Below are 377,801 nucleotides of genomic sequence, written 5' to 3'. Positions count from 1 at the left end.
CGATTATCCCCTCCTTTGCTATATTTGATATAAAAAGGTTTACTGTTAGACTTATTTTACCATAGATGCTAGCATTTTTCCACAATCTGTGGAAAAGAATCCACAATGTTTATATTTTTTATCCACAGGTTGGGGGAAAGTGAAGGATTCCCTTGAATTCTTTGGTTTTTTGCTATAAGAAATAGTGGATAAATTTGTGGGTTGAAAAAATAAAAGAACAGCCTTATTCTAGGCTGTTGATAATTCTGTCATATTCTTCTTGGCTTGAAAAAGAAATAATAACCTTTCCAGTATCTTTTTTAGAAAGTTTAATTTCTACATTTAAGCCAAGTAGTTTTTTTAACTTATCTTCCTCATCTTTGATGAAAGAATTACTTTTTTTTTGCTTCTTTTGTTTTTTCTCTGTCAGCAGTGTTTCTAGTTTTCTCACAGAGATGTCTTCATTTTTGATTAGTTGAAAGAAATATTCCTGTTGCTCTTTATCCAAACCAACTAGTGAACGTGCATGAGCTTGAGAAATTTTTCCATTTTCTACTTCAGATAAGATATAATCTGGTAGGGAAAGCAAACGAATAAAATTAGTGATATAAGGACGAGATTTCCCCATTTTATCCGCTATCTCAGTGTGAGTAAATCCTTTTTCTACCAAAGATTCGTAGGCGCGTGCCTCTTCAACTGGATTCAAGTTTTCTCTCTGTAAATTCTCAATGATAGACTGAATCATCATCTCCTGATCTGAGAGGTTCTTCACAACAGCTGGAATAGAAGTGAGACCAGCTAAGAGAGAAGCCCGATATCGTCTCTCTCCTGAAAGGATTTCATAACCAATTACAGGAGATTGACGAACGATGATGGGTTGGATGAGCCCATTTTCTTTGATTGATTGAGCCAATTCCTTTAGTTTATCTGTATCAAATTCTTTTCGAGGTTGATAGGGATTTTTTTGTATTTCTGAGATAGAAATCATTTCAAATTTTTCCATGATTCTACACTAACATATCTTTTACTATCTGTAAAGTTTTCTTTACACTGATGTCAATTAAGACTCTAAATCACCCGAACTCTTATCTAGTTTAATAGTTGTAGTTTCCTCTTTCCCATTTCGATAGTAGGTGATTTTAATGTTGTCTCCGATAGAATGGTTGTAAAGAGCACTCTGTAAATCTGTTGACGAAGAAATCTCCTTGTCGTCAACTTTGGTAATAACGTCGTATTTTTCAAGGTGACCAGATGCAGGCATATTGCTTTGAACAGATCGAACAACTACACCAGAAGTTACGCTACTTGGAATATTGAGTTTTCTAAGATCATTAGCTCCAATATTAGCTAAATTAACCATTTGAATTCCAAGAGCAGGTCGAGTCACTTTACCGTTACTTTCAAGCTGTTTAATAATATTTTGTGCATCATTTGATGGAATAGCAAATCCAAGACCCTCTACAGAAGTTCCCCCATTGCTTGCAATTTTACTTGATGTAATCCCGATAACTTGACCTTGAATGTTTATAAGTGGACCACCAGAGTTACCAGGGTTAATGGCAGTATCTGTCTGAATGGCTTTTGTAGAAATTGCTTGACCATCTTGAGATTTTAGAGAGACATTTCGATTGAGACTTGAAATGATTCCTTGGGTAACTGTATTGGCATATTCGGATCCTAGAGGACTACCAATTGCGATTGCAGTCTCACCAACATTTAGTTTGCTAGAATCTCCAAATTCTGCTAAGGTTGTAACTTTTTCTGAAGAAATTTTTACGACAGCAATATCAGAGAAGGTGTCAGATCCTACAATTTCACCAGGAACTTTAGTACCATCTGCTAAACGGATGTCGACTTTTGAAGCTCCACTGATAACGTGAGTATTTGTTACAAGATAGGCATCTTTGTCGTTCTTTTTGTAAATAACACCGGAACCTTCACTTGCTACCTGTTGAGAGTCGGTATCCGTATCTGTTTCGTCATTTCCAAAAACACTATTTTGCCGATTGGCTGAATAAGTGATGACCGACACAACGGCATCTTTTACCTTATTGACAGCCTGAGTTGTTGCATTTTCATTCTTGTAGGAGGTTTGAGTAACAGTATTTGTAGTGTTATTTGTAGTTTGGCTTCCTTGTTTTTGAGAAAGTTGCAATGTCACGAAACTTCCTAAAGCACCACTTAAAAATCCAATAAGAATGATTACAAGAAATTTGCCTCCTTTTTTGTAAAATGTTTGTAAGTGTTTCATAAACGCCTCCAATTATTTGTTATTTAATTAAAGTATAAACCTATTAACTTAATTCAAACTTAAAAGTTTAAAGTTTTACACAAGTTGTGGATAACTCCTTTTATTCTGTGAATTTGCTCGTTATTTTAGACGATTTTGATGTGTATAAGATGTGAAATAAAGTGTGGATATGATAAAATAAAAGAATGAAAATAAAAATTGTAACAGTTGGAAAACTGAAAGAAAAATATCTTAAAGATGGTATTGCTGAATATAGCAAACGAATTTCACGTTTCGCAAAATTAGAAATGATTGAGCTTGCTGATGAGAAAACGCCTGATAAAGCTAGTGAAATAGAAAATCAAAAAATCTTAGAAACAGAAGGTGCTAGAATTCTTTCTAAAATTGGAGAAAGAGATTTTGTCGTTGTGTTAGCAATTGAAGGAAAAACTCTCTCTTCAGTAGAATTCAGTAAACAGTTAGAACAAGCTTCCATAAAGGGATTTTCTACCCTTACATTTATTATTGGTGGAAGTCTGGGACTATCCCCTACTGTGAAGCATCGAGCGAATCTTTCTGTTAGTTTTGGGCGTTTGACCTTGCCACACCAGTTAATGAGATTAGTCCTTGTTGAACAAATTTATCGTGCTTTTACCATTCAGCAGGGATCTCCTTATCATAAATAGAAGATTGACTTACTTCTTGTTTTTTGATAGAATTGTTATGTTAGGTCTCATAGCTCAGCTGGATAGAGCATTCGCCTTCTAAGCGAACGGTCGCAGGTTCGAATCCTGCTGGGATCAGTACATTAGAGAAGAAGCTGGGAAAACTCCCAGCTTTTTTCTTAAAAAAGTGCATTTCAGGTGCAAAAAAGTACAGTTGAGAAGAAATTTTTCTTACATGGTCTTCATTTTGTATAATAGGGTTGTAAGTTAATTTACAAGAAAAACAATACAGGAGACTTTATTATGAAAAACACAGTTAAATTGGAACAATTCACAAAGCTTACAGAGAAAGAATTGCAGGAGATTCAAGGTGGGGAATTGAGAATTCCAGACGTAATACGCAGTTTTCTTTTTCAAAAAAGAAAATAATTAAAATTAGGGTAGGAAATAATGAATTTATTCGGATTGGCAATGGTTATTCTAGGTCTTTTTATTCTTAGCAGAAATTATGAATGGATTTGTAAAACAACTATAAAAGAATTATATGTGTTCAGTATTTGGCTATTTATATTACAGTTAGTAGTTGAATTTTTCTTTTATTTTGTATCTTTACATGGATTAGGGGTAGAGAAATTTTTATTCCCTTTAGTTATATATGGTTATTTAAGAGGATTAAAGAAATATGATAGGTATAAAGGAATCTTTATTAGTTTATTAATTTCTCTTTTATATCACACTACCCATACATTCATATCAGTAACCCTATCCTCTATAACAGGTGATGGTTTTGTCATAGAACATGAAGGGATGTTTTATTTAGGAGTACTATTACTAACATATTTTGTTATTAAAAAAATTATTACCTATTTCCATTTAGAACTTACCTATTTTGACAAAGACTATCTCTATCCTTTTTTGAAAAAAGTGCTATATGCATTTATCTTCCTACATATCGTCTCTTTTATTTCAGATATCGTGAGTACTATTTCTCATTTAAATAGTTTTGGAAGTATTTTATCATCCGTAGTTTTTGTTGGGCTCCTTTTGACCTTCTTTGCAATGAACTCTTACAAGGTTCAAGTTGAAAAAGAGATTGCTTTGAAGCAGAAGAAATTTGAACAAAAGCATTTACAGAATTATACAGATGAAATTGTAGGTTTGTATAATGAAATTCGAGGTTTTCGTCATGACTATGCAGGTATGCTTGTCAGCATGCAGATGGCAATTGACAGTGAAGATTTACAAGAAATTGACAGAATTTACAATGAAGTATTAGTAAAAGCGAATCAAAAACTGCGTTCAGAGAAATATACTTACTTTGATTTGAATAACATAGAAGATTCAGCTTTACGTAGTTTGATTGCTCAATCCATTGTCTATGCACGAAATAATGATGTAGAGTTTACATTGGAAGTAAAGGATATTATTACTAGATTGTCAATGGATTTACTTGATCTTGTTCGCATCATGAGTATTCTCTTAAATAATGCAGTTGAAGGTGCTGCAGACAGTTACTTGAAACAAATGGAAGTTGCAGTCATTAAAATGGATTTTGAAACAGTTATAGTCATCCAAAATTCATGTAAAATCACTATGACGCCTTCAGAAAACTTATTTGCCTTAGGTTTCTCTACTAAGGGAAGGAATAGAGGCCTAGGACTTAATAATGTCAATGAGATTTTAGATAAGTATGACAACATTATTTTAGAAACAGAGATGGAAGACAACACATTTAGACAAATTATTAGATTTAAGAGGGATTTTGAATGAAAGTACTAATTTTAGAAGATGTTATTGAGCATCAAGTGAGACTTGAGAGAATATTGAATGAAATTTCAGAGGAATCAAATATTCCTATTTCATATAAGACAACAGGAAAAGTTCGTGAGTTTAAGGAATATATCGAAAATGATGAAGTTAACCAGCTTTATTTCCTAGATATCGATATTCATGGAATTGAGAAAAAGGGCTTTGAAGTGGCACAGTTTATTCGCCATCACAATCCCTATGCTATTATTGTTTTTATTACTAGTCGATCTGAATTTGCTACTTTGACTTACAAATACCAGGTATCAGCCCTAGATTTTGTTGATAAAGACATCAATGATGAATTGTTTAAAAAACGTATCGAGCAGAGTATTTTTTACACTAAGAGCATGTTGCTTGAAAACGAAGATGTTGTAGACTATTTTGATTATAACTATAAGGGAAATGATTTGAAAATCCCTTACCATGATATTTTGTATATCGAAACCACAGGTGTTTCTCATAAACTGCGAATTATTGGTAAGAATTTTGCTAAAGAGTTCTATGGAACCATGACAGATATTCAGGAAAAGGACAAACATACCCAGAGATTTTATTGCTCCCATAAATCTTTTCTTGTTAATGTGGGAAATGTTAGAGAAATTGATCGAAAAAATTTAGAAGTTGTTTTCTATGAAGATCATCGTTGCCCGATTACTCGTTTGAAAGTTCGCAAACTGAAAGATATTCTGGAGAAAAAAACTAAAAAGTGATTGACAATTAGTAAGAAATTGATATAATGGTTATATCTGCTACAGATAGATGGTCCGTTGGTCAAGGGGTTAAGACACCGCCTTTTCACGGCGGTAACACGGGTTCGAATCCCGTACGGACTATACTATCCGCCATAGCTCAGTTGGTAGTAGCGCATGACTGTTAATCATGATGTCGTAGGTTCGAGTCCTACTGGCGGAGTCAGATAAAAAAGAACATCAGACGATGTTCTTTTTTATTCTTAGTTTGTATCACCTAACATTTTTATAAGGAAGTCTGTCATTTCTTGCGGGCTTTCTTTTTTTCCGTGAGCAATCCAGGTCTGGCAAACTCCAAATAGGGCATTTGTTAGATAAATGCTACTGTATTCTAATTCAATTGGATTTAGTTGTAGTTTCATAAAGCGTTTCTGAAGGTCAGTGCTAAGTATAATATGAAACTTATTTCTCAAGAAATTTTGGATTTCTTTTGTACCATTTTCAGATAAGAGTGCAGCCAAGAGTGGTTCAGATTCTAGATATTCAAACACTTCTAAAATAGCATCTCTTTTGTGATCAGCATGTTTTTGAAAAATATATTCAAAAGTATGAAAGAGTTTACTTTGGTAGTGTTCAATCATATCATACTTGTCTTTATAGTGAGTATAGAAGCTGGAACGACTAATTCCGGCTTTTTCAGCTAACTTGACCGTAGAAATTTGATCAAAGGGTTGTTCCATCAGTAATTGTACCATAGCATTTTCAATAGTACGTTTTGTTTTTAAGCGTTTGTTACTTTCTTTCATAATTCCTCCTTGTAGACAAATTAGACAATATGTCTAAAAAGTAATTTTTTATCTTGTAATTTTGATTTTTTTATGTATAATCTATTATATCAAAATTTTAGACAATATGTTTAAAAAAAGGAGGAAATATGTTTAAAGAATGGAAAGCAATATTTAAAAAACCAATCTTTATCATTGTAATGATAGGGATTTCTCTCATTCCAGCTTTATACAACATTATATTTTTATCATCCATGTGGGATCCTTATGGGAAATTATCAGAGCTACCTGTTGCAGTTGTCAATAAAGATAAGGAAGCTTCTTATAATGGACAGACGATGACAATAGGTGAAGACATGGTGTCTAATTTAAAAGAAAATAAGACTCTAGATTTTCATTTTGTTAATGAAGAGGAAGGGAAAAAAGGTCTAGAAGATGGTGACTACTACATGGTAGTAACTTTACCAAGTGACTTATCTGAAAAGGCTACTTCTATCCTAACTAATCATCCTGAACAGATGCAGATTGATTATCAGACGTCAAGTGGGCATAGTTTTATTGCAAGTAAGATGAGTGATTCTGCTATGACACAATTAAAACAAACCGTTTCTACTCATGTTACTGAAACGTATACCAAGGCTTTATTTCAAAAATTGAATGACTTGAAGTCTGGGATAAACAAGGCAGCTGATGGAAGTGAACAATTGGCTAATGGAGCAAATCAGTTGGTGACGGGAAGTCAAACATTGACGGCAAATCTTAATACTCTAGCTAACTCAAGTGTAACTTTTTCAAATGGAGCTGATCAATTTACAAAAGGCTTGTCTGCCTATGTATCTGCCATAGAGCAATTACATCTTGGTTTAGGGGCTTTTAATAGTGGTTTACAAAGTTATACAAATGCCGTTTCACAAGTTGACACTGGACTTGGTAAATTATCTTCAAAAACTCCTGAGTTGGTGACAGGTATAAATCAGCTAAATACAGGCATAAAGTCTTACACAGGTGGCGTTTCACAACTGGATGCAGGTCTCAGTCAATTTTCAGTTGGTGTAAATGCTTATACAAGTAGTGTAGAAAAACTTTCCAGCGGAACGAGTCAATTATCCAACCAATCAGATACACTAAGAGATGGAATAGAGCAATTAAATACTGGTATTAAAGAAATTTCAAGTCAATTGGGATCTTCATCTCAACAAAATGAACAAATAACTCAATTGGCGACTAGTCTAGGGGAACTGAATAAAATACTACAAGCTCTTACGATATCGGATAATACTCAACTGAAAAGTACATTATCAGAAGCTTTGCCAAATCTAACAACTCTTGCTCAGGATATTGTAACCAAAAGTCAGACAGAACAAAAGAAAACTATAGCTAACCTTCAATCAACAGCTACTTATCAATCTCTCACAGAGGAACAGAAGAAAGAACTGACAGAAGCTATTTCTAAAAATTCTAATTCTACTATTGAGTCAGCAAGAACAATTTTAACGACAGTAGGGGGATTAAAAGAAAGTATAGAGAATTCAGAACAACAAGTAACTAATCTATCTGATGTGCAGGCGAAAGCAAATCAACTCTTACCTGTAGCATCTAGCTCCTTGACAACATTGTCAAATGGATTTACAAAATTGCAAACTGCTTTAGATAATCAGTTGGTTCCAGGAAGTCAGTCAATTGAAAAAGGGGTTGTAAACTATACTAAGGGACTGAACACAATTTCTATAGGTGCCAATAAACTAAGTGAAAAGAATGCAAACTTAACAACTAGTCTAGATCAATTAGTTTCTAGATCAAGTAAGTTGACAGAAAATACATCAACCTTGACAGCTGGAGCAGATGCGTTAGCTGGAAAAACTCCAGAATTAGTATCAGGTATAGAAAGTTTGTCATCTGGTTCTGCTCAATTGAATAATAAGAGTCCAGAGCTAATAGCAGGTCTTACTAAATTACAATTTGGCTCTGATCAATTAACAGATAAATCAACACAGTTACTTTCTGCAGCATCTCAACTAGGAAGTGGTGCTATGAAGATTGCAGATGGTACTGGAAAACTAGCAGAAGGTGGAACAAGCTTAACCTCTGGTCTTGAAGATTTACAGACAGGAGTTGATTCATTAGGACAAGGATTAGGAAATGCTAATAATCAGCTCAAATCAGCTTCAACAGAATCTGAAAATGCAGAAACATTATCTGAGCCTCTAGTTCTTTCAAAAAGAGATAATGATCAAGTTCCTGTAAATGGGATTGCCATGGCTCCTTATATGATATCAGTTGCTCTTTTTGTTGCTGCTATATCTACCAATATGATTTTTGCGAAGTTACCTTCTGGACGTCATCCAGAGAGTCGTTGGGCTTGGTTGAAGTCTCGTTCTGAAATAAATGGGATTATAGCTATCTTAGCAGGTGTCCTAGTTTATGGAGGTGTCCATCTTATTGGATTGACTGCTAATCATGAGATGAGAACCTTGATTCTGATTATAATCACAAGTTTAGCTTTCATGTCTATGGTGACAGCTTTAACAACTTGGAATAGCCGTATAGGAGCTTTCTTCTCTCTTATTTTACTTTTATTACAGTTAGCATCAAGTGCAGGGACCTATCCCCTTGCTTTAACAAATGATTTCTTCAAAGGTATCAATCCTTGGTTACCAATGAGTTACTCTGTATCAGGCTTACGACAAACAATCTCTATGACAGGAAATATTCATCATCAAGTGATTTTCCTTATTATAACTCTAGCTTTATTTACTGCTTTAGGTATGCTAGCTTATCAACCTAAGAAAATGGAAGAAGATTAAAAAGATTGACCAAGGAATTGGTCAATCTTTTTCTGTCTTAGATAAATTTCGTCTGTGATTATAGATCCCAAAAAGAAGAAGGGCAGTTAGTGAGCAGGCTGCTCCAATAACAAAACCATTGGGGATAAAGGAAAGTGTAATGGTGCCTTTTCCCTTTGGAACATCAACTTTCATAAAACCAGTCTGAGCCTGCTTGATTTCAAGTTTTTTCCCATCTTGATAAGCAGACCAACCTTTGTCATAAGGAATGGTGAAGAAAATAGAGGTATCCTGTTTGACTTCATATATAGCAAAGACTTTATTTTTAGAAGTGGATACTTCTACAGGCTGTTCTTTAATCCTCTGGATTGCCTCAGTCAAAGCTTGGGTATCTAAACGATAGAAGGTTGGAGATTCAAATGACACTTGAGAATTTCCGGGAAAGCTAACACTGATATTGAAAGTTTTTTGTTCCTCAGTATAGCCTAAATTAAAGAAATTGAAAGCATTGTCAGTTGTAAAAGTCTTCTTTTCTCCATTGACAAAGATGTCAACCTTCTTTTGTTTATCATTAGTAAAATGAAGGTTTGAAAAAGAGAGATAGACTTGACTATTTTGAGGAACTTCAATCTGATAATCAATCTTTGCATCCTCATTCGTAGAACTTGTGATGCTTGTTAAACCATCAGAATTATCTGTTTTATCATAAGCTATTGGATAGAAGTAATCTAAGTTGAGATTAGCAAGCTGGTTTATAAACAAAGCCTGATTATCCAGAGTATGATTATTAAAGTTTACATCTGTGTAAATAGATTGAGTAGCAAAAGCAATGGGGAGGGAAAGTTGATTTTTATATAAGGTTAAATGATCCTTTTGATAAATCTCTTGAAATCCATATTTATCAAGGGGAGTTTCTGAAATATTATACTGGATTCCAAATAAACTGTCCGCCAAAATGCTGTTATTTGCATAACGGAGATTGAGATTGGTTCCAGAGGATTTGAATCCAAGTTTATCTAAACTAGTGCTAGCTGAACGATTTCGTACAGACGAGAATTGAGAGATTCCATTGTAGTTAAATTTCATACTGTCATTTCCTGTTTGAATTTGCAGTTTCTCAGTACGTGTAAATGGATTGTCAATTTGTTTTATAATGGATTCCATAGCAGTGACATCTCTATTATAGGCGCTACGAGAAGCAAAGGCCCATTCTTTGGCTATTCCTTCCATTTGAACTGAAGCATTTAGGCTTATCTCAGCTGTTATAAATAAAGACAAAAGAATTGCAAATAGATTTACAGAGATAAATTTTCTGATGATTGCAAGGAGTAAAAGAGCATAAACTAGGAGAAATTCAAGAGTGAGTAGGATATTCAAATCTGTTAAAAAAGAATAGTGTGATTTAAAGTATACAGTAGCCAAAAATCCTGCTAGTACAAGAAACAGTGACAGAAATAGATTCCATAGCTTCAGTTCTTTCAGACGATTTAAGACTTCTGCTGCAGTATAAATTAACAGAGTAGAAAAAATCCAAGCATAGCGATGCAAAAACATATTTGGAGTATGCATCCCCTGCCAAAATAAATCAAGTGCCTCAATGTAAAAGCTTGTTATTAAAAAAGTGAAGAAGACTGCATAGGTAAGTTTCACGTGAAACCTTATGGATTTTATTGTGAAAAATAGAATGGTTAAAATAAAAGGAAGCAATCCAACAAAAATCATTGGGATAGATCCATACTTAGTTGTATCAAAAGATCCAATGAATTGTTTTGCGAAAATATCCAAATACCAGCTACTGTCTGTCTTTAATTTTGTGATAGCAGTTAACTTCTCTCCATGAGTTTGTAAATCAAACAATGTAGGAAGAGTCATAATCAAACTAGCCATTCCTGCTAAAAAGGAGGTAACAACAAAATCAAGAAAAGATGATTTTCGATTTTTAAAGTCCCAAGAAATTTGGCAGAGATACCAGAAAATTAGAAACAATGCTGTCATATAGCCAAAATAGTAGTTTTGAATAAACAAGATTGACAGACTTGTAAAGTATAGCAGGCGCTTCTTTTCTGTTATAAGCATGTGTAAGCCAGTTATAATTAAAGGAATCAAGATAAAAACATCTAGCCAGGTTTTTATCTCTAACTGACTAACGGTAAAGCTCATTAGAGCATAGGAAGTAGATAAGGATAGTTTTAAAGATTTCGGAATATCTTTAAATAATCTATTTAGACTAAAGAAGGTTGACAATCCAATCAAGCCAAACTTTAAGAGTGTTGTCAGATATACAGCATCTGGCATATTTGAGAGATTAAAAAAGTAAACTAGAGGTGAGAGAAAACTACCCAAGTAATAACTAGATAGAGCATAGAAATTCAGTCCGAGGCCACTTGTAAAGGTGTAAAATAAACTACCATTCCCATGTAGAATATTCCGTAAAGCCACATCAAAAATAACGTATTGATGAAAACCGTCTCCTAATAGTGGGGATGTATCACTATTCCAGTAGATACCTTGAGATAGATATACTCCAGACATAATCACTACAGGAATGATGAAAGAAATAAAATAGGTCCAATATGTTTTAAAAAATGATTTCATGTTACCTCGTAGAATGATAGAAAACTCAGTTGGTTAACCCAACTGAGTTTTGAAGTCTTATTTAGTCTTTCCAAAGGTCTTTGACTTTTGCTTGTACTTCTGCATTTTCTAGGAATTCATCATAGGTTTCATCGATGCGATCGATGACGCCATTCTTAGACAAAACAATAATATGGTTTGCCAAAGTTTGAATGAACTCGTGGTCATGACTGGCAAAGATGATCGATTCTTTGAAGTTTTTCAATCCATCGTTCAAACTTGAGATAGATTCTAAGTCTAAGTGATTTGTTGGATCATCAAGTACAAGGACATTTGATTTCAAAAGCATAAGTTTTGAAAGCATGACACGAACTTTTTCTCCCCCTGACAAGACATTTACAGGTTTGTTAACCTCATCACCAGAGAAGAGCATACGACCAAGGAAACCACGTAAGAAGGTATTATCGTCTTCTTCTTTACTTGCAAATTGACGCAACCAGTCAAGAATTGATTCTCCTCCTGCAAAATCAGCAGAGTTATCTTTTGGTAAGTAAGAGCGACTAGTAGTAACTCCCCACTTAACAGTTCCTTCATAGTCAATGTCACCCATGATTGCACGAATTAATGCAGTTGTTTGGATGTCATTTTGTCCAATAAGAGCTGTCTTATCACCTGGACGCAAGATGAAGCTGATATTATCTAAAATAGTCTCACCATCAATCTTTACAGTTAGATTTTCTACTGTCAAGAGATCGTTACCAATCTCACGCTCTGCTTTAAAGTTGATAAATGGATATTTACGACTGGATGGAACAATTTCTTCTAATTCAATCTTATCAAGCATTTTTTTACGAGACGTTGCCTGTCTTGACTTAGAAGCGTTGGCGGAGAATCGAGCAACGAATTCTTGTAATTGCTTAATTTTTTCTTCCGCTTTGGCATTACGGTCTGCTAGCAATTTCGCAGCAAGCTCAGAAGATTCCTTCCAGAAGTCATAGTTTCCGACATAGAGTTTGATTTTTCCAAAGTCAAGGTCGGCCATGTGAGTACATACTTTGTTTAAGAAGTGGCGGTCGTGGGATACAACGATAACTGTGTTATCAAAGTCAATCAAGAAGTCTTCTAGCCATGTAATTGATTGGATATCCAAACCGTTGGTTGGCTCGTCCAAGAGCAGAACATCTGGTTTACCGAAAAGTGCTTTGGCAAGGAGAACTTTTACTTTTTCACCATTTGCCAATTCGCTCATGTTTTGGTAGTGCAATTCTTCTGGAATATTTAGGTTTTGAAGTAGTTGAGATGCTTCACTCTCTGCTTCCCAACCACCTAGTTCGGCAAATTCACCTTCAAGTTCAGCTGCACGAACACCATCTTCATCAGAAAAATCTTCCTTCATGTAAATAGCATCTTTCTCTTTCATAATGCTATAGAGTTTTTCATTTCCCATGATAACGACATCAATTGCACGTTCATCTTCATAGTCAAAGTGATTTTGACGAAGAACAGAGAGACGTTCATCTGGACCAAGAGAGATGTGACCCGTTGTAGGTTCGATATCACCAGCTAAAATTTTTAAGAATGTAGACTTCCCAGCACCATTAGCACCAATTAATCCGTACGTATTTCCTTCTGTAAATTTGATGTTGACATCATCAAAAAGTTTGCGATCACTAAAACGTAGTGAAACATCAGATACTGTAAGCAATGTTTTTCTCCTATAATATGTAATACATTTATTCTACTAGAAAAGAGAGAAATATTCAAATTTTTATTTGTCAATTTTATGTCAACTAAGTTTACAGTTATATTTACAGCGAATCAGCTCTTTGATTTAAATAAATTTCTGTTATTTTAACAAAAAAATGCTATAATTGAAGAGACCATTTCGAAGGAGAAAAAAATGACGAAACCCATTATTTTAACAGGAGACCGTCCAACAGGTAAACTACATATTGGACATTATGTTGGTAGTCTAAAAAATAGAGTGTTACTACAGGAAGAAGATAAGTATGAGATGTTTGTTTTTTTGGCGGACCAACAAGCGCTGACAGATCACGCCAAAGATCCTCAAACGATTGTAGAGTCTATTGGGAATGTTGCCTTGGATTACCTAGCAGTTGGATTGGATCCAAGTAAATCAACTATCTTTATTCAAAGTCAGATTCCAGAGTTGGCTGAGCTATCTATGTACTATATGAATTTGGTGTCACTAGCTCGTTTGGAGCGTAATCCGACAGTAAAAACAGAGATTGCTCAAAAAGGATTTGGGGAAAGTATCCCGACAGGTTTTTTGGTTTATCCAATTGCTCAGGCAGCGGATATTACAGCCTTTAAGGCTAATTATGTTCCTGTAGGAACAGACCAAAAACCAATGATTGAACAAACTCGTGAAATTGTTCGTTCCTTTAATAATGCTTATCATTGTGATGTATTGGTGGAGCCAGAAGGTATTTATCCAGAGAATGAGAGAGCAGGACGTTTGCCAGGCCTAGATGGAAATGCTAAAATGTCTAAATCCCTCAATAATGGTATTTATCTAGCCGATGATGCCCATACTTTGCGTAAAAAAGTCATGAGTATGTATACAGACCCGGATCATATTCGGGTTGAGGATCCAGGTAAGATTGAAGGAAACATGGTTTTCCATTATCTAGATGTTTTTGGTCGTCCTGAAGATGCTCAAGAAATTGCAGAGATGAAAGAACACTATCAACGTGGTGGTCTTGGTGATGTGAAGACGAAACGCTATCTACTCGAAATACTTGAACGCGAACTTGGCCCTATTCGTGAGCGCCGTATCGAATTTGCTAAGGATATGGGAGAAGTGTATAATATGCTTCAAAAAGGGAGTGAGAAAGCTCGCGAGGTTGCAGGGCAAACTCTATCTGAGGTTAAGGAAGCAATGGGACTTCATTATTTTAAATAAGCTTACATACTATAAGAAATTATCTTTTTTCGCACAGGAAAAGATAGTTTTTTATTTATCCTCGTATCATTTGACAAATTTTCATAGAATGGTATGATAGATACAATACAAAAAGAGTCAAGCTCAAAAAGAAAGAAAAGAGGAAACTTCGAATGTCTAATTGGGACACTAAATTTTTGAAAAAAGGTTTTACCTTTGATGATGTATTGCTTATTCCAGCTGAGAGTCATGTGTTGCCGAATGATGCAGATTTAACAACAAAATTGGCAGATAATCTGACTTTAAGTATCCCAATTATTACAGCCGCCATGGACACAGTCACAGAAAGCCAAATGGCCATTGCCATTGCTCGTGCGGGTGGTCTCGGAGTAATCCATAAAAACATGTCAATTGCGCAACAAGCAGACGAAGTTCGCAAGGTAAAACGTTCTGAAAATGGTGTTATCATTGATCCCTTCTTCTTGACTCCAGAACATACCATTGCTGAAGCAGACGAACTGATGGGACGTTACCGTATCAGTGGTGTTCCAGTTGTAGAAACACTTGAAAACCGTAAATTGGTTGGTATTCTAACAAACCGAGATCTTCGCTTTATTTCAGATTACAATCAACCAATTTCAAATCACATGACCAGTGAAAATCTTGTCACTGCTCCAGTTGGCACAGATCTTACAACAGCTGAACATATTCTTCAAGAACACCGTATTGAAAAACTTCCTTTGGTTGACGAGGAAGGCCGTCTTTCTGGCTTGATTACTATTAAGGATATTGAAAAAGTTATTGAGTTTCCAAATGCTGCCAAGGATGAATTTGGCCGTCTTCTAGTTGCTGGTGCGGTGGGGGTCACTTCAGATACATTTGAACGTGCAGAAGCCCTTTTTGAAGCAGGAGCTGACGCAATTGTAATTGATACTGCACATGGTCACTCTGCTGGGGTTCTACGTAAAATTGCTGAAATTCGTGCTCACTTCCCAGATCGCACTTTGATTGCAGGTAATATTGCGACTGCAGAAGGTGCGCGTGCTCTTTATGATGCGGGTGTGGACGTTGTCAAAGTCGGGATTGGACCAGGTTCTATCTGTACTACTCGTGTGATTGCAGGTGTGGGTGTCCCACAAGTGACAGCAATTTATGATGCAGCTGCAGTAGCGCGCGAATATGGAAAAACGATTATTGCTGATGGTGGAATCAAGTATTCTGGAGATATTGTAAAAGCCCTTGCTGCAGGTGGAAACGCAGTTATGCTTGGTTCAATGTTTGCTGGAACAGATGAAGCACCGGGTGAAACTGAAATTTTCCAAGGGCGTAAGTTTAAGACTTATCGTGGTATGGGATCAATCGCTGCAATGAAGAAAGGTTCAAGTGACCGTTACTTCCAAGGTTCTGTCAATGAAGCAAACAAACTCGTTCCAGAAGGAATTGAAGGTCGTGTTGCCTATAAAGGCGCAGCAGCTGATATTGTCTTCCAAATGATTGGTGGTATTCGCTCTGGTATGGGTTACTGTGGTGCAGCTAACCTTAAAGAATTGCACGACAATGCTCAATTTATTGAAATGTCTGGGGCTGGTTTAAAAGAGAGCCATCCTCATGATGTACAAATCACCAATGAGGCGCCAAACTACTCTATGTAAGAAACAAAAAAGAACTCCTGAATTTCAGGAGTTCTTTTTTGTTTACAAAAGTGTCAACTTTAATTTACAGATATTTTACCGTTTTGGATGTTGAAAATACTAAGATTTTCTGGCAAGTTTTGCAAGTGGTCTAAACTTGTTGTTGTGATGAAGGTTTGGATAGATTGTGAAATAGTTTCTAGTAATTTTAATTGTCGTGTGTTGTCAAGTTCGCTCATAACATCGTCAAGCAAGAGTATTGGAGACTCGTTAGTAATGCTTTCCATTAGCTCAATTTCTGCTAGTTTGATAGAAAGTACAAGACTACGATGTTGCCCTTGACTTCCAAAACTAGCATCCATACCATTGATATAAAAAGCAATGTCATCTCGATGAGGGCCAACACCAGTATTCTTTTTAAATAAATCTCTTGATCTACTTTTCTCTAAAGCCATTTTAAAAGAATCCATTAAGACTTCTTCATTAGTAAAGTTGACAGTTGATTGATAAGAAATTGACAGCTCTTCTGACTGATTTGAAATTTCTAAGTGTTTTTTTTGACCAAATTTCTCTAAGTTTTTAATGAATTTTATCCGATGTTTTATGACGCGACAACCATACTCTACTAACTGATCATCTAAGACCGACAGAAATGTTTCGTCAATCTTTTGACTGGATTTTAGATAAGTATTTCTTTGCTTGAGTATATGGTTATAGTTTGACAAGTCTGACAAGTAGATTGGTTTAATTTGTCCCAGTTCTATATCAATAAACTTTCGACGAACAGAGGGCGCTCCTTTAATTAACTGGAGATCCTCAGGTGCGAAGAGAACCACATTCATATGTCCGATGTAGTCTGAGAGGCGAGCTTGTTTTAAGTGATTGACTTTAGTCACACGCCCTTTTGGTGTTAAATCAATTTCTAGAGGAATAGAGCCTGTTTTTTTCTGTAGCAAGCCAGAAAGATGGAGTTGTTCTTCATCAAAATGAATGAGATTTTTATCTGTCCGAGTACGATGACTACGTGTCAAGGCCAAGAAATAGATTGCTTCTAGAATGTTGGTCTTTCCTTGTGCATTTTGACCTAGAAAGACGTTTAATTTTGGATTAAAATCAATTTTTGTCTCTTTGTAGTTTCGAAAGGTTTTTATTGTTAAATGTTGGAGCCACATGATTATCTTCCTGGAAAACGTGGAGCTTGTTTGGTTTTAGGTGATAAAGTAGTTTTTTGTTTTTCTTTCTTTACACCCTTATTCATCTCTTTGACAAGTTTAGTAATCCGCTCTTTTTCAATCTTATCTGCTTGGTATTCTTCTTGCTCTTTTAAACTTGGTTGTGTCAAGGTGATGTCAATCTTTAAATCAGGGATGTCAATTGCATCTCCAATACGGATCTTTTTTCCACGTCTAGTTTCTAATTCACCATTAAAGTAAACTTGATGTTCCATCAAAAAGGATTTAATAGCACCACCGCTTTGTATAATTCCAAGCTCTTTTAGGAGGGCTTGGAGCGTAATAAATTCTTCAAATAATTTGTATTCCATAATTCACCTCAATTTAAGGTATTATACCATATTTCTTAGAATTAAGTGAGCGAAATCACTGAAAATGAAAACGATTTTTATTTTAAAAGCGGTAAAGAGAATAAGAAATATTTTCCTTTTCGTGATATAATAGAACTCTATATGTAAGGAGGTAAGGTATGGAGTTAGTGCCTGAAATTTCAGCACATTTTGTTCAATCTAAAAAGTTTAAAACAAATAAAATCACTGTTCGTTTTACTGCTCCCTTATCTCTTAAGACAGTAGCAGGACGCATGTTAAGTGCGAGTATGTTGGAGACTGCCAATAAAGCTTACCCAACTTCTCAAGCTTTTCGTAGATATTTAGCAAGTTTGTATGGGACAGATATTTCTACGAGTGCTTATCGTAGGGGACAGGCACATGTTCTTGACTTAACCTTTACCTATGTGCGGGATGAGTTTTTGAGTAAAAAAAATGTCTTGACTTCTCGAATTTTGGAATTGGTGAAACAGACTTTATTTGCCCCCTTAGTTCTAGATGGAGCCTTTGAGTCAACCTTGTTTGAAATTGAAAAAAAGCAGTTATTGGCTAGCTTAGCTACTGATATGGATGATTCATTTTATTTTGCTCATAAGGAGTTGGATAGCTTGTTCTTCCATGATGAACGTCTTAAATTGAGATACAGTGATTTACGAAATAGCATTTCAAATGAGTCTCCAGAAAGTAGCTACACTTACTTTCAAGATGCTCTGAAAAATGATCGAATTGATTTCTTTTTCTTGGGTGATTTTAATGAAGTGGAAGTAAAGGAGTGGTTGAGGTCATTCTCCTTTACTGGGCGTCAAATTGATGTCAAGCCTCAGTATCAACAACCATATTCAAATGTCCTTCGGGAAGGAATGGTTCGTAAGAATGTGGGCCAATCCGTTTTGGAATTGGCTTACCATTGTTCTACGAGCTATGGAGACAAGCATCATTTGGCCATGGTAGTAATGAATGGTCTATTAGGTGGTTTTGCTCATTCTAAGCTTTTTACAAATGTTCGGGAAAATGCTGGTCTAGCCTACACTATCTCCAGTCAGTTAGATTTGTTTAGTGGTCAATTGAGGATGTATGCTGGCATCGATCGGGGAAATCGCAATCAAGCCAGAAAATTGATGAATCATCAATTACTTGAACTAAAAAAAGGTAATTTTACAGATTTGGAGATTGAACAGACCAAGGAGATGATTCGCAGAACCTTGTTGCTTGCGCAAGATAGTCAGACCTCACTAATCGAGCGAGTTTATTTGAATAGTCTGTTAGGGAAATCTACATCAGATTTTGACAGTTGGGTTGAAAAATTAAACCAAGTTGACAAAGAAGCTATCTGCAAAGCAGCAAATAGTGTTCGGTTACAAGCGATATACTTTATGGAAGGAATAGAATGACACCAGTTACCTTTGAAGAAAAATACTATCCTGCTGTAAAGGAGACGGTTTATCAGACTCGTCTATCAAATGGATTGACAGTGTCTCTCCTTCCTAAGAAACAATTTAATGAAGTTTACGGAGTTGTAACAGTTCGATTTGGATCAGTAGACACAAGCTTTACACTATCTGAAAAAGGTTTACAGTCTTATCCAGCTGGAATTGCACATTTTCTTGAACATAAACTGTTTGAGAGAGAAAATGCTGAAGATATTATGGAGTCTTTTACACGCTTGGGAGCTGATAGCAATGCTTTTACAAGTTTTACAAAGACGAGTTATTTGTTTTCAACAATAGATCATTTATCAGAAAATTTGGATTTGCTTGAAGAATTGGTAACAGTCGCTCATTTTACAGAAGAGTCAGTTGAGAGAGAGCGGGAAATTATCCAACAGGAACGTGAGATGTACCAAGACGATCCAGATTCGCGTCTGTTTTTTGCAACCTTAGCAAATCTTTATCCAAATACTCCTTTGGCAGCTGATATTGTTGGAGGTGAAAAATCAATTAACAATATTCAGCTGAATGACTTAAAAAATAACTTTACAGCCTTTTACAAACCTGTCAACATGTCTTTGTTTTTAGTTGGGAATTTTGATGTAGATACGGTTGAGAAGTATTTTTCGCAAAAGAAACATAGAAACTTGGAAGAAATGGTAGTAAGGAAGGAGAAACTTACTTTACAAGCTGTCAAAGAAACAGATAGCCTTCGGATGGAAGTTTCTTCACCAAAACTTGCTGTTGGAATTAGGGGAGCAGATGAGGTAGCAGAAGAAGATTGCTACCGTTATAATGTTTTGCTAAGATTATTGTTTACGATGATGTTTGGTTGGACTTCTGAGCGATTTCAAAAATTATATGAGGCTGGGAAGTTGGATGCCTCGCTATCCTTAGAGGTGGAAGTGAATAGTCGCTTTCATTTTGTGATGTTGACAATGGATACGAAAGAACCAGTTTCGTTGTCGCATCAATTTCGAAAGGCTATTCTCAACTTTACGAAAGATTCAGATCTTACAGAGGAACATCTGGATCTTGTTAAGAGTGAGATATTTGGGGAATTTTTCAGTAGCATGAACTCCTTGGAGTTTATTGCGACACAGTATGAACCAGTCGACAGAGGGGAAACTATTTTTGATTTACCAAAAATTTTACAAGAAATTACTTTAGACGATGTTCTTGAAGTTGGGCATCGTTTGATAGATGATGGTGATTTGATTGATTTTACAATTTTTCCAGCCTAAATAAGGCAAGAACGCTATAAAGAAGGAATGGTAAGTATGAGAAAAAAAACAATTGGTGAGGTTCTACGTTTAGCCAGAATTAATCAGGGATTGAGTATAGAAGAACTGCAGGCAAAAACGGATATTCAGATGAATTTATTAGAGGCTATGGAAGCTGATGATTTTGATCAACTTCCTAGTCCATTTTATGCTCGTTCTTTTTTAAGAAAATATGCCTGGGCGGTTGAATTGGACGAGAGAATCATTTTGGACGCCTATGATTCGGGAAGCATGATTACCTACGAAGAGGTAGATGTTGATGAAGAGGACTTGTCTGGTCGCAGACGGTCAAATAAGAAAAAAACGTCTTATCTCCCCCTGTTTTACTTCGTTTTGTTTGCTTTGTCGATTTTAATTTTTGTGACCTATTATGTTTGGAATTATATCCAGACTCAACCAACTCGTCCTTCTTCAGCTAATTATAGTGTTGTGAACTCAACTAGTTCAACAACCTCGTCTAGTTCATCTTCTAGCAGTCAGGCATCAAGCTCATCTTCTACTACGGAATCAAAAATTACGGTTTCGGGTGAGGACAATCATATTGAGGCACACTATCAATCAAGTAAGGAAACAGCTACCATTCAACTGACTGTTTCGGATGCAACTAGCTGGGTAAGTATTTCAGGAAGTGACCTTGAAGGTGGTGTGACCTTGTCATCAGACAATAAAAACGCAAAAACAACAGTTTCGACGAAAGAACCTGTGACTATTACTTTGGGTGTAGTGAAGGGAGTTACTTTAACTGTGGACAATCAAACGATTGATACTTCCAAGCTGACAACTCAGACTGGAACTGTGACACTTACATTCACTACAGATTAAGGAAGAACCAATGAAAAAAGAACAAATCCCTAATGTATTAACAATTGGTAGAATTCTCTTTATACCTCTCTTTATTCTTATTTTGACTTTGGACCATTCACAAGGCAGTCATTTGCTGGCAGCGATTATCTTTGCAGTTGCTAGTGTAACGGATTACCTTGATGGTTACCTTGCTCGTAAATGGAATGTGGTTAGCAACTTTGGAAAGTTTGCAGATCCAATGGCGGATAAGTTGCTAGTTATGTCAGCTTTTATCATGTTGATTGAGTTAGGTATGGCTCCAGCTTGGGTTGTTGCTATTATCATCTGTCGTGAACTTGCGGTGACAGGCTTGCGTTTGTTGCTTGTTGAGACGGGAGGGACAGTTCTAGCAGCAGCGATGCCAGGGAAAATCAAGACCTTTAGTCAGATGTTTGCCATTATCTTTTTGCTCTTACATTGGAATTTAATTGGTCAGCTGTTGCTTTATATCGCTTTGTTTTTCACTATCTACTCTGGTTATGATTATTTTAAGGGTAGCGCTCATGTATTCAGAGGGACATTTGGTTCGAAATGAAATCAATTATTGAAGTAAAAGATCTGTCTTTTCGTTATAAGGAAGACCAAGATCATTATGATGTTAATAATGTCTCGTTTCACGTGAAACGTGGAGAATGGCTTTCGATTGTAGGTCATAATGGGAGCGGAAAATCGACAACTATTCGTTTGATTGATGGCTTGCTTGAAGCAGAGTCTGGAGAAATCTGGATAGATGGTCAATTGCTATCCTCTGAGAATGTTTGGGACTTGCGCCGTCAAATTGGCATGGTTTTTCAAAATCCAGATAACCAATTTGTAGGGGCAACTGTTGAAGATGATGTTGCCTTTGGTCTAGAAAATCAGGGTCTTCCTCGTGAAGAAATGCAGAAGAGAGTGGCTGAATCTTTGGAGTTAGTGGGTATGCTGGACTTTAAGAAGAGAGAACCAGCTCGCTTATCTGGTGGACAAAAACAACGGGTGGCCATTGCAGGAGTTGTTGCTCTGAGACCAGCTATTTTGATTCTGGACGAGGCTACAAGTATGTTGGATCCCGAGGGACGTAGAGAATTGATTCAGACAGTTCAAGAGATTCGAAAAGACTATCAGATGACAGTTGTCTCCATTACGCATGACTTGGAAGAAGTTGCGATGAGTGACCGTGTATTGGTCATGAAAAAAGGCCAAGTGGAGTCAACCAGTAGCCCCAGAGAACTTTTTTCTCGGGATGACCTTGACCAGATAGGCTTAGATAATCCTTTTACTAATCAATTAAGAGAATCTTTGAGAGAGACTGGCTATCAGTTGCCAGATGGCTATTTGACAGAAGGAGAGCTAGAGGACAAGCTATGGGAATTACTCTAGAAAATGTGAGCTTTACCTATCAAGAGGGGACCCCCCTATCTTCATCAGCCTTGACTGATGTTTCTTTGACAATTGAGGACGGCTCCTATACAGCTTTGATAGGACATACAGGTAGTGGAAAATCGACGATCTTACAGCTTTTAAATGGCCTATTGCTTCCAAGTAAGGGTTCTGTTCGAGTTTTTAATACCGTCATTACCCCTACATCAACAAATAAAGAAATTCGACAGATTCGAAAGCAAGTTGGACTAGTTTTTCAATTTGCTGAAAATCAGGTTTTCGAAGAAACTGTTTTGAAAGATGTTGCGTTTGGACCACAAAATTTTGGAGTTTCTGAGGAAGAAGCACAGAAAATTGCGCGTGAAAAGTTAGCCTTGGTGGGCATTGATGAGTCACTCTTTGAGAGGAGCCCATTTGAACTTTCGGGTGGTCAGATGAGACGTGTTGCCATTGCAGGGATACTAGCGATGGAGCCAACTGTCTTAGTTTTGGATGAGCCAACAGCTGGTCTAGATCCTTTGGGCAGAAAAGAATTGATGACTCTGTTTAAAAAACTTCACCTTGCTGGAATGACAATCGTTCTAGTAACGCATTTGATGGATGACGTAGCTGAGTATGCTAATCAGGTTTACGTTATGGAAAGGGGGAGTTTGGTCAAAAGTGGCAAACCAAGTGATGTCTTCCAAGATGTTGCCTCTATGGAAAATGTACAGTTAGGTGTGCCTAAAATCACAGCCTTTTGTAAACGTTTGGCAGATAGAGGTGTAGCTTTTAAAAAGCTACCAATCAAGATAGAGGAGTTTAAGGAGTCGCTAAATGGATAGTATGATTTTAGGGCGTTATATACCAGGAGATTCCATCATTCATCGCTTGGATCCCCGTAGTAAATTGCTCGCTATGATCCTGTTGATTTTGATTGTATTTTGGGCTAATAATCCTCTCGCCAATCTCATTCTTTTTGTAGCGACAGGTATATTTATCGCTTTGTCGGGCGTTTCCCTCTCATTTTTTGTTCAGGGATTAAAATCCATGTTTTTCTTGATTGCTTTTACGACTCTATTTCAACTCTTTTTCATTTCAAGTGGAAATGTCTTATTTGAGTTTTCTTTTATAAAAATAACGGATTATGCTTTGCAACAAGCTGGAATTATTTTCTGTCGTTTTGTGTTGATTGTTTTCTTTTCAACTTTGCTAACGTTAACGACCATGCCTTTGAGTTTGGCAGCTGCAGTTGAATCTCTCTTAGCGCCTCTGAAACGCGTGAAAGTTCCCGTTCATGAAATTGGTCTCATGTTATCAATGAGTTTGCGTTTTGTTCCAACCTTGATGGATGACACGACGCGAATTATGAATGCTCAAAAAGCTCGTGGAGTTGACTTTGGCGAAGGTAGCATCGTTCAAAAAGTAAAGGCTATGATTCCGATTTTAATTCCTCTTTTTGCGACGAGCTTAAAGCGTGCAGATTCATTGGCAATAGCCATGGAGGCGCGTGGTTATCAGGGAGGAAAGGGTAGAAGTCAGTATAGACAATTGAGATGGAGTCAAAAGGATACACTGGCGATTCTTGTGATTCTGGTGCTGGGATGTCTCTTATTTTTCTTAAAATCTTAGTGGATTTGTAAGATTGATAAAAAATCACAGTAGTAGTTCTTTAGTAAAAAGGTAGGAATATGAACCGTTTTAAAAAATCAAAATATCTAATCATCGTTTTTGTCACAGTTCTGGCAGTTTCCGTACTATTAGTGACAACTTATTCAAGTGCTATTGTGACAAAACTAGGAGATGGGATCTCTTTAGTGGATAGAATTGTCCAAAAACCCTTTCAGTGGTTTGATGCTTTCAAATCGGATTTGGACCATTTGACGCAGACCTATAATGAAAATGAAAGCTTAAAAAAGCAACTCTACAAACTAGAAGTGGAGTCTAATCAATCAGAACGTTTAAAAACAGAGAATGAACAACTACGTCAACTTCTAGAGATGAAGTCAAAATTACAGGCTACAAAAACCTTAGCAGCAGATGTGATTATGCGAGCTCCAGTGTCTTGGAAGCAAGAGTTGACAATTGATGCGGGAAGTTCAAAAGGAGTTTCTGAAAATATGTTGGCCATTGCAAACGGTGGTTTGATTGGTAGTGTTTCAAAAATAGAGGAGCATTCAACAACGGTCAACTTGCTGACAAACACTGAAAATTCCGACAAAATTTCCGTTAAAATCCTGCATGGTTCTACTGAAATTTACGGGATCATCGTTGGTTATGACAAGGAAACTGAACTGCTTAAAATTAGTCAATTAAATAGTAACAGCGACATTAGCACCGGAGACAAGGTGACTACAGGAGGACTCGGAAACTTCAATGTTAAGGATATTCCTGTTGGCGAGGTTGTTGCCACAACGCACAGCAGTGATTATCTAACGCGAGAGGTAACAGTAAAGTTGAGTGCTGACACCAAAGATCTTCATGTGGTAGAGTTAGTGGGGAATTAGTAATGAGACTGTTTAAACAAGTTGGTATTTTCTTTTTACTCCCTGTTGTTGTTCTAATTGATGCTCATATTGGTCAACTGGTGGGATCCTTCTTTCCCCACTTTCATTTAGCCAGTCATTTTCTATTCTTGTTTCTCTTATTTGAAACAATCGAAGTGTCAGAGTATCTCTATCTAGCCTATTGTTGTATAGTGGGTTTGGTTTATGATATTTATTTTTTCCACTTGATTGGAATTGCCACGCTTTTGTTTATCGTGATTGGTGCTTCGCTCCACAAGTTTAACAGCGTGATATTGACGAATCGTTGGACAAGGATGTTGACCATTATTGTAATCACTTTTCTGTTTGATATGGGGAGTTATCTTCTGGCTTTGGCTGTAGGATTGACTGTAGACTCTATGCCGGTTTTCATTGTCTATAGCCTCGTCCCATCAATGATTCTGAACTTTTTATGGATTGTCATTTTTCAATTTATTTTTGAAAAAATTTATCTATAAGAAAGAAATATAAATGTAACAAAGGCGTAATATTTATTATGTCTTTTTTTGGTATACTAGTAATGTCTCAAATAGAAGGAGTATCGACAGAATATGAAGAAAAAAATCTTAGCGTCACTTTTGTTAAGTACAGTATTGGTCTCACAAACAGCAGTATTGACAACTGTTCGTGCAGAAACAACTGATGAAAAAATTGCTGCTCAAGATAATAAAATTAGCAGTTTAACAGCACAACAACAAGAAGCTCAAAATCAAGTGGATCAAATCCAAGGTCAAGTTTCAACAATTCAAGCAGAGCAAGCAAGCTTGCAAGCCGAAAACGAAAAATTACAAGCTGAATCTAAAAAACTTGAAGGAGAAATTACAGAGCTTTCTAAGAATATTGTTGCTCGTAATGACTCATTGGAAAAACAAGCTCGTAGTGCACAGACAAATGGAGCTGCGACTAGCTACATTAATACAATTGTAAACTCAAAATCAATTACTGAAGCGATTTCACGTGTAGCTGCCATGAGCGAAATCGTATCAGCTAACAACAAAATGTTGGAACAACAAAAGGCTGATAAAAAAGCAATTTCTGATAAACAAGTCGCCAATAATGAAGCAATCAATACAGTTATTGCTAACCAACAAAAACTGGCTGATGATGCGCAAGTATTGACAACTAAGCAAGCTGAGTTGAAAGTTGCTGAGTTGAACCTTGCTGCTGAGAAAGCTACTGCAGAAGGTGAAAAAGCTAGTTTGCTAGAGAAGAAAGCAGCTGCAGAAGCAGAAGCGAAAGCAGCTGCAGAAGCAGAAGCGGCTTACAAAGCTCGTCAAGCAAGCCAACAACAATCAGTAGTTGCTTCAGGAAATACAAGCTTCTCAGCTCAAGTGCAAGCGACATCAACATCTGATGATGAGGATTCAAGCTACACTCCAGCACCTGCTCCAACTCCTGCTAGACAACGTCCAACATACAGCTCAAATGCATCAAGTTACCCAACTGGTGAATGTACTTGGGGAGCTAAAACATTGGCACCTTGGGCTGGAGACTATTGGGGTAACGGAGCTCAGTGGGCAACAAGTGCAGCTGCAGCAGGATTCCGTACAGGATCAACTCCACAAGTTGGCGCGATTGCATGTTGGAATGATGGTGGTTATGGACACGTAGCGGTTGTTACAGCAGTTTCATCATCATCTCGTATCCAAGTATCAGAATCAAACTACGGTGGAGATCGTACAATTGGAAACAAACGTGGATGGTTCAACCCAACTACAACTTCTGAAGGTTACGTAACATACATCTATCCAAACTAATGAACCAAATAAAGAGGCTCGATTTGAGTCTCTTTTCTTTTTTACTTTTTAGTTAGACCAAAAACTAGCAAAAACACTTGAAAATATTGATAAAATGTGGTAGAATGAAACTTGTCGTGTAAACGATAATACTCATTCTTGATGAATTGTGAAACTGTTGCCCTTGGGTCGTTTTGCAAGTTGAAATCAAGAAGAGGAAAAAACAAAAAGGAGAAATACTCATGGCAGTAATTTCAATGAAACAACTTCTTGAGGCTGGTGTACACTTTGGTCACCAAACTCGTCGCTGGAACCCTAAGATGGCTAAGTACATCTTCACTGAGCGTAACGGAATCCACGTTATCGACTTGCAACAAACTGTAAAATACGCTGACCAAGCTTACGACTTTATGCGTGATGCAGCAGCTAACGATGCAGTTGTATTGTTTGTTGGTACTAAGAAACAAGCAGCTGATGCAGTTGCTGAAGAAGCAGTACGTTCAGGTCAATACTTTATCAACCACCGTTGGTTGGGTGGAACTCTTACAAACTGGGGAACAATCCAAAAACGTATCGCTCGTTTGAAAGAAATCAAACGCATGGAAGAAGATGGAACTTTCGAAGTTCTTCCTAAGAAAGAAGTTGCACTTCTTAACAAACAACGTGCACGTCTTGAAAAATTCTTGGGTGGTATCGAAGACATGCCTCGTATCCCAGATGTAATGTACGTAGTTGACCCACATAAAGAGCAAATCGCTGTTAAAGAAGCTAAAAAATTGGGTATCCCAGTTGTAGCGATGGTTGACACAAACACTGATCCAGACGATATCGATGTAATCATCCCAGCTAACGATGATGCTATCCGCGCGGTTAAATTGATCACAGCTAAATTGGCTGACGCTATCATCGAAGGACGTCAAGGAGAAGACGCATCAGGAGTTGAAGCAGAATTTGCAGCTTCAGAAGCTCAAGCAGACTCAATCGAAGAAATCGTTGAAGTAGTAGAAGGCGACAACGCTTAATTCGTATAAATAGTAATTACCTAGGAGGGCGGGGCGTAGCCCAGCTCTCCTATTTTTTAAAAAATATAGGAGAATCAAAATGGCAGAAATTACAGCTAAACTTGTAAAAGAGTTGCGTGAAAAATCTGGTGCCGGTGTTATGGACGCTAAAAAAGCGCTTGTAGAAACAGACGGTGACATCGAAAAAGCGATTGAATTGCTTCGTGAAAAAGGTATGGCGAAAGCAGCTAAGAAAGCTGACCGCGTTGCTGCAGAAGGTTTGACTGGTGTTTATGTTAACGGTAATGTTGCAGCAGTAATTGAAGTAAACGCTGAAACTGACTTCGTTGCGAAAAACGCTCAATTCGTTGACTTGGTAAACGCTACAGCTAAAGTAATTGCTGAAGGAAAACCAGCTAACAATGAAGAAGCTCTTGCTTTGACAATGCCTTCAGGTGAAACTCTTGAAGCAGCGTATGTATCTGCAACAGCAACTATCGGAGAAAAAATCTCATTCCGTCGTTTTGCTTTGATTGAAAAAACAGATGCGCAACACTTTGGAGCTTATCAACACAACGGAGGCCGTATCGGTGTTATCTCAGTTATCGAAGGTGGAGACGAAGCTCTTGCTAAACAATTGTCAATGCACATTGCAGCGATGAAACCAACAGTTCTTTCTTACAAAGAATTGGATGAGCAATTTGTTAAAGATGAATTGGCACAATTGAACCACGTCATCGACCAAGACAATGAAAGCCGCGCTATGGTTAACAAACCAGCTCTTCCACACTTGGCTTACGGATCAAAAGCTCAATTGACTGACGAAGTAATCGCCCAAGCAGAAGCTGACATCAAAGCTGAGTTGGCTGCAGAAGGTAAACCAGAAAAAATCTGGGACAAAATCATCCCAGGTAAAATGGATCGCTTCATGCTTGACAACACTAAAGTTGACCAAGCATACACACTTCTTGCACAAGTCTACATCATGGACGACAGCAAGACAGTTGAAGCATACCTTGAATCAGTTAACGCTTCAGTAGTTGAGTTCGCTCGCTTTGAAGTTGGTGAAGGTATCGAGAAAGCTGCGAACGACTTCGAAGCAGAAGTTGCAGCTACAATGGCAGCAGCCTTGAATAACTAATTGAAAAGGAAGCAATTTGCTTCCTTTTTTGTTTTAGAGTGAGTAAACAAAAAAGCCCTTTGATAAGGGCTAAGTGCATTTAGGAGACTACACTTCAAATTCATAGAGTGCTGTAGATAAATAACGTTCGCCGTTATCTGGTGCTAAAGCAAGGACTTTCTTACCTGTACCTAATTTCTTAGCAATTTCAATTGCTCCGTAGATCGCTGCGGCAGAAGAAATACCAACAAGGAAGCCTTCTTTTCCGCCAATCTCACGGCCAAGTGCAAGAGCATCATCTGATGTTACACGGACGATACCGTCATAGGCTTTTGTATCAAGTGTATCAGGAATAAATCCAGCGGAGATACCTTGAATTTTGTGAGGTCCTGGTTTTTCACCAGACAGAATAGCAGATTCATCAGCTTCAACTGCAAAAACTTGAATATTAGAATTTGCTGCTTTAAGTGCATGAGAAACACCTGAGATTGTTCCACCAGTTCCGACACCACCCACAAAGGCATCTAGTCCATCAGAACCGAAAGCAGCTAGTATTTCAGCTCCTGTTGTTCTTTCGTGTACTTCAGGATTAGCTGGATTATTAAACTGGAGCGGAAGAAAGCCATCGCGTTCAGCTGCGATTTCTTGGGCTTTGGCGATAGCCCCTTTCATTCCCTCGCTACCAGGAGTGAGGACGAGTTCAGCACCATAGGCTTGGATAATCTTACGTCGTTCCACACTCATCGTTTCTGGCATGACGATAACGACTTTATATCCTTTAGCAGCACCAACCCAAGAAAGTCCGATTCCAGTATTCCCACTTGTTGCTTCAACAATAGTAGCACCGGGTTTTAGAATGCCATCCTGCTCAGCCTTTTCAATCATGCTAAGGGCAATACGGTCTTTTACTGATGATCCAGGGTTAAAAGCTTCAAGTTTTACATAAACATCTGCGGCACCATCTGGAACGATATTGTTGAGTTTAACAATTGGTGTTTGTCCGATTAGTTCAGTGATATTGTTATAAATAGTCATAGATATACCTCTTTGTATAAGATGATACTAGTATAACGTGCTCTAGGTTATTTGTAAAATATAGAAATCCTATCGAAGCGATAGGATTTTTTTATATCAAAGCTCTAAGCCGTTAATTTTTAATCGATTATGATAAGCCAATTCTAGTAAATAGGTGTAAAGTGGGAGGATATCCGTTTTCTTAGGAAATTCAAATTTGTGGAAACTAAAATGCTCATTATGTGCTTTTAGAAAGACATTCTCTAAATAAGTGATCGTAATCTCACTATCGTCTATACCTGCTCCAGCAGTTTCCATTTCAACGTTGACAATGTTCATCAAAAAGAGTGACTTAACAGACATCTTGCGACCCGTAGCGCCTTGTTTATCTGTAAAGATAATACGAATATTTGTAAAGATGATTGCGTCACGAATGAGTTTATATCCACTTTGGATTTCTTCATTCTCTAGTAGGTATTGACCATATTCTTTGATAAGAGCTTCTTTGTTTTGCTCGCTAAAATTACCAGCAAGTCCTTGAATAAATTTTCCAAACGCCATATATTTCTCCTTTATTTACACTAAGTTTACAGGAACTTCAACTTCTCGTAAACCTTGTTCTATTAAAGTCACTTTCCCATTGAAAAATTCTATGAGAGCAGCCTTGATATTTTCTTTCTCTTCCTTATCGACATAAATCAAGGTATCAATTTGATCTGTGAAGGTTGTTTCAAGTTCCATGAGATTATGTTCCTTAAGGAAATTTCCATATTCTTGATACTGAGCGTAAGACATTTGAATAGTTATACCAGCTTGCTCTTTGATTTCTATAATGCCAATTTCTTTGACCGCTAAGGCAACACTACCTGCGTATGCACGGATGAGTCCGCCAGCGCCTAACTTAATGCCCCCAAAGTAGCGAGTAACCACTACGCAAACATTAGTAAGATTATGATTTTCTAAGACGCCAAGCATAGGGACTCCAGCAGTACCACTAGGTTCGCCATCATCACTCGTACGCTTTATCTCACTGCGCTCCCCAATAATAAAGGCAGAGCAGTTATGGGTGGCTTTGTAGTGTTCTTTTTTGATGGCAGTGATAAAGTCACGAGCCTCTTCTTCACTATAGACACGCTTTGCGTGACAGATAAAGCGCGATTTTTTGATTTCTTCTTGGACCTGTCCATCCTCTTTAATAGTTCTAAATTCCATGATTTAATTGTACTAAAAAAATATCTAAAGCGCTAGATTTTTACGAATAAAGAAGTATGAAAGTAAATCCAAACTACCTCGGTCGCTTGTTTGCTGAGAAAGAATTAACGAAAGAAGAACGTCAGATGGCTGAGAAACTTCCAGCAATGAGAAAAGAGAAAGGGAAACTGTTTTGTCAACGTTGCAACAGTTCTATTCTAGAAGACTGGTATTTGCCCATTGGGGCTTACTATTGTCGGGAATGCTTGTTGATGAAGCGCGTTAGAAGCGATCAAGCTTTATACTATTTTCCGCAGGAAGATTTTCCTAAGCAAGATGTTCTCAAATGGCGTGGTCAATTAACCCCTTTTCAGGAGAAGGTATCAGAGGGGTTGATTCGAGCAGTCGAAAAGAAAGAACCGACTTTAGTTCATGCTGTGACAGGAGCTGGGAAGACAGAGATGATTTACCAAGTTGTGGCCAAAGTGATTGATGAAGGTGGTGCAGTTTGTTTGGCCAGCCCTCGAATCGATGTGTGTTTGGAGCTGTATAAGCGACTGCAGAATGACTTTGCTTGCGATATAGCACTACTTCATGGTGAGTCAGAACCTTATTTTCGAACACCACTAGTTGTTGCAACGACTCATCAGTTGTTAAAATTTCATCATGCTTTTGACTTGCTGATAGTGGATGAAGTAGATGCCTTTCCTTATGTTGACAACCCTATTCTTTACTATGCTGTAAACCAATGTGTAAAGGAGGAGGGGTTAAAGATATTCCTTACAGCGACTTCTACAGATGAGTTAGACAAGAAGGTCCGCACAGGAGAATTAAAACGATTGAGCTTGCCAAGACGGTTTCATGGAAATCCATTGGTTATTCCAAAGCCAGTTTGGTTATCAGATTTTAATCGTTATTTAGATAAGAGTCAGTTGTCGCCAAAGTTAAAGACCTTTATTCAGAAGCAGAGAAAAACAGGTTACCCACTTCTAATTTTTGCATCAGAGATTAAGAAAGGCGAGAAACTAAAAGAACTCTTGCAGGAACAGTTTCCAAATGAAACCATCGGCTTTGTGTCCTCTGTCACAGTAGATCGATTAGAGCAGGTGCAAGCTTTTCGGGACGGGGAATTGACGATATTAATTAGTACAACTATATTGGAACGCGGAGTCACTTTTCCCTGTGTAGATGTTTTTGTGGTGGAAGCCAATCATCGTCTTTTTACCAAGTCTAGCTTGATTCAGATTGGAGGTCGTGTTGGGCGTAGTATGGATAGACCGACTGGTGAATTGCTCTTCTTTCATGATGGATTAAATGTTTCCATCAAAAAAGCAATCAAGGAAATAAAGCAGATGAACAAGGAGGCAGGATTATGAACTGTTTATTATGTGGACGGACAATAAAGAGTGACTTGACTTTTAGTCATCTCTTGCTGCTTAAGAATGAGAACAACTATCTTTGTTCAGCTTGCGAGTCTACTTTTGAGAAGATAGGTGAGGATCATTGTCCAAATTGTATGAAAAGGAGTCTGTCAACAAAGTGTCAAGATTGTAAACTTTGGTGTAAAAAAGGTATTCAAGTTAGCCATAAAGCGATATTTACCTATAATCAAGCTATGAAAGACTTCTTTAGTCGATATAAGTTTGATGGGGATTTTCTGCTTAGAAAAATTTTTGCTCCTGTGCTTGCGGATGAGTTGAAAAAGTGTGGAGACTATCAATTTGTGGTAATTCCCCTAAGTCCTGAAAGATTGCTTGAGAGGGGATTTAACCAGGTTGAAGGATTGGTTGAGGCAGCAGGATTCTCCTTTCAAGACTTATTGGGGAAAAGAGAAGAGAAAGCTAGTTCTTCTAAGAATCGCTCAGAAAGATTAGCTACTGAAATTCCCTTTTATATCAAAACGGAAATCCCTCTTCCTAAGAAGATTTTGCTCATTGATGACATCTATACGACAGGAGCGACTATCAATCGTGTGAAGCGACTTTTTGAAGAGGCAGGTGTTTTGGAAGTCAAAACTTTTTCTCTTGTAAGATGAGGAAAAAATTTGCAAAATGAAAATGAAAGCGTTATAATATAGTTAGAAAAATAAAAATGTTTAGAAAGAAGGTACTTATATGATTAAATATAGTATCCGTGGTGAAAACCTAGAAGTAACAGAAGCAATTCGCAATTATGTAGTTTCTAAACTCGAAAAGATCGAAAAATATTTTCAACCTGAACAAGAGTTGGATGCACGTGTCAACTTGAAAGTTTACCGTGAAAAAACAGCAAAAGTTGAAGTAACAATTCCACTTGGCTCAATTACTCTTCGTGCAGAAGATATTTCTCAAGATATGTATGGTTCTATTGATCTTGTAACAGATAAAATTGAACGCCAGATTCGAAAAAATAAAACAAAAATCGAACGCAAGAATAAAAATAAGGTTGCAACAAGCCAACTCTTTACAGATGCTCTAGTTGAAGATGCAAATGTTGTGCAGCCAAAAGTGGTTCGTTCAAAACAAATTGACTTAAAACCAATGGATTTGGAAGAAGCGCTTCTTCAAATGGATTTGTTGGGACATGATTTCTTTATCTATGTAGACGTAGAAGATCAAACAACTAATGTTTTGTATCGTCGTGAAGATGGTGAAGTTGGTTTGCTAGAAGTTAAGGAATCATAAAATCTTGGCAGCTGTGTAAAAGTGGTTTACAATTGTGTAAACCACTTTTTATTTTTGGTTGAGCTCTTCTAGTGTTAGATCTTGGATTTTATAGTTTCAAATGGAGGTAGTCATGAAAGACGTAGTTATTGTTTCGGCAGTGCGAACACCTTTAGGTTCCTTTGGTGGGAGTTTAAAGGATATTTCTGCTGTTGATTTGGGATCTTTGGTCATTAAGAGTGCTTTGGAAAAAGCAAATATTAAACCAGAGCAGGTAGACGAAGTGATTATGGGAAATGTCCTAGGCGCAGGTTTAGGCCAAAACGTGGCGCGCCAAATGAGTATTCATGCTGGGCTTCCTGAATTTACACCAGCCTTTACCATTAATAAGGTTTGTGGTTCCGGTTTGAAGGCAGTGCAGTTAGCTGCTCAAGCGATTCAGTGCGGAGATGCAGATATTGTCGTGGCTGGTGGTGCAGAAAACATGAGCCAGGCTCCATATGTTTTGCCAAGCTTCCGTTGGGGTGGCCGTATGGGAGATTCGAAAGTGGTAGATACCATGATTAAGGACGGTTTGTCTGATGCCTTTAACGAATACCATATGGGGATTACAGCTGAGAATGTGGCCGAAAAATATGGTATTAGCCGGGATGATCAAGATGCGCTTGCTTTGGAATCACAGAAACGAGCAGTGGCGGCTATAGAATCTGGACGCTTTAAGGAAGAGATAGTTCCGGTGGTCATTCCTCAACGTAAAGGCGATCCTATCGTCTTTGATACAGATGAATTTCCTAGAAAAGATGCTAGCTTGGAGAGTTTGTCTAAGCTAGGTCCTGTTTTCAAAAAAGACGGTTCTGTTACAGCGGGGAATGCCTCGGGTATCAATGACGGAGCGGCGGCTGTCTTGGTCATGAGTGCTGAAAAAGCTGAAGAATTGGGACTTCCAGTCATTGCTCGCATTCGTTCGTATGCAAGTGCAGGTTTGGATCCTAAGGTTATGGGATGTGGACCGATTTATGCGACTCGCAAAGCTCTTGAAAAAGGCAATTTGACAGTTGATGATCTCGACTTGATTGAGTCAAATGAAGCCTTTGCTGCTCAGGCTTGTGCGGTTGGGAAAACACTTGGCTTTAACACCGATATTGTCAATGTCAATGGTGGCGCGATAGCTCTTGGTCACCCAATTGGGGCTTCAGGTTGCCGTATCCTAGTGACTCTGGTACATGAGATGATGAAACGTGATGCTAAGACTGGTTTAGCAACTCTCTGTATCGGAGGAGGGATGGGAACAGCCCTCATCGTTGAACGTTAAGTGACAGTAACCAGAGTATATAGATGTGCAGGAGGATAATGGGCTTATTCTCCTTTTGCAGTCAAACCATAAAAAATCAATAAGGGAAAGGAGTCTTACCTCTTTTTAAAGGTCGCTTTTTAAGGGCTTTTGTGATATAATAGTGCGCAAGAGGTTTAGAATGAAAAAAAATAATTTAACTCCGATTTCTGCGGTTCTACTAGGGATTGCAACTTTCGGAACCTTAACAATGCTGATTATTTTTTCACAAAATAATATTGTAACAATCAGTGCCTTGTTTTTATTTGTACTTCTTTATCTGCTTTTATTTATCTGGCAAAAAAAACAGTATGAAAAGAGCGAAATTGAACAAATCCAATATGTAAACCATCAAGCGGAAGATAGCTTAAACACGCTACTCGATCAAATGCCGGTTGGTGTTCTGAAATTAGATTTATCTACTGGCGAAGTCGAATGGTTTAATCCTTATGCTGAGCTGATTTTGACGACTGAAGAAGGCGAAATTGATGTTGAATTGATTCAAACCATCATCAAGGCTTCTGTGGGGGCCCCTGGTTCTTATGCTAACTTGGGCGAAACACGCTATGCCGTTCATATGGACAAGGCTTCAGGTGTCCTGTATTTCTTTGACGTTTCAGGGGAATACGAAGCAACTGTTGAATTGGTAACGAGTCGACCAGTGATTGGGGTCATCTCGGTAGACAACTACGATGATCTGGAGGATGCGACATCCGACTCGGATATCAGTCATATCAATAGTTTTGTGGCAAATTTTGTTTCAGAATTTGCTAGTAAATACGCCATGTTTTCTCGGCGTGTGGGGATGGATCGATTTTATCTATTTACTGATTACACAGTTCTTGAGGGCTTGATGAATGATAAGTTCTCTGTCATTGATGCCTTTCGTGAAGAGGCAAAACAGAGACAGTTGCCATTGACCTTGAGCATGGGCTTTTCTTATGGTGATGGAAATCATGATGAGATAGGGAAAGTTGCTTTAAGGAACTTGAATTTGGCTGAGGTTCGTGGTGGGGACCAGGTGGTCGTCAAGGAAAATGATGAAACCAAGAACCCTGTCTATTTTGGTGGTGGCTCTGCAGCCTCTGTTAAGAGAACAAGAACACGTACCAGAGCCATGATGACAGCCATTTCAGATAAAATTCGAAGTGTAGACCAAGTCTTTGTAGTCGGGCACAAGAATCTGGATATGGATGCCTTGGGGTCTGCGGTTGGCATGCAGTTGTTTGCTAACAATATCACTGAAAATAGCTATGCTGTTTATGATGCAGAACAAATGTCGCCAGACATTGAGCGCGCCGTCAAATTCTTGGGGAAAGAAGGAGTCACTAAACTCTTGCCTCTTACAGATGCGATGAAGTTAGTCACAAATCGTTCGTTGTTGATTTTGGTGGATCATTCGAAGACAGCTTTGACTTTATCGAAAGATTTTTACGAACTGTTCACTCAAACCATTGTCATTGACCATCATAGACGTGATCAGGACTTCCCTGATAATGCCGTTATAACGTATATTGAAAGTGGAGCAAGTAGTGCGAGCGAGTTGGTCACAGAATTGATTCAGTTCCAAAATTCTAAGAAGAATCGTTTAAGTCGGATGCAGGCCAGTGTTTTGATGGCTGGTATGATGCTGGATACCAAGAATTTTACATCTCGAGTAACGAGTCGAACTTTTGATGTGGCCAGCTATCTCCGAACACGAGGAAGTGACAGTATTGCGATCCAGGAGATTGCTGCGACAGATTTTGAAGAGTACCGCGAGGTAAATGAACTCATTTTACAAGGTCGTAAGTTGGGTTCAGATGTCTTAATTGCTCAGGCCAAGGACTCAACCACTTATGATACGGTTGTCATCAGTAAGGCTGCCGATGCTATGTTGGCCATGTCCGGTATTGAAGCCAGCTTCGTTCTAGCCAAAAATACGCAAGGATTTATCTCAATCTCAGCTCGAAGCCGCAGTAAAATCAATGTCCAACGCATTATGGAAGAGTTGGGCGGCGGTGGCCACTTTAATCTAGCTGCTGCGCAAATCGAGAATATGAGTCTGTCAGAAGTAGGAGAAAAATTGACTCAACTTGTCTTGGATGAACTAAAGGAAAAGGAGAAAGAAGAATGAAAGTAATCTTTTTAGCAGATGTCAAAGGAAAAGGGAAAAAAGGCGAAATCAAGGAAGTACCAACTGGCTATGCTCAAAACTTCCTGATTAAAAAGAATTTGGCCAAGGAAGCGACTGCTCAAGCAGTGGGTGAGTTGCGTGGAAAACAAAAATCTGAAGAAAAAGCTCATGCAGAGATGATTGCTGAAGCAAAGGCCATCAAGGCCAAGCTTGAAGCAGAAGAAACTGTTGTAGAGTTTGTTGAAAAGGTTGGACCAGATGGTCGTACCTTTGGCTCTATCACCAACAAGAAAATTGCGGAAGAATTGCAAAAGCAATTTGGTATCAAGATTGACAAACGTCACATTCAAGTAAAAGCACCAATTCGAGCAGTAGGTTTGATTGATGTTCCAGTGAAGATCTACCAAGATGTTACAAGTGTCATCAATCTTCGTGTAAAGGAAGGGTAAGTTTACAACTTCTTGACAAGATTGTAAAAGGAAGGAAAGTCGGATGGCAGAAGTAGAAGAACTACGAGTTCAACCTCAGGATATTTTGGCAGAACAATCTGTTCTGGGGGCTATTTTTATAGATGAGAGTAAGCTCGTTTTTGTACGGGAATACATTGATTCTCGAGACTTCTTTAAGTATGCTCATCGGTTGATTTTCCAAGCGATGGTGGACTTGTCAGATCGTGGTGAAGCAATTGATGCGACAACAGTTCGGACGATTTTGGATAGCCAAGGAGAACTGCAAAATATTGGTGGCTTGTCCTATCTTGTTGAAATTGTCAACTCTGTACCAACTTCAGCTAATGCAGAGTATTATGCTAAAATTGTAGCCGAAAAGTCTATGCTACGTCGCTTGATTTCTAAGTTGACAGAGTCTGTCAACCTAGCCTATGAAGCTTCTAAGCCTGCGGATGAAATCATCGCTCAAGCTGAAAAGGGACTCATTGATGTTAGCGAAAACGCCAATCGTAGTGGTTTCAAGAATATCCGAGATATTCTGAATATCAACTTTGGGAATCTAGAAGTTCGGTCACAACAAACAACTGATATTACAGGTATTGCGACAGGTTACCGTGATTTGGACCATATGACGACCGGATTGCATGAGGAGGAACTGATTATTATAGCAGCTCGTCCTGCGGTTGGTAAAACAGCCTTTGCTTTGAACATTGCTCAGAATATCGGAACCAAGTTGGACAAGACGGTAGCTATCTTTTCACTGGAAATGGGTGCAGAAAGCCTAGTAGACCGTATGTTGGCGGCAGAAGGCTTGGTGGAATCCCATTCTATCCGTACGGGTCAATTGACCGACGAGGAATGGCAAAAGTATACCATTGCTCAAGGAAATCTAGCCAACGCGAGTATCTATATCGATGATACTCCAGGAATTCGGATCACGGAAATTCGTTCGCGCTCACGTAAACTAGCTCAAGAAACAGGCAATCTAGGCTTGATTTTGATAGACTACCTACAGCTTATCACAGGGACTGGTCGTGAGAACCGGCAACAAGAAGTCTCTGAAATTTCTCGTCAGTTAAAAATCCTAGCTAAGGAGCTAAAGGTTCCAGTTATTGCTCTCAGTCAGTTATCTCGTGGTGTGGAACAGCGTCAGGATAAGAGACCAGTCTTGTCTGATATTCGTGAATCGGGTTCCATTGAGCAGGATGCGGATATCGTAGCCTTTCTATACCGTGACGACTACTATGATCGTGCGGGTGAAGAAGAGGAAGGAATTCCAAATAACAAGGTAGAGGTTATCATCGAGAAAAACCGTAGTGGAGCTCGTGGAACGGTGGAATTGATTTTCCAAAAAGAATACAATAAATTTTCAAGTATCTCAAAGAGGGAGGCATAAGATGTCAGATGCATTTACAGATGTAGCCAAGATGAAAAAAATCAAAGAAGAGATCAAGGCGCATGAGGGACAAGTCGTAGAAATGACTTTGGAGAATGGCCGTAAGCGCCAAAAAAATAGATTGGGTAAGCTAATTGAGGTTTATCCATCCCTATTTATCGTTGAATTTGGGGATGTCGAGGGCGACAAACAAGCCAATGTCTATGTTGAATCCTTCACCTACTCAGATATCTTAACAGAGAAGAATTTGATTCATTATCTAGACCAAGAATAAAACGAAGTGAGCTGAGCTCACTTTTTTCTTTTTCTCCCGAATAGTATAAACGAGGGTAACCTCGGAAATTTATATTATTAAGGAGAATGAATGACGTTTTTAAAATCAGGAGTTAAGAAGAGTGGATATATTCAGTTGGGTGTAGGGCTGGCTACTTTGTTCGTTACGAGTACTTTTTTGTTTGGTGGGGAATCGGTTCAGGCTGACAGTGTAGCGCGTGGAGATGATTATCCACTTCACTACAAAAATGGTAGTGTTGAAATCGATCAGTGGCGGATGTATTCTCGTCAGTGTACTTCTTTTGCGGCCTTTCGTTTGAGTAGTGTAAATGGCTTTGAAATTCCGCCTGCCTACGGTAATGCAAATGAATGGGGGCATCGGGCAAGGCGAGAAGGATATCGTGTTGATAGTAAGCCAGAAGTTGGATCTATTGCTTGGTCTACAGAAGGTTATTATGGGCATGTGGCTTGGGTGTCAAATGTATCAGGGGATACGATTGAGATTGAAGAGTATAACTATGGTGTTAGGGAGAAATACAATCGTCGAAGCGTAAAAGCTAGCTCCATGACAGGCTTTATCCATTTTAAGGACTTGGTAGGGAATGGTGGTAGAACTGGAAGTCCTATAGGATCAGAGTTGGCGTCTAGTGGGACTCATACGTTTACTCAAAAGTCTGCCATTCGAAACCAGCCGTCAAGTACAGCACAAGTTATTGACTACTACTATCCTGGTGAAAATGTTAGCTACGACCAAATCGTAGAAAAAGACGGTTATAAATGGCTCAGCTACCTATCCTATAGTGGAACGAGAAGATACGTCCAGCATACGGAAACAGAATCGCTGGAGAATGGTTGGAAGAAGCAAAACGGTATTTGGAATTACCGTGAGAACGGGAAACTCGCAACTGGTTGGAAGAAAATAAATGGCAGTTGGTATCACTTCAAAGAAAACGGGACTATGTCAACAGGTTGGGTAAAGGATAATTCGCATTGGTACTACCTAAAGGCATCGGGGGAGATGCAGACAGGTTGGCTCAAGGAAAACGGGACATGGTATTATTTGGAGAGTTCAGGGGCTATGAAGTCTAGTCAGTGGTTCCAAGTAGGAGGAAAGTATTACTACGTCAATGCTTCAGGGGCTTTAGCAGTGAATACCACTGTGGATGGCTATCGAGTAGATAGTAACGGAGCTAGAATCTAGAAAGAATATAAAAAAGAGGACTTCACGACCATTTGCCTATTCTTTCCGATGGTATTTTTCCACGCTTTCCTTTATAATGGGTGTATGGACAAGAAAAAATTATTATTAATTGATGGCTCTTCTGTTGCCTTTCGAGCTTTTTTTGCGCTCTATCAGCAGTTGGATCGTTTTAAAAATGCTAATGGCCTTCATACCAATGCAATCTACGGCTTTCAACTCATGTTGAATCACGTCTTGGAGCGTGTTGAGCCCAGTCATGTTTTGGTAGCTTTTGATGCAGGTAAGACGACTTTTCGAACAGAGATGTATGCAGACTACAAGGGTGGTCGTGCTAAAACTCCAGATGAGTTTCGTGAGCAATTTCCCTTCATTCGTGAGTTGCTAGATCATCTTGGGATTCGCCACTATGAGCTACCCCAGTATGAAGCCGATGATATCATCGGGACCCTAGGTCGCTTGGCTGAGAAGGATTCTTTTGATGTGACAATCGTCAGTGGAGACAAGGATTTGATCCAGTTGACGGATGAGCATACGGTGGTTGAGATTTCCAAGAAAGGTGTGGCTGAGTTTGAGGCCTTTACGCCAGACTATCTCATGGAAAAGATGGGTCTCACACCAGCTCAGTTCATTGATCTTAAGGCCCTTATGGGGGATAAGTCTGATAATATCCCTGGTGTCACGAAAATCGGTGAAAAGACGGGTATCAAGCTCTTACTAGAACACGGCTCACTAGAGGGGATTTATGAAAATATTGATGGGATGAAGGCTTCCAAGATGAAGGAAAATCTCATCAATGACAAGGAACAAGCCTTCCTGTCTAAAACCTTGGCGACTATTGAGACTCAGGCACCGATTGAGATTGGCCTGGAGGATTTGGTTTATAATGGACCAGATGTGGAAAATCTCGGGAAATTCTACGATGAGATGGGCTTCAAACAGCTCAAACAAGCTTTAAATGTGTCATCAACAGATGTGCCTGAAAGTTTGGATTTCACTATCGTTGACCAAGTCAGTCATGACATGCTTAGTGCTGACTCTATCTTCCACTTTGAGCTTTTTGGTGAGAATTACCATACAGATGACTTGGTTGGTTTTGCTTGGTCTTGTGGGGATAAACTTTACGCTACAGATAAACTTGAGCTCTTGCAGGAGCCGATTCTCAAGGAATTTCTAGAAAAAACGCCTCTGAAAGTGTATGACTTTAAGAAAGCTAAGGTTCTTTTAAATCGCTTGGGCTTGAATCTCCAGGCACCTGCTTTTGACAGCCGTTTGGCAAAATACTTACTCTCAACAGTCGAGAACAATGAAATTTCAACCATTGCGAATCTCTATGGACAGACTTATTTGGTCGATGATGAGACCTTCTACGGTAAGGGTGCCAAGAAAGCTATCCCTGAGAGAGAGAAATTCTTGGAGCACTTGGCTCGCAAGGTTGCTGTATTGGTTGAGACTGAGCCTGTTTTACTTGAAAAACTCGGTGAACATGGACAGTTAGATCTCCTCTATGACATGGAGCAACCTCTGGCTTTTGTCCTTGCCAAGATGGAAATCGCTGGAATTACAGTCAAAAAAGAAACTCTGTTTGAGATGCAGGCTGAAAATGAGGTCGTCATTGAGCAACTCACTCAAGAGATTTACGAACTAGCTGGTGAGGAGTTTAATATCAACTCTCCTAAGCAGTTGGGAGTACTGCTCTTTGAAAAGCTTGGTCTTCCTCTAGAATACACTAAGAAAACCAAGACAGGTTACTCGACAGCCGTGGATGTGCTAGAGCGTCTGGCTCCTATTGCGCCAATTGTTAAGAAAATTCTCGATTACCGTCAGATTGCGAAGATTCAATCTACCTATGTGATTGGTTTGCAGGACTGGATTTTGGCTGATGGCAAGATTCACACGCGCTATGTGCAGGATTTGACTCAGACTGGGCGTCTGTCTAGTGTGGATCCAAACTTACAAAATATCCCTGTTCGTTTGGAACAAGGTCGCCTCATTCGAAAGGCCTTTGTGCCTGAGTGGGAGGATAGCGTGCTACTCAGCTCGGACTATTCACAGATTGAATTGAGAGTCTTGGCTCATATTTCTAAAGACGAGCATCTGATTAAGGCTTTCCAAGAGGGAGCAGATATCCATACCTCGACGGCCATGCGGGTCTTTGGAATTGAACGTCCTGAGGATGTGACTCCAAACGATCGTCGTAATGCTAAGGCTGTGAACTTTGGAGTAGTTTACGGGATTTCAGACTTTGGTTTGTCTAATAATCTGGGCATCAGCCGTAAGGAAGCAAAAGCCTACATTGACACTTACTTTGAACGCTTCCCAGGTATTAAAAACTACATGGATGAGGTGGTGCGTGAAGCACGTGATAAGGGCTATGTAGAGACTCTCTTCAAGCGTCGTCGTGAGTTGCCAGATATCAATTCGCGAAATTTCAATATTCGTGGTTTTGCAGAGCGGACAGCGATCAACTCTCCTATTCAGGGTTCGGCAGCAGATATTCTTAAGATTGCGATGATTCAGCTAGATAAGGCTTTGGTAGAAGGCGGTTATCAGACCAAGATGCTCTTGCAAGTGCACGATGAAATCGTCCTTGAAGTTCCGAAATCAGAACTAGCAGCCGTCAAAGCTCTAGTGAAACAAACCATGGAAGAAGCCATCCAGCTCAGTGTACCACTCATTGCTGATGAGAATGAAGGAGCAACCTGGTACGAGGCTAAATAAGAAAGTTATGAAAGAGTTTGAAGCATTTGCCTTCAAGCTCTTTTTCATGGTTTTCTGTAAGCAGTTTCCTTGACTTATCCATTTATTTACGTTATCATATGTCCATATAATATACGGGAGTCTGTGTACAGTCTGAGAGGAAGTGTTAAACTTCGACCGCACCTGATCTGGGTAATGCCAGCGTAGGGAAGGATACTTAGTCGAATTCTGCACCTTTTCCGTATATATGGTAGAGGTTTTTCTTTTTGTCAAAAGGAAACCTGAGAAGAGGAGGTTTTTATGAAAGCAAGCATTGCCTTGCAAGTCTTGCCCCTATCACAGGGGATTGATCGAATTGCTATTATCGATCAGGTGATTGCTTATCTGCAAGCTCAATCTGTGACTATGGTGGTGACACCCTTTGAAACGGTCTTGGAAGGAGAGTTTGATGAGCTCATGCGCATTCTCAAAGAAGCGCTAGAAGTGGCAGGGCAGGAGGCAGATAATGTCTTTGCCAATGTCAAAATAAATGTAGGAGAGATTTTAAGTATTGATGAGAAACTTGAAAAGTATACTGAGACGACACATTAGTCTTTTGGGCTTTATAGGAGTCTTGTCGGTCTGGCAGTTAGCAGGAATATTCAAACTTTTACCCAAGTTTATCCTGCCGACCCCTCTTGAAATTCTCCAGGCCTTTGTTCGTGACAGAGAATTTCTTTGGTACCATAGCTGGGCGACCTTGAGAGTGGCTTTACTGGGTCTAGTCTTGGGAGTCTTGATTGCCTGTCTCATGGCTGTGCTTATGGACAGTTTGACTTGGCTCAATGACCTGATTTATCCTATGATGGTGGTTATCCAGACCATTCCAACCATTGCTATAGCCCCAATTTTGGTCTTGTGGCTGGGTTATGGGATTTTACCCAAGATTGTCTTGATTATTCTGACGACAACCTTCCCTATCATTGTTAGTATCTTGGACGGTTTTAGACATTGTGACAAGGATATGCTGACCTTGTTTAGTCTGATGCGAGCAGACCCTTGGCAAATCCTGTGGCATTTTAAAATCCCGGTTAGCCTGCCTTACTTTTATGCAGGTCTGAGGGTCAGTGTCTCCTACGCCTTTATCACAACCGTGGTATCTGAGTGGTTGGGAGGGTTTGAAGGTCTTGGTGTTTATATGATTCAGTCTAAAAAACTGTTTCAGTATGATACCATGTTTGCTATTATTATTCTGGTATCGATTATCAGCCTTTTGGGTATGAAATTGGTCGATGTTAGTGAAAAATATGTTATTAAATGGAAACGTCCCTAAGATAAGGATGTTTTAGAAAAAGAAAAGAGGAAATGAAAATGAAGAAAACATGGAAAGTGTTTTTAACGCTTGTAACAGCTTTTGTAGCTGTCGTGCTTGTGGCCTGTGGGCAAGGAACTGCTTCTAAGGACAACAAAGAAGCAGAACTTAAGAAAATTGACTTTATCCTAGACTGGACCCCAAATACCAACCACACAGGGCTTTATGTTGCCAAGGAAAAAGGTTATTTCAAAGAAGCTGGAGTGGATGTTGACTTGAAATTGCCACCAGAAGAAAGCTCATCTGACTTGGTAATCAATGGCAAGGCACCATTTGCAGTGTATTTCCAAGACTACATGGCTAAGAAATTGGAAAAAGGGGCAGGAATTACTGCTGTTGCCGCTATCGTAGAACACAATACATCAGGAATCATCTCTCGTAAATCTGACAATGTAAGCAGTCCAAAGGACTTGGTTGGGAAGAAATACGGAACTTGGAATGACCCGACTGAGCTTGCTATGTTGAAAACCTTAGTAGAATCTCAAGGTGGAGACTTTGAAAAGGTCGAAAAAGTACCAAACAACGACTCAAACTCAATCACACCGATTGCCAATGGCGTCTTTGACACTGCTTGGATATACTACGGTTGGGATGGTATTCTTGCCAAATCTCAAGGCGTAGACGCTAACTTCATGTACTTGAAAGACTATGTCAAGGAGTTTGACTACTACTCACCAGTCATCATCGCAAACAACGACTATCTCAAAGACAACAAAGAAGAAGCTCGCAAAGTCATCCAAGCCATCAAAAAAGGCTACCAATATGCCATGGAACATCCAGAAGAAGCTGCGGATATTCTTATCAAGAATGCACCTGAACTTAAGGAAAAACGTGACTTTGTCATCGAATCTCAAAAATACTTGTCAAAAGAATATGCAAGTGACAAGGAAAAATGGGGACAGTTTGACGCCACTCGCTGGAATGCCTTCTACAAATGGGATAAAGAAAATGGTATCCTCAAAGAAGACTTGACTGACAAAGGCTTCACTAACGAATTTGTAAAATAATGACAGAAATTAGACTAGAACACGTAAGCTATGCCTACGACGATGATAAGATTTTAGAGGATATTAACCTGCAGGTGACTTCGGGTGAAGTGGTTTCTATCCTAGGTCCTAGTGGTGTAGGCAAAACCACCCTCTTTAATCTAATCGCAGGGATTTTAGAGGTCCAGTCGGGAAGAATTGTCCTTGACGGCGAGGAAAATCCCAAAGGTCGCGTGAGTTATATGTTACAAAAGGATCTCCTCTTGGAGCATAAGACAGTCCTTGGCAATATTATCCTGCCCCTCTTGATTCAAAAGGTTGATAAGGCAGAAGCCATTGCCCGAGCGGATGAAATTCTTGCGACCTTCCAGTTGACAGCTGTAAGGGACAAGTATCCTCACGAACTCAGTGGAGGGATGCGTCAGCGTGTGGCCTTACTCCGCACCTACCTTTTCGGGCACAAACTCTTTCTCTTAGACGAGGCCTTTAGTGCCTTGGATGAGATGACCAAGATGGAACTTCACGCTTGGTATCTGGAGATTCACAAGCAACTAGAGCTGACGACACTCATCATCACACACAGTATCGAGGAGGCCCTCAACCTCAGTGACCGCATCTATATTCTAAAAAATCGGCCTGGACAGATTGTTTCTGAAGTTAAACTAGATTGGTCCCAGAGCGAAGACAAGGAAGTCCAAAAAATTGCCTATAAGCGTCAAATCTTGGCGGAATTGGGATTAAATACTTAGAAAAATAGGGAGTTGGTGAAGATTATTCTTTACTTGCTCCCTTTTCCTTTAAAAAAATCAAAAATTTCGGTATAATAGTCAAAGATAGTCAAGGTTCAAAGAAGGAGTTTGATTTACTATGAGATTTAAAAATACATCAGATCATATCGAAGCCTATATCAAGGCAATTTTAGACCAATCTGGTATCGTGGAATTGCAGCGGAGCCAGTTGGCAGATACCTTTCAGGTTGTGCCGAGTCAGATCAACTATGTAATCAAGACACGTTTTACTGAAAGCAGAGGTTACTTGGTTGAGAGCAAGCGGGGTGGCGGAGGCTACATTCGCATAGGCCGGATTGAGTTTTCCAATCATCATGAGATGCTCCGCGATTTGCTTTACTCGATTGGTGAGCGAGTTAGTCAGGAGATTTATGAAGATATTCTCCAGCTTTTGGTTGAGCAGGACTTGATGACCAAGCAGGAGATGACCTTGCTGACTTCAGTAGCAACGGATCGTGTCCTAGGGGAAGAATCCTCAGTTGTCCGTGCCAATATGCTCCGACAGCTATTACAAGAGGTAGATAGAAAAGAGAAGTAAGATGAACTATTCAAAAGCATTGAATGAATGTATCGAAAGTGCCTACATGGTTGCAAGCCATTTTGGAGCTCGATATCTAGAGTCTTGGCATTTATTGATTGCCATGTCCAATCACAGTTACAGTGTGGCAGGTGCGACTCTAAATGATTACCCATACGAGATGGACCGTTTAGAAGAGGTTGCTTTAGAACTGACTGAAACGGACTATAGCCAAGACGAAACCTTTACGGAATTGCCCTTTTCCCATCGTTTGGAGGTTCTCTTTGCAGAAGCAGAGTATGTGGCCTCAGTGGTCCACGCAAAGGTGCTAGGGACAGAGCATGTCCTCTATGCGATTTTGCATGACGGCAATGCCTTGGCAACTCGCATCTTGGAGAGAGCAGGCTTTTCTTATGAAGACCAGAAAGATCAGGTCAGAATTGCTGCTCTTCGTCGCAATTTAGAGGAACGTGCTGGTTGGACTCGTGAAGACCTCAAGGCTTTGCGTCAACGTCATCGCACGGTTTCTGATAAGCAAAATTCCATGGCCAATATGATGGGCATGCCACAGAATCCAAGTGGTGGTCTAGAGGACTACACGCATGACCTGACGGAGCAAGCGCGCTCTGGCAAGTTAGAGCCAGTTATCGGTCGTGACAAGGAAATCTCACGTATGATTCAGATTTTGAGTCGAAAGACCAAAAACAATCCGGTCTTGGTTGGAGATGCTGGTGTCGGGAAAACAGCTCTGGCCCTTGGCCTTGCCCAGCGTATTGCTAGTGGGGATGTACCTACGGAAATGGCAAAGATGCGTGTTCTAGAACTTGATTTGATGAATGTCGTTGCGGGAACACGATTTCGTGGTGACTTTGAAGAGCGCATGAACAATATCATCAAGGATATTGAGGAAGATGGCAAAGTAATCCTCTTTATCGATGAACTCCACACCATCATGGGTTCTGGTAGCGGTATTGACTCGACTCTGGATGCAGCCAATATCTTGAAGCCAGCCTTGGCTCGTGGAACTTTGAGAACTGTTGGTGCAACCACTCAGGAAGAATACCAAAAGCACATCGAAAAAGATGCGGCCCTTTCTCGTCGTTTTGCCAAAGTGACGATTGAAGAGCCAAGCGTGACCGACAGTATGATTATTTTACAGGGTTTGAAGGCGACTTATGAGAAACATCACCGTGTGCAAATCACAGATGAAGCGGTTGAAACAGCTGTCAAGATGGCTCATCGTTACTTGACTAGTCGTCACTTGCCAGACTCTGCTATCGATCTCTTGGACGAAGCAGCGGCAACAGTGCAAAATAAGGCAAAGCATGTGAAAGCAGACGAATCCGACTTGAGTCCAGCTGACAAGGCCTTGATGGATGGTAAGTGGAAACAAGCAGGTCAGCTAATCGCAAAAGAACAAGAATTGCCTGTCTATAAAGACTTGGTGACAGAATCTGATATTTTGACCACCTTGAGCCGCTTGTCAGGTATCCCAGTCCAAAAACTGACGCAAACAGATGCTAAGAAATATCTGAACTTGGAAGCAGAACTCCACAAACGTGTCATCGGTCAAGATCAAGCTGTTTCAAGTATTAGCCGTGCGATTCGTCGTAACCAGTCAGGTATTCGCAGTCACAAACGTCCGATTGGTTCCTTTATGTTCCTGGGACCAACGGGTGTCGGTAAGACCGAATTGGCCAAGGCTTTGGCAGAAGTTCTCTTTGATGACGAATCAGCCCTTATCCGCTTTGATATGAGTGAGTATATGGAGAAATTTGCAGCCAGCCGTCTCAACGGAGCGCCTCCGGGTTATGTGGGCTACGAAGAAGGTGGGGAGTTGACTGAGAAGGTTCGCAACAAACCATACTCCGTTCTTCTCTTTGATGAGGTCGAGAAGGCCCACCCAGACATCTTTAATGTCCTCTTGCAAGTCTTGGACGACGGTGTCTTGACAGATAGCAAGGGGCGCAAGGTTGACTTTTCAAATACTATTATCATCATGACATCAAACCTTGGTGCGACGGCTCTTCGCGATGATAAGACAGTTGGTTTTGGGGCCAAGGACATTCGTTTTGACCAGGAAAATATGGAAAAACGAATCTTCGAAGAGTTGAAAAAAGCTTATCGACCAGAGTTTATCAACCGTATTGATGAAAAGGTGGTCTTCCACAGTTTGGATAGCGACCACATGCAGGAAATTGTCAAGATCATGGTTAAACCATTAATTTCTAGCTTAGCAGAGAAAGGCATCGACTTGAAACTGCAGACTTCGGCACTGAAGTTGCTAGCTAGTCACGGTTACAATCCAGAAATGGGAGCCCGCCCACTTCGCAGAACACTGCAAACAGAGGTGGAAGACAAGTTAGCAGAACTCCTTCTCAAGGGAGAACTGGTAGCAGGTAAGACTCTCAAGATTGGTGTCAAAGCTGGTCAATTAAAATTTGATATTTCTTAAAAATGGAGAGTCAGGAGCAATCCTGATTCTTTTTTTGGAACCTTTTTATAAAAAATAATAAAAACTATTGACAACACAAAAATATAGTATATAATAAAAACATAGAAAAACAAAAATATAGAAAATTATAAAAAAGAAAGCGTGTATGAAAAAGAAAATAGCAGTAGTATTTGGGACCTTTGCCCCTCTCCATCAGGGGCATATCGATTTAATCCAGCGAGCAAAGCGTCAGTGTGATCAGGTCTGGGTAGTCGTTTCAGGCTACGAGGGAGACCGAGGTGAGCAGGTAGGTTTAAGTCTTCAAAAACGATTTCGCTATATCCGAGAGGCTTTTCGTGATGACGATTTGACCTCTGTCTGCAAGCTGGATGAGACCAACCTTCCCCGTTACCCTATGGGCTGGCAGGAGTGGTTGGACCAGATGTTAGCGGAGATTTCCTATGATGAAAACCAGCAAGAACTAATCTTCTTTGTAGGAGAAGCAGGCTATCAGCAAGAATTAGCTAAACGTGGCTTTGAGACTGTCTTGCAAGAAAGAAAGTTTGGTATCTCAGCGACTATGATTCGAGAAAATCCAAGCAAATATTGGAAATACATCGCTCAACCCTTCCGTCGTCAGTTTACAAAGAAAGTGTTGATTATGGGAAGTGCCAGCAATGGGAAGACCACTTTAGCAAAGGATTTGGCAAGGTATTACGATGTGCCCGTTAGTCTGGAATACGCGCGTGAGTACCAGATCAAAAACAATGTCCGCGACGATGAATTGACTCCAAAGGATTACTATTATCTCCTGTTGGGACAGTATGACCAGACCTCAAAATTAATTGATAGCAATGCCAATCGAGGCCTAGTGATAGCTGATACCAACTCCTTGGTAACCAAGGGTTATTATGACTACTACATGGAGGCTGAGGATCAAGAGGACTTATCAGGAGAAACCTTTGACAATCTCTTTGTTTCGATCTTGGCTAAGGAAAAATGGGACTTGATTCTCTTTGTGCAACCTGTAGGCTCCTATGTCAATGACGGGTTTAGAGATATGACCATGGCAGAAGACCATATTCGTCACAGTTTTTCCCAGCATTTGGACCAGATGAGAGAGCGATATTTAACCACCATTCCACTAGTTTATCTTGCTGAGGATTACCTAGGAAATTATGAAGCAGCCAAAGTGGCTATTGATGCCATTTACCAAGCAGATTAGGAGAAAATGATGAAAACAGTAACTAAAAAAATCACACAATTTATCGAAAACTTTAAAAATGTCCATGCAGAAGCCCGTAAGATCGGTTTTGCAGGAACCATGCGTTTGCTCTGGAAAGATCTCTTTGTCGGTCGTAGCCTTTTGCAGTGGTTGTATCTCATCGCCTTGTCAAGTGTTCCTTTGATCTTAGAGTTTACACAAAATACAGAAAGCCATGACTTGCTGAGCTTGTTTGCATCTTGGACTGGGATTGTCTGTGTCATCTTGGTAGCAGAAGGGCGTGCAAGCAATTATCTCTTTGGGGCTATTAACTCAGCTATCTATTTGATTTTGGCCATGAATGCGACTTTTTACGGAGAAGTTTTGACGACTGTTTACTTCTTTGTCATGCAGCCGATTGGTCTCTATGCTTGGCTGTCCAATCGTATCAATGACCAAGGAAAACCAGAAGAATTCCACTTTGAAGCTAAGAAATTATCTGTACTTGATTGGCTCAAGTACTTGACTTTGACTGCTATCATTTGGATTGGTATGGGCTTGGCTTACCAAAGTATCCATAGTGCTCGCCCTTTCCGTGATAGTGTTACCGATGCGACCAATGGTGTTGGTCAGCTCTTGATGACGCGTCTTTACCGTGAGCAATGGATTTTCTGGATTGCAACAAATCTCTTTAGTATCTACCTCTGGTGGGGTGAAAATATCCATATCCAAGGGATGTACTGGGTTTACACACTCAATAGTCTAGTGGGATGGTACCAATGGACCAAAGCAGTTCGAAAGGAGGCTTAAAATGGTAGACACGAAGATTCCAGCAGGGATGACGGAAAAAGAATATTATGAAATTCATGCAAGTCAGGAGGAGTTTTTAGACTGGTACTACAAGCAGGAACTCCCTCAATATGAAAAACCAAGTGTGACGGTGGATATGGTGGCCTACTGCTTTGTCGAAGGAAAAATCAAGCTCTTGTTAATCCGTCGCAAGGCTCACCCTTATCAAAACTGTTTGGCTCTGGTTGGAGGCTTTATGGATAAGGGAGAAGATGCTGCACATGCCTGTCAGCGCGAAGTGAGAGAAGAAGTCAATCTCGATCTACCTTTGGAAAAAATCGAGCAATTGATGACCGTATCGACCCCTGGGCGTGATCCACGGGGCTGGACAGTGACCATTGCTCACTTAGTGTACCTGCCTAGTCGTGCCTTAGACCTCGTTCAGGCGGGTGACGATGCCAAGGATGTCGTTTTTGTAGATGTCGACTTTCAGACAGGCAAATGTTTCCTAGAGGGAGTGGAGCTGGACGAGCAAGCCTTCGCCTTTGACCATTATGCCATTATCCAAGAATCTATCAAACGAATCCAAGGGCGACTTGACTGGAATCCTACCTTCCTTTATCTGCTGGAGGAGGAGTTCACCGTCTATGAAGGGACTGAACTGGTCAATCTCATCAACCCCGGTCGCCCAATTGTCAGCAATAACTTTCTCGTAAAATACGGCGAATATGTAGAAGAAGTCGGACTCAAACGAGTTCCTAAAAAGAAACCAAGAAAAACCTATCGATTGAAATAAAAAGCGAGGTCGGGACAAAGTTCCCGACCTCTTTATTTTCCAATTATTAGATGTTTTTATCTTATTTCAATAGTACTGTAGCCCTTTATCCAAGACGATGCAAGCGATTACGCAAGGATGATGTAAAAAATAGGACTTAATCTAAGAAATTTTCTATTTTTTCGTTTCGATTACGAATAGAGATAGTAGAGAGAAATTTTTTAAAATAGTTTCTCTAAATAGTTGACAGATTCAAGGTCTAATGTTACAATTATGTTACAAAAAGATTTCTTAACATTTCAAAAATGTTACAAAGGAGTAGAAAAATGAAAAAGAAAACCTATATTAAATTGATGGCAGCGACTGTATTGGCTTCTACCTTGCTACTGGGAGCTTGTGGAAATAAAAACGAAACCACTCAAACCAGCAGCTCTGCAAAGACAAGCCAATCATCAAGTTCCAAAGCAGCTTCTTCTAACAAAGAAAGCAAGACTCAAAAATCTTCAAGCTCAGCTTCATCTGAAAAATCTCAAGCATCTTCAGGTCAGTCTTCTACAACGCCAGATCAGTCACAAGCGAAACCAGCACCTGAATCAAGACAAGAACAAGCAACTCCTAGTCAACCAGCCCCTTCTCAGGCTCCATCAACTCAGCAAGGTTCTCAAGCCCAGTCTAACCAGTCAAACTATGATCCAACAACTGACCGCAAACTTCAAGACAAGCAAGCAGAACACAACAAACGCTACAAGGGAGTTTTAACCATGGTGGATGGTGACTTCTCAGCTGCAGCAGGCAACTGGAAGGGAGCGAATGGCGAAACCATTACGGTTTCATCAGGGGGCCAATTTATAGTAGAAACTGCAGATGGAAAGAAAGAAAACTATTCTATCAGAGGCTACTCTTACACTCTTGATGATGGCAAGTATAATGCCAAAATCGGTGGAGGAAAAATCATCCAAATTACAGCAGGTGCGGATGGTAAAGTTTCAAGCGTTGCCTTGATTCAATAATAAAATTTGGTGTTTTAACTCTTACTAGAAATCGTTCTGTAAAAGAGTGAGTCAACTGTTTTTCACTTAGTTTCTCCAAGAGAAAGTGGTATAATAAAAAAATCAAAGGAAAACGAGTGATAATACATGGCGGATAAATTAATCTTACCTCAAAACACACGATTGATGGGAGTATTTCTTGGATTTGTAGGTGGTTCTTTGGATGTGTTTTGCCATATTCAATACCATAGTTTGGTAGCGACACAGACAGGGAATATTCTCCTATTGATATCTGATTGGCACGACTCAAATGTTATCAATACGATGCTACGATTCTGCTCCATTATTTTCTTTTCTCTAGGATTTCTGTTTGCATTGCACATGAAAGAATACCGCAAAACGGCCTACTGGCGGGTTAAGATGCTGCTCCCTTTATTTATTGGAACTCTTATTCTACCTTTCTTTTCACGATTTCCCCTATTAGAAGTTCCTTTCATCGCTTTTGGAACAGGAATGATGATGCTAACATTTACGGGCAGTTTGATTGAAGATCATCCCTATGTCATTTTTATGACGTCTGGAAATTACCGAAAGATGCTGACCGCTTTGTATCGCATTGCTAGAAGAGAAGGAAATATCCAAGAATACCGTCGTCAGGCCTTAAATTATGGGATTGTTGTGGGAAGTTTCGTAGTGGGCGCAATCAGCTTGGCTGTATTGATGCATTTTCTTCATGAATGGTCTATATGGATTGTCAGCCTTAATTTGTTTTTGATTATGTCCTATTATATAGCTAGAGTGAAGCAATTAGATTTACAAGATGAAAATATATAAAAACGGCAAGACTCATTTTTGAGCTTTGCCGTTTTTGTGAGTTGTAGATGTGAGACTATGCTTTGCCTAATTGCAAGAGGGCTTCAATCTCTGCTAGGGTGCTAGCTTGTGAAATGGCTCCACGGAGTTTGGCTGCGCCAGATGTTCCACGGAGGTAGTGAGGAGCGAGTCCACGGAATTCACGAACGGCAACGTTTTCTCCTTTGAGGTTAATCAAGCGTTTCAAGTGTTCGTAGGCAATTTTCATCTTGTCTTCAAAAGTCAAGTCAGGGAGAATTTCTCCTGTTTCAAAGTAGTGATTGATCTGGTTGAAGAGGTAGGGATTTCCCATGGCTGCGCGACCGATCATGACAGCGTCAGCACCGACTTCTTCGATACGCTGTTTGGCTTCTTGTACCGTACGGATATCACCATTGGCGATAAATGGAATCTTGGTCAGAGCTTGAGCGACCTTGTGAAGAGTCTCAAGGTCTGCGTGGCCTGTGTACATTTGTTCGCGAGTACGGCCATGCATAGCGAGGGCAGAGACACCTGCAGCCTCAGCTGCGAGGGCATTCTCCACGGCTAGGGATGGATCAGACCATCCTGTACGCATTTTGACAGTGAGGGGGATCTCAAGGACAGATTGGACCTTGTTGATGATAGAGTAGATCTTGTCTGGATCCTTGAGCCACATAGCACCAGCTTCGTTCTTCACGATTTTGTTAACTGGGCAGCCCATGTTGATATCAACGATATCGGTCTTGGTGTTTTCTTGGATGAATTCTGCTGCGCGTGCGAGGCTATCTTCGTCGCTACCAAAGAGTTGGATAGAAACTGGGTTTTCTCCTTCATCAATATGAAGCATGTGAAGGGTTTTTTCATTGTTGTATTGGATTCCCTTGTCAGAGACCATTTCCATCACAACGAGTCCAGCTCCGAGTTCTTTTGCGATGGTACGAAAGGCTGAGTTGGTCACACCAGCCATGGGTGCTAAAACAGTACGATTGGGAATCTCAACATTGCCAATCATAAAAGGTGTATTAAGATTTGTCACGAATGAGTTCCTCCAAGTCGTTTTCATCAAAGTTATAAGTTGTTTGGCAGAATTGACAAGTGATTTCTGCCCCGTGGTCTTCCTCTTTCATTTCTTCAAGGTCTGAATTTGGAAGGCTGGCAAGAGCGTTCATAAAACGGTCTTTGCTGCAGTCACATTGGAAACGAATTTCTTCTTCAGAAAGACGTTTGTAGGATTCGTCACCATAGATGGCCTTGAGAAGGGCTTCGATATGGTCATCGCTTTCCAGAAGAGTTGAGATGGCGGGCATTTCTTGGATGCGTTTTTCAAAGCGGGCAATCTCTTCTTCCTTGGCCCCTGGCAAGACTTGGAGAAGGAAGCCACCGGCAACTTTGACCTTGTCGTCTTTACCCAAAAGAACATTGAGGCCGACTGCTGAAGGGGTTTGTTGGCTTTCTGTCAGGTAATAGGCCAAGTCTTCACCGATTTCTCCAGAGATGAGAGGAGTCATGGAGTTATAAGGACTTCCAGTGCCGTAGTCTGTGATAACGAGAAATTGGCCATTGCCGACAAAAGGACCGACTAGGACTTCACCCGTTGCAGTCTTTTTGATGTCAACGCCAGGATTTTGAACGTAGCCTTTGACGTTGCCCTTGGTATCTGCGACTGTGATGATGGCACCGAGAGAGCTCGTTCCAAGAACTTTTACAGTAATTTTGGTATTTCCTTTTTCATTGGCTGCGAGAATTTGGCTGGCGATAAGGGTACGGCCAAGTGCAACAGTTGAACTGGCTTGAGTTTGATGTTTTTCTTGAGCAGTGCAGACGGTTTCAGTGCTATCAAGGACAAAAGCACGAAAGGCTCCGCTTTCTGATATAGTTTTAATAATTTTATCCATAGCTACTATTTTAGCATAAAAATGCCCAAAGGGGGAGCCGTGTGTTTGTTGTCATTTTTTAAACTGTTTAATTTCTGATGACTGGTATAGGAGATTTATAGAAATGGAAATTTTTGTTTACGTTTACTGTTAACATTTTAATTTATCTTAAAATAAGCTAAAACAAACTTTTGAATTATGGTAAACAGTTGAAAAAAAGGTTGATAAAATGGTAAAATGTTAGGAAGATAAGATAGTAAATGCATAGTTGCATAGCTTTTTTGAAAAATCATAGAAAATTGAACACACTAACTATGGGAAAACACAGAAAATTGTATATGTTTTTGGGACAGACCGTCCTATATTTTGTAATCTTACTTGGTTTGCTTTATTTTTTTAGTTACCTTGGTCAGAGTCAAGGAACCTTTATTTATAATGAGTTCTAGTTTAAAGGAGAAGAAGAACTGTGTCTAATAAACCGATAAAAGATATGATTGAAACGATTGAGCACTTTGCTCAAATACAACCAACATATCCTGTCTACAACGTTTTAGGTCAGGAGCATACTTATGGTGATCTAAAGGCTGATTCGGATAGTTTGGCTACAGCTATCGATCGACTTGCCTTGCCTGAGAAATCTCCAGTCGTCGTTTTTGGTGGTCAGGAATATGAGATGTTGGCTACCTTTGTAGCGTTAACTAAGTCGGGTCATGCCTACATTCCAATTGACAGCCATTCGGCCTTGGAACGAGTTTCTGCTATCGTAGAAGTTGCAGAGCCAAGTTTGATTATTGCTATCTCAGATTTTCCATTAGAGCAAACAAGCACACCGATGCTGAATTTAGAGCAAGTTCATGAAGCATTTGCTCAAGCTTCTAGCTACGAGATGACGCATCCAGTCAAGGGAGATGACAACTACTACATCATCTTTACTTCTGGTACGACTGGTAAGCCAAAAGGAGTGCAGATTTCCCACGACAATCTCCTCAGTTTTACCAACTGGATGATTACAGATAAAGAGTTTGCGACGCCAAGTCGTCCGCAAATGTTAGCCCAGCCCCCTTATTCTTTTGACCTATCTGTCATGTACTGGGCACCGACCTTGGCACTTGGTGGCACGCTTTTCGCTCTTCCTTCAGCCATTACTCAGGACTTCAAAAAACTCTTTGCGACCATCTTTTCCTTGCCAATCGCTATCTGGACATCAACACCGTCCTTTGCAGATATGGCCATGTTGTCAGAAGACTTTAACAGCGAGAAAATGCCAGGAATCACGCATTTCTACTTTGATGGTGAAGAATTGACGGTCAAAACAGCTCAAAAACTACGCGAGCGATTCCCCAATGCCCGTATTATCAATGCCTACGGTCCAACAGAAGCAACAGTAGCTCTATCAGCTGTTGCCGTAACAGACGAGATGTTGACGACTCTCAAACGCCTACCAATTGGCTATACCAAGGCGGATTCTCCAACCTTTATCATTGATGAGGAAGGTAAGAAACTGCCAAATGGTGAACAGGGAGAAATCATTGTTTCTGGGCCAGCTGTTTCAAAAGGCTATATGAATAACCCTGAAAAAACGGCAGAAGCTTTCTTTGAGTTCGAAGGTCTTCCGGCCTACCACACAGGGGATGTAGGAACTATGACAGATGAGGGCTTGCTTCTCTATGGTGGACGAATGGATTTCCAGATTAAGTTTAACGGTTATCGTATTGAGCTTGAAGATGTTTCTCAAAACCTCAACAAATCTCGCTATATCGAGTCGGCTGTTGCTGTTCCACGCTATAACAAGGATCACAAGGTACAAAATCTACTGGCCTACGTTATTTTGAAGGACGGTGTTAGTGAGCAGTTTGAGCGTGATATCGATATTACCAAGGCTATCAAGGAAGACCTAGCAGATATCATGATGTCTTATATGATGCCATCCAAGTTTCTCTATCGAGACAGTTTGCCACTAACGCCTAATGGTAAAATTGATATCAAGGGCTTGATTAACGAGGTAAACAGTAGATGATGGAGCTTTATAAACAGCTACCTCATTTGGAACCTTATGGTGATCTTTATTATTTTTTGTATGTGATTGCTGCAACCCTACCGATATTTATCGGGCTCTTTTTCAAGAAACGTTTTGCCTGGTACGAGGTGCTTGTTAGTCTCTTCTTTATCGTCACCATGTTGGTCGGTGGAAAGACGAATCAAATAAGCGCTCTGATCCTTTATGTTATCTGGCAAGTACTTCTTGTATTTTTCTACAAAAGGTATAGGAAACGACGGGATAGCAAATGGATATTTTACCTGGTTAGTTTTCTATCCCTATTGCCAATCGTCTTTGTGAAAGTATCTCCTGCTATTCATGGCCCTCAATCTTTGTTTGGATTTTTAGGGATTTCTTACTTGACCTTTCGTGCAGTTGGGGTTATCGTTGAGTTGAGAGACGGTGTTATCAAGGATTTAACGATCTGGCAATTCTTGCGTTTTCTTCTTTTTATGCCGACTTTCTCAAGTGGCCCCATTGATCGTTTTAAACGTTTCAATGAAAATTATGAGACCATTCCTGAGCGGGATGAGCTGATGGATATGCTAGAAGAGGCTGTCAAGTATATCATGCTTGGCTTTCTCTACAAGTTTATCTTGGCCCATATTCTGGGAGAGATTTTGTTGCCTCCTTTAAAGAACTTAGCCTTGCAGACAGGTGGTTTCTTTAACCATTATGCTCTTGCAGTTATGTATACCTTCGGTTTAGAATTGTTCTTTGACTTTGCGGGCTATTCTATGTTTGCTTTAGCAATTTCAAACTTGATGGGGATTCATAGTCCCATTAACTTTAACAAGCCCTTTTTATCAAGGGATTTAAAGGAGTTTTGGAATCGCTGGCACATGAGTCTGTCTTTCTGGTTTCGTGACTTTGTCTTTATGCGGATGGTCATGGTTCTGACTAGAAAGAAGGTCTTTAAGAATCGCAACGTCACTTCAAGTGTAGCCTATATTCTCAATATGCTGATTATGGGATTTTGGCATGGTGTGACCTGGTACTACATCGCCTATGGCCTTTTTCATGGGATTGGGCTGGTCATCAATGATGCTTGGGTTCGTAAGAAAAAAGCGCTCAATAAAGAACGGAAAAAAGCTGGGAAGGGTTCCTTACCTGAAAATCGCTGGATTCAGTTGCTTGGCATGGTTATCACCTTCCATGTCGTTATGTTCTCATTCTTAATCTTTTCTGGATTCTTGAATGATTTGTGGTTTAAAAAATAGAAAGATATAAAAAATGGATATCAAATCAGAAGTTATTGAAATTATTGATGAGTTGTTTATGGAAGATGTTTCTGACATGATGGATGAAGATCTTTTTGATGCCGGTGTCTTGGATAGTATGGGGACGGTTGAATTGATTGTTGAGATTGAAAACCGTTTTGACATTCGTGTTCCAGTGACGGAGTTTGGTCGTGATGACTGGAATACAGCTAATAAAATCGTAGAAGGTATTGCGGAGTTAAAGAATGCTTAAACGCTTGTGGCTGATCTTTGGCCCCATATTTGCTGCAGCTTTTTTGGTTCTTTTGCTCATCTATTTCTTTCCTAGTAAACAAAGCCACAATCTGATGGAGGAGAAGTACTCTGCAGCTTCCATCAGTAGGGAAAGTTTTAAAGAGAGAAGTCAAAAAGTGAGAGCGCTAACGGATCCCAATATGCGTTTTGTCCCTTTTTTAGGGTCAAGTGAATGGATTCGATTTGATAGTGTCCATCCAGCTGTTTTAGCAGAAAAATACAATCGTCCCTATCGTCCTTACTTTATGGGTCAGGCAGGAGCGGCCTCGCTTAACCAATATTTCGGTTTGCAGCAGATTCTGCCAGAAATCGAGGAAAAGCAGGCGGTATTTGTGATTTCGCCTCAGTGGTTTACAGAGACGGATTACGAGCCAGCGGCGTTTCAGAGATTCTTTAATAGCGACCAGTTGACAGCTTTTTTGGAAAATCAATCTGGGGACATCTCGGCTAAGCATGCTGCGACGCGTTTGTTGAAGCAGAACCCGAGTGTGGCATTGAAAGGCATCCTTCAAAAGCTTTCAAAAGGAGAGGACTTGTCAGATGCTGATCGACTTATCATCAACCTCTTTGCACGATTCAATGAAAAGCAGTCCTCTCTTTTTGGTCAATTTTCCATTCGGGGGAAACTCAAGTACAAAGAACATGTAGAAAACTATTTAAAAGATCTTCCTGATCAGTTTTCCTATGACGCTTTAGAAGAAATTGCCCGTAAGGATGCAGAGGCAAATACGACCAATAACGATATGGGGATGGAGAATCATTTCTACACGTACGAGGTCAAAAAAGACTTAAAAAAATGGGAAGGGTATCAAAAAAATTATAACTTCCTAAAGTCGTCTGAATACAATGATTTGCAGCTGGTTCTCAATCAATTTGCCAAATCAAAAGTCAATGTGCTCTTTGTTATCCAGCCTGTCAACAAAAAATGGATGGAATACACAGAACTCAGTGAAGAAATGTATCAACATGCAGTGGAGAAAATTCGTTACCAGTTAGAAAGTCAAGGCTTTACCAATATTGCTGACTTTTCTAAAAAAGGAGGAGAACCTTATTTTATCAAGGATACCATCCATTTAGGCTGGTTGGGTTGGCTGGCTTTTGATAAGGTTGTCAATCCCTTCTTGACGGATCCGAAACCAGCTCCAGACTACAAGATGAATGACCGCTTCTTTAGCAAGGACTGGGCGACCTATGATGGAAATATCAAAGATTTCCAATAAATCAAGAAAAAACTTGAACTTTTTGGTTCAGGTTTTTTGGTTAAATGGCGAATATTTTAGATGAAAACAAGTCAAAAGTTTCATTTTTTTCAGAAATATAGTATAATATAAAGGGAAAAAGAAAAGAAAAGGATTTCAAAATGAATAAACGTTTCTTATTACCTGTCTTGTCGACAGCCCTACTGGCCCCAGCTTTTTTAGCTGGACAGGTCTATGCTGAAGAAGCAGCTGCCCCTGCAGAAAGCCCAGCAGTAGTAACAAATCCTGCAACTTCAGAAACTCCTGTAGCTCCAAGAACAGAGGCGGCAAGTCCCGCAAGTGCTGAATCGGCGGAAGCAAAGGAAGCTCCTGTTGAATCTCTTAAAAAAGAAAAAGACACGGTTATCTTGCACACCAATGATGTCCATGGTCGTATTGTAGAGGAAAAGGGAGTAATTGGTGATGCTAAGTTAGCGACTGTCATTGAGCAGGAACGCGCGAAATCAAATCAAAATACTCTCGTCGTAGATGCGGGAGACGCTTTCCAAGGTTTACCGATTTCCAACTATACTAAGGGTGAAGCACGCGCCGAAATTCTCAATCAGATGCAGTATGATGCCATGGCAGTGGGAAACCATGAGTTTGACTTTGGTTTAGACGAAGCTAAAAAATACAAGGAAATCTTGAAATTCCCATTACTTAGTTCAAATACCTATGTCAATGGCGCCCGTCTCTTTGAAGCTTCTACAATCGTTGATAAAGATAAGACTGTGGAAGGTGATGAGTTTGTTGTAATCGGTGTAACAACACCTGAAACAGCTACCAAAACTCACCCTAAAAATGTCAAAGGGGTAACCTTTACAGATCCAATCTCTGAAGTCAATAAGGTTATCGAAGAAGTTCAAGCCAAGGCGCGTGCAGAAGGTAAGGACTACAAACACTATGTTGTGCTGGCTCACTTGGGTGTAGATACCACAACTCCAGTCGAGTGGCGTGGTTCAACCTTGGCAGAAGCTCTATCTAAAAATCCTCGTTTGAAAGGGAAACGTGTAACAGTAATCGATGGTCACTCTCATACAGTAGAATCAACGACCTATGGGGATAATGTTACCTATAACCAGACAGGAAGCTACCTTCATAATGTAGGGAAAATCACCTACAAATCACGTCAGCTTTTGGGCAATCCAACTCAGATTGCGGCTGCTGATGCTAAAAAATTACCAGCCAATCCAACAGTTGAAAAACTAGTCAAAGACATTAAACAAAAATACGATGCTGAAAATGCTGTTGAAGTCGTTTCAAACAGCCCTGTAGAACTCAACGGAGATCGTGAAAATGTTCGGGTTCGTGAAACCAACCTTGGGAACGTCGTAGCGGACTCCCTCTATCAGTATGGTCAGACAGGATTTAGCCATCCTACTGACATCGCTGTGACAAATGGCGGTGGCTTGCGTGAAACCATTGCAAAAGGCAAACCGATTACGAAAGGAAATGTCATTGCTGTTCTTCCATTTGGAAATACCATTTCACAAATCCAAGTGACTGGGCAACAAGTCTTGGATATGTTTGAAAAGTCACTCGGATCTATCTTGCAGGTCGATAAGGATGGTAATAAGGTCTTGGATGAGAACGGACAACCATTGCTAGAACCAAGTGGTGGCTTCTTGCAAGTTTCGGGTGTGAAGGTCTACTATGATACCAATCTACCATCAGGTAAACGTGTCTTGGCCATCCAGGTCAAAAACCGCACGACTGGTCGTTATGACCTCCTAGACCTCGCAAAAATCTACTATCTTGCAACCAATGATTTCCTAGCTGCGGGTGGCGATGGCTACACGATGTTAGGTGGTGCGCGAGAAGAAGGACCTTCTATGGATGCAGCCTTTGAAGAGTATCTGAAAACAGCTGATTTGACCCAGTATGAAAAGATCAATCCGAACTCACGGACAATTTCTGTGGATTCTAAAAACTTTAGTCTACCAGTAGAAACGCCTCAAACGAATGCAGCTGCTAGCGATGCGACTACGAATGTTCCACTTACTTATGAGGTGGCAGGTCAATTTAGCAAGAAGGCAGTTGTCTCAGAAAAAGCTCTTCCAAATACAGGAAGTGAACAATCCATCTTCTTGCTCTTGATGGGAATGGTAGCTGGTCTAGCAGGTATCTTATCGAGCAGAAAACCAAAGCTAAAATAGGTTAAATTTCACATCTAGAAGAGTCAAGGGAAACGTTTTTACGCCTTTTTCCCTTGACTCTTTTTTGGTTTATGATATAATTAACCAGTAAAGAATCGGTGGCTATCTAAGTTTTTTAACGAAAAAGATAGCTAGGAAAGGAGTAACACATGAGACAGCTTGCACAGGAAATCGATAACTTTTTAAACGAGGTGATCTTGAGATCTGAGAACCAGCATGAAATTCTGATTGGGCATTGCACAAGTGATGTAGCCTTGACCAATACTCAGGAACATATCCTCATGCTCCTGTCAGAAGAATCCTTAACCAACTCGGAGTTGGCTCGTCGTCTCAATGTCAGTCAGGCGGCAGTGACCAAGGCTATCAAGTCTTTGGTCAAAGAGGGCATGTTAGAGACATCCAGAGATCCCAAGGATGCGCGTGTGATTTTTTATCAACTGACAGAGCTAGCTCGACCAGTAGCGGCAGAACACCACTACCACCATGAGCACACACTCTCAGCCTATGAACAAGTAGCAAATCAGTTTACTCCAAATGAACAAGAAGTCATCCAGCGGTTTTTAACTGCTTTAGTAGGAGAAATCAAATAATGCGGTATATTACAGTAGAGGACTTGTCTTTCTATTATGACAAAGAACCTGTCCTCGAGCACATCAACTACAGTGTTGATAGTGGGGAGTTTGTCACCCTGACTGGTGAAAATGGAGCTGCCAAGACAACGCTTATCAAGGCGAGCCTAGGCATCTTGCAACCAAGATTTGGCAAGGTAACCATCTCAAAGACAAATACTCATGGGAAAAAGCTTAGGATAGCTTATCTTCCCCAACAGATAGCCAGTTTTAATGCTGGCTTTCCAAGTACGGTTTATGAATTTGTCAAGTCGGGTCGCTATCCGCGAAAGGGCTGGTTCCGTCGTTTGAATGCTCACGATGAGGAGCATATCAAGGCCAGTCTAGACTCAGTTGGTATGTGGGAACACCGTGATAAACGGATTGGCTCCCTCTCTGGTGGGCAAAAGCAACGGGCGGTTATTGCACGGATGTTTGCTTCTGACCCAGATATCTTTGTCTTGGATGAGCCGACGACAGGGATGGATGCGGGGAGCAAAAATGAATTTTACGAACTCATGCACCATAGTGCTCATCATCATGGCAAGGCCGTTTTGATGATTACGCATGACCCTGAGGAGGTCAAGGCCTACGCAGACCGCAATATCCATCTAGTGCGTAACCAAGACTCGCCATGGCGTTGTTTCAATGTTCACGAGAGTGACCAGGAGGTGGATCATGCTTAGTTTGTTATCATATGACTTCATGCAACGGGCCTTCTTGGCTGTCATTGCTATGAGTCTCTTTTCACCAGTCCTTGGGACATTTCTTATCTTACGTCGTCAGAGTCTCATGAGTGATACTCTTAGTCACGTTTCCTTGTCAGGGGTTGCCTTTGGTCTGGTTTTGGGGATTTCTCCAACCATTTCAACTATCGTTATTGTCTTGATAGCTGCGGTCTTTCTGGAGTATCTCCGTACGGTTTATAAGAACTTTATGGAAATCGGGACTGCCATCCTCATGTCGACAGGGCTTGCAGTCTCCCTTATCGTGATGAGTAAGGGGAAAAGTTCGAGTTCCATGAGTCTGGATCAATACCTCTTTGGTTCGATTGTGACCATTAGTGAGGAGCAGGTCATTGCTCTCTTTATCATTGCTGCAGTTGTTTTGCTCTTGACATTCTTGTTCTTACGTCCCATGTACATCCTGACCTTTGATGAGGACACGGCTTTTGTAGATGGACTTCCAGTGCGGACCATGTCCATCCTCTTTAACATGGTGACAGGGGTGGCGATTGCCCTCATGATACCAGCAGCAGGAGCCCTTTTGGTGTCAACCATTATGGTCTTGCCAGCTAGTATTGCCCTTCGTCTGGGGAAAAACTTCAAATCCGTTATGTTACTAGCCAGTGCGATTGGCTTTTTGGGAATGGTGGCAGGTCTCTATATTTCCTACTATGCGGAAACACCTGCCAGCGCTAGTATCACCATTATCTTTGTAGCTGTCTTTTTGTTAGTCAGTCTACTGAAACGTTTTATCAAATAGGAGAATGAAATGAAAAAAATTAGCTTATTACTAGCTAGTCTATGTGCCTTGTTTTTAGTGGCTTGTTCCAATCAAAAACAGGCAGATGGGAAGCTAAATATCGTGACAACCTTTTACCCTGTCTACGAATTTACCAAGCAAGTCGCAGGAGATACTGCTAATGTAGAACTTCTAATCGGTGCTGGTACAGAACCTCACGAATACGAACCGTCTGCCAAGGCAGTTGCTAAAATCCAAGATGCAGATACCTTTGTCTATGAAAATGAAAATATGGAAACTTGGGTTCCAAAATTGCTAGAATCCTTGGATAAGAAAAAAGTCAAGACCATCAAGGCGACAGGTGATATGCTCCTCTTACCAGGTGGTGAGGAAGGGCATGATCATGGCAGTGAAGGTCACCATCACGAATATGACCCTCATGTATGGCTCTCGCCAGCACGTGCTATTAAGCTGGTAGAGCATATCCGTGACAGTTTAGCAAGGGACTATCCTGATAAAAAAGAGACCTTTGAGAAGAATGCCGCTGCCTATATTGAAAAATTGCAAGCCTTGGACAAGGCTTACACAGATGGCTTGTCTCAAGCTAAACAAAAGAGCTTTGTGACCCAGCACGCTGCCTTTAACTACCTTGCCTTGGACTACGGTCTCAAGCAAGTATCCATCTCAGGTCTCTCACCAGATGCAGAGCCATCAGCAGCACGTTTGGCAGAATTGACAGAGTATATCAAGAAAAACAAGATTTCTTATATCTACTTTGAAGAAAATGCCTCACAAGCCCTCGCCAATACACTCTCAAAAGAAACAGGTGTCAAACTAGACGTGCTCAATCCGCTAGAAAGTCTGACAGAAGAAGCAACCAAGGCTGGTGAGGACTATATCTCCGTGATGGAGAAAAACCTCAAAGCTTTGAAACAGACAACAGACCAAGAAGGACCAGAAATCGAGCCAGAGAAGGAAGAAAACACCAAGACAGTTCACAATGGTTACTTTGAGGATGCAGATGTCAAAGACCGCACCTTGAGTGACTATGCTGGTAACTGGCAGTCGGTCTATCCTTTCCTTGAAGATGGGACCTTTGATCAAGTCTTTGACTACAAGGCTAAGTTGACTGGTAAGATGACCAAAGATGAGTACAAGGCCTACTATCAAAAAGGTTATCAGACAGATGTGACTAAGATCAACATCACGGATAATACCATGGAGTTTGTTCAAGGTGGACAAAGTAAGAAATTCACTTACAAGTATGTCGGCAAGAAAATCTTGACTTATAAGAAAGGCAATCGTGGCGTGCGTTTCCTCTTTGAAGCGACAGATGCAGATGCTGGACAATTCAAGTATGTTCAGTTTAGCGACCACAATATCGCCCCAGTCAAGGCAGAACATTTCCATATCTTCTTTGGAGGTACTAGCCAAGAAGCTCTCTTTGAAGAGATGGATAACTGGCCAACTTACTACCCAGATAAGCTATCTGGACAAGAAATCGCCCAAGAAATGTTGGCGCATTGATGCAAGAGAAAATCCCGCAAATCTGCGGGATTTTTGCTAGAAGCGATTATCCGGTTAGGTTGCGAGACGGTAAACCGCCTCTGCGTAGATGTCCATAGCGCGATAAAGATCGTCTAGGACAGCTGCTTCATTTGCCTGATGTTCAGTTTGTTGTGCTCCTGGGAAAAGAGCGCCAAAGGCTACACAGTTTGGCATGGTGCGGGCAAAGGTAGCACCACCTGATGAGAGAGGAGGAGTCTCATCTCCAGTTTTTTCTTGGTAAACTTGCATAAGAGTAGTAACGAGTTGGCTATCTCTTGCGACATAGAGGGGTGCTAGATAGTCAAATTCTTGGTAGTCAAGTTGGTAGTCTTTGGCGCACTGAGTGAGCTGTGCTACCAGTTTCTCCTTATCTGCTAGCACAGGTATGCGTATATCGATCCGAATCTCGGAGCGATCGGGATTGATGGTCAACCCTGCAACATTAAAGGATAGGGAACCAGATGGTTCATCAGCGATCTCTCCAAAGATTCCAAGCCCTCTACCATCTTGCCCTGCTTTGTCGGCTAGAAAATGAAGAGTGGGATGCGAGTGAAGGCTTGCGAGTATACTGGCTAGTCGAATGACGGCATTTATACCCTGACTAGCGTCTTTGGCATGCTTGGGCAAACCGATGACAGTCACTGTTTGGTCTGCAGTTTGGTAATCATAACCAGCTTCTGTTAAACCTCTACAAACCGCTTCGTAAAGAGGACCTTGGTAACTTGCCTTGTCTGGTACGACATTAAAGGCACCTCCGATATCGAGCTTGAGATGATCAGAGCCCGGGCCATGAAGCTTGACTTGAAGAAGCCCCTTTTCAGCGTATGTTAAAGGAAATGACGAATCAGGGGCGAATCCCATACTGGCTGTTTCTTCGAGGGCATTGTAGCGTGCCATACATCTCCAAAGGGTTTCTTCATCCGTACCAAAGATAAAACGCACGCGTTTCTTAAATTGGATGCCTTGGTCAAGCAAGCTTTTCACTGCGTAGAGAGCTGCCAGTGAAGGACCTTTATCGTCCTGTGCCCCTCTTCCGTAGAGGATTCCTTCTTTAATGCTTGCTTCAAATGGCGGTGTCTGCCAATCTGCTTCATCACCTGATGGAACAACATCCAAATGACAGAGAACGGCCAGGAGCTCTGCTCCCTGACCGATTTCTGCGTATCCGTAATAACCTTTAGGGTCGAGATAGGTAGTGAAACCTAAGCCGCGACAAATCTCTAAAGTTTTTTCTAGGACATCTTGGATTGCTTGTCCAAAAGGTGTTCCATTTTCTCCTTCATTGAGTACCGAAGGATAGGAAATCAAGGTTTTTAATGATGTAAGAAATTCATCTTTGACTTGATTTGTTATATCTATTTTCATGGAATCACCTCGCTCACTATTTATAGGAATGGAAGGAAGGTTCCAAGGAGAAGAAGGGCGATTGTCACTACAATAATAGCGACTACGAGTTTGCCCATGAATTTCCACCAAGTACCAATGTTGATACGTCCAAGTGCAAGAGCTCCCATCACAATACCAGATGTTGGTGCAATCAAGTTCAAGACACCTGAAGCAGATTGGTAAGCAGTGATAATCAAGCTAGGACGAACGTTTACAAATTCTCCAAGCGGAGCCATGATACCCATAGTTGCGCTGGCAAGACCAGATGAAGATGGGATCAAGAATGACATAGGTAGATAGAAGATATAAGTTAAAACGATAAAGACTTGTGAAGATAGACCGCTCAAGCCTTCTTTACCCCAGTTGAGAATGGTGTCGGTAATCATACCGTCGTTCATGATAACTTGAATACCACGGGCAATTGCTACGATCAAGGCAACACTGAGCAAGTCAGCAGCACCATTCATGAAGGCAGAGATAATCTTATCTTCCTTAAGACCATAAACAATACCAATCAGGATACCCATAAAGGCAAAGAGCATTGCACCTTCTGGGAAGTACCAAGTACCTAGTGCAGAAGTAGATGAACCGATAATATTACCAATAACTGGAAGACCAGTCAACCAAGCATTAAAGTCATTAAAAACAGTTACCTTCAAGCCTTCCCATGGAATGAAGCTCAATACCATCAAGATGAATGTCAACACAAATAAGAAGAGAACTGATTTTTGTTTGCTGCTAAGTGTAGATTCTACAGATGAAGATTCTTCTACGTTAAAGTGTTTCAAATCTTCTTCGCGAGTACTATAAACCAGTGACTTAGTCGGATCTTTTTGAATCTTATCCGCATAACGGTAAACAAACCAAGTGCTAAGAGCAGTCAAGACAACCCAGAAAATCAGACGAAGTACGAGACCTTCCGCTGTAGGAACTCCCGCAGTCGCTGAAGCAATACCTGTCGCAAATGGATTCAGAGTAGATGCCAAACAGCCGATTTGAGAACCGAGCAAAATAATTGCAACACCAGTCAAGCTATCAAAACCAACGGCCATCATAACTGGTACAAGGAGTGGATAGAAGGCCATTGTTTCTTCACCCATACCATAAGTTGTACCACCGAGGGCAAACAAAGGCATCAGTACCAAAATCAACATTTTTTCGCGGCCTTTATACTTCTTCACGATAGAGGCAATCCCTACGTCAAGAGCACCAGTTTCATTGACAACGCCAAGGAAAGCACCAACCATGAGGATGAAGAAGGCTACATCAATCGCTGCGCTGGTTTCTTTAATCAGTGAGCCTGCCTCTGGATGAGTACCTAACATAGCCCGAATCGGTGCCATGAGGACATCCCAAATTCCTTGTGGATTTTGAGGTTGAGCATTGTAAACACCCTCTATAAAGGCCCCCGCAGGGATAATCCAAGTTAGCACTGCCATAATAGCAATGATTATCAATAAGACGGTGTAAGATGAAGGCATCTTAAACCCTTTTTTAGCTTTTTCACTCATTTGTTTTTCCTCCTAATGTCTAACAAAGTGTAAAAAACCAACTACTTTCTTAAATAAATATTTAAGAAAAACGCTTTTTTATTTATAATTATTCTACCATATTAAAGTCTAAAAAACTAGTATTTTGTGAAAATATCCTACTTATTTTCACAAAATTATTCTTAACTTAATATAGAAACGCTAGAAATAAAATACATCTTATTAGTAAAACAACTTACCCTTTTTCAATAATTGTTCCGCTTTCAGACTCAATCAAAGCTCCAAGGTTTTCAAGGGAAGTAATAACGGCTTTTCCTTCTGGACGACCATTGACAAAAGCGATAGCTGCTTCTACTTTTGGAAGCATGCTGCCTGGTGCAAACTGATCTTGTTTGATATATTCTTCCAGCTGGGCAACATTCACATGTTCCAATTTTTCCTGGTTTGGTTTGTTGTAGTTAACAAATACATAATCTACACCTGTCAAAACGATGAAGAGGTCTGCATCAACCAATTCTGCCAAACGCTGGGAAGCGAAGTCTTTATCAATAACCGCTTCGACACCAGTCAAATGTCCATTGTTTTCTTTGACGACGGGAATACCGCCACCACCTGCAGCTACGACGACTTGACCATTATTTAAAAGAGTACGGATGGTTTCAATTTCTTTGATGTCAACGGGTTTTGGTGAAGCAACTACCTTACGCCAGCCACGACCAGCATCTTCCTTGAAAGTTGCTCCGCTCTTTTCGGCTTCTGCTTTTGCTTCTTCTTCTGAATAGAAAGGACCGATTGGTTTACTCAAGTCAACAAAAGCTGGATCATTTTTATCTACGACAACTTGCGTTACAACAGAGGCAACATTTTTTTCGATGCCTTCATCCAAGAGAGCATTTTGCAAAGCATTTTGCAACCAGAAACCGATGCTACCTTCTGTCATAGCGACAAGTGAGTCGAGTGGGAAGGCAGGGTTCTTTTCAGAGTCTGATGCCAAATGTTGGAGCAAGAGATTCCCAACTTGAGGTCCATTACCGTGAGTGATAATCAAATCATCTCCATTTTTAATCAATTTTACAAGATGCTTAGCTGTTTCAACTAAAGCTTCTTGTTGAGCCTTTGCTGATGGATCAGAAGAAAGAATCGCATTTCCTCCCAAAGCTACTACAATTTTACGATTTGCCATAAATTCTCCTTTATCACACTCAATAGAATGCGTTTAGATTTCAATTTAATGGATTTTCACATATTTTATAAGAAATAACAGATTACTATTATATAAAAGAGGGCCGGACTAAAGCTATTAGTCGCAGCCCTCATAGCTGTTAGTAGACGGTTTATTATCTAAAATTATACTTTAGGAATATAAAGGTTACCAAGAGTAGCAGCCATAACAGCTTTGATAGTGTGCATACGGTTTTCTGCTTGGTCAAAGTGGCGAGCATACTTGCTGCGGAAGACTTCGTCTGTTACTTCCATTTCTTCTACGCCAAATTTTTCAGCAACATCTTTACCATAAACAGTGTGAGTGTCGTGGAATGCTGGTAAACAGTGGAGGAAGATCAAGTTTTCGTTGTTTGCTTTTTTCACTAAGTCCATATTGACTTGGTAAGGTTTCAAAAGTGCAACGCGTTCTGCGAATTTGTCTTCTTCACCCATAGATACCCAAACGTCTGTATAAAGTACATCTGCACCTTTAACAGCTTCGTCTGCATCTTCGGTGATGAGGATGTGTGCACCACTTTCTTTAGCAAATCCTTCAGCCAATTCAACGATTTCTTTTTCTGGGAAGAGTTCTTTTGGTGAGAAGATGTGAACATTAACACCAAGGATAGCACCTGTTACGAGCAAGCTATTGGCAACGTTGTTACGTCCATCACCACAGTATACCAATGTCAAGCCTTCCAAGCGGCCGAAGTTTTCTTGAACAGTCAAGTAGTCAGCCAACATTTGAGTTGGGTGCCATTCGTCAGTTAGACCGTTCCATACTGGAACACCTGAGAATTCTGCTAATTCTTCAACCATACGTTGGCTGAAACCACGGAATTCAATCCCGTCAAACATACGACCCAAAACTTTTGCAGTATCTTCAGTAGATTCTTTTTTACCTAACTGAATGTCATTTGCTCCGAGGTATTCTGGATGAGCACCAAGGTCAATAGCTGCAGTTGTAAAGGCTGCACGTGTACGAGTAGAAGTTTTTTCAAACAAGAGGGCGATATTTTTACCAGCAAGGTAGTGGTGTTGGATATTGCGTTTTTTCAAATCCTTCAAGTGAGCTGAAAGACCGATAAGATATTCTAACTCTGCGCGAGTAAAGTCTTTTTCTGCTAAAAAGCTACGTCCTTGGAATACTGAATGTGTCATTCTATTATTTCCTCTTTCTATTTTTTTACATTTTTTATTGACAAATACTGAACAGCGATTATACTTCTTCACGTTCAAATGGCATAGACATACAACGAGGTCCACCACGGCCCCGAACCAATTCACTTCCGCGAATCTTAATCAAGCGAAGCCCGTATTCTTCTAGGATCTTATTGGTAATGGTATTGCGGGCATAAACGACGACTACACCAGGTGCGATGGTCAAAGTGTTGGAACCGTCATTCCATTGTTCACGCGCAGCTGCTACGATATTGCCACCACCGCAACGGATCAAATGAACTTTTTCTACGCCGAGGTTCTTCGCAAGAAGTTCAGCTAAGTCACCTTTTTCTTCAACAATCTTGAGTTTTTCATTTTCATAAGTGACAGAGTACACACGAAGATCGCCTTCGATTTCTGGGTGAATTGTGAACTTGTCATAGTCAACCATGGTGAAGACAGTATCCAAGTGCATGAATTTACGGTTGTTAGCAAATTCAAATGCCAATACTTTCTTGAAGCCAACATTTTTCTTGAAGATGTTCACCAAGAGTTTTTCAATCGAAGCTGCATCTGTACGTTGAGAGATACCTACTGCAAGAACGTCTTTAGAAAGAACGAGCTCATCTCCACCTTCAATACGTGTATCTTCTTCACGGTTGTAGACTAATTCTACTTTTCCACCATAGATTGGATGGTGTTTGAAAATGTATTTACCATAAAGAGTTTCACGGTTACGAGTATCTGCATACATGTGGTTAAGTGATACGGCATTACCAATGGTTGCAAATGGGTCGCGAGTGAAGTAGAGGTTTGGCATTGGGTCAATAGCAAATGGATAGTCTGACTCAACCAAGTCAGTTAAGCCTTTTGCTTCTTCAGGAATTTCTGGCAATTCAACTTTTTGAACCCCTGCCATAGTTTTTTCAACCAATTCTTGGTTGTCCTTGATACCGTGAAGCAATTCACGAATAGCCGCCTTGGTTTGACGACCACGGATGTTAGCTTCGTCTAAATATTCCTCGATAAATTGATCGCGGATTTCTGGGGAAGTCAATGATTCAGCAGTCAATTGCTCTAGGTAAAGGACCTCAATTCCTTCATCACGAAGAGCTTGAGCAAATGCGTCATGTTCTTTTTGAGCATCTTCCAAGAATGGAATGTCATCAAAAAGAAGCCTTTCGAGATAGTCCGGCAACAAGTTTTCCAACTCTTTGCCTGGACGGTGCAACATAACTTTTTTCAGTTTCCCAATTTCTGAGAATACCTGAATTGGATGTGAAGACATGTGTTTTCCTCCTTAAAAATTTTCACGGTGGCACCTTTTTGGTACCGCTTACATTTACGTTATATCATATTCTCAGAGGCGTGTCAATAGTAAAAAATGATTAAAAATTCGGACAAAACAAGGTTTTAGTAGTATTTTATGTTATTATACGATAGCAAAAGGAATTAGAGGAAATAAATGTATAAACTTCTACCATAAAGAATATAATATTTTTTGAAAAAATTATGCTAAATTTCACATTTTAAGAAGAAATGTCCAGATTTTAAGTCATTTCTGACGAGGAATTGAGAAGAGCAATGATTGAAAGCCACTTAGAAAATTATATGAAATCTATCAGAAAAATCTTTCTTCTAGGCCACTTTAAATGTATATTGTACAAATTATAGAATCTTTTCTGAGTATTTAGGGAGACAGCCTTGTCTTATTGACGGTACCTAGATTTTTTGTTATAGTCAACGAGGTAACAACTAGGAAGAAGGAGTTATTCACAAGTTGTGGATAAGTTTGGGGAGAGCAGGAGATTCAGCTAATATCCTAGAGGGTTCTTGATAATAGTACCGGAAACTAGTAACGAGCCAGCTTTCTAGTAGAAATCCTAGTGCAGTGGGGATTTGAGCAGGGTTTGCTGAAGGTGATAGGTTCAAAGTCAAAGAGCCGGAGTCTAGAAAAGCTAGTTTTTAGGCATGTTTTCTTATCCACAAGCTGTGGATAACTTTGTGAACAAGAGAAATAATCAGAGAAAGAGATACGAGATGATGATGAACATAAAACCTCATGGACCATTACCAAGTCAGGCCCAGCTAGTTTATTTAGAGGATGAACTAGCTGCCTTCATCCATTTTGGCCCCAATACCTTTTATGACCAGGAATGGGGAAGTGGGCAAGAGGATCCTATGCGTTTTAACCCGACCAAGTTGGATGCGCGTGAATGGGTTCGGGTACTCAAAGAAACGGGTTTTAAAAAGCTGATTTTGGTGGTTAAGCACCACGATGGTTTTGTCCTCTACCCGACAGATCACACAGATTATTCGATCAAGGCTAGTCCTTGGCGAGATGGAAAAGGGGACTTGCTCCTCGAAGTATCCCGAGCTGCAACTGAGTTTGACATGGATTTGGGAGTGTATTTGTCTCCTTGGGATGCCCACAGTTCCCTTTATCATGTGGACCGAGAAGGGGACTACAATGCCTATTATCTGGCTCAGTTGAAGGAAATATTATCAAATCCTGACTATGGGAATGCTGGTAAGTTCGCTGAGGTTTGGATGGATGGTGCTCGAGGCGAAGGGGCCCAGCAGGTCAACTATGAGTTTGAGACTTGGTTTGAAACCATTCGTGACTTGCAGGGCGATTGTTTGATTTTCTCAACTGAGGGAACTAGTATTCGCTGGATTGGCAATGAACGGGGCTATGCAAGGGATCCCTTGTGGCAAAAAGTCAAGCCCGACCAGTTGGGGACAGAGGCTGCATTGGATTACTTACAGCACGGAGACCCCTCTGGGACGCTATTTTCAATTGGTGAGGCAGATGTTTCTCTTCGCTCGGGCTGGTTTTACCATGAGGATCAGGATCCTAAATCTCTCGAGGAATTGGTCGAAATCTACTTTCACTCAGTAGGTCGGGGAACCCCTCTCTTGCTTAATATTCCGCCAAACCAAGATGGTCTCTTTGATGAAAGGGATATCCAGCGACTTTATGAATTTGCTGCCTATCGTGATGAGCTCTATAAAGAAGATCTGGCTCTGGGGAGCAAGGTGTCTGGACCGTCTCTCTCAGAAGACTTTACTTGTTGCCACCTGACAGATGGGAACGAGACCAGCTCTTGGGCAAGTGATGCAAAACTGCCAATTCAGTTAGAGATTGATTTAGGAATTCCTAAATCTTTTGATGTGATCGAGTTGAGGGAAGATTTGAAGCTAGGGCAACGTATCGCTGCTTTCCACGTTCAAGTAGAGTTGGATGGTGTCTGGCAGGAGTTTGGTTCGGGTCATACTGTTGGTTACAAACGCCTCTTACGAGGAGCAGTTGTTGAGGCACAGAAGATACGTGTAGTCATTACAGAATCACAGGCTTTACCTTTGTTGACCAAGATTTCACTCTATAAAACACCGACCTTGTCGAAAAAAGAAGTCGTTCAGCAACTAGAGTTTTCAGAAAAAAGCCTAGCTGTGACCAAGGGAGAAAAAGCCTATTTTACAGTCAAGCTCAGAGAATGTAGTGGTCCTTTAGAAGCTAAGATTTCGATTCAACCCGGGACGGGTGTGCATGGTGTCGCTTATCAGGACGAGATTCATGTCCTTCACTTTCAAGCTGGCGAGACTGAAAAAAGGCTGACGCTACCAACCTTGCATTTTGCAGGAGATAAAACCTTGGATTTCTATCTGAACCTAATGGTGGGTGGTCAGCTTGTGGATCAACTTCAAGTCCAAGTTTCATAAAAGAAGAACCTTTGCGCGGTGCAAAGGTTCTTTTGGTTATGAGTGATTTGGTAGCCAGCTGAGGGTGAAGGTCAGTTGCTCAGCTTTCAAGAGGTCTTGGTGTTGAATGCTAGATACAGGGGTCTTGTCCAATCGACACTCTTTGACAAAGTTAAAATGGCTGTGGTTTTGTTCAGCATGGATATCCAACCATTTATTTTCTTTGGCAAGGTAGACGCGGAGATGATTAAAGAGGGGAATTCCGAGGTCGTAGCTTGGTTTTCCTGGACAGGTCGGGTAGAATCCAAGAGCTGACCAGATGTACCAGGCAGAGAGACTGCCATTGTCCTCATCGCCAGGGTAGGCATCCCAGCTTGGTTTGAAGGCCTTCTGACGCAGCGTCTTGATGAGAAGGCTAGTATATTCAGGATAGTTACTGTAACGGAAGAGATAAGGGATGTGGAAGCTAGGTTGGTTGGAAATGGCGACTTGCCCAAAAGGAGCTGTAGCCATCTCGCTCATTTCATGAATCTCGTAACCATAGCCAGTCGTTTCAAAGAGAGGAGCATCCTGACAGGCTTTCAAAAGGTAGCGGCTAAAGTTTTCTTTTCCACCCATCAGTTGACGCAAACCTGGGATGTCATGTAAGACGCCTAAAGTCGCTTGAATAGCAGAACATTCGGCGTAGTCACGTCCCCAACTATAAGGAGAGAAGTCTGGTCGGAAGTTGCCTTGACTATCTCGCGTTCTCATGTAGCCGGTCTCGGCGTCAAAGAGATGGTGGTAATTCTGCGATGCGACCTTATAAGTCTGGGCGATGTCATTCTGACCAAGCTTTTCGGCACAGTTGGCGATACAAAAGTCGCTATAGGCATAGTCAAGGGTGTGACTGACACTTTCGTGGTGGTCGGTTGAAAGATAACCTAATTCTTGGTATTGAGCTAAACCGTGGCGACCGTTGATGCCAAGAGGATCGGACTTGGTGGCTGTTTTAAGCATGGCTTGGAGGAGTTCTTCTTCCAAGTCGGGGGCCATGTCCTTGCAGACGCTATCTGCGATAATGCCGTCTAAAAGAGTGCCGGGCATCATGCCACGTTCATCTGGAGCTAGCCATTTGGGAAGAAAACCAGTATCGCGGTAGCTATTGAGGAAACCTTCTAGAAAGCGGCGATAGTGTTCTGGTATGATAAGGGCAAAGAGGGGGAAGGTAGTGCGGAAGGTATCCCAGAAACCATTGTTGCTGAAGAGGACGCCGGGCTTGACAGTGCCAGTAGACAAATCCATGTGGATGGCCCGTCCTGACTCGTTCACCTCATAAAATGTCTGTGGGAAAAGGAAGAGTCTGTAGAGGCAGTGATCAAAAAAGGTCCGATCGGCTTTCCCTGTCTCCACGATATCAAAACGGTGGAGGAGATTTTCCCAGTCTGCTTGGGCACTTGCTTTACAGCTATCAAAGTCCGTTTGAGGTAGATTAAGCAACGCTTGAGAAGGAGAAATAAAAGAAGTTGCTAGCTGAATCTCAGCATGACTATCTGCCAGGTCAATTCGCCAGTCTCCACTTTCTTGGCTGATAGCAAGAATATCCGTATTCATTTGTAGGGCAGTGAAGAGTATCAACGGATTTTTATTTGTCTCTGTTTTGCCTTCTTGTCTTAGGGCCAGATTCCGCTTATCAACCTGCTCAACTGTTAGGTCATCTGCTGCGTGAAGGTAGAGGGAGAGAGCCTTGCCTTGCTTTTGCTCCAAACGAATAGAAGCACCATAGCAAGTCGGTGTGAGCTGTGTTTCAATCTGATAGCGCAGAGAAAAGAGCTTCAAATAGTGAGGCTGGAAGCGAGCTTTATCTATATCATAAGAAGACTGGCGGTGAAAGAGGCTGTCTCCACCTAGATGGCCTGCGACAGGTGTCAGAAGGAGCCAAGAGTAGTCGCCAATCCAAGGACTGGGCTGGTGGGTCAATCGAATCCCCTGAAAGACGGGCAGATGCGGATCGAAGAACCAAGCTCCCTCCTGGTCACTAGTCTGGGGCACAAAATAATTCATCCCAAAAGGCACGCCCGTGTATGGCAGGGTATTTCCCCGAGAGAAGGCATGCTTGCTGGCAGTGCCGAAGCGGGTATCGATGGTTTCAAGTAGTGGTTTCATAGTCTTTCCTTTAGCTGTTTTTCTACATTATATCAGAAAAATGAGACCTTTAGATACGGGGTTCGAAAGTAAGCAATTTTGTAGAAAAATGACTATCATTTGTGTATGTATTTTCTGTCTCAAAAACTATATACTGAACATGAAACTTGTTTGAAAGAGGTAAAATTTAAAATGGTTTATTCTAAAGAAATCGTCAGAGAGTGGCTAGATGAGGTAGCGGAGCGTGCTAAGGACCATCCGGAGTGGGTTGATGTGTTCGAACGTTGTTATACAGACACTTTGGATAATACAGTCGAAATCCTAGAAGACGGGTCAACCTTTGTACTGACAGGAGATATCCCAGCCATGTGGCTTCGGGACTCGACTGCTCAGCTTAGACCTTATCTTCATGTGGCAAAAAGAGACCCTCGTTTACGTCAGACCATTGCAGGTTTAGTCAAGCGTCAGATGACCTTGGTGCTCAAGGATCCCTATGCCAACTCCTTTAACATTGAGGAGAACTGGAAGGGTCACCATGAGACTGATCACACAGACCTTAACGGCTGGATTTGGGAACGCAAGTATGAGGTGGACTCGCTTTGCTATCCTTTGCAGTTGGCTTATCTCCTTTGGAAAGAAACTGGCGAAACCAGTCAGTTTGATGAAACTTTTGTCACAGCAACCAAGGAAATCCTTCATCTCTGGACGGTAGAGCAAGACCACAACAACTCTCCATATCGTTTTGTTCGGGATACAGACCGCAAGGAAGATACACTGGTAAATGATGGTTTTGGACCTGCCTTTGCCGTGACAGGAATGACCTGGTCAGCTTTTCGTCCGAGTGATGACTGCTGCCAGTATAGCTATTTGATTCCGTCAAATATGTTTGCCGTAGTCGTCTTGGGGTATGTGCAAGAAATCTTTGCAGAACTAGACCTAGCTGATAGCCAAAACATCATGGCAGACGCTAAACGCCTGCAAGCTGAAATCCAAGAAGGCATCGAAAATTACGCTTATACAACTAACAGCAAGGGTGAAAAGATTTATGCCTTTGAAGTGGATGGTCTAGGAAATGCTAGCATCATGGATGATCCAAACGTACCAAGTCTGCTGGCGGCGCCTTATCTGGGCTATTGCGATGTCAACGATGAAGTGTATCAAGCCACACGCCGTACCATTCTGAGTCCTGAAAATCCATACTTCTATCAAGGGAAATACGCTAGTGGTCTCGGAAGTTCTCATACCTTCTATCGCTATATCTGGCCCATTGCCCTCTCTATCCAAGGCTTGACAACAAATGATAAGGCAGAGAAAAAATTCTTGCTCGATCAGCTGGTTGCCTGCGATGGTGGAACAGGTGTCATGCACGAAAGCTTCCACGTTGACGATCCAACTCTCTACTCACGTGAATGGTTCTCTTGGGCCAACATGATGTTCTGTGAGTTAGTTTTGGATTACCTGGATATCCGCTAGTCAGTTCTTTAGTTAGATAGAAATAAAAATTTAAGTTAGAATGAGGTTTTACTTCATGGAAAATGTTGTTGTGCATATTATCTCACACAGTCACTGGGATCGTGAGTGGTACTTGCCTTTTGAAAGTCACCGTATGCAGTTGGTGGAATTATTTGACAATCTTTTTGATCTCTTTGAAAATGACCCTGAGTTCAAGAGTTTCCACTTGGATGGACAAACCATTGTCCTGGATGACTACTTGGAAATTCGCCCTGAAAATCGCGACAAAGTCCAACGTTACATTGACGAAGGCAAACTTAAAATTGGTCCCTTTTACATCTTGCAGGATGACTACTTGATTTCAAGTGAAGCCAACGTCCGCAATACCTTGATTGGTCAAGCTGAATGTGCAAAATGGGGCAAATCCACTCAGATTGGTTACTTCCCAGATACTTTTGGAAATATGGGGCAAGCTCCTCAAATCCTTCAAAAATCAGGCATTCATGTGGCAGCCTTTGGCCGTGGTGTGAAGCCGATTGGATTTGACAACCAAGTGCTCGAAGATGAGCAGTTCACTTCCCAGTTTTCAGAAATGTACTGGCAGGGTGCAGACGGAAGTCGTGTCCTCGGTATCCTCTTTGCCAACTGGTACAGTAATGGAAATGAAATTCCAGTGGATAAAGACGAGGCCTTGACCTTCTGGAAACAAAAATTGGCAGACGTGCGTGACTACGCTTCGACCAACCAATGGTTGATGATGAACGGATGTGACCACCAGCCTGTACAGCGAAATCTGAGTGAGGCCATTCGTGTAGCCAATGAACTTTTCCCAGACGTGACCTTTATTCACAGTTCTTTTGATGACTACATCCACGCAGTGGAAAGTGCTCTACCGGAGCAGCTATCAACGGTTACAGGTGAGTTGACCAGTCAAGAAACAGACGGTTGGTACACACTTGCTAATACGTCATCTTCTCGTATCTACCTTAAACAAGCCTTCCAAGAAAATAGCAACCTGCTAGAACAAGTAGTGGAACCATTGACTGTTATCACTGGCGGACATAACCACAAGGATCAGCTGACCTATGCTTGGAAAGTCCTTCTACAAAATGCGCCCCATGATAGTATCTGTGGCTGTAGTATTGACGAAGTTCATCGCGAGATGGAAACCCGTTTTGCCAAGGTTAACCAAGTCGGAAATTTTGTTAAGAGCAACCTTCTCAACGAGTGGAAGGGTAAAATTGCAACCCACGAAGCGCAAAGCGACCATCTCTTTACCGTCATCAACACCGGCTTGCATGACAAGGTTGACACTGTCAGCACAGTGATTGATGTGGCGACTTGTGATTTCAAAGAATTGCACCCAACAGAAGGCTATAAGAAGATGGCAGCCTTGACCTTGCCAAGCTACCGTGTCGAAGACTTGGAAGGCCATGCTGTAGAAGCGAAAATCGAAGATCTGGGAGCTAACTTTGAGTATGATTTGCCAAAAGACAAGTTCCGCCAGGCTCGTATCGCTCGCCAAGTGCGCGTGACAGTCCCTGTTCATCTGGCACCACTTTCTTGGACAACCTTCCAATTGCTTGAAGGAGAACAAGAACACCGTGACGGTATTTACCAAAATGGGGTGATTGATACGCCATTTGTAACGGTAAGTGTGGATGAAAACATCACAGTCTACGACAAGACAACTCATGAAGCTTATGAAGATGTTATTCGCTTTGAAGACCGTGGTGACATCGGAAATGAGTACATCTATTTCCAACCAAAAGGAACGGAACCTATCTACGCAGAACTCAAAGACTATGAAGTCTTGGAAAATACAGCACGTTTTGCTAAAATCTTGCTCAAACATGAATTGACAATTCCAGTAAGTGCAGATGAAAAACTGGATGCGGAACAAAGAGGCATCATCGAGTTTATGACGCGTGAAGCAGGGCGCTCAGAAGAATTGACAACCCTTCCTTTGGAAACAGAGATGACCGTCTTTGTTGACAATCCACAAATTCGTTTCAAGACTCGCTTTACCAATACTGCTAAGGACCACCGTATCCGTCTCTTGGTTAAGACTCATAACACGCGTCCAAGTAATGATTCTGAAAGCATCTATGAGGTAGTAACACGACCAAACAAACCAGCTGCTTCTTGGGAAAATCCTGAAAATCCACAACACCAACAAGCCTTTGTCAGCCTTTATGATGATGAAAAAGGGATAACGGTAGCCAATAAAGGATTACACGAGTATGAAATCCTTGGCGATGATACGATTGCAGTGACCATTCTTCGTGCCTCAGGTGAACTAGGTGACTGGGGTTACTTCCCAACGCCAGAGGCTCAGTGCTTGCGTGAGTTTGAAGTCGAGTTTGCGCTTGAATGCCACCAAGCACAAGAACGCTTCTCAGCTTTCCGTCGTGCCAAAGCCTTCCAAACACCATTCACTAGTCTTCAGGTCGCTAAACAAGAAGGAAGTGTTGCAGCAACTGGTAGCCTCTTGAGTCACGCGGCACTCAGTATACCACAAGTTTGCCCAACAGCCTTTAAAGTGGCGGAAAATGAAGAAGGATATGTCCTCCGTTACTACAATATGAGTCAAGAAAATGTGCGCATCTCAGAGCACCAACAAACTATTCTTGACTTACTTGAGCGACCATATCCAGTTCATTCAGGATTATTGGCTCCGCAAGAAATTCGCACAGAATTGATTAAAAAAGAAGAAATTTAATAGTTTTAAAGTATTCTATAACTAATACTATGAGATAGAAAGGAGGGGCGAAAGAGTAAGGATTAACTACTGATTCGCCCCTTTTTTGGTGAAAATATGACGATTGCAACCATTGATATCGGAGGGACTGGGATTAAGTTTGCCAGTCTGACTCCTGATGGAAAAATACTAGATAAGACAAGTACACCGACACCAGAAAATTTGGATGATTTACTGACTTGGCTAGACCAACGTCTGTCGGAGCAAGATTATAAGGGCATTGCCATGAGTGTTCCAGGCGCGGTCAATCAAGAAACAGGTGTGATTGAGGGAATCAGTGCTGTAGCTTACATCCATGGCTTTTCTTGGTATGAAGCTCTTACTCATCATCAGCTACCTGTCCATCTCGAAAATGATGCCAACTGTGTTGGACTGAGTGAATTGCTGGCTCACCCAGAGATTGAAAATGCAGCCTGTGTCGTGATTGGGACAGGGATTGGCGGAGCTATGATTATCAATGGGAAACTTCACCGAGGTCGCCACGGCTTAGGTGGTGAGTTTGGCTATATGACAACCATTGAACCAGCTGAAAAACTCAACAACTGGTCGCTACTGGCTTCTACAGGAAACATGGTCCGCTACGTAATTGAAAAATCTGGTCAGACTGACTGGGACGGTCGTAAGATTTACCAAGAAGCTGCAGCAGGGAATGCCCTTTGCCAAGAAGCCATTGAGCGTATGAACCGTAATCTGGCTCAAGGCTTGCTCAATATCCAGTATCTCATCGATCCAGATGTCATTAGTCTGGGAGGCTCTATTAGTCAGAATCTAGATTTTATCCAGGGTGTCAAACAAGCTGTCGATGCATTTGTCGAAACCTACGAAGAATACACGGTCGCACCAGTTATCCAAGCTTGCACCTATCATGCAGATGCCAATCTCTATGGTGCCCTTGTCAACTGGTTGCAGGAGGAAAACCAATGGTAATTTTTACAGGACTTAGTCCCAAACAAGAGCAAGCATTAGAGTTGCTTAAAAAGCACATTTCCCTACCAGATGTAGAGGTAGCAGTCGCTCAGTCTGATAAAGCCTCTATCTCTATCAAGGGTGAGGGAGGCCACTATCAACTAACTTATCGCAAACCGCACCAATTGTATCGCGCCTTGTCCTTGTTGGCAACAGCTCTAGCAGATGGTGATAAGGTAGAGATTGAAGAAAAGGCTGCTTACGAAGATTTGGCCTACATGGCAGACTGTTCGCGAAATGCAGTGCTAAATGTCGCTTCTGCCAAACAGATGATTGAAGTTCTGGCTCTCATGGGCTACTCAACTTTTGAGCTCTACATGGAAGACACTTATCAAATCGAGGGGCAACCCTACTTTGGTTATTTCCGTGGAGCCTATTCGGCTGAGGAGTTGCAGGAAATCGAAGCCTATGCCCAGCAGTTTGACATGACCTTTGTGCCTTGCATCCAGACCTTGGCCCACTTGTCAGCCTTCGTTAAATGGGGTGTCAAAGAAGTGCAAGAGCTCCGTGATGTAGAAGATATCCTCCTCATTGGCGAAGAAAAAGTTTACGACCTAATTGACGGCATGTTTGCTACTCTGTCTAAACTGCGGACTCGCAAGGTCAATATCGGGATGGACGAAGCCCACTTGGTTGGTTTGGGACGCTACCTCATTCTAAACGGTGTTGTGGACCGTAGTCTCCTCATGTGCCAACACTTGGAGCGCGTGCTGGATATTGCCGATAAGTATGGTTTCCACTGCCAAATGTGGAGCGATATGTTTTTTAAACTCATGTCAGCAGATGGCCAGTACGACCGTGATGTGGAAATTCCTGAGGAAACTCGCGTTTATTTAGACCGTCTCAAAGACCGTGTGACCTTGGTTTACTGGGATTATTACCAGGATAGCGAAGAAAAATACAACCGTAACTTCCGCAATCACCACAAGATTAGCCAAGATATCGCCTTTGCAGGTGGGGCCTGGAAATGGATTGGTTTTACGCCTCACAACCATTTCAGTCGTCTAGTAGCTATTGAGGCCAACAAAGCCTGCCGTGCCAATGACATCAAAGAAGTCATCGTGACTGGTTGGGGAGATAATGGCGGTGAGACAGCTCAGTTTTCTATCCTACCAAGCTTGCAAATCTGGGCAGAACTCAGCTATCGCAATGACCTAGACCGCTTGTCTGTACACTTCAAAACCAATACTGGTCTATCTGTTGAGGACTTTATGCAGATTGACCTAGCCAACCTCTTGCCAGATCTACCAGACAATCTCAGTGGTATCAATCCCAACCGCTATGTCTTTTATCAGGATGTTCTCTGTCCGACCCTTGACCGACACATGACACCTGAACAAGACAAACCTCACTTTGCTCATGCTGTGGAGACTCTTTCTGAAATCAAAGGAAAAGCAGGAATTTACGCTTATCTCTTTGAAACACAGGCTCAGTTGAACCAGATTTTAAGCTCTAAAGTTGATGTGGGGCGTCGACTTCGTCAGGCTTACAAAGCCGGTGACAAAGTCATTTTGCAGCAAATCGCCATAGAAGAATTACCAAAACTCAGAAGTGAGATTGAAACTTTCCACAAACTCTTTAGCCACCAATGGTTGAAAGAAAACAAGGTCTTTGGCTTGGATACAGTGGATATCCGTATGGGCGGACTCTTACAACGCATCAAGCGAGCAGAAAGTCGTATCGAGGCTTATCTGGCAGGTCAAATTGACCGCGTCGAAGAATTAGAGGTCGAAATCCTTCCATTTAACGATTTTTATGGAGACAAGGACTTTGCGGCCACAACAGCCAACCAGTGGCACACCATTGCGACAGCTTCGACGATTTATACGACCTAAAAACACCCTGTCTGTGGCAAAGGGTTTCTCGTGAAACCTATTTCTTATAAAAAACTTCTCCACATAAAATAATTTGTGGAGTTTTTTCTATAATTAGTAGTTTAAACTAGCCTCCAAATAGGAGTATACTAATAATGTAATCGTTATCAAACCTAAAAATTCGATGAAATCAGTTTTTAGGAATAAAATGGGAGGAAATTATGAAAAAGTTTTCAAAGACCTTGAGAGATAACTGGATTTTTCTCTTGATGGTTTTACCAGGGGCACTTTGGTTGATTCTATTCTTCTACATCCCAGTATTTGGAAATGTGGTCGCCTTCAAAGACTACCATATGAGTGGTGAAGGATTTATCCACAGTATCATGAATAGTAAGTGGGTCGGCCTCGATAACTTTAAGTTCTTGTTTAGTTCTAAAGATGCCTTTATCATTACCCGAAATACCGTCCTTTACAACCTTGGATTCATCTTTATTGGTTTGATTGTGTCGGTTGGAATTGCCATCATCCTCAGCGAGCTCCGCTCTAAGAGAATGGTTAAAATTTTCCAAACGTCTATGTTGTTCCCTTACTTCTTGTCATGGGTTATCATCAGTTTCTTTACAGATGCATTCCTAAACATCGACAAAGGGGTGATCAACCGTTTCTTGGAAACCATTGGATTGAAGGAAATTAACTTCTATGCAGACTTGGGTATCTGGCCATATCTTCTCCTTTTCCTAGGTATCTGGAAAGGCTTCGGATATAGCAGTGTCATGTACTATGCGACTATCATGGGAATTGACCCTACCTACTATGAAGCAGCAACAGTGGACGGGGCTAGCAAGTGGCAACGGATTCGCAATGTAACGATTCCACAGTTGACACCGCTGATAACTGTTTTGACCATCCTTGCAGTCGGAAACATCTTCCGTGCAGACTTCGGTCTTTTCTACCAAATCCCTCACAATGCTGGTCAGCTCTACAATGTAACCAATGTACTAGACGTCTATGTCTATAATGGTTTAACTCAGACAGCGGACATTGGTATGGCGTCAGCAGCTGGTCTTTATCAGTCCGTTGTCGGTTTGATACTGGTTATCCTATCAAACTTGCTTGCAAGACGAGTGGATCCAAATTCAGCACTATTCTAGAAAGGAGGAAAGCATGGCGGAAAAAATTAAAAAAGCAAAAATTGATAATGTCGGCATTCACTCCTTCAGTAAGAAGGCAGATATCTTCTTCAGTATTATTTCTGGATTGATTGCTCTCTCTTGTATCTTGCCCTTTATTTTTGTCATCATGATTTCCATCACAGATGAAAAGAGCATCCTTCAACATGGATATAGCTTTTTCCCATCACAGTTTGGATTAGATGGCTTCGAGTTTTTAGCTCAGTTTAAAGATAAGATATTACAAGCGCTCTTTATCTCAGTATTTGTAACAGTAGTCGGAACCTTGACAAACGTCTTTATCACCACAACTTATGCCTACGCCATTTCACGGACAACCTTTAAGTACCGCAGATTCTTTACGATTTTCGTCCTACTTAGTATGTTGTTCAACGCCGGTTTGGTACCAGGTTATATCGTGGTAACTCGTTTGCTTCAACTGGGTGACACAGTTTGGGCCTTGATTGTTCCAATGCTTCTCTCACCATTTAACATCATCTTGATGCGTTCCTTCTTCAAGAAGACCATTCCAGAAGCCATTCTCGAGTCCGCTCGTATCGATGGTGCTAGTGAAGCCCGGATCTTCTTCCAAATCTGTTTACCATTGTCGCTACCGGGTATCGCAACCATCACGCTGTTGACAGCTCTTGGTTTCTGGAACGACTGGTTCAACGCCCTTCTTTACATCAAGAGTGACAACTTGTATCCATTACAGTATTTGCTCATGCAAATCCAACAAAATATGGACTACATTGCCAAAGCAGTCGGCCTTTCTGGTCAACTGGGAGTCGCTCTTCCAAAGGAAACAGGACGTATGGCCATGGTTGTGGTTGCAACACTTCCGATTGCAATTCTGTATCCATTCTTCCAACGCTACTTTGTAAAAGGTTTGACCATCGGTGGTGTGAAAGAATAGGACTTGCTGAGAAACACCGTTTCTCTCTTCCCAACTTCATCTTAGTGGCTGAAGTTAAAATCATTAAATCGTTTATAAGTTTAAAAATAAAAAAAGGAGTTTTTATCATGAAAAACTGGAAAAAATATGCTTTCGCATCTGCTAGCGTAGTAGCTTTGGCTGCAAGTCTTGCTGCTTGTGGGAACCTTTCAGGTAACAATAAAAAAGCTGCTGACTCAGCTTCAGGTGATAAGACTGTTATCAAAATGTACCAAATCGGTGATAAACCAGATAACTTGGATGAATTGCTAGAAAATGCAAACAAAATCATCGGAGAAAAAGTTGGTGCTAAATTGGATATCCAATACCTTGGATGGGGTGACTACGGTAAGAAAATGTCCGTTATCACATCATCAGGTGAAAACTACGATATCGCTTTTGCAGATAACTACATCGTAAACGCGCAAAAAGGTGCTTATGCAGACTTGACAGAATTGTACAAGAAAGAAGGAGCAGAGCTTTACAAAGCACTTGACCCTGCTTACATCAAAGGGAACACTGTAAACGGCAAGATCTACGCTGTTCCAGTTGCAGCTAACGTTGCATCTTCACAAAACTTTGCCTTCAACGGAACTCTTCTTGCTAAATACGGTATCGACATTTCAGGTGTAAATTCATACGAAACACTTGAACCAGTCTTGAAACAAATCAAAGAAAAAGCTCCAGATGTAGTACCATTTGCAGTTACTAAGAACTTCATCCCTTCTGAAAACTTTGACTACCCAGTAGCAAACGGACTTCCATTCGTTATCGACCTTGAAGGGGATACTACTAAGATCGTAAACCGTTACGACGTTCCTCGTTTCAAAGAACACTTGAAGACTCTTCACAAATTCTACGAAGCAGGATACATTCCAAAAGACGTAGCAACAAGCGACACTTCATTTGACCTTCAACAAGACACTTGGTTCGTTCGTGAAGAAACAGTAGGACCAGCTGACTACGGTAACAGCTTGCTCTCTCGTGTAGCTAACAAAGACATCCAAATCAAACCATTCACTAACTTCATCAAGAAAAACCAAACAACTCAAGTTGCTAACTTTGTTATCTCAAACAACTCTAAGAACAAAGAAAAATCAATGGAAGTCTTGAACCTCTTGAACACTAACCCTGAACTCTTGAACGGACTTGTTTACGGTCCAGAAGGCAAGAACTGGGAGAAAATTGAAGGTAAAGAAAACCGTGTTCGTGTCCTTGAAGGATACAAAGGAAACACTCACATGGGTGGATGGAACACTGGTAACAACTGGATCCTTTACATCAACGAAAACGTTACAGACCAACAAATCGAAGATTCTAAGAAACAATTGGCAGAAGCTAAAGAATCTCCAGCACTTGGATTCATCTTTAACACTGATAGCGTGAAATCAGAAATCTCTGCAATCACTAACACAATGCAACAATTCGATACAGCTATCAACACTGGTACTGTAGACCCAGATAAAGCTATTCCAGAATTGATGGAAAAATTGAAATCTGAAGGTGCATACCAAAAAGTATTGGATGAAATGCAAAAACAATACGACGAATTCTTGAAAAGCAAAAAATCATAAGACAAATTGATTTCGTGTATTCATTCCTAATTCCTAAAAATGTAATCACTGCCTTCCCTAGTTTTCTAGGGGAGGTAGTGATTTTTTGAGACAAAGACATAGATATTCCTGTTTTCCCATTTCCCTTATTTTAACCATTCAGGAAAGCTCAAGCACTATTTAGGATTTGGAGTAAGGATTTGGGGGAATATAGCTTATATTAGAGATGTCTCGAGTTTACAAAGGAGAATTCACATGAAAAAGTATCAGCTTCTACTTAAAATAAGTGCAGTCTTGTCTTACTTATTTTTCGTATTTGGCCTTTCTCAGCTAACGCTTATCGTCCAAAATTATTGGCAATTTTCTTCTCAGGTAGGAAATTTTTTCTGGATTCGAAATATCTTGAGTTTGCTATTTAGCGGAGTCATGATTTGGATTCTGGTTAAGACAGGCCATGGCTATCTTTTTCACATTCCAAGAAAAAAATGGCTTTGGTATTCGATTTTGACAGTATTAGTGGCAGTGCTCCATATTTCTTTTAACGTTCAGACAGCTAAACATGTTCAGTCAACTGCTGAAGGTTGGGCCGTATTGATTGGTTATAGTGAAACCAATTTTGCTGAGCTAGGCATCTATATAACTCTGTTTTTTCTAGTGCCACTGATGGAAGAATTGATCTATAGGGGTTTGTTGCAACATGCTTTCTTTAAACATTCGCGATTTGGCCTTGATTTGCTTCTTCCTTCCATTTTGTTTGCTCTTCCTCATTTTTCAAGTCTGCCTAGTCTGTTAGATATTTTCGTTTTTACAACATTTGGAATCATTTTTGCTGGTTTGACCCGCTATACCAAGAGCATTTATCCATCCTATGTGGTGCATGTGATTAATAATATTGTAGCGACCCTACCATTTCTGCTGACTTTTTTACATAGGGTGTTTGGGTAAATACTGGCGCGAGAGTAAGAATTATAGTTTTTCAATTTAAGGAGGAAAATGAGAATGACACCATTAAAATGGTTTGTAGGAGGAAGCGAAAGGCGTTGTGAAGCAATGACTATCATAGATCATCTACTGGAAGATATAAAGGCTGCGCCTCAACTAACTCCCTTGAAAAATCAGTTAGTGAGTTATAAAAGACGATTAGAGGACGATGGGACCTCTACTCCGTTTATATTGAGTCAAATGAACGTTGACGTCTCACGTGTGTTGATTGATAATAAGTTGATTTTGTCAGAAAGTCAAGCCGAGCAGATCAAAAAATTGAGAGAATTATCTGCTATTCGCTATGGCTACTAATGAAATGCAGGAATGAGCCTCCCTCTACAATTTCCGGTCAAATAAATTGCATTCGTTTTCCCAAGTGGGTATACTAGTATAGTTGAATGAAAAATTCTGAAAATTTAAGAATAGAAAAGAGAACAAATCTTATGGCAAAAGATATTCGTGTCTTACTTTACTACCTTTATACTCCAATTGAAAACGCAGAGCAATTTGCGGCAGATCACTTGGCTTTCTGTAAATCAATCGGTCTTAAAGGCCGTATCCTAGTCGCCGATGAAGGAATTAACGGAACAGTTTCAGGTGACTACGAAACAACTCAAAAATATATGGACTACGTTCACAGCCTCCCAGGCATGGAAGACCTCTGGTTCAAGATTGACGAAGAAAATGAACAAGCCTTCAAGAAGATGTTTGTTCGCTACAAGAAAGAGATTGTCCACCTTGGTTTGGAAGACAACGATTTTGACAACGATATCAACCCACTTGAAACAACAGGTGCTTACTTGTCTCCAAAAGAGTTCAAAGAAGCCCTTCTTGACGAAGATACAGTGGTTCTTGACACACGTAACGATTATGAGTACGACCTAGGACATTTCCGTGGGGCTATCCGCCCAGACATCCGCAACTTCCGTGAGTTGCCACAATGGGTCCGTGATAACAAGGAAAAATTCATGGACAAACGTGTCGTGGTTTACTGTACAGGTGGAGTTCGCTGTGAGAAATTCTCAGGCTGGATGGTGCGTGAAGGCTACAAAGATGTTGGCCAATTGCACGGAGGAATCGCAACTTACGGTAAAGACCCAGAAGTCCAAGGTGAACTTTGGGATGGGAAAATGTACGTCTTTGACGAGCGTATCGCCGTTGATGTCAACCATGTCAACCCAACTATCGTAGGGAAAGACTGGTTTGATGGAACCCCATGTGAACGTTATGTCAACTGTGGAAATCCCTTCTGTAACCGTCGTATCCTAACATCAGAAGAAAATGAAGATAAGTACCTTCGTGGATGCTCACACGAGTGCCGTGTTCACCCACGTAACCGCTATGTTTCAGAAAATGAATTGACACAAGCTGAAGTGATCGAGCGCCTAGCTGCTATCGGTGAAAGCTTGGATCAAGTCGCTACAGTATAAAGTAAACAGCCTTCAGGGGCTGTTTTTCTATGCTTTTTATCTAAAAATCTAAAGTTTGTTTCTGTATCTTTCAGGAAAATAGGTTATACTGTATGTAAACGATTTCAAAGGAGGCCAATTATGGCAAAAACATTTTTTATCCCAAATAAAGAAAGCATTCTAGGGCAACAGGAGGTTTTGACTGCCAAGTCCATCTTGGCCTTGGTAGAGGGCTTGGAGTCACACAGTTATGATGCGGTCTATCTCCGTCAGCCCCTCAATCGTCTCGAGTATATCGAGTGTGGGATTGTAGGCCAGTCGCAATTTCTCTTCAAGGTCAACTATGCGGATAGTCGAAAAGGTTATCAAGTGGTGATTCCAGATTTCCTTACTAGAGTGGACTGGGAGATTGTAGAGACTCTCCTCCAGGCCCTATCTGGCAAGTTGAGGGAAGCGGTAGAAGGGCTAGATGGTTTTGATTTTGAAGCTTATTTCCGAGAAACGGTCAAGCAATATTTAGCGGATAAGGCGGTTCGTTTAGTATATTGCCAAGGGCTCTTGTCCCCTATCTATCTCAACAAGGGATACCTCGAGAGCTTTTTAGCAGAGGATGGATTGGTACGTTTTGAAGAGTTGGTCAAGAAGGTTCAAGGCTCTGATGCCTACCTTGCCAGTGTGAAATTTTACCCAGATGCCCAAGGCAAGGTGCACGGTATCTATCACCTAGCCCAGGGAGTCAAAACGATTTTGCCAAAGGAACCCGTTGTACCAGCTCCTTATACCGAGCAGCTGGCAGGCAAGGAGCTTGTTTGGGAGATTGACCTAGTGAAGATTTCTGGTGATGGCTCAAAAGCAGAAGATTATGAAGCCATCGCTCGCTTGGATTATGCAAAATTCCTAGAGTCACTACCAAAAGCATTTTACCAGCAATTAGATGCTAATCAATTAGAAGTACAACCCATCCTAGGACAAGATTTTGAAGGATTGGCAACTATCGAGTAGGCCTTGTTTAAAAAAGAGTAAGCATAAAAATCCCTGTCATTAACAAATGGCAGGGATTTTGGTTAAAAGAAGGTCAGGATGCGAAGGTAGTCAACTGTCAGCGCAAGCTCTGCAATGAAGAAGGGTAAGAGAATAGCGCCATCAAGTAAGACAGCTAGCAGGAATCGATAAAATGGGTCGAGGCTACTGGTCTTACTTGGCTTGCTAATCACAAAGAGATTGCCAAGGGCAAATATGGTCATGCTTAGAAGAGTGAGGATGCCAGCAAATCGTAAGCCACCAAAGAGTGCAAAGAAACTTGCTAGAGCTGTTAGGACAAGTGGGATAGCAAAGAGTCTGCTATACCGATCAAAGGCTTCTTGGAATGTGAAGTCACTCTCCTGATCCAGCACACGTCGGACAGTAAAGCCTCCCAAAATGATGGAAAAGTAAAATAGAGCGCTAGCGACCAAGATAGAAAGTCCAGCAAAGAGATCTAAAGGTGGGAGCTGGTTAGGAGAACTATTAGCAATAGAGACCATATAGCCATAGTAGAGATGCTTGATATGATAGATACTAAAGAAAAGGTTGATTGACGACAGCAAGGTGAGTAGGGCAAAGACACTGTAACGATGCTTTTGGTCCGTAGTCTTGCTGGCAGTTGGTTCTTGGATAGCATCCAGTAGCCAAGCCCAAAATAGTGCGATTTCTTCTTTTAATCGGGCTGTTTTACGAGGGTCAATATCTGGGATATAGGGACTTTCTAAAGCCTTGCTGAGAATACTTTTCTCTTTTGCAGGGTTTTCTTGGTTGTGTTCCTCTTCAGCTTTCCCTTCTCCCTCTTCCTCCGTTTGGGTTTCTTCGATTATTTGGGGAGTTTCCTCCTCATGCGTTTCCAACTCTTTAGGTGAGACAGGTGTTTCTTGGCTTGCTTGTGGTTCGGTCTCCACAGTTTCCGAAGTCTCTGGTTGGTCGGGTTGGATTTCCGATTTCGACTGAGCTGATTTCTTCTCAAGATCGACGCTTTCAAACCATTCTTGTGTCATGGTGGAACCTCCTTTTTTATGGTCGTTTTCTATTTTTAGATTAGCAGATGAAAGCGTTTTTGTCAATGATTGCTAGGTGGAGCAGAGTACTCTTCTTCCTTGGGGAGGTAGATATCCTGATTGGCTTTTATGATGAGCAAGTCCTTGATATCTGCTTTTTCCGTTTTATAAGGGTTGGCAAGTACATTCTCTTTTTGTCCACGATGTTCTTCTTTGGGTTGACGATAGATACCACCATGCTGAGAAGAAATTTCTAGATTGATACGGTCGGTCTCTTTCTGGGAGAGAATGAGTTGTAGAGTTGAATAAGCCTCTAGCTCGACCTTGCCGTGAACTTGGATATTTTCAGCATAGATGTGTGCTCCCTCCGTCTTGACCTGACTATCTGTCAATTCGGTATCAAAGATATTGATGATATGAGGTGCCGTTAATGTGCTGTTCTTGATAGAACTTTCTGTTAGTCTTAAGAGATAGCCTTTTGTTTTGATGGTTGCATTTTCAAGGTTGGCTTGACGAATATTAGTTTGTCCACGATTGGCTGAGACGGTGATAGCTTGCAGCTTTCTTCCTTTAGGTAGGGAGAGAACCACTTCGTCAAAACGATTAGAATAGTTGCTGGCGATACGAAGTAGGCTTTCGATTCCTGAACCGAGAAAACGATGTTGGGAGGCTTGTTTGTCAGTGACGCTCAGTGTTTTGTCACTCATTCCAGTAGTTAGATCGTGACGGCCAGACACTGACGGATGATAGGTGATATGGATCTTGTCATCTACAGACTCTGTGATGGTTAGGCTATGTTCCTCAAGGGTCAAATCAAGTTTTTCCACTTCACTTCCAAAGGTTACTTCTTCGGTGCGATTGTCATAGACGGGGTCTTTTGACATGGCAAGCAAACTTTGAATACCATTGGACTGGGCACCTGCAACTATCATGATAAAACCAAGGATTGTAGAAACCACACCAAAAATGAGAAATCCTTTCGTCAATTTACGCATGTCTGTCACCTCTCTTTCCTTTTTTAAGAATCCATTGTACCAAGCGGACGATTAGGAGGCCAAAGAAACGAGCTACATAGGAGATACCTAGTAGAACAAGAGAAGAAGCACCGATAGCAAGCAAACCAGCCCCGAAAATCAAGATAAAGGCAGATTTGGCTTCGACTAGGACACTAAAGCTTTCTACGATAAAGAGTCCGCCCAGCAGGATACCTGTCACAGAGACGGTAAAGAAGGCTAGAATGACGGAGGCAGCTGCGATAAAAAGCCCGATAATGGTTAAGATAATTGCAATTCCCACAGGGATTCCGATAGGGGCTGCTAGTAAGGCAAGTAGAGCAATGTGTAGCAGTTGGCGGTCATTCTTTTGAGCTGGTGCCTCATTAACTTTTTTGTCGAGGAGGTTAGAGAGGACATCATGAGCCGCTTCTTTTGGTGTTCCCAGACTAGCAATGAGCTCCTCTTCGCCCTCTGGACCTGCATCGTCAAATAGTTCCTTAAAGTAGTCCATGGCTTCAATGCGGTCGACTTCAGGTAGTTTATGGAGATAGGTTTCTAACTGAGTCAGATAGTCAGTTCTTGTCATGGCGGATACTCCCTTCTATGATGCCGTTGACGGTGTCGGTATAGAGCGTCCACTCTTCCTTTAGAGTAATGAGCTGCTCTACGCCCCGATTGGTCAAGGAGTAGTATTTGCGCATACGCCCCTGAAACTCTCTAGAGTAGGTGGTTAGAAAGCCACTGGCTTCCAATTTTTTGAGAATGGGATAGAGCGTAGATTCTTTTATATTGGCGATGAGTTTAATGGTTTGGCTAATCTCATAACCATAAGAATCCCCCTGCTCCAGTACAGCCAAGATGAGAAACTCAATCAGGGCAGAGGATGTTGGGAAGTACATGGGAAACCTCCTTTTCATTATATAAAAATTTTATATATACTCTTTTCAAATATATTGTATCTCAATATGAAAGCCCTGTCAAGAAATATGTGTAAAAATTTTATATATAAAAAACTCCTAGTAAAAACTAGAAGTTTAGAGGATGTTGTCAGACTTTATCTAAATTTTATCGTAGATTTCTTATACTTAATTTCCTTATCTAAAAGTTTTAATAGAGGAGTCACGTACTCAGGATTTGGAAACTTAGGACCGAAAATGACTTCACCGATTTGAATTGAATTTTTTCGTTCTACATAAAGTTTACCTACCCCAGAAGTTTTGTCAATTTTGATTTCCTTATTGCTAGGATCTAGGTTCGCATAGCGTAAGATACGAAGTTCATTTTCATATTTGTAATCAACAGATTTAAATAAGTAGCGAATTTCTTCTATACATTCAGCAATAGCATTTTGATAGTTCTCCTCCGTAATTTTTGAACCGATATCTAGTTTTTCTTTTAAACTATTCAACAATTTTTCTAATTCTTCTATTTCCGACTTCTCAAATAGTTCAGTTTGTTCTAGTTTTAAATTTTCCTCTATATGCTTAACATAGGCAATTCGGTAGAGATAATCAGGATTCCCTTTTGAATCACTATTTTTTTCTACAGAATTCGGTTCAGTTCCTTCATCATTAACAGTATCGACTGAATTTTCACTTTCACTCCGAAAGATAGATTTTTCAACACCACTATTTAATTCAGATTTCAGTAGATACATCTTATCAGAGAATTCTAAAAAGTTTTTTTCTTGACGCCAAGAAACATCATTGAAGGAAGTAAATCTAGAAAAATCATCTTCTCGAAGTACCAGACAAACACCTTTGGCATCATCACCATACTGGGACCACATGGCCAAATCATCCGTTTTGTTTGTGAAACTCATTAAGAACCATGAGCTTGGTTCCAAAACATCTCGTCTATCTAAGCCCAATATCTGTTCTATGACGATTCCTTCTTCAGGATCATTCATATAATTAGCATTATACAAACGAGTTTTCCCAGATACCGAAAAAGTAGTATTCTTCTTTTCATTCTCCTCTTGATCTAACATAATTTGGAGAGTGCTCCCCTTGGTGTAGTGGCCGAATTTAAGCACCTGATTTTTATATTCGTCTTTTAGTCCCAGTTGATACTTGATTTTCTGAACAATTTGATAAATTGATAGCAAGTTCTTTAGTTCACTGGAGTCTTCTTTATAACGAACTGTCCATTTTTGTAAAATAGCATATTTAGTATTCTTTAAAAGCCCTTCCCTTAGGATAAAGTTGAATAGCATGTACTTCTTACTGTCACAAACATTATCATTACTAAAAAATAAATCATCAAAATTTTGTAACATAAAGTTGGAGAATTGTTCATAGAGTTTTTTAATTATTTTTGTGGTTTGAAGACGTTCGTCTACCTCCGTTTGATAATCAAATAAGCTTGCTAAGAACACACTATATATAAAAGCAATTTCTTCGGATTTTGGAAATTTTTGCTGCATTTTTTCTAATTTTTCGACAGTAGCCTTCCGCTCCTTCAACTCAGTCTGTATGGTTGACAAATTAACCAAAATCATGGCATACTTCGAAGCTATATCAGGCGAATCCTGGAATTGTTGCTGTAATTTCTCTAATTTTTCAGCAGTGGTCTCTAGTTCCTTCAACTCAGTTTGCTTGGTTGACAAATTGAACAAAATCATGGCATACGGCAAAGCTATATCAGGCGAATCCTGGAATTGTTGCTGTAATTTCTCTAATTTTTCAGCAGTAGCCTTCCGCTCCTTCAACTCAGTCTGTTCGGTTGACAAATTGAACAGAATCCTAGCATAACGTAAAGCTATATTAGGTGAATCCTGGAATTGTTGCTGTAGTTTCTCTAATTTTTCAGCAGTGGTCTCTAGTTCCTTCAACTCAGTTTGCTTGGTTGACAAATTAACCAAAATCATGGCATACTGCAAGGCTATATCAGGCGAATTCTGGAATTGTTGCTGTAATTTCTCTAATTTTTCAGCAGTAGCCTCGATTTCCTTCAACTCAGTCTGTTCGGTTGACAAATTGAACAAAATCCTGACATAACGTAAAGCTATATCAGGTGAATCCTGGAATTGTTGCTGTAATTTCTCTAATTTTTCAGCAGTAGCCTTCCGCTCCTTCAACTCAGTTTGTTCGGTTGACAAATTGAACAAAATCCTAGCATAGAGTAAAGCAATGTCTTCTGATTCAGGATATTGTTCATAAATTATTCTTGCTTTTTCTGCCAGAGCTTCACAGGCAGTCTTATCTGTCTCCTTGGCTGATAAGTAAAAGAGCTGATCTAACTCTGCTAAACTTTCTTCCAAATTGTATTTCAGTTCATCCATCCTGTGCACCTCACTTAAAATAGTAGCTATTTTATAAACCAATTTATTTTTCGTATGATAATTAGTTTCTATACATCTTATTATATCAAAAATGCCATCTTTCTGCTAATAGATGGATGGTGCCTTTTCTTGATATAAGCACCAAAAAAACCAGACAGAGTCTGGCTTTGCATTGTTTATATCTGAGAAGTGTTTTAGAATAATTAGAGTATCTTATCCGTGCGATTCACCATAAAGAGTGAGATAGTCATGATGATATCAATGGCTAGAAGGGCAAGGACAGCTGGAATCCAAGATTGGAAAAGGTCAAAGCTATAACCAAACAAGGTAGGACCAAAGGCTGCCAAGATGTAGCCCCCTGTTTGCGACAGACCTGAGAGTTGCGCAGTCTTTTCAGGCGAACTTGTCTTAAGTGAGAAGCAAACCATGAGATAAGGAAAGAGAGCACTGCAGGCTGTCCCAATCAAGAGGTGAACTACTAGCCAGTAGAGGAAGTTATTGCTTGGATATAAGAGCATGGCAATTCCTATCATGCCAGCGATAGAGATTATTGCCAGCATGATTCGACGGTGACCATCTGACAGACGAGTCGTCAGACTTGGAACAGTCATGGAAAAAGGAATGCTGATCAGTGAGAAGATAGAAGCCAGGAGAGCCGCATCGCTATTAGAAAGACCAGCACTAATAGCCATAGTTGGCAACCAGGTCATACTTGTATAAAAGAGCAAGGACTGAAGACCGCCAAAGACAATGATGGCCCAGACATGTTTGTTTTTTAGAATATTTTCTTTTGATTTCTTTTCTTGCTGTCCTTCTAGATAGTGGTTGTGGCGATGATTTGGCAACCAGACTAGCAGAGTGAGCAAGCAGATGAGGCTGAGAACGAGGATCAAGCCCTTCCAAGAACTAGCTTGGGTGATAGGAACAGATAGATAGGAGGCAATAGCTGTGGATATTCCCATAGCAGTGACATAAAGAGTTGTTAGAAAACTAATCTTTTGAGGTTGGTTGGCCTGAATCATACTTGGGAGAAGAACATTGAAAATAGCAATGCTCGCTCCGACAATCAAGGTTCCTAGATAGAGAAGGGGAAGATTGAAGATACGAATGACAGAGCCAATAGTTAAGAGAAGGAGACAGTAAGTAAAGAGATGCTCTAGTCCAATCTTTTGCGCCAAGCGGCTTGCAAAAGCAGAGAAAAGAGCAAACATCAAGAGAGGGAGACTGGTTAAAATCCCAAGAGAGCTGACCTCTACTCCCAGCCCTTGCGAAATATCTCCCAAAATAATGGGTAAAGCAGTAAAAGGAGAGCGCAAAACAGTCCCGATTAAGACAATTCCAAGAACAAAAAAGAGTGATTGCTTTTTCATGAAAACCTCGATAGGATGATTTTAATAACAGCTTATTTTAAGGTTTTTTTCTTACAATGTCAAGGAGAGGACTGCTAAGAAAGCTAGAACGATTTAACTGAAAATAGAGTGAAAAGGGACAGATTTCTTTACCAGAATTTTTCTTGATTTGAGATAAAAATAGGAAACTAGGAAATTTTGTGATAAAATAGTGGAAGGAATAATTCAGGAGAGTAGAAGTGACTCAAAATGTTGGAAAAAAACTGGTCTCAATTGTAATCAGCGCCTACAATGAAGAGAAATATTTGCCAGATCTTATTGAAGATTTGAAAAATCAAACATATGATAAAAAAAATATTGAGATTCTGTTTATTAATGCTATGTCAACTGATGCTACAAAAGAGATTGTACAACAATTTATAAAGGAAAATAATGAATTTAAATCCATTAGACTTTACGATAATCCCAAGAAAAATCAATCTAGTGGATTTAATTTGGGCATCAAGCAATCGATAGGTGACGTTATTCTGAAGATTGATGCTCACTCGAAAGTTACAGAAAATTTTGTGAGTGAGAATGTTGCTCTGATTAACCAAGGTGAGTTTGTTTGTGGAGGAGCAAGACCGACAATTGTGGAAGAAAAAGATAAGTGGTCAGAAGTCTTGCATCTTGTTGAAGAAAATATGTTCGGAAGTAGTATTGCTGATTATCGTAATAGTTCTCAAGATAAATATGTATCTTCTATTTTTCATGGGATGTACAGACGAGAAGTTTTTCAGCAAGTTGGCTTAGTAGATGAGCAACTTGGCCGGACAGAAGACAATGAACTTCACTATAGAATCAGAAAACATGGATATCGTATTCGGTATAGCCCTAGTGTTTTATCTTATCAGTATATTCGACCAACTCTTAAAAAGATGCTTTATCAAAAATATTCGAATGGATTGTGGATTGGTCTAACAACACATGTTAAGCCACAGTGTCTATCACTTTTTCATTATGTTCCTTTTGTCTTTGTTCTAAGTATCTTTCTAAGTATTTTGTTAGTGCCATTCTCAGTGACATTTCTTTTTTCTCTATTTACAATTTACTTTCTGTTTGTTCTTATGTTGACAATATTAACTTATGTGAAAAATAAAAACACGTTATTATTTCTAATGCCTATTCTTTTGTTTGCCATTCATTTTTCTTATGGGGTTGGAACCTTACTTGGTCTTATTAAGGGATTCAAATGGAAACAAACATACAGAAATCAGACTATTTATTTGGAGAATTAGAGTAGATATTCTAAAAAGAACTAACAACAGCTTTATCCGACTCTTTTAAGGGGGAGTAAACTTCGATGAATAAAAAACTAACAGATTACGTGATTGATCTGGTTGAAATTTTAAATAAACAGCAAAAGCAGGTGTTTTGGGGTGTATTTGACATTGTTAGTATGGTGGTTTCCATCATTGTGTCTTACATTCTCTTTTATGGTTTGATTAACCCAGCGCCTGTGGACTATGTTATCTATACTGGTTTGGCCTTCCTCTTCTATCAAATCATGATTGGATTTTGGGGGCTCAATGCGAGTATTAGTCGCTATAGTAAAATCACAGATTTCTTAAAAATCTTTTTTGGGGTAACCGTCAGCAGTATTGTCTCTTACGGACTTTGCTATGCCTTCCTTCCTCTATTTTCTATCCGATTCATCATACTCTTTATTTTATTGAGTACTTTCCTGATCTTGCTCCCTCGCATCACTTGGCAGTTGATTTATTCAAAGCGCAAGCAGGGTAGTGGGGATGGCGAGCACCGTCGTACCTTTTTGATTGGTGCTGGCGATGGTGGTGCCCTCTTTATGAACAGCTACCAACACCCAACTAGTGACCTTGAGCTAGTGGGAATTTTGGATAATGATGAGAAGAAAAAGGGACAAAAACTAGGTGGAATTTCCGTTTTGGGCTCCTATGACAATCTGCCTGAATTGGCTAAACGTCACCAAATCGAGCGTGTCATCGTAGCGATCCCTTCGCTTGACCCATCAGAGTACGAACGCATCTTGCAGATGTGTAATAAACTCGGCATCAAATGTTACAAGATGCCCAAGGTTGAGACAGTTGTTCAGGGGCTTCACCAACCAGGTAGTGGCTTCCAGAAAATTGATATCACAGACCTTTTGGGCCGTCAGGAAATCCGTCTTGACGAATCCCGTCTGGGTGCAGAGCTTACAGGCAAGACTATCTTGGTGACAGGAGCTGGTGGTTCGATTGGTTCAGAGATTTGTCGTCAGGTTAGCCGCTTCAATCCAGAACGTATCATCTTGCTTGGACATGGTGAAAACTCAATCTATCTTGTTTATCATGAATTGATCCGTACATTCCAAGGAATTGATTATGTTCCTGTTATTGCAGATATTCAGGACTATGATCGCCTCTTACAGGTGTTTGAACAGTATAAACCAGCCATTGTCTACCATGCCGCTGCCCATAAGCACGTTCCGATGATGGAGCGCAATCCAAAAGAAGCCTTCAAAAACAATATCCTCGGAACTTACAATGTTGCCAAGGCTGTGGATGAGGCTAAAGTGCCTAAGATGGTCATGATTTCGACTGACAAGGCGGTCAATCCACCGAATGTTATGGGTGCAACCAAGCGCGTGGCAGAGTTGATTGTCACTGGCTTTAACCAACGTAGCAAATCAACCTACTGTGCAGTTCGTTTTGGGAATGTCCTCGGTAGCCGTGGTAGCGTGATTCCTGTCTTTGAACGCCAGATTGCTGAAGGTGGCCCTGTAACGGTGACAGACTTCCGTATGACACGTTACTTCATGACCATTCCAGAGGCCAGTCGTCTGGTAATCCATGCTGGTGCTTATGCCAAGGACGGAGAAGTCTTTATCCTTGACATGGGCAAACCAGTCAAGATCTATGACTTGGCCAAGAAAATGGTGCTTCTAAGTGGACACACAGAAAGCGAAATTCCAATCGTTGAAGTTGGGATTCGCCCAGGTGAAAAACTCTACGAAGAACTCTTGGTTTCGACCGAATTAGTTGATAACCAAGTTATGGACAAGATTTTCGTTGGTAAGGTAAATGTCATGCCTCTAGAAGCCATCAATCAAAAAATAGAGGAGTTCCGTTCACTCAGTGGAGATGAGCTCAAAGAAGCGATCATTTCCTTTGCAAATGAGACAACCCATGCTGAGTAAGAGTGACTCATGCAATTAATCATAAATCAAAGACCAAGGTTTTGTATAGACAGAACCTTGGTCTTTTTACTCTGTAGTTTCAAATTGTCGTATTATTTATAGCTGGCTAATGATATCATCGATTGTCTGGGCAATCCAGTCAGGTTGATAGCCGAGTAAATCAGCTTCTTCTCCAAATCCCCAAGTAACAGCGAACTTTTTAATGCCAGTTTCTTGGGCTCCGATCATATCAAACTTGGTGTCCCCGATGATGAGGACTTGGTCTGCAGGGAGTCGATGCGTCTGTAAGGCGTAACGGATGACATCCGCCTTGTGAGGCGTTTCAGGACTGGAGCCATAAATGCCATCAAAGAAATGATGGATTCCCAGATTTTTAGTCATATCCTGGGCAGTCGGAGTATTCTTTGTTGTAGTGATATAGAGAGGGTAGGTTTGCGAGAGTTCTTGGAGCAATTCCGTCATTCGGGGGAAAAGCTCTGCTTCATGAATTCCTTTTTTCTTGTAGTAAGAACGGTAGATTTGAACAGCTTCTGAGATTTGTTCTTTTGGAAGGCAGGTCGCAAAACTACTTTCAAGTGGCGGGCCCATGAAACCACGAATAGTTTTGGCATCAGGGCTTGGAACTCCTAGTTGTTCAAAGGTATAGGTAAAGGCATTGTGGATCCCGATGGAACTGTCAACCAGGGTTCCGTCTAGATCGAAAAAGATAGCTGAGATAGAGGGCATGATTTCTCCTAATAGATAAACTTATTCTCCGAAGATTTCTTTTTGTAGGCGACGACCAGTCGGAGTGGCTGCGAGTCCACCTTCAGCCGTTTCACGAAAGGCAGTTGGGAGGCTGGATCCGACTTGGTACATGGCATCGATAACTTCATCGACAGGGATCTTAGATTCGATACCTGCCAAGGCCATATCAGCCGCGATAAAGGCAAAGCTGGCTCCCATGGCATTTCGTTTGACACAAGGAACTTCAACTAAGCCTGCAACAGGATCACAGATGAGGCCTAGCATATTTTTAATGACAAAGGCAATGGCTTGGCTAGCCTGATAGGGGCTTCCACCTGCAGCCAAGGTCAAGGCTGCGGCACTCATGGCAGAGGCCGAGCCGACTTCGGCCTGACAGCCACCTTCAGCACCTGAGATAGAAGCGTTGTTTGCGATAACCAATCCAAAGGCACCCGCGGCAAAGAGGAAATCGAGTTGTTCTTCGTGGCTGAGGTCAATTTTTTGAATAGCTGCAGTAAGAACAGCTGGCAGACAGCCAGCACTTCCTGCGGTTGGAGTGGCACAGACCAAGCCCATTTTAGCGTTGTGTTCGTTAACCGCGATGGCATTTCGGGCTGCTGATAGGATGGTGAAGTCTGACAAGGCCTTGCCACTTTTGAGATGGCGATCTAGTTTGGCCGCATCTCCACCTGTTAGGCCGCTGCGGGATTTGTTTTCACTAAGGCCAAGCTCGACAGAGGCTTTCATGACTTCTAGATTGCGTTCCATGAGGAGGAGAACTTCGTCTCGGCATCGGCCAGTCAGTTCATATTCTGTCGCAATCATGAGTTCTGCGACATTGCCTTGGAAGTCTAGGTCTGCCTGCTCGACCAATTCTTTGATAGAATAAAACATGTTTCCTCCTACTTAAAGAAATTGACATTGTGGAGATGAGGGATTTTTCGGATGTCTTCAATCGCCTCTTCACAATTTCGACTATCGACTTCGATAATCATGATGGCTTTTTCTCCAGCTTTTTCTCGAGTCACATTCATCTGGGCGATGTTGATATCGAAACGAGAGAGGGCTTCAGTAACATGGGCAATCATACCCGGAACATCCTGATGCACGATGATGATGGTCGGGGTATTCATGTTGAGAGAGACAGCAAAGCCGTTAAGTTCCGTAACTTGGATATTTCCTCCACCGATAGAAATACCTGTCACGCTAATGGATTTGTGTTCATTCTTTACAGTGATTTTAGTGGTGTTAGGGTGAGGAGCATTGCTATCTTTCTGAATGGTCCAGACAATCTTGATGCCCCGTTTATGGGCAATCTCGAGACTGTTTGGGATGTCGGGATTATCCGTATCCATACCTAAAATACCAGCGACGAGAGCAAGATCCGTTCCATGACCACGGTAGGTCTTGGCAAATGAGTTAAATAATTGGAACTCTACCTCGGTAGGCATATCGTCAAAGATGGAAGAGACGATTTTTCCGATACGAACGGCACCAGCAGTGTGGCTACTTGATGGGCCAATCATGACAGGTCCGATAATATCAAAGACAGATTGAAAACGAAGTGATTGCATCTGTTTCCCCTTACAAAGATTCTTATAACTATTATATCAAAGAATGGACCTCTGTGCTTATTTCCCTTATCAAAAGCTCAAAATGATTAAAGATGGTATAAAACAAGGCCTTTTGTGACAAAAACCTCCGTAAAACGGTAAATATAAAACATTTTTGTAATATTTCTACATATAATCGTTAAACAACGGTAACATTTAAAAGGTATCATAGATATATTCAATAGAAGGAGAATTTTTAGATATGTCATTAACAACTAAAAAAATCAAAATAACTATCGCAGGAGTAGCAGCTTTGCTTGCTTTCTTTGCCCCAGCTCTTGCCTCTGCACAAGAAACTGTAACTTACACAGTTAAACCAGGCGACACTCTTTCAGAAATCGCTGAGAAGTACAACACTACTGTTGAAAAATTGGCAGAAAAAAACAAGATTGAAGACATCCACTTGATCTTTGTGGACCAAGTCTTGGTCATCGAAGGAACAGAACCATCGACAACAACTGCAACCGCTGCAACTTCTGCGACAACTTATGAAGCACCAGCTGCTACAGAAGAAACAAGCGAAGCTACAACTTATGAAGAAGTTGCTGAAACAACAACTTACGAAGCGCCAGCAGCTCCAGTAGCAGAAGAAAGCTACACTGCACCAGCAGCAACTGTTAGCGGATCAGAAGCAGAAGCCAAAGAATGGATCGCTCAAAAAGAATCAGGCGGTAGCTACACAGCTACAAACGGACGTTACATCGGACGTTACCAATTGACAGATTCATACTTGAACGGTGACTACTCAGCAGAAAACCAAGAACGTGTAGCAGACGCCTACGTTGCAGGACGTTACGGTTCATGGACAGCTGCTAAAAACTTCTGGCTTAACAACGGTTGGTATTAAGAAATAACTAGCAGAATAAGAAGTAAAAGTCGAGGAAATCCCTCGACTTTTTTGCTTTTCTGTGTGTATTCCTATCCCTCCCTTGTCTTCTCCAACCAAGCGTGTTATAATGAATACTGCTCAAGCGACCTTCAATCGTGAAGCACACACGACCTTCAATCGTGAATAAACGAATAGATGGGAGACTTACCATGAGTGATAACTCTAAAACACGTGTTGTCGTGGGTATGAGTGGTGGTGTCGATTCGTCGGTGACGGCTCTCTTGCTCAAGGAGCAGGGCTACGATGTGATCGGTATCTTCATGAAGAACTGGGATGACACAGATGAAAACGGCGTTTGTACAGCGACCGAAGATTACAAAGATGTGGCTGCGGTGGCAGACCAGATCGGCATTCCCTACTACTCTGTTAATTTTGAAAAAGAGTACTGGGACCGCGTTTTTGAGTATTTCCTAGCGGAATACCGTGAGGGGCGCACGCCAAATCCAGATGTTATGTGCAACAAGGAGATCAAGTTCAAGGCCTTTTTGGACTATGCTATGACCTTGGGGGCAGATTATGTTGCGACGGGGCACTATGCTCGAGTGGCGCGTGATGAGGATGGCACTGTTCACATGCTTCGTGGCGTGGACAATGGCAAGGATCAGACCTATTTCCTCAGTCAACTTTCGCAAGAACAACTCCAAAAAACCATGTTCCCATTGGGGCATTTGGAAAAGCCTGAAGTACGAAAAATAGCAGAAGAAGCAGGTCTTGCGACTGCCAAGAAGAAAGACTCGACAGGAATTTGCTTTATCGGAGAAAAGAACTTTAAAAGCTTTCTCAGTAACTACCTGCCAGCTCAGCCTGGTCGCATGATGACTGTGGATGGTCGCGATATGGGCGAGCATGCAGGCCTCATGTATTATACAATCGGTCAGCGTGGCGGACTTGGTATCGGTGGCCAACACGGTGGTGACAATGCCCCTTGGTTTGTTGTTGGAAAAGACCTGAGCCAAAATATCCTCTATGTCGGCCAAGGTTTCTATCATGACTCGCTCATGTCAACAAGCCTAGAGGCCAGTCAAGTCCACTTTACTCGTGAGATGCCAGAGGAATTTACGCTAGAATGTACGGCTAAATTCCGCTACCGTCAGCCTGATTCTAAGGTGACAGTACATGTCAAAGGAGATAAGGCAGAAGTCATCTTTGCGGAACCACAGCGCGCCATCACACCAGGACAGGCAGTTGTCTTTTACGATGGCGAAGAGTGTCTCGGTGGTGGTTTGATTGACAATGCCTACCGCGATGGACAAGTTTGTCAGTACATTTAGATTGACAAATTTTCTCAATTTGCTACAATAATAAAAGCAATAGAAATGATGGTCAAAGCTCATGGATGTTGCAGGCTTTTTGTCCTGCACTTCTTACGAGTTTTGACTGTTTTTGTGTCGTTTAATACTCTTCGAAAATCAAATTCAAACCACGTCAGCTTCACCTTGCCGTACTCAAGTACAGCCTGCGTCTAGCTTCCTAGTTTGCTTTTTGATTTTCATTGAGTATAAGGGGAAGGATAAAAATGAGTCAGCAAGACTTTCGGACAAAAGCAGGAAATACAGTTTTTGGTGTTCGGGCGACAGCCTTGATTGTCCAAAATGGCAAGCTCCTAGTCACCAAAGATAAGGGCAAGTATTACACTATTGGCGGTGCGATTCAAGTCAATGAAAGAACGGAGGAAGCGGTAGTCCGCGAAGTGAGGGAAGAACTGGGTGTCAAAGCTGAGGCTAGACAACTAGCTTTTGTAGTTGAAAATCGTTTTGAAGAGGACGGTATTTCCTATCACAATATCGAGTTTCATTATCTGGTGGATTTGCTTGAGGATGCCCCATTGACCATGCAGGAAGATGAGAAAATGCAACCCTGTGAATGGATTGACTTGGATAAGCTTGAGGCTTACCAGTTAGTTCCAGCCTTTTTAAAAACAGCCTTACCCGATTGGGACGGCCAACTAAGACACATTCATCTTGAGGAATAGGAGAGAAAATGACTTATAATTTTACTGAAGAATACGATATTATTGTAATCGGTGCGGGGCACGCTGGGGTTGAGGCTTCCTTGGCCGCTAGCCGTATGGGCTGTAAGGTCCTGCTTGCGACTATTAACATTGAAATGCTGGCTTTCATGCCTTGTAATCCTTCTATCGGCGGTTCTGCCAAGGGAATTGTCGTGCGTGAGGTAGATGCTCTCGGTGGCGAGATGGCCAAGACCATTGACAAGAGTTACATCCAGATGAAGATGCTCAACACTGGGAAAGGGCCAGCCGTTCGCGCCCTTCGTGCGCAGGCTGACAAGGAACTTTACTCTAAGGAGATGCGTAAGACAGTTGAAAATCAAGAAAATCTGACCCTCCGTCAGACCATGATTGATGAGATTTTGGTGGAAGATGGCAAGGTTGTTGGTGTTCGTACAGCGACCCATCAAGAGTATGCTGCAAAGGCTGTTATCGTGACGACAGGGACTGCTCTCCGTGGGGAAATCATCATCGGAGACCTCAAGTACTCATCAGGACCAAACCACAGTCTAGCTTCGATTAACCTAGCTGACAATCTTAAGGAACTGGGACTCGAAATCGGTCGGTTCAAGACAGGTACACCTCCACGTGTCAAGGCTTCTTCTATCAACTACGATGTGACAGAAATCCAGCCAGGAGATGAAGCACCCAATCACTTCTCTTATACTTCGCGCGATGAGGATTATGTCAAAGACCAAGTTCCATGTTGGTTGACCTACACTAATGGTACCAGTCATGAGATTATCCAAAACAACCTCCACCGTGCGCCTATGTTTACAGGTGTGGTTAAGGGAGTGGGACCTCGTTACTGTCCATCGATTGAGGATAAGATTGTGCGTTTTGCGGACAAGGAACGTCACCAGCTCTTCCTTGAACCAGAAGGACGCAATACAGAGGAAGTCTATGTCCAAGGCTTGTCAACCAGTCTGCCTGAGGATGTCCAACGTGAGCTGGTTCATTCCATCAAAGGTTTGGAAAATGCAGAAATGATGCGAACTGGTTATGCCATTGAGTACGACATGGTCTTGCCTCATCAGTTGCGTGCAACTTTGGAAACCAAGAAAATTTCAGGACTCTTCACTGCTGGCCAGACAAATGGAACATCAGGTTACGAAGAGGCGGCAGGACAAGGGATTATCGCTGGTATCAACGCCGCTCTGAAAATCCAAGGCAAGCCTGAGTTGATTTTGAAGCGAAGTGACGGCTATATCGGGGTTATGATTGATGACTTGGTGACCAAGGGAACTATTGAACCTTACCGTCTCTTGACCAGTCGAGCTGAATATCGTCTCATTCTCCGCCATGACAATGCCGATATGCGTTTGACCGAGATGGGACGTGAGATTGGGCTTGTAGATGATGAACGCTGGGCTCGTTTTGAGATTAAGAAAAATCAATTTGACAATGAGATGCTGCGTCTCGACAGCATCAAACTCAAGCCAGTCAAGGAAACCAATGCTAAGGTTGAAGCGATGGGCTTTAAGCCGTTGACTGATGCGGTGACAGCCAAGGAATTTCTCCGTCGTCCAGAAGTTTCTTATCAAGATGTGGTAGCCTTCATCGGTCCAGCTGCAGAGGACTTGGATGACAAGGTCATTGAATTGATTGAAACAGAGATCAAGTACGAGGGTTATATTTCCAAAGCCATGAATCAGGTTGCCAAGATGAAACGCATGGAAGAAAAACGCATTCCAGCTAACATCGACTGGGATGACATTGATTCTATCGCAACCGAAGCCCGTCAGAAGTTCAAACTCATTAATCCAGAAACCATCGGCCAAGCCAGCCGTATTTCGGGAGTAAACCCAGCAGATATTTCTATTTTGATGGTATATCTTGAGGGAAGAAATCGTAGTATTTCTAAGAATCAAGAAAAGAAAGCATAGAAAAACAGCTCCGAAGACGGGGCTGTTTTGTTGATTTATTCTTCTTCATCTGGTGTGAGGATCATCGGGATGATGATTGGTTCACGTTCCGTATTTTCATATAAGAAAGGACGAATAGCGTTGACGATAGCACCATTGACAGATTGGATACTAGCATCTTTGTTTTTCAATGCGATACGAATAGCATTGAAGAGGATGCGCTGGCTTTGACGAATCAAGTCTCCAGACTCTCTCATGTAGACAAAGCCTCGGCTGAGGATGTCTGGTCCAGACAGAATCATCTGCGATTTGAAGTCAACAGTTGCGACTGCAAGTACGACACCGTCTTCGGATAGATCTCTACGGTCTTTGAGGACGGCAGCGCCGATTTCGCCGATACGATTGCCATCGACATAGATGTCTTGGGCGTTGAAATGACCTGCGATACGAGCAGAGTTAGCAGTAAGGGCAAGCACATCACCATTGCTCATGATAAAGATATTGTCCTTTTCGACACCAGTATCCACTGCTAGTCCAGCATGGACCTTCTGCATACGGTATTCACCATGAACAGGCATGAAGTATTTAGGCTTGATCAAGCGGAGCATGAGTTTTTGCTCTTGCTGACCACCGTGTCCAGAGGTGTGGATATTGTTGATTTTGCCGTGGATAACTTCAACACCAGCTTCTGAAATGATGTTAATCAGCTTGTTGACGCTAGTGGTGTTTCCAGGGATTGGGCTAGAAGAGAAGATAACGGTATCGCCGGGTTGGAGTTGCACCTGACGGTGGGTTCCGTTAGCGATACGAGAGAGGGCTGCCATCGGCTCCCCTTGACTACCTGTACAAAGGATAAGGACCTCGCCAGCAGGGTAGTCTTTGATTTCATTTGGCTCGATAAAGGTTCCCTTAGGAGCTTTGATGTAGCCAAGCTCGATCCCGTTGACAATGGCCTTTTCCATAGAGCGACCAAAGACCGCAATCTTGCGTCCAGTCTTAACAGCGGCATCTGTTGCTTGTTGGAGACGGAAGATATTGGAGGCAAAGGACGCAAAGATGATACGACCTTCAATACCTTGGATGATCTTCATGATGGACTGGCCAACAACTTTTTCAGAGTTGGTAAAGGTTGGCACTTCTGCATTTGTCGAGTCAGAGAGGAGACAGAGCACACCTTCTTCCCCAAGGGCAGCCATACGGTGCAAGTCTGCAGGTTCTCCAACTGGAGTGAAGTCAAACTTAAAGTCACCCGTACAGACGATTTTCCCTTGAGGAGTATGAATGACAATCCCTAAAGGCTCTGGAATGGAGTGGGTTGTTCTAAAGAAAGTTGCCTTGAGATTTTTAAAGGTCAACTCAGTATTGTGGTTGATTTCGTAAAGTTTGGCGTTGCGCAAGAGGCCGTGTTCTTCGAGTTTTCCACGGATCAAAGCCAGTGCAAGTGGTCCAGCGTAGATAGGGACATTTGCTTGCTTGAGCAGGAAAGGAATCCCACCGATGTGGTCCTCGTGTCCGTGCGTAATCAGAACGGCTTTGACGCGGTCGATATTGTCCACGATGTAAGAGTAGTCAGGGATAACGTAGTCGATACCCAACAAGTCATCTTCCGGGAATTTAATCCCAGCATCGACGATGATAATCTCGTCTTGGTATTCAATTCCGTAAGTGTTTTTCCCTATTTCTCCCAGACCACCGATGGCAAAAACGCCGACTTCTTCAGGTTTAAGAGTATAGGCCATATTAGAACTCCGTGATTTCGAAAGCGCCAGTTTCTTTCTCATAATCTAGCAATTTGTCAGACAAGAGTTCGATAAATTCGATATTGTACTCTGGGCGGTTTTCTTCGACAAGTTGGCGAGCAGCGATACGCCCCTCAAGTTCTGAGTTGGCATCGATGTCTAGGTAAAGCGAGCGTGTTGTTTCACGACGCGGGCTACGTTCTTTTGTTTCTTGATAAAAAACTTTGTAAATCATATAGTTCCTTTCTATTTACAGGTCAGCTTATTCCAAACTTTTAGTAGAGATTTGCTTGATTTCATTCCATTTTGTGTCTAGATTGACCTTGATTCGTTACAATTATTTCAATTATACCATAAAATGAAAAATTAGTAAAAGACGGAAATGGAGAAAGTAGGGAGAGGTGTAACGTTACAATAGATGTGAGACCTGAGTACCAAAAAAGAAGAAACCTTGATATGATTAATTCTGACACACCCATCAAAAAAAGAGTCTTCTCATGAATAGTATACCACAAAACATCCGCTACCTGTCACATACTTTGGATACACGCTATCACGCTGTCAAAACCTATCGCAACGGTACCTCTGTCACCTTTATCTGTCGGAGATACAAAGTCTCAAAAGCCTCTCTTGTGCGGTGGAATAAACGGTTCGATGGAAGCAAAGAATCTCTAAGAGACAAATCCCATCGCCCTCTGACCCCTCATCCAAATAGTCACACCAATGAAGAAATCAATTGGATCAAACACTGTATCCGCCGCAATCCTAAAGCTACTCTGATTGAAATCTTCTACAAACTCAAAACAAACAAAGGTTACCACAGGCCTCCTTGTTCCCTCTTTCGCATCCTGAGAAAATTAGGCTTCTTCAAAGCTCCTAAAGAAAAGAAAAAAGCCTACAAACCAAAGCCCTACCATACGCCGAACGAAATCGGAGTGAAATGGCAAATGGATGTCAAACATGTCCCAAAACACTGTTACACTGGCTCTATCCCTGATAAATTCTATCAATATACTGTCATCGACGAAGCTTCCAGAGAGAGATTTATCTATCCTTTTAAGGAGCAAAGCTCTCATTCTACGGTTCAATTTTTGAAATTGGATATTCGTCATTTTGGTTGTCAGCCCAAAATCTTGCAAACAGATAATGGTGTTGAATTTACACACTTTAGAGAGACCAAGCAAGTCCACCCGCTTGACCTTCTTTGTGAGGAGCTGGGGATTGAGCATAAGTGTATCAAGCCTCGAACACCTCGACATAATGGCAAGGTAGAACGAAGTCATCGCAATGACAATAAACGATTCTACAAACATCTCCAGTTCTATTCCTATGACGATCTCATCAAACAGATGGAGCGCTATCTCTACAAATCCAATCGATTGCCCATGCCAACTTTAAACTGGATGTCTCCTATCAAAATAAGAAAAACTCTACAAGGAGCTAGCTCCTTGTAAAGAATACCATATCAAGTTTTTAAATAACTTTAGTTTGATCTCACATCATTGACAAACGTACATTCGGAATTTCGACAATTTTTTAAAAAACGCATTCTCATAACTTTGAACATCAAAAAGGAGAGAACCAATTTGGTCCTCTCCAGGGTATGACTTTTCGTTAACCCACTACAGTTGACAAAGAGTATTTTTTCACAAGTTATATTATGGAATTCTACTAAAATACCATTATATCTTGTGTGAAAACCCTATTTTGCAACAATCTCTTTTTCAATTTAGATAGAAAAATAATACACATCTGTCCTACCAATTAGTCCATAATCGCACATAGAATTGAGTTTTTCGATAATATACCTTTTTAAAGTATCTATTGTATCAAATTGATCAAGAATTATAGTTTTGACTTTATCTAAAATATCTTTGACAGTAAATTTCCCTTCTTGATTTAAAATTACTTCAGATACAACGAAACTTGGTCTTTGACTTGTTATGTTTTCCATTTTTAATTCTCCTTAAATTTTTCAAATATTATATTAACTTCTTTAGCTAAAAATCTTCCAAATTTTTCTAAAAATTTTTTTCTAAATTCATTGTCTAATATCTTTTCATTTTTAGTCTTAAAATAAACGTAAAAATATGGATAATTGCTTCTTTCAACTTCCAGAATTGCTCTAATATTCGACAGTTCAGAAAGGCTAAATTCTTTTTCAAAGCTATAAATTATTGGATCTGTTTTTAATCCTGTTTTTATCTCCTTGAAAACTACAAAATAGTCTTCCACTTCATTGTCATATTCTGATTTAATAAAAGCATCCATAACTTGTTTTATGTCTATTTTTTCATCTAAAGTTGAATCTAAATATGCAAATATTATATGCATCGCACGATTTTTGTAATTTTGAGAAAATTTCTCTTCAATTTTTTTATACTGCGAAGTATTTTCTATGTAATTAAATTTAATCTCAGCTTCAAAAGCACTACTAAAAAATTTGAAATCATTATTATTTTTAATAAGAGAGTAATAATTTTTTTGATTAGATAAAAATTCTTCTAACATATACGATACACTCTCTTGTTTTTTGTAATAATCTCTAAAATAATGTTTTTTCAAAACTGTTATAAGCCAGTTATCATCCCACTGAATCAAAGAATCAAAGTACTCTTCATTGGAGTGAGCAAATCTAATAGCAAGCCATAGTCCTGATATATCATCTGGTAGAATATATTCTTCTGTTCCCACAGCCAACGTTTCATCAATCAAATAATTTTTAATAATTATTTCAACACAATTTTGTAAAATAGTATCTGTTTTCGAAACTCTATGATGGTTTATTATATTCTTATATAAGTACCACCTCTTCATAAAAAAATCTTCTATAGTATTTATTGTTTTAGCGTCATAAACAACTTCTACCTTTTCAGAGTCGCCAATTTTAACCTTACAGAACTTGCAAGACGCAATCAATCTATTGTATTCTATTTTCCCATTATCAATACCTGAATTTTCAATATCTCTATTCACATAGTCCAATCTATCTCCATCAATAGTACCAGAAATAATATTATGTAATGACTCCGCCCCTTCTCTCTCCGAGAAAATTAATTTTGTTAATTCAAATACTATAATTTTAAACCATTTTTCCTCAAAACTTAATTTTCCATTATTCATATTATCTGAAAAAATAATCTGACTAAATAATTTATTAGTCATCTTTATCCCCATTTTTTCATGTAATTGGAAATTTCCATCATCAGAGTCATAGTCTTTTATAATTTCCACATATTGTTTTTCTCTTGATGTTAATAAAGACTCCTCTTTTTCCTGTAATGACTTATATATTTTATTTATAGAATACTCTGTGACATGACTGAAAGGAGGATGTCCTATATCATGTAGTAACCCACAGAGCCTAATGGCTTGAAAAGCAATTACATACAAAAGTTTATGCTTTTCTTTCAAATTTTGAGGAATAAATCTATTATAAAAAATATTATTTAAAGAATATTTTTCCAAAGATTTCAGTTCTTCACCTTTATTTCTCAGCTTGGAATCACCTATTATTACTCTATACTTATCATCATTTTTTAAAATTTCATTATCCACAATATTATCAATAATATTTTTAATATTCGTAAATAATAACTCTATTATGTCATCTGAAGTATTACAAATAGCATTATAAAAAATATCTCCACACAGCTTCATTGTTCCTATTGAGTGTTCAAAGCGTTTTGTTCGATTGGTAGGAAAAGTTAAATATGCTGTAGAATTCTGAGAAACATGATGCAATCTATTAAACAATTTTGTTGATATAACTTCTTTTTCACAATCACTCAATAGAATAGTCCCATGATTCGTGTCTGCGATATAAATTTGTCTGTTTTGCATACCAAAATCTCCCTCGACAATTTTAAATGTATCCATTCTATCATAAATAATTATATTTGTCATCCATTTTTACTTCTATTTTAACTTCAACACGGAAAATGAGAAAGTCTTGAGGGAAAGAGGAAGCAAAAAGATGAGTAGGGCTTGGTCAGAGAGCTCTTAGGTGTTATAATGAAAAGAGAAAGGGAAGTTTATGGACGGGAATATTCTCTATAGCTTTTAAAACAAGGAGGATTAAGAATGTTTAGTTTGTTTGAATTTGCGATTGGGGTTCGCCTCTTGATGTTTATAGTTTTTGCAGCCTGTGTATATGTTGGAAATCTTATTTTTACGTATCTAGAACACCGCAAAACAAAATTCCTTTGGAAGCTTGCTTTTGTGACACTCTATTCAATTTTTCTCCTTCTTGTCACCTATGTTGTCTGGTTTGTTTTTTACTTTGGTTTAAATGCTTAAGCTCCAGTACTCATCTAAATATAGAGAAAATCCACCCCATCTTGATAAAGGGGCGGACTTTTCTATTTTCAGGTGATATCTCAATTCTTACGATGATGATTTCTCGCATCAATAATCGAGTTAAAACATAAAAAGAAAACAATGCAAACAGATGAATCAACTGGTAAGGGTGTAACGATGATGTTTAAATCATTGAAAATGATGAGCAAACTGTAAGAGATGAAGAGAATAACATTTACTCTTCTAAAAATGTGTTTTTTATCTAGCATAATTGATCCAAATTTCTTACGAAAAGCCTTCCTTTTTATCCTTCACTTATTCTATTCGAAAAAATAAGAAAATCTAAAAAACCTTTTTGCACCTTGCTACTCATTTACTGGCAGGTCTTTTTTGTTTGGCAACAAAGAAAATTCCCATGCGTCAGCTTTTGTAGTATAATAGTAAGCAGACAAAAAGATAGGAATGTGTTATGAAAGTATTAGCTTTTGATACGTCCAGCAAGGCTCTTTCTCTAGCGATTTTAGAGGACAAGCAGGTTCTTGCCGAGACTATGATCAATATCAAGAAAAATCACAGTATTACCCTCATGCCTTCCATTGATTTTTTGATGTCAAGTCTGGACCTGACACCCAAGGACTTGGATCGAATCGTGGTGGCAGAGGGACCAGGTAGCTACACAGGTTTGCGAATTGCGGTAGCGACAGCCAAAACCTTGGCCCATACTTTGAACATTGAGTTGGTTGGCATGTCTAGCCTCTTGGCTCTGGTGCCAAGTCAGCAAGAAGGCTTGGTGGTTCCTATCATGGATGCACGCCGTAACAATGTCTATGCTGGCTTTTATGAAAATGCCAAGACTGTCTTTCCAGAAGCACACTTGTCTTTTGCGGAAGTGCTAGAGCAGGTCCAGGATGCTGAACAGGTGACCTTTGTCGGAGAAGTTGGAGCCTTTGTGGAACAAATCCAAGAACACTTGCCACAAGCTAACTACCAAGAAACCTTGCCAAATGCAGCTAATCTAGCTTTGTGGGCTTGGGGCAAGGAAGCAGACTCCTTGCACGACTTTGTGCCCAATTACCTCAAGCGTGTCGAAGCTGAGGAAAACTGGCTCAAGAACCACACCGAGTCTGGCGAGTCCTACATTAAACGCCTATGATAGAGATCAAACGAATCCAACAGCAGCCTGACTTGGCTCAAGCTATCTACACAGTCATGGTAGATGTTTACCCAGTCAGTCCGTGGACGCTGGAACAAATCCAAGCAGACCTGTCTCAAGATCAGACTTGGTATGCTCTGGCTTATGATGGGGTAGAAGTGATTGGAATTCTAGCCGTTCAGGAGAATCTCTTTGAAGCAGAAGTCCTGCAAATCGCTGTAAAGAAAGCCTATCAGGGTCAGGGAATTGCGTCAGCCTTGTTTGCTCAATTGCCGACAGATAAGGAAATTTTCCTCGAAGTCAGAAAATCCAACCACCGAGCGCAAGCATTTTACAAGAAAGAAAAGATGGCGGTCATCGCTGAGCGGAAGGCCTACTACCATGACCCAGTCGAGGACGCCATCATCATGAAGAGAGAAATAAGATGAAGGATAGATATATTTTAGCATTTGAGACATCCTGTGATGAGACCAGTGTCGCCGTACTGAAAAACGACGAAGAGCTCTTGTCCAATGTCATTGCTAGTCAAATTGAGAGCCACAAACGTTTTGGGGGCGTAGTGCCGGAAGTTGCTAGTCGTCACCATGTCGAGGTCATTACAGCCTGTATCGAGGAGGCGCTGGCAGAAGCAGGAATTACCGAAGAGGACGTGACAGCCGTTGCCGTTACCTATGGACCAGGATTAGTTGGAGCTCTGCTAGTTGGTTTGTCAGCTGCCAAGGCTTTTGCTTGGGCTCACGGCCTTCCGCTTATCCCTGTTAATCACATGGCTGGGCACCTCATGGCAGCTCAGAGTGTGGAGCCTTTGGAGTTTCCCTTGCTAGCCCTTTTAGTAAGCGGTGGACACACAGAGTTAGTTTATGTTTCTGATGCTGGAGATTACAAGATTGTTGGGGAAACACGAGATGACGCGGTTGGTGAGGCTTATGATAAGGTCGGCCGTGTCATGGGCTTGACCTATCCAGCCGGTCGCGAGATTGACGAGTTGGCCCATCAAGGTCAGGATATTTATGATTTCCCACGGGCTATGATCAAGGAAGACAATCTGGAGTTTTCATTCTCTGGTTTGAAGTCTGCCTTTATCAATCTTCACCACAATGCCGAGCAAAAGGGGGAAAACCTATCTACAGAGGACTTGTGTGCTTCCTTCCAAGCTGCGGTCATGGATATTCTTATGGCTAAAACCAAGAAGGCCTTGGAGAAATATCCTGTAAAAACCCTTGTTGTCGCAGGTGGTGTGGCAGCCAATAAAGGTCTTAGAGAACGCCTAGCATCCGAAATCACAGATGTCAAGGTCATCATTCCACCCCTGCGTCTCTGTGGAGACAATGCAGGTATGATTGCCTATGCCAGTGTCAGCGAGTGGAACAAAGAAAACTTCGCAGGCCTGGATCTTAATGCCAAACCAAGTCTCGCCTTTGATACTATAGAATAAAGAGTCAGCTTGAGGCTGGCTTTTTTGCTAAAATATTTTATAATATGTTAAAAAAGGAAAAGTTTTTACGAATAGAATAGTAAAGGGAGTTTGGCCATGATTGAAAAAATGGAATTGGGAGAATTTTACAAGGAATTGCGTCTGGCGAGAAAACTCAAGCAGTCAGATGTTGCTTGTGATGGACTGACAGCATCCCAGCTATCCAAGTTTGAGTTAGGGCAGTCTATGCTATCTGCGGACAAGTTGATCCTAGCTATCCAAGGGATAAATGTGACTTTTGATGAGTTTGGGCACAAGCTCAACAACTACCAAGAATCTCCACATTTGCGAATCGGTCGAAAAGTTGTGGATCGCTTTGCTCATCAAGATATTGCTGGCTTAGAGCAACTGTTAGAGGAAGTCGAGCAAGAACAGATGGCGCAGACCTATCGTCGTTTGAATGCTATTGTGATCAAAGATGCTATCCATTCCTTGGATAAAAACTATCCGCTAGAAGAAGAGGATAGTGAGTTTTTGACTAGCTACCTCTATGCTATCGAGTCATGGACCTGGTTTGAACTCTATCTTTTTTGCAATACCATGCCCTTCTTGAGCAACCAAGATCTAATCTTTTTATCAACCTCTTTGCTTGAAAAATCAAAGGAATTTAAAGAGTTAGTACACAATCGATTGTATATGAAAAGTGGCTTTCTGAATATCATCTCAGAGCTCATGGAGCGCAAACTTTTCTCTTACGTTCCAATCTTTGAAGCCGAGTTGGAGAGCATGCTTCGTCCGTATGATGTTTTTGAGAAATTATTGTGGCAGTTTTTAAAGAAGATGAGCATTTTCCTTCAGACCAAGGGAAGTAATCAAAAAGAGATTGAACACTTTATCCAATCTCTGCAAATATTAGAAAATCCACAATTAACAGCCCTTTTTGAATTGCGTTTGCAGCAATACAAAAAGCTTATCGATTAGTTAGAAATGGCAAAATAATAATAATCTCAGCAACGATTGTCAATAATGTTATGATTTGTTTCTTCATTTCATGTCCCCCTACATAATGGTAACAATATTATATCAGTGAAAGAGTCAATTCTATAAAAATCGCAAATGTGAAATTCCTATAAGAAAAAATGTCAAATATGCGATTTTCTAAACTAGGGCAGTTTTCGTGTTATACTATCTTTGTAAGTCATTTGAAGCAGATCCTAGGCTAGGTTGCAGAAGCGGAGTTGGAGCAGGTTTACGGAGGAGATCTTGTGTATGCTGCTGTTATCCCAGGCGGAGGAAATTGGGGAGGTCTAGGAACACCTTGGTCAATCACTAATTTCTGGGAGAAATATTTTAACCATGATTCTTCCACTGTTAATCGTCGCCGTTATTGATAGTCAAAGCCCTTGCCTTTTCTTGGGTAGGGGCTACCTTTATTTCATAAAATAGGAGAAAATAGAATGAAAAAGATAATCTCACGCTACTACCTTATTATAGCCATTCTACTTGTCATTGCTGATCAGTTCTTGATTCGTCTGCTCTTACACAGCGATCTTGTTGCTGGTCTATCTGACTTTGCCTATTATTTGTCGGATATGATGTTGAATTTTCTTGTGGTTCTGCTTGCTATTATTGTTATGGTTTGGTCAGGGAAATGGCAGAAAATCAACAGTAGAAAATTTAAAGGTTCTTATCTTTTCTATTCCTTTTTAGCACTTCTTGCTTTTGTTATTTGGAATTTCGTAACATTTTATCTTTTCCCCCCTACCAAAAATGAAATTTCTTATCAACTGTCCACTCCGAATTTTACAGGAGCAACGGTATTTTTGATGTATTTTTTCTATCCCGTGATTGCAGGCCCTATTTTTGAAGAGATGATTTATCGTGGATTGGTGATGACTGCTCTGGAAAAAGGAAAGAAATGGGGACTGGATGTGCTTGGTTCGGCAACTTTGTTTGGAATTTTGCACATTAGTAATCACGGTTGGGTCTTGACTGACTTTTTCGTATATATGGGTGGTGGCCTCATACTTGCAGTCTTATTTAGAGCAACAAAGTCTATTTATTGGCCTATTGGGTTACATATAGTCAATAATGCCATTCCTCAAATTCTGCCCTTGTTGTTTTAGAGTTTTTGACAATCATAAAAACAAAAGAACTGACTAGCTAAGTATTATAAATGAGACTGGCTCTCCAGTCTTTTTTTATTTTGACTATCTGTTACTAGTTTTTGATCAATTCTTTGTTTCCTCAAAATTTTCGGAAAATTCAAAGTTTGTCAGTCTGAGAGTTTTTTAGTATAGTAGAAATATGAAGTTTAAAAAAATAATCAGTAGTTCGCTTGCTCTTGGAGCTTTACTCATGCTTTTATCAGCTTGCCAGAATTTTAAAAAGACACAACTGGTCTTGTTTGAAAGACTTTCATTCAATATGTCCCTTAAATCCTTTGAAGAAGTGTTTGGTGAGGCTAGCGAAGTGGTGGAAGAAACAGAAATGGCTTATCGAGATAGCTGGCGTGCAGAAGACCCCTATTTCTATAAAACGGGACGCCTTTTCTATGATTACGAAAATATTTCTTTGAAGGGCCATACAGGTCGAGTAAGATTCACATTTTCAAAATCGCATCGCTTGGAAGAAGCGACAGTTCATATTCCTGTAGCTTCAAAAGGGGAGCAACAAGTAGTGCTCAGCAATCTATCCCAGACTATAAAAAAAGAAATTGAAGCTCTTCCGACTTTCCATTCTGTAACTACCGAGACGGTAGGATTATACGATGACGGCTATCGCTATAAAGTCAAGTTGAAAGGACAAATGAGAGAATTCTGGATTGATGTTTATCCGACAGAAGATGAAGATGCTAAAGAAATTGAAGCTAAAAAGTATACTATTCGGGTGGATCAGTTTAGGATGTATTAATAACACTCATGGAATTTCAGTATTTTTTACTAGCTCCAAGTTTCAGATTCAAAACTTTTTTCTCTTCCCTGAATGTGTTATAATAGTTCTCGCTGTGGCTGTGTGTGGAGAATCAGTCAGTAGACAAATCATAAATGAGGGAACAAATGAAAGAAAAAGGATTTTGGGAGGGGGCGCAGGCTGCCATGCCGACTGCCCTTGGCTATGTCAGCATTGGCCTTGCTTGTGGGATTATCGGCGCTCCCTATGTGACACCTGTTGAGATGGGCCTGATGAGCCTCTTTGTTTATGCTGGGAGTGCCCAGTTTGCCATGTTGGCATTGATTGCGGTCCAAGCACCTGTAGCAGCCATTGCCATGACAGTCTTTTTAATCAATTTACGACTCTTTTTGCTGAGTTTGCATGCGTCGACCTATTTCCGTCATACCAGTCTCTGGCAAAATATCGGCATGTCCAGTCTCCTGACAGATGAGACTTACGGGGTTTTGATGGGAGAATTAGCCCATACAGACAAAGTCAATCCTATGTGGATGCATGGGAACAATCTCAACAGCTATGTGGCTTGGTTTGTGGGGACGGTAGTCGGAACGGCTCTAGGTGGACTCCTACCAAACCCAGAAATTTTTGGCTTAGATTTTGCCCTCGTGGGGATGTTTATCGGGATTTTTGCTTCGCAGTTCCAGATTATGCAAAGACGGATTCCTGTCCGCAATCTGCTGAAGATCCTAGCAGTTGTTGCGGTGTCTTTCTTTTTGCTCTTGACAGTGGTGTCTCAATCATTAGCTGTTCTATTTGCGACGCTACTTGGTTGTACGATGGGGGTGGTCTTAGATGGTCAGTAAATATCTTTTGTTAGCCGTTATCTTTTCGGGCCTAGTGACTTGGATACCTCGTATGATTCCTTTCATCTTGGTCAAGTACAAGGGTTTGCCAGCTATCGTTGAGCGTTTTTTGAAGTTCTTGCCTGTCTCTATCATCTTTGCCTTGATCCTTTCAAGTGTGGTGTCAGGTAAGGTTGGGAGCCTACCTCAGATCAAGTGGCTGGACTTCTTGGCAGTCTTTCCAACGGCTTTTGTAGCTTTTCGCTATCGCAATCTAGTTGGCACAGTTCTCTTTGGAGTTGTCTTGATTGCAGTCTTGCGTTTGGTCTTTTAAATCAGTCATAAAGAAAACTTATGGCGAAGATAGAAATCATATAATGGCGTAAATTCCTTTTTTCTGTTAAGATAATACAGTATTCTATTTTGGAGGAAATGACATGAAAAAAATCGTTAAATATTCATCTCTTGCTGCCCTAGGGCTTGTTGCCGCAGGTGTACTAGCAGCTTGCTCAGGTGGAGAGAAGAAAGATGCAGCATCAGGTGAAGCAACATCTGGTAAAAAAGAAATCGTCGTAGCGACTAACGGAACACCAAAACCATTTATCTATGAAGAAAATGGTGAATTGACTGGTTATGAGATTGAAGTGGTTCGTGCCATCTTTAAAAACTCTGACAAGTATGAAGTCAAGTTTGAAAAGACAGAGTGGTCAGGGATTTTCCCAGGACTTGATAGTGATCGTTATCAAATGGCTGTTAACAACCTCAGCTATGCCAAAGATCGTGCAGAAAAATACCTTTACGCAGCACCAACTGCTAAAAACCCTAACGTTCTCGTTGTGAAGAAAGACGACGATAGTATCAAATCTCTCGATGATATCGGTGGAAAATCTACTGAAGTCGTTCAAGGAACAACCTCAGCTAAACAATTGGAAGCATACAACACAGAACATGCGGACAATCCAACTATCCTTAATTACACAAAGGCTGATTTCCAACAAATCATGTCTCGTTTGAGTGATGGCCAGTTTGACTACAAGATTTTTGATAAGATTGGTGTTGAGACAGTTATCAAAAACCAAGGTTTGGAAAATTTGAAAGTCATCGAACTTCCAAGCGACCAACAACCTTATGTTTACCCACTCCTTGCTAAAGGTCAAGATGAGTTGAAATCATTTGTGGACAAACGCATCCAAGAACTCTACAAAGATGGAACACTTGAAAAGCTATCTCAACAGTTCTTTGGTGATTCTTACCTACCAGCAGAAGCTGACATCAAATAAGTTTGTAAATCATCCATTCTCTGGTAGATGGATGGTTTTTCCATTCTGGAGGCATATAGTTTTAAACTATATATCTGCCTATCTATTAACAATTTGTTAAATCAAACAATTTATGAGATACTGTTACAGTATTATTTTTAAGGAGAAACAATCATGAAAATTAAAAAATGGCTCGGTGTAGCAGCTCTTGCTACAGTCGCAGGTTTGACTCTTGCAGCTTGCGGAAATTCAGAAAAGAAAGCAGACAACGGAACAGTTGTCAAAATCGCAACAGTTAACCGTAGTGGTTCTGAAGAAGCACGTTGGGACAAGGTTCAAGAGTTGGTTGAAAAAGATGGAATTAAATTGGAATTCACAGAGTTCACTGACTACTCTCAACCAAACAAGGCAACTGCTGATGGCGAAGTTGATTTGAACGCTTTCCAACACTACAACTTCTTGAACAACTGGAACAAAGAAAACGGGAAAGACCTTGTAGCGATTGCAGATACTTACATCTCACCAATCCGCCTTTACTCAGGTAAAAATGGAGAAGAAAACAAGTACACTAAAGTGGAAGAAATCCCAGATAACGGTGAAATCGCTGTACCGAATGACGCTACAAACGAAAGCCGTGCGCTTTACTTGCTTCAATCAGCTGGTTTGATCAAATTGGATGTTTCTGGAACTGCTCTAGCAACAGTTGCTAACATCAAAGAAAATCCAAAGAACTTGAAGATTACTGAATTGGACGCTAGCCAAACAGCTCGTTCATTGTCATCAGTTGACGCTGCCGTTGTAAACAATACCTTCGTTACAGAAGCAAAATTGGACTACAAGAAAGCACTCTTCAAAGAACAAGCTGATGAAAACTCAAAACAATGGTACAACATCATCGTTGCGAAAAAAGATTGGGAATCATCACCTAAAGCGGATGCCATCAAGAAAATTATCGCGGCTTACCACACTGATGAAGTGAAAAAAGTTATCGAAGAAACATCAGACGGTTTGGACCAACCAGTTTGGTAATAAGACACAGGGAGGTGGGAGAGAGTTTCCACCTCTTGCTTTTGTATAGAGAGTTGATTTAAAAGAAGCACTTGCAGTCGTTCCAAGGACACAAGTACGTAGTAGAAAGGGAGAGAGAAAATGGTTTTTCCTAGCGAACAAGAGCAGATTGAAAAATTTGAAAAGGATCATGTGGCCCAACATTGTTTTGAAGTCTTGCGCACCTTAATTTCCAAGAAATCAGTCTTTGCCCAACAGGTTGGACTCAAGGAAGTCGCAAACTATCTGGGTGAGATTTTCAAGCGTGTAGGAGCTGAAGTGGAGATTGATGAGAGCCACACGGCTCCCTTTGTCATGGCGCATTTCAAGAGTTCGCGTCCAGATGCTAAGACCTTGATCTTCTATAATCACTATGATACCGTGCCAGCGGATGGTGACCAGGTGTGGACAGAGGATCCTTTTACTCTTTCGGTACGAAATGGCTTTATGTATGGACGTGGGGTTGACGATGACAAAGGCCATATCACGGCTCGTTTGAGTGCTTTGAGAAAGTATATGCAGCACCACGATGACCTACCTGTCAATATCAGTTTTATCATGGAAGGGGCAGAGGAGTCTGCTTCCATGGATCTAGATAAGTATTTAGAGAAACACGCAGACAAACTTCGTGGGGCGGATTTACTAGTCTGGGAACAAGGGACCAAGAACGCCTTGGAACAGCTAGAAATCTCTGGCGGAAACAAGGGCATTGTAACCTTTGATGCTAAGGTGAAAAGTGCGGATGTGGATATCCACTCGAGTTATGGTGGTGTCGTGGAATCAGCTCCATGGTATCTCATCCAGGCCTTAAGTAGCCTGCGTGCAGCAGATGGCCGTATCTTGGTAGAAGGCTTGTACGAGGATGTTCAAGAGCCAAATGAACGAGAACTAGCCTTGGTAGATACCTACGCCCAACGCAATCCCGGGGAAATCAGTCGCATTTATGGCTTGGAATTGCCTCTCTTACAAGAGGATCGTGCAGCCTTTCTAAAACGTTTCTTTTTCGAGCCAGCCCTTAATATCGAAGGGATTCAGTCAGGGTACCAAGGGCAAGGAGTGAAAACGATTTTGCCAGCAGAAGCCAGTGCCAAGCTAGAGGTTCGTTTGGTTCCTGGTCTAGAACCGCATGATGTTCTGGAAAAAATTCGGAAACAGCTAGACAAAAATGGCTTTGATAAGGTAGAATTATACTATACCTTGGGAGAGATGAGCTATCGAAGCGATATGAGCGCGCCAGCCATTCTCAACGTAATCGAGTTGGCCAATAAATTCTATCCACAGGGCGTTTCAGTCTTGCCGACAACAGCGGGGACAGGACCTATGCATACGGTCTTTGATGCCCTAGAGGTACCGATGGTTGCCTTCGGTCTAGGGAATGCCAATAGCCGAGACCATGGTGGAGATGAAAATGTGCGAATCGCCGATTACTACACCCATATTGAATTAGTAGAGGAGCTGATTAGAAGCTATGAGTAGAGATATTATCAAGTTAGATCAGATCGATGTGACTTTTCACCAGAAGAAGAGAACCATCACAGCGGTCAAGGATGTGACCATTCACATCCAAGAAGGGGATATCTACGGTATCGTTGGATATTCTGGAGCAGGGAAATCCACTCTTGTACGGGTGATTAACCTCTTGCAAAAGCCATCTGCTGGGAAAATTACCATTGATGACGACGTCATTTTTGATGGCAAGGTAACCTTGACGGCAGAGCAGTTGCGTCGTAAACGTCAGGATATCGGGATGATTTTCCAGCACTTTAACCTGATGAGTCAAAAGACAGCAGAGGAGAATGTAGCCTTTGCCCTTAAGCACTCTGGACTCAGCAAGGAAGAAAAGAAAGCTAAAGTAGCTAAGTTGTTGGACTTAGTTGGCTTGGCGGATCGTGCTGAAAACTACCCTTCACAACTATCAGGAGGGCAAAAACAGCGTGTAGCCATTGCGCGTGCCTTGGCAAATGATCCGAAAATTTTGATTTCAGACGAGTCAACTTCTGCCCTTGACCCTAAGACAACCAAGCAGATTTTGGCCTTATTGCAAGATTTGAACCAAAAATTAGGTTTGACCGTTGTTTTGATTACGCATGAGATGCAGATTGTCAAAGACATTGCCAACCGTGTGGCAGTTATGCAGGATGGACATTTGATTGAAGAGGGCAGTGTCCTTGAAATCTTCTCAGACCCTAAACAACCTTTGACTCAAGACTTTATCTCAACTGCGACAGGTATTGATGAAGCCATGGTTAAGATTGAGAAGCAAGAAATCGTAGAGCACTTATCTGAGAACAGTATCTTAGTGCAGCTCAAGTATGCAGGGGCTTCAACAGACGAGCCACTTTTGAATGAATTGTACAAACATTACCAAGTAACGGCTAATATCCTTTATGGAAATATTGAAATTCTTGATGGTACTCCTGTTGGAGAATTGGTTGTGGTCTTGTCAGGGGAAAAAGCAGCGCTAGCAGGTGCTCAAGAAGCCATTCGTCAAGCAGGTGTACAGCTAAAAGTATTGAAGGGAGGACAGTAAGATGGAATCATTGATTCAAACCTATTTACCAAATGTCTATAAAATGGGCTGGGCCGGTCAAGCAGGCTGGGGAACAGCCATCTACTTAACTCTTTATATGACAGTTCTTTCCTTCATCATCGGAGGGTTCTTGGGGCTAGTGGCAGGTCTCTTCCTTGTCTTGACAGCGCCAGGTGGTGTCTTGGAAAATAAGGTTATCTTCTGGATTTTAGACAAGATCACCTCTATTTTCCGTGCGGTACCATTTATCATCCTCTTGGCAATCTTGTCGCCACTCTCTCACTTGATTGTTAAGACTAGTATTGGGCCCAATGCAGCCCTTGTCCCACTTTCTTTTGCGGTCTTTGCCTTCTTTGCCCGTCAAGTGCAGGTTGTCTTGGCTGAACTGGATGGCGGTGTCATTGAGGCGGCTCAAGCAAGCGGAGCGACCTTCTGGGATATCGTGGGTGTTTACCTATCAGAAGGTCTTCCAGATTTGATCCGTGTGACGACTGTGACCTTGATTTCACTAGTCGGTGAAACAGCTATGGCTGGTGCGGTCGGAGCTGGTGGTATCGGTAACGTAGCCATCGCTTATGGATTTAACCGTTTCAATCACGATGTTACAGTTTTAGCAACCATCATTATCATCTTGATTATCTTCACGATTCAGTTCTTGGGAGATTTCTTGACCAAGAAATTAAGTCATAAATAAAAAGAGCCGAAGGGTTCTTTTTTGTTCTAGGAGGCTGCCAACATTTGCCAACAGGGGCATTTAAAGTTTTTAAATTATGGTATAATAGATAAAGTTAACTCTCTCTGGTGATAAGATAGGAAAAAAATAGAAAGATAAACCTTGAAGCGAGATGAGAAAATGAAAAAGGAGTTCGGTTGATATGAATTATTTCGAGGGGAATGAGTTTTTCCTTCTCTTGTTTGTAGTTTTACTGATTGGTTTTGTGGTAAACTTTTTTGAAAAACGTAAGGACTACTATATTTTGGCGCTCTCCCTCTTATTCGCAGGAGCTATTTATGGCAAGAGTCGAGCGATGATAGTCTATTTGCTCGCCTTTATCGTTTACCAATATTTTCTGGTTTTTCTAGCACAGAGGATAGAAGCAAAGCGGTTGAAACCACTGGTTTTCCTTTCCATTCTTCCTTTGGTGATCAATAAAGTCTTTGCCCTGACTTCTCTGCATTTGTTGGCCTTTATTGGTATTTCCTATATGTCCTTTAAGACCATTCAGATCATGCTAGAAATATCGGATGGCTTGATCAAAGAAAAAATCAGTGTAAAAGATTATCTACAGTTTTTGCTCTTTTTCCCAACAGTTAGTGCTGGTCCGATTGATCGGAGTAGGAGATTTTTAAAAGAGATAAACGAGGTCATGCCCCGAAAAGAGTATCTAGAGTTAGCAGGGGACGGTGTGTATCGTATCGTTCTAGGCCTTCTTTACAAGGTTGTTTTATCAACCTATGTTTACCAGATGTTACTCACTCTAAATAATACTGGCACAGTCGTTTACTCAATCAAGTATATGTACCTCTATACCTTGTATCTGTTCTTCGACTTTGCAGGCTATAGTCTAATGGCCGTTGGAAGTAGCAACATTCTAGGTATTCAGACACCGATGAACTTTAACAAACCTTTCTTGAGTGTCGATATCAAGGATTTCTGGACCAGATGGCATATCACCTTGTCGACCTGGTTGAGAGATTTTGTATTTTCAAGAGTATTGATGCAGGTTATCAGGAAAAAATGGTTTAAAAATAGACTATACAATGCAACCTATGCCTATATGGTCAATATGTTGGTCATGGGTTTTTGGCATGGTCTTAGTGTAAGCTATATTGTTTATGGTTTTTACCATGGTGTCTTGATGGCTGGATTTGAAGTGTATCAAAAGAAAAGCAATTTTTATAAGAAAAATAAAAACAAAAAATGGTATAAGCTATTAAGTTGGTTTGTGACCATGAATCTGGTTATGGTTGGTTTCTTTATCTTTTCAGGTGAACCCTATAAAATCTTACTGACGATTTTAAAGAGATAAGAGATTGAAAAGAGATCGGACAGATCGAAGGGATAGGATAAAACGAAATGATTAAATTAAAAGCATTTTTACTATCGCTTGTGCTCGTAATTGCGACGCTTGCCCTTTTAAATGTGACGTATGTCAAGAAAATTGATGATTATTATAAAGTCAAGGATAACAGTATTCGTTATAGCACTTCGTATGAAAAGTATAAAAGTAGAGATATTTTAACAAGCAATATCACTCCCAATACACTGGTTTTATTGGGGTCATCTGAGTTGGTTGCGACGATAAATGAAGACTATCATCCCAATAAAATTTTTAACTACAACGATTTTAATATCATGCAGATTGGGACCAGTTATTCTCAAAACATTATTCAGGCTACGACCTTGGGCTCTATTGAAGGATCTATGAGTAAGCGAAAAGTAGCTATAGTAGAGTCTGTTCAGTGGTTTGAAAAAGATGGGACCCATCAAGATGCCTTTTTGAACAAGGCTTCTCAGGAACATATTTTCCATATGCTAGATAATGACAAGGTTAGTAAAGAAACGAAAGAAAAAATAATCAATCGCATTATCGAGATTACTAAGGGGAACAAGCAACAAAATGACATCTACAAAAAATACAAAAGTTATTTCATAGATGGAAAAGGAACCATTGTTGATAAAAAACTATTAGAGTTCGATAAGGCGATGTATTCCTTTAAACTCAAACGAAAATTTTATGAAAATCATGAGAAATCAGATTATCCCTCATCAGGAGACAAAACCCCAGACTATGATTGGGAGAAAATGACGAATCAGTTTGTAGAAGAGGTCAAAAAGAAAACAGACAACAATGACTATGCGGTGGATAATAACTACTACAATACTTACTTGAAAGATCGCTATGCATCGCTGAAAGATTCTAACAAAGATTTGAGCTACTTAGAGTCACCGGAGTATTCAGATATGGAACTTTTCTTGACAGTTGCTAAGGAATTGGGCATTGAAGTTGAGGTTATTATTTTCCCAGTAAACGGGAAATGGAACGACTACACAGGAGTCTCAAGAGAAATGCGGGAAAAAACTTATAAAAAAATAGAAGATGTCGCAAAAAGCCATGGTGCAACGGTGCTAAACTATGGAAACAGAGAGTATGATGATTACTTTTTATTTGACGTGATGCACGTTGGAGTGAAAGGATGGATGGAAGTTGAAAAAGAACTTTACAAATTTGCAAACCAAGCTAACTAACACACATCGTTTAATCTTGTGGACACTATTTTTCTATACGGTTATCTTAAGCATTGTGATTTACTGTTTTGTGACCGATTTTTCGAGCATCCAAGAATTTATCTATAGTGAATTTTAAGATTGTATATTTAAAAAGCCCTGGAACTAGGCATTGCTAGTCTTCAGGGCTTTTACATTATATTTTTTTATCGGCTATTTTTTGACTTAGAAACTGCCCAAGCAAAGCACCAATTAAGGCACCAAGGAGAATGCTTGCGACAAAGAGAAAAATTTTGTCCCACTCTGGAGCGACCATGATACGGTCAATGTATTCTTGGGATTTTCCACGAGCGAGTAGAGTTGCTTCATAAGCTTTGGGACTGATCCACATGAGGAGGATGGGACCACTTGTGCTAAAAGCAAAGACGAGGAAGGAGAGGGTGTTTTTGATTCGATCGTTATAGTTGCCGAGGCGAGCGATAGCATCTGCTGCAAGACCGCAAGTGATAGCTGGTAGAAAGGCACCAGCGCCGTGTTTACTAGCTAGAAAAAAGAGAGCCATAAAGAGTCCGAGAGTGGTAATCGCTCCAAAACGAGGAACTTTTGCTAAAAGAAGCATGTAGACGCTCCCCCCGACAAGGGCAGAAAAGGCAGGCGCGTAGAACATATTGCCCGTTGAGTCTACCAAGTGTCCAAGTAATACTCCGATTCCTAGACAGAGGAAGTAGAGAACGACGGCTAAGAGGGTAGTTAAGATATTTTTCTTCATGAGAATCTCCTTATATAAAACTGTCAAAATCAATTGTATCACGCTTTTAGAGGATTGTAAATGGGTGCTCTATGTTTTTGAAAACGTTTGAAATATGATATAATAGTTACATAGTTGTTTTAAGGAGGATATTATGGGAAAGTTTCTAGAATTCGTCTTTAATCGTTTCTTTTTAGGAATGATTGCGACGACTTTTTTCTGGTTATTGACACTAGCAGGAGGTGTAGTCTTTGGTTTGGCACCAGCTAGTGCAACTCTTATGAGTTTATATGCGGAGAACGGTTATACTTATCGGGCTTATAGTTTGAAAGAAGCTTGGGAATTGTATAAGAGTAACTTTGTCAAGAGTAACCTAGCTTTCTATAGTTTTGTACTTGTAGATTTAGTCTTAATCTATGGTTTGTACCTTTTGGTTCAATTGCCCCATCAGACTATCTTCCATCTCTTGGCAACCTTTCTCAATATCCTTGTTGTTGCCTTTGTTTTTTTGGCTTATACCGTTTCATTGAAACTCCAAGTTCACTATGAGCTCTCTTATCGAAATACTGTAAAACTCGCTCTTATCGGGATTTTTATGAATTTACCGGCAATTGCCAAGGTTTTATTTGGTACGGTCATGCTTGCAGGAATTGGTTACTATATGCCTGCCCTCCTCTTTTTCGTAGGAATTGGGGTGTGGCATTTCTTTATCAGTGATATGTTGGAACCCGTATATGAAAGTATCCATGAAAAATTGGCGACAAAATAAAATGAAGCCGTTCTGGCTCCACTCGCTCTTGCGCATCTATACCTTGGTGATGATTGTCATCATTGCAAGCTTTGCGGTCATGCTCTCCTATGCTGACTGGAGTTCTCGTGAAAAAGAAGCTCAACGAGTAGCTCAACGTGTGACGACTCGGACAGTGAGTGAGATTGAATATTACCACAGAGAGTCGACTCAGCTAGCACAGGAACTGGTTGAAAATCGAGCACGGATTGAAGGGATCTACAAGTATTTTAGTCTGAGTACATCGGATTATTTTTACTGGCTGTTGCAACGTAAAGCGTCTCCCTATGTCTCAGTATCCTTGTATGAAAATATCGACGATCTCTATGTTCGTAATGATTTTGTGACAGGTGTTGCAATTGTTTTGCAAGACTACAAGGAAGTCTACGTTTCCACTAGAGAGAAACGTAGCGGAGAGAAAATTCTTGCTGAGGATTTCAAACCAGCAGCCAATAGTTTTGCCATACCAGTACTTGATCCTAACTCCGATCAGTCTCTAGGTGTTATCTACATTTCTTTATCGCAGGATGTACTTTACCAAGCAATTGATAATACTCGCGGTCTGATTCCTGTGGCCGTGACGATTACTTCCCCTTTTGATACTGAATTGTTTCATATAGGGGAAAATGTAGTAGCTGAACGGGAAAATTGGATTGTTGGTTTGACATCACATGGCTATCAAGTCCAATCAGCAGTTCCCAAGAATTTTGTTCTTACTGGGACTTTAACTAGTTCCGCTGTCATTGTTGGTTTGAGTGTTCTCTTTATTATTATTTTATATGTGACCTTGAGGCAGACCTTCTCCAATTACCAAAGGCAGGTCGTAGATTTAGTAGATTCTATCGAGGTGATTGCTCAAGGAGAAGAGGGACTTCGGATCGATACTTCTGAAAAAGACCAAGAGTTGCTTCTCATTGCAGAAACCACCAATGATATGTTGGATCGCCTGGAAAAGAATATCCACGATATTTACCAGCTAGAGCTCAGTCAAAAAGATGCCAATATGCGGGCCTTACAAGCTCAAATCAATCCTCACTTCATGTACAATACCTTAGAGTTTCTGCGCATGTATGCCGTCATGGAAAGCCAAGATGAACTGGCGGATATTATCTATGAATTTAGCAGTTTACTACGCAATAATATCTCCAACGAGCGGGAAACGACGCTGAAACAAGAATTAGAATTTTGTCGCAAATACAGCTATCTCTGTATGGTGCGTTATCCAAAGTCAGTTGCCTATGGTTTTAAGATTGCACCCGAATTAGAAAATATGAAGATCCCCAAGTTTACGCTTCAACCATTGGTCGAAAACTACTTTGCCCACGGTATTGACCACCGCCGAACAGACAATGTGATCAGCATCAAGGTCTTGAAGGGTGAGGGATTTGTTGAAATCCTAGTGGTAGACAATGGTCGCGGGATGACTGCTGAGAAACTAGCTAGCTTGCAAGAAAAACTAACTCAGAGAAGTTTTGAGCACGAGGCAAGCTATAGCGGAGAGCGGCAATCAATTGGAATAGTCAATGTACACGAACGCTTTGTCCTCTATTTTGGGGATCGCTACCAAATCAGTGTAGAGTCAGCTGAGCAAGAAGGTGTTCGTTACCGTATTACTATTCAAAATGAATAGAAAGGAAGGGAAATGTATAAAGTTTTATTAGTAGACGACGAGTATATGGTGACAGAGGGACTCAAGCGATTAATCCCCTTTGAAAAATGGGATATGCAAGTCGTCGCAACAGCTAATCACGCAGATGATGCATTGGACTACGTCAAGGAAAATCCAGTAGATGTGATCATTTCCGATGTCAATATGCCAGATAAGACAGGGCTTGAGATGATTAGGGAAATGAAAGAGCTACTTCCAGATACCTATTATATCTTGCTGTCTGGTTATCAGGAGTTTGACTACGTCAAAAAAGCCATGAACCTTAGTGTCGTGGATTATTTGGTGAAGCCAGTGGATAAGGTGGAGTTGAGTCATCTATTAGAAAAAATTGCGAGACAGCTTCAGGAAAAGGTGGAGCAAAGTCAAACTCTCAGCCAAGAATTGGATGAAGAGGGATTTACCAACTATTTAGCAGGTAAAGACAGCTGGTGGATAGGTCTTTCAAAGGAAAAACAAGGATCTTTCACTGTTCCTTACTATGTTTTAGGTCAAGACTGGCAGATTTTTATCTCTGATCAACCACTAGATGGAATCGTAGTAACGCCTTTTGAAGCACCCTACCAACAAGCCTTTGAAAAATGGAAGATCAACGCTGAAAAAGCCCTCTTTTACGGTTCAGTCAATCTAGAAAAATCCGAGAGTTTATTTGCTTATTATGAACCGATTTATCGCGTGATTATCCAAGGAAATATCAATCAAATCATTGAAGAATTAACCCTACTGGAGAAGGTTGTCTTAGAGAACACACCGCGCGTGGCTATCACCAAACAACTCTTTACTCAGTTTGTCATGGATGTCTTCCACTTGTTTGAGCATCTAAAAGCGGATGATATGACTGAGATTGTCAAAGCCATCCATGCTATTAACTCCTTTAAAGAATTGGTTGCCTACATCAAAGAAACCTTGACTAAGTTTTTTGGCCAGTACCGCATGAATGAAAATGTGGTGAGTGTTCTTGAAGTCATCGGGCGTGATTATAAGAAAGAGCTTTCGCTTAAGGATATCAGCAAGGATCTCTTTATCAATCCTGTCTACCTCGGTCAGCTAATCAAAAGAGAAACCAACTCAAGCTTTGCGGAATTGCTCAACAAACAGCGGATTAAGGCAGCGCAACAGCTCTTACTTTCAACCAATGATAGTATTGAAGATGTTTGCTATGCTGTTGGTTACAGCAATGTTGGATATTTCTACAAGGTTTTCCGTAAATTGTGCGGAAAATCACCAAAAGCTTACCGCAAACAAGTCGAAAGTTCCCTGTAAAACTTGTATTTACGTGCAAAAAATGCTATAATGTCCAAAATACCTTAAGGAGGAAAAATTATGAAAAAGAAACCTATTTATCTTTGGGTTTTATTAGTCCTATCAGCATTGATTTCAGCTATGTCTTTGTTTGGAATACTAAGTCCAGTACCTAGTAAAGAAGCACTAGGTGCCAGTCAAGCACAAGCACAAGGCATTAGCGCTCAGCAGCTGGAGGATACGATTAATTATCTACATAAGACAGCTGAATTATCGCATTCGACTGTTAACATCGTTTTGATTATTTTATCTGCGATTTTAGTAGTCGCAGGTATTGTGCTCTTGGTTCGTAATCATTTGCAATATGCAAATTATGCTTACATTGCTTATGTTTTGCTTGCCATTGTTGGTTCGATTTATACTTATATGGGTATGCAAGATGCTGTACAAGCTATCCGTGATGAAACTTTGCGACTAGGAACAGAAGTTCTTGGAAAGGGAACAACGATTTTATTTGTTGTTATCAATGTCCTCTTCCTTGTCATTGTCTTTTACAAGATGTGGCGTCAACAAAAAGATTTGGCTGAGGAAGTTGAAGCAGAAGAAGCAGCCTAAGTATTGACAAAAGGGAACTATCAAGTTACAATCTTGTTAGTTCTTTTTATATCGTAAACATAAAAATCGAGGTCAACATGAAAAAAATATCCTTAGTGTATATCAGTTTGAGTGGGAATACAGAGAGTTTTGTAACCCGACTCAAGGACTATCTCCTGTCTCAGTACGAAGGGATTGAGGTACAAAAGATTCATATCAAGGATCTGGTCAAGGAAGGTCAAGAATTCTTTGAAATGGAGCATCCCTATGTCGCTTTCTTGCCGACCTATCTGGAAGGTGGAAATGGTGTCGATAACGGCGATGTTGAGATTTTAACGACTCCAGTGGGTGATTTTATCGCCTATGGAGACAATGCCAGTAAGTGTTTTGGTGTAGTGGGCTCTGGTAATCGCAATTTTAATAACCAATACTGTCTGACTGCCAAGCAGTACAGCCAGCGCTTTGGTTTCCCTGTATTGGCTGACTTTGAAATGAGAGGAATGCTGGGAGATATTAAAAAGGTCGCAGCGATTATCGCGGACTTATATGGATTGGACTCAGAAAGTTAGAATCGTTCAAGTAGGCAGTTAGGTTTTCTCAACTGCCTTTTGAATGCAGAAAAAAGCACCCCAGACGAGGGTGCTGCTTTGTGAACTAGCCTGCTTTTCCGATGGCAAGTGCATAGATAAAGAAGATGGCAAATCCAAAGAGGAAGATCAATCCTGCAATGGCGAGGAGTTTCAACCAAGAAGGAAGATTTTTATTTTCACCTGCGACCAAGACATAGTTCAAAAGGGCAAAGAATGGTGTTGTAAGAAAAGATCCAATCATGGCAAAGCGGAGCATGGTTGAAACTTGACCGGCAAAGAACTTGATGATGACGATACCAATGATAGCTGTGATGGTCATCCAGATGTTCAAAGATTTACGATTATCCTCTTTTTGATTTGCCAAGAGTTGAAGGGAGGCCTGATTGACACGTGAATAGCCATCGATGACAGTAATTACTGTCCCAAAGATACAGAGGAAAGCGATGAAGGTAATCAAATATCGAGACCATTCGCCAAGGACAGAGGCATACATGCCCACAAATTGCGAGATGTATTTGGCAGAAGCAGCTTCAACTGCTTGACCTGTAGGATACTGAATGAGCGCTCCTAGTGCCACAAAGAATACAGCTAGGATAGCTGTTCCAATGTAGCCAACGTTAAAGTCGAAAAGAGCATCCTCTGTATTAAAGTTGACGGTCTTTTTCTTTTCGGCTGACCAAAGTGAGTTAATAGCTGAGATTTCAATAGGGGCAGGCATCCATCCTAGAAGGGAAACGATAAAGGGGAGGGCTGCCATTTGCCAAGGTGTTTTCTCGATAAAATCAGAGCTGTATTCTGGGTGCTTAACTGCAGCAATGATGACGGCAAGAACAGTTGCAATAGTCAAGGCGGACATGATCCATTTGGCCATACCATCCAATAGTTTGTAGCCACCAAAGAGCAGCATAGCCCAGATGACTGCAACAAGTATAAGAGACCATTGAGTGATACTAAGACCAATCATTGGAAAGGCACTAGCGATGATAGCTGAACAAAGGATGGCGACACCGGCAGTATTGACCAAGGCAGAAAAGACATTGAGAATAAAGAAAATCCAGAGATAGAGTTTTCCTTTTTCTGCATAGCCTTCAACCAAGGTCTTTCCAGTATCTGCTGTGTATTCAGCACCAAAACGGAAAAATGGGTATTTAAAAATATTGGCCAAGATAACTAAGAGGAGTAGTGACCAACCATAAGAACCACCAGCTTGAGTGGAGGATACGATGTGAGAACCTCCGACTGCAGCGGAAGCCATTAGGATTCCGGGTCCCATTGCTTTTAGCTTGCTTGCCCAGGTAGACTGGTGTGATGAAGTAACTTGTGACATAAAAACCTCCCGTTTTTGAATTTTCAGAATAATCTGAATAGATAAGTTCTATTCTACAAGAAAGTCAGGAAAAATGCAAGAAAATTTTGAAAATATATAGAAAATTTCAGAAAGAGGCCTTGATTAACAGTCCTGAAGCTCATTATAAGTTTCATGAAGAAGAGAAAAATCCGAGAAGAAGACTTCTCGGATTTTGATTATTTGAGTTGATCAGTGATTTCCTTGGAAAGCATGAGTCCCAAACGATAGCTCTTGTTGATGTAGGCGATGATATCATTGATATTCTCTGTTGTTTGGATTCTTTCGCGGATATCTGCTTTGAAAGTTTCGTCTTTCAAAAGCTGCTCCTGAAGGAGTTTCTGAAGTTTTTCTTTTTCGTATTTATTGATGAGAAAAAGAACGACAAGACTGATAAGAACTAAGATATAAGCGTACTGGCTCATAAAATCTCCCCTGATTTGATAAAAAATTAAAGGCATAAGAAAAGCGAAAGAAATTTTCGCTTTTCAACTAAGTGATTAGACTGGCGGAACAGGTATCTGACAGATAAAACAAGACGGTCTTGATCTTTAACTGAAAAGTCCGTCCGGTTGAAATGAAGACTAGTGAAGCGCCAAGCCAAGGACCGAGTAGGATTTAACGATAGTTACTTAGATTATTTTATGATTAAGTCAATTGAGTGATTGCGATGCGTCTAAACCAATCGCTATTATTTGTTGGGATGCATTAGTGAAGTGTTTAGGTAATTCTCCATATAGTTACGACGTAAAGAAACATAAATCGATCTTATTTATGTTTCTTTACTAGTGAAGCGCCAAGCCAAAATCCGTATAGGATTTGGCGTTAGTTACTTAGATTGCTTTGCAATCAAGTAACTTTGGCGATTTACATCTTCTCTGGTGCTTCTACTCCAAGCAAACGAAGGGCTTCTTTGAGAACAACAGCTGTTGCGTAGCTGAGGGCTAGACGGCTGTCACGCTCTGGACTTTCATCCAAGATACGAGTGTGGGCATAGTATTTATTGAAGGCTTGAGCCAAGCTGATTGCATACTTGGCAATGAGCGATGGATCATAGTTAACAGATGCGCGTTTGATGACACGGGCAAAGTCTTGGAGAAGTTTGATGATTTCCCAGCTTTCAGCATCATTTAGACTGTAATTTGCTTGAGCATTTGGTTGGAAGTCTGCTTTTCTAAGTAGAGACTGAATACGTGCGTAAGCGTATTGGATATATGGACCAGTCTCACCTTCAAAGGAAACCATTGCTTCCAAATCAAAGTCATAACCATTTCGACGGTCAGTCTTCAGATCGTAGAATTTGACAGCTCCAACCCCAACAGCTTGAGCGATTTGATCCTTGTTTTCGAGGTCAGGATTTTTCGCTTCGATTTGAGCTTTGGCACGAGTGATGGCTTCTTGGAGAGTTGGTTCAAGCAGGATGATGTTTCCTTTACGAGTAGAGAGCTTTTGGCGATTCTTGGTTACAAGACCAAAGTCAACGTGAACCATATCGTCACTCCAAGCAAATCCCATTTTCTTCAAGACAGCTTTCAACTGTTTAAAGTGGTTGGATTGTTCTTGACCAACTGCGTAGACATTTTTAACAAAGTTGTAAGTACGAGCACGGTAGATAGCTGTCGCGATGTCACGTGTGATGTAGAGGGTTGCACCGTCAGATTTCTTAATCATAGCAGGTGGAAGTTCAACATCATCAAGGTTAACAATGCTAGCTCCGCGTGATTCTTCTAGCAAACCTTTTTCTTCAAGGATTTGCACGGCCTCATCCATCTTATCGTTGTAGAAGGCTTCACCGTTCAAACTGTCAAATTCAACGTTCAACAGTTTGTAAATGCGGTTGAACTCAACCAAACTTTCATCACGGAACCACTGCCAAAGTTGAGTTGCTTCTGGATCGCCATCTTCCAATTTTTTAAACCAGAGACGTCCTTCATCATCAAGAGCTGGGTCATTTTCGATTTCAGCATTGATGCGAACGTACAATTTCAACAATTCGTCAATCGGATTAGCTTCTACGGCTTCCTTACTTCCCCATTTTTTATAAGCAACCATGAGAAGACCAAACTGTTTACCCCAGTCTCCAAGGTGGTTGATTTTAATAGTGTTGTAGCCCATTTTCTTAAAGATATTAGAAAGAGCATCTCCGATAACAGTTGAACGTAAGTGACCTACTGAGAAAGGTTTTGCGATGTTTGGACTTGATAGGTCAATCGTGATATTTTGCTCTTTGCCTTCCGTTTGTTGAGCGTAGTCAGATCCTTTTTCGATGATCTCTTTGATAACGGCTCCAGAAATGGCAGATTTATCAAGGAAGAAGTTGACGTAAGGGCCAGTTGCAACAACTTTTTCAAAGGCTTGGCTGTTGATTTTTTCAGCGATTTCAGCAGCAATCATTTGAGGGGCTTTGCGTTCGACTTTTGCAAGTGAGAAAGCAGGAAAAGCGATATCTCCCATGTCAGAGTTTTTTGGTTGTTCTAGTAAATTTAAAATAGCCTCTTGATCTAGGCTATCGATGACGCTAGCCAATTCACTAGCAATCAGTTTTTTTGTACTCATAAGTAGGCTCCTTTTGGACTTTTATTCTATTTTATCATAAATTTAGTGAAAGAAGAAAGATTTTTTTGAATTATTCAGTTTTTTTGGTATAATTATATCTAAAAATAAACCCGAAATCGGTTATAAATATTCATGTAAGAGGTTGATATGAGAAAAAAAGAACGACACCAGTTGATTAAAAAGATGATCACTGAGGAAAAACTAGCTACACAAAAGGATATCCAAGATCGCCTAGAAGTTCGGAATGTCTTTGTGACGCAAACGACCTTGTCTCGCGACCTGCGCGAGATCGGCTTGATCAAGGTTAAGAAAAATGGTATGGTATATTATGTGCTAGCGAATGAAACAGAAAAGATTGATTTGGTAGAGTTTTTGTCGCATCATCTAGAAGGGGTTGCGAGAGCAGAGTTTACTTTGGTACTTCATACCAAGTTGGGAGAAGCAGCTGTCTTAGCAAATATTGTTGATGAAAATAAGGACGAGGCGATTTTAGGAACAGTTGCGGGAGCCAATACCTTACTGGTTATTTGTCGAGACCAGCATGTTGCCAAGCTCATGGAAGAGCGTTTGCTAGATTTGATGAAGGATGAATAGGGTTTTGGGACTTGTTCCCAAGCCTTATTTTTGACAAGGAGAGAGCTAATATGACGACAGAAAAACTATCACCTGGTATGCAGCAGTATGTGGATATTAAAAAGCAATATCCAGATGCTTTTTTGCTCTTTCGGATGGGTGATTTTTATGAGCTGTTTTACGAAGATGCGGTCAATGCGGCGCAGATTTTAGAGATTTCACTGACCAGTCGTAATAAAAATGCAGAAAATCCGATACCCATGGCGGGTGTCCCCTATCATTCTGCCCAGCAGTATATCGACGTATTGATCGAGCAGGGCTATAAGGTGGCCATAGCTGAGCAGATGGAAGATCCTAAACAAGCAGTTGGGGTTGTCAAGCGAGAGGTGGTTCAGGTCATCACACCTGGTACAGTAGTTGATAGCAGTAAGCCCGATAGTCAGAATAATTTCTTGGTTGCCTTAGATCGTGATGGAAATCAATTTGGACTAGCTTATATGGATCTAGTGACAGGTGATTTTTATGTGACGGGTCTATTAGATTTTACCCTTGTTTGTGGGGAAATCCGTAATCTCAAGGCTCGAGAAATCGTGCTGGGTTATGACTTGTCAGACGAAGAAGAGCAAATCCTCAGTCGCCAGATGAATCTGGTGCTTTCCTATGAAAAGGAAGGTTTTGAGGATATCCATTTACTGGATTCACGTTTAGCAACTGTGGAGCAAGCGGCAGCTAGTAAGTTGCTTCAGTATGTTCATCGGACCCAGATGCGGGAATTGAACCACCTCAAACCAGTTATCCGTTATGAAATCAAAGATTTCTTGCAGATGGATTATGCGACCAAGGCTAGTCTGGATTTGGTTGAGAATGCTCGTTCAGGCAAGAAGCAGGGGAGTCTTTTCTGGCTTCTGGATGAAACCAAAACGGCTATGGGCATGCGGCTCTTGCGTTCTTGGATCCATCGTCCCTTGATTGATAAGGAGCGAATCGTCCAACGTCAAGAGGTGGTGCAGGTCTTTCTTGATCACTTCTTTGAGCGTAGTGATTTAACGGACAGCCTCAAGGGTGTTTATGATATCGAACGCTTGGCTAGTCGGGTTTCTTTTGGCAAGACCAACCCCAAGGATCTCTTGCAATTGGCGACTACCTTATCTAGTGTGCCACGGATTCGTGCGATTTTAGAGGGAATGGAGCAGCCTGCTCTGGCCTATCTCATCGCACAGCTAGATGCCATTCCAGAGTTGGAGAGCTTGATTAGCGCAGCCATTGCCCCCGAAGCTCCTCACGTGATTACGGAAGGTGGCATTATTCGGACGGGATTTGATGAGACCTTGGATAAATACCGCCGAGTGCTCAGAGAAGGGACCAGCTGGATTGCAGAGATAGAGGCTAAGGAAAGAGAAAACTCGGGCATCAGCACGCTTAAGATTGACTACAATAAAAAGGACGGCTACTATTTCCATGTGACCAATTCGCAACTGGGAAATGTGCCTGCCCACTTTTTCCGCAAGGCGACGCTGAAAAATTCGGAACGCTTCGGTACCGAGGAATTAGCGCGTATCGAGGGAGATATGTTGGAGGCGCGTGAAAAGTCAGCCAACCTAGAGTATGAAATCTTTATGCGTATCCGTGAGGAAGTCAGCAAGTACATCCAGCGTTTGCAGTCTTTAGCCCAAGGAATTGCGACGGTTGATGTCTTGCAAAGTCTGGCAGTGGTGGCTGAAACCCAGCATTTGATTCGACCTGAGTTTGGTGAGGATTCACAAATCGCTATCCAGAAAGGACGCCATGCGGTCGTCGAAAAGGTTATGGGAGCGCAGACCTACATTCCAAACAGTATCCAGATGTCAGAAGATACCAGCATTCAACTGATTACGGGGCCCAACATGAGCGGGAAGTCTACCTACATGCGCCAGCTAGCTATGACGGCGGTTATGGCCCAGATGGGTTCTTATGTTCCTGCTGAGAGTGCCTATTTGCCGATTTTTGATGCGATCTTTACCCGTATCGGAGCGGCAGATGACCTGGTTTCAGGTCAATCAACCTTTATGGTGGAGATGATGGAGGCCAACAATGCCATTTCACATGCGACCAAGAACTCTCTCATTCTCTTTGATGAATTGGGGCGAGGAACTGCGACCTATGACGGGATGGCTCTTGCTCAGTCCATCATCGAATACATCCATGAACATATCGGAGCCAAAACCCTCTTTGCTACCCACTACCATGAGTTGACTAGCCTAGAGTCTAGCTTGGAACACTTGGTCAATGTCCATGTGGCAACCTTGGAGCAGGATGGGCAGGTCACCTTCCTTCACAAGATCGAACCAGGACCAGCTGACAAATCCTACGGTATCCATGTTGCTAAGATTGCTGGTTTACCAGCAGAACTTTTAGCAAGAGCGGATAAGATATTGACTCAACTGGAGAGTCAAGGGACGGAAAGTCCTGCTCCGATGAGAGAAACAAGTGCTGTCACGGAACAGATTTCTCTCTTTGATACGCCTGAAGACCATCCTATCCTAGCAGAATTAGCTAAACTGGATGTGTACAATATGACACCTATGCAGGCTATGAATGTCTTAGTAGAGTTCAAACAAAAGTTATAAAAAGAATCCCACTCATGCATTTGTGAGTGGGTTTTTCTCTATTATTGTTTATGGTTCAAGAGTTGATTGATGTGGTCCACTTTTTTAGCTTCTCTTTTATAGAGAATAGTCCAGATGATGAGGTAGACGATCGCAAACTCCGGAATGAGCTGGAGATAGAAGGTCCAGTGGAAGGGGAACCAACCAGCCAGAGTTGCCAGTGGGACAAAGCCAGCTAGCATGAGGAAGAAATGGGAAAGCGTTGCACGGAGCAAGCTCCAGTCACGGCTGAATAAGCGACCGCCAAAGCTAAAGAGAACGCCGATAGCTGACCAGATGACCATACAGTAGAGCAAGACGAGGGCACCGTGAACCTGATGTTGCACCATCACTTGGCCGATCAGAGAATCGGAACTCAGTGGGGCGTAGGTATTTGGGGCATAAATGAGTGAAAAGATGATAGAGAGGATGAGCCCGATGAGAACACCAGCGGCTGCATCGTGAAAGATTTGTTTTTTCATAGTTCTAATTTCTCCTTGATGGTTTTTAGGTAACGGCGAGATGAGTAGGTGAAGCTTTCGTTTTTGAGAAAGATTTCAACCAGACCGTTAGAGGTTAGCTTGAGACGAGAGATCGAGTCGATATTGATGATTTCTGATTGGGAAATTTGGATAAAAGTGGTCGGCAGAATGTCAAGAACTTGATAGAGACGCAAATCAATAGTGTAGGTATGAGATGCAGTTTCTGCAAGAACCTTCCGATTCTCGATATAGAAGCGTTGAATCTTACCAATCTTAACTAGATAGACCTGATCATCAATCTTTCCTTTGATTGTTTCTTTTTGGTCAAGATTTTCTACGAACTCGATGACTTTCTGGACTTTTTCGGTCGGCTGAGGAGTTTGGACAATCAGCTTTTCCTCCTCATAAGTCTCCTTAATCTGTAGTTCTACTTTCATAAATTTCCCTCCTTTTCAGTTATACAAGGTTGTGATCACTTCCTGTACACCTTTATTAAACACTATTTTACGAACCATGGCAAGAGCTTTTGACTATGTGGAGAGATTTGGAGTCTATGTGGTATTTGCTTTTTCTGGTAGCATCTGAAATATGGTATAATATAATCAATTTCTAGGAAAATAGATACAGAAAGGGGCTGAAAGATGTCTCATATTATTGAATTGCCAGAGGTGCTGGCAAACCAGATCGCGGCAGGAGAGGTCATTGAACGTCCTGCCAGTGTGGTCAAAGAGTTGGTAGAAAATGCCATTGACGCGGGTTCAAGTCAGATTATCATTGAGATTGAGGAATCTGGTCTTAAGAAGATTCAAATCACAGATAATGGTCATGGAATTGCCCACGATGAGGTGGAATTGGCCCTGCGTCGTCATGCGACTAGTAAGATAAAAAATCAAGCAGACCTCTTTCGAATTCGGACGCTCGGTTTTCGTGGTGAAGCCCTGCCCTCTATCGCATCCGTCAGTGTCTTAACTTTGTTGACAGCGGTGGAAGGTGCAAGTCATGGGACCAAGCTAGTGGCTCGTGGAGGAGAAGTCGAAGAAATCATACCAGCGACTAGCCCTGTGGGGACCAAGGTTTGTGTAGAGGACCTCTTTTTCAACACGCCAGCCCGTCTCAAGTATATGAAGAGCCAGCAAGCGGAGTTGTCTCATATCATCGATATTGTCAACCGCCTGGGCTTGGCCCATCCTGAGATTTCTTTCAGCTTGATTAGTGATGGCAAGGAAATGACACGAACAGTGGGAACAGGTCAATTGCGCCAAGCTATCGCGGGGATTTACGGTTTAGCCAGTGCTAAAAAGATGATTGCTATTGAAAACTCTGATTTAGATTTCGAAATTTCAGGTTTTGTGTCCTTGCCTGAGTTGACTCGAGCCAACCGCAACTATATCAGTCTCTTTATCAATGGCCGTTATATCAAAAACTTCCTGCTCAACCGTGCTATTTTGGACGGTTATGGCAGTAAGCTTATGGTGGGTCGTTTTCCACTGGCTGTCATTCACATCCATATCGATCCTTATCTGGCTGATGTCAATGTTCATCCAACCAAGCAAGAGGTACGGATTTCTAAGGAAAGAGAGCTGATGGCGCTGGTTTCAGAAGCTATTGCAAAGAGTCTTAAGGAACAGACCTTGATACCTGATGCCTTGGAAAATCTTGCCAAATCTACCGTGCGTAATCATGAAAAGGTAGAGCAAACCATTCTCCCACTCAAAGAAAATACGCTCTACTATGAACAAACAGAAGTAACAAGAACGACTCAAGCTGAGGTAGCTGATCATCAGGTTGAATTAACTGAGGATGGGCAGGATTTGACCCTGTTTGCCAAGGAAACCTTGGACCAGTTGACCAAGCCTGCAAAACTCCATTTTGCAGAGAGAAAGCCTGTCAGTTATGACCAACTAGACCATCCAGAGCTAGACCTTGCTAGTCTCGATAAGGCTTATGATAAGCTGGAGCGAGAGGAGTCATCTAGTTTCCCAGAACTAGAGTTTTTCGGGCAAATGCACGGGACCTATCTCTTTGCCCAAGGTCGAGATGGACTCTACATCATAGACCAACATGCAGCTCAGGAGCGGGTTAAGTACGAGGAGTATCGTGAAAGCATTGGTAATGTTGATCAGAGCCAGCAGCAACTCCTAGTGCCCTATATCTTTGAATTTCCTGCGGATGATGCTCTTCGTCTTAAGGAAAGAATGGCACTTTTGGAGGAAGTGGGCGTCTTTCTAGCAGAGTATGGAGAAAATCAATTTATCCTGCGTGAACATCCTATTTGGATGGCCGAAGAGGAAATCGAATCTGGTATCTATGAGATGTGTGACATGCTCCTCTTGACCAAGGAAGTTTCTATCAAGAAATACCGAGCAGAGCTGGCTATCATGATGTCCTGCAAGCGGTCAATCAAGGCCAACCATCGTATCGATGACTACTCAGCCAGACAGCTCCTTTATCAGCTTTCTCAATGTGGCAATCCCTATAACTGTCCGCATGGACGCCCTGTTTTGGTGCATTTCACCAAGTCGGATATGGAAAAGATGTTCCGACGTATTCAGGAAAATCATACCAGCCTTCGAGAGTTGGGGAAATATTAAGAACACAAAAAGCCTTTGTTCCCTTTGAACAAGGCTTTTTAGTTTTTCTAAGGTGGGAACTTTGATTGGATTTGGGCAAGTTGACACGAGGTTTACACTTGCTTGACAAGACCAGTTCTATAAAAAGTGTTGTGAAAACTGAACTAGGTGATTCAAGTTTTTGTAGAGTCGTCTTTGTCAGAAGGATTCTCAAGACCAATCACTTTATCAAGATAACGTTGTTTGGTTTTGAGAGTCTTGTTGATAGCAATAGCTGAAGCAATCAAGAGAACGAAGGTCAGCCAAATCCAGGCGGTGAATTCGGCTGGGAAACTCGAACCAGCTAAAAAGAGATAGATAGCCAGAGCCAAGACGAAAATATAAATCACTTGCCAGATACCAAAGGATTTAACCTCTTTATAGTATTTGTCCTTGTTTTCCTCCAAGATCACTTCTGAGGAACCTTTTTCAGAGTTTTCATCCAGTAGTAGATAGTCAGTTGTCACTTGAAAAATCTTGCTTAATTCAATGATTTTTTCGATTTCAGGAAGGACTTGTCCAGACTCCCATTTGGAGATGCTTTGCCGAGAAACATTGATTTGTTCAGCTAGCTTTTCCTGTGACCAACCTTTTTCCTTTCGGAGTTCAAATAGTTTTTCTGCGAGTTTCATCATTCTATCCTCCTTTTTCTACCTCTATCCTAACAATTTTTACTTATAATGAGAATACAATCTCCTGTACTATTTGTCAACCAGAGGTTGCACCTTTTGTTGCAGTCTGTCTTGGGGAAATATGATATACTAGATAGGCAAAATAATGGAGAAAAACTATGTACGAATATCTAAAAGGAATCATTACTAAAATCACTGCTAAATACATTGTCCTAGAGGCGAATGGTATCGGTTATATCTTGCATGTAGCCAATCCCTATGCTTACTCAGATCAGGTCAATCAAGAAACTCAAATTTATGTGCATCAAGTTGTTCGTGAGGACGCCCATCTGCTTTACGGTTTCCACTCAGAAGACGAGAAGAAGCTCTTTCTTAGTCTGATCTCGGTCTCTGGGATTGGTCCTGTATCAGCTCTTGCTATTATCGCTGCCGATGACAATGCTGGCTTGGTTCAGGCGATTGAGACCAAGAACATCACCTACTTGACCAAGTTCCCTAAAATTGGTAAGAAAACAGCCCAGCAGATGGTGCTAGACTTGGAAGGCAAGGTAGTTGTGGCTAGTGATGACCTTCCTGCCAAGGTCGCAGTGCAAACCAGCATTGAAAACCAAGAACTGGAAGAAGCTATGGAAGCCATGTTGGCATTGGGCTACAAGGCAACCGAACTCAAGAAAATCAAGAAATTCTTTGAAGGAACGACAGATACAGCTGAGAACTATATCAAGTCAGCTCTTAAGATGTTGGTCAAATAGGAGAATAATATGCCAAAACGTTGTTCGTGGGTCAAGATGACCAATCCGCTCTACATCGCCTACCACGATCAGGAGTGGGGCAAACCCCTTCATGACGACCGCGCTCTTTTTGAACTGCTCTGTATGGAGACTTATCAGGCTGGTCTGTCTTGGGAAACGGTACTAAACAAACGCCAAGGATTCCGAGAAGTATTTCACCACTACCAAGCCCAACGTGTTGCAGAGATGACAGATGGGGAGTTGGAAGCCTTGTTAGAGAATCCAGCCATCATCCGAAATCGTGCTAAGCTCTTTGCGACGCGTGCCAACGCCCAAGCATTTTTACAAGTCCAGAAAACCTATGGCTCTTTTGACGCCTATCTCTGGTCTTTTGTTGATGGGCAAACCATCATCAATGATGTTCCTGACTATCACCTAGCACCTGCTAAAACAGTCTTGTCTGAAAAGTTATCTCAAGATCTCAAAAAACAAGGCTTCAAGTTTACAGGTCCAGTCGCAGTTTTGGCTTTTCTACAGGCGGCAGGTCTGGTTGATGACCATGAGAATGATTGTGAGTGGAAAAACGGAAATTAGTGAGTGCAGGCGTCTAATTATCTGAGAATATAGAAAAAAGCTGAGAGATTTATCTCAGCTTTTTGATTATATGCTAGTAATTTTTATAGTGCAGTAAGAAATGTCAGTCCACCTAAGACAACGCCAGCTGAGTTTGGAATAATTAGTATCCAATCCTTCTTAGGTTCTTTTGTCCATCCGTAAATAACCCAAATTAAACAAGATACTGCTGCGGATAAAGGCTGGAATGGTTGAGCTTTGTTGCCTTGTAAATTGGCAAAAATTTGTGGGATGTAGGCGATAAATACAATAATTCCGATAAAGGCCCCGATTGAACCGACAATTTGATTTATTTTTTGTTTAGTCATATATACCTCCTTCAAAAAGATATCATAGAAATTAGCGAAATGCAATAAATTCAGACACAAATTGTAACGAAAACCAATACAAAAGCACAAAAATAGAGAAACTGTCTATTTTTTGTTATAGTCAAAGCGAATGACTTGTTCTTTTGCATCCACATAAGCATGGATGCAAAAGGGAACAATGGCTCTTGGTGTCGCATGGCCGACATTCAGATTATAGACAATCGGGATATTGCTGTCAATAATGTCCAATAGTGCCTCTTTATAGTCGTCATAGAAAGTTTCATCCATAGGTTTTCCGACCAAGAGTTCACTGATGACCTCAAATACCCCAGTTTCTTTCAAAGCCTGTACCATCTTTTTGAAGTTTTCCGGCTCAGGCTTTTCTTCGCTTGTTTCTAACAAGAGAATCTTTCCTTGCCAGTCGGATAAGTCAGGAAAAAGTTTGTACTTTTGGCAGAGCTCCGTGCTGTCTGCGTATAGAGAATTGTCAAAGTTATCATAGAGAGACTCAAGGCAACCACCGAGAATTTCTCCCTCAAACTGAGCATTTCCTTGTAACAAGTCAAAACCAGTATTTGCATGACTGATACGAGCTGTTCCTAGGGCCTTGGGACTAAAGTCAGTTCGTTCCTCATACCAAACGTCGCTAGGGCGGATTTCTGAGATTCTTCCCGTCTCGATCAATTCTTTAAAGTAGTGGAGACTATAGGGCAACATCTTCTTGTCTAATTCACAAATGTCTGCTAGAAAGGATTGCCCATAAAAAGTCTTGACCCCTAGTTTATGCAACATGAGATGATTCATGGTTGTATCTGAGAAGCCAAGAAAAATCTTTTGTTTGATAACTTTTTGAAGCTGGTCGTTTTCAAAAAGATAAGGTAGCAAGCGATAGGTATCGTCCCCACCAATGGCGCATAGGATCATGTCAATGCTATCGTCTGAAAAGGCCTGCATCAAATCCTCTGCACGCGCCTCAGGATGATCCTTGATAAAGTCCAAGCCCTTTAGCGAATGGGGCAAAAAGACAGGATTGAGTCCCAAATCCTTGAGGCGTTGGATACCCAATTCCACTTCGTGTTTGACAAAATCCTCTCCGATAACACCGCTAGACAAACTAACAATACCAATAGTAGAAACCATATCTCATCCTCCTAGAAATAGATTGAGCCTATTTTATCAAAAAAGATAGGAGAAAGCTATGGCGAATGTCAGAAGAATGCTTTTAAATCAAGAAAGTAGTAAAAAGCAACCGCCTGAGCAGTTGCTTTTCGTTTTTCTAATCTCACTAGATATGCGTTACTTGGTCAACTCTTGATTATAGGAGAGAGCTAAATCAATCCAGTAAGGAAGTTCTTTTTGACCTTCGATATCTAGGTCTATATAGCCATGATAAGGTCGCCCTCTCATCAATGTGGTATGAGCTCCTGTTCGGGGTAGAACTTGCTTTTCCATTTCTTTGCCAATTCTCACCATAACCAGCTCGTCCTTTCTGGAACTGACTGTAAGGACCATTTTCCCACGAATCATAAAGGCAAGACCACCAAATAGTTTCTTTTCTTCTAACTCTTCTTCGAAAATTTGGGGAGGAAGTTTGAGTGCTAGAATTTTTCGAATCTGCTGAGCTAAGGATTGACTATATGCCATAGCTTTTCACTTTTCTTAATAACGTGATGGGCCCGCGCTTGCACTTCGGATGTTGAAACGTTTCTTGAGATAGAAGTGAAGGGCGAGAAGGGCAGCCCCTAGGATAGCCAAAGGCAATGGAGCAAGGACTGGATTTAGGTTGGCTGGTAGGAAGCTAGTTCCAAAGAAAACGGCTAACCAAAGGACCATAGAAGCCAGGATAACGAGCACAGATTTCCAGAAAGGAGGACGCTGGCTACGCTCCATATCGGGTCCATAATAGCGGTAGACAAAGTAGTACATAAAGTAAAAGGCAACTCCCCCAACAAGACCAACCAACAAGAGGGTAATCAACCCATAGCCAATAGCCTGATCTCTAGAGAAGAACGTAGTTAGAGCGCTAACCAATGCAAAGAGACTGGTGATAAAAAGGGCTGAGTCCATAATCATGAGTTTTGGATCGTCATTTTCTTTTGGATGCTCTTTTTCATATTGCTCCTTGACAGTGAAGCTGTGAGCCCAGTGAGTTGGAGCGCCGTATAGGGAACGAGCTGTCGTTCCTTTGGCTTGTTCTTCAAGGATTTTAGGAATAACTTCCTCAAAGACAGCCTTGATTTCAGTATCTGTTTTGCCATCTTTGATAAATTGTTGGGTAGCGATGTGGATAAACTCTTGGTTTTTCTTGGTTAGTTTTTGTAAATCAATCTGAGACATAGGGATTCCTCTTAGAACCATTTTTTATGGATGAGATAGAGAGTGAGCGAGACACTCATAGCAAAGGCGATAAAGACGATTAACCAGAAGGCGTGAGGCTCGCCGTTTAGAGGGATTTCATTATCCTTGAAGTTCATCCCGTAGGCTGAGAAAATCATGGTCGGAATCGACATGACAATGGTCACAAGTGCCAAAGTCTTCATGATGTTGTTCTGGTTGTTGGAAATGATAGAGGCAAAGGTCTCTGTCATAGAATGAAGGACGTTTCCATAGATATCTGCCATCTCGATGGCCTGTTGCGTTTCGATTAGAGTATCTTCAAGAATATCCTCATCCTCTAGGTATTTCTTAATATTACTAGTTGCACTGGTCAGTTTTTTAATCACGCGCTCGTTTGTTTTAAGTGAGGCCTTGAAATAGACGATGGTCTTTTCCAACTCCATGAGTTCAATCAATTCCTCGTTACGAGTGGATTCGTGGAGCTGACTTTCAATTTGCTCGCTTTTGCGATCAATTGAACGAAGGGCAGTTAGATAAAGCTCTGCATTACGATAAAGGAGCTGAAAGATAAAGCGAGAGCGCATGAAGGTATAGAAGTTTCGAAGCCTGCGGTTGATAAAGATATCTAGTACAGGCAGTGGCTCTAAGCAGGTAGTGATAATGGTCTCTTCTGTGATGATAATCCCCAGCGGAATCGTTACGTAGTAGGTGCGATTGTTTCTTTCTTCGGTGACGGGGACGTCCACGATAATTAGAGTGTACGCATCTTCGATGGTTACACGAGACATTTCTTCCGCGTCGAGCGGTGCCCGGAGATCGGCGATGTCGATATCAAAGGCGTTGGCGATTTCCAGTGATTCATTTTGTGTAGGATTGACGAGGTTGATCCAAGTACCCGGTTCAAGCGTGTCGATCTCTTTAAATTCAGTTGTTGTTGAGAGAAAAACTTGTTTCATATCCCCTATCCTTTCCTACTATTCAGTGATTCATTTTTTGCACCGTACTATTATACTATAAAAACAGCTTTTTGGGTAATAGAATTTCACATTTTTTGGTATAATGGAAAGCAATAATGGACTAGAAAGAACAAAGATGCAAGATAAAATTGTCATTCATGGGGCTCGTGCCCATAACTTAAAAAATATCGATGTGGAGATTCCAAGAGACAAGCTGGTCGTCGTAACGGGCTTGTCAGGATCTGGAAAATCCAGCCTAGCCTTCGATACCCTCTATGCGGAGGGGCAACGTCGCTATGTAGAGAGTCTATCAGCCTATGCTCGTCAGTTCTTGGGCAACATGGAAAAACCAGATGTAGATGCCATTGATGGCCTCAGCCCAGCTATTTCCATCGACCAAAAAACGACCAGTAAAAATCCTCGTTCGACCGTCGGGACAACGACTGAAATCAATGACTATCTGCGTCTCCTCTACGCACGTGTGGGGACGCCTTACTGTATCAACGGACACGGGGCTATCAAAGCTTCTTCTGTGGAGCAAATCGTCGATCAGGTCTTGGAGTTGCCTGAACGCCAACGCTTACAAATCTTGGCCCCTGTCATTCGTAAGAAAAAAGGGCAACATAAGAGTGTCATTGAAAAGATTCAGAAAGATGGTTATGTCCGCGTCCGAGTGGATGGGGAGGTCTATGATGTGACCGAAGTACCAGAGCTATCCAAGAGCAAGCAACACAATATTGATGTCGTGGTTGATCGTATTGTCATCAAGGAGGGTATCCGTAGCCGTCTCTTTGATTCCATTGAGGCTGCCCTTCGTATCGCAGAAGGTTATGTCATTATTGATACTATGGACGATTCTGAGTTACTCTTCTCTGAGCACTATGCCTGTCCAGTTTGTGGTTTTACCGTACCAGAGTTAGAGCCTCGCCTCTTCTCCTTCAATGCTCCTTTTGGTTCTTGTAGTGAGTGTGATGGTTTGGGAATCAAGCTGGAGGTGGATATCGACCTAGTGGTGCCAGATTCCAGCAAAACGCTACGTGAGGGGGCGCTAGCACCTTGGAATCCTATCTCATCAAACTACTATCCAAACATGTTAGAGCAGGCCATGACAGCCTTTGGTGTGGATATGGACACGCCTTTTGAGGACCTGTCAGAAGAGGATAAGGACTTGATTCTCTATGGTTCAGATGGCAAGGAATTCCATTTCCACTATGAGAATGAATTTGGTGGTGTGCGGGATATTGACATTCCTTTTGAGGGAGTTATTGGTAATATCAAACGTCGCTACCACGAGACGAATAGTGACTATACTCGCACCCAGATGCGTCTCTATATGAATGAACTGACCTGCGGAACTTGTCATGGCTATCGTCTTAACGACCAGGCCTTGTCTGTTCGTGTTGGCGGTGAGCAAGGGCCACATATTGGAGAGATTTCAGACCTGTCTATCGCAGACCACTTGGAATTAGTCAGTCAGTTGACCCTTTCTGAAAACGAAGCCATCATCGCCCGCCCCATTCTCAAGGAAATCAAGGACCGCTTGACCTTCCTCAATAACGTTGGACTCAATTATCTGACCCTATCTCGTTCGGCAGGGACCCTTTCAGGTGGAGAGAGCCAGCGTATTCGCTTGGCTACCCAGATTGGTTCCAACCTCTCAGGAGTCCTCTATATCCTGGATGAGCCGTCGATTGGACTTCACCAGAGGGACAATGACCGTCTCATTGCCAGTCTGAAAAAAATGCGTGATTTGGGTAATACCCTTATCGTGGTGGAACATGACGAAGATACTATGCGTGAGGCAGATTATCTGATTGACGTTGGTCCTGGTGCAGGTGTTTTTGGTGGGGAGATTGTCGCTGCAGGTACGCCTAAGCAGGTAGCTCGCAACAGCAAGTCTATCACAGGTCAGTACTTGTCAGGTAAACGTGCCATTCCAGTACCAGACGAGCGCCGTGTAGGAAATGGCCGCTTTATCGAGGTGACAGGAGCGCGTGAAAATAACCTACAAAATGTTACTGCCCGCTTCCCATTAGGAAAATTTATCGCTGTGACGGGGGTATCCGGCTCAGGGAAATCGACTTTGATTAACAGTATTCTCAAAAAAGCCATTGCGCAGAAGCTAAACCGCAATTCAGACAAACCTGGTAAGTTTAAAACGATTACGGGGATTGAGCATGTCGATCGTCTGATTGATATTGACCAGAGTCCAATCGGACGGACGCCGAGGTCCAATCCAGCTACCTATACAGGTGTCTTTGACGATATTCGTGACCTCTTTGCCCAGACAAATGAGGCCAAGATTCGAGGCTACAAGAAGGGCCGTTTCAGTTTCAACGTCAAGGGTGGTCGTTGTGAAGCCTGCTCAGGTGACGGGATTATCAAGATTGAGATGCACTTCTTGCCAGATGTTTACGTGGCTTGTGAAGTCTGCCATGGGACTCGCTACAACAGTGAAACCTTAGAAGTTCACTACAAGGAAAAGAATATCTCGCAGGTTTTGGACATGACGGTTAATGACGCAGTCGAATTTTTCCAACACATTCCCAAGATTCAACGCAAACTTCAGACCATCAAGGATGTGGGGCTGGGCTATGTAACACTAGGTCAACCAGCTACCACGCTTTCTGGAGGAGAAGCCCAGCGTATGAAATTGGCTAGCGAACTCCACAAACGCTCGACAGGAAAATCTTTCTACATTCTGGATGAGCCAACGACAGGACTTCATACTGAGGACATCGCTCGCTTGCTCAAGGTTTTAGCTCGCTTTGTCGACGATGGCAATACAGTCCTCGTTATCGAGCACAATCTGGATGTCATCAAGACGGCAGACCATATTATTGATTTGGGACCTGAGGGCGGTGTCGGTGGTGGAACCATCATCGCAACAGGAACTCCAGAAGAAGTAGCGGCCAATGAAGCCAGCTACACAGGACACTATTTGAAAGGAAAGTTAAAATAAGATTTAAAAGGCTCTGCTTTTTTAGGTAGAGTCTTTTTTATAATAGATTACGAATTTTTTCTTTTATAAATGGGTTAAGAGGATAGTGTTTATCAAGATATTCTAGGAGTGCCTGAGCAGATTCAGAAATTCGTTCGTAACCTTGCAAGAAGTGAGGCAATTGTTTGGCCTCATTTGGATAACCTTTTTCAAATCTTCTGTTGCTGTTAAAAATATCTATAAAATCAGATTTAGAAGTTTTTTCCAAATTGATTAGTTCGGTCCAAAGCTTGACGGATCTGTTTTGGATGAAATCATAAGCAGCCAATTTTTCGCCTCGTTGATAGCGACCTAGTCCTATATATAGATTGCATAAAATTTCTCCCAACAGCCATTCACGGTCTCTATTTTCTTTTGATGGCAATCTTTGTGGCTGGCAGATTGTTCCATCAAAACCGACCTCCTTCCAGATAATCTTGCCTTCAGAGAAGGGAATGTTTACTAATTCGTGAGCTTCAAAGACAGCAAATTCACAAAAAATATCATCTTCAAATAGAACTTTATGTCCGTCCACTGTATTTTGATAGTGAAATGCAATTGGTTCTAGCTTACTTAACCAGGTTAGATCTTGGATATAGGTCTGCTTGTAGCCATCTTTTACAATAACAAAGAAGTCTAAATCTGAGTACTGATCCAATCGTTCTCTTTCTGTTCCGCAAGAACCAAGCGCCAGCAAAGCTAGTGCTTGGTTCGAATTTTTTAGAGACTGACCAATCTCATCTAGTCTTTGTAACAGCAATTCTGTTTTATTCATATCGTTACCACATTCTTTCTTGTTTAACAGAAATTATACATTAAGCGCTTTCAAATGTCAATTTTATCTAATCCTAGCGATATAGATTGTATTATTTTCGGTATTTTTTTGCTATAATAAATTAAATCATTTTACGGAGGTTTTCTCATGTTATCAAGAGTTGAAAAATTTGAAGTAGCCTTAAAACAGACAGAGTGTGATGCTGTCCTAGTAACCAATCTGAAGAATATCTACTATCTGACTGGTTTCAGCGGGACAGAGGCGACAGTTTTCATTAGCAAGTCGCGTCGGATTTTTCTGACGGATTCTCGTTATACTCTTATTGCCAAGGGCGTGGTTGAGGGCTTTGATATTGTTGAAACGCGAGATGCGGTTGGTGAAATTGCTAAAATTATAGCGGACGACAAGCTGGGAAAAATTGGCTTTGATGACGAGATTTCCTATGCTTACTTCAAGATGCTGGAAAGTGTGTTTGCTGGTCATGAGCTGGTGCCGATGACAGGCTTTATCGAAAATCTGCGCATGATCAAGGATGAGCAAGAAATCGCGACCATTCGCAAGGCCTGCCAGATTTCTGACCAAGCCTTCCTAGACGTGCTAGACTTTATTAAGCCTGGTCAGACGACAGAGCTGGCTGTTATGAACTTTTTGGATGCCCGCATGCGCCAGTTAGGTGCTTCAGGCGCGTCCTTTGACTTTATCATCGCTTCGGGCTACCGCTCTGCTATGCCGCACGGTGTGGCTAGTGACAAGGTCATCCAAAATGGTGAAACCCTGACCATGGACTTTGGTTGCTACTACAATCACTATGTCAGCGATATGACGCGGACTGTTCATGTGGGGCAGGTGACAGATGAAGAGCGGGAAATTTATGATATTGTCCTTCGTAGCAATCAAGCTCTGATAGAAGCGGCTAAAGCTGGACTCAGCTGTATTGATTTTGACCGGATTCCGCGTCAGATTATCAACGATGCAGGCTACGGACCTTACTTCAGCCACGGGATTGGCCACGGGATTGGTCTGGATATCCATGAAATTCCTTACTTTGGCAAGTCAGAAGAGCCAATCAAGGCCGGCATGGTCTTGACCGATGAGCCGGGCATCTATCTGGATGGCAAATACGGGGTGCGGATCGAAGATGATATCCTCATTACGGATACAGGTTGCGAATTATTGACCCTTGCTCCAAAGGAATTGATTGTTATCTAAGAAAAATGAGATAAATCATTGACTTTTACTATTGAAAGGTTTATACTGATAGGCGAAAACGGTAGGTGAGGCTACCATAGGGATACGGATGACTACCGCAAAGCAGTGGAGACACTACTCGTTGGTCAACAGTCCTGGTCGCGAAGGTCAAGACTAAGCTCATTTCATTGCCCTATGGAGTTAAAGCTTGAACGAAAACAGATAATGAGTTTTTAGTCCTACCATTTTATGGTAGGACTTTCTGCTGTTTTAGAACAAAGAAAGGAGACAAACGATGCAAATTGACGATCATCCAGAACCGCACATACACAGCCAATCGCTGATTTGTGTCGTTCTGCCCTCATAAAGTGATTGGTCCCTGTGTGTGAAATCGCCATTCATACAGATAGGAGAAACCAATGAAAACTACAAAAGAAAGATTAGCAACAGCTATTCAAACATCATTAAAAGATAGTCTCGCTTTTTATCATACAAGTCTAGATGGACTGGGCCAAGAACGAGTTGAAGAAAACCGTGACCTTTATGGCGAAAATACTATCACCAAGGGTCAAGAAGATTCAATCATTAAAAAGATTTACGAGTCTATCATCAATCCATTCACAATTATTTTGCTTGTGATTGCCTTCATTTCTCTCGTTACAAACGTCTGGCTTGCCAAACCTGGTCAAGAGGATCCAACGACATCTATCATTATTGTTGTCTTAATTTTGATTTCAGGAGGTATCCGTTTTGTCCAAGAGTTGCGAAGTGATAGGGCAACAACCAACCTTTCAAAATTGATTGTCAACACTGCAACGGTTATTCGGGAAGGTCAAGTGCAAGAAATACCGATTGATGATTTGGTGGTAGGAGATATTGTGAAATTAAGTGCAGGGGACATGATTCCTGCAGATGTCGTCTTATTTGAATCACGCGACTTTTTTGTTCAACAGTCAGGTTTGACTGGAGAAAGTGATGCGGTCGAAAAAATTGCTTTAGAAAAAGTGGAACAACCCTCATTGGATAGTTTGCTAGAATCTGAATCCCTCGCTTTTATGGGAACAAATGTCATATCTGGTAGTGCAAAAGCGATGGTTTTGGCAGTTGGTGATCATACTATGATGGGAGCTATTGAACAGACTCTGAATACCTATGATGAACCAACTTCTTTTGAACGTGAAATGAACACTGTTTCATGGTTGCTCATTCGATTAATGCTGGTCATGGTTCCCATTGTATTTTTCGCCAATGGTTTGACAGACGGTGACTGGTTGGAAGCAGGCGTCTTTGCCCTTAGTGTTGGTGTGGGTCTTACACCAGAAATGTTGCCGATGATCATTACAGCTAGTCTAGCAAAAGGTTCTATCATCATGGCTAAAGAAAAGGTCGTGATTAAAAAACTCAACGCCATCCAGGACTTAGGTGCCATCGATATCTTATGCACAGATAAAACAGGGACTTTAACTCAGGACGAGATTGTGTTGGAATATCCTTTGGATATCCATGGAGATTTGGACCTTACTGTCTTACGTAGAGCTTATCTAAATTCTTATTTCCAAACAGGTTTAAAGAATCTGATGGACCGAGCTATTATCAAACGGACAGAAAAAGAAGCGAAAGAACACAGCCTTCTACAAAATCTAGATCAAACATTTCAAAAAATTGATGAACTTCCCTTTGACTTTGAACGTAGACGGATGAGCGTCATTGTAAAAGATGATGAGGGGACTGTCAGTATGGTGACCAAGGGAGCCTTAGAAGAAATGCTCACGATTTCATCTCGTGTAGAGTATCATGGCGAAATAACTCCTTTGACGGATGCCATTCGTGCAGAAATCTTAGCAGAAGTCGGACAATTAAATAAACAAGGGCTACGTGTCTTAGGGATTGGCTATAAGACGGATATACAAGAAGGCTATAGCTATACAGTCAAAGATGAAAAGGATATGATCCTGACCGGTTATCTTGCCTTCTTGGATCCACCAAAACCTTCAGCGGCACCTGCAATCAAGGCTTTACTTGAACATGGTGTTAAGACTAAGATTTTAACTGGGGATAATGAAAAAGTAACGCAAGCCATCTGTGAGAAAGTTGGTTTGGACATTGAACACATCCTTTTAGGGGTAGATATCGACCAGATGTCAGATGAGCAGTTGGCAGAAGTGGTTGAAAGTGTAACAGTATTTGCTAAATTGTCTCCTGACCAAAAAGCTCGCATCATTCTACAGCTAAAAAGAAATGGTCATAGTGTTGGTTATATGGGAGATGGTATTAACGATGCTCCATCTATGAAGGTGGCAGATGTTGGCATTTCCGTTGATACTGCAGTCGATATTGCCAAGGAAACAGCGGATGTTATTTTGCTAGATAAGGATCTCATGGTTCTTGAAACTGGTATCGTTGAAGGTCGTAAGGTCTACGCCAACATGACCAAGTACATTAAGATGACAGTTAGTTCAAACTTTGGGAATATATTCTCCCTTCTAGTTGCAAGTATCTTCTTGCCATTTCTACCAATGTCTCCTGTTCATCTAATTGTCCTAAACTTAGTTTACGATTTATCCTGTGTGGCTTTGCCGTTTGATAATGTGGATCAAGACTTCCTAAAACAACCCCACACATGGGAAGCAAAATCCATTACCCGATTTATGGTTTGGATGGGGCCTATCTCATCTATCTTTGATATTTTGACCTTTATCTTCCTTTACTTTATCATTGTTCCATTGATGACAGGACATGATTATGTTCATGGGTCTGAATCAGCCCTTCAGTTTATTATCTTTTTCCAAACAGGATGGTTCATTGAATCTATGTGGTCTCAAACAATGGTGATCCACATGCTTCGTACAGCAAAAGTTCCTTTTGTACAGAGCAGACCAGCTTGGCTTGTGATTTTGATGACTTTAGTTGCTGCCTTTTTTGTAACCAGTCTACCTTATGGACCTCTAGTACATATCCTTCGTTTAGCTCCATTGGGACTGCCTTACTTCTTGTTCTTAATCTGTATTATTTTCTTGTATATGTTTAGTGTCACAGTTATGAAGAAATTTTACATTAAGAAGTACAAGGAATGGCTATAGTTTGTGATTTGTCAAGAAAAAAGTACGAAAATCGCGAAAAAGTTAAATTTTTTTTTAAAATAGGTCCCAAGTCCGATGCTTTTTATGGTATAATAGACTAAACTGATAGTAACATGTAGCGAAAGGGGTAGGTACATGATTAAAATATATACAGTCTCCAGTTGCACAAGCTGTAAAAAAGCGAAGACCTGGCTCAATGCCCACCAGCTAAGTTATAAAGAACAAAACCTTGGCAAAGAAGGAATTACGAGAGAAGAATTACTTGATATTCTGACAAAGACAGATAATGGAATTGCCAGCATTGTATCATCAAAAAACCGCTATGCGAAAGCTTTAGGAGTTGACATCGAAGATCTTAGTGTCAATGAAGTGCTCAACCTGATCATGGAAACACCACGGATTCTAAAAAGTCCGATTCTTGTTGACGAGAAACGCTTGCAGGTCGGTTATAAAGAAGATGATATCCGTGCCTTTTTACCACGCTCTGTCCGTAATGTAGAAAATGCAGAAGCACGATTACGTGCAGCTCTATAAACATCAAGGCTGGGAGTGACTCCTGGCCTTGTTTACTCTTTTATTTCAAAAATCATGTGAGGAATTATGAAAAAGTTACTAATTGCTAGTTTTGCCCTTCTCTTTTTGCTTGTTGGTTGTGGGCAAAAAAAGGGAGCAACTACCACTTCAACAACGACATCTGAGACTCTCCAATCCACTTTACCAGTTTTAGATAATGCTGAGAAGAACACGGTTGTGACCAAAACTTTGATTTTCCCTGAGTCAGAAAATGGGACTAAACAATCACAAACCATTACTTATAAAGGGAAACAATTTCTAAAATTGGTCATCCGGCAGACACGGCCCTTAAGTGAGGAGTTGAAATCCTTTATTGCTGACCACGGTCTTGAAGCTACAAAGAAAGCCTTCGCGGAAGCCGAGGAGAAAGATGAAAGTCTCCAAGAAGCACGTAAGTTAGAAGGTTTTACGGTTGAGACTCAGTTAATCAGCGAGACAGAGATGGAAACTACTACGACTTATGATTTTCAAATTTTAGATGTCAAAAAGGCGGCGCAAGTAGAATATCTAAAGAATATTGGCTTAGAGACTCTTTTGAAAAATGAACCAAGCCAATATATCGAAGATAGAATAGCAAATGGAGCGACAGAACAATAGAAAATCCAAATAAATAGACTTACTTAATTGTGGAACGTAAGGAAATATGCTATAATAGTACTATTCTAAGGAAAGAGGGTGTTAGAATGGGATTTACTGAAGAAACTGTACGGTTTAAATTGGATGATTCCAATAAGAAAGAAATTAGCGAAACCTTGACAGACGTCTATGCTTCATTGAACGACAAGGGCTACAATCCAATTAACCAGATCGTCGGTTATGTATTGAGTGGTGACCCTGCCTACGTTCCTCGTTACAACAATGCACGAAATCAAATCCGTAAGTATGAACGTGATGAAATCGTTGAAGAATTAGTGCGCTATTACCTTAAAGGACAAGGAGTCGATCTATAATCTATGAGAATTATGGGATTGGACGTTGGTTCAAAAACGGTAGGCGTTGCCATTAGTGACCCACTAGGTTTTACGGCTCAGGGCCTTGAAATTATCCAAATCAATGAGGAACAGGGTCAGTTTGGTTTTGACCGGATTGAGGAATTGGTTGATAGCTATAAGGTTGACCGTTTTGTAGTGGGCTTACCTAAAAACATGAACAATACCAGCGGTCCGCGGGTAGAAGCCAGTCAAGCCTACGGATCAAAACTAGAAGAGATTTTTGGTTTACCAGTAGACTATCAAGATGAGCGCCTGACCACGGTTGCAGCCGAGCGTATGCTGATTGAGCAGGCAGACATCAGTCGCAATAAGCGAAAAAAAGTCATTGATAAATTAGCTGCCCAGCTGATTTTGCAAAATTATTTAGATAGAAAATTTTAAGGCAGAGGAGAAACTATGTCACACGATCACAACCATGACCACGAAGAACGTGAATTGATTACACTTGTTGATGAGCAAGGAAATGAAACTTTATTTGAAATCCTTTTGACCATTGATGGAAAAGAAGAATTTGGTAAAAACTATGTTCTTCTAGTGCCAGTTAACGCAGAAGAAGACGAAGACGGGCAAGTTGAAATCCAAGCTTACTCATTCACTGAAAATGAAGATGGAACAGAAGGGGAATTACAACCAATTCCAGAAGATTCAGAAGACGAATGGAACATGATTGAAGAAGTCTTCAACAGCTTTATGGAGGAGTGATACAGTCTGGGAGACTGTATCAGCCCAACTCCCAGAAATTGGAGAGAGTTGGAACGTCCGGGGGACGTTTTTAGCCCAGTTCCTTAAAGTAAGAGAGAACTGGTATGTCCGAGGGATGTTTTTAGCCAACGTTGAAATTTATAGTAGCTAGTAATTAGCTAACCAGGTAAGAGGTCGGGATTGTTGTCCCGGCCTCGTTTTTTACTTGCAGTAATACTTTGGTGCGATAGTTGATTGGATTTTGTTAAGGAGATGTATGTTTGAAGTAGAAGAATGGCTCCATAGTCGGATTGGTTTAAACTTTAGATCTGGACTTGGACGAATGCAGCGAGCAGTGGATTTACTAGGGAATCCTGAGAAGACTTATCCCATTATCCATGTAACAGGAACGAATGGCAAGGGGTCAACTATTGCCTTTATGAGGGAGTTGTTTGCAGTTCATGGGAAAAAAGTTGGGACCTTTACCTCTCCTCATATTATCAGCATCCATGATCGAATCTGCATCAATGGACAACCGATTGCTGATGCAGATTTTATCCGTTTGGCGGAGCAGGTCAAGGAGATGGAAAAAGCTCTTTTGGAAACACATGACCAATTATCTTTCTTTGAGTTGTTGACCCTGATTGCTTTTCTTTATTTTAGGGAACAAGAGGTGGATTTAGTTTTACTAGAAGTGGGGATTGGTGGTCTACTTGATACCACTAATGTCGTAACAGGAGAAATTGCAGTTATTACTTCCGTTGGGCTAGATCATCAGGAGACCTTGGGTGACAGTCTGGAGGAAATAGCAGAGCAGAAAGCTGGTATCTTCAAGGCTGGCAGGAAGGCGGTCATTGCCAAGCTTACTCCAGAAGCGGAGCTTGTCTGTCAAAGTAAAGCGAGAGAGTTAGCTGTTGAATTTTATCAAGCTGGGCGAGACTTCACATTGAATGCTGGGGATTTTTCAAGTAGCCTTGCAAGATTTTCCCAGCTTAAAATCGGCTTGGAAGGCGCCTACCAGCAAGAAAATGCCGCCTTGGCTTTACAAACTTTTCTTCTGTTTATGGCGTCAAGAGAGGGAGGTGTCGAAGAAGAGCTTGTCAGACAGGCATTGCAAGAGACTCACTGGGCGGGTCGATTGGAACGGATTCGTCCGCAAATCTACCTAGATGGAGCTCACAATCTTCCAGCTTTAACCCGTCTGGTCGAGTTTATCCAAGGGAAAATCCAGCAAGGCTATCAAGTTCACATTCTTTTTGGGGCTCTTAAACGCAAGGATTATCAAGGGATGTTAGGCTATCTATCTGAGCAGTTGCCTCAGGTGGAACTTAAGGTAACGGGCTTTGACTACCAAGGTTCTTTGGATGAGAAGGATGTGGCGGGTTACGATTTGATTTCTTCTTATGGCGATTTTATCAGAGAATTTGAAGAAAAGGCCAATGACCAGGACCTGCTTTTCGTGACGGGGTCACTCTACTTTATCTCGGAAGTGCGAGCGAGTTTGGTTGGAAGCGATGGGGCTAGTTGACCTTCTGGACTTAAGTTGCTATACTGGGAGGAGGAAAACTCGAAAACGATTTCAGAAATACATTAGCACAAAAGAAAGGAAATCGCTATGAAAATCAAAACATTCACACTTTCTATTGCTTTCCTAGCAATTCTTAGTCTATTAGCAGCTTGTGGATCTAAGACACAAGCACCTACCCAGCAATCTGCTCAACAATCATCTACTCAACAAGAGTCATCTTCTAGTGCTGCTACAAGTGCCAGCCAACCACAGGCATCCTCAAGCCAGGACGCCCCAGTAGCTCAACCTACGAACATCGATGGTACCTATACTGGAAAAGATGAGAATGACCAGATTACTCTTGTTGTAACAGGTAAAATTGGTACATGGACTGAGGTCGAGTCAGATGGAGATAAGGAAATCAAGCAAGTCACCTTTGATCCCGAAAATCAACGTGTCATTATCGGAGATGATGTTAAAATTTACGCGGTTAATGGTAATCAAATGATTATTGATGATATGGACCGAGAGGCATCTGACCGAGTAGTCTTAACGAAACAATAATGATTAAGCAAAAGTTCCAATGAGATGAAATCCATCTTTTTGGAGCTTTTTTGTTTAAAAACGTGACCAGTGCTTCTTTACTGATTTTTTACTTAAAACGCTTACAAATGTTTGCAAAACACCCTATAACATCGTATACTTATAGTAAATAATCAAATAGCGCAGAGGCGCAGGAGGAAAAGCACATGGCTACATTTTACGTTCCGGCAGTTAACCTTATCGGTAAAGGCGTTGTAAATGAAGTAGGTCCGTATATCAAGGAACTTGGGTATAAGAAGGCCCTTTTGGTGACAGATAAGTTCATCGAAGGCAGTGATATTTTACCTAAGGTCCTAAAACCATTAGATGCTGAAGGGATTGAATATGTGATCTTTAGCGATGTTGAGCCAAATCCGACTTGCAAGAACGTCACAGACGGAGTGGCTGCCCTGAAAGAGCATGGTTGTGACTTCATCATCAGTCTTGGAGGTGGATCTCCTCAGGATGCGGCTAGTTGTATCTCTATCATTGCGACAAATGGTGGAAAGCCACAGGACTACGAAGGCCTCCACAAGTCTGCTAAAAAAGGGTTGCCAGTGGTTGCGATCAATACAACGGCTGGAACTTCAGCAGAAATCACCATCAACTATGTCATTACTGACGAAGAACGCAAAGTCAAAATGGTAATGGTAGATAAGAACAGCCTAGCCCTTATCTCTGTTAATGATCCAGAACTCATGCTTTCAAAACCGAAAGGATTGACAGCAGCAACAGGTATGGACGCTCTTACCCACGCTGTCGAAGCCTTGGTAACACCGGGTGCTTATGATGTGACCAAGAAACTCTCTATCGGAGCGATTGAACTCATCAAGGAGTACCTCCCTCGTGCCGTAGCAAATGGCCATGATATTGAAGCGCGTGAGGCGATGGTCAATGCCATCTTCCTCGGTGGTATGAGCTTTAACAATGCTGGTCTGGGTTATGTTCACTCAATGGCTCACCAACTCGGTGCAGTATATAATTTACCACATGGTGTTTGCTGTGCCATGCTTCTCCCTGTTGTTGAGCGTGAAAATGCTAAACGTGTACCAGAAGCTTTCCGCAATGTAGCTAAAGCCTTGGGACTTCATGTTGAAGGGAAAACAGACCAAGAATGTGCTGCCTACGCTATCGCTGAGATTGAAAAATTGTCTGAAACAGTAGGCATTCCGAAGAAACTAACTGAACTCGGTATCCAAGAAAAAGATTTTGACTTTGACTACCTTTCTAAGAATGCCTTGATTGATGCCTGTGCACCAGGAAATCCATTTATGCCAACATTAGAAGAAACTATTGCCTTCTATAAGGAATTGTTCTAATTCTTAAAGTGAAAAAGAAGCTAAATAATGCTGGAAAGAACTATCATTTTGGTAGTTCTTTTTTTAAAAATTTGCTATCCTAGACATATGAGAAAAATCAAAATTGATGTGGTTGTAGTGCCCTTAAGTGGGCATCTCTTCCCAACCTTGAATCTACTCGCACCCTTGTTGAAGGATCCCTTGTATGAGATTCGATTATTTACAGGACCGCAACGAAAAGCTGTTGCAGAGGAGATGGGATTCCAGGTGATTCCCATTTTAGAAAATTCTGTAGATGAATTTGAGCGCGTAGCCAACAATGAAGGGCAATTAAACCTTATTTCTGCTTATCGACAGTTGTCAGCTAGTCTTGATTTGATCGATGTGGTGTCTGACCAACTAGTGCAAGAGTGGCAGGAAAATCGACCTGATATTGTGATTGCCGACTTCATCACCTTATCTGGGGGGTTAGTAGCGGAACAGTTGGGAATTCCTTGGATAACAACCATGGCGACACAATTTGCCATTGAAACGACAGATGGACCGCCTTGTTTCTTTGGAGGAATGGGCAGTCCAAAGACACCGTTCCAATCTGTCCAGCAATGGCTGGGGAGAAAAGTGACTCGTTTAGGGAAACGAATCGTAACCTTTTTATTGAGAGAACGCTTAAAACGTTACGATTTTAAGTTCTACAATCAGAAAGGTCAAGAAACTATCTATTCCCCCTATTCTATCTTAGGGATTGGGATGAAAGAATTGGAGCTGAAAAGTGGTTTTCCAGAGCATTACCTTTGGGTGGGACCTTTTGGGTCTTCGATTGAGAGGGCAGAGAATTATCCCCTAGATTTGGGTCCTTATGCAAATCATAAGAAAGTCCTTGTATCTTGTGGGACTCAGCTAGCATGGGCCAAAGACAACCTCCTCTACCAGACCCAACAATTGGCAAAAGCCCATCCAGACTGTCACTTCTTTGTGACTCTGGGGTTTGGCGGACAAGACTTCCAATGTGAGGAGATCATGGACAATGTTTCGGTGGTATCCTATCTTCCCTATAAGGAATACATTTCTCAGATGGATTATGTAATTCATCATGGCGGTGCGGGTATTTTTTACCAATGTATTATCTATGGCAAGCCTGCCTTGATTCTCCCTCATGACTATGATCAGTATGACTATGCGGTTCGCGGGCTAGAGGCAGGGATTGCCCTGACTGCTAAACGAGAGGATACGGAAGCGATTGGGCGAGCTTTTGATCAGTTATTGGCTAGAGCTGACTGGCCAGACTTGAACAAACTCAGTCGCGCAGCCCAAGTCTATCAGCCAACAGAGATTCTGAAGAGCGAAATACATCGGCTCTTAGGGGACAAGGAGAAGTAAAAAATGAAGAAAGTATTGGTAACAGGTGCTACGGGCTTTCTAGGCAAGTATGTTGTTGAAGAGCTCAGTCAGCAGGGCTATCAGGTACGCGCTTTTGGACGCAATCACAAGGCGGGTCAGTCTTTGGAGAGCTCCCTAGTATCATTTTTTCAGGGAGATTTGACCAAGCAAGAGGATTTGACTCAGGCTTCTCAGGGTATGGACATGGTTGTGCATGCGGGTGCTCTTTCTACCGTCTGGGGACCTTGGGAAGATTTCTACCAGACAAATGTCTTGGGGACCAAGTATGTTTTAGAGGCTTGTCGGGAGACGGGTATCCAACGCTTGGTTTACGTATCCTCACCTAGCATCTATGCTACTCCTAGAGATCAGATATCTATCAAAGAATGCGATGCGCCTCAGGAAAATAATCTAAATAACTACATTCGTAGTAAACTAGCTTCGGAGAAGCTGTTTAAGGATTATCCCGATGTTCCTAGTATAATCTTACGACCTCGTGGGCTTTTTGGGATTGGGGATACCAGTATTTTGCCCCGGGTTCTCAAACTCAGTCAGAAGATTGGCATTCCCTTGATAGGGGACGGTCGTCAGCTCATGGATATGACCTGTGTGGAAAATGTTGCTCTGGCCATTCGCTTGGCTCTAGAGGCCCCTCAAGCTAGTGGTGAAGTATATAACATCACCAATGGAGAACCAAGGGAATTTAGGAGTCTGATAGAAGAAACCCTGAGAGGTTTGGGTTATCCGATAACATACAGAAGAGTACCAGCTCCTCTTCTGTCAGCTATTGCCAATGGTTTAGAGTTTCTTTATAAGACCTTGAAACTCAAAGGTGAGCCAGCTCTGACACGCTACACCTATTATTTACTGAGGTATAGCCAGACACTGGACATCAGCAAGGCGGAGCGAGACTTGGGTTATTGCCCTAAAATCAGTATTTCAGAAGGGATTGACCAGTATGTCAAAGATTATCGAAAGCATTGATTATTTCCCGGCCGGCTACTGTACCAGTTATGCAGGTTTGCTGTTTAAGGGAGTCAAGAATAAAAAGATGACCTTTCCAGCTGGCGTCTTTCTGATTAAGCACAGAGACAAGGGCTATCTGCTTTATGATACTGGCTATCACTATGATATTAAGACGAAGCTTCGATATGGTTTTTACCGTCTAGGAACTCCTGTTCAGATGACGGAAAGAGATCAGATTTCATACTTATTGAAGGCAAAAGGAATTAGGCCAGAAGAGATTACCTATGTCATGTTGTCTCATCTCCATCCAGACCATTTAGGAGGGGCTAGTTTTTTCCCGAATGCGCAATTTATCCTGACTCAAGAGGTTTTTGAAGTTTACCAGAAACCCAAGCTCAAGGATTTGATTTTTAAAGAGTTTTTACCAGCTGATTTTGAGAAGAGACTGACTGTTATCAAGGCAAATCAGCACTATTCAAATTTTCCCTATGGTCCGATTTGTGACCTTTTTGGAGATGGCAGTATCCTAGTAGCCTCTGTTGATGGGCATGCTAGGGGGCAAGCCTGTCTATATTTTCCAGACCTTAATCTCCTCATTGCAGCGGACCTCTGTTGGGGAATTGACCTCTTACCTTACACCAAGCAGATGCACCTGATTCCTTCCTTGGTCCAGGATAATAAGACCGACTATATCAGGGGGACAGAGTTTCTGGAGGAAGTCTTAAAAGCCGGTATTGAGGTAGTTGTTAGCCATGATCCTGTAGAAAGGATAGAGTCAATCTTACATGAAAAAAATAACCTTTCTTAAAACCTTTATCCAAACTCGTTGGCTTCATCATTTCAAATCTCGAGAAGCTGTAGAAAACTATCAGAAAAAGCAATTAGCCAACTATATGGACTTTTTAAAGCGAGAGTCTCCCTACTTTAAAAATGGGGTTCCTAGCAACTTTGACCATATGGACAAGGCTTTTATGATGGAACATTTTAATGAGCTCAACACCCAAGGAGTGGATAGAGATGAAGCCTTATCCTTAGCTATTGAAAGCGAGAAGACCCGTGATTTCACTGAACTTAAAGGGGAAGTGGCCGTCGGTCTATCTTCAGGGACATCTGGACATCGGGGGCTCTTTATCACAACAGAGAAAGAGCGAAGTATGTGGGCTGCGGCTATCTTGGCAAAGATGTTGCCCAAGGGGCAGCTTTTTGGACACCGCATCGCCTTTTTCCTGAGAGCTGATAATGAACTCTATCAGACCATCAATACGGCGCTCATTCGTCTAGAGTATTTTGATATTTTCAAACATACAGATGAGCATATAGAGCGACTCAACAACTATCAACCAACGATTATTGTGGCGCCAGCCTCGATGTTGATTGAATTGAGCAAGCGTCTCAAGGATGGAGAGTTAGCTATTCACCCACAAAAAATCGTTTCGGTGGCGGAAATCTTGGAAGATAGTGATAGGGGACGGATCGCAGAAGCCTTTTCTCTATCCATCATTGACCAAGTTTATCAGGCGACAGAAGGTTTCCTAGCCTGCACTTGCTCAGCTGGTAATCTACATCTCAACGAAGACATTATATTTGTGGAAAAGCAGTATCTAGATGACCGCCGTTTTTATCCAGTGATTACGGACTTTAAGCGAAGTAGTCAGCCTGTTTATCGCTACCAGCTCAATGATATCTTGGTTGAAAATCCGGAGCCTTGTTCCTGTGGCTCCTACTATACACGGATTGACAAGGTCGAAGGACGTTCTGATGATATCTTCTACTTTGAAGGGCAGAATGGCGGGCAGGTAACCATCTATCCAGACTTTATCAGGCGTTGCATCCTCTTTGTGGAGAATGTAGGAGATTATCAAGTTAAGCAACATTCCGAGAAATTAGTGGAAGTTTGTTTAAGCCGACGAGATGAGGACGTAGAGACAGCAATTTTAGCACAGTTCCAACTCTTGGCCCAGCAAAAAGAGTTCATAGTTCCTCAAATCCAATTTTCAGATTATCACTGGGATACTAGCCGTAAACTCAAACGTATCCAACGTTTATGAAAGGAAAAAAGACAATGACAGAAGTAAAAAGACATGTAGAAATCGCAGGTTATGGCATTTGCCTTCCAAAGCATACAGTTCAATTTAAAGACCAGACCCGTTATCGTGTAGTTGAAAATGAAGAAACGCAGTTAGATTTGGCAGAGGTAGCCATTCAGAGAGCACTCGAACATGCAAATTTGGATATTAAAGATATCGATTGCCTTGTATCAGCTAGTGCAGTTGGAGTTCAGCCTATTCCTTGTACGGCTGCCTTGATTCATGAACGCGTGGCAAAAGGGCTCTCAATCCCAGCTATGGATATCAATACGACCTGTACCAGCTTTATTTCTGCTCTATCGACCATGTCCCACTTGATTGAGGCGGGCGAATACAATCGTGTTCTGATCGTGTCTAGTGAGGTTGGAAGTTTAGGGCTCAATCCCAAGCAAAAAGAAAGTTTTGAACTTTTTAGTGATGGAGCAGCAGCCTTTATTTTCCAAAAAAGCCATCAGGAAAAAGGGATCATTGCTAGTCTCCAACGTACTTGGTCAGAAGGAGCTCACGATACGGAAATTCGTGGAGGTCTGACTTCTTTTCAACCAAAAGAGTACTCTGAAGCGACTAAGACCAACTATATGTTTGATATGAAGGGCAAGAAAATTCTCCTCTTGTCTGCTCGTAAAATCCCAGTCATGTTTGAAGAGTTTCAAGAAAAAACACAGCTAGCCTTGAGAGATGTGGACTATATCATTCCTCACCAAGCAAGTCGTGCTCTTCCTTTGGTCATGGACAAACTAGGTGTAGCCGAGGAACAATATCTTAATCTCGTCACGGATTATGGAAATATGGTATCAGTCTCTGTGCCGTTTGGCTTGGCTTATTCGTTAGAGCATGGACTTGTCAAGGAGGGAGATGTCATCTATCTTATGGGAACTGCAGCCGGTATGACCGTCAATATGTTGGCTCTCAAACTGTAATACGCATCTGAAAACGGAAGGGTTGGAACTTGAGTAAGAGTAAACGGTTGCCATCTACCACTGAACTGAGGTATACTAGTAGGAAGATTCGTTTATCAAGCGGTGAGGGAGAATGTTAGAAAAGGAAGGGGATGTATGACTGTTAGAAAAATGCAGCTACTCATGTCCAAGTATGGATTTAGTATTACCATCATGTTGGCGGAGTTGTTTATCGTCTTTGGTTTGTTTCTCTATCTAGGTCGGATGGCTCCGATTCTCTGGATTATCCTAGTTATTTTGATGAGTATGGCGACCATTGTATCGATTGTTAATCGATCTATGAATCCAGAAAGCAAGGTGACATGGCTGTTAGTAGCCTTTGTTCCAGTATTTGGTCCCCTACTCTATATCATGTTTGGGGAACGTCGCCTATCTAAAAAAGAGGTCAAGCAGTTGAAACAGCTCCAATCAATGGTTGACCGAGAGGATAATAGCAGAGCCCTCCGTTTGGAGTTAAAGGAAGAGGATAAGTCTGCTTATGGCGTCATCAAATCCCTCCTCAGTATGGATACGAATGCAGATGTCTATGATCGAACGGATACGCATTTTTTTGCCTCTGGTGAAAGTATGTGGCATCAGATGCTGGAGGATCTCAAGAAAGCGGAGAAATTTATCTTTCTTGAGTACTATATCATCGAAGAAGGTTTGATGTGGAACAGCATCTTAGAGATTTTGGAAGAAAAGGCTGCTCAAGGAGTGGAAGTCAAGCTTCTCTATGACGATATTGGATGTATGGCAACCTTACCTGGGGATTATACCATCCAGCTTCGTAGTCGAGGGATTGAAGCCCATAAATTTAACAAGGTGATTCCGCGCTTGACCGTTGCCTATAACAACCGTGATCACCGTAAAATCATGATTATCGATGGGCAGATTGCCTATACAGGTGGCGCCAATCTAGCAGACGAGTACATCAACCATATCGAACGCTTTGGTTACTGGAAGGATAGTGGTATTCGTTTGGATGGTCCAGCAGTAAAGGCTTTTACCAGACTCTTTTTATCCACCTGGTATATTAATCGTGGAGAGATTAGTGACTTTGACCAATACCATCTTGAAAATCAACCCAAAGACGGGATGGGGCTCTGTATTCCCTATAGTAGTGGCCCTAAACCTATTTACCGATCCCAGGTTGGGAAAACGGTCTATCAAAATCTTATCAATCAAGCTACAGACTATGTTTATATCACGACACCCTATCTGATTGCTGACTATGATCTCACCGAAAGTATCAAAAATGCAGCTCTGAGAGGGGTGGATGTGCGAATTGTGACGCCTTGTATCCCAGATAAGAAGGTCATCCAATTGGTTACTCGCGGAGCCTATCCAGATTTGCTATCTGCGGGAGTGCGCATTTACGAGTACAGTCCCGGATTTCTTCATAGTAAGCAAATGCTTGTCGATGGAGAAGCAGCAACAGTGGGAACCATCAATTTTGACTATCGCAGCTTGCTCCACCACTATGAAAATGGCGTTTTGCTTTATAGAACACAATCTATTTTAGACATTGAGAGGGACTTCGAAGAAATTTTTAAGGTTTCTCAAGAAATCTATCCCCACACAATCAAAACAAGCTGGTATCAAAGCTTGATCAAGGAAATAGTCCAGTTGTTTGCGCCCATGCTCTAAGAAGATATATAGAGTCGAAAGAGGGGGGCGTTTGGCTGATTATCTTATATAGAGTGTGGTTCATACATTCTATTTGACAAAATGCTCTTAAATTGCTATCATATTTTTAATATTAGTTAAAAAAGGGGGAAGGCTTTTATGAAAAGTTATAAACGTTCTTTATTTTGGAAATGCAAGTCGGCTTTACTTACAGCAGCATTAGCATCTGTAGTTGTAGCAGTGGGACAAGTCGGCGCTGATGAAGTAAAAAACCCTAGTCAGACAGCTAACGATTTGGCTCAAACAAGTTCAGATACAGCCAAGCAAACTTCGTCTAGCAAACTAGCTGATGAAACTGTAAAAGAAATCCAAGCTAAGGCAACTACTCCAGTGGTACCAGCTGATAAAGCTCAACCTGGTGATGTTGTTAAGGTGGCTACAACCTCTACAGAACTTAAAGTTGATACTAAAGAAAATGAAACTGGCACAGAAGCTGTAGCTAAAGCAGAAGCTTCTGTAAATGTTGAGACAACTATCTTAGCTGCCAAAGGAACTCCTGTCGGAGAAAAAGCGCCAGTTATCACCACAAAGACTGCATCTGATCATATTGAGACTGATGAATATGTAGCGGATGTAACTCAGACTGTCAAAAAAACTCGAATAGAAAAAGTTTTGAAAGAAGCAGATGTGACAATTACTAAGCAATCATCTGGTTCTGCAGATATTGTTTTTACCATTGATAAATCAGGTTCAATGGATTCATCTATTCAAAATGTTGTGCAAAACATCGAAACTTTTGTTCGTGATTTGGCTAGCAAAAAGGTGGATGCTCGCCTTGGTTTAATCGCATACGAATCTGCTAAGAATGTTCAGTATTTTGACTTTAATGGCTCTAAATTCACTAAGAATGTAGAGGAATATATTAAGGCGCTTAAGTCTATTACAACCATGGGAGGAACAGAAGAACCTACAGTTCCTTTACATCATATCGCAACTTCGAAAGACTATGATTGGTCTACAGCTTCTAATAATCGTCGTTTTGCGTTCTTGATTACTGATGAGAGTATTGATTTCGATACCCCAGGAATTCCAACAGTAGACGAAACAATCAAGGCACTTAAGGCAGCAGATATTTCCCTATCAGTTGTAGGGATGAGCTACGAAGAATCGACCTTCAAACCTTTAGTTGAGGGGACAAAAGGCCTTTACCTGAATATTCGTCAGGAATTTTCTAGTCTCTTAAATCGTGATTTTACAAACCATGTTGTGAAGACTGTCCAAGAAGGACGTGTTTACCGTATCGTGACTGAAAAATACGATTTCTTGTCAGAGGCGCATGTGGTACTTAAACCAAAAGCACCAGCTTATCATACTGAGACGGTCTCTAAAAAGGCTGAATTACCAAAAACAGGTGTTCAAGCTTCTTCAGGATTGGCTGCAGCTGGCTTAGTTTTGCTAGCAGCAGTCTCAGGATTTACTGTAGTGACCAAGAAAGAAGAGAAATAAAATATCATATTTTTATCAATCGTAGTCAGGTTGGTGAATGATTAAAAACAGGGGAGAACGGATTTGTTCTCTCTTTTTTTGTCTTTTTGCGAATAGATAAGCAGGAGGATGAAAATGCTAAATCAAAAAGAATATGATTTTATTCTAGAGTTTCAAACAAGCAGTTTACACCGTTTTCGAGAGATTGAACGCTTTGCTGAGCTAGATAAGAAGTTAAGGAAATATCAATCCCTAGCTGACATTCCTGTAAGATTTTGATATACTAAAACAGATAAACTTAGAGGAGAAATTGAATGAACGTATACGAGGAAAAAGACGAACAGCTAGAAGAATTTCGATACCAGTATCGGGAACGGCTGGATCAAGAGTCTGAATTTGGACTGGAGCGAGGTAAGAAGAAACGAACTCCGCTTCCATTTTTTAGCATGGTGATTTGGAGTCTGGCTGCTACAGCTGTTTCTGTAATGTTGCCTCTGATCTTTGGTTTGGTGAGCCCCCAACAGATGCAAGATCTTTATACTGGTTGGGCGCTACATCAGAGTGGGCAGATTTACACGGATTATTATGGTTCAAATGGACTGCTTTATTACTTACTAACCTATCTCTCTCAAGGGAATATCCTTTTTGCTTTGGTGGAGTGGTTGGCCTTGTTCGGAGCTGGTGTTTTTCTATTTAAATCCGCTGATACCTTGACAGGTCAGGGAGAACAGGCTAGACAGCTTTTGTTGATTTTCTATCTGCTTGTGGGCAGTCTAGGATTTGGTGGTAGCTATGCAGTAGTTGTGGCCTTGCCTTTTCTATTTTATAGTTTTAGCCTAGTGGCTGACTATCTGGATGATCCAAGTAACGATAAAGGTTTCTTGCGAGTTGGGATGAGTTTAGCACTAGCTTTCTTCCTATCACCTATTCCTACAGCCTTGTTTGCAGCTACACTTGCCTTGAGTTTGTTTGGATTTAATATTGCCAAGCGTCGATTTGCTCATGGTTTGTATCAATTTTTCGCATCAGCTCTAGGATTTTCTATCATATTTTATCCAATTGGCTACTACACTGTATTAACAGGAACTTTTGGTGATGCGATTGGCCACACCTTGTATCCAATAGATACGCTTAGTCTATTTTCAAATGCCAATCTTATGGAGAATACTGCTTTCTATGGCTTGCTATCCATCGGTATTGGAATTCTGACATTGATCTTTTCAGGATTGTTTCAGACCAAGTCAGCCAAACAATCTGCTGTCTCAATAGGCGCTAGTTTAGGCTTACTGGTAACTCTTGCTTTATTAATTTTTTCAAAGGAACCTTTGCATGGCTCACGTTTGGCAGCAATTTTACCCTTTTTGACATTGTTATTGCTAACCAACATTAGAGAAGGCAGCTCTGATCGTATCAGTCGTAGTAGACGAAGAGTTCGCTCTTCATCACTCTTTGGTCGCTACCTCAAGGGAAATTTCTATCTACCATTGGTTGCGATAGTCTATTTACTTTTTCTACCCGTTTTGAGTCGTTATGTTTCTCACCCAGCGACTTACCAGGAGAGAGAGCGTCTTGCTAGTGTGGTGAAAGAGCAAACAAGTTCGGAGGATCGTGTCTATGCTTGGGACGATCGTCCAGATTTTTATCGAGCAAGTGAACGCTTGGCGCCGACTTCTCTAGTGACACCAACACTCTATACTGCAAGCGATGAAAATAAAACCAAACTTATGAATGATCTAAAAGAAAATAAACCGAAGATGATTTTGGTCAATCAAAAAGTAGCCTTGTGGTCGGATGTAGAGAGCTGGCTCAGCGAAAAATACGAGCCTGTTCAGACAGATGCTAGTGAATTCAAGCTTTATAAATCTAAATAACAAAATCAATATCTTGTGTAATTTTAAAAATTTTATAATTTTTAACACAAGATATTGATTTTTCTTTTTAGAGTGGTATAATATCATTTAAGAAGAAAAATAGAAAAGAGCAAGGATATGATTGTATTGGAAGGGAAAAATGCCCCTGCTCCAACCTTATTCGTTGAAAAGCGGGACGGTAGACGAGTTTTATTTGATGTAGACAAGATTGACAAAGCGCTTCACAAGGCAGCTGATAAAGTCATGAATGTGACTCCCTTGGTTGAAAGACGTCTCAATGGATTGCTTGAGCGCATTGTTGCGGAGATTCACAGTCGCTTCCCTCAAGGTGTCAAGATTTACGAAATTCAAAATGTCGTAGAACATGAACTTCTTGAAGCTAAAGAATATGCGCTAGCTGAGGAGTATATCACTTATCGGACACAAAGGGATTTTGAGCGCTCAAAAGCGACAGATATCAACTTTAGTATCCATAAGCTCCTCAATAAAGACCAATCGGTTGTCAATGAAAATGCCAATAAAGACAGTGATGTTTTTAATACCCAGCGTGATTTGACAGCAGGGATTGTTGGGAAATCAATCGGACTGCAAATGCTTCCTAAACATGTGGCCAATGCTCATCAAAAAGGGGAGATTCACTACCACGATTTGGATTATAGTCCTTACACACCGATGACCAACTGCTGTTTGATTGATTTTAAAGGCATGTTGGAAAATGGTTTTAAGATTGGAAATGCGGAGGTAGAGAGTCCCAAGTCTATCCAGACTGCGACAGCTCAGATTTCCCAAATCATCGCCAATGTTGCTTCTAGCCAGTACGGGGGCTGTTCAGCTGACCGTATCGATGAAGTCTTGGCTCCTTATGCAGAGAAGAATTACCAGAAGCACCTCAAGGATGCGGAAGAGTGGGTCTTACCTGACAAACGGGAAGACTACGCTTGGAAGAAAACGCAAAAGGACATCTACGATGCCATGCAATCTCTCGAGTATGAAATCAACACTCTCTTCACATCAAATGGACAAACACCTTTTACTTCGCTAGGTTTTGGTCTGGGAACCAATCGTTTTGAGCGTGAAATTCAAAAAGCTATCTTGACCATTCGTATCAAGGGTCTTGGTTCAGAACATCGAACAGCCATCTTCCCAAAACTCATCTTTACGTTAAAAAGAGGCCTCAACTTAGAAGAAGGTTCACCTAACTACGACATCAAACAGTTGGCTCTTGAGTGTGCAACCAAGCGGATGTACCCAGATGTCTTGTCCTATGATAAGATTATCGAGCTGACAGGTTCCTTTAAAGTCCCAATGGGCTGCCGTTCTTTCCTCCAAGGATGGAAGGATGAGAATGGTGTTGAGGTCAATTCAGGCCGTATGAATCTAGGTGTTGTGACAGTCAATCTGCCTCGTATCGCCCTCGAGTCCGAAGGTGACATGAACAAGTTCTGGGAAATCTTCAACGAGCGAATGAACATTGCGGAGGATGCTCTGGTTTATCGTGTCGAACGAACCAAGGAAGCGACGCCAGCAAATGCCCCGATCCTTTATCAGTACGGGGCCTTCGGTCGCCGTCTCGGAAAAGAAGAAAGTGTAGACCAGCTCTTTAAGAATCGTCGTGCGACCATTTCTCTAGGTTATATCGGCTTGTATGAAGTGGCGACGGTCTTCTTTGGCAATAGCTGGGAGAGTAATCCAGAAGCCAAGGAATTCACACTTGACATCATTCGTGATATGAAACGACGTGTAGAAGAGTGGTCAGATCAATATGATTACCATTTCTCTATCTACTCAACACCATCTGAAAGTTTGACGGACCGTTTTTGTCGTTTGGATACAGAGAAGTTCGGCTCTATTCCTGATATTACAGACAAGGAATACTACACCAACTCTTTCCACTATGATGTCCGTAAAAATCCAACACCGTTTGAAAAACTGGATTTTGAAAAAGTCTATCCAGAAGCAGGTGCGTCAGGTGGCTTTATCCACTATTGTGAGTATCCAGTTCTTCAACAAAATCCTAAAGCCTTGGAAGCTGTCTGGGACTATGCCTATGACCGTGTCGGCTATCTAGGAACCAATACTCCGATTGATCGCTGTTACAAGTGTGATTTTGAAGGGGATTTTGAACCGACTGAGAGAGGCTTTGCTTGTCCCAACTGTGGCAATAACGACCCAAAAACAGTAGATGTTGTGAAACGAACTTGTGGCTATCTTGGAAACCCTCAAGCGCGTCCAATGGTTAACGGCCGCCACAAGGAAATCGCTGCGCGTGTCAAACACATGAACGGTTCTACTATTAAAACGGCAGGACATGAAGTAACAAATTAGAAGGAAACGCAATGGGGAAATACCAATTAGACGATAAGGGACGCGCACAAGTGACCCGTTATCACGAGAAATACTCTAAAGGTGGAACAGGTAAAAAAGAACGCTTGCTCAACCTCAGAGAACAGTTTTTAAACAAGAACAAGAAAAAGTGAGAGTCCGCTCTCGCTTTTCTCTTAATTGGAGGTAAAAATGATACTACGCAGACCAAGATTGGCAGATAAAGAAACAGTTTTAGAGATGATGGCAGAGTTTGAACAGACTCAATCACCCCACGATGGTGGCTTTTGGAACGCCAACAATTTTGTTTATGAAGAGTGGCTAGAAGAAAATCTTCAAGCGGAAGCGGGACTCAATATTCCTGAAAACTGGGTTCCTGCTATCCAGCTGGTTAGTTTTGACGTAGCAGGCCAGGCTCTTGGCTTTCTCAACCTTCGTCTCCGATTAAATGACTACTTACTAGAAAATGGGGGCCATATCGGCTACTCCATCCGCCCGTCTGAAAGAGGCAAAGGTTATGCCAAAGAAGCTCTCCGACAAGGCTTGCAAGTAGCCAAGCAAAAGAATATCAAAAAAGCGCTTGTGACCTGCAGTGTGGAAAATCCGGCTAGCAGAGCCGTCATTCTTGCAAATGGAGGTCTTATTGAGGATATTCGCAATGGTGTAGAACGTTACTGGATAGATTTGGAGTAAAAGGATGACATGGAATACACCAAAACCAGGTGAATGGAAAAGTGAGGAACTTAGTAAAGGGCGAATCATTGATTACAAGGCCTTTAACTTTGTCGATGGAGAAGGTGTGCGAAACTCTCTCTATGTATCAGGTTGCATGTTTCACTGCGAAGGATGCTATAATGTTGCGACTTGGTCTTTCAATGCAGGTATTCCTTATACAGCAGAGTTAGAAGAACAGATTATGGTAGACCTTGCCCAGCCCTATGTTCAAGGCTTGACCTTGCTGGGAGGAGAACCTTTTCTTAATACGGGTATCCTCTTACCTCTCGTTAAACGTATTCGAAAGGAACTGCCAGACAAAGACATCTGGTCCTGGACGGGCTACACTTGGGAAGAAATGATGCTGGAGACTCCAGACAAATTGGAACTCTTATCGCTGATTGACATCCTTGTCGATGGACGGTATGATAAAAGCAAGCGCAATCTCATGCTCCAGTTTCGAGGGTCTTCTAATCAACGGATTATTGATGTGCAAAAATCTCTCAAAAGTGGGCAAGTAGTGATTTGGGATAAGCTCAATGACGGAAAAGAAAGCTATGAACAGGTGAAGAGAGAATGAAGAAAAAAGACCTGATAGAACAACTGGTCTCAGAGATAGAAATCGGAAAAGTCAAAACACTGGGAATTTACGGCCATGGGGCTTCGGGTAAATCAACTTTTGCACAGGAATTGTACCAAGCTTTAGATTCTACCACAGTAAATTTGCTAGAAACAGATCCCTATATTACCTCAGACCGTCATCTGGTAGTACCAAAGCAAGCGACAGAGCAAAAGGTGACAGCTTGTCTGCCGGTGGCACATGAATTGGCAAGTTTGCAGAGAGATATCTTAGCCTTGCAGGCGGGTATGGATGTCTTGACAATTGAAGAACCTTGGAGGGCTAGTGAGATCTTGTCTGGAGCTAAGCCGATTCTGATTGTTGAAGGGATGTCTGTGGGCTTTCTACCCAAGGAACTCTTTGACAAAACCATCTGTTTCTATACGGATGAGGAGACCGAATTAAAGCGACGTCTAGCTCGAGATACGACTGTTAGGAATCGCGATGCATCCTTTATATTGGCTAGCCATCAGATGAGACGGGAGCAATATCTACACTACTATAAAGAAACCGAGTCTAAGGCGGATATCTTAGTGGAGCAATCAGAAGGTAAAATTGAGGTCAAAATGACACACAATATATAGAAGAAAAGGTAGTTTTTTATAGATATAAATCCGTAATTTTGGAAAGATAAAAAGAGAAAACGGTTTCATCTTAAAAAAACGAAAAAAAGCTCACAAATCCCTTGCAATCGCAGGGGCTTTGTGTTATTCTACCGTGGTGCTGTAAATCACATCTTTAGCTGTGATGCAAGAGGTTGTGACCACGATTGGATACACTGCCACACAACGCGCGTCGATTTCCTATTTTTGCTTTGAGTTTGAATCCCTTTATGTCTTAGACTTGGGCACAAAAAATGTTCGTTAAAAATTTTCCAGACTATATCAATAAGAATTGGAAGGATGATCTTGGTTGAAGCCTGCATTGTTTTTCAGCTCTAGTTGAGACCGGTAAATTGAACGTTTTGTTTGTTATAGGCACCGTTTTTTCTGGGAAAAGGGAGTTGATAGTGAATGGTGTGATATATCCTATACGCAAAGAATGCTATTTCATTTTGTTGCGTGAATTAGCCTCTTGGTAGTTAGAAAGTTTAGAGCTGAGGTTGATTGCTAGTCAGTCACCTTAGAAGTGAAAGTAAAAGGAGCGAAGGAATGTTTTTAAAAATAATCAGTAGTATCTCTACAAATAATTTCCAAGATCCAAACATGATGGAAAAAATTAGCCATCTATGGCAGGAGCACCAGAAAGAAGTAGAGGAGGCATTTGCCCAAGGGCTTCCGATTTATGCAGTCTATCATGATTATGTCAGCGACTACAAGGGGGATTACAGCTTGTCGCTCTGTAGTCTATCCGATAAAGAAGACTGGGATTTTGACACTTCGGGACAAACCTACCAAGTATTTGAGGTGGATACAAGTGATTCAAAAGGTTTTCTCCATACCTGGCAACAAATTTGGCAGGCAGAAGAAGCAAGAGAACTGCAACGTCAGTATAGTATTGATTTTGAAAAATATGATCCAGATCAGACAGTATCTATCTTTATCGCCACCCCCAAAAATGGGTAAATTGTCGAACTAAGTTTTATTTACGAAAGAGGATCAGAACATACTCTAGTAACTTAGGTTAGTAAAAAAACGAAAAAAAGCTTACAAATCCCTTGCAATCGCAGGGGCTTTGTGTTATTCTATTATGGTGCTGTAAATTACAGCCTTAGCTTTGATGCAAGAGGTTGCGATACGCTCGGTTGCATTGCCACGCAACGCGCGTCGGTTTTCTTGTGGAGCTAGCCTATTATCTTAAATAGACGAAAAGGAGAAAAAGATGGCAAACAAAAAAATCCGTATCCGTTTGAAAGCTTACGAACACCGTACGCTTGATACAGCGGCTGCAAAAATCGTAGAATCAGCTACTCGTACAGGTGCACAAGTTGCGGGTCCAATCCCACTTCCAACTGAGCGTAGCCTCTACACAATCATTCGTGCGACTCACAAATACAAAGACTCTCGCGAACAATTTGAAATGCGTACACACAAACGTTTGATCGATATCGTTAACCCAACTCAAAAAACAGTTGATGCTTTGATGAAATTGGATCTTCCAAGTGGTGTAAACGTAGAAATCAAACTTTAATCTAAAGCTTGATACCTTGAGCATAAAAAACGCTCGTTAAAAACTTTTTGAATAAAAAATATAGAAAAGGAACTATTTTCTCATGACAAAAGGAATCTTAGGGAAAAAAGTGGGAATGACTCAAATCTTCACTGAAGCTGGCGAATTGATCCCTGTAACAGTTATTGAAGCAACTCCAAACGTTGTTCTTCAAGTTAAAACTGTTGAAACAGACGGATACAACGCTATCCAAGTTGGTTTCGATGACAAACGCGAAGTATTGAGCAACAAACCTGCTAAAGGACATGTAGCGAAAGCTAACACGGCTCCTAAGCGCTTCATTCGTGAATTCAAAAACGTTGAAGGCTTGGAAGTTGGTGCTGAAATCACAGTTGAAACATTCGCAGCTGGAGACGTTGTTGACGTAACTGGTACTTCTAAAGGTAAAGGTTTCCAAGGTGTTATTAAACGTCACGGACAATCACGTGGACCAATGGCTCACGGTTCTCGTTACCACCGTCGTCCAGGTTCTATGGGACCTGTTGCACCTAACCGCGTATTCAAAGGTAAAAACCTTGCAGGACGTATGGGTGGCGACCGCGTAACAATTCAAAACCTTGAAGTTGTACAAGTTGTTCCAGAAAAGAACGTTATCCTTATCAAAGGTAACGTACCAGGTGCTAAGAAATCTCTTATCACTATCAAATCAGCAGTTAAAGCTGGTAAATAATAAAGAAAGGGGAAATCAGTCACAATGGCAAACGTAACATTATTTGACCAAACTGGTAAAGAAGCTGGCCAAGTTGTTCTTAACGATGCAGTATTTGGTATTGAACCAAATGAATCAGTTGTGTTTGATGTGATCATCAGCCAACGCGCAAGCCTTCGTCAAGGAACACACGCTGTTAAAAACCGCTCTGCAGTATCAGGTGGTGGACGCAAACCATGGCGTCAAAAAGGAACTGGACGTGCTCGTCAAGGTTCTATCCGCTCACCACAATGGCGTGGTGGTGGTGTTGTCTTCGGACCAACTCCACGTTCATACGGCTACAAACTTCCACAAAAAGTTCGTCGCCTAGCTCTTAAATCAGTTTATTCTGAAAAAGTTGCTGAAAACAAATTCGTAGCTGTAGACGCTCTTTCATTTACAGCTCCAAAAACTGCTGAATTTGCAAAAGTTCTTGCAGCATTGAGCATCGATTCTAAAGTTCTTGTTATCCTTGAAGAAGGAAATGAATTCGCGGCTCTTTCAGCTCGTAACCTTCCAAACGTGAAAGTTGCAACTGCTACAACTGCAAGTGTTCTTGACATCGCAAATAGCGACAAACTTCTTGTCACACAAGCAGCTATCTCTAAAATCGAGGAGGTTCTTGCATAATGAATTTGTATGATGTTATCAAAAAACCTGTCATCACTGAAAGCTCAATGGCTCAACTTGAAGCAGGTAAATATGTATTTGAAGTTGACACTCGTGCACACAAACTTTTGATCAAGCAAGCTGTTGAAGCTGCTTTCGAAGGTGTTAAAGTTGCCAACGTTAACACAATCAACGTAAAACCAAAAGCTAAACGTGTTGGACGTTACACTGGCTTTACTAACAAAACTAAAAAAGCTATCATCACACTTACAGCTGATTCAAAAGCAATCGAGTTGTTTGCTGCTGAAGCTGAATAATCTAAGGAGGAAATATCGTGGGAATTCGTGTTTATAAACCAACAACAAACGGTCGCCGTAATATGACTTCTTTGGATTTCGCTGAAATCACAACAAGCACTCCTGAAAAATCATTGCTTGTTGCTTTGAAGAGCAAGGCTGGTCGTAACAACAACGGTCGTATCACAGTTCGTCACCAAGGTGGTGGACACAAACGTTTCTACCGTTTGGTTGACTTCAAACGTAACAAAGACAACGTTGAAGCTGTTGTTAAAACAATCGAGTACGATCCAAACCGTTCTGCAAACATCGCTCTTGTACACTACACTGACGGTGTGAAAGCATACATCATCGCTCCAAAAGGTCTTGAAGTTGGTCAACGTATCGTTTCAGGTCCAGAAGCAGATATCAAAGTCGGAAACGCACTTCCACTTGCTAACATCCCAGTTGGTACTTTGATCCACAACATCGAATTGAAACCAGGTCGTGGTGGAGAATTGGTACGTGCTGCTGGTGCTTCTGCTCAAGTATTGGGTCAAGAAGGTAAATATGTTCTTGTTCGTCTTCAATCTGGCGAAGTACGTATGATTCTTGGAACTTGTCGTGCAACAGTTGGTGTTGTCGGAAACGAACAACATGGACTTGTGAACCTTGGTAAAGCAGGACGTAGCCGTTGGAAAGGTATCCGCCCAACAGTTCGTGGTTCTGTAATGAACCCTAACGATCACCCACACGGTGGTGGTGAAGGTAAAGCACCAGTTGGTCGTAAAGCGCCATCTACTCCATGGGGCAAACCTGCTCTTGGTCTTAAAACTCGTAACAAGAAAGCGAAATCTGACAAACTTATCGTTCGTCGTCGCAACGAGAAATAATAGTAAACTAGTCGCCTAAGCAACTAGGAAATCCGCCAGCTCGGTAGCGCTCCATGTGAGCGCAAGCCGCTGTGGTACAACATTTAAAGGAGAAAATATAAAAATGGGACGCAGTCTTAAAAAAGGACCTTTCGTCGATGAGCATTTGATGAAAAAAGTTGAAGCTCAAGCAAATGACGAAAAGAAAAAAGTTATCAAAACTTGGTCACGTCGTTCAACGATCTTCCCAAGTTTCATTGGTTACACTATCGCAGTTTATGACGGACGTAAACACGTACCTGTTTACATCCAAGAAGACATGGTAGGTCACAAGCTTGGTGAATTTGCACCAACTCGTACTTACAAAGGTCACGCTGCAGACGACAAGAAAACACGTAGAAAATAAGGAGAACATAAATGGCAGAAATTACTTCAGCTAAAGCAATGGCTCGTACAGTACGTGTTTCACCTCGTAAATCACGTCTTGTTCTTGACAACATCCGTGGTAAAAGCGTAGCCGATGCTATTGCAATCTTGACATTCACTCCAAACAAAGCTGCTGAAATCATCTTGAAAGTTTTGAACTCAGCTGTAGCTAACGCTGAAAACAACTTTGGTTTGGATAAAGCTAACTTGGTAGTATCTGAAGCATTCGCAAACGAAGGACCAACTATGAAACGTTTCCGTCCACGTGCGAAAGGTTCAGCTTCACCAATCAACAAACGTACAGCTCACATTACTGTAGCTGTTGCAGAAAAATAAGGAGGTAACATCGTGGGTCAAAAAGTACATCCAATTGGTATGCGTGTCGGCATCATCCGTGATTGGGATGCCAAATGGTATGCTGAAAAAGAATACGCGGATTACCTTCATGAAGATCTTGCAATCCGTAAATTCGTTCAAAAAGAATTGGCTGACGCAGCAGTTTCAACAATCGAAATTGAACGCGCAGTAAACAAAGTTAACGTTTCACTTCACACTGCTAAACCAGGTATGGTTATCGGTAAAGGCGGTGCTAACGTTGATGCACTCCGTGCAAAACTTAACAAATTGACTGGAAAACAAGTACACATCAACATCATCGAAATCAAACAACCTGATTTGGATGCTCACCTTGTAGGTGAAGGAATTGCTCGTCAATTGGAGCAACGTGTTGCTTTCCGTCGTGCACAAAAACAAGCAATCCAACGTGCAATGCGTGCTGGAGCTAAAGGAATCAAAACTCAAGTATCAGGTCGTTTGAACGGTGCAGATATCGCCCGTGCTGAAGGATACTCTGAAGGAACTGTTCCACTTCACACACTTCGTGCAGATATCGATTACGCTTGGGAAGAAGCAGATACTACATACGGTAAACTTGGTGTTAAAGTATGGATCTACCGTGGTGAAGTTCTTCCAGCTCGTAAAAACACTAAAGGAGGTAAATAACCAATGTTAGTACCTAAACGTGTTAAACACCGTCGTGAATTCCGTGGAAAAATGCGCGGTGAAGCAAAAGGTGGAAAAGAAGTAGCATTCGGTGAATACGGTCTTCAAGCTACAACTAGCCACTGGATCACTAACCGCCAAATCGAAGCTGCTCGTATCGCCATGACTCGTTACATGAAACGTGGTGGTAAAGTTTGGATTAAAATCTTCCCACACAAATCATACACTGCTAAAGCTATCGGTGTGCGTATGGGATCTGGTAAAGGGGCACCTGAAGGTTGGGTAGCACCAGTTAAACGTGGTAAAGTGATGTTTGAAGTTGCTGGTGTATCTGAAGAGATCGCTCGCGAAGCGCTTCGTCTTGCTAGCCACAAATTGCCAGTTAAATGTAAATTCGTAAAACGTGAAGCAGAATAAGGAGAAGGCATGAAACTTAATGAAGTAAAAGAATTTGTTAAAGAACTTCGTGGTCTTTCTCAAGAAGAACTCGCGAAGCGCGAAAACGAATTGAAAAAAGAATTGTTTGAACTTCGTTTCCAAGCTGCTACTGGTCAATTGGAACAAACAGCTCGCTTGAAAGAAGTTAAAAAACAAATCGCTCGTATCAAAACAGTTCAATCTGAAGCGAAATAATAGACTAGGGAAGGAGAAATTTCAATGGAACGCAATAATCGTAAAGTTCTTGTTGGACGTGTTGTATCTGACAAAATGGACAAGACAATCACAGTTGTAGTTGAAACAAAACGTAACCACCCAGTCTATGGTAAACGTATTAACTACTCTAAGAAATACAAAGCACATGATGAAAACAATGTTGCCAAAGAAGGTGATATCGTACGTATCATGGAAACTCGTCCGCTTTCAGCTACAAAACGTTTCCGTCTTGTAGAAGTTGTTGAAGAAGCGGTCATCATCTAATCAAACCTGAAAGGAGAAAACTGAAATGATTCAAACAGAAACTCGTTTGAAAGTCGCAGACAACAGCGGTGCTCGCGAAATCTTGACTATCAAAGTTCTTGGTGGTTCAGGACGTAAATTTGCAAACATCGGTGATGTTATCGTGGCATCTGTAAAACAAGCTACTCCTGGTGGTGCGGTTAAAAAAGGTGACGTTGTAAAAGCTGTTATCGTTCGTACTAAATCAGGTGCTCGTCGTGCTGATGGTTCATACATCAAATTTGACGAAAACGCAGCAGTTATTATCCGTGAAGACAAAACTCCTCGCGGAACACGTATCTTTGGCCCAGTTGCACGTGAATTGCGTGAAGGTGGCTTCATGAAGATCGTGTCACTTGCTCCAGAAGTACTTTAATTTTTAGAAACAAACTAGTCCCCTAGCTTCAAGCTAGGGTGCCCTTATGGGCGTAAGAAAAATCAAGGAGAAACCTAATGTTTGTAAAAAAAGGCGACAAAGTTCGCGTAATCGCTGGTAAAGATAAGGGAACAGAAGCTGTTGTCCTTACTGCCCTTCCAAAAGTAAACAAAGTTATCGTTGAAGGTGTAAACATCGTTAAGAAACACCAACGTCCAACTAATGAGCTTCCTCAAGGTGGTATCATCGAGAAAGAAGCAGCTATCCACGTATCAAACGTTCAAGTTTTGGACAAAAACGGTGTAGCTGGTCGTGTTGGTTACAAATTTGTAGACGGTAAAAAAGTTCGCTACAACAAAAAATCAGGCGAAGTGCTTGATTAATCACGAAGGAAAGGAGAAGTATAATGGCAAATCGTTTAAAAGAAAAATATCTTAATGAAGTAGTTCCTGCTTTGACAGAACAATTCAACTACTCATCAGTGATGGCTGTGCCTAAAGTAGATAAGATCGTTTTGAACATGGGTGTTGGTGAAGCTGTATCAAACGCTAAAAGCCTTGAAAAAGCTGCTGAAGAATTGGCACTTATCTCAGGTCAAAAACCACTTATCACTAAAGCTAAAAAATCAATCGCCGGCTTCCGTCTTCGTGAAGGTGTAGCGATCGGTGCAAAAGTTACCCTTCGTGGTGAACGTATGTACGAATTCTTGGACAAATTGGTTTCAGTTTCACTTCCACGTGTACGTGACTTCCACGGTGTTCCAACAAAATCATTTGATGGACGCGGCAACTACACACTTGGTGTGAAAGAACAATTGATCTTCCCAGAAATCAACTTTGATGACGTTGACAAAACTCGTGGTCTTGACATCGTTATCGTAACAACTGCTAACACTGACGAAGAGTCACGTGCATTGCTTACAGGCCTTGGAATGCCTTTTGCAAAATAATATAGGAGGTAAATCTAATGGCTAAAAAATCAATGATTGCTAAGAACAAACGTCCAGCGAAGTTCTCTACTCAAGCTTATACTCGTTGTGAAAAATGTGGTCGTCCACATTCAGTTTACCGCAAATTTAAACTTTGCCGTGTTTGCTTCCGTGAATTAGCTTACAAAGGACAAATTCCTGGTGTAACAAAAGCATCTTGGTAATATCATGATACAAAGAGCGTAACAACCACAGCAATAATAGGAAATTTGGTGTAGGAGCGATGCTCCAAAACAAATTTATCTTTTTTGCAGAGGTTGTAGCTCGTGTTCAAATAAGAGTTCTCTCATTTGAATGTGTCAATACTATCTGAGCCCAGCTCAATCATTAACTAGCAAGTGCAACTTGCAAACTACTAGTAAGAGGAGAATAATAAAATGGTTATGACTGACCCAATCGCAGACTTCCTAACTCGTATTCGTAACGCTAACCAAGCGAAGCACGAAGTACTTGAAGTACCTGCATCAAACATCAAAAAAGGGATTGCTGAAATCCTTAAACGCGAAGGTTTTGTTAAGAACGTAGAAATCATCGAAGATGACAAACAAGGCATCATCCGTGTATTCCTTAAATACGGACCAAACGGTGAAAAAGTTATCACTAACTTGAAACGTGTTTCTAAACCAGGACTTCGTGTCTACAAAAAACGTGAAGATCTTCCAAAAGTACTTAACGGACTTGGAATTGCTATCCTCTCAACATCTGAAGGCTTGTTGACTGATAAAGAAGCTCGCCAAAAAAATGTTGGTGGGGAAGTTATCGCTTACGTTTGGTAAAATCAAGATACAAAGAGCGTCATGGGCAATGTGAAAATAGGAAATCTGACAAAGAGTGTTAACACTCTAAGAAGATTTGTCTTTTTCACACAGACCATAGCTCGTGTTCAATTTAGCTGATTTACTGGTCGGCTAAACAGAAAGTAAATTAGTTAAGGAGAAAAAGATGACAGCTGCTGAATTGAATGAAAAACTTATTGTTGCAGAAGACGCTTTGGCTGAATTGTCAAAAGATGACCTTGTATCTCTTTTATGTGAAATTGGTTATAGTCCTGCTGCTATTGATGTATTGACAGAATATCAGGAATTTGTCAAAGCTTTTCGAAAGAAACTAGGCTTGCTCTAATCCAAATGCCCCCCGTGAAAACTGGCTGTAATGGCCTGACAATCTAACAGGAGAAAATAAACATGTCACGTATTGGTAATAAAGTTATCGTGTTGCCTGCTGGTGTTGAACTCACTAACAATGACAACGTAGTAACTGTAAAAGGACCTAAAGGAGAGCTTACTCGTGAGTTCTCAAAAGATATTGAAATCCGTGTGGAAGGTACTGAAGTAACTCTTCACCGTCCAAACGATTCAAAAGAAATGAAAACAATCCACGGAACTACTCGTGCCCTTTTGAACAACATGGTTGTTGGTGTATCAGAAGGATTCAAGAAAGAACTTGAAATGCGAGGGGTTGGTTACCGTGCACAACTTCAAGGAAATAAACTTGTCTTGGCTGTTGGTAAATCTCATCCAGACGAAGTTGAAGCTCCAGAAGGAATTACTTTTGAACTTCCAAACCCAACGACAATCGTTGTTAGCGGAATTTCAAAAGAGGTAGTTGGTCAAACAGCTGCTTACGTACGTAGCCTTCGCTCACCAGAGCCATATAAAGGTAAAGGTATCCGTTACGTTGGCGAATATGTTCGTCTTAAAGAAGGTAAAACTGGTAAATAATGTTGAGTGGTTGATTTTCAACCACCAACCTCATTACCAACTTTGTGCATAGCACACGATTTAAAATTAAAGAGGTGAAAACTGTGATTTCTAAACCAGATAAAAACAAACTCCGCCAAAAACGCCACCGTCGCGTTCGCGGAAAACTCTCTGGAACTGCTGATCGCCCACGTTTGAACGTATTCCGTTCTAATACAGGCATCTACGCTCAAGTGATTGATGACGTAGCGGGTGTAACGCTCGCAAGTGCTTCAACTCTTGACAAAGAAGTTTCAAAAGGAACTAAAACTGAACAAGCCGTTGCTGTCGGAAAACTCGTTGCAGAACGTGCAAGTGCTAAAGGTATTTCAGAAGTGGTGTTCGACCGCGGTGGATATCTATATCACGGACGTGTGAAAGCTTTGGCTGATGCAGCTCGTGAAAACGGATTGAAATTCTAATAGGAGGACACTAGAAAATGGCATTTAAAGACAATGCAGTTGAATTAGAAGAACGCGTAGTTGCTGTCAACCGTGTTACAAAAGTTGTTAAAGGTGGACGTCGTCTTCGTTTCGCAGCTCTTGTTGTTGTTGGTGACCACAATGGTCGCGTAGGATTTGGTACTGGTAAAGCTCAAGAAGTTCCAGAAGCAATCCGTAAAGCAGTAGAAGATGCTAAGAAAAACTTGATTGAAGTTCCTATGGTTGGAACAACAATCCCACACGAAGTTCTTTCAGAATTTGGTGGAGCTAAAGTATTGTTGAAACCTGCTGTAGAAGGTTCTGGAGTTGCCGCTGGTGGTGCAGTTCGTGCCGTTGTGGAATTGGCAGGTGTGGCAGATATTACATCTAAATCACTTGGCTCTAACACTCCAATCAACATTGTTCGCGCAACTGTTGAAGGTTTGAAACAATTGAAACGCGCTGAAGAAGTTGCTGCCCTTCGTGGTATCTCAGTTTCTGATTTGGCATAAGAAAGGGGATAAAATGGCTCAAATTAAAATTACTTTGACTAAGTCTCCAATCGGACGCATTCCATCACAACGTAAAACTGTTGTAGCACTTGGACTTGGCAAATTGAACAGCTCTGTTATCAAAGAAGACAACGCTGCTATCCGTGGTATGATCACTGCAGTATCTCACTTGGTAACAGTTGAAGAAGTAAACTAATGAATTTTTAGGGGATGTGACAATACTCATCCCCTAAAACTAGGTATAGTCATCTAAGATGACGATGTATAGGCGAGTTGATAAGGGAGACAACCTTTTCTCTCTTATCGGCGCTAGCATTTTACAAAAGAGGAGAAAATAATAATGAAACTTCATGAATTGAAACCTGCAGAAGGTTCTCGTAAAGTACGTAACCGTGTTGGTCGTGGTACTTCATCAGGTAACGGTAAAACATCTGGTCGCGGTCAAAAAGGTCAAAAAGCTCGTAGCGGTGGCGGAGTTCGCCTTGGTTTTGAAGGTGGACAAACTCCATTGTTCCGTCGTCTTCCAAAACGTGGATTCACTAACATCAACGCTAAAGAATACGCAATTGTAAATCTTGATCAATTGAACGTTTTTGAAGATGGTACTGAAGTTACTCCAGTTGTTCTTATCGAAGCAGGAATTGTAAAGGCTGAAAAATCAGGTGTTAAAATTCTTGGTAACGGTGAGTTGACTAAGAAGTTGACTGTGAAAGCAGCTAAATTCTCAAAAACAGCTGAAGAAGCTATCACTGCTAAAGGTGGTTCAGTAGAAGTCATCTAGAGAGGTGACCTATGTTTTTTAAATTATTAAAAGAGGCCCTCAAGGTTAAGAAAGTACGATCAAAAATTCTCTTTACGATTTTTATCATACTTGTCTTCCGTATCGGGACTAGTATTACTGTACCAGGTGTGAATGCAAAAAGTCTGGAAGCTTTGAGTGGATTATCCTTCTTGAACATGCTTAGTTTAGTTTCAGGGAATGCCATGAAGAACTTCTCGGTTTTTGCACTCGGTGTGAGTCCGTATATCACAGCTTCCATCGTTGTTCAATTGCTACAAATGGATATTGTTCCAAAGTTTGTAGAGTGGGGCAAGCAGGGGGAAGTAGGACGGAGAAAGATAAACCAAGCGACTCGTTATATTGCGCTTGTACTTGCGTTTGTGCAATCAATCGGAATCACTGCTGGTTTTAACACTCTATCTGGTGCAAAATTATTAACGACAGATCTAACCCCTCAAGTCTTTGTTACGATTGGTATTATCCTGACTGCAGGTACTATGATTGTTACTTGGCTCGGGGAGCAAATCACTGATAAGGGATATGGTAACGGGGTGTCTATGATTATCTTTGCTGGGATTGTGGCTTCAATTCCAGAGATGATTCATGGTATCTATGTGGACTATTTTGTCAATATTCCAAGTGATCGGTTGACGTCATCTATTATATTTGTCGTTATTCTCATTATAGCTGTTTTGTTGATTGTTTACTTTACAACATATGTACAACAGGCAGAATATAAAATTCCGATCCAATATACAAAAGTTGCTCAAGGTGCTCCATCCAGTTCTTACCTTCCTTTGAAGGTCAATCCTGCTGGTGTTATCCCAGTTATCTTTGCAAGTTCGATTACGGCAGCTCCTGCGGCTATTCTTCAGTTTGTCAGCGCTATGGGGCTTGATTGGACTTGGGTACGTACAGCACAAGAAATGCTTGCGACAACATCTCCAACAGGTGTTGCCATGTATGCACTGCTGATTATTCTCTTTACCTTCTTCTATACATTTGTACAGATCAATCCAGAGAAAGCAGCAGAAAACTTGCAAAAGAGCGGAGCCTATATCCACGGTGTCCGTCCAGGTAAAGGAACAGAAGAGTTTATGTCAAAACTTCTTCGTCGCCTTGCAACCGTCGGTTCCCTTTTCCTTGGTGTGATTTCAATCTTGCCGATTGTAGCAAAAGATGTCTTTGGGCTCTCAGAAGCGGTTGCTTTTGGGGGAACTAGTCTTTTGATCATTATTTCGACAGGTATCGAAGGAATCAAACAGCTAGAAGGTTACCTATTGAAACGTAAGTATGTTGGTTTCATGGACAAAACAGAATAAAAGCAAGACTACTTTTGCTTAGAGAGTGGAGTATGAAAGTCTATCTATAAGGGAGACTTTCGTCTCCCCTCTTCTATTTTGTTTTTAAATAGGAGTTAGAACAGTTTTCTGCTTCTATTTAAATACAAAATAAGGAGATCAGATCATGAATCTTTTGATTATGGGCTTACCTGGAGCAGGTAAGGGAACGCAAGCAGCTAAAATTGTGGAACAATTCCACGTGGCACACATTTCAACTGGGGATATGTTCCGTGCTGCTATGGCAAATCAAACTGAAATGGGTGTGCTTGCAAAGTCATACATCGACAAAGGTGAGTTGGTTCCAGATGAAGTTACAAATGGAATTGTTAAAGAACGCCTTTCACAGGATGATATCAAAGAAACAGGTTTCTTGTTAGATGGTTACCCACGTACGATTGAACAAGCTCATGCCTTGGATAAAACATTGGCTGAACTTGGTATCGAACTAGAAGGTGTGATCAATATCGAAGTGAACCCAGATTGTCTCTTGGAACGTTTGAGTGGCCGTATCATCCACCGCGAAACAGGCGAAACCTTCCACAAAGTTTTCAACCCACCCGTTGACTACAAAGAGGAAGATTATTACCAACGTGAAGATGACAAACCTGAAACAGTGAAACGTCGCTTGGATGTGAACATCGCCCAAGGTGAACCAATCATTGCTCACTACCGTGTCAAAGGTTTGGTTCACGATATCGAAGGAAATCAAGATATCAATGATGTGTTCAAAGACATCGAAAAAGTATTGACAAATTTGAAATAAAGCGTTTTTCACACTTGCAAAAAATCGCTACAAATGTTATACTGAGATAGTCTGACTTATAATTGTTGTCTCTATGTTTAGAGGCATCAAATCGAAATTTATGGAGGTGCTTTTGCGTGGCAAAAGACGATGTGATTGAAGTTGAAGGCAAAGTAGTCGATACAATGCCTAACGCAATGTTTACGGTTGAACTTGAAAATGGACATCAGATTTTAGCAACAGTTTCTGGTAAAATTCGTAAAAACTATATTCGTATTTTAGCGGGAGATCGTGTTACTGTCGAGATGAGTCCATATGACTTGACACGTGGACGTATCACTTACCGCTTTAAATAATCGAAAAACTTGGAGGGATAAGAAATGAAAGTAAGACCATCGGTCAAACCAATTTGCGAATACTGTAAAGTAATTCGTCGTAATGGTCGTGTTATGGTAATTTGCCCAGCAAATCCAAAACACAAACAACGTCAAGGATAAGATAGAAAGGAGAAAACATGGCTCGTATTGCTGGAGTTGACATTCCAAATGACAAACGCGTAGTAATCTCATTGACTTACGTTTACGGTATCGGACTTGCAACATCTAAGAAAATTTTGGCTGCTGCTGGAATCTCAGAAGATGTTCGTGTACGTGACCTTACATCAGATCAAGAAGATGCTATCCGTCGTGAAGTGGATGCAATCAAAGTTGAAGGTGACCTTCGTCGTGAAGTAAACTTGAACATCAAACGTTTGATGGAAATCGGTTCATACCGTGGTATCCGTCACCGTCGTGGACTTCCTGTCCGTGGACAAAACACTAAAAACAACGCTCGCACTCGTAAAGGTAAAGCTGTTGCGATTGCTGGTAAGAAAAAATAATATAGGAGGTAAAAGTCTTGGCTAAACCAACACGTAAACGTCGTGTGAAAAAGAATATCGAATCTGGTATTGCCCATATTCACGCTACATTTAATAACACTATTGTTATGATTACTGATGTGCATGGTAACGCAATTTCTTGGTCATCAGCTGGTGCTCTTGGTTTCAAAGGTTCTCGTAAATCTACACCATTCGCTGCTCAAATGGCTTCTGAAGCTGCTGCTAAATCTGCACAAGAACACGGTCTTAAATCAGTTGAAGTTACTGTAAAAGGTCCAGGTTCTGGTCGTGAGTCAGCTATTCGTGCGCTTGCTGCCGCTGGTCTTGAAGTAACAGCAATTCGTGATGTGACTCCAGTGCCACACAATGGTGCTCGTCCTCCAAAACGTCGCCGTGTATAATCATTGCATTACACTGCTTTTCGTTTAAGAGGGAGTAACTAAATGATCGAGTTTGAAAAACCAAATATAACAAAAATTGATGAAAATAAAGATTATGGCAAGTTTGTAATCGAACCGCTTGAACGTGGCTACGGTACAACTCTTGGTAACTCTCTTCGTCGTGTACTACTAGCTTCTCTACCAGGAGCAGCAGTGACATCTATCAACATTGAAGGTGTCTTGCATGAGTTTGACACAGTTCCAGGTGTTCGTGAAGACGTGATGCAAATCATTCTGAACATTAAAGGGATTGCAGTGAAATCATACGTTGAAGACGAAAAAATCATTGAACTTGACGTTGAAGGTCCTGCTGAAATTACAGCTGGAGATATTTTGACTGACAGTGATATTGAAATTGTAAATCCAGATCATTATCTCTTTACAATCGGTGAAGGTTCTTCACTAAAAGCGACAATGACTGTTAACAGTGGTCGTGGATATGTACCTGCTGATGAAAACAAAAAAGATAATGCACCAGTTGGAACACTTGCTGTAGATTCTATTTATACACCAGTTACAAAAGTCAACTATCAGGTTGAACCTGCTCGTGTAGGTAGCAATGATGGATTTGACAAATTAACCCTTGAAATCTTGACTAATGGAACAATTATTCCAGAAGATGCTTTAGGGCTTTCAGCACGTATCTTGACAGAACATCTTGATTTGTTTACAAATCTTACTGAGATTGCTAAGTCAACTGAAGTGATGAAAGAAGCTGATACTGAATCTGACGATCGTATTTTGGATCGTACGATTGAGGAACTGGACTTGTCTGTGCGTTCATACAACTGTTTGAAACGTGCCGGTATCAATACTGTGCATGATTTGACAGAAAAATCTGAAGCAGAGATGATGAAAGTACGAAATCTTGGACGCAAGAGTTTGGAAGAAGTGAAACTCAAACTCATTGACTTGGGTCTTGGATTAAAAGATAAATAAAGGAGGAATACATGGCTTACCGTAAACTAGGACGCACTAGCTCACAACGTAAAGCAATGCTTCGCGATTTGACAACTGACCTTTTGATCAACGAATCAATCGTGACAACTGAAGCTCGTGCTAAAGAAATCCGTAAAACTGTTGAAAAAATGATTACTCTAGGTAAACGTGGTGATTTGCATGCACGTCGTCAAGCAGCTGCTTTCGTACGTAATGAAATCGCATCTGAAAACTATGATGAAGCAACTGATAAGTACACTTCTACTACAGCACTTCAAAAATTGTTCTCAGAAATCGCACCTCGTTATGCTGAACGTAACGGTGGATACACTCGTATCCTTAAAACTGAACCACGTCGTGGTGATGCTGCGCCAATGGCGATCATCGAATTAGTATAAAATCATCAATTTTGTTGAGTGTTATGATGATGGAGTCTTGTGCTCTTAGTCTAGCTCTGGTCTACCGCTGGGACTTCGGTCCTAGCGGGAACACTCATCATCATTTGATAGGGTAGACGCTTGTTTACGAAATTGTTTTTTGTTTAAGAACAACTTCGTAAGCAGGCGTTTTTTAGTATTTTCTATGGAAATATGCTATACTAGGGAAAAAGAAAATCAAAAACGTTCAGGTTTTCTAAAAATCGTAGAAATGGGGTATAAGGATGAAGGCTATTATTACAGTGGTTGGTAAGGATAAGGCTGGAATTGTCGCAGGTGTGTCTACTAAGATTGCAGAGTTGGGATTGAATATTGACGATATTTCTCAAACAGTACTGGATGAGTATTTTACCATGATGGCTGTCGTATCTAGTGATGAAAAACAGGATTTTACAACTTTGCGAAATGAGTTTGAAGCTTTCGGGCAGACCTTAAATGTGAAAATCAATATCCAGAGTGCAGCGATTTTTGATGCCATGTACAATATCTAGGAGGTCATCATGGATATTAGACAAGTTACTGAAACCATTGCCATGATTGAGGAGCAGAATTTCGATATCAGAACCATCACCATGGGCATTTCCCTTTTGGACTGTATTGATCCAGACATCGAACGTGCTGCTGAAAAAATTTACCAAAAAATCACAACTAAAGCTGCAAATCTAGTGGCTGTAGGAGATGAAATTGCTGCAGAACTAGGGATTCCTATTGTCAATAAACGAGTATCGGTGACTCCGATTTCCTTGATTGGAGCAGCGACTGATGCGACGGACTATGTCGTTTTGGCAAAGGCACTTGATAAGGCTGCCAAGGAGATTGGTGTTGACTTTATTGGTGGTTTTTCGGCCTTGGTACAAAAAGGCTACCAAAAAGGAGATGAGATTCTCATCAATTCTATCCCACGTGCTCTTGCTGAGACAGACAAGGTCTGTTCGTCCGTCAATATCGGATCAACCAAGTCAGGCATCAACATGACTGCAGTTGCAGATATGGGCCGTATCATCAAGGAAACAGCGAACTTATCAGATATGGGAGCTGCCAAATTGGTCGTATTTGCGAACGCTGTTGAGGACAATCCTTTTATGGCGGGGGCCTTCCATGGTGTCGGTGAAGCAGATGTCATCATCAATGTTGGAGTTTCAGGTCCTGGTGTCGTCAAACGCGCCTTGGAGAAAGTTCGTGGTCAGAGTTTTGATGTAGTAGCTGAGACAGTCAAGAAAACAGCCTTTAAGATTACTCGTATTGGTCAGCTAGTTGGTCAAATGGCAAGTGAACGGCTTGGAGTCGACTTTGGGATTGTAGACCTAAGTTTGGCGCCGACTCCTGCAGTTGGTGATTCTGTGGCTCGTATCCTTGAGGAAATGGGCCTAGAAACAGTTGGTACGCATGGGACGACGGCTGCCCTCGCTCTTTTGAATGACCAAGTTAAGAAGGGCGGAGTGATGGCTTGTAACCAAGTCGGTGGCTTGTCAGGTGCTTTTATCCCCGTTTCTGAAGATGAGGGGATGATTGCTGCGGTGCAAAATGGCTCTCTGAATTTAGAGAAACTAGAAGCCATGACAGCTATCTGTTCTGTCGGACTGGATATGATTGCCATTCCGGAAGATACGCCTGCTGAAACCATTGCGGCTATGATTGCGGATGAGGCGGCAATTGGTGTGATTAACATGAAAACAACGGCCGTCCGTATTATTCCAAAGGGAAAAGAAGGCGATATGATTGAGCTTGGTGGTTTGCTAGGGACAGCTCCAGTAATGAAGGTCAACGGGGCTTCGTCTGTTGATTTCATCTCTCGCGGTGGGCAAATCCCAGCTCCAATCCATAGTTTTAAAAATTAATAAAAAAGAGAGACGATTTAAGTTGAGTTTAAGGATGACTGTGTATACTATAATCATTAAATAAAGATCTCCTAACTTTATTTAATTAGAATCCTAAACTTTTTCATAATAATCTCCTAGGAAAGCTACCGTTAGGGTAGCTTTTCTTGTGGGAAATTACGAGAGCGGACTTTACTGTTGAAAGCCGAATATTTCTTTGTTCCATGATATAATAGAAGAAAATGGAGGATAGAAAATGTCTAAAGTAAGATTGTACTTGATCCGTCATGGGAAAACGATGTTTAACACGATTGGACGTGCTCAAGGATGGAGTGATACGCCTCTGACTGCAGAAGGTGAGTTGGGAATCCATGAGTTGGGAATTGGCTTACGAGAGTCTGGTTTGCAGTTTGACCGAGCTTATTCTAGTGATTCAGGGCGCACCATTCAGACCATGGGAATTATCCTAGAAGAACTGGGCTTACAAGGAAAAATCCCTTACCGTATGGATAAACGAATCCGTGAGTGGTGCTTTGGTAGTTTTGATGGAGCCTATGATGGGGATCTTTTTATGGGGGTCATTCCTCGTGTTTTTAAGGTGGATCATGTTCATCAGTTATCCTATGCCGAGCTAGCTGAAGGTTTGGTAGAGGTTGATACTGCTGGTTGGGCTGAAGGCTGGGAAAAACTCAGTAGCCGAATCAAGGAAGGCTTTGAATCAATTGCTAAAGAAATGGAAGAACACGGTGGCGGAAATGCTCTCGTTGTGAGTCACGGGATGACCATTGGTACAATGGTTTATCTCATCAATGGCATGCATCCGCATGGTCTGGATAATGGTAGTGTGACCATTCTAGAATACGAGAACGGTCAGTTTACAGTCGATGTCGTTGGTGACCGTAGCTATCGGGAACTGGGACGTAAGAAGATGGAAGAAAATAAGTATTGATAAAAGATAGCTCCTATGCGGAGCTATCTTTTATTCTGCTTAGCAAGATTGTTTTCGGTGCCAATCTTTCTTGATAATGGAGGGGAAAAGATTCTTTCTCGACTTTCAAATTCCCCCAAAAATGGTATAATAGTAACATCATAAAATTGGAGAAATAGCATGAGTTTTTACAATCATAAGGAAATCGAGCCTAAGTGGCAAGGCTACTGGGCAGAACATCATACATTTAAGACAGGAACAGATGCGTCAAAACCAAAGTTTTATGCTCTCGATATGTTCCCATATCCGTCTGGAGCGGGTCTGCACGTAGGACACCCAGAAGGTTACACAGCAACGGATATTCTCAGCCGTTACAAACGTGCGCAAGGCTATAATGTCCTTCACCCAATGGGTTGGGATGCCTTTGGATTGCCTGCAGAGCAATACGCCATGGATACGGGAAATGACCCGGCAGAATTTACAGCGGAAAATATTGCTAACTTCAAACGCCAAATCAATGCGCTTGGCTTCTCTTACGACTGGGACCGTGAAGTCAATACAACAGATCCAAACTATTACAAATGGACGCAATGGATCTTCACCAAGCTTTACGAAAAAGGTTTGGCTTATGAAGCGGAAGTGCCAGTAAACTGGGTCGAAGAATTGGGAACGGCCATTGCCAACGAAGAAGTCCTTCCTGACGGAACTTCTGAGCGTGGAGGCTATCCAGTTGTCCGCAAGCCAATGCGCCAATGGATGCTCAAAATCACTGCCTATGCAGAGCGCTTGCTCAATGACTTGGATGAACTTGATTGGCCAGAGTCTATCAAGGATATGCAACGCAACTGGATCGGGAAATCAACTGGTGCTAATGTAACCTTCAAAGTCAAAGGAACTGACAAAGAGTTCACTGTCTTTACAACTCGTCCTGATACTCTTTTCGGTGCAACTTTCACCGTTCTTGCACCTGAGCATGATTTGGTAGATGCTATCGTCAGTCCAGAGCAAGCTGAAGCAGTTGCTGACTACAAACACCAAGCTAGTCTCAAGTCTGACTTGGCTCGTACCGACCTTGCCAAGGAAAAAACAGGGGTTTGGACCGGTGCTTATGCCATCAACCCTGTCAATGGCAAGGAAATTCCAATCTGGATTGCGGATTATGTTCTTGCTAGCTATGGAACAGGCGCTGTCATGGCTGTGCCAGCCCACGACCAACGTGACTGGGAATTTGCCAAACAGTTTGGCCTTCCAATCGTAGAAGTGCTTGAAGGTGGTAATGTGGCAGAAGCTGCTTATACAGAAGACGGTCTTCATGTCAATTCGGACTTCCTAGATGGACTGAACAAAGAAGATGCGGTTGCTAAGATTGTCGCTTGGTTGGAAGAAAAAGAATGTGGTCAAAAGAAGGTTACCTACCGTCTCCGCGACTGGCTCTTTAGCCGTCAACGTTACTGGGGTGAACCAATTCCAATCATTCATTGGGAAGATGGGACTTCAACGGCTGTTCCTGAAAATGAATTGCCACTTGTCTTGCCAGTAACCAAGAACATTCGCCCTTCAGGTACAGGGGAAAGTCCACTAGCTAACTTGATAAACTGGCTTAAAGTGACTCGTGAAGATGGCGTCAAAGGTCGTCGTGAGACCAACACCATGCCGCAATGGGCAGGTTCAAGCTGGTACTACCTTCGCTATATCGACCCACACAATACAGAAAAATTAGCTGACGAGGATCTCCTCAAACAATGGTTGCCAGTGGATATCTACGTGGGTGGTGCAGAGCATGCTGTACTTCACTTGCTCTACGCTCGTTTCTGGCACAAATTCCTCTATGATATTGGAGTTGTTCCTACGAAAGAACCATTCCAAAAACTCTTTAACCAAGGAATGATTTTGGGAACAAGCTACCGTGACCACCGTGGCGCACTTGTAGCGACTGACAAGGTTGAAAAACGTGACGGTTCCTTCTTCCATGTGGAAACAGGGGAGGAGTTGGAGCAAGCGCCAGCCAAGATGTCTAAATCGCTCAAGAACGTGGTGAACCCAGACGATGTTGTGGAGCAATACGGTGCCGATACCCTTCGTGTCTATGAAATGTTCATGGGACCACTCGATACTTCGATTGCTTGGTCAGAAGAAGGTTTGGAAGGAAGCCGTAAGTTCTTGGATCGTGTTTACCGTTTGATTACAAGCAAGGAAATTGTTGCAGAGAACAATGGTGCCCTCGACAAGGTCTATAACGAAACAGTCAAAGCTGTTACTGAACAAATTGAGTCCCTCAAATTCAACACAGCCATTGCTCAACTTATGGTTTTTGTCAACGCAGCTAACAAGGAAGACAAGCTATATGTTGATTACGCCAAAGGCTTTATCCAATTGATTGCACCATTTGCGCCTCACTTGGCAGAAGAACTCTGGCAAACTCTCGCAGCAACAGGCGAATCTATTTCTTATGTAGCTTGGCCAACATGGGATGAAAGCAAATTGGTTGAAGACGAAATCGAAATCGTCGTCCAAATCCAAGGAAAAGTTCGTGCCAAACTCATGGTCGCTAAAGACCTATCACGCGAAGAATTGCAAGAAATTGCTCTGGCTGACGAAAAAGTCAAAGCAGAGATCGACGGCAAGGAAGTTGTGAAAGTGATTGCGGTACCGAATAAACTCGTTAATATTGTCGTTAAATAACGAGTTTATTAGCTCTATCTTGCCACCTTCAATAGTCCACTGGACTATTGAAGCCAACTAAATTGGTTAATATTGTTGTGAAATAAGAAATGAATCCTTCAGAGTTAGAATCTGGAGGATTTTTTGAATGTTTGCATGAAAGTATGATATACTATGTGCAATTATAAAGTTTGAAAAGCAAAACAAGGAGAAAGCGATGCCAGTAAATGAATATGGTCAGATGGTTGGGGAGACAATGAAAGATTATAAACCCGGTGAATTGCCTTCCATTGATTTTTTAGAAGGACGTTATGCTCGAGTCGAGGCTCTATCGGTGGAAAAGCATGCAGAGGATTTGCTAGCTGTTTATGGACCTGATACTCTTCGGGAGATGTGGACCTACCTCTTTCAGGAACCAGTGGCAGATAGGGAGGAACTGGTCAGCCTTTTAAATCAGATGTTGGCTCGTAAGGACCGTTTTTACTATGCGATTATAGATAAGGCAACTGGTAAGGCCTTGGGAACTTTTTCTCTCATGCGCATTGATCAGAATAACCGAGTAATAGAAGTGGGTGCCGTCACCTTTTCACCAGCACTTAAGGGGACGAGGATAGGGACAGAGGCTCAATATCTCCTAGCTCGCTATGTTTTTGAGGAGCTCAACTATCGTCGCTACGAGTGGAAATGCGATGCTCTAAATTTGCCATCAAGACGAGCAGCAGAACGTTTGGGCTTTGTCTATGAAGGAACCTTCCGTCAGGCTGTCGTTTATAAGGGGCGAACTAGAGATACGGATTGGCTGGCTATGATTGATAAGGACTGGCCTCAAGTCAAAACACGTTTGGAAGCATGGCTGCGTCCTGAAAATTTTGATAAAAATGGGCAGCAGTACAAGAGTTTGAGAGAACTCTAAGAGGTGGTGACATGATTAGCGTTAGAAAGCAAGAAGTTGTCAAGTTAGGAGATGTGTTGCATCTCTATCAGGCAGTCGGTTGGACAAACTATACACATCAACCCCAAATGCTGGAGAAGGCCTTGTCTCACTCACTAGCGATTTATCTGGCACTTGATGGTGATGCTGTTATGGGCTTGGTTCGTTTGGTCGGAGATGGTTTTTCATCGGTTTTTGTTCAGGATTTGATCGTATTGCCTAGCTATCAGCGCCAAGGAATTGGTAGCGACTTGGTGAAAGAGGCTTTAGGGGATTACAAAGATGCCTATCAGATTCAACTGATGACAGACCAAACAGAGAAAAACTTGAGATTCTACCGTTCCTTGGGTTTTGAAACCTTATCTACTTATGATTGCACAGGAATGATTTGGGTAGATCGAAAAAAATAAAATAATTATTTTTCTTAAGTAAAGTTTAAGTCTCCTCGTGTATCATATAGTCATTAGATAAAGACCTCCTAACTTTATTTAATGAAATCCTAAACTTTTCTTTTTCATAATAATCTCCCTAAAGAGGCCACCCAATCAGGTGGCTTTTTTGTTTGAAAAAACTCCTTAGAAAAGACTAAGGAGAAAGAATCATGTTTTCTTTTTAAGTTGTTGGTTTCGATACTGTCTAGGTGTTAAATGATAGTGTTGCTTAAATTGACGGTTGAAGTTTGAAAGGTTGGTGAAACCGACTTGGCTTGCAATTTCTTGAATGCTGAGATTGGTTTGGACGAGTTTCTCACAGGATTTCTCAAGACGTAACTGGAGCAGGTAGTCCATACAACTGGCTCCAGTATGTTGCTTGAAAATACTCATAAAGTGATTTTTACTATATCCAAATGTTGCAGCCAGTTGTTCAATATGAATGGCTTCTGAGTAGTGCTGTTCAAGGTAGCAAATCACTTCTTTTAGTTTTTGGTATTTTTGGTAGGTATCATCTGTATAGTGTCGATTGACATATCTATACTTAAAGAGAAGATGAAGCAATTCGTATAGTTTAGATTTTATGAGTAGATCGTAGTATATGCCTTTTTCTTCAAGGATAGAAAAGAGGGAAAGAAGGCAGGGTTGAATTTGATCATAGGCCTTATCGACTGATGATATTCGAGGAGTAAGGTAAAAGTGACCAGATTGGATGGGTTGGATATAGCGTTGGCTAAAGCTATCAATTTGACTTCTCCCAAGATAATCTAGATGGATCCGAAAGTTGGTAGAAAATAGTTCTTGATCTTTGTGAGAATAGATAGCATGGAGAGAGGTCGGTTGGATAAGAAAAATATCTCCTTCACGACTTTCAAAGCGTTCTGAGTTGATATGAACGATGGCAGAACCCTTTGTAACATAAATAATCTCTAGTTCAGGATGACAATGATAGATTGTGTCAGGAGACGTTTTGGATAAGATTTGTTTTTCAAAATCATATGGGAAGTCAGATGGGTTATCTCGTAAGAAACGTGAACGGTCTGCCATGGTAAATCCTCCCAATATTCTATTACTACTTTTATTATACCAAAAAAACTTCCTTATCTAGGAAGTTTTCGAGTTTTAAGCTTTCTTTTTCATATAAAAAATAGTAAGCATAAGTCCAATGAAGGCCAAAGCAACAGCAACATAAAAAGCTACACTATAATTTCCATTATTAGCCATTGCCATTTGAACAGCGACTTTAGGAGCGAAAAATGCTGCTAAAGAATATCCAGTGAAGACGATACCGTAGTTGACCCCTTGATTTGCAGGACCGTAATTTTCCATGACGATAGATGGGAAGACCCCCATAACACCACCAAAGCAGATACCAAGCCCAATAATTCCTAAGGTAAACCCGAATTGGCCAGGAACGATAGTTAGGGAGAATAAAGCTAGGACAATGACAGAATAGATAATCAATAAGGTCTTTGAACGGCCAATTTTATCAGAAAGTGATCCCCAGATAAAACGACCACTAGAGTTTGCGATTGAATAAAGAGAGACATAGAGAGCTGCAGTGCCTGCAGAGAGTCCAAACATTGATTGACCGATTGGTGATGCTTGAGAGGCAATCATCAAACCAGAAAAGGCGCCGACAAAAAACATGCTAATGATAATGTAAAACAGAGGACTTTGTAGCATTTGTTTCCAGTTTTTATTAGTAGCTCCTTGCTTAGTTTGTACTGGAGCTTTCCAGCCTGCTGGTTGGTATCCACTTGGAGCTGCTTTGATAAAGAAAATTGCACAGATGATAACAACAATATAGACTAGCCCAATTGTACGAAAAGCAAAGAAGGCATCTTGTTGTTGAATGAGATTGCTTGCGACTGGAGAAGCGATGACTGCGGCAAATCCCATGCCGCCTGTCAGAATTCCAGAGGCTAAGCCACGTTTATCAGGGAAGAGGCGAAGTGAATTGGAGAGGGCACCTGAATAGGCAAAACCTTGACCAAGCCCGGCCATTAATCCATAGGTCAAATAAAGCATGGCTGGTGAATTGGCATAGCCGGTTAAGTAAAATCCGCTAGCAAATAGGAGAGCACCGAGGGCGATGGTCCATTTTACATAACCTTTGTCAACTAAATAACCTCCTAGAATCATGGGGATAGGACCAATTGCAGAGTTGATAGCAAATGCTAACATAATATCAGACATGGACCAGCCTGTTGAACTGCTAAGTGGTCCGGCAAAAACAGAAAAGGAATAGACGGCACCTGTACAAAGAAGAATGGCTGTAGACGCGACTAAAATCCGCCAACGATTGAATGTCTCTTTCATAAAAACATCCTCCTTAAATGTATATTTTTTCACCAAAAATATATCATAGTTAAGGAAGATGGTCAATAGTTTATGAAGATGTTTTGTTAATTTTTTCACGAACTTATACTAAAGTACGATAATCTGATAGAATAACACGGTCTTTATTATCAAGGATTTACAAGATTTTCTAAAGTAGTATAATGAAAGTAGATTAAATAAATGAAAGGGGTACCAAGATGAAACTAGTTGCTATCGTTGGAACCAATTCGGATCGCTCAACCAATCGGAAACTATTGAAATTTATGCAAAAGCACTTTTCGGATAAAGCCGACATTGAGGTATTGGAAATCAAACAATTGCCAGCATTTAACGAACCTGAGGACAAGCAAGCGCCAGCTGAAGTTCAAGCTTTTTCAGAAAAAATTCTTGCCACAGATGGTGTGATTATTTCAACACCTGAGTACAATCACACAATACCAGCACCTTTGGCCTCTGCTTTGGAGTGGATTGCTTATACTAGTCGTGCCTTAATCAATAAACCAACTATGATTGTAGGTGCTTCTCTAGGCTTGCTAGGAACATCTAGAGCGCAGGCACATTTACGTCAGATTTTAGATGCGCCGGAGCTTAAAGCGAGAGTAATGCCTGGTACAGAGTTCTTTTTAGGTCATTCTGAGCAAGTCCTAGATGATGAGTGTCATTTGAATAATCCTGAAAAGGTTGCAGAACTGGAAGAACATTTTTCAGAGTTTCAAAATTTTGTTGAATTAACAAAAGCTTTAGTAAAACCTGAAGATACAAATCGAAAAAAATCATTCATCTGGGAAGAATGGTTGAAAGCATAAGTATTTCAAGAAAGGAGAACAATCCATGAAATTAGTAGCTATTGTTGGGACTAATGCAAAAAAATCCTATAATCGCAACCTGTTGCAATTTATGAAAAGACATTTTGCTCAGAAAGCGGATATTGAGATTTTAGAAATAACAGATGTACCAATGTTCAATGAAACAGATGATCAAACAGATACACCTATTATTCAGAAGTTTAATAAAGCTATTTCAGAAGCTGATGGTGTCATTATCTCGACACCCGAGCACAATCATACGATTCCATCAAGTTTGAATAGCTTGCTCGAGTGGTTGTCTTTTAACATTCATCCACTAGACGGAAAGCCGACCATGATTGTCGGAGCTTCCTACGATATTCAAGGTTCTTCACGTGCCCAACTTCATCTTCGTCAGATTCTGGATGCTCCTGGGGTAAATGCAACAGTTATGCCAGGTAGTGAGTTTTTACTTGGTCGAGCGCATCGAGCGTTTGATGACAATGGAGATTTGATTGATGAGCGAACCGTTGATTTCCTAGATAGTTGTTTTTATCGCTTCCTTCGCTTTGTATCTATTGCAAACCAACTAAACCTTCCTGAAGAAGTTCGCTTTGAACCGGGGACTTACCATGTTACAACTGAAGGCCATAATGGTAAATTGCCGATGGATGTTACGATTTCTGAGGACCGTATTGAAAAAATTGAAATCGATTCTTCTGGAGAATCTTCAGGAATCGCAGATGTCGTCTTTACCCGTATTCCAGCAGAAATCATTGAGGGGCAAACATTAAATGTTGATGCGGTGTCAGGAGCTTCTGTGACTTCAAATGGTGTTTTAGATGGAGTTGCGCGTGCAGTCAAACAAGCAGGTGCAAATCCAGATGTTTTACGCAAGCGTTCAAAAGCGCCATCTGCCCTAGATAAAGAAGATAAGACCTATCAGGCAGACGTTGTCGTCGTAGGAGGTGGGGGAGCTGGTTTAGCTGCGGCTGCTGCAGTCTTACAAGCTGGTAAGAAGCCAATTGTTGTTGAGAAATTTCCTGCAATTGGAGGAAATACTGTTCGTGCAGGTGGTCCAATGAATGCACCAGATCCAGCATGGCAAGGAACCTTCGCAGCTCATCCAGGTGAGGCACATACGCTTCAAGAATTGATTGCGACAGATGAATCAACGATTGACCCAGAATATTTAGAGGACTTTAGAGCCTTGAAAATTGAGGTTGAACAGTATTTGCAGGACCCAAGCTATTTGTTCGATTCTACCTTGCTCTATCGTATCCAAACCTATATCGGTGGGAAACGAAAAGATTTACAAGGAAATGAAATTCATGGCCAATACGATTTGGTTTCTGTTTTAACCGAACGGGCCCTAGAGTCTGTTCGTTGGTTGGAAGACATCGGTGTTGAATTTGTTCGTAGTGAAGTGACAATGCCAGTTGGAGCCCTTTGGCGTCGTGGCCATAAGCCGGTTCAACCAATGGGGTATGCCTTTATATCTGTCCTACAAAAATATGTTCTAGAACATGGTGGCAAGATTTTGACAGATTCTCCAGTTAAAGAATTGCTTGTAAAAGACGGGGCTGTCAAGGGTGTCAGAGCAGAAGGTCGAAACGGTCAAACCATCATTGTCAATGCAGATGCTGTTGTTCTAGCTTCTGGAGGATTTGGTGCCAATACCAAGATGCTACAAAAATACAATACCTACTGGACTGAAATTGCAGATGATATTGCCACATCTAATACACCGGCTGTAACAGGAGATGGTATTCTTTTAGGGCAAAGTGTAGGTGCAGATTTGGTGGGTATGGGCTTTAGTCAAATGATGCCAGTATCCGATCCAATGACAGGAGCCCTCTTCTCAGGACTTCAAGTTCCTCCAGCAAACTTCATCATGGTAAATACTGAAGGGAAGCGATTTGTAGATGAGTACGGTAGCCGAGACAAGCTATCTCAAGCGGCGATTGATAATGGAGGCTTGTTCTATCTAATCGCAGATGAACGTATCAAGGAAACTGCCTACAATACTAGCCAAGAAAAAATCGATGCCCAAGTCAAAGCAGGCACTCTATATCGTGCAGATACGATAGAAGAGTTGGCGGTTCAGATTGGTGTGGATCCACAAATTCTAGTGGAAACGATTAAGAATTACAATTCCTATGTAGATGCAGGTTTTGATCCTGAATTTAATAAAGGTAGTTTTGATCTCAAGTGTGAGGTTGCGCCATTTTACGCAACACCGAGAAAACCTGCTGTTCACCATACAATGGGTGGGCTCAAGATTGATACTTCAACACACGTTTTGAATGAAAAAGGTCAGATTATCCCTGGTTTATATGCTGCTGGCGAAGTCGCAGGTGGACTCCATGCAGGTAACCGTCTAGGAGGAAATTCGCTTACGGATATCTTTACTTTTGGACGTATTGCAGGTCAAACAGCTGTTAAAGAAAATTGTTAGTGATTGATTTAAAAATTAAGGAAATTTTAAGTCTCCTTGTGTATTATATAATCATTAAATAAAGACCTCCTAATACTCTTCGAAAATCTCACCATACTTCGTTAGAGTCGACTTAGCTAACTATAGTTATGCTTGCATCTATCTGCCTAGTCTGATTTCGATTTTCATTGAGTACCCTTTATTTAATGAAATCCTAAACTTTTCTTTTTCATAATAATCTCCCTAAAGAGGCCACCCAATCAGGTGGCTTTTTTGTTTGTGGCTTGGATTTTTGATATAATAGAGCCATGAGTAGAATTTTAGATAATGAAATCATGGGGGATGAGGAGTTAGTAGAACGTACGCTCCGTCCTCAGTATTTACGTGAATATATTGGGCAGGATAAGGTCAAGAATCAGCTTCAAATCTTTATCGAAGCAGCGAAGATGCGGGATGAAGCACTGGATCATGTACTCTTATTTGGGCCTCCAGGTTTGGGGAAAACGACCATGGCCTTTGTTATTGCCAATGAACTGGGAGTCAATCTCAAGCAAACATCAGGTCCTGTCATTGAAAAAGCGGGGGATCTGGTAGCGATTTTGAATGATTTGGAACCTGGAGACGTCCTCTTTATTGACGAAATTCATCGCCTGCCCATGTCGGTGGAAGAGGTACTTTATAGTGCCATGGAGGACTTTTACATCGACATTATGATTGGTGCAGGGGAAGGCAGTCGCAGTGTCCATTTGGACTTGCCACCTTTTACCTTGATTGGTGCGACGACCCGTGCGGGTATGCTCTCAAATCCTCTGCGAGCACGTTTCGGGATCACAGGTCATATGGAATACTACGCCCACGCTGACTTGACGGAAATTGTTGAGCGAACAGCAAATATTTTTGAGATGGAAATCACCCATGAGGCAGCTGCTGAGTTGGCGCTCCGTAGTCGAGGGACTCCCCGTATTGCCAATCGTCTCCTCAAGCGCGTGCGCGACTTTGCCCAGATTATGGGGGATGGCTTAATCGATGATGTCATTACGGATAAGGCCTTGACCATGCTGGATATAGACCATGAAGGGTTGGACTATGTGGACCAGAAAATCCTTCGTACTATGATTGAGATGTATGGTGGTGGTCCTGTAGGCCTCGGGACTCTTTCTGTTAATATTGCCGAGGAGCGTGAGACGGTGGAGGATATGTATGAACCTTACCTGATCCAGAAAGGTTTTATCATGCGAACACGGTCTGGACGGGTTGCAACGGCTAAGGCCTATGAGCATTTGGGCTATGAGTACAATGAAAAATGAACAAGAAATCCTAGATAGTGTTAGTGAAAATCCTGATATGATGGCTATTCTGACCATCATCCGTAACCTTGGTTTGAAAGACTCTTGGCTGGCAGCTGGCTCGGTTCGAAATTTTATCTGGAATCTCTTTTCAGACAAAACCCCTTTTGACCATGAAACAGATGTGGATGTGATTTTCTTTGATCCAGATGTTTCTTATGAGGAAACAGTATCCCTAGAGAAAAAGCTGAGAGAAGATTTCCCTCAGTATCAGTGGGAGTTGAAAAATCAGGTCTATATGCACCTACACAGTCCCCACACTGCACCCTACACGAGTTCTAGTGATGCTATGAGTAAGTATCCCGAGAGCTGCACGGCGGTAGGCCTTCGCTTGCATGCTGACGCAACTTTAGAGCTCTTTGCCCCCTATGGTCTAGAGGATATTTTAAAGTTTCAGGTTTCCCCGACTCCTTATTTCCTAGAGAATGAAGACCGAATGAAACTCTATCAAGAGCGGTTGTTCAAGAAAAAATGGCAAGAAAAATGGAAAAATCTGACTTTCTCAAATCTCTAAAAAGAAGTGAGTGACTTGATCACATAAGAATTCGATACGTGAGCTTGTAGTCATCACAAGATAAACAGAGAAATCTAAAGGTGCAAAAAATTATATACTTAACAGGAACAACTCATTCAATCTATCATAGCTAACAAAAATACCGAATTTGTGAGATTAAGTGAGAAAAATATCTACTGGATCTATCCTTATTGTTCTTGGAAGATAAGAACCAATAAAAATCTTAGCCACCTTATCTATAGATTTGTACTTAAAGGATTAAAACTGATAACTAGAAAATGAGTCTTCTCGGATAGAATGCTGGATCAGCATTATTCTAAAATGATGAGATTATGACTTCAAGTAGCTAATTCAAGCTTGAACATTGGCATATAAACGCTTTTGAAAAGTCGTAAATTATGATATAATGTTTAGAGCAATTACTGAGACGAGGATTTAAAAAACAATGAAAGTACATTTCACAAATTTATTTGGGCAAGCATCAACGAGTGTGGCCTTAATGGCGCAGAACAATGTCATGAAAATTGTTCGAGAGTTTGGAGTTAATGAGCTGGGGATCTATTTTTATGATGCAAGCCATGAACCGTGGGGAGAACTGAACTCGCGGATGGATGGAATTGTCGCGGGTGTATCTTATGGAGATGTCGTTTTTTTCCAATCTCCTTCATGGAATAGTGTTGAATGGGACAATCACTTGGTAGAAAAGTTAAAGCTTTCTCATGTAAAAATAGTGATGTTTATCCATGATGTTCAGCCACTAATGTTTGAGAGCAATTATTATCTTATGAAGGCTCACATTGACATGTATAACAAGTGTGATGTGGTGGTAGTACCATCAGAACAAATGTACCAGAAACTCGTTTCAGAAGGATTAACCGTCAAGAACTATGTTGTTCAAAAACTTTGGGATCTTCCCCATGGTTTGGAACTCTATACTCCAAAATTTGAGAAAAAATTAATCTTCTCAGGAGACCCATCTCGTTTTCCACATATTGTTGACTGGAAACACAGTACCCCCCTTCATGTTTATGCTACGAGAGCAGAGGGAGTAGATTATTCAAAAGTCCATCTTGAAGGGTGGCGAACTCAGCAGGAATTATTGTTGGAGTTGTCTAAAGGAGGAGGCTTTGGCCTAGTATGGGGAAATTCCGAAAATCCTGCGGAAGAGCGTGACTACTACAAAGAAAATGTTTCTTATAAGTTGACAACTTATCTAGCCGCGGGTATTCCGGTGGTTGTACCAGACTATCTTTCTAATGCGGACTACATCCGTGAAAAAGGTTTGGGCTTTGTCGTGTCCAGTTTGGAAGAAGCTAGCCGCCTGGTTCAGGAATGTACGGCAGAAGAGTATGATCAAATGGTCACAAGAGCAAAATATACAGCTTACTTAATAAAAAATGGTTATTTCACAAAGAAATTGTTTATTGATTCCATGATGCTCTTAGATTAGCCAAAAGTAGGTCATCGGTTTACTACATTCAGATTTAGAAAGGCAAAATTTCAAGTCGAAGTTAGCCACCTGAGATAATTAGTTTTTTGTCAACTGTGTAGTGGGGTGATGAAAAACCACATCTTGGAGGGAACCAATTTGGTTCTCTCCTTTTTGCTAGACGCTTGAAGCTGATTTCCTGTACTTATAAATTTAGACGTAACAAAATACCCCCAAAACTATCTAACTTTTTTGGGGAAGGTCATATATGGAGGGGGAGAGGATTACAAAATCATCACCAAGGTTCCAATCGTAATCAGGATACAGCCAATGATTGTTTTAAACGTCAGGACATCCTGTAGCAAGAAAAAGGCTAAAACGAGTGTAATGACGAGACTAAACTTATCGACAGCAGATACCTCAGTCGCATTACCCATCTGCAAGGCCTTGTAGTAGCAGAGCCAGGAGGCACCTGTTGCCAATCCAGATAGGATGAGAAAGAGCCAACTTTTTCTACTGATGTTGACAATTTCAGTCTGACTATTGGTCAGGAAAACCATAGCCCAAGCCATAAGAATGACGACGACCGTACGAATGGCTGTTGCTAGATTGGACGGTACTCCCTCAATCCCAATTTTGGCTAAAATAGAAGTTAAGGCTGCAAAGACAGCAGATAAAAGTGCGAAGAAAAACCACATGGTAACTACCTCCTCTCTCTATTATAAGTAATCGAGTCCTACTTGTCATATAAGTAATCGAGTCCTACTTGTCAGTTCTCAAGTGAAATCGCGCTCTACTGGCATTTTAAAAAGCTATACCAATTTTTATGCTTGACAAGAAAGAAAAACAAGTATATACTGTCTTTGCTGGTCCTGTAAAAGGAAAATCAGACTATACCAATTTAAGGGGAAAGCACAGCTGGTCTGTGTCGTATATACTATGTGTGGAATTGTCGGTGTTGTTGGAAACACAAATGCAACTGATATTTTGATTCAAGGGCTTGAGAAACTCGAATACCGTGGCTATGATTCTGCGGGAATTTTTGTCCTAGGTGGTGCTGAAAATCACCTAGTCAAGGCTGTAGGGCGTATCGCAGAATTGTCTGCTAAAACTACTGGCGTTGAGGGAACAACTGGTATCGGACATACGCGTTGGGCGACTCATGGGAAACCAACCGAGGACAATGCTCACCCACATCGCTCTGAGACTGAACGTTTTGTCTTGGTGCACAATGGAGTGATTGAGAACTACCTCGAAATCAAGGAAGAATACCTTGCAGGTCACCACTTCAAGGGGCAAACAGATACGGAAATCGCCGTTCACTTGATTGGAAAATTTGCGGAAGAAGATGGTCTCTCAGTTCTTGAAGCCTTCAAAAAAGCCCTTCACATCATCCGTGGTTCTTATGCCTTCGCCTTGATTGACTCTGAAAATCCAGATGTCATCTATGTCGCTAAGAACAAATCACCACTTTTGATTGGTCTTGGAGATGGCTACAATATGGTCTGCTCAGATGCTATGGCAATGATTCGTGAGACCAACCAATACATGGAAATTCATGACCAAGAGTTGGTAATTGTCAAGGCTGACAGTGTTGAAGTGCAAGACTATGATGGCAATAGCCGTGAGCGTGCTAGCTACACTGCTGAACTTGATTTGTCTGATATCGGTAAGGGAACTTACCCTTACTATATGCTCAAGGAAATCGATGAGCAACCAACGGTGATGCGTAAACTCATTCAAGCCTACACGGATGAGGTGGGTCAAGTAGTGGTAGACCCAGCTATCATCAAGGCTGTTCAAGAGGCGGATCGCATCTACATCCTTGCGGCTGGAACTTCTTACCACGCAGGATTTGCTTCTAAGAAGATGCTGGAAGAATTGACGGATACACCAGTGGAGCTTGGAATCTCATCTGAGTGGGGCTACGGTATGCCACTTCTCAGCAAGAAACCTCTCTTCATCTTCATCAGCCAGTCTGGTGAAACAGCGGATAGCCGTCAGGTTTTGGTCAAGGCCAATGAAATGGGGATTCCAAGCTTGACAGTTACAAACGTGCCAGGATCAACTCTTTCACGTGAAGCCAACCATACCATGCTCCTTCACGCGGGTCCTGAAATCGCGGTGGCTTCAACTAAGGCTTATACAGCGCAAATTGCAGCCCTTGCCTTTCTTGCAAAAGCAGTTGGAGAAGCAAATGGCAATGCTAAAGCACAAGCTTTTGATCTGATTCGTGAGTTGTCTATCGTGGCTCAGTCTATCGAAGCAACTCTTTCTGAGAAAGAAACGATTGATACTAAAGTTCGTGAGCTTCTTGAAACCACTCGCAACGCTTTTTACATCGGACGTGGTCAAGACTACTATGTAGCCATGGAAGCTAGTCTCAAGCTCAAAGAGATTTCTTACATCCAGTGTGAAGGTTTTGCGGCTGGAGAACTCAAGCACGGAACCATTGCCTTGATTGAAGAAGGAACGCCTGTCTTGGCCCTCTTGTCAGATCCGGTCCTTGCCAACCATACTCGTGGAAATATCCAAGAGGTCGCAGCTCGTGGTGCCAAAGTCCTTACCATCGCAGAAGAGAATGTTGCTAAAGAAACAGACGATATCGTCCTTACGACCGTACACCCTTACCTCTCACCAATCTCAATGGTCGTACCAACGCAGTTGGTTGCTTACTTTGCAACCCTCCACCGTGGTCTTGATGTGGACAAACCGCGTAACCTTGCTAAGTCAGTAACAGTAGAATAAGCTAAAAAAGTCTAGTCCGCCTAGACTTTTTTGCTCTTCCTTGTTATACTTGAGTGAGGAGCCACTGTATTAATGACTAAGTTATTTATCCTGAAAAGAAATAAAGTATTATTGCTATGCTAGGCTGGATTAGTCCCAAACTTAGAGGGAATCAAAAGAATAGAAAGAACGATTTTTGATAGTGCGATAAAACTTCCATTCTAATGAAAAACTATGATAGCTACACAAAGATTAATGGGGACTATAGTTTTGATACAAGGGATAGAGCATGCTATCTAGTGGAATATATATTAGTTTATACCAAGTACAAGATAAAATAGCAAAAAAGGCGATTATCCAAGCGGAAATCGTCTTTTTGCTACTTAGAATAAGTCCAGCCTAATATTTCCACCAAAATGTGGTTTTTCAAGAGCCACCTGTGCTAATTGATTGAGTGTTTGTTTACTATTTTCTTGATTATAGAATTTAAGTCCTTTGATGATAACTCCATCAACTTCATCCTCGAAAATCAAATCTTCTTGATGGTCGTTGATGTATGAAAGAAGTTCCTCCTTCCATCTATCTTTTTCTGCCAATTGTTCACCTTTGGGTTCAATGAAGATTTGAAGATAGTAATACTTATTTTGAAGAAGTAGGATAAAGTCTGGTTGAAATCCTGAAAAATTGATTTCCCGTGGATTCTCTTCAAATTGGTGCAATTTCAATTGTTCAACTTTATCTGTACCTTTTAGCATGTTTTCGTCCATCCGAACGAGGAAAACATCACCGTATTGTTCTCTTAGTTCCTCAATATGATTGGCAATAGCATTAACTAAATTTTCTTCATTTCTATTGATTATAGCTGATTGATAAGCAAAAAAGTCAAATTTTTCAAAACTAATATTAGCTACTTTTTGTTCAATGTAGGAGTCACTCTGTTTGGCTGTATCATAATTAGGTATTCGTTTGCGATAATTAACGAGATATTCTGTAATTGGATATCCGATAAAGCGGTTTGTACCTCTTGCTTTGCGATAACCCGCCTTTATTTGGGCAGTCAGTAGGTTAAAAAAGTTATCAACAATTTTCAGCTTTTCCATAGCAGAAAAATCTTCTACAATGGTTTCTTTTTCTGTTGTGACAGAGAGTGTAAGATTTTGCAAATCTAGCCAATTTTCGCCCCAAAAATCTTCCATAGACTTGAGATTTGGAAGATATCTTTTCAGATTTTCAAATCGGAAAAAGTTAGAGCGGCTAATTGATTTTTTAAAATAACGAATATCAATTCCCCTCAATTGGGACGTTTTTAACTCTGTTGCTTCAGCTGAAAGGTAAGCTGTTTCATAGGTGGATTTAAAATAGGTTACATTGGCTAGCTTAGAAATTTCAATACCATATGCACGTAAATTCACATAGTGACTGTCAGGAATTTCCTCAGTTTCATTATAGTAAAGCTTACCTGTTTGAAAGATTTGGGTTTTCTTGAAAGAGGGTTTTAGTTTGATTTCAATTGGAGGATTTTTTTCATCAGTTCCAGTCGCAAGATTCATCTTGTCAAGTGATGCCATCAAATTCTTGATGTATTGTGGTTCATTAAGGGTATGGTAGTGTAATGTTTCCAACAAAAGACTTGCTGTTTCATCTGATTCATCAAATCGTCTTTGGTAAGAAATTTTTTGATTTAAGGAGAAAGGATTGTATCGTGCCCCACGTCCGATCAACTGAGCCTCGGAATTGGTTGATTTAGCATTTCTTTTATCATTCATTTTTCCCAAGTTGCTAATACGAACGATATCGTAAAGATTGAGGACATCCCAACCTTCTGTTAATTTTGCTACGGCAAAGACTACACGATACAGATTATTAGGCGATTCAAGCGAATTGAGGGCTTGATACTGTCCTGTTTCTAGCAATCCTTTTGAACTACTGTCTGAATCATTTGCATTTAGAATTCTAGCTGGTGAAAAACCACGCTTAATTTCTCGAACAACAGTTGAAAGATCATCCTTTTCGAGATAATACTGGTAAGCGAGCTGTAGGGTATGGCTTTGCTCTTCTGATACACTTCTCAATTGCGAAATAAGGAACGATCTTAAACTTTCCACAGTCAAACTATCAATCATCCCATTGAATAGATTATTTGCTTCATAGGAAGCATCAATTTTATGTGATTTGAAAAGAATGACTGGTTTTATCTCAATCCCAAATTTTTCTAGAGCAAATTTGCGACGATATTCACTCAGAAGAACGGTACTAAGCATATTATCTTCATTGGAATTCCCTGTCTGAATGCGTCTTACATTTTTTGAATATCGCTCTTTGATGTATGAATCCAAGGTATAACGGTAAATAATCTTATCTCGATATTTTTGATAAATGGTCTCATCGTCAAAATCAAGTGTTGCTGTAAATTCCAACAAGAGATTATCAGCATGTGCGTGAAGAAGAGAAAATAGGCTTTTTTCCCATGAGATTTTTTCCAATTCTGTTTTATTTTTCTTTTTCGTAGAAGCAGAATAGTGATGGGCTTCATCCGCCAGAATAACCATATTTGTCTTTTGGTAATCTTTTAATGACATGATATTTTCTGCCTGTGTGAATAGGTCATTTGTCAACGTCTGAATCGAAATAAACTTAATATTAATTACATTTGGGAACTATATACCAGTTTATACCAACCATAATATGTAGTATTTTCAACGATACCAAAAAGACGACTTCCTTTCGGAAATCGTCTTTATTTGATTATAGATTTTTGCCATGAGGTAGTGTTTTGATATATTTTTCCATAAAGTCCCAATCGGGTTCATATTTCCCATTGGGATTTTTTTTAGCTGGTAATCTAATCATTGTTTTAGTTAAGTTTGTCTTGTACTTTCTTCCGAATGAATATCTGTATCTTTCTTTATCTAAAATAGTTACAATAAACATAGCGTTATATCTGTTTAGATTAGTGTTTCTTCCAACAGAGAGTGTAGTAGAGCCGATGAAATCATGGTCTATATAATTAGTATAACCAACTGAACCTTGCCCATCACAAATGAAAACAATACAATTTCCTCTGGTTGTTAGTTCTGGAACGTTTTTAACCCATTCCATAAATCCACCGTCTGATTTTTTTGCCCCTATATATTCTATATCTGAGCCTTCTTCAAGTAATTCTGTGGCATTTTTACACTTACAACTTTCTAATTCAAATATCCCCCCTTTTCCTGCCAACTTAAAATACTTCCAATCGGAAGTGTCTAATTCAGTACCATTTGTTTTCAATGCTTGGTCTTGGTGTCGTAATGAGTATGCTCGATATTCATTTATAGACTTCTGGAATTCTAAACTATGAGTATCAGAATAATCAGTTTCCATATATGCTTCTGCCAGCCATTCATCAGTTTCATTAACTTGTTTTACGATAGATTTTCCAATTTTACTGGTTCTATTCCAAAATAATTCTAACCATTCTTTTTCTATTTCTTTCCATACACCTTTACCAGATGGGTCAGTTTTTTCAACTCGTCCTAAGTTTTTCTTTTTCATGAATCCATCATCTTTGTAGTAACCAAAAAATGTTTCTTTGATATTAGCTTTTGAATGTCGTACACCTAGATTAAATACCATACAACAAGCTGAAGCGTTAGCCCCTGGATGAAATACATCAGGAGGTAGTGAAAATACTGCTTCAAGCGTGTGCTTTTTCATCATTTCTTTTTTATAGCGTTTGATTTCCTTCTCTTTCGAGCTACCAATAGCACATTGCATAGGTAATAATACAACAAGTTTTCCAGTTTTGACTTTTTCAGCTATTTCGTAAACAAAGTGAAACCCCTTAGAAGGGTCGGTGTTTGTTTTGGAAGACCATTCAGCAACATACTCTTTTTTACAATGTTTTCTTTGAGCATTATAAGGAGGATTCATTAACACAACATTTACACCTTTATCAACATAATTATCCTCATTAAAACAACTACCTTTGACAATATTTGAATTTCCATCGCCATGAATTAGCATATTGGTTGTTGATAAACCGAAAGCAGTATCTTCAAATTCTATACCATATATCTGGTGCTTCTTGACATTCTTTCGTTCTTCTTCTGTATCACAATCATCGAGTGCTTCAGTTAATGCTCTTACTAGAAATGCTCCGCTACCACAACAAGGGTCTAAAACCACAGAATTTCTATTTATTCCTGCGACCTTACACATGAAATGTACTATATGGTCAGGAGTAAAAGCCTGATTTTTATCTGCTTTACCAACATACTTATTGAAGGTAGTAAAGAAAAGGTTTAGCAAATCTTGTCCTGCTGTATTTTTGTCGTTAATATATGGTAATATATCCTTCTTGATTTTTCTCAAAATTATGGAAAAATCTTCTTTGGGAAGCTCCCTTACATCTTGTGAATCAAGTACATTATTTTTTAAGATAGTTAATTTTGTGGCTTTGTTTAAGTCCTTTTCTAACAAGTTGGTTAAGATAATTTCAATTCCTGAAATTATCTGTTTTGTTTCCAACCCTTCAAAAGTAAGACTATATTTTAAAGATAAGAGACAAGTACCTACAAATTGACTACGAATTTTTTCGTTTATTCCATATTTATGTAGCAGTTCATTTAATGAGTAAGTGTTTTGAACTAATTTCAGGCGATTATTTTTTGTTCCGAAAAACAAGTCGAAATAATACTCTAAATTCTGTATGGTATACTCATTTTTATTGGCATTGTTTGAACTGATGATTCCACTATCATCTGTCCAGATTAGAAAATCATCGTTTTTAGTATTCGCAAGTATAGCAACTATTCTATTATTTGTAAGTTGTTTTTCATAACTTACATAGGCTTCTAACTGCTCGAAATCTTTTTCATTATAAGATGCTTTTGTTTCTACTAATACTGTCAGACCACCATTTTCAAAGCGAATATCTAAGTCTTTGTATTTTCGTTTGTAGTGCTCTTTTTGAAAATCCGCTATATTTTTTCCGACTTCTTTTAGAGCTTTCTGGTAACTAAACTCATCATTTTCAATGTTTGATGTAAGGTATTCTTTTCCAATAGTTTGTATTATTTCAATACGTTTCACTATGCCACCTCACTTTCATACACAACAGAAAAGACCTTCTCACAAAAATGTGAAAAAGTCTGTTTTAGGGCTTGACAAAAAATCCGCTTGATTACATAATCAGCGTGAGCTGTGAGCTGTGAGCTGTGAGCTGTGAGCTGTGAGCTGTGAGCTGTGATTGCTTTCATACCAATCGTTCCTTTACTTTTTGATAGCTCTATTATATCAAAATTTCTAAATTTTGCATATTTGCTTTCCCTGACGGATAGTCGTGTATAAACCACTTAGAAAATATGATTTATGGCTACATCTATACTAAATGAAATACATTTTGAATTGAAAAAGTCCGTTTCTCAAAGAATTGATGGTAAATTGATTGAAGTTCAGACTAGTCTGCCCGAAGTATTTTACGACAAATACATGAAATTTTGCGATAGAAAGTACTGATTTTGTTATAAATCATCGTTTTTCAACTCAATTAACAAAGGTTGTGTTTATGATGCGTTAAAAGAAAGTATCAAAAATAGATAGGAAAGTAATTGCTAGATATATGGCGGATCTAGAAGCCCTTGAAATAGTCTATGGTATGAACTGGTTAGCAGATTATATGAGCGAACACTCTGAGGAATTTAGTCCTTATTAAAAGACGATTTCCGCTTGGAAGTCGTCTTTTTTGATATTCTCGCAAATACGATATCTTATGGTTGGTGTAAACTGGTATATAGCTCCCTTATTTTATTTATCAAAACCTTGTAAGTTTTTTTGGCGCTCTTCAGTTTGACCCTTGGCATCCAATTTATTACCATTGTAAACAGTGCTTTCCCATGATCCATACATTGGGTTAGGGAAAATGATGAATTTCTCACCAAACTCTTTTTGTAGTTCCTCTAATTTTTGGTCGCGCTCAGTTTCAGAGGTCTTTGAAAACTCTGCAAAGTCCACAAGATTGTCTCCTAGTAGCATGACTAAGTTGGTTTTTTCTTGGACTGCTTGTCTACGACCTTCTTTAGATTTGACGCCTTTTTCTAAGAACATGAGATGATCGCGGCTTTGTACAGGAATTCCTTCGTTTTCTAGGTTTTTGATCGTATCATCTACCTGATCTATCGTGCGGTCAGATACATAGTAAATTTGGACACCGTTTTTGTCTGCAAATTGGAGGAAGTCTTTAGCACCTGGTACAGCCTTGGCTGAGGCTTTTTTTACCCAGACATCCCAGTTTTCTGGGGTAAATGCTGTTCCGTCTTTGACATTTTGAGCTTGATAAGGACTGTTGTCTAATACTGTTTCGTCCAAGTCCAAAACGATAGAGTAGGGTTTATCTGTCTGTGTTTTTAGTAGTTCTTTCAAACGATCAGTAGCGACATTATAGCCTTGTAGATAGAGTGCCTTGGTTTCAGCTGCTTTTTGATACCAAAGAGTTGACATAGTGTTCTCTCTTGAACGCAACTGATCGTAGGTCATTGTAACCTGACTATCAGATGTACTACTTTGTGTTGTCTGTGAATTTGCCGAATTTGTGCCACAACCAGTCAGTAAAATGACGGAAGCAAGTGTAGAAGTAATTGTAATAGTGACTTTGGATATTTTCATAATCCCATCCTCCTAATAATAGTCTATTAATATTGTAGCGTTTTCATGGGATTTGTGCAAGGAAATATCGAGAGAAAATAAATTTTTCAGTACTAATTCGGTATTAGGATAAAATTATGTACTTAATTTGGGAATGAAGTTGTATATAAAAAAATTCAATCGGCTTGATAGAAAATCTATATCAGTTCCTTTTTGAAAAATAGATAAAAATAAAGAGAATCTTTGAAAAGCTAGTAAAATCAAGCTTTTCAGAGATTCTTTTCGCTATTGATATAAATAATCTCAATCAGGTCGATAGTCAATATATATTGGGAAAAGGCGAAAAGGAGTGGTAAGATGGTTTCAATCCAAATGGAAGGAGAAAAGTATGACAAGTAAAAGAGAACTAGTTTTTAGAGCCATCCGAGGAGAAGAGGTGGAACGGGTTCCTGTTGGCTTTTGGTTTCATTTTGTAACACTGGAGGAAAAAGGACAAGGTCTAAATAATCCACGTATCTTTCAAAAAAGTGTAGAGGGACATCGGAAATACGTTGAAAGAATTCATCCTGATTTTGTCAAAATAATGAGTGACGGCTTTTTCATTTATCCAAGTAATGTCTATAGTCCGTTGGTCTCAAGTGTTCAGGAGTTGGCTTCTATTGAGTCAATTGGTGAAAACCATCCTTGGATTCAGCAACAAGTAGAAGTGGTACAAGCCATTCGAGTAACCTTCACTGAGGAGATTGCTTCATTCTACAATATCTTTTCTCCGATTTCCTACCTGAAACGGTGGTTTCGTACAGAAACTTCTAGAGGTGATAAGGAGGTTGCAGATCTTTTTCTTGAAAATCCAGAGCTATTCAGGGAGATTTTAGGTGTGATAGCTGAGGATATCGCTATCCTAACCAAGGCAATCATTCAGGATGGTGGAGCAGATGGGATTTACCTCAGTACACAAGAAATTCAGGATGAGCGCATCACAGCAGAATTGTATCAGACCTATATTGAGCCAAGCAACATAAAAGTTTTAGAAGCTGCTAATCAGGTAGGCGGGGTAAATATCCTGCATATCTGCGGTTTCCAAGGTGCCAGTAACGATGTGACTATTTTCAAAGATTATCCAGCCCAGGTTTTCAACTGGGCAACCCACCATGAAGCAGTCAGTTTGCCTCAAGGTCAGGAGCTATTCCATGGCAAAGCGGTCTTGGGTGGTTTTGAAAATGGGAAGCAGAGCCTGCTTTATGGAGGTAGCAAGGCTGAACTACAAGAGGAAACCAAACGATTGTTAGCTGAGGCTGGGACTAGAGGAGTCCTTCTTGGAGCGGATTGCACAGTTCCAGATGACTTTGAATTAGAAAGATTGGACTGGATTCGTCAAGCTGCTGTTTTATAATAGGAGGTCCTTATGAAAAGAAGAAAGTGGCTATTGGCAGGGATGGTCCTCAGCTTTGTAATATTACTTGTGATCAGTCTTAGCAAGGGTTTGACTTGTAAGGGAAATCCAAGATGTCACGGAGTTCAGGATTTTCAGAAAGGAAGTCTTCCTTTTATTCAAACCAATGATATTGCCAGTGTTTTATTAATTGAAAAAGAAAGAAATGGAGAATAGAGATGTCAGAAAAAAGAGAATGGGTTTTAAAAGCATTTAAAGGTGAAAAGGTTGATCGTGTGCCAGTTGGTTTTTGGCATCATTTCACATCCGAAGACGAATGGCTACACGGTTTCTCAAATCCAGCCATTATCGAGAAGAATATCGAGGGCCATAAGCGCTTTATCCGAGAAGTTCAGCCAGACTTTATCAAACTCATGAGTGATGGCTACTTTGCTTATCCAAATCCAGCGATTGCCAAAGGAAAATCACTTCAAGAGTTGGCGAGCATTCAACCACTCGGACCAGACCACGCTTGGATAAAAGAGCAGGTGGACTTGGTTAAGAAAATCAAGCAAGAGTTTACAGAAGATATCGTTGCCATTTACAATATATTTGCTCCTGTGACCTACCTCAAATGGTTGCTTGGGGAAGTGTCTGGTGGAGATGATCTCATTGCAGAATTCTTAGTTCAAGATCCTCAGAAATTAAAAAAAGTCCTCGATGTGATTGCGCAAGATATCGCTAGTTTGAGTCAAGCTATTATTAGAGATGCAGGAGCAGACGGTATCTATCTCAGTGTGCAAAGCATTCAGGATGCGCGTGTTTCTGTTGAAGATTATCAGGAGATTATTGCGCCGAGTGAACTGACCGTTTTAAATGCAGCTAAATCGGTTGGCGGGCTCAATATCCTTCATATCTGTGGCTATGAAGGAGCCCGAAACGATATTCATATCTTCGCTGACTATCCAGCTCATGTTTTTAACTGGGCAGTTGGTCCAGAAGGGATTAGTCTAAAAGAAGGTCGTGAGATTTTCAAGGGTCGTACTGTTTTGGGAGGATTTGAAAACGGAAAAGAGGGCCTTCTATATCGAGGCAGTAAGGAAGAAATTCAAGCTGAAACCAAACGCTTGATAGAAGAAACAGGTAAAGATGGCCTCATACTTGGAGCAGATTGTACCATTCCGAGCGATATTGCAGTGGAGCGTATCCAGTGGGTGAGAGAAGCATTAGCTAAATAAAGGAGAAAAATATGAGTAAGAAAACATGGATTATTGGTGGAGTTGCGGTTGTAGCAGTGCTTGGAGCAACGATTATTGGTAGAACTTTGGCAGGATCATCTGCTAAAGGTGCAGATGCAGCTTCATCTGGACAAGTGACAACTTTAAAGGTTGCCCATACCCAAAACTATGTCCCTTATGATTTTATTGACGAAAAAGGTGAATCAGATGGTTATGAAGTCGCTGTTTTAAAGGCGGTTGATGAGAAATTAGCAGATTATAAATTTGAGTATACAGGAACTAGTGATGATGATCTCTTGATTGGACTTGAGTCTGGCAAGTATGATATTGGGACAAAAGGTGCTTGGTATACAGATGAAAGGGCTAAAAAATTTATTATTCCATCTGAGCCAGTAGGTGCCAGCATTATTGGTTTTACTGTCAGAAAAGAAGATGAAGCAAAATATAAGGATATTAATGATTTTGCCAAAAATAAAGGGAAATTAGTACCAATCTCTCCTCAAAATGCCCAGTGGAATGTCATCAATAGTTATAATGATAAGCACAAGGATGCACCGATTGAGTTGACAGCGGCTGAATCCTTCCAAGTGGCAGATGCCTATGCCTGGGTCTTGGAAGGACGTTATGACGCCTTCTTTGACATCAAACTGTCCTTTGAAAAAGCAGTTACCGCAGAAGATGGCCCTTACCACCAATATGCGGATAAACTCGGCTGGTTCCCATACAAGGGCATTCCAACTTATCCCTTGATTCACCGTGATGAAAAGGGTGAGAAATTTGCTAAAGAATACGAAAAAGCAATCAAAGAGTTGAAAGAAGATGGCACGCTTGCTAAGCTATCTCAGCAATACTTTAAAGAAGATGTCTTTAGTTACGTAGACAAAGACTAGACCAGAAATTCCAAGGCTAGAAAGGGTTTTGCATGGTTTCTTATGATTTTTCCAAGGTCTTTCAGTTTTTGCCGACCTTATGGCAGGCGCTTCCTATGACCTTGTCCATTCTCTTTTTTACCACTCTTCTTGGTTCCCTTTTTGGAGGTCTCTTGGCCTGGGCGCAAGTAAGAGAAGACAAGAGTTTTGCAGCGATTTCCAAAGACTATATCTTTACCCTACGTTGTACACCGCCGATTGTCTTGCTTTTTCTAGTCTTTTATGGCTTGCCAGAATTTCTAAAATGGTGGCTTGGTTTGGATATCAACAACTGGTCTAAAACTATTTTTGTTCTCCTGACGATGATTCTCTTGTTTGCAGCTATTGTTGCCGAGGTTTTCAAGGCGGCCTATCAAGCTATTCCGAAGGGGCAGACAGAGGCCGGCCTTAGTATTGGTCTGACGCCTAGTCAGATATTCTGGAGAATCATTTTTCCCCAAGCTTTTCAAGTTGCTCTTCCCAATATAACAACCGCTATTCTCAATCTCATGCGAGATGCTGCCTTGGCCTATACGATTGGTTTTGTAGATGTCATGGGGGCTGGCAATCTCTTAATCAGTCGCAATTTGGGGAATTACTCTCTTGAAACCTATACAGCGGTTGCCATTCTTTATTGGAGTGTAGCCTTGGCTGTTTCCTTCTTGAGTCGCTTGTTAGAAAAATCTTTGGAAACGAAAGGGAGATAGGATATGGATTTAGACTATATTGCAAAAACCTTTTTAGAGACCTTAAAAGGGGTACCGACCACCTTGATCATTATGATTGTAGCCATAGTCTTAAGTTTTGTACCAGCCTTGTTTTTAGCGCTGGGGCAAATATATAAAGTAAAAGGTGTCCGAACATTCTCCCTCGTGTATCTAGCTTTTATAAGAGCAACACCTCCGATTTTACTGATTCTTTTCTTCTATAGTTTGTTTCCGAGTTTGCTCAATCAATTTCTCAAAAGCATAGGAAGTGATGTTGACATCTTTAAACTCAATCCCATCTATTATGCTTTTATTATCTATAGCTTGATGACAACAGGTAGTTTATCAGAAATCTTACGTTCGGCTATTTTGACTGTGGATAAGGGACAATTAGAAGCTGCACAAGCGATTGGATTGAGCAATAGGCAGGCCTATGTGAGGATTGTTTTTCCACAGGCCTTGCGTTCAGCCCTACCTAATCTTGCTAATTTAGTCATAAATATTGTAAAAGGAACCTCTTTGGTTTTTGTTATGACCATTAAGGATATTACAGCTATTGCCCGTGTTGAAGCGTCCTACGGTTACCAGTATTTTGAGTCTTATTTTGTAATATTTTTGCAGTATATTTTGATCTGTGGTTTGATTCAGTGGGGCTTTTCTGTGTTAGAAAAAGGCTATGTGAAAAAAGAAAAGAGAGCGAAAGCATCTAGCGCGCGTTTTGTATAGGAGGACAAGATGTTACAAGTAGAACATATCGCAAAAACATTTGGTGAGAGGCAGGTCCTGGAGGATGTCAATCTTCAGGTTAACCAAGGTGATGTCGTTGTTATTTTAGGACCATCAGGTTCGGGGAAAACGACCTTTCTCCGTTGTCTCAACCACTTAGAAAAAGCTGACAATGGCCGTTTGACCTTGGCAGGAAAGACCTATGACTTAGCCAAATTAAGCAAGAAAGATATTCTAGAAATCCGGCAAAAAACAGCCTTTGTTTTCCAACACTACAATCTCTTTGCAAACAAAACTGCTCTGGAAAATATTCTAGAAGGCCTAATCGTGGCTCGTAAAGTTCCCAAGGAAGAAGCGCTTAAACGTGCAGAATCTGCCTTGGAAAAAGTTGGTTTACTGGCCTATAAGGACTACTACCCTTCTCAGCTATCTGGAGGGCAACAACAACGAATAGGAATTGCGCGTGCCATTGCCGTCAAGCCCGAGGTCATTTTGCTAGATGAACCAACATCAGCACTAGACCCTGAGTTGGTTGGAGATGTTTTGGAGGTTCTGAAACAGTTGGCGAGAGAAGGTGTGACCATGGTGGTCGTCACGCACGAGATGGGATTTGCTAGAGATGTCGCTAACCACGTTATTTTCATGGATGGAGGCCGTATCGTAGAGGAGAATAATCCCCACGATTTCTTTAGTCGTCCACAAGAAGAACGTACCAAGCAGTTTCTAGCTCGTATCTTATCAGATGCCACCTATAGTGTAGAATATATGATTTGATAGATAAGTGCATTATGAAAGTAACTTATGAAGCAAAGTTTCAATCTATAAACTATGGAAAAAGGTGTCAGCTTGAAATGACTTTCAGAAAAAGCTAGGTTTTAGACTTAGATTGGCTATTTGAGATGATTTGAGCTACTTTTCGTACACACAAGTGGGCAATCTTATTTTAGATTTTTCATTTCTCAAAAAACTTAAGAAAAATTTAAGTTAGGAGGTGTATACTAAGCTCATAAGTTAAGAGAAACTTAACTTAAACTCCTAAAACTTTTTCATAATAATCTCCCTATAAAATTAAGTCGCCCAATCAGGCGGCTTATTTTTTGTCTATCTGTAAGCAGGGGCAGCAACTTAGCAATAGAAGAATAGAGGGAAATATGGTATAATGAAACGATAGATTTTTGAATAGGAATAAGATCATGTTTGGATTTTTTAAGAAAGATAAAGCTGTAGAAGTTGAGGTTCCAACACAGGTTCCTGCTCACATTGGTATCATCATGGATGGGAATGGCCGCTGGGCTAAAAAACGGATGCAACCACGGGTTTTTGGTCATAAGGCAGGGATGGAAGCCCTCCAAAAGGTGACCAAGGCAGCTAACAAGATGGGAGTGAGGGTCATCACGGTTTATGCCTTTTCAACGGAAAACTGGACGCGCCCAGATCAAGAAGTCAAGTTTATCATGAACTTACCAGTCGAGTTTTATGATAACTACGTCCCGGAATTACATGCAAATAACGTTAAGATTCAGATGATTGGGGAGACAGACCGTCTGCCTAAGCCGACTTTTGAAGCTTTGAAAAAAGCAGAGGAGTTGACCAAGAACAATACGGGCTTGATTCTCAATTTTGCGCTTAACTACGGTGGTCGTGCTGAAATTACGCAGGCTCTTAAGGGCTTGGCTCAAGATGTTCTAGATGCTAAAATCAACCCTGGTGACATCACAGAAGATATGATTGGAGACTATCTTTTCACGCAACACCTGCCAAAGGATTTGCGGGATCCTGATTTGATTATCCGTACGAGTGGTGAGTTGCGTTTAAGTAATTTCTTACCATGGCAAGCAGCCTATAGCGAGCTTTATTTTACGGATACCTTGTGGCCTGATTTTGATGAAGCCGCCTTGCAGGAAGCTATTGCTGCTTTTAACCATCGCAATCGCCGTTTTGGAGGAGTTTAGGAGAAGATATGACCAAGGATTTACAAAAGAGAACATTGTTTGCGGTATTGGCCCTGGCAATTTTCCTTCCAGTCTTGTTTGCAGGAGGGCTCTTGTTGCAGATAGGGATTGGCTTGTTAGCGATGCTAGGCGTCCATGAACTTTTGCACATGAAGGGGCTAAAGACTATGACCATTGAGGGCGCTTTGACTCTTTTTGCGACCTTCGCTCTCACAGTTCCTTTAGAAAATTACCTAACATTTTTGCCTGTTGATGGGAATGTGGTTGCCTACAGTGTTTTGATTACCATAATGCTAGGGACGACCGTTTTCAGTAAAAACTATACGATTGAAGATGCCGCTTTTCCAATTGCTGTGAGTTTTTATGTTGGTTTTGGCTTCAATGCCTTACTAGATGCTCGGGTGGCAGGTTTTGACAAGGTACTTTTGGCCCTTTTTATCGTTTGGGCGACAGATAGCGCAGCCTACCTGACAGGGATGAATTTTGGTAGACATAAGTTGGCACCAAGAGTTTCTCCTAATAAGAGTATTGAGGGCTTTGTCGGTGGTATTCTAGGTGCGGTACTGATAACAGTGATTTTCATGTTAGTGGACAGCACAGTTGCTCTTCCTTATGGGATTTATAGAATGAGTCTCTTTGCAGCCTTCTTCAGTGTGGCAGGTCAGTTTGGTGACTTGATTGAGAGTGCCATGAAACGCCATTTCGGTGTCAAGGATTCTGGAAAATTTATCCCTGGACATGGCGGTGTGTTGGATCGCTTTGACAGCATGCTGATTGTGTTTCCAATGATGCACTTATTTGGCCTGTTTTAAAGAAAGGAATATTGAATGATTGGATTGCTAACCTTTATCCTCGTTTTTGGGATTATTGTGGTGGTGCATGAGTTTGGACATTTTTATTTTGCCAAGAAATCAGGCATTCTAGTTCGTGAATTTGCCATTGGTATGGGGCCCAAGATTTTTTCCCATATCGGTAAGGATGGCACTGCTTATACAATTCGTATCCTTCCTCTAGGAGGCTATGTTCGTATGGCAGGCTGGGGTGATGATGCGACAGAAATTAAGACAGGAACTCCGGTCAGTTTAACACTTGCTGACGATGGTAAGGTCAAACGGATCAACCTCTCAGGGAAGAAGTTGGATCAAACGGCTCTTCCTATGCAGGTAACCCAGTTTGACTTTGAAGACAAGCTCTTTATCAAGGGTTTGGTCCTGGAAGAAGAAAAGACTTTTACAGTCGATCATGATGCAACGGTTGTTGAAGAAGATGGAACCGAAGTACGCATTGCCCCTTTGGATGTACAGTATCAAAATGCTTCTATCTGGGGCAAGCTCATCACCAACTTTGCAGGTCCTATGAATAACTTTATCTTAGGTGTTGTTGTTTTTTGGATCTTGATCTTTTTGCAAGGCGGTGTTAGAGATACTCAGACCAATCTCTTTCATGTCATGCCAGAGGGAGCTTTGGCTAAGGTGGGCGTAGCTGAGACAGCTCAAATCACCAAGGTCGGCTCGCATGAGGTTAAGAATTGGCAAGACTTGACCCAGGCTGTGGAAGCAGATACCAAGGACAAGACAGCCCCGACCTTGGATGTGACCATTTCTGAAAATGGTAGCGAAAAACAAGTCACGGTGACTCCAGAAGAGAATCAAGGACGTTATATTCTTGGGGTTCAACCGGGAGTCAAGTCAGACTTTCTATCCATGTTTGTTGGTGGATTTACAACTGCTGCTGACTCAGGACTTCGCATCCTTTCGGCTCTGAAAAACTTGATTTTCCATCCAGATTTGAACAAACTCGGTGGTCCCGTTGCTATTTTTAAGGCAAGTAGCGATGCTGCTAAAAATGGTCTTGAGAATGTCCTCTACTTCCTAGCTATGATTTCCATCAATATTGGAATTTTTAACTTGATTCCTATCCCGGCTTTGGATGGTGGAAAGATTGTGCTCAACATCCTAGAGGCTATCCGCCGGAAACCCCTTAAACAAGAAATTGAAACCTATGTCACCATGGCTGGTGTAGTTATCATGGTTGTCTTGATGCTAGCTGTGACCTGGAATGACATTATGCGACTCTTCTTTTAGATAATCGAGGAATAATATGAAACAAAGTAAAATGCTAATCCCAACGCTTCGCGAAATGCCAAGCGATGCTCAAGTTATCAGCCACGCCCTTATGTTGCGTGCTGGTTATGTCCGTCAAGTTTCTGCCGGTGTTTATTCTTACCTGCCACTCGCTAACCGTGTGATTGAAAAGGCTAAGAATATCATGCGCCAAGAGTTTGATAAGATTGGTGCGGTGGAGATGTTGGCTCCTGCCCTTCTCAGTGCCGATCTTTGGCGTGAATCAGGTCGTTATGAAACTTATGGTGAAGACCTTTATAAACTGAAAAACCGTGAAAAGTCAGACTTTATTCTAGGTCCGACCCACGAAGAGACTTTTACAGCTATTGTCCGTGATTCTGTTAAGTCTTACAAGCAATTTCCACTCAATCTCTACCAAATTCAACCGAAATACCGTGATGAAAAACGTCCACGTAACGGGCTTCTCCGTACGCGTGAATTTATCATGAAAGACGGCTATAGTTTCCATGCTAATTACGATAGTTTGGATGTGACTTATGACGAGTACAAAGCGGCCTATGAACGTATCTTTACTCGTAGTGGCTTGGACTTTAAAGCCATCATCGGTGACGGTGGAGCTATGGGTGGTAAGGACAGCCAAGAATTTATGGCCATCACACCAGCTCGTACAGACCTCGACCGCTGGGTTGTCTTAGACAAGTCAGTTGCCTCATTTGATGAAATTCCTGCAGAAGTGCAAGAAGAAATCAAGGCAGAATTACTTAAATGGATGGTTTCTGGTGAAGATACCATCGCCTACTCAAGTGAGTCTAGTTATGCGGCTAACTTAGAAATGGCAACAAACGAGTACAAACCAAGCAACCGTGTCGTTGCGGAAGAAGAAGTGACTCGTGTCGCAACACCAGATGTTAAATCAATTGATGAAGTGGCAGCCTTCCTAAACGTGCCAGAAGAGCAAACGATCAAAACCCTCTTCTACATGGCAGATGGAGAGCTTGTTGCAGCCCTTCTAGTTGGAAATGACCAACTCAATGAAGTCAAGTTGAAAAACCACTTGGGTGCAGATTTCTTTGATGTTGCGAGCGAAGAAGAAGTGGCAAGTGTTATCCCAGCTGGCTTTGGTTCACTTGGTCCAGTTGGTTTGCCAGAAAATGTGAAAATCATTGCAGATCGTAAGGTACAAGATGTTCGCAATGCTGTTGTGGGGGCTAACGAAGATGGCTACCACTTGACAGGTGTGAACCCAGGTCGTGATTTCACTGCAGAATACGTGGATATTCGTGAAGTTCGTGAGGGTGAAATTTCACCAGATGGACAAGGTGTTCTTAACTTTGCCCGTGGTATCGAGATCGGTCACATCTTTAAGCTCGGAACTCGTTATTCAGCAAGTATGGGTGCAGATGTTTTGGATGAAAATGGCCGTGCTGTGCCAATCATCATGGGATGTTACGGTATCGGTGTTAGCCGTCTTCTCTCCGCAGTTATGGAACAACACGCTCGCCTCTTTGTCAACAAAACGCCTAAAGGTGAATACCGTTACACTTGGGGAGTTAACTTCCCTAAAGAATTGGCACCATTTGATGTGCACTTGATTACTGTCAATGTCAAAGACGAAGAAGCACAAACTCTGACAGAGAAACTTGAAGCGAGCTTGATGGGAGCTGGTTACGAAGTCTTGACAGACGACCGTAACGAACGTGTCGGTGTTAAATTCAGCGATAGCGACTTGATTGGATTGCCAATCCGTATCACTGTTGGGAAGAAAGCAGCCGATGGCATCGTAGAAGTTAAGATTAAGGCGACTGGTGACACCATCGAAGTTCATGCAGACAACTTGCTTGAAACGCTTGAAATCCTCAGCAAGAAATAAAAACTATAATCAGAAGAAAAACAAGGCAAAAATGTAACTAGTTTTTACCTTGTTTTTTCTATATAATGGGAAAAATGAGTAAACGAAGAGGTAAAGCTATGCTAAAATTTCCAAAGGATTTTGTTTGGGGTTCCTCCACTTCTGGACCACAGACAGAAGGACGAGTGCTTGGTGATGGTAAAGGAGATAATCTCTGGGATTATTGGTATCAGGTGGAGCCCAATCGCTACTACAATGGGATTGGACCTGATAAAACATCAACCTTTTACGAAAACTGGGAAAAGGATATTGAGCTTCTAGTAGAAACAGGTCATACAGCCTTTCGTACTTCTATCCAGTGGTCTCGACTTTTCCCGCAAGGCCGTGGAGAGATCAATCCTCAAGGTGTGGCTTTCTACCGTCAGGTCTTTGAAGCCATTAAGGCCAAGGGGATTCGCCTTTTGGTCAATCTCTATCACTTTGACCTTCCTTTTGCCCTTCAAGACGACGGAGATGGTTGGGAAAATAAGGCCACTATCAAGGCCTATGAAGACTATGCTCGTTTCTGTTTTGAGACTTACGGTGATTTAGTGGACCAATGGATCACCTTTAATGAGCCCATCGTTCCTGTTGAGTTTGGTTATTTTTATGATGCCCATTATCCACACAAGGTAGATGCCAAAGCAGCGGTTCAGGTGGCTTATAATACGCAACTGGCTAGTAGTCTTGCGGTCAAGGCCTGTCATGAGGTTTTGCCAGGCTCTAAGATTGGGATTGTTCTCAACTTGACACCAGCCTACCCACGTAGCCAGCATCCTGCTGATGTCAAAGCAGCTCGTATTGCGGATCTCTTTCAAGCCCAGTCTTTCCTAGATCCATCAGTCTTGGGAACTTATCCAGAAGAACTAGTGGAAATTTTAGCTGAGCATGATTTGCTGCCAGATTCTACAGCAGAGGAGTTGGAGCTGATTCGTCAGCATACAGTAGACTTCCTTGGAGTCAACTACTACCAGCCTTTGCGTGTCATGGCTCCACGTTTTGCCAAACATCCTGACAGCCCGCTTCTGCCAGAACATTTCTATGAGTCTTACGTCATGCCAGGTCGTAAGATCAATCCCCACCGTGGATGGGAAATCTATGAGCAAGGGATTTACCATATCGCCCAAAACATCAAGGAAAACTATGGCAATATCGAGTGGATGCTGACAGAGAATGGCATGGGTGTTGAAGGTGAAGATATATTCCGTGAGAATGGAATAATTCAAGATGACTATCGTATCGACTTTGTCAAAGGACATCTTCGTGAACTCCATCGTGCTATTGAAGACGGTGCTAACTGTAAAGGTTACTTAATCTGGACCTTTATCGATTGCTGGTCATGGCTCAATAGCTATAAAAACCGCTATGGTCTGATTGAGCTTGACCTAGAAACGCAAGAACGACGTCTGAAGAAATCGGGACACTGGTTCAAAGAACTCAGTGACAATAATGGATTTTAAGAATAAAAAGTGAGATGCCAAGTGAGATGTCATCTCGCTTTTTAATATGTGATTACGGATCAGTATAGTTTTATCTACTACAAGTATGATAAAATCTTTCCATCTAAATCGCAAGGGAAATGGTACTAGCTATATATTTTCTTTAATTATGGTAAAATAGTAAGAGAATAATGTGAGGGAAATGAATGTCAAGTAAGTTTGAAATTTTAATGAATCAACTAGGAATCTCTGATCAGCTGAGACAGGATCCTGCTCTTATTGGTGCAAGCATTGAGCGTGTCGTGGTTCATAAAATTAGTAAGGTTTGGGAATTTCATTTTGTTTTTTCTAGAATTTTACCGATTGAAATCTTTCTAGAATTAAAGAAAGGGTTGAGTGAAGAATTTTCTAAGACTGGGAATCAAGCTGTTTTTGAAATCAAGGCTCTTTCTCAAGAATTTTCTAATGAACTCTTGCAGGCCTACTACAAGGAGGCTTTTTCTGAAGGTGCGTGTGCAAGCCAAGGATTTAAATCTCTTTACCAGAACCTGCAAGTTCGTGCGGAGGGAAATCAGCTCTTCATTGAAGGTTCAGAGGCGATTGATAAGGAACACTTTAAGAAGAATCATCTTCCTAATCTAGCGAAGCAACTTGAAAAGTTTGGTTTCCCAGCCTTTGTCTGCCAAATAGAAAAGAACGATGCCCTTACACAAGAGCAGGAGGAAGCCTTCCATACGGAGAATGAACAGATTGTTCAGGCTGCCAACGAAGAAGCCCTGCGGGCTATGGAGCAACTGGAACAAATGGCTCCTCCACCGGTAGAAGAGAAACCAGCCTTTGATTTTCAGGCTAAAAAGGCTGCCGCTAAGCCAAAGTTAGATAAGGCAGAAGTTACCCAGATGATTGATGTGACGACTGAGGAAAATCGTTTGGTCTTTGAAGGGGTAGTTTTTGATGTCGAGCATAAAGTGACCAGAACAGGGCGTGTCTTGATTAACTTTAAGATGACGGACTATAGTTCGAGCTTCTCAATGCAAAAATGGGTTAAGAATGAAGAAGAGGCTCAGAAATTTGACCTCATCAAGAAGAATTCCTGGCTCCGTGTTCGTGGGAATGTAGAGATGAATAACTTTACACGAGATTTAACCATGAACGTTCAGGATGTGCAGGAAGTGGTGCATCATGAAAGAAAGGATCTCATGCCAGAAGGGGAGCGCCGGGTTGAGTTTCATGCTCATACTAACATGTCGACCATGGATGCTCTTCCTGAGGTAGAGAAAATCGTTGCGACAGCTGCTAAGTGGGGACACAAGGCGGTTGCCATCACGGACCATGGGAATGTCCAGTCCTTCCCACATGGCTACAAGGCGGCCAAGAAAGCGGGAATCCAGCTGATCTATGGTATGGAAGCCAATATTGTTGAGGATCGTGTTCCGATTGTCTACAATGAAGTAGAGATGGAACTATCAGAAGCGACCTACGTAGTCTTTGACGTGGAAACGACAGGTCTTTCAGCTATCTATAATGACTTGATTCAGGTTGCGGCCTCTAAGATGTACAAGGGCAATGTCATTGCCGAATTTGATGAATTTATCAATCCTGGGCATCCCTTGTCCGCTTTTACTACTGAGTTGACTGGAATTACCGATGACCATGTCAAAAATGCCAAACCACTGGAACAAGTTTTGCAAGAATTCCAAGAATTCTGCAAGGATACAGTCCTAGTTGCCCACAATGCTACCTTTGATGTAGGCTTTATGAATGCCAATTATGAGCGTCATGGTCTGCCAAAGATTAGCCAGCCAGTCATCGATACGCTGGAGTTTGCTAGAAACCTCTACCCTGAGTATAAACGTCATGGTTTGGGGCCTTTGACTAAGCGTTTTGGTGTGGCACTAGAACATCACCACATGGCCAACTACGATGCGGAAGCTACTGGTCGTCTGCTCTTCATCTTTATCAAAGAGGTGGCAGAAAAACATGGTGTGACGGATTTGGCTAGACTCAACATTGATTTGATCAGTCCATACTCTTATAAAAAAGCTCGGATCAAGCATGCGACCATCTATGTCAAGAATCAAGTTGGGTTGAAAAATATTTTTAAACTGGTTTCTTTGTCCAATACTAAGTACTTTGAAGGAGTGCCGCGGATTCCGAGAACGGTCTTAGATGCCCATCGGGAAGGTTTGATATTAGGGTCAGCCTGTTCAGAAGGTGAAGTTTTTGATGCAGTTGTTTCCCAAGGTATTGATGCGGCGGTTGAGGTGGCCAAGTATTATGACTTTATCGAGGTCATGCCCCCAGCTATCTATGCACCATTGATTGCCAAGGAGCAGGTCAAGGATATGGAAGAGCTCCATACCATTATCAAGAGTTTGATAGAGGTTGGAGACCGTCTTGGCAAGCCTGTTCTGGCTACGGGAAATGTCCACTATATCGAACCAGAAGAAGAGATTTATCGTGAGATTATCGTCCGTAGTTTAGGCCAGGGGGCGATGATTAACCGAACCATCGGTCATGGAGAACATGCTCAACCCGCTCCTTTACCGAAGGCACATTTCAGAACGACTAATGAGATGTTGGATGAATTTGCTTTCTTGGGCGAAGATTTAGCACGCAAACTAGTTATTGAAAACACTAATGCCTTGGCAGAAATCTTTGAACCCGTTGAGGTTGTTAAGGGTGATTTGTACACACCTTTCATTGACAAGGCTGAAGAAACGGTCGCTGAGCTGACCTACAAGAAGGCCTTTGAGATTTATGGAAATCCTTTACCGGATATTGTTGACTTACGTATTGAAAAAGAATTGACTTCCATTCTGGGGAATGGCTTTGCCGTGATTTACCTAGCTTCCCAGATGTTGGTGCAACGTTCCAATGAACGGGGCTACTTGGTTGGTTCTCGTGGATCTGTCGGATCTAGTTTCGTTGCGACTATGATTGGGATTACAGAGGTCAACCCTCTCTCTCCTCACTATGTCTGTGGTCAGTGTCAGTACAGCGAGTTTATCACCGATGGTTCTTACGGTTCAGGTTTTGATATGCCCAATAAGGACTGTCCAAACTGCGGTCATAAACTCAGCAAAAATGGGCAGGATATTCCGTTCGAGACCTTCCTTGGTTTTGATGGAGATAAGGTTCCCGATATTGACTTGAACTTCTCGGGAGAAGACCAACCTAGCGCCCACTTGGATGTGCGTGATATCTTTGGTGAAGAGTATGCCTTCCGTGCAGGAACGGTTGGTACGGTGGCTGCTAAGACGGCCTATGGCTTTGTCAAGGGCTACGAGCGAGACTATGGCAAGTTTTATCGTGATGCAGAGGTGGAACGTCTTGCCCAAGGTGCTGCCGGTGTCAAGCGGACTACAGGACAACACCCGGGGGGAATCGTTGTTATTCCGAACTACATGGATGTCTACGATTTTACGCCTGTCCAGTATCCAGCGGATGATGTGACGGCTGAATGGCAGACCACTCACTTTAACTTCCACGATATCGATGAGAATGTCCTCAAACTCGATGTACTGGGACATGATGATCCGACCATGATTCGGAAACTTCAGGATTTGTCTGGTATTGATCCCAATGAAATTCCTATGGATGATGAAGGTGTTATGGCCCTCTTCTCTGGAACTGATGTTTTGGGTGTGACACCTGAGCAAATCGGTACTCCGACAGGTATGCTGGGAATTCCAGAGTTTGGAACCAACTTCGTCCGAGGCATGGTTGATGAAACCCATCCGACAACCTTTGCGGAATTGCTTCAGCTCTCAGGTCTGTCTCACGGTACTGATGTCTGGTTGGGGAACGCCCAGGATCTGATTAAGCAAGGAATTGCTGACCTATCAACCGTTATCGGTTGTCGGGACGACATCATGGTTTACCTCATGCATGCTGGTCTCGAACCAAAGATGGCCTTTACCATCATGGAACGGGTACGTAAGGGATTGTGGCTCAAGATTTCTGAAGAAGAACGAAATGGATACATCGAAGCCATGAAGGCCAATAAGGTACCAGAGTGGTATATCGAATCTTGTGGAAAAATCAAATACATGTTCCCTAAAGCTCATGCGGCAGCCTACGTTATGATGGCCCTTCGTGTAGCTTACTTCAAGGTTCACCATCCGATTTATTACTACTGTGCTTACTTCTCCATCCGTGCCAAGGCCTTTGATATCAAGACTATGGGTGCGGGCTTGGATGCCATCAAACGCAGAATGGCAGAAATTGCTGAAAAACGGAAAAACAATGAAGCGTCCAATGTAGAAATTGATCTCTATACAACTCTTGAGATTGTCAATGAAATGTGGGAACGTGGTTTTAAGTTTGGCAAACTCGATCTCTACCGTAGTCAGGCGACAGAGTTCCTCATTGATGGGGATACCCTCATTCCGCCATTTGTGGCTATGGATGGTCTGGGAGAGAACGTTGCCAAGCAGTTGGTGCGCGCTCGTCAGGAGGGAGAATTCCTCTCTAAAACCGAGTTACGCAAGCGTGGAGGCCTTTCCTCAACCTTGGTTGAAAAGATGGATGAAATGGGGATTCTCGGCAATATGCCAGAGGATAATCAGTTGAGTTTGTTTGATGAGTTGTTTTAAATGTTTAGCAGTGTGTCAAATATTTTATAGGATAAGATAGTCGAATGTAAGTAGCTTTATTATGGACAACCGAAATATGATTATGTATTGTTATTGATGATTTTGGTGTGTTATGTAATTAGAATAAGTAAAATAGTTAGGTTTGGTCAATATGGCTCTAGAAATATTAACTCATCTAAACGTGATTGTTTTGTAAGGTTTGTTATTAAAGAAAAGGAAAAAATGCTAGGAAATATGTTGAAATTGGGGAAAGAACATTTATTGGGGTAATATTAGGGCAATGAGAGTTGATAGAAGAAACGCGGTGTCTAGTTGGAGTGGTTATAATCATCAAGGAAAAGTGGGAATATATTTAGCATTAACCGAACTTAAAGAACTTATAGGAAAAGGAAATCCATATAAAGATTATAAACTAATACTTGAAAAAAATGGTGGTGAAGATGTTGAGATTTGTCAATCTACGCGAGTAATATCAAGGCATCAAGTAAAAGCTAAGAAAAAGGGGAGATATCCGAATGATTATCGTAATGTTAGAACAATAAATTCTAAGAAATGCCCCTCTGGGTATCAAACTTCAGGAACGACTAAAGATAGTAGATTTTTACATGTTATTTGTGAAGTTCAGGGATGGGATATGAATGAGGAAGTGTTCCAACAAACCTATAAAGGAGCAAGTTATGTACCTAATAAGAGCCGAGTTCAACTATATACCTATCCAGATAATAAAAAATATTGTGATTTAGTTAGAGGGGGCCAATCACCTATTGATAATTTTTGCGAAGAAAAAATCAAGGAAATCTTGATATATTCTAATAGTTCTTTAAAAGATGATTCTGAACATATAGAGGAGACGCTATGTGAAATTAAAGATTTAGTTTCTAGACGGATTAGTCAAGCACATAATAATGGAAATGGTGTTTATCCTGTAATATATTTTCAAGAAATTTTAAAAATTATTATTTCACAGGAAAAACGTCATAAACAATCTATTAGAAGAGCGAAATTAAGTTTTGAAATGTATTGGAATAACATTGTTGAAGATGATGTTGATACGACTGTTATAAATCAGATATTAAATTTACCTGATGACAAATTTGAACAATTGTTGATTGATTTGCATCCAGATAACAATATCGCTGAACTTCAGCAATTAAATAATATAGATAATTTAATTGATAAAGATAGCATTGGATATATCCTATATGAATTTCTTAAAAATTGTAAACAAGAAAGACTTTTGTTAGATAGTTTACGGTATGATCAAAACAATGAGTCATTGAGACTTAGCATGATTCATGCGCCCAAAGCGGCAGCGAGAAATGTTAGCGACGAAATTATTAAGAATATAAACTTTCTAGAAGCAAGTTTTGATACTGATTATTTGATTAATATGAATATAAATGGACAAAAGTTTTTTGAAGAGAAGCCAATCCATGAAGGTGGAAAAGAAAAGCTGTTTGCAGGAGCCCTTGGCGAGGAAAAAAATAGAATATTTTCAAATAATTTAGAATATATTGATTGTGTGAATACTGTTGAAAAATTGAAAGAGGATTGAAATGGATAGTTTTTTGCAACAGATCTTAGAACAACATAATTTTCATAAATGTGATGAGCATTTAGAATTGTGGGGAGGGGAAGGAAATGAATTTTTCCTTATTCAAGAATATAGTAGGGAGGATTTTAAATCTAGTAGCGAAGGAGGGTCAGATTTTTTTACTTGTGAGCAAACAAATAAGTTGATATCTTGCTTTGAAAAACTTAATGATAATAAAATTAAGAAAAATACCTCTTTATTTGTAACCATAAAAGTTGATGAACTGAAGCAATCATATGAAAGTCTTAGAAATATGATTATGAAAGTTGAAGAAGATGAATATTACTTTAGAAAGTATGTCATACTATATACCGAGGAAGGATTGAGCAGATTGAACTCGAATATTGAAGACTTGCTAAATTATATTCAGTCTATATCTCCTGAGGGTGAGTATTTATTTGATAAATTTGAGAGTGACATGTTTTTTGATACTTCTTATTTTATTGCTATACAACTAATTATTAAATTACCATTTGCTTCTCTTCATCATTCTGATAATCATTTTGAAATAGTTGAAAATAAAATCCAAGCACGAATTGAAATGGAAGGGTTAAATGATCATAAAAAGCAGGTAGATAATATTTTAGAAATTTTTAGTGGAGTTGATATTAGGAAACAACTTGAAGATGAAGCTAGTGGTTTGCTGGATAGCTTAAATCAAATTTTAGGAGACTGAACTTGTGAAGATTAGGAAAATTTTACTTTATAATTTCAAGAACTTTAGAAATGAAACAGTTATTGATTTTAGTGATGGAATAACATTTTTAGTGGGACCAAATGGATATGGAAAGACAACTATTTTTGATGCAATAGAGTTAGGATTGACTGGTAATCTTTCTCGCATTAATAAAGTTACTGCTGAAAATATTGTGTATAATAAGCCCTTCTTTCAGAATGAAATTGGTCAGCCGGTAATTATAAAATTGTGGCTAGAAAAAATGAATGGTGACCAACTTGTAATTGTAAGAAAATTAGTAAATAGTTCTACTGATAGTAGAAATTCATTTGCACCTTTGAAGTCTGCCAGTCAGTTTAAGTTATTTAGACAAGTGGAAGTAAGCGAGACAAATTTTAGTTCTATAGATAATACTAGTCTGGAAGAGATTACTCAAAGTTCTATTGACGCATTTTTAGGTATTAATGGGAAATATGAGATAGAAAAAATTTTCAATCTATTTAATTATATTCAACAGGAAGAAACAACCTTTTTTCTAAAGCAAACGGAACAAGAAAGAGGCGATAGTTTATCTTTTTTAGTAAAAACGGATAAAGTAGAGAAGAAAATAAAAGAGATTAATACAGTAACAAACGTTATTAATAGAAAGATTAGTGATTTAGAGGGACAATTAAAAAACTTAAAACAGCAAGAACTATCGGATGTCCCTTATCATAGATTATTTAATCATAAGGAATTTGTATTTGATTGTGAAACTCCTTTTTCTATTGCTAATCTTGACAAATTATTAACTTATCAAAATACTTTACAAAATATTATTGATTTTAAGAAGAATTTCTCGATAGAAGAGTATAATAGAAAGAGGGAAAGAGATAAAAGAAAAAAAGATATTGCTGATGATACGGCTGTCAAACAAGCATTATATTTTTCAATATTATCTCCCAATATTCTTAGATCAAATTCTCAATGGCTGTGGGAAAAGTATTCATTAGACAATCCAAAATTATTTGAATATGTGCTTTTAGAGAATTACCTACAATCATATGAGAGAGTTGTTCATGATTGCAATCGAAGAAAGCAACTAAATACCTACTTGACTAATTTATCAGCGGATATTACTGAGATGACAGAACAGTCCATTACTTATACTCAAAATGATAGATTGTCAGGTGATTTTGAATTGCTTAAAATACAAGTAGTTAAATTCCAAAGTCTGAGGAATAATGCTAGCCAGGTAGACAAAAATTTAAGTGAACTACGACAATTAAGGAGTAACTTAGGTAATAAGTTTGATGAGTTGAGACATCGACATATTGATGAAAACAAATGTCCATTCTGTAATTCACAGTTCCAAACATTTGAAGAATTGAAGCAAGCTTATGATAGTTATAAAAATTATCTAACTGAAATTTCGTCTCAAAATAGTCTGCAATTGCAAGAAGTTCAATTATTGCTGAATGAACTGATCCAGCAACTGAAGAAGAAAATCATTGATGAAATAAATAGCTTCTCTACGGATGTAGATAAAAATTTATTAGATAGATTACAAGAATTAAAAAATTTGTATCAAAGTTATTCTCGAAATGTCGAAGGTTTTAAAACTTTTATTCAGTCGTACACAATTATGGTACCATATGAGTTGGGAAGGTTAGAATTTAAAGACTATAACCAGCAGTACCAGTTAAACTTGAAAGAATTTCAATCAAAATTAGTAGTTGATAATGATGTTTATCGGTTACTAGATATTAATAATCTGGAAAATATAAAGAGGCAACTGGGTGATTTAAGAGAAGAATTTTCTGAATTACAGTTTGAAACGTACCAATTGGAATCAAGCTCATATTCGAAGATAAATATGGCGATGATTGATAGTAAATTGCTTGAATTAAAAAATGCTATTCACTCGGCAGTTGATAATAAATATGCTATTAATGAGAATCTGATAGCAGACGCTGAGAACATATTTCCTACATATTTTCAAAGTAAAGTGGAAGTATTAGAGGATATTCGTATTGGAGATTTAGAGAATAAGAAACTTTATCTTGATAGACAGCATAAACTAGTTCAAAATCAGCAACTTCAAGATTTATCAAGTCAGATAGAAACATTGAGAGCAACTGTGGGGCGATTAGAAGAAATTAATACTATATATAAAGAAGAAGTAAAACAGTTCAAAATAGATATTGTTAAAAAACTACGTATCCCATTCTTTATATATTCAGCAAAAATGTTACAAAATTATCAACAAGGTATGGGAATTTTCTTAACGTACAAGAAAACAACGAGTAGTGATAATGGGAAAGTAGCAATTATTAGATTTAAATCCGACACTAATAATGATCATGATGTAATGAATCAGCTGAGTACAGGGCAGTTGGCTGTTGTGTCTCTAGCATTTACTCTTTCACTGAATACGATGTTTAAGCTATCTGATAATTTGAATTTCTTAATGATAGATGATCCAGTTCAAGACATGGATGCTATGAATGTACTATCTTTTATTGAAATTTTACGTCATGGAATTATAGATAAGTATCAGATCATTTTATCAACTTATAGCGATTTTAATGCTTTGTTCATGGGTTATAAATTTGCAAATTCAAATTCGGAAGTAAATATAAAATATGAAAAGGTTAGTGACTTGCAAGGATAATATGTAAATTTTTTCTTTTCCTTGTTTTCTCTGTGAATCTTCCGCGCTACAATAATATCCAATAACAAAGAGGCTAATGTATATCCAAAAGATTTACATTAGCCCTCTTTTTTGTTAAAATAATAAATAGAAAGAAGGTGAAAATATGTCAAAGACGAGTATGAGTATCCGTTTGGATAGTGAGGTTAAGGAGCAGGCCCAACAGGTTTTTAATAATCTGGGAATGGATATGACCACAGCTATCAATATTTTCCTTCGTCAGGCTATTCAATATCAGGGTTTGCCTTTTGATGTTAGGCTTGATGAGAATCGGAAGTTACTTGAGGTATTAAGGGATTTAAATCAAAATCGTAATATGAGCCAATCCTTTGAATCAGTCTCAGACTTGATGGAGGACTTACGTGCTTAAGATTCGTTATCATAAACAGTTTAAAAAAGATTTTAAGTTGGCTATGAAGCGTGGTTTGAGGGCAGAATTATTAGAAGAAGTTTTGAATTTTCTTGTTAAAGAAAAAGAACTTCCTGCTAGATATCGTGATCATCAATTAACGGCATCTAAGCATTTTCAAGGAGTTCGTGAGTGTCATATCCAACCAGATTGGCTTTTGGTCTATAAAGTAGACAAGTCAGAATTGGTTTTAAACTTGCTGAGGACGGGCAGTCATAGCGATTTATTTTAATAAATTTTAAGGAGTTCAATATGAAACTAAGAATTTTTGCGGAAGACAAACCTGCTGAAAAGTTCTTTGACTATCAGTTAGAGCTGGCAGACGAAACAATCATCCTATCAACAGTACTCTTGTCTGGTGCCATTGCTTTAGCAGGATTATTCTCTGCTTTGAAAGAAAAATAAATATAGAAAAGAGAAAACAAAATGGTTTTACCAAATTTTAAAGAAAATCTAGAAAAATATGCGAAATTGTTGGTTGCGAACGGAATTAATGTGCAACCTGGTCACACCTTGGCACTCTCTATCGATGTGGAGCAACGTGAGTTGGCTCACTTAATCGTTAAAGAAGCATATGCACTTGGAGCACATGAAGTTATCGTTCAGTGGACAGATGATGTCATCAATCGCGAGAAATTCCTCCACGCGCCGATGGAGCGTTTGGACAATGTGCCAGAATACAAGATTGCTGAGATGAACTATCTCTTGGAGAATAAGGCTAGCCGTCTCGGTGTCCGTTCTTCTGACCCAGGTGCCTTGAACGGAGTGGATGCGGATAAGCTTTCAGCTTCTGCCAAAGCGATGGGTCTTGCCATGAAGCCAATGCGTATCGCAACACAATCCAACAAGGTTAGCTGGACTGTGGCTGCTGCTGCTGGACTCGAGTGGGCTAAGAAGGTCTTTCCAAATGCTGCAAGCGATGAAGAAGCAGTGGATCTCCTTTGGGATCAAATCTTCAAGACTTGCCGTGTCTACGAAGAAGATCCCGTTAAGGCTTGGGAAGAACATGCAGCTATCTTGAAGAGCAAGGCAGATATGCTTAATAAGGAGCAATTTTCAGCCCTTCATTACACAGCGCCAGGGACAGATTTGACACTTGGTTTGCCAAAGAACCACGTTTGGGAATCAGCTGGTGCTGTCAATGCACAGGGAGAAGGGTTCTTGCCAAATATGCCGACAGAGGAAGTTTTCACAGCGCCTGACTTCCGTCGTGCAGATGGTTATGTAACCTCTACAAAACCACTTAGCTACAACGGAAATATCATTAAAGGGATTAAAGTAACCTTCAAGGATGGTCAAATCGTTGATATAACTGCTGAGAAGGGTAATCAGGTCATGAAAGACCTTGTCTTTGAAAATGCTGGCGCGCGTGCCTTAGGCGAATGTGCCTTGGTACCAGATCCAAGCCCAATTTCTCAGTCAGGCATTACCTTCTTTAATACCCTTTTCGATGAAAATGCCTCAAACCACTTGGCTATTGGTGCTGCCTATGCGACTAGCGTTGTTGGTGGTGCAGAGATGAGTGAAGAAGAGCTTGAAGCTGCGGGGCTTAACCGTTCAGATGCTCACGTGGACTTTATGATTGGCTCTAACCAAATGGATATCGATGGTATCCATGAGGATGGAACACGCGTACCTCTCTTCCGTAATGGAGACTGGGCAATTTAAGGAGAAGCTATGCTTGGAAGTATGTTTGTTGGTCTCCTAGTGGGGCTCTTGGCAGGTGCTTTGACCAATCGTGGGGAGAGTATGGGATGCTTTGGAAAAATGTTTCTCGGCTGGATTGGTGCCTTTTTGGGCCACTTGCTTTTCGGAACTTGGGGTCCAATTATAGCAGGAACGGCCATTATCCCAGCTATTTTAGGAGCTATGATTGTCTTGGCTATTTTCTGGAGACGAGGAAGTTAGTTTCTTGAAAAATTAGAAAAAAGAAGGTTGGTCACTTGGGCCAGCCTCCTTTTGAGTATGATATAATAGTTCTATGAGATTAGATAAATTTTTAGTTGCCTGCGCTGTAGGGAGTCGAACTGAGGTCAAAAATTTGCTTAAAGCTGGGCGCGTGACGGTAAATGGTAAAAAAGAAAAGTCAGCTAAACTGCAGATCAATGAAGAGATAGATGAGATTCGTTTTGACGGTCAAGTGCTGGAGTATGAAGAGTTTGTCTACTACATGATGAACAAGCCCCAAGGAGTCATTTCGGCGACTGAGGATCCCAAGCATAGAACGGTTCTGGACTTGTTGGACGACTATGGACGTGCCAAAGAAGTCTTTCCTGTAGGGCGTTTGGATATCGATACGCATGGACTCTTACTCTTGACAAATGATGGAAAGCTGGCCCATACCCTTCTTTCACCTAAACGTCATGTGGACAAGACATATCTGGCTCAGGTCAAGGGAATCATGACCCAAGAAGATGTGGGAACATTTGGCAAGGGTATTCCACTTAAGGACTTTACCTGCCAGCCGGCCAAACTGGAGATTTTGTCAGTGGATTCAGATAAGGGTGAGAGCCAGGTTCGTGTGACCATAGCAGAAGGGAAATTCCATCAAGTCAAACGCATGGTGGCCTACTGTGGTAAGGAAGTAGTGGACCTACAACGTTTGACTATGGGGACTCTAGTTTTGGATGAGAATCTAAAACGAGGAGAATGGCGTCGCTTGACCAAGAAGGAGTTAGAAGTTCTCCTTGCTAGCGTTGCTTAAGTCAATTTACTTTAGTAAAAAGGTGAGGAGAATGTCCTTGCCTTTTATGTTTTTCAGTTGCTTCCTTTGTGAAAAGAGTTATAATAGACAGTAGAATAAAAGGAGGAATCTATGAACGCGATTCAAGAATCATTTACGGATCAATTATTTGCCAACTATGAAGCAAATGTAAAATACCAAGCTATCGAAAACGCTGCAAGCCACAACGGAATTTTTGCAGCCCTAGAACGTCGTCAGAGCCATGTGGATAACACACCTGTTTTCTCGCTTGATTTGACCAAGGACAAGGTGACCAATCAGAAAGCATCTGGTCGTTGCTGGATGTTTGCGGCTCTCAACACTTTCCGCCACAAACTCATCTCGCAATACAAACTAGAAAACTTTGAGTTGTCACAAGCCCACACCTTCTTCTGGGATAAGTATGAAAAATCTAACTGGTTCTTGGAGCAAGTCATTGCGACTGCAGACCAAGACTTAACTAGCCGCAAGGTTAGTTTCCTACTCCAAACTCCACAACAAGATGGCGGTCAGTGGGATATGGTAGTGTCCCTCTTTGAGAAATACGGTGTCGTTCCTAAGTCTGTTTATCCTGAGTCTATCTCATCTAGCAATAGCCGTGAACTCAATGCTATCCTCAACAAATTGCTTCGCCAGGATGCCCAAATTTTGCGTGATTTGTTGGCTTCTGGGGCTGACCAAGCGACTGTTCAAGCCAAGAAAGAAGACCTCTTGCAGGAAATCTTTAACTTTCTTGCCATGTCATTAGGGCTTCCGCCACGTAAATTTGACTTTGCTTATCGCGATAAGGATAACAACTATCAAAGCGAAAAGGGTATCACACCACAAGAGTTTTACAAGAAATATGTCAATCTGCCTCTAGAAGATTATGTTTCTGTGATCAATGCTCCAACTGCTGACAAGCCTTATGGCAAATCTTACACAGTTGAGATGTTGGGAAATGTCGTTGGTAGCCGTGCGGTTCGTTATATCAACGTTCCAATGGAGCGCTTGAAAGAATTGGCGATTGCCCAAATGCAAACAGGAGAGACTGTTTGGTTTGGTTCAGATGTCGGTCAGCTCAGCAACCGTAAAGCTGGAATCCTTGCGACAGATGTTTATGACTTTGAATCAAGCATGGACATTAAACTGACTCAAGACAAGGCTGGACGTTTGGACTACAGCGAAAGCTTGATGACCCACGCCATGGTCTTGACAGGTGTGGACCTGGACGAAAACGGCAAATCAATCAAGTGGAAGGTTGAAAATTCATGGGGAGACAAGGTCGGTACAGATGGTTACTTTGTTGCCTCAGACGCTTGGATGGACGAATACACCTACCAAATCGTTGTTCGCAAAGAACTGCTGACAGCAGAAGAACAAGCTGCCTATGAAGCAGAACCAATCGTGCTCGCACCATGGGATCCAATGGGAGCCTTGGCAGAATAAAATATCAAGAAAAAAGGTTAGGGAAAGACTGGCTGACACTCAGCACTCTAAAATAATCTGAGTTCATGCATCTTATAAGCGAGTTAAAAGACGGTTCAAATGAGCCGTCTTTTTCATATATTCAATTATCGTTCACTAAATGAAACTTTAAAATTATACATTGTGCAATTAGGATTTTTGCAAACTTTTATAACTTTACCACGGGCGTCGTCTGCCGCGTAGAACCAAAGAACCTCGTGGCATTTTGTACATTTTTCAGTCATATCAAAACTCCTATAGTTTATTACCGCAATGACTACACCGTTCTGGTCGGTCGCTTGTTTCTCGTCCGCAAGTTGGGCACTCAATAGTTGCTGTAAGAATTTTTTTAACTTGTTTAATCATAATGATTACCATCCAGATTTCTTTTGACAAGTTCCATAATCACACCTATGGTAAGAAAGATTGTGGTAAATAGCTTCTTTACACCAATCGCATTTATTACCACTTAAAGCACGTTCACAAGCACAATACCATTCATTAGGGTTTCCCATAATAAAAACCTCTTTCTATTTACAATATTTTATAGCACAATACCGCAATCTTGTGCTAATTCTTCTAATGTAAGTCCAGAATACCGTCGTAGGTTCAAAAGTTCCTTATCGATTTCCAGTCTTCCACCTGAAGAATCAACTCTCCACTGCAAAATTGATTCCATAGCTCGAATACTTGCTTCAATTGTCTCTAAAGTTTCTTGAAGCGATTCTCTTTCTTGAGTTAGACTGATGTATTGTTCACGGTCTGCCGAAGCCATTCGTCCACCCAGCTCGTTAATATCAGCCATTACTTCTAAGCGAATTCTTTTCGATTTTTCAAGAATTTTCATTGCTAATTCCTGTTTTTTAGTGTATTTATCAATGGCAGATTTTCTGATAAACCATAAAATTCCGCCAATAATTGCGATTATAAAAATTAAACCCATACTTTCTCCTTAATAAAATCTATGAGTATTTGTAGCGTCCTCAAAAATCGTATCTATCTCAATACGAAAAACCTCCTTTTTTATTTTCACTCAAAAATCCCTGCTACAATAGGGGCTGAGCTTGTTTTAGTGAACGGTCGTCAACTAAAACAATGAAAAAATAAAAATGCCAATTCAACAAGGTAACTAAAACCTTATTAAATCAGCATTTTAAATATTTTTATTGATAACTTTGATTGTTTTAACAAACGACCGTTTGCTAAAACTGTTGATAGGTTTAATTTACTATTTTTCTAAGGATTTGTCAATCAATTATAGGTGATTTCTTCTATTTATTTGAATACCATTGCGCTTTAGCACATTATAAATGGTTGCGGTGGAAATTTCCAGTTGATTGGCTATATTTCGAACAGAATTTTCTTTTTGTAGGTATTGCTCAATTATTTGTTTTTCGGTATCTTTAGACAACCCTTTATTTCCTAGTTTTACACCTCGCTCTTTAGCTTTACGGAGTCCATCTTTAGTGCGTTCAGAAATAGCTTGGAGCTCCCATTCTGCCACATAACCTAACATCAAACAAAAGAACTTTCCAGTTAAAGAATCTGTCTCAATATTCTCATGAATAGATTGTAGACGAATGTTATTCTTGGTTAAATCTTCAATAATAGCAGAGAGGTGAAGCATCTTTCTCGTAAGTCTATCTAATTTGTATACGACAAAATTTGTTTTAATGCCTTGTTGAGCGTATTTTTTCGCAAGTTTCAAAGCCTTATCAAGTTGAGGGCGTTCTTGATTGCCACCAGAATCTTTTTCAATATAGAGCTTGTCGCAAAAGCTGAGCGCCTCTTTTTGAACAGACAGCCCCAATTCTTGCCGATTATCTGTTGAGCTAACGCGAGCATAGCCGATAGTCATGGTTTTGATGTTTTCTAATTTGTTCTTGTGATGGTTTGTCAAAATTTCTCCTTTCTTTACTATTGTAGCAGGAATAAAAGAGGAGAAATATAGAAAAAGAGCCATTTGGCTCTCAATATCATAAACTGATTACTTTTAAATCAAGTAACTTATTATATAACTCATCAGCATTAGCTCCTTGTTCTTGAATCCAATATAAGGCTAATACAAGTTTTTGAGGTGACTCTGCCTGCACGCAAGCTTGCCATTGACCGTTTAGAAAAATAGGAATAAATACACCATATAGACCCTCAAAATAGCTAATATCTGCTATACCCGTTCTTTTATACATAGCTAAACATATATCGTAAGCTGAATTGAAAACATCATCTAATTCAAATCCCTCTGAACGAAGCCATTCCGCAAACTCTAATAAACTATGTAAAGAGCTTCCCTCATGTTTAACGATAGAATAATAGTATACTCTATCCGAATTAGATAATTGCTGAATGGTTTTATCTTTAAATTTTAAATCCACTATATCAAACCTCTATACTCCGACTTAGACTTCACCAGAGCCATTACACTCTATACATTTACCATTCCCGTCACACTGTATACAACGACTACCTCCACCAGAAAAAACATTATTTGGATTGGGGTGAGGATTATTCATTCTGTCATCACCAGTTCCATTGCAGAAACGACAAATTCCAGTTCCATTGCAAACACCACATTGAGCCATAAGGAACCTCCTTTTTTATTTTTATTTCTTCAAAAGATTTCGCAATATAAGTTCAGGATTTTCTAAAGTAAGTTTTGTAATTTGATAGCTTTCTGAATCGTGATAATCAATTTCTTGAATAGATTCATTAAAATTGTATATTTTTGAATTTGGTAAAGCTGTAATAATAGGGGAATGAGTAGCTATGATGAATTGAGCTCCGCTTTGCGTTAGTTCATATATCTTTGCCATAAAGGCTAATTGATTTTGTGGCGAAAGAGCAGCTTCTGGTTCATCTAAGATATATAATCCATTAGGTTTAAATTTATTTAAAACCAGACCTAAGAATGCCTGACCGTGCGAGCGTTCGTGAGGGATTCCGCCGTAAGAATCTAATTTATAGCCCATAGCAATCTCTCTACTGTATATATCTTCCAGATAAGTAGCTACATTATAAAAACTTTCAGCCCTCAAGAAAAATCCATCCCGTGGTCGCTTAGCTCCTCTAACAATCTGAATATATTCGCTAAGGTTTGAATGAGTTTCTTTAGTTGCAAAATTAAAATTAACAGTTCCACCCTCAGGGTTAAATCCTAAAGAAACCGCAATACCTTCAAGTAAAGTTGATTTACCACTCCCATTTTCGCCCATAAAAAAGGTAATGGGAGAAGACAAATTTAAAGAATCAATGGAATTTATTGATGGAATTTCAGAGTAGTATTTACCTTTAGGTATAGGTTTTATCCTTATTTCTTTGATAAAAGCATCCATTGTATCCCCTTTCATTTTTTATTATATCATTTATCTTTTGATAGATAAAGTAAAATCAATTAGTAAATAAAAAATAATTTCATCATTTTCCAAATTATTACTTCCACCTACAGTAAGCTCAATTTTATCTTGTGTTGTGAAAGCTCTATTTTCTAGATAATTTACAACATTTTCTGTTAAGATTACCATATTTTTCATTTTCGAAGCGGTATAGTCATAACTGGCTTTTATAGATAAAGCGAAACTTTTAACTTTAAAAATTTTATTGATAGCTTCTTTGGGTAAATGTCTATCAATAACTTCATGAAATTCATCTTCATTTTTACAAAAGCCAGCAATTAAGGTTAATTTGTTGCTATCTTTAAAATTGCTTTCAATAAACTGAGCGATTCGCTCATTGATGGTCTCATTTTGAATTATAAAACCATTCTGGATAATTGGCATTTTGGAAATAGAATCTTGAATCAAAACTTTTAAAGTGGATGAAACGAGATTTTTATTATCGTTTAACGCTTCAGGCTTATATAAATCAAAATAAAAAATCTGTTGTTGACTTTTTAAAGCTTCCTCAATAGCTTTTCTATGTGAATATGGCGTTAATAGAATCTCATTTTCAAGATACTTAAAAATGTGCTGGTTAATGATTTGCGCTTGTCTTAATTCTTCTGAGTTTTTGGAAGGAATATTCGAAAGATTCACCAAGAAAATCAAAAGGGTCGCCAAGTAAAATTCATTTTCTTGACAATGATTAAGCAATTCTATTTTTTCGCTACCAAAAACAACGGTAGCTTTTTTGGCTTGGTTTAAAAGAGCGGATTTGATTTTAAAAACAGCTTGATTATAATCGAAAGTTTCATCACGGTTTAAATCTTTCAAAATATCAGCTATCCTTTGAGACTGAAAACTTAAATCACTAATCGGCAAAGCTTCGCGGTAAAATTCTGGAACTTCTTCATCGCCCGTAAAAATGCGGTTGCTAGAAACACGGTTAATTTCTGGAATAAATGAAATTTTAGGGTTATTTTCACCCACCAATCTATTCAAAACACTATTGACGAAATCTTCTTGGTTTCGTTTTTTCTTTTCAGATTTTTGCAAAATATAGCAAAACCATCCTAATCTAAATTCAGTCATACGATTTCTCCTTGAGATTTCTGAGATTTTTTACCTGATGAATGAGATAAATATATTCGCTACACTATAATCATAAACAAAGTCGACAATGTTTATAACCTAAATTATACCAAAATCAAAGGAGAAATCTCATGAATCATATTCAAAAGTCAACCCCAAAAGTAGACCTTCCTCAACTTGTTAGCCCCTATCAGTTAGAAGTGGCTAAAACACTGAGTGAAGCGATGGCAGATAATCAAGCCTTGGAGCTTCTCGCTAGCGACATTTTATATAAAGTGGGCAATCTGGCGCTTACTCAGTCTGAAATACTCAAAAATACGCCAGAAGCTAAAGCATATACAGATTATATCCTCAAAGCGTTCACTTATTACGCTACTGAAAAGATGAAATGAGGTAGCTTTATGATAGATTACCTTATAGCTTTTATGATTATCGTCGTTGCCATATTTATTTGGGATTGGTTCGAAAAACCAAGACCAGAAGACAAAAAACACTGTAGTGAAGAAGAAATCGCCCTGGCAGAATTTCTGGAAAAGCGGCAAGAAATCAATCAACTTTTTTTGGTTGCTAAAGCAGAAATGCGAAAAATTTCAAGAAAATAAAAGGATTGTTTAGACTAGACAAACGGTCAAAATATGTTCAAATATACTACTGTTTCATTGCCTAAAATTCATTCCAATCGCTCTAAAAACTGAAGGTAGCGAAATTTAACTTTTTACCAATTTTCTTGTATAAATAGAGGCAGAAAGGAGACCAGCTATGAAAAAACTAATAGCATACATTCTTGGATTTGTTGCTTTTGCTTGGCTTATTAACTGGGCGGTGAAACTAATTCTAGAAGTTTGGTGGTTCTTGATTTTGATGACTGCAGTTATTTTCATTGGCTGGCTTGCCTTTCGGATTATTAAATCTAAAGATTGGAGGTAGAGATGAAAAGAAAATTCGAAGCACTATCTTGGAGTGAATTCAACTGGATGCGCCCGTTTGAGATAGATGATGTGAAATCTATGTTGGGTCAACTGGTGGGACTAAGTCGGCGCAAAGCAGTTATCTTTGAAATTCGATTATCTAAGAATCGCGTGCGCTATCTGCTAGGAACGGAAGAACAGGACAAACGACATATAAGCCAACTAATTCAATCGCACCGAGCTATTCAGTTTTCAAGGGCCTCAAAGCGTGAAAAACTACTTTCGGTTGCACGGTTAGTGAATATCAAAGAATCTCACTATGCTTTAAAAATAGACTCTGCAGAAAATATGATACGTTCAAGTCTTGCAATTTCAAAAATACTTCAGCAAGATGAGACAGTGGTTGTTCAGTTGGTTATTGGTGCAGGCTCACCACCTCGCCCGCAGCCAAAAGATTTGCCGAATTTATCTGCTAAATGGTATCAATTGATTACAAATAATGTTCCTGAGCTTTCCGAAAATTCCAAAAAGCTGATGAAACAAAAATTAAATCAATCTACTTTTAAGTGTGAAATTCGTCTTGGTGTCCAATCTCGCAGTATTTTGCGAACAAAGGAATTTCTTACTAGCCTGCTTAGTAGTTTTCGCATGATGGAATCAAATGCAACAATTGAATTAAAACCATTAGCTATCCAAAAACTCAATCAAGCGCAACCTTCTTGGACTTATCCCTATAGTTTGGGAGTTTCAGACCTCGCTTGTTTTCTACTTCTGCCAATTGGTGAAGAAAATATTACAGGTGTGCCAAATGTTCACCCTAAATTAGTAGCGCCACCTTTGGGCTACAATGTTAATCGAAAAATTCAGCGAAGTTTGGCACAAACGGTTGAAAGTCAATCAAGACCAATTCAAATTTCAGCTCAAGCTGGCAAAAAGCACACCGTTTTTCTCGGCTCAACTGGCTGCGGCAAAACCACTTCTATGAGTCATTTGATTTTATCAGATATACAGTCGAAAAGTCACAGCATGGTTGTAGTTGATGCAAAGGGTCAACTAACTCATGAACTATTAGAGCGCACATCAACTGAACACGATGAAGATATAGTAGTCATCTCACCAATCGCCAAACGAGTTGTTGGTGTCAATCCTTTTGAACTAACTAAATATGGTATTGAACCCGAAGTTATCGCAGACTATCTGTTGGAGCTATTTAAAGGACTTTATCCTGAACATTTTGGAATTTACTCACTGGATATTCTATCACATAGTTTTCTAACACTTGCTAGAATTCCAAACACTTCTTTAGTCATGTTACCGAGTTTACTCACTAACCAGTCCTTTCGAAACAAACTATTAAGAGAGTTAAAAGACCCAATTGGGCTGGAAAGTTTCTGGAACTGGTTTGAACTGCTTAGTGAAGCCCAACGTCATCAGATGTTAAACCCCATTTTGAATAAATTCCGCCAGTTTTTGCTTCGACCGCAACTTCGGGCAATGTTGGGACAAACTAATCCAAATTTCAGTCTTGTGGAAATCTTCAAAAGTCGAAAAATCGTATTGATTCCACTAAATAAAGCGATAATTGGTTCAGAATCTGCCAAACTTATCGGTAGCCTAATCACTTCAATGCTATGGATGTTAATTTTGCGCCAGTCTTCGGTTGAGCCAAGCAAACGCCAATCGGTCTTTATCTATATTGATGAAACACCGAGTTTCCTAGGAATCCCTAACGCTAACTTAGACGAAGCACTTTCGCAATCTCGCCAATTTAATGTTGGCTGGAATATTGGCTTCCAACACCTCGCCCAGATGTCGCCTCAGCTAAAAGCTGGAATTGAATCTAATGTTGCGAATAAAATCGTTTTTGGCTTGAATCTTGATGAAGCCCGCGAAATGGCAAAATATACTCTGGAGATTGATAAAGAAGATTTTTACAGCTTGCCCCCATTTTGGGCATATATCAGGACAGAAGTTTCACCCAATGCTTATCGATGGATTATTGGTAAAACCTACCCACCTAAACCAAAAATTAGAGATAGTCGTGTGCCATTTTTGAATAGCTTGAGCCGATACGGACAAGATATTTCAGAAATTGAAAGCCAATTCGAAAACTGTATTTTTGACAAATCTACTTTGAAAAATGAAAATTCTAACCAGAAATTAACAGATTTAGGGCGAAAGAAGCGTTCCAATCGCTCTTCGAATCGTGTTGATGAAGAAAATCCGTCCACCCCTGACAAATAAAGGTTTTCAGGATTTTCACTCACACGACTTACTCCGTAACTAAGCACATTTTACGGGAGCACCCCCTTTAAATTTTAATGGAGAACAAAACAGATGAAATGGAATTACAAAACAGATAACGACACGCAAATTCTTTACTTTTTGAGCCAAGCAAGATTTGCGACAACTAACCAACTAGCCAGACTCTTTTTTGCCAGTAGCGTGAGAACTGAAACCGCCATTCGCCGTGCTAATTTTGCACTACAAAGTCTGAAGAAAGCTGGATTGGTTTCACACTTGAAACGGCGAGTCGGTGGCGCACGCCGCGGTTCAGCTTCTTATGTTTGGCAAATTACTTTTCAGGGACTAAAATTTCTTAAAAACCAAGATGAAACAGTTGTTTTGCGCTATAAAAATAAATACGAGCCAACTCAACATCATGTTGAACATACTTTAGCAATTATAGAAATCTTTGTTGAGACACTAGAGGCTGTTCGAAATTCAGAAAAACTGTCGCTTGAAACTTTTTCCTTTGAGCCAAACTCTTGGCGAAGCTACCAAAAACTTTCTGGTGTTGGAATGACTTTGAAACCAGACGCTTATTTAGAGCTAGTCAATCACGATTACGAAGACCATTATTTTCTGGAAATAGACCGAAGCACGGAAAGTCTTGCGCGTATTGCAAATACTTGTAAGAAATATATTGAATATTATCGCTCAGGTATTGAACAGCGCCAAAAGGAAGTTTTTCCCTATGTTTTGTGGGTTGTGCCAGATGACAAGCGCAAACTCACTATCTCGAAAGTGATTCAAAAAGAACTATATAACTTTTGGGAACTATTCACCGTGATTACTTTGGACGAATATTCAGATTATATCAAGGGAGGAATAGCTAATGAATCAAAAGAATCAAGATAGAGACTCAAACCAGCCCTCACGCACCGCCGATGAAATTTGTCGAATTGGTCGAACGACTTACTTAATCCGTCACCGTTTTACTGGAAATCGCAATCTTGAAAATGTCCTAGAAAGGTTGATTTTAAGCGATAAATCACTACTTTAACAGTAGTAAAAATGGTATAATAGAAGCATAAGGTGTGTGAACTCCAAAAGGAGAAAAACACATGAACAGAACTTTGACAATTTCAGATTATAGACAAGTAGATACTTCAAATCTTTCAGATATTACGGTGGTTTATTGTCGCTTAAGTCAAGATGATGGACTGGACGGAGATAGTAACTCAATTACCAATCAGAAGAATATTCTTCTTGATGTAGTAGCGAGAGAAAAACTGCCAAATCCAGTTCTTTTCGTTGATGATGGTTTCAGTGGCACAAATTTTGACCGTCCAGCTATTTCAGAAGCACTTAGATTGGTGGAAAATCGGCAAGTTTCAAACTTTCTTGTAAAGGATTTAAGCCGTTTAGGTCGCTCTTATATCAAGGTTGGTCAACTAACGGAAATTACTTTCCCTAGCTTTGATGTCCGCTTTATTGCTTTAAATGATGGTGTAGATTCAAATAAGCCTAATGAAACTAATTCTATTTTCTTGCCAATCAAGAGTTTAATGGATGAAATGTATGCGGCAGATACCAGCAAGAAGATTCGGGCGGTGGTGCAAGCTAAAGCGAGAGCTGGCGAGCGTGTCACAGTAAATCCACCTTACGGCTATCTCAAAGATTCAAATAACCCTAAAAATTGGATTATTGACCCAGTTGCCAGTGAAGTTGTGAAACGGATTTTTCAAGAAGCGAAAAGCGGAAAAAGTCTTTCGGAGATTGCGAAAGGGTTAGAAAATGACAAAATTTTTAAACCAGACCGTCACCGAATAGAAATCGGTTTGAAGTCAATTTCTTCCAGCCCAAATGTGGAAACTTTGCCATATTTTTGGACGCGGGAAACCCTAAGCGCTATTTTAGGGCGTGAAGAGTATCTCGGGCATACTGTCAATCTTCGAACTCGGACAAAATCTTACAAAGATAAGCGTAAGGTGGATAACTCAAAGGAGGATTGGTTAGTTTTCAAAAATACTCATGAAGCGATAATTGACCAAGAAACTTTTGATGTTGTCCAGAAGATGAGGAGTCATAAGCGGTCTAATCAACGATATAAAAATCGGGCTGGTCACGAAAACTTGTTTGCGGGATTAGTTTTTTGTGGAACTTGTGGGCGAAAGCATTATTTCTGCCCACAAGAGAAAAACGGACTAAATCATGACCATTACAAGTGTTCTGGCTATCGCAAGCCGATTGATGGTTGCGAAAATCCACACTACATTCAAAAATCCGCCCTGATTAAGATTGTGAGCGACAAACTTCGTCAAACTATCCACGAGTGTCAATTAGACCAAGAAACCTTTTTAAAAAAGCTAGAACAGCAAAGCCAAGCTCAATTCAACAAAGACAACAACCGCCAGCAACTGCAACTTCAAAAGGATGAACACCGCTCTAAAGAGATTGATACCATCATCCAAAAACTTTACGAAGATAATCTACTTGGCAAAATTTCAGATGAACGCTTTGTGAAGCTAAGTCAGAGCTATGAAGAAGAACAGAAACAGCTCCAAACTTCCATTTCTGACTTAACCGAAAAACTCACCAAACAACAAGAAGATAGCCTTAACATCTCCAAGTTTATGGCGAGAATTTCAAAATATACAGAGCTACCAGAATTAACCGTTGAAATAGTGAATGAACTGATTGACAAGATTGTAATTCACAAGCCAACTGGTACGAAACGCAATCGTATTATTCAGATTGACATTTATTATAATTTCATCGGAAAACTAAACAACGAAAAAAGCGAGCCAAACAACTTGGCTCGCTAAACATTAACCCATTTAACTAAACTGCTGGGTGTCAGGTCAGCTAAATCCTAGCCTTTTTTAAGTCCTTCTTAAAGTGGGGATAGATGGTGCTTGTCAAGTAAGTCTTTCTTAGTTTGAGTCTTTAAGTGACAGAGGAAAAGATATGTGTTATTATAGTAGTACAAAAGGATATCGGAGTAGAGATGAAGTATTTAAGCAGTCAAGACATCAAGGATCGTCAACGAAACATCAGCGACATTAAACCCTATAAAACAACCAAGGAAATCGTCGTTTCAAATATCTTTACCTTCTTTAATGCCATGAACTTGGCTCTGGCAGTTCTGGTAGCCACAACCTTGCGATTTGAAAATATGCTCTTTTTAGGTGTGATTGCTATCAATACAGCCATTGGCATTTTCCAAGAAGTGCGTTCAAAAAATGCCTTAGAAAAGCTGAGTTTGCTTGGTAAAAGTAAGTACAAAGTCAATCGAGATGGTCAAACGATCGAGATTGATCCGGAGGACATTGTTTTAGGGGAGTATCTGCATCTCAATCTGGGTGATCAGGTGCCTGTTGATGCAGAAGTTCTTGAAGGGAATATTGAAGTGGATGAGTCCTTGCTGACTGGTGAGAGTGATTCGATCTTTAAAACGGTTGGTGATAAGCTGATGAGCGGAAGCAATGTCGTCAGCGGTACTTGTCTGGTCACGGCGACGGCTGTGGGGCAGGATAGCTATATTAACAAGCTCACAAAATCCAGCAAGGAATTCAAAAAATATCCTTCTCAACTACGCGATTACATGAATAAGATTTTAAAAATCGTCTCTATCTTGCTGGTGCCAGTTGCCATTCTGCTCTATGTCAGAGGTTTTAGTTTAGGGCGGTCTTATGTTGAGATTGTCTTGGGAAGTTCAGGTGCCTTGATCGGTATGATTCCAGAGGGCTTGATTCTCCTGGTCAGTGTATCCCTTGCGGTAGCGGCCATGAAGCTGGCTAAAAAGAAGGTTCTGGTGCAGGAGCTATACTGTGTAGAGACTTTGGCGCGTGTAGATGTTCTTTGTTTTGATAAGACAGGTACCATCACGACTGGTAATATGAAAGTCCAAGAAATGGATGCTAATGTGGCAGAGAAACTGTCTTCTTATCTGGCTTATTTCGAGGATGAAAATGCAACTTCCCGAGCTCTGAAGACTTACTTAACCTGTGAGAAAAAGTGGGAAGTTCAAGAAGTCGGTGCCTTTTCAAGCAAAAACAAGTATTCCTTTGTCCAAGTAAAAGATGGTGGGACCTATTTCTTCGGAGCCTATGAATTTCTAGGCTTTACCCAGCCGATGGATGCCTACTATGAGCATCTGAAACAGCAAGGTTTTCGAATTTTGTCCCTTGCTCATAGTAAGGACCAAATCACGAGTCCAGCCAATATGGAATTACTAGGGCACGTCGTTTTGTCAGATGAGATTAAGGATAATACCAAGGAAACCTTTGACTATTTCGAGTCACAAGGTGTTGAAGTGAAGATTATCAGTGGTGATAATCATGTAGCTGTATATGGGGTGGCTCGTAAAGCAGGTTTTAAGGAAGAAGCACGGGCGATTGATATGACCAAGGTGAGTGAACAAGACTTTGAAAGAGTGGTCTTGGAGCATGATATCTTTGGTCGCGTGACTCCTGAGCAGAAAGAAAAGATGGTGACCGTTTTGCAAAATGCTGGTAAAACAGTTGCCATGAGTGGCGATGGGGTCAATGATGTTCTGGCTCTCAAGAAAGCAGATATCAGTTTTGCTATGAATGGTGCTACTAGCGCAGCCAAAAGTGTATCCAATATTGTTTTCCTGACAGATGACTTTGCAGTATTTTATGATATCTTGATGGAAGGTCGCCGTGTCATCAATAACATCCAAAAGGTGGCTTCTCTCTTTCTAACAAAGACCTTCTTCTCCATCGTGTTTGCCATTTTGAGTGTGATATTTGGTTTAGAGTTTGCCTTTATCCCCATTCAGTTTACAATCATTTCAGCCATTACGATTGGGATTCCATCCTTCTTCCTGACTTTTGAGTCTAATAAAGAAAAGGTCAGCACGCATTTTATGAGAGATATCCTAACCAACGCTGCGATTGGTGGAGGCGTTCTGGTTGCTAGTGTTCTCTTGACCAATTTCTTTATCACTGTCCCAGGTCAGGTCAAATTTATTTGCTTCCTCCTTGCCCTGATCAATGGTCTGTGTCTAGTTGCCAAGGTCAGCCTGCCTTTTAATCGATACAAGTTACTCTTGCTCACGTTTTTGAGCTTTGCAGCTCTTATTGGCGTCCTTGCAAATACTTTTATTCTGCAAGGAGCTTTTGTGCCTTTAGCAACCAAAGAGATGCTCTATGTTGCCATTCTAGCAGTAGTGATTGGAAGCTTTCATTATCTTACTCGGAGAAAAAGTTGATACACAAAAAGAATCAGGTTTAATCCTGATTCTTTTTTATCTATATTCTCAATTGCTTGGATTACATGATACCGAAGAAACGAGCTGCGATACCTACTGCAAAGAGAGCAAGGATGATTGAGATTGGTGATACTTTTTTCTTAAGCAACCACATGCAAAGGAAAGTAAGGAGAAGTCCCATCAATCCTGGAATCAATGAGTTCAACTGACCTTGAAGGGTTTGTGGTTGAATCTTATCTAGGCTCAATCCACCAAGTGCTTGACCAAGAATACCTTTCAATTCAGCACCTGATACAGGACCTTCTGGGAAGTTAATGTAAGCACCTTCAGCCAATTGTTTACCTGGAAGGTTCACAGTAAAGTTGATAGATACCCAACGTTGTACAAGAACGGCAAGGATGAACATACCAAGGATAGAAGCACCTTTAGTGATGTCTTTCAAGATACCACCAGACATGTCTTTAGTGATTTCAGATCCAGCTTTGTAACCGAACTCTTGTGTGTACCATAGGAAGGCCATACGGATAGCATTCCATCCGAAGAAGAAGAGAAGAGGACCAACAAGGTTACCAGATGCAGCAAGAGATGCACCAAGAGCTCCAAGGATAGGACGAACTGTAAACCAGAATACTGGGTCACCGATACCAGCAAGAGGTCCCATCATACCGATTTTAACCCCTTGGATAGCCGCGTCATCGATTTCAACACCGTTAGCACGTTCTTCTTCAAGTGCAAGCGTAACCCCCATGATTGGAGCAGCTACGTATGGGTGAGTGTTGAAGAACTCAAGGTGACGCTCAAGTGCAGCGGCTTGTTCTTCTTTAGTAGTGTACAATTTTTTGATAGCTGGGATCAATGAGTAAGCCCAACCCAAGTTTTGCATACGCTCATAGTTCCAAGAACCTTGAAGGAATTGTGAACGCCACCAAACTTTTTGACGATCTGATTTTGATAATTGAATTTTTTCAGCCATGATTGTTCCCCTTTCTAGTAGTCTTCTAGGATATCACCGATTGGGTCGTTAGAAGTCGCAGCTCCTCCGCCACCGTTACCACCTTGTTTTGAAAGGTTAAGGTAGATGAAGGCAAGAGCAACACCGATGACACCAAGGGCAATCAAAGTCAATTGAGAAATCGCTGCAAGAGCGAAACCGATAGCGAAGAATGGCCATACTTCACGAGTTGCCATCATGTTGATAACCATAGCGTAACCAACGGCAACGACCATAGCACCACCGACAGCCATACCACCGTTCAACCAGTCTGGCATCAATTTAAGAGCATCTTGAACGGCAGAAGCTGGGATGGCGATAAGGAAGGCTGCAGGGATGGCAATACGAAGGCCTTGAAGAAGAAGTGCAACAAAGTGAGCACGTTCAACAGCTGCAATATTTCCTTCTTTAGCAGCAGCATCGGCAGTGTGAACCAAACCAACTGAGATTGTACGAACAATCATTGTCAAGAAAAGTCCAGCTACGGCAAGAGGGATAGCTGTTGCTGTTGCAACCGCGATACCTTCAGTAGTAAAGTTTCCACCTTTGATCAAGATGATCGCTGCAGCAACAGATGCAAGAGCAGCGTCAGGAGCTACGGCAGCTCCGATGTTTGCCCAACCAAGGGCGATCATTTGAAGAGATCCACCAAGCATAACACCTGCTTCGAGGTTACCAGTTGCAAGTCCGATAAGGGTACATGCGACGATTGGTTGATGGAATTGGAATTGGTCGAGGATACCTTCAAGACCTGCAAGGAAGGCGACAACTACAACCAAGATAGCAGAAATGATTGAAATATCTGACATGGTTTTATTCCTTTTCTATTTAATTATATAAAGTGTAAAATCTTTCTTCTAAGAGTTCGAGAGAAGATTCCAATTATTGAACGTTCGCTTTGTTAATCAAGTCAAACAAATCTTTTTTCGTGTCGTTTGGTACTTTACGTACGTCAAATTCAACACCGAGGTCACGCATTTTTTCAAAGGTGGCAACGTCTTCCTTGTCCATAGACAAAACGTTGTTAATCATTGTTTTACCTGTTGAGTGAGCCATAGAACCAACGTTAAGAGTCTTGATTGGCACGCCACCTTCGATGGCACGAAGTGCATCTTGTGGTGTTTCAAACAAGATAAGGGCATGTGTTTCGCCGAAACGTGGGTCTTTTGCAACGTCAATCAATTTTTGGATTGGTACGACGTTGGCTTTTACTCCGTTTGGAGCTGCTTGTTTGATCAATTCTTTACGCAAGTCGTCGTTAGCAACGTTGTCTGAAGCAACGATGATACGGTTTGCTTTTGAATCTGGAGTCCAAGCAGTTGCAACCTGACCGTGAAGTAGACGAGTGTCTAGACGAGCAAGGTTGATTTTCAGTTTGCCGTCTCCGATAACAGTTCCTTCTGGGATAGCTGCTTGGGCTACTGGACCAGCCGCAGCACTTGCAACTTCCTCAACTGGGTTGAGCTCTTCTGGAAGAGCTTTGATGCCATCTTTGGCTTCTTTAATGATATTCGCAGCGACTTTTTCCACACCTGCATTTGCGTCCATAAGGCGCTCTGTGTAGGCTTGGATCAACATCGGTAAGTTCAGTCCTGTGATGATGGCAAACTTACGATCTGGGTTTTCTCCCATCACGCGGCTAGCTTGGTTGAATGGAGATCCACTCCAAAGGTCAGCCAATACTAGAACCTCATCTTCTGCGTCAAATGCAGCCACAGCGTTGTTGAATTTAGCGTAAAGGTCATCTGGACCTTCATTTGGCATAAAGGTTACAACTTGAACCTTTTCTTGTTCACCAAAGATCATAGATCCTGACTGATGAATACCCGCAGCAAATTCGCCGTGGCTCGCAATAATGATTCCGATACTCATTATTGTCATTCCTCCTTATAAAATGTTTGACTGTGTGTTTAAGAAAACTTTAAGCCTAATTAAGTATAAACCGTTTTCATATAAAAAGCAACCATTTCTTATAAATATGTGTTAATTTTCAATGAAAACTCGTTTACAAAATGTTAATATATAAATATTTTGTGGAAATGTATGAAAAAATAAGAGAGTAATTTAATATAAAAAAATGAAAACAGGCCGATTAATTGAAAAATTGTGAAAATCAAAAAAGCTAGCACAGGCTAACTTTTTGAGTGTTATAGGAACAAATCTTGTAGGGTATGGGCAACACCATCTTCATCATTTGTCAGAGAGAGTTGCTCATCTGCATATGGTAGCAAATCGGGATTGGCATTCTTCATAGCATAACCCTTGCCTGCAAAAGCCAGCATTTCGGTGTCATTATGTTCATCTCCAAAGGCAATCAGGTCTTTTTTATCACGATTCATAACATTGAGCAAATATTCGAGGGCAAAGGCCTTGTTTACACCTTTTGGAGTACATTCGAGGATGTTGAGGGGGCCTCCCCAAGTATTGATGGATAGTTGGTGTTGATAAAAACGATTCATCTCGTCTGCAAGAGCGTATTTGTCCTCAACCCTTGTTTGCAAGAGGATGCAGTTGGGATCCTTGGTCACCAGTTCAGGCTTGAATTGATTTTCGGGTTGGAAATTTTCCACACCAAATAATTTTGGATCTGCGATTTCTTCATTAGGAGCTGTAATGTAAAATTTCTTACGGTATTCCCCTGCAATAAAGTCAGCTTGGATATCCTCTTTGCGTTGGACTATGTCCAAGAGGTATTTTTTGTCCAAGGTCAAGCACTTCTCATGCGCCCAAGTCTGTCCGGGTAGATGGGTGAGGGATCCATTAAAGTTAATCATGGGAGTATGCAACTCTAGTTCATGGTAAAATTCTTTTGCCATGCGGTAAGGACGGCCTGTCGTGATGACAACATGGTGTCCCTTTTCAGTAATTTTTTTGATTGTCTTTTTGGTAAAATCGGAGAGCTTGCTTTCACCATTGAGCAAGGTTCCGTCCAAATCGACTGCAATAATTTTTTTAGTCATATAAACCTTCCTAGTAGATTCCAGATAAGATGTCTACTATTATATCAAAAAGAAAGAAGAAAAACAGACTCAAAACAAAAAATAAAAATTCCATTTGGTTAAATAATTCAAACAAACATATTGAAAAGGTGAATTATAAATGGTATAATACTCACATTGTTCGTAAAAAACAAAAGGAGATTTATGATGGACAAACTATTTAAACTAAAAGAGAACGGAACAGATGTTCGTACAGAAGTTCTCGCTGGTTTAACAACTTTCTTTGCAATGAGTTATATCCTCTTTGTAAACCCTCAAATGCTTTCACAGACTGGTATGCCTGCTCAAGGTGTTTTTCTTGCAACGATTATCGGTGCGGTAGCTGGTACCTTGATGATGGCTTTCTATGCTAATCTGCCTTACGCTCAGGCACCAGGTATGGGACTCAACGCCTTCTTTACCTTTACAGTTGTTTTCGGGCTTGGTTATTCATGGCAAGAAGCCTTGGCAATGGTCTTTATCTGTGGGATTATTTCATTGATTATTACCTTGACGAATGTTCGTAAAATGATCATTGAATCTATTCCTACTGCACTTCGCTCCGCTATTTCCGCGGGTATCGGTGTCTTTCTTGCCTATGTAGGGATTAAGAATGCTGGCCTTTTGAAATTCTCGATCGACCCAGGAACTTATACTGTTGCTGGAGAAGGAGCGGATAAGGCGCAAGCTGCAATTACAGCGAACTCTGCAGCGGTGCCAGGTTTAGTAGACTTTAATAGTCCAGCTGTTTTGGTTGCGCTTGCTGGTCTTGCAATTACGATTTTCTTTGTTATTAAGGGAATCAAGGGAGGAATTATCCTTTCTATCCTCACAACGACTGTTCTTGCTATTGCTGTTGGTTTAGTGAACCTATCTAACATTGACTTTTCTAGCAATAACTTCGGCGCTGCAGTGGAAGGTTTGAAGACAATCTTCGGTGCAGCACTTGGTTCGGAAGGCCTAGGAGCACTATTTTCAGATACAGCTCGTTTGCCTGAAACCTTCATGGCTATCCTTGCCTTCTCATTGACAGATATTTTCGATACAATCGGTACTCTTATTGGTACGGGTGAAAAAGTTGGTATCGTAGCAACAACTGGTGAAAATCACCAATCAGATAAGCTGGATAAGGCTCTTTACTCTGACTTGATTGGTACCTCTATCGGTGCGATTGCGGGTACTTCAAACGTAACAACTTATATTGAGTCTGCTGCTGGTATCGGTGCAGGTGGACGTACTGGATTGACTGCCTTGGTAGTTGCGATTTGCTTCGCTATTTCAAGTTTCTTTAGTCCACTTTTGGCGATTGTTCCATCATCTGCGACAGCACCAATTTTGATCATCGTTGGAATCATGATGCTTGGTAGCTTGAAAAACATCCAGTGGGATGATATGGCTGAGGCTGTTCCTGCCTTCTTTACATCTATCTTCATGGGATTCAGCTACTCAATCACTCAAGGGATCGCAGTTGGTTTCTTGACTTATACTTTGACAAAAGTTATCAAAGGGCAAGCCAAGGATGTGCACATGATGATTTGGATTTTGGATGCCTTGTTTATTCTGAACTATATCAGCATGGCGCTATAAATGGTATAATATAGAAAGGGGGGCCTCCCCTTTTTATTATAAGGAGGTATATCATGAAGAAAAAAAGTATCTGGCAAGAAATTCTGGATAGAGGAATATGGGTGTTGATTTTTTTAATAGGACTGGTATTATCCCAACTTCCCTTAATTTTATCTGCCCTTTTATCCGCTAGACAATTCCCGCTCCTCCAGTCAGGACTCCTAGTGGCTTTACTGTCGGTTGCTATTCTAATTGTTTTTATCTTTAGTGCGCGAAAAACAGAACTTGCGACCTTCAATCTTTCTTTTTTCAAGGCAAAAGACCTGGCTCGCTTGGTGTTGAGTTATCTAGTGATTTTTGCTAACAATTTGTTTGGTGCAGCTTTGCTTCGTCTGATGAATGAATCTACGACCGGCAATCAATCAACTATTAATAATCTGGTTCAGAATAGCTCGCTGATTTCCAGTTTTTGCTTACTGGTTCTGATTGCTCCCATTTGTGAGGAAATATTGTGTCGTGGAATTATCCCTAAAAAGATCTTTCGCGGGAAGGAGAAGCTGGGTTATCTTGTAGGTGCAGTCGTCTTTGCCTTGCTCCACACACCGACCAATCTGCCTTCTCTCCTTATCTATGGAGGAATGTCGACAGTTTTAACTTGGACAGCCTACAGAACAGAACGTTTAGAGATGTCAATCTTGCTTCATATGATTGTCAATGGTATCGCCTTTTGTTTGCTGGCTTTACTGGTTTTGATTAGTCGAAATTTAGGCTTGCCTTTCTAAAGCATTTCCTTACTTGGAAAAGATGAATGCTAGCGTATCCATCTTTTTCTTTTTATGGTAAAATAGAGAAATAATGTGGTGAAAAACCTTGAGGAGTGACCCTATGTCCAATAAAGCTAGTCAGGCAAAAACAGCCATTTGCGGAATTATCAATGTAACCCCAGATTCCTTTTCGGATGGTGGACAGTTTTTTGCTGTTGACCAAGCGCTCCAGCAAGCCCGTAAATTGATAGCTGAAGGAGCGAGCATGCTAGATATCGGTGGAGAATCGACTCGTCCGGGCAGCAGCTATGTAGAGATAGAAGAGGAAATCCAGCGTGTTGTTCCAGTGATTAAAGCTATCCGTAAGGAAAGTGATGTCCTCATTTCCATCGATACTTGGAAGAGTCAGGTAGCAGAGGCTGCTTTGGAAGCTGGTGCCAATCTGGTAAATGATATCACTGGGCTCATGGGTGATGAAAAAATGGCTCATGTGGTTGCCAAAGCGGGAGCGCAAGTGGTCATCATGTTTAATCCAGTTATGGCTCGACCTCAACACCCTAGTTCGCTCATATTTCCTCGTTTTGGCTTAGGAGAGCCTTTTACAAATGAAGACTTGGCAGACTTTGAACAACTACCAGTAGAAGAATTGATGACAGCTTTCTTTGAACGAGCTTTGGCGAGAGCAGATCAAGCTGGGATTGCAAAAGATAAGATCATGTTGGATCCAGGAATTGGATTTGGTCTGACCAAGAAAGAGAATCTGCTCCTTCTAAGGGATCTTGACAAACTGCATCAGCAGGGCTATCCAATCTTTCTCGGTGTTTCGCGCAAGCGATTTGTTATCAATATCCTTGAGGAGAATGACTTCGAAGTCAATCCTGAGACGGAAGTCGGTTTCCGCAATCGGGACACCGCTTCGGCTCATGTAACGAGTATCGCTGCGAGACAGGGTGTAGAAGTGGTGCGCGTGCATGACGTAGTCAGTCATAAGATGGCAGTTGAAATTGCGTCAGCCATTCGTTTGGCAGATGATGCGGAAAATCTAGATTTAAAACAATACAAGTAAGATGAAAGAAATTCAAAACAATCAGTGGATTGCCCACTATCGGACAGACCAACCGCATTTTGGTTTGGAACGGATGGTAGAACTCCTAGAACTACGAGGCAATCCCCATCTCAAACTCAAGGTCATCCACATCGGTGGAACCAACGGCAAGGGCTCGACCATTGCTTTTCTGAAAACTATGCTGGAAAAGATGGGGCTGAAAGTTGGAGTCTTTAGCTCGCCCTATCTCATTCATTACACAGACCAAATTAGCATCAACGGGATATCCATCCCAGAAGCGAGACTAGAAACCATGATGGCAGACTATCGTGCTATACTCGAGGGGGAGAAGGGTGCTGCTTTACAAGGAACGACCGAGTTTGAGATTATCACAGCCCTAGCTTATGATTATTTTGCCACTGAAAAAGTTGATGTGGCTATCATGGAAGTCGGCATGGGTGGACTTCTGGATAGTACCAATGTCTGCCAGCCCATTCTGACAGGCATCACGACCATTGGCTTGGACCATGTAGCCCTACTGGGTGATACCTTGGAAGCCATAGCAGAGCAGAAGGCTGGGATTATCAAGCAAGGTGTTCCTTTGGTGACAGGTCGCATAGCTCCAAAAGCCTTGGCTGTTATCGACCATATGGCAGAAGTTAAACATGCACCGAGACTTGCCTATGGGACAGATTATCAGGTTTGTCATCAAGAAAGTGTGGTGACAGGTGAGGTCTTTGACTATACAAGTGCTGTCAGACAAGGTCATTTCCAGACAGGTCTACTTGGTTTGCATCAGATCGAGAATGCAGGGATGGCGCTTGCTCTTCTAGACACTTGTTGCCAAGAGATTGGGCGAGAATTAGCTAGCAATGACTTGGTTGCTCAAGCCTTGGAAGAAACCAGATGGCCAGGGCGTTTGGAGGTTCTGTCTGGCGACCCCTTGATGGTTTTGGATGGGGCCCATAATCCCCATGCTATCAAGGCTTTATTAGCAACCTTGCAAGAACGATTTGCGGACTATCATAAGGAAATTCTCTTTACCTGTATCAAAACCAAGGCTTTGGAGGATATGTTGGATTTGCTGGAGTCGGTGCCAAATAGTCAACTGACTCTGACTCATTTTGAAGATAGTCGAGCTACTGATGCGAAAGTGATGCAAGAAATTGCAGCTTCTCGAAAACTTAACTACCAAAGTTGGCAGGAGTTTTTAGAACAAAAATTGAAAGTAGATGAAGAGAAACAAACAGTTAGGATTGTCACGGGTTCCTTGTATTTCTTGAGCCAAGTGAGAGCCTACCTAATGGAGAGGAATAACTAGAGAATGGATACACAAAAAATTGAAGCGGCTGTAAAAATGATTATCGAGGCTGTTGGTGAGGATGCTAACCGCGAAGGATTACAAGAAACACCTGCTCGTGTAGCTCGTATGTACCAAGAGATTTTTTCAGGTCTTGGTCAAACTGCGGAGGAACATTTGTCAAAATCCTTTGAGATTATTGACGATAATATGGTGGTGGAGAAGGATATCTTTTTCCACACCATGTGTGAACACCACTTCTTGCCCTTCTATGGGAGAGCGCACATTGCCTATATTCCAGACGGTCGTGTGGCAGGCTTGTCCAAGCTAGCTCGTACGGTTGAAGTTTATTCGAAAAAGCCACAAATTCAAGAACGTTTGAATATTGAAGTGGCTGATGCCTTGATGGACTATCTGGGGGCTAAGGGAGCCTTTGTTGTGATTGAAGCGGAGCATATGTGTATGAGTATGCGTGGTGTTCGAAAACCAGGAACTGCAACTTTGACAATAGTTGCTCGTGGCCTATTTGAGACAGATAAGGATCTCCGAGATCAGGCTTATCGTCTTATGGGACTATAAAAGAATCCGCTATAAGCGGATTTTTCTAGAAAGGACTAGTTATGGATCAGCTAAAGATTAAAGATTTGGAAATATTTGCTTATCACGGACTCTTTCCAAGTGAGAAGGAATTGGGGCAGAAGTTTGTTATTTCCGCAAGCTTATCCTATGATATGACCAAGGCAGCGACTGAGTTAGATTTGACTTCTTCTGTCCACTATGGAGAACTTTGCCAACAGTGGAAGACTTGGTTTCAGGAAAACACTGAGGATTTGATTGAAACGGTAGCCTACAAACTAGTAGAGCGTACCTTTGAGGCCTATCCCCTTGTCCAAGAGATTGAACTGGAACTCAAAAAACCTTGGGCACCGGTGCATTTGCCACTAGATACTTGCTCGGTAACCATTCACCGTCGCAAGCAACGGGCCTTTATCGGCCTAGGAAGCAATATGGGCGATAAGCAAGCAAACTTGGAACAAGCTATCGACAAACTGCGAGCTCGCGGCATCCATATTCTCAAAGAATCCAGTGTTTTGACGACGGAGCCTTGGGGCGGTGTGGAGCAAGATAGTTTTGCCAATCAGGTGATTGAAGTAGAAACCTGGCTACCAGCACCAGTCTTGTTAGAGACCTTGTTAAGCATTGAGTCAGAAATGGGACGGGTTCGAGAAGTGCATTGGGGGCCTCGCTTGATTGATTTGGACCTGCTTTTTGTGGAGGACCAGGTCATTTATACAGACGACCTTATCTTGCCTCACCCTTACGTAGCAGAACGCCTCTTTGTCCTTGAGCCGTTAGTGGAAATAGCTCCCCATTTTATCCATCCAATCTTAAAACAACCAATTCGCTACTTGGTTGACCAGTTGGAGCAAGGAAATGCCTAAACTTTCCGAGACCTATAGTAAGTGGAAGAGTATCGGGGAGGGACTGCTTGCTATTACTTTGGGGCTTCTCCTGATTTGTTTTGGACAAGTTATTCCGCGGATGGGGTACCAGTTGCTGATGGGCTACTTTTCCTTATCAGCAGTTTGGCACTTGTTGACTCGCTGGTTTCAGGATAAAAAACGTCGGGAAAATATCTTTGTAACCTTGGCCAAGCTGGTGGTTGTGGCTCTCATGTTTGACTCTATCATCTTGCAAGACTTTGCCCTCTATCTCCTAGTCTTTGTCATTGCGAGCTACCAGCTGTTTACGGGTGGCATTAGTCTTGTGACATGGTCTCTCTATCGAAAAAATGCCATTCATCCTCGTCTTCACCATCTCTTCGATGCTGTATGGATGATAGGATTCGGTCTTTATAGCATCTCTCCTTTTCACGATGCAGCGAATTTTGAATTGCTCTTGCTTGGGTTTTACTTGCTCATGCTAGGGGCTAGTAGCCTTCGGGACGGTTTCTTTTTTGAAAGGATAGAAAACAATCCCAAGCTGAAGCGACGTATGCGAATGACCCTGCCTATCTTTGTGACGGCTCTGATTCCTATCAGCACCTTGCGAAAACTAAATGAGTGGCTGGCAAATCATGAAAGCCAAGAAGGGGAAGTTCATTCGGAAAGAAAAAACGACCAGACGGTTGATCTGGAAATTTTTATCCATACCTCAGAAACCTCCTTCTTCCTCGCCATGGGACATGTGGATATTTGTTATCAAGGGCAGGTTATTTCCTATGGTTCGTATGATCCTCACTCGGAGCGTTTATTCGGCATGGTTGGAGACGGTGTTTTGTTTAAGGCTAATCGGGAAAAATACATTGAGCTTTGTAAGAGGGAGAGTCAGAAGACTTTGTTTGCTTATGGTCTGAGTTTGACAGCCCAACAGAAAGCAGCTATCCAAGCTCGCTTAGCAGAGATAGAAGACCTGTTAATTCCTTGGAAACCAAGCTCTCAGTTGATAAAAAGAAGAGAGGGAGAGGTCAAGCATACCTACTCCTACCAACTGAAACAGGAAGCGGATGCGATGCTTTATAAATTCAGCTCATCCGAGTTTAAGACCTACTTTGTTCTCAGTACCAATTGTGTCTTGCTGGCAGACTCTATCGTGGGAAAAGCTGGGACTGATATATTGAGTCCTCAAGGTTTCATTGTGCCAGGGACTTATCAGGATTACCTTGATTTAGAGTATACAAAGCCCAACGGTCTAGTTGTCAGTCGATCCATTTATTAGAAAAAGAAAACTCTAGTTCCTCAGCAGTTTGCGCCGAGAAGCTAGAGTTTTTAAAATAGGTCATTTTCCTCAGGAAGGAGGATGGTTTCTCTACCGTCCATGTCTAAAACAAGGACCTTAGGAGGATAAAGAGGATCGAAGGGATGATTAAAATCAAAGTCGATACTAGTCGGTAGGTGTTGACTAGAGAAATGGAAGGTGATGGTTCCCTCGTTATTGAGCAGTTGAAATTCGAGTTCCTCTTCTAATTCAAAGACGTTTTTCAAAAAATGATCGATAATAAACCATAAAGAGTCAATAACATCATCAGGCAAGCTGGTTACAACGCCAAAACTGGCCGAACGTCTCTGGGTATTTGTAAAAGCCATAGCCTCTCCCTCCTTTGTTTTTCTTATGATACAGTAAAAAAGTTCAAAAATCAAGGAAACCTACTTGCTTTTTCAAAATGAGAATAGACTGTGAAATTTTTTCAAAGTTTCTCTAAAAAATACTTGAAAGTGTTTACAATAAGTGATAAAATGGAGTAAACAGATGCGTGAAAGCGAAATTTTCAATATAGAAAGGAAACGGAATGAACACAGACGATACAGTAACGATTTATGATGTTGCTCGTGAAGCGGGTGTTTCCATGGCAACTGTTAGCCGCGTAGTGAACGGAAATAAGAACGTCAAAGAGAATACTCGTAAAAAAGTTCTAGAGGTGATTGATCGTCTTGACTACCGTCCAAATGCGGTAGCGCGTGGCTTGGCCAGCAAGAAAACCACGACAGTTGGTGTTGTAATTCCTAACATTACTAATGGTTATTTTTCAACACTTGCTAAGGGGATTGATGATATTGCAGAGATGTATAAGTACAATATCGTCCTAGCCAACAGTGACGAAGACGATGAAAAAGAAGTTTCAGTAGTTAATACTCTCTTTTCAAAACAGGTTGACGGGATCATTTTTATGGGCTATCACTTGACTGAAAAGATTCGTTCAGAATTTTCTCGTTCTCGGACACCAGTTGTCCTTGCAGGGACTGTGGATATCGAACACCAGTTGCCAAGTGTTAATATTGACTACAAACAAGCAACGATTGACGCAGTGAGCTATCTTCTCAAAGAAAATGAGAAAATTGCTTTTGTGAGTGGCCCACTTGTCGATGATATCAATGGCAAGGTTCGTTTGATTGGTTATAAGGAAGCTTTGAAAAAAGCGGGAATTCCTTATAGCGAGGGCTTGGTCTTTGAATCAAAATATAGCTATAACGATGGTTATACCTTGGCAGAACGATTGATTTCATCACAAGCCACAGCAGCAGTTGTGACTGGTGACGAATTGGCAGCAGGTGTGCTAAATGGGCTGTCAGATCATGGTGTTTCAGTGCCAGAAGAGTTTGAAATTATTACAACTGATGACTCTCAAATTGCACGATACACTCGTCCAAACTTGACGACAGTTGCCCAACCTCTTTATGACTTGGGTGCTATCAGCATGCGTATGTTGACTAAGATTATGCATAAGGAAGAATTGGAAGAGCGTGAAGTTCTCCTACCTCATGGCTTGACAGAGCGTCGTTCGACACGAAAACGTAAATAGAAAAAATCAGGGAATCGTGAAGATTTCCTGATTTTGCGTTCTAGAGAAGGGGCTTAGCCTTCCATATAGTCTTTTAAGGCTTGTCCTTTTAGTCCAGCATTAAGGGCGATTAATAATTTGAGGCGAGCTTTTTGAGCGTTGAGTTCTTTGACAAAGAAAACACCAGCTCGTTGCAACTGCACTCCTCCACCTTGGTAGGCGTAGACAGGTTCAGCAATACCATTAAAACATCGTGAGACCAAGGCGACTGGAATTCCTTTTTGGAGGAGATTTTCCAACTTTTGAGCTGTTTCTTTGGGAACATTGCCTGCTCCAAAGGCCTGAATGACTAGGCCATCCAGTTGTTCCAAGTCTAACATATCGATCAGCTCGTCTGTCATACCTGCATAGGCTGAGATGATGGGAACCAGACCTTGAATATGCTCGAGATCAAAACGGACACGAGGTTCGGCCGTTTTGAAGTAGAGGATTTCTTGCTTCATGATGAGGCCAAGTGGTCCATGTGTTGGGGTTTGAAAGGTGCTGACGTTGGTCGTATGAGTTTTGGTAACATACTTGGCTGCGTGGATCTCATCGTTCATGACGACCAAAACGCCCTTGTCGGCTGCTTTATCATCGCTGGCAACTCGTAAAGCGCTCAGATAGTTATAAACACCATCGCTACCAAGTTCGTTTGAACTACGCATGGCCCCTGTTAGAACGATGGGGATGGGAGGAATTTTCATGGTATCAAGGAAGTAAGCTGTTTCTTCTAAGGTATCTGTACCATGTGTGATGACAACTCCATCGTAGTTATCAGCTTCCTCTTTGATTTTATGATAGAGTGCAAGCATATGCTTGGGTTTGATATGAGGGCTTGGCAGATTAAAAAAGTCTAGGGCATGAACCTCAATCCCTTCAAGTGGATTGGAAACATGGTTCATGGGATTGTCCTGACTAGTCACAACTGCGCCAGAGGCGTCTGCCTGCATGGAAATAGTCCCACCTGTATGTAAAACAAGGATTTTCTTAGGCATGATTTAGTCACTCCTTCTGAAATGTGGTATAATCATTGTAACACAAAAGGGGAGAATGGAATAGGATGGAAGTCAAAGCTGTTTTTTTTGATATCGATGGAACGCTAGTCAACGATCGTAAGAGTGTTTTGAAATCCACTAAGGACGCGATTCGGATCGTGAAAGAGCAAGGGGTGCTTGTTGGAGTGGCGACAGGACGGGGACCTTTCTTTGTCAAGGAATTGATGGAAGATTTAGACTTGGATTTTGCAGTGACCTACAACGGCCAATACATCTTTAATAAAGAAAAGGTGCTCTTTGCTAGTCCGATTGCTAAGTCAAGTCTACGTCAACTGATTGCTTATGCTAAGAAGGAGCGTAAAGAAATCGCTCTTGGAACGGAGCATGCAGTTGTTGGCTCTAAAATTATGTCCTTTGGTCTCGGATCCTTTTCACAGCTGGTTAGCCGTTTTATCCCGACTGTCTTAACAAGAACCGTTAGCCGTTCCTTTAATCGAATGGTTAGTAAGGCAGTCCCTCAAAAGGAAGATGACCTGCTTCGCTTGATTAATGAGCCAATCTATCAAGTGTTAATGCTGATGACTCCTGAAGAATCTGAGAAAGCTGCAAGTGATTTTGAAGATTTGAAATTGACTCGAAGCAATCCTTTCGCAGCAGATATCATCAACCAAGGGAATTCAAAATTAGAAGGAATTCGCCTAATTGGGAAAGAATATGGATTCGACCTCAACCAAGTCATGGCCTTCGGAGATTCAGACAATGACCTGGAAATGTTGGCGGGTGTCGGCATGTCTGTAGCCATGGGAAATGGCAGTAACAGCGTCAAAGAGGTTGCCAAACACATCACTGCAAGTAACCAACAAGATGGTATCCACAAGGCGCTTGAGCACTTTGGCGTTTTAGCTTCAGAAAAAGTGTTTGTCAGTCGGGACTACCACTTTAATAAAGTCAAGACCTTCCACCACATGATGGATGAGCGGACTCAAGAAGAGCCGCAAGCATGGGATATTGAAGGGGCGACCCATCGTGCAGACTTTAAAATTGAAGAATTAGTGGAGTTTGTTCGTGCAGCAAGTTCTTCAGAGGAAGAATTCCAGCAGTCGCTTGCAAGCATGCACGAGGCGATTGATAAGGCGGTAGAGAAAGTGGTGAAAAAGACACCTGCCCAAAAAGATTTGATTGGACAAGTTGATGCCTTGCTCGATACCCTCTACTTTACCTATGGTAGCTTTGTCTTGATGGGAGTAGATCCGGAACGTATCTTTGACATTGTTCACGAGGCGAATATGGGGAAAATCTTCCCTGATGGAAAAGCTCATTTTGATCCAGTTACTCATAAAATTTTAAAACCAGATGACTGGGAGGAAAAGTATGCTCCAGAAGCTGCTATTAGAAAAGAAATTCAACGACAAGTCAAGGCTTATGAGCGCCACAAAGAGAGAAATAAGTAAGAAAAAAGGAGCCTAGTAGGCTCCCTTTGTGTTCTTATAATGTTTTTTCTTGTTCTCTCACGACAAGCAAATCGACTTTTGCATGGCGGAGGATGTATTCAGATGAAGAGCCAACCAAGAGGCGTTCAAAGGCATTAAGGCCCGTTGCACCGACGAGAATCAAGTCAACATTTTCAGCGTCTGGAATAGTACGAGCAAGGAGGGTTTTTGGATTTCCCATTTCGATGACGATGTGAATATCAGTCACACCAGCATCTCTTGCGCGTTTTTCGTACTCTTTCATAAGACTTTCAGCGTCGACTTGGAGTTCTTCGTAAACTTCAGCATCAAAGGTAGATACGCTTTGAAGAGCGCGTGTGTCAATAACATGGACAATGGTGAGCTTAGATTCATTGCGTAGAGCGGTATAAACACCCTTGACGAAAGCTAAGTCTGCTTCTTTAGAACCATCAATTGCGACCATAACATTTTGGTAACGTTGTGCCATAATGAAACCTCCTGAAATTTTCTTACTTTTATTGTAACCCTTTTCACTAAAGAAGTAAAGTAAAAATCATATTTTAAATCATATTGTTGGTCATAAACTTAGTGCGTATATATAAATAAAAGAAAATTGGTGAGGATTCCCATTGTCAATACTTTTTCTTTTGCTTCCTTGTTTATGGAAGCTTGTCGCAGCGACTTTCTAGTGGTATAATGTTACTATCCTGACGAATTGAGGAAAAAAGATGAAAGAATTTAACAAATCTAGCAAGCTAGAGCATGTGGCTTATGATATCCGTGGCCCTGTTTTGGAAGAAGCCATGCGGATGCGAGCAAATGGAGAAAAGATTTTACGCCTGAATACAGGGAATCCAGCAGAATTTGGCTTTACAGCGCCGGATGAGGTCATTCATGATTTGATTATGAACGCGCGTGATAGCGAAGGATACTCTGATTCTAAAGGAATTTTCTCAGCCCGTAAGGCCATCATGCAGTATTGCCAACTGAAGAAATTCCCAAATGTGGATATTGATGATATTTACCTTGGAAATGGTGTCAGTGAGCTGATTGTCATGTCCATGCAGGGGCTTTTGGACAATGGAGATGAGGTCCTGGTGCCTATGCCAGACTATCCTCTCTGGACAGCCGCTGTCAGCCTAGCTGGGGGAAATGCCGTTCACTATATCTGTGATGAGGCTGCAGAATGGTACCCTGATATTGACGATATCAAGTCAAAAATCACTTCCAATACCAAGGCCATTGTCCTTATCAATCCAAATAACCCAACTGGAGCCCTTTATCCCAAGGAACTCTTGTTGGAGATTATTGAGATTGCACGTCAAAACGACTTAATTATCTTTGCGGATGAGATTTATGACCGCATGGTGATGGACGGACATGTTCATACACCGGTAGCAAGTCTGGCTCCAGATGTCTTCTGCGTCAGCATGAACGGTCTTTCGAAATCCCACCGTATCGCTGGTTTTCGTGTGGGTTGGATGGTCTTGTCCGGACCTAAGACCCATGTCAAGGGCTATATCGAAGGGCTCAATATGCTGTCTAACATGCGCCTTTGCTCCAACGTTTTGGCCCAGCAGGTAGTACAAACCTCGCTAGGTGGGCACCAGTCGGTGGACGAATTGCTCCTTCCTGGTGGTCGTATCTATGAGCAAAGAAACTTTATCTATAATGCCATTCAGGATATTCCTGGTTTGTCCGCAGTCAAGCCTAAGGCGGGTCTTTATATCTTCCCGAAAATCGACCGTAATATGTATCGCATCGATGATGATGAACAGTTTGTGCTTGATTTCTTGAAACAAGAAAAGGTTCTCTTGGTTCATGGTCGCGGCTTTAACTGGCAAGAACCAGACCATTTCCGTATCGTTTACCTTCCTCGTGTGGACGAATTAGCACAAATCCAAGAAAAGATGACTCGTTTCTTGAAACAGTATCGTAGATAGGGGTTCTATAAGGTTCAACTAGATTTTAGCGTTTTATCTCAGAGAAAGCGAACGTTTTTATGATTTAAACGTTACCTCTCTGAGATTTTTATTTCCTTGGAAGAATACTGGGCAAGTATAATATCCTGAAAGATTAGAATTTATTGTTAGAATTGATTAGACATTCTGAACTTAGAAACTTTAATATTATAAACATTAGTAACTATGAACTACAAGAGTAAAGATGAATAGAGGATAATAGGTAAATAAAATGCCAACTATGAAAGAGATTCTTGAAAAATTTGATGAAAGTTCCAATGATATTAAGTTTTTAGAATTTAATAAAAAAATAACGGACAGTATAGAAACACCACAAGAGCTGAAGTTTATCTTAAAACATTTTTCTTATATAACTGTTAATGGTTATTTAAAGATTTTGGGGAATGATTCAGAGAATGGTTTCATCTATTGCAATGAATTGTTTTCAAGATGTTATAATCCTGAGCGTTGTTTGATAGCTTATGATATCTTGGGTGGTCTATTTGCAATAAATATTGAAAAATTAAATTCAATAGAATATTTCGCCCCTGATACATTAGAATGGGAGGATTTGGAGATAGATTACAAGGGATTTTTATATTGGGTTACGACAAGTCAGTTAGACACATTTTATCAAGAACTTATAGTACCAGATTTGTTCAAATTAGATTTATCGCTTGAAACAAATGAAGTTGTTCTGACCTATCCTTTTATTTGGTCAATGGAATACACTCCATCAGGTGCAGTTAGAAAAATAGTTCCTTTTAAAGAATTGTTAGAAATGAATGCTAATTTTTGTAGACAGTTTGGGATATGAAATCGGTGGATTCAATATAGGAAATGCATGTTGGCAAGAATTATTTTTTACTGATTTATTAGCATCTGAAGAGAATGTTACTGTTAACTGTTTCAGATAAGGGCTTTCAATAAGGGCTTTCATAGGAAAAGCTCGAAAACATTTGCTTGGAGCTATTGACAAAAGTGGCAGAATCAGATAGAATAGTAAAGTATGTTTAGTAACTGATCACTTTATAGCCGGCTAAACGAATACAAAATCTATGAGGAGGTATTCATCGTGAAACGTACTTATCAACCAAGTAAACTTCGTCGTGCGCGCAAACACGGATTCCGTAACCGTATGTCAACTAAAAACGGTCGTCGCGTATTGGCAGCTCGTCGTCGTAAAGGACGCAAAGTTTTGGCTGCTTAATCCAAACGAATTCAACAAAGAAGTCAGTAGGAACTCGAGTCTACTGGCTTTTCTTTTTTTCTATAATATCAGTCTGTAAATGCTTTATATTTTTGCTGAAATAGTGTATAATATTTCACATACTATAAAAATGGAGAACAGTTATGAAGAAATCAAAAGCCCTCCTACTAGGGGCTGGAATTTTGAGTGCAAGCTTCTTGATGGTGGCTTGTAGCTCGACGCAGTCAAATGCTGCAGATAAAACTTACTCGTATGTATTTGCAAGTAATCCAGATACATTAGACTATATCACTTCAACACGTGGATCGACCTCTAGTATTACGACAAACTTGATCGATGGTTTGTTGGAAAATGATCAGTACGGGAACCTCGTCCCTTCTATGGCAGAGTCATGGACAGTATCAAAAGATGGTTTGACCTATACCTACAAAATCCGCCAAGGAGCTAAGTGGTATACCTCTGAGGGAGAAGAATATGCTGAAGTGACAGCTCATGACTTTGTGACCGGTCTTAAGTATGCAGCTGATAAAAAGGCAGAAAACTTGTACTTGGTACAAGACTCAATCAAGGGTTTGGCAGACTATGTTGAGGGAAAAACATCTGACTTTGAGACTGTTGGAGTCAAGGCTGTGGATGATTATACTCTTCAATATACTTTGAACAAGCCGGAGTCTTATTGGAATTCGAAGACAACCGGAGGAATTTTGAGTCCTGTCAATGAAGCCTTTTTGAAATCTAAGGGAGACGATTTTGGAAGTGTTACCCCATCTAGCATCCTGTCCAATGGGCCATACTTGTTCAAGTCTTTCACATCAAAATCTTTAATTGAGTTTGAAAAGAATCCTAATTACTGGGATAAGGACAATGTGAAGATTGAGAAGGTAAAACTTTCCTTCTATGATGGTTCAGACCAAGATAGTTTGGCTCGAGGATTCTTAGAAGGCAACTACACAGACGGACGTATCTTCCCGACAAGTTCTGTCTTTGACCAGCTGAAAAAAGGAAATGAGGATAAGATTACTTATACTCCTCAAAACGCTGTGACCTTCTATTATCTTTTCAATGTCAACCGTCAAAGTTACAATCAAACCATGAAACAGACGGATAAAGAAAAGGCGGATTCGCGTCTAGCTATGCAAAATAAAGATTTCCGTCAGGCGATTAACTTTGCCTTTGACCGTCATGCCTACGCTGCCCAGACTAATGGAGAAGATGGAGCTGACCGTATCCTTCGAAACACTGTCACACCAAGCAACTTTGTTCAAATCGGTGGCAAAAACTTCGGGGATGCTGTTAATGAAAAGATGGTCAACTATGGTACAGAGTGGTCAAATATCAATCTGAACGACGCTCAACCTGCCTTCCTGAATGCTGATAAAGCCAAGGCAGAATTTGCTAAAGCTAAAGAAAGTTTGCAGGCAGAAGGTGTTACCTTCCCGATCCATTTAGACATGCCAGTAGACCAGACTGCCAAGTTAGACGTACAGCAAGCAAGTTCTTTCAAGCAGACAGTTGAAGAGACACTTGGATCAGATAATATTGTTATCGATGTGATTCAATTGTCTCCAGACGAGAAAGACAACGCAACCTTCTTTGCTGACACAGCTGAACAAAAGGACTATGACATCGACATCTCAGGCTGGAGCGGAGATTACTCTGATCCTAGGACCTATCTTGATCTCTTGGATCCAGACTCTGGTTCTCAGTTAAAAAATCTTGGTTTGACCCCAGGAAAAGACAATAATATCAAGGACAAGATTGGTCTTTCTGACTATAAGAAACTCTTGGATCAGGCTGATGCGGAAATCACAGATACTCAAGCTCGCTATGAAAAATTTGCTGAAGTTCAAGCTTGGCTAACAGATAGTGCTCTCTTCCTACCTGTTCAAAGTGGTGGAGCAAATCCAATTTTCCGTAAGACTGTGCCATTCACAGGAGCCTTCTCATTTGTCGGACACAAAGGGGATGCGGACAACTACAAATATGTTGAGTTGCAAAAGGAGCCCGTAACTGCGAAACAGTATCAAGAGCTTTATGAAAAATGGCAAAAAGAAAAAGCTGAGTCCAACAAAAAAGCTCAGGAAGATTTAGCTAACCACATTCAATAATATGCCTAGTCATTCTTTTCAGTTAATACTCCATGAAAATCAAAGAGCAAACTAGAAAGTTAGCCGCAGGTTGCTCAAAGCACCGCTTTGAGGTTGTAGATAAGACTGACGAAGTCAGCTCAAAACACTGTTTTGAGGTTGCAGATAAGACTGACGAAGTCAGTCACATATATAATCCAAGGTGAAGCTGACGTGGTTTGAAGAGTATAAGCCTAGTGACTGGATTCAGAAAAAGGGCCTTACCAGACGCTTATTGGTTCTGGTAGGGCCTTTTCTTTATTCTTTTAAGTGATAAGAGTAGCTAGCGACAACGATGTCTTGGTGCCAACGAAGGGCGTATTTGAGTTTGAGACTCATCTGATTGTGCAGGATATTTTGCCAAGGTTTATTAGGGATAAACTGGGGGACGAGGACAGTGATTGTATAGTTCTTTTTCTGAGCTTCCTCGGAAATCCGTTTGACATACTTGACAGTAGGGGTGATGATGTCGCGGTAGCTGGTCTTGATGTTTTTTAGAGTAATGGTTGGGAAGTAATCGGCAAATTCTTGGAGAATTTCTTGGTCTTTTTCGGCAGTTTCTTTAGTAGAAATGTGCATGGCCAACACTTCGTCACCGATACTTTGAGCGTAGTTAATGGCTCCGACGCTGACTCGGGTGACATTTCCTACTAAGACCAGAACCAGATTGCCGTCGTAAGTACGTTTTTCGCTTCCTTCATAGAGTCGCAGCTGTCGGGCTACTTTTTGGTAATGACTGTGAATTGCCAAGAAGAGTAGAGTGAGTACGAGAATAATCGGGAAGAAAGGCCAGATATCACTGAGACGGAAAAAGAGCAGGATTAGCACAATAGCGTAGCAAATGATGGCCCCAAGGATATTAGCAAGAGCAGGTTTTAAGAAGTTGGCCCCTTTTTCCTTTTTCCAATGGCGAATCATCCCAGTCTGAGATAGGGCGAAGGGAACGAAGACCCCGATAGTATAAAGAGGAATCAAGCGTTCGGTATTGCCATTAAAAATGAGAAGAAGAATCATAGCCCCAAAAGCCAGAGTTAAAATTCCATTGGAGTAGCCCAGGCGGTCTCCTTTTTCCATAAAGAGATGGGGCATGTATTTGTTTTTAGCCATATTGTAAGCCAGCATAGGGAAGGCCGAAAATCCAGTATTTGCAGCTACGGCCAAAATCAAGGCTGTCGAGAACTGGAAGAGATAGTAGCTAGCATGACCAAAGAATGAATCACCAAGAATCCCCTTGGCCATTTGTGAAAGTATTGTTTCACCGTGTTGAGGCATAATCCCCATCCAGTAGTTTAGGAAGGTGATGCCTGCAAAAAGAAATCCTAAAATCAGTGACATAATGGTCAAGGTTTGAGCAGCATTCTTTTCTTTTGGAGCCTTGAAAAAGGGAACGGCATTTGAAATAGCTTCAACCCCTGTCAGAGAGGCAGATCCGCTGGTAAAAGCTCTTAGGATGAGAACGATAGACAGACTCGGAACAGTATGCCCAATAGGGGAAGTTGCCTGATAGCTGAGAGAACCAGTTACTAGTTGAAAGAATCCATAGAGCAAGAGAAAGACAGTACTGAAGATAAAGAGGTAGACGGGAATCATCAGTGAGCTGGCAGATTCTTTCAATCCTCTTAAATTCAAGAGCATGAGCAGGCAGACTAGGAAAATAGAGATATGAAGATTATAAGGATGGAGGGTAGGGATGGCTGCTGTAATAGCATCAGCTCCAGACGCAACGGATACGGCTACTGTAAGCATATAGTCAACAAGGAGGCTACCCCCTGCAATCAAGCCCAGTTCAGGGGAGAGATTTTCCCGAGTGACCATATAAGCCCCTCCGCCTTGAGGATAGGCATGAATGATTTGACGATAGGAAATCGTCAAACTAGCGAGCAGTAAGAGGACAAAAATACCGATAGGGAGGCTCCACCAAATAGCAAGAGGAGAGAGACTGACTAATACGAGAATGACTTGTTCAGGTCCATAGGCAATAGAAGACAGGGCATCACTGGATAACATTGCAAGTGCCTGCATTTTTCCAAGTAATCCCCCTTCGCCGTCTGTGAGAGACTTGAGTGGTCGACCGATAAAGGTATATTTTAATTTTCTAAACATTTTCTTTTCCTTTGCTGAAAATTTCAATAAGTGTTATTATACTGCTTTGAAAAAGAGCAGTCAAGGGAGAATGATTGGTATTAGAATATTTTTACAAGCCGAGGGATGCTATTTTTGGTATAATAGATGGAAGAAAATGAGGTTAGAAGAGATGATTTTTGATACGCACACACATTTAAATGTAGAAGAATTTGCAAGACGTGAGGCCGAAGAAATCGCCTTGGCTGCTGAGATGGGCGTGACTCGGATGAACATTGTTGGTTTTGACAAGCCGACCATTGAACGTGCCCTGGAGTTAGCAGATGAGTATGAACAACTCTACGCGACTGTTGGCTGGCATCCGACGGAAGCAGGGACATACACAGACGAGGTCGAAGCTTACTTGCTTGAAAAGCTAAAACATCCCAAGGTTGTTGCTTTAGGTGAGATTGGTCTGGACTACCATTGGATGACAGCACCTAAGGAAGTGCAGGAACAGGTTTTTCGTCGTCAGATTCAGCTGTCTAAGGATTTGAACTTGCCCTTTGTGGTCCATACCCGTGATGCGCTAGAAGATACTTATGAGATTATCAAGAGCGAGGGCGTTGGTCCTCGTGGTGGAATTATGCACTCATTCTCAGGCTCTTTGGAGTGGGCGGAGAAGTTTGTCGAGCTTGGCATGACCATTTCTTTCTCAGGTGTGGTGACCTTTAAGAAAGCGACGGATATCCAAGAGGCTGCTAGGGAACTTCCTTTGGACAAGATTTTGGTAGAAACGGATGCACCTTACCTGGCTCCTGTTCCTAAACGTGGCCGTGAAAACAAAACAGCCTACACACGCTATGTGGTGGACTTTATCGCTGACTTGCGCGGCATGACGGCAGAAGAGCTAGCAGCAGCAACGACTGCAAATGCAGAGCGGATTTTTGGATTGGACAGCAAGTGATGAAAGAAAAAATTTCCCAAGTCATCGTGGTCGAAGGTCGCGATGATACGGCCAATCTCAAACGTTACTTTGATGTAGAGACCTATGAAACACGAGGTTCCGCCATAAATGACCAGGATATAGAACGCATTCAGCGCCTGCATGAATTGCATGGAGTCATTGTCTTTACAGATCCTGACTTTAACGGTGAGCGCATTCGTCGCATGATTATGACGGCCCTTCCAACAGTGCAGCATGCTTTTCTCAAACGAGATGAAGCGGTTCCCAAGTCCAAGGCTAAGGGGCGTTCTCTGGGAATCGAACACGCCAGCTATGAAGATCTAAAAACAGCGCTGGCTCAGGTGACAGAACAATTTGAAAACGAGAACGAGTTTGACATTAGTCGCAGCGACTTGATTCGCCTTGGTTTCCTAGCGGGAGCAGACAGTCGTAAGCGCCGAGAGTATCTGGGCGAACAGCTCCGCATCGGCTATTCCAACGGCAAGCAGTTGCTCAAGCGTTTAGAGTTATTTGGAGTGACCTTGGCAGAAGTGGAAGAGGTTATGACTAAGTATTCAGTCCAAGGGAGTCAGAAATGAAAAAAGTGATTATTACGGGTGGCAATAGTGGTATTGGCTACCAGGCTGCTAAACAGTTAGCTGAAAAGGGCTGGTCAGTGACCCTATTTTGCCGGCGAAAAGAAGCTGCTGAGCAAGCCTGTGAGAAAATCCGTCAACAAACAGGAAATCCGCATGTAGATTATATCTTGGTTGATCTATCTGATATGAAGAGTGTCAGGAAAGCAGCGGAACAGTATATCCAAAAAGAAGATACTTTAGATGTTTTAATTAACAATGCGGCTGATTTTGATTTATCGGTCAAAAAGCCCATCCTGACTAAGGATGGTTTAGAAAAGCAATTTGCGACCAATGTTGTCGCCCCTTTCTTGCTTTCTATCTTGTTGAAAGGTTTATTGGAAAAGTCTGAGAGTGGTCGGATTATTAATATTTCTTCTCAAGGGCTGGTGCTTTATCCTTTCATGAAACTTGATTTTGAAAATTTATCTGGTCAAAAACGTTACAGTCCTGCCAAGACTTATTATCAAAATAAACTGGCCTTGTTGATGCTGTCGCTTTATATGCGGAAACATTGGAAAGGTGTCAAGGTTCAGGCAATCCGTGTGACCAATGTCAAAGTTGATATGCGTCGCTATGATCACCTCAGCGCTTTTATGAAAAATCTGTATAAAATTAAGTCGAAATTTTCGATTAGTCCTGAAGAAATGGCCAAAGTTTATACAGCTTTATCTACAGAAGATCGCTATGAAGGATTTTTGTATGACGAGAAATGCAGGGAAGTAAAAGCAAATGCACCTGCTTACGAAGAAGAGGAGCAAGAAAAACTCTATTCTTTGCTTGAACGCCTGACTTTTTCAAGAGACAATTCATAAAGGATTAGAAAAATAAATTTTATGCTTACTTTAATAGTGGAAAGAAATTTAGATATCGAAATCTGTTTGCAGAGTCCTGAAAAGTGATAACAATAACCAGATAACCCGAAAATACAAAGGGAATGTGTTACAATAGAGGTAAGTAGATTTATTTCTAGGGGATTCATTTTGATAGTATTCAAATAGAAATTTGTGAGGAAAGAGTGTTATGAAAATAATCGTTGATAGAGAGTCTATCTGTATGGGGGATGATGTATTGCCTCATGAGGTAGAATTTGAAGTTCCTGAGGATATGACAGTAGAGGAATTTTGTGACTTCCTTCAAAAGGATAGATATTTGCCTAGATTGGATACAGAATGGCTTCTCCGACATGGTGGGCAGACAATAGCAAGTTATCATACAGAAACAAAAGAACTGACGAATCCCAATATCTATTTAAAAGACCTGATTCATCAGAGTTCTAGAGGAAATGAATTTGTTTGGATATATCGTCGTTCATATTAGAAAAGAGAATAAATGAGAATTGCAGATTATAGCGTGACCAAGGCAGTGCTGGAGCGTCACGGTTTTACCTTTAAAAAGTCCTTCGGACAAAATTTTTTGACCGATACCAATATCCTTCAAAAAATTGTCGATACGGCTGAAATTGATGACCAGGTCAATGTCATCGAGATTGGACCAGGAATTGGTGCCTTGACGGAGTTTTTGGCTGAGCGCGCAGCTGAGGTCATGGCTTTTGAGATTGACCACCGTTTGGTACCGATTTTGGCAGATACCCTGCGTGATTTTGACAATGTGACCGTAGTCAATGAGGATATTCTCAAGGTTGACTTGGCCCAGCATATCCAGAATTTCAAAAATCCTGATTTGCCAATCAAGATAGTAGCCAACTTACCTTACTACATTACGACGCCTATCCTCATGCACCTGATTGAAAGTGGCATTCCTTTTAGTGAGTTTGTCGTCATGATGCAAAAAGAGGTGGCGGATCGTATCTCCGCTCAACCCAATACCAAGGCTTACGGTAGTTTGTCGATTGCTGTCCAGTATTACATGACAGCCAAGGTTGCCTTTATCGTGCCTCGTACGGTCTTTGTGCCAGCGCCAAACGTGGACTCAGCTATCTTGAAAATGGTCCGCCGCCCAGAACCTGCGGTAGCAGTAGAAGATGAGCAGCTCTTCTTTAAGGTTTCCAAGGCTAGTTTCACTCATCGTCGCAAGACCTTGTGGAATAACCTGACAGGCTATTTTGGCAAGACTGAGGAAATCAAGGAAAAGTTGACCAAGGCTTTGGATCAAGCAGGTTTGTCACCAAGTGTACGTGGAGAAGCTCTCAGCTTGGCAGAATTTGCTAGTTTAGCAGATGCGCTTAAAGGACAAGGATTCTAAGATGCAGGGACAAATCATTAAAGCCTTGGCGGGCTTCTACTATGTGGAGAGTGAGGGTCAAGTTTACCAGACGCGTGCGCGCGGGAATTTTCGTAAAAAAGGTCATACCCCCTATGTTGGGGATTGGGTAGATTTTTCTGCAGAGGAGAACTCAGAAGGTTACATTCTCAAGATTCACGAACGGAAAAATAGCCTGGTCCGTCCGCCTATTGTCAATATTGACCAAGCTGTGGTTATCATGTCGGCTAAGGAGCCGGATTTTAATAGCAATTTATTGGATCGCTTCTTGGTTCTTTTGGAGCGCAAGGGCATCCATCCCATCGTCTATATTTCTAAAATGGATTTGTTGGACGATAGGGGAGAACTGAATTTTTACCAACAAACCTATCGTGCTATTGGTTACGACTTTGTGACTAGTAAGGAAGAACTCTTACCGCTTTTGACAGCCAAGGTGACAGTCTTTATGGGGCAGACAGGTGTTGGGAAGTCAACTCTTCTTAACAAAATCGCACCAGACCTTAATCTTGAAACAGGAGAAATCTCAGATAGTCTTGGCCGTGGTCGCCATACCACTCGAGCTGTTAGCTTTTACAATCTCAATGGTGGTAAAATCGCGGACACGCCAGGATTTTCATCACTGGACTATGAAGTGTCAACGACGGAAGACCTCAATCAGGCATTTCCAGAAATTGCCACTGTCAGTCGAAACTGTAAGTTCCGTACTTGTACCCATACCCATGAGCCAGCATGTGCTGTTAAACCAGCTGTAGAAGAGGGCATCATTGCCAGCTTCCGTTTTGACAATTACCTACAATTCCTCAGTGAGATTGAAAATCGCAGAGAAACCTATAAAAAAGTCAGCAAAAAAATTCCAAAATAAGGAGAAACCTATGTCTCAATACAAGATTGCTCCGTCAATTCTGGCAGCAGATTATGCCAACTTTGAACGTGAAATCAAACGCCTAGAAGCAACTGGTGCAGAATATGCCCATATCGATATCATGGATGGTAACTTTGTGCCACAAATCAGCTTTGGTGCTGGTGTGGTTGAAGCTCTTCGTCCTCATAGCAAGATGGTCTTTGACTGCCACTTGATGGTAGCTAATCCTGAGCACCATTTAGAGGACTTTGCGCGTGCAGGTGCAGATATCATCAGCATTCACGTAGAGGCAACACCTCATATCCATGGTGCCCTCCAAAAGGTTCGTTCTCTAGGTGTCAAGCCATCTGTTGTCATTAATCCTGGCACACCTGTTGAGGCTATCAAGCACGTCCTTCACCTAGTGGACCAAGTCTTGGTCATGACAGTGAATCCTGGCTTCGGTGGACAAGCTTTTCTGCCAGAAACCATGGATAAGATTCATGAGTTGGTTGCCCTTCGTGAGGAAAAAGCCTTGAACTTTGAGATTGAAGTGGATGGTGGGATTGATGATCAAACCATTGCGCAAGCCAAAGAAGCTGGTGCGACCGTTTTTGTAGCAGGATCCTATGTCTTTAAGGGAGATGTCAATGAACGAGTGCAAACTCTCCGAAAACAACTGGACTAGGGTTGCAGTTTTTGCAGGCGGAGACCGTGGTCATTATCGGACGGATTTTGACTGCTTTGTCGGTGTGGATCGAGGATCGCTCTGGGTCTTGGAAGAAGACCTGCCTCTCGCTCTAGCAGTTGGGGATTTTGATTCTGTCACTGAAGAGGAACGTCAGTTGATTCAAAATCAATCCCTGCGCTTTGTTCAAGCTCAGCCAGAAAAAGATGATACCGATTTGGAATTGGCTCTCTTAACCATCTTTGAGCAAAATTCTCAGGCTCAAGTCACTATTTTCGGTGCTCTTGGTGGTCGCATTGACCACATGCTGGCCAATGTTTTTCTACCTAGCAATCCCAAGTTGGCACCTTATATGCGCCAGATAGCGATTGAGGATGGGCAAAACTTGATTAGCTATTGTCCAGAAGGGTCTAGTCAGCTTCAACCACGCTTAGACTATGACTATCTAGCCTTTATGCCGGTTCGGGATAGTCAGTTGACCATTCTCGGGGCCAAGTATGAGTTGACTGAGAAGAATTTTTTCTTTAAAAAAGTGTACGCTTCTAACGAATATATAGATAGGGAAGTTTCGGTGACTTGCCCAGATGGCTATGTAGTCGTACTGCATAGCAAGGACAGGAGATAGGATGGAGATTTTACTTGTTATTTTATTAGTTGCTAATCTTCTTGGGCTCTTTCTCATTTGGCAAAGACAGGATAAGCAAGAAAAATACCTTGCCAAGAGTTTGGAGGATCAAGCAGATCATCTGTCAGACCAGTTGGATTATCGCTTTGAACAAGCCAGACAAGCCAGCCAACTAGACCAAAAAGACTTGGAAGTGGCTGTTAGTGACCGTTTGCAGGAGGTCCGAATCGAGCTGCATCAAGGCTTAACTCAGCTTAGGCAGGAGATGAATGAGAACCTTCTCCAAACTAGAGATAAGACCGACCAACGTCTCCAAGCCTTGCAGGAATCAAATGAGCAACGTCTAGAACAAATGCGCCAAACAGTCGAGGAAAAGCTAGAAAAGACCTTACAGACGCGCTTACAGGCTTCCTTTGAGACAGTTTCCAAACAACTGGAGTCTGTCAATCGTGGTCTTGGAGAAATGCAGACGGTTGCCCGCGATGTCGGAGCCCTCAATAAGGTTCTCTCAGGAACCAAAACGAGAGGGATTTTGGGAGAATTGCAACTGGGGCAAATCATCGAAGACATCATGACACCAGCCCAGTACGAACGAGAATATGCAACGGTTGAAAACTCCAGTGAACGAGTGGAATATGCCATCAAGTTACCTGGGCAAAGCGACCAGGAATACGTCTACCTGCCGATTGACTCCAAGTTTCCACTGGCAGATTATTACCGCCTAGAAGAAGCCTATGAAGCAGGTGACAAGGACGAGATTGAGCGCTGTCGTAAGTCGCTCTTGGCAAGCGTTAAGCGTTTCGCTAAGGATATCAAGAGCAAGTATCTGGCGCCACCTCGGACGACCAATTTTGGAGTCTTATTTGTTCCGACAGAAGGACTTTATTCGGAAATCGTCCGCAATCCTGTCTTCTTTGATGATTTGAGACGGGAGGAACAGATTATTGTTGCTGGTCCAAGTACCCTATCAGCCCTGCTCAACTCCCTATCAGTTGGCTTCAAAACCCTCAATATCCAAAAGAGTGCCGACCATATCAGCAAGACCCTTGCCAGCGTCAAGACGGAGTTTGGCAAGTTTGGGGGAATTTTGGTTAAGGCACAAAAACATCTCCAACATGCCTCTGGCAATATTGATGAATTATTAAACCGTCGTACTACAGCTATCGAGCGGACGCTCCGTCACATTGAGTTATCAGAAGGTGAGCCTGCGCTTGATCTACTCCATTTCCAAGAAGATGAGGAAGAATATGAAGATTAGTCACATGAAAAAAGATGATCTGTTTGAAGGCTTTTACCTAATCAAATCAGCTGACCTGAGACAGACACGAGCTGGAAAAAACTATCTAGCTTTTACCTTCCAAGACGATAGTGGCGAGATTGAAGGGAAACTCTGGGATGCCCAGCCTCATAACATTGAGGCCTTTACCGCAGGGAAAGTGGTCCACATGAAAGGGCGCAGAGAAGTTTATAACAATACTCCTCAAGTCAATCAAATTACTCTCCGCCTGCCTCAGCCTGGCGAACCCAATGATCCAGCTGATTTCAAGGTCAAGTCACCAGTTGATGTTAAGGAAATCCGTGACTACATGTCGCAAATGATTTTCAAAATTGAAAATCCTGTCTGGCAGCGTATCGTTCGTAGTCTCTACACCAAGTATGATAAGGAATTCTACTCCTATCCAGCTGCCAAGACCAACCACCATGCCTTTGAAACGGGTTTGGCCTATCATACAGCAACCATGGTGCGCTTGGCAGAGGCCATTAGTGTTATCTATCCTCAGCTCAATAAGAGCCTCCTCTATGCGGGGATTATGTTGCACGACTTGGCCAAGGTTTTAGAACTCAGTGGTCCCGATCAGACTGAGTACACAGTGCGAGGCAATCTCATCGGTCATATCGCCCTAATTGATAGTGAAATCACCAAAGCAGTCATGGAGCTTGGTATTGATGATACTAGGGAAGAAGTAGTGCTACTGCGCCATGTCATCCTCAGTCACCATGGCTTGCTGGAGTATGGAAGTCCAGTCCGTCCGCGCATTATGGAGGCAGAGATTATTCATATGATTGATAATCTAGATGCCAGTATGATGATGATGACAACAGCTCTGGCTTTGGTAGATAAAGGAGAAATGACCAATAAAATCTTCGCTATGGACAATCGTTCCTTCTATAAACCGGATTTAGATTAATAATTTAAGAAAAACGAGCATTTTTTACGCAATAATGTTCGTTTTTTTATGTGAATGTGGTATAATGGATAAAATATCAAAATTAAATGGAATGGTAAATAAAAATGAAATTAAGAAGAAGTGATCGAATGGTTGTCATTTCCAACTATTTGATTAATAATCCATACAAACTAACCAGTCTCAATACCTTTGCGGAAAAGTACGAATCAGCTAAATCATCTATCTCAGAGGATATCGTGATTATCAAGCGTGCCTTTGAGGAAATCGAAATCGGCCATATCCAGACAGTGACTGGGGCAGGTGGTGGCGTTATCTTTACACCATCCATCTCTAGCCATGAAGCCAAAAAAATGATCGCAGACTTGCGTGACAAACTTTCAGAAAGCGACCGTATCTTGCCAGGTGGCTACATCTACCTATCTGATTTGCTCAGTACGCCTGCCATTTTGAAAAATATTGGGCGTATCATTGCCAAGAGCTTTATGGACCAAAAAATCGATGCGGTTATGACAGTAGCGACTAAGGGTGTTCCGCTTGCAAATGCAGTTGCCAATGTCCTCAATGTTCCTTTTGTTATCGTGCGCCGCGACTTAAAAATCACTGAAGGTTCAACGGTCAGTGTCAACTATGTATCAGGTTCAAGCGGTGACCGTATTGAGAAAATGTTCCTTTCAAAACGCAGCCTCAAAGCAGGCAGTCGTGTCTTGATTGTGGATGACTTCTTGAAAGGTGGCGGAACTGTCAACGGGATGATTAGTCTCTTGCGTGAGTTCGATTCTGAACTAGCTGGTGTCGCAGTCTTTGCAGACAATGCCCAAGAAGAACGTGAAAAGCAGTTTGATTACAAGTCACTCTTGAAGGTAACCAATATTGATGTCAAGAACCAATCCATAGATGTTGAGATTGGAAATATCTTTGACGAAGACAAATAAGAGATAGAACTAAAGGTTGGAACGATTGTCCCAGCCTTTCTTTGCAAACAGAATAGAAGGAAGCTTATGAAAACACCATTTATCAGCCGAGAAGATTTAGAAACAATTGTTGCAGAGTTCCCGACTCCCTTTCACCTGTATGATGAGAAGGGGATTCGCGAGAAAGCGCGAGCAGTCAACCAGGCCTTTTCTTGGAATAAGGGATTCAAAGAATATTTTGCAGTCAAGGCCACTCCAACCCCAGCCATCTTGAAAATCCTCAAAGAGGAAGGTTGTGGTGTGGACTGTTCTAGTTATGTAGAGCTCTTGATGAGCCACAAACTGGATTTTCCCGGTTCTGAGATCATGTTCTCTTCTAACAATACCCCAGACCAAGAGTACGCTTATGCGCGTGAATTAGGTGCGACCATTAACTTGGATGCCTTTGAAGATATTGAACATCTAGAGCGTGCAGCAGGCATTCCAGAAATCATCTCTTGTCGTTACAATCCTGGTGGTGTTTTTGAACTGGGGACAGACATTATGGACAATCCTGGAGAGGCCAAGTTTGGCATGACCAAGGACCAGCTTTTTGAAGCCTTTGCCATCTTAAAGGAAAAAGGAGCCAAGACATTTGGGATTCACTCTTTCCTAGCATCCAATACAGTGACCCATCTCTACTATCCAGAGTTGGCACGTCAGCTCTTTGAATTGGCTGTTGAAATCAAGGAAAAGTTGGGTATTTCGCTGGACTTTATCAATCTTTCTGGTGGAATCGGTGTCAATTACCGTCCAGACCAGGAGCCAAATGACATCGCTGTGATTGGTGAAGGGGTGCGTAAGGTTTATGAAGAAGTCCTCACATCTGCAGGTCTTGGGCAGGTCAAGATTTTCACTGAATTGGGCCGTTTTATGTTGGCACCTCACGGAGTTCTCGTCACAAAAGTCACTCATAAAAAGAAAACCTACCGTACCTATCTGGGCGTGGATGCCTCAGCAGTTAACCTCATGCGTCCTGCCATGTATGGAGCCTACCACCATATTACCAATCTGACCCATCCAGATGGGCCAGTTGAGGTCGTAGACGTGGTCGGTTCACTCTGTGAAAATAATGATAAATTTGCCATTAATCGCGAACTACCTCATACAGAAATCGGTGATTTGCTAGTAATTCATGATACAGGTGCACATGGATTCTCCATGGGTTATCAGTACAATGCCAAACTACGCTCGGCAGAAATCCTCTATACCGAAGAAGGGAAAGCCCGTCAAATCCGCCGTGCAGAGCGTCCTGAGGACTATTTCGCAACCTTGTATGGTTTTGATTTTGAACCCGATCATTAAAAAAATGAAAATGAAAGTGAAAAACAGATTGCTTTCTAAAAAATAGACAAAAATCTTGTTTTTCCCTCAAGTCGTGATATAATAAAACTATAAAACGGTTTCAAGGAAGGTGACGATATGTCTGAAGAAACAATTGACTATGGACAAGTGACAGGAATGGTGCATTCGACAGAGAGTTTTGGGGCGGTAGATGGTCCTGGGATTCGTTTTATTGTCTTTTTGCAGGGCTGTCACATGCGTTGCCAGTACTGCCATAACCCAGACACATGGGCTATGGAGACCAATAAATCACGTGAACGGACAGTAGACGATGTCTTGACAGAAGCCCTTCGCTATCGTGGTTTCTGGGGAGACAAGGGAGGAATCACTGTCAGTGGTGGAGAGGCTCTCTTACAGATTGATTTCTTGATCGCCCTCTTTACCAAGGCCAAGGAAAAAGGAATCCACTGTACCTTGGATACCTGCGCCCTTCCATTCCGTAATAAACCACGTTATCTCGAAAAGTTTAATAAACTCATGGCGGTGACAGACTTGGTTCTCTTGGATATCAAGGAAATCAACGAAGAACAGCACAAGATTGTCACTAGCCAAACCAATAAAAATATCTTGGCCTGTGCCCAGTATCTATCAGATATTGGAAAACCTGTTTGGATTCGCCACGTGCTAGTTCCAGGTTTGACGGACAGAGATGAGGACTTGATCGAACTCGGTAAGTTTGTCAAGACCCTCAAAAATGTTGACAAGTTTGAAATCCTACCTTATCATACCATGGGTGAGTTCAAGTGGCGTGAATTGGGAATTCCTTATTCGCTCGAAGGGGTAAAACCTCCAACAGCAGACCGTGTCAAGAATGCCAAGGAATTGATGGATACAGAAAGCTATCAAGACTACATGAAACGTGTTCATGGATAAAAAAGAAGCCTGATGGAGACATCGGGCTTTTGTGATGCATAAAAAGCCTAGTCTTTCAGCTAAGCTTTTTGAGTCTTATCTAGATCGTTGTTTGCCAGAGTTGCGGTTTTTCTTTTTCTTATTGGTCGTGATCGCTTGAGTCTGCTTAGGAGTCACATCTTTTCTTGCACCTGCAGAAGGACTGACTTTCGGAGGGTTCTTTTCGTATTCTTCACGTACTTTTTGACGAAGTTTTGGACGAACGACATAGTTGACGATAAACTGTTGGAGAATCATCATGAAACCACCGACAACCCAGTATAGTGTCACACTGGCTGGTGAGAAGAGTGAGAAGATAACAATCATGAGTGGGCTCATGTAGATCATTTTCTTAAGTTGTTCTCTTTGCATCTCGTCTTCTACTCCATGAAGCGAGAGGAGAGATTGGATGTAGTAAAGAATACCTGCAAAGGCTACGAGGAGCATGCTTGGTGAGCCAAGATCAATTCCCAAGAAGTTAGAACCAGCAACTCCTTCAGTGTGTTGGGCAGCAAAGAAGATAGCAGAGAAGAAAGGCATTTGGAGCAAGATAGGGAAACATCCGACGCCTCCTAGCATGCTGATACCATGTTCTTTTTGGGCGGCAAAGAGAGCTTGTTGAGCCTCAAGTTTTTCTTCTTGAGTTGTTGCTTCTTTGAGACGTGTTTGATGTGGTTCAAGCACGTGTTTGAGGGCGTTCATCTTTTCAGAGTGAAGCGTCGCCTTCCACGATTGGTAGATACCGAGTGGCAAGATAATCAAACGCACGATAATGGTGACGATGATAATCCCCATCCCAAAACCAAGTCCCATATCATTAGCAAAGTATTTGATGGCCTCTGCCATAGGCGCTCCGATGGTGTTCCAGATAAATCCAGTCGGTTCTCCAGTCGTTTTATCAACAGAAACACAGCCTGTCAAGATAAGTAGCATAGCCACTCCCATAGCTGAGAGGGCAAAACGTTTAATAGATTTCAATGTTCTCATTCCTTCTTTAAAAATTATACCTTTCTATTCTACTGTTTTTTTGTAAAATATACAATAGTTCTGGAGACCTAATTTGCGACTTTGAAGTCTGAATAGGATGAAAAGTTGCTCATCTGCACATCCAGATAGGTGACTTTTGAAAAAGGCGTTGGACCTTTACGGATTTCTTGGATAAATTTTGCCATAGTGGCAGAAGACTCTGCTTGAGCGAGAATTTCCACTGTACCATCGTCGTTATTCCAGACACGACCAGTGATGCCACCGATTTCAAGCGCTAGAGTATAAACGCCCCAGCGAAAACCAACACCCTGCACCCTACCTTGGGCAATCATTCTAACCTTTTGCATACTAACCCCCTTTAATTGTGTTATAATGTTTCTATGACTATTATAACCTCAAAAGCCAATTCTGTGGTGAAAAATGCCAAGAAATTGCATCAAAAAAAATATCGAAAATCTGCCTATTTGATTGAAGGTTGGCACTTGTTTGAAGAAGCTGTTCAAGCTGGAGTGACGATTGAAAAGGTCTTTGCCCTAGAAAGTTACCGAGATCAGCTAGCTGCTTTTCCTCAAACTATCTGGGTTTCAGAGGAGATTTTGCTGGATTTGGCAGATACGCAAACCCCTCAAGGCATTGTTGCAGTGATTCAAAAAGAAGAAGTGGGACAGCCTGATTTTAGTCAGGGTAAGTTTCTATTTTTAGAAGATGTTCAAGATCCTGGTAATGTGGGTACCATGATTCGGACTGCGGACGCTGCAGGTTTTACAGGGGTTATTGTCTCAGATAAGTCAGCAGATATATACAGTCTCAAGACCCTGCGTTCCATGCAAGGCAGTCATTTTCACTTGCCCATCTATCGGATGTCTCTTGCTTCCTTTGTAGAAGAGGCTAAGAAGACTGCTATGCCCATTCTAGCAACGACCTTATCCAAAGAATCCAAGGACTATCGTGAGCTTTCTCCCCTAGAAGACTTTGTTTTAGTCATGGGAAATGAAGGGCAGGGGATTAGTTCTGTCATGGCTGAGAGTGCTGATCAGCTGGTTCATATTGGCATGAAGGGTCGAGCAGAGAGTCTCAATGTTGCCATTGCCGCAGGCATTTTGATGTTTTATTTCAGCTAATTTATAAAAACTTTGTTATAATCAAGACATATTTATAGAAAAAGGAGAATCAGAATGAATCAAACAATTATTCAAGAACGTTCAGGTCTCAATCAATTTTACGCTAAGGTTTATGCCTTTGTGGGACTTGGGATTGGTCTGTCAGCTCTGGTGCCAGCTTTAATGTTGACAGTCTTTCAGGCTCAATTGATCTACTTTTTAATGCATGGCCGTCTCTGGTTGATGATTGCAACTTTTGCAGAACTTGCTCTAGTCTTTGTTGCAAGTAGCATGGCTGCTAAAAATAGCCCAGCAGCTCTGCCAGTATTTCTAGTATACTCGCTACTGAATGGCTTCACCCTTAGCTTTGTCGTAGCCTTCTATACACCTGGGACCGTCTTATCAGCCTTTGTATCCAGTGCCCTACTCTTCTTTGTCATGGCGGCAATCGGAATTTTCACCAAGAAAGATTTGAGTGGAATGGGTCGAGCTCTGATGGCTGCGCTTGTCGGGTTAATTATTGCTATGATCGTCAATCTATTTCTAGCCAATAGCTTCTTTGACTACATGATTAGTATTGCCATGGTCTTGGTTTTCTCAGGTTTGATTGCTTGGGACAACCAAAAGATTCGCTATGTTTATGAGCAGTCTAGAGGGCAAGTAGCAACAGGTTGGGTCATTTCAATGGCTCTCAGCATCTATCTAGACTTTATCAACCTCTTCCTTAGCATCTTACGAATCTTTGGTCGAAACGATTAAAAGTCTATAGAGTCAGTGTTCCAAAGAGCACTGACTTTTTCTTATTTACTCTTTTCTTTTCTTGGAAATAGGTGTATAATGCTTTTAATTAATTTTTTGAGGAGTAGCTTATGAAGAAAAGTTTTATCCAGCAACAAGAAGAAATTTCCTTTGTCAAAAACACTTTTACCCAGTATTTGAAAGATAAGTTAGAAGTTGTCGAAGTTCAAGGTCCTATCTTGAGTAGGGTCGGCGATGGGATGCAGGATAACCTTTCAGGTGTTGAAAATGCAGTAACTGTGAAGGTCTTGCAAATTCCAGATGAAACCTACGAGGTCGTTCATTCACTTGCTAAATGGAAACGCCATACCTTGGCTCGTTTTGGTTTCGGTGAAGGTGAAGGTTTGTTTGTCCATATGAAGGCCCTTCGCCCAGATGAAGATTCGCTAGATGCGACCCACTCTGTTTATGTAGACCAGTGGGACTGGGAAAAAGTGATTCCAAATGGACAACGCAATATCGCTTATCTTAAAGAAACAGTTGAAAAGATTTACAAGGCTATTCGTCTGACAGAGCTAGCAGTAGAAGCTCGCTATGATATCGAATCGATCTTGCCAAAACAAATCACCTTTATCCATACAGAAGAGCTAGTAGAACGTTACCCAGACTTGACACCAAAAGAGCGTGAAAATGCAATCTGTAAAGAGTTCGGTGCAGTCTTCTTAATTGGTATTGGTGGAGAATTACCTGATGGGAAACCTCATGATGGCCGTGCGCCTGACTACGATGACTGGACAACAGAGTCTGAGAATGGATACAAGGGACTGAATGGGGACATCTTGGTTTGGAATGAACCTCTTGATTGCGCCTTTGAGTTGTCATCAATGGGGATTCGGGTAGATGAAGATACCCTTCGTCGCCAAGTTGCCCTTACAGGAGATGAAGATAGACTTGAGCTGGAATGGCATAAAGCCTTGCTTAACGGTCTTTTTCCATTGACAATTGGTGGGGGTATCGGACAGTCCCGGATGGCCATGTTCCTTCTTCGTAAGAAGCACATTGGAGAGGTTCAGACTAGTGTTTGGCCACAAGAAGTCCGCGATACTTACGAAAATATCTTGTAGGGAATCGAACCGTAAGGTTCGGTTTTCTTTCTCTTTTTGCCTATAATTTGGTATAATAAACGGTATGAAAATCGTATCAGGAATCTACGGGGGGCGACCCCTCAAGACGCTAGAAGGCAAGACGACGAGGCCGACATCGGATAAGGTGAGAGGAGCTATCTTTAACATGATAGGTCCCTATTTTGAGGGTGGTCGTGTCTTGGATCTTTATGCAGGCAGTGGCGGTCTGTCTATTGAAGCTGTGTCAAGAGGCATGTCCCATGCTGTTTTAGTAGAACGGGATCGAAAGGCTCAAGCTGTCATCGCTGAAAATATCCAGATGACCAAGGAAGTTTCTAAATTTCAGCTCTTAAAGATGGAAGCTGAGCGTGCTTTGGAGCAAGTAACAGGTCTCTTTGATCTGGTCTTTTTAGATCCTCCTTATGCCAAGGAACAAATCGTTGCAGATATCGAAAAAATGGCAGAGAGAAATCTCTTCTCTGAAGAAGTCATGGTCGTCTGCGAAACCGATAAGTCTGTAGAACTCCCAGAAGAAATTGCCTGTCTCGGTATCTGGAAGGAAAAAATTTATGGAATTAGTAAGGTGACAGTCTATGTCAGATAAGATTGGTTTATTCACAGGTTCATTTGATCCGATGACAAATGGACATCTGGATATCATTGAACGTGCTAGCAAACTCTTTGAAAAGCTCTATGTCGGGGTGTTCTACAACCCCCACAAACAAGGCTTTCTCCCTGTTGAAAATCGCAAACGGGCAGTCGAAAAAGCTGTGGCGCATTTAGATAATGTAGAGGTGTTGGCTTCTCATGACCATCTAGTCGTCAATGTTGCAAGAAGACTGGGGGCTAAAACCCTTGTTCGTGGCTTGCGGAATGCTACAGACTTACAATACGAGGCTAGTTTTGATTACTACAATCATCAACTGGCTCCAGAGATTGAGACTGTCTACCTACATAGTCGCCCAGAGCATCTCTATATCAGCTCTTCGGCCGTGAGAGAACTTCTGAAGTTTGGTCAGGAGATTCAGCAATATGTCCCAAACAGTGTTGTGGAGGAATTAGAACATGAAGAAAAAAACTAGATGGCCCTTATATGTCATCCTAGCACTAGTATTGACTTTTTTAGCCTTTGTAGTACCTTTACCATACTACATAGAAGTTCCAGGTGGAGCGGAAGATATTCGTCAAGTTTTAAAAGTCAATGAAACAGAAGACACAGAAGCAGGAGCTTACCAGTTTGTGACAGTTGGGATTCGACATGCAACCCTGTCGCATCTTGTCTATGCTTGGTTAACACCTTTCACGGATATTAGAAGCGCTCAGGAGACTACGGGTGGCTCTACTGATGCAGAGTTTATGCGGATCAATCAGTTCTACATGCAGACATCCCAAAATATGGCCAAGTATCAAGGCTTGAAGACGGCAGGCAAGGATATCGAACTCAAGTACTTGGGAGTTTATGTCTTGACCGTGACGGACAATTCAACCTTCAAAGGCATTCTGAACATTGCGGATACCGTTACGGCTGTTAATGATAAGACGTTTGACAGTTCCAAAGACTTGGTTGACTATGTCAATTCTCAAAAACTAGGGGATCCAGTCAAGGTAACCTACGAAGAAGACGGAAGAGTCAAGACTGCTGAAGGTAAAATTATCACTCTCGAAAACGGAAAAAACGGGATTGGGATTGGTCTGATTGACCGTACGGAAGTGACCAGTGATGTTCCGATTCGCTTTTCAACAGCTGGTATCGGCGGGCCAAGTGCCGGTCTCATGTTTAGTCTAGCTATCTACACCCAAATTGCGGATCCAGGTCTTCGTAATGGTCGTATCGTAGCAGGTACAGGTACCATTGATCGCGATGGAAATGTTGGCGACATCGGTGGAATTGACAAAAAAGTAGTTGCAGCCTCTCGTCAGGGAGCCAACATCTTTTTTGCTCCTGACAATCCAGTCACCGAGGAAGCGAAAAAAGCAGATCCCAATGCGAAAAGCAACTATGAAACAGCCTTAGAAGCTGCTAAAACTATCAAAACAGAGATGAAAATCGTGCCTGTAAAAACCTTGCAGGATGCGATTGATTATCTTAAAAACAACCCCTAATTCGTAGAAAAATCGAAAACTAGCGCACAAGCGGATAAGATGGTATAATAGTCAAATGGTTCAATTATTATTCACTTTAAGTAGTCATATACTCTTTATTTATTTGAGTTTTTACCTTTTGAAGGATCTTGTGAGATGGGAAAAGGTTTTAAAAGTGACCGCTACTAACACAAAAAAAGTTCGTTTGTTGGTAGGCTTCTTTAGTATTGTAATGGGCTACATCTTGAGTTCATTCTTTATCAGTTTGTACCAACTGTGGCAAGAAGCGTTTATAGGACTGTTATAAAATCAAAAGTAAAGGAAAAACTATGGAAAAAATTGTGGTTCAAGGCGGAGATAATCGTCTGGTCGGGAGTGTGACCATCGAGGGAGCAAAGAATGCCGTCTTACCTTTGTTGGCAGCGACTATTCTAGCAAGCAAGGGTAAGACAGTCTTGCAGAATGTTCCAATCTTGTCAGATGTTTTCACCATGAATCAAGTGGTTCGAGGTCTGAATGCCAAGGTGGACTTTGATGAGGAAGCTCATGTTGTCGAGGTCGATGCGACTGGTGATATCACTGAGGAAGCTCCGTATAAGTATGTCAGCAAGATGCGGGCATCCATCGTTGTCTTGGGACCAATCCTTGCTCGTGTAGGCCATGCCAAGGTATCCATGCCAGGAGGTTGCACTATTGGGAGTCGTCCGATTGATCTCCACCTCAAGGGTTTGGAAGCTATGGGGGCTAAGATCAGCCAGACAGCTGGTTACATTGAAGCCAAGGCGGAATGCCTGCATGGCGCTCATATCTACATGGACTTTCCTAGTGTCGGCGCAACACAAAACCTGATGATGGCAGCAACTCTAGCTGATGGTGTGACAGTGATAGAAAATGCTGCGCGTGAACCCGAAATTGTTGACCTTGCTATTCTCCTTAATGAAATGGGGGCCAAGGTCAAGGGAGCTGGTACCGAAACAATCACAGTGACTGGTGTCGAGGAACTCCATGGTACGACTCATAATGTGGTACAGGACCGTATCGAAGCTGGGACCTTTATGGTAGTGGCAGCTATGACAGGTGGAGATGTCCTCATTCGAGATGCAGTCTGGGAACACAATCGCCCCTTGATTGCCAAACTCCTTGAAATGGGAGTTGAGGTGACAGAGGAGTCGGAAGGTATTCGTGTCCGTTCTCAACTGGAAAATCTCAAGGCTGTTCATGTAAAAACCTTGCCACATCCAGGATTCCCGACAGATATGCAGGCTCAATTTACAGCCTTAATGACTGTTGCAAAAGGGGAATCCACTATGGTGGAAACTGTATTTGAGAATCGGTTCCAACATCTGGAGGAAATGCGTCGAATGGGCTTGCATTCGGAGATTATCCGTGATACAGCCCGTATCGTAGGAGGACAAGCTTTACAGGGAGCAGAAGTTTTATCAACAGACCTTCGTGCCAGTGCGGCCTTGATTCTGACAGGTTTGGTAGCGCAAGGGGAGACAGTTGTCGGTAAATTAGTCCACCTTGACAGAGGCTACTACCGCTTCCATGAGAAGTTAGCTCAGCTAGGAGCAAAGATTCAGCGGATTGAGGTTAAGGATGAAGAATAAAAACATACGTTATGTAGTCCGTCGCTTACTGTTGATTTTTATCGTACTCTTGCTGGGATTCCTTGCTTTAGGAATCGGCTTGATGATTGGCTACGGGATTCTAGGAAAGGGACAGGATCCATGGGCGATTTTGTCTCCAGCGAAATGGCAAGAATTGATTAGTAAATTTACAGGAAATTAGGCTGGGAGACCAGTCTTTTTTCTAGAGATATAAGGAGAGATATGGACAAGAAAACAAGACAGGCTCTGATAGGGATACTCATATTCTTACTATTATCTGCTGGTAGCTATTACATCAAGCAGATGCAGTCAGCGCCAAACACCCCTAAAACTAAGGTTAGTCAGAAAAGACAGGCTTCAGAAGCTCCTAGTCAGGAGTTGGCAGAGAGTGTCTTAATCGAGTCAATCAAGAATCAAATAAAAGGTGGTCTAGAATGGAATGGGGCAGGTGCCTTTGTCGTCAACGGCAATAAAACCAATCTAGATGCCAAAGTTTCTAGCAAACCCTACGCGGATAATAAAACAAAACCAGTCGGGAAAGAGACAGTCCCAACGGTTGCCAATGCTCTCTTATCCAAAGCGACTCGACAGTATAAAAATCGTGAAGAAACAGGCAATGGCTCAACCTCTTGGACTCCGCCGGGATGGCATCAGGTTAAAAATCTAAAGGGAACCTATACGCACGCAGTAGATAGGGGGCACTTGTTGGGTTATGCCTTGATAGGTGGATTGGATGGCTTTGATGCTTCTACTAGCAATCCCAAAAACATTGCAGTTCAGACAGCTTGGGCCAATCAGGCTCAGGCTGAAGATTCGACAGGGCAGAACTACTATGAGAGTTTGGTTAGGAAAACCTTAGACCAGAATAAGAGAGTCCGTTACCGGGTAACTCTCCATTATGCTACAAATGAGGATTTGGTTCCATCTGCTTCACAAATTGAAGCCAAGTCTTCGGATGGCGAATTGGAATTCAACGTCCTGATTCCAAATGTTCAAAAGGGTATCCAACTTGATTACCGAACAGGTCAGGTCACGGTGACAAACTAGAAAAAAGGAATAAAAACTGCTCCCTTGTCCATCATTGATAAGGGAGCGATTGTATAAATTAGAAAATAATGTGATTCCTAGGCCGATTTATGATATAATGGAACACAAGATACTATTTTAGGAGAAAGACCATGGAAGACCCGAGCAGTCAGGATTTGTTACTGCAATTTGTACTTTTAGTTGTATTGACCTTTTTAAATGCCTTTTTCTCAGCTGCAGAAATGGCTATGGTGTCACTAAATCGTGCCCGAGTAGAGCAAAAAGCAGAAGAAGGCGATAAACGCTATATCCGTTTGCTAAAGGTACTTGAAAACCCTAATCACTTTTTATCAACAATTCAAGTCGGTATCACCTTGATCACGATCTTGTCAGGGGCAAAATTGGCAGATACACTTGGACAAGTAATTGCCTCTTGGATGGGGAGTGGAGAAACAGCTTATGCCATTGCAAGTTTCCTCTCTTTGGCATTCTTGACCTACATCTCTATTGTTTTTGGTGAACTCTATCCTAAACGGATTGCCCTCAATCTCAAAGATGCCTTAGCCATTCGCTCTGTTCCGATAATTATTGGTCTTGGGAAGATTGTCAGTCCCTTTGTCTGGTTGCTCTCTGCTTCAACCAATCTCTTGAGTCGTTTAACACCAATGACCTTTGATGATGCAGATGAAAAAATGACTCGAGATGAAATTGAGTACATGTTGACCAAGAGTGAGGAAACCTTGGATGCAGACGAAATCGAGATGTTACAAGGGATTTTCTCACTAGATGAACTGATGGCGAGAGAAGTCATGGTTCCTCGGACAGATGCCTTTATGGTGGATATTCAGGATGATAGCCAAACCATTATCCAAAGTATTTTAAAACAAAACTTTTCCCGTATCCCAGTTTATGATGGGGATAAGGACAATGTGATTGGGATTATTCACACCAAGAGTCTTCTTAAGGCAGCCTTTGAGGACGGTTTTGACAATATTGTCTGGAAGAGGATCTTACAAGATCCACTCTTTGTCCCTGAAACCATTTTTGTGGATGACTTGCTAAAAGAACTGCGAAATACCCAAAGACAGATGGCCATTTTGCTAGATGAATACGGTGGTATGGCTGGTCTGGTGACCCTGGAAGACCTCCTAGAGGAAATCGTTGGGGAAATCGATGACGAAACAGATAAAGCGGCAATAGATGTTTATCAAATCGGCGAGGATACTTACATCGTTCAAGGAACGATGACTCTCAATGACTTCAATGCCTATTTTAATGTTGAATTGGAAAGCGATGACGTTGATACCATCGCAGGCTACTATCTAACTGGGGTAGGAACCATTCCTACAACTGAAAAAATCAGTTTTGAGTTGATTAGCCAAAACAAACAAATCAAACTCACCAACGACAAGGTGAAAAACGGACGTGTTACCAAGGTAAAAGTTCAAATCACTGAAATAGAAAATGAAGAAGAAACAGAATAAAGGAGCTTGAGACACCGTCAGGTGCCCAAGCTCCCGTTTATAAGAAAAAAGACTCACGTGGAGTCTTTTGGTTTACTATAAGGCGGTAGACGGATTTGAACCGACGATCAAGCTTTTGCAGAGCCGTGCCTTACCACTTGGCTATACCGCCTCAACGTTTATTATTATACCTTGAAAATGATTCTACGTCAATAGTTTCTTAAACGAAAATCCAATTTAGGAAACTTTCCCTTTTTATGACAGGCTTTAAAACCGAGAGAGAAAGTCAGGAAATCAGTCTTTACGGGCTGTGAATTTGCCATTCTAATCACCTAGATAGTAAACAAAGAGTATAGAAATTTGACAAATGAAAGTTTTTTGAGAGTATACGCCTAAATATTCTGAAAATTCGTTTACTTTTTCGATAATATATGATATAATTGATGACAAGCCTAATTTTTTTTAAGAGGAGTTAACAATATGAAAAAAAGTAGAGTATTTGTTGCGGCAGGAATTGCTCTATTAGCAACTGGCGTTTTAGCTGCTTGCGGTTCTTCAAAATCATCTGATTCAACAGCGCCAAAAAATTATGGTTATGTTTATTCAGCTGACCCAGAAACATTGGATTACTTGATCTCAGGAAAACAAAGTACCAAAATTGCCACTTCAAATGGTATTGATGGCCTTTTTACAAATGATAAATATGGGAATTTGACTCCTGCAGTTGCAGAAGACTGGTCAGTCTCAAAAGACGGTTTGACTTATACCTACAAGATTCGTAAAGGTGTCAAATGGATGACATCAGATGGCGAAGAATATGCTGAAGTAACTGCCAAGGACTTTGTAAATGGCTTGAAACACGCAGCTGATAACAAGTCACAAGCAATTTACCTAGCAGAAAATTCTGTTAAAGGTTTGTCTGATTATTTGGCAGGTAATACAAAAGACTTTTCTTCAGTTGGTGTGAAAGCAGTTGATGATTATACTCTTGAGTATACCTTGAATCAACCAGAGCCATACTGGAACTCTAAGATGCCTTACTCAATCTTCTGGCCATTGAACGAAGAATTTGAAAAATCAAAAGGAGCTGACTTTGCTAAAGCAACTGACCCTACATCCTTGCTTTACAATGGTCCATTCTTGCTCAAAGGCTTGACTGCTAAGTCTTCTATCGAATTCGCTAAGAATGAAAACTACTGGGACAAAGACAATGTTCATCTTGATAAAGTAACCCTTGCTTTCTATGATGGGTCAGACCAAGAGTCTCTTGAACGTAACTTTACAAGCGGAGCTTATAGCTATGCCCGTCTCTTCCCTACAAGTTCAAACTACTCTAAAGTAGAAGAGACCTACAAGGAAAATATCTTCTACACTCCATCAGGACCTGGTATTTTTGGTCTAGGTGTCAATATTGACCGTCAAGGTTACAAATATACTTCTAAAACAACGGATGAAGAGAAGACTTCGACTAAGAAAGCCCTTCTTAACAAAGACTTCCGTCAGGCTTTGAACTTTGCCTTTGACCGTACTTCCTATTCAGCACAAATTAATGGTAAAGAAGGAGCTCCCCTTGCCGTTCGTAACCTCTTTGTGAAACCTGACTTTGTTTCTGCAGGCGAAAAAACTTTCGGTGACTTGGTAACTGAAAAGATGGCTGCTTACGGTGATGAGTGGAAGAACGTAAACTTTGCTGATGGTCAGGATGGCCTTTTCAATGCCGATAAAGCTAAAGCCGAATTTGCCAAAGCTAAAACTGCTTTGGAAGCAGAAGGTGTGAAATTCCCGATCCACTTGGATATTCCAGTAGATCAAACAGATAAGGGCTTTGTTGCTCGTATCCAATCCTTCAAACAAACAGTAGAGAAGGTACTAGGGACAGAAAACGTAGTCGTTGATATTCAACAAATTTCGAAAGACGAGTTGCACAATATCACCTATTATGCGCCTAATGCCGCAGCAGAAGATTGGGATCTCTCAGGGGCAGTTGGATGGAACCCAGACTACCAGGATCCATCAACTTACCTTGATATCTTGAAAACCACTAATGCTGAACAAACAAAAACATACATGGGTTACGAAGGCGCAGATAATGCTGCAGCTGCCCAAGTTGGTTTGAAAGAATACGATAAGTTAGTTGATGAAGCAGGAAAAGAAACTAGCGACTTGAATGTTCGTTATGAAAAATACGCGGCAGCTCAAGCTTGGTTGACAGACAGCTCTCTCTTCCTTCCTGCTATGTCAGGTAGTGGTGCAGCGCCATTCATTTCTCGTGTAGTACCATTCTCAGCATCTTATAGCCAATCTGGAGATAAAGGCTCAGATGTATACTTCAAGTATATTCAGTTACAAGACAAGGTTGTAACCAAAGCTGACTATGAACAAGCTCGTGAGAAATGGCTCAAAGAGAAAAAAGAATCAAACGAAAAAGTTCAAAAAGAATTGGCTAATCACGTTAAATAAATAACTCTCAAGAGAACTTTCTCTCCATGAGGAGAAGGTTCTTTTGGGATTTTAAAAGGAAACGATATGAAGAAATATATTTTTATGCGTGTATTGCGTTCATTGTTGTCTATCTTCTTAGTGACAACCTTGACCTACACGATTATCTATACGATGGTTCCTCGGAAATTGATTTTCAAGCAGGATACCAACTATAACAAAATTGCAACGACGCCTGATAAGCGGGACAATTATGAAAACACCGTTTATGAGCGGATGGGCTATATCGAGTACTACGATACCAAGGAGTTGCAAGAAAAAGCGAGCACAATGGACTCATCTGTAACAGTAGATGCCAATGAGACTAATAAGGAAATCTACGAAAAATACATCAACCAACTAGGAAATGGTTGGACGCTGGGTGTATTCTCAGAAAGTGGTCAATTCTATGCTACGCGTGAAATTCCGATTTTTGAACGTGTTTTCAAATTCTATGCCAACTTAATTGATATTGATCATACAAACAAGATTCAAGACCCTGAAAATCCAAACTTGCAACGCTATCTTCGTTTTGAAAATGACCCTGCTATCGGTTGGTCATTAGTTGGTTCAGGTACAAAACATAAATATCTTTTGTATTTCAACAACCAATTCCCATTTGTCCACCAAAACTTTGTGAACATTAACTTGGGTGATTCTTACCCAACTTATGCAAACACACCAGTGCTTCAAGTTATCACACAAGGTCAGGGACAAACTAAGACAGGAGAAGTTCAATTCCCAACGGGTAAAAAGACTTCATCTGTAGATATCTACTCTCGTACCTACAAATCACCAAGTCAAGCAGACGCACGTGAGGTGGCAAACTTTGGTAAGGACGATCCTTACACGGCTACAGAAAGCAATTACCAATACCCATCTATGATTGCAAGTTCAGCTGTTGCTGGTTTGATTGGTTTGATTATTTCGTATGCTATCGCTATTCCTCTTGGATCTGCTATGGCTCGCCACAAGAATACTTGGATTGACAGCTTCTCGACAGGTGCTCTGACCTTCTTGCTTGCCCTTCCAACGATTGCCTTGGTTTACATCGTGCGTTTGATTGGATCATCCATTGGTCTTCCAGATTCATTCCCTATCTTGGGAGCTGGGGACTGGCGTTCTTATGTCTTGCCGGCAGTCATTCTAGGTTTGTTGGGAGCACCAAGTACGGCTATCTGGATTCGTCGTTACATGATTGACTTGCAATCACAGGACTTTGTACGTTTTGCTCGTGCCAAAGGTTTGTCTGAGAAAGAAATTTCAAACAAACACATCTTTAAAAATGCCATGGTTCCTTTGGTGTCAGGTATTCCTGGTGCCGTAATCGGAGTTATTGGTGGTGCAACATTGACAGAAACAGTCTTCGCCTTCCCAGGTATGGGTAAAATGTTGATCGACTCTGTTAAGGCATCAAACAACTCAATGGTAGTTGGTCTCGTATTCATCTTCACATGTATTTCTATCTTCTCACTCTTTGTAGGAGATATCTGGATGACCATGCTTGATCCACGTATTAAATTGACAGAGAAAGGAGGCAAATAATGTCAACAATCGGAAAAGAAAAATTTCAGTTCGTAAAACGTGACGATTTTGCCTCTGAAACAATTGACGCCCCTGCCTATTCATATTGGGGTTCTGTATTTAGACAATTTCTAAAGAAAAAATCAACAGTCGTTATGTTGGGGATTTTGGTTGCCATTATCTTGATGAGCTTTATTTATCCAATGTTCTCAAATTTTGACTTCAACGATGTAAGTAAGGTCAATGACTTTTCTGCTCGTTTTATCAAACCAAATGCTGAACATTGGTTTGGTACAGATAGCAATGGTAAATCCTTGTTTGACGGGGTTTGGTTTGGTGCGCGTAACTCTATCCTCATCTCTGTCATTGCCACTTTTATCAACCTTGTAATTGGGGTGATTGTTGGTGGAATTTGGGGAATTTCAAAATCTGTTGATCGTGTCATGATGGAAGTTTATAACATTATTTCAAATATTCCGTCTCTCTTGATTGTCATTGTCTTGACTTACTCAATCGGTGCTGGTTTCTGGAATTTGATTTTTGCCATGAGTGTGACAACTTGGATTGGGATTGCTTATATGATTCGTATCCAAATCATGCGTTACCGTGATTTGGAATACAACCTTGCTTCTCAAACACTTGGGACACCAACCTTTAAAATCATCGTTAAAAACATTATGCCGCAGTTGGTATCCGTTATTGTTTCTACGATGACCTTGATGTTGCCAAGCTTCATCTCTTATGAAGCCTTCCTTTCCTTCTTTGGATTGGGATTGCCTGTAACAGTGCCAAGTCTGGGACGTTTGATCTCAGATTACTCACAAAACGTTACGACCAACGCCTACTTGTTTTGGATTCCGTTGACAACCTTGATCTTAGTGTCCCTATCTCTCTTCGTTGTTGGTCAAAACCTAGCGGATGCTAGTGATCCACGTACACATAGATAGGAGTAGACATGACAAAAGAAAATAATGTAATTTTGACTGCTCGCGATATTGTCGTGGAATTTGACGTTCGTGACAAAGTTCTGACAGCTATCCGAGGAGTTTCTCTAGACCTGATTGAAGGGGAAGTTCTTGCCTTGGTAGGTGAGTCAGGTTCTGGTAAATCAGTTTTAACAAAGACCTTTACAGGGATGTTAGAAGATAATGGACGTATTGCCCAAGGAAGTATCGACTATCGTGGACAAGACTTGACAGCCTTGACTTCTAACAAGGAATGGGAGAAGATTCGTGGTGCTAAAATTGCGACCATCTTCCAAGACCCTATGACAAGTTTGGACCCAATCAATACAATCGGTAGCCAAATCACTGAAGTTATCGTTAAACACCAAGGAAAAACAGCCAAGGAAGCCAAAGAGATGGCAATCGACTATATGAACAAGGTCGGAATTCCAGATGCTGAAAAACGTTTTGACGAGTATCCTTTCCAATATTCTGGAGGGATGCGTCAACGTATCGTTATCGCGATTGCCCTTGCATGTCGTCCAGATATCTTAATCTGTGACGAGCCAACAACGGCCCTTGATGTAACCATTCAAGCGCAAATCATTGATTTGCTTAAAACTTTACAAAATGAGTACCACTTTACCATTATCTTTATCACCCATGACCTTGGTGTGGTAGCAAGTATTGCGGATAAGGTAGCGGTTATGTATGCTGGGGAAATTGTAGAATACGGAACTGTTGAGGAAGTCTTCTACGACCCACGTCATCCATATACTTGGAGTCTCTTGTCTAGCTTGCCTCAGCTTGCTGACGATAAAGGAGAATTGTACTCTATCCCAGGAACACCACCGTCTCTTTATACTGAGTTGAAAGGTGATGCTTTTGCCCTTCGTTCAGATTATGCTATGCAAATTGACTTTGAACAAAAAGCACCTCAGTTTTCAGTCACTGATACTCACTGGGCTAAGACTTGGTTGCTTCATGAGAATGCTCCTAAAGTTGAAAAACCTGAGGTCATCGCAGATTTGCATGACAAAATTCGTGATAAAATGGGCTTTGCTCATCTAGAAGACTAGGAGGAAGGAAATGTCTGAAAAATTAGTAGAAATTAAAGATTTAGAAATTTCCTTCGGTGAAGGAAGTAAGAAGTTTGTCGCAGTTAAAAACGCCAACTTCTTTATCAACAAGGGAGAAACTTTCTCTCTTGTAGGTGAGTCTGGTAGTGGGAAAACAACGATTGGTCGTGCCATTATCGGTTTAAATAATACCAGTAAAGGTGAGATCATTTTTGATGGTCATAAGATCAATGGGAAAAAATCTCAGAAGGAATCATCAGATTTGATTCGTCGTATCCAGATGATTTTCCAGGACCCTGCAGCCAGCTTGAATGAACGTGCGACGGTTGACTATATCATCTCTGAAGGTCTTTACAACTACCACTTGTTTAAAGATGAAGAAGATCGAAAAGAAAAAGTTCAAAAGATGATCCATGAAGTTGGACTTTTGAAAGAACACTTGACCCGTTATCCACACGAGTTTTCTGGTGGTCAACGTCAGCGTATCGGGATTGCCCGTGCCCTTGTGATGGAACCTGATTTTGTTATTGCAGATGAGCCAATTTCAGCCTTGGACGTATCAGTGCGTGCGCAAGTTTTGAACTTGCTCAAGAAGTTCCAAAAAGAGTTGGGCTTGACTTATCTCTTTATCGCGCATGACTTGTCAGTTGTTCGCTTTATCTCAGATCGTATCGCGGTTATCTATAAGGGAGTTATCGTTGAAGTGGCGGAGACAGAGGAGTTGTTTAACAATCCTGTCCACCCATACACTCAAGCACTTCTATCTGCTGTACCGATTCCAGACCCAATCTTGGAACGCAAGAAGGTCTTGAAAGTTTACGATCCTGACCAACATGACTATGAGACAGATCAGCCATCTATGGTAGAAATTCGTCCAGGTCACTATGTTTGGGCTAACCAAGCGGAAGTTGCTCGATACAAAGAAGCTCTTAAAAAATAAACAGACTAGGAGAGGACCCGAAAGGTCTTCTCATTTTTAATAGAAAAATTCCCCTTTTACTATCTTGTAAAAGGGGAATTGTAATTATAATTAACGTTTAGACCAAGTTCGTTTCATAAAGAGTAGCAAAATGGGGTATATCTCTAAGCGACCCGCAATCATTGCAAATGAAAGCAGGATTTTAGAGACGGGACTAAAGATGGCAAAACTAGAGGTTGTACCTAGAATAGGTCCGATATTGTTAAAACAGCTGAAGACAGCACTGGTCACGACTAGAAAATCATTGCTATCAAGACTGACGATAAAGATGAGAGAGAGTATAATCATCACGTAGATGGCAAAATATTTAAGAATCTTGTGCTGGGTATCCTTATCAATCACGGTTTTATTGACATGCAGAGTCAAGACACGGTGAGGGGATAAAATAGATAAAATCTGATTTTTGGCAATTTTTGTGAGGATGAGTCCACGGATAATTTTGAGACCACCAGCAGTTGAACCAGCTGAGCCACCGATTCCCATGAGGAAGAGGAGGATAAACTGGGAGAAGAGAGGCCAGTTGGTAATATCTCCGTAACCAAATCCAGTTGTCGTGATGATATTGGAAACCTGGAAGAGAGCCATCTCAAAACTCTTAGAGACACCTTGGTAAAGGTGGAGGGTATTGAGAGTAATCAAACCTGTAGACACGAGGACAATAATGACATAAGCCCGCAGTTCTTCATCTCCAAAGAAGGCCCTGACCCGACGGAGCATGAGGTAGTAGTAGAGATTAAAGTTAACCCCAAAAACCAGAACTCCGATACTAACTAGATAGGTGATGAGTGAGCTACCATAGTGGGCAATTCCATCGTTGTAGACGGTGAATCCTCCTGTACCAGCTGTTCCCATAGCGATGACAAAACTATCATAGAGAGGCATACCTGCTAGGTAGTAGATAACAACAAAAAGGGAGAAGAGAGCCAGATAAAGCAGATAGAGAATCTGGGCAGTGTTTTTTAGCTTGGATACGACCTTGCCAAAGACGGGTCCAGGGACCTCAGCCTTCATCACTTCCAAGTGGCTATTCTTGGCATTGTCCATAATGGCAAGTGCAAAGACGAGTACCCCCATCCCTCCGATCAAGTGGGTGAAACTTCGCCAGAAGAGGAGGGAACGACTAAGAACGGAAACATCTGTTAGGATAGTAGCACCAGTCGTTGTAAAACCAGAACTGATTTCAAAGAAGGCATCGATGATGCTGGGGATTTGTCCTGAAAAGACAAAGGGGAGGCCACCAAAGAAAGACCAGAGAATCCAACAGAGGGCAACGATTAGGACACCCTCCTTGGCATAAATCCGTTGATTTTTTGGTTTTCGCAAGACTCCCAGCCCACCGAGAAGGACTAAAATTCCAATTGTTGTAAAGAGAGCTGTGAATACTTGGCTGGATTCTTGATAATAGGTTGCTACGCTAACGGGCACTAGGAGGAGAACAGCCTCAATCAAGAGAAGTTTTGAGAGGAGGTAACGAATCATACTTTTATTCATTTTTTACCTCTCAATCAAATCATAAATCTTGGTGATGTTTGGTAGCAGGGTGATTATCAGTAACTGGTCTCCTACCTCAAGCATATCCTCTCCAGTCGGGAAGATTGTTTTTCCTTTTCGGATAATGGCTGCGATGAGAACCTCTTTCTTCAATTTTAACTGTGAAAGGGGTTTGGCAGTCATTTTATTAGCTTCCTTGATATGGAATTGTAGGGTTTCAATTTGACCATTTGCAAGATGGTGCATAGCTTGAAGGTCTGAGTATTGGGCGTTTACCCGACCACGGATAAAGTGCATAATGGTATCCACTGCGATGATTTTGGGTGTGATGATACTTGAAAAATCAGGTGCATGGATAATTTCTAGGAGACTGGTCCGGTTGACCTTGGTGATATTTTTCTGGACGCCAACACGGTCAAGAAACATAGAGGTGATGATGTTTTCCTCATCAACCCCAGTTAAGGTTGCGACTGCATCATAGCTAGGAGCACTTTCTTCTAGTAATATGTCTTTTGCAGTTCCATCTCCCTGAACGATATAGAGATTTGGGAATTTTTCACTAAAGAAACGAGCTCTTTCAGGATTGATCTCAATAACCTTGGTATCGATGCGACTGTCTTTCAAAATGCCAAGTAGATAATAAGCAATTTTTCCAGCTCCAACGATAAGCAAGCTTTTCACTGCACGTGATTTGAAATAGTTGTGGAAAAGCATCATATCCACACGATTTCCCGTAACAAAAATCCTATCCTTGTCCTGGATAGTGACATCACCACTTGGAATCATGAGTTGATGGTCTCTTTCCATAGCACAGACAATGATGTTGCCAAATTTTTTACGGAAGTCTGAGATTGGCATTTGACAAAGACCGCTAGAATCTTTGATAACAAACTCCATCAGGCTGACCCGACCTCCAGCAAAACGCTCAACTGAGAGGGCATTAGGGAAATCGATGATATTTGAGATGGCACGGGCTGCTAAGAGTTCTGGGTTAACGATAAGTGAAAATCCAAGAATATTTTTCTCTTTAAAATAGGCATTAGAGTATTCAGGATTTCGCACTCGAACGATGGTTTCTTTAGCGCCCATTTTTTTAGCAAGTACCGCTGAAATCATATTCACTTCATCGTATTCGGTTAGGGCGATAAAGATATCGCACTCTTGAACACCGGCTTGCTCCAAGATGGCAAAGTCAGCACCATTTCCAAGGAGGCCCATGATATCAAAGCGGCTGACAATATGGTTAAGTACAGCTTCATTTTGCTCGATGAGGACAACGTCATGTTTTTCCGCTACTAGTGAACGACAGAGGGCAAAACCGACTTTCCCTCCACCAACAAGGACAATTTTCATATAAAAAACCTACTTTTTCATGATGTAACTATCATACCCTTTTTTAGCAAAAAATGCACTTGCCAAGCCGATTTTTAGGGGAAGAAAGGACTTTTTCAAGTTTTTGAAGATAAATTTGCTTAACTTCTATAACAATGTCTCCGATTTGAAGTGATTTTACTCTTTTACTACTCCTTTTCAGAAATGGAATGACCAAACATGAAAATATCATCAAAAAAAGTAAAAAAATCAAGTCGTTTCTATTGACATTGATTCTGAAAGTGTTATACTAAGAAAGTAGTTTCGCTGATTTACTTCAAACCTGTTGTGAGGTAAGTTAACGACGCCTTAACCACGCTGTTTGCTGAGCTTGACTCCGGGCAGTGTGGCTATTTTTTTGCAATGATAAAAGGAAGCCAATTATGACAAATCACATTGTTTTATTTGAACCTCAGATTCCACAAAATACAGGTAATATCGCGCGTACTTGCGCTGCGACCAATTCTCCCCTCCACATCATCAAACCGATGGGCTTTCCTATTGATGACCGCAAAATGAAGCGAGCAGGTTTAGATTATTGGGATAAGTTAGAGATTCATTTTTATGATAACTTGGCAGACTTTATGTCTCAGATGAAGGGAAAACTCTACTTGATTTCCAAATTTGCAGAAAAGGTTTATTCTGAGGCGAATTTGGCAAGCGATGAGGACCAGTATTTTCTCTTTGGACGTGAGGATAAGGGTTTGCCAGAGGAATTTATGCGAGAACATCCTGAGAAGGTTCTCCGTATTCCCATGAATGATGAACACGTCCGCAGTCTCAATGTGTCTAATACCGTCTGCATGATTGTCTATGAGGCTCTTCGTCAGCAGAACTTTGCAGGTCTTGAGCTTGTTCACACCTATGAAGCAGATAAATTGAAATAATCAAAATGCTTGCACTTGCAAGCGTTTTTTGTTATGATTAAAGGGTCTTCAGGGCTGGGTGTGATTCCCGACCGGCGGTGACTTTAACTAGCTATTTTGGCTTACTCTTCGTTGTCTTGTCTCGATATACTCAAGTATTATCTTCGACTGCGACGCCTAGATTAATCCAAAATATCTTAGTTAAAGAAGTCCGCGAGCGCAAGCTGATGTGGTGCGATTCCACAACCGACAGTATAGTCTGGATGGGAGAAGACGAAAGAATGGCTTTGTCTGTTCGGACGAGTTTATAGATAAATTGCAACCGCTTGCTCAAAAGAGTGAGGGGGAACTTTTTGGATATAAAAAGTGAGAATAGATAGAGGAATCCTTTCCAACTTCTTCTGATTTTATAGAAAATTGGAGGAACCTGCTATGACAAACACACGTCGACTTTCGACCATTGCGATTTTATCAGCCATTTCATTTGTGCTGATGTACTTTGACTTTCCGCTCTTGCCAGCGGCAACCTTCCTCAAGATCGAGTTTAGTATCTTGCCAGTCCTTGTGGGCTTGGTGGTGATGGATTTGCCTGCTGCTATCGGGATTCTCTTGTTGCGCTCACTCTTGAAGTTGCTTCTGAATAGCCAGGGAGTGAATACTTATATTGGGTTGCCAATGAATATTGTAGCCTTGGGAGTTTTTGTTATCGCATTTGGTTTGATTTGGAAAAAGGAACGCAGCACCCTTCGTTTTCTACTAGCATCTCTAGCGGGAACTATAGGATTGACTTCAGCGATGTTGGTTCTCAACTATGTCTATGCTGTTCCTTTGTACGCGCAGTTTGCTAACTTCGATATTGGAAAAATTTTGGGACTTTCCAACTACCTAATGACTATGGTCTTACCTTTTAACTTGATTGAAGGTGTAATCTTTGCCGTTTCATTCTGGTTGTTACATGTCCTTTTGAAGCCAACCTTAAAACATTATGAGAGATAAACAAACATTTTTAATGAAGGGCAGTTTTGCCCTTTTACTTTTCGTCCTACTTGGCTATATGGTTAAGTTTTACCCCGAAATGCTGGTCGGTTTTGACCAACCGATTCAGACAGCTATTCGTGGGGATTTGCCAGATTATTTGACAGTTCTGTTCTGTGCCCTTACGCATTTGATTGATATCCCAGTGATTATCACCTGGGTTGCCATCGCAACCTTTATCTTTTATCGTAAGCAGTGGAAGATAGAAAGCTACTTCATGGCGGGCAATCTAGCTTTGGCTGGTCTTTTAATCGTGACTTTTAAAAATATCTACCAGCGCCCACGGCCAGCTATCTTACACTTGGTAGAGGAGAAGGGATTTTCCTTCCCAAGCGGGCATTCTCTTGCAGTGACACTGATGGTAGGTACTTTGATTGTCATTCTCAGTCAACGAATTAAAGATCCAGTCTGGAGAAAAATCGTGCAAATCGTGCTAGGTCTCTACCTAGTCAGTGTACTGGTGTCAAGGGTCTATCTGGGAGTTCACTATCCATCAGACGTCCTTGCCAGTCTCTGTGTGGGCTTGGGAGTCTTGTTTATCGAATTTCCCTTCTATGACAAGCTCCGCTTCCAATGGCGATTTAAAGGCATACAGAAGTAAATATTAAATTCCTTTGAGGAGAAAGAAATGAAAGTCAACATAAAAGATCTTCATCCGAGTCAGCTATACTTATCAGAAAAGAAGTTACAAAATATCCAGATGCTTTATCAGTCGGCAGAAATGCCCAATATTAATCCAATCAGTGTTCTTACCTTCGGAGATTGCTTGTTGATTACAGACGGGCATCACAGGGCTTATCAGACTTTATTGGCAGGTCGGGATACGATTTCTGCTGAGTGGGATAGAGATTGTGGTGATGAACTGTATCATCTCTATGCGCAAGCTTGCGAGGAAAGAAAGATTTACTCTGTTCTGGATTTAAAAGACCGTATCTTACCTCAAGATGAGTATGAAGCAAAATGGTATAACTGGTGTGATGGTTTTAATCAAGCAGCAACTCTTTTATTGAAAAGGCAAGCAGATGAAACAAATCCTACAAATAGGTAATGAATTGTGTCTTGTTCCTTTTTATATTGAAATTAGTCTAATCTAACTTGTTTTTTAACTAAAAATCTGATAAACTATGTAGTAATCGAATAGAAATCCGCAAGACTAGTAACTCAAGGGAAGTATATCAGGGAGGAGAGCCGTGACTGCAAGCTCTCTATATGAAAGCTGGGTGAATTCACTTGCGCATGGATTTAGAAATGAAGGTCTGACTTGTCAGATGAAACGGATGGTACCGCGTGTCAACGCTCCGAGTGGAGTTTTTGACATGTGGTTTTCTTTTTATCTACGAGCGACTGATGGAGGAATTATGTCAACTATTGAAGAACAATTAAAAGCGCTTCGCGAAGAAACGCTGGCTAGCTTGAAGCAGATTACTGCTGAAAATGAAAAAGAGATGCAAGATTTACGTGTCTCTGTCCTTGGGAAGAAAGGATCGCTTACTGAAATCCTCAAAGGGATGAAAGATGTTTCTGCTGAGATGCGCCCAGTCATCGGGAAACACGTCAATGAAGCTCGTGATGTCTTGACAGCTGCTTTTGAAGAAACAGCTAAGCTCTTGGAAGAAAAGAAAGTTGCAGCTCAACTAGCAAGTGAGAGCATCGATGTGACACTTCCAGGTCGTCCAGTTGCGACTGGTCACCGTCACGTTTTGACACAAACCAGTGAAGAAATCGAAGATATTTTTATCGGCATGGGTTACCAAGTCGTGGATGGTTTTGAAGTTGAAAAAGACTACTACAACTTTGAACGCATGAACCTTCCAAAAGACCACCCAGCCCGTGATATGCAGGATACTTTCTATATCACTGAAGAAATCTTGCTCCGTACTCACACGTCTCCAGTTCAGGCGCGTGCCATGGATGCCCATGATTTTTCAAAAGGTCCTTTGAAGATGATTTCGCCAGGGCGTGTGTTCCGTCGTGATACGGATGATGCGACCCACAGTCACCAATTCCATCAAATCGAAGGCTTGGTTGTTGGGAAAAATATCTCTATGGCAGACCTTCAAGGAACGCTTCAGTTAATCGTTCAAAAAATGTTTGGTGAAGAGCGTCAAATTCGTCTGCGTCCCTCTTACTTCCCATTCACAGAGCCATCTGTTGAGGTGGATGTTTCCTGCTTCAAGTGTGGTGGAGAAGGCTGTAACGTATGTAAGAAAACAGGTTGGATCGAAATTATGGGTGCTGGTATGGTTCACCCACGTGTCCTTGAAATGAGTGGTATCGATGCGACTGTTTACTCTGGCTTTGCCTTTGGTCTTGGTCAAGAGCGTGTAGCCATGCTTCGCTACGGAATCAATGATATCCGTGGTTTCTACCAAGGGGATGTCCGCTTCTCAGAACAGTTTAAATAAGATTGAAACCTGAAACACAGTCCTAAACAGTCGCTCACATTTCATATAGTTAAAAAGAAACGACTGACTCGAAGAAAAAGAAAGGAATTGAAAAGGTCTTGCTTGGTGGGATCTTACAATCAGAATTATGTTAGTATCTTATAAATGGTTAAAAGAATTGGTGGACATCGATGTGCCATCACAAGAGTTGGCTGAGAAAATGTCAACTACAGGGATTGAGGTCGAAGGTGTCGAATCACCGGCTGCTGGTCTCTCAAAAATTGTCGTCGGTGAGGTCTTGTCTTGCGAAGATGTGCCAGAAACTCACTTGCATGTCTGTCAGGTTAATGTGGGTGAAGAAGAAGCCCGTCAAATCGTTTGTGGTGCTCCAAATGTGCGTGCTGGTATCAAGGTCATGGTGGCACTTCCGGGAGCTCGTATCGCGGACAATTACAAGATCAAAAAAGGAAAAATCCGCGGTCTTGAGTCTCTCGGAATGATTTGTTCACTGGGTGAGTTGGGTATTTCTGACTCCGTTGTTCCAAAAGAATTTGCGGATGGTATCCAAATCTTGCCAGAAGATGCTGTTCCAGGTGAGGAAGTCTTCTCTTACCTAGACTTGGATGATGAAATCATCGAGCTTTCTATTACACCCAACCGTGCAGATGCCCTATCTATGCGTGGAGTAGCGCACGAAGTGGCAGCCATCTATGACAAGGCAGTCAGCTTTAAAGAATTTACCTTAACAGAAACAAACGAAGTAGCAGCAGATGCTCTTTCTGTCAACATTGACACAGACAAGGCTCCTTACTATGCAGCCCGTATCTTGGACAATGTGACCATCGCACCAAGTCCACAATGGTTGCAAAATCTTCTTATGAATGAAGGTATCCGTCCAATCAACAACGTAGTGGACGTGACCAACTATATCTTGCTCTACTTTGGCCAACCCATGCATGCCTTTGACTTGGATACCTTTGAAGGAAATGACATCCGTGTACGTGAAGCGCGTGTCGGTGAAAAATTGGTGACCTTGGATGGTGAAGAACGTGATTTGGATGTGAATGACCTAGTCATCACTGTCGCAGACAAACCAGTAGCCCTTGCAGGTGTTATGGGTGGTCAAGCAACAGAAATCTCTGAAAAATCTAGTCGTGTTGTCCTTGAAGCTGCTGTTTTCAATGGGAAATCTATCCGTAAGACCAGCGGTCGCCTCAACCTTCGTTCAGAATCATCTTCTCGTTTTGAAAAAGGCATTAATGTGGCAACAGTCAATGAAGCCCTTGATGCGGCTACTAGCATGATTGCTGAACTTGCAGGTGCGACGGTGCATAAGGGTATTGTTTCAGCAGGTGGGCTTGATACCTCTGATGTAGAAGTTTCTTCAACCCTTGCAGATGTTAACCGTGTCCTTGGAACTGAGCTTTCTTATGCTGATGTAGAAGACGTCTTCCGTCGTCTTGGTTTTGGTCTTTCTGGCAATGCAGATAGCTTTACAGTCAGCGTCCCACGTCGTCGTTGGGATATCACTATCGAGGCAGATCTTTTTGAAGAAATCGCTCGTATCTATGGATATGACCGCTTGCCAACTAGTCTTCCAAAAGACGATGGTACAGCTGGTGAATTGACTGCGACACAAAAACTCCGTCGTCAAGTTCGTACTATCGCTGAAGGAGCAGGATTGACAGAAATTATCACCTACGCTCTGACTACTCCTGAGAAAGCAGTAGAGTTCACAGCTCAACCAAGTAAGCTGACTGAACTCATGTGGCCTATGACAGTGGACCGTTCCGTTCTCCGTCAAAATATGGTTTCTGGTATCCTCGATACCGTTGCCTACAATGTGGCTCGTAAGAACAAAAACTTGGCTCTTTATGAGATTGGAAAAGTCTTTGAACAAACAGGCAATCCAAAAGAAGACCTACCAAACGAGATCAACAGCTTTGCCCTTGCTTTGACAGGCTTGGTTGCAGAAAAAGACTTCCAAACAGCAGCGGTTCCAGTTGATTTCTTCTATGCTAAGGGAATCCTTGAAGCCCTCTTTGCTCGTTTGGGACTCCAAGTAACTTATACTGCAACATCTGAAATCACTAGCCTTCACCCAGGACGTACAGCCGTAATCTCACTCGGTGACCAAGTTCTTGGTTTCCTTGGGCAAGTACATCCAGTCACTGCCAAGGCTTACGATATTCCAGAAACGTATGTAGCGGAGCTCAACCTTTCAGCCATCGAAGCTGCCCTTCAACCAGCTACTCCATTTGTGGAAATCACAAAATTCCCAGCAGTTAGCCGTGATATTGCCCTTCTTCTCAAAGCAGAAATTAGCCATCAAGAAGTTGTAGACGCAATTCAAGCTGCAGGCGTGAAACGATTGACAGATATCAAACTCTTCGACGTCTTCTCAGGCGAAAAACTAGGACTTGGTATGAAGTCAATGGCTTACAGCCTGACTTTCCAAAATCCAGAAGATAGCTTGACGGACGAAGAAGTCGCACGTTACATGGAGAAAATCCAAGTATCTCTCGAAGAAAGAGTGAATGCAGAAGTACGTTAAACCATCAATCCATCCTTGGGGGTGGATTTTTAGTTTCAAGAAGACAGTTCAGGATCAAAAATGAACAATTGGGGAGTAAAAGCTCTCAGCTATACTTTATTGGGTTATAATTAGTCTATCACTTGGGTACTCAAAAACCTTAGAGAGTTTAGTTTCTAAGGAAGGATGAACAAGATAAAAATGTACATAAATCCTTGTAAAGGCTATCAAAAAGGAGTATAATAAGTGCAACATATTTCGGAGGTGGAAGATGCTAGAAGTAAGAAATCTAGAGAAAAGTTTCGGTTCCAAGCAAGTCTTGTTTGGTGTAGATTTTCAGGCAAGTCCAGGACGAATTCTAGGGCTGGTCGGGAAAAATGGTGCTGGGAAAACAACGATTTTCCACAGTATTTTGAAATTTTTGGAGTACCAAGGAGAGATCAGTCTGGATGGGCAGGATATTCGTCAGGAGACTTACGCTCGGATTGGTTATCTGCCTGAAGAACGCAGTCTCATGCCCAAGTTGACAGTCCTTGAGCAAGTTCGTTACTTGGCTACTCTAAAGGGCATGGATGCTAAGGAGGTCAAAGAAAAACTCCCTCAATGGATGGAAAAACTGGAAGTTAAGGGGAAATTGACCGACAAAATCAAGAGCCTCTCAAAAGGAAATCAGCAGAAAATCCAGTTGATTATCACCCTAATCCATGAACCAGACTTGATTATCCTGGATGAGCCCTTTAGTGGTCTGGATCCAGTCAATACCGAGTTGCTCAAGCAGGTTATCTTAAAAGAAAAAGAGCGTGGTGCGACCATTATCTTTTCAGATCATGTCATGACCAATGTCGAGGAGCTTTGCGATGATATTCTGATGATTCGAGATGGACGTGTGGTCTTGCATGGACCAGTTCAGGATGTCCGCAATCAATACGGAAAAACGCGTCTCTTTGTTTCAAGTGAACGAAGCAAGGAAGAACTGGAAAGTCTTCCTCATGTCAAACAGGTGAGCTTGACTAAGCAAGGCAGTTGGAAATTGATCCTAGATGATGAGAACGCTGGAAGAGAACTCTTCCCGATCCTCACTCAAGGTCAATACATCGCGACCTTTGACCAACAAGCTCCAACAATCGATGAAATCTTTAAACTAGAATCAGGGGTGGAAGTATGAGAAATATGTGGGTAGTTATTAAAGAAACTTATCTGCGACATGTCAAGTCCTGGAGTTTCTTCTTTATGGTCATTTCACCATTCTTTTTTATAGCTCTAACTGGAGGCATTAGCTATCTTCAAGGATCTTCTATGGCTAAAAATAGCAAGGTGGCTGTGGTGACAACTGTACCATCTGTGGCAGAAGGGCTCAGGGATACCAATGGGATTAACTTTGACTATCAGGATGAAGCTAGTGCCCAAGCTGCTATCAAGGATGAAAAAATCAAGGGTTATCTAACTATTGATCAAGAGGATAGTGTCATCAAGGCTGTTTACCATGGTGAAACCTCGCTTGAAACAGGTATCAAGCTAGCAGTAACCAATAAACTCAATGAACTTCAATACCAACTCAATCGCTCGGCGGCTAATTTGTCCCAAGAGCAGGAAAAACGCCTGGCTCAAACTGTTGACTTTACTGAGAAGATTGACGAATCCAAAGAAAATAAAAAGATGGTCCAAACCATTGCGGCTGCAGGGCTCGGTTTCTTCCTTTATATGATCTTGATTACCTACGCAAGTGTCACTGCTCAGGAAGTGGCTAGCGAGAAAGGAACCAAAATTATGGAAGTTGTCTTTTCTAGTATCCGAGCTAGCCATTATTTCTACGCTCGCATGATTGCCTTGCTTCTTGTAATTTTGACCCATATTGGTATTTATGTCGTGGGTGGACTTGCTGCGCTTCTTCTCTTCAAAGATTTACCATTCTTGGCAAATTCAGGTATTTTAAACCATTTGGGAGAAGCCTTCACTGTCAATACCTTACTATTTGTCTTAGTGAGTCTCTTTATGTACGTAGTTTTGGCAGCCTTCCTTGGTTCCATGGTTTCTCGTCCTGAAGATGCCGGTAAGGCCTTGTCGCCTTTGATGATCTTGATTATAGCAGGCTTTATAGGGGTAACAGCCTTGGGTGCTGCAGGGGACAATTTAGTTTTGAAAATTGGTTCCTACATTCCCTTCATTTCAACCTTCTTTATGCCATTTAGAGCCATTAATGGTTATGCAAGTGATTTAGAGGCTTGGATTTCACTGGCGATTACAATCGTTTTTGCAGTAACTGCGACAGTCTTTATCGGGCGTATGTATGCCAGCCTAGTCCTTCAGACAGATGATTTAGGCCTATGGAAAAGCTTTAAACGTGCCTTGACATATAAATAGCAATAAAAACCTCGTTTTCACGAGGTTTTTGTGATATTTTAAAGGTCAAATCAGGAAAATTATTTTTCATATCTATTGACTTTTAGTAGTAAAATTTGGTATGATAGTAGACGGTATTGTTTACCCCATTTGTAAGGCCCCGGAACCTTTCAAATACCCCGCGGACCGGAACATCCGCCCTGTAAACAAAAACGATATTCATATAGGAGAAATCATGAACAAAACTACATTCATGGCTAAACCAGGCCAAGTAGAACGCAAATGGTACGTTGTTGACGCAACTGATGTACCTCTTGGACGCCTTTCAGCAGTTGTTGCTAGCGTACTTCGCGGAAAAAACAAACCAACATTCACACCACACACTGATACAGGTGACTTCGTAATCGTTATCAATGCTGAAAAAGTTAAATTGACTGGTAAAAAAGCAACTGATAAGATCTACTACACTCACTCAAACCACCCAGGTGGATTGAAACAAATCTCTGCTGGTGAACTTCGTTCTAAAAATGCAGTACGTTTGATCGAAAAATCAGTTAAAGGTATGCTTCCACACAATACTCTTGGCCGCGCTCAAGGTATGAAGTTGAAAGTATTTGTTGGAGCTGAGCACACTCACGCTGCACAACAACCAGAAGTTCTTGATATTTCAGGACTTATCTAAGGAAAGGAACAATAAAGTATGTCACAAGCACAATATGCAGGTACTGGACGTCGTAAAAACGCTGTTGCACGCGTTCGCCTTGTTCCAGGAACTGGTAAAATCACTGTTAACAAAAAAGATGTTGAAGAGTACATCCCACACGCTGACCTTCGTCTTGTAATCAACCAACCATTCGCAGTTACTTCAACTGTAGGTTCATACGACGTTTTCGTTAACGTTGTAGGTGGTGGTTACGCTGGTCAAGCAGGAGCTATCCGTCACGGTATCGCTCGTGCCCTTCTTCAAGTAGACCCAGACTTCCGCGATTCATTGAAACGCGCAGGCCTTCTTACACGTGACTCACGTAAAGTTGAACGTAAGAAACCAGGTCTTAAGAAAGCTCGTAAAGCATCACAATTTAGTAAACGTTAATCAATACGATACTATCAATGTTTACAGACATTCAAGAATTTTCTCTTGGATGTCTTTTTTTATCTATCTTAATTTTACAAAATGGGAACTATGTTATAATAAGTAATATGATTGCAGACTAAAAATTGTAGATTATCACTTGGAACGGAGGCAACTAATGAGAAATAAGGTTGCTAAAATTATTGCTATTGTAATAGTTTTTATATTTGGAGGAGCTTATATATATAATAAACTAACCAAGCCGAGTCTATGCCCCAAAACAGCCAAACTCTATCAGCATGGCTTTAGCAACTTTCTTACATTTTGGAAACCGATCTGGATTTTCATCTACAACTACATCTACTGGCATTTTCTTGTTTAATATCTATTGTCTTTGAAGGTGGGCATAAAATGGGAAATTAGGAATCGAAGTGTAGTATAATAGACATAGATGAAGAACTGAAAAAATTAGAAGTATATAGAAGAGAATTAGCAACATGAAAAACATCCTCAAAACCTACCCAGTTGTCAGTACTTTAACTTTCATTTGTTTATTGTTAGGAATTCTCACTTCTATTTATGGGGATGCTATGTACGACCTATTGGCCTTTCATTCAAAACCGGTTTATTATTGGCAGTATATGAGTGGAACCTTGATGCATGGAAGTAAAGGAGCCCCCCTCTGGTTTTTATGGGTACATCTATTTTTAAATGGGCTCATGATTCTACCTTTTGGCGGACTACTGGAAAGGAAAAGAGGCTCCAAACATGTCTTGCTTGTTTTTGTTACCGCGACAGTCATCTCTTCCATCGCCTTTCACTTCTTAACACAGGGGCAAAAAATTCAGGCGACGGGGATTTCTGCGGTTGGCTATGCTTTTATAACTGGAGGAGTCATACTTTTACCGAATATTTGGAAAGAATTTTCATGCACTGTAAAACTGTATTATCTTTTCTTAATCCTTCTAGCTAGCCTGATGCTTTTACCAATGATCACCGGATGGATCTCGACTTGCTTGCATCTTTCGGGGATTGCTAGTTACCTTTTTGTTTTTTCTTCAGCCACTATCTTAAGGAAAAAGCTTGAGCCATCCGGTGATTGATCATGATAGTGAGATTTACAGACATTCAAGAGATTCTCTTGGATGTCTTTTTTGTTCAGAATAGATAAGTGGGGCTGTTTAAACTTGTTTTTCCCAGTGGACAATCGTCCACTTTTTTTATATAATAAAACTAAACTAAATTGGTTGAATTTTGAATATGTAAGTTCAACTGTCGATGTGTCTTTCTAAGGGAGATGTGTCCATTAAAGCATCACACTAGGAGGTGAATCATGTACCAACCAGAAAAACTCAAGGCTCGGAGAAAAGAGTTAAAATTGACACAGAAGGAAATTGCAGAGGAGTTGGGGATTAGTTTTCAGGCTTATTCGGCTTGGGAGCGTGGGGTCAAGGAACCGTCCAAGGAGAAGGTTGCTCAGCTAGAGAAGATTTTAAAAGTAGCAAAAGGTTATTTCACCCAGATAGAGATTGTCCGTCTCTACAATAGTCTCTCCAAGCAAGGGAAGGAAAAGGTTGTTCTCTATGCTCGTAACCTGGCTCAAGAGGAACAGGCTCAGAAAGTGACGACCATGCCAGAGCGTCTCTACGAGTACCGTGTCTATGAACGCATGTCAGCAGGGATTGGGGCTTCGGTCTACGATGACCGAAATTTTGATACGGTCTACTTTAATGAAGAACTAGCCCATGATTTTGCGTCATGGGTATCTGGGGATTCCATGGAACCTAAATATCAAAATGGTTCTGTGGCTCTGATTCGGGAGACAGGATTTGATTATGATGGGGCGGTTTATGCAGTGGTTTGTAACAACCAAACCTATATCAAACGGGTTTATCGAGAGGAAGATGGCTTGCGTCTGGTCTCTATCAATCCCAAATACAAGGATATTTTCATCTCCTATGAGGAAGATCCTCGGATTGTAGGGATTATCGTTGGGAATTTTGTGCCAATGGAGGGCTAGTCTATGGGCTACTTTGATTATTCCAGAGAGCCCGAAAGTGATATTGCCTTTGTCGATATGAAATCCTTTTATGCTAGTGTTGAGTGTGTGAAAAGGGGCTTGCATCCGCTGAAGACCTCGCTTTGTGTCATGAGTCGCGCGGATAATTCAACAGGTCTTATCCTAGCCTCCTCTCCCATGTTTAAGAAGATTTTTGGCAAGTCAAATGTTGGGCGTGCCTATGATCTGCCCTTTGATATCAAGACCCGCAAATTTTCCTACTATAATGCCAGAAAGCAAGGGTTGCCTACAGATTCAGACTATGTGCGTTGTATCGAAGATTGGGCACAAGTCACCTTGATTGTCCCTCCTCGGATGGACGAGTACATAGCGGTCAATATGGAAATCCAGCGAATCTTTCAAAACTATGGCAGTCCAGATGATATTTATCCCTACTCTATCGATGAGGGCTTTATCGATCTAACCAGTTCGCTTAACTATTTCATCCCAGACAGGCAGATTTCTCGCAAAGACAAGCTGGATATGCTTTCTGCTCGTATCCAGAGAGATATTTGGAGGCAGACAGGGATCTACTCTACGGTGGGTATGTCCAATGCCAATCCCTTACTAGCCAAGTTGGCTCTGGATAATGAGGCCAAGCACACCCCGACCATGAGGGCTAACTGGTCTTACCAGGATGTGGAAGAGAAGGTCTGGGCCATTCCCAAGATGACGGATTTTTGGGGAATTGGCAGGCGGATGGAGAAACGCTTGCATGCTCTGGGGATTTTTTCCATCAAGGAATTAGCAACCAGCAATCCAGACCAGCTAAAGAAAGCTCTGGGTCAGGCTGGCCTGCGTTTGTGGTTTCATGCTAACGGGATTGACGAGAGCAATGTTCATAAGCCCTATAAAGCTAAGTCCCAAGGTTTGGGAAATTCTCAAATCTTGCCGAGAGACTACGTGAAGTTACGGGATATCGAAATTATTCTCCGAGAAATGGCAGAGCAGGTGGCTATTAGACTGAGAAGGGCGGGCAAGAAAACGACCCTTGTCTCTATCTATCTTGGTTTCTCTAAACAGGAGGTTAGGCCGTCTATTCACACACAAATGAAGATCGAACCTACCAATAATACGGCTATCTTAACGGATTATGTTTTGAAGCTATTTCATAACAAATACACTTCTGGGGCGGTCAGAAGTGTCGGAGTCAACTATTCAGGATTTGTGGATGAGTCCTTTGGTTTGATTTCCCTCTTTGATGATGTTGACAAGTTAGAAAAAGAAGAAAGGCTCCAGACGGCCATTGACTCCATTCGGAAACAATTTGGCTTCACTTCTCTCTTAAAGGCCAATGCACTGGAAGAAGCCTCTAGGAGTTTTGCCAGAAGCAAGCTGATTGGTGGGCATTCTGCTGGAGGATTAGATGGATTACAATGATTGATCGTTCTTATTTACCTTTTCAATCTGCACGAGACTATCAAGATCCAGGGATGCAGAAGTGGATGGGCTTTTTCCTCTCAGAGCATACCAGCTCGCTTGGTGAAGAAAAAAATCGTGTTGATTTTTCGACGAATTTGAATTCAGTTGAGAAGCTACTCTTGCTTTCTCAGCTTTATGTTGGTCAATTGAAGGGATGTTTTGTTGTCAAGGAAAGAAAGCAAAAAACGACAATCATCGGTGAGGTGAGCGAATTAGCACCTCAAACTCTATCTATTAAAACAAACGAGGGATATAGGCTGATAGAACTTACAGACATCCTCGAAATTCGACTGTTGGAGGAGGGAGTGTATGACTAGAAAAGAGTTGTATGAAAACAAACTGCAGATGGATTATTTTTCAGATAATTATATCCGTTTTGAAGAGGATTTCCAAAAATACTCTGCCATGAATGTTCCCTTGACTTTTTTGATCGATGATATCCTACGAACCATGGCCATCAATCAGAAGAACTACTTCGTCTTAAACAAGGAAAATGCCAAGGATGGGCGGGAGCATCGCTTTTATTTTAGGGTGGAGATGGAAAAAGATTGTTCACGGACGAGAATCTATGCCTACGCTGGACTCAAAAATAGTAGTCAGTAGACTAGGTGTGGTAGAATGAAATCTGACCTAGGTAAGGTGACTTGTGAGCGTCAGAAGATTTCATGGTATAGGAATTCGAAACACCATCCTACATCTGCGGAGGGATTGCCGAAGCTTACTATGGTATTCCTGAAGATATTAGACAAGAAGCACTATCTTTTTTAGATGACCGTTTGCTTGAAATCGTAGTTGACTTTGAAAATATCTACCCTCAATGATAACCTTATTTTAGAATTTTATACTAAAACATCCATGTATATTTGTGGATGTTTTTAAATTTTACAGATAGAAAAAGAGAAGACCATTTGGTCTTCTCTACGGGGGAACTGAAATAATGGGAAAGAATCAATCAAAGATTTTTTTAGTCTTTGAAATTCTTTTGGAAGATAAGGAGAGACAAGATAGAAGTAATAGCTGCCAAGAATAGGAAGGCATTCGCTTCTTGTTCCCCAGTTGCTGGGAGTTGTTTTTCCTTGTCTTGTTTGACTGTAGTTGCAACAGGAACTTTTTCATCTTTTGCTGATGAATTGTCTGTTACGACTGGAGCTGGTTTTTCGGTCTCTCTTGGGACAACATACTCAGGAAGGGTCACAACAGGTGGTGCCTCTGTTCCTACTGAGCTTTGCTTGATACCCACCTCAATCACTCGATCTTGAGCTGGAGTTGTTTCCGTTTTGACAACTTTGCGATTGCTGCCATCTACTTCAACATACTCAACAAGAAGACCGTCTTTACCTTCTGATAGGATTTGCTCTTTTCCTTTGTCTAGTAGGGCATTTTCGCGACGGATAGTCTTGAACGGCACTGGTTTATTGACAATTTCCAAACTTGGAAGTGTAAAGACAAGATCCTTAACTCCTTCTTCGGGACTTGAAGAAGTAATCGGTTTTTCTGGTTGAGCTGGTAGAGGGTGCTCAGGAAGGGTCACAACAGGTGGTGCCTCTGTTCCTACTGAGCTTTGTTTAGTGCCCACCTCAATCACTCGATCTTGAGCTGGAGTTGTTTCCGTTTTGACAACTTTACGATTGTCACCGTCTACTTCAACATACTCGACTAGGAGACCGTCCTTCCCTTCTGATAGAACTTGCTCTTTTCCTTTGTCTAGTAGGGCATTTTCGCGACGGATAGTCTTGAACGGCACTGGTTTATTGACAATTTCCAAACTTGGAAGTGTAAATACAAGGTTCTTAACTCCTTCTTCAGGAGATGAAGAAGTAATCGGTTTTTCAGGTTGAGCTGGTAGAGGGTGCTCAGGAAGGGTCACAACAGGAGGTGCCTCTGTTCCTACTGAACTTTGTTTAGTGCCCACCTCAATCACTCGCTCTTGAGCTGGAGTTGTTTCCGTTTTGACAACCTTGCGATTGTCACCGTCTACTTCAACATACTCGACTAGGAGACCGTCCTTCCCTTCTGATAGAACTTGCTCTTTTCCTTTGTCTAGTAGGGCATTTTCGCGACGGATAGTCTTGAACGGCACTACCTTATTGACAATTTCCAAACTTGGAAGTGTAAATACAAGGTTCTTAACTCCTTCTTCAGGAGATGAAGAAGTAATTGGTTTTTCTGGTTGAGCTGGTTGCAACTTGTTGATTTGCTCGAGAGCAGTTTCTAGCGCTTTATTGACTGCCTCCTGAGTCTTAGCTTCTTGGATCGCAGCAATGGCTTGATTAGCAATTTCGACTAACTTCTTCTTAGCATCATTGTCTGCTCCGAGTTGAGCTACTTTCTTTTCGATTGCTTCAGTCAAGCTAGCCATGGCCTTATTGTATTCAATTTCCGGCTGTTTCGGTTCAGCAGGCTGTTCTGGACTCGGTTCCTCTTGGCCTCTTTGATAGTTCTCGTCCTTGGAAAGGATATCTTGTAAGGCACTGACAGTTAACATGACTTCTTGAACATCCACAGCTTCGGCACTGAGTTGGTTTCTCAATTTTTCTAGATTTGCTTGGAAAGCTTGGCGTGCAGTAGCCGTATTTTTCAAACCTGCTGGATTAAAGTTTGACAGATCGTCTTTCCATTTAGAGATAGACTGGATGATATCTGCCTTGCTGTATAGTTCACTACCTTCGCCACGAGTGATGAATTGGTCTACTTGGATACCGATATTTCGAGACAAATCGTTTCGATCAGGATCGAGTTGAAGGGTGACTGCGTGCAAGTTTTCATCAAGACCTTTTAGGCTAACCAGAGTTTGATTGCCTTGGCGTTGGGCAGCGTGACCGCTAAAGTATTTCTTGCCATCAATAGTCGAAGCATTTCCCATGCCATCTTGGTAAGGAACTTCTTTACCATCTAAGAAGACCTTGTAGATACCGTGACCTGGGTCTACAAATCCCTTGATGTCAAGTCCAGTACCGTAGAAGTAAGCTGTTACGGTTGTCTTTTTCTTTTGCACATCAGTTAAGCGCCCAAAGGAAGCCCAAGACTCCGTCTTTTGGTACTTATCTGCTGAATTGGTTTCATGGTTCCAGCCAGTACTGTAATCCAACTGACTAGCTTGGTCATCATAGCTTTTTTGATCCTTGATCAGCAATTCAGCCTTCATCACTTGGATTGTTGCATCGGTAGCAAAACCGAGCAAGGCACCATCAGAAACAGAAGTGAGCTTGGCTTTAAAGTCAAAGATAGAGTCGGCTTGTTCTGTAAAGTCAATCGTTGGGATGGTAACAGTCTTTTCTGTTTCTCCATCTTCAAAAGTCACATCTTGAGTTGTATCTTGGTAAACTTTACCGTGAACCCCAGTTCCAGGCTCTGTGATAAAGCGAACAGTAGCAGTTCCCTTGCTTCCACCAACACGTTTAATTTTAACAGTGACTGGTTTTCCTTTTTCGACTTCGTAGTTAGTAGACTCGAGTTCAAACATTCCCTTGCTATCATTGTTTAGGGTGTAGATTCCTTCTGTAGCAATCGGTTCACCTGTTTTATTAACGAGAGTAATGGTGTGTTGTCCAGGTGCTAAATCATCTGTTTCAAAGACTTTTTGGCTTCGTTTACGGCTAGCATTCTTAGTTTGCACATCCGCAACTTTTTGGCCATCAACATAGACGGACATTTCTCCATGACCTGGATCGACTGTAGAGACGACATAGGCCTTGGTTCCTGTGAAGGTATAGCTTACTTTGGCATCTTTTTGATTGGTCCACATAGAAGTGCCACGAACACCTTCAGCTTCATTGTACCAAGTTGTACCAGCCTTGTCAGCGGTTGTATTTGAATGGTACTCGAGTCCAAGAGGGTAACCGTCTGTCTTCTCAATGCTAGTAGGTGTCTTGTAGACTGAGAAGTTGGTCAAGATTGGAGTTGCTTGAGCACCAGTGATAGTTACACGGATTTTTTGCGCTTCTACAGGTTGTCCTTGAATCAAACGGCGGTAGCCAACAGTTGAACCTTCCCCGTAAGTCACCCAGCGCCCGTTGATTTCGACTTCAATCTTGAAACCAGAGATACGTTGACCTTTGGCGATGTCTTCCTTGAGTTCAACGACATCAAAGCGTCTCTTTTGCCCTAAATCGACTGTAAAGCTACCAGTTGTAGCATCATTTGAGAGAGCCCAGCTAGTATCATCTTTACCGTCTGTCAGGTGACTTTCCTTATAGAGGTGGTTCTGACGGGTAGAACTTGCTGTTACAGTGGCACCTTTGGCAAAGTCAGTCGCATACATTTGGTCTAGAGTTGCCTTGAACTCCTTCAAGCGAGCCACATCCGCATCTGCAAATTTTCCTTCTTTATTTGGTGGAATGTTGAGAAGGAGTGGGGTTCCACGACCAACAGACTTGAAGTAGATATCCATCAACTCTTTGAGTGATTTCGGCTGTTGGTTGTCATGGTAGAACCAACCGGAACGGATCGAAACGTCAGCTTCCCCTACAGAGTACATATCTCCATCTGGGTCACCGTGGTTGAGGTAGTCATTTTTCACATCGTCTGTGATGTTGGCACGTTTGACTTTATGCCAGACAGGGTCACCTGCGATACCACGTTCATTTCCGATCCAGCGAACGCTTGTCGGTTGAGCAGAGAAGATGGCGATATCCCCTTCAGCTTTTTTGATGTATTTGAACCATTCATCAAAGGTGTAGGTTACTTTTTGGGCACCGCTACCACGCGCACCGTCCATCCAAACTTCGATGAATTTGCCTTTATTTCCGTATTTTGGATTGCCAAGGATTTCTTTCAGTTGGTTGAGATAGTATTCGTTGTATTCTTTTTCAGTTGCGACATGGTATTTTGGATGGTTGGCATCCCATGGTGATAGGTAAACCCCCATATTCATGTCGTACTTGCTAGCAGACTTGGAAACTTCTTCGAGAAGGTCACCCTTTCCATCTTTCCATGGGCTAGCAGCTACGGTATGATTCGTATACTTAGAAGGGTAAGCAACGAAACCGTCGTGGTGTTTAACAACCATAATGGTCCGTTTGAAGCCAGTTTCCTTCAGCGTGCGAATCCATTGATCTGTATCCAAGTTGGTTGGATTGAAGTATCGAGGGTCTTCTTTCCCATTTCCCCATTCAGAATTGGTATAAGTGTTCATTCCGTAGTGGATGAAGGCTGCTAATTCTTCCTTGTGGTAATCGAGTTGGGCCTTGCTTGGAAGAGGTCCATGGTTGCCAATCTCAGTTTCTTTATCTTCTGGATGAGCGACTGGAGGAGTCGGAGTCGTTGGATTGGATGTATCAGCGATTGGCTCGTATTCAAAGACGACTTCATTCACACCTTTTTGCTGAATCCTTGCTTCCAAGCTAGCCTTGACTGGACGGTAGCCAGCAATGTCTTTTGCATGGAAGGTGTTGACAAAGGAAACCTCATACTCTTGGCCTTCATTGTTATCAACTGTTGCCTCAGCTAGTTCAGTAGCTGTTCCTTTTTGACGGTAGTAAACTTTGAAAGAGCCTTTGTTGACTTTATAGACAATCTTGATGACACGGGTTCCAGGAGCTGTCTTGCTAACGACGTTGTGGTTCCACTCGTCTTTTAGTTGCTTCTGAATCTCAACTCCATCGATGGAAACAATCTGGTATTTTTCTAGATTTTGCTTGTAGAATTCGGTTGGAGTGATTGCTTTTTTGAAATCATAGTCAAAGCCAGTTCCCACTTCTGTTTTGTCTAAGAAAGTATCATTTTCTTTGACTGTATTGCCTGCTTCATCCACGTGCTGGATGACGACACGTCCGTAATCAATTCCCTTGACTAGAGTAGCGACACCGCTCTCATCAAAGGAGTACTGATTTTCTCCGATGACAGCTGTCTTATTTCTAAGCATTTCACCTTCGGGTGTAAAGTAATAACGTTTGCCATTATCACCTTGATACCAGCCCTTGACACCATGTTTTGCGATGATATCTTTAACCCATTTGAGTTGTTCAGGAGAGAGGACAAGTCCACCTCCAAAGCGATCCTTCTCAGGGATACTCGCATTATCAACTGTTCCGCGCTGGTGGACACCGATGACTTTTCCATCGCCATTGATAATCCCACCACCAGATAAACCAGATACGGAGGTTGTTTGGTAGGTGATGCTAGTAGCACCCTTGTCGTCATAAGACTCAACGGATTTAACTGTACCGTCAGCTTTATAAAGTTGACCAGCTATGATAGGTTGCTTGAGTTCTTTTGAACTAGAGTCAGTTGGATAACCAATCGTGCTGACAGGATCACCTGATTTGTATGTCTGATGCTCAGCGAGTGGTACAAAAGTTGCTGCTTTATTTGGACTTGCGATTTGAACAGGGACAGGTGCTACAACTGCTGCCAAATCATTTTGGTATCCCTTGCTAAACTCTTCTTTATTCCAGAAGTGGATATCTTTCTCTTGGAAGAGTGTTGTATTTCCTGAATTTGGCTGAGAATTCTTAACGGGAGCGTTGGATCCTAGATTGTAATAGAAGCGCGCAGAATCTCCGCCGCGAACATGGCCTTCTTTATCTAAAAAGTTATGAGCAACTGTCAAGAAAACGTTAGGAGCTACGAAAATACCAGAGCCAGAAACGATGTATCGTTGAGAACCACCATTATAAATGCTGTAGACCATAGTGGCAGCAGTTGCGGGTTGTCCCTCGTATTGAATATGCTTGAGATCCAAACCACCGTTAATAATAGCACGATTCTCTTTTTGAGCGTTCTCCTCTTCCTTTGACTTCAAAATACTTTTTGATTCAACTTGAGGACTTTCAGCCTTTTCTACGGTAGCTGAAGTTTTGAGAGGTTTGACGTCGGTGTCAGGGTATGCTTGATCGTGAATTTCTTCAGGGAGCAGATCAGCCTTACTTGTATCAGCAGGAGCTTCTTCTTTTTCTAATTGCTGTGCTGCTGGCTGGTTGAGGTTTTCTTTCTTCTCGGGTTCAACTTTGTTTTCTTCTAGATTGGAAACCTGCTCAATTTTACTCTCAAGGTTTGATTTTCCATCGGGAAGATTTTCATCAGCTAGAGCAGTTCCTGAAGCAAAAAATGCTAGTCCGACCATGACAGAGGCCACACCTACAGTCAACTTCCGAATGCTAAACGTTTGCCCTTTTTCAAAAAGGTATCGATTCATAATATACTCCTAGTTTTTAGAAAGGCAGTCAGCTACTGCCCGAGCCCAAGTCTGACTTGGTTACAACTTGATTTAAGGATAAAAACTCTTTGATAATTTGTAAGCCACCTTACCTCCTGTGCATAAAGCGCTTTCATTTTAAGATAAAAAAATTTAAAAGGTCATTTCTCCCTTAAAATGACTGGAAACTTTTAATATAACAAATATACTAAATTAATAAAAGAATTGCAATAGCAAAAAAGAAAAAAATAAATATAAATTAAAGAAAATAAGTTACTTTTTAAAGAAAAAACGCATCCTTTCAAGGCTCAAACTAAATGAAAGGATACGTTTTAAAAAGAAATTAGAGTATTTTTTGGAGAAACTCTTGGATGGTTTTGGGGTCTGTTTTGGAAGAGAAGCGCTCAAGGACTTGCCCATCTCGGCCAATGAGAAACTTAGCAAAATTCCATTCGATTCGTTTTCCTAGCGGACCAGCTTTTTGGTCTTTCAACCAAACATAGAGAGGATCTGCTTCCTTGCCGTTGACCTTGACCTTGGCAAATCGAGGGAAAGTAGTCTGATAGTGTAGGCTGCAGAAGCTATTGATTTCCTCTGCGCTGCCGGGTGCTTGTCCCATAAATTGATTGCAAGGGAAATCCAAGATTTCAAAACCCTGATCTTGATAGCGTTCATAGAGTTCTTGAAGTCCCTGGTACTGGGGCGTTAAACCACATCCAGTAGCAGTGTTGACAATCAAGAGAACGTTACCACGATAACTCTCTAGGGAAGTTGCTTGGTTGCTTTGGTTTAAAACGGAAAAATCATATATACTGGTCATTTTTCTATATTTTCCTTATGCGTTACTGGTTCAGAGTGTTTTACCTCGTGTTCTGATAAAAAGGCGTAGGTCATGGTTCCAAAGATGGCTCCAATTCCCAAACCCAAGACTAGTAAAGGGAGCATTTTATCGAACTGGAAGAGGTTGTCCCAAAAGGTATCGAAGGGAAGATGCTGAACAAAGAGTTTGTGAAAGGCTGATAAGACAAACAAGCCAATTGGAATGCTGATGAATACACTCCAACTACGAACTTTGATCTGGCTTTTGCTGTGGCTTTTGTGATGGATTTCGGACTGGTCATCCTTGTCTAAATGTAAGTCGCGAACTGCTAGTCTCGCCCTAGATGCGAGGACGAAGATAAGTCCAAAATAGAGGTAAGGTATGGCATCTCGAACCAACTCTATGAAGCGTCCAAATAGGAGATAGAACAAGAAGAGTAGGAGGGAGGAGTAAACGATTTGGATCAAGGCACGGGCACAAGCCCTGTAAATCATCTCTTGACGACATTCATCAAAAGGCCCTTGTATGTGAAAGAATAGTTTGAGAAAGCGAGTGGTGAAATCTTCTTTTTTCATGGGAGTAACCTCCTAAATGAGCGATTTTTGATTGACTTCTTTAAAGAGTTGATAGAGAGTATAGAAGTAAATCAAGCTAAAAATAATACAGATTGTTAGAAATACTAGGGAAAACTTGATTCGGGCCATCAAATCTGAGTTTCTAGTTTAATAAGCTAGAAATTTTACAGATAAAAGAGCATCTCGTATAAACGAAATGCTCTTTTCTAGTTGTTGGTTACAATTAGCTTATTTTTTTTGCATAGAACACTTGCAAGCGTCCTGTATTTTCAACATAGTTCCCAACACCATCGTATTTTTTTTGGGCTTCCTTGTTTATCATTTGAAAAGTATTCAATTCATCCAAGCTAATTTCCCTGATATTTTTAAGTTTCAGCCAGTGATAATCTTGATCGTCTGCAAACAAGCTTGGAGCATAAACGGCAGCATCCAAAGGAGCTGATTTTTTATTAAAATATTGGTAAAGTACCAAATCAGCAATATAAGTAAATTCTTTACTCACAAGCAATATTTTACTTACTTTCGTAAGTTTTTTAGGATCCATTCTGTTACTCGTGCTGAAGTATACAGAGCCGACCTCGTTAGCTTTCTCTAAGTGCGCATCCAGAACTTCTTTTGCTGAGCAAATATCAATCCCGACTACCGGGAGAGCGACGCTATACGTAACAGCCATAAATTTGACCTCCAATAAATATTTATTTTCAGATATGCTAGAAACATACCAAATCGTACTAGTAAATCACTAGATAATATCTAGTGATTTACTAGATATATATAGTCTAGCATATTACTAGATAAAAATCAAGTGATTTTAAAAAATTTTTTAGTTATTTTATTGTTTAACTCCAAAATTCAACATTTCAGGAATTTTCCTCCCTTCAAGAACTTTTCAAGGTATAATCTAAAGATGCTGACAAAAATGTGACTGATTAGTAAAGTTACTAGTGATTTCATAGGTACCTCCTAATCCTCATCTTGATCTTTCTTAGTTTTTGCAATGCGACGGGAGATGAGAAGCTGTATGCTTGCTCCGAAGAAGAGGGTAGCTAGGATAGTTGATACAAAATGCCCTGTATTTAAAAGAGAACCAAGATAATCCTTGCTATCATCGGTTAGGACATTCAGAAGCGGTATTCCAAAGAACATGCCCATACCATAGATTAGACCGGCTTTTAGACCAGGAAAATGCAGTTGTTTACTTTCTTTCTTACTTAACATTTCGGGATCAATAGCTGTGATGCCCGTTTTCTTGGTTTGAGAGACCACATAGAGGGCAGCTATCATCGAAATGCCAAACACCACGAGAGGATAGCCGATAGCGACAATTTGTGGGTATTTATAAGCAAGGACAAAGGGGATGAGATTGCCAAATATCATCAGATAAAAGAGAACGATAAAGACCTGATTCCCGATACGATCGGCCTCGCGCCGTTTGTGTTCGTCAAGGGGGCCAGAAATGCCGTATGTGCGTTTGATGAGTTTTTCAGTGAGAGTTTCTTTTTTCATTTGTTTGCTCCTTTTTTAAAAATCGTCTTCCCAAAAGAGACTGTTGAGGTCAGTTTGGAGGCTGCGGGCGAGATTGAGGCAGAGTTCCAGAGTTGGATTGTACTTGTCATTTTCAATCATGTTGATGGTCTGTCTCGAGACACCGATATCTTTGGCGAGCTCGAGCTGGGAAATGCCCAGTTCCTTACGGAATTCTTTGACACGATTCATAGGGTCTCCTTTCTGATATGTCGCATATATTTGACTATATTATATTCTTTTGGAGGTAGGGTGTCAAGTATATGCGACATATTTTTGGGAATTTTTTTCGAAGAAACTTAGCCTTGTCTGACAAGTGCAAGCTGGTCAGATTTGTGGTAAAATAGATAGGATATGACAAAAGAATTTCATCATGTAACGGTCTTGCTTCATGAAACGATTGATATGCTTGACGTGAAACCTGACGGTATCTACGTTGATGCGACTTTGGGTGGAGCAGGCCATAGCGAATATTTATTAAGTAAATTGAGCGAAAAAGGTCATCTCTATGCCTTTGACCAGGACCAGAATGCCATTGACAATGCGCAAAAACGGTTGGCACCCTATATCGAAAAAGGGATGGTAACCTTTATCAAGGATAACTTCCGTCATTTGCAGGCACGTTTACAAGAGGCCGGTGTCCAGGAAATTGATGGAATTTGTTATGACTTAGGAGTGTCCAGTCCTCAGCTGGATCAGCGTGAGCGTGGCTTTTCTTATAAAAAGGATGCGCCACTGGATATGCGGATGAATCAGGAAGCTAGTCTGACTGCCTATGAGGTGGTCAATCATTATGACTATCATGACTTGGTTCGGATCTTTTTCAAATATGGCGAGGATAAGTTTTCTAAACAGATTGCCCGTAAGATTGAGCAAGCGCGTGAGGTGAAACCAATCGAGACAACGACAGAGTTGACAGAGATCATTAAGTCTGCTAAACCTGCCAAGGAACTCAAGAAAAAGGGGCACCCTGCCAAGCAGATTTTCCAGGCTATCCGAATCGAAGTCAATGATGAGCTGGGTGCGGCAGATGAATCCATCCAGCAGGCCATGGACATGCTGGCTCTGGATGGTAGAATCTCAGTCATTACTTTCCATTCGCTGGAAGACCGCTTGACCAAGCAGTTGTTTAAGGAGGCTTCAACAGTGGAAGTTCCCAAAGGCTTACCCTTCATTCCAGATGATCTTAAGCCTAAGATGGAATTGGTATCCCGCAAGCCAATCTTGCCAAGTGCCGAAGAGCTAGAAGCCAACAATCGTTCGCATTCAGCCAAGTTGCGCGTGGCTAGAAAAATTCACAAGTAAGAGGAAAAACATGGCAGAAAGAATCGAAAAAACAAGCCAGTTATTGCAAACGAAGTTTAAAGGTTTTTCACGTGTGGAAAAGGCCTTCTATGTTTCGATTGCTGCAACAATGATTATCCTGGCAATTAGCGTTGTGTTTATGCAGACCAAGCTATTACAAGTTCAGAATGAATTGACCAAGGTTAATGCTCAAATCGAAGAAAAGAAAACCGAGCTCGACGATGCCAAGCAAGAGGTCAATGAATTGATTCGTTCAGAACGTTTGAAAGAGATTGCAAACTCTAAGGATTTGCAACTGAATAACGAAAATATCCGAGCAGCGGAGTAAGAAATGAAACAGTGGAAAGAAAAAATCATCCGTTATGCCGTTCGTAATCGCAAATCTCCAGAAGAAAACCGCCGAAGAGTAGGGAAAAGCCTGAGTTTATTGGCTGTCATACTCTTCGCTGTCTTTTTGGTTAACTTTGCGGTCATTATCGGAACGGGTAAAAAATTTGGTAAGGACTTGGTTCAAGAAGCAAATAAGGTCCATCAAACAACCAAGACGATTCCTGCAAAACGAGGGACTATATACGATCGAAATGGGACACCTATTGCAGAGGATGCGACTTCGTATAATATCTATGCCGTTATTGACAAGACCTACAAGTCAGCAACAGGCAAAGTTCTCTATGTAGAGGATTCTCAATTTAATAAGGTAGCTGAAATTTTCCATAAGTATCTGGATATGGAGGAGTCCTATGTCAAAGAACAACTTTCTCAGCCAGATCTGAAACAGGTATCCTTTGGTACCAAGGGAAATGGGATCACCTATGCCAATATGATGGCCATTAAAAATGACCTAAAAACTGCTGGCGTTGAGGGAGTTGACTTTACAACAAGCCCTAACCGTAATTATCCCAATGGACAGTTTGCTTCTTCCTTTATCGGTTTAGCGCAACTCCATGAAAATGAGGATGGAACCAAACGTTTGATTGGGACATCAGGTTTGGAGAGTTCTTTAAATAGCATTCTTGCAGGTACAGATGGGATTATCACCTATGAGAAGGATCGTCTGGGAAATATTGTTCCGGGTACAGATCAAGCTTCCCAACAAACGGTGGATGGAAAGGATGTGTACACAACCCTTTCTAGTCCCTTGCAATCCTTTATGGAAACCCAGATGGATGCCTTTCAGGAAAAGGTAAAGGGCAAGTATATGACGGCTACCTTGGTCAGCGCTAAGACAGGGGAAATTCTGGCTACGACCCAACGGCCGACCTTCAATGCCGATACCAAGGATGGCATCACAAAAGACTTTGTCTGGCGTGATATCCTCTACCAAAGTAACTATGAGCCAGGATCCACTATGAAGGTGATGATGTTGGCCTCAGCTATTGATAACAACACCTTCCCCGGTGGCGAATACTTTAACAGTAGTGAGTTGAAAATAGCAGATGCGACCATTCGAGACTGGGACGTCAATGAAGGATTGACTAGTGGTGGCACCATGACCTTCTCTCAAGGATTTGCCCACTCAAGTAATATCGGGATGACCTTGCTTGAGCAAAAGATGGGCGATGCGACATGGCTGGACTATCTTAACCGCTTTAAGTTTGGGGTGCCAACCCGTTTTGGTCTGGCAGATGAGTACACAGGTCAATTGCCTGCTGATAACATTGTCAATATCGCCATGAGTTCATTTGGACAAGGGATCTCTGTCACCCAGACCCAAATGCTTCGTGCCTTTACAGCCATTGCCAATGATGGGGTTATGTTGGAGCCGAAATTTATCAGTGCCCTCTATGATCCAAATGACCAGTCTGTCCGCAAGTCTCAAAAGGAAATCGTCGGAAATCCAGTCTCAAAAGCGGCTGCATCCTCTACGCGAGACCACATGGTCATGGTAGGTACGGACCCTGTCTATGGTACCATGTACAACCACAGCACAGGAAAACCGAATGTCAATGTTCCGGGACAGAATGTTGCCCTGAAATCAGGGACTGCTCAGATTGCCGATGAGAAGAATGGGGGTTACCTGACAGGTGAAACCAATTATATCTTCTCTGTTGTGTCGATGCATCCTGCAGAGAATCCTGACTTTATCCTCTATGTGACGGTGCAACAGCCAGAGCATTATTCAGGCGTTCAGCTGGGAGAGTTTGCCAACCCAATCCTTGAGCGAGCTTCTGCTATGAAAGAATCCCTCAATCTTCAGTCAACTGCCAAGAGCTTGGATCAGGTCAGCAAGACAACAAGCTATGCTATGCCAGCTACCAAGGACTTTACGCCGGGTGACCTAGCAGAGGAATTGCGTCGTAACCTTGTCCAACCAATCGTTATCGGAACAGGAACCAAGATCAAGGAACTCTCGGTTTCTGAAGGAGATAATTTGGAAGCAAATCAGCAGATCTTGATCCTGTCAGATAAGGTCGAAGAAATGCCTGATATGTATGGATGGACAGATGAAAATGTGCAAACATTGGCCAAATGGCTGAATATAGAAATCGAGTGGGAAGGTAGTGGCAAAACGGTCAAGAAACAAAGTGTCCGTGCCAATACGGCCCTTAAAGACATTAAAAAAATGAAAGTAACTTTAGGAGATTAAGATGATTAGTTCCATTAGTGCTGGAATTCTTGCCTTTCTATTGACCTTGATAGGTATTCCAGCCTTTATCCGATTTTATCGAAAAGCACAGATTACGGGTCAGCAGATGCACGAGGATGTCAAACAACACCAAGCTAAAGCTGGGACTCCAACCATGGGAGGTCTTGTCTTCCTGATCGTTGCAGTAGTGGTGAGCTTTCTGGTTGCTCTCTTTACCCAACAATTGACCAATAATGTAGGCATGATTTTGTTTATCTTGGTTTTGTATGGTTTGGTAGGTTTTTTGGATGATTTTCTTAAGGTCTTTCGTAAGATCAACGAGGGCTTGAATCCCAAGCAAAAACTTGCTCTCCAACTGCTTGGAGGAGTGATTTTTTACCTCTTTTATGAGCGTGGTGGCGATATGCTTTCAGTCTTTGGCTACCAAGTACATCTGGGTATTTTCTATATCTTCTTTGCCCTTTTCTGGCTAGTTGGTTTTTCAAATGCGGTGAATCTGACTGACGGGATTGACGGCTTAGCAAGTATTTCTGTGGTGATTAGCTTGTCAGCCTACGGTGTGATTGCTTATATGCAAAATCAACTGGATATTCTTCTTGTGATTCTTTCCATGATTGGTGGTTTGTTAGGCTTCTTCGTCTTTAATCACAAGCCTGCCAAGGTCTTCATGGGTGATGTGGGAAGTTTGGCTCTTGGAGGGATGCTGGCAGCAATCTCTATGGCCCTCCACCAAGAATGGACCCTTCTATTGATTGGGATTATCTATGTCTTTGAGACAAGCTCTGTTATGATGCAGGTCACCTACTTCAAACTTAGTGGTGGGAAGCGTATTTTCCGTATGACACCTGTGCATCATCATTTTGAGCTTGGTGGATTCTCAGGCAAGGGCAATCCTTGGAGCGAGTGGAAGGTTGATTTCTTCTTTTGGGGAGTTGGACTTCTAGCAAGTCTCTTGACCCTAGCCTTTTTATACCTGCTGTAAATAACCTTTGATTCAAAAATAAAACAGGATGAAGTTGTTCTTCATCCTGTTTTTGTGTGCTTAAAGGTTAGTTGGAGTCATCCTTTCTTCCTTTTAACATAAAAGTGGCTGTGAGGGCAAGGCTGAGGCCTGCTAAGAAGAGGAGTGGGTTGGATGATTCTCCCGTTGCTGGAAGTTGTTCTTTAGGAGAATGATTTCCAGCTTTAGCAAGGCTAGGACTGGCTGAAAGGTCTTCAGCGCCGTGTGCCAAGGTTTCTACATCTGAAGTACTTGGTTTTTCCTCTGTGTTAGAGGTTGTTCCAGTAGCTTGATAGACGACAGCATAGGTACTGAAATGATTAGTGATGAATTCTACCTTTCCGTCTCGAACGGTGAAATCAAGGGCTTGCAACTCCTTGGTCGGAGTGATGTAGTAGATATTTTCTACGCTAGCTGAAATAGGCAAGCGAACCAGAACAGAGCCTTTTGGCTGCAAGCTATGATCGGTTGGATTTTTAAGCTGTAGGTCGTAAGCATCATAGGTCTTGCCAAAGAGTTCTTGAGCTAGGACACGTCGGCTAGAAACGTGAGAAATTCCTTCTAAGTCGCTGGCTCCACCGATGATTTCGACACCCGTCTTTTTATCTTTCAAGGTGCGTAACTGATACTCAGGTCGGATGAGGGTTGGAGCAGCCTGAACTCCACTAGTTCCGATAGGGTCAGTGTACTCAGGTTTTTCTACTATTGGAGCTTCTTCTTGCCCTGCAGTTCTGATAGGTTCGGTGTATTCAGGAATTTCAACAGTAGGAGCTTCCTCTTGCCCAGCAGTTCCGATAGGGTCGGTATACTCCGGAATTTCTACTGTAGGTGGCTCTTCTTGCCCTGCGGTTCCGATAGGCTCGGTATACTCAGGGATTGTCAGAGTAGGTGGTTCTTCTTGCCCCGCGGTTCCAATAGGTTCGGTATATTCAGGTTTTTCAACAGTAGGAGCTGGTTCGTCCCCCTTGCTTGTAGTTGGCTGACTCTCGTCAACTTTCTTCTCATCATTTTTAGTAAAGACGGCTACGACAGGACTGCTTGTTGTAGCTCCTTGGATAGCATAAGCTGCAATCGCTTTTCCAGCTTGTCGATCAGTGGTATCAGGGATTGGGATTTGCACCTGATTGTCTTTGATAGCCAATAGGGTTTGCTCTCCACTTGTAACCAGATGCGTTTCGTCCACTTTGCGCAAGACCAGAGGGTCTTTGACACCTGGGAAGGTTACAGCGATGGCTTCCCAATCTCCAGCTGGTAGGCTTAAGGAAATTTCTTTGTCATTTTCCTTAAGAGGCGCGATGCTAGGACTATCTATACCAACAGCTGGGGCTTTGATAATATCAAAGGAGTCTAGAGAAATTTTCTTGCGGCCTTCTGGCGAATCTGGGTCAACTTGTAATGTCAGGGTGTGCGGACCGTCAGTAAGATTTGTAAATTCGCCAATAAAGGCTCTCTTTTCAGTTGCACCTGAAGTATAGAAATCTAGGCTTGGCATTTCTTTGCCATCTAGTGTAACACGTGCTCGTCCAAGGGCAAGGCTCTTCAAACCATAGATACGAATGCCCGTCCCTGTAAAGGAAATGGTTGCCTGAGCTTCTGAAGTAGTACTTGGGTCGCTGTTGTTGATATCAGCGTATTTTTCCGTGCCTTCGTAGAGTTCAGGGTCAGACCAGTCCTTAAATTGAGAACCATACTGGATGCGAGGGTCGCGATCATCCATCTTTTCAATCGTGTTGCCTGTTCCTGCTAGAATCTTGAAGTAGTCTAATGAAATTTTCGAGCGCTCACTACCACGTCCTTTGTGCTCACGTTTAACAGTAAGAGTCAATGTGTGAGGTCCGTCAGATAATCCTGTGAAGCGACCGATGAGACTACCTTTTTCAGTTGCCCCAGCAGTATGGAAGTCAAGCTCGCCGACTTCTTTGCCATCAATTTTAGCAGTAGCAAGACCTAGTTCGGACGATTTTAGTCCATAGATTTCGATACCAACACCAGTGAAAGGAATGGTGGTAGTGATGTCTTCGTCTGTGTAGTCCCCTTTTGAAAGGTCAGCAAATTTTTCTGTTCCTCCGAATAATTCTGAGTCTGCCCAGTTTCCAAAGGCAGCTCCGTACTGGATACGGCCGTCTCGATCATCCATCAATTCACTAGGGGGTTCTACAGTTGCTTGTTCAGAGACTTGTGCAGAAACTTCGCCCAGCATAGCTTTGACGGTGTAGGTATAGGCGAGTTGCGGATCTAGTGATCGGTCGATAAAGTGGGTTTGATTGGTTACAAATTCTCTGGTCGCAGAGGTTTGGCCAGACGCGTCTTTCATGTGTCTTTGGATGACATAGTGGGTAGCACCTTCTACTTGGTTGAAGGTGAGTTCGGCAGTGACTCCATTTTGTCGAACTGCTGTCAGACTGGTTACACGACCAGGGAAGTGTTCAAAGGTAATGACGTCACCTTTTTGCGTTGCCAGTTGGATGCGGCCATCTTTGAGGATAGTTGCCTTGACTGCTTTGCCATTGATCTTAACCTGACTGGCTTCGATATTTGGATAGTCTACAACTAGATCTCCACCGACATTTGAAAGGAAGGACAAGCTTTGAAGGTTTTTATCTTTCCACTTCATGCTGACTTCAAAGTTACCACGGGCAACCAAGCCAGAAACCTGACCGTCTTTCCATACATCTGGAAGGGCTGGCAATGGTGCAATATAGCCGGTATGAGATTGCAGGAGCATTTCTGCCATCCCACTAGTTGCTCCAAAGTTTCCGTCGATTTGGAAAGGCGCGTGGGTATCCCAAAGGTTTTCTAGGGTTGAGTATTTGAGCTGTTCAGCGAGTAAGCGATGGGCACGGTTACCGTCCAAGAGACGAGCCCAGAGGTTGATTTTATTGGCCTTAGACCAACCAGTTCCACCATCTCCACGGTGATTGAGGGTAGCACGCGCAGCTTCTAGGTATTCAGCTTGATCTTTGCTAAAGAGCGTACCAGGGAAGAGCCCAACTAGATGGGAAACGTGGCGGTGGTTGTTTTCAATCCCTTCATTAGTGAATTGCGGGCTGTCTTCTTCGTACCACTCCTTGATACGCCCCTCATTGTTGATGTGAAGGGGTTTCAGTTTGTCAAATTTAGCCTTGACCTCTGTGACTAAGTCTTGGTCGACTTTCAGATGGTTGGCGACCTCCATGTAGTCATGGAATAGCTGCCAGACTAGCGATTGGTCAAAGGTATTTCCAATCGTGATGGTCCCGTGTTCTGGTGAGTAGGATGGAGAAGATACCCAACGGTCACTGGCCTGGTCATAGTGCAAGAAGGAGTTCCAGAACTTGGCAGTCTCTTTCAACATAGGATAGATCTTTTCTTTGAGATAAGTCTCATCCTTGGTGAATTTATAGTAGTCATAAACATTCTGCATCATCCAGGCATTAGCTGCTGGCGACCAACCCCAATAGTAATTCCAACCAGGAGTAGTCCAGCCAAATGGTGTGGCCTGGGTGTGAACCAGCCAACCATTTTCTTGCCCGTCTTTGGATTCGATACCAGCATATTCTTTGGCAGCGATACGGCCGTAGTAGCGCATGTCGTCAATATAATTGATCATTGGCTTGGCTGTTTCAGCAAGGTTGCTCATGTAAGCTGGCCAGTAATTCATTTGCAAATTGACATTGAGGTGGTAGTCAGCGTTCCAAGGTGGATTGTCTACAGCATTCCAGACTCCTTGTAGGTTGGCAGGAAGGGCGTCTGTCCGATCACGAGACGAACTAATCAGTAGATAACGACCATATTGGAAGAAGAGTTCTTCCAGTTTTTGCCCTTTGCTAGGGTTATAGCTTTGAAGGGCTTCTTTTGTCGTTTGAGCAGTCTTGCTTCCACCTAGATTTAGTTTGATGCGATTAAAGAGACTTTGATAATCCTTGATATGGTCTTGCTTAAGTATCTCGTAGTCTTTGGCCTTAGCTGCTTCTACAATACCCTTAACCGTTTTTTCGAGATCAATGTCTTTTCGATAGTTGGTTTTAGGATTTTGAGCAAAGTTAGTCTTGGCGCTGAGATAGAGGGTCGCATAGCTTGCACCTGTAACGGTTAGAGTCTCATTCTGAACAGTGACGGTTCCGTCTGTTTTAATTCCTAAATAGGATGCAAATTTGAGGCCGTTATCTTTGACAGTTCCCTTTAGAAGGATTCCATGTTTATCTGTTGTAACATGTCCGTTTTTATAGTTGGAATATTCCCAAGAGTAATCACCATTAGCAAGCAAGTCCTCAGTCAAGCTGTTCCAAAGAGTAAAGTCAAGCGTCTTGTTTCCTTTTTTAGTCAAGTGGGTCACGGTGACATCATCAGGATAGCTGGAGAAGGTTTCGCGTTTGAAGGTCGTTCCATCTTGGGTGTAAGAAGTAGTCGTAGTGGCCTCTGTGATATCCAAACCACGGTGATAATCTGTTACGGTATCCAGACCCTTTTTCTGGTTATTGAAGACCATGAAAATATCACCAAAGGCTAGGTAGCGACCATATTGGGCATTATTAGGCCCAACTAAATTTTGTTCAGCCAGTTGTTTGGCTTTTTGGCGGTCTCCATCTTCAAGAGCCTTACGAATTTCTGCTAAGACCTTGTAGCGATCCTTGTAATTCCCACCATTATAGTCGGTGCTATCGGGCTGGGGACCACCAGACCAGAGAGTCTTTTCGTTGTACTGGATTCTTTCTTCACCAATTAGACCAAAGACCTTGGCTCCCATTTCTCCGTTACCAACTGGGAGAGCTTGTTTTTCCCACCCATTATAGGAGGGAGCTGTTGGCTGATCGTAGTTGAGTTGATAGTTTTCTTGCTTTGTCACGGGGAGCTCGGTCTTTTCATTCTCCTTGTTTTCGTTTGATTCAACAACAGGCTCAGAACTAGTTTGAGCATTTGTGGCTTGAGTTTCTTCAGCAGTCCTGCTTTCGGTACTTGGGTTCTCAACTAGAGCTGGTTTAGTGGCCTCAGTCGGTTCAATCTGCTCTGATCTACTATCAGGTTTAATAGTAGTTTCGACAATACTTGGATCATTTTGCTGCACTTCAATACCATCAGCAGAGACTGTATGACTAGATAGAAAAACAGCTCCCAGCAAAACAGAAGCAGTCCCAACCGTCAGTTTGCGGATGCTATAGCGACAGGATTTCTCCCAAAATCTTTTGTCCATAGAAATCTCCTTTATGTTTTTGGAACCGTTTACATTTTATAAAACAAATCCCTATATTTTTGTTTCTATTCAAATCCCATTCTACTGATTACCTATTTTTTGTCAAGAGGTTTCTAGTGAAAAACATATTTGAGATTGCTTTTTCTTAAAATAGTAGAGAAAAGAGAGGACGGGGGAGAATTATTCGTAATTTCATAGTTCATTCTGATTGTAAGACTAGCTTAGAATTAGCTTAACCCCCTCCCTGAAAGCGTAAAACAAACTAGTCAGAAAAGTCACTTTATGGTATAATATAGAAGACTCAAAAAGAAACAGGAGAAAGATTATGGATCTTATTTTAGCAATTATCTTGATTGTGCTAGCTTTTCTAGGAGGAGCTCTTGGAGGTATGTATTTGGTTCGTAAGCAAATCGAAAAAGAATTTGCTGACAACCCACGTTTGAACGCTGAGGCAGTTCGTGCTCTCTTGAGCGCAAATGGTCAAAAACCAAGCGAAGCCAAGGTACAACAAGTTTACCACCAAATCATCCGTCAACAAAAAGCAGCCCTTGCTAACAATAAAAAGAAATAAATAGGAAAAGTCTGGGATGAAAGTTCCAGACTTCTCACTATGTTCAATAGTTCTCAAGGATAAGACTTTTTCCTTGCATTCTATTGATATTTGATTATGATTAAGAGAGAGGCAGTTGACATTCTATCAAGCTGTCGGTCAAATCGTTCAGGACAAGGAATCATGATGAACTATCAATCAGAAAAGAAGACTAGAAAGAAGACTGTATGGATAATCGACCAATTGGTTTTTTGGATTCAGGTGTCGGGGGCTTGACTGTTGTTCGTGAGCTCATGCGTCAGCTTCCCCATGAAGAAATCGTCTATATTGGAGATTCGGCACGGGCACCCTACGGTCCCCGTCCTGCTGAGCAAATTCGTGAATATACTTGGCAGTTGGTCAACTTTCTCTTGACCAAGGATGTCAAAATGATTGTCATTGCTTGTAATACTGCGACTGCGGTCGTCTGGGAAGAAATCAAGGCTAAACTAGACATTCCCGTCCTAGGTGTGATTTTGCCAGGAGCTTCGGCAGCCATCAAGTCCAGTCAAGGCGGGAAAATCGGAGTGATTGGAACCCCCATGACGGTACAATCAGACATCTACCGTCAGAAAATCCATGATTTGGATCCAGACTTACAGGTGGAAAGTTTGGCCTGTCCCAAGTTTGCCCCCTTGGTCGAGTCTGGTGCCCTGTCAACCAGTGTTACCAAGAAAGTGGTTTATGAAACCCTGCGTCCCTTGGTCGGAAAAGTGGATAGCCTGATTTTGGGTTGTACTCATTATCCGCTCCTTCGCCCTATCATCCAGAATGTCATGGGGCCCAAGGTTCAGCTCATCGATAGTGGGGCTGAGTGTGTACGAGATATCTCAGTCTTACTCAATTATTTTGAAATCAATCGTGGTCGCGATGCTGGACCACTTGATCACCGTTTTTACACAACAGCCAGCAGCCAAAGTTTTGCCCAGATTGGGGAAGAATGGCTGGAAAAAGAGATTCATGTGGAGCATGTAACATTATGACAAACAAAATTTATGAATACAAGGACGACCAGAACTGGTATGTCGGTGTCTGGGATGTCTATGGAGGCATCTACAGTCTCATCAAAGATCCGCTTGAGCTTGATTTTATGGATTTGGCGCGGATTTTTCGTGATGAGGAAAACGGCTTTCCGATTACGATAACGGTGATGCGCTGGTCTTCCAACTTCCGTCTGCTCTCCTTTATCGTTGAGATTTTAAATGCAGAAGCAGGACGTAACTTGGAAGTCATCCAACGTCAGGGAGCCCTGCTCTTGGTTGAAAATGGGCAACTCCTGCATGTAGAATTGCCTAAAGAAGGAGTCAATGTAGAAGCCTTCTTTGAAACCAGCAAGGTTAGAGAAACCTTGTTGATAGCGACTCGTAACGAAGGCAAGACCAAGGAATTCCGAGCTATCTTTGACAAGCTAGGCTATGATGTGGAAAATCTCAATGACTATCCAGATCTGCCTGAAGTAGCTGAAACAGGCATGACCTTTGAAGAAAATGCCCGCCTCAAGGCAGAAACCATTTCCCAATTAACAGGCAAGATGGTTCTAGCAGATGACTCAGGTCTCAAAGTCGATGTCCTTGGTGGCTTGCCAGGTGTCTGGTCAGCTCGTTTTGCAGGTGTGGGAGCAACTGACCGGGAAAACAATGCCAAACTCTTGCACGAATTGGCTATGGTCTTTGATCTCAAGGACCGTTCGGCTCAATTCCATACAACCTTAGTCGTAGCCAGTCCAAACAAGGAAAGTTTGGTTGTTGAAGCAGACTGGCCAGGCTACATTAATTTTGAACCTAAGGGTGAAAATGGCTTTGGCTATGACCCGCTCTTCTTAGTAGGAGAAACGGGTAAATCCTCAGCAGAATTAACCCTAGAAGAAAAAAATAGCCAATCTCACCGCGCCTTAGCCGTTAAGAAACTTTTGGAGGTATTTCCATCATGGCAAAGCAAACCATCATTGTAATGAGTGATTCCCATGGCGATAGCTTGATTGTCGAAGAAATTCGTGATCGCTATCTGGGGAAAGTCGATGCCATTTTTCACGATGGTGACTCTGAACTCCGTCCTGATTCACCACTATGGGAAGGTATCCATGTCGTCAAAGGCAACATGGACTTTTATGCTGGCTACCCAGAACGTTTGGTAACTCAACTTGGTCCGACCAAGATTATCCAGACGCATGGACACTTGTTTGATATCAATTTCAACTTTCAAAAGTTGGACTACTGGGCTCAGGAAGAAGATGCCGATATCTGTCTCTATGGTCACTTGCATGTTCCAAATGCTTGGATGGAAGGAAAAACACTCTTTTTAAATCCAGGCTCCATCAGCCAACCACGAGGCACTATTAGAGAATGTCTCTATGCACGTGTGGAGATTGATGACAGCTATTTTAAAGTAGACTTTTTGACACGTGATCATGAGATTTATCCGGGCTTGTCCAAGGAGTTTGCTCGATGATTGCCAAGGAATTTGAACTATTTTTACTGGAGCAGGAAGGGACCTTTCTCACCCCTGCTGAGAATCTAGCAGCTTTGATTGATACCCATAATGCTGACCATGCGATTTTGGTGTTGAGCCAAATCACCTATACCCGTATCCCTGTTGTGACCTTTGACAAACACTTTGTCGGAACCATTGGCCTGAGAGATATTTTGGCTTATCAAATGGAGCAAGGTTTGACAGACGAGCAGATGGCAACTACAGATATCGTCAACATGACCAAGACAGATGTGGCAGTCGTCGCTCCAGACTATAATATCACTGAAGTCCTCCATAAACTGGTCGATGAACCTTTCTTGCCGGTCGTAGACGATGAAGGAATTTTCCAAGGAATTATCACGCGCAAGTCCATCCTCAAGGCAGTCAATGCCCTCTTGCATGACTTTAGTAAGGAATATGAGATTCGATGCAAATGAGAGATAGCATTTCAGCCTTTTTAGAGAAAAAGCAGGGCTTGTCTGCTAATTCAAAGCAGTCTTATAAGTATGATTTAGAGCAATTTTTAGATATGATAGGGGAGCGGGTCTCTGAGACCAGTCTCAAGATTTACCAAGCCCAGCTAGCCAATCTAAAAATGAGTGCCCAAAAGCGAAAACTTTCGGCCTGTAACCAATTTCTCTACTTTCTCTATCAAAAAGGAGAGGTGGACAGTTTTTACCGCTTGGAATTAGCCAAACAAGCTGAAAAGAAGACCGAAAAGCCAGAACTGTTAGACCTAGAGTCTTTTTGGCAGGAAAGTGACTATCCAGAAGGACGCTTGCTAGCGCTCTTAATCCTAGAAATGGGACTCTTGCCTAGCGAGATTTTAGCTCTTAAGATTGCGGATATCAATCTGGATTTTCAGGTGCTGCGAATCAACAAGGCTTCCCAACAGAGGATTGTCACTATTCCCACGACCTTACTTTCAGAATTGAAACCCTTGATGGGGCAGACCTATCTTTTTGAAAGGGGAGGGAAAGCCTATTCTCGTCAGTGGGCCTTTCGTCAGCTGGAGTCCTTTGTCAAGGAGAAAGGTTTCCCAGCCTTATCAGCTCAAGCCTTGCGGGAACAGTTCATTCTAAGACAAATAGAAAACAAGGTCGATTTGTACGAAATAGCAAAAAAACTAGGATTAAAAACAGTCCTGACCTTAGAAAAATATAGATAATGGATATTAAATTAAAAGATTTTGAAGGGCCATTGGACTTGCTCTTGCACCTGGTTTCTAAGTACCAGATGGATATCTACGATGTGCCAATCACAGAAGTCATCGAACAGTATCTAGCCTATGTCTCAACCCTGCAGGCCATGCGTCTAGAAGTGACGGGTGAGTATATGGTCATGGCCAGTCAGTTAATGCTGATCAAGAGCCGCAAGCTTCTTCCAAAGGTGGCAGAAGTGGCTGATTTGGAGGATGACCTGGAGCAGGATCTCCTCTCCCAAATCGAAGAATACCGCAAGTTCAAACTCTTGGGTGAGCACTTGGAGGCTAAGCACCAAGATCGGGCCCAGTACTATTCCAAAGCGCCGACAGAGTTGATCTACGAAGATGCGGAGCTTGTGCATGATAGGACGACCATTGACCTCTTTTTGGCTTTTTCAAATATCCTAGCCAAGAAAAAAGAGGAGTTCGCTCAGAACCACACGACCATTTTGCGGGATGAGTATAAGATTGAGGATATGATGGTCATCGTAAAAGAGTCCTTGACTGGACGGGACCAGTTACGTTTGCAGGATTTGTTCAAGGAAGCCCAGAATATCCAAGAGGTCATTACCCTCTTTTTGGCAACCCTAGAGTTAATCAAAACCCAGGAGCTGGTCCTCGTGCAAGAGGAGAGTTTCGGAGATATCTATCTCATGGAAAAGAAGGAAAAAAGTCAAGCGGAGCAAGGTTTGACTTGATAGAGAGGAAAGATGAGTACTTTAGCAGAAATAGAAGCGCTCTTGTTTGTAGCAGGTGAAGATGGGATTCGAGTCCGTCAGTTGGCTGAACTCCTATCGCTTCCCCCGACAGGCATCCAGCAGAGTTTAGAAAAATTAGCCCAAAAGTATGAAAAAGACCAAGAGTCGAGCTTGTCCCTGATTGAGACAGGGGGCGCTTACAGATTGGTGACCAAGCCTCAATTTGTAGCGATTTTGAAGGAATACTCCAAAGCTCCCATCAACCAGAGTTTATCTCGGGCGGCCCTTGAGACCTTGTCTATCATTGCCTACAAGCAGCCGATTACGCGGATAGAAATCGATGCCATCCGTGGTGTCAACTCGAGTGGCGCCTTGGCAAAGTTGCAGGCCTTTGACTTGATACGAGAAGACGGGAAAAAAGAAGTGTTGGGTCGTCCCAACCTCTATGTGACTACGGATTATTTCTTAGATTACATGGGGATCAATCATTTGGAAGAATTGCCAGTGATTGATGAGCTTGAGATTCAAGCGCAAGAAAGCCAATTATTTGGTGAAAGGATAGAAGAAGATGAGAATCAATAAATATATTGCCCACGCAGGTGTGGCCAGTAGGAGAAAAGCAGAAGAGCTGATCAAGCAAGGCTTGGTGACGGTCAACGGCCAAGTGGTGCGTGAACTAGCAACCACCATCAAGTCAGGTGACAAGGTTGAAGTTGAAGGCCAACCTATCTACAACGAAGAAAAGGTCTACTATCTTCTCAATAAACCCCGCGGAGTGATTTCTAGTGTGACAGATGACAAGGGCCGCAAGACTGTTGTCGACCTCTTGCCCAATGTCAAAGAGCGCATCTATCCTGTGGGACGTTTGGACTGGGATACATCAGGTGTCTTGATTTTGACCAATGATGGGGATTTTACAGATGAGATGATTCACCCTCGTAATGAGATCGATAAGGTTTATGTGGCGCGTGTCAAAGGTGTTGCCAATAAGGAAAACCTTCATCCCTTGACACGAGGAGTGGAGATTGAGGGCAAGAAAACCAAGCCTGCTGTCTATGAGATTCTCAAAGTGGATCCAGTCAAAAATCGCTCAGTAGTGCAGTTGACCATCCATGAAGGGCGCAACCATCAGGTTAAAAAGATGTTTGAAGCTGTCGGTCTTCAAGTGGATAAGTTGTCACGGACACGTTTTGGACACCTAGACTTGACAGGCCTTCGTCCGGGAGAATCCCGTCGTCTTAATAAAAAAGAAATCAGCCAACTACACACCATGGCTGTAACTAAAAAATAATGAAACGAATCTTAATAGCACCAGTGCGTTTTTACCAACGTTTTATTTCACCAGCCTTTCCCCCTTCTTGTCGCTTTGAGCCTACTTGTTCCAACTACATGATTCAGGCTATTGAAAAACATGGCTTCAAGGGTGTTTTGATGGGCTGGGCTCGAATTCTCCGATGTCATCCCTGGTCGAAAATAGGCAAGGATCCTGTGCCAGACCACTTTTCACTTAAACGAAATCGAGAAGAAAAATAACCCAACATCAGGTGATGTTGGGTTTTCTTACTTATTTCAAAGCTTTTTGAGCGTCTTCGATCATGAGTTTGGTTGATTCAAGTCCGCCTCCGCTTAGATACCAGAGGTCTGGTGTTAGTTGGATAATCTTGCCGTTTTTAGCAGCAGGAGTTTCAGCGATAAGGGCATTTTCTAGGACACCGTCGTTACTAGAGTTGTCACCACCAATGGCAAGGGTACGGTTGATGACAAAGAGGATGTCGGGATTGATTTCTTTGACACTTTCAAAGCTGACTTCTTGTCCGTGGCGAGAGTCTTCGAATTTAGTGTCAGTTGGCTTGAATTTCAAGGTTTGATACAAGAAAGAGAAACGAGATTGGGCACCAAAGGCAGCCATTTTTCCTTCATTGAGGAGGATAGCAAGGGCTTTTTTGTCAGAATTTTCATTTTTAGCAGCGACTTCTTGGATGCTCTTGTCTAGGTTGGCCAATTCTTCCTTGGCTTTCTGTGTGCCTGTTTCACCAAAGGCGCTTGCTAAGGATTGAATGTTGGTTTTAGTTGAAGCCCAGTAGTCTTCTTTTCCTGTTTGGAAGAGAACAGTCGGAGCGATTTCTTTGAACTTATCTACGAATTTTTGGGTACGTGGAGAAGCAATGATCAAATCTGGTTCAAGAGCAGCAATGGCTTCAAGGTCTGGCTCAACCATAGAACCAACATTTTTAACTTTTCCAGCAAGGTCTTTTAGGTAAGCCGGAACAGTTTTTGTAGGCATTCCGACGATATTTTTTTCAAATCCTAATGCTCGAATGGTATCCGCAGCACCGAGGTCGAAGACAACGATTTTCTCAGGAACTTTTGAAAGAGTGACATCGTCTAGTGAGCTTTTAATAGTTACTTCTGTTGGAGCAGAATTGCTTGTCTCCGTCTGGTTGGTACTTGAGTTTGTACTACATGCACCAAGGAAAATCAAGAAGCTGGCCGCTAGGGCAGTGAGATAAAGTTTAAGGGATGTTTTCATGATTTCTCCTTTTTAAAATATAATAACAATTTAGGTAGTCTCTTGCTCTTAGTGACTAAGAGACAGAGTTTCCTCTAACACGAGTTTCTGAGTTACTAGCTATAGATACAGATCTTTTTTCCATTGATATCAGCTAGCGTGATGGGAATCTCATAGAGTTGACTGAGCAGGTCAGCCTGCATGATTTGATCTGTCCTTCCCTTACAAAAGACCTGGCCGTCTTTAAATGCAACAATTTCATCCGCATACTGACTGGCTATGTTGATATCGTGGAGGACGATGATAATGGTCTTACCTAGCTCTTCCACTAGTCGCTTGAGAATCTGCATCATGCTGACGCTTTGCTTGATATCGAGATTATTGAGCGGTTCGTCTAGCAAGATAAAGTCCGTATCCTGGGCTAGTACCATGGCGATAAAGACCCGCTGGAGCTGGCCTCCAGACAGGCTATCGATGTAGCGGTCTTTTAGGTTTGTTAGTTCCAGATAGTCCAGTGTTTCTCGGATTTTTTCCCAGTCTTCTGGTCTCAGTCGACCTCGACTGTAGGGAAAACGTCCAAAGCTGACCAGTTCTTCAACAGTCAATTTGGCTTGGTAATTGATTTTCTGCTTTAAGATGGTCAGTTCTTGAGCAAGTTCTTGCGAATTCCAGCTCTCGATTTCACGGCCTTTGATACTGAGAATCCCCTGATCTTTCTTGGTCAGTCTGCTCATGATGGAGAGGAGAGTCGATTTTCCAGCACCATTTGGACCAATAAAGGCAGTCAGTTTCTGAGGACTGACTTCAAGGGTAATGCCTTGCAAAATATCCTGTTTTTGAATGGATTTGTCAATGTTTTCCAGTTTCACCGACGTGCCCTCCTGTAAAGTAAGATAAAGAATAAGAAACCACCCACACTCTCGATGATCATGCTGATGCGAATTTCCAGCGCAAAGACTCGTTCGATGAGGGCTTGCCCCAAGGTCAAACTGATAAATCCGACCAGAATGGCCACGATAAAGAGTAACTTGTGCCGATAGTCTTTGACAATCAGGTAGGTGAGGTTGGCCAGCATAAAGCCGAAGAAGGCCATAGGCCCTACCAAAGCAGTTGCCGTTGAGGTCAAAAGTACGATGCCCCAGAGGAGCTCTTTCTGTTCTTTTTCGACATCGAGTCCCAAGATCTGAGCCGTTTCTCTTTGCAGGTGCAAGACATCCAGAATGACTGCTTTTCGAAAGAAAAAGATTGTCAAAGCAAGGATAATCAGAGAACCGATGGCTAGGATGGAAGTGTTGAGATGTTGAAAGGAGGCAAAAAGACTGTTTTGCAGTTTATCGTATTCGTTTGGATCCATCAGGACCTGAAGGAAGGTACTGATATTTCGGAAGAGACTTCCGAGTGCTAGACAGATTAGCAGAATGAAGACCAAGTCCTGTTTCATCAGTGTCTTCAAGTAGCCTTGTAAGGCGAGAAAGAAGAGGGATTGAACAAGAAGTAAGACTATAAATTCTAAGATAGGAGACTTCCCAAACTGCAGAAATTTGCTCTCAAAAACCAGTAGCAGGGTTTGTAGCAAGACATAGAAGGATTCGATTCCCAAAATATTAGGCGTCAGAAAGCGATTTTCCGTCAGCGTTTGAAAACTAATGGTCGAAATCCCTGTCGCGATAGCTACCAAGAGATAAACGATGATTTTTTGGGAACGCAGCTTCCAGGCAAAGGCAGATAGGTGGCTAATGGGCCAAAAGTAGAGAAGACAAGCTCCAATTACAAGAATAATGAGAAGCCCGAAGAGTTTCATATGATTGCTTTTAAGCTGCATCTTTTCGTCCCCCTCTCCAGAGAAGTAGGATAAAGACGAGGCTACCGATGATTCCTAGTAGGAGACTGACAGATAGTTCATAGGGCCGAATCAGAACTCGAGATAGGATATCGCAAGCCAGAACCAGATTGGCGCCAACCAGTGCGACGATGAGTTTGGTTTGGCTCAGATTATCTCCATAGCGCTTGCGAACAAGATTGGGAACGATGACCCCGAGAAAGGGCAAACCACCCACGGTAATCATGGTGACACTTGTCGTTAGTGCCACCAGAAAGAGGGCCAGCTTTTCAAGCAGGGAGTAGGAAATCCCCAAACTCTCGCTAGTTTCTTTTCCTAGATTCATGATGGTAAAGGTTTGGGACAATTTCCAAACGGCAATTAGGATAAATAGGCTTAAGAAGAGCCACTCATACTGATGGGTCTGTATCATGGAGAAGGAGCCCTGGGTCCAAGCAGTCATACTCTGAACCAGATTGAAACGATAGGCGATAACTTCTGTGATAGAACCGATAATCCCGCTATAGATGATCCCAATCAGGGGCAACATCCACCTTTCCTTTACAGAAAAAATAGTCATAAAGGCTAGGAAGAAGAGGGTAAATACGATGGATGAAACAAAAGCAAAGAGCATCTTTTGGGTCAGACTAGCAGACGGAAAGACAAAGAGGCTCAGCACCATTCCCAGTTTGGCGGCTTCTGTCGTTCCGACTGTACTCGGTGCAGCAAACTGATATAAATGTAACATGATTTCTTTAATCTGTCAATAAATATTCTGACAATTTAATGTAAAAAATGAGAAAATTTCCTGAAACAAGTGCTAGTTCCTTCTTTTATAGGATAAACTTGTAAAACCCAATCCACCTTCCCACTATCCTTCTCCTATAAAAAGTGGTAAAATGGAGGACAGAAAGAAGGAACTGATATGACAACATTATTTTCAAAAATCAAAGAAGTAACAGAGCTTGCTGCAATCTCAGGTCATGAAGCGCCTGTCCGGACTTATCTTCGTGAGAAGTTGACACCGCACGTGGACGAAGTGGTGACAGATGGCTTGGGTGGTATTTTCGGTATCAAGCATTCAGAAGTTGCGGATGCACCACGCGTCTTAGTCGCTTCTCACATGGACGAAGTTGGTTTTATGGTCAGCAAAATCAAAGCGGATGGTACCTTCCGTGTGGTTGAAATCGGTGGTTGGAATCCTATGGTGGTCAGCAGCCAACGCTTTAAACTCTTTACTCGTGACGGTCGTGAAATTCCTGTGATTTCAGGCTCTGTTCCTCCACATTTGACTCGTGAAAAGGGTGGACCAACCATGCCTGCTATCTCGGATATCGTTTTTGATGGTGGTTTTGCGGACAAGGCTGAGGCAGAAAGATTTGGTATCCGTCCGGGTGACACCATTGTCCCTGATAGCTCCGCTATCTTGACAGCCAATGAAAAAAATATCATCTCAAAAGCTTGGGACAACCGCTACGGTGTTCTTATGGTGAGTGAGTTGGCAGAAGCCCTATCAGGTCAAAAGCTTGGCAATGAACTCTATCTGGGCTCTAACGTCCAAGAAGAAGTTGGTCTTCGTGGTGCTCATACTTCCACAACCAAGTTTGACCCAGAAGTCTTTCTAGCAGTTGACTGTTCACCAGCAGGTGATGTTTATGGCGGTCAAGGCAAGATTGGGGATGGAACCTTGATTCGTTTCTACGATCCAGGTCACTTGCTCCTCCCAGGAATGAAGGATTTCCTTTTGACAACGGCTGAAGAGGCTGGTATCAAGTACCAATACTATTGTGGAAAAGGTGGAACGGATGCTGGGGCAGCTCATCTGAAAAATGGCGGTGTTCCTTCTACAACTATCGGTGTTTGTGCTCGTTATATCCATTCTCACCAAACCCTTTATGCTATGGATGACTTCCTAGAAGCTCAAGCTTTCTTGCAAGCTTTGGTGAAAAAATTAGATCGTTCAACGGTTGATTTGATTAAAAATTATTAAACATAAGGGAGGTTGCTCGGGATGGCAGAACCAAATCTAGAAAGCCTTATAAAAGATCTCTACAATCATGCCCGTCAGGGCTTGAGTGACGATTTAGTCGCTGCTCTCCTAGAGACTGCTAAGAAACTGCCTACTACAAATGAGCAGTTACTAGCAGTCCGTCTCTCAGGTCTGGTCAATCTTGAATTGTTCAGAAATCCCAAACACCCAGCACCTGAATTGATCAACTTGGCTCGCTTTATCAAAAGAGAAGAAGCTAAGTACAGAGGAACCGCGGTTTCTGCTATTATGTTTGGAGAGCTCTTTAAAATGCTTTGATTCCATTGTGAATCAAAGCATTTTTTACGTTAGAAAAAATATTCTTGATTAAGAGACGAAAAAACCACCTAAGTCAAGGTGATTTCTTACCTATTAAATCTGTTCAGCGATGACCTTCTCAGCAAGGTTCATGGCGTGGTCAGATACACGAGTGTAGTGGGAAATGATGTCAATAAAGTTGACCCCGGCTTGTGTTGAACACTCACCCTTGTTAAGGCGTTTGATGTGGGTCTTTCTGAGAACACGTTCCATATTGTTGATTTCTTTATGGCGTTCAATCAGACTTTGAGCTTTTTCGATATCATTGTTTTCCACGCTATCAAGGGCATCCTTGATAAAGCCAGTAGTTTTTTGATAAATATCAGCCAATTCCTGCAAAGCAGCTTCAGAGAACTGAACATTTTTACGTTGAAGGTAGTCAGTCAGATTGATTAGGGCTTCTGCATGGTCCCCAATCCGTTCCAAATCACGGGATGAATCCAGGATGTTGGTTAGCACTTCACTTTCTTTCTGGCTAAGGGCCTCGCTTGAAAGAGTAATAAGATAACGAGTCAATTTTTCATCAATGGTGTTGATGGCTTCTTCTGTCTTGTGGCCTTTTTCAGCAACCTTTTCATTGAGGTCAATGATGTAGTTGTATGAAAGGTCAAAGGCTTTAGAAGCATAATTTCCCAAGTGAAGGAGTTCTTTCTTCGCATTTCCGAGAGCGATTGATGGAGCTTGTTTAATCAAATGCTCATCAAGATAAAGCGGCTCGTACTTGACAACTTCATCTTCACCAGGGATGAGCTTAGTTACAAAGAAAGCCAAAGCTCCGATGAAGGGAAATTGTACAATGGTGTTACTTACGTTAAAGGCACCGTGAGAGAAGGCAATAGTCATCTCAGGTGAGAGGTGAAGGAGTGCTTGGAAGTACTCAATCATTGACGTAAATGGGCCTAATAAGATTAAGCAAAGAATAGTCCCTAAAACGTTAAAGGTGACGTGGGTTGCAGCAACGCGTTTCGCAGAGACATTGGCTCCAGCTGCCGCGATGATAACTGTTAGGGTTGTCCCGATATTATCTCCGAAGAGAACTGGTAGAGAACCTTTAAGGTCAAGGAATCCACCTGCATAGAGACCTTGCAAAATCCCGATTGTCGCGGAAGAAGCTTGGATGAGAACGGTAATCACTGCACCGGCAAAAACTCCTAACACAGGATTTTGTCCCAAGGTTACCATGTATTCCTTGAATTGTGGTAAATCTTTAAGAGGGCTCATACCGGCACTGATGAGGTTGAGGGCGTAGAAGATTCCCCCTACACCAAACAGGATGCGCCCGATATTGTTTGCTGTTCTGTTTTTTGTAAAGAATAGGAACATGGTTCCAAGGAAAATCAAGGGTAAAGCATACTCGCCAAGCTTGAAACCGATGATAAAGGAAGTGACGGTGGTTCCGATGTTGGCTCCCATGATAATTCCGATAGCCTGTCTAAGAGTTAGAAGGCTAGCGCTGACCAGTCCAACCGTGATAACTGTAACCCCTGTACTTGACTGAATCAGGGCCGTCACGACAATCCCGACTAGAACACCTAAAAAGGGATTGCTGGTGTACTTGTCGATGTAAAAACGAAGGCGATCTCCAGCAGCTTGTTGCAAACCGTCTCCCATGGTCTTGATACTATATAAGAATAGCCCCAGACCACCTAAAAAGTGAAATAAAATTTCCTGCCAATTAATGGACATTTCTTTTTCCTCCGAAAAATAATAACGGAATTTCTCCTATTCTATTTTAAAGGATAATAGGAAATCCCACAAGTGTTTTCTTGATATTTTAGTAAGAAATCGCTAACTTTTTTAAATTTCTTCCTTAAATAGAGTTATCACCTCAAGTATAAATGTTTGAAAGGATTGTATCCAAATTTAACTGTTTCTTATCCTAGTTATAGTTTTTATGTCAAATAGATTGACATCGCTTTCATATAAGATAAAATGAAGATAATCCTGTTCTGGTGGTGTCCGCTAAGAACAGTTGCTTTTATCTAAAAAGTAAAGCGCTTACTTTTTATTTTATTTGGAGGATAAGATGAAAGATCTATTTTTTGAAAAACGTTGCCGTTACAGTATTCGAAAGCTATCAATCGGAGCTTGTTCCTTGATGATTGGTTCAGCTCTATTTGCGAGTCCAGCCCTTGCCGAACAGATCTCTGTCCCTGAGGCAGTTGCAAATACGAGCGCTCAGGCTACAAGCACTAGTGAAACAGCGAGTCCAGACACTGCAGTCATCGAAAAACAATTAGAAAAAACTGAAAACAAAGTAGCTGAGCAACCAATTTCAGAAAACTCTCCAGCAATAGCTGATTTGCTCAATGAAAAAGAAGAGGCAAAGCCAGCTCCGACAGAAAAAGTTGAGGAGCCAGCTCCAGCAACTGACAAAGAAGGAGTCAAGTCTGAGGACGCTCCTCAGGTGGTTGACAATAAAGCCGACAAACCAAGTCTAGCAGACGTTCCTAAAAATGAAGAGAAGAGTCTCCGACCAAAAGAAATCAAGTTTGATACTTGGGAAGATTTGTTGAAATGGGAACCTGGTGCGCGTGAGGATGATCCCATCAACCGTTCCTCAGTTGAACTCGCCAAGCGCCATAGAGGTCAGCTGGTTAACGAAAAAGCAAGCAGAAGAGCCAAGGTTCAGGCGCTAGCAAATACCAACTCAAAGGCTAAAGACCACGCTTCCGTTGGTGGAGAAGAATTCAAGGCCTACGCCTTTGATTACTGGCAATATTTGGATTCAATGGTCTTCTGGGAAGGACTAGTCCCAACTCCAGACGTCATTGATGCTGGGCACCGTAATGGTGTGCCTGTTTATGGAACCCTCTTCTTCAACTGGTCAAACAGCATTGCTGACCAAGAGAAGTTTGCTGAGGCTTTGAAGCAAGATGAGGATGGCACCTTCCCAATTGCACGAAAACTCGTTGATCTCGCTAAGTATTATGGATTTGATGGCTATTTCATCAACCAGGAAACAACGGGGGAATTAGTAGCACCTCTTGGTGAAAAAATGCGCCAATTCATGCTCTATACAAAAGAATACGCAGCTAAAGTCAACCACCCAATCAAGTATGCTTGGTACGATGCCATGACCTACAAATATGGTCGTTACCACGAAGATGGACTGGGAGAATACAACTACCAGTTCATGCAAAAAGAAGGTGACAAGGTCCCTGCGGATCAATTCTTTGCCAACTTTAACTGGAACAAGGAAAAGAATGACTACTCAGTAGAGATGGCCAAATGGCTAGAACGTAGCCAGTATGATGTCTTTGCAGGCTTAGAATTGCAACAAGGTGGTTCATATAAGACCAAGGTCAACTGGGATGCTCTCTTAGATGAAAATGGCAAGTTGCGTTTGTCACTGGGACTTTTTGCGCCGGATACGATTACCAGTCTAGGAAAAACAGGTGAAGACTACCACAAGAACGAGGATATCTTCTTCACAGGTTACCAAGGAGATCCAACGGCCCAAAAACCAGGCGATAAAGAATGGTATGGAATTGCCAATTTAGTTGCGGACCGCACTCCGGCAGTAGGCCGGACCTTCACTACCTCTTTTAATACAGGTCATGGTAGAAAGTGGTTTGTAGACGGCAAAGTTTCTAAGGATTCTGAGTGGAACTACCGTTCTGTTTCAGGTGTCTTGCTAACATGGCGCTGGTGGCAGACTTCAACGGGTGAAAAACTCCGTGCAGAATATGACTTTACAGATGCCTACAATGGCGGAAACTCTCTTAAATTCTCAGGTGATGTAGCTGGTAAGACGAACCAAGATGTGAATTTGTACTCTACCAAACTAGAAGTAACGGAGAAAACCAAACTTCGGGTTGCCCACAAGGGAGGAAAAGGCTCGAAAGTTTATATGGCCTTCTCTACGACTCCAGACTATAAATTTGAGGATGCAGATGCATGGAAAGAACTGACTCTTTCTGAAAACTGGACAAATGAAGAAATTGATCTTAGCTCACTAGCAGGTAAAACCATCTATGCAGTTAAACTCTTCTTCGAACATGAAGGTGCTGTAAAAGATTATCAGTTCAACCTAGGACAATTAACAATTTCAGACAATCACCAAGCACCGCAAGCTCCAACAGGTCTCTCTGTGGTGAAGCAATCTCTTAAGAATGCCCAAGAAGCTGAAGCAGTTGTTCAATTTACGGGTAACCAAGATGCAGATTTCTATGAAGTCTACGAAAAAGACGGTGACAACTGGCGTTTGTTGACAGGTTCATCTGCTTCAACCATCTACTTGCCAAAAGTTAGCCGTTCTGCTAATGCGACTGGTACAACGCAAGAATTGAAAGTCGTTGCAGTTGGTAAAAATGGACTCCGTTCAGAAGCTGCAACTGCGTCATTCAACTGGGGCATGACTGTTCAGGACACAACTCTCCCAAGACCTTTGGCTGAAAATATTGTTCCAGGGGCAACGGTTATTGGCAGCACTTTCCCAAATACTGAAGGCGGTGAAGGCATCGAAGGCATGTTGAACGGAACGATTACAAGTCTATCGGACAAGTGGTCTTCAGGACAATTGAGCGGTAGTGTTGATATTCGTTTGACCCAACCGCGTCGTGTTGTCAGATGGGTAATGGATCATGCGGGAGCTGGTGGTGAGTCTGTTAACGATGGTTTAATGAATACTAAGGACTTTGATCTTTACTACAAGGATACAGATGGCGAGTGGAAGCTAGCTAAGGAAGTCCGTGGCAACAAAGCGCACGTTACGGATATCACTCTTGACAAACCAATTACTGCCCAAGATTGGCGCCTAAAAGTTATCACCTCAGATAACGGAACACCTTGGAAGGCCATTCGTATCTACAACTGGAAGATGTATGAAACACTAGATACAGAAAGTCGAAATATTCCAATGGCTAAGGTAGCTGCCCGTTCACTTGGAAACCATCAAGTTCAACTTGGCTTCTCTGCTGTTCCAGCGGGTGCAACCATCACCGTTTACGACAAGGCTGATTCAAAAACACCAATTGCAACTTTAAAGACTGAAACTGGAGGCGACCTAGCAACAGCACCATTGGCCTTTGACAAACAACCAACTCTCCTCTACTATCGTACCCAACTCCCTGGCAAAGAAATCAGTAACACCTTGGCAGTAGCGATTCCGCAGGATGAAAGAAAAATTGCTGCAGTTAGTCTTGAAAAAGGGCCTAAGAAGACAGTTTATAAAGAGGGAGAAAAACTTGACCTTAGAGGCGGCACTCTCCGTGTTCAATACGAAGGGGGGCAAGCAGACGAGCTGATTAACCTTACTCACTCAGGTGTGACTGTTTCTGGATACGATGCTCATCAAAAAGGGGAACAAAACCTAACACTTCAATACCTTGGTTTACCAGTGTCAGGTGATCTGAAAGTCCAAGTGACAGGACAAAATGAAGGAAAACCAAAAGAAGTAGCAGGATTGTACATTACTCAGAAACCGAAAACAGACTATCTAGTAGGTGATCAACTGGATCTCTCTGAAGGTCGCTTCGGTGTTCTCTATGATGATGAGACAGAAGAGACTCACAGCTTTACTGATGAAGGTGTTGAAATTACGGGCTACAATGCTCAAAAGACTGGCCGTCAAACCTTGACCCTGCATTACAAGGGGCACACCGCTGAGTTTGATGTCTTGGTTTCTCCAAAAGCAGCTGTCAACGATGAGTACCTCAAACAAGAAATCACTGCTGCTCAAGGCCGTCAGTCAACCCTTGCCTACACCTTCTCAAGTGAGGACAAACAAGCAGCACTAGTAGAGAAGCTCACTGCAGCGAAAGCTGTAGCAGAAAACCACAATTCTAGTCAAGAAGAAGTCAACCAGGCTTTGAATGAGTTGAAACAAGCTGGGACAGACTTGGATGGAAATCAACGTTATCAAACTGCTAGAGAAGAATTGGAAGGCTTGCTCGAATCCGTCCGTGAAAAAGATTCTCAAGATGAGTTGATTGCCCAAGCTGAAGCTTTGTTGTCTTCACAAACACCAACTCCACAAGCTTTTGCGGACATGAAAGAAAAGTTGAATAAGAAACTAGCTCCTGCAGAAGAAAGCCATCATGTTGGTAGCATGGATCCAAATGAAGTGGCCCCGACGGTTGATGCCCTCCCTGAACTAGTTATTGAAACTGAAACAACAGCCTTTGAACGTCAGGAGCGACCAAACTCCGAATTTCTCAAAGGACAACGCCGTGTTGTGCAAGCTGGAGTTGAAGGTCAAGTTCGCCACTTTGTAGAAGTAGATACCCAAGGCAAACGCACTCTTCGTTCGACTGAGGTAGTCAAGGAATCAATCCCAGAAATCACCGAAGTTGGTACAAAAGTTCTATCGAGCAACCAACCAGCTGAAGGTGTGAAAGATCTAGTTTTAGAAATTCCGAAACTAGAAATTGAAGAGGGGACAGTTTCCTTCGAACATCAGGAGCGACCAAACGCCGAGCTTCTCAAAGGACAACGCCGTGTTGTGCAAGCAGGAGTTGAAGGTCAAGTTCGTCGCTTTGTAGAAGTCGATGGTCAGGGCAAACGTACCCTTCGTTCGACTGAAGTTCTCAAGGAATCTATCCCAGAAATTGTTGAAGTAGGAACGAAAGAAGAGCAAGTCTCACAAACAATGGAGCAAACGCCTTTAGCTGTACCAGCAAAAATTGAAGTAGCAAGCAAAGAACTTCCAAATACTGGACTAGAAACAGATACTGGTCTGGTAGCACTGGGACTTCTCGGAGTGATGAGTGCCTATGGACTTGTAGCTTTGAAAAAGAGAGAAGACTAATCGGATTTACGAATCTTGAATTTTCTCATAAAAACTAAAAAACAAGGTTTGACTGAAGATCGGTCAGGCCTTGTTTTAACTAGTTTTTCTTGCATTAATTAGTTATTTGGCAAGTTTTTTCTAGTTTTAATTTTAAAAAAAGTAGTTTCAGTTGCAAGAATGAACTCGAAAAGTTTAGGGTTTTGCTATCTCTTTTGTTGATTTTGTGATATAATTAACACGTATAAAAAAAGAAGGAGTCATATCTAATGGCAAAATTGACTGTTAAAGACGTTGACTTGAAAGGGAAAAAAGTTCTCGTTCGTGTTGACTTCAACGTACCTGTTAAAGATGGCGTGATTACCAATGACAACCGTATCACTGCAGCTCTTCCAACTATCAAGTACATCCTTGAACAAGGTGGACGTGCAATCCTCTTCTCTCACCTTGGACGTGTAAAAGAAGAAGCAGACAAAGAAGGTAAATCACTTGCTCCTGTAGCTGCTGACTTGGCTGCTAAATTGGGTCAAGACGTTGCTTTCCTTCCAGGTGTAACTCGTGGTGCTGAATTGGAAGCAGCAATCAACGCTCTTGAAGATGGACAAGTTCTCTTGGTTGAAAACACTCGTTTCGAAGATGTTGACGGCAAGAAAGAATCTAAAAATGATCCTGAACTTGGTAAATATTGGGCATCACTTGGAGATGGTATCTTCGTAAACGATGCATTCGGTACAGCTCACCGTGCACACGCATCTAACGTTGGTATCTCAGCAAACGTTGAAAAAGCAGTTGCTGGTTTCCTTCTTGAAAACGAAATTGCCTACATCCAAGAAGCAGTTGAAGCTCCAGAACGTCCATTCGTGGCTATCCTTGGTGGTTCAAAAGTTTCAGACAAGATCGGTGTTATCGAAAACTTGCTTGAAAAAGCTGATAAAGTTCTTATCGGTGGTGGGATGACTTACACATTCTACAAAGCTCAAGGTATCGAAATTGGTAACTCACTTGTAGAAGAAGACAAATTGGATGTTGCGAAAGCTCTTCTTGAAAAAGCAAACGGTAAATTGATCTTGCCAGTTGACTCAAAAGAAGCAAACGCATTTGCTGACTACACTGAAGTGAAAGACACCGAAGGTGAAGCAGTAGACCCAGGTTTCCTTGGTTTGGATATCGGTCCAAAATCTATCGCTAAATTCGACGAAGCTTTGACTGGTGCCAAAACAGTTGTATGGAACGGACCTATGGGTGTATTTGAAAACCCAGACTTCCAAGCTGGTACAATCGGTGTCATGGATGCTATCGTGAAACAACCAGGCGTGAAATCAATCATCGGTGGTGGTGACTCAGCTGCTGCAGCCATCAACCTTGGACGTGCAGACAAGTTCTCATGGATCTCTACTGGTGGTGGAGCATCAATGGAACTCCTTGAAGGTAAAGTATTGCCAGGATTGGCTACACTTACAGAAAAATAATCTTTCGTAAATGAAACGATGAAAAGAGGAACTTTGTTTCCTCTTTTTCTTGTAGCTTGAATTAAAAACGTTTCCGATTGATTTTGGCTCATAAAATCAACTAAATTATGATAAAATGGAAATAGAAAGTTGAGATTATGGGTTATTTTAAAAAATATAAATTTGATAAGTCACAGTTCAAGCTTGGTCTACGAACCTTTAAAACCGGAATTGCTGTTTTTTTAGTTCTCTTGATTTTTGGATTTTTTGGTTGGAAGGGGCTTCAAATTGGGGCTTTGACAGCAGTCTTTAGTTTGAGAGAAAGCTTTGATAAGAGTGTCCATTTTGGAACATCACGCATTCTAGGAAACAGTATCGGTGGTTTCTACGCCCTTGTTTTCTTCCTCTTAAACACTCTATTTCAAGAAGCCTTTTGGGTGACCTTGCTGATTGTTCCAATTTGCACTATGTTAACCATTATGACAAATGTCGCCATGAACAATAAGGCGGGAGTTATCGGCGGAGTTTCGGCGATGTTGATTATTACCCTATCGATACCGAGTGGAGAGACGATTTTGTACGTGTTTGCGCGTGTATTTGAAACTTTTATGGGTGTATTTGTGGCAATACTCGTGAATTATGATATTGAGCGTTTCAGAAATCTTTTGGAGAAAAAAAGAAAATAATGTTACATTTTGTGACATTATTGATTGACGTATCTATTTTTTTAGACTATAATAGACAGAAAGAAGGAAATTGTAAATGAAGGAAAAAGAATTTCGTCGAAATATGGCTGTTTTTCCTATCGGTAGTGTGATGAAGTTGACCGATCTATCGGCGCGTCAGATTCGTTATTATGAAGATCAAGAGTTGATAAAGCCTGATCGTAACGAAGGGAACCGTCGTATGTATTCGTTGAATGACATGGATCGTTTGCTTGAGATCAAAGATTATATCTCTGAAGGTTTCAATATCGCTGCCATTAAGAAGAAATACGCTGAGCGTGAGGCGAAATCCAAGAAAGCAGTGAGCCCAACGGAGGTGCGTCGTGCACTTCATAATGAGCTCCTCCAACAGGGACGCTTTGCTTCAGTGCAGTCACCTTTTGGTCGCGGTTAGGCAATCGCAAGTAGTCAAAAATTAAGGAGTAAACTCATGCCAATCACAGCTGCAGATATTCGTCGTGAAGTCAAGGAAAGAAATGTTACCTTTATTCGTCTCATGTTTTCAGATATCTTGGGAACTATGAAGAACGTCGAGATTCCTGCTACAGATGAACAGTTAGACAAGGTCTTGTCAAACAAAGCCATGTTTGATGGATCTTCTATTGAAGGTTTTGTACGTATCAACGAATCAGATATGTACTTGTACCCAGACTTGGATACATGGACAGTCTTCCCTTGGGGAGATGAAAACGGAAGTGTTGCAGGTTTGATCTGTGATGTCTATACAACAGAAGGCGAACCATTTGCAGGTGACCCACGTGGCAACCTCAAACGTGCTCTTCGTCACATGGAGAAAGTAGGATTCAAATCCTTTAACCTTGGACCAGAGCCAGAATTCTTCCTATTTAAGTTGGATGAAAATGGAGACCCAACACTTGAAGTAAATGACAAAGGTGGCTACTTTGATTTGGCGCCTACAGACCTTGCGGACAACACACGTCGTGAAATCGTTAATGTCTTGACTAAAATGGGATTTGAAGTAGAAGCTAGTCACCACGAAGTTGCGGTAGGACAACATGAAATCGACTTCAAGTATGATGAGGTTCTCCGTGCTTGTGATAAGATTCAAATCTTTAAGCTCGTTGTTAAAACCATTGCTCGTAAACACGGTCTATATGCAACCTTTATGGCCAAGCCAAAATTTGGTATTGCTGGCTCAGGTATGCACTGTAATATGTCCTTGTTTGATGCAGAAGGAAATAATGCCTTCTTTGATCCAAATGATCCAAAAGGAATGCAGTTGTCAGAAACAGCTTACCATTTCCTTGGTGGTTTGATCAAGCACGCTTACAACTATACTGCCATCATGAACCCAACTGTTAACTCCTACAAACGTTTGGTTCCTGGTTATGAAGCGCCTGTTTATATTGCTTGGGCTGGTCGTAACCGTTCGCCACTTGTGCGCGTGCCCGCTTCACGTGGAATGGGAACTCGTTTGGAATTGCGCTCAGTGGACCCAATGGCTAACCCATACATCGCTATGGCTGTTCTTTTGGAAGTTGGTTTGCATGGTATTGAGAACAAAATCGAAGCTCCAGCTCCTATCGAAGAAAATATCTACATCATGACAGCAGAAGAACGTAAAGAAGCTGGTATTACAGATCTTCCATCAACCCTTCACAACGCTTTGAAAGCTTTGACGGAAGATGAAGTTGTCAGAGCGGCTCTTGGAGAACATATCTATACTAGTTTCCTTGAAGCTAAACGAATTGAATGGGCAAGTTATGCAACCTTCGTTTCACAATGGGAAATTGATAATTATCTAGACCTTTACTAATAGAGAAGAAAGATTGCCTCAGGGTGGTCTTTTTTCTTGCATTTTATATCGAGGTGTGATATATTTTATATAACGAAGTGCGATATATCGAACTAAATAGGAGGTCTGGTTAAATGGAATTAACAGATAAGATTAGACGGGTCTATCTGCCGATGACTGAAACGGGTTTTTATATTCTGTTCTGTCTGCAAAAGGAGAACCATGGCTATGGTATTACCCAAAAAGTTAAAGAGATGACAGATTCACAGGTTTCCATTAGTCCTGGGACCATGTATGGAACCCTGTCAAAAATGGAAAAGGATGGTTTGATTTCCTTTGTCCGAGAAGAGGAAAAACGTAAAATCTATCAGATTACTGACTTGGGCCGGAAAGTGTTAGAAATTGAATTGAAACGTATTGAACGGCTCTACAGAAACAGTCTGGAGGAAGGATGATGGAAAAGAAGGTTGTTTATAGAATTGCTACCATTGCGGATTATGATAGAGAGGCTTTCTATCTTAGAAAAATGCATGCTGAGGGCTGGAAACTCAAGGAAGTAAGCTACTCTAACTTAGTAGTTGCGGTTAAGTATACTTTTGAAAAGTGCCAACCGGAACAGGTGGCTTATCAGTTGGACTTTTATCCCATGAAAAAATCAGAGAGGGCCTCCTATTTACAACTATTTAAAGACTGTGGCTGGGAGCATATTACAGACTTTAATGGGTTTTCCTATTTTAGAAAACCACATTCTGAAATTGAATCGGATTCAGAGTTTGAAATTTATAATGACTCGGCTGGGAAGTTAGCTATGGTCAAACGTATTTTAACAATGCGGATGCTTCCCATTTTGGTTCTCTTTTCAGCTTTACTACCGGTTTTCTCAAAGTTTCTCAGTAGATTTAGTTCTTTCAATTGGGAATTGTTTTTGATTTTCATAATAGATTGGGTTTTATTGATAGTTTTTGCGATTCAGATTTCTTATATTTTTTGGAGATTGAGTCAAAAGTGGAAAGAATTATCTAATAAATAAGACCAGTCATGTTTTCTAATTTTGGGGTAAGACAATGAATAGCAGAGTAGAATTTCGGATTTTCACTATTATTGATTTTGACAAGGAAGAAGAATATTTACATGAGATGCATTTGAAAGGTTGGAAATATAGTAGGAATCGTTTTGGTTTTTTCTATTTTTACCAATGCCAGCCGGACGATGTCATTTATCGTATCAGTGATTCTAGATTTCTTAAAAAGTATAAATATGAACTGCAAGATTTTAGAAATAGAGATTGGGAATTGATAGAGACAGGTTCTTGTTCAATTCTTCGTAAATCATCTTCTGATTTACTTCCAGAGGATCAAGTCTATATGAGTAGGGGGCTCAAATGGGAAGTTGTGATTTCTAGAATTCGTTCATGCATAACTACTATCTCAGCTGGTCTTGTTATTTGTATGAGTTTGTTTAGAGAAAACCTGTCTCAATCTTTCTTCGTCATTTTTGCTCTATATGCCTTTATGATTTCTTATCTAATCTATGGTTTTTTCAGACTTAAAAGGAAATACCAAATTGATGAAAAGTAAGATTCTAGGTCTTTAGACTGATTTTTAGCACTCTTGGCAAAAGAGTGCTAATTTTTTGAGTTTTTGTCTTGACATTCTCTTTCAAGGGTGTATAATAGAATCATGAGTTAGCACTTAGATGTATCGAGTGCTAATTGATCGGACAGAGAGGAGTGATGAGATGGTTACAGAGCGTCAGCAGGATATTTTAAATCTGATTATTGACATCTTTACCAAAACGCACGAACCTGTCGGATCCAAAGCTTTGCAAGAGTCTATCAACTCTAGCAGTGCAACCATTCGTAATGATATGGCGGCTCTAGAAAAGCAAGGTTTGCTTGAGAAGGCGCATACTTCAAGCGGTCGGATGCCAAGTGTTGCTGGTTTTCAGTACTATGTGAAACACTCACTGGATTTTGACCGGCTGGCTGAAAATGAAGTCTATGAGATTGTCAAAGCCTTTGATCAGGAATTCTTCAAACTGGAGGATATTCTGCAAGAGGCTGCTAATGTCTTGACAGACTTGAGTGGCTGCACAGTTGTAGCGCTAGATGTTGAGCCGAGCAGGCAGCGTTTGACAGCCTTTGATATCGTTATTTTAGGGCAACATACAGCCTTGGCAGTATTTACCTTAGACGAATCGCGAACGGTTACCAGTCAGTTTCTGATTCCAAGGAACTTCTTGCAGGAGGATCTGCTGAAACTGAAGAGCATCATTCAGGAACGCTTCCTGGGGCACACCGTTCTAGATATTCACTACAAGATTCGGACGGAGATTCCGCAGATTATCCAGCGCTACTTCACAACGACGGACAATGTCATCGATCTCTTTGAACACATTTTTAAAGAAATGTTCAACGAAAACATTGTAGTGGCGGGCAAGGTTAATCTCTTGAATTTTGCCAATCTCGCAGCCTATCAGTTCTTTGACCAACCACAGAAAGTGGCTCTGGAGATTCGTGAAGGTCTGCATGAGGATCAGATGCAAAACGTTCGTGTTGCGGACAGTCAAGAATCCTGTCTAGCTGACCTAGCAGTGATTAGCAGTAAATTCCTTATCCCTTATCGTGGTTTTGGAATTCTGGCGATCATCGGTCCAGTCAATCTGGATTACCAGCAATTGGTCAATCAAGTCAATGTTGTCAATCGAGTCCTAACTATGAAACTCACAGATTTCTATCGCTATTTGAGTAGTAATCACTATGAGGTGAGTTGAACATGAAATTACACAAATTCCTAAAAAGGAGGCGAAAAATGTCTGAGGAAATAAAAAACGAAGAAGTAAAAGAAGAGGAAGTGGTAGAAACTGCTCCTGAGAAGTCTGAGTTGGACTTGGTAAATGAGCGTGCGGACGAGTTCGAAAACAAATACCTTCGTGCCCATGCTGAAATGCAAAATATCCAACGTCGTGCTAACGAAGAACGTCAAAACTTGCAACGTTATCGTAGCCAAGACCTAGGAAAAGCAATCCTACCGTCCTTGGATAACCTTGAGCGTGCCCTCGCCGTTGAAGGCTTGACAGACGATGTCAAAAAAGGTCTAGAAATGGTGCAAGAAAGCTTGATTCACGCTTTGAAAGAAGAGGGGATTGAAGAAATTGCAGCTGACGGCGAATTTGACCATAATTACCATATGGCAATCCAAACTCTTCCAGCAGACGATGAACACCCAGCAGATACCATCGCCCAGGTCTTCCAAAAAGGCTACAAACTTCATGACCGCATCCTAAGACCAGCCATGGTAGTGGTGTATAACTAGGATACAAAGCCCGTAAAAAGCTCACAGTAAAAATAGGAGATTGACGAAGTGTTCGATGAACACAAGGAAATCTATCTTTTTTACCCAGAGCTTAGGGCGTGTTCAACTAGGAGGTAAGTCAGAAATATGTGATTTCGTTGACGCACCCCCGCAAGGGTGATTAGACTGGTCACGAGCGTTTACGAAGTGAACTGCCAATCATCTACCACGCATAATTTCGACTTCTCGTATCATAATATAATAGAAAACTTGTCCGAAACGACAATAAACTATGAAGAAAGTTAAGAGGCAAGCCGGAGGCTTGCAAGGAAGATATTTCCCGCCGTGGTGAAGTAGGGGAATTTTTGAGACAATAGGCTCAAAAATTAGTGATGAAATCCCGGAGGGAGTTGCTCACGTCCCCACCACTTAAGGGGAATATCAAAAATAGAAAATTAAATAACAAGGAGAAAAACACATGTCTAAAATTATTGGTATTGACTTAGGTACAACAAACTCAGCAGTTGCAGTTCTTGAAGGAACTGAAAGCAAAATCATTGCAAACCCAGAAGGGAACCGCACAACTCCATCTGTAGTTTCATTCAAAAACGGAGAAATCATCGTTGGTGATGCTGCAAAACGTCAAGCAGTCACAAACCCAGATACTGTTATCTCTATCAAATCTAAGATGGGAACTTCTGAAAAAGTTTCTGCGAACGGTAAAGAATACACTCCACAAGAAATCTCAGCTATGATCCTTCAATACTTGAAAGGTTACGCTGAAGAATATCTTGGTGAAAAAGTAACTAAAGCTGTTATCACAGTTCCAGCTTACTTCAACGACGCTCAACGTCAAGCAACAAAAGACGCTGGTAAAATCGCTGGTCTTGAAGTAGAACGTATCGTCAACGAACCAACAGCAGCAGCGCTTGCTTATGGTTTGGACAAGACTGACAAAGAAGAAAAAATCTTGGTATTTGACCTTGGTGGTGGTACCTTCGACGTTTCTATCCTTGAACTCGGTGATGGTGTCTTCGACGTATTGTCAACTGCAGGGGACAACAAACTTGGTGGTGATGACTTTGACCAAAAAATCATTGACCACTTGGTAGCAGAATTCAAGAAAGAAAACGGCATTGACTTGTCTACTGACAAGATGGCAATGCAACGTTTGAAAGATGCGGCTGAAAAAGCGAAGAAAGACCTTTCTGGTGTAACTTCAACACAAATCAGCTTGCCATTCATCACTGCAGGTGAAGCTGGACCTCTTCACTTGGAAATGACTTTGACTCGTGCGAAATTCGACGATTTGACTCGTGACCTTGTAGAACGTACAAAAGTTCCAGTTCGTCAAGCCCTTTCAGATGCAGGTTTGAGCTTGTCAGAAATCGACGAAGTTATCCTTGTTGGTGGTTCAACTCGTATCCCAGCCGTTGTAGAAGCTGTTAAGGCTGAAACTGGTAAAGAACCAAACAAATCAGTAAACCCTGATGAAGTAGTTGCTATGGGTGCGGCTATCCAAGGTGGTGTGATTACTGGTGATGTCAAAGACGTTGTCCTTCTTGACGTAACACCATTGTCACTTGGTATCGAAACAATGGGTGGTGTCTTCACAAAACTCATCGACCGCAATACTACGATCCCAACATCTAAATCACAAGTCTTCTCAACAGCAGCAGACAACCAACCAGCTGTTGATATCCACGTTCTTCAAGGAGAACGCCCAATGGCAGCAGACAACAAGACTCTTGGACGTTTCCAATTGACTGACATCCCAGCTGCACCTCGTGGTATCCCACAAATCGAAGTAACATTTGACATCGACAAGAACGGTATCGTATCTGTTAAAGCCAAAGACCTTGGAACTCAAAAAGAACAAACAATTGTCATCCAATCCAACTCAGGTTTGACAGACGAAGAAATCGACCGCATGATGAAAGATGCAGAAGCAAATGCTGAAGCAGATAAGAAACGTAAGGAAGAAGTTGACCTTCGTAACGAAGTAGACCAAGCAATCTTTGCGACTGAAAAGACCATCAAGGAAACTGAAGGTAAAGGCTTCGATGCAGAACGTGATGCTACTCAAGTTGCCCTTGATGAGCTTAAGAAAGCCCAAGAAGACAACAACTTGGACGACATGAAAGCAAAACTTGAAGCATTGAACGAAAAAGCTCAAGGCCTTGCTGTTAAACTCTACGAACAAGCTGCAGCAGCTCAACAAGCTCAAGCAGGAGCAGAAGGCACACAAGCAACAGGAAACGCAGGCGATGACGTCGTAGACGGAGAGTTTACTGAGAAGTAAGATGACATTAGATTTTACAAATAGAAACCACGTTGACCTATATAATCAACTTTGCAGAGAAGCAAAACAAGATCTAGAAAGTACCAAGAGTCAAATAAGGGAATATTTCACAAGTGATCGTGTAGATGAATTAGAATTATATAAGGAAAAAATTCACGTAGCTAGGTTACGCTCGGAACAAATGGATTCATCATTAAATAATATTTTATCTTCCGTTTTCACACCAACTGTTGCAACAACTTTAACGCTTGCTATTACAATTCCATTTGAACTATCAGAAAAAGATCCTAATGTTATTAATTTAACCCTGTATATATCGGGTGCTATTGTAATCTTGTATATGCTCCGATTGGTATGGATTCGTCGTTTTAGTTCAAAATCTGAAAAGGAATGGACAAACATGAATAGGATTCTATACTTTTTAGAAAGTTATAAACCGTAATAAAATAAGGAAATCCAGAGGTTGCAACCCAGCCTCTGTTTTTCGGTAAAAAGGGATAGGACTTGAGTGGTTTGGGTTTTATCTCATCAATATAAAAGAAAGGAATTGAACCCGACCTAAATCGTGGTTTGGTTCAAAATATCAATAGAAAGGACAAAGAGCGTTAGAGAAATTGAACTCGAGCTCTGAGCTTTCTTACTTAATATAAAAGAAAGGAATTGAACCCGACCTAAATCGTGGTTTCGTTCTGCAATATTAATAGAAAGGAACAAAGAGCGTTAGAGAAATTGAACTCGAGCGGAAAGCTTGGAAATTAGATAAACCTCCTAAGAAATCAGGATTTCTTGTCGGTTTTCTAAATTTCAGTCGCTTTCTGTTCGCTCTTGGTATCTTGTATGAACAATACTGAATTTTATGATCGTCTGGGGGTGTCAAAAAACGCTTCGGCAGACGAGATCAAAAAGGCTTATCGTAAGCTTTCAAAAAAATATCACCCAGATATCAACAAGGAGCCTGGTGCTGAGGAAAAATACAAGGAAGTTCAAGAAGCCTATGAGACTTTGAGTGACGACCAAAAACGTGCTGCCTATGACCAATATGGTACTGCAGGCGCTAACGGTGGCTTTGGTGGTACTGGCGGTTTTGGTGGCTTTGACGGAGCAGGTGGTTTCGGTGGTTTTGAAGATATCTTCTCAAGTTTCTTCGGCGGAGGCGGTTCTTCACGCAATCCTAACGCTCCTCGCCAAGGTGATGACCTCCAATACCGTGTGAATTTGACTTTTGAAGAAGCCATTTTCGGAACGGAAAAAGAAGTTAAATACAACCGTGAAGCCAGCTGTCGTACATGTAATGGCTCTGGTGCTAAGCCAGGGACAAGTCCAGTCACTTGTGGACGCTGTCATGGCGCTGGTGTTATTAACGTCGATACGCAGACTCCGCTTGGTATGATGCGTCGTCAAGTAACCTGTGATGTCTGTCATGGTCGCGGAAAGGAAATCAAAGATCCATGTACAACTTGTCACGGAACAGGCCATGAAAAACAAGCTCATAGCGTACATGTGAAGATTCCTGCTGGTGTGGAAACAGGCCAACAAATCCGCCTAGCGGGTCAAGGTGAAGCAGGCTTTAATGGTGGACCTTATGGCGACTTGTACGTGGTGGTTTCAGTGGAAGCCAGCGATAAGTTCGAACGTGAAGGAACAAACATTTTCTACAAGTTGAATCTCAATATTGTCCAAGCAACCCTTGGTGATACTGTGGAGATTCCAACAGTGCATGGAGATGTTGAATTGGTCATCCCAGAGGGAACTCAGACTGGCAAGAAATTCCGTCTACGTGGCAAGGGAGCACCGAGCCTTCGTGGCGGTGCCGTTGGTGACCAATATGTTACTGTCAATGTCGTAACTCCGACAGGCTTGAACGACCGTCAAAAAGCAGCGCTTAAAGAATTCGCAGCTGCAGGTGACTTGAAAGTCAATCCAAAGAAAAAAGGCTTCTTTGACCATATAAAAGATGCCTTTGAAGGAGAATAAAACAAAAAGAGCCGTCGGGCTCTTTTTTGTATAATTGTGGGAAATTTAGGCATCGGAAAATCATTCTCCATATGGTTTGCTATTTGTACTTTTGAGTGAGCAAGCTAGCCGCATCCATCTCCTGAATGAGTTGCTTGATTTCCACTTCTTTGCCAGATTTCACGGTGATGGTATCAATGTGGTTGATTGCCGAATTATCCTGAATATCCACTAAAGTCAAAGCTTTTTTATAGAATACAATCCCCTTTTTTAGACTTTCCTGATCATTCCAAAAGAGAATTGAGTAATTGGGATTAAATTTCTTTCCGATTTCTTGGAGATACTTCTCGCTTTCTTTCTCTAAAAACTGCAATAAACCATGATTGAACAAGTTATCCCCTACTTTATAGTATGAAATTTCTCCTGTCTGGAGGACATAGACTTCGAGTCGATTTTTGGTGAGTTTTGGACTTTCTTTTAGGACTGGGTGGCTATTGACAACTTCATCTGGGAAAGTAACATAAAAATTTAAGCCTCCACCCTCGAATTGATACCTTCCATTTGATTCTACTTTCTCAGGAGGCATGTCAAGGGAGATAAAGATTTGTTTTAAGGTTTCATTTCCTTTTTGGATGTCACTCGGTGAGGCCTTGAAAAGATTCATCAGTAGTAGAAATGCCAAGGCTGCAAGCAGGCAGAGGCAACCACAAGGGATCGCGATGACCTTCGCTAGAACTTTTAAAAACTGTTTCACTTTCATTCCCTCCTTTTTCTTTTAGGACATGGTAACCCAAAAAGAGTTTAAGGAAAGTTGGAGACTCTCTTATCCTTGTTTTTCTTCTTGGAGGACTGCCATTCTGGTTTGGAAATCCTTTTCCAAGACTTTGAACTTGTAGGTCAAGTCTTTTTGGTATTCCTTGATAAGGGCTTTTTGTTGGTCGATGATTTGCAGGCTGTTTTGAATGATATCCAAATCCTCCTTCATAGCCTCGACACGGTCGCTAGTGTCTATAAACTCCTCCGTGATGGCTTGGCGATTTTTTACGACAAAATAACTTCCAGCTGCAGCTCCTACGAATAGCAGTAGATTTGATAGTTTCATGGCAACTCCTTAGGCATTTCTAATAGTTTCAGCGACTTGGGCAAGTTTGTCAAAGTCAGGTTCGTGGGCGATAAAGTCAATCTTGAGGTCATCTTCTGCACCATAGCGAGGTACGAGGTGCACGTGAGTATGAAAGACTGTTTGACCAGCAACTTCCTCACAGTTGGCGATGATATTCATGCCGACAGCCTTGGTAGCCTTCATAACTTTTTGAGCTACCAGTGGCACTTGGGCAAAGA

At 41.4% G+C, this 377,801-nt stretch carries 361 protein-coding genes, 4 tRNA genes, 1 pseudogene and 3 riboswitches (1 of these 369 cut by a window edge); of the genes and pseudogenes, 283 read left to right on the top strand and 83 right to left on the bottom strand.

Annotated elements, in window-relative coordinates; all coding sequences use genetic code 11:
• Positions 1–223 precede the first annotated feature (223 nt).
• Together FGK98_RS09875 and FGK98_RS09870 are read right to left on the bottom strand one after the other, a co-directional pair.
• On the bottom strand, positions 224–982 hold the full coding sequence (locus tag FGK98_RS09875) for a ParB/RepB/Spo0J family partition protein (RefSeq protein ID WP_138101015.1): 759 nt from the start codon (positions 980–982) through the stop codon (positions 224–226).
• A 57-nt stretch (positions 983–1,039) separates the two neighbouring features.
• Positions 1,040–2,230, bottom strand: a complete 1,191-nt coding sequence (locus tag FGK98_RS09870; RefSeq protein ID WP_138101014.1) for a S1C family serine protease — start codon at positions 2,228–2,230, stop codon at positions 1,040–1,042.
• Between the two features lie 185 nt (positions 2,231–2,415).
• Between FGK98_RS09870 and rlmH the strand changes: the two genes are divergently transcribed.
• The 7 genes from rlmH to FGK98_RS09835 all read left to right on the top strand — a co-directional run bounded on the left by rlmH (position 2,416) and on the right by FGK98_RS09835 (position 5,595).
• Positions 2,416–2,895, top strand: a complete 480-nt coding sequence (gene rlmH, locus FGK98_RS09865) for a 23S rRNA (pseudouridine(1915)-N(3))-methyltransferase RlmH (protein WP_138101013.1) — start codon at positions 2,416–2,418, stop codon at positions 2,893–2,895.
• A gap of 43 nt (positions 2,896–2,938) precedes the next feature.
• Positions 2,939–3,012 (top strand) — tRNA-Arg (locus tag FGK98_RS09860).
• A 165-nt stretch (positions 3,013–3,177) separates the two neighbouring features.
• Positions 3,178–3,303 (top strand): competence-stimulating peptide ComC, encoded by a 126-nt coding sequence (comC, locus tag FGK98_RS09855; protein ID WP_138101012.1) that lies wholly within the window; start codon positions 3,178–3,180, stop codon positions 3,301–3,303.
• A 21-nt stretch (positions 3,304–3,324) separates the two neighbouring features.
• On the top strand, positions 3,325–4,644 hold the full coding sequence (comD, locus tag FGK98_RS09850; RefSeq protein ID WP_138101011.1) for a competence system sensor histidine kinase ComD: 1,320 nt from the start codon (positions 3,325–3,327) through the stop codon (positions 4,642–4,644).
• Complete coding sequence (gene comE, locus FGK98_RS09845) at positions 4,641–5,393, top strand: competence system response regulator transcription factor ComE (protein ID WP_045592607.1); 753 nt, start codon at positions 4,641–4,643, stop codon at positions 5,391–5,393. Before comD ends, comE begins: the two co-directional genes overlap by 4 nt.
• A gap of 51 nt (positions 5,394–5,444) precedes the next feature.
• A tRNA-Glu gene (locus FGK98_RS09840) sits at positions 5,445–5,516 on the top strand.
• A gap of 5 nt (positions 5,517–5,521) precedes the next feature.
• Positions 5,522–5,595, top strand: a tRNA-Asn gene (locus FGK98_RS09835).
• Positions 5,596–5,635: 40 nt separating this feature from the next.
• On the opposite strand, the gene FGK98_RS09830 is transcribed toward FGK98_RS09835, so the two are convergent.
• A complete protein-coding gene (locus FGK98_RS09830) occupies positions 5,636–6,178 on the bottom strand; it encodes a TetR/AcrR family transcriptional regulator (protein ID WP_138101010.1) in 543 nt (180 codons plus the stop codon).
• A gap of 128 nt (positions 6,179–6,306) precedes the next feature.
• On the opposite strand from FGK98_RS09830, the gene FGK98_RS09825 reads away from it, so the two are divergent.
• On the top strand, positions 6,307–8,961 hold the full coding sequence (locus tag FGK98_RS09825) for a YhgE/Pip domain-containing protein (RefSeq protein WP_138101009.1): 2,655 nt from the start codon (positions 6,307–6,309) through the stop codon (positions 8,959–8,961).
• A 21-nt stretch (positions 8,962–8,982) separates the two neighbouring features.
• On the opposite strand, the gene FGK98_RS09820 is transcribed toward FGK98_RS09825, so the two are convergent.
• Positions 8,983–11,535: a YfhO family protein gene (locus FGK98_RS09820; RefSeq protein ID WP_138101008.1), complete on the bottom strand. Its 2,553-nt coding sequence runs from the start codon at positions 11,533–11,535 to the stop codon at positions 8,983–8,985.
• Between the two features lie 61 nt (positions 11,536–11,596).
• On the bottom strand, positions 11,597–13,219 hold the full coding sequence (locus tag FGK98_RS09815; protein WP_138101007.1) for an ATP-binding cassette domain-containing protein: 1,623 nt from the start codon (positions 13,217–13,219) through the stop codon (positions 11,597–11,599).
• Positions 13,220–13,414: 195 nt separating this feature from the next.
• On the opposite strand from FGK98_RS09815, the gene trpS reads away from it, so the two are divergent.
• Together trpS and guaB are read left to right on the top strand one after the other, a co-directional pair.
• Positions 13,415–14,440 (top strand): tryptophan--tRNA ligase, encoded by a 1,026-nt coding sequence (gene trpS, locus FGK98_RS09810; protein WP_138101006.1) that lies wholly within the window; start codon positions 13,415–13,417, stop codon positions 14,438–14,440.
• Between the two features lie 152 nt (positions 14,441–14,592).
• Positions 14,593–16,071, top strand: coding sequence for an IMP dehydrogenase (gene guaB, locus FGK98_RS09805; RefSeq protein ID WP_138101005.1), 1,479 nt, complete (start codon positions 14,593–14,595; stop codon positions 16,069–16,071).
• Between the two features lie 59 nt (positions 16,072–16,130).
• Here the strand turns inward: guaB and recF are convergent, their stop codons facing one another.
• Complete coding sequence (gene recF, locus FGK98_RS09800; protein WP_138101004.1) at positions 16,131–17,222, bottom strand: DNA replication/repair protein RecF; 1,092 nt, start codon at positions 17,220–17,222, stop codon at positions 16,131–16,133.
• Between the two features lie 2 nt (positions 17,223–17,224).
• Positions 17,225–17,593, bottom strand: coding sequence for a S4 domain-containing protein YaaA (gene yaaA / locus FGK98_RS09795; protein ID WP_138101003.1), 369 nt, complete (start codon positions 17,591–17,593; stop codon positions 17,225–17,227).
• 158 nt (positions 17,594–17,751) lie between these two features.
• Here yaaA and yfmF point away from each other — a divergent pair, with 158 nt between their 5' ends.
• The 12 genes from yfmF (at position 17,752) to tsf (ending at position 28,926) form a co-directional block, all read left to right on the top strand.
• Complete coding sequence (gene yfmF, locus FGK98_RS09790; RefSeq protein ID WP_138101002.1) at positions 17,752–19,002, top strand: EF-P 5-aminopentanol modification-associated protein YfmF; 1,251 nt, start codon at positions 17,752–17,754, stop codon at positions 19,000–19,002.
• On the top strand, positions 18,999–20,282 hold the full coding sequence (yfmH, locus tag FGK98_RS09785) for an EF-P 5-aminopentanol modification-associated protein YfmH (RefSeq protein ID WP_138101001.1): 1,284 nt from the start codon (positions 18,999–19,001) through the stop codon (positions 20,280–20,282). The genes yfmF and yfmH overlap by 4 nt, the downstream gene beginning before the upstream one ends.
• Positions 20,283–20,318: 36 nt before the next feature.
• On the top strand, positions 20,319–21,143 hold the full coding sequence (gene rodZ / locus FGK98_RS09780) for a cytoskeleton protein RodZ (protein ID WP_171011142.1): 825 nt from the start codon (positions 20,319–20,321) through the stop codon (positions 21,141–21,143).
• A gap of 10 nt (positions 21,144–21,153) precedes the next feature.
• Entirely contained in the window at positions 21,154–21,699 is a 546-nt protein-coding gene (gene pgsA / locus FGK98_RS09775) for a CDP-diacylglycerol--glycerol-3-phosphate 3-phosphatidyltransferase (protein WP_138100999.1), read from the top strand.
• The gene (locus tag FGK98_RS09770; protein ID WP_138100998.1) at positions 21,696–22,523 is read left to right on the top strand and encodes an energy-coupling factor ABC transporter ATP-binding protein; all 828 of its coding nucleotides are present in this window, start codon (positions 21,696–21,698) and stop codon (positions 22,521–22,523) included. The genes pgsA and FGK98_RS09770 overlap by 4 nt, the downstream gene beginning before the upstream one ends.
• Positions 22,508–23,347, top strand: coding sequence for an energy-coupling factor transporter ATPase (locus FGK98_RS09765; RefSeq protein ID WP_138100997.1), 840 nt, complete (start codon positions 22,508–22,510; stop codon positions 23,345–23,347). Before FGK98_RS09770 ends, FGK98_RS09765 begins: the two co-directional genes overlap by 16 nt.
• Entirely contained in the window at positions 23,340–24,134 is a 795-nt protein-coding gene (locus tag FGK98_RS09760) for an energy-coupling factor transporter transmembrane component T family protein (RefSeq protein ID WP_138100996.1), read from the top strand. Before FGK98_RS09765 ends, FGK98_RS09760 begins: the two co-directional genes overlap by 8 nt.
• A gap of 59 nt (positions 24,135–24,193) precedes the next feature.
• Positions 24,194–25,009, top strand: coding sequence for a rod shape-determining protein MreC (gene mreC / locus FGK98_RS09755; protein WP_138100995.1), 816 nt, complete (start codon positions 24,194–24,196; stop codon positions 25,007–25,009).
• 2 nt (positions 25,010–25,011) lie between these two features.
• A complete protein-coding gene (gene mreD / locus FGK98_RS09750) occupies positions 25,012–25,506 on the top strand; it encodes a rod shape-determining protein MreD (protein WP_138100994.1) in 495 nt (164 codons plus the stop codon).
• Positions 25,507–25,599: 93 nt separating this feature from the next.
• On the top strand, positions 25,600–26,805 hold the full coding sequence (pcsB, locus tag FGK98_RS09745) for a peptidoglycan hydrolase PcsB (protein WP_138100993.1): 1,206 nt from the start codon (positions 25,600–25,602) through the stop codon (positions 26,803–26,805).
• Between the two features lie 221 nt (positions 26,806–27,026).
• Positions 27,027–27,806, top strand: a complete 780-nt coding sequence (gene rpsB / locus FGK98_RS09740) for a 30S ribosomal protein S2 (protein ID WP_138100992.1) — start codon at positions 27,027–27,029, stop codon at positions 27,804–27,806.
• Between the two features lie 79 nt (positions 27,807–27,885).
• Positions 27,886–28,926 carry a translation elongation factor Ts gene (tsf, locus tag FGK98_RS09735; RefSeq protein ID WP_138100991.1) on the top strand — a complete coding sequence of 347 codons (1,041 nt, stop codon included), beginning with the start codon at positions 27,886–27,888 and terminating at the stop codon, positions 28,924–28,926.
• Between the two features lie 87 nt (positions 28,927–29,013).
• Here tsf and cysK read toward each other — a convergent pair whose 3' ends face one another.
• The 3 genes from cysK to FGK98_RS09720 form a co-directional block, all read right to left on the bottom strand.
• Entirely contained in the window at positions 29,014–29,940 is a 927-nt protein-coding gene (cysK, locus tag FGK98_RS09730) for a cysteine synthase A (protein WP_138100990.1), read from the bottom strand.
• 96 nt (positions 29,941–30,036) lie between these two features.
• Entirely contained in the window at positions 30,037–30,480 is a 444-nt protein-coding gene (locus FGK98_RS09725) for a PH domain-containing protein (RefSeq protein WP_138100989.1), read from the bottom strand.
• 15 nt (positions 30,481–30,495) lie between these two features.
• The gene (locus FGK98_RS09720) at positions 30,496–31,131 is read right to left on the bottom strand and encodes a YigZ family protein (protein WP_138100988.1); all 636 of its coding nucleotides are present in this window, start codon (positions 31,129–31,131) and stop codon (positions 30,496–30,498) included.
• A gap of 56 nt (positions 31,132–31,187) precedes the next feature.
• On the opposite strand from FGK98_RS09720, the gene FGK98_RS09715 reads away from it, so the two are divergent.
• The 21 genes from FGK98_RS09715 (at position 31,188) to FGK98_RS09615 (ending at position 53,881) form a co-directional block, all read left to right on the top strand.
• The gene (locus tag FGK98_RS09715) at positions 31,188–32,486 is read left to right on the top strand and encodes a DEAD/DEAH box helicase (protein WP_138100987.1); all 1,299 of its coding nucleotides are present in this window, start codon (positions 31,188–31,190) and stop codon (positions 32,484–32,486) included.
• Complete coding sequence (locus tag FGK98_RS09710; protein WP_138100986.1) at positions 32,483–33,145, top strand: ComF family protein; 663 nt, start codon at positions 32,483–32,485, stop codon at positions 33,143–33,145. The genes FGK98_RS09715 and FGK98_RS09710 overlap by 4 nt, the downstream gene beginning before the upstream one ends.
• A 79-nt stretch (positions 33,146–33,224) precedes the next feature.
• Positions 33,225–33,773 carry a ribosome hibernation-promoting factor, HPF/YfiA family gene (gene hpf / locus FGK98_RS09705; RefSeq protein ID WP_000599119.1) on the top strand — a complete coding sequence of 183 codons (549 nt, stop codon included), beginning with the start codon at positions 33,225–33,227 and terminating at the stop codon, positions 33,771–33,773.
• A gap of 112 nt (positions 33,774–33,885) precedes the next feature.
• Complete coding sequence (locus tag FGK98_RS09700; RefSeq protein ID WP_138100985.1) at positions 33,886–35,064, top strand: acetyl-CoA C-acetyltransferase; 1,179 nt, start codon at positions 33,886–33,888, stop codon at positions 35,062–35,064.
• Positions 35,065–35,224: 160 nt separating this feature from the next.
• On the top strand, positions 35,225–37,198 hold the full coding sequence (locus tag FGK98_RS09695; RefSeq protein WP_138100984.1) for a DHH family phosphoesterase: 1,974 nt from the start codon (positions 35,225–35,227) through the stop codon (positions 37,196–37,198).
• Positions 37,195–37,647, top strand: a complete 453-nt coding sequence (gene rplI, locus FGK98_RS09690) for a 50S ribosomal protein L9 (protein WP_000864209.1) — start codon at positions 37,195–37,197, stop codon at positions 37,645–37,647. Before FGK98_RS09695 ends, rplI begins: the two co-directional genes overlap by 4 nt.
• Before the next feature lie 43 nt (positions 37,648–37,690).
• Positions 37,691–39,043 carry a replicative DNA helicase gene (dnaB, locus tag FGK98_RS09685; protein ID WP_138100983.1) on the top strand — a complete coding sequence of 451 codons (1,353 nt, stop codon included), beginning with the start codon at positions 37,691–37,693 and terminating at the stop codon, positions 39,041–39,043.
• A 1-nt stretch (position 39,044) separates the two neighbouring features.
• Positions 39,045–39,317: a Veg family protein gene (locus tag FGK98_RS09680; RefSeq protein ID WP_001278164.1), complete on the top strand. Its 273-nt coding sequence runs from the start codon at positions 39,045–39,047 to the stop codon at positions 39,315–39,317.
• A 90-nt stretch (positions 39,318–39,407) separates the two neighbouring features.
• Complete coding sequence (locus FGK98_RS09675) at positions 39,408–40,517, top strand: SH3 domain-containing protein (RefSeq protein WP_138100982.1); 1,110 nt, start codon at positions 39,408–39,410, stop codon at positions 40,515–40,517.
• Positions 40,518–40,601: 84 nt separating this feature from the next.
• A complete protein-coding gene (gene polA, locus FGK98_RS09670; protein ID WP_138100981.1) occupies positions 40,602–43,235 on the top strand; it encodes a DNA polymerase I in 2,634 nt (877 codons plus the stop codon).
• A 103-nt stretch (positions 43,236–43,338) separates the two neighbouring features.
• Positions 43,339–43,441: riboswitch (TPP riboswitch) on the top strand.
• 73 nt (positions 43,442–43,514) lie between these two features.
• Positions 43,515–43,805: a thiamine-binding protein gene (locus FGK98_RS09665; protein WP_000647675.1), complete on the top strand. Its 291-nt coding sequence runs from the start codon at positions 43,515–43,517 to the stop codon at positions 43,803–43,805.
• A complete protein-coding gene (locus tag FGK98_RS09660; protein ID WP_171011141.1) occupies positions 43,768–44,526 on the top strand; it encodes an ABC transporter permease in 759 nt (252 codons plus the stop codon). Before FGK98_RS09665 ends, FGK98_RS09660 begins: the two co-directional genes overlap by 38 nt.
• A gap of 38 nt (positions 44,527–44,564) precedes the next feature.
• Positions 44,565–45,572 (top strand): ABC transporter substrate-binding protein, encoded by a 1,008-nt coding sequence (locus tag FGK98_RS09655; RefSeq protein ID WP_138100979.1) that lies wholly within the window; start codon positions 44,565–44,567, stop codon positions 45,570–45,572.
• A complete protein-coding gene (locus FGK98_RS09650; protein WP_138100978.1) occupies positions 45,572–46,300 on the top strand; it encodes an ABC transporter ATP-binding protein in 729 nt (242 codons plus the stop codon). The genes FGK98_RS09655 and FGK98_RS09650 overlap by 1 nt, the downstream gene beginning before the upstream one ends.
• Positions 46,301–46,418: 118 nt before the next feature.
• Complete coding sequence (locus FGK98_RS09645) at positions 46,419–46,877, top strand: CtsR family transcriptional regulator (RefSeq protein WP_001211258.1); 459 nt, start codon at positions 46,419–46,421, stop codon at positions 46,875–46,877.
• Position 46,878: 1 nt separating this feature from the next.
• Positions 46,879–49,311, top strand: coding sequence for an ATP-dependent Clp protease ATP-binding subunit (locus tag FGK98_RS09640; RefSeq protein WP_138100977.1), 2,433 nt, complete (start codon positions 46,879–46,881; stop codon positions 49,309–49,311).
• 145 nt (positions 49,312–49,456) lie between these two features.
• Positions 49,457–50,515 carry an AAA family ATPase gene (locus FGK98_RS09635; protein WP_138100976.1) on the top strand — a complete coding sequence of 353 codons (1,059 nt, stop codon included), beginning with the start codon at positions 49,457–49,459 and terminating at the stop codon, positions 50,513–50,515.
• A 9-nt stretch (positions 50,516–50,524) separates the two neighbouring features.
• Entirely contained in the window at positions 50,525–51,304 is a 780-nt protein-coding gene (gene pnuC / locus FGK98_RS09630; RefSeq protein WP_138100975.1) for a nicotinamide riboside transporter PnuC, read from the top strand.
• Position 51,305: 1 nt separating this feature from the next.
• Positions 51,306–52,079 (top strand): NUDIX domain-containing protein, encoded by a 774-nt coding sequence (locus tag FGK98_RS09625; RefSeq protein ID WP_138100974.1) that lies wholly within the window; start codon positions 51,306–51,308, stop codon positions 52,077–52,079.
• Between the two features lie 305 nt (positions 52,080–52,384).
• On the top strand, positions 52,385–53,068 hold the full coding sequence (locus FGK98_RS09620; RefSeq protein WP_138100973.1) for a hypothetical protein: 684 nt from the start codon (positions 52,385–52,387) through the stop codon (positions 53,066–53,068).
• 126 nt (positions 53,069–53,194) lie between these two features.
• A complete protein-coding gene (locus tag FGK98_RS09615; RefSeq protein ID WP_000764009.1) occupies positions 53,195–53,881 on the top strand; it encodes a YoaK family protein in 687 nt (228 codons plus the stop codon).
• A gap of 55 nt (positions 53,882–53,936) precedes the next feature.
• On the opposite strand, the gene dusB is transcribed toward FGK98_RS09615, so the two are convergent.
• Complete coding sequence (gene dusB / locus FGK98_RS09610) at positions 53,937–54,917, bottom strand: tRNA dihydrouridine synthase DusB (RefSeq protein WP_171011140.1); 981 nt, start codon at positions 54,915–54,917, stop codon at positions 53,937–53,939.
• Complete coding sequence (gene hslO / locus FGK98_RS09605) at positions 54,904–55,776, bottom strand: Hsp33 family molecular chaperone HslO (protein WP_138100971.1); 873 nt, start codon at positions 55,774–55,776, stop codon at positions 54,904–54,906. The genes dusB and hslO overlap by 14 nt, the downstream gene beginning before the upstream one ends.
• Before the next feature lie 293 nt (positions 55,777–56,069).
• Between hslO and FGK98_RS09600 the strand changes: the two genes are divergently transcribed.
• From FGK98_RS09600 to FGK98_RS09555, 10 genes are all read left to right on the top strand, one after another.
• Positions 56,070–56,201, top strand: coding sequence for a teichoic acid D-Ala incorporation-associated protein DltX (locus tag FGK98_RS09600; RefSeq protein WP_025168981.1), 132 nt, complete (start codon positions 56,070–56,072; stop codon positions 56,199–56,201).
• A 20-nt stretch (positions 56,202–56,221) separates the two neighbouring features.
• Complete coding sequence (gene dltA, locus FGK98_RS09595) at positions 56,222–57,772, top strand: D-alanine--poly(phosphoribitol) ligase subunit DltA (RefSeq protein WP_138100970.1); 1,551 nt, start codon at positions 56,222–56,224, stop codon at positions 57,770–57,772.
• Complete coding sequence (gene dltB / locus FGK98_RS09590; protein WP_138100969.1) at positions 57,769–59,013, top strand: D-alanyl-lipoteichoic acid biosynthesis protein DltB; 1,245 nt, start codon at positions 57,769–57,771, stop codon at positions 59,011–59,013. The genes dltA and dltB (FGK98_RS09590) overlap by 4 nt, the downstream gene beginning before the upstream one ends.
• A gap of 13 nt (positions 59,014–59,026) precedes the next feature.
• A complete protein-coding gene (gene dltC / locus FGK98_RS09585; RefSeq protein ID WP_000351970.1) occupies positions 59,027–59,266 on the top strand; it encodes a D-alanine--poly(phosphoribitol) ligase subunit DltC in 240 nt (79 codons plus the stop codon).
• Positions 59,259–60,527, top strand: coding sequence for a D-alanyl-lipoteichoic acid biosynthesis protein DltD (gene dltD, locus FGK98_RS09580; RefSeq protein ID WP_138100968.1), 1,269 nt, complete (start codon positions 59,259–59,261; stop codon positions 60,525–60,527). The genes dltC and dltD (FGK98_RS09580) overlap by 8 nt, the downstream gene beginning before the upstream one ends.
• 140 nt (positions 60,528–60,667) lie before the next feature.
• Positions 60,668–62,701: a cell surface ecto-5'-nucleotidase Nt5e gene (gene nt5e / locus FGK98_RS09575; RefSeq protein ID WP_138100967.1), complete on the top strand. Its 2,034-nt coding sequence runs from the start codon at positions 60,668–60,670 to the stop codon at positions 62,699–62,701.
• Between the two features lie 149 nt (positions 62,702–62,850).
• On the top strand, positions 62,851–63,291 hold the full coding sequence (adcR, locus tag FGK98_RS09570; protein ID WP_138100966.1) for a zinc-dependent transcriptional regulator AdcR: 441 nt from the start codon (positions 62,851–62,853) through the stop codon (positions 63,289–63,291).
• A complete protein-coding gene (locus FGK98_RS09565; RefSeq protein WP_001269480.1) occupies positions 63,291–63,995 on the top strand; it encodes a metal ABC transporter ATP-binding protein in 705 nt (234 codons plus the stop codon). Before adcR ends, FGK98_RS09565 begins: the two co-directional genes overlap by 1 nt.
• Positions 63,988–64,794 carry a metal ABC transporter permease gene (locus FGK98_RS09560; RefSeq protein ID WP_138100965.1) on the top strand — a complete coding sequence of 269 codons (807 nt, stop codon included), beginning with the start codon at positions 63,988–63,990 and terminating at the stop codon, positions 64,792–64,794. Before FGK98_RS09565 ends, FGK98_RS09560 begins: the two co-directional genes overlap by 8 nt.
• 9 nt (positions 64,795–64,803) lie before the next feature.
• A complete protein-coding gene (locus FGK98_RS09555; RefSeq protein WP_138100964.1) occupies positions 64,804–66,300 on the top strand; it encodes a zinc ABC transporter substrate-binding protein AdcA in 1,497 nt (498 codons plus the stop codon).
• Between the two features lie 54 nt (positions 66,301–66,354).
• Here FGK98_RS09555 and FGK98_RS09550 read toward each other — a convergent pair whose 3' ends face one another.
• The 5 genes from FGK98_RS09550 to arcA form a co-directional block, all read right to left on the bottom strand.
• Entirely contained in the window at positions 66,355–67,686 is a 1,332-nt protein-coding gene (locus FGK98_RS09550; protein WP_138100963.1) for a dipeptidase, read from the bottom strand.
• A 20-nt stretch (positions 67,687–67,706) separates the two neighbouring features.
• Positions 67,707–69,218: a YfcC family protein gene (locus tag FGK98_RS09545; protein WP_138100962.1), complete on the bottom strand. Its 1,512-nt coding sequence runs from the start codon at positions 69,216–69,218 to the stop codon at positions 67,707–67,709.
• Between the two features lie 214 nt (positions 69,219–69,432).
• Entirely contained in the window at positions 69,433–70,380 is a 948-nt protein-coding gene (gene arcC / locus FGK98_RS09540; RefSeq protein ID WP_138100961.1) for a carbamate kinase, read from the bottom strand.
• Positions 70,381–70,544: 164 nt separating this feature from the next.
• On the bottom strand, positions 70,545–71,561 hold the full coding sequence (argF, locus tag FGK98_RS09535; protein WP_000149840.1) for an ornithine carbamoyltransferase: 1,017 nt from the start codon (positions 71,559–71,561) through the stop codon (positions 70,545–70,547).
• Between the two features lie 58 nt (positions 71,562–71,619).
• A complete protein-coding gene (gene arcA, locus FGK98_RS09530; RefSeq protein WP_138100960.1) occupies positions 71,620–72,849 on the bottom strand; it encodes an arginine deiminase in 1,230 nt (409 codons plus the stop codon).
• Between the two features lie 755 nt (positions 72,850–73,604).
• On the opposite strand from arcA, the gene FGK98_RS09525 reads away from it, so the two are divergent.
• Positions 73,605–75,284 carry an alpha-L-fucosidase gene (locus FGK98_RS09525; RefSeq protein WP_171011154.1) on the top strand — a complete coding sequence of 560 codons (1,680 nt, stop codon included), beginning with the start codon at positions 73,605–73,607 and terminating at the stop codon, positions 75,282–75,284.
• A 36-nt stretch (positions 75,285–75,320) separates the two neighbouring features.
• On the opposite strand, the gene FGK98_RS09520 is transcribed toward FGK98_RS09525, so the two are convergent.
• Positions 75,321–77,408, bottom strand: a complete 2,088-nt coding sequence (locus FGK98_RS09520) for a GH92 family glycosyl hydrolase (RefSeq protein WP_138100959.1) — start codon at positions 77,406–77,408, stop codon at positions 75,321–75,323.
• A gap of 171 nt (positions 77,409–77,579) precedes the next feature.
• On the opposite strand from FGK98_RS09520, the gene FGK98_RS09515 reads away from it, so the two are divergent.
• The 11 genes from FGK98_RS09515 to FGK98_RS09465 all read left to right on the top strand — a co-directional run bounded on the left by FGK98_RS09515 (position 77,580) and on the right by FGK98_RS09465 (position 91,431).
• Entirely contained in the window at positions 77,580–78,860 is a 1,281-nt protein-coding gene (locus FGK98_RS09515; protein ID WP_138100958.1) for a glycoside hydrolase family 125 protein, read from the top strand.
• Between the two features lie 55 nt (positions 78,861–78,915).
• A complete protein-coding gene (locus FGK98_RS09510) occupies positions 78,916–81,561 on the top strand; it encodes an alpha-mannosidase (protein ID WP_138100957.1) in 2,646 nt (881 codons plus the stop codon).
• A 96-nt stretch (positions 81,562–81,657) separates the two neighbouring features.
• A complete protein-coding gene (locus FGK98_RS09505) occupies positions 81,658–82,527 on the top strand; it encodes an ROK family protein (protein ID WP_138100956.1) in 870 nt (289 codons plus the stop codon).
• Entirely contained in the window at positions 82,521–84,401 is a 1,881-nt protein-coding gene (locus tag FGK98_RS09500; protein WP_138100955.1) for a beta-N-acetylhexosaminidase, read from the top strand. Before FGK98_RS09505 ends, FGK98_RS09500 begins: the two co-directional genes overlap by 7 nt.
• Positions 84,402–84,601: 200 nt before the next feature.
• Positions 84,602–85,531, top strand: a complete 930-nt coding sequence (locus tag FGK98_RS09495) for an ABC transporter permease (protein WP_138100954.1) — start codon at positions 84,602–84,604, stop codon at positions 85,529–85,531.
• 13 nt (positions 85,532–85,544) lie between these two features.
• Positions 85,545–86,465, top strand: coding sequence for a carbohydrate ABC transporter permease (locus FGK98_RS09490; protein ID WP_000818290.1), 921 nt, complete (start codon positions 85,545–85,547; stop codon positions 86,463–86,465).
• Positions 86,466–86,572: 107 nt separating this feature from the next.
• A complete protein-coding gene (locus FGK98_RS09485; protein WP_138100953.1) occupies positions 86,573–88,057 on the top strand; it encodes an ABC transporter substrate-binding protein in 1,485 nt (494 codons plus the stop codon).
• Between the two features lie 234 nt (positions 88,058–88,291).
• Entirely contained in the window at positions 88,292–88,981 is a 690-nt protein-coding gene (locus tag FGK98_RS09480; RefSeq protein WP_138100952.1) for a CPBP family intramembrane glutamic endopeptidase, read from the top strand.
• 54 nt (positions 88,982–89,035) lie between these two features.
• Complete coding sequence (locus tag FGK98_RS09475) at positions 89,036–89,332, top strand: bacteriocin immunity protein (RefSeq protein ID WP_171011139.1); 297 nt, start codon at positions 89,036–89,038, stop codon at positions 89,330–89,332.
• Positions 89,333–89,463: 131 nt separating this feature from the next.
• Positions 89,464–90,450 (top strand): oxygen-dependent tRNA uridine(34) hydroxylase TrhO, encoded by a 987-nt coding sequence (gene trhO / locus FGK98_RS09470; protein WP_001030012.1) that lies wholly within the window; start codon positions 89,464–89,466, stop codon positions 90,448–90,450.
• A gap of 120 nt (positions 90,451–90,570) precedes the next feature.
• A complete protein-coding gene (locus FGK98_RS09465; protein ID WP_138100950.1) occupies positions 90,571–91,431 on the top strand; it encodes a DUF4299 family protein in 861 nt (286 codons plus the stop codon).
• 62 nt (positions 91,432–91,493) lie between these two features.
• Here FGK98_RS09465 and FGK98_RS09460 read toward each other — a convergent pair whose 3' ends face one another.
• The 6 genes from FGK98_RS09460 to FGK98_RS09435 form a co-directional block, all read right to left on the bottom strand.
• Positions 91,494–92,456: a DUF6574 domain-containing protein gene (locus FGK98_RS09460; RefSeq protein WP_138100949.1), complete on the bottom strand. Its 963-nt coding sequence runs from the start codon at positions 92,454–92,456 to the stop codon at positions 91,494–91,496.
• Between the two features lie 62 nt (positions 92,457–92,518).
• Entirely contained in the window at positions 92,519–93,451 is a 933-nt protein-coding gene (locus tag FGK98_RS09455) for a DUF4097 family beta strand repeat-containing protein (protein WP_138100948.1), read from the bottom strand.
• Positions 93,444–94,037: a DUF1700 domain-containing protein gene (locus tag FGK98_RS09450; RefSeq protein ID WP_138100947.1), complete on the bottom strand. Its 594-nt coding sequence runs from the start codon at positions 94,035–94,037 to the stop codon at positions 93,444–93,446. The genes FGK98_RS09455 and FGK98_RS09450 overlap by 8 nt, the downstream gene beginning before the upstream one ends.
• Complete coding sequence (locus FGK98_RS09445; protein WP_084852814.1) at positions 94,024–94,350, bottom strand: PadR family transcriptional regulator; 327 nt, start codon at positions 94,348–94,350, stop codon at positions 94,024–94,026. The genes FGK98_RS09450 and FGK98_RS09445 overlap by 14 nt, the downstream gene beginning before the upstream one ends.
• 155 nt (positions 94,351–94,505) lie before the next feature.
• Positions 94,506–96,734 carry a DUF2971 domain-containing protein gene (locus tag FGK98_RS09440; RefSeq protein ID WP_171011138.1) on the bottom strand — a complete coding sequence of 743 codons (2,229 nt, stop codon included), beginning with the start codon at positions 96,732–96,734 and terminating at the stop codon, positions 94,506–94,508.
• A 203-nt stretch (positions 96,735–96,937) separates the two neighbouring features.
• Positions 96,938–98,104 (bottom strand): CynX/NimT family MFS transporter, encoded by a 1,167-nt coding sequence (locus FGK98_RS09435; protein WP_138100946.1) that lies wholly within the window; start codon positions 98,102–98,104, stop codon positions 96,938–96,940.
• 218 nt (positions 98,105–98,322) lie between these two features.
• Between FGK98_RS09435 and FGK98_RS09430 the strand changes: the two genes are divergently transcribed.
• On the top strand, positions 98,323–99,360 hold the full coding sequence (locus FGK98_RS09430) for a glycosyltransferase family 2 protein (protein WP_138100945.1): 1,038 nt from the start codon (positions 98,323–98,325) through the stop codon (positions 99,358–99,360).
• A 65-nt stretch (positions 99,361–99,425) separates the two neighbouring features.
• Entirely contained in the window at positions 99,426–101,276 is a 1,851-nt protein-coding gene (locus tag FGK98_RS09425) for a nucleoside-diphosphate sugar epimerase/dehydratase (RefSeq protein WP_138100944.1), read from the top strand.
• A 96-nt stretch (positions 101,277–101,372) separates the two neighbouring features.
• Here FGK98_RS09425 and FGK98_RS09420 read toward each other — a convergent pair whose 3' ends face one another.
• Genes FGK98_RS09420 through sdaAB form a run of 3 tightly spaced genes read right to left on the bottom strand, consistent with a single transcriptional unit; the run spans position 101,373 to position 103,576 of the window.
• Complete coding sequence (locus FGK98_RS09420; protein WP_138100943.1) at positions 101,373–102,002, bottom strand: HAD-IA family hydrolase; 630 nt, start codon at positions 102,000–102,002, stop codon at positions 101,373–101,375.
• 21 nt (positions 102,003–102,023) lie between these two features.
• Complete coding sequence (gene sdaAA / locus FGK98_RS09415) at positions 102,024–102,896, bottom strand: L-serine ammonia-lyase, iron-sulfur-dependent, subunit alpha (protein ID WP_138100942.1); 873 nt, start codon at positions 102,894–102,896, stop codon at positions 102,024–102,026.
• Positions 102,897–102,904: 8 nt separating this feature from the next.
• Complete coding sequence (sdaAB, locus tag FGK98_RS09410) at positions 102,905–103,576, bottom strand: L-serine ammonia-lyase, iron-sulfur-dependent subunit beta (protein ID WP_138100941.1); 672 nt, start codon at positions 103,574–103,576, stop codon at positions 102,905–102,907.
• Positions 103,577–103,817: 241 nt separating this feature from the next.
• Here sdaAB and apf point away from each other — a divergent pair, with 241 nt between their 5' ends.
• From apf to mnmG, 4 genes are all read left to right on the top strand, one after another.
• Positions 103,818–104,462 (top strand): aggregation-promoting factor, encoded by a 645-nt coding sequence (gene apf, locus FGK98_RS09405; protein WP_138100940.1) that lies wholly within the window; start codon positions 103,818–103,820, stop codon positions 104,460–104,462.
• Positions 104,463–104,653: 191 nt separating this feature from the next.
• On the top strand, positions 104,654–105,775 hold the full coding sequence (gene mnmA / locus FGK98_RS09400) for a tRNA 2-thiouridine(34) synthase MnmA (RefSeq protein WP_138100939.1): 1,122 nt from the start codon (positions 104,654–104,656) through the stop codon (positions 105,773–105,775).
• 245 nt (positions 105,776–106,020) lie between these two features.
• Positions 106,021–106,476 carry an NUDIX hydrolase gene (locus tag FGK98_RS09390; RefSeq protein WP_138100938.1) on the top strand — a complete coding sequence of 152 codons (456 nt, stop codon included), beginning with the start codon at positions 106,021–106,023 and terminating at the stop codon, positions 106,474–106,476.
• A gap of 8 nt (positions 106,477–106,484) precedes the next feature.
• A complete protein-coding gene (gene mnmG / locus FGK98_RS09385; protein WP_138100937.1) occupies positions 106,485–108,398 on the top strand; it encodes a tRNA uridine-5-carboxymethylaminomethyl(34) synthesis enzyme MnmG in 1,914 nt (637 codons plus the stop codon).
• Positions 108,399–108,433: 35 nt separating this feature from the next.
• Here mnmG and rnjA read toward each other — a convergent pair whose 3' ends face one another.
• Positions 108,434–110,116: a ribonuclease J1 gene (rnjA, locus tag FGK98_RS09380; protein WP_138100936.1), complete on the bottom strand. Its 1,683-nt coding sequence runs from the start codon at positions 110,114–110,116 to the stop codon at positions 108,434–108,436.
• A 1-nt stretch (position 110,117) separates the two neighbouring features.
• Positions 110,118–110,351, bottom strand: a complete 234-nt coding sequence (locus FGK98_RS09375; protein WP_000639581.1) for a DNA-dependent RNA polymerase subunit epsilon — start codon at positions 110,349–110,351, stop codon at positions 110,118–110,120.
• Between the two features lie 262 nt (positions 110,352–110,613).
• On the opposite strand from FGK98_RS09375, the gene FGK98_RS09370 reads away from it, so the two are divergent.
• Positions 110,614–111,570, top strand: coding sequence for a DDE-type integrase/transposase/recombinase (locus FGK98_RS09370; protein ID WP_138100935.1), 957 nt, complete (start codon positions 110,614–110,616; stop codon positions 111,568–111,570).
• Between the two features lie 275 nt (positions 111,571–111,845).
• Here the strand turns inward: FGK98_RS09370 and FGK98_RS09365 are convergent, their stop codons facing one another.
• Together FGK98_RS09365 and FGK98_RS09360 are read right to left on the bottom strand one after the other, a co-directional pair.
• Positions 111,846–112,070 carry a hypothetical protein gene (locus tag FGK98_RS09365; protein WP_138100934.1) on the bottom strand — a complete coding sequence of 75 codons (225 nt, stop codon included), beginning with the start codon at positions 112,068–112,070 and terminating at the stop codon, positions 111,846–111,848.
• Between the two features lie 2 nt (positions 112,071–112,072).
• A complete protein-coding gene (locus tag FGK98_RS09360; protein WP_138100933.1) occupies positions 112,073–114,022 on the bottom strand; it encodes an HD domain-containing protein in 1,950 nt (649 codons plus the stop codon).
• A gap of 177 nt (positions 114,023–114,199) precedes the next feature.
• On the opposite strand from FGK98_RS09360, the gene FGK98_RS09355 reads away from it, so the two are divergent.
• The 17 genes from FGK98_RS09355 (at position 114,200) to dltD (FGK98_RS09270) (ending at position 128,802) form a co-directional block, all read left to right on the top strand.
• The gene (locus FGK98_RS09355; RefSeq protein ID WP_138100932.1) at positions 114,200–114,415 is read left to right on the top strand and encodes a hypothetical protein; all 216 of its coding nucleotides are present in this window, start codon (positions 114,200–114,202) and stop codon (positions 114,413–114,415) included.
• 469 nt (positions 114,416–114,884) lie between these two features.
• Positions 114,885–115,568, top strand: a complete 684-nt coding sequence (tsaB, locus tag FGK98_RS09345) for a tRNA (adenosine(37)-N6)-threonylcarbamoyltransferase complex dimerization subunit type 1 TsaB (protein ID WP_138100930.1) — start codon at positions 114,885–114,887, stop codon at positions 115,566–115,568.
• The gene (rimI, locus tag FGK98_RS09340; RefSeq protein WP_138100929.1) at positions 115,565–115,996 is read left to right on the top strand and encodes a ribosomal protein S18-alanine N-acetyltransferase; all 432 of its coding nucleotides are present in this window, start codon (positions 115,565–115,567) and stop codon (positions 115,994–115,996) included. Before tsaB ends, rimI begins: the two co-directional genes overlap by 4 nt.
• Positions 115,993–117,003, top strand: a complete 1,011-nt coding sequence (tsaD, locus tag FGK98_RS09335; RefSeq protein ID WP_138100928.1) for a tRNA (adenosine(37)-N6)-threonylcarbamoyltransferase complex transferase subunit TsaD — start codon at positions 115,993–115,995, stop codon at positions 117,001–117,003. The genes rimI and tsaD overlap by 4 nt, the downstream gene beginning before the upstream one ends.
• A 96-nt stretch (positions 117,004–117,099) precedes the next feature.
• Complete coding sequence (locus tag FGK98_RS09330) at positions 117,100–117,963, top strand: XRE/MutR family transcriptional regulator (RefSeq protein WP_138100927.1); 864 nt, start codon at positions 117,100–117,102, stop codon at positions 117,961–117,963.
• 257 nt (positions 117,964–118,220) lie between these two features.
• Complete coding sequence (locus FGK98_RS09325; RefSeq protein ID WP_138100926.1) at positions 118,221–118,373, top strand: peptide pheromone VP1; 153 nt, start codon at positions 118,221–118,223, stop codon at positions 118,371–118,373.
• Between the two features lie 66 nt (positions 118,374–118,439).
• A complete protein-coding gene (locus tag FGK98_RS09320; RefSeq protein ID WP_138100925.1) occupies positions 118,440–119,108 on the top strand; it encodes a CPBP family intramembrane glutamic endopeptidase in 669 nt (222 codons plus the stop codon).
• Positions 119,109–119,289: 181 nt separating this feature from the next.
• On the top strand, positions 119,290–119,895 hold the full coding sequence (locus FGK98_RS09315) for a hypothetical protein (protein ID WP_138100924.1): 606 nt from the start codon (positions 119,290–119,292) through the stop codon (positions 119,893–119,895).
• Between the two features lie 146 nt (positions 119,896–120,041).
• Positions 120,042–120,737, top strand: coding sequence for an AzlC family ABC transporter permease (locus FGK98_RS09310; RefSeq protein ID WP_138100923.1), 696 nt, complete (start codon positions 120,042–120,044; stop codon positions 120,735–120,737).
• Entirely contained in the window at positions 120,727–121,050 is a 324-nt protein-coding gene (locus tag FGK98_RS09305; RefSeq protein WP_138100922.1) for an AzlD domain-containing protein, read from the top strand. The genes FGK98_RS09310 and FGK98_RS09305 overlap by 11 nt, the downstream gene beginning before the upstream one ends.
• A 103-nt stretch (positions 121,051–121,153) precedes the next feature.
• Positions 121,154–121,996, top strand: coding sequence for an amino acid ABC transporter substrate-binding protein (locus tag FGK98_RS09300; protein ID WP_138100921.1), 843 nt, complete (start codon positions 121,154–121,156; stop codon positions 121,994–121,996).
• A gap of 153 nt (positions 121,997–122,149) precedes the next feature.
• Complete coding sequence (locus FGK98_RS09295; RefSeq protein ID WP_138100920.1) at positions 122,150–123,004, top strand: MetQ/NlpA family ABC transporter substrate-binding protein; 855 nt, start codon at positions 122,150–122,152, stop codon at positions 123,002–123,004.
• 120 nt (positions 123,005–123,124) lie between these two features.
• Entirely contained in the window at positions 123,125–124,498 is a 1,374-nt protein-coding gene (locus tag FGK98_RS09290; protein ID WP_138100919.1) for a M20 family metallopeptidase, read from the top strand.
• Positions 124,491–125,552, top strand: a complete 1,062-nt coding sequence (locus tag FGK98_RS09285; protein ID WP_000085662.1) for a methionine ABC transporter ATP-binding protein — start codon at positions 124,491–124,493, stop codon at positions 125,550–125,552. Before FGK98_RS09290 ends, FGK98_RS09285 begins: the two co-directional genes overlap by 8 nt.
• A 1-nt stretch (position 125,553) precedes the next feature.
• Positions 125,554–126,246, top strand: coding sequence for a methionine ABC transporter permease (locus FGK98_RS09280; RefSeq protein ID WP_125848022.1), 693 nt, complete (start codon positions 125,554–125,556; stop codon positions 126,244–126,246).
• Between the two features lie 181 nt (positions 126,247–126,427).
• The gene (dltB, locus tag FGK98_RS09275; protein ID WP_138100918.1) at positions 126,428–127,582 is read left to right on the top strand and encodes a D-alanyl-lipoteichoic acid biosynthesis protein DltB; all 1,155 of its coding nucleotides are present in this window, start codon (positions 126,428–126,430) and stop codon (positions 127,580–127,582) included.
• Positions 127,583–127,629: 47 nt separating this feature from the next.
• Positions 127,630–128,802: a D-alanyl-lipoteichoic acid biosynthesis protein DltD gene (gene dltD / locus FGK98_RS09270; RefSeq protein WP_138100917.1), complete on the top strand. Its 1,173-nt coding sequence runs from the start codon at positions 127,630–127,632 to the stop codon at positions 128,800–128,802.
• Positions 128,803–128,977: 175 nt separating this feature from the next.
• Here dltD (FGK98_RS09270) and FGK98_RS09265 read toward each other — a convergent pair whose 3' ends face one another.
• Entirely contained in the window at positions 128,978–129,550 is a 573-nt protein-coding gene (locus FGK98_RS09265) for an MptD family putative ECF transporter S component (protein WP_138100916.1), read from the bottom strand.
• 133 nt (positions 129,551–129,683) lie between these two features.
• Between FGK98_RS09265 and FGK98_RS09260 the strand changes: the two genes are divergently transcribed.
• The 5 genes from FGK98_RS09260 to nrdI all read left to right on the top strand — a co-directional run bounded on the left by FGK98_RS09260 (position 129,684) and on the right by nrdI (position 134,387).
• Positions 129,684–130,298 carry a YesL family protein gene (locus FGK98_RS09260; protein WP_138100915.1) on the top strand — a complete coding sequence of 205 codons (615 nt, stop codon included), beginning with the start codon at positions 129,684–129,686 and terminating at the stop codon, positions 130,296–130,298.
• Positions 130,276–131,946, top strand: coding sequence for a sensor histidine kinase (locus tag FGK98_RS09255; protein WP_138100914.1), 1,671 nt, complete (start codon positions 130,276–130,278; stop codon positions 131,944–131,946). The genes FGK98_RS09260 and FGK98_RS09255 overlap by 23 nt, the downstream gene beginning before the upstream one ends.
• Positions 131,947–131,958: 12 nt before the next feature.
• The gene (locus FGK98_RS09250; RefSeq protein WP_138100913.1) at positions 131,959–133,245 is read left to right on the top strand and encodes a response regulator transcription factor; all 1,287 of its coding nucleotides are present in this window, start codon (positions 131,959–131,961) and stop codon (positions 133,243–133,245) included.
• A gap of 60 nt (positions 133,246–133,305) precedes the next feature.
• On the top strand, positions 133,306–133,839 hold the full coding sequence (locus FGK98_RS09245; protein WP_138100912.1) for an ABC transporter permease: 534 nt from the start codon (positions 133,306–133,308) through the stop codon (positions 133,837–133,839).
• Between the two features lie 77 nt (positions 133,840–133,916).
• Positions 133,917–134,387 carry a class Ib ribonucleoside-diphosphate reductase assembly flavoprotein NrdI gene (gene nrdI / locus FGK98_RS09240; protein WP_084945706.1) on the top strand — a complete coding sequence of 157 codons (471 nt, stop codon included), beginning with the start codon at positions 133,917–133,919 and terminating at the stop codon, positions 134,385–134,387.
• 85 nt (positions 134,388–134,472) lie between these two features.
• Here the strand turns inward: nrdI and FGK98_RS09235 are convergent, their stop codons facing one another.
• The 3 genes from FGK98_RS09235 to argS form a co-directional block, all read right to left on the bottom strand.
• Entirely contained in the window at positions 134,473–135,735 is a 1,263-nt protein-coding gene (locus FGK98_RS09235) for an NRAMP family divalent metal transporter (RefSeq protein WP_138100911.1), read from the bottom strand.
• A 197-nt stretch (positions 135,736–135,932) separates the two neighbouring features.
• Positions 135,933–136,178, bottom strand: coding sequence for a MarR family transcriptional regulator (locus FGK98_RS09230; protein ID WP_138100910.1), 246 nt, complete (start codon positions 136,176–136,178; stop codon positions 135,933–135,935).
• A 442-nt stretch (positions 136,179–136,620) separates the two neighbouring features.
• Positions 136,621–138,309: an arginine--tRNA ligase gene (argS, locus tag FGK98_RS09225; protein WP_138100909.1), complete on the bottom strand. Its 1,689-nt coding sequence runs from the start codon at positions 138,307–138,309 to the stop codon at positions 136,621–136,623.
• Positions 138,310–138,456: 147 nt separating this feature from the next.
• Between argS and argR the strand changes: the two genes are divergently transcribed.
• A complete protein-coding gene (gene argR / locus FGK98_RS09220; RefSeq protein ID WP_061418468.1) occupies positions 138,457–138,903 on the top strand; it encodes an arginine repressor in 447 nt (148 codons plus the stop codon).
• A 50-nt stretch (positions 138,904–138,953) separates the two neighbouring features.
• A complete protein-coding gene (gene mutS / locus FGK98_RS09215) occupies positions 138,954–141,488 on the top strand; it encodes a DNA mismatch repair protein MutS (protein ID WP_138100908.1) in 2,535 nt (844 codons plus the stop codon).
• Positions 141,489–141,529: 41 nt separating this feature from the next.
• On the opposite strand, the gene FGK98_RS09210 is transcribed toward mutS, so the two are convergent.
• Both FGK98_RS09210 and FGK98_RS09205 read right to left on the bottom strand, forming a co-directional pair.
• Complete coding sequence (locus FGK98_RS09210; protein WP_138100907.1) at positions 141,530–141,988, bottom strand: DUF3021 domain-containing protein; 459 nt, start codon at positions 141,986–141,988, stop codon at positions 141,530–141,532.
• Positions 141,985–142,425 (bottom strand): LytTR family DNA-binding domain-containing protein, encoded by a 441-nt coding sequence (locus FGK98_RS09205; protein WP_138100906.1) that lies wholly within the window; start codon positions 142,423–142,425, stop codon positions 141,985–141,987. Before FGK98_RS09205 ends, FGK98_RS09210 begins: the two co-directional genes overlap by 4 nt.
• A 204-nt stretch (positions 142,426–142,629) precedes the next feature.
• Here FGK98_RS09205 and mutL point away from each other — a divergent pair, with 204 nt between their 5' ends.
• A complete protein-coding gene (gene mutL, locus FGK98_RS09200; protein WP_138100905.1) occupies positions 142,630–144,579 on the top strand; it encodes a DNA mismatch repair endonuclease MutL in 1,950 nt (649 codons plus the stop codon).
• Positions 144,580–144,731: 152 nt separating this feature from the next.
• On the opposite strand, the gene FGK98_RS09195 is transcribed toward mutL, so the two are convergent.
• The gene (locus tag FGK98_RS09195; RefSeq protein ID WP_138101064.1) at positions 144,732–145,229 is read right to left on the bottom strand and encodes a helix-turn-helix domain-containing protein; all 498 of its coding nucleotides are present in this window, start codon (positions 145,227–145,229) and stop codon (positions 144,732–144,734) included.
• Between the two features lie 158 nt (positions 145,230–145,387).
• Between FGK98_RS09195 and ruvA the strand changes: the two genes are divergently transcribed.
• Both ruvA and FGK98_RS09185 read left to right on the top strand, forming a co-directional pair.
• A complete protein-coding gene (ruvA, locus tag FGK98_RS09190; RefSeq protein WP_138100904.1) occupies positions 145,388–145,981 on the top strand; it encodes a Holliday junction branch migration protein RuvA in 594 nt (197 codons plus the stop codon).
• Between the two features lie 9 nt (positions 145,982–145,990).
• Entirely contained in the window at positions 145,991–146,554 is a 564-nt protein-coding gene (locus FGK98_RS09185) for a DNA-3-methyladenine glycosylase I (RefSeq protein ID WP_138100903.1), read from the top strand.
• An 83-nt stretch (positions 146,555–146,637) separates the two neighbouring features.
• Here the strand turns inward: FGK98_RS09185 and FGK98_RS09180 are convergent, their stop codons facing one another.
• The 5 genes from FGK98_RS09180 to FGK98_RS09160 all read right to left on the bottom strand — a co-directional run bounded on the left by FGK98_RS09180 (position 146,638) and on the right by FGK98_RS09160 (position 150,194).
• The gene (locus FGK98_RS09180) at positions 146,638–146,901 is read right to left on the bottom strand and encodes a SemiSWEET family transporter (protein WP_000166112.1); all 264 of its coding nucleotides are present in this window, start codon (positions 146,899–146,901) and stop codon (positions 146,638–146,640) included.
• Between the two features lie 105 nt (positions 146,902–147,006).
• A complete protein-coding gene (locus tag FGK98_RS09175) occupies positions 147,007–148,041 on the bottom strand; it encodes a S66 family peptidase (RefSeq protein WP_138100902.1) in 1,035 nt (344 codons plus the stop codon).
• Between the two features lie 156 nt (positions 148,042–148,197).
• Positions 148,198–148,545 carry a TfoX/Sxy family protein gene (locus tag FGK98_RS09170; protein ID WP_000331825.1) on the bottom strand — a complete coding sequence of 116 codons (348 nt, stop codon included), beginning with the start codon at positions 148,543–148,545 and terminating at the stop codon, positions 148,198–148,200.
• Positions 148,546–148,560: 15 nt separating this feature from the next.
• Positions 148,561–149,238 (bottom strand): DUF1129 domain-containing protein, encoded by a 678-nt coding sequence (locus FGK98_RS09165; protein WP_171011137.1) that lies wholly within the window; start codon positions 149,236–149,238, stop codon positions 148,561–148,563.
• An 11-nt stretch (positions 149,239–149,249) separates the two neighbouring features.
• Positions 149,250–150,194 carry a magnesium transporter CorA family protein gene (locus FGK98_RS09160; protein WP_138100900.1) on the bottom strand — a complete coding sequence of 315 codons (945 nt, stop codon included), beginning with the start codon at positions 150,192–150,194 and terminating at the stop codon, positions 149,250–149,252.
• A gap of 136 nt (positions 150,195–150,330) precedes the next feature.
• On the opposite strand from FGK98_RS09160, the gene uvrA reads away from it, so the two are divergent.
• On the top strand, positions 150,331–153,156 hold the full coding sequence (uvrA, locus tag FGK98_RS09155; protein ID WP_138100899.1) for an excinuclease ABC subunit UvrA: 2,826 nt from the start codon (positions 150,331–150,333) through the stop codon (positions 153,154–153,156).
• Between the two features lie 37 nt (positions 153,157–153,193).
• Here the strand turns inward: uvrA and FGK98_RS09150 are convergent, their stop codons facing one another.
• Complete coding sequence (locus FGK98_RS09150) at positions 153,194–153,949, bottom strand: hypothetical protein (RefSeq protein ID WP_138100898.1); 756 nt, start codon at positions 153,947–153,949, stop codon at positions 153,194–153,196.
• Positions 153,950–154,096: 147 nt separating this feature from the next.
• On the opposite strand from FGK98_RS09150, the gene FGK98_RS09145 reads away from it, so the two are divergent.
• The 61 genes from FGK98_RS09145 to FGK98_RS08840 all read left to right on the top strand — a co-directional run bounded on the left by FGK98_RS09145 (position 154,097) and on the right by FGK98_RS08840 (position 201,181).
• Positions 154,097–155,158 carry a M24 family metallopeptidase gene (locus FGK98_RS09145; protein WP_138100897.1) on the top strand — a complete coding sequence of 354 codons (1,062 nt, stop codon included), beginning with the start codon at positions 154,097–154,099 and terminating at the stop codon, positions 155,156–155,158.
• Positions 155,159–155,211: 53 nt separating this feature from the next.
• Positions 155,212–155,365, top strand: a riboswitch (M-box (ykoK) riboswitch).
• Between the two features lie 191 nt (positions 155,366–155,556).
• On the top strand, positions 155,557–158,217 hold the full coding sequence (mgtA, locus tag FGK98_RS09140; protein WP_138100896.1) for a magnesium-translocating P-type ATPase: 2,661 nt from the start codon (positions 155,557–155,559) through the stop codon (positions 158,215–158,217).
• Positions 158,218–158,352: 135 nt separating this feature from the next.
• The gene (spx, locus tag FGK98_RS09130; protein WP_000591165.1) at positions 158,353–158,751 is read left to right on the top strand and encodes a transcriptional regulator Spx; all 399 of its coding nucleotides are present in this window, start codon (positions 158,353–158,355) and stop codon (positions 158,749–158,751) included.
• 66 nt (positions 158,752–158,817) lie between these two features.
• Positions 158,818–159,387, top strand: coding sequence for an SP0191 family lipoprotein (locus FGK98_RS09125; RefSeq protein ID WP_138100895.1), 570 nt, complete (start codon positions 158,818–158,820; stop codon positions 159,385–159,387).
• An 86-nt stretch (positions 159,388–159,473) separates the two neighbouring features.
• Complete coding sequence (locus FGK98_RS09120; RefSeq protein ID WP_000507059.1) at positions 159,474–159,740, top strand: IreB family regulatory phosphoprotein; 267 nt, start codon at positions 159,474–159,476, stop codon at positions 159,738–159,740.
• 3 nt (positions 159,741–159,743) lie between these two features.
• Positions 159,744–160,163 (top strand): Holliday junction resolvase RuvX, encoded by a 420-nt coding sequence (gene ruvX, locus FGK98_RS09115; protein ID WP_138100894.1) that lies wholly within the window; start codon positions 159,744–159,746, stop codon positions 160,161–160,163.
• 15 nt (positions 160,164–160,178) lie between these two features.
• A complete protein-coding gene (locus tag FGK98_RS09110) occupies positions 160,179–160,484 on the top strand; it encodes a DUF1292 domain-containing protein (RefSeq protein WP_000017622.1) in 306 nt (101 codons plus the stop codon).
• A gap of 256 nt (positions 160,485–160,740) precedes the next feature.
• Complete coding sequence (locus FGK98_RS09100) at positions 160,741–161,991, top strand: bifunctional folylpolyglutamate synthase/dihydrofolate synthase (RefSeq protein ID WP_138100892.1); 1,251 nt, start codon at positions 160,741–160,743, stop codon at positions 161,989–161,991.
• 87 nt (positions 161,992–162,078) lie between these two features.
• Positions 162,079–162,534: an SP_0198 family lipoprotein gene (locus FGK98_RS09095; RefSeq protein ID WP_138100891.1), complete on the top strand. Its 456-nt coding sequence runs from the start codon at positions 162,079–162,081 to the stop codon at positions 162,532–162,534.
• 185 nt (positions 162,535–162,719) lie between these two features.
• Positions 162,720–163,871 (top strand): iron-containing alcohol dehydrogenase, encoded by a 1,152-nt coding sequence (locus FGK98_RS09090; protein WP_138100890.1) that lies wholly within the window; start codon positions 162,720–162,722, stop codon positions 163,869–163,871.
• Positions 163,872–163,958: 87 nt separating this feature from the next.
• A complete protein-coding gene (locus tag FGK98_RS09085) occupies positions 163,959–165,227 on the top strand; it encodes a glycosyltransferase (RefSeq protein WP_138100889.1) in 1,269 nt (422 codons plus the stop codon).
• A gap of 3 nt (positions 165,228–165,230) precedes the next feature.
• Complete coding sequence (locus FGK98_RS09080) at positions 165,231–166,211, top strand: NAD-dependent epimerase/dehydratase family protein (protein WP_138100888.1); 981 nt, start codon at positions 165,231–165,233, stop codon at positions 166,209–166,211.
• On the top strand, positions 166,186–167,001 hold the full coding sequence (locus tag FGK98_RS09075) for an MBL fold metallo-hydrolase (RefSeq protein ID WP_138100887.1): 816 nt from the start codon (positions 166,186–166,188) through the stop codon (positions 166,999–167,001). The genes FGK98_RS09080 and FGK98_RS09075 overlap by 26 nt, the downstream gene beginning before the upstream one ends.
• Complete coding sequence (locus FGK98_RS09070; protein WP_138100886.1) at positions 166,979–168,241, top strand: F390 synthetase-related protein; 1,263 nt, start codon at positions 166,979–166,981, stop codon at positions 168,239–168,241. The genes FGK98_RS09075 and FGK98_RS09070 overlap by 23 nt, the downstream gene beginning before the upstream one ends.
• A gap of 14 nt (positions 168,242–168,255) precedes the next feature.
• Positions 168,256–169,200, top strand: a complete 945-nt coding sequence (locus tag FGK98_RS09065; RefSeq protein ID WP_138100885.1) for a 3-oxoacyl-[acyl-carrier-protein] synthase III C-terminal domain-containing protein — start codon at positions 168,256–168,258, stop codon at positions 169,198–169,200.
• 135 nt (positions 169,201–169,335) lie between these two features.
• On the top strand, positions 169,336–170,868 hold the full coding sequence (gene cls, locus FGK98_RS09060) for a cardiolipin synthase (protein WP_138100884.1): 1,533 nt from the start codon (positions 169,336–169,338) through the stop codon (positions 170,866–170,868).
• Positions 170,869–171,006: 138 nt separating this feature from the next.
• Positions 171,007–172,353 (top strand): vWA domain-containing protein, encoded by a 1,347-nt coding sequence (locus FGK98_RS09055; RefSeq protein WP_138100883.1) that lies wholly within the window; start codon positions 171,007–171,009, stop codon positions 172,351–172,353.
• Positions 172,354–172,467: 114 nt separating this feature from the next.
• Entirely contained in the window at positions 172,468–172,611 is a 144-nt protein-coding gene (locus tag FGK98_RS09945) for a hypothetical protein (RefSeq protein ID WP_000934189.1), read from the top strand.
• Between the two features lie 35 nt (positions 172,612–172,646).
• Positions 172,647–174,203 (top strand): damage-inducible protein CinA, encoded by a 1,557-nt coding sequence (locus tag FGK98_RS09050; RefSeq protein WP_138100882.1) that lies wholly within the window; start codon positions 172,647–172,649, stop codon positions 174,201–174,203.
• A gap of 117 nt (positions 174,204–174,320) precedes the next feature.
• Positions 174,321–176,528: an anaerobic ribonucleoside-triphosphate reductase gene (gene nrdD / locus FGK98_RS09045; protein ID WP_138100881.1), complete on the top strand. Its 2,208-nt coding sequence runs from the start codon at positions 174,321–174,323 to the stop codon at positions 176,526–176,528.
• A gap of 11 nt (positions 176,529–176,539) precedes the next feature.
• A complete protein-coding gene (locus tag FGK98_RS09040) occupies positions 176,540–176,680 on the top strand; it encodes a hypothetical protein (RefSeq protein ID WP_000521635.1) in 141 nt (46 codons plus the stop codon).
• Between the two features lie 37 nt (positions 176,681–176,717).
• Positions 176,718–177,218: a GNAT family N-acetyltransferase gene (locus FGK98_RS09035; protein ID WP_138100880.1), complete on the top strand. Its 501-nt coding sequence runs from the start codon at positions 176,718–176,720 to the stop codon at positions 177,216–177,218.
• Positions 177,219–177,222: 4 nt separating this feature from the next.
• Positions 177,223–177,819, top strand: a complete 597-nt coding sequence (nrdG, locus tag FGK98_RS09030; protein ID WP_000220160.1) for an anaerobic ribonucleoside-triphosphate reductase activating protein — start codon at positions 177,223–177,225, stop codon at positions 177,817–177,819.
• Positions 177,816–178,442, top strand: a complete 627-nt coding sequence (locus FGK98_RS09025; protein WP_138100879.1) for a uridine kinase family protein — start codon at positions 177,816–177,818, stop codon at positions 178,440–178,442. The genes nrdG and FGK98_RS09025 overlap by 4 nt, the downstream gene beginning before the upstream one ends.
• 567 nt (positions 178,443–179,009) lie before the next feature.
• Positions 179,010–179,423, top strand: a complete 414-nt coding sequence (locus tag FGK98_RS09020; RefSeq protein WP_000478846.1) for an effector binding domain-containing protein — start codon at positions 179,010–179,012, stop codon at positions 179,421–179,423.
• Positions 179,424–179,679: 256 nt separating this feature from the next.
• Complete coding sequence (rpsJ, locus tag FGK98_RS09015) at positions 179,680–179,988, top strand: 30S ribosomal protein S10 (RefSeq protein WP_001284513.1); 309 nt, start codon at positions 179,680–179,682, stop codon at positions 179,986–179,988.
• A gap of 82 nt (positions 179,989–180,070) precedes the next feature.
• Entirely contained in the window at positions 180,071–180,697 is a 627-nt protein-coding gene (gene rplC / locus FGK98_RS09010) for a 50S ribosomal protein L3 (RefSeq protein ID WP_000160197.1), read from the top strand.
• Between the two features lie 24 nt (positions 180,698–180,721).
• A complete protein-coding gene (gene rplD / locus FGK98_RS09005) occupies positions 180,722–181,345 on the top strand; it encodes a 50S ribosomal protein L4 (RefSeq protein WP_000024537.1) in 624 nt (207 codons plus the stop codon).
• The gene (locus FGK98_RS09000) at positions 181,345–181,641 is read left to right on the top strand and encodes a 50S ribosomal protein L23 (protein ID WP_001055347.1); all 297 of its coding nucleotides are present in this window, start codon (positions 181,345–181,347) and stop codon (positions 181,639–181,641) included. Before rplD ends, FGK98_RS09000 begins: the two co-directional genes overlap by 1 nt.
• A gap of 17 nt (positions 181,642–181,658) precedes the next feature.
• Complete coding sequence (rplB, locus tag FGK98_RS08995) at positions 181,659–182,492, top strand: 50S ribosomal protein L2 (RefSeq protein WP_000512910.1); 834 nt, start codon at positions 181,659–181,661, stop codon at positions 182,490–182,492.
• Between the two features lie 103 nt (positions 182,493–182,595).
• Positions 182,596–182,877, top strand: coding sequence for a 30S ribosomal protein S19 (gene rpsS, locus FGK98_RS08990; RefSeq protein WP_000533766.1), 282 nt, complete (start codon positions 182,596–182,598; stop codon positions 182,875–182,877).
• An 11-nt stretch (positions 182,878–182,888) separates the two neighbouring features.
• Entirely contained in the window at positions 182,889–183,233 is a 345-nt protein-coding gene (gene rplV, locus FGK98_RS08985) for a 50S ribosomal protein L22 (protein WP_000818137.1), read from the top strand.
• Positions 183,234–183,245: 12 nt separating this feature from the next.
• Positions 183,246–183,899 carry a 30S ribosomal protein S3 gene (rpsC, locus tag FGK98_RS08980; RefSeq protein WP_000529936.1) on the top strand — a complete coding sequence of 218 codons (654 nt, stop codon included), beginning with the start codon at positions 183,246–183,248 and terminating at the stop codon, positions 183,897–183,899.
• Positions 183,900–183,902: 3 nt separating this feature from the next.
• Positions 183,903–184,316: a 50S ribosomal protein L16 gene (gene rplP, locus FGK98_RS08975; RefSeq protein ID WP_000960948.1), complete on the top strand. Its 414-nt coding sequence runs from the start codon at positions 183,903–183,905 to the stop codon at positions 184,314–184,316.
• A gap of 9 nt (positions 184,317–184,325) precedes the next feature.
• The gene (gene rpmC / locus FGK98_RS08970; RefSeq protein WP_000772918.1) at positions 184,326–184,532 is read left to right on the top strand and encodes a 50S ribosomal protein L29; all 207 of its coding nucleotides are present in this window, start codon (positions 184,326–184,328) and stop codon (positions 184,530–184,532) included.
• A 24-nt stretch (positions 184,533–184,556) separates the two neighbouring features.
• On the top strand, positions 184,557–184,817 hold the full coding sequence (gene rpsQ, locus FGK98_RS08965; RefSeq protein WP_000440801.1) for a 30S ribosomal protein S17: 261 nt from the start codon (positions 184,557–184,559) through the stop codon (positions 184,815–184,817).
• A gap of 25 nt (positions 184,818–184,842) precedes the next feature.
• Positions 184,843–185,211 carry a 50S ribosomal protein L14 gene (gene rplN, locus FGK98_RS08960; protein ID WP_000616545.1) on the top strand — a complete coding sequence of 123 codons (369 nt, stop codon included), beginning with the start codon at positions 184,843–184,845 and terminating at the stop codon, positions 185,209–185,211.
• 77 nt (positions 185,212–185,288) lie between these two features.
• Entirely contained in the window at positions 185,289–185,594 is a 306-nt protein-coding gene (gene rplX, locus FGK98_RS08955) for a 50S ribosomal protein L24 (RefSeq protein ID WP_000497691.1), read from the top strand.
• A 23-nt stretch (positions 185,595–185,617) separates the two neighbouring features.
• The gene (rplE, locus tag FGK98_RS08950; RefSeq protein ID WP_000013542.1) at positions 185,618–186,160 is read left to right on the top strand and encodes a 50S ribosomal protein L5; all 543 of its coding nucleotides are present in this window, start codon (positions 185,618–185,620) and stop codon (positions 186,158–186,160) included.
• Between the two features lie 17 nt (positions 186,161–186,177).
• Complete coding sequence (locus FGK98_RS08945) at positions 186,178–186,363, top strand: type Z 30S ribosomal protein S14 (protein ID WP_001085697.1); 186 nt, start codon at positions 186,178–186,180, stop codon at positions 186,361–186,363.
• A gap of 213 nt (positions 186,364–186,576) precedes the next feature.
• A complete protein-coding gene (gene rpsH / locus FGK98_RS08940; protein ID WP_000245504.1) occupies positions 186,577–186,975 on the top strand; it encodes a 30S ribosomal protein S8 in 399 nt (132 codons plus the stop codon).
• Positions 186,976–187,141: 166 nt separating this feature from the next.
• Positions 187,142–187,321: a hypothetical protein gene (locus tag FGK98_RS08935; RefSeq protein WP_061594912.1), complete on the top strand. Its 180-nt coding sequence runs from the start codon at positions 187,142–187,144 to the stop codon at positions 187,319–187,321.
• Between the two features lie 62 nt (positions 187,322–187,383).
• Positions 187,384–187,920, top strand: coding sequence for a 50S ribosomal protein L6 (rplF, locus tag FGK98_RS08930; protein ID WP_038804634.1), 537 nt, complete (start codon positions 187,384–187,386; stop codon positions 187,918–187,920).
• 83 nt (positions 187,921–188,003) lie between these two features.
• Positions 188,004–188,360, top strand: a complete 357-nt coding sequence (gene rplR, locus FGK98_RS08925) for a 50S ribosomal protein L18 (protein WP_004251098.1) — start codon at positions 188,004–188,006, stop codon at positions 188,358–188,360.
• A 17-nt stretch (positions 188,361–188,377) separates the two neighbouring features.
• On the top strand, positions 188,378–188,872 hold the full coding sequence (gene rpsE, locus FGK98_RS08920; RefSeq protein WP_000874204.1) for a 30S ribosomal protein S5: 495 nt from the start codon (positions 188,378–188,380) through the stop codon (positions 188,870–188,872).
• Positions 188,873–188,885: 13 nt separating this feature from the next.
• Positions 188,886–189,068 carry a 50S ribosomal protein L30 gene (rpmD, locus tag FGK98_RS08915; protein WP_000057241.1) on the top strand — a complete coding sequence of 61 codons (183 nt, stop codon included), beginning with the start codon at positions 188,886–188,888 and terminating at the stop codon, positions 189,066–189,068.
• Positions 189,069–189,212: 144 nt separating this feature from the next.
• Entirely contained in the window at positions 189,213–189,653 is a 441-nt protein-coding gene (rplO, locus tag FGK98_RS08910) for a 50S ribosomal protein L15 (RefSeq protein ID WP_000766092.1), read from the top strand.
• Between the two features lie 11 nt (positions 189,654–189,664).
• Complete coding sequence (gene secY / locus FGK98_RS08905) at positions 189,665–190,975, top strand: preprotein translocase subunit SecY (RefSeq protein ID WP_000465381.1); 1,311 nt, start codon at positions 189,665–189,667, stop codon at positions 190,973–190,975.
• 145 nt (positions 190,976–191,120) lie between these two features.
• Positions 191,121–191,759 (top strand): adenylate kinase, encoded by a 639-nt coding sequence (locus FGK98_RS08900; RefSeq protein ID WP_061587195.1) that lies wholly within the window; start codon positions 191,121–191,123, stop codon positions 191,757–191,759.
• A gap of 116 nt (positions 191,760–191,875) precedes the next feature.
• A complete protein-coding gene (gene infA, locus FGK98_RS08895; RefSeq protein ID WP_001029883.1) occupies positions 191,876–192,094 on the top strand; it encodes a translation initiation factor IF-1 in 219 nt (72 codons plus the stop codon).
• A 24-nt stretch (positions 192,095–192,118) separates the two neighbouring features.
• Positions 192,119–192,235: a 50S ribosomal protein L36 gene (gene rpmJ / locus FGK98_RS08890; protein ID WP_001808836.1), complete on the top strand. Its 117-nt coding sequence runs from the start codon at positions 192,119–192,121 to the stop codon at positions 192,233–192,235.
• A gap of 17 nt (positions 192,236–192,252) precedes the next feature.
• Positions 192,253–192,618 (top strand): 30S ribosomal protein S13, encoded by a 366-nt coding sequence (gene rpsM, locus FGK98_RS08885; protein ID WP_000090781.1) that lies wholly within the window; start codon positions 192,253–192,255, stop codon positions 192,616–192,618.
• Positions 192,619–192,635: 17 nt separating this feature from the next.
• The gene (rpsK, locus tag FGK98_RS08880; protein WP_001118386.1) at positions 192,636–193,019 is read left to right on the top strand and encodes a 30S ribosomal protein S11; all 384 of its coding nucleotides are present in this window, start codon (positions 192,636–192,638) and stop codon (positions 193,017–193,019) included.
• A 42-nt stretch (positions 193,020–193,061) separates the two neighbouring features.
• Positions 193,062–193,997, top strand: coding sequence for a DNA-directed RNA polymerase subunit alpha (locus tag FGK98_RS08875; protein ID WP_000568993.1), 936 nt, complete (start codon positions 193,062–193,064; stop codon positions 193,995–193,997).
• Between the two features lie 11 nt (positions 193,998–194,008).
• Complete coding sequence (gene rplQ, locus FGK98_RS08870) at positions 194,009–194,395, top strand: 50S ribosomal protein L17 (RefSeq protein ID WP_000331493.1); 387 nt, start codon at positions 194,009–194,011, stop codon at positions 194,393–194,395.
• 263 nt (positions 194,396–194,658) lie between these two features.
• Positions 194,659–194,925, top strand: coding sequence for an ACT domain-containing protein (locus tag FGK98_RS08865; protein WP_000644109.1), 267 nt, complete (start codon positions 194,659–194,661; stop codon positions 194,923–194,925).
• Between the two features lie 9 nt (positions 194,926–194,934).
• Positions 194,935–196,272 carry a PFL family protein gene (locus FGK98_RS08860; RefSeq protein ID WP_138100878.1) on the top strand — a complete coding sequence of 446 codons (1,338 nt, stop codon included), beginning with the start codon at positions 194,935–194,937 and terminating at the stop codon, positions 196,270–196,272.
• A 235-nt stretch (positions 196,273–196,507) separates the two neighbouring features.
• Positions 196,508–197,200, top strand: coding sequence for a histidine phosphatase family protein (locus tag FGK98_RS08855; RefSeq protein ID WP_138100877.1), 693 nt, complete (start codon positions 196,508–196,510; stop codon positions 197,198–197,200).
• A gap of 159 nt (positions 197,201–197,359) precedes the next feature.
• Positions 197,360–199,861 carry a leucine--tRNA ligase gene (gene leuS, locus FGK98_RS08850; protein ID WP_138100876.1) on the top strand — a complete coding sequence of 834 codons (2,502 nt, stop codon included), beginning with the start codon at positions 197,360–197,362 and terminating at the stop codon, positions 199,859–199,861.
• 196 nt (positions 199,862–200,057) lie between these two features.
• Positions 200,058–200,753: a GNAT family N-acetyltransferase gene (locus FGK98_RS08845; RefSeq protein ID WP_138100875.1), complete on the top strand. Its 696-nt coding sequence runs from the start codon at positions 200,058–200,060 to the stop codon at positions 200,751–200,753.
• Between the two features lie 11 nt (positions 200,754–200,764).
• Positions 200,765–201,181, top strand: coding sequence for a GNAT family N-acetyltransferase (locus FGK98_RS08840; RefSeq protein ID WP_138100874.1), 417 nt, complete (start codon positions 200,765–200,767; stop codon positions 201,179–201,181).
• A 189-nt stretch (positions 201,182–201,370) separates the two neighbouring features.
• Here the strand turns inward: FGK98_RS08840 and FGK98_RS08835 are convergent, their stop codons facing one another.
• Positions 201,371–202,249 (bottom strand): AraC family transcriptional regulator, encoded by an 879-nt coding sequence (locus FGK98_RS08835; protein WP_138100873.1) that lies wholly within the window; start codon positions 202,247–202,249, stop codon positions 201,371–201,373.
• A 75-nt stretch (positions 202,250–202,324) separates the two neighbouring features.
• Complete coding sequence (locus FGK98_RS08830; protein WP_138100872.1) at positions 202,325–203,524, bottom strand: L-lactate MFS transporter; 1,200 nt, start codon at positions 203,522–203,524, stop codon at positions 202,325–202,327.
• Positions 203,525–203,742: 218 nt separating this feature from the next.
• Here FGK98_RS08830 and FGK98_RS08825 point away from each other — a divergent pair, with 218 nt between their 5' ends.
• The 5 genes from FGK98_RS08825 to FGK98_RS08805 all read left to right on the top strand — a co-directional run bounded on the left by FGK98_RS08825 (position 203,743) and on the right by FGK98_RS08805 (position 210,077).
• Positions 203,743–204,351 carry an NADPH-dependent FMN reductase gene (locus tag FGK98_RS08825; RefSeq protein WP_138100871.1) on the top strand — a complete coding sequence of 203 codons (609 nt, stop codon included), beginning with the start codon at positions 203,743–203,745 and terminating at the stop codon, positions 204,349–204,351.
• 25 nt (positions 204,352–204,376) lie between these two features.
• Positions 204,377–206,788, top strand: coding sequence for a flavocytochrome c (locus FGK98_RS08820; RefSeq protein WP_138100870.1), 2,412 nt, complete (start codon positions 204,377–204,379; stop codon positions 206,786–206,788).
• A 287-nt stretch (positions 206,789–207,075) separates the two neighbouring features.
• Positions 207,076–208,074, top strand: a complete 999-nt coding sequence (ruvB, locus tag FGK98_RS08815) for a Holliday junction branch migration DNA helicase RuvB (protein ID WP_138100869.1) — start codon at positions 207,076–207,078, stop codon at positions 208,072–208,074.
• The gene (locus FGK98_RS08810) at positions 208,055–208,627 is read left to right on the top strand and encodes a nucleotidyltransferase family protein (protein WP_171011136.1); all 573 of its coding nucleotides are present in this window, start codon (positions 208,055–208,057) and stop codon (positions 208,625–208,627) included. Before ruvB ends, FGK98_RS08810 begins: the two co-directional genes overlap by 20 nt.
• A gap of 445 nt (positions 208,628–209,072) precedes the next feature.
• The gene (locus tag FGK98_RS08805; protein ID WP_138100868.1) at positions 209,073–210,077 is read left to right on the top strand and encodes a sugar transferase; all 1,005 of its coding nucleotides are present in this window, start codon (positions 209,073–209,075) and stop codon (positions 210,075–210,077) included.
• Between the two features lie 263 nt (positions 210,078–210,340).
• Here the strand turns inward: FGK98_RS08805 and FGK98_RS08800 are convergent, their stop codons facing one another.
• Entirely contained in the window at positions 210,341–210,754 is a 414-nt protein-coding gene (locus FGK98_RS08800; protein WP_125448855.1) for an EamA family transporter, read from the bottom strand.
• Between the two features lie 241 nt (positions 210,755–210,995).
• Between FGK98_RS08800 and glmS the strand changes: the two genes are divergently transcribed.
• The gene (gene glmS, locus FGK98_RS08795; protein WP_138100867.1) at positions 210,996–212,804 is read left to right on the top strand and encodes a glutamine--fructose-6-phosphate transaminase (isomerizing); all 1,809 of its coding nucleotides are present in this window, start codon (positions 210,996–210,998) and stop codon (positions 212,802–212,804) included.
• A 362-nt stretch (positions 212,805–213,166) separates the two neighbouring features.
• Here glmS and FGK98_RS08790 read toward each other — a convergent pair whose 3' ends face one another.
• The 3 genes from FGK98_RS08790 to FGK98_RS08780 form a co-directional block, all read right to left on the bottom strand.
• Positions 213,167–215,422, bottom strand: coding sequence for a DEAD/DEAH box helicase family protein (locus tag FGK98_RS08790; RefSeq protein ID WP_277871366.1), 2,256 nt, complete (start codon positions 215,420–215,422; stop codon positions 213,167–213,169).
• A gap of 106 nt (positions 215,423–215,528) precedes the next feature.
• Entirely contained in the window at positions 215,529–217,856 is a 2,328-nt protein-coding gene (locus FGK98_RS08785; protein ID WP_138100866.1) for an N-6 DNA methylase, read from the bottom strand.
• A gap of 714 nt (positions 217,857–218,570) precedes the next feature.
• Positions 218,571–219,428: a 5'-nucleotidase, lipoprotein e(P4) family gene (locus FGK98_RS08780; protein ID WP_138100865.1), complete on the bottom strand. Its 858-nt coding sequence runs from the start codon at positions 219,426–219,428 to the stop codon at positions 218,571–218,573.
• Positions 219,429–219,795: 367 nt separating this feature from the next.
• Here FGK98_RS08780 and FGK98_RS08775 point away from each other — a divergent pair, with 367 nt between their 5' ends.
• From FGK98_RS08775 to pepC, 23 genes are all read left to right on the top strand, one after another.
• Positions 219,796–220,800: a uroporphyrinogen decarboxylase family protein gene (locus FGK98_RS08775; RefSeq protein WP_138100864.1), complete on the top strand. Its 1,005-nt coding sequence runs from the start codon at positions 219,796–219,798 to the stop codon at positions 220,798–220,800.
• A 12-nt stretch (positions 220,801–220,812) separates the two neighbouring features.
• Positions 220,813–221,016, top strand: a complete 204-nt coding sequence (locus FGK98_RS08770; protein ID WP_138100863.1) for a hypothetical protein — start codon at positions 220,813–220,815, stop codon at positions 221,014–221,016.
• A 2-nt stretch (positions 221,017–221,018) separates the two neighbouring features.
• Positions 221,019–222,017 carry a uroporphyrinogen decarboxylase family protein gene (locus tag FGK98_RS08765; RefSeq protein ID WP_138100862.1) on the top strand — a complete coding sequence of 333 codons (999 nt, stop codon included), beginning with the start codon at positions 221,019–221,021 and terminating at the stop codon, positions 222,015–222,017.
• Between the two features lie 11 nt (positions 222,018–222,028).
• Positions 222,029–222,907 (top strand): transporter substrate-binding domain-containing protein, encoded by an 879-nt coding sequence (locus FGK98_RS08760; protein ID WP_138100861.1) that lies wholly within the window; start codon positions 222,029–222,031, stop codon positions 222,905–222,907.
• 32 nt (positions 222,908–222,939) lie between these two features.
• On the top strand, positions 222,940–223,632 hold the full coding sequence (locus FGK98_RS08755; RefSeq protein WP_138100860.1) for an amino acid ABC transporter permease: 693 nt from the start codon (positions 222,940–222,942) through the stop codon (positions 223,630–223,632).
• A gap of 3 nt (positions 223,633–223,635) precedes the next feature.
• On the top strand, positions 223,636–224,358 hold the full coding sequence (locus tag FGK98_RS08750; protein ID WP_138100859.1) for an amino acid ABC transporter permease: 723 nt from the start codon (positions 223,636–223,638) through the stop codon (positions 224,356–224,358).
• 9 nt (positions 224,359–224,367) lie between these two features.
• On the top strand, positions 224,368–225,132 hold the full coding sequence (locus tag FGK98_RS08745) for an amino acid ABC transporter ATP-binding protein (protein WP_138100858.1): 765 nt from the start codon (positions 224,368–224,370) through the stop codon (positions 225,130–225,132).
• Positions 225,133–225,551: 419 nt separating this feature from the next.
• On the top strand, positions 225,552–226,310 hold the full coding sequence (locus tag FGK98_RS08740) for an isoprenyl transferase (RefSeq protein WP_138100857.1): 759 nt from the start codon (positions 225,552–225,554) through the stop codon (positions 226,308–226,310).
• 8 nt (positions 226,311–226,318) lie between these two features.
• Complete coding sequence (locus FGK98_RS08735) at positions 226,319–227,122, top strand: phosphatidate cytidylyltransferase (protein WP_049477447.1); 804 nt, start codon at positions 226,319–226,321, stop codon at positions 227,120–227,122.
• A gap of 15 nt (positions 227,123–227,137) precedes the next feature.
• Positions 227,138–228,394 carry an RIP metalloprotease RseP gene (gene rseP, locus FGK98_RS08730; RefSeq protein ID WP_000579743.1) on the top strand — a complete coding sequence of 419 codons (1,257 nt, stop codon included), beginning with the start codon at positions 227,138–227,140 and terminating at the stop codon, positions 228,392–228,394.
• 16 nt (positions 228,395–228,410) lie between these two features.
• Complete coding sequence (locus FGK98_RS08725) at positions 228,411–230,264, top strand: proline--tRNA ligase (RefSeq protein WP_138100856.1); 1,854 nt, start codon at positions 228,411–228,413, stop codon at positions 230,262–230,264.
• Positions 230,265–230,362: 98 nt separating this feature from the next.
• Positions 230,363–231,742, top strand: coding sequence for a glycoside hydrolase family 1 protein (locus FGK98_RS08720; protein ID WP_138100855.1), 1,380 nt, complete (start codon positions 230,363–230,365; stop codon positions 231,740–231,742).
• A 185-nt stretch (positions 231,743–231,927) separates the two neighbouring features.
• Entirely contained in the window at positions 231,928–236,319 is a 4,392-nt protein-coding gene (locus FGK98_RS08715) for a PolC-type DNA polymerase III (RefSeq protein WP_138100854.1), read from the top strand.
• A gap of 304 nt (positions 236,320–236,623) precedes the next feature.
• Positions 236,624–237,874: an ABC-three component system protein gene (locus tag FGK98_RS08710; protein ID WP_241993349.1), complete on the top strand. Its 1,251-nt coding sequence runs from the start codon at positions 236,624–236,626 to the stop codon at positions 237,872–237,874.
• 1 nt (position 237,875) lies between these two features.
• Positions 237,876–238,589, top strand: coding sequence for an ABC-three component system middle component 1 (locus FGK98_RS08705; RefSeq protein WP_138100852.1), 714 nt, complete (start codon positions 237,876–237,878; stop codon positions 238,587–238,589).
• A gap of 4 nt (positions 238,590–238,593) precedes the next feature.
• The gene (locus FGK98_RS08700) at positions 238,594–241,242 is read left to right on the top strand and encodes an AAA family ATPase (protein ID WP_138100851.1); all 2,649 of its coding nucleotides are present in this window, start codon (positions 238,594–238,596) and stop codon (positions 241,240–241,242) included.
• Between the two features lie 145 nt (positions 241,243–241,387).
• Positions 241,388–241,651 (top strand): type II toxin-antitoxin system RelB/DinJ family antitoxin, encoded by a 264-nt coding sequence (locus FGK98_RS08695; protein ID WP_138100850.1) that lies wholly within the window; start codon positions 241,388–241,390, stop codon positions 241,649–241,651.
• The gene (locus FGK98_RS08690; protein WP_138100849.1) at positions 241,644–241,922 is read left to right on the top strand and encodes a type II toxin-antitoxin system RelE/ParE family toxin; all 279 of its coding nucleotides are present in this window, start codon (positions 241,644–241,646) and stop codon (positions 241,920–241,922) included. Before FGK98_RS08695 ends, FGK98_RS08690 begins: the two co-directional genes overlap by 8 nt.
• A 20-nt stretch (positions 241,923–241,942) precedes the next feature.
• The gene (locus FGK98_RS08685; protein WP_138100848.1) at positions 241,943–242,095 is read left to right on the top strand and encodes a hypothetical protein; all 153 of its coding nucleotides are present in this window, start codon (positions 241,943–241,945) and stop codon (positions 242,093–242,095) included.
• 21 nt (positions 242,096–242,116) lie between these two features.
• A complete protein-coding gene (locus tag FGK98_RS08680; RefSeq protein ID WP_138100847.1) occupies positions 242,117–243,358 on the top strand; it encodes an aminopeptidase in 1,242 nt (413 codons plus the stop codon).
• 9 nt (positions 243,359–243,367) lie between these two features.
• Positions 243,368–243,598, top strand: coding sequence for a GlsB/YeaQ/YmgE family stress response membrane protein (locus FGK98_RS08675; protein WP_000901575.1), 231 nt, complete (start codon positions 243,368–243,370; stop codon positions 243,596–243,598).
• A gap of 73 nt (positions 243,599–243,671) precedes the next feature.
• Complete coding sequence (locus FGK98_RS08670) at positions 243,672–244,394, top strand: pseudouridine synthase (RefSeq protein WP_138100846.1); 723 nt, start codon at positions 243,672–243,674, stop codon at positions 244,392–244,394.
• Between the two features lie 111 nt (positions 244,395–244,505).
• Complete coding sequence (gene pepC / locus FGK98_RS08665) at positions 244,506–245,840, top strand: aminopeptidase C (RefSeq protein WP_138100845.1); 1,335 nt, start codon at positions 244,506–244,508, stop codon at positions 245,838–245,840.
• 562 nt (positions 245,841–246,402) lie between these two features.
• On the opposite strand, the gene FGK98_RS08660 is transcribed toward pepC, so the two are convergent.
• The 5 genes from FGK98_RS08660 to FGK98_RS08640 form a co-directional block, all read right to left on the bottom strand.
• Complete coding sequence (locus tag FGK98_RS08660) at positions 246,403–246,801, bottom strand: hypothetical protein (RefSeq protein WP_138100844.1); 399 nt, start codon at positions 246,799–246,801, stop codon at positions 246,403–246,405.
• Between the two features lie 312 nt (positions 246,802–247,113).
• On the bottom strand, positions 247,114–247,758 hold the full coding sequence (locus FGK98_RS08655) for a recombinase family protein (protein WP_138101061.1): 645 nt from the start codon (positions 247,756–247,758) through the stop codon (positions 247,114–247,116).
• A gap of 76 nt (positions 247,759–247,834) precedes the next feature.
• Positions 247,835–248,233, bottom strand: a complete 399-nt coding sequence (locus FGK98_RS08650; protein ID WP_125833871.1) for a hypothetical protein — start codon at positions 248,231–248,233, stop codon at positions 247,835–247,837.
• A gap of 228 nt (positions 248,234–248,461) precedes the next feature.
• The gene (locus FGK98_RS08645; protein WP_197733261.1) at positions 248,462–249,190 is read right to left on the bottom strand and encodes an AAA family ATPase; all 729 of its coding nucleotides are present in this window, start codon (positions 249,188–249,190) and stop codon (positions 248,462–248,464) included.
• Between the two features lie 30 nt (positions 249,191–249,220).
• Positions 249,221–250,324 (bottom strand): hypothetical protein, encoded by a 1,104-nt coding sequence (locus FGK98_RS08640; RefSeq protein ID WP_138100842.1) that lies wholly within the window; start codon positions 250,322–250,324, stop codon positions 249,221–249,223.
• 131 nt (positions 250,325–250,455) lie between these two features.
• Here FGK98_RS08640 and FGK98_RS08635 point away from each other — a divergent pair, with 131 nt between their 5' ends.
• The 7 genes from FGK98_RS08635 (at position 250,456) to FGK98_RS08610 (ending at position 258,694) form a co-directional block, all read left to right on the top strand.
• Positions 250,456–250,716 carry a hypothetical protein gene (locus FGK98_RS08635; protein WP_125844582.1) on the top strand — a complete coding sequence of 87 codons (261 nt, stop codon included), beginning with the start codon at positions 250,456–250,458 and terminating at the stop codon, positions 250,714–250,716.
• Between the two features lie 9 nt (positions 250,717–250,725).
• The gene (locus tag FGK98_RS08630) at positions 250,726–250,926 is read left to right on the top strand and encodes a hypothetical protein (protein WP_138100841.1); all 201 of its coding nucleotides are present in this window, start codon (positions 250,726–250,728) and stop codon (positions 250,924–250,926) included.
• Between the two features lie 157 nt (positions 250,927–251,083).
• Entirely contained in the window at positions 251,084–251,251 is a 168-nt protein-coding gene (locus tag FGK98_RS09940; protein WP_171011135.1) for a hypothetical protein, read from the top strand.
• Positions 251,252–251,253: 2 nt separating this feature from the next.
• Positions 251,254–253,476 (top strand): type IV secretory system conjugative DNA transfer family protein, encoded by a 2,223-nt coding sequence (locus FGK98_RS08625; protein WP_138100840.1) that lies wholly within the window; start codon positions 251,254–251,256, stop codon positions 253,474–253,476.
• 93 nt (positions 253,477–253,569) lie between these two features.
• Complete coding sequence (locus FGK98_RS08620) at positions 253,570–254,373, top strand: replication-relaxation family protein (RefSeq protein WP_138100839.1); 804 nt, start codon at positions 253,570–253,572, stop codon at positions 254,371–254,373.
• A 206-nt stretch (positions 254,374–254,579) separates the two neighbouring features.
• Positions 254,580–256,283, top strand: coding sequence for a recombinase family protein (locus tag FGK98_RS08615; protein ID WP_138100838.1), 1,704 nt, complete (start codon positions 254,580–254,582; stop codon positions 256,281–256,283).
• Between the two features lie 182 nt (positions 256,284–256,465).
• Positions 256,466–258,694 (top strand): HAD-IC family P-type ATPase, encoded by a 2,229-nt coding sequence (locus tag FGK98_RS08610; RefSeq protein WP_138100837.1) that lies wholly within the window; start codon positions 256,466–256,468, stop codon positions 258,692–258,694.
• 61 nt (positions 258,695–258,755) lie between these two features.
• Here the strand turns inward: FGK98_RS08610 and FGK98_RS08605 are convergent, their stop codons facing one another.
• The 4 genes from FGK98_RS08605 to FGK98_RS08590 form a co-directional block, all read right to left on the bottom strand.
• Complete coding sequence (locus FGK98_RS08605; RefSeq protein ID WP_138100836.1) at positions 258,756–259,667, bottom strand: PTS system mannose/fructose/sorbose family transporter subunit IID; 912 nt, start codon at positions 259,665–259,667, stop codon at positions 258,756–258,758.
• Positions 259,668–259,681: 14 nt separating this feature from the next.
• Positions 259,682–260,494 carry a PTS mannose/fructose/sorbose transporter subunit IIC gene (locus FGK98_RS08600; RefSeq protein ID WP_138100835.1) on the bottom strand — a complete coding sequence of 271 codons (813 nt, stop codon included), beginning with the start codon at positions 260,492–260,494 and terminating at the stop codon, positions 259,682–259,684.
• 73 nt (positions 260,495–260,567) lie between these two features.
• Positions 260,568–261,557, bottom strand: coding sequence for a PTS sugar transporter subunit IIB (locus FGK98_RS08595; protein WP_138100834.1), 990 nt, complete (start codon positions 261,555–261,557; stop codon positions 260,568–260,570).
• Between the two features lie 275 nt (positions 261,558–261,832).
• Positions 261,833–262,645, bottom strand: a complete 813-nt coding sequence (locus tag FGK98_RS08590; RefSeq protein WP_138100833.1) for a Cof-type HAD-IIB family hydrolase — start codon at positions 262,643–262,645, stop codon at positions 261,833–261,835.
• A 186-nt stretch (positions 262,646–262,831) separates the two neighbouring features.
• Here FGK98_RS08590 and FGK98_RS08585 point away from each other — a divergent pair, with 186 nt between their 5' ends.
• The 7 genes from FGK98_RS08585 (at position 262,832) to FGK98_RS08555 (ending at position 270,056) form a co-directional block, all read left to right on the top strand.
• A complete protein-coding gene (locus tag FGK98_RS08585) occupies positions 262,832–264,250 on the top strand; it encodes an NCS2 family permease (protein WP_138100832.1) in 1,419 nt (472 codons plus the stop codon).
• 53 nt (positions 264,251–264,303) lie between these two features.
• On the top strand, positions 264,304–265,011 hold the full coding sequence (locus FGK98_RS08580; protein WP_138100831.1) for a CPBP family intramembrane glutamic endopeptidase: 708 nt from the start codon (positions 264,304–264,306) through the stop codon (positions 265,009–265,011).
• Between the two features lie 103 nt (positions 265,012–265,114).
• The gene (folP, locus tag FGK98_RS08575; protein WP_138100830.1) at positions 265,115–266,059 is read left to right on the top strand and encodes a dihydropteroate synthase; all 945 of its coding nucleotides are present in this window, start codon (positions 265,115–265,117) and stop codon (positions 266,057–266,059) included.
• Position 266,060: 1 nt separating this feature from the next.
• The gene (locus FGK98_RS08570; protein ID WP_138100829.1) at positions 266,061–267,359 is read left to right on the top strand and encodes a bifunctional folylpolyglutamate synthase/dihydrofolate synthase; all 1,299 of its coding nucleotides are present in this window, start codon (positions 266,061–266,063) and stop codon (positions 267,357–267,359) included.
• Positions 267,360–267,362: 3 nt separating this feature from the next.
• On the top strand, positions 267,363–267,917 hold the full coding sequence (gene folE / locus FGK98_RS08565) for a GTP cyclohydrolase I FolE (protein WP_138100828.1): 555 nt from the start codon (positions 267,363–267,365) through the stop codon (positions 267,915–267,917).
• A 41-nt stretch (positions 267,918–267,958) separates the two neighbouring features.
• Positions 267,959–268,780 carry a 2-amino-4-hydroxy-6-hydroxymethyldihydropteridine diphosphokinase gene (folK, locus tag FGK98_RS08560; RefSeq protein WP_138100827.1) on the top strand — a complete coding sequence of 274 codons (822 nt, stop codon included), beginning with the start codon at positions 267,959–267,961 and terminating at the stop codon, positions 268,778–268,780.
• On the top strand, positions 268,773–270,056 hold the full coding sequence (locus tag FGK98_RS08555; RefSeq protein ID WP_138100826.1) for a DUF308 domain-containing protein: 1,284 nt from the start codon (positions 268,773–268,775) through the stop codon (positions 270,054–270,056). Before folK ends, FGK98_RS08555 begins: the two co-directional genes overlap by 8 nt.
• A gap of 50 nt (positions 270,057–270,106) precedes the next feature.
• Here FGK98_RS08555 and FGK98_RS08550 read toward each other — a convergent pair whose 3' ends face one another.
• Positions 270,107–270,424 carry a DUF960 domain-containing protein gene (locus tag FGK98_RS08550; protein WP_138100825.1) on the bottom strand — a complete coding sequence of 106 codons (318 nt, stop codon included), beginning with the start codon at positions 270,422–270,424 and terminating at the stop codon, positions 270,107–270,109.
• A 203-nt stretch (positions 270,425–270,627) separates the two neighbouring features.
• Between FGK98_RS08550 and ccpA the strand changes: the two genes are divergently transcribed.
• Positions 270,628–271,638 (top strand): catabolite control protein A, encoded by a 1,011-nt coding sequence (gene ccpA / locus FGK98_RS08545; RefSeq protein ID WP_138100824.1) that lies wholly within the window; start codon positions 270,628–270,630, stop codon positions 271,636–271,638.
• Positions 271,639–271,691: 53 nt separating this feature from the next.
• Here ccpA and FGK98_RS08540 read toward each other — a convergent pair whose 3' ends face one another.
• Entirely contained in the window at positions 271,692–272,654 is a 963-nt protein-coding gene (locus FGK98_RS08540; protein WP_138100823.1) for an asparaginase, read from the bottom strand.
• Positions 272,655–272,719: 65 nt separating this feature from the next.
• Between FGK98_RS08540 and FGK98_RS08535 the strand changes: the two genes are divergently transcribed.
• Positions 272,720–274,105 carry a Cof-type HAD-IIB family hydrolase gene (locus FGK98_RS08535; protein WP_138100822.1) on the top strand — a complete coding sequence of 462 codons (1,386 nt, stop codon included), beginning with the start codon at positions 272,720–272,722 and terminating at the stop codon, positions 274,103–274,105.
• A gap of 34 nt (positions 274,106–274,139) precedes the next feature.
• On the opposite strand, the gene FGK98_RS08530 is transcribed toward FGK98_RS08535, so the two are convergent.
• Positions 274,140–274,592 (bottom strand): universal stress protein, encoded by a 453-nt coding sequence (locus FGK98_RS08530; RefSeq protein WP_138100821.1) that lies wholly within the window; start codon positions 274,590–274,592, stop codon positions 274,140–274,142.
• A 241-nt stretch (positions 274,593–274,833) separates the two neighbouring features.
• Here FGK98_RS08530 and FGK98_RS08525 point away from each other — a divergent pair, with 241 nt between their 5' ends.
• From FGK98_RS08525 to FGK98_RS08510, 4 genes are all read left to right on the top strand, one after another.
• Positions 274,834–276,048 (top strand): pyridoxal phosphate-dependent aminotransferase, encoded by a 1,215-nt coding sequence (locus tag FGK98_RS08525; protein WP_138100820.1) that lies wholly within the window; start codon positions 274,834–274,836, stop codon positions 276,046–276,048.
• A 250-nt stretch (positions 276,049–276,298) separates the two neighbouring features.
• Positions 276,299–276,883 carry a DUF2625 family protein gene (locus FGK98_RS08520; RefSeq protein WP_138100819.1) on the top strand — a complete coding sequence of 195 codons (585 nt, stop codon included), beginning with the start codon at positions 276,299–276,301 and terminating at the stop codon, positions 276,881–276,883.
• Between the two features lie 258 nt (positions 276,884–277,141).
• Positions 277,142–277,276, top strand: coding sequence for a 50S ribosomal protein L34 (gene rpmH, locus FGK98_RS08515; RefSeq protein WP_000831905.1), 135 nt, complete (start codon positions 277,142–277,144; stop codon positions 277,274–277,276).
• Between the two features lie 143 nt (positions 277,277–277,419).
• Positions 277,420–279,384: a peptide ABC transporter substrate-binding protein gene (locus FGK98_RS08510; RefSeq protein WP_138100818.1), complete on the top strand. Its 1,965-nt coding sequence runs from the start codon at positions 277,420–277,422 to the stop codon at positions 279,382–279,384.
• A 276-nt stretch (positions 279,385–279,660) separates the two neighbouring features.
• On the opposite strand, the gene FGK98_RS08500 is transcribed toward FGK98_RS08510, so the two are convergent.
• Positions 279,661–281,505, bottom strand: a complete 1,845-nt coding sequence (locus FGK98_RS08500; protein ID WP_138100817.1) for an APC family permease — start codon at positions 281,503–281,505, stop codon at positions 279,661–279,663.
• Positions 281,506–281,656: 151 nt separating this feature from the next.
• Between FGK98_RS08500 and FGK98_RS08495 the strand changes: the two genes are divergently transcribed.
• From FGK98_RS08495 to pflA, 13 genes are all read left to right on the top strand, one after another.
• Entirely contained in the window at positions 281,657–282,430 is a 774-nt protein-coding gene (locus FGK98_RS08495; RefSeq protein ID WP_138100816.1) for a TatD family hydrolase, read from the top strand.
• Positions 282,430–283,008: a ribonuclease M5 gene (rnmV, locus tag FGK98_RS08490; RefSeq protein WP_138100815.1), complete on the top strand. Its 579-nt coding sequence runs from the start codon at positions 282,430–282,432 to the stop codon at positions 283,006–283,008. Before FGK98_RS08495 ends, rnmV begins: the two co-directional genes overlap by 1 nt.
• On the top strand, positions 283,005–283,859 hold the full coding sequence (locus FGK98_RS08485) for an SDR family NAD(P)-dependent oxidoreductase (RefSeq protein WP_138100814.1): 855 nt from the start codon (positions 283,005–283,007) through the stop codon (positions 283,857–283,859). The genes rnmV and FGK98_RS08485 overlap by 4 nt, the downstream gene beginning before the upstream one ends.
• A 208-nt stretch (positions 283,860–284,067) precedes the next feature.
• The gene (locus tag FGK98_RS08480; protein WP_138100813.1) at positions 284,068–284,364 is read left to right on the top strand and encodes a hypothetical protein; all 297 of its coding nucleotides are present in this window, start codon (positions 284,068–284,070) and stop codon (positions 284,362–284,364) included.
• Between the two features lie 12 nt (positions 284,365–284,376).
• Positions 284,377–285,249, top strand: a complete 873-nt coding sequence (gene rsmA / locus FGK98_RS08475) for a 16S rRNA (adenine(1518)-N(6)/adenine(1519)-N(6))-dimethyltransferase RsmA (protein ID WP_138100812.1) — start codon at positions 284,377–284,379, stop codon at positions 285,247–285,249.
• A gap of 1 nt (position 285,250) precedes the next feature.
• Positions 285,251–286,129 (top strand): ribosome small subunit-dependent GTPase A, encoded by an 879-nt coding sequence (rsgA, locus tag FGK98_RS08470; RefSeq protein ID WP_138101060.1) that lies wholly within the window; start codon positions 285,251–285,253, stop codon positions 286,127–286,129.
• A gap of 10 nt (positions 286,130–286,139) precedes the next feature.
• Complete coding sequence (gene rpe, locus FGK98_RS08465) at positions 286,140–286,796, top strand: ribulose-phosphate 3-epimerase (protein ID WP_138100811.1); 657 nt, start codon at positions 286,140–286,142, stop codon at positions 286,794–286,796.
• Positions 286,759–287,421 (top strand): thiamine diphosphokinase, encoded by a 663-nt coding sequence (locus FGK98_RS08460; protein WP_138100810.1) that lies wholly within the window; start codon positions 286,759–286,761, stop codon positions 287,419–287,421. Before rpe ends, FGK98_RS08460 begins: the two co-directional genes overlap by 38 nt.
• A 1-nt stretch (position 287,422) precedes the next feature.
• The gene (gene rmuC, locus FGK98_RS08455) at positions 287,423–288,679 is read left to right on the top strand and encodes a DNA recombination protein RmuC (RefSeq protein ID WP_138100809.1); all 1,257 of its coding nucleotides are present in this window, start codon (positions 287,423–287,425) and stop codon (positions 288,677–288,679) included.
• Positions 288,669–289,610 carry a 3'-5' exoribonuclease YhaM family protein gene (locus FGK98_RS08450; protein ID WP_138100808.1) on the top strand — a complete coding sequence of 314 codons (942 nt, stop codon included), beginning with the start codon at positions 288,669–288,671 and terminating at the stop codon, positions 289,608–289,610. The genes rmuC and FGK98_RS08450 overlap by 11 nt, the downstream gene beginning before the upstream one ends.
• Positions 289,611–289,714: 104 nt before the next feature.
• A complete protein-coding gene (purR, locus tag FGK98_RS08445) occupies positions 289,715–290,542 on the top strand; it encodes a pur operon repressor (RefSeq protein ID WP_138100807.1) in 828 nt (275 codons plus the stop codon).
• Between the two features lie 66 nt (positions 290,543–290,608).
• The gene (locus FGK98_RS08440; protein WP_138100806.1) at positions 290,609–291,865 is read left to right on the top strand and encodes a diaminopimelate decarboxylase; all 1,257 of its coding nucleotides are present in this window, start codon (positions 290,609–290,611) and stop codon (positions 291,863–291,865) included.
• 117 nt (positions 291,866–291,982) lie between these two features.
• Positions 291,983–292,777 carry a pyruvate formate-lyase-activating protein gene (gene pflA / locus FGK98_RS08435; protein WP_001288281.1) on the top strand — a complete coding sequence of 265 codons (795 nt, stop codon included), beginning with the start codon at positions 291,983–291,985 and terminating at the stop codon, positions 292,775–292,777.
• 75 nt (positions 292,778–292,852) lie between these two features.
• Here pflA and yidC read toward each other — a convergent pair whose 3' ends face one another.
• Positions 292,853–293,773 (bottom strand): membrane protein insertase YidC, encoded by a 921-nt coding sequence (gene yidC, locus FGK98_RS08430; protein WP_038804799.1) that lies wholly within the window; start codon positions 293,771–293,773, stop codon positions 292,853–292,855.
• A 77-nt stretch (positions 293,774–293,850) separates the two neighbouring features.
• Complete coding sequence (locus FGK98_RS08425) at positions 293,851–294,129, bottom strand: acylphosphatase (protein WP_001174621.1); 279 nt, start codon at positions 294,127–294,129, stop codon at positions 293,851–293,853.
• 33 nt (positions 294,130–294,162) lie between these two features.
• Between FGK98_RS08425 and FGK98_RS08420 the strand changes: the two genes are divergently transcribed.
• From FGK98_RS08420 to FGK98_RS08370, 11 genes are all read left to right on the top strand, one after another.
• Entirely contained in the window at positions 294,163–294,903 is a 741-nt protein-coding gene (locus tag FGK98_RS08420) for a TrmH family RNA methyltransferase (RefSeq protein ID WP_138100805.1), read from the top strand.
• A 54-nt stretch (positions 294,904–294,957) separates the two neighbouring features.
• Positions 294,958–295,641 carry a Bax inhibitor-1/YccA family protein gene (locus FGK98_RS08415; protein WP_138100804.1) on the top strand — a complete coding sequence of 228 codons (684 nt, stop codon included), beginning with the start codon at positions 294,958–294,960 and terminating at the stop codon, positions 295,639–295,641.
• 110 nt (positions 295,642–295,751) lie between these two features.
• On the top strand, positions 295,752–296,744 hold the full coding sequence (gene asnA, locus FGK98_RS08410) for an aspartate--ammonia ligase (RefSeq protein ID WP_138100803.1): 993 nt from the start codon (positions 295,752–295,754) through the stop codon (positions 296,742–296,744).
• 64 nt (positions 296,745–296,808) lie between these two features.
• Complete coding sequence (gene rsmD, locus FGK98_RS08405) at positions 296,809–297,348, top strand: 16S rRNA (guanine(966)-N(2))-methyltransferase RsmD (RefSeq protein ID WP_138100802.1); 540 nt, start codon at positions 296,809–296,811, stop codon at positions 297,346–297,348.
• Complete coding sequence (coaD, locus tag FGK98_RS08400) at positions 297,338–297,826, top strand: pantetheine-phosphate adenylyltransferase (RefSeq protein WP_138100801.1); 489 nt, start codon at positions 297,338–297,340, stop codon at positions 297,824–297,826. Before rsmD ends, coaD begins: the two co-directional genes overlap by 11 nt.
• Positions 297,810–298,847 carry a SepM family pheromone-processing serine protease gene (locus tag FGK98_RS08395; protein WP_138100800.1) on the top strand — a complete coding sequence of 346 codons (1,038 nt, stop codon included), beginning with the start codon at positions 297,810–297,812 and terminating at the stop codon, positions 298,845–298,847. The genes coaD and FGK98_RS08395 overlap by 17 nt, the downstream gene beginning before the upstream one ends.
• A 55-nt stretch (positions 298,848–298,902) precedes the next feature.
• Entirely contained in the window at positions 298,903–299,133 is a 231-nt protein-coding gene (locus FGK98_RS08390; RefSeq protein WP_125394863.1) for a DUF1146 family protein, read from the top strand.
• Positions 299,134–299,155: 22 nt separating this feature from the next.
• Positions 299,156–300,436, top strand: a complete 1,281-nt coding sequence (gene murA, locus FGK98_RS08385) for a UDP-N-acetylglucosamine 1-carboxyvinyltransferase (RefSeq protein WP_138100799.1) — start codon at positions 299,156–299,158, stop codon at positions 300,434–300,436.
• On the top strand, positions 300,426–300,617 hold the full coding sequence (locus tag FGK98_RS08380; RefSeq protein WP_084948436.1) for a DNA-directed RNA polymerase subunit beta: 192 nt from the start codon (positions 300,426–300,428) through the stop codon (positions 300,615–300,617). Before murA ends, FGK98_RS08380 begins: the two co-directional genes overlap by 11 nt.
• 41 nt (positions 300,618–300,658) lie before the next feature.
• Complete coding sequence (locus tag FGK98_RS08375; protein WP_084948437.1) at positions 300,659–301,483, top strand: DNA/RNA non-specific endonuclease; 825 nt, start codon at positions 300,659–300,661, stop codon at positions 301,481–301,483.
• Between the two features lie 131 nt (positions 301,484–301,614).
• On the top strand, positions 301,615–302,946 hold the full coding sequence (locus tag FGK98_RS08370) for a hemolysin family protein (RefSeq protein WP_084948439.1): 1,332 nt from the start codon (positions 301,615–301,617) through the stop codon (positions 302,944–302,946).
• Positions 302,947–303,026: 80 nt separating this feature from the next.
• On the opposite strand, the gene FGK98_RS08365 is transcribed toward FGK98_RS08370, so the two are convergent.
• Positions 303,027–303,097 (bottom strand) — tRNA-Cys (locus FGK98_RS08365).
• A 308-nt stretch (positions 303,098–303,405) separates the two neighbouring features.
• Between FGK98_RS08365 and FGK98_RS08360 the strand changes: the two genes are divergently transcribed.
• From FGK98_RS08360 to FGK98_RS08340, 5 genes are all read left to right on the top strand, one after another.
• On the top strand, positions 303,406–305,385 hold the full coding sequence (locus FGK98_RS08360) for a peptide ABC transporter substrate-binding protein (RefSeq protein WP_138100798.1): 1,980 nt from the start codon (positions 303,406–303,408) through the stop codon (positions 305,383–305,385).
• 66 nt (positions 305,386–305,451) lie between these two features.
• Positions 305,452–306,948, top strand: coding sequence for an ABC transporter permease (locus FGK98_RS08355; protein ID WP_138100797.1), 1,497 nt, complete (start codon positions 305,452–305,454; stop codon positions 306,946–306,948).
• On the top strand, positions 306,948–307,874 hold the full coding sequence (gene oppC / locus FGK98_RS08350; RefSeq protein ID WP_138100796.1) for an oligopeptide ABC transporter permease OppC: 927 nt from the start codon (positions 306,948–306,950) through the stop codon (positions 307,872–307,874). The genes FGK98_RS08355 and oppC overlap by 1 nt, the downstream gene beginning before the upstream one ends.
• An 8-nt stretch (positions 307,875–307,882) precedes the next feature.
• On the top strand, positions 307,883–308,950 hold the full coding sequence (locus FGK98_RS08345; RefSeq protein ID WP_138100795.1) for an ABC transporter ATP-binding protein: 1,068 nt from the start codon (positions 307,883–307,885) through the stop codon (positions 308,948–308,950).
• 10 nt (positions 308,951–308,960) lie between these two features.
• Positions 308,961–309,890, top strand: a complete 930-nt coding sequence (locus FGK98_RS08340; RefSeq protein WP_138100794.1) for an ATP-binding cassette domain-containing protein — start codon at positions 308,961–308,963, stop codon at positions 309,888–309,890.
• Between the two features lie 90 nt (positions 309,891–309,980).
• Here the strand turns inward: FGK98_RS08340 and FGK98_RS08335 are convergent, their stop codons facing one another.
• Together FGK98_RS08335 and trkA are read right to left on the bottom strand one after the other, a co-directional pair.
• Positions 309,981–311,420, bottom strand: a complete 1,440-nt coding sequence (locus FGK98_RS08335) for a TrkH family potassium uptake protein (protein WP_138100793.1) — start codon at positions 311,418–311,420, stop codon at positions 309,981–309,983.
• A 3-nt stretch (positions 311,421–311,423) separates the two neighbouring features.
• The gene (gene trkA / locus FGK98_RS08330; RefSeq protein WP_138100792.1) at positions 311,424–312,773 is read right to left on the bottom strand and encodes a Trk system potassium transporter TrkA; all 1,350 of its coding nucleotides are present in this window, start codon (positions 312,771–312,773) and stop codon (positions 311,424–311,426) included.
• A 401-nt stretch (positions 312,774–313,174) separates the two neighbouring features.
• Here trkA and FGK98_RS08320 point away from each other — a divergent pair, with 401 nt between their 5' ends.
• From FGK98_RS08320 to FGK98_RS08245, 15 genes are all read left to right on the top strand, one after another.
• On the top strand, positions 313,175–313,678 hold the full coding sequence (locus FGK98_RS08320) for a tRNA (cytidine(34)-2'-O)-methyltransferase (protein ID WP_125398392.1): 504 nt from the start codon (positions 313,175–313,177) through the stop codon (positions 313,676–313,678).
• Positions 313,679–313,718: 40 nt separating this feature from the next.
• A riboswitch (FMN riboswitch) is annotated at positions 313,719–313,936 on the top strand.
• Between the two features lie 153 nt (positions 313,937–314,089).
• A complete protein-coding gene (locus tag FGK98_RS08315) occupies positions 314,090–314,653 on the top strand; it encodes an ECF transporter S component (protein ID WP_138100791.1) in 564 nt (187 codons plus the stop codon).
• Complete coding sequence (locus FGK98_RS08310) at positions 314,643–315,293, top strand: phosphatase PAP2 family protein (protein WP_138100790.1); 651 nt, start codon at positions 314,643–314,645, stop codon at positions 315,291–315,293. Before FGK98_RS08315 ends, FGK98_RS08310 begins: the two co-directional genes overlap by 11 nt.
• A gap of 27 nt (positions 315,294–315,320) precedes the next feature.
• Positions 315,321–315,740: a chromosome partitioning protein ParB gene (locus tag FGK98_RS08305; RefSeq protein WP_138100789.1), complete on the top strand. Its 420-nt coding sequence runs from the start codon at positions 315,321–315,323 to the stop codon at positions 315,738–315,740.
• Positions 315,741–316,050: 310 nt separating this feature from the next.
• The gene (gene pheS, locus FGK98_RS08300; protein ID WP_061852988.1) at positions 316,051–317,097 is read left to right on the top strand and encodes a phenylalanine--tRNA ligase subunit alpha; all 1,047 of its coding nucleotides are present in this window, start codon (positions 316,051–316,053) and stop codon (positions 317,095–317,097) included.
• A 127-nt stretch (positions 317,098–317,224) separates the two neighbouring features.
• On the top strand, positions 317,225–319,630 hold the full coding sequence (gene pheT, locus FGK98_RS08295; RefSeq protein ID WP_138100788.1) for a phenylalanine--tRNA ligase subunit beta: 2,406 nt from the start codon (positions 317,225–317,227) through the stop codon (positions 319,628–319,630).
• Between the two features lie 250 nt (positions 319,631–319,880).
• Positions 319,881–320,774 carry an ABC transporter ATP-binding protein gene (locus tag FGK98_RS08290; RefSeq protein WP_138100787.1) on the top strand — a complete coding sequence of 298 codons (894 nt, stop codon included), beginning with the start codon at positions 319,881–319,883 and terminating at the stop codon, positions 320,772–320,774.
• Positions 320,771–321,970 (top strand): ABC transporter permease, encoded by a 1,200-nt coding sequence (locus tag FGK98_RS08285; RefSeq protein ID WP_138100786.1) that lies wholly within the window; start codon positions 320,771–320,773, stop codon positions 321,968–321,970. The genes FGK98_RS08290 and FGK98_RS08285 overlap by 4 nt, the downstream gene beginning before the upstream one ends.
• Before the next feature lie 214 nt (positions 321,971–322,184).
• The gene (gene rplM, locus FGK98_RS08280) at positions 322,185–322,631 is read left to right on the top strand and encodes a 50S ribosomal protein L13 (protein ID WP_001044624.1); all 447 of its coding nucleotides are present in this window, start codon (positions 322,185–322,187) and stop codon (positions 322,629–322,631) included.
• An 18-nt stretch (positions 322,632–322,649) separates the two neighbouring features.
• Complete coding sequence (gene rpsI / locus FGK98_RS08275; protein ID WP_000075969.1) at positions 322,650–323,042, top strand: 30S ribosomal protein S9; 393 nt, start codon at positions 322,650–322,652, stop codon at positions 323,040–323,042.
• Positions 323,043–323,518: 476 nt separating this feature from the next.
• Complete coding sequence (locus tag FGK98_RS08265; RefSeq protein WP_138100784.1) at positions 323,519–324,124, top strand: rhomboid family intramembrane serine protease; 606 nt, start codon at positions 323,519–323,521, stop codon at positions 324,122–324,124.
• Positions 324,125–324,354: 230 nt separating this feature from the next.
• Positions 324,355–325,041, top strand: coding sequence for a LexA family transcriptional regulator (locus FGK98_RS08260; RefSeq protein ID WP_138100783.1), 687 nt, complete (start codon positions 324,355–324,357; stop codon positions 325,039–325,041).
• A gap of 3 nt (positions 325,042–325,044) precedes the next feature.
• Positions 325,045–326,460 (top strand): Y-family DNA polymerase, encoded by a 1,416-nt coding sequence (locus FGK98_RS08255; RefSeq protein ID WP_138100782.1) that lies wholly within the window; start codon positions 325,045–325,047, stop codon positions 326,458–326,460.
• On the top strand, positions 326,457–326,819 hold the full coding sequence (locus tag FGK98_RS08250) for a hypothetical protein (protein ID WP_138100781.1): 363 nt from the start codon (positions 326,457–326,459) through the stop codon (positions 326,817–326,819). Before FGK98_RS08255 ends, FGK98_RS08250 begins: the two co-directional genes overlap by 4 nt.
• Positions 326,812–327,105: a DUF5960 family protein gene (locus FGK98_RS08245; RefSeq protein WP_138100780.1), complete on the top strand. Its 294-nt coding sequence runs from the start codon at positions 326,812–326,814 to the stop codon at positions 327,103–327,105. The genes FGK98_RS08250 and FGK98_RS08245 overlap by 8 nt, the downstream gene beginning before the upstream one ends.
• Before the next feature lie 361 nt (positions 327,106–327,466).
• Here FGK98_RS08245 and FGK98_RS08235 read toward each other — a convergent pair whose 3' ends face one another.
• The 6 genes from FGK98_RS08235 to FGK98_RS08210 all read right to left on the bottom strand — a co-directional run bounded on the left by FGK98_RS08235 (position 327,467) and on the right by FGK98_RS08210 (position 336,748).
• Complete coding sequence (locus FGK98_RS08235; protein WP_138100779.1) at positions 327,467–333,637, bottom strand: alpha-L-fucosidase; 6,171 nt, start codon at positions 333,635–333,637, stop codon at positions 327,467–327,469.
• A gap of 343 nt (positions 333,638–333,980) precedes the next feature.
• Positions 333,981–334,457, bottom strand: coding sequence for a glutathione peroxidase (locus tag FGK98_RS08230; protein ID WP_138100778.1), 477 nt, complete (start codon positions 334,455–334,457; stop codon positions 333,981–333,983).
• Positions 334,454–335,032 (bottom strand): DUF3278 domain-containing protein, encoded by a 579-nt coding sequence (locus FGK98_RS08225; RefSeq protein WP_138100777.1) that lies wholly within the window; start codon positions 335,030–335,032, stop codon positions 334,454–334,456. Before FGK98_RS08225 ends, FGK98_RS08230 begins: the two co-directional genes overlap by 4 nt.
• A 223-nt stretch (positions 335,033–335,255) precedes the next feature.
• Positions 335,256–335,705: a hypothetical protein gene (locus FGK98_RS08220; RefSeq protein ID WP_061587543.1), complete on the bottom strand. Its 450-nt coding sequence runs from the start codon at positions 335,703–335,705 to the stop codon at positions 335,256–335,258.
• Between the two features lie 290 nt (positions 335,706–335,995).
• Positions 335,996–336,538, bottom strand: coding sequence for a DUF3278 domain-containing protein (locus FGK98_RS08215; protein ID WP_138100776.1), 543 nt, complete (start codon positions 336,536–336,538; stop codon positions 335,996–335,998).
• A 15-nt stretch (positions 336,539–336,553) separates the two neighbouring features.
• Positions 336,554–336,748 carry a helix-turn-helix transcriptional regulator gene (locus tag FGK98_RS08210; protein WP_001082470.1) on the bottom strand — a complete coding sequence of 65 codons (195 nt, stop codon included), beginning with the start codon at positions 336,746–336,748 and terminating at the stop codon, positions 336,554–336,556.
• A 162-nt stretch (positions 336,749–336,910) separates the two neighbouring features.
• On the opposite strand from FGK98_RS08210, the gene rsmH reads away from it, so the two are divergent.
• From rsmH to mraY, 4 genes are read left to right on the top strand one after another with little or no spacing between them, the layout of a single operon-like run.
• Positions 336,911–337,861 (top strand): 16S rRNA (cytosine(1402)-N(4))-methyltransferase RsmH, encoded by a 951-nt coding sequence (gene rsmH, locus FGK98_RS08205; RefSeq protein ID WP_129326416.1) that lies wholly within the window; start codon positions 336,911–336,913, stop codon positions 337,859–337,861.
• A gap of 10 nt (positions 337,862–337,871) precedes the next feature.
• Positions 337,872–338,189 (top strand): cell division protein FtsL, encoded by a 318-nt coding sequence (ftsL, locus tag FGK98_RS08200; RefSeq protein WP_000840795.1) that lies wholly within the window; start codon positions 337,872–337,874, stop codon positions 338,187–338,189.
• Between the two features lie 3 nt (positions 338,190–338,192).
• Entirely contained in the window at positions 338,193–340,448 is a 2,256-nt protein-coding gene (gene pbp2x / locus FGK98_RS08195) for a penicillin-binding protein PBP2X (protein WP_138100775.1), read from the top strand.
• 1 nt (position 340,449) lies between these two features.
• Positions 340,450–341,430, top strand: a complete 981-nt coding sequence (gene mraY / locus FGK98_RS08190) for a phospho-N-acetylmuramoyl-pentapeptide-transferase (protein ID WP_138100774.1) — start codon at positions 340,450–340,452, stop codon at positions 341,428–341,430.
• Positions 341,431–341,497: 67 nt separating this feature from the next.
• Here the strand turns inward: mraY and FGK98_RS08185 are convergent, their stop codons facing one another.
• Entirely contained in the window at positions 341,498–346,618 is a 5,121-nt protein-coding gene (locus FGK98_RS08185; protein WP_138100773.1) for an SIALI-17 repeat-containing surface protein, read from the bottom strand.
• Between the two features lie 325 nt (positions 346,619–346,943).
• Between FGK98_RS08185 and FGK98_RS08180 the strand changes: the two genes are divergently transcribed.
• From FGK98_RS08180 to yidD, 10 genes are all read left to right on the top strand, one after another.
• The gene (locus tag FGK98_RS08180) at positions 346,944–347,189 is read left to right on the top strand and encodes a YneF family protein (RefSeq protein WP_009730641.1); all 246 of its coding nucleotides are present in this window, start codon (positions 346,944–346,946) and stop codon (positions 347,187–347,189) included.
• 206 nt (positions 347,190–347,395) lie between these two features.
• Complete coding sequence (gene racE, locus FGK98_RS08175) at positions 347,396–348,190, top strand: glutamate racemase (RefSeq protein ID WP_138100772.1); 795 nt, start codon at positions 347,396–347,398, stop codon at positions 348,188–348,190.
• The gene (locus FGK98_RS08170) at positions 348,148–349,158 is read left to right on the top strand and encodes a nucleoside-triphosphate diphosphatase (RefSeq protein WP_455164707.1); all 1,011 of its coding nucleotides are present in this window, start codon (positions 348,148–348,150) and stop codon (positions 349,156–349,158) included. Before racE ends, FGK98_RS08170 begins: the two co-directional genes overlap by 43 nt.
• Complete coding sequence (locus tag FGK98_RS08165; RefSeq protein WP_001118938.1) at positions 349,134–349,655, top strand: metallophosphoesterase; 522 nt, start codon at positions 349,134–349,136, stop codon at positions 349,653–349,655. Before FGK98_RS08170 ends, FGK98_RS08165 begins: the two co-directional genes overlap by 25 nt.
• Positions 349,652–350,113, top strand: a complete 462-nt coding sequence (gene cbpB / locus FGK98_RS08160) for a cyclic-di-AMP-binding protein CbpB (protein WP_138100770.1) — start codon at positions 349,652–349,654, stop codon at positions 350,111–350,113. Before FGK98_RS08165 ends, cbpB begins: the two co-directional genes overlap by 4 nt.
• Positions 350,110–350,844, top strand: a complete 735-nt coding sequence (gene xerD, locus FGK98_RS08155) for a site-specific tyrosine recombinase XerD (RefSeq protein ID WP_277871365.1) — start codon at positions 350,110–350,112, stop codon at positions 350,842–350,844. Before cbpB ends, xerD begins: the two co-directional genes overlap by 4 nt.
• Positions 350,844–351,578 carry a segregation/condensation protein A gene (locus FGK98_RS08150; protein ID WP_138100768.1) on the top strand — a complete coding sequence of 245 codons (735 nt, stop codon included), beginning with the start codon at positions 350,844–350,846 and terminating at the stop codon, positions 351,576–351,578. The genes xerD and FGK98_RS08150 overlap by 1 nt, the downstream gene beginning before the upstream one ends.
• A 12-nt stretch (positions 351,579–351,590) precedes the next feature.
• Complete coding sequence (gene scpB / locus FGK98_RS08145) at positions 351,591–352,160, top strand: SMC-Scp complex subunit ScpB (protein WP_138100767.1); 570 nt, start codon at positions 351,591–351,593, stop codon at positions 352,158–352,160.
• Positions 352,147–352,869 carry a pseudouridine synthase gene (locus FGK98_RS08140; RefSeq protein WP_138100766.1) on the top strand — a complete coding sequence of 241 codons (723 nt, stop codon included), beginning with the start codon at positions 352,147–352,149 and terminating at the stop codon, positions 352,867–352,869. Before scpB ends, FGK98_RS08140 begins: the two co-directional genes overlap by 14 nt.
• Positions 352,869–353,111: a membrane protein insertion efficiency factor YidD gene (yidD, locus tag FGK98_RS08135; RefSeq protein WP_138100765.1), complete on the top strand. Its 243-nt coding sequence runs from the start codon at positions 352,869–352,871 to the stop codon at positions 353,109–353,111. The genes FGK98_RS08140 and yidD overlap by 1 nt, the downstream gene beginning before the upstream one ends.
• A 31-nt stretch (positions 353,112–353,142) precedes the next feature.
• On the opposite strand, the gene FGK98_RS08130 is transcribed toward yidD, so the two are convergent.
• From FGK98_RS08130 to FGK98_RS08115, 4 genes and pseudogenes are all read right to left on the bottom strand, one after another.
• Positions 353,143–354,108 carry a siderophore ABC transporter substrate-binding protein gene (locus FGK98_RS08130; protein ID WP_138100764.1) on the bottom strand — a complete coding sequence of 322 codons (966 nt, stop codon included), beginning with the start codon at positions 354,106–354,108 and terminating at the stop codon, positions 353,143–353,145.
• 95 nt (positions 354,109–354,203) lie between these two features.
• Entirely contained in the window at positions 354,204–354,956 is a 753-nt protein-coding gene (locus FGK98_RS08125; RefSeq protein ID WP_138100763.1) for an iron ABC transporter ATP-binding protein, read from the bottom strand.
• Entirely contained in the window at positions 354,953–355,909 is a 957-nt protein-coding gene (locus FGK98_RS08120; RefSeq protein ID WP_138100762.1) for an iron chelate uptake ABC transporter family permease subunit, read from the bottom strand. The genes FGK98_RS08125 and FGK98_RS08120 overlap by 4 nt, the downstream gene beginning before the upstream one ends.
• A pseudogene (locus FGK98_RS08115) lies at positions 355,899–356,639 on the bottom strand (iron chelate uptake ABC transporter family permease subunit); the annotation flags it as partial. The pseudogene FGK98_RS08115 and the gene FGK98_RS08120, both read right to left, overlap by 11 nt.
• A 192-nt stretch (positions 356,640–356,831) precedes the next feature.
• Here FGK98_RS08115 and pepA point away from each other — a divergent pair.
• On the top strand, positions 356,832–357,896 hold the full coding sequence (gene pepA, locus FGK98_RS08110; protein ID WP_138100760.1) for a glutamyl aminopeptidase: 1,065 nt from the start codon (positions 356,832–356,834) through the stop codon (positions 357,894–357,896).
• Positions 357,897–357,917: 21 nt separating this feature from the next.
• Complete coding sequence (locus FGK98_RS08105) at positions 357,918–358,214, top strand: bacteriocin immunity protein (protein ID WP_125395238.1); 297 nt, start codon at positions 357,918–357,920, stop codon at positions 358,212–358,214.
• Positions 358,215–358,307: 93 nt separating this feature from the next.
• On the opposite strand, the gene FGK98_RS08100 is transcribed toward FGK98_RS08105, so the two are convergent.
• Entirely contained in the window at positions 358,308–359,939 is a 1,632-nt protein-coding gene (locus tag FGK98_RS08100) for a Na/Pi cotransporter family protein (RefSeq protein WP_138100759.1), read from the bottom strand.
• A gap of 340 nt (positions 359,940–360,279) precedes the next feature.
• Here FGK98_RS08100 and FGK98_RS08095 point away from each other — a divergent pair, with 340 nt between their 5' ends.
• The 13 genes from FGK98_RS08095 (at position 360,280) to dnaJ (ending at position 376,481) form a co-directional block, all read left to right on the top strand.
• Complete coding sequence (locus FGK98_RS08095) at positions 360,280–365,004, top strand: endo-beta-N-acetylglucosaminidase (RefSeq protein WP_138100758.1); 4,725 nt, start codon at positions 360,280–360,282, stop codon at positions 365,002–365,004.
• 248 nt (positions 365,005–365,252) lie between these two features.
• Positions 365,253–366,452: a phosphoglycerate kinase gene (locus FGK98_RS08085; protein WP_138100757.1), complete on the top strand. Its 1,200-nt coding sequence runs from the start codon at positions 365,253–365,255 to the stop codon at positions 366,450–366,452.
• A gap of 137 nt (positions 366,453–366,589) precedes the next feature.
• The gene (locus tag FGK98_RS08080) at positions 366,590–367,117 is read left to right on the top strand and encodes an FUSC family protein (protein ID WP_138100756.1); all 528 of its coding nucleotides are present in this window, start codon (positions 366,590–366,592) and stop codon (positions 367,115–367,117) included.
• Positions 367,118–367,193: 76 nt separating this feature from the next.
• Positions 367,194–367,550, top strand: coding sequence for a transcriptional repressor GlnR (glnR, locus tag FGK98_RS08075; RefSeq protein ID WP_138100755.1), 357 nt, complete (start codon positions 367,194–367,196; stop codon positions 367,548–367,550).
• 36 nt (positions 367,551–367,586) lie between these two features.
• Entirely contained in the window at positions 367,587–368,933 is a 1,347-nt protein-coding gene (gene glnA / locus FGK98_RS08070; protein WP_138100754.1) for a type I glutamate--ammonia ligase, read from the top strand.
• A gap of 113 nt (positions 368,934–369,046) precedes the next feature.
• Positions 369,047–369,367: a PadR family transcriptional regulator gene (locus tag FGK98_RS08065; protein ID WP_138100753.1), complete on the top strand. Its 321-nt coding sequence runs from the start codon at positions 369,047–369,049 to the stop codon at positions 369,365–369,367.
• The gene (locus FGK98_RS08060; protein ID WP_138100752.1) at positions 369,367–369,942 is read left to right on the top strand and encodes a DUF2812 domain-containing protein; all 576 of its coding nucleotides are present in this window, start codon (positions 369,367–369,369) and stop codon (positions 369,940–369,942) included. The genes FGK98_RS08065 and FGK98_RS08060 overlap by 1 nt, the downstream gene beginning before the upstream one ends.
• A 34-nt stretch (positions 369,943–369,976) precedes the next feature.
• On the top strand, positions 369,977–370,489 hold the full coding sequence (locus tag FGK98_RS08055) for a DUF2812 domain-containing protein (RefSeq protein ID WP_138100751.1): 513 nt from the start codon (positions 369,977–369,979) through the stop codon (positions 370,487–370,489).
• Positions 370,490–370,649: 160 nt separating this feature from the next.
• A complete protein-coding gene (gene hrcA / locus FGK98_RS08050) occupies positions 370,650–371,684 on the top strand; it encodes a heat-inducible transcriptional repressor HrcA (protein WP_138101059.1) in 1,035 nt (344 codons plus the stop codon).
• Between the two features lie 38 nt (positions 371,685–371,722).
• Complete coding sequence (gene grpE / locus FGK98_RS08045; RefSeq protein ID WP_138100750.1) at positions 371,723–372,226, top strand: nucleotide exchange factor GrpE; 504 nt, start codon at positions 371,723–371,725, stop codon at positions 372,224–372,226.
• A gap of 457 nt (positions 372,227–372,683) precedes the next feature.
• Positions 372,684–374,507, top strand: a complete 1,824-nt coding sequence (gene dnaK / locus FGK98_RS08040) for a molecular chaperone DnaK (RefSeq protein WP_138100749.1) — start codon at positions 372,684–372,686, stop codon at positions 374,505–374,507.
• Between the two features lies 1 nt (position 374,508).
• Positions 374,509–374,949, top strand: a complete 441-nt coding sequence (locus tag FGK98_RS08035; RefSeq protein WP_138100748.1) for a hypothetical protein — start codon at positions 374,509–374,511, stop codon at positions 374,947–374,949.
• 395 nt (positions 374,950–375,344) lie between these two features.
• A complete protein-coding gene (dnaJ, locus tag FGK98_RS08030) occupies positions 375,345–376,481 on the top strand; it encodes a molecular chaperone DnaJ (RefSeq protein ID WP_138100747.1) in 1,137 nt (378 codons plus the stop codon).
• A gap of 79 nt (positions 376,482–376,560) precedes the next feature.
• Here dnaJ and FGK98_RS08025 read toward each other — a convergent pair whose 3' ends face one another.
• The 3 genes from FGK98_RS08025 to FGK98_RS08015 all read right to left on the bottom strand — a co-directional run.
• Positions 376,561–377,220 (bottom strand): hypothetical protein, encoded by a 660-nt coding sequence (locus FGK98_RS08025; protein WP_138100746.1) that lies wholly within the window; start codon positions 377,218–377,220, stop codon positions 376,561–376,563.
• A gap of 63 nt (positions 377,221–377,283) precedes the next feature.
• Positions 377,284–377,562 (bottom strand): hypothetical protein, encoded by a 279-nt coding sequence (locus tag FGK98_RS08020; RefSeq protein WP_000777766.1) that lies wholly within the window; start codon positions 377,560–377,562, stop codon positions 377,284–377,286.
• A 9-nt stretch (positions 377,563–377,571) separates the two neighbouring features.
• Positions 377,572–377,801, bottom strand: partial view of an HIT family protein gene (locus FGK98_RS08015; RefSeq protein ID WP_138100745.1) — the 3' portion only. The gene runs 181 nt beyond the window's last position; the window shows 230 of its 411 coding nt (coding positions 182–411); its start codon lies beyond the right edge, outside the window; the stop codon is at positions 377,572–377,574.

Origin of the sequence: Streptococcus australis, assembly GCF_901543175.1 — a bacterium.
GTDB classification, from domain to species: Bacteria; Bacillota; Bacilli; order Lactobacillales; family Streptococcaceae; genus Streptococcus; species Streptococcus australis_A.
The sequence above is the reverse complement of the archived record's forward strand: the minus strand, read 5'-3'. Positions and strand labels throughout refer to the sequence as shown.

Coding starts and splice junctions, on each gene's coding strand:
- FGK98_RS09875 (WP_138101015.1), bottom strand. CDS start 982: ATGGAAAAATTTGAAATGATTTCTATCTCAGAAATACAAAAAAATCCC.
- FGK98_RS09870 (WP_138101014.1), bottom strand. CDS start 2,230: ATGAAACACTTACAAACATTTTACAAAAAAGGAGGCAAATTTCTTGTA.
- rlmH (WP_138101013.1), top strand. CDS start 2,416: ATGAAAATAAAAATTGTAACAGTTGGAAAACTGAAAGAAAAATATCTT.
- comC (WP_138101012.1), top strand. CDS start 3,178: ATGAAAAACACAGTTAAATTGGAACAATTCACAAAGCTTACAGAGAAA.
- comD (WP_138101011.1), top strand. CDS start 3,325: ATGAATTTATTCGGATTGGCAATGGTTATTCTAGGTCTTTTTATTCTT.
- comE (WP_045592607.1), top strand. CDS start 4,641: ATGAAAGTACTAATTTTAGAAGATGTTATTGAGCATCAAGTGAGACTT.
- FGK98_RS09830 (WP_138101010.1), bottom strand. CDS start 6,178: ATGAAAGAAAGTAACAAACGCTTAAAAACAAAACGTACTATTGAAAAT.
- FGK98_RS09825 (WP_138101009.1), top strand. CDS start 6,307: ATGTTTAAAGAATGGAAAGCAATATTTAAAAAACCAATCTTTATCATT.
- FGK98_RS09820 (WP_138101008.1), bottom strand. CDS start 11,535: ATGAAATCATTTTTTAAAACATATTGGACCTATTTTATTTCTTTCATC.
- trpS (WP_138101006.1), top strand. CDS start 13,415: ATGACGAAACCCATTATTTTAACAGGAGACCGTCCAACAGGTAAACTA.
- guaB (WP_138101005.1), top strand. CDS start 14,593: ATGTCTAATTGGGACACTAAATTTTTGAAAAAAGGTTTTACCTTTGAT.
- recF (WP_138101004.1), bottom strand. CDS start 17,222: ATGTGGCTCCAACATTTAACAATAAAAACCTTTCGAAACTACAAAGAG.
- yaaA (WP_138101003.1), bottom strand. CDS start 17,593: ATGGAATACAAATTATTTGAAGAATTTATTACGCTCCAAGCCCTCCTA.
- yfmF (WP_138101002.1), top strand. CDS start 17,752: ATGGAGTTAGTGCCTGAAATTTCAGCACATTTTGTTCAATCTAAAAAG.
- yfmH (WP_138101001.1), top strand. CDS start 18,999: ATGACACCAGTTACCTTTGAAGAAAAATACTATCCTGCTGTAAAGGAG.
- rodZ (WP_171011142.1), top strand. CDS start 20,319: ATGAGAAAAAAAACAATTGGTGAGGTTCTACGTTTAGCCAGAATTAAT.
- pgsA (WP_138100999.1), top strand. CDS start 21,154: ATGAAAAAAGAACAAATCCCTAATGTATTAACAATTGGTAGAATTCTC.
- FGK98_RS09770 (WP_138100998.1), top strand. CDS start 21,696: ATGAAATCAATTATTGAAGTAAAAGATCTGTCTTTTCGTTATAAGGAA.
- FGK98_RS09765 (WP_138100997.1), top strand. CDS start 22,508: ATGGGAATTACTCTAGAAAATGTGAGCTTTACCTATCAAGAGGGGACC.
- FGK98_RS09760 (WP_138100996.1), top strand. CDS start 23,340: ATGGATAGTATGATTTTAGGGCGTTATATACCAGGAGATTCCATCATT.
- mreC (WP_138100995.1), top strand. CDS start 24,194: ATGAACCGTTTTAAAAAATCAAAATATCTAATCATCGTTTTTGTCACA.
- mreD (WP_138100994.1), top strand. CDS start 25,012: ATGAGACTGTTTAAACAAGTTGGTATTTTCTTTTTACTCCCTGTTGTT.
- pcsB (WP_138100993.1), top strand. CDS start 25,600: ATGAAGAAAAAAATCTTAGCGTCACTTTTGTTAAGTACAGTATTGGTC.
- rpsB (WP_138100992.1), top strand. CDS start 27,027: ATGGCAGTAATTTCAATGAAACAACTTCTTGAGGCTGGTGTACACTTT.
- tsf (WP_138100991.1), top strand. CDS start 27,886: ATGGCAGAAATTACAGCTAAACTTGTAAAAGAGTTGCGTGAAAAATCT.
- cysK (WP_138100990.1), bottom strand. CDS start 29,940: ATGACTATTTATAACAATATCACTGAACTAATCGGACAAACACCAATT.
- FGK98_RS09725 (WP_138100989.1), bottom strand. CDS start 30,480: ATGGCGTTTGGAAAATTTATTCAAGGACTTGCTGGTAATTTTAGCGAG.
- FGK98_RS09720 (WP_138100988.1), bottom strand. CDS start 31,131: ATGGAATTTAGAACTATTAAAGAGGATGGACAGGTCCAAGAAGAAATC.
- FGK98_RS09715 (WP_138100987.1), top strand. CDS start 31,188: ATGAAAGTAAATCCAAACTACCTCGGTCGCTTGTTTGCTGAGAAAGAA.
- FGK98_RS09710 (WP_138100986.1), top strand. CDS start 32,483: ATGAACTGTTTATTATGTGGACGGACAATAAAGAGTGACTTGACTTTT.
- hpf (WP_000599119.1), top strand. CDS start 33,225: ATGATTAAATATAGTATCCGTGGTGAAAACCTAGAAGTAACAGAAGCA.
- FGK98_RS09700 (WP_138100985.1), top strand. CDS start 33,886: ATGAAAGACGTAGTTATTGTTTCGGCAGTGCGAACACCTTTAGGTTCC.
- FGK98_RS09695 (WP_138100984.1), top strand. CDS start 35,225: ATGAAAAAAAATAATTTAACTCCGATTTCTGCGGTTCTACTAGGGATT.
- rplI (WP_000864209.1), top strand. CDS start 37,195: ATGAAAGTAATCTTTTTAGCAGATGTCAAAGGAAAAGGGAAAAAAGGC.
- dnaB (WP_138100983.1), top strand. CDS start 37,691: ATGGCAGAAGTAGAAGAACTACGAGTTCAACCTCAGGATATTTTGGCA.
- FGK98_RS09680 (WP_001278164.1), top strand. CDS start 39,045: ATGTCAGATGCATTTACAGATGTAGCCAAGATGAAAAAAATCAAAGAA.
- FGK98_RS09675 (WP_138100982.1), top strand. CDS start 39,408: ATGACGTTTTTAAAATCAGGAGTTAAGAAGAGTGGATATATTCAGTTG.
- polA (WP_138100981.1), top strand. CDS start 40,602: ATGGACAAGAAAAAATTATTATTAATTGATGGCTCTTCTGTTGCCTTT.
- FGK98_RS09665 (WP_000647675.1), top strand. CDS start 43,515: ATGAAAGCAAGCATTGCCTTGCAAGTCTTGCCCCTATCACAGGGGATT.
- FGK98_RS09660 (WP_171011141.1), top strand. CDS start 43,768: ATGAGAAACTTGAAAAGTATACTGAGACGACACATTAGTCTTTTGGGC.
- FGK98_RS09655 (WP_138100979.1), top strand. CDS start 44,565: ATGAAGAAAACATGGAAAGTGTTTTTAACGCTTGTAACAGCTTTTGTA.
- FGK98_RS09650 (WP_138100978.1), top strand. CDS start 45,572: ATGACAGAAATTAGACTAGAACACGTAAGCTATGCCTACGACGATGAT.
- FGK98_RS09645 (WP_001211258.1), top strand. CDS start 46,419: ATGAGATTTAAAAATACATCAGATCATATCGAAGCCTATATCAAGGCA.
- FGK98_RS09640 (WP_138100977.1), top strand. CDS start 46,879: ATGAACTATTCAAAAGCATTGAATGAATGTATCGAAAGTGCCTACATG.
- FGK98_RS09635 (WP_138100976.1), top strand. CDS start 49,457: ATGAAAAAGAAAATAGCAGTAGTATTTGGGACCTTTGCCCCTCTCCAT.
- pnuC (WP_138100975.1), top strand. CDS start 50,525: ATGAAAACAGTAACTAAAAAAATCACACAATTTATCGAAAACTTTAAA.
- FGK98_RS09625 (WP_138100974.1), top strand. CDS start 51,306: ATGGTAGACACGAAGATTCCAGCAGGGATGACGGAAAAAGAATATTAT.
- FGK98_RS09620 (WP_138100973.1), top strand. CDS start 52,385: ATGAAAAAGAAAACCTATATTAAATTGATGGCAGCGACTGTATTGGCT.
- FGK98_RS09615 (WP_000764009.1), top strand. CDS start 53,195: ATGGCGGATAAATTAATCTTACCTCAAAACACACGATTGATGGGAGTA.
- hslO (WP_138100971.1), bottom strand. CDS start 55,776: ATGGATAAAATTATTAAAACTATATCAGAAAGCGGAGCCTTTCGTGCT.
- FGK98_RS09600 (WP_025168981.1), top strand. CDS start 56,070: ATGGGAAAACACAGAAAATTGTATATGTTTTTGGGACAGACCGTCCTA.
- dltB (WP_138100969.1), top strand. CDS start 57,769: ATGATGGAGCTTTATAAACAGCTACCTCATTTGGAACCTTATGGTGAT.
- dltC (WP_000351970.1), top strand. CDS start 59,027: ATGGATATCAAATCAGAAGTTATTGAAATTATTGATGAGTTGTTTATG.
- dltD (WP_138100968.1), top strand. CDS start 59,259: ATGCTTAAACGCTTGTGGCTGATCTTTGGCCCCATATTTGCTGCAGCT.
- nt5e (WP_138100967.1), top strand. CDS start 60,668: ATGAATAAACGTTTCTTATTACCTGTCTTGTCGACAGCCCTACTGGCC.
- adcR (WP_138100966.1), top strand. CDS start 62,851: ATGAGACAGCTTGCACAGGAAATCGATAACTTTTTAAACGAGGTGATC.
- FGK98_RS09565 (WP_001269480.1), top strand. CDS start 63,291: ATGCGGTATATTACAGTAGAGGACTTGTCTTTCTATTATGACAAAGAA.
- FGK98_RS09560 (WP_138100965.1), top strand. CDS start 63,988: ATGCTTAGTTTGTTATCATATGACTTCATGCAACGGGCCTTCTTGGCT.
- FGK98_RS09555 (WP_138100964.1), top strand. CDS start 64,804: ATGAAAAAAATTAGCTTATTACTAGCTAGTCTATGTGCCTTGTTTTTA.
- FGK98_RS09550 (WP_138100963.1), bottom strand. CDS start 67,686: ATGAAAATAGATATAACAAATCAAGTCAAAGATGAATTTCTTACATCA.
- FGK98_RS09545 (WP_138100962.1), bottom strand. CDS start 69,218: ATGAGTGAAAAAGCTAAAAAAGGGTTTAAGATGCCTTCATCTTACACC.
- arcC (WP_138100961.1), bottom strand. CDS start 70,380: ATGGCAAATCGTAAAATTGTAGTAGCTTTGGGAGGAAATGCGATTCTT.
- argF (WP_000149840.1), bottom strand. CDS start 71,561: ATGACACATTCAGTATTCCAAGGACGTAGCTTTTTAGCAGAAAAAGAC.
- arcA (WP_138100960.1), bottom strand. CDS start 72,849: ATGTCTTCACATCCAATTCAGGTATTCTCAGAAATTGGGAAACTGAAA.
- FGK98_RS09525 (WP_171011154.1), top strand. CDS start 73,605: ATGATGAACATAAAACCTCATGGACCATTACCAAGTCAGGCCCAGCTA.
- FGK98_RS09520 (WP_138100959.1), bottom strand. CDS start 77,408: ATGAAACCACTACTTGAAACCATCGATACCCGCTTCGGCACTGCCAGC.
- FGK98_RS09515 (WP_138100958.1), top strand. CDS start 77,580: ATGGTTTATTCTAAAGAAATCGTCAGAGAGTGGCTAGATGAGGTAGCG.
- FGK98_RS09510 (WP_138100957.1), top strand. CDS start 78,916: ATGGAAAATGTTGTTGTGCATATTATCTCACACAGTCACTGGGATCGT.
- FGK98_RS09505 (WP_138100956.1), top strand. CDS start 81,658: ATGACGATTGCAACCATTGATATCGGAGGGACTGGGATTAAGTTTGCC.
- FGK98_RS09500 (WP_138100955.1), top strand. CDS start 82,521: ATGGTAATTTTTACAGGACTTAGTCCCAAACAAGAGCAAGCATTAGAG.
- FGK98_RS09495 (WP_138100954.1), top strand. CDS start 84,602: ATGAAAAAGTTTTCAAAGACCTTGAGAGATAACTGGATTTTTCTCTTG.
- FGK98_RS09490 (WP_000818290.1), top strand. CDS start 85,545: ATGGCGGAAAAAATTAAAAAAGCAAAAATTGATAATGTCGGCATTCAC.
- FGK98_RS09485 (WP_138100953.1), top strand. CDS start 86,573: ATGAAAAACTGGAAAAAATATGCTTTCGCATCTGCTAGCGTAGTAGCT.
- FGK98_RS09480 (WP_138100952.1), top strand. CDS start 88,292: ATGAAAAAGTATCAGCTTCTACTTAAAATAAGTGCAGTCTTGTCTTAC.
- FGK98_RS09475 (WP_171011139.1), top strand. CDS start 89,036: ATGACACCATTAAAATGGTTTGTAGGAGGAAGCGAAAGGCGTTGTGAA.
- trhO (WP_001030012.1), top strand. CDS start 89,464: ATGGCAAAAGATATTCGTGTCTTACTTTACTACCTTTATACTCCAATT.
- FGK98_RS09465 (WP_138100950.1), top strand. CDS start 90,571: ATGGCAAAAACATTTTTTATCCCAAATAAAGAAAGCATTCTAGGGCAA.
- FGK98_RS09460 (WP_138100949.1), bottom strand. CDS start 92,456: ATGACACAAGAATGGTTTGAAAGCGTCGATCTTGAGAAGAAATCAGCT.
- FGK98_RS09455 (WP_138100948.1), bottom strand. CDS start 93,451: ATGCGTAAATTGACGAAAGGATTTCTCATTTTTGGTGTGGTTTCTACA.
- FGK98_RS09450 (WP_138100947.1), bottom strand. CDS start 94,037: ATGACAAGAACTGACTATCTGACTCAGTTAGAAACCTATCTCCATAAA.
- FGK98_RS09445 (WP_084852814.1), bottom strand. CDS start 94,350: ATGTACTTCCCAACATCCTCTGCCCTGATTGAGTTTCTCATCTTGGCT.
- FGK98_RS09440 (WP_171011138.1), bottom strand. CDS start 96,734: ATGGATGAACTGAAATACAATTTGGAAGAAAGTTTAGCAGAGTTAGAT.
- FGK98_RS09435 (WP_138100946.1), bottom strand. CDS start 98,104: ATGAAAAAGCAATCACTCTTTTTTGTTCTTGGAATTGTCTTAATCGGG.
- FGK98_RS09425 (WP_138100944.1), top strand. CDS start 99,426: ATGAATAAAAAACTAACAGATTACGTGATTGATCTGGTTGAAATTTTA.
- FGK98_RS09420 (WP_138100943.1), bottom strand. CDS start 102,002: ATGCCCTCTATCTCAGCTATCTTTTTCGATCTAGACGGAACCCTGGTT.
- sdaAA (WP_138100942.1), bottom strand. CDS start 102,896: ATGTTTTATTCTATCAAAGAATTGGTCGAGCAGGCAGACCTAGACTTC.
- sdaAB (WP_138100941.1), bottom strand. CDS start 103,576: ATGCAATCACTTCGTTTTCAATCTGTCTTTGATATTATCGGACCTGTC.
- apf (WP_138100940.1), top strand. CDS start 103,818: ATGTCATTAACAACTAAAAAAATCAAAATAACTATCGCAGGAGTAGCA.
- mnmA (WP_138100939.1), top strand. CDS start 104,654: ATGAGTGATAACTCTAAAACACGTGTTGTCGTGGGTATGAGTGGTGGT.
- FGK98_RS09390 (WP_138100938.1), top strand. CDS start 106,021: ATGAGTCAGCAAGACTTTCGGACAAAAGCAGGAAATACAGTTTTTGGT.
- mnmG (WP_138100937.1), top strand. CDS start 106,485: ATGACTTATAATTTTACTGAAGAATACGATATTATTGTAATCGGTGCG.
- rnjA (WP_138100936.1), bottom strand. CDS start 110,116: ATGGCCTATACTCTTAAACCTGAAGAAGTCGGCGTTTTTGCCATCGGT.
- FGK98_RS09375 (WP_000639581.1), bottom strand. CDS start 110,351: ATGATTTACAAAGTTTTTTATCAAGAAACAAAAGAACGTAGCCCGCGT.
- FGK98_RS09370 (WP_138100935.1), top strand. CDS start 110,614: ATGAATAGTATACCACAAAACATCCGCTACCTGTCACATACTTTGGAT.
- FGK98_RS09365 (WP_138100934.1), bottom strand. CDS start 112,070: ATGGAAAACATAACAAGTCAAAGACCAAGTTTCGTTGTATCTGAAGTA.
- FGK98_RS09360 (WP_138100933.1), bottom strand. CDS start 114,022: ATGACAAATATAATTATTTATGATAGAATGGATACATTTAAAATTGTC.
- FGK98_RS09355 (WP_138100932.1), top strand. CDS start 114,200: ATGTTTAGTTTGTTTGAATTTGCGATTGGGGTTCGCCTCTTGATGTTT.
- tsaB (WP_138100930.1), top strand. CDS start 114,885: ATGAAAGTATTAGCTTTTGATACGTCCAGCAAGGCTCTTTCTCTAGCG.
- rimI (WP_138100929.1), top strand. CDS start 115,565: ATGATAGAGATCAAACGAATCCAACAGCAGCCTGACTTGGCTCAAGCT.
- tsaD (WP_138100928.1), top strand. CDS start 115,993: ATGAAGGATAGATATATTTTAGCATTTGAGACATCCTGTGATGAGACC.
- FGK98_RS09330 (WP_138100927.1), top strand. CDS start 117,100: ATGATTGAAAAAATGGAATTGGGAGAATTTTACAAGGAATTGCGTCTG.
- FGK98_RS09320 (WP_138100925.1), top strand. CDS start 118,440: ATGAAAAAGATAATCTCACGCTACTACCTTATTATAGCCATTCTACTT.
- FGK98_RS09315 (WP_138100924.1), top strand. CDS start 119,290: ATGAAGTTTAAAAAAATAATCAGTAGTTCGCTTGCTCTTGGAGCTTTA.
- FGK98_RS09310 (WP_138100923.1), top strand. CDS start 120,042: ATGAAAGAAAAAGGATTTTGGGAGGGGGCGCAGGCTGCCATGCCGACT.
- FGK98_RS09305 (WP_138100922.1), top strand. CDS start 120,727: ATGGTCAGTAAATATCTTTTGTTAGCCGTTATCTTTTCGGGCCTAGTG.
- FGK98_RS09300 (WP_138100921.1), top strand. CDS start 121,154: ATGAAAAAAATCGTTAAATATTCATCTCTTGCTGCCCTAGGGCTTGTT.
- FGK98_RS09295 (WP_138100920.1), top strand. CDS start 122,150: ATGAAAATTAAAAAATGGCTCGGTGTAGCAGCTCTTGCTACAGTCGCA.
- FGK98_RS09290 (WP_138100919.1), top strand. CDS start 123,125: ATGGTTTTTCCTAGCGAACAAGAGCAGATTGAAAAATTTGAAAAGGAT.
- FGK98_RS09285 (WP_000085662.1), top strand. CDS start 124,491: ATGAGTAGAGATATTATCAAGTTAGATCAGATCGATGTGACTTTTCAC.
- FGK98_RS09280 (WP_125848022.1), top strand. CDS start 125,554: ATGGAATCATTGATTCAAACCTATTTACCAAATGTCTATAAAATGGGC.
- dltB (WP_138100918.1), top strand. CDS start 126,428: ATGAATTATTTCGAGGGGAATGAGTTTTTCCTTCTCTTGTTTGTAGTT.
- dltD (WP_138100917.1), top strand. CDS start 127,630: ATGATTAAATTAAAAGCATTTTTACTATCGCTTGTGCTCGTAATTGCG.
- FGK98_RS09265 (WP_138100916.1), bottom strand. CDS start 129,550: ATGAAGAAAAATATCTTAACTACCCTCTTAGCCGTCGTTCTCTACTTC.
- FGK98_RS09260 (WP_138100915.1), top strand. CDS start 129,684: ATGGGAAAGTTTCTAGAATTCGTCTTTAATCGTTTCTTTTTAGGAATG.
- FGK98_RS09255 (WP_138100914.1), top strand. CDS start 130,276: ATGAAAAATTGGCGACAAAATAAAATGAAGCCGTTCTGGCTCCACTCG.
- FGK98_RS09250 (WP_138100913.1), top strand. CDS start 131,959: ATGTATAAAGTTTTATTAGTAGACGACGAGTATATGGTGACAGAGGGA.
- FGK98_RS09245 (WP_138100912.1), top strand. CDS start 133,306: ATGAAAAAGAAACCTATTTATCTTTGGGTTTTATTAGTCCTATCAGCA.
- nrdI (WP_084945706.1), top strand. CDS start 133,917: ATGAAAAAAATATCCTTAGTGTATATCAGTTTGAGTGGGAATACAGAG.
- FGK98_RS09235 (WP_138100911.1), bottom strand. CDS start 135,735: ATGTCACAAGTTACTTCATCACACCAGTCTACCTGGGCAAGCAAGCTA.
- FGK98_RS09230 (WP_138100910.1), bottom strand. CDS start 136,178: ATGAGCCAGTACGCTTATATCTTAGTTCTTATCAGTCTTGTCGTTCTT.
- argS (WP_138100909.1), bottom strand. CDS start 138,309: ATGAGTACAAAAAAACTGATTGCTAGTGAATTGGCTAGCGTCATCGAT.
- argR (WP_061418468.1), top strand. CDS start 138,457: ATGAGAAAAAAAGAACGACACCAGTTGATTAAAAAGATGATCACTGAG.
- mutS (WP_138100908.1), top strand. CDS start 138,954: ATGACGACAGAAAAACTATCACCTGGTATGCAGCAGTATGTGGATATT.
- FGK98_RS09210 (WP_138100907.1), bottom strand. CDS start 141,988: ATGAAAAAACAAATCTTTCACGATGCAGCCGCTGGTGTTCTCATCGGG.
- FGK98_RS09205 (WP_138100906.1), bottom strand. CDS start 142,425: ATGAAAGTAGAACTACAGATTAAGGAGACTTATGAGGAGGAAAAGCTG.
- mutL (WP_138100905.1), top strand. CDS start 142,630: ATGTCTCATATTATTGAATTGCCAGAGGTGCTGGCAAACCAGATCGCG.
- FGK98_RS09195 (WP_138101064.1), bottom strand. CDS start 145,229: ATGAAACTCGCAGAAAAACTATTTGAACTCCGAAAGGAAAAAGGTTGG.
- ruvA (WP_138100904.1), top strand. CDS start 145,388: ATGTACGAATATCTAAAAGGAATCATTACTAAAATCACTGCTAAATAC.
- FGK98_RS09185 (WP_138100903.1), top strand. CDS start 145,991: ATGCCAAAACGTTGTTCGTGGGTCAAGATGACCAATCCGCTCTACATC.
- FGK98_RS09180 (WP_000166112.1), bottom strand. CDS start 146,901: ATGACTAAACAAAAAATAAATCAAATTGTCGGTTCAATCGGGGCCTTT.
- FGK98_RS09175 (WP_138100902.1), bottom strand. CDS start 148,041: ATGGTTTCTACTATTGGTATTGTTAGTTTGTCTAGCGGTGTTATCGGA.
- FGK98_RS09170 (WP_000331825.1), bottom strand. CDS start 148,545: ATGGCATATAGTCAATCCTTAGCTCAGCAGATTCGAAAAATTCTAGCA.
- FGK98_RS09165 (WP_171011137.1), bottom strand. CDS start 149,238: ATGTCTCAGATTGATTTACAAAAACTAACCAAGAAAAACCAAGAGTTT.
- FGK98_RS09160 (WP_138100900.1), bottom strand. CDS start 150,194: ATGAAACAAGTTTTTCTCTCAACAACAACTGAATTTAAAGAGATCGAC.
- uvrA (WP_138100899.1), top strand. CDS start 150,331: ATGCAAGATAAAATTGTCATTCATGGGGCTCGTGCCCATAACTTAAAA.
- FGK98_RS09150 (WP_138100898.1), bottom strand. CDS start 153,949: ATGAATAAAACAGAATTGCTGTTACAAAGACTAGATGAGATTGGTCAG.
- FGK98_RS09145 (WP_138100897.1), top strand. CDS start 154,097: ATGTTATCAAGAGTTGAAAAATTTGAAGTAGCCTTAAAACAGACAGAG.
- mgtA (WP_138100896.1), top strand. CDS start 155,557: ATGAAAACTACAAAAGAAAGATTAGCAACAGCTATTCAAACATCATTA.
- spx (WP_000591165.1), top strand. CDS start 158,353: ATGATTAAAATATATACAGTCTCCAGTTGCACAAGCTGTAAAAAAGCG.
- FGK98_RS09125 (WP_138100895.1), top strand. CDS start 158,818: ATGAAAAAGTTACTAATTGCTAGTTTTGCCCTTCTCTTTTTGCTTGTT.
- FGK98_RS09120 (WP_000507059.1), top strand. CDS start 159,474: ATGGGATTTACTGAAGAAACTGTACGGTTTAAATTGGATGATTCCAAT.
- ruvX (WP_138100894.1), top strand. CDS start 159,744: ATGAGAATTATGGGATTGGACGTTGGTTCAAAAACGGTAGGCGTTGCC.
- FGK98_RS09110 (WP_000017622.1), top strand. CDS start 160,179: ATGTCACACGATCACAACCATGACCACGAAGAACGTGAATTGATTACA.
- FGK98_RS09100 (WP_138100892.1), top strand. CDS start 160,741: ATGTTTGAAGTAGAAGAATGGCTCCATAGTCGGATTGGTTTAAACTTT.
- FGK98_RS09095 (WP_138100891.1), top strand. CDS start 162,079: ATGAAAATCAAAACATTCACACTTTCTATTGCTTTCCTAGCAATTCTT.
- FGK98_RS09090 (WP_138100890.1), top strand. CDS start 162,720: ATGGCTACATTTTACGTTCCGGCAGTTAACCTTATCGGTAAAGGCGTT.
- FGK98_RS09085 (WP_138100889.1), top strand. CDS start 163,959: ATGAGAAAAATCAAAATTGATGTGGTTGTAGTGCCCTTAAGTGGGCAT.
- FGK98_RS09080 (WP_138100888.1), top strand. CDS start 165,231: ATGAAGAAAGTATTGGTAACAGGTGCTACGGGCTTTCTAGGCAAGTAT.
- FGK98_RS09075 (WP_138100887.1), top strand. CDS start 166,186: ATGTCAAAGATTATCGAAAGCATTGATTATTTCCCGGCCGGCTACTGT.
- FGK98_RS09070 (WP_138100886.1), top strand. CDS start 166,979: ATGAAAAAAATAACCTTTCTTAAAACCTTTATCCAAACTCGTTGGCTT.
- FGK98_RS09065 (WP_138100885.1), top strand. CDS start 168,256: ATGACAGAAGTAAAAAGACATGTAGAAATCGCAGGTTATGGCATTTGC.
- cls (WP_138100884.1), top strand. CDS start 169,336: ATGACTGTTAGAAAAATGCAGCTACTCATGTCCAAGTATGGATTTAGT.
- FGK98_RS09055 (WP_138100883.1), top strand. CDS start 171,007: ATGAAAAGTTATAAACGTTCTTTATTTTGGAAATGCAAGTCGGCTTTA.
- FGK98_RS09945 (WP_000934189.1), top strand. CDS start 172,468: ATGCTAAATCAAAAAGAATATGATTTTATTCTAGAGTTTCAAACAAGC.
- FGK98_RS09050 (WP_138100882.1), top strand. CDS start 172,647: ATGAACGTATACGAGGAAAAAGACGAACAGCTAGAAGAATTTCGATAC.
- nrdD (WP_138100881.1), top strand. CDS start 174,321: ATGATTGTATTGGAAGGGAAAAATGCCCCTGCTCCAACCTTATTCGTT.
- FGK98_RS09040 (WP_000521635.1), top strand. CDS start 176,540: ATGGGGAAATACCAATTAGACGATAAGGGACGCGCACAAGTGACCCGT.
- FGK98_RS09035 (WP_138100880.1), top strand. CDS start 176,718: ATGATACTACGCAGACCAAGATTGGCAGATAAAGAAACAGTTTTAGAG.
- nrdG (WP_000220160.1), top strand. CDS start 177,223: ATGACATGGAATACACCAAAACCAGGTGAATGGAAAAGTGAGGAACTT.
- FGK98_RS09025 (WP_138100879.1), top strand. CDS start 177,816: ATGAAGAAAAAAGACCTGATAGAACAACTGGTCTCAGAGATAGAAATC.
- FGK98_RS09020 (WP_000478846.1), top strand. CDS start 179,010: ATGTTTTTAAAAATAATCAGTAGTATCTCTACAAATAATTTCCAAGAT.
- rpsJ (WP_001284513.1), top strand. CDS start 179,680: ATGGCAAACAAAAAAATCCGTATCCGTTTGAAAGCTTACGAACACCGT.
- rplC (WP_000160197.1), top strand. CDS start 180,071: ATGACAAAAGGAATCTTAGGGAAAAAAGTGGGAATGACTCAAATCTTC.
- rplD (WP_000024537.1), top strand. CDS start 180,722: ATGGCAAACGTAACATTATTTGACCAAACTGGTAAAGAAGCTGGCCAA.
- FGK98_RS09000 (WP_001055347.1), top strand. CDS start 181,345: ATGAATTTGTATGATGTTATCAAAAAACCTGTCATCACTGAAAGCTCA.
- rpsS (WP_000533766.1), top strand. CDS start 182,596: ATGGGACGCAGTCTTAAAAAAGGACCTTTCGTCGATGAGCATTTGATG.
- rplV (WP_000818137.1), top strand. CDS start 182,889: ATGGCAGAAATTACTTCAGCTAAAGCAATGGCTCGTACAGTACGTGTT.
- rplP (WP_000960948.1), top strand. CDS start 183,903: ATGTTAGTACCTAAACGTGTTAAACACCGTCGTGAATTCCGTGGAAAA.
- rpmC (WP_000772918.1), top strand. CDS start 184,326: ATGAAACTTAATGAAGTAAAAGAATTTGTTAAAGAACTTCGTGGTCTT.
- rpsQ (WP_000440801.1), top strand. CDS start 184,557: ATGGAACGCAATAATCGTAAAGTTCTTGTTGGACGTGTTGTATCTGAC.
- rplN (WP_000616545.1), top strand. CDS start 184,843: ATGATTCAAACAGAAACTCGTTTGAAAGTCGCAGACAACAGCGGTGCT.
- rplX (WP_000497691.1), top strand. CDS start 185,289: ATGTTTGTAAAAAAAGGCGACAAAGTTCGCGTAATCGCTGGTAAAGAT.
- rplE (WP_000013542.1), top strand. CDS start 185,618: ATGGCAAATCGTTTAAAAGAAAAATATCTTAATGAAGTAGTTCCTGCT.
- FGK98_RS08945 (WP_001085697.1), top strand. CDS start 186,178: ATGGCTAAAAAATCAATGATTGCTAAGAACAAACGTCCAGCGAAGTTC.
- rpsH (WP_000245504.1), top strand. CDS start 186,577: ATGGTTATGACTGACCCAATCGCAGACTTCCTAACTCGTATTCGTAAC.
- FGK98_RS08935 (WP_061594912.1), top strand. CDS start 187,142: ATGACAGCTGCTGAATTGAATGAAAAACTTATTGTTGCAGAAGACGCT.
- rplF (WP_038804634.1), top strand. CDS start 187,384: ATGTCACGTATTGGTAATAAAGTTATCGTGTTGCCTGCTGGTGTTGAA.
- rpsE (WP_000874204.1), top strand. CDS start 188,378: ATGGCATTTAAAGACAATGCAGTTGAATTAGAAGAACGCGTAGTTGCT.
- rpmD (WP_000057241.1), top strand. CDS start 188,886: ATGGCTCAAATTAAAATTACTTTGACTAAGTCTCCAATCGGACGCATT.
- rplO (WP_000766092.1), top strand. CDS start 189,213: ATGAAACTTCATGAATTGAAACCTGCAGAAGGTTCTCGTAAAGTACGT.
- secY (WP_000465381.1), top strand. CDS start 189,665: ATGTTTTTTAAATTATTAAAAGAGGCCCTCAAGGTTAAGAAAGTACGA.
- FGK98_RS08900 (WP_061587195.1), top strand. CDS start 191,121: ATGAATCTTTTGATTATGGGCTTACCTGGAGCAGGTAAGGGAACGCAA.
- rpmJ (WP_001808836.1), top strand. CDS start 192,119: ATGAAAGTAAGACCATCGGTCAAACCAATTTGCGAATACTGTAAAGTA.
- rpsM (WP_000090781.1), top strand. CDS start 192,253: ATGGCTCGTATTGCTGGAGTTGACATTCCAAATGACAAACGCGTAGTA.
- FGK98_RS08875 (WP_000568993.1), top strand. CDS start 193,062: ATGATCGAGTTTGAAAAACCAAATATAACAAAAATTGATGAAAATAAA.
- rplQ (WP_000331493.1), top strand. CDS start 194,009: ATGGCTTACCGTAAACTAGGACGCACTAGCTCACAACGTAAAGCAATG.
- FGK98_RS08865 (WP_000644109.1), top strand. CDS start 194,659: ATGAAGGCTATTATTACAGTGGTTGGTAAGGATAAGGCTGGAATTGTC.
- FGK98_RS08860 (WP_138100878.1), top strand. CDS start 194,935: ATGGATATTAGACAAGTTACTGAAACCATTGCCATGATTGAGGAGCAG.
- FGK98_RS08855 (WP_138100877.1), top strand. CDS start 196,508: ATGTCTAAAGTAAGATTGTACTTGATCCGTCATGGGAAAACGATGTTT.
- leuS (WP_138100876.1), top strand. CDS start 197,360: ATGAGTTTTTACAATCATAAGGAAATCGAGCCTAAGTGGCAAGGCTAC.
- FGK98_RS08845 (WP_138100875.1), top strand. CDS start 200,058: ATGCCAGTAAATGAATATGGTCAGATGGTTGGGGAGACAATGAAAGAT.
- FGK98_RS08840 (WP_138100874.1), top strand. CDS start 200,765: ATGATTAGCGTTAGAAAGCAAGAAGTTGTCAAGTTAGGAGATGTGTTG.
- FGK98_RS08835 (WP_138100873.1), bottom strand. CDS start 202,249: ATGGCAGACCGTTCACGTTTCTTACGAGATAACCCATCTGACTTCCCA.
- FGK98_RS08830 (WP_138100872.1), bottom strand. CDS start 203,524: ATGAAAGAGACATTCAATCGTTGGCGGATTTTAGTCGCGTCTACAGCC.
- FGK98_RS08825 (WP_138100871.1), top strand. CDS start 203,743: ATGAAACTAGTTGCTATCGTTGGAACCAATTCGGATCGCTCAACCAAT.
- FGK98_RS08820 (WP_138100870.1), top strand. CDS start 204,377: ATGAAATTAGTAGCTATTGTTGGGACTAATGCAAAAAAATCCTATAAT.
- ruvB (WP_138100869.1), top strand. CDS start 207,076: ATGAGTAGAATTTTAGATAATGAAATCATGGGGGATGAGGAGTTAGTA.
- FGK98_RS08810 (WP_171011136.1), top strand. CDS start 208,055: ATGAGTACAATGAAAAATGAACAAGAAATCCTAGATAGTGTTAGTGAA.
- FGK98_RS08805 (WP_138100868.1), top strand. CDS start 209,073: ATGAAAGTACATTTCACAAATTTATTTGGGCAAGCATCAACGAGTGTG.
- FGK98_RS08800 (WP_125448855.1), bottom strand. CDS start 210,754: ATGTGGTTTTTCTTCGCACTTTTATCTGCTGTCTTTGCAGCCTTAACT.
- glmS (WP_138100867.1), top strand. CDS start 210,996: ATGTGTGGAATTGTCGGTGTTGTTGGAAACACAAATGCAACTGATATT.
- FGK98_RS08780 (WP_138100865.1), bottom strand. CDS start 219,428: ATGAAAATATCCAAAGTCACTATTACAATTACTTCTACACTTGCTTCC.
- FGK98_RS08775 (WP_138100864.1), top strand. CDS start 219,796: ATGACAAGTAAAAGAGAACTAGTTTTTAGAGCCATCCGAGGAGAAGAG.
- FGK98_RS08770 (WP_138100863.1), top strand. CDS start 220,813: ATGAAAAGAAGAAAGTGGCTATTGGCAGGGATGGTCCTCAGCTTTGTA.
- FGK98_RS08765 (WP_138100862.1), top strand. CDS start 221,019: ATGTCAGAAAAAAGAGAATGGGTTTTAAAAGCATTTAAAGGTGAAAAG.
- FGK98_RS08760 (WP_138100861.1), top strand. CDS start 222,029: ATGAGTAAGAAAACATGGATTATTGGTGGAGTTGCGGTTGTAGCAGTG.
- FGK98_RS08755 (WP_138100860.1), top strand. CDS start 222,940: ATGGTTTCTTATGATTTTTCCAAGGTCTTTCAGTTTTTGCCGACCTTA.
- FGK98_RS08750 (WP_138100859.1), top strand. CDS start 223,636: ATGGATTTAGACTATATTGCAAAAACCTTTTTAGAGACCTTAAAAGGG.
- FGK98_RS08745 (WP_138100858.1), top strand. CDS start 224,368: ATGTTACAAGTAGAACATATCGCAAAAACATTTGGTGAGAGGCAGGTC.
- FGK98_RS08740 (WP_138100857.1), top strand. CDS start 225,552: ATGTTTGGATTTTTTAAGAAAGATAAAGCTGTAGAAGTTGAGGTTCCA.
- FGK98_RS08735 (WP_049477447.1), top strand. CDS start 226,319: ATGACCAAGGATTTACAAAAGAGAACATTGTTTGCGGTATTGGCCCTG.
- rseP (WP_000579743.1), top strand. CDS start 227,138: ATGATTGGATTGCTAACCTTTATCCTCGTTTTTGGGATTATTGTGGTG.
- FGK98_RS08725 (WP_138100856.1), top strand. CDS start 228,411: ATGAAACAAAGTAAAATGCTAATCCCAACGCTTCGCGAAATGCCAAGC.
- FGK98_RS08720 (WP_138100855.1), top strand. CDS start 230,363: ATGCTAAAATTTCCAAAGGATTTTGTTTGGGGTTCCTCCACTTCTGGA.
- FGK98_RS08715 (WP_138100854.1), top strand. CDS start 231,928: ATGTCAAGTAAGTTTGAAATTTTAATGAATCAACTAGGAATCTCTGAT.
- FGK98_RS08705 (WP_138100852.1), top strand. CDS start 237,876: ATGGATAGTTTTTTGCAACAGATCTTAGAACAACATAATTTTCATAAA.
- FGK98_RS08695 (WP_138100850.1), top strand. CDS start 241,388: ATGTCAAAGACGAGTATGAGTATCCGTTTGGATAGTGAGGTTAAGGAG.
- FGK98_RS08685 (WP_138100848.1), top strand. CDS start 241,943: ATGAAACTAAGAATTTTTGCGGAAGACAAACCTGCTGAAAAGTTCTTT.
- FGK98_RS08680 (WP_138100847.1), top strand. CDS start 242,117: ATGGTTTTACCAAATTTTAAAGAAAATCTAGAAAAATATGCGAAATTG.
- FGK98_RS08675 (WP_000901575.1), top strand. CDS start 243,368: ATGCTTGGAAGTATGTTTGTTGGTCTCCTAGTGGGGCTCTTGGCAGGT.
- FGK98_RS08670 (WP_138100846.1), top strand. CDS start 243,672: ATGAGATTAGATAAATTTTTAGTTGCCTGCGCTGTAGGGAGTCGAACT.
- pepC (WP_138100845.1), top strand. CDS start 244,506: ATGAACGCGATTCAAGAATCATTTACGGATCAATTATTTGCCAACTAT.
- FGK98_RS08660 (WP_138100844.1), bottom strand. CDS start 246,801: ATGGGTTTAATTTTTATAATCGCAATTATTGGCGGAATTTTATGGTTT.
- FGK98_RS08645 (WP_197733261.1), bottom strand. CDS start 249,190: ATGGATGCTTTTATCAAAGAAATAAGGATAAAACCTATACCTAAAGGT.
- FGK98_RS08640 (WP_138100842.1), bottom strand. CDS start 250,324: ATGACTGAATTTAGATTAGGATGGTTTTGCTATATTTTGCAAAAATCT.
- FGK98_RS08635 (WP_125844582.1), top strand. CDS start 250,456: ATGAATCATATTCAAAAGTCAACCCCAAAAGTAGACCTTCCTCAACTT.
- FGK98_RS08630 (WP_138100841.1), top strand. CDS start 250,726: ATGATAGATTACCTTATAGCTTTTATGATTATCGTCGTTGCCATATTT.
- FGK98_RS09940 (WP_171011135.1), top strand. CDS start 251,084: ATGAAAAAACTAATAGCATACATTCTTGGATTTGTTGCTTTTGCTTGG.
- FGK98_RS08625 (WP_138100840.1), top strand. CDS start 251,254: ATGAAAAGAAAATTCGAAGCACTATCTTGGAGTGAATTCAACTGGATG.
- FGK98_RS08620 (WP_138100839.1), top strand. CDS start 253,570: ATGAAATGGAATTACAAAACAGATAACGACACGCAAATTCTTTACTTT.
- FGK98_RS08615 (WP_138100838.1), top strand. CDS start 254,580: ATGAACAGAACTTTGACAATTTCAGATTATAGACAAGTAGATACTTCA.
- FGK98_RS08610 (WP_138100837.1), top strand. CDS start 256,466: ATGAAGTATTTAAGCAGTCAAGACATCAAGGATCGTCAACGAAACATC.
- FGK98_RS08605 (WP_138100836.1), bottom strand. CDS start 259,667: ATGGCTGAAAAAATTCAATTATCAAAATCAGATCGTCAAAAAGTTTGG.
- FGK98_RS08600 (WP_138100835.1), bottom strand. CDS start 260,494: ATGTCAGATATTTCAATCATTTCTGCTATCTTGGTTGTAGTTGTCGCC.
- FGK98_RS08595 (WP_138100834.1), bottom strand. CDS start 261,557: ATGAGTATCGGAATCATTATTGCGAGCCACGGCGAATTTGCTGCGGGT.
- FGK98_RS08590 (WP_138100833.1), bottom strand. CDS start 262,645: ATGACTAAAAAAATTATTGCAGTCGATTTGGACGGAACCTTGCTCAAT.
- FGK98_RS08585 (WP_138100832.1), top strand. CDS start 262,832: ATGGACAAACTATTTAAACTAAAAGAGAACGGAACAGATGTTCGTACA.
- FGK98_RS08580 (WP_138100831.1), top strand. CDS start 264,304: ATGAAGAAAAAAAGTATCTGGCAAGAAATTCTGGATAGAGGAATATGG.
- folP (WP_138100830.1), top strand. CDS start 265,115: ATGTCCAATAAAGCTAGTCAGGCAAAAACAGCCATTTGCGGAATTATC.
- FGK98_RS08570 (WP_138100829.1), top strand. CDS start 266,061: ATGAAAGAAATTCAAAACAATCAGTGGATTGCCCACTATCGGACAGAC.
- folE (WP_138100828.1), top strand. CDS start 267,363: ATGGATACACAAAAAATTGAAGCGGCTGTAAAAATGATTATCGAGGCT.
- folK (WP_138100827.1), top strand. CDS start 267,959: ATGGATCAGCTAAAGATTAAAGATTTGGAAATATTTGCTTATCACGGA.
- FGK98_RS08555 (WP_138100826.1), top strand. CDS start 268,773: ATGCCTAAACTTTCCGAGACCTATAGTAAGTGGAAGAGTATCGGGGAG.
- FGK98_RS08550 (WP_138100825.1), bottom strand. CDS start 270,424: ATGGCTTTTACAAATACCCAGAGACGTTCGGCCAGTTTTGGCGTTGTA.
- ccpA (WP_138100824.1), top strand. CDS start 270,628: ATGAACACAGACGATACAGTAACGATTTATGATGTTGCTCGTGAAGCG.
- FGK98_RS08540 (WP_138100823.1), bottom strand. CDS start 272,654: ATGCCTAAGAAAATCCTTGTTTTACATACAGGTGGGACTATTTCCATG.
- FGK98_RS08535 (WP_138100822.1), top strand. CDS start 272,720: ATGGAAGTCAAAGCTGTTTTTTTTGATATCGATGGAACGCTAGTCAAC.
- FGK98_RS08530 (WP_138100821.1), bottom strand. CDS start 274,592: ATGGCACAACGTTACCAAAATGTTATGGTCGCAATTGATGGTTCTAAA.
- FGK98_RS08525 (WP_138100820.1), top strand. CDS start 274,834: ATGAAAGAATTTAACAAATCTAGCAAGCTAGAGCATGTGGCTTATGAT.
- FGK98_RS08520 (WP_138100819.1), top strand. CDS start 276,299: ATGCCAACTATGAAAGAGATTCTTGAAAAATTTGATGAAAGTTCCAAT.
- FGK98_RS08510 (WP_138100818.1), top strand. CDS start 277,420: ATGAAGAAATCAAAAGCCCTCCTACTAGGGGCTGGAATTTTGAGTGCA.
- FGK98_RS08500 (WP_138100817.1), bottom strand. CDS start 281,505: ATGTTTAGAAAATTAAAATATACCTTTATCGGTCGACCACTCAAGTCT.
- FGK98_RS08495 (WP_138100816.1), top strand. CDS start 281,657: ATGATTTTTGATACGCACACACATTTAAATGTAGAAGAATTTGCAAGA.
- rnmV (WP_138100815.1), top strand. CDS start 282,430: ATGAAAGAAAAAATTTCCCAAGTCATCGTGGTCGAAGGTCGCGATGAT.
- FGK98_RS08485 (WP_138100814.1), top strand. CDS start 283,005: ATGAAAAAAGTGATTATTACGGGTGGCAATAGTGGTATTGGCTACCAG.
- FGK98_RS08480 (WP_138100813.1), top strand. CDS start 284,068: ATGAAAATAATCGTTGATAGAGAGTCTATCTGTATGGGGGATGATGTA.
- rsmA (WP_138100812.1), top strand. CDS start 284,377: ATGAGAATTGCAGATTATAGCGTGACCAAGGCAGTGCTGGAGCGTCAC.
- rsgA (WP_138101060.1), top strand. CDS start 285,251: ATGCAGGGACAAATCATTAAAGCCTTGGCGGGCTTCTACTATGTGGAG.
- rpe (WP_138100811.1), top strand. CDS start 286,140: ATGTCTCAATACAAGATTGCTCCGTCAATTCTGGCAGCAGATTATGCC.
- FGK98_RS08460 (WP_138100810.1), top strand. CDS start 286,759: ATGAACGAGTGCAAACTCTCCGAAAACAACTGGACTAGGGTTGCAGTT.
- rmuC (WP_138100809.1), top strand. CDS start 287,423: ATGGAGATTTTACTTGTTATTTTATTAGTTGCTAATCTTCTTGGGCTC.
- FGK98_RS08450 (WP_138100808.1), top strand. CDS start 288,669: ATGAAGATTAGTCACATGAAAAAAGATGATCTGTTTGAAGGCTTTTAC.
- purR (WP_138100807.1), top strand. CDS start 289,715: ATGAAATTAAGAAGAAGTGATCGAATGGTTGTCATTTCCAACTATTTG.
- FGK98_RS08440 (WP_138100806.1), top strand. CDS start 290,609: ATGAAAACACCATTTATCAGCCGAGAAGATTTAGAAACAATTGTTGCA.
- pflA (WP_001288281.1), top strand. CDS start 291,983: ATGTCTGAAGAAACAATTGACTATGGACAAGTGACAGGAATGGTGCAT.
- FGK98_RS08425 (WP_001174621.1), bottom strand. CDS start 294,129: ATGCAAAAGGTTAGAATGATTGCCCAAGGTAGGGTGCAGGGTGTTGGT.
- FGK98_RS08420 (WP_138100805.1), top strand. CDS start 294,163: ATGACTATTATAACCTCAAAAGCCAATTCTGTGGTGAAAAATGCCAAG.
- FGK98_RS08415 (WP_138100804.1), top strand. CDS start 294,958: ATGAATCAAACAATTATTCAAGAACGTTCAGGTCTCAATCAATTTTAC.
- asnA (WP_138100803.1), top strand. CDS start 295,752: ATGAAGAAAAGTTTTATCCAGCAACAAGAAGAAATTTCCTTTGTCAAA.
- rsmD (WP_138100802.1), top strand. CDS start 296,809: ATGAAAATCGTATCAGGAATCTACGGGGGGCGACCCCTCAAGACGCTA.
- coaD (WP_138100801.1), top strand. CDS start 297,338: ATGTCAGATAAGATTGGTTTATTCACAGGTTCATTTGATCCGATGACA.
- FGK98_RS08395 (WP_138100800.1), top strand. CDS start 297,810: ATGAAGAAAAAAACTAGATGGCCCTTATATGTCATCCTAGCACTAGTA.
- FGK98_RS08390 (WP_125394863.1), top strand. CDS start 298,903: ATGGTTCAATTATTATTCACTTTAAGTAGTCATATACTCTTTATTTAT.
- murA (WP_138100799.1), top strand. CDS start 299,156: ATGGAAAAAATTGTGGTTCAAGGCGGAGATAATCGTCTGGTCGGGAGT.
- FGK98_RS08380 (WP_084948436.1), top strand. CDS start 300,426: ATGAAGAATAAAAACATACGTTATGTAGTCCGTCGCTTACTGTTGATT.
- FGK98_RS08375 (WP_084948437.1), top strand. CDS start 300,659: ATGGACAAGAAAACAAGACAGGCTCTGATAGGGATACTCATATTCTTA.
- FGK98_RS08370 (WP_084948439.1), top strand. CDS start 301,615: ATGGAAGACCCGAGCAGTCAGGATTTGTTACTGCAATTTGTACTTTTA.
- FGK98_RS08360 (WP_138100798.1), top strand. CDS start 303,406: ATGAAAAAAAGTAGAGTATTTGTTGCGGCAGGAATTGCTCTATTAGCA.
- FGK98_RS08355 (WP_138100797.1), top strand. CDS start 305,452: ATGAAGAAATATATTTTTATGCGTGTATTGCGTTCATTGTTGTCTATC.
- oppC (WP_138100796.1), top strand. CDS start 306,948: ATGTCAACAATCGGAAAAGAAAAATTTCAGTTCGTAAAACGTGACGAT.
- FGK98_RS08345 (WP_138100795.1), top strand. CDS start 307,883: ATGACAAAAGAAAATAATGTAATTTTGACTGCTCGCGATATTGTCGTG.
- FGK98_RS08340 (WP_138100794.1), top strand. CDS start 308,961: ATGTCTGAAAAATTAGTAGAAATTAAAGATTTAGAAATTTCCTTCGGT.
- FGK98_RS08335 (WP_138100793.1), bottom strand. CDS start 311,420: ATGAATAAAAGTATGATTCGTTACCTCCTCTCAAAACTTCTCTTGATT.
- trkA (WP_138100792.1), bottom strand. CDS start 312,773: ATGAAAATTGTCCTTGTTGGTGGAGGGAAAGTCGGTTTTGCCCTCTGT.
- FGK98_RS08320 (WP_125398392.1), top strand. CDS start 313,175: ATGACAAATCACATTGTTTTATTTGAACCTCAGATTCCACAAAATACA.
- FGK98_RS08315 (WP_138100791.1), top strand. CDS start 314,090: ATGACAAACACACGTCGACTTTCGACCATTGCGATTTTATCAGCCATT.
- FGK98_RS08310 (WP_138100790.1), top strand. CDS start 314,643: ATGAGAGATAAACAAACATTTTTAATGAAGGGCAGTTTTGCCCTTTTA.
- FGK98_RS08305 (WP_138100789.1), top strand. CDS start 315,321: ATGAAAGTCAACATAAAAGATCTTCATCCGAGTCAGCTATACTTATCA.
- pheS (WP_061852988.1), top strand. CDS start 316,051: ATGTCAACTATTGAAGAACAATTAAAAGCGCTTCGCGAAGAAACGCTG.
- pheT (WP_138100788.1), top strand. CDS start 317,225: ATGTTAGTATCTTATAAATGGTTAAAAGAATTGGTGGACATCGATGTG.
- FGK98_RS08290 (WP_138100787.1), top strand. CDS start 319,881: ATGCTAGAAGTAAGAAATCTAGAGAAAAGTTTCGGTTCCAAGCAAGTC.
- FGK98_RS08285 (WP_138100786.1), top strand. CDS start 320,771: ATGAGAAATATGTGGGTAGTTATTAAAGAAACTTATCTGCGACATGTC.
- rplM (WP_001044624.1), top strand. CDS start 322,185: ATGAACAAAACTACATTCATGGCTAAACCAGGCCAAGTAGAACGCAAA.
- rpsI (WP_000075969.1), top strand. CDS start 322,650: ATGTCACAAGCACAATATGCAGGTACTGGACGTCGTAAAAACGCTGTT.
- FGK98_RS08265 (WP_138100784.1), top strand. CDS start 323,519: ATGAAAAACATCCTCAAAACCTACCCAGTTGTCAGTACTTTAACTTTC.
- FGK98_RS08260 (WP_138100783.1), top strand. CDS start 324,355: ATGTACCAACCAGAAAAACTCAAGGCTCGGAGAAAAGAGTTAAAATTG.
- FGK98_RS08255 (WP_138100782.1), top strand. CDS start 325,045: ATGGGCTACTTTGATTATTCCAGAGAGCCCGAAAGTGATATTGCCTTT.
- FGK98_RS08250 (WP_138100781.1), top strand. CDS start 326,457: ATGATTGATCGTTCTTATTTACCTTTTCAATCTGCACGAGACTATCAA.
- FGK98_RS08245 (WP_138100780.1), top strand. CDS start 326,812: ATGACTAGAAAAGAGTTGTATGAAAACAAACTGCAGATGGATTATTTT.
- FGK98_RS08235 (WP_138100779.1), bottom strand. CDS start 333,637: ATGAATCGATACCTTTTTGAAAAAGGGCAAACGTTTAGCATTCGGAAG.
- FGK98_RS08230 (WP_138100778.1), bottom strand. CDS start 334,457: ATGACCAGTATATATGATTTTTCCGTTTTAAACCAAAGCAACCAAGCA.
- FGK98_RS08225 (WP_138100777.1), bottom strand. CDS start 335,032: ATGAAAAAAGAAGATTTCACCACTCGCTTTCTCAAACTATTCTTTCAC.
- FGK98_RS08220 (WP_061587543.1), bottom strand. CDS start 335,705: ATGGCTGTTACGTATAGCGTCGCTCTCCCGGTAGTCGGGATTGATATT.
- FGK98_RS08215 (WP_138100776.1), bottom strand. CDS start 336,538: ATGAAAAAAGAAACTCTCACTGAAAAACTCATCAAACGCACATACGGC.
- FGK98_RS08210 (WP_001082470.1), bottom strand. CDS start 336,748: ATGAATCGTGTCAAAGAATTCCGTAAGGAACTGGGCATTTCCCAGCTC.
- rsmH (WP_129326416.1), top strand. CDS start 336,911: ATGACAAAAGAATTTCATCATGTAACGGTCTTGCTTCATGAAACGATT.
- ftsL (WP_000840795.1), top strand. CDS start 337,872: ATGGCAGAAAGAATCGAAAAAACAAGCCAGTTATTGCAAACGAAGTTT.
- pbp2x (WP_138100775.1), top strand. CDS start 338,193: ATGAAACAGTGGAAAGAAAAAATCATCCGTTATGCCGTTCGTAATCGC.
- mraY (WP_138100774.1), top strand. CDS start 340,450: ATGATTAGTTCCATTAGTGCTGGAATTCTTGCCTTTCTATTGACCTTG.
- FGK98_RS08185 (WP_138100773.1), bottom strand. CDS start 346,618: ATGGACAAAAGATTTTGGGAGAAATCCTGTCGCTATAGCATCCGCAAA.
- FGK98_RS08180 (WP_009730641.1), top strand. CDS start 346,944: ATGGATCTTATTTTAGCAATTATCTTGATTGTGCTAGCTTTTCTAGGA.
- racE (WP_138100772.1), top strand. CDS start 347,396: ATGGATAATCGACCAATTGGTTTTTTGGATTCAGGTGTCGGGGGCTTG.
- FGK98_RS08170 (WP_455164707.1), top strand. CDS start 348,148: ATGGCTGGAAAAAGAGATTCATGTGGAGCATGTAACATTATGACAAAC.
- FGK98_RS08165 (WP_001118938.1), top strand. CDS start 349,134: ATGGCAAAGCAAACCATCATTGTAATGAGTGATTCCCATGGCGATAGC.
- cbpB (WP_138100770.1), top strand. CDS start 349,652: ATGATTGCCAAGGAATTTGAACTATTTTTACTGGAGCAGGAAGGGACC.
- xerD (WP_277871365.1), top strand. CDS start 350,110: ATGAGAGATAGCATTTCAGCCTTTTTAGAGAAAAAGCAGGGCTTGTCT.
- FGK98_RS08150 (WP_138100768.1), top strand. CDS start 350,844: ATGGATATTAAATTAAAAGATTTTGAAGGGCCATTGGACTTGCTCTTG.
- scpB (WP_138100767.1), top strand. CDS start 351,591: ATGAGTACTTTAGCAGAAATAGAAGCGCTCTTGTTTGTAGCAGGTGAA.
- FGK98_RS08140 (WP_138100766.1), top strand. CDS start 352,147: ATGAGAATCAATAAATATATTGCCCACGCAGGTGTGGCCAGTAGGAGA.
- yidD (WP_138100765.1), top strand. CDS start 352,869: ATGAAACGAATCTTAATAGCACCAGTGCGTTTTTACCAACGTTTTATT.
- FGK98_RS08130 (WP_138100764.1), bottom strand. CDS start 354,108: ATGAAAACATCCCTTAAACTTTATCTCACTGCCCTAGCGGCCAGCTTC.
- FGK98_RS08120 (WP_138100762.1), bottom strand. CDS start 355,909: ATGCAGCTTAAAAGCAATCATATGAAACTCTTCGGGCTTCTCATTATT.
- pepA (WP_138100760.1), top strand. CDS start 356,832: ATGACAACATTATTTTCAAAAATCAAAGAAGTAACAGAGCTTGCTGCA.
- FGK98_RS08105 (WP_125395238.1), top strand. CDS start 357,918: ATGGCAGAACCAAATCTAGAAAGCCTTATAAAAGATCTCTACAATCAT.
- FGK98_RS08100 (WP_138100759.1), bottom strand. CDS start 359,939: ATGTCCATTAATTGGCAGGAAATTTTATTTCACTTTTTAGGTGGTCTG.
- FGK98_RS08095 (WP_138100758.1), top strand. CDS start 360,280: ATGAAAGATCTATTTTTTGAAAAACGTTGCCGTTACAGTATTCGAAAG.
- FGK98_RS08085 (WP_138100757.1), top strand. CDS start 365,253: ATGGCAAAATTGACTGTTAAAGACGTTGACTTGAAAGGGAAAAAAGTT.
- FGK98_RS08080 (WP_138100756.1), top strand. CDS start 366,590: ATGGGTTATTTTAAAAAATATAAATTTGATAAGTCACAGTTCAAGCTT.
- glnR (WP_138100755.1), top strand. CDS start 367,194: ATGAAGGAAAAAGAATTTCGTCGAAATATGGCTGTTTTTCCTATCGGT.
- glnA (WP_138100754.1), top strand. CDS start 367,587: ATGCCAATCACAGCTGCAGATATTCGTCGTGAAGTCAAGGAAAGAAAT.
- FGK98_RS08065 (WP_138100753.1), top strand. CDS start 369,047: ATGGAATTAACAGATAAGATTAGACGGGTCTATCTGCCGATGACTGAA.
- FGK98_RS08060 (WP_138100752.1), top strand. CDS start 369,367: ATGGAAAAGAAGGTTGTTTATAGAATTGCTACCATTGCGGATTATGAT.
- FGK98_RS08055 (WP_138100751.1), top strand. CDS start 369,977: ATGAATAGCAGAGTAGAATTTCGGATTTTCACTATTATTGATTTTGAC.
- hrcA (WP_138101059.1), top strand. CDS start 370,650: ATGGTTACAGAGCGTCAGCAGGATATTTTAAATCTGATTATTGACATC.
- grpE (WP_138100750.1), top strand. CDS start 371,723: ATGTCTGAGGAAATAAAAAACGAAGAAGTAAAAGAAGAGGAAGTGGTA.
- dnaK (WP_138100749.1), top strand. CDS start 372,684: ATGTCTAAAATTATTGGTATTGACTTAGGTACAACAAACTCAGCAGTT.
- FGK98_RS08035 (WP_138100748.1), top strand. CDS start 374,509: ATGACATTAGATTTTACAAATAGAAACCACGTTGACCTATATAATCAA.
- dnaJ (WP_138100747.1), top strand. CDS start 375,345: ATGAACAATACTGAATTTTATGATCGTCTGGGGGTGTCAAAAAACGCT.
- FGK98_RS08025 (WP_138100746.1), bottom strand. CDS start 377,220: ATGAAAGTGAAACAGTTTTTAAAAGTTCTAGCGAAGGTCATCGCGATC.
- FGK98_RS08020 (WP_000777766.1), bottom strand. CDS start 377,562: ATGAAACTATCAAATCTACTGCTATTCGTAGGAGCTGCAGCTGGAAGT.